415 protein-coding genes, 29 pseudogenes and 1 riboswitch (2 of these 445 only partly in view) are annotated in these 461,373 nt (G+C 59.4%); of the genes and pseudogenes, 246 read left to right on the forward strand and 198 right to left on the reverse strand.

Annotation, left to right across the window (positions count from 1 at the left end):
* Positions 1–1,117, forward strand: partial view of an MFS transporter gene (locus tag WI754_RS22065; protein WP_349438038.1) — the 3' portion only. The gene continues 224 nt to the left of window position 1, outside the view; the window shows 1,117 of its 1,341 coding nt (coding positions 225–1,341); its start codon lies off the left edge, out of view; its stop codon occupies positions 1,115–1,117.
* Positions 1,118–1,606: 489 nt separating this feature from the next.
* Here WI754_RS22065 and repC read toward each other — a convergent pair whose 3' ends face one another.
* From repC to WI754_RS22110, 9 genes are all read right to left on the reverse strand, one after another.
* Positions 1,607–2,821 (reverse strand): plasmid replication protein RepC, encoded by a 1,215-nt coding sequence (gene repC / locus WI754_RS22070; RefSeq protein ID WP_341487451.1) that lies wholly within the window; start codon positions 2,819–2,821, stop codon positions 1,607–1,609.
* A gap of 154 nt (positions 2,822–2,975) precedes the next feature.
* Positions 2,976–4,001, reverse strand: coding sequence for a plasmid partitioning protein RepB (gene repB, locus WI754_RS22075; RefSeq protein WP_341487452.1), 1,026 nt, complete (start codon positions 3,999–4,001; stop codon positions 2,976–2,978).
* Positions 4,002–4,004: 3 nt separating this feature from the next.
* Complete coding sequence (gene repA / locus WI754_RS22080) at positions 4,005–5,204, reverse strand: plasmid partitioning protein RepA (RefSeq protein ID WP_341487453.1); 1,200 nt, start codon at positions 5,202–5,204, stop codon at positions 4,005–4,007.
* A 1,177-nt stretch (positions 5,205–6,381) separates the two neighbouring features.
* Positions 6,382–7,485, reverse strand: a complete 1,104-nt coding sequence (locus tag WI754_RS22085; protein WP_349438039.1) for a site-specific integrase — start codon at positions 7,483–7,485, stop codon at positions 6,382–6,384.
* A gap of 37 nt (positions 7,486–7,522) precedes the next feature.
* Positions 7,523–7,768 (reverse strand): type II toxin-antitoxin system RelE/ParE family toxin, encoded by a 246-nt coding sequence (locus WI754_RS22090; protein ID WP_341488047.1) that lies wholly within the window; start codon positions 7,766–7,768, stop codon positions 7,523–7,525.
* Between the two features lie 62 nt (positions 7,769–7,830).
* A complete protein-coding gene (locus WI754_RS22095; RefSeq protein WP_341487455.1) occupies positions 7,831–8,004 on the reverse strand; it encodes a hypothetical protein in 174 nt (57 codons plus the stop codon).
* A gap of 307 nt (positions 8,005–8,311) precedes the next feature.
* Complete coding sequence (locus WI754_RS22100) at positions 8,312–8,587, reverse strand: hypothetical protein (protein ID WP_341487456.1); 276 nt, start codon at positions 8,585–8,587, stop codon at positions 8,312–8,314.
* A 1,012-nt stretch (positions 8,588–9,599) separates the two neighbouring features.
* Positions 9,600–9,848, reverse strand: a complete 249-nt coding sequence (locus WI754_RS22105) for a hypothetical protein (RefSeq protein WP_341487457.1) — start codon at positions 9,846–9,848, stop codon at positions 9,600–9,602.
* 374 nt (positions 9,849–10,222) lie between these two features.
* On the reverse strand, positions 10,223–11,080 hold the full coding sequence (locus tag WI754_RS22110) for a Hint domain-containing protein (RefSeq protein ID WP_341487458.1): 858 nt from the start codon (positions 11,078–11,080) through the stop codon (positions 10,223–10,225).
* Between the two features lie 371 nt (positions 11,081–11,451).
* On the opposite strand from WI754_RS22110, the gene WI754_RS22115 reads away from it, so the two are divergent.
* Entirely contained in the window at positions 11,452–11,823 is a 372-nt protein-coding gene (locus WI754_RS22115; protein ID WP_341487459.1) for a hypothetical protein, read from the forward strand.
* Positions 11,824–12,501: 678 nt separating this feature from the next.
* On the opposite strand, the gene WI754_RS22120 is transcribed toward WI754_RS22115, so the two are convergent.
* The gene (locus WI754_RS22120; RefSeq protein WP_341487460.1) at positions 12,502–12,882 is read right to left on the reverse strand and encodes a DUF982 domain-containing protein; all 381 of its coding nucleotides are present in this window, start codon (positions 12,880–12,882) and stop codon (positions 12,502–12,504) included.
* Between the two features lie 1,868 nt (positions 12,883–14,750).
* Between WI754_RS22120 and WI754_RS22125 the strand changes: the two genes are divergently transcribed.
* The 5 genes from WI754_RS22125 to WI754_RS22145 all read left to right on the forward strand — a co-directional run bounded on the left by WI754_RS22125 (position 14,751) and on the right by WI754_RS22145 (position 20,024).
* Complete coding sequence (locus WI754_RS22125) at positions 14,751–15,161, forward strand: transposase (protein ID WP_341487461.1); 411 nt, start codon at positions 14,751–14,753, stop codon at positions 15,159–15,161.
* The gene (tnpB, locus tag WI754_RS22130) at positions 15,158–15,484 is read left to right on the forward strand and encodes an IS66 family insertion sequence element accessory protein TnpB (protein WP_341487462.1); all 327 of its coding nucleotides are present in this window, start codon (positions 15,158–15,160) and stop codon (positions 15,482–15,484) included. Before WI754_RS22125 ends, tnpB begins: the two co-directional genes overlap by 4 nt.
* A 357-nt stretch (positions 15,485–15,841) precedes the next feature.
* The gene (locus WI754_RS22135; protein WP_341486802.1) at positions 15,842–17,929 is read left to right on the forward strand and encodes a recombinase family protein; all 2,088 of its coding nucleotides are present in this window, start codon (positions 15,842–15,844) and stop codon (positions 17,927–17,929) included.
* A 108-nt stretch (positions 17,930–18,037) separates the two neighbouring features.
* A complete protein-coding gene (locus WI754_RS22140; RefSeq protein WP_341486803.1) occupies positions 18,038–19,747 on the forward strand; it encodes an IS66 family transposase in 1,710 nt (569 codons plus the stop codon).
* A 22-nt stretch (positions 19,748–19,769) separates the two neighbouring features.
* On the forward strand, positions 19,770–20,024 hold the full coding sequence (locus tag WI754_RS22145; RefSeq protein ID WP_341486804.1) for a hypothetical protein: 255 nt from the start codon (positions 19,770–19,772) through the stop codon (positions 20,022–20,024).
* A 248-nt stretch (positions 20,025–20,272) separates the two neighbouring features.
* Here the strand turns inward: WI754_RS22145 and WI754_RS22150 are convergent, their stop codons facing one another.
* The 5 genes from WI754_RS22150 to WI754_RS22170 all read right to left on the reverse strand — a co-directional run bounded on the left by WI754_RS22150 (position 20,273) and on the right by WI754_RS22170 (position 25,684).
* On the reverse strand, positions 20,273–21,277 hold the full coding sequence (locus WI754_RS22150) for a LacI family DNA-binding transcriptional regulator (protein WP_341487463.1): 1,005 nt from the start codon (positions 21,275–21,277) through the stop codon (positions 20,273–20,275).
* 79 nt (positions 21,278–21,356) lie between these two features.
* Positions 21,357–22,457, reverse strand: coding sequence for an ABC transporter ATP-binding protein (locus WI754_RS22155; protein WP_341487464.1), 1,101 nt, complete (start codon positions 22,455–22,457; stop codon positions 21,357–21,359).
* A gap of 34 nt (positions 22,458–22,491) precedes the next feature.
* Positions 22,492–23,355 (reverse strand): carbohydrate ABC transporter permease, encoded by an 864-nt coding sequence (locus WI754_RS22160; RefSeq protein WP_341487465.1) that lies wholly within the window; start codon positions 23,353–23,355, stop codon positions 22,492–22,494.
* A complete protein-coding gene (locus tag WI754_RS22165) occupies positions 23,348–24,274 on the reverse strand; it encodes a sugar ABC transporter permease (protein ID WP_341487466.1) in 927 nt (308 codons plus the stop codon). Before WI754_RS22165 ends, WI754_RS22160 begins: the two co-directional genes overlap by 8 nt.
* 111 nt (positions 24,275–24,385) lie before the next feature.
* Positions 24,386–25,684, reverse strand: coding sequence for an extracellular solute-binding protein (locus WI754_RS22170; RefSeq protein WP_341487467.1), 1,299 nt, complete (start codon positions 25,682–25,684; stop codon positions 24,386–24,388).
* A gap of 1,006 nt (positions 25,685–26,690) precedes the next feature.
* Between WI754_RS22170 and WI754_RS22175 the strand changes: the two genes are divergently transcribed.
* The gene (locus WI754_RS22175; RefSeq protein ID WP_349438040.1) at positions 26,691–27,383 is read left to right on the forward strand and encodes an adenylate/guanylate cyclase domain-containing protein; all 693 of its coding nucleotides are present in this window, start codon (positions 26,691–26,693) and stop codon (positions 27,381–27,383) included.
* 99 nt (positions 27,384–27,482) lie between these two features.
* On the opposite strand, the gene WI754_RS22180 is transcribed toward WI754_RS22175, so the two are convergent.
* From WI754_RS22180 to WI754_RS22190, 3 genes are all read right to left on the reverse strand, one after another.
* Positions 27,483–27,779, reverse strand: coding sequence for a hypothetical protein (locus WI754_RS22180; protein WP_341487469.1), 297 nt, complete (start codon positions 27,777–27,779; stop codon positions 27,483–27,485).
* A 337-nt stretch (positions 27,780–28,116) separates the two neighbouring features.
* Complete coding sequence (locus WI754_RS22185) at positions 28,117–29,121, reverse strand: inorganic phosphate transporter (RefSeq protein ID WP_341487470.1); 1,005 nt, start codon at positions 29,119–29,121, stop codon at positions 28,117–28,119.
* Positions 29,121–29,762: a DUF47 domain-containing protein gene (locus tag WI754_RS22190; protein WP_341487471.1), complete on the reverse strand. Its 642-nt coding sequence runs from the start codon at positions 29,760–29,762 to the stop codon at positions 29,121–29,123. The genes WI754_RS22185 and WI754_RS22190 overlap by 1 nt, the downstream gene beginning before the upstream one ends.
* A 264-nt stretch (positions 29,763–30,026) precedes the next feature.
* Between WI754_RS22190 and WI754_RS22195 the strand changes: the two genes are divergently transcribed.
* Together WI754_RS22195 and WI754_RS22200 are read left to right on the forward strand one after the other, a co-directional pair.
* Positions 30,027–30,536, forward strand: coding sequence for an NUDIX hydrolase (locus WI754_RS22195; protein WP_341487472.1), 510 nt, complete (start codon positions 30,027–30,029; stop codon positions 30,534–30,536).
* A 444-nt stretch (positions 30,537–30,980) separates the two neighbouring features.
* On the forward strand, positions 30,981–31,454 hold the full coding sequence (locus WI754_RS22200; protein ID WP_341488048.1) for a GNAT family N-acetyltransferase: 474 nt from the start codon (positions 30,981–30,983) through the stop codon (positions 31,452–31,454).
* A 67-nt stretch (positions 31,455–31,521) separates the two neighbouring features.
* On the opposite strand, the gene WI754_RS22205 is transcribed toward WI754_RS22200, so the two are convergent.
* Positions 31,522–32,433 (reverse strand): LysR family transcriptional regulator, encoded by a 912-nt coding sequence (locus tag WI754_RS22205; RefSeq protein ID WP_341487473.1) that lies wholly within the window; start codon positions 32,431–32,433, stop codon positions 31,522–31,524.
* A 109-nt stretch (positions 32,434–32,542) separates the two neighbouring features.
* On the opposite strand from WI754_RS22205, the gene argH reads away from it, so the two are divergent.
* The 6 genes from argH (at position 32,543) to WI754_RS22235 (ending at position 38,957) form a co-directional block, all read left to right on the forward strand.
* Positions 32,543–34,009 carry an argininosuccinate lyase gene (argH, locus tag WI754_RS22210; protein WP_341487474.1) on the forward strand — a complete coding sequence of 489 codons (1,467 nt, stop codon included), beginning with the start codon at positions 32,543–32,545 and terminating at the stop codon, positions 34,007–34,009.
* Positions 34,006–34,869: an amino acid ABC transporter permease gene (locus WI754_RS22215; protein WP_341487475.1), complete on the forward strand. Its 864-nt coding sequence runs from the start codon at positions 34,006–34,008 to the stop codon at positions 34,867–34,869. The genes argH and WI754_RS22215 overlap by 4 nt, the downstream gene beginning before the upstream one ends.
* A gap of 10 nt (positions 34,870–34,879) precedes the next feature.
* Complete coding sequence (locus tag WI754_RS22220) at positions 34,880–35,650, forward strand: amino acid ABC transporter ATP-binding protein (RefSeq protein WP_341487476.1); 771 nt, start codon at positions 34,880–34,882, stop codon at positions 35,648–35,650.
* 38 nt (positions 35,651–35,688) lie between these two features.
* Entirely contained in the window at positions 35,689–36,516 is an 828-nt protein-coding gene (locus tag WI754_RS22225; RefSeq protein ID WP_341488049.1) for an ABC transporter substrate-binding protein, read from the forward strand.
* 139 nt (positions 36,517–36,655) lie between these two features.
* Positions 36,656–38,047, forward strand: a complete 1,392-nt coding sequence (locus WI754_RS22230; RefSeq protein WP_341487477.1) for an MmgE/PrpD family protein — start codon at positions 36,656–36,658, stop codon at positions 38,045–38,047.
* A 10-nt stretch (positions 38,048–38,057) separates the two neighbouring features.
* Complete coding sequence (locus tag WI754_RS22235) at positions 38,058–38,957, forward strand: polysaccharide deacetylase (RefSeq protein ID WP_341487478.1); 900 nt, start codon at positions 38,058–38,060, stop codon at positions 38,955–38,957.
* Between the two features lie 263 nt (positions 38,958–39,220).
* Here the strand turns inward: WI754_RS22235 and WI754_RS22240 are convergent, their stop codons facing one another.
* Positions 39,221–40,171 carry a LysR family transcriptional regulator gene (locus WI754_RS22240; RefSeq protein WP_341487479.1) on the reverse strand — a complete coding sequence of 317 codons (951 nt, stop codon included), beginning with the start codon at positions 40,169–40,171 and terminating at the stop codon, positions 39,221–39,223.
* 95 nt (positions 40,172–40,266) lie between these two features.
* Between WI754_RS22240 and WI754_RS22245 the strand changes: the two genes are divergently transcribed.
* Genes WI754_RS22245 through WI754_RS22285 form a run of 9 tightly spaced genes read left to right on the forward strand, consistent with a single transcriptional unit; the run spans position 40,267 to position 49,613 of the window.
* A complete protein-coding gene (locus tag WI754_RS22245; protein WP_341488050.1) occupies positions 40,267–41,139 on the forward strand; it encodes a dioxygenase in 873 nt (290 codons plus the stop codon).
* Positions 41,136–42,194, forward strand: coding sequence for a maleylacetate reductase (locus tag WI754_RS22250; RefSeq protein WP_341487480.1), 1,059 nt, complete (start codon positions 41,136–41,138; stop codon positions 42,192–42,194). Before WI754_RS22245 ends, WI754_RS22250 begins: the two co-directional genes overlap by 4 nt.
* A 54-nt stretch (positions 42,195–42,248) precedes the next feature.
* The gene (locus tag WI754_RS22255; protein WP_341487481.1) at positions 42,249–43,529 is read left to right on the forward strand and encodes an ABC transporter substrate-binding protein; all 1,281 of its coding nucleotides are present in this window, start codon (positions 42,249–42,251) and stop codon (positions 43,527–43,529) included.
* 52 nt (positions 43,530–43,581) lie between these two features.
* Entirely contained in the window at positions 43,582–44,301 is a 720-nt protein-coding gene (locus WI754_RS22260) for an ABC transporter ATP-binding protein (protein WP_341487482.1), read from the forward strand.
* Positions 44,301–45,020, forward strand: coding sequence for an ABC transporter ATP-binding protein (locus WI754_RS22265; protein ID WP_341487483.1), 720 nt, complete (start codon positions 44,301–44,303; stop codon positions 45,018–45,020). Before WI754_RS22260 ends, WI754_RS22265 begins: the two co-directional genes overlap by 1 nt.
* Positions 45,007–45,870 (forward strand): branched-chain amino acid ABC transporter permease, encoded by an 864-nt coding sequence (locus WI754_RS22270; protein ID WP_341487484.1) that lies wholly within the window; start codon positions 45,007–45,009, stop codon positions 45,868–45,870. The genes WI754_RS22265 and WI754_RS22270 overlap by 14 nt, the downstream gene beginning before the upstream one ends.
* A 9-nt stretch (positions 45,871–45,879) precedes the next feature.
* Positions 45,880–46,965 (forward strand): branched-chain amino acid ABC transporter permease, encoded by a 1,086-nt coding sequence (locus WI754_RS22275; protein WP_341487485.1) that lies wholly within the window; start codon positions 45,880–45,882, stop codon positions 46,963–46,965.
* Positions 46,958–48,712: an FAD-dependent monooxygenase gene (locus WI754_RS22280; protein WP_341487486.1), complete on the forward strand. Its 1,755-nt coding sequence runs from the start codon at positions 46,958–46,960 to the stop codon at positions 48,710–48,712. Before WI754_RS22275 ends, WI754_RS22280 begins: the two co-directional genes overlap by 8 nt.
* A 7-nt stretch (positions 48,713–48,719) precedes the next feature.
* Complete coding sequence (locus WI754_RS22285; protein WP_341487487.1) at positions 48,720–49,613, forward strand: intradiol ring-cleavage dioxygenase; 894 nt, start codon at positions 48,720–48,722, stop codon at positions 49,611–49,613.
* 624 nt (positions 49,614–50,237) lie between these two features.
* Here WI754_RS22285 and WI754_RS22290 read toward each other — a convergent pair.
* Positions 50,238–50,544: pseudogene (locus WI754_RS22290) on the reverse strand (transposase); the annotation flags it as partial.
* A 70-nt stretch (positions 50,545–50,614) separates the two neighbouring features.
* Positions 50,615–51,322: a YafY family protein gene (locus WI754_RS22295; protein ID WP_341487488.1), complete on the reverse strand. Its 708-nt coding sequence runs from the start codon at positions 51,320–51,322 to the stop codon at positions 50,615–50,617.
* A gap of 88 nt (positions 51,323–51,410) precedes the next feature.
* Between WI754_RS22295 and WI754_RS22300 the strand changes: the two genes are divergently transcribed.
* Positions 51,411–51,809 (forward strand): VOC family protein, encoded by a 399-nt coding sequence (locus WI754_RS22300; protein WP_341487489.1) that lies wholly within the window; start codon positions 51,411–51,413, stop codon positions 51,807–51,809.
* 404 nt (positions 51,810–52,213) lie between these two features.
* Here the strand turns inward: WI754_RS22300 and WI754_RS22305 are convergent, their stop codons facing one another.
* The 5 genes and pseudogenes from WI754_RS22305 to WI754_RS22325 all read right to left on the reverse strand — a co-directional run bounded on the left by WI754_RS22305 (position 52,214) and on the right by WI754_RS22325 (position 53,992).
* A complete protein-coding gene (locus tag WI754_RS22305) occupies positions 52,214–52,597 on the reverse strand; it encodes a hypothetical protein (protein ID WP_341487490.1) in 384 nt (127 codons plus the stop codon).
* Between the two features lie 370 nt (positions 52,598–52,967).
* A pseudogene (locus WI754_RS22310) lies at positions 52,968–53,177 on the reverse strand (integrase); the annotation flags it as partial.
* Complete coding sequence (locus WI754_RS22315; RefSeq protein ID WP_341487491.1) at positions 53,174–53,500, reverse strand: hypothetical protein; 327 nt, start codon at positions 53,498–53,500, stop codon at positions 53,174–53,176. The gene WI754_RS22315 and the pseudogene WI754_RS22310, both read right to left, overlap by 4 nt.
* Before the next feature lie 8 nt (positions 53,501–53,508).
* Positions 53,509–53,730, reverse strand: a pseudogene (locus tag WI754_RS22320) (PIN domain-containing protein); the annotation flags it as partial.
* Positions 53,723–53,992: a type II toxin-antitoxin system prevent-host-death family antitoxin gene (locus WI754_RS22325; RefSeq protein ID WP_341487492.1), complete on the reverse strand. Its 270-nt coding sequence runs from the start codon at positions 53,990–53,992 to the stop codon at positions 53,723–53,725. The pseudogene WI754_RS22320 and the gene WI754_RS22325, both read right to left, overlap by 8 nt.
* A 347-nt stretch (positions 53,993–54,339) precedes the next feature.
* On the opposite strand from WI754_RS22325, the gene WI754_RS22330 reads away from it, so the two are divergent.
* The 3 genes and pseudogenes from WI754_RS22330 to WI754_RS22340 all read left to right on the forward strand — a co-directional run.
* Complete coding sequence (locus WI754_RS22330; RefSeq protein ID WP_341487493.1) at positions 54,340–54,933, forward strand: DUF6088 family protein; 594 nt, start codon at positions 54,340–54,342, stop codon at positions 54,931–54,933.
* Complete coding sequence (locus WI754_RS22335; protein ID WP_341487494.1) at positions 54,926–55,963, forward strand: nucleotidyl transferase AbiEii/AbiGii toxin family protein; 1,038 nt, start codon at positions 54,926–54,928, stop codon at positions 55,961–55,963. Before WI754_RS22330 ends, WI754_RS22335 begins: the two co-directional genes overlap by 8 nt.
* A 102-nt stretch (positions 55,964–56,065) precedes the next feature.
* Positions 56,066–56,424: pseudogene (locus WI754_RS22340) on the forward strand (hypothetical protein); the annotation flags it as partial.
* Between the two features lie 39 nt (positions 56,425–56,463).
* Here the strand turns inward: WI754_RS22340 and WI754_RS22345 are convergent.
* The 6 genes and pseudogenes from WI754_RS22345 to WI754_RS22370 form a co-directional block, all read right to left on the reverse strand.
* Positions 56,464–56,630, reverse strand: a pseudogene (locus WI754_RS22345) (IS66 family insertion sequence element accessory protein TnpB); the annotation flags it as partial.
* Between the two features lie 68 nt (positions 56,631–56,698).
* Complete coding sequence (locus tag WI754_RS22350) at positions 56,699–57,055, reverse strand: hypothetical protein (protein ID WP_341487495.1); 357 nt, start codon at positions 57,053–57,055, stop codon at positions 56,699–56,701.
* A 52-nt stretch (positions 57,056–57,107) separates the two neighbouring features.
* Positions 57,108–57,911 carry an alpha/beta hydrolase gene (locus WI754_RS22355; RefSeq protein WP_341487496.1) on the reverse strand — a complete coding sequence of 268 codons (804 nt, stop codon included), beginning with the start codon at positions 57,909–57,911 and terminating at the stop codon, positions 57,108–57,110.
* Positions 57,912–57,922: 11 nt separating this feature from the next.
* On the reverse strand, positions 57,923–58,558 hold the full coding sequence (locus WI754_RS22360) for a dimethylmenaquinone methyltransferase (protein ID WP_341487497.1): 636 nt from the start codon (positions 58,556–58,558) through the stop codon (positions 57,923–57,925).
* The gene (locus tag WI754_RS22365) at positions 58,558–59,238 is read right to left on the reverse strand and encodes an RraA family protein (RefSeq protein ID WP_341487498.1); all 681 of its coding nucleotides are present in this window, start codon (positions 59,236–59,238) and stop codon (positions 58,558–58,560) included. The genes WI754_RS22360 and WI754_RS22365 overlap by 1 nt, the downstream gene beginning before the upstream one ends.
* Positions 59,239–59,252: 14 nt before the next feature.
* Positions 59,253–59,909, reverse strand: a complete 657-nt coding sequence (locus tag WI754_RS22370) for an RraA family protein (RefSeq protein ID WP_341487499.1) — start codon at positions 59,907–59,909, stop codon at positions 59,253–59,255.
* Between the two features lie 118 nt (positions 59,910–60,027).
* Between WI754_RS22370 and WI754_RS22375 the strand changes: the two genes are divergently transcribed.
* The gene (locus tag WI754_RS22375; RefSeq protein WP_341487500.1) at positions 60,028–60,939 is read left to right on the forward strand and encodes a LysR substrate-binding domain-containing protein; all 912 of its coding nucleotides are present in this window, start codon (positions 60,028–60,030) and stop codon (positions 60,937–60,939) included.
* Positions 60,940–61,092: 153 nt separating this feature from the next.
* On the opposite strand, the gene WI754_RS22380 is transcribed toward WI754_RS22375, so the two are convergent.
* Positions 61,093–61,281: a hypothetical protein gene (locus WI754_RS22380; protein ID WP_341487501.1), complete on the reverse strand. Its 189-nt coding sequence runs from the start codon at positions 61,279–61,281 to the stop codon at positions 61,093–61,095.
* Between the two features lie 81 nt (positions 61,282–61,362).
* On the opposite strand from WI754_RS22380, the gene panD reads away from it, so the two are divergent.
* The 4 genes from panD (at position 61,363) to WI754_RS22400 (ending at position 63,985) form a co-directional block, all read left to right on the forward strand.
* Positions 61,363–61,815: an aspartate 1-decarboxylase gene (panD, locus tag WI754_RS22385; RefSeq protein ID WP_341487502.1), complete on the forward strand. Its 453-nt coding sequence runs from the start codon at positions 61,363–61,365 to the stop codon at positions 61,813–61,815.
* A 375-nt stretch (positions 61,816–62,190) separates the two neighbouring features.
* A complete protein-coding gene (locus tag WI754_RS22390) occupies positions 62,191–62,628 on the forward strand; it encodes a SyrB-like regulator (RefSeq protein WP_341487503.1) in 438 nt (145 codons plus the stop codon).
* A 143-nt stretch (positions 62,629–62,771) separates the two neighbouring features.
* A complete protein-coding gene (locus WI754_RS22395) occupies positions 62,772–63,380 on the forward strand; it encodes a hypothetical protein (RefSeq protein WP_349438041.1) in 609 nt (202 codons plus the stop codon).
* Positions 63,381–63,412: 32 nt separating this feature from the next.
* Entirely contained in the window at positions 63,413–63,985 is a 573-nt protein-coding gene (locus WI754_RS22400; protein WP_341487504.1) for a hypothetical protein, read from the forward strand.
* A 164-nt stretch (positions 63,986–64,149) separates the two neighbouring features.
* On the opposite strand, the gene WI754_RS22405 is transcribed toward WI754_RS22400, so the two are convergent.
* The 7 genes and pseudogenes from WI754_RS22405 to WI754_RS22435 all read right to left on the reverse strand — a co-directional run bounded on the left by WI754_RS22405 (position 64,150) and on the right by WI754_RS22435 (position 70,256).
* Positions 64,150–64,278, reverse strand: coding sequence for a hypothetical protein (locus tag WI754_RS22405; protein ID WP_341488069.1), 129 nt, complete (start codon positions 64,276–64,278; stop codon positions 64,150–64,152).
* A gap of 18 nt (positions 64,279–64,296) precedes the next feature.
* A pseudogene (locus tag WI754_RS22410) lies at positions 64,297–64,551 on the reverse strand (EAL domain-containing protein); the annotation flags it as partial.
* A 135-nt stretch (positions 64,552–64,686) separates the two neighbouring features.
* Positions 64,687–65,424, reverse strand: a complete 738-nt coding sequence (gene istB, locus WI754_RS22415) for an IS21-like element ISRel16 family helper ATPase IstB (protein ID WP_341487505.1) — start codon at positions 65,422–65,424, stop codon at positions 64,687–64,689.
* A gap of 11 nt (positions 65,425–65,435) precedes the next feature.
* Positions 65,436–66,965: an IS21 family transposase gene (gene istA / locus WI754_RS22420; RefSeq protein WP_341487506.1), complete on the reverse strand. Its 1,530-nt coding sequence runs from the start codon at positions 66,963–66,965 to the stop codon at positions 65,436–65,438.
* A gap of 195 nt (positions 66,966–67,160) precedes the next feature.
* Positions 67,161–67,832 (reverse strand): annotated as a pseudogene (locus tag WI754_RS22425) (GGDEF domain-containing phosphodiesterase); the annotation flags it as partial.
* A gap of 460 nt (positions 67,833–68,292) precedes the next feature.
* On the reverse strand, positions 68,293–69,567 hold the full coding sequence (locus WI754_RS22430) for a HAMP domain-containing sensor histidine kinase (RefSeq protein WP_341487507.1): 1,275 nt from the start codon (positions 69,565–69,567) through the stop codon (positions 68,293–68,295).
* Between the two features lie 2 nt (positions 69,568–69,569).
* Positions 69,570–70,256 carry a response regulator transcription factor gene (locus WI754_RS22435; protein ID WP_341487508.1) on the reverse strand — a complete coding sequence of 229 codons (687 nt, stop codon included), beginning with the start codon at positions 70,254–70,256 and terminating at the stop codon, positions 69,570–69,572.
* A 148-nt stretch (positions 70,257–70,404) separates the two neighbouring features.
* Here WI754_RS22435 and WI754_RS22440 point away from each other — a divergent pair, with 148 nt between their 5' ends.
* The 4 genes and pseudogenes from WI754_RS22440 to WI754_RS22455 form a co-directional block, all read left to right on the forward strand.
* Positions 70,405–71,832: an efflux transporter outer membrane subunit gene (locus WI754_RS22440; protein ID WP_341487509.1), complete on the forward strand. Its 1,428-nt coding sequence runs from the start codon at positions 70,405–70,407 to the stop codon at positions 71,830–71,832.
* Positions 71,832–72,962 (forward strand): efflux RND transporter periplasmic adaptor subunit, encoded by a 1,131-nt coding sequence (locus WI754_RS22445; protein WP_341487510.1) that lies wholly within the window; start codon positions 71,832–71,834, stop codon positions 72,960–72,962. The genes WI754_RS22440 and WI754_RS22445 overlap by 1 nt, the downstream gene beginning before the upstream one ends.
* Positions 72,959–76,018: an efflux RND transporter permease subunit gene (locus WI754_RS22450; RefSeq protein WP_341487511.1), complete on the forward strand. Its 3,060-nt coding sequence runs from the start codon at positions 72,959–72,961 to the stop codon at positions 76,016–76,018. The genes WI754_RS22445 and WI754_RS22450 overlap by 4 nt, the downstream gene beginning before the upstream one ends.
* Before the next feature lie 50 nt (positions 76,019–76,068).
* A pseudogene (locus tag WI754_RS22455) lies at positions 76,069–76,464 on the forward strand (IS5 family transposase); the annotation flags it as partial.
* 75 nt (positions 76,465–76,539) lie between these two features.
* Here WI754_RS22455 and WI754_RS22460 read toward each other — a convergent pair.
* Complete coding sequence (locus WI754_RS22460; protein WP_341487512.1) at positions 76,540–77,454, reverse strand: LysR family transcriptional regulator; 915 nt, start codon at positions 77,452–77,454, stop codon at positions 76,540–76,542.
* 122 nt (positions 77,455–77,576) lie between these two features.
* Between WI754_RS22460 and WI754_RS22465 the strand changes: the two genes are divergently transcribed.
* From WI754_RS22465 to pyk, 4 genes are read left to right on the forward strand one after another with little or no spacing between them, the layout of a single operon-like run.
* A complete protein-coding gene (locus WI754_RS22465; RefSeq protein ID WP_341487513.1) occupies positions 77,577–78,878 on the forward strand; it encodes an MFS transporter in 1,302 nt (433 codons plus the stop codon).
* A gap of 21 nt (positions 78,879–78,899) precedes the next feature.
* On the forward strand, positions 78,900–79,994 hold the full coding sequence (locus tag WI754_RS22470) for a tartrate dehydrogenase (protein ID WP_341487514.1): 1,095 nt from the start codon (positions 78,900–78,902) through the stop codon (positions 79,992–79,994).
* Positions 79,991–81,259, forward strand: coding sequence for a glycerate kinase (locus WI754_RS22475; RefSeq protein ID WP_341487515.1), 1,269 nt, complete (start codon positions 79,991–79,993; stop codon positions 81,257–81,259). The genes WI754_RS22470 and WI754_RS22475 overlap by 4 nt, the downstream gene beginning before the upstream one ends.
* Before the next feature lie 8 nt (positions 81,260–81,267).
* A complete protein-coding gene (gene pyk / locus WI754_RS22480) occupies positions 81,268–82,716 on the forward strand; it encodes a pyruvate kinase (RefSeq protein ID WP_341487516.1) in 1,449 nt (482 codons plus the stop codon).
* Here the strand turns inward: pyk and WI754_RS22485 are convergent.
* On the reverse strand, positions 82,702–83,445 hold the full coding sequence (locus tag WI754_RS22485; RefSeq protein WP_341487517.1) for a GntR family transcriptional regulator: 744 nt from the start codon (positions 83,443–83,445) through the stop codon (positions 82,702–82,704). The genes pyk and WI754_RS22485 overlap by 15 nt on opposite strands.
* A 148-nt stretch (positions 83,446–83,593) precedes the next feature.
* Between WI754_RS22485 and WI754_RS22490 the strand changes: the two genes are divergently transcribed.
* The 4 genes from WI754_RS22490 (at position 83,594) to WI754_RS22505 (ending at position 87,777) form a co-directional block, all read left to right on the forward strand.
* The gene (locus tag WI754_RS22490) at positions 83,594–84,562 is read left to right on the forward strand and encodes a tripartite tricarboxylate transporter substrate binding protein BugD (protein WP_341487518.1); all 969 of its coding nucleotides are present in this window, start codon (positions 83,594–83,596) and stop codon (positions 84,560–84,562) included.
* A gap of 111 nt (positions 84,563–84,673) precedes the next feature.
* The gene (locus WI754_RS22495) at positions 84,674–85,750 is read left to right on the forward strand and encodes a tartrate dehydrogenase (protein WP_341487519.1); all 1,077 of its coding nucleotides are present in this window, start codon (positions 84,674–84,676) and stop codon (positions 85,748–85,750) included.
* Between the two features lie 40 nt (positions 85,751–85,790).
* Entirely contained in the window at positions 85,791–86,258 is a 468-nt protein-coding gene (locus WI754_RS22500) for a tripartite tricarboxylate transporter TctB family protein (RefSeq protein WP_341487520.1), read from the forward strand.
* Between the two features lie 13 nt (positions 86,259–86,271).
* Positions 86,272–87,777 carry a tripartite tricarboxylate transporter permease gene (locus tag WI754_RS22505; protein WP_341488051.1) on the forward strand — a complete coding sequence of 502 codons (1,506 nt, stop codon included), beginning with the start codon at positions 86,272–86,274 and terminating at the stop codon, positions 87,775–87,777.
* 520 nt (positions 87,778–88,297) lie between these two features.
* Here WI754_RS22505 and WI754_RS22510 read toward each other — a convergent pair.
* Both WI754_RS22510 and WI754_RS22515 read right to left on the reverse strand, forming a co-directional pair.
* Positions 88,298–89,290 (reverse strand): transketolase C-terminal domain-containing protein, encoded by a 993-nt coding sequence (locus tag WI754_RS22510; protein WP_341487521.1) that lies wholly within the window; start codon positions 89,288–89,290, stop codon positions 88,298–88,300.
* 1 nt (position 89,291) lies between these two features.
* Positions 89,292–90,185, reverse strand: a complete 894-nt coding sequence (locus WI754_RS22515) for a transketolase (RefSeq protein WP_341487522.1) — start codon at positions 90,183–90,185, stop codon at positions 89,292–89,294.
* 192 nt (positions 90,186–90,377) lie between these two features.
* Between WI754_RS22515 and WI754_RS22520 the strand changes: the two genes are divergently transcribed.
* Positions 90,378–91,388: an amidohydrolase family protein gene (locus tag WI754_RS22520; RefSeq protein WP_341487523.1), complete on the forward strand. Its 1,011-nt coding sequence runs from the start codon at positions 90,378–90,380 to the stop codon at positions 91,386–91,388.
* Positions 91,385–91,711 (forward strand): NifU family protein, encoded by a 327-nt coding sequence (locus WI754_RS22525; protein WP_341487524.1) that lies wholly within the window; start codon positions 91,385–91,387, stop codon positions 91,709–91,711. Before WI754_RS22520 ends, WI754_RS22525 begins: the two co-directional genes overlap by 4 nt.
* 98 nt (positions 91,712–91,809) lie before the next feature.
* On the opposite strand, the gene WI754_RS22530 is transcribed toward WI754_RS22525, so the two are convergent.
* Positions 91,810–92,877, reverse strand: coding sequence for an SDR family oxidoreductase (locus WI754_RS22530; RefSeq protein ID WP_341487525.1), 1,068 nt, complete (start codon positions 92,875–92,877; stop codon positions 91,810–91,812).
* Between the two features lie 109 nt (positions 92,878–92,986).
* Between WI754_RS22530 and WI754_RS22535 the strand changes: the two genes are divergently transcribed.
* The 10 genes from WI754_RS22535 (at position 92,987) to WI754_RS22580 (ending at position 102,263) form a co-directional block, all read left to right on the forward strand.
* Entirely contained in the window at positions 92,987–93,901 is a 915-nt protein-coding gene (locus WI754_RS22535; protein ID WP_341487526.1) for a LysR family transcriptional regulator, read from the forward strand.
* Between the two features lie 163 nt (positions 93,902–94,064).
* The gene (locus tag WI754_RS22540; RefSeq protein WP_341487527.1) at positions 94,065–94,730 is read left to right on the forward strand and encodes a TetR/AcrR family transcriptional regulator; all 666 of its coding nucleotides are present in this window, start codon (positions 94,065–94,067) and stop codon (positions 94,728–94,730) included.
* Positions 94,727–95,671 carry a LysR family transcriptional regulator gene (locus tag WI754_RS22545; protein ID WP_341487528.1) on the forward strand — a complete coding sequence of 315 codons (945 nt, stop codon included), beginning with the start codon at positions 94,727–94,729 and terminating at the stop codon, positions 95,669–95,671. The genes WI754_RS22540 and WI754_RS22545 overlap by 4 nt, the downstream gene beginning before the upstream one ends.
* Positions 95,672–95,747: 76 nt before the next feature.
* Positions 95,748–96,530 (forward strand): SDR family oxidoreductase, encoded by a 783-nt coding sequence (locus WI754_RS22550; RefSeq protein ID WP_341487529.1) that lies wholly within the window; start codon positions 95,748–95,750, stop codon positions 96,528–96,530.
* Positions 96,531–96,650: 120 nt separating this feature from the next.
* On the forward strand, positions 96,651–97,415 hold the full coding sequence (locus WI754_RS22555; RefSeq protein ID WP_341487530.1) for an SDR family oxidoreductase: 765 nt from the start codon (positions 96,651–96,653) through the stop codon (positions 97,413–97,415).
* A gap of 22 nt (positions 97,416–97,437) precedes the next feature.
* Positions 97,438–98,370: a sugar ABC transporter substrate-binding protein gene (locus WI754_RS22560; RefSeq protein ID WP_341487531.1), complete on the forward strand. Its 933-nt coding sequence runs from the start codon at positions 97,438–97,440 to the stop codon at positions 98,368–98,370.
* Positions 98,371–98,420: 50 nt separating this feature from the next.
* Positions 98,421–99,956 carry a sugar ABC transporter ATP-binding protein gene (locus WI754_RS22565; RefSeq protein WP_341487532.1) on the forward strand — a complete coding sequence of 512 codons (1,536 nt, stop codon included), beginning with the start codon at positions 98,421–98,423 and terminating at the stop codon, positions 99,954–99,956.
* Complete coding sequence (locus tag WI754_RS22570; protein WP_341487533.1) at positions 99,953–100,942, forward strand: ABC transporter permease; 990 nt, start codon at positions 99,953–99,955, stop codon at positions 100,940–100,942. The genes WI754_RS22565 and WI754_RS22570 overlap by 4 nt, the downstream gene beginning before the upstream one ends.
* 122 nt (positions 100,943–101,064) lie before the next feature.
* Complete coding sequence (locus WI754_RS22575; RefSeq protein ID WP_341487534.1) at positions 101,065–101,853, forward strand: SDR family oxidoreductase; 789 nt, start codon at positions 101,065–101,067, stop codon at positions 101,851–101,853.
* A gap of 23 nt (positions 101,854–101,876) precedes the next feature.
* Complete coding sequence (locus WI754_RS22580; RefSeq protein WP_341487535.1) at positions 101,877–102,263, forward strand: hypothetical protein; 387 nt, start codon at positions 101,877–101,879, stop codon at positions 102,261–102,263.
* 253 nt (positions 102,264–102,516) lie between these two features.
* Here WI754_RS22580 and WI754_RS22585 read toward each other — a convergent pair whose 3' ends face one another.
* Positions 102,517–103,200, reverse strand: a complete 684-nt coding sequence (locus WI754_RS22585) for a GntR family transcriptional regulator (RefSeq protein WP_341487536.1) — start codon at positions 103,198–103,200, stop codon at positions 102,517–102,519.
* 139 nt (positions 103,201–103,339) lie between these two features.
* On the opposite strand from WI754_RS22585, the gene WI754_RS22590 reads away from it, so the two are divergent.
* The 11 genes from WI754_RS22590 to WI754_RS22640 all read left to right on the forward strand — a co-directional run bounded on the left by WI754_RS22590 (position 103,340) and on the right by WI754_RS22640 (position 114,577).
* Positions 103,340–105,526, forward strand: a complete 2,187-nt coding sequence (locus tag WI754_RS22590) for a N,N-dimethylformamidase beta subunit family domain-containing protein (protein ID WP_341487537.1) — start codon at positions 103,340–103,342, stop codon at positions 105,524–105,526.
* Positions 105,519–106,550, forward strand: coding sequence for an Ldh family oxidoreductase (locus WI754_RS22595; protein ID WP_341487538.1), 1,032 nt, complete (start codon positions 105,519–105,521; stop codon positions 106,548–106,550). Before WI754_RS22590 ends, WI754_RS22595 begins: the two co-directional genes overlap by 8 nt.
* Before the next feature lie 41 nt (positions 106,551–106,591).
* Positions 106,592–107,020 carry a GNAT family N-acetyltransferase gene (locus tag WI754_RS22600; protein WP_341487539.1) on the forward strand — a complete coding sequence of 143 codons (429 nt, stop codon included), beginning with the start codon at positions 106,592–106,594 and terminating at the stop codon, positions 107,018–107,020.
* Between the two features lie 48 nt (positions 107,021–107,068).
* On the forward strand, positions 107,069–108,235 hold the full coding sequence (gene solA / locus WI754_RS22605; protein ID WP_341487540.1) for an N-methyl-L-tryptophan oxidase: 1,167 nt from the start codon (positions 107,069–107,071) through the stop codon (positions 108,233–108,235).
* Positions 108,236–108,348: 113 nt separating this feature from the next.
* Positions 108,349–109,356 carry a trans-3-hydroxy-L-proline dehydratase gene (gene lhpH, locus WI754_RS22610; protein WP_341487541.1) on the forward strand — a complete coding sequence of 336 codons (1,008 nt, stop codon included), beginning with the start codon at positions 108,349–108,351 and terminating at the stop codon, positions 109,354–109,356.
* Positions 109,356–110,270 carry a bifunctional Delta(1)-pyrroline-2-carboxylate/Delta(1)-piperideine-2-carboxylate reductase gene (lhpI, locus tag WI754_RS22615; protein WP_341487542.1) on the forward strand — a complete coding sequence of 305 codons (915 nt, stop codon included), beginning with the start codon at positions 109,356–109,358 and terminating at the stop codon, positions 110,268–110,270. The genes lhpH and lhpI overlap by 1 nt, the downstream gene beginning before the upstream one ends.
* A gap of 160 nt (positions 110,271–110,430) precedes the next feature.
* On the forward strand, positions 110,431–111,243 hold the full coding sequence (locus WI754_RS22620; RefSeq protein WP_341488052.1) for a transporter substrate-binding domain-containing protein: 813 nt from the start codon (positions 110,431–110,433) through the stop codon (positions 111,241–111,243).
* Between the two features lie 217 nt (positions 111,244–111,460).
* Complete coding sequence (locus tag WI754_RS22625) at positions 111,461–112,123, forward strand: amino acid ABC transporter permease (protein ID WP_341487543.1); 663 nt, start codon at positions 111,461–111,463, stop codon at positions 112,121–112,123.
* A gap of 9 nt (positions 112,124–112,132) precedes the next feature.
* Positions 112,133–112,786 (forward strand): amino acid ABC transporter permease, encoded by a 654-nt coding sequence (locus WI754_RS22630; RefSeq protein WP_341487544.1) that lies wholly within the window; start codon positions 112,133–112,135, stop codon positions 112,784–112,786.
* Complete coding sequence (locus tag WI754_RS22635; RefSeq protein ID WP_341487545.1) at positions 112,783–113,502, forward strand: amino acid ABC transporter ATP-binding protein; 720 nt, start codon at positions 112,783–112,785, stop codon at positions 113,500–113,502. The genes WI754_RS22630 and WI754_RS22635 overlap by 4 nt, the downstream gene beginning before the upstream one ends.
* 46 nt (positions 113,503–113,548) lie before the next feature.
* Positions 113,549–114,577, forward strand: a complete 1,029-nt coding sequence (locus tag WI754_RS22640; protein WP_341487546.1) for a proline racemase family protein — start codon at positions 113,549–113,551, stop codon at positions 114,575–114,577.
* Between the two features lie 283 nt (positions 114,578–114,860).
* On the opposite strand, the pseudogene WI754_RS22645 reads toward WI754_RS22640, so the two are convergent.
* From WI754_RS22645 to iolG, 5 genes and pseudogenes are all read right to left on the reverse strand, one after another.
* Positions 114,861–115,145, reverse strand: a pseudogene (locus WI754_RS22645) (gentisate 1,2-dioxygenase); the annotation flags it as partial.
* A gap of 179 nt (positions 115,146–115,324) precedes the next feature.
* Positions 115,325–116,371, reverse strand: coding sequence for an ABC transporter permease (locus WI754_RS22650; RefSeq protein ID WP_341487547.1), 1,047 nt, complete (start codon positions 116,369–116,371; stop codon positions 115,325–115,327).
* A complete protein-coding gene (locus WI754_RS22655) occupies positions 116,368–117,852 on the reverse strand; it encodes a sugar ABC transporter ATP-binding protein (protein WP_341487548.1) in 1,485 nt (494 codons plus the stop codon). The genes WI754_RS22650 and WI754_RS22655 overlap by 4 nt, the downstream gene beginning before the upstream one ends.
* Positions 117,853–117,887: 35 nt before the next feature.
* Positions 117,888–118,964 (reverse strand): sugar ABC transporter substrate-binding protein, encoded by a 1,077-nt coding sequence (locus tag WI754_RS22660; RefSeq protein ID WP_349438042.1) that lies wholly within the window; start codon positions 118,962–118,964, stop codon positions 117,888–117,890.
* Positions 118,965–119,169: 205 nt separating this feature from the next.
* A complete protein-coding gene (gene iolG, locus WI754_RS22665) occupies positions 119,170–120,180 on the reverse strand; it encodes an inositol 2-dehydrogenase (RefSeq protein WP_341487550.1) in 1,011 nt (336 codons plus the stop codon).
* Positions 120,181–120,327: 147 nt separating this feature from the next.
* Between iolG and WI754_RS22670 the strand changes: the two genes are divergently transcribed.
* On the forward strand, positions 120,328–121,146 hold the full coding sequence (locus WI754_RS22670) for an SDR family oxidoreductase (RefSeq protein WP_341487551.1): 819 nt from the start codon (positions 120,328–120,330) through the stop codon (positions 121,144–121,146).
* 4 nt (positions 121,147–121,150) lie between these two features.
* Here WI754_RS22670 and WI754_RS22675 read toward each other — a convergent pair whose 3' ends face one another.
* Complete coding sequence (locus tag WI754_RS22675) at positions 121,151–122,314, reverse strand: substrate-binding domain-containing protein (RefSeq protein WP_341487552.1); 1,164 nt, start codon at positions 122,312–122,314, stop codon at positions 121,151–121,153.
* A gap of 174 nt (positions 122,315–122,488) precedes the next feature.
* Entirely contained in the window at positions 122,489–123,517 is a 1,029-nt protein-coding gene (locus WI754_RS22680) for a LacI family DNA-binding transcriptional regulator (RefSeq protein ID WP_349438043.1), read from the reverse strand.
* 197 nt (positions 123,518–123,714) lie between these two features.
* On the opposite strand from WI754_RS22680, the gene WI754_RS22685 reads away from it, so the two are divergent.
* The 7 genes from WI754_RS22685 to WI754_RS22715 all read left to right on the forward strand — a co-directional run bounded on the left by WI754_RS22685 (position 123,715) and on the right by WI754_RS22715 (position 129,997).
* Positions 123,715–124,746 carry a sugar ABC transporter substrate-binding protein gene (locus WI754_RS22685; RefSeq protein WP_341487554.1) on the forward strand — a complete coding sequence of 344 codons (1,032 nt, stop codon included), beginning with the start codon at positions 123,715–123,717 and terminating at the stop codon, positions 124,744–124,746.
* Between the two features lie 102 nt (positions 124,747–124,848).
* Positions 124,849–125,805 carry an ABC transporter permease gene (locus WI754_RS22690; RefSeq protein ID WP_341487555.1) on the forward strand — a complete coding sequence of 319 codons (957 nt, stop codon included), beginning with the start codon at positions 124,849–124,851 and terminating at the stop codon, positions 125,803–125,805.
* 17 nt (positions 125,806–125,822) lie between these two features.
* A complete protein-coding gene (locus WI754_RS22695) occupies positions 125,823–126,599 on the forward strand; it encodes an ATP-binding cassette domain-containing protein (protein WP_341487556.1) in 777 nt (258 codons plus the stop codon).
* Complete coding sequence (locus WI754_RS22700) at positions 126,599–127,573, forward strand: ABC transporter permease (protein ID WP_341487557.1); 975 nt, start codon at positions 126,599–126,601, stop codon at positions 127,571–127,573. Before WI754_RS22695 ends, WI754_RS22700 begins: the two co-directional genes overlap by 1 nt.
* Positions 127,574–127,584: 11 nt before the next feature.
* Positions 127,585–128,595 (forward strand): Gfo/Idh/MocA family oxidoreductase, encoded by a 1,011-nt coding sequence (locus WI754_RS22705; RefSeq protein WP_341487558.1) that lies wholly within the window; start codon positions 127,585–127,587, stop codon positions 128,593–128,595.
* A gap of 12 nt (positions 128,596–128,607) precedes the next feature.
* Positions 128,608–129,567 carry a sugar phosphate isomerase/epimerase gene (locus tag WI754_RS22710; protein WP_341487559.1) on the forward strand — a complete coding sequence of 320 codons (960 nt, stop codon included), beginning with the start codon at positions 128,608–128,610 and terminating at the stop codon, positions 129,565–129,567.
* Positions 129,568–129,820: 253 nt separating this feature from the next.
* Positions 129,821–129,997 carry a hypothetical protein gene (locus WI754_RS22715; RefSeq protein WP_341488053.1) on the forward strand — a complete coding sequence of 59 codons (177 nt, stop codon included), beginning with the start codon at positions 129,821–129,823 and terminating at the stop codon, positions 129,995–129,997.
* 184 nt (positions 129,998–130,181) lie between these two features.
* Here WI754_RS22715 and iolE read toward each other — a convergent pair whose 3' ends face one another.
* On the reverse strand, positions 130,182–131,081 hold the full coding sequence (iolE, locus tag WI754_RS22720) for a myo-inosose-2 dehydratase (RefSeq protein WP_341487560.1): 900 nt from the start codon (positions 131,079–131,081) through the stop codon (positions 130,182–130,184).
* Between the two features lie 341 nt (positions 131,082–131,422).
* Between iolE and WI754_RS22725 the strand changes: the two genes are divergently transcribed.
* The 4 genes from WI754_RS22725 (at position 131,423) to WI754_RS22740 (ending at position 137,473) form a co-directional block, all read left to right on the forward strand.
* Positions 131,423–132,559 (forward strand): phytanoyl-CoA dioxygenase family protein, encoded by a 1,137-nt coding sequence (locus WI754_RS22725; RefSeq protein ID WP_341487561.1) that lies wholly within the window; start codon positions 131,423–131,425, stop codon positions 132,557–132,559.
* A 460-nt stretch (positions 132,560–133,019) separates the two neighbouring features.
* Entirely contained in the window at positions 133,020–134,141 is a 1,122-nt protein-coding gene (locus tag WI754_RS22730) for a Gfo/Idh/MocA family oxidoreductase (protein ID WP_341487562.1), read from the forward strand.
* Positions 134,142–134,457: 316 nt separating this feature from the next.
* Complete coding sequence (locus WI754_RS22735) at positions 134,458–136,029, forward strand: Re/Si-specific NAD(P)(+) transhydrogenase subunit alpha (protein ID WP_341487563.1); 1,572 nt, start codon at positions 134,458–134,460, stop codon at positions 136,027–136,029.
* A gap of 10 nt (positions 136,030–136,039) precedes the next feature.
* Entirely contained in the window at positions 136,040–137,473 is a 1,434-nt protein-coding gene (locus WI754_RS22740) for an NAD(P)(+) transhydrogenase (Re/Si-specific) subunit beta (RefSeq protein WP_341487564.1), read from the forward strand.
* 220 nt (positions 137,474–137,693) lie between these two features.
* Here the strand turns inward: WI754_RS22740 and WI754_RS22745 are convergent, their stop codons facing one another.
* The 3 genes from WI754_RS22745 to WI754_RS22755 are packed head-to-tail and all read right to left on the reverse strand — an operon-like array spanning position 137,694 to position 142,700.
* Entirely contained in the window at positions 137,694–138,083 is a 390-nt protein-coding gene (locus tag WI754_RS22745; RefSeq protein ID WP_341487565.1) for a tautomerase family protein, read from the reverse strand.
* A gap of 26 nt (positions 138,084–138,109) precedes the next feature.
* Complete coding sequence (pyc, locus tag WI754_RS22750; RefSeq protein ID WP_341487566.1) at positions 138,110–141,565, reverse strand: pyruvate carboxylase; 3,456 nt, start codon at positions 141,563–141,565, stop codon at positions 138,110–138,112.
* A 16-nt stretch (positions 141,566–141,581) separates the two neighbouring features.
* Positions 141,582–142,700 carry a Gfo/Idh/MocA family oxidoreductase gene (locus WI754_RS22755; RefSeq protein WP_349438044.1) on the reverse strand — a complete coding sequence of 373 codons (1,119 nt, stop codon included), beginning with the start codon at positions 142,698–142,700 and terminating at the stop codon, positions 141,582–141,584.
* Positions 142,701–143,118: 418 nt separating this feature from the next.
* Here WI754_RS22755 and WI754_RS22760 point away from each other — a divergent pair, with 418 nt between their 5' ends.
* The 13 genes from WI754_RS22760 (at position 143,119) to WI754_RS22820 (ending at position 160,593) form a co-directional block, all read left to right on the forward strand.
* Complete coding sequence (locus tag WI754_RS22760) at positions 143,119–144,555, forward strand: NAD-dependent succinate-semialdehyde dehydrogenase (RefSeq protein WP_341487568.1); 1,437 nt, start codon at positions 143,119–143,121, stop codon at positions 144,553–144,555.
* 10 nt (positions 144,556–144,565) lie between these two features.
* Entirely contained in the window at positions 144,566–145,381 is an 816-nt protein-coding gene (locus tag WI754_RS22765; protein ID WP_341487569.1) for an aldolase/citrate lyase family protein, read from the forward strand.
* Between the two features lie 2 nt (positions 145,382–145,383).
* Entirely contained in the window at positions 145,384–146,370 is a 987-nt protein-coding gene (locus WI754_RS22770; RefSeq protein ID WP_341487570.1) for a hydroxyacid dehydrogenase, read from the forward strand.
* A 258-nt stretch (positions 146,371–146,628) separates the two neighbouring features.
* Complete coding sequence (locus WI754_RS22775) at positions 146,629–149,151, forward strand: methyl-accepting chemotaxis protein (RefSeq protein WP_341487571.1); 2,523 nt, start codon at positions 146,629–146,631, stop codon at positions 149,149–149,151.
* A gap of 168 nt (positions 149,152–149,319) precedes the next feature.
* Positions 149,320–150,231 carry a MurR/RpiR family transcriptional regulator gene (locus WI754_RS22780; protein ID WP_341487572.1) on the forward strand — a complete coding sequence of 304 codons (912 nt, stop codon included), beginning with the start codon at positions 149,320–149,322 and terminating at the stop codon, positions 150,229–150,231.
* Positions 150,232–150,565: 334 nt separating this feature from the next.
* Positions 150,566–151,798: a Gfo/Idh/MocA family oxidoreductase gene (locus tag WI754_RS22785; protein ID WP_341487573.1), complete on the forward strand. Its 1,233-nt coding sequence runs from the start codon at positions 150,566–150,568 to the stop codon at positions 151,796–151,798.
* Positions 151,799–151,848: 50 nt separating this feature from the next.
* Positions 151,849–153,690 carry a 3D-(3,5/4)-trihydroxycyclohexane-1,2-dione acylhydrolase (decyclizing) gene (iolD, locus tag WI754_RS22790; RefSeq protein WP_341487574.1) on the forward strand — a complete coding sequence of 614 codons (1,842 nt, stop codon included), beginning with the start codon at positions 151,849–151,851 and terminating at the stop codon, positions 153,688–153,690.
* Between the two features lie 39 nt (positions 153,691–153,729).
* Entirely contained in the window at positions 153,730–154,539 is an 810-nt protein-coding gene (locus WI754_RS22795) for an SDR family oxidoreductase (RefSeq protein ID WP_341487575.1), read from the forward strand.
* 20 nt (positions 154,540–154,559) lie between these two features.
* A complete protein-coding gene (locus tag WI754_RS22800; RefSeq protein ID WP_341487576.1) occupies positions 154,560–155,612 on the forward strand; it encodes a sugar phosphate isomerase/epimerase family protein in 1,053 nt (350 codons plus the stop codon).
* A gap of 53 nt (positions 155,613–155,665) precedes the next feature.
* On the forward strand, positions 155,666–156,799 hold the full coding sequence (locus WI754_RS22805) for a Gfo/Idh/MocA family oxidoreductase (protein ID WP_341488054.1): 1,134 nt from the start codon (positions 155,666–155,668) through the stop codon (positions 156,797–156,799).
* A gap of 192 nt (positions 156,800–156,991) precedes the next feature.
* Positions 156,992–157,918, forward strand: a complete 927-nt coding sequence (locus tag WI754_RS22810; protein ID WP_341487577.1) for a sugar ABC transporter substrate-binding protein — start codon at positions 156,992–156,994, stop codon at positions 157,916–157,918.
* A gap of 76 nt (positions 157,919–157,994) precedes the next feature.
* Entirely contained in the window at positions 157,995–159,539 is a 1,545-nt protein-coding gene (locus WI754_RS22815; protein WP_341487578.1) for a sugar ABC transporter ATP-binding protein, read from the forward strand.
* A 28-nt stretch (positions 159,540–159,567) separates the two neighbouring features.
* Entirely contained in the window at positions 159,568–160,593 is a 1,026-nt protein-coding gene (locus WI754_RS22820) for an ABC transporter permease (protein ID WP_341487579.1), read from the forward strand.
* A gap of 236 nt (positions 160,594–160,829) precedes the next feature.
* Here the strand turns inward: WI754_RS22820 and WI754_RS22825 are convergent, their stop codons facing one another.
* The 6 genes from WI754_RS22825 to WI754_RS22850 all read right to left on the reverse strand — a co-directional run bounded on the left by WI754_RS22825 (position 160,830) and on the right by WI754_RS22850 (position 168,129).
* The gene (locus WI754_RS22825; RefSeq protein WP_027686897.1) at positions 160,830–161,123 is read right to left on the reverse strand and encodes a type II toxin-antitoxin system RelE/ParE family toxin; all 294 of its coding nucleotides are present in this window, start codon (positions 161,121–161,123) and stop codon (positions 160,830–160,832) included.
* A 2-nt stretch (positions 161,124–161,125) separates the two neighbouring features.
* On the reverse strand, positions 161,126–161,404 hold the full coding sequence (locus tag WI754_RS22830; protein WP_131591469.1) for a type II toxin-antitoxin system ParD family antitoxin: 279 nt from the start codon (positions 161,402–161,404) through the stop codon (positions 161,126–161,128).
* Positions 161,405–161,926: 522 nt separating this feature from the next.
* On the reverse strand, positions 161,927–162,619 hold the full coding sequence (locus WI754_RS22835) for a response regulator transcription factor (RefSeq protein WP_341487580.1): 693 nt from the start codon (positions 162,617–162,619) through the stop codon (positions 161,927–161,929).
* Position 162,620: 1 nt separating this feature from the next.
* Positions 162,621–162,998, reverse strand: coding sequence for a response regulator (locus tag WI754_RS22840; RefSeq protein ID WP_341487581.1), 378 nt, complete (start codon positions 162,996–162,998; stop codon positions 162,621–162,623).
* Positions 162,999–163,000: 2 nt separating this feature from the next.
* A complete protein-coding gene (locus WI754_RS22845) occupies positions 163,001–163,642 on the reverse strand; it encodes a response regulator (protein WP_341487582.1) in 642 nt (213 codons plus the stop codon).
* Positions 163,639–168,129 carry a PAS domain-containing protein gene (locus WI754_RS22850; protein ID WP_341487583.1) on the reverse strand — a complete coding sequence of 1,497 codons (4,491 nt, stop codon included), beginning with the start codon at positions 168,127–168,129 and terminating at the stop codon, positions 163,639–163,641. Before WI754_RS22850 ends, WI754_RS22845 begins: the two co-directional genes overlap by 4 nt.
* Before the next feature lie 557 nt (positions 168,130–168,686).
* Here WI754_RS22850 and WI754_RS22855 point away from each other — a divergent pair.
* The 7 genes and pseudogenes from WI754_RS22855 to WI754_RS22885 form a co-directional block, all read left to right on the forward strand.
* On the forward strand, positions 168,687–169,442 hold the full coding sequence (locus WI754_RS22855; protein WP_341487584.1) for an SDR family oxidoreductase: 756 nt from the start codon (positions 168,687–168,689) through the stop codon (positions 169,440–169,442).
* Between the two features lie 85 nt (positions 169,443–169,527).
* Positions 169,528–169,935 carry a cupin domain-containing protein gene (locus WI754_RS22860; protein WP_341487585.1) on the forward strand — a complete coding sequence of 136 codons (408 nt, stop codon included), beginning with the start codon at positions 169,528–169,530 and terminating at the stop codon, positions 169,933–169,935.
* A 91-nt stretch (positions 169,936–170,026) separates the two neighbouring features.
* On the forward strand, positions 170,027–170,779 hold the full coding sequence (locus WI754_RS22865; RefSeq protein WP_341487586.1) for an NAD(P)H-binding protein: 753 nt from the start codon (positions 170,027–170,029) through the stop codon (positions 170,777–170,779).
* A 97-nt stretch (positions 170,780–170,876) separates the two neighbouring features.
* Complete coding sequence (locus tag WI754_RS22870) at positions 170,877–171,245, forward strand: hypothetical protein (RefSeq protein WP_341487587.1); 369 nt, start codon at positions 170,877–170,879, stop codon at positions 171,243–171,245.
* A gap of 216 nt (positions 171,246–171,461) precedes the next feature.
* The gene (locus WI754_RS22875; RefSeq protein WP_341487588.1) at positions 171,462–172,379 is read left to right on the forward strand and encodes an MBL fold metallo-hydrolase; all 918 of its coding nucleotides are present in this window, start codon (positions 171,462–171,464) and stop codon (positions 172,377–172,379) included.
* A 77-nt stretch (positions 172,380–172,456) separates the two neighbouring features.
* Positions 172,457–173,122 carry a nitroreductase gene (locus tag WI754_RS22880; protein ID WP_341487589.1) on the forward strand — a complete coding sequence of 222 codons (666 nt, stop codon included), beginning with the start codon at positions 172,457–172,459 and terminating at the stop codon, positions 173,120–173,122.
* A 93-nt stretch (positions 173,123–173,215) separates the two neighbouring features.
* Positions 173,216–173,413: pseudogene (locus WI754_RS22885) on the forward strand (hypothetical protein); the annotation flags it as partial.
* 338 nt (positions 173,414–173,751) lie between these two features.
* Here the strand turns inward: WI754_RS22885 and WI754_RS22890 are convergent.
* The 8 genes from WI754_RS22890 to WI754_RS22925 all read right to left on the reverse strand — a co-directional run bounded on the left by WI754_RS22890 (position 173,752) and on the right by WI754_RS22925 (position 182,417).
* Positions 173,752–174,180 carry an AAA family ATPase gene (locus tag WI754_RS22890; protein ID WP_349438071.1) on the reverse strand — a complete coding sequence of 143 codons (429 nt, stop codon included), beginning with the start codon at positions 174,178–174,180 and terminating at the stop codon, positions 173,752–173,754.
* Between the two features lie 487 nt (positions 174,181–174,667).
* Positions 174,668–174,874, reverse strand: coding sequence for a hypothetical protein (locus WI754_RS22895; RefSeq protein ID WP_349438045.1), 207 nt, complete (start codon positions 174,872–174,874; stop codon positions 174,668–174,670).
* A gap of 75 nt (positions 174,875–174,949) precedes the next feature.
* Complete coding sequence (locus tag WI754_RS22900) at positions 174,950–176,617, reverse strand: glycoside hydrolase family 32 protein (protein ID WP_341487591.1); 1,668 nt, start codon at positions 176,615–176,617, stop codon at positions 174,950–174,952.
* A 111-nt stretch (positions 176,618–176,728) separates the two neighbouring features.
* The gene (locus WI754_RS22905; protein WP_341487592.1) at positions 176,729–178,084 is read right to left on the reverse strand and encodes a NosD domain-containing protein; all 1,356 of its coding nucleotides are present in this window, start codon (positions 178,082–178,084) and stop codon (positions 176,729–176,731) included.
* A 135-nt stretch (positions 178,085–178,219) separates the two neighbouring features.
* Positions 178,220–179,365, reverse strand: a complete 1,146-nt coding sequence (gene ugpC, locus WI754_RS22910) for a sn-glycerol-3-phosphate ABC transporter ATP-binding protein UgpC (protein WP_341487593.1) — start codon at positions 179,363–179,365, stop codon at positions 178,220–178,222.
* A gap of 13 nt (positions 179,366–179,378) precedes the next feature.
* A complete protein-coding gene (locus WI754_RS22915; protein WP_341487594.1) occupies positions 179,379–180,215 on the reverse strand; it encodes a carbohydrate ABC transporter permease in 837 nt (278 codons plus the stop codon).
* A complete protein-coding gene (locus WI754_RS22920; RefSeq protein ID WP_341487595.1) occupies positions 180,208–181,089 on the reverse strand; it encodes a sugar ABC transporter permease in 882 nt (293 codons plus the stop codon). Before WI754_RS22920 ends, WI754_RS22915 begins: the two co-directional genes overlap by 8 nt.
* A gap of 68 nt (positions 181,090–181,157) precedes the next feature.
* Positions 181,158–182,417, reverse strand: coding sequence for a sugar ABC transporter substrate-binding protein (locus WI754_RS22925; RefSeq protein WP_341487596.1), 1,260 nt, complete (start codon positions 182,415–182,417; stop codon positions 181,158–181,160).
* A gap of 170 nt (positions 182,418–182,587) precedes the next feature.
* Here WI754_RS22925 and WI754_RS22930 point away from each other — a divergent pair, with 170 nt between their 5' ends.
* Positions 182,588–183,607 (forward strand): LacI family DNA-binding transcriptional regulator, encoded by a 1,020-nt coding sequence (locus tag WI754_RS22930; protein ID WP_341487597.1) that lies wholly within the window; start codon positions 182,588–182,590, stop codon positions 183,605–183,607.
* A 407-nt stretch (positions 183,608–184,014) separates the two neighbouring features.
* Here WI754_RS22930 and WI754_RS22935 read toward each other — a convergent pair whose 3' ends face one another.
* Positions 184,015–184,908, reverse strand: a complete 894-nt coding sequence (locus WI754_RS22935) for a LysR family transcriptional regulator (protein WP_341487598.1) — start codon at positions 184,906–184,908, stop codon at positions 184,015–184,017.
* Positions 184,909–185,018: 110 nt separating this feature from the next.
* Here WI754_RS22935 and WI754_RS22940 point away from each other — a divergent pair, with 110 nt between their 5' ends.
* The 4 genes from WI754_RS22940 to WI754_RS22955 all read left to right on the forward strand — a co-directional run bounded on the left by WI754_RS22940 (position 185,019) and on the right by WI754_RS22955 (position 188,907).
* Positions 185,019–186,125: an alkene reductase gene (locus WI754_RS22940; RefSeq protein ID WP_341487599.1), complete on the forward strand. Its 1,107-nt coding sequence runs from the start codon at positions 185,019–185,021 to the stop codon at positions 186,123–186,125.
* 118 nt (positions 186,126–186,243) lie between these two features.
* On the forward strand, positions 186,244–187,455 hold the full coding sequence (locus tag WI754_RS22945; RefSeq protein ID WP_341487600.1) for an MFS transporter: 1,212 nt from the start codon (positions 186,244–186,246) through the stop codon (positions 187,453–187,455).
* Positions 187,456–187,474: 19 nt separating this feature from the next.
* Entirely contained in the window at positions 187,475–188,233 is a 759-nt protein-coding gene (locus WI754_RS22950; protein ID WP_341487601.1) for an SDR family NAD(P)-dependent oxidoreductase, read from the forward strand.
* Between the two features lie 74 nt (positions 188,234–188,307).
* Complete coding sequence (locus WI754_RS22955; protein WP_341487602.1) at positions 188,308–188,907, forward strand: TetR family transcriptional regulator C-terminal domain-containing protein; 600 nt, start codon at positions 188,308–188,310, stop codon at positions 188,905–188,907.
* 74 nt (positions 188,908–188,981) lie between these two features.
* Here WI754_RS22955 and WI754_RS22960 read toward each other — a convergent pair whose 3' ends face one another.
* Positions 188,982–189,392 (reverse strand): nuclear transport factor 2 family protein, encoded by a 411-nt coding sequence (locus tag WI754_RS22960; protein WP_341487603.1) that lies wholly within the window; start codon positions 189,390–189,392, stop codon positions 188,982–188,984.
* A 160-nt stretch (positions 189,393–189,552) separates the two neighbouring features.
* Between WI754_RS22960 and WI754_RS22965 the strand changes: the two genes are divergently transcribed.
* Both WI754_RS22965 and WI754_RS22970 read left to right on the forward strand, forming a co-directional pair.
* Complete coding sequence (locus WI754_RS22965; RefSeq protein ID WP_341487604.1) at positions 189,553–190,089, forward strand: TetR/AcrR family transcriptional regulator; 537 nt, start codon at positions 189,553–189,555, stop codon at positions 190,087–190,089.
* Positions 190,090–190,137: 48 nt separating this feature from the next.
* Positions 190,138–190,464 carry a type II toxin-antitoxin system RelE/ParE family toxin gene (locus WI754_RS22970; protein ID WP_341487605.1) on the forward strand — a complete coding sequence of 109 codons (327 nt, stop codon included), beginning with the start codon at positions 190,138–190,140 and terminating at the stop codon, positions 190,462–190,464.
* Positions 190,465–190,587: 123 nt separating this feature from the next.
* Here WI754_RS22970 and WI754_RS22975 read toward each other — a convergent pair whose 3' ends face one another.
* The 8 genes from WI754_RS22975 to WI754_RS23010 all read right to left on the reverse strand — a co-directional run bounded on the left by WI754_RS22975 (position 190,588) and on the right by WI754_RS23010 (position 197,829).
* A complete protein-coding gene (locus WI754_RS22975; RefSeq protein ID WP_341487606.1) occupies positions 190,588–190,971 on the reverse strand; it encodes a type II toxin-antitoxin system VapC family toxin in 384 nt (127 codons plus the stop codon).
* Positions 190,968–191,168, reverse strand: coding sequence for a type II toxin-antitoxin system VapB family antitoxin (locus WI754_RS22980; RefSeq protein ID WP_341487607.1), 201 nt, complete (start codon positions 191,166–191,168; stop codon positions 190,968–190,970). The genes WI754_RS22975 and WI754_RS22980 overlap by 4 nt, the downstream gene beginning before the upstream one ends.
* A gap of 453 nt (positions 191,169–191,621) precedes the next feature.
* Positions 191,622–192,410 carry an MATE family efflux transporter gene (locus tag WI754_RS22985; protein ID WP_349438072.1) on the reverse strand — a complete coding sequence of 263 codons (789 nt, stop codon included), beginning with the start codon at positions 192,408–192,410 and terminating at the stop codon, positions 191,622–191,624.
* Positions 192,411–192,628: 218 nt separating this feature from the next.
* Positions 192,629–193,414, reverse strand: a complete 786-nt coding sequence (locus WI754_RS22990) for an SDR family oxidoreductase (protein ID WP_341487609.1) — start codon at positions 193,412–193,414, stop codon at positions 192,629–192,631.
* An 11-nt stretch (positions 193,415–193,425) separates the two neighbouring features.
* Positions 193,426–194,190: an SDR family oxidoreductase gene (locus WI754_RS22995; protein WP_341487610.1), complete on the reverse strand. Its 765-nt coding sequence runs from the start codon at positions 194,188–194,190 to the stop codon at positions 193,426–193,428.
* A gap of 32 nt (positions 194,191–194,222) precedes the next feature.
* A complete protein-coding gene (locus WI754_RS23000; protein ID WP_341487611.1) occupies positions 194,223–195,743 on the reverse strand; it encodes a sugar ABC transporter ATP-binding protein in 1,521 nt (506 codons plus the stop codon).
* Between the two features lie 7 nt (positions 195,744–195,750).
* Entirely contained in the window at positions 195,751–196,689 is a 939-nt protein-coding gene (locus WI754_RS23005) for a sugar ABC transporter substrate-binding protein (RefSeq protein WP_341487612.1), read from the reverse strand.
* Between the two features lie 141 nt (positions 196,690–196,830).
* Entirely contained in the window at positions 196,831–197,829 is a 999-nt protein-coding gene (locus WI754_RS23010; protein WP_341487613.1) for an ABC transporter permease, read from the reverse strand.
* 323 nt (positions 197,830–198,152) lie between these two features.
* On the opposite strand from WI754_RS23010, the gene WI754_RS23015 reads away from it, so the two are divergent.
* Entirely contained in the window at positions 198,153–199,127 is a 975-nt protein-coding gene (locus WI754_RS23015) for a sugar-binding transcriptional regulator (RefSeq protein WP_341487614.1), read from the forward strand.
* An 8-nt stretch (positions 199,128–199,135) separates the two neighbouring features.
* Here the strand turns inward: WI754_RS23015 and WI754_RS23020 are convergent, their stop codons facing one another.
* Together WI754_RS23020 and WI754_RS23025 are read right to left on the reverse strand one after the other, a co-directional pair.
* On the reverse strand, positions 199,136–200,623 hold the full coding sequence (locus WI754_RS23020) for an FGGY family carbohydrate kinase (protein WP_341487615.1): 1,488 nt from the start codon (positions 200,621–200,623) through the stop codon (positions 199,136–199,138).
* Positions 200,624–200,629: 6 nt separating this feature from the next.
* Positions 200,630–201,955 (reverse strand): homoserine dehydrogenase, encoded by a 1,326-nt coding sequence (locus WI754_RS23025; protein ID WP_341487616.1) that lies wholly within the window; start codon positions 201,953–201,955, stop codon positions 200,630–200,632.
* Positions 201,956–202,397: 442 nt separating this feature from the next.
* On the opposite strand from WI754_RS23025, the pseudogene WI754_RS23030 reads away from it, so the two are divergent.
* The 6 genes and pseudogenes from WI754_RS23030 to WI754_RS23055 all read left to right on the forward strand — a co-directional run.
* Positions 202,398–202,549 (forward strand): annotated as a pseudogene (locus WI754_RS23030) (MucR family transcriptional regulator); the annotation flags it as partial.
* A 364-nt stretch (positions 202,550–202,913) separates the two neighbouring features.
* Entirely contained in the window at positions 202,914–204,119 is a 1,206-nt protein-coding gene (locus tag WI754_RS23035; protein WP_341487617.1) for an MFS transporter, read from the forward strand.
* A 68-nt stretch (positions 204,120–204,187) separates the two neighbouring features.
* Positions 204,188–204,325: pseudogene (locus WI754_RS23040) on the forward strand (transcriptional regulator); the annotation flags it as partial.
* Positions 204,318–204,455: pseudogene (locus tag WI754_RS23045) on the forward strand (nucleotidyl transferase AbiEii/AbiGii toxin family protein); the annotation flags it as partial. The pseudogenes WI754_RS23040 and WI754_RS23045, both read left to right, overlap by 8 nt.
* 131 nt (positions 204,456–204,586) lie before the next feature.
* Entirely contained in the window at positions 204,587–204,895 is a 309-nt protein-coding gene (locus tag WI754_RS23050; RefSeq protein WP_341487618.1) for a DUF1778 domain-containing protein, read from the forward strand.
* Positions 204,895–205,443, forward strand: a complete 549-nt coding sequence (locus WI754_RS23055; protein ID WP_341487619.1) for a GNAT family N-acetyltransferase — start codon at positions 204,895–204,897, stop codon at positions 205,441–205,443. Before WI754_RS23050 ends, WI754_RS23055 begins: the two co-directional genes overlap by 1 nt.
* A 333-nt stretch (positions 205,444–205,776) precedes the next feature.
* Here WI754_RS23055 and WI754_RS23060 read toward each other — a convergent pair whose 3' ends face one another.
* On the reverse strand, positions 205,777–206,061 hold the full coding sequence (locus WI754_RS23060; RefSeq protein ID WP_341487620.1) for a hypothetical protein: 285 nt from the start codon (positions 206,059–206,061) through the stop codon (positions 205,777–205,779).
* 612 nt (positions 206,062–206,673) lie between these two features.
* Here WI754_RS23060 and groES point away from each other — a divergent pair.
* On the forward strand, positions 206,674–206,970 hold the full coding sequence (gene groES / locus WI754_RS23065) for a co-chaperone GroES (RefSeq protein ID WP_341487622.1): 297 nt from the start codon (positions 206,674–206,676) through the stop codon (positions 206,968–206,970).
* Between the two features lie 66 nt (positions 206,971–207,036).
* A complete protein-coding gene (groL, locus tag WI754_RS23070) occupies positions 207,037–208,662 on the forward strand; it encodes a chaperonin GroEL (protein ID WP_341487623.1) in 1,626 nt (541 codons plus the stop codon).
* Positions 208,663–209,203: 541 nt separating this feature from the next.
* Here the strand turns inward: groL and WI754_RS23075 are convergent.
* Entirely contained in the window at positions 209,204–210,964 is a 1,761-nt protein-coding gene (locus WI754_RS23075) for a phospholipase D-like domain-containing protein (RefSeq protein ID WP_341487624.1), read from the reverse strand.
* Positions 210,965–211,324: 360 nt separating this feature from the next.
* Positions 211,325–211,634: pseudogene (locus WI754_RS23080) on the reverse strand (transposase); the annotation flags it as partial.
* Here WI754_RS23080 and WI754_RS23085 point away from each other — a divergent pair.
* The 4 genes and pseudogenes from WI754_RS23085 to WI754_RS23100 all read left to right on the forward strand — a co-directional run.
* Positions 211,631–211,932, forward strand: a pseudogene (locus WI754_RS23085) (IS5/IS1182 family transposase); the annotation flags it as partial. The pseudogenes WI754_RS23080 and WI754_RS23085 overlap by 4 nt on opposite strands.
* Before the next feature lie 196 nt (positions 211,933–212,128).
* Positions 212,129–212,413, forward strand: a complete 285-nt coding sequence (locus tag WI754_RS23090) for a DUF1778 domain-containing protein (RefSeq protein ID WP_341487625.1) — start codon at positions 212,129–212,131, stop codon at positions 212,411–212,413.
* Positions 212,413–212,889 carry a GNAT family N-acetyltransferase gene (locus WI754_RS23095; protein ID WP_341487626.1) on the forward strand — a complete coding sequence of 159 codons (477 nt, stop codon included), beginning with the start codon at positions 212,413–212,415 and terminating at the stop codon, positions 212,887–212,889. The genes WI754_RS23090 and WI754_RS23095 overlap by 1 nt, the downstream gene beginning before the upstream one ends.
* Positions 212,890–213,032: 143 nt before the next feature.
* A pseudogene (locus WI754_RS23100) lies at positions 213,033–213,604 on the forward strand (IS5 family transposase); the annotation flags it as partial.
* A gap of 445 nt (positions 213,605–214,049) precedes the next feature.
* Here the strand turns inward: WI754_RS23100 and WI754_RS23105 are convergent.
* Positions 214,050–215,405: an FAD-containing oxidoreductase gene (locus tag WI754_RS23105; protein ID WP_341487627.1), complete on the reverse strand. Its 1,356-nt coding sequence runs from the start codon at positions 215,403–215,405 to the stop codon at positions 214,050–214,052.
* Positions 215,406–215,633: 228 nt separating this feature from the next.
* On the opposite strand from WI754_RS23105, the gene WI754_RS23110 reads away from it, so the two are divergent.
* The 5 genes and pseudogenes from WI754_RS23110 to WI754_RS23130 form a co-directional block, all read left to right on the forward strand.
* The gene (locus WI754_RS23110; protein ID WP_341487628.1) at positions 215,634–216,437 is read left to right on the forward strand and encodes an SDR family oxidoreductase; all 804 of its coding nucleotides are present in this window, start codon (positions 215,634–215,636) and stop codon (positions 216,435–216,437) included.
* Between the two features lie 2 nt (positions 216,438–216,439).
* Positions 216,440–217,807, forward strand: coding sequence for an epoxide hydrolase family protein (locus tag WI754_RS23115; RefSeq protein ID WP_341487629.1), 1,368 nt, complete (start codon positions 216,440–216,442; stop codon positions 217,805–217,807).
* 52 nt (positions 217,808–217,859) lie between these two features.
* Positions 217,860–218,498 carry a VOC family protein gene (locus WI754_RS23120; RefSeq protein ID WP_341487630.1) on the forward strand — a complete coding sequence of 213 codons (639 nt, stop codon included), beginning with the start codon at positions 217,860–217,862 and terminating at the stop codon, positions 218,496–218,498.
* 247 nt (positions 218,499–218,745) lie between these two features.
* Positions 218,746–219,693 (forward strand): GlxA family transcriptional regulator, encoded by a 948-nt coding sequence (locus WI754_RS23125; RefSeq protein ID WP_341487631.1) that lies wholly within the window; start codon positions 218,746–218,748, stop codon positions 219,691–219,693.
* Between the two features lie 174 nt (positions 219,694–219,867).
* Positions 219,868–220,292, forward strand: a pseudogene (locus tag WI754_RS23130) (nitrilotriacetate monooxygenase); the annotation flags it as partial.
* Positions 220,293–220,645: 353 nt separating this feature from the next.
* On the opposite strand, the gene WI754_RS23135 reads toward WI754_RS23130, so the two are convergent.
* The 5 genes from WI754_RS23135 to WI754_RS23155 all read right to left on the reverse strand — a co-directional run bounded on the left by WI754_RS23135 (position 220,646) and on the right by WI754_RS23155 (position 225,453).
* Entirely contained in the window at positions 220,646–221,539 is an 894-nt protein-coding gene (locus WI754_RS23135) for a MurR/RpiR family transcriptional regulator (protein WP_341487632.1), read from the reverse strand.
* Between the two features lie 65 nt (positions 221,540–221,604).
* Positions 221,605–222,546 carry an ABC transporter substrate-binding protein gene (locus WI754_RS23140; protein ID WP_341487633.1) on the reverse strand — a complete coding sequence of 314 codons (942 nt, stop codon included), beginning with the start codon at positions 222,544–222,546 and terminating at the stop codon, positions 221,605–221,607.
* 14 nt (positions 222,547–222,560) lie between these two features.
* Positions 222,561–223,613: an iron ABC transporter permease gene (locus WI754_RS23145; RefSeq protein WP_341487634.1), complete on the reverse strand. Its 1,053-nt coding sequence runs from the start codon at positions 223,611–223,613 to the stop codon at positions 222,561–222,563.
* Entirely contained in the window at positions 223,610–224,635 is a 1,026-nt protein-coding gene (locus WI754_RS23150; protein WP_341487635.1) for an iron ABC transporter permease, read from the reverse strand. Before WI754_RS23150 ends, WI754_RS23145 begins: the two co-directional genes overlap by 4 nt.
* Entirely contained in the window at positions 224,632–225,453 is an 822-nt protein-coding gene (locus tag WI754_RS23155) for an ABC transporter ATP-binding protein (RefSeq protein WP_341487636.1), read from the reverse strand. Before WI754_RS23155 ends, WI754_RS23150 begins: the two co-directional genes overlap by 4 nt.
* Before the next feature lie 263 nt (positions 225,454–225,716).
* Here WI754_RS23155 and WI754_RS23160 point away from each other — a divergent pair, with 263 nt between their 5' ends.
* Positions 225,717–227,876: a TonB-dependent siderophore receptor gene (locus tag WI754_RS23160; RefSeq protein ID WP_341487637.1), complete on the forward strand. Its 2,160-nt coding sequence runs from the start codon at positions 225,717–225,719 to the stop codon at positions 227,874–227,876.
* 455 nt (positions 227,877–228,331) lie between these two features.
* Here the strand turns inward: WI754_RS23160 and WI754_RS23165 are convergent, their stop codons facing one another.
* Together WI754_RS23165 and WI754_RS23170 are read right to left on the reverse strand one after the other, a co-directional pair.
* On the reverse strand, positions 228,332–228,928 hold the full coding sequence (locus WI754_RS23165; RefSeq protein WP_341487638.1) for a mobile mystery protein B: 597 nt from the start codon (positions 228,926–228,928) through the stop codon (positions 228,332–228,334).
* Positions 228,925–229,386: a mobile mystery protein A gene (locus WI754_RS23170; RefSeq protein ID WP_341487639.1), complete on the reverse strand. Its 462-nt coding sequence runs from the start codon at positions 229,384–229,386 to the stop codon at positions 228,925–228,927. The genes WI754_RS23165 and WI754_RS23170 overlap by 4 nt, the downstream gene beginning before the upstream one ends.
* A 538-nt stretch (positions 229,387–229,924) precedes the next feature.
* On the opposite strand from WI754_RS23170, the pseudogene WI754_RS23175 reads away from it, so the two are divergent.
* A pseudogene (locus tag WI754_RS23175) lies at positions 229,925–230,017 on the forward strand (LysR family transcriptional regulator); the annotation flags it as partial.
* A 66-nt stretch (positions 230,018–230,083) separates the two neighbouring features.
* On the opposite strand, the gene WI754_RS23180 reads toward WI754_RS23175, so the two are convergent.
* The 9 genes from WI754_RS23180 to WI754_RS23220 form a co-directional block, all read right to left on the reverse strand.
* Positions 230,084–230,743, reverse strand: a complete 660-nt coding sequence (locus WI754_RS23180; RefSeq protein ID WP_349438046.1) for a nucleotidyltransferase family protein — start codon at positions 230,741–230,743, stop codon at positions 230,084–230,086.
* A gap of 145 nt (positions 230,744–230,888) precedes the next feature.
* On the reverse strand, positions 230,889–231,584 hold the full coding sequence (locus WI754_RS23185) for an XdhC family protein (RefSeq protein WP_341487641.1): 696 nt from the start codon (positions 231,582–231,584) through the stop codon (positions 230,889–230,891).
* The gene (locus WI754_RS23190; protein WP_341487642.1) at positions 231,584–231,913 is read right to left on the reverse strand and encodes an XdhC family protein; all 330 of its coding nucleotides are present in this window, start codon (positions 231,911–231,913) and stop codon (positions 231,584–231,586) included. Before WI754_RS23190 ends, WI754_RS23185 begins: the two co-directional genes overlap by 1 nt.
* A 183-nt stretch (positions 231,914–232,096) precedes the next feature.
* The gene (locus tag WI754_RS23195; protein ID WP_341487643.1) at positions 232,097–232,561 is read right to left on the reverse strand and encodes a MarR family transcriptional regulator; all 465 of its coding nucleotides are present in this window, start codon (positions 232,559–232,561) and stop codon (positions 232,097–232,099) included.
* 199 nt (positions 232,562–232,760) lie between these two features.
* Complete coding sequence (locus WI754_RS23200) at positions 232,761–233,789, reverse strand: leucyl aminopeptidase (RefSeq protein WP_341487644.1); 1,029 nt, start codon at positions 233,787–233,789, stop codon at positions 232,761–232,763.
* A gap of 57 nt (positions 233,790–233,846) precedes the next feature.
* Positions 233,847–234,479, reverse strand: coding sequence for an N-carbamoylsarcosine amidohydrolase (locus WI754_RS23205; protein WP_341487645.1), 633 nt, complete (start codon positions 234,477–234,479; stop codon positions 233,847–233,849).
* Between the two features lie 10 nt (positions 234,480–234,489).
* A complete protein-coding gene (locus WI754_RS23210) occupies positions 234,490–235,242 on the reverse strand; it encodes an Asp/Glu racemase (RefSeq protein ID WP_341487646.1) in 753 nt (250 codons plus the stop codon).
* Between the two features lie 92 nt (positions 235,243–235,334).
* Entirely contained in the window at positions 235,335–236,135 is an 801-nt protein-coding gene (locus WI754_RS23215) for an alpha/beta hydrolase (RefSeq protein ID WP_341487647.1), read from the reverse strand.
* Positions 236,132–237,268, reverse strand: coding sequence for an FAD-dependent monooxygenase (locus tag WI754_RS23220; protein ID WP_341487648.1), 1,137 nt, complete (start codon positions 237,266–237,268; stop codon positions 236,132–236,134). Before WI754_RS23220 ends, WI754_RS23215 begins: the two co-directional genes overlap by 4 nt.
* Positions 237,269–237,622: 354 nt before the next feature.
* Here WI754_RS23220 and WI754_RS23225 point away from each other — a divergent pair, with 354 nt between their 5' ends.
* The 18 genes from WI754_RS23225 (at position 237,623) to WI754_RS23310 (ending at position 258,967) form a co-directional block, all read left to right on the forward strand.
* A complete protein-coding gene (locus WI754_RS23225) occupies positions 237,623–238,141 on the forward strand; it encodes a (2Fe-2S)-binding protein (protein WP_341487649.1) in 519 nt (172 codons plus the stop codon).
* A complete protein-coding gene (locus tag WI754_RS23230) occupies positions 238,138–241,671 on the forward strand; it encodes a molybdopterin cofactor-binding domain-containing protein (protein WP_341487650.1) in 3,534 nt (1,177 codons plus the stop codon). The genes WI754_RS23225 and WI754_RS23230 overlap by 4 nt, the downstream gene beginning before the upstream one ends.
* Positions 241,672–241,778: 107 nt before the next feature.
* A complete protein-coding gene (locus WI754_RS23235; protein ID WP_341487651.1) occupies positions 241,779–244,004 on the forward strand; it encodes a trehalase family glycosidase in 2,226 nt (741 codons plus the stop codon).
* Positions 244,005–244,424: 420 nt separating this feature from the next.
* On the forward strand, positions 244,425–245,501 hold the full coding sequence (locus tag WI754_RS23240) for an extracellular solute-binding protein (RefSeq protein WP_341487652.1): 1,077 nt from the start codon (positions 244,425–244,427) through the stop codon (positions 245,499–245,501).
* A complete protein-coding gene (locus tag WI754_RS23245) occupies positions 245,491–246,405 on the forward strand; it encodes an ABC transporter permease (RefSeq protein WP_341487653.1) in 915 nt (304 codons plus the stop codon). The genes WI754_RS23240 and WI754_RS23245 overlap by 11 nt, the downstream gene beginning before the upstream one ends.
* A gap of 11 nt (positions 246,406–246,416) precedes the next feature.
* Positions 246,417–247,196, forward strand: a complete 780-nt coding sequence (locus WI754_RS23250) for an ABC transporter permease (RefSeq protein ID WP_341487654.1) — start codon at positions 246,417–246,419, stop codon at positions 247,194–247,196.
* A complete protein-coding gene (locus WI754_RS23255) occupies positions 247,183–248,232 on the forward strand; it encodes an ABC transporter ATP-binding protein (protein ID WP_341487655.1) in 1,050 nt (349 codons plus the stop codon). Before WI754_RS23250 ends, WI754_RS23255 begins: the two co-directional genes overlap by 14 nt.
* Positions 248,233–248,236: 4 nt before the next feature.
* Positions 248,237–248,869, forward strand: coding sequence for an isochorismatase family cysteine hydrolase (locus tag WI754_RS23260; protein WP_341487656.1), 633 nt, complete (start codon positions 248,237–248,239; stop codon positions 248,867–248,869).
* 82 nt (positions 248,870–248,951) lie between these two features.
* On the forward strand, positions 248,952–249,440 hold the full coding sequence (locus WI754_RS23265) for a MarR family transcriptional regulator (protein ID WP_341487657.1): 489 nt from the start codon (positions 248,952–248,954) through the stop codon (positions 249,438–249,440).
* A 13-nt stretch (positions 249,441–249,453) separates the two neighbouring features.
* Positions 249,454–250,380: a 5'-methylthioadenosine phosphorylase gene (locus tag WI754_RS23270; RefSeq protein ID WP_349438047.1), complete on the forward strand. Its 927-nt coding sequence runs from the start codon at positions 249,454–249,456 to the stop codon at positions 250,378–250,380.
* A gap of 255 nt (positions 250,381–250,635) precedes the next feature.
* Positions 250,636–251,232: an FMN reductase gene (gene msuE / locus WI754_RS23275; RefSeq protein ID WP_341487659.1), complete on the forward strand. Its 597-nt coding sequence runs from the start codon at positions 250,636–250,638 to the stop codon at positions 251,230–251,232.
* A gap of 22 nt (positions 251,233–251,254) precedes the next feature.
* Positions 251,255–252,358, forward strand: a complete 1,104-nt coding sequence (gene sfnG / locus WI754_RS23280; protein WP_341487660.1) for a dimethylsulfone monooxygenase SfnG — start codon at positions 251,255–251,257, stop codon at positions 252,356–252,358.
* Between the two features lie 128 nt (positions 252,359–252,486).
* A complete protein-coding gene (locus tag WI754_RS23285; protein WP_341487661.1) occupies positions 252,487–253,401 on the forward strand; it encodes an ABC transporter ATP-binding protein in 915 nt (304 codons plus the stop codon).
* Positions 253,401–254,297: a branched-chain amino acid ABC transporter permease gene (locus tag WI754_RS23290; RefSeq protein ID WP_341487662.1), complete on the forward strand. Its 897-nt coding sequence runs from the start codon at positions 253,401–253,403 to the stop codon at positions 254,295–254,297. Before WI754_RS23285 ends, WI754_RS23290 begins: the two co-directional genes overlap by 1 nt.
* A 3-nt stretch (positions 254,298–254,300) precedes the next feature.
* Entirely contained in the window at positions 254,301–255,341 is a 1,041-nt protein-coding gene (locus WI754_RS23295) for a branched-chain amino acid ABC transporter permease (RefSeq protein ID WP_341487663.1), read from the forward strand.
* Positions 255,342–255,442: 101 nt separating this feature from the next.
* Positions 255,443–256,777, forward strand: a complete 1,335-nt coding sequence (locus WI754_RS23300) for an ABC transporter substrate-binding protein (RefSeq protein WP_341487664.1) — start codon at positions 255,443–255,445, stop codon at positions 256,775–256,777.
* A 129-nt stretch (positions 256,778–256,906) separates the two neighbouring features.
* On the forward strand, positions 256,907–257,689 hold the full coding sequence (locus WI754_RS23305; protein WP_341487665.1) for an ABC transporter ATP-binding protein: 783 nt from the start codon (positions 256,907–256,909) through the stop codon (positions 257,687–257,689).
* A gap of 30 nt (positions 257,690–257,719) precedes the next feature.
* Entirely contained in the window at positions 257,720–258,967 is a 1,248-nt protein-coding gene (locus WI754_RS23310; protein WP_341487666.1) for an SfnB family sulfur acquisition oxidoreductase, read from the forward strand.
* A gap of 392 nt (positions 258,968–259,359) precedes the next feature.
* Here the strand turns inward: WI754_RS23310 and WI754_RS23315 are convergent, their stop codons facing one another.
* Together WI754_RS23315 and WI754_RS23320 are read right to left on the reverse strand one after the other, a co-directional pair.
* The gene (locus WI754_RS23315) at positions 259,360–259,959 is read right to left on the reverse strand and encodes an NAD(P)-binding domain-containing protein (RefSeq protein WP_341487667.1); all 600 of its coding nucleotides are present in this window, start codon (positions 259,957–259,959) and stop codon (positions 259,360–259,362) included.
* Between the two features lie 26 nt (positions 259,960–259,985).
* Positions 259,986–260,738 carry a 3-oxoacyl-ACP reductase family protein gene (locus WI754_RS23320; RefSeq protein WP_341487668.1) on the reverse strand — a complete coding sequence of 251 codons (753 nt, stop codon included), beginning with the start codon at positions 260,736–260,738 and terminating at the stop codon, positions 259,986–259,988.
* A gap of 111 nt (positions 260,739–260,849) precedes the next feature.
* Here WI754_RS23320 and WI754_RS23325 point away from each other — a divergent pair, with 111 nt between their 5' ends.
* Positions 260,850–261,779 (forward strand): LysR family transcriptional regulator, encoded by a 930-nt coding sequence (locus WI754_RS23325; protein ID WP_341487669.1) that lies wholly within the window; start codon positions 260,850–260,852, stop codon positions 261,777–261,779.
* A gap of 547 nt (positions 261,780–262,326) precedes the next feature.
* Here WI754_RS23325 and WI754_RS23330 read toward each other — a convergent pair.
* A complete protein-coding gene (locus tag WI754_RS23330; protein ID WP_341487670.1) occupies positions 262,327–264,225 on the reverse strand; it encodes a potassium transporter Kup in 1,899 nt (632 codons plus the stop codon).
* Positions 264,226–264,666: 441 nt separating this feature from the next.
* Here WI754_RS23330 and WI754_RS23335 point away from each other — a divergent pair, with 441 nt between their 5' ends.
* Both WI754_RS23335 and WI754_RS23340 read left to right on the forward strand, forming a co-directional pair.
* Positions 264,667–265,992, forward strand: a complete 1,326-nt coding sequence (locus WI754_RS23335) for a hemolysin family protein (RefSeq protein WP_341487671.1) — start codon at positions 264,667–264,669, stop codon at positions 265,990–265,992.
* 94 nt (positions 265,993–266,086) lie between these two features.
* Positions 266,087–266,374 carry a type II toxin-antitoxin system RelE/ParE family toxin gene (locus tag WI754_RS23340; protein ID WP_341487672.1) on the forward strand — a complete coding sequence of 96 codons (288 nt, stop codon included), beginning with the start codon at positions 266,087–266,089 and terminating at the stop codon, positions 266,372–266,374.
* Between the two features lie 507 nt (positions 266,375–266,881).
* Here the strand turns inward: WI754_RS23340 and WI754_RS23345 are convergent.
* The gene (locus tag WI754_RS23345; RefSeq protein WP_349438048.1) at positions 266,882–268,516 is read right to left on the reverse strand and encodes a carboxypeptidase; all 1,635 of its coding nucleotides are present in this window, start codon (positions 268,514–268,516) and stop codon (positions 266,882–266,884) included.
* Positions 268,517–269,169: 653 nt separating this feature from the next.
* Between WI754_RS23345 and WI754_RS23350 the strand changes: the two genes are divergently transcribed.
* Positions 269,170–269,439, forward strand: a complete 270-nt coding sequence (locus WI754_RS23350; RefSeq protein WP_341487673.1) for a DUF1488 domain-containing protein — start codon at positions 269,170–269,172, stop codon at positions 269,437–269,439.
* Positions 269,440–270,172: 733 nt separating this feature from the next.
* Here the strand turns inward: WI754_RS23350 and WI754_RS23355 are convergent.
* Positions 270,173–271,081 (reverse strand): helix-turn-helix domain-containing protein, encoded by a 909-nt coding sequence (locus WI754_RS23355; RefSeq protein WP_341487674.1) that lies wholly within the window; start codon positions 271,079–271,081, stop codon positions 270,173–270,175.
* 177 nt (positions 271,082–271,258) lie between these two features.
* On the opposite strand from WI754_RS23355, the pseudogene WI754_RS23360 reads away from it, so the two are divergent.
* Both WI754_RS23360 and WI754_RS23365 read left to right on the forward strand, forming a co-directional pair.
* A pseudogene (locus WI754_RS23360) lies at positions 271,259–271,431 on the forward strand (sugar ABC transporter ATP-binding protein); the annotation flags it as partial.
* Between the two features lie 33 nt (positions 271,432–271,464).
* A complete protein-coding gene (locus tag WI754_RS23365) occupies positions 271,465–273,468 on the forward strand; it encodes an aldo/keto reductase (protein ID WP_341487675.1) in 2,004 nt (667 codons plus the stop codon).
* A gap of 252 nt (positions 273,469–273,720) precedes the next feature.
* Here WI754_RS23365 and WI754_RS23370 read toward each other — a convergent pair whose 3' ends face one another.
* Entirely contained in the window at positions 273,721–275,046 is a 1,326-nt protein-coding gene (locus tag WI754_RS23370; protein ID WP_341487676.1) for an MFS transporter, read from the reverse strand.
* A gap of 303 nt (positions 275,047–275,349) precedes the next feature.
* Here WI754_RS23370 and cyoA point away from each other — a divergent pair, with 303 nt between their 5' ends.
* The 5 genes from cyoA to WI754_RS23395 all read left to right on the forward strand — a co-directional run bounded on the left by cyoA (position 275,350) and on the right by WI754_RS23395 (position 280,370).
* Complete coding sequence (gene cyoA / locus WI754_RS23375; protein ID WP_341487677.1) at positions 275,350–276,468, forward strand: ubiquinol oxidase subunit II; 1,119 nt, start codon at positions 275,350–275,352, stop codon at positions 276,466–276,468.
* 98 nt (positions 276,469–276,566) lie between these two features.
* Positions 276,567–278,570 carry a cytochrome o ubiquinol oxidase subunit I gene (gene cyoB / locus WI754_RS23380; protein ID WP_341487678.1) on the forward strand — a complete coding sequence of 668 codons (2,004 nt, stop codon included), beginning with the start codon at positions 276,567–276,569 and terminating at the stop codon, positions 278,568–278,570.
* Between the two features lie 4 nt (positions 278,571–278,574).
* Positions 278,575–279,192 (forward strand): cytochrome o ubiquinol oxidase subunit III, encoded by a 618-nt coding sequence (gene cyoC / locus WI754_RS23385; protein ID WP_341487679.1) that lies wholly within the window; start codon positions 278,575–278,577, stop codon positions 279,190–279,192.
* Complete coding sequence (gene cyoD / locus WI754_RS23390; RefSeq protein WP_341487680.1) at positions 279,189–279,596, forward strand: cytochrome o ubiquinol oxidase subunit IV; 408 nt, start codon at positions 279,189–279,191, stop codon at positions 279,594–279,596. Before cyoC ends, cyoD begins: the two co-directional genes overlap by 4 nt.
* A 27-nt stretch (positions 279,597–279,623) precedes the next feature.
* Positions 279,624–280,370 (forward strand): SURF1 family protein, encoded by a 747-nt coding sequence (locus WI754_RS23395; protein ID WP_341487681.1) that lies wholly within the window; start codon positions 279,624–279,626, stop codon positions 280,368–280,370.
* A gap of 194 nt (positions 280,371–280,564) precedes the next feature.
* Here WI754_RS23395 and WI754_RS23400 read toward each other — a convergent pair whose 3' ends face one another.
* The 5 genes from WI754_RS23400 to WI754_RS23420 form a co-directional block, all read right to left on the reverse strand.
* Positions 280,565–280,882 (reverse strand): hypothetical protein, encoded by a 318-nt coding sequence (locus WI754_RS23400; protein WP_349438049.1) that lies wholly within the window; start codon positions 280,880–280,882, stop codon positions 280,565–280,567.
* Between the two features lie 453 nt (positions 280,883–281,335).
* The gene (locus WI754_RS23405) at positions 281,336–282,010 is read right to left on the reverse strand and encodes a cyclase family protein (RefSeq protein ID WP_341487683.1); all 675 of its coding nucleotides are present in this window, start codon (positions 282,008–282,010) and stop codon (positions 281,336–281,338) included.
* A 63-nt stretch (positions 282,011–282,073) separates the two neighbouring features.
* The gene (locus WI754_RS23410) at positions 282,074–282,487 is read right to left on the reverse strand and encodes a VOC family protein (protein ID WP_341487684.1); all 414 of its coding nucleotides are present in this window, start codon (positions 282,485–282,487) and stop codon (positions 282,074–282,076) included.
* Positions 282,488–282,520: 33 nt separating this feature from the next.
* Positions 282,521–283,831, reverse strand: a complete 1,311-nt coding sequence (locus WI754_RS23415; protein WP_341487685.1) for an amidase — start codon at positions 283,829–283,831, stop codon at positions 282,521–282,523.
* A 77-nt stretch (positions 283,832–283,908) separates the two neighbouring features.
* Entirely contained in the window at positions 283,909–284,289 is a 381-nt protein-coding gene (locus WI754_RS23420) for an ectoine synthase (protein WP_341487686.1), read from the reverse strand.
* Between the two features lie 123 nt (positions 284,290–284,412).
* Here WI754_RS23420 and WI754_RS23425 point away from each other — a divergent pair, with 123 nt between their 5' ends.
* Positions 284,413–285,303, forward strand: a complete 891-nt coding sequence (locus tag WI754_RS23425; RefSeq protein ID WP_341487687.1) for a LysR family transcriptional regulator — start codon at positions 284,413–284,415, stop codon at positions 285,301–285,303.
* Between the two features lie 294 nt (positions 285,304–285,597).
* Here the strand turns inward: WI754_RS23425 and WI754_RS23430 are convergent, their stop codons facing one another.
* A complete protein-coding gene (locus WI754_RS23430) occupies positions 285,598–286,806 on the reverse strand; it encodes an MFS transporter (protein WP_349438050.1) in 1,209 nt (402 codons plus the stop codon).
* Between the two features lie 243 nt (positions 286,807–287,049).
* Between WI754_RS23430 and WI754_RS23435 the strand changes: the two are divergent.
* A pseudogene (locus WI754_RS23435) lies at positions 287,050–287,304 on the forward strand (hypothetical protein); the annotation flags it as partial.
* A gap of 51 nt (positions 287,305–287,355) precedes the next feature.
* Here the strand turns inward: WI754_RS23435 and ugpC (WI754_RS23440) are convergent.
* From ugpC (WI754_RS23440) to WI754_RS23470, 7 genes are all read right to left on the reverse strand, one after another.
* On the reverse strand, positions 287,356–288,441 hold the full coding sequence (ugpC, locus tag WI754_RS23440) for a sn-glycerol-3-phosphate ABC transporter ATP-binding protein UgpC (protein WP_341487689.1): 1,086 nt from the start codon (positions 288,439–288,441) through the stop codon (positions 287,356–287,358).
* Between the two features lie 10 nt (positions 288,442–288,451).
* Positions 288,452–290,374 carry a glycoside hydrolase family 127 protein gene (locus WI754_RS23445; protein WP_341487690.1) on the reverse strand — a complete coding sequence of 641 codons (1,923 nt, stop codon included), beginning with the start codon at positions 290,372–290,374 and terminating at the stop codon, positions 288,452–288,454.
* A 22-nt stretch (positions 290,375–290,396) separates the two neighbouring features.
* Entirely contained in the window at positions 290,397–291,275 is an 879-nt protein-coding gene (locus WI754_RS23450) for a carbohydrate ABC transporter permease (protein ID WP_341487691.1), read from the reverse strand.
* The gene (locus tag WI754_RS23455) at positions 291,272–292,189 is read right to left on the reverse strand and encodes a sugar ABC transporter permease (RefSeq protein WP_341487692.1); all 918 of its coding nucleotides are present in this window, start codon (positions 292,187–292,189) and stop codon (positions 291,272–291,274) included. The genes WI754_RS23450 and WI754_RS23455 overlap by 4 nt, the downstream gene beginning before the upstream one ends.
* Before the next feature lie 66 nt (positions 292,190–292,255).
* Positions 292,256–293,491, reverse strand: a complete 1,236-nt coding sequence (locus WI754_RS23460) for a sugar ABC transporter substrate-binding protein (protein WP_341487693.1) — start codon at positions 293,489–293,491, stop codon at positions 292,256–292,258.
* A gap of 52 nt (positions 293,492–293,543) precedes the next feature.
* Positions 293,544–294,521 carry a LacI family DNA-binding transcriptional regulator gene (locus WI754_RS23465; protein WP_341488057.1) on the reverse strand — a complete coding sequence of 326 codons (978 nt, stop codon included), beginning with the start codon at positions 294,519–294,521 and terminating at the stop codon, positions 293,544–293,546.
* A 584-nt stretch (positions 294,522–295,105) separates the two neighbouring features.
* Positions 295,106–298,513, reverse strand: a complete 3,408-nt coding sequence (locus tag WI754_RS23470) for a response regulator (protein ID WP_341487694.1) — start codon at positions 298,511–298,513, stop codon at positions 295,106–295,108.
* Between the two features lie 273 nt (positions 298,514–298,786).
* Here WI754_RS23470 and WI754_RS23475 point away from each other — a divergent pair, with 273 nt between their 5' ends.
* From WI754_RS23475 to WI754_RS23500, 6 genes are all read left to right on the forward strand, one after another.
* A complete protein-coding gene (locus tag WI754_RS23475; RefSeq protein WP_341488058.1) occupies positions 298,787–300,439 on the forward strand; it encodes an ABC transporter substrate-binding protein in 1,653 nt (550 codons plus the stop codon).
* 189 nt (positions 300,440–300,628) lie between these two features.
* On the forward strand, positions 300,629–301,606 hold the full coding sequence (locus WI754_RS23480) for an ABC transporter permease (protein ID WP_341487695.1): 978 nt from the start codon (positions 300,629–300,631) through the stop codon (positions 301,604–301,606).
* Between the two features lie 5 nt (positions 301,607–301,611).
* Positions 301,612–302,526, forward strand: a complete 915-nt coding sequence (locus tag WI754_RS23485) for an ABC transporter permease (RefSeq protein ID WP_341487696.1) — start codon at positions 301,612–301,614, stop codon at positions 302,524–302,526.
* On the forward strand, positions 302,523–303,332 hold the full coding sequence (locus WI754_RS23490) for an ABC transporter ATP-binding protein (RefSeq protein ID WP_341487697.1): 810 nt from the start codon (positions 302,523–302,525) through the stop codon (positions 303,330–303,332). Before WI754_RS23485 ends, WI754_RS23490 begins: the two co-directional genes overlap by 4 nt.
* A complete protein-coding gene (locus WI754_RS23495; RefSeq protein WP_341487698.1) occupies positions 303,332–304,297 on the forward strand; it encodes an ATP-binding cassette domain-containing protein in 966 nt (321 codons plus the stop codon). Before WI754_RS23490 ends, WI754_RS23495 begins: the two co-directional genes overlap by 1 nt.
* Positions 304,290–304,763 (forward strand): GNAT family N-acetyltransferase, encoded by a 474-nt coding sequence (locus tag WI754_RS23500; protein WP_341487699.1) that lies wholly within the window; start codon positions 304,290–304,292, stop codon positions 304,761–304,763. The genes WI754_RS23495 and WI754_RS23500 overlap by 8 nt, the downstream gene beginning before the upstream one ends.
* Positions 304,764–304,851: 88 nt before the next feature.
* On the opposite strand, the gene WI754_RS23505 is transcribed toward WI754_RS23500, so the two are convergent.
* The 6 genes from WI754_RS23505 to WI754_RS23530 all read right to left on the reverse strand — a co-directional run bounded on the left by WI754_RS23505 (position 304,852) and on the right by WI754_RS23530 (position 308,789).
* A complete protein-coding gene (locus tag WI754_RS23505) occupies positions 304,852–305,703 on the reverse strand; it encodes an SDR family NAD(P)-dependent oxidoreductase (RefSeq protein WP_341487700.1) in 852 nt (283 codons plus the stop codon).
* Entirely contained in the window at positions 305,700–306,482 is a 783-nt protein-coding gene (locus WI754_RS23510) for a hypothetical protein (RefSeq protein WP_341488059.1), read from the reverse strand. Before WI754_RS23510 ends, WI754_RS23505 begins: the two co-directional genes overlap by 4 nt.
* 10 nt (positions 306,483–306,492) lie before the next feature.
* Positions 306,493–307,047 carry a protein-S-isoprenylcysteine O-methyltransferase gene (locus WI754_RS23515; RefSeq protein WP_341488060.1) on the reverse strand — a complete coding sequence of 185 codons (555 nt, stop codon included), beginning with the start codon at positions 307,045–307,047 and terminating at the stop codon, positions 306,493–306,495.
* 106 nt (positions 307,048–307,153) lie between these two features.
* Positions 307,154–307,723, reverse strand: a complete 570-nt coding sequence (locus WI754_RS23520) for a hypothetical protein (RefSeq protein ID WP_341488061.1) — start codon at positions 307,721–307,723, stop codon at positions 307,154–307,156.
* A gap of 149 nt (positions 307,724–307,872) precedes the next feature.
* The gene (locus WI754_RS23525; RefSeq protein WP_341487701.1) at positions 307,873–308,010 is read right to left on the reverse strand and encodes an ABC transporter; all 138 of its coding nucleotides are present in this window, start codon (positions 308,008–308,010) and stop codon (positions 307,873–307,875) included.
* 188 nt (positions 308,011–308,198) lie between these two features.
* Positions 308,199–308,789: a L,D-transpeptidase gene (locus WI754_RS23530; protein ID WP_341487702.1), complete on the reverse strand. Its 591-nt coding sequence runs from the start codon at positions 308,787–308,789 to the stop codon at positions 308,199–308,201.
* A gap of 274 nt (positions 308,790–309,063) precedes the next feature.
* Between WI754_RS23530 and WI754_RS23535 the strand changes: the two genes are divergently transcribed.
* On the forward strand, positions 309,064–309,819 hold the full coding sequence (locus WI754_RS23535; RefSeq protein WP_341487703.1) for an SDR family NAD(P)-dependent oxidoreductase: 756 nt from the start codon (positions 309,064–309,066) through the stop codon (positions 309,817–309,819).
* Between the two features lie 178 nt (positions 309,820–309,997).
* On the opposite strand, the gene atzF is transcribed toward WI754_RS23535, so the two are convergent.
* The 7 genes from atzF to WI754_RS23570 form a co-directional block, all read right to left on the reverse strand.
* Entirely contained in the window at positions 309,998–311,830 is a 1,833-nt protein-coding gene (atzF, locus tag WI754_RS23540) for an allophanate hydrolase (RefSeq protein ID WP_341487704.1), read from the reverse strand.
* 1 nt (position 311,831) lies between these two features.
* Positions 311,832–315,371 (reverse strand): urea carboxylase, encoded by a 3,540-nt coding sequence (uca, locus tag WI754_RS23545; RefSeq protein ID WP_341487705.1) that lies wholly within the window; start codon positions 315,369–315,371, stop codon positions 311,832–311,834.
* A 3-nt stretch (positions 315,372–315,374) separates the two neighbouring features.
* Complete coding sequence (locus WI754_RS23550; protein WP_341487706.1) at positions 315,375–316,037, reverse strand: urea amidolyase associated protein UAAP2; 663 nt, start codon at positions 316,035–316,037, stop codon at positions 315,375–315,377.
* 13 nt (positions 316,038–316,050) lie between these two features.
* A complete protein-coding gene (locus WI754_RS23555; protein WP_341487707.1) occupies positions 316,051–316,869 on the reverse strand; it encodes an urea amidolyase associated protein UAAP1 in 819 nt (272 codons plus the stop codon).
* Positions 316,870–316,871: 2 nt separating this feature from the next.
* A complete protein-coding gene (locus tag WI754_RS23560) occupies positions 316,872–317,699 on the reverse strand; it encodes an ABC transporter ATP-binding protein (protein ID WP_341487708.1) in 828 nt (275 codons plus the stop codon).
* Positions 317,696–318,514 carry an ABC transporter permease subunit gene (locus WI754_RS23565; protein WP_341487709.1) on the reverse strand — a complete coding sequence of 273 codons (819 nt, stop codon included), beginning with the start codon at positions 318,512–318,514 and terminating at the stop codon, positions 317,696–317,698. Before WI754_RS23565 ends, WI754_RS23560 begins: the two co-directional genes overlap by 4 nt.
* Positions 318,515–318,582: 68 nt before the next feature.
* Positions 318,583–319,656, reverse strand: coding sequence for a putative urea ABC transporter substrate-binding protein (locus WI754_RS23570; RefSeq protein WP_341487710.1), 1,074 nt, complete (start codon positions 319,654–319,656; stop codon positions 318,583–318,585).
* Positions 319,657–319,731: 75 nt separating this feature from the next.
* Positions 319,732–319,841, reverse strand: a riboswitch (guanidine-I (ykkC/yxkD leader).
* Positions 319,842–320,265: 424 nt separating this feature from the next.
* On the opposite strand from WI754_RS23570, the gene WI754_RS23575 reads away from it, so the two are divergent.
* The 6 genes from WI754_RS23575 (at position 320,266) to WI754_RS23600 (ending at position 326,972) form a co-directional block, all read left to right on the forward strand.
* Complete coding sequence (locus WI754_RS23575) at positions 320,266–321,150, forward strand: AraC family transcriptional regulator (protein WP_341487711.1); 885 nt, start codon at positions 320,266–320,268, stop codon at positions 321,148–321,150.
* Positions 321,151–321,356: 206 nt separating this feature from the next.
* The gene (locus WI754_RS23580; protein ID WP_341487712.1) at positions 321,357–322,415 is read left to right on the forward strand and encodes a sugar ABC transporter substrate-binding protein; all 1,059 of its coding nucleotides are present in this window, start codon (positions 321,357–321,359) and stop codon (positions 322,413–322,415) included.
* An 86-nt stretch (positions 322,416–322,501) separates the two neighbouring features.
* Positions 322,502–323,323, forward strand: coding sequence for an ATP-binding cassette domain-containing protein (locus tag WI754_RS23585; RefSeq protein WP_341487713.1), 822 nt, complete (start codon positions 322,502–322,504; stop codon positions 323,321–323,323).
* Entirely contained in the window at positions 323,320–324,579 is a 1,260-nt protein-coding gene (locus WI754_RS23590; RefSeq protein ID WP_341487714.1) for a sugar ABC transporter permease, read from the forward strand. The genes WI754_RS23585 and WI754_RS23590 overlap by 4 nt, the downstream gene beginning before the upstream one ends.
* A 30-nt stretch (positions 324,580–324,609) precedes the next feature.
* Entirely contained in the window at positions 324,610–325,338 is a 729-nt protein-coding gene (locus tag WI754_RS23595) for an SDR family oxidoreductase (protein WP_341487715.1), read from the forward strand.
* A gap of 2 nt (positions 325,339–325,340) precedes the next feature.
* Positions 325,341–326,972: an FGGY-family carbohydrate kinase gene (locus WI754_RS23600; RefSeq protein WP_341487716.1), complete on the forward strand. Its 1,632-nt coding sequence runs from the start codon at positions 325,341–325,343 to the stop codon at positions 326,970–326,972.
* Positions 326,973–327,111: 139 nt separating this feature from the next.
* Here WI754_RS23600 and WI754_RS23605 read toward each other — a convergent pair whose 3' ends face one another.
* From WI754_RS23605 to WI754_RS23625, 5 genes are all read right to left on the reverse strand, one after another.
* Positions 327,112–327,960: a sugar phosphate isomerase/epimerase family protein gene (locus WI754_RS23605; RefSeq protein ID WP_341487717.1), complete on the reverse strand. Its 849-nt coding sequence runs from the start codon at positions 327,958–327,960 to the stop codon at positions 327,112–327,114.
* A gap of 5 nt (positions 327,961–327,965) precedes the next feature.
* Positions 327,966–328,961 (reverse strand): ABC transporter permease, encoded by a 996-nt coding sequence (locus WI754_RS23610; protein WP_341487718.1) that lies wholly within the window; start codon positions 328,959–328,961, stop codon positions 327,966–327,968.
* Positions 328,958–329,959 carry an ABC transporter permease gene (locus WI754_RS23615; RefSeq protein WP_341487719.1) on the reverse strand — a complete coding sequence of 334 codons (1,002 nt, stop codon included), beginning with the start codon at positions 329,957–329,959 and terminating at the stop codon, positions 328,958–328,960. The genes WI754_RS23610 and WI754_RS23615 overlap by 4 nt, the downstream gene beginning before the upstream one ends.
* Positions 329,952–331,466, reverse strand: a complete 1,515-nt coding sequence (locus WI754_RS23620) for a sugar ABC transporter ATP-binding protein (protein ID WP_341487720.1) — start codon at positions 331,464–331,466, stop codon at positions 329,952–329,954. The genes WI754_RS23615 and WI754_RS23620 overlap by 8 nt, the downstream gene beginning before the upstream one ends.
* 82 nt (positions 331,467–331,548) lie before the next feature.
* Positions 331,549–332,526, reverse strand: coding sequence for an autoinducer 2 ABC transporter substrate-binding protein (locus WI754_RS23625; RefSeq protein ID WP_341487721.1), 978 nt, complete (start codon positions 332,524–332,526; stop codon positions 331,549–331,551).
* A gap of 244 nt (positions 332,527–332,770) precedes the next feature.
* On the opposite strand from WI754_RS23625, the gene WI754_RS23630 reads away from it, so the two are divergent.
* The 9 genes from WI754_RS23630 to ccoS all read left to right on the forward strand — a co-directional run bounded on the left by WI754_RS23630 (position 332,771) and on the right by ccoS (position 341,355).
* Positions 332,771–333,832: a LacI family DNA-binding transcriptional regulator gene (locus WI754_RS23630; protein WP_341487722.1), complete on the forward strand. Its 1,062-nt coding sequence runs from the start codon at positions 332,771–332,773 to the stop codon at positions 333,830–333,832.
* A 649-nt stretch (positions 333,833–334,481) separates the two neighbouring features.
* A complete protein-coding gene (gene ccoN / locus WI754_RS23635; protein WP_341487723.1) occupies positions 334,482–336,140 on the forward strand; it encodes a cytochrome-c oxidase, cbb3-type subunit I in 1,659 nt (552 codons plus the stop codon).
* 6 nt (positions 336,141–336,146) lie between these two features.
* On the forward strand, positions 336,147–336,878 hold the full coding sequence (gene ccoO / locus WI754_RS23640; RefSeq protein ID WP_341487724.1) for a cytochrome-c oxidase, cbb3-type subunit II: 732 nt from the start codon (positions 336,147–336,149) through the stop codon (positions 336,876–336,878).
* A gap of 4 nt (positions 336,879–336,882) precedes the next feature.
* A complete protein-coding gene (locus WI754_RS23645; protein ID WP_341487981.1) occupies positions 336,883–337,053 on the forward strand; it encodes a cbb3-type cytochrome c oxidase subunit 3 in 171 nt (56 codons plus the stop codon).
* A 4-nt stretch (positions 337,054–337,057) separates the two neighbouring features.
* Positions 337,058–337,930 carry a cytochrome-c oxidase, cbb3-type subunit III gene (gene ccoP, locus WI754_RS23650; protein ID WP_341487725.1) on the forward strand — a complete coding sequence of 291 codons (873 nt, stop codon included), beginning with the start codon at positions 337,058–337,060 and terminating at the stop codon, positions 337,928–337,930.
* On the forward strand, positions 337,927–338,145 hold the full coding sequence (locus tag WI754_RS23655; RefSeq protein WP_341487726.1) for a hypothetical protein: 219 nt from the start codon (positions 337,927–337,929) through the stop codon (positions 338,143–338,145). The genes ccoP and WI754_RS23655 overlap by 4 nt, the downstream gene beginning before the upstream one ends.
* 14 nt (positions 338,146–338,159) lie before the next feature.
* A complete protein-coding gene (locus tag WI754_RS23660; RefSeq protein WP_341487727.1) occupies positions 338,160–338,945 on the forward strand; it encodes a DUF2189 domain-containing protein in 786 nt (261 codons plus the stop codon).
* Positions 338,942–341,194, forward strand: a complete 2,253-nt coding sequence (locus WI754_RS23665) for a cation-translocating P-type ATPase (RefSeq protein ID WP_341487728.1) — start codon at positions 338,942–338,944, stop codon at positions 341,192–341,194. The genes WI754_RS23660 and WI754_RS23665 overlap by 4 nt, the downstream gene beginning before the upstream one ends.
* Complete coding sequence (ccoS, locus tag WI754_RS23670; protein WP_341487729.1) at positions 341,191–341,355, forward strand: cbb3-type cytochrome oxidase assembly protein CcoS; 165 nt, start codon at positions 341,191–341,193, stop codon at positions 341,353–341,355. The genes WI754_RS23665 and ccoS overlap by 4 nt, the downstream gene beginning before the upstream one ends.
* 88 nt (positions 341,356–341,443) lie before the next feature.
* Here the strand turns inward: ccoS and WI754_RS23675 are convergent, their stop codons facing one another.
* Positions 341,444–343,216, reverse strand: coding sequence for an adenylate/guanylate cyclase domain-containing protein (locus tag WI754_RS23675; RefSeq protein ID WP_341487730.1), 1,773 nt, complete (start codon positions 343,214–343,216; stop codon positions 341,444–341,446).
* Between the two features lie 313 nt (positions 343,217–343,529).
* The gene (gene katG, locus WI754_RS23680) at positions 343,530–345,728 is read right to left on the reverse strand and encodes a catalase/peroxidase HPI (protein WP_341487731.1); all 2,199 of its coding nucleotides are present in this window, start codon (positions 345,726–345,728) and stop codon (positions 343,530–343,532) included.
* 238 nt (positions 345,729–345,966) lie between these two features.
* Here katG and WI754_RS23685 point away from each other — a divergent pair, with 238 nt between their 5' ends.
* The gene (locus tag WI754_RS23685) at positions 345,967–346,899 is read left to right on the forward strand and encodes a LysR substrate-binding domain-containing protein (RefSeq protein ID WP_341487732.1); all 933 of its coding nucleotides are present in this window, start codon (positions 345,967–345,969) and stop codon (positions 346,897–346,899) included.
* Between the two features lie 3 nt (positions 346,900–346,902).
* On the opposite strand, the gene WI754_RS23690 is transcribed toward WI754_RS23685, so the two are convergent.
* On the reverse strand, positions 346,903–347,058 hold the full coding sequence (locus WI754_RS23690; protein ID WP_349438051.1) for a hypothetical protein: 156 nt from the start codon (positions 347,056–347,058) through the stop codon (positions 346,903–346,905).
* Between WI754_RS23690 and WI754_RS23695 the strand changes: the two genes are divergently transcribed.
* Positions 347,057–347,935, forward strand: coding sequence for an MBL fold metallo-hydrolase (locus WI754_RS23695; RefSeq protein ID WP_341487733.1), 879 nt, complete (start codon positions 347,057–347,059; stop codon positions 347,933–347,935). The two genes, WI754_RS23690 and WI754_RS23695, sit on opposite strands and share 2 nt — an antisense overlap.
* Before the next feature lie 100 nt (positions 347,936–348,035).
* Here the strand turns inward: WI754_RS23695 and WI754_RS23700 are convergent, their stop codons facing one another.
* The 5 genes and pseudogenes from WI754_RS23700 to WI754_RS23720 all read right to left on the reverse strand — a co-directional run bounded on the left by WI754_RS23700 (position 348,036) and on the right by WI754_RS23720 (position 351,502).
* Positions 348,036–348,320 (reverse strand): DUF1330 domain-containing protein, encoded by a 285-nt coding sequence (locus WI754_RS23700; RefSeq protein WP_341487734.1) that lies wholly within the window; start codon positions 348,318–348,320, stop codon positions 348,036–348,038.
* Positions 348,321–348,386: 66 nt separating this feature from the next.
* Positions 348,387–348,915, reverse strand: a pseudogene (locus tag WI754_RS23705) (flavin reductase family protein).
* A gap of 70 nt (positions 348,916–348,985) precedes the next feature.
* Positions 348,986–349,735 (reverse strand): SDR family oxidoreductase, encoded by a 750-nt coding sequence (locus tag WI754_RS23710; RefSeq protein WP_341487735.1) that lies wholly within the window; start codon positions 349,733–349,735, stop codon positions 348,986–348,988.
* Positions 349,736–349,892: 157 nt separating this feature from the next.
* Positions 349,893–350,822, reverse strand: a complete 930-nt coding sequence (locus tag WI754_RS23715; protein WP_341487736.1) for a helix-turn-helix domain-containing protein — start codon at positions 350,820–350,822, stop codon at positions 349,893–349,895.
* A 245-nt stretch (positions 350,823–351,067) separates the two neighbouring features.
* Positions 351,068–351,502 carry an OsmC family protein gene (locus tag WI754_RS23720; RefSeq protein ID WP_341487737.1) on the reverse strand — a complete coding sequence of 145 codons (435 nt, stop codon included), beginning with the start codon at positions 351,500–351,502 and terminating at the stop codon, positions 351,068–351,070.
* A gap of 238 nt (positions 351,503–351,740) precedes the next feature.
* On the opposite strand from WI754_RS23720, the gene WI754_RS23725 reads away from it, so the two are divergent.
* Complete coding sequence (locus WI754_RS23725; protein ID WP_341487739.1) at positions 351,741–351,905, forward strand: hypothetical protein; 165 nt, start codon at positions 351,741–351,743, stop codon at positions 351,903–351,905.
* A gap of 64 nt (positions 351,906–351,969) precedes the next feature.
* Here the strand turns inward: WI754_RS23725 and WI754_RS23730 are convergent.
* The 7 genes and pseudogenes from WI754_RS23730 to WI754_RS23760 all read right to left on the reverse strand — a co-directional run bounded on the left by WI754_RS23730 (position 351,970) and on the right by WI754_RS23760 (position 358,790).
* Positions 351,970–353,162 (reverse strand): annotated as a pseudogene (locus tag WI754_RS23730) (ATP-binding protein).
* 195 nt (positions 353,163–353,357) lie between these two features.
* Positions 353,358–353,519, reverse strand: a complete 162-nt coding sequence (locus tag WI754_RS23735) for a hypothetical protein (protein ID WP_341487740.1) — start codon at positions 353,517–353,519, stop codon at positions 353,358–353,360.
* A 147-nt stretch (positions 353,520–353,666) separates the two neighbouring features.
* Entirely contained in the window at positions 353,667–354,179 is a 513-nt protein-coding gene (locus WI754_RS23740) for a hypothetical protein (protein ID WP_341487741.1), read from the reverse strand.
* Positions 354,180–355,283: 1,104 nt separating this feature from the next.
* Positions 355,284–355,823, reverse strand: a complete 540-nt coding sequence (locus WI754_RS23745) for a hypothetical protein (RefSeq protein WP_341487743.1) — start codon at positions 355,821–355,823, stop codon at positions 355,284–355,286.
* A 287-nt stretch (positions 355,824–356,110) separates the two neighbouring features.
* Positions 356,111–356,725: a protein rhiA gene (locus WI754_RS23750; protein ID WP_341487744.1), complete on the reverse strand. Its 615-nt coding sequence runs from the start codon at positions 356,723–356,725 to the stop codon at positions 356,111–356,113.
* A gap of 167 nt (positions 356,726–356,892) precedes the next feature.
* A complete protein-coding gene (locus tag WI754_RS23755; RefSeq protein ID WP_341487745.1) occupies positions 356,893–357,579 on the reverse strand; it encodes a hypothetical protein in 687 nt (228 codons plus the stop codon).
* Positions 357,580–357,722: 143 nt separating this feature from the next.
* On the reverse strand, positions 357,723–358,790 hold the full coding sequence (locus WI754_RS23760; RefSeq protein ID WP_341487746.1) for a helix-turn-helix domain-containing protein: 1,068 nt from the start codon (positions 358,788–358,790) through the stop codon (positions 357,723–357,725).
* A 461-nt stretch (positions 358,791–359,251) separates the two neighbouring features.
* Here WI754_RS23760 and WI754_RS23765 point away from each other — a divergent pair.
* Positions 359,252–359,576: pseudogene (locus WI754_RS23765) on the forward strand (glutathione ABC transporter ATP-binding protein GsiA); the annotation flags it as partial.
* A gap of 143 nt (positions 359,577–359,719) precedes the next feature.
* Here the strand turns inward: WI754_RS23765 and WI754_RS23770 are convergent.
* Positions 359,720–360,880: an AraC family transcriptional regulator gene (locus WI754_RS23770; RefSeq protein WP_341487747.1), complete on the reverse strand. Its 1,161-nt coding sequence runs from the start codon at positions 360,878–360,880 to the stop codon at positions 359,720–359,722.
* 305 nt (positions 360,881–361,185) lie between these two features.
* Here WI754_RS23770 and WI754_RS23775 point away from each other — a divergent pair.
* Together WI754_RS23775 and galE are read left to right on the forward strand one after the other, a co-directional pair.
* Positions 361,186–361,538: pseudogene (locus tag WI754_RS23775) on the forward strand (NAD-dependent epimerase/dehydratase family protein); the annotation flags it as partial.
* A 12-nt stretch (positions 361,539–361,550) separates the two neighbouring features.
* Positions 361,551–362,537 carry a UDP-glucose 4-epimerase GalE gene (gene galE / locus WI754_RS23780; protein ID WP_341487982.1) on the forward strand — a complete coding sequence of 329 codons (987 nt, stop codon included), beginning with the start codon at positions 361,551–361,553 and terminating at the stop codon, positions 362,535–362,537.
* A gap of 825 nt (positions 362,538–363,362) precedes the next feature.
* On the opposite strand, the gene WI754_RS23785 is transcribed toward galE, so the two are convergent.
* Entirely contained in the window at positions 363,363–364,250 is an 888-nt protein-coding gene (locus WI754_RS23785) for a LysR family transcriptional regulator (RefSeq protein ID WP_341487983.1), read from the reverse strand.
* A gap of 232 nt (positions 364,251–364,482) precedes the next feature.
* On the opposite strand from WI754_RS23785, the gene WI754_RS23790 reads away from it, so the two are divergent.
* The 5 genes from WI754_RS23790 to WI754_RS23810 are packed head-to-tail and all read left to right on the forward strand — an operon-like array spanning position 364,483 to position 369,371.
* Complete coding sequence (locus tag WI754_RS23790; protein WP_341487984.1) at positions 364,483–365,598, forward strand: acyl-CoA dehydrogenase; 1,116 nt, start codon at positions 364,483–364,485, stop codon at positions 365,596–365,598.
* A complete protein-coding gene (locus tag WI754_RS23795; protein ID WP_341487748.1) occupies positions 365,598–366,773 on the forward strand; it encodes a CaiB/BaiF CoA-transferase family protein in 1,176 nt (391 codons plus the stop codon). The genes WI754_RS23790 and WI754_RS23795 overlap by 1 nt, the downstream gene beginning before the upstream one ends.
* Positions 366,770–367,645, forward strand: coding sequence for a 3-hydroxybutyryl-CoA dehydrogenase (locus WI754_RS23800; protein ID WP_341487749.1), 876 nt, complete (start codon positions 366,770–366,772; stop codon positions 367,643–367,645). The genes WI754_RS23795 and WI754_RS23800 overlap by 4 nt, the downstream gene beginning before the upstream one ends.
* Before the next feature lie 17 nt (positions 367,646–367,662).
* Positions 367,663–368,412: an electron transfer flavoprotein subunit beta/FixA family protein gene (locus WI754_RS23805; protein WP_341487750.1), complete on the forward strand. Its 750-nt coding sequence runs from the start codon at positions 367,663–367,665 to the stop codon at positions 368,410–368,412.
* 26 nt (positions 368,413–368,438) lie between these two features.
* The gene (locus WI754_RS23810; RefSeq protein WP_341487751.1) at positions 368,439–369,371 is read left to right on the forward strand and encodes an electron transfer flavoprotein subunit alpha/FixB family protein; all 933 of its coding nucleotides are present in this window, start codon (positions 368,439–368,441) and stop codon (positions 369,369–369,371) included.
* 21 nt (positions 369,372–369,392) lie between these two features.
* Here WI754_RS23810 and WI754_RS23815 read toward each other — a convergent pair whose 3' ends face one another.
* Positions 369,393–369,752, reverse strand: a complete 360-nt coding sequence (locus tag WI754_RS23815) for a fumarylacetoacetate hydrolase family protein (protein ID WP_341487752.1) — start codon at positions 369,750–369,752, stop codon at positions 369,393–369,395.
* Complete coding sequence (locus tag WI754_RS23820) at positions 369,668–370,183, reverse strand: fumarylacetoacetate hydrolase family protein (RefSeq protein WP_341487753.1); 516 nt, start codon at positions 370,181–370,183, stop codon at positions 369,668–369,670. Before WI754_RS23820 ends, WI754_RS23815 begins: the two co-directional genes overlap by 85 nt.
* A gap of 251 nt (positions 370,184–370,434) precedes the next feature.
* Between WI754_RS23820 and WI754_RS23825 the strand changes: the two genes are divergently transcribed.
* The 10 genes from WI754_RS23825 to WI754_RS23870 all read left to right on the forward strand — a co-directional run bounded on the left by WI754_RS23825 (position 370,435) and on the right by WI754_RS23870 (position 380,475).
* Positions 370,435–371,280 (forward strand): branched-chain amino acid ABC transporter permease, encoded by an 846-nt coding sequence (locus WI754_RS23825; protein ID WP_341487754.1) that lies wholly within the window; start codon positions 370,435–370,437, stop codon positions 371,278–371,280.
* Positions 371,277–373,040, forward strand: coding sequence for a branched-chain amino acid ABC transporter ATP-binding protein/permease (locus WI754_RS23830; RefSeq protein WP_341487755.1), 1,764 nt, complete (start codon positions 371,277–371,279; stop codon positions 373,038–373,040). The genes WI754_RS23825 and WI754_RS23830 overlap by 4 nt, the downstream gene beginning before the upstream one ends.
* The gene (locus tag WI754_RS23835; RefSeq protein WP_341487756.1) at positions 373,030–373,737 is read left to right on the forward strand and encodes an ABC transporter ATP-binding protein; all 708 of its coding nucleotides are present in this window, start codon (positions 373,030–373,032) and stop codon (positions 373,735–373,737) included. The genes WI754_RS23830 and WI754_RS23835 overlap by 11 nt, the downstream gene beginning before the upstream one ends.
* Complete coding sequence (locus tag WI754_RS23840; protein ID WP_341487757.1) at positions 373,727–374,284, forward strand: cupin domain-containing protein; 558 nt, start codon at positions 373,727–373,729, stop codon at positions 374,282–374,284. Before WI754_RS23835 ends, WI754_RS23840 begins: the two co-directional genes overlap by 11 nt.
* A gap of 43 nt (positions 374,285–374,327) precedes the next feature.
* Positions 374,328–375,638 (forward strand): phosphopyruvate hydratase, encoded by a 1,311-nt coding sequence (gene eno / locus WI754_RS23845; RefSeq protein ID WP_341487758.1) that lies wholly within the window; start codon positions 374,328–374,330, stop codon positions 375,636–375,638.
* 152 nt (positions 375,639–375,790) lie between these two features.
* Complete coding sequence (locus tag WI754_RS23850; RefSeq protein ID WP_341487759.1) at positions 375,791–376,792, forward strand: VOC family protein; 1,002 nt, start codon at positions 375,791–375,793, stop codon at positions 376,790–376,792.
* Positions 376,793–376,806: 14 nt separating this feature from the next.
* Positions 376,807–377,340 carry a carboxymuconolactone decarboxylase family protein gene (locus WI754_RS23855; protein WP_341487760.1) on the forward strand — a complete coding sequence of 178 codons (534 nt, stop codon included), beginning with the start codon at positions 376,807–376,809 and terminating at the stop codon, positions 377,338–377,340.
* 122 nt (positions 377,341–377,462) lie between these two features.
* Positions 377,463–378,599: an amino acid ABC transporter substrate-binding protein gene (locus WI754_RS23860; RefSeq protein ID WP_349438064.1), complete on the forward strand. Its 1,137-nt coding sequence runs from the start codon at positions 377,463–377,465 to the stop codon at positions 378,597–378,599.
* Between the two features lie 115 nt (positions 378,600–378,714).
* Positions 378,715–379,836, forward strand: a complete 1,122-nt coding sequence (locus tag WI754_RS23865) for an alcohol dehydrogenase catalytic domain-containing protein (RefSeq protein ID WP_341487762.1) — start codon at positions 378,715–378,717, stop codon at positions 379,834–379,836.
* Positions 379,837–379,917: 81 nt separating this feature from the next.
* Positions 379,918–380,475: an NAD(P)H-dependent oxidoreductase gene (locus WI754_RS23870; protein ID WP_341487763.1), complete on the forward strand. Its 558-nt coding sequence runs from the start codon at positions 379,918–379,920 to the stop codon at positions 380,473–380,475.
* Between the two features lie 218 nt (positions 380,476–380,693).
* On the opposite strand, the gene WI754_RS23875 is transcribed toward WI754_RS23870, so the two are convergent.
* Together WI754_RS23875 and WI754_RS23880 are read right to left on the reverse strand one after the other, a co-directional pair.
* Entirely contained in the window at positions 380,694–381,701 is a 1,008-nt protein-coding gene (locus WI754_RS23875) for an aminoglycoside phosphotransferase family protein (RefSeq protein ID WP_341487764.1), read from the reverse strand.
* 35 nt (positions 381,702–381,736) lie between these two features.
* Positions 381,737–382,702 carry a C-terminal binding protein gene (locus WI754_RS23880; protein WP_341487765.1) on the reverse strand — a complete coding sequence of 322 codons (966 nt, stop codon included), beginning with the start codon at positions 382,700–382,702 and terminating at the stop codon, positions 381,737–381,739.
* Positions 382,703–382,921: 219 nt separating this feature from the next.
* Here WI754_RS23880 and WI754_RS23885 point away from each other — a divergent pair, with 219 nt between their 5' ends.
* A complete protein-coding gene (locus WI754_RS23885) occupies positions 382,922–383,929 on the forward strand; it encodes a LacI family DNA-binding transcriptional regulator (RefSeq protein WP_341487766.1) in 1,008 nt (335 codons plus the stop codon).
* A gap of 22 nt (positions 383,930–383,951) precedes the next feature.
* Here the strand turns inward: WI754_RS23885 and ppc are convergent, their stop codons facing one another.
* The gene (gene ppc, locus WI754_RS23890; protein ID WP_341487767.1) at positions 383,952–386,702 is read right to left on the reverse strand and encodes a phosphoenolpyruvate carboxylase; all 2,751 of its coding nucleotides are present in this window, start codon (positions 386,700–386,702) and stop codon (positions 383,952–383,954) included.
* Between the two features lie 410 nt (positions 386,703–387,112).
* On the opposite strand from ppc, the gene WI754_RS23895 reads away from it, so the two are divergent.
* Positions 387,113–388,564 carry a PAS domain S-box protein gene (locus WI754_RS23895; protein ID WP_341487768.1) on the forward strand — a complete coding sequence of 484 codons (1,452 nt, stop codon included), beginning with the start codon at positions 387,113–387,115 and terminating at the stop codon, positions 388,562–388,564.
* Positions 388,565–388,732: 168 nt separating this feature from the next.
* Here WI754_RS23895 and WI754_RS23900 read toward each other — a convergent pair whose 3' ends face one another.
* The 4 genes from WI754_RS23900 to WI754_RS23915 are packed head-to-tail and all read right to left on the reverse strand — an operon-like array spanning position 388,733 to position 392,192.
* Positions 388,733–389,806, reverse strand: coding sequence for a 4-oxalomesaconate tautomerase (locus WI754_RS23900; protein WP_341487769.1), 1,074 nt, complete (start codon positions 389,804–389,806; stop codon positions 388,733–388,735).
* A complete protein-coding gene (locus WI754_RS23905; protein ID WP_341487770.1) occupies positions 389,799–390,470 on the reverse strand; it encodes a 4-carboxy-4-hydroxy-2-oxoadipate aldolase/oxaloacetate decarboxylase in 672 nt (223 codons plus the stop codon). The genes WI754_RS23900 and WI754_RS23905 overlap by 8 nt, the downstream gene beginning before the upstream one ends.
* A gap of 3 nt (positions 390,471–390,473) precedes the next feature.
* The gene (locus WI754_RS23910; RefSeq protein ID WP_341487771.1) at positions 390,474–391,436 is read right to left on the reverse strand and encodes a VOC family protein; all 963 of its coding nucleotides are present in this window, start codon (positions 391,434–391,436) and stop codon (positions 390,474–390,476) included.
* 21 nt (positions 391,437–391,457) lie between these two features.
* A complete protein-coding gene (locus tag WI754_RS23915) occupies positions 391,458–392,192 on the reverse strand; it encodes a PIG-L deacetylase family protein (protein ID WP_341487772.1) in 735 nt (244 codons plus the stop codon).
* Positions 392,193–392,379: 187 nt separating this feature from the next.
* Here WI754_RS23915 and WI754_RS23920 point away from each other — a divergent pair, with 187 nt between their 5' ends.
* The 7 genes from WI754_RS23920 (at position 392,380) to WI754_RS23950 (ending at position 399,276) form a co-directional block, all read left to right on the forward strand.
* Entirely contained in the window at positions 392,380–393,261 is an 882-nt protein-coding gene (locus WI754_RS23920) for a DUF1932 domain-containing protein (RefSeq protein ID WP_341487773.1), read from the forward strand.
* Positions 393,261–394,457: a LysR family transcriptional regulator gene (locus WI754_RS23925; RefSeq protein WP_349438065.1), complete on the forward strand. Its 1,197-nt coding sequence runs from the start codon at positions 393,261–393,263 to the stop codon at positions 394,455–394,457. Before WI754_RS23920 ends, WI754_RS23925 begins: the two co-directional genes overlap by 1 nt.
* A 177-nt stretch (positions 394,458–394,634) precedes the next feature.
* Positions 394,635–395,489, forward strand: coding sequence for a branched-chain amino acid ABC transporter permease (locus WI754_RS23930; RefSeq protein ID WP_341487775.1), 855 nt, complete (start codon positions 394,635–394,637; stop codon positions 395,487–395,489).
* Positions 395,489–396,538: a branched-chain amino acid ABC transporter permease gene (locus WI754_RS23935; protein ID WP_341487776.1), complete on the forward strand. Its 1,050-nt coding sequence runs from the start codon at positions 395,489–395,491 to the stop codon at positions 396,536–396,538. Before WI754_RS23930 ends, WI754_RS23935 begins: the two co-directional genes overlap by 1 nt.
* The gene (locus tag WI754_RS23940) at positions 396,535–397,290 is read left to right on the forward strand and encodes an ABC transporter ATP-binding protein (RefSeq protein WP_341487777.1); all 756 of its coding nucleotides are present in this window, start codon (positions 396,535–396,537) and stop codon (positions 397,288–397,290) included. The genes WI754_RS23935 and WI754_RS23940 overlap by 4 nt, the downstream gene beginning before the upstream one ends.
* Positions 397,283–398,026, forward strand: a complete 744-nt coding sequence (locus WI754_RS23945) for an ABC transporter ATP-binding protein (RefSeq protein ID WP_341487778.1) — start codon at positions 397,283–397,285, stop codon at positions 398,024–398,026. The genes WI754_RS23940 and WI754_RS23945 overlap by 8 nt, the downstream gene beginning before the upstream one ends.
* Before the next feature lie 83 nt (positions 398,027–398,109).
* Entirely contained in the window at positions 398,110–399,276 is a 1,167-nt protein-coding gene (locus WI754_RS23950) for an ABC transporter substrate-binding protein (protein ID WP_341487779.1), read from the forward strand.
* Positions 399,277–399,488: 212 nt separating this feature from the next.
* Here WI754_RS23950 and WI754_RS23955 read toward each other — a convergent pair whose 3' ends face one another.
* Complete coding sequence (locus WI754_RS23955) at positions 399,489–399,674, reverse strand: hypothetical protein (protein ID WP_349438052.1); 186 nt, start codon at positions 399,672–399,674, stop codon at positions 399,489–399,491.
* A gap of 298 nt (positions 399,675–399,972) precedes the next feature.
* On the opposite strand from WI754_RS23955, the gene WI754_RS23960 reads away from it, so the two are divergent.
* The 7 genes from WI754_RS23960 to WI754_RS23990 all read left to right on the forward strand — a co-directional run bounded on the left by WI754_RS23960 (position 399,973) and on the right by WI754_RS23990 (position 407,078).
* Entirely contained in the window at positions 399,973–400,266 is a 294-nt protein-coding gene (locus WI754_RS23960) for a hypothetical protein (protein WP_349438053.1), read from the forward strand.
* Positions 400,267–400,979: 713 nt separating this feature from the next.
* Positions 400,980–402,239, forward strand: a complete 1,260-nt coding sequence (locus WI754_RS23965; protein WP_341487780.1) for an ABC transporter substrate-binding protein — start codon at positions 400,980–400,982, stop codon at positions 402,237–402,239.
* 230 nt (positions 402,240–402,469) lie between these two features.
* Positions 402,470–403,393 carry a sugar ABC transporter permease gene (locus WI754_RS23970; RefSeq protein ID WP_341487781.1) on the forward strand — a complete coding sequence of 308 codons (924 nt, stop codon included), beginning with the start codon at positions 402,470–402,472 and terminating at the stop codon, positions 403,391–403,393.
* 14 nt (positions 403,394–403,407) lie between these two features.
* Complete coding sequence (locus WI754_RS23975) at positions 403,408–404,268, forward strand: carbohydrate ABC transporter permease (RefSeq protein ID WP_341487985.1); 861 nt, start codon at positions 403,408–403,410, stop codon at positions 404,266–404,268.
* Positions 404,269–404,273: 5 nt separating this feature from the next.
* Positions 404,274–405,335, forward strand: a complete 1,062-nt coding sequence (ugpC, locus tag WI754_RS23980) for a sn-glycerol-3-phosphate ABC transporter ATP-binding protein UgpC (RefSeq protein ID WP_341487782.1) — start codon at positions 404,274–404,276, stop codon at positions 405,333–405,335.
* 22 nt (positions 405,336–405,357) lie between these two features.
* Positions 405,358–406,092, forward strand: a complete 735-nt coding sequence (locus tag WI754_RS23985; RefSeq protein ID WP_341487986.1) for an SUMF1/EgtB/PvdO family nonheme iron enzyme — start codon at positions 405,358–405,360, stop codon at positions 406,090–406,092.
* Complete coding sequence (locus WI754_RS23990; RefSeq protein ID WP_341487783.1) at positions 406,071–407,078, forward strand: ScyD/ScyE family protein; 1,008 nt, start codon at positions 406,071–406,073, stop codon at positions 407,076–407,078. The genes WI754_RS23985 and WI754_RS23990 overlap by 22 nt, the downstream gene beginning before the upstream one ends.
* Here WI754_RS23990 and WI754_RS23995 read toward each other — a convergent pair.
* The 3 genes from WI754_RS23995 to WI754_RS24005 form a co-directional block, all read right to left on the reverse strand.
* Entirely contained in the window at positions 407,055–407,288 is a 234-nt protein-coding gene (locus WI754_RS23995) for a hypothetical protein (protein ID WP_349438054.1), read from the reverse strand. The two genes, WI754_RS23990 and WI754_RS23995, sit on opposite strands and share 24 nt — an antisense overlap.
* Before the next feature lie 2 nt (positions 407,289–407,290).
* A complete protein-coding gene (locus WI754_RS24000; RefSeq protein WP_341487784.1) occupies positions 407,291–407,488 on the reverse strand; it encodes a hypothetical protein in 198 nt (65 codons plus the stop codon).
* A 238-nt stretch (positions 407,489–407,726) separates the two neighbouring features.
* Positions 407,727–408,203: a hypothetical protein gene (locus WI754_RS24005; protein WP_349438074.1), complete on the reverse strand. Its 477-nt coding sequence runs from the start codon at positions 408,201–408,203 to the stop codon at positions 407,727–407,729.
* On the opposite strand from WI754_RS24005, the pseudogene WI754_RS24010 reads away from it, so the two are divergent.
* Positions 408,142–408,323, forward strand: a pseudogene (locus WI754_RS24010) (SDR family oxidoreductase); the annotation flags it as partial. The gene WI754_RS24005 and the pseudogene WI754_RS24010 overlap by 62 nt on opposite strands.
* Positions 408,324–408,562: 239 nt before the next feature.
* Here the strand turns inward: WI754_RS24010 and WI754_RS24015 are convergent.
* Both WI754_RS24015 and WI754_RS24020 read right to left on the reverse strand, forming a co-directional pair.
* Positions 408,563–409,525, reverse strand: a complete 963-nt coding sequence (locus WI754_RS24015; protein WP_341487786.1) for an arginase family protein — start codon at positions 409,523–409,525, stop codon at positions 408,563–408,565.
* A 232-nt stretch (positions 409,526–409,757) separates the two neighbouring features.
* Positions 409,758–410,954 (reverse strand): LysR substrate-binding domain-containing protein, encoded by a 1,197-nt coding sequence (locus WI754_RS24020; RefSeq protein WP_349438055.1) that lies wholly within the window; start codon positions 410,952–410,954, stop codon positions 409,758–409,760.
* Between WI754_RS24020 and WI754_RS24025 the strand changes: the two genes are divergently transcribed.
* A complete protein-coding gene (locus WI754_RS24025) occupies positions 410,928–411,581 on the forward strand; it encodes a hypothetical protein (protein ID WP_349438056.1) in 654 nt (217 codons plus the stop codon). The two genes, WI754_RS24020 and WI754_RS24025, sit on opposite strands and share 27 nt — an antisense overlap.
* Positions 411,582–411,769: 188 nt before the next feature.
* On the opposite strand, the gene WI754_RS24030 is transcribed toward WI754_RS24025, so the two are convergent.
* The 6 genes from WI754_RS24030 to WI754_RS24055 form a co-directional block, all read right to left on the reverse strand.
* Positions 411,770–412,780 carry an ABC transporter ATP-binding protein gene (locus WI754_RS24030; protein WP_341487789.1) on the reverse strand — a complete coding sequence of 337 codons (1,011 nt, stop codon included), beginning with the start codon at positions 412,778–412,780 and terminating at the stop codon, positions 411,770–411,772.
* 128 nt (positions 412,781–412,908) lie between these two features.
* Complete coding sequence (locus tag WI754_RS24035; RefSeq protein ID WP_341487790.1) at positions 412,909–414,267, reverse strand: glycoside hydrolase family 32 protein; 1,359 nt, start codon at positions 414,265–414,267, stop codon at positions 412,909–412,911.
* Between the two features lie 2 nt (positions 414,268–414,269).
* Positions 414,270–415,121 (reverse strand): carbohydrate ABC transporter permease, encoded by an 852-nt coding sequence (locus WI754_RS24040; protein ID WP_341487791.1) that lies wholly within the window; start codon positions 415,119–415,121, stop codon positions 414,270–414,272.
* Positions 415,121–416,008 carry a sugar ABC transporter permease gene (locus tag WI754_RS24045; RefSeq protein WP_341487792.1) on the reverse strand — a complete coding sequence of 296 codons (888 nt, stop codon included), beginning with the start codon at positions 416,006–416,008 and terminating at the stop codon, positions 415,121–415,123. The genes WI754_RS24040 and WI754_RS24045 overlap by 1 nt, the downstream gene beginning before the upstream one ends.
* Positions 416,009–416,088: 80 nt before the next feature.
* Positions 416,089–417,363 carry an extracellular solute-binding protein gene (locus WI754_RS24050; RefSeq protein WP_341487793.1) on the reverse strand — a complete coding sequence of 425 codons (1,275 nt, stop codon included), beginning with the start codon at positions 417,361–417,363 and terminating at the stop codon, positions 416,089–416,091.
* Positions 417,364–417,504: 141 nt separating this feature from the next.
* Complete coding sequence (locus WI754_RS24055; RefSeq protein ID WP_349438057.1) at positions 417,505–418,371, reverse strand: LacI family DNA-binding transcriptional regulator; 867 nt, start codon at positions 418,369–418,371, stop codon at positions 417,505–417,507.
* A gap of 948 nt (positions 418,372–419,319) precedes the next feature.
* On the opposite strand from WI754_RS24055, the gene WI754_RS24060 reads away from it, so the two are divergent.
* On the forward strand, positions 419,320–419,616 hold the full coding sequence (locus tag WI754_RS24060; RefSeq protein WP_341487795.1) for a DUF1778 domain-containing protein: 297 nt from the start codon (positions 419,320–419,322) through the stop codon (positions 419,614–419,616).
* The gene (locus WI754_RS24065) at positions 419,613–420,110 is read left to right on the forward strand and encodes a GNAT family N-acetyltransferase (RefSeq protein WP_341487796.1); all 498 of its coding nucleotides are present in this window, start codon (positions 419,613–419,615) and stop codon (positions 420,108–420,110) included. The genes WI754_RS24060 and WI754_RS24065 overlap by 4 nt, the downstream gene beginning before the upstream one ends.
* A gap of 393 nt (positions 420,111–420,503) precedes the next feature.
* Here WI754_RS24065 and WI754_RS24070 read toward each other — a convergent pair whose 3' ends face one another.
* The 9 genes and pseudogenes from WI754_RS24070 to WI754_RS24110 form a co-directional block, all read right to left on the reverse strand.
* Entirely contained in the window at positions 420,504–422,570 is a 2,067-nt protein-coding gene (locus WI754_RS24070) for an ATP-dependent helicase (RefSeq protein ID WP_341487797.1), read from the reverse strand.
* A 588-nt stretch (positions 422,571–423,158) separates the two neighbouring features.
* On the reverse strand, positions 423,159–423,479 hold the full coding sequence (locus WI754_RS24075) for a hypothetical protein (RefSeq protein ID WP_341487798.1): 321 nt from the start codon (positions 423,477–423,479) through the stop codon (positions 423,159–423,161).
* A gap of 11 nt (positions 423,480–423,490) precedes the next feature.
* The gene (locus tag WI754_RS24080) at positions 423,491–424,204 is read right to left on the reverse strand and encodes an acyl-homoserine-lactone synthase (protein WP_341487799.1); all 714 of its coding nucleotides are present in this window, start codon (positions 424,202–424,204) and stop codon (positions 423,491–423,493) included.
* A 74-nt stretch (positions 424,205–424,278) separates the two neighbouring features.
* A complete protein-coding gene (locus tag WI754_RS24085) occupies positions 424,279–425,028 on the reverse strand; it encodes a LuxR family transcriptional regulator (RefSeq protein ID WP_341487800.1) in 750 nt (249 codons plus the stop codon).
* A gap of 58 nt (positions 425,029–425,086) precedes the next feature.
* Positions 425,087–425,362, reverse strand: a complete 276-nt coding sequence (locus tag WI754_RS24090; RefSeq protein WP_341487801.1) for a hypothetical protein — start codon at positions 425,360–425,362, stop codon at positions 425,087–425,089.
* A gap of 22 nt (positions 425,363–425,384) precedes the next feature.
* On the reverse strand, positions 425,385–425,648 hold the full coding sequence (locus tag WI754_RS24095) for a transposase (protein ID WP_341487802.1): 264 nt from the start codon (positions 425,646–425,648) through the stop codon (positions 425,385–425,387).
* Positions 425,649–425,833: 185 nt separating this feature from the next.
* Positions 425,834–425,999: pseudogene (locus WI754_RS24100) on the reverse strand (IS630 family transposase); the annotation flags it as partial.
* A gap of 1 nt (position 426,000) precedes the next feature.
* Positions 426,001–426,846 (reverse strand): alpha/beta fold hydrolase, encoded by an 846-nt coding sequence (locus WI754_RS24105; protein WP_341487803.1) that lies wholly within the window; start codon positions 426,844–426,846, stop codon positions 426,001–426,003.
* A 10-nt stretch (positions 426,847–426,856) separates the two neighbouring features.
* On the reverse strand, positions 426,857–427,750 hold the full coding sequence (locus tag WI754_RS24110; protein ID WP_341487804.1) for an NAD(P)/FAD-dependent oxidoreductase: 894 nt from the start codon (positions 427,748–427,750) through the stop codon (positions 426,857–426,859).
* On the opposite strand from WI754_RS24110, the gene WI754_RS24115 reads away from it, so the two are divergent.
* The 4 genes from WI754_RS24115 to WI754_RS24130 all read left to right on the forward strand — a co-directional run bounded on the left by WI754_RS24115 (position 427,737) and on the right by WI754_RS24130 (position 430,726).
* Positions 427,737–427,937, forward strand: a complete 201-nt coding sequence (locus WI754_RS24115) for a hypothetical protein (RefSeq protein ID WP_349438058.1) — start codon at positions 427,737–427,739, stop codon at positions 427,935–427,937. The genes WI754_RS24110 and WI754_RS24115 overlap by 14 nt on opposite strands.
* Before the next feature lie 92 nt (positions 427,938–428,029).
* Positions 428,030–428,677: a TetR/AcrR family transcriptional regulator gene (locus WI754_RS24120; RefSeq protein ID WP_037131071.1), complete on the forward strand. Its 648-nt coding sequence runs from the start codon at positions 428,030–428,032 to the stop codon at positions 428,675–428,677.
* Between the two features lie 35 nt (positions 428,678–428,712).
* Entirely contained in the window at positions 428,713–429,576 is an 864-nt protein-coding gene (locus WI754_RS24125) for a class I SAM-dependent methyltransferase (protein ID WP_341487806.1), read from the forward strand.
* 91 nt (positions 429,577–429,667) lie between these two features.
* A complete protein-coding gene (locus WI754_RS24130) occupies positions 429,668–430,726 on the forward strand; it encodes an IS630 family transposase (RefSeq protein WP_341487807.1) in 1,059 nt (352 codons plus the stop codon).
* 54 nt (positions 430,727–430,780) lie between these two features.
* Here WI754_RS24130 and WI754_RS24135 read toward each other — a convergent pair whose 3' ends face one another.
* On the reverse strand, positions 430,781–432,373 hold the full coding sequence (locus WI754_RS24135) for a winged helix-turn-helix domain-containing tetratricopeptide repeat protein (RefSeq protein WP_341487808.1): 1,593 nt from the start codon (positions 432,371–432,373) through the stop codon (positions 430,781–430,783).
* Between the two features lie 244 nt (positions 432,374–432,617).
* Here WI754_RS24135 and WI754_RS24140 point away from each other — a divergent pair, with 244 nt between their 5' ends.
* The 11 genes and pseudogenes from WI754_RS24140 to folD all read left to right on the forward strand — a co-directional run bounded on the left by WI754_RS24140 (position 432,618) and on the right by folD (position 443,847).
* Complete coding sequence (locus tag WI754_RS24140) at positions 432,618–433,370, forward strand: SDR family oxidoreductase (protein ID WP_341487809.1); 753 nt, start codon at positions 432,618–432,620, stop codon at positions 433,368–433,370.
* Positions 433,371–433,449: 79 nt separating this feature from the next.
* Positions 433,450–433,863, forward strand: coding sequence for a cupin domain-containing protein (locus tag WI754_RS24145; protein WP_341487810.1), 414 nt, complete (start codon positions 433,450–433,452; stop codon positions 433,861–433,863).
* Positions 433,864–433,960: 97 nt separating this feature from the next.
* Positions 433,961–435,058, forward strand: a complete 1,098-nt coding sequence (locus tag WI754_RS24150) for an HlyD family secretion protein (RefSeq protein WP_341487811.1) — start codon at positions 433,961–433,963, stop codon at positions 435,056–435,058.
* Positions 435,055–436,691 (forward strand): annotated as a pseudogene (locus WI754_RS24155) (DHA2 family efflux MFS transporter permease subunit). The gene WI754_RS24150 and the pseudogene WI754_RS24155 overlap by 4 nt, the downstream one beginning before the upstream one ends.
* Positions 436,692–437,473: 782 nt before the next feature.
* Complete coding sequence (locus tag WI754_RS24160) at positions 437,474–438,478, forward strand: LacI family DNA-binding transcriptional regulator (RefSeq protein WP_341487812.1); 1,005 nt, start codon at positions 437,474–437,476, stop codon at positions 438,476–438,478.
* Positions 438,479–438,570: 92 nt separating this feature from the next.
* The gene (locus WI754_RS24165) at positions 438,571–439,362 is read left to right on the forward strand and encodes a 3-methyl-2-oxobutanoate hydroxymethyltransferase (RefSeq protein ID WP_341487813.1); all 792 of its coding nucleotides are present in this window, start codon (positions 438,571–438,573) and stop codon (positions 439,360–439,362) included.
* Positions 439,363–439,374: 12 nt separating this feature from the next.
* The gene (locus WI754_RS24170; protein WP_341487814.1) at positions 439,375–440,388 is read left to right on the forward strand and encodes a sterol desaturase family protein; all 1,014 of its coding nucleotides are present in this window, start codon (positions 439,375–439,377) and stop codon (positions 440,386–440,388) included.
* 10 nt (positions 440,389–440,398) lie between these two features.
* A complete protein-coding gene (locus WI754_RS24175; RefSeq protein WP_341487815.1) occupies positions 440,399–440,716 on the forward strand; it encodes a MocE family 2Fe-2S type ferredoxin in 318 nt (105 codons plus the stop codon).
* 51 nt (positions 440,717–440,767) lie between these two features.
* Complete coding sequence (locus tag WI754_RS24180; protein WP_341487816.1) at positions 440,768–441,994, forward strand: FAD-dependent oxidoreductase; 1,227 nt, start codon at positions 440,768–440,770, stop codon at positions 441,992–441,994.
* A gap of 65 nt (positions 441,995–442,059) precedes the next feature.
* Positions 442,060–442,944 carry a formyltetrahydrofolate deformylase gene (purU, locus tag WI754_RS24185; protein ID WP_341487817.1) on the forward strand — a complete coding sequence of 295 codons (885 nt, stop codon included), beginning with the start codon at positions 442,060–442,062 and terminating at the stop codon, positions 442,942–442,944.
* A 3-nt stretch (positions 442,945–442,947) separates the two neighbouring features.
* A complete protein-coding gene (gene folD / locus WI754_RS24190; RefSeq protein WP_341487818.1) occupies positions 442,948–443,847 on the forward strand; it encodes a bifunctional methylenetetrahydrofolate dehydrogenase/methenyltetrahydrofolate cyclohydrolase FolD in 900 nt (299 codons plus the stop codon).
* Between the two features lie 136 nt (positions 443,848–443,983).
* On the opposite strand, the gene WI754_RS24195 is transcribed toward folD, so the two are convergent.
* Positions 443,984–444,739: an IclR family transcriptional regulator gene (locus WI754_RS24195; RefSeq protein WP_341487819.1), complete on the reverse strand. Its 756-nt coding sequence runs from the start codon at positions 444,737–444,739 to the stop codon at positions 443,984–443,986.
* A gap of 140 nt (positions 444,740–444,879) precedes the next feature.
* Here WI754_RS24195 and WI754_RS24200 point away from each other — a divergent pair, with 140 nt between their 5' ends.
* From WI754_RS24200 to pcaF, 3 genes are read left to right on the forward strand one after another with little or no spacing between them, the layout of a single operon-like run.
* Entirely contained in the window at positions 444,880–445,728 is an 849-nt protein-coding gene (locus WI754_RS24200; protein WP_341487820.1) for a CoA transferase subunit A, read from the forward strand.
* A gap of 10 nt (positions 445,729–445,738) precedes the next feature.
* On the forward strand, positions 445,739–446,521 hold the full coding sequence (locus WI754_RS24205) for a CoA-transferase subunit beta (RefSeq protein ID WP_341487821.1): 783 nt from the start codon (positions 445,739–445,741) through the stop codon (positions 446,519–446,521).
* Positions 446,521–447,723 (forward strand): 3-oxoadipyl-CoA thiolase, encoded by a 1,203-nt coding sequence (gene pcaF / locus WI754_RS24210; protein ID WP_341487822.1) that lies wholly within the window; start codon positions 446,521–446,523, stop codon positions 447,721–447,723. The genes WI754_RS24205 and pcaF overlap by 1 nt, the downstream gene beginning before the upstream one ends.
* A 321-nt stretch (positions 447,724–448,044) precedes the next feature.
* On the opposite strand, the gene WI754_RS24215 is transcribed toward pcaF, so the two are convergent.
* The 5 genes from WI754_RS24215 to WI754_RS24235 all read right to left on the reverse strand — a co-directional run bounded on the left by WI754_RS24215 (position 448,045) and on the right by WI754_RS24235 (position 454,018).
* Positions 448,045–449,070, reverse strand: coding sequence for an ABC transporter permease (locus WI754_RS24215; RefSeq protein ID WP_341487823.1), 1,026 nt, complete (start codon positions 449,068–449,070; stop codon positions 448,045–448,047).
* Positions 449,071–449,112: 42 nt separating this feature from the next.
* Positions 449,113–450,651, reverse strand: coding sequence for a sugar ABC transporter ATP-binding protein (locus tag WI754_RS24220; protein WP_341487824.1), 1,539 nt, complete (start codon positions 450,649–450,651; stop codon positions 449,113–449,115).
* A gap of 154 nt (positions 450,652–450,805) precedes the next feature.
* A complete protein-coding gene (locus tag WI754_RS24225) occupies positions 450,806–451,738 on the reverse strand; it encodes a sugar ABC transporter substrate-binding protein (RefSeq protein WP_341487825.1) in 933 nt (310 codons plus the stop codon).
* Positions 451,739–451,972: 234 nt separating this feature from the next.
* Complete coding sequence (locus tag WI754_RS24230) at positions 451,973–452,785, reverse strand: TIM barrel protein (RefSeq protein ID WP_341487826.1); 813 nt, start codon at positions 452,783–452,785, stop codon at positions 451,973–451,975.
* A gap of 201 nt (positions 452,786–452,986) precedes the next feature.
* Complete coding sequence (locus WI754_RS24235; RefSeq protein ID WP_341487827.1) at positions 452,987–454,018, reverse strand: LacI family DNA-binding transcriptional regulator; 1,032 nt, start codon at positions 454,016–454,018, stop codon at positions 452,987–452,989.
* Between the two features lie 154 nt (positions 454,019–454,172).
* On the opposite strand from WI754_RS24235, the gene WI754_RS24240 reads away from it, so the two are divergent.
* From WI754_RS24240 to WI754_RS24255, 4 genes are all read left to right on the forward strand, one after another.
* Positions 454,173–455,258: a fatty acid desaturase family protein gene (locus WI754_RS24240; RefSeq protein WP_341487828.1), complete on the forward strand. Its 1,086-nt coding sequence runs from the start codon at positions 454,173–454,175 to the stop codon at positions 455,256–455,258.
* A 35-nt stretch (positions 455,259–455,293) separates the two neighbouring features.
* Positions 455,294–455,608, forward strand: a complete 315-nt coding sequence (locus tag WI754_RS24245) for a MocE family 2Fe-2S type ferredoxin (protein WP_341487829.1) — start codon at positions 455,294–455,296, stop codon at positions 455,606–455,608.
* 13 nt (positions 455,609–455,621) lie between these two features.
* The gene (locus WI754_RS24250) at positions 455,622–456,848 is read left to right on the forward strand and encodes an FAD-dependent oxidoreductase (RefSeq protein WP_341487830.1); all 1,227 of its coding nucleotides are present in this window, start codon (positions 455,622–455,624) and stop codon (positions 456,846–456,848) included.
* Between the two features lie 125 nt (positions 456,849–456,973).
* Positions 456,974–457,765, forward strand: coding sequence for a 3-methyl-2-oxobutanoate hydroxymethyltransferase (locus WI754_RS24255; protein ID WP_341487831.1), 792 nt, complete (start codon positions 456,974–456,976; stop codon positions 457,763–457,765).
* A 132-nt stretch (positions 457,766–457,897) separates the two neighbouring features.
* On the opposite strand, the pseudogene WI754_RS24260 reads toward WI754_RS24255, so the two are convergent.
* Positions 457,898–458,314 (reverse strand): annotated as a pseudogene (locus tag WI754_RS24260) (transposase); the annotation flags it as partial.
* A gap of 74 nt (positions 458,315–458,388) precedes the next feature.
* On the opposite strand from WI754_RS24260, the pseudogene WI754_RS24265 reads away from it, so the two are divergent.
* Positions 458,389–458,752, forward strand: a pseudogene (locus WI754_RS24265) (PIN domain-containing protein).
* A 6-nt stretch (positions 458,753–458,758) separates the two neighbouring features.
* On the opposite strand, the gene pobA reads toward WI754_RS24265, so the two are convergent.
* A complete protein-coding gene (gene pobA / locus WI754_RS24270) occupies positions 458,759–459,931 on the reverse strand; it encodes a 4-hydroxybenzoate 3-monooxygenase (protein WP_341487832.1) in 1,173 nt (390 codons plus the stop codon).
* 112 nt (positions 459,932–460,043) lie between these two features.
* On the opposite strand from pobA, the gene WI754_RS24275 reads away from it, so the two are divergent.
* Positions 460,044–460,928 (forward strand): helix-turn-helix domain-containing protein, encoded by an 885-nt coding sequence (locus WI754_RS24275; protein ID WP_341487987.1) that lies wholly within the window; start codon positions 460,044–460,046, stop codon positions 460,926–460,928.
* A gap of 4 nt (positions 460,929–460,932) precedes the next feature.
* Here the strand turns inward: WI754_RS24275 and WI754_RS24280 are convergent, their stop codons facing one another.
* A protein-coding gene (locus tag WI754_RS24280) for an IclR family transcriptional regulator (RefSeq protein WP_341487833.1) crosses the window boundary here: on the reverse strand, positions 460,933–461,373 show its 3' portion. It continues 360 nt past the right edge of the window; the window shows 441 of its 801 coding nt (coding positions 361–801); its start codon lies off the right edge, out of view — the gene reads right to left on this strand; the stop codon is at positions 460,933–460,935.

The raw sequence follows: 461,373 nt of genomic DNA on the forward strand, positions 1-461,373 counted from the left end.
CGGCTCGCCGCTGGGCGGGTGGGCCGGCGACAAGTTCGGCCGTAAACCGCTGTTCATGATTGACATGGGGCTGTTCGTGGTCGCGTCAGCGATGCAGTTCTTCATCACCTCGGTGGAAATGCTAATCGCAGTGCGGCTATTGATGGGCGTCGCCATCGGCGCAGAGTACTCCGTCGGCTGGCCGCTGATGTCGGAGTTCGCGCCCGCCCGGTTGCGGGGGCGCCTGATGGGCGTCACGATCCTCGCCTGGTATGGCGGTTTCATGCTCGGTTACACGGCGGGCTACATCCTGAACCTGCCGGAGCCGATGCCGTGGCGGGTCATCATCGGAACGAGCACACTGATCGCCGTCGTCTTGTTCGTCGCCCGGCTCGGCCTGCCCGAGTCGCCGCGCTGGTTGTGGAGCAAGGGCCGCAAGGACGAGGCCCGCGCCGTCGCGCGCAAGTATCTGGAGAGCGCCGAGGACATGGCGGACATGGAGAAGACGGAGGTGCGCCAAGGCCAGTTTGCTGACCTGTTCTCCGCAAAGTATTGGCGCACGACGGTTTTCGTTTCGTGGTTCTGGTTCTGCAACGTGCTGCCGTATTTCGCTATCGCAACCTTCGCCGACAGCGTGCTGGCGAAATACGGTCTCTCTGGCGGGCTCGCCGGTGGTGTGGGACTGTCGATGGTGGCGGTGGCCGGCGTTGCCATCACGGTGGCGTTGATCGACAAGGCCGGTCGCCGGCTGTTCACGGTCCCGCCGCAGTGGATCACTATGGTCGTCTTCTTGGTCATCGGCCTGTGGTCGGATGCGCCTTCGGCCGTCGTGCTGGGTCTCTTCCTCGTCTTCTCGTTCTTGAATGCGATGAATGGGACGCTGACGAGCATCTACCCCGGGGAGGTGTTTCCCACCGAGGTTCGTGGTGTCGGCACCGGTTTCGCCGCCGCCGTCAGCCGGGTCGGGGCCGGTATGGGCACCTTCCTGTTGCCGATAGGGGTGGAGCAATTCGGTGTTTCGGCGGCGATGCTGGTCGCGGCGGCCGTCGTCTTCAGCGGTGCCCTGGTGTCACAGTTGTGGGCTCCGGAGACGAAGGGGAAGAGTCTTAGCGAGACGGCCGCCGGGTATTCGCACTAACTGTCTAACTTGCCCGGACGGCCTCCTCGGCTTGGGCGGATAAGCGATAGAATATCGCCAAAAACCGCACAGCCCGTCTCTGTTTAATAACGACCGATAATGCCGGCTTATCGGTCGTCCTACCGGTTGCGACTGGATTGGCCTTAAATCAGCGCGTAGTCCAGCCTCGAAAGGCACCTCCGTCGAGCCGGCAAGTTTCGGTCGGCGACCGCCGGCGCCAGCATATTCCCCTGCCCCTGTTCTGCGGGTGGCCGTATTACCGCCTTCCCCGACAGTGCGCCGGCGCAAGGTAACCCAAAAGCGGTCTCAAAAACAGCTGGGACAGAACTCCGCTTTCCTTTTAGGGCCGCCCTTCACGCGCTCTTTGACCCGTTGCTAGATCGCTCGGCGATACCGGAGAGATCAACCTTCTTGCCGGGCGCATCGGCAAGGATCCTAAGCGTCCCGCCAAGAGATTCAACACCGTCGCGCATGCGCCAACGATGATGATCATGATGCCCGCTTCACCTCGGTTCCATGAGCCCGCATCAAAGCCATCAGCATCGGTCCGAGCGAGAATTCCCTGCGTCTGGCTTTGTCGGTCAGATGCCGCAGGTAGCCGCCAGCGGAGTTGATATGCCCTGCCCTCTCCAGGATGCAGGCCATCGCTACCGCAGCGTTCTCGGGCCCCATGGCCTCGCAGGCATCCTGATACGCTGTCGGACTAACCCCCAACATGGACCTCACAACCACGGCCGCGGACATCAGATCTCGCCAATTGCCGACCACCCCACCGGGTCCGTAGTCGATGATATCCGGGCAAGCCTGTAGAACCATTCCGATCGGGAACGCCTTTATCGGCTCTCTCGCTGGTTTGATGTCTGAGTTCGATTTTCCCCCCTGCTCTTTGTCAAAGCGCGGTTCAAGTTCAATGATGGAATCGGTATTAGAATTCTGTATGTGGCGGTCAAAATGGACATCATTGGTGTCGGTTTTTTCTAATTTTATCTGCATTTCCAGCAAATTGACGATTTCGTCGCGGAGCATCTGGATCTCTTCGAGGATCGGTAGCAAATCGTTCGTGGTCGGCGCACGTGGAATCCGTGCCAACAGTGCTACGAAATGTCCCTCGATTGCCCCCCAATTGCCCGCAGCCCCCTCTGCCATTGCGGCCGAGATCAGCTTGCGGACATCACGCCGGCAGATTGACAGTGTCTCCTTGGTCAGACGGAACCGTTTGCGCTCAGCGGCGATCTGTTGGGCCATATGGGCGAATTCGTCGGCGCGGGCGAGCATGGGCGCGAGGCTGAAGCCGAAGGCCTGCTCAAGGTCTCCTGAGCCGTCACGGCGGGCATAGCGCTTCCCGTTCGGGCTGTCCTTGCGAATGATCAGGCCGGCTTCGACTAATGCAGCCAGGTGCCGTCTGAGCGTCGTACCTGCGATCCCATGCGCGCGAGCGGAGAGCTGAGCGTTGGATGGGAAAACGACGAGGCCCCGTTTCTCCGACAATTCGTTGTCTGGATAGAATGTCAGCAATGCGTCGAGCACGGCGAGCGTTCGATCCTGGATTCCAAGAATCCCCCTCGCCTCACAGGCGTCACGGAAAACCTTCCATTTGTCGGCGGTCTTACCCGCCTTGATTTCGGCTGTTTCAAGCTGCCTTTTCACCAAGGCAAGCGTCATCGGCCGCCGCCCAACGGGCGTCGTTACACCATACGTCTGCATTTTCCTTCACCTTCTGTCAGGCAAAAGAAATCCAGTCACCAAAACGGCGTCAAAGACTCTTGACTGTGATTCGGGGAAATGCGATTCTCTAGGTGCGAAACTATGAGAGAGGCTTCCACGACGGCGACGTTTTGGGGGCCTTTTCTTTTGCGGTTCAGTCTCCTATTTCAGCTATTTCTTTTGACTGCACAAACTCTTCGTAAAGAGCGTTGAGTCTGGCTTCGACAAAGGAGCCGAATGCCGGCTCAATCCCTTTGTCGAAGACAAGATTCAGTTTCTCATCGGTTTCCGAGATCCTGACGACTTTCCCGCCACTCGCAGTTTTCCAGATCGTTGTCCTAGCCTTGTCCTTTACCTTGCGGAGTTGGTCATAGATGGCCTGGAAACGTTCGTCCGAGGTCATATTCTGGAAGTTCGATTCCTGGATGAGCCTGATGGCTTTGGCTCTTTTCCCGTTTTCCTCGAGAAGGTCAGCAATTTCCGCCCATCGCGTGCGGCCAAATCCAGGTGCGGCGCCAATTGCTTCGATTAATTCTCCAGGAAGGCGGTCGACCAGTGCAATCATGCGTGAGAGTGCTGCTTTGTCGACGCCAAGCGCTGACATTATGACGTCGCGGTTGAACTGGCGGGCTTCGAGGCGGAATGCGAAGAATGATCGTTCAATGAAAGTCAGATCAGTGCGAGCGTTGTTCTCTTGCCCTTGGCTGACGACGAGTTGCTCGTCGCTGAGATCCCGTACAACGGCCTTGACCGCCCCACCTATTTTCTTGACAGCCGCTAGGCGGCGATGCCCATACGCAACCTGAAAGCGCCCTTGCCTTTCGGGATGCGGACGAACAAGAATCGGCACTTGTTGCCCATGCTCTCTAATCTGGGCGACCAGCGTTTCCTGATCCTCCGCGCTGACGCCTAAGCGGTCCACGACGAATGAACTGTCAATCAGTAATGGATCAAGCTCTACGACTGCCAGGCCCTTCGCGAGTTGTTTTTCCAGATCATCAGCACGCTGCGCCTTTTCGTTGATCCCACCCAATGACTGTGAGATTGCGCCCACTGGGCTGGCACGCCGAAGCGGTTTTTCGAAGCCCGCGAGAGGTCGCGCATTTGCGAGGGTATGGTCAATCTCCCCTGCTGCGGCTGGATCGGGCTCGGCCAGTCCAAAAATATTCTTGCGAGCCATGGGTTACTTCCTACCCCAAGTCTGCTTGATGAGATCTTCGATCTCCGAGTTCACCGCTGTAAGAGATTCCAAGGCGCGGTCATACGTGCCTCGCGTAAACTGGTTGCGGTCAACTTCGTAGAGAGTCTGCTTGGTCAAGCCGGCGTCAGAAATCGCGGTTGATTTGACCATCGCGTTCTCGAGAACCCGGTTTCCGAAAATTGACTTCATGAAACCCGACATTTGCGACTGTGGACCGTCGTTCGGTTCGAAGCGTGTTATGAGATAACGCATCCAGTCGTAGTCCATGGTCCCGCCAGCATTCTCAACGACGCGAAGCAGGTCGCCGGTCATGTGCAAAAACTGACTCATGGACATGACGTCCAGCATTTGGGGGTGGACCGTTATCAGGACCGCAGTTGCCGCGCAAAGCGCTGACAAGGTCAGGAAGCCCAGTTGGGGCGGGCAGTCGATCACAACGATATCGTATGCACTCTCGATCTCGGCCAAACACTCGCCAATCCGTGCGAAGAACATGGAGTCGACGCTCTGGCGCGCTGCAAGTGCCTTGGGTGTCTCGTGCTCAAACTCCATCAGCTCGAGATTACCCGGGATTACGTGCAGGTTGGGGGTGTAGGTTGCCCTTACAATTTCGGTAATATCCCGTTTCGCCTCGTCGTACCGGATTGCACCGTAAATGGTCTCGTTCTCGCCGACATCCAGTTCAGGTTGATGCCCGAAGAGTGCCGAAAGGGACGCCTGAGGGTCCAAGTCTACGGCCAGAACCCGATATCCTCTCAGCGCCAAGAACTGGGCGAGATGGGCCGACGTCGTCGTTTTGCCTGAGCCACCCTTAAAGTTCATGACGGAAACGACTTGTAACTTCTCTCCGTCACGGCGATGGCGGACGTATTTACGGGGCCCCTTCCCTCCGTCGTCGAGGATCCGCCGCAGGGCCTCGATATCCTGCACGGAATACATTCGTCGACCGTTTGCCAACGGCTCTGGGCCGTGTCCATCGGCAACTATCTGGCGCAAGTAGCCTTGATGAATGCCAATAAAATCTGCCGCCTCTGCTGGGGTGAACTGTCGAATGGTCTTAAGGGCGGTAGGTGGAAATGTCCGGTGCTGGTGAGCCTGGAGCTGGCGAGACAACTCATCCGCGTCGGACGAAATGAGGGAGCGCAAGTTGTCGCTCTTCTTGCTGTTTGCCGTGTTCAACATCTGTGCCTCGAAAATGAAATCTGCGCTTATCGCAAGCTAAGCGATCAAAATGCGCTGATCGCAATAGACCCGATTCTAAACCGTGTGGCAAAGAGTTTTTTGTTAGCAAAAGGTTAACAGTCTACTCAAAAAATCGGACGCATGACCGGCGTTGTACATGTACAACTGGAGCCTTGGAGGGGTGTACGTGATTCCCCAGCCGCAGAGTAGTCTGCCCGGCTGTTTTCATTCGTCTTATAGTGGCGCAGCAGCGATCCGCCGGTCGTTGTGCGCGCTAAGAATTGGATAGTTTGCTGATCGTTCTGCGACCTTAGCCGTGCCGTGGGATAAGGCTGGCCGGGCAAACCCGCATCGTTTCGTGAGATCTTCAGAGGATAGTATTGGCTTTTCGTTACCGCGCGCCAGAATTGCTGCCGTACAACACAACATTCAATGCATCGAAGCCGAGCGTCTCCTGGATCTCTTTGACGCGTCGGCGGCTCTTCTTCTCACGAGCCGAGCCGTTTTGTTGCCCAGTTGCTCGCATCGAAACAGTACCCGTAGTCGGTCTCTCTTATCGGATCAATGCCTTCGGATGAACGACGACATGACCGGGAATTCACGGGTGACGGCAGATGGTCAGGGCGATGAGAGCCGACCTTTGTGGCAAAAGAAGAGATCAGCAAACCCCTGGAGGTTGCCAGGCAAGGCATCGGTGCGTTCCACGGCTGCACACGGACGTAGGCCATGCCGATGGCATCACATACGCTGAACAGCGAAGTGGTTTCTCTTATGGATCGTGGTAAGCTTGGGCGGGCCAAAATTGCCTCCACCGTCAACGTGCAGCCCGAATGGCAGCGGATGGGTACGCCATTTCCTGGCTTCCTTCGATTGATACGCCGGCCGCCCCGCAGTTGAATAGGTGAGCAGAGGACTGCGCTCGGAGCTGTCGCCGCAGCTCCCAGTCCGGGTGTGGAATTTCCGCATGAGGGCGCGTCGCTTCCACAGCCAGTACTTCGCGGTTGTCATCGACCGGCCGTTCCGCAAGGCAGGTCAATATTGGCGCTGCGCCGGTCGGGCCGGATGACCGGGCAGGGCAGGGAATACCGTAGAACCGTCGTCCCCAAGATTTCGGCGGCATGCCTGCTTTTGTGCGGTGAAATTGTCGCCCCAGGTCATGGGCAGCCGGGGCCGTCAGCTACAGCCCCGCGGCCTTGGTGAGATTGACCCTGAACCTGTCCTTGCGGCGCTGGTATTTGCGAGTCATTTCGGCGGAGGCATGGCCGAGCTGTTTCTGAACATAGCGCTCATCGACTTCGGCCGACGAGGCGAGGCCAGCCCGCAAGGAGTGCCCGGAGAATTTCTGCGCCCTTTCGCCCTCGGCTAGATCGCCGCGCACGCCGGCTGCCAGCGCCGTGCGTTTTACAAGGCGTGCCACCTCCTGGCCGTTCAATCGCTCCGAACCCACGGATTTGCCCTTGTTCGTCACGCGTCGGAAGAGGGGCCCATGGGCGATTCTGGCGAGCTTGAGCCACATCTCCAGCGCCGCGATGGGGCAGGTGGCGTCGGACGAGCCGCGGCCGATTTCGACTTCGCGCCAGCCGGTCTTGCCGCGCAACGTCGCCAATAGTCCCTTGTCGAGTATCTCCACCCAGCCGCGGCCGTCCTGCGTCTGGTCCTTCTTCACATCAAGCCCGACGATTTCGGAGCGTCGCAGGCCGCCAGCAAAGCCGATCAGCAGCATGGCGCGATCGCGAATGCCCCTCAAGCTCCCCTGATCGAGGGTTTCCAGCATGGCGATGATGTCTTGCGGCATCACCGCTTCCTTCTGGACCGGCGGTTTTGCATGGGTGTTGCGGATACCGGCCATGACCGTGGCGATATGGCGATCTCTACGATCCAGCGGCTGGCCGCGCTGGGCATAATTCCAGCTGAGCGACGATAGACGGCGTTCGATGGTCGAAACCGAATTTGGCTTTTTGTCTCCCGTCACAGTCCCCGACGCGCAGGCGGTGATATAGAGGCCGACGATCTGCGGCTCCGGGGGGAGGGGGGCCACGTTCTGGCGGCGGCACCAGGCGGCAAAATGCTTCCAGTCGCTGGCATAAGCACGCCGGGTATTGGCGGAACTGGCGGCCGCGACATAACCACGGGCACGCTCCGTGAGATGCTCGAGATGAGCGGGCAATGCGCTCGGCGTCTCCGTTGGTGACGTTTCACCCGACACGGCCGAACCACCTGCAGACTCGGCAAGAGCCGAGAGGACACCCTTTTCGCTTGTTCCAGCCGTAGTTTTTCTCATCGTATCCCATTCCATTTCAGGGTCGTCTTGGTGATCTTTATCCATTTCGCCGTTCCGCAGTGCGACGGCCCAGCTTCCTGCGGCCGTGCAATATCCTGACGATTTCGACCTGGCGGGGGATAAGGCGATAAAGCGTCGGATAATTTCCGACTGCCAGGTGCCGAATGCACGGTGCACGATCATCGCGGCCAAAGACCGAGTAAGGATGGTGGAGCCGTTGCCGCCAGCGACTGTCGATAGCATCGAGCACCCGGTTAGCCGCGGTTAAATCATCCGCAGCCATCTCGAGCCAAATGGCGATTAGATCTTCATCTGCCTGTTTTGTCCGTTGAATCGACGACACGGTCAGGGAACTTTCTGGACAGCCGCCAACCGCGCGCCCGCAGCGGCTTTTACGTCGGCCACGGAAGTGTGATCACTGCGACCGCAGTAGCCCAGCAAATCGCGACGCTCCTTCCTTTCCCGTACTGCCTCGCGGACCGGCGTCAGCGCAATTGTCAGTTTTTCAACGGAAGCCACCGCGAATCTCCTGATTTGCTGTATGAATAGTATGCTTTTAGGCAATGAAGTAGCGACGCGACACGCCGGGTTTTTGCAGGAGGCTAAAACGGCCACCGTCGGGTTAGGACTTGGGGACAAAGATAACCGACACCATGGATTGAGCGCTCTTCCCGAGGGGCATTTTCTAGGATCTGATCGATGATATTGGGCGATTCGCATATTAAAGGCCAGAACGAACTTTATCGCTCGTGATGTGATCACGACATTAGGTGCGGTTTTCCTAGTATTTGTCGCTGAAAGCGCGCTCGACGATCAGAGGTGAAGCTCAAACCCTTGGTTCCGGCGCGTCATCGACCCTCGTCCAGGTGAGCGACCATTCATCCTTGCCGCCTTCGTTGTGGACATAGCGGCCGCGTCCGCTCCGCTGATCGCGAAGTGCGTCCTTAATGACCCATTCCGGCGGGGCAATTCCCGGCAGCCTCAGGATTTGGAGAGTGTCGTGCAGCTCTGGGAGCGTGGTGACCCTCCGGATGGCCCGTCGGCCATTCGCCTTTATTTTCCAGGCATAGTGCGCCATGGCGATGTCGTGGTCGATTTTCATTTTATCCTCCTTTTTTCTCTAGAACATAAGGAGATGCTAAATTGTTCCTTCGTGCTATTTCCGCGTCAATGCGGAACGTCCCGATTTACCCAGTCTGTTAGTCTTGCAGGGTCGAGCCATTTTCCTTCCCCGCCGACGGCAAGAAGGTTGCTGCCCGCGGCATGCTCGAGATTCCAGAGCGCTATCGCCCTGGCATCATGCGGCAGAAACTCAGGGGCATATGGCACCCGGAGCACATATTCTTCGCGCTCCTTTGAAGGGCTTGTCCGCGGAATCTGAGTGAGGCAATCCTGTTGCCGACCGGGCCGTTTGTTCCGATGTTGAAACGACGTGGTAGGCGGCCCATACAGCCAGGCCACTCGAGATTACGCAGATAATAATGTAGGCGTACAGAATGCGCACGGGCGCTGCCTTCGGCTCGATCTGCCTCACGCGATATTATGGGCGGATGTACTTCAGAATGCCAGTTTATTCGCCTCTGCAGCTGCGGCGAAGGCCCAACGACTGCAGGCCGCAACCCGACGTGGACCACCGCCGTTCACCTTACTGAATAACCCTAACAAAGGGTTTCGATGGCATTCCAAATGGGACGTGTCATGGTGCTCTGGCTGAGCGAACAGCTCGGTGCATTTGAGCACCAATAAATTCGGCCCCTCTCTGCGGAGGGGAGGGGCCCATTACCGTGACATCGGGGAAGAGTTTGATTCCGTTTTGTTCAAATGGATATCTCTGATGTACTTCCATCCATCATTGCACGCGAGGTACTCATCGCTGCCGGGCGAGTACGGATTGACGCCCTCGGATAGGCCGATCTGCTGGACGTCCTTCAAGGCCCCCATCCCCAGATTGAAAATCGCCTGGTATTTTTTCCGGGTCAGCACGGTCGCCTCCCTACTTTCGCTGGTTGTAAACTCGTCCCGTCAGTCCCGGCGCCTATGATGCAGCTCGCCGAGCGCAATGACTTTCTGGATATCCAGTTGGCTGTGGGACCTCATAGTTCAGACACAGCGCGTCATGGCAAAGCGGCTGGCCAGTCGTTGGATGGATCGGGATCGCTGGATGGACGAAGTGCGGGGCCTTCGGCGTAGGACAGCCGCAGCCTTTTTAGCCCCTCTTCTACCGCGGTGATTGTCTCGATCGTGCTCCAACCCTTGGTGGTTGCTTCTGCGACGAGTTCCCGCAGGGCGCATTCAATCGCCTCCTGGCAGGAGGCATCGCGATCCAAAAGGGTTACTCGATGTCTTGGTGCTTCGGTTGTCATCGTGCGCTCCTTTTGCCCTAGAACATAAGGAACGCTTAATTTGTTCCTTTGTTTTATCTCCAGCGTCGAAACAAAAGCGCCCTTGCAAGTTAAGCCTCAACGAAAAGCCAGGAGGAAACATCGATGGACTGGAATCGCCTGGAAAGGAATTGGAAACAGAATAAACTGCAAGAACTGGGAACAGTCGGGTAGGCGCCGGACGACGACCTCGATCGCACTGCTGGCAGGCGATATCAGCTCGAAGGCAAGATCCGGCGTCCCGAGCTGGTTCCGCGGTGGCCACCTCACATCGTGCCGAGCCCTCCGCCCAGTCCATGGTTGCCGACCGCGGTCGCCGTTTCGCACGGCCGGCGTTACGCGCTCGGCATCGGGTCTTAGCCGATAAGCTTCCCCGCCCGGGCTGCAATTCTCTCGTAGGCGTTGTAGGCTGACGCGCGCCGCGGATAGACAACGTCGGTCCAGAGGTGCAGAAGTGCTTTCATGTGCTCACGGCCGGAGCTAAGGCTGACGATTGGCGCGTAAGGCGTCATGGCGGTGTTTGCGTCATCGGGATAGAGCCGCGCGAATTCACCAAAGTTCGTAAAGTCCTCGTAGTTGCGAGTCTGGAGCAGGAAGGATTCGGCAGGAGCGCCTTCGGCCAAAACCACATCGTGGCTATCGAGTACGATGTGGAAGTATTCGATTGTCTCGCGATCTGCCGGTAGGCCGGGCGCAATCGAAATTCCATTGACAAGCTCCTTCGCCCTGATGAGAAAGCCGTCGATGAAGAGAGCGTGGCCCGGCGAGAGATAGAGATCCCTGTGGGGTGTCCGTTCATCGAGGGCGTGTCGTGCTACGCGGATCGGCATCACGCTGTTGCTCCAAGCCGGGCCACTATGCTTGAAGACACGGCGACCGATCCATTTGACCGCCATGGCTTCGCCGCGCACGGTCTCAACGAGATCACCGATTTGAAGATCCTCAATACAGACCTCACCTGTTGAGGTCATAATGGAGGTGCCTCGCAGAAAGCACATCGGGCTGCCCCCGGACTGGCCATGCCCCCCGGAGTTACCTCCGGGCTTGCCGTCATGTTTCCACCACTTCTTTCCCTTGGCCAGAGCTATCGAAGACGGGAAAATTGTTGACGCGAGCATGCCCATCGCGGCAAGTCTGGCACTCGTTGCAGCGGCCAGACCGAGGAAGTGACGCCGCGCGCTATTGTGTGGCCTGTTTGGTTCGTTGTCTGACATGGTGGTCCTCTCCCTGTTTCCGCTCGCCGGGCCTTCAGAGGATCGCTGCAAACTGCCCAGTCTCAGTTTGCAACTCAGGGAAGCAACGATATTCGTTCTTGGTCAACGCGGCCATTGCCGCAAGAGGTGGAGGTAGCCCGTACCTTTGGAGTAGGTTTACCTCCAAGGTCTGTAGGGTGCGGTGATGAGTATCGGTCCAGCGCCGTCCTGGAAGTGACCGCTGTTTGCTCCGCCGCCGACGAAGGGACGAAGCCTCCTCACTCTTCCCAAGAGTAGCCGGGTATTGGAACCGCTTTCACATCTGAGCATTTTTGCACGTTAGATCGGGCACTACCGGCATTCCGCCGGCACTCCCGACCGGGAGAAAAATCATGAGAACGATGGTGATCGCGATAGGCCTGTTATCGGCGTTAACCGGGTCTGCCTTAGCAGCCGCACCTGCCAAGATGGTCGACACGAAAATGGGCAAGGCCTGGGCCGACGAGATGGGTATGATCCTTTACACTTTCGACAAGGATACCAAAGACAAATCTAACTGCGATCTGGATTGCTTGAAGAAGTGGCCGGCGTTCCACGCTGGTGCTGACGCCAAGGCAGAGGGAGAGTGGACTCTGGTCAAGGCTGCAGACGGCAAGGAAATGTGGGCTTATGAAGGCAAACCGCTCTATACCTATGTCGAGGATAAGCAACCCGGTGATACCAGTGGCGATGGTGTTGGGGGAGTTTGGCACGTGGCGAAATAGCACAATCGGAAAGCGTTTGAATGGTCGGTCTTCGGACCGACCATTCGCAAGACTGGTCCGAGATTACGAGAACAACAGCGCAGAAGGTCCGATGGCGGCTCTACAGCCCTCCGAACACATCTGAAGCAGTGTTGGCGGTTCCAGCATGACACTGTTGGTGCAGACGAAAAATCCTACCGGCCAGGGCGAGCTGGCAATACGGGTGCATGTCCATCACTCTGGCTTTCACACGCCGGACAATGGTGAATGGACTTTAGTATAAGCGACATCTAATTTTATTCCGGTGTTACCTGGTGAAGCGGCACCGGCGTTAGGCAGCGGTGGCTTGCATTTATCGTTGAGCGGATTAGGTGGTTTCTTTTTTCGGGGCTGTGTTGAACCCGCCTGCAGTGACGGGTTCTTCTTTCCCGAAGCATCATTTCCGGAGCCTTCACGTTACCGTCTTGGGTCATCTAGGGATGGCCGGATCATGCAGGGATTTTTTCCGAACAATGTCGCTTACGACATCCCTGATGACGATCGGATGGTCCGCGGGCGGCGCAGCAGTCGCCCTGTCTGAAGTCTTCATCACTTATACACCGACAGTCTTACACCGACAGTCTCAGCTTCAACGAATCCTCGCGGACTGGTGCCGGCTGCGAAAGAACCCGGACAGCGGCATGAACGAGCCAAGGCGCCTCACACAACCTTTGGCATATGCTCGATGGTCGCGGCGATGAACGCCAGCCGGGCTTCGTCGGCGGACATTTTGCGCTCCAACGCCAGCCGGCAGCAGAGCTTCGCGTTCAAATAAAGACCGTCCGCCGGTTCGCAGCCGAGAACTTCAAAGGCTTCGAGCGGTCCGCAGATTTTGTGAACGCGTCCGTCGGGAAACGTGACCATGACGGGTTGCCACTCAATTTCGGTTGGCTTGGGGATTTCGTTTGGATGCATTGGTTTCCTCCCAATCATCATCAATCCCTCTCTCACGCTCAACGCGCAGCCAAGGAATTTGTTCCTGATGGACGTGCGCGGCCGGCAGCGACGCTCAGCGCGACGGCGACGAGCATTCTGCGGCATGGGCATCACCGGGACGCTGCTAGCAGGGCTCCTCCTCTGTCGGGAACAATTCGCCCCGGACACAGGTTCTTCACATCCGATCTGCCAAACTGTCCTGTATCGGGTGGAGATAGGTTGCAGCGCACCTTCGTGTGCCGATACTACCGCTGCATTCTCGTTGTCCGGCATGCCGCGCTGCACGTTCGGCCCCGTCCGGCAAAGACAGGCGGCAGAAGAGCGCCTTGCCGCAGGAAGCGTCAGCCATTGCACGAGACTTATTGTTTATTCATGCGCTGATGCCCGTCAGATTGCTGCCGGCATCCGGATTGATGATCCCATTTTAGCCGATATCCGTCCTGCCTGCGCCTTATGGATGGCCCCGGATGCCGGTGGCCCTTTAGTGACATGCAAAACGACGAGCGTCGTCTGCTGCGAACGGTCATATCCTTGGACGTTGCCAATATATTAGATGCAGCTAAACTTAACGCGGCTGATCCGAGATGCCACCCTCGCCGATCGCCTGGAGGTTTTGTCTTTCCCCGGGGCCAAGCCTCTGTAAGTCGCCGCCACCATATGTGGGAAGAAGCGACTAGAGGCCCGGGCGGTGGTTCTCGCGCGCTGCCCGGGTCTCGTTGTCACCGCGAATTTTACGGACGCGTGAAATTGGGAATCGCTTTGGCGGCATTCTCGGCCATCGCCGTGTCGGTCCTATAGCCGAGCCAGCCATTCGAAGGTGAAGCCAACCCCGTGCCGTCTCGGCGGTAGAAAGGCATGACCGGATGTCAGCACGCCGCGAAATTGCGATAGCGAGATGAACTCACGACCCATCCGAACAAGGCTTCGCAGTATTTGTCGCCAAAAAAATGCCGCAGCGCATCGGTGACACTGCGGCAAAGGTGTTCGTGGTTTGCCAGCGAAAGATGCCTCAGGCGAACGAGATTTTCAACACCTGCGCCACCTTGGGCGCCGGTTTACGACAGTCCTCAAGGCGGCCGACAGGGACGAAGCCTGGTCGCCACCTCGAAGGGGCGAGGCCCGACGACTTCGAGCGACGAGGCGCAATCTGGACAACCACGCAGTGAGCGCGCTTGTTCACGCTCTTTGGTCCCTTCGCCACCCGCTGTGAACCGAATACCGCTAAAGCAATGCCCCGACCGGTATGAAGCGCACGTCACGTGGTCTGGTGCGGCAGGCTTTCAAGCGACGAGCTGTTGGCTCTGAAGCGTGGAGACAGCAAAAACGTTCAAGCTAAGATCCTGATTATTTCTAGGGCCAGCCATTTAGGGACAAAGAGCCAGCGCTCCAGGGACATCCGGTGCCTGCGGTTGCCGGCATCAACTTAGTGCTTCACAATGCCCAACGACTTAGTTTTGTGCGAACTGCCGCAGATTTCCGCCGTTCGGATCTCTAGCCAAGGCCAAAGAACGAAAGAACGGCAATCACGACTACAACCAGTCCAACAAGATAGATGATGTTGTTCATAACAGTGCCCTTTCACGTTGGCCTGTCTGAACGCACAAGACAAAATAATGGTTCCCATGTCCGATCAATGGCCTATGTTCATCCTGCAGTCGATCGTCGTAATAGGCCTTGTTGGCGCCCTCTTTATTCGCGGTGCAGGAGACTAGCCTCCCTTGGCGGATTCGAGTCGGTCGTGACCGGAGGTGCTTCGGCAGTGCGGAACCGTTAAAGGGCGGGGGTCTGCTTACGGCGCTCCCTTCCTCTTGCTTTTCCCCTTTGCCTATTTGCAAGCGCCGATGCTGAAAGAAAGCGTAAGCGCAGGATGACTGCCCTGTTCCAGTGTTCGATACCACTGAATTACACGCTCTGGGTACGCATACGCGGAAGGCCGCCTTGAGAGATGTCCGGAAACGTAGCTGACTGTGGGTATGGACATCTATACTGACAGTCATCGTGATAACCGCCTTGAGATCGTCGACACTGGTCGGCGTCGCCGTTTCAGCAAAGAGGTAAAGCTACGGATCGTAGCGGAGAGCCTTTTGGAGCCGGGATTGTGCGCAACGACGGCGCGGCGACATGGGATTTCTCGATCGCAGCTCTATGAATGGCGCAAGCTGGCGCGTGCGGGCAAGCTGGGCGACATTGAAGCGATTGACGCAGTTGAGGGGTTTATCCCGGCCGTTATCACGACGGAGCCGTTAGCGAGCCAGGCAAGCTCATCATCAAACGAAGGTCGCATCGAGGTTGTTGCGTTAAACGGCAGGCGGGTGATCGTGGATAGCGCCGTTGATGTCGATGCGCTGCTTCGGATCATGCGCGGACTGGAAACGCTGCGATGATCTCGCTTCCCTCCGGTCAAAATGTGCGGGTGTGGATTGCGACCGGCTATACCGACATGCGCTGTGGGTTTCCATCCCTTGCGCTGCGGGTGCAGGAGGTCTTGAAACTGAGCCCGCTGGATGGAAATCTTTTCGTTTTTCGAGGGCGTAGCGGATCGCTCATAAAAGTGATCTGGAGCGATGGCCAGGGCAGTTGCCTGTTTACGAAGAAATTGGACCGAGGCCGGTTCCTCTGGCCTTCCGCCGAAGGTGGCGCGGTGGCGATCTCGCCTGCGCAACTGTCGTATTTGCTCGAAGGCATACAGAAATATCCCTGCTTGTGAGTCTGACGAATCATCACCGGACAAGATCGAGGTGCTGGATCCGAGCCATCCGTTATTTGGACGCTCCTTTAGTGTGATCCGTGAAGTGGGACGTAGAGGCGGCAACTTCGCGCCGTCGTATGAGGTTGAACATCGTGGTGGATCGACCTTGCTGATACCCGTGTCTGCGACACAGGGATATGTCGAAGCCACGAATCAGATTAAACTTAGCGTTGAGGCAGTTCGGGATCTTATCGCGGTGGCGGAAACTCTCGAAGGTCATGATGATCGAACCGAAGAACCTGTGGGCGACGTTATCACCCGCGTTGCGGCGTCAGATTCTCGACGACGTCGCCGCAGTTCTGGCGGAGGTGTGTCATGAAGTCCGAACTGGTCAAGCCCACCCATCTGGCACGCAGAGCGGTTGTTTACGTCCGTCAGTCGACACCGCATCAAGTCATAAGCAATCAAGAGAGCCTACGGCTACAGTACGCGCTCCGCGAGCGCGCTCGTGAACTTGGCTGGCATGAAGCCGATATTGACGTTATCGATGCCGATCTCGGCATCAGTGGGGCCTCTACGACCGGTAGGAACGGCTTTAAGGAACTCGTCGGGCGGGTTGGTCTGAGTGAGATCGGCTTGATCCTGTCGATCGACGTGACCCGACTTGCTCGCAACTGCTCGGATTGGTATCCGCTACTTGATATCTGCGGCCTGCGCGGCTGCCTCATTGCCGATCGCGATGGCGTCTATGATCCCGGCAGCGCCAATGGTCGTTTGCTTCTCGGTCTGAAGGGAACCATCTCCGAGCTTGAGTTGCATACAATCCGAAGCCGTTTGACGGCAGGTCTGCTTGCCAAGGCTGAGCGCGGCGAACTTGCCCTCATGCTGCCGGTTGGTTTGGTGCGCGATCCGAGCGGGGTGGTCGTAAAAGATCCTGATCTCGGTGTTCAGGAACGGCTGGAGCTTGTGTTCCGGACATTCCTGAAGGCCCGGACCGTCGCCAAGGTCATGCGCGTCCTAAATGATCGCGACCTTCCCCTGCCGCGCCGCGACCGGTTTGGCGAACTACGCTGGGCGCGAGCAACGGTCTCGGCGGTGGCCCGGATCTTGAAGAATCCCGCCTACGCCGGTGCTTTCGTCTATGGACGGACCCGCTTTCGTGCCGCCGGGCGTGAGGGCGGTTCAGAGGCGAAAATACCCAAGGATATTAAAGACTGGCGGATCATCGTGAAGGATCGCTACCCCCACTACATCGACTGGTCAACCTATGAGAAGATCCGCGATATTGTGCGAGACAACAGAGCCGAATACATGCGTGCCAAAACCAGGGGAGCACCCCGTGATGGCGAATTGCTGTTGCACGGCATCGCCTGGTGCGGGCGATGTGGCTACAAGATGTACGTCCGCTATAAAGGTGGCGGAGAGTATGCCTGCAACCACCTGCATTCTCACTCTGGCCTGCCGGACTGCCAGCGTGTCCGTGCGGCTCAGATCGATGCAGCTGTGGCGGACGCTTTCCTGGCCGCGTTGGCGCCTGGGGAGCTTGACGCGCTAGCGCGGGCTCGGCAGGCACAACAGCAGGTCAATAAGGCCTTGCGCGCTGGCGCTGAACATGAGCTTGAGCGCAAGCGCTACGCCGCGGCGCTGGCAGAACGCCAGTTCAATCGCGTTGACCCTGATAATCGTCTGGTCGCCTCCGAACTCGAGCGTCGATGGGAAGCTGCGTTGAGCGAACTTCGCGCTGCTGAAGATGCCGTTGCCCAACGTGCATCGGCTGAACCCGCCAAGCGCACTGGGTTTAGCAAAGACCTCAACAACAAGGTCGTTGCGTTATTCGATAGCCTTCCCCAAATCTGGGCCAACGATGCGACGACCGACGCTCATCGCAAGGCACTGTTGCGGTGCCTCATCGAAAAAGTTGTCCTTGACCGCGGTGAGCGCGACATTGCTTTGGCGAGGATCGTGTGGCGTGGCGGCGCCGTGACTGATCTCCGCGTCAAAATGAAAGTCAATTCCGTCGCCAAGCTCACACGCGGTGAAGAACTGCGCGCGCGTCTGCTGGAGCTCGCTCGGACGGGCATGCCTGACGATGAAATCGCTGAAATACTGACGCGCGACGGACACCATTCACCCAATTGCGAGGACAAGGTTTTGCCGATCACGGTGCAACGTCTCCGCCTTGCAGCGGGCATCAAGGCAAAGGCGCAGCGCAACAGATGGACGCATGAACCTACTTTGCTCAGCGCCGTACAACTGGCCGCCAGGCTCGATATTCCCGTCAATTGGATTTACGTCCAAATCAGGCGGAAGCGCCTGCTCATCGACCAGCAGTCAACCGGTGCATATTTGTTCCAAAATTCCCCAGCGGTCGTCAACGCGGTTCGCGACCTTCGCAACCACACCATTCATCACCTCGATCTGAGAATCAATCAGCCTCACCAGGAGGGGCATCAACATGCGTAGTCGCTGTCGGGGATCGACTGGCGCAATCCGCAGGAAACATGGCGTCCGACGAAGGTTGGATAGCATTATTGCATTGAAAATATTGGGTGAATCTGATCGAATGGCTTCATGACTTCGAAGCCTGTCGATCTTCCCGGGGACCTTGCGAGCGCCTATCTGGCGCTGCTTTCCGAGCGTGAGATGTTGCAGGCTGAACGCGATGTCGTTGTTGCCGAACGCGATCTCATCGTCGCCGAGAGGGACATGGCTGTGGCGCAAGCTGCCAATGCGCAGGCCATGTTGTCCGACAGCGAGGCCCTGATCGCCAGTCTGGAACTGGCGATCGAAAAGCTGAAGCGCGAACTCCGCGGCCAGAGATCCGAGCGCACGGCGCGCCTGATCGACCAGATGGAATTGCAGCTCGAAGAGCTGGTGATGGCGGCGACGGAGGATGAGGTTGCGGCGCAGGCGGCTGCCGCCAAGGCCTCGAGCGTGCGTTCGTTCACGCGCAAACGGCCGGTCCGGAAGCCCTGGCCGGAGGATATCGAGCGCGAGCGTGTGGTCATCGATTCTCCAGCCACCTGTGCATGTTGCGGCGGGTCGCGCCTGTCGAAACTGGGGGAAGACGTTACCGAGACGCTGGAGGAGATTTCGCGCCGGTTCAAAGTGATCGAGACGGTGCGGGAGAAATTTACCTGCCGTGACTGCGAGGCGATTACCCAGCCGCCGGCGCCGTTCCATGCCACGCCGCGCGGCTTCATCGGCCCTCATCTGCTGGCGACGATCCTGTTCGACAAGTTCGGAATGCATAGCCCGCTCAACCGCCAGAGCACCCGGTTCAAATGCGAAGGCATCGAGCTTTCGACCTCGACGCTGGCCGATCAGGTCGGGTTTGGTACAGCCGCGCTCATGCCGGTCTTCGATCTGATCGAGAAGCATGTCTTTGCGGCCGAGCGCCTTCACGGCGATGACACCACCATTCCCATTCAGGCCAAAGACAAATGCACGACCGGGCGCATATGGACTTACGTATGCGATGACCGCCCCTATGCAGGTGTGACAGCGCCGGCGGCGATCTACTATGCTTCAAGCGACCGCCGCGGTGAGCACCCGCAGAAACACCTAGCCGGGTATGGCGGCATTCTGCAGAGCGATTGCTACAATGGCTTCGAGCCGCTCAGTGTCGCCGAGAAGAAAGCGGTGCCGATCACCTTTGCCTTTTGCCATGCGCATGCGCGGCGTAAATTCTTTGAACTGGCCGATATCCAGAAAAGTGCGCGTGACCGCAAACGGAGAGGCAAGCCGATCTCGCCGATCGCATTGGAGGCCGTCCAACGGTACGATGCGCTGTTCGAGATCGAGCGCCAGATCAATGGATTGAGCGCCGAAGAACGACTGGCCGCGCGGCAGGAAAAGAGCAAGCCGCTGTTCGATGACATGCACGAGTGGCTGAAACGGGAGCGTGCTACGCTCAGCAGATCGTCCGAGGTGATCGAGCCGATCGACTATATGCTGAAGCGCTGGGATGGTTTTGCCCGTTTCCTTGACGATGGCCGGATTTGCCTCACGAACAATGCCGCCGAGCGGGCGCTGAGAGGTATTGCCCTCGGTCGCCGCAACTGGACCTTCGCCGGTTCCCAGCGTGGGGCAGATCGTGCCGCCATCATGCTCACCTTCATCACGACCTGTCGCCTCAACGACGTCGACCCAAAGGCATGGCTTGCCGATGTGTTCGCCCGCATCGCTGATCTTCCCGCCTCCCGCCTGCACAAACTACTTCCCTGGGAATGGAAAAGACTGCGGCAGGCCGAGAACCCGGCCTCTCAGCAGGCTGCCTGACAACAAAGAAAGGGATCGACGAATGGGATATCGCAGCTCAACACTGTACACGCTGAAATACGTGGCCGAGATGCTCGGTGAAGACGAGGACTTCCTGCACGAGTGCTCCATCGAAATGTTCTCGGAAGACGGCTGCCTCAGTGCCTACGACAACTTTCCGGCCTCCGAACTGAGCGAGCACATTGTCCTCTTCTCCGAAGATGGCATCGACAACCTCAAATATATTATCGAGGCTCGCAGGGACGCTGACGACGCATCACAAAAAACGGTCCCTTGAACCCGCGTGCCAGGCTACCTCAGGCCCACTTCACGCGTGAGACTTTATCCCGCGTCCTTCCTCGGATGCATACCGCTCTGGTCGCCAATACGGGTTGGCTGTCGCTGTCGTCGAACAACGGAAATGGCACGATTGAGACAGATTGGCGAAAAATCGCTTAACCCAAACTGAAATTGCTGTCGCGCTTTTTGGTTCAAGAGGCGGTAGCGCCAGAACCTGACCTTCGCTCTGGGCGTGAGAGCAGGGTGTCAGCGAGTTACCGACCCGCATGAGTTGCGAACAATAAGACTTGTTTTCACCCTTACTGTCTTTGGCGCCTTGCCGGGCTCCTTTATCCGGTCAAGCAGGAGCTTGGCCGATCGGCGGCCGAGTTCTATACACGGTTGCGCAATGACGGTCAGTCGGGGTTCAAAGCAATCGGCCCATTCGAAATCGTCGAACCCCACAAGTGCGATATCGTCCGGAACACGTTTGCCAAGCGATTTCAGTCCTCGCATGACACCGATCGTCGCCATGTTGTTGCCGGCAACAAGTGCGGTTGGACATTCTGTTGCTTCGACCATTTCTACCGTCGCCCGCGCTGCGCTTTCCACATTGTTCGAACCCGTTGCGACGGGGCAATTGCGTATGTCCAGGCCTGCGCGTCGAATTGCGTTGCCGAATCCCTCGACGCGTTCCGAAGTGGTCGCAAAACCCGTGTGACCTGGGATCATACCGATCCTCGTATGACCGAGCGCGACAAGATGCTCGACAAGGACCTCCATTGATTTTGCGTTCTGGACACCGACCTGATCGAATTTTGTGGAAGCCAACCTGTCAACGAGAACAGTAGGGATGCTGTGATCTTCGAGATAGCGAAGCGCACCGAGCCCATCTGTGGAACAGGGCGCCAGGATGATACCGTCCACGCGCAACTGATGCAGGGCCTGGACAACCTCGAGTTCCTTTTCCGGCGTATCGTGCGTGTCGGCCAGAAAAACGGTCATGCCGCAAGCAGCACATTCGCTTTCGACAGCACGGATGATATCGGCAAAATAAGGATTCGATATTGCTGATATGGCAATGCCGACGCTGTTGCTCGATGAGCGGGCAAGCGCGCGGGCAAACGTGTTTGGCGTATATCCGGTACTCGCAACCGCGTCGCGCACAGCCCGCTCCGTTTCCGGGCTTACAAATCGCGTCCCGTTGATAACGTGGGACACAGTGGATTGCGAAACTCCGGCAATCCTTGCAACATCAGCGATCGTGGCCATTTACAATGCTTCTCAGTCAAATTGTGTTTCCAAACACTCCGTCTATCGTGTCGACTCGGCTTCGACCAGACAAGGGCTGTCATCTATTCATAGCAATATTGTTGCCAGAGTCGGGGTCGAAGAAATGGGCGTGGTCCATATCGAACACGAAGATGCGATCCTCGCCCTGCGCTACGGTTTCCTCAGCCCCCACCCTGGCAATGACCCGGCAGGTGCCGCGCGCGATGTCGAGCAGCGTCTCCGAGCCCAGAAACTGGCATACCTCAATTCTGAAGCTCGTCGCTGCGAGACTTGCCTCGCCATCGGTTGCCAGCTTGACATGCTCAGGCCGCAGCCCGAGAGCGACTGCGCGCAGGCCGGATTTCGCCAGCTCTGTCTGCCGGTGTTGCGGAACCGAAATGCGGATGCCATTCTTCGCATCCACCAGCTCGGCGGGCGAAGCAACATCGAGATCGATGAAGTTCATCGACGGCGATCCGATGAAGCTAGCAACGAAGCGGTTGGCCGGGCGGCGATACACCTCCATCGGTGGCGCCGCCTGCTGGATCGTGCCGCCGTTCATCACTACGATGCGTGAACCCATCGTCATGGCTTCCGACTGATCGTGCGTGACGTAGACGGTGGTGGTTCCCAGTTCCTGATGCATCTTGCTGAGAAAGCTTCGGGCTTCGACACGCAGTTTTGCGTCCAGATTGGACAGGGGTTCATCCATCAGGAAAACGCCGGGCCGGCGCACCAGCGCACGACCAAGCGCCACGCGCTGGCGCTGTCCACCGGAAAGCTCCCGCGGCAGCCGGTCAAGATAGTCCTCCATCTTCAGTCTTTTCGACACGTCGGCTACCAGTTGATCGGCCTCCGCCGTCGGCACGTGGCGGGTTTTCAGGCCAAAGCTGATATTGTCGCGGACATTCATATGCGGAAACAGCGCATAGGACTGGAAGACCATCGAGATGTTGCGGTCCTTGGGCGGCAGATGCGTGACATCGACGCCGCCGATCATCAATCGTCCGCCGGAAATGGATTCCAGACCGGCGATCATCTGCAGCGTGGTGGATTTGCCGCAACCGGAGGGGCCGACGAGTACGGTGAATTCGCCATCGGGAATGGTCAGGTCCAGGCGCGGAATGACGGTATGGGCGCCATATCTTTTTTCGATGTGGGTGAGAGAAACGTCAGCCATGTGAATGCAATTCCTTGTGCCAGAATATCGATGCTCAACCCTTGACGGCGCCCGCGAAATTGCCCGAGGCAATCTTGCGGTAGGTCAGGATGAACAGAACGATGATGGGAAGCTGGGAGATGACGAGGCCGGCGGCCGGCAGGTTGAACACGGCCATGTAGCGATCGCTGTTCAGCTTCAGCATGCCGACCGTGACCGGAAAATTCTGCTCAGAATTCAAAAGCACCAGGCCGAAGACGAATTCCTTCCAGATCGCGATGAAATTCAGCGTGAAGCCCACGACGATGCCCGGCAGGGACAGCGGCAGAATGATCTTGTAGAACAGCTGGAAATCGGTCGCCCCTTCGATATAGGCTGCCTTCTCAATTTCCCGGGGGATGCTGGTCATGAAACCGCGCAGGATGAGAATCTGGGCCGGCATGCCATAGGCGGCGTGAACGATGATCAGCCCAATCTTGGTGTCGAGCAGGTGCAGCGTGCGCAGCGTATCGTAGAGCGGGATAAGCACCGTCTGCTGCGGCAGCATGAGCCCGGTCAGGATCAGACCGAAGATGAACGTCTTGCCTGGAACCTCCATGCGCGACAGGGCAAAGGCCGGAACCAGCGCCAGGATAACCGCCAGCGCCGAACCGGCGGTCGCGTAGAGGAAGCTGTTGGTGAGCAAGCCGCTGAAACCCAGCGAATTCCAGACATCGATATAGGGCTGGAAGGTTGGGTGCAACGGGATGGAAAAGGGGCCGGCGAGAAAGTCCTGGTTCGACTTGATCGAGGTGATCAATACCAGAAGGATCGGACCGGACCAGATGGCAAGCAGGACGGCAAGCAGGCTGTAGCCGAGGAACCGCGCCATAAATTGGAATAGATCGCGCCGATGCGCCACAATGAGCGTGTCAGACATCGAAGGCTCCCTTCATCAGTTTTTTCAGGATGATCAGAGCCATCAATGCCGAGACGACGAGGATCGCCACGGATATCGCCGCGCCATAGCCGAAGCGCGTGTTCCAGAAACTTTCGAGATAGACGATGTAGCCGAGAACATTGGTATGGCCGAAGGGTGCCCCCTTGGTCATGACGGCGACCAGATCGAAGGCCCGCAGCGACTCAAACAACGTCAGCATGACGACGACGGCGGTGACGGGCCTGAGCTGCGGGACGGCTACCCTGGTCAACATCCGCCAATGTCCGGCCCCTTCGACGCGGGCGGCGTCGAATGTCTCCTTCGGCACGTCGCCGAGACCCGCATAGTAGAAGATCATCGGCATGCCGGTGAAAGCCCAGCCGGAAACGATCGCCAGCGTATAGATCGCGACCTTGTAGTTTCCGAACCACTCCGTCACCAGGAAGCCGAGGCCGACGGAACGCAGGACCGTATCGAAAGCGCCGAACAGCGGGTTGAGGATCAGCAGGAACATCAGACCGACCGAGATCAGCGACATCGTCACCGGAAAGAAGATGATGGTTCGTACCAGGGCCGGGGCTGGCAGGATCCTGTTGCGCAGCGCATAGGCAATCAGCAGGCCGGCGAGGACGGGAAATGCGAGGGTGACAGCCAGCCATTTGAAATTGTTGAGAAGCGCGATGTGGAAATGGCTGTCACCGATCATGTACCGATAGTTTTCCAGTCCGACGAAGGTCTTTTCGGGCGTCATGCCGTTCCATTCAAACAGGCTGAGATAGATGGTGAACAAGATCGGATAGCCGACGAAGACGGCGAAGACCGCGAGCGGCATCAGGATGCCAAAAATCGTCACGAAGGTATGTTCGCGGGCAAAGGCAAGAAATCCCGGGCTTTCGCCGGATCTGTGTGATGTGGTCATGAATGGGTATCCGTTTCTTCAGCATTGGAAGACCGTGGGCACGTATGCCCACGGTCGCGGCCGGTCTCGGCTGGAAGGCGCCGTCGCGGCCTGAGACGTGATCGCCGTTCCTTAAATCTTGCCGCGCGTGCGGATCGCTTCGTCCTCGGTCTGCTGCATGGCATCTTCCGGCGTGATCGCACCGGCCAGCACGCCCTGCAGGCCGTCGAGGAACCGGTCGGAGATCGAGGGCGGCGTGGCGTGGTCCACATGCATGAAGGTGAACTGACCGGCGCTTGCCATTTCCTTGCCGAGGCGTTGTTCCATCTCCGAAAGGCTCGAAAGATCGCCCTGCGTCGATGAGGGGAAGGGCTTGTCGATCGCCAGTTTTTCGGTCATCGCCGGCTTCGAGATCATCCAGTCGACGAATTCGGCCGCCTCGTCCTTATGCGGGCTCTTGGCATGGATCATGATGGTGTCTTCGGCAAAGACCGACATCACGGGCTTCTTGCCGTCGATGGAGGGCATCGGGAAGTAGTCCATCGGCACGACGCAGCATTTGGCCTGATCGCCGCGGAATCGTCCGAGGTTGAACGAACCCTGATACCAGTGCAGCGCCTTGCCCTGCGACCACGGCACCATGGCCGGACCGACGTCGATCGAGTTGAAGGACGGTTCGAACATGCCGTTCGTGGCCATGTCCGCCATGATCTTCGTGGTTTCGACGGCGCTCGGATCGGTCCACGGGATCGTGTTGTTCACCAGGCCCTGATAGGTATCGAGGCCGAACTTGTTGACCAGGATGGCCGACCACATGAACTGCGATGGCCACTTTTTCTGGTTTGCCAGCAGGAACGGCCAGAGGCCGGCTTTCTTGCCCGCTTCCGCATTGGCCATCAGTTCGTCCCACGTGGTCGGAACCTTCAGGCCGAGTTTCTCGTATAGGTCCTTGCGATACCAGACGACGGATGCGCCGATTTCGGTGGGGACAAAGTATTTCTTGTCGCCGAAGGTTGCCAATGACACGGATGCCGGAACCAGGAATTTATCCCAGCCGTATTTCGTATAATAGGAGGTCAGGTCGGCGGCGAAACCGTTCTTGATGACTTCCTGCGCGCGGCCGCCTTCCCAGGAATAAAACACGTCCGGCGGATTGCTCGAGGCAAGTTCGATCGTCTGCTTGGTCTTGTAGGTCTCGCCGTCGACGCTCGCTCCGGTCACATGGATGCGGTCGCCGTTCTTCTTGTTCCATTCGTCGATGAGCCAGTTGGCGTAGATTTCCGACGAAGGCCACGGTGCGCGGTAGAAGTATCGCAATTCGACGGGGTCGGCGGCAAAAGCGGGGGCTGCGAGACCCGTCACGCTCGACACCAGGGCAGCCGCCAGCGCACAGCGCGCAATCGCGCGCCGCGAAAACAAAGTCATTTTCATTTTATTCTCCTCCAAGGCCCGGTATCACAACAGCTTGCGCGCGGGCATCTCCTCAGTTCACCGCGTCTCCATCGCGGCGTATCAGCCGTGCCGTTCACAAGCGGAATCCGCCGTGATTTTCAACGGTCCAGGTGGGTGAGCATAAGCTGATATTTAGGAGGCTAATACGAAAAAAGCGCTTGCGCAAGCGCTTTCGTGAGAAATGTGCAAGCCCCCGAGCTCGTCAGTCTCGGGGGGAGCCACTGATAATGCCCTCCCGGCATGCCGGCAGCGTCAGTTGTATTTTCAACGCCCCGCGGATCGCTGGCGTCGGCCCGGATATGAACTCAGATCCAATCGCGGTGGTTTCGCACTGTAAACTTATCGGCCTCGGCTCAAGGTATGACGCGAAGTCCGTGATCAGGCGACCTGAAGATGGGCGATCTCGCTCCGCATCTGCATCGCGAGCCCCTCGCGAAGCCATCCGGCGATGGGGCCGAAAATTCGGTCCCCTCTATGCTCCGCAAATGCGCCGCAAGAAGTCTTCGCTGGCCTAAATTGCCGCGCCTCCAGCTGCTTGGCGGGCGCGATGGCTTGACCGTTCCGCGTTGAAAGCGAGAGGCGTAGCGGAGTTCGCAGGGGGGCTGGGCAGCTTGGGTGTTTTAGCAGTCGCCACCGGCGGCGGCGCGACTATTTTTGCGTAAGTGGTCGCTGTTTGGACTCCGGTCAACGCGCGTCCAACAAAAGTGCCTGTCGACAAATTCTGGATCCAAAATGGACGCCCTTGAAATCCGAAACGGACGAATACAAATTCCGAATTGGACGTAAAAAGAGTCCCGATTGGACGACCTTGAACGCGCAGGGATCGGCAAAATGCACCGGTACCGGACGTTCGCGGCGCTGATATTGGCTGCGGCTTTCGAAAGATTCATTCCCAGATGTGCTAGAATCGCGGAGCGTCACAAAAAAGGGCGGTGGCAAGATGTCGTTTTCTCAATCGAGGATTTGCAAGGGCTGCTGGGAGCAAATGCGTTTGCCAGTGCCTCTGCGCGGACCGGCTTCCATTCCCTTCCGTGCCTTTGGCATCCGCCCGAGCCGGATGAATCCGAACACCTGCACGATTTGCGAGCTCATGTTCACACGCGTAATGAAAGCTCGCAAGATCACTGTTGATGTATCTGTACTTTTTGCAGATCTGAGAGGCTATACGGCGCTTTCGCAGTCGCTCTCGGCAGACAGTGTCTCGTCGCTGCTGGATGATTTCTACGATGAATGTGCCACAGCTATTTGGGAATTCGATGGCCTTCTTAACAAGACGGTCGGGGACGCGATCATGGCAATATTCAACTTTCCAATCCGCCACGCCGACCACGCCGAACGCGCTGTCCTCGCTGCGCGGGAGATCCAGCGCCGCTGCCAATTGCGTCGCGAACTTCACGTGGCTGAAGGTGCCGGGCTGGACGGAAGTGAACTGGGCGTTGGTATAGGCATCGACTCCGGCGAGGCCAGCTTCGGAGAGTTCGGCCGATCGCATCGCGATCTGACTGCGATTGGAACGATTGTGAATACTGCCGCTCGCGCCCAGTCAGTCGCGGAAGCAGGCCGGATTCTTGTCACCAGGGCCGTTTGCGAGCGGGCGAAGAGCCAAATGGCCGAAAGCGAAGGCCGTCAATACCGCCTGAAAGGCTTTGATGAGCTGATTGAACTTTACGCAATCTGAGCATCGATCCAGCACGCGGCGACGGTGCCGCAAGCTCAGCGATCTGAATTTGCTCGGCGAACTGTCGATTATCAGGCATTCACGTATGTCAGGCAAAGACTAGGTAAATACCGCAACAAGAACGGACAGCCAGATCAAGGCGACTCCCAGCGCCAATGCTCGCCTGGCGCCTACGACCTTCTCCGCGCCCTCTTCTGGGACAGGTGTCGTTACAATCCAAGGCACGGAGCCAAGCGCTGCAAATCCGACGAGGGCCAAAATCACCACGACAAAATCGGAGCTGCGCCAGCCCACGGGCTCATACACCCCCCAGTAGCCGAGGAAAGCCATTCCCACCGCGAACATCGTGGCGGAGGCAGAGCAAAGCCCCGTGACAGAACCTGTCGGCGCGCGCATCTCGCATCCCTCCGTGCTGGTCAACCCATGAAGCAATTTCTACAACGGTGCAAACCGCCTTCGCACATATGTGTCAGGAATTGGGGGCCACGTGAAGCGATGATCAGTGAACGGTTCAGGGCTTCTCCCAACGCACACGGAAATATCGACCCGCGGCAGGCGTTTTCGTTTGAGCTCAGGCTGATTGCGTCAAAGGGCAAGGGCAAGCTGCGGCTCGCATTCGTCCTCGACCGTATCGAGAGACCCCACTCCGCATGCGATGACGCTCGGCGAAGCGGTTCGGTTCGCGCGCAGTCATGTGCTCCGTTGTCACGGACTGAGCCGGTCATCGATCGCGTTAGCCGAGAAAGCCGACGACATAGTAAAAGGTTGCGGCGATAATGGCGGCGGCCGGAAGAGTGACGATCCAGGCGATGACGATGTTGCCAGCGAGGCCCCAGCGAACAGCCGAGACACGCCGTGCCGCGCCAACACCGATGATTGCGCCGGTGATCGTGTGCGTGGTCGAAACCGGAACGCCGAGCCAAGTCGCGGCAAACAGCGTGATCGCACCACCCGTTTCCGCGCAGAATCCCTGCATTGGGTTGAGCCGCGTGATCTTCGAGCCCATCGTGTGGACGATTCTCCAGCCGCCGAAGAGCGTGCCGAGGGCGATCGCCGCCTGGCAGGAGATGACGACCCAGAACGGAACGTGGAATTCGCTCCCAAGGTAGCCTTGCGAAAAGAGCAGGACGGCGATGATGCCCATGGTCTTCTGTGCGTCATTGCCGCCGTGGCCGAGCGAATAGAGCGAGGCCGAGGCGAATTGCAGGACGCGGAAGGTGCGATCGACGGCGAAGGGCGTCTGGCGCACGAACAGCCAGGAGACGGCAAGGATCAGCGTCAGGGCGAGCAGGAAGCCGATGGCCGGCGACATAAAGATGGCGCCGACGGTTTTCAGGAGGCCGGTCCAGACGATCGAGGAAAATCCGGTTTTGGCGAGACCGGCTCCGACGAGGCCACCGATGAGCGCGTGCGACGAACTGGACGGAATTCCGAACACCCAGGTAACGATGTTCCAGATGATCGCACCCATCAGGGCAGCGAAAATCACGAGCGGGCTGACGATAGCTGGATCGATGATGCCCTTGCCCAGCGTCTCGGCCACATGCAATCCGAAGAAGAGAAAAGCAATGAAATTGAAGAAGGCGGCCCAGAAAACCGCGTATTGCGGTCGCAAGACCCGGGTCGAAACAATGGTAGCGATCGAGTTGGCTGCGTCGTGCAGGCCGTTTAGGAAATCGAAGAACAGCGCGATCGCAATCAGCGCGACGAGCAGCGGAAAGGCGAGAGTGGCGTCCATCAGACGTTCTCGATCACGATGCCGCTGATCTCGTTTGCAACGTCCTCGAAGCGATCGAGTACCTTTTCGAGTTCTCCGTAGAGCTCGCTACCGATGATATAAGCCATGGCATTGTTCGTGCCGTGCCGGTGAAACAGATCTTTCAGCCCCTGCTCGTGCAGGTCGTCGGATCGGCCTTCCACACGAGTTACTTCTTCCGCGATCATGCTTAGGCGAGGCGCATTGATACCAATGCGACTAAGAAGGGGTATGGCCTCGGCGATGAGGTGCGCGGCCTCGAGGATAGCGGCTCCCATAGCCTTCATGCCAGGATCGAAACTCGTTTGTTCGAACAGCCGGATTGTCTTTACAGTCTTGTGCATCATATCGATCGCATCATCCATGGACTGGATAAGGTCCTTGATATCTCCGCGATCGAACGGGGTGATAAAGCTACGGCGCACGGCCAGCAGGACATCGCGTGTGATGTCGTCTGCCTCATTCTCCAGCGTGACGATACGCTCGCAGTTTTCATCGATATTGTTGCCGGAAAGCAGTTGGTTCAGCGATTCCGCTGCACTTACAACCGTTCGAGCATGCGCGTCGAACAGGTCAAAGAATCGGTCTTCCCGGGGAAGCAATCTTCTGAAAAGGCCTAACATTCCGAACTCCGTTCAACGTTGCCGCATCTGTCACAAATCTGTCACAAATGTCCAGCGCCGGCATGAGATATTCAACTGTTTCGGGCGTTAGGAAGCCGACCCCTCTTGACGAAACTGTCTTGCAGGGGCTTTCCAAGCGAACAGACGATGCTTCGCATTCTGAGGCGAACCAACCAGTGATGATTGCCCCTTCGGCAAACGCTCCATGTTGGTAACAGCGTCCATACTGTTGACGGACCCGGCGTAAGAGAGATGTAGTTCGTGATGAGCCGCACACAAAGCAAAGCGTCGGGAAAAGAAGGCTTGCTGCGCAGGCTTGCTCGACATTCTGAAATGCTGTTCAAGGATCCATTCCGTGAACAATATGCCGCGCTTTGCTATCGGCGAGATCCTGATTCCGGGAACATTGCAGTCCTTCTTGTAACGTCGCGGGAAAGCGCTCGCTGGATTATCCCGAAGGGATGGCCGATACAGGGAAAGAAGCCCCATCAGGTCGCCGCAATCGAAGCATTGGAAGAGGCGGGCGTCCGCGGCAAGCTCGGGAAAAAACCGTTCGGCTACTTCACGTACCTGAAAGTCCTCGACAACGGCCAGAGCGCTCCCTGTATCGTTCAGGTCTATCTTTTAGAGGTCGACAGCATGGACGCGGCGTTCCGCGAAAAAGGACAGAGAGTTCTCGAATGGGTCACGTGTGCCGAGGCTGCACGGCGTGTGCGGGAGCCGGAGCTCCGCGGACTATTCTTCAAGCTGCAGCAAACGAACAACACAAGATGAGCCTACGCGATCGCATGAAATGCGACGCCAGGAAAGGATATGGCGGGAACTGGTCCAGTTTTGGCGCTCCCGCAACACCTGTCGACGGCCTGAGTGTCTGCTATTTACGGGTCTTTTGGTTCGAAACCGCCTGTAAGCAGAACGTATGGGCCCATGCAAGGGGGTGCGGCATCGCACGGCAGTCGAGCCCCTCGTTCTACCAAGACCATACATAAGCGCGGGACGCCCTCCGATCGCTCCTCGAACTCGAACAATAGAGCAAACAAGATAGTGACACCTAGCAGATGCTCAAATGGCTTGAACCGCGATAGAAGCCAGAGCTAGGTTGCTCCAACTTTCCTGCTGAGATAGGGCCAGGAGCCCATACAGCAAACACGATGTCGCATGGAAAAACGTGAATCAAGACGCGGGGGGGAACACGACTTCATGGGGGCCGGCAAGCGCATGCAATTTTCGACACGCTTCCTCGATCCGGCGGATAGGGGACAGCTCAGCAGAGTATTCGTGGAAATGCAGGAATACTACGCGGTCTTCTGCCCGCCCGAGGAGGTTATCCTTCAGGATTTGGACAATCTTCCCGTCGGTGTAGAGTTCCTGGTGGCGGATGCCGACCGTCTTGCGGGTTTCGCCGCCTTTTCGACGATCTATCCGGGACCGGGACTGGCTTCCGGCCTTTTCCTCAAAGAACTGTTCGTATCGGAGGGTTTTCGCGGCGCCGGGATCGGGCGAATTCTGATGAGAAGGTTGGCGAATATCGCCATAGAACGGGGCCACAGACGCATAGACTGGACTGCAGACGTGGAAAACTCTCGGCTTCTCCAGTTCTATGACGCGCTTGGCGCCGCCCGCAAACAGGAAAAGCTCTTCTATCGCCTGGACGGCGACGCCCCGAAGGGCCTTGGCACTCCGCAGGAATAGGAACGTGGTTGCCGGCCGCTAATGGGCAATTATCGAGTTTCCGCCGGGCTGCTGCCATCCCGCGCGCTTACAAGACTTCGACAGGAGCCTCTCGTAGAGTTGCCTGTAGCCAGTCAACGAAGGTCTGCATGGCAGGGCTGACGGCTTTGCTGCGAGGGATTGTGAACCAGTAACAGAAGTTGCTTCGGTAGCCGAGAGAGGCCGGATTGACGAGGCGACCCGCCTGCAGATCGTCGGCGATCAGGCCGCGCGGAATGAGGGTCATGCCCTGTCCGGCAAGTGCGGCCCGGATGACCATTGTGTAGTAGCCGAACCGGATGGTGTGTTTCGGCCTTGCGTTTGGATGTCCAAGGGCATCGGCGAAATCCGGCCACAGCAAAGGCGTTTGGGGATGCTCGAGCATGACGCCGGCCGTCACCTCCTCTAGACACCGAGGATTGCCAAGTTTTTCCCAATAGCCCGGCGTGCCGACCAGCGCGACGTCACGGCCGAAGAGATAGGCGCCTTTTTCGCCGGCGGGCGGCGTCGCGCCGAAGGTGAAGATGCCATCCGGGCTTTCGGCCTGCGTCGCTGAAACGAAGGTTGTGAACTGCACGTCAATCTCCGGGAATTTTTCCGAGAAATCGACGAACCGCGGCAGCAACCAGCGGTCTCCGAAGATCGGCAGCACCTGCAATCGCAAGGCTTTCGGATTGGGCTTCAGCCGCGCTACCTGTAGCTCCGCATCCTCCATTGCTTTGATTGCGACCTGGGCCTGCTCGATGTAGATCTGCCCCGCTTCCGTGGGGATCATACCCTGCGTCGTTCTCGCGAAAGCCGGCCCGCCGATCAGTTCCTCCAATGCCAGAAGCTGTTTGCTGACGGCGCTTTGCGAAAGGTTCATGCTGTCCGCTGCGGCGGTCGTGTAGCCGCGTTCGGCTACGGCCAAGAGAATTTGCAGTGCGGTCATCGATGGCAGTTTCTGACGCCCAGATGCCATGCACCCCCCCTAGTCGTTTTCGTCATATCAGTAATAGATAATGTCGTTTGGCCGATAAAAGGTCAAATGGCATTCTTGCTCAAACGGTAGGCACCGATCGGAGTTGAGAATGACTGAGCCAGCAAAACTGTGGGGTGGACGCTTTAAATCGGGTCCTTCCGAAGAATTGGCCCGTTTGTCGCGGTCGGCGCCATCCTATTTCCGCCTCTACGTGGAGGATATTGCGGGCTCTCGCGCCCATGCACAGGAACTGGACCGGGCGGGCGTGCTGACGCCGACAGAAACTACCACCATCCTGGCTGCGCTCAACACAATCGAGGCCGATGTTGCAGCCGGTCGCGAACAACCGGCAGCGAGTGACGAAGATGTGCACACCTTCCTCGAACGGCTGCTGATTGCCCGTCTCGGTCCTGTTGGCGGCAAGCTGCGCGCCGGACGCTCGCGCAACGACCAGACCTCCAACAATACGCGACTTTATCTGCGGCGCACGGCCCGCGAGCTGACGGCCGCGTTGCTTGACGTTCAAGAGGCGCTGGCCGCCCAGGCATCCGCGCATGTCGAGACCGTCTTTCCGGGATTCACGCATCTTCAGCCTGCCCAGCCTGTTTCTCTCGGTCACCACCTGATGGCGCATGCCCAGTCCCTGCAGCGCGACATCGAGCGTTTCATCGACTGGGACCGACGTTTCAGTGTTTCGCCGCTTGGCGCGGCAGCGCTTGCCGGATCTGCGATTGCCCGCCGGCCGGACCTCTCGGCGATTGATCTCGGCTATTCCGGGGCGTGCGAGAACTCCATCGACGCTGTGGCAAGCCGTGACCATGTGGCGGAGTTCCTGTTCATCGGCGCGACCATCGCTGTCAATCTGTCGAGGCTTTCGGAAGAAATCTGCATCTGGAGCTCCAAGCAATTCAGTTGGGTGCGGCTACACGATTCCTATTCGACAGGCTCGTCCATCATGCCACAGAAGAAGAACCCGGATATCGCCGAACTGGCGCGCGGCATGTCGGGCACGATCATCGGCAACATCGCCGGCTTCCTCGCAACGATGAAGGCCATGCCGCTCGCCTACAACCGCGACCTGGCGGAAGACAAGCGGGCGCTGTTCGAGACGATCGATCTTCTGGACCTCATTTTGCCGGCCTTCGCGGGCATGATCAGAACGCTGGAATTTGACACGGCGCGGCTACGCGACGATGCGCCGAAGGGGTTTACACTGGCGACCGAAATTGCCGACTGGCTGGCCAGCAGCCACGTTCCATTTGCCGAAGCGCACGACATCACCGGCGCCGTAGTCCGCTATTGCGAGGAGCGTGGCATCGACCTTGCAGCTCTCGGACCGAAGGATCTCGCCGCCATCGACGCGAGGCTGGGGCCTGAAGTGCTGGACGCACTCGATCTCGATAAGGCCATCGCCAGCCGCACGGGATATTTTGCCACCGCACCGGACCGCGTGCGCGAACAAATCGAGCGTTTCACAAAAGTGCTCGCGGAAAGGCGGGACTGGGCTCTGACTCCCCTCCAGGGCAGCGCCTTCTCCAGCATCCCGGCACAAAAAAAGGGAACAGAAGCATCATGACAATCGCAGCGACATTGGAGAATTCGAACTACGAAATCGCCCATCTGAAACTTGTTCCGAAGCGCCATATCGGTCGAATGATCTCAGCAACCGTCGTCGTGGCACTGGTGGCGCTGTTGGTTCGCGCCTTCATCAACGGTCAGATCGAGTGGAACGTGGTTGGCGAATTTCTTTTTTCTCCGGCCATCATGTGGGGGTTGGTCAACACGCTTGTCATGACGATCTGCGCCATGTCGCTCGGCATTGCGCTTGGCGTGCTGATTGCAATCATGCGCATCTCGGGTAACCCGGTTCTGTCGACCATCGCAACAGTCTATGTCTGGATCTTCCGCGGCGCACCGGCGCTCCTTCAGCTCCTGCTCTGGTTCAACCTGGCGCTGATCTTTCCCACGATGGGCATTCCGGGTCTGTTTGAATTCCGAACCGTCGACATCATGACGCCGTTCGTCGCCGCCATGCTCGGCCTTGGCATCCAGCAGGGAGCATATACGTCGGAAGTCGTGCGCGGTGGTCTGCTGTCGGTCGACATTGGCCAGTACGAGGCCGCCCGTACGATCGGCATGACGCAGATGAAGATGCTGCGCCGCATTGTTTTGCCACAGGCCATGCGCGTCATGGTGCCGCCGATCGGCAACGAGGTGATCAGCATGGTCAAGCTCACCTCGCTTGCCAGCGTCATCCAGTATTCGGAAATCCTGCACAACGCCCAGATCATCTATTTCGCCAATACACGCGTGCTCGAACTGCTGCTGGTGGCAAGCTTCTGGTACCTCCTCGTCGTCTCCGTCCTGTCCGTCGGCCAATATTATATCGAGAGATACTTCGGCCGCGGCGTCCGATCCATCAAGTCGACAATGTGAGGAGACGGACATGAGCGAAGAAACTCTTGTCAAAGCGATCGACGTCACCAAGAACTTCGGAGATTTCAGGGCCCTCCATTCTGTCAGTCTCGATGTCAGGAAGGGCGAGGTTGCCTGCATCATCGGCCCGTCAGGGTCCGGAAAGAGCACGTTCCTGCGTTGCATAAACCTGCTCGAACGCATCGATGGTGGCGGCATCTGGGTCAATGGCGAGTTGATCGGCTACCGGCGTGACGGCGACAAGCTCTACGAGATCAGCGATGCGGAAATTGCCCGTCAGCGCCGCCGCATCGGCATGGTCTTCCAACGCTTCAACCTCTTCCCGCACAAGACGGCGCTGGAGAACATTATGGAAGGCCCGGTGCAGGTTCTCAATGAGCCCGTGAAAGAGGCTCGCGAACACGCCCGTGAACTGCTTGCCCGGGTCGGCCTCGCCGACAAGGCCAATCACTATCCGTCCGAGCTTTCGGGTGGCCAGCAGCAGCGCGTCGCTATTGCCCGCGCCATGGGTATGCGGCCAGACCTGATCCTATTCGATGAGCCGACCTCGGCCCTCGATCCGGAGCTCGTGTCCGAAGTGCTCGACGTCATGAAGGATCTGGCCGCGTCGGGCATGACCATGATCGTCGTCACCCACGAAATGGGCTTTGCTCGCAATGTCGCCAATCGAGTGGCCTTCATGGAGGCCGGCCGGCTGGAGGAATACGGCCCCGCCGAAAGGGTTCTGACCAATCCGGACAATGCCCGGACAGCCCAGTTCATCAAAGCAGTCCAGAAATAAGAAAACATATCAATCATCAAGCAGAGGGTAACATCATGATGAAGAAAACCGCATTTGTCGCACTGTGCTGCGCCTTCGCCGCAAACGCTCACGCCGAAGGCCTGCCGGAGAAGTACGAAACGGCCGGGAAGGTGGTCGTCGCCAACCAGCCGAACTATCCGCCGATGGAATACAAGGACCCGGCGACCAACACGCTGATGGGGGTCGACATCGACTTGGCGCTGGCACTTGCCAAGCAGCTCGGCACGACAGTCGAGTGGGCCGATATCGGCTTCGAGCAGATGGTCTCGTCGCTGACGACCGGTCGCGCCGACCTGATCCACAGCGGCATGAGCGACCTGCCGAAGCGCCGCGACAGTCTCGATTTCGTCGATTACATGAAATCCGGGGCGCAATTCTACACGTCTGCCGCCCGCAAGGACGAGTTCAAGACGATTACCGACTTCTGCGGCAAGACTGTCGGCATGAGCCGACGCACCTCCTTCCCGGATGAAGCTGCCAAGTGGAGCGCTGCCAACTGTGAAGCCGCCGGCAAGCCGGCGCTTGTCGTCGTCGGCACCGAAGGTTCCGCCGACGCACGCGCCCAACTCAAGCAGGGTCGTCTCGACGGCGCCGTCCAGGGCTCGGAAACCCTTCCTTACCTGCTGACATTGGAGCCTGACACCTACGCCATCGTCGGCGAGCCTTTTACGGCTGTCTATCAAGGTATCGGTTTCGCCAAGGGCTCGACCGAGCTACGTGACGCTTACGCCGGTGCGCTGAAGGCTCTGATGGCATCCGGTGAATACAAGGCTATCTTTGCCAAATATGGACTTGAGGCCGCGATTCTCGATGGGATCTACGTCAACGGCGAGGTCGCGAAGTAATCCGTGTCCTGCAGCCCCGCGCGGCCTGGGCCGCGCGGGATAGGCGCGCGCAACGCGTGCCCCCTCGTTGAATGTGGAGCATCTTATACGCCTCCTTTCGCAGACGTGATGCTCCGATCTCCCGCAGAAAGTCATGTGCATGTCCGGCTCCTCCAGCGAAATTCCCCTCTACCGCCTTTCCTCCTTCATCGCTTCCCTCGACTTCGACGAACTCCCCGCCACCGTCGTAGAAAAAGCGAAGATCCACATCGCCGACACGCTGGGCGCGGCACTCGCCGGCGCCCGTTCTACCGAGTTTCGGATGGTGAGCTCCTTGACGAACGGGGATGGCGTAGCTCGCATCTGGGGGACCAGGGAAACAGCCTCTGCCCGAGAGGCGGCGCTGATCAATGGTGTGGCGGCGCATGCTTTCGAACTGGACGACGCAGGCGGTTGCGACCATTCCGGCGCGGTCGTCCTGCCCGCGCTTTTTTCGGCACTTTTCCAGACCGGGCAGCCTGTGAGTGGTAGGGAACTCATCGCAGCGACTGTTGCCGGATATGAGGTGGGGCGACGTATCCTGGAAGCGGCGGGAGGCTATGATGCTCACAACGGTGTTGGCTGGCATTCGACCGGGACCTGCGGAACGCTTGCGGCCGCTGCTGCCGTAGCACGCTTGTGGCGGCTGCCTGCAGCGGGATGCCGTGATGCGATTTCATTGTCCACCAGCTTTTCCTCCGGCCTCTGGGCGTTCATCCACGACGGCTCGCAGGCGAAGAAAATACATGCGGGCCGCGCGGCCGAAGGCGGTCTGCTCGCCGCAGAGCTTGCGGCGAGAGGCTTCGCCGGCCCGTCGAAGGTTTTCGATGACGTCTGGGGCAGCTTTTTCCGCACCTTCAACCAAGCGCAAGGCGACGCCGGCAAGCTTTGCGAAGATCTGGGCGACGTTTGGAAAATCAACCGCGCTGTGCTCAAGCCCTATGCATCCTGCCGCGGCGCACACTCGGCAGTCGATGTGCTGGAGGATATTCTGGCCGAGACGAAACGCCCGGCTGAAGCGATCGCTTCCATTCACCTCGATCTTAGCCAGATGTTGATCGGCATGTGCGGCGCGAAGGAAACGCGGCGGCTCTCAGCGACGCAGATGAGCTTGCCCTACGCACTTGCCGCGCGCGCGGTCTTCGGCTCGGCTGGTCTCGAAAGCTATTCGGCCATCCATCGCGCCGATCCGCGGATCACTGACCTGTTTTCGCGGATGACACTTACAGTCGACGAAAGTATGCGTCCGCTTGACGAGCCACTCGTGACGCTGACCTTTGCCGATGGCACGGTGATTTCGCGAATGGTGCCGCGGGCAACGGGCTCGGCGGAGCGGCCGATGGCCGCTGACGCTATCATCGACAAGTTTCGGGGGCTTGCAGGCATGGCGATGCCGCAAGCCCAGTTGCTCGAGCTCGAGGAGATGCTCACGCATCTCGAAGAACTTGAGGATTGCAATTCGCTGGAACTCCTGCTGTCCGGCAATGCCGATGAGCAGCCGATCTTTGCTTGAGGGAAGACTCATGGCCTTCGACCTTTCTCCCCGTCCACTCAATGCCGCGCCTGAAGCGCCACCCATGGCATGGCCGAACGGCGCGAAGAGCGCCTTATTCATCGGTTTCGACGTCGATGCAGAAACCGCCTGGATCGGCAACAATCCGTCCAACGTCGACAGGCTGGTGACGGTGTCGCACGGCGGCTACGACGCCCGCGCTGGTATCGGCAAAATACTGGAACTGCTCGATGAACTGGCGCTGAAAGCAACCTTTTTCATTCCTGGCTGGACGGCGCTCGCCCATACGGCCGCCTGCGAACCGATCGTTGCGGCAGGGCATGAGATCGGTCACCACGGCTATCTCCACAAGATGCCGGAACGCTCCAAGCTCGATGAAGCGATCGAGGAGATCGACCTCGGTTTCGAGGCCTTGCAAAAGGCGCTTGGCGTGCGGCCGATCGGCTACCGCGCACCATCGGGCGAAAACTTTCCCGAGCTTCTCGCCTACCTGAAAGACAAGGGTATCGCCTATTCGAGTTCGTTCCGCGATGACATCCGGCCTTACCGCCATCTGCTGGCGGATGGCCGTAGCGGGCCTGTGGAAATCCCCGTCAATTTCGCTTTCGATGACTGGAATTTCGGAATGTCCAACCGCACCAGCCCGCGCCCGCTGTTCGGCAAGGAAACCGTTTTGCCGCTCTGGATCGACGAGTTCGAGGCAACGCATGACTGGGGTGGAGTGACAACCCTGGTGCTCCATCCGCAGGTCTCGGGCCGCCCGATGCGCTGGCACATTCTGCGGGATTTCCTGTGTCACGTACAGGCCAAAGACGACGTCTGGATCGCGACGGGTGAGGAGATTAGTTGCCATTTCGAGAACTCCGAGCGGGCGGATCCGGATTTACCAAACCTCCGAAAAGGGCGTTGAAGTCAGTTGGAAGAGAGGGCTCCGAGCATGTAGGGGCGTCGAAGGCTGAACATCATTCTGTTAGGCTATTGAGTCAGGCTACCCGAAAGGCAGGCGCGCGCAAGGTCTGCGGCGGCTTGATCGAGAATGGAAGGATCTCGAGGGCGGCGTCATGGGAGAAGTGCGTCTCATCAAGAGGCAGTTCGGGGTCTACGCTGTCTGAAGTAGCAACCACGTTCCCGTTCCACACCCGCTCTTTGCAACAGGGCCCTATCACGTACCAGCTAACCACCCCAGACGACCGACTGCTCGTGGCGCTTGATCAGGTGCTTCAGATTGTCGAAGCCGGTGCGGACGTGTCGGGCGAAGTGGTCGACGGCGGGGGAGCGGGGGGCGTCGGAGCGTTTCAACAGGCCGAGCGCGCGTTCGGGATGCGGGATGGAGACGGGGAGTGCCGTGATCGACTTTTCGTTGCGCAGGGCAAAGACGACGCTGTGCGGCATTATGGTCAGCGCATCGGCCGCCTTCATGTAGTTGATCACGCTCATCAGCGAGCCGCCGGAGTAGCGGATCTTGATTTCGGTGGCGCCGAAGGAAATGAGCATGCTGCGCAGGTCAGCCAGCAGCGGGCTGCCCGGCGGCGGTGCGACCCAGGGAAAATCGAGCAGATGCGCCGGCTGCGGCCGCCTTTTCAGAAGCAGCGGATGCGTGACGCGGCAGGCGACGACGTTGCGGCCGGGCAGGATCTGCTGGAATTCGAGGCCGGAGCCCTCGTCGAGAATATCGATCGGGCAGATGGCGAGATCGATCTGGTCGGCATTGAGCGCGGCGCGTAGGTCCGGGAAGTAACCATAGGTCTGGTCGATGCGCACATCGGGATGCAGGTTCTGGAACTCGGCGATCATCCCGGCGATCAATGCGTCCATGAAGAAGGGCGTGCCGCCGACGCGCACCACGCCGCTTTTGCCGACGCGAAAACTCTCGACGACATCGGACGCCTTGCGCGATGCCGACAGCATGGTCTGGCCGTGATCGGCCAGTGCCCGGCCAAGCGGCGTCGGCTGCAGCGGCCGGCGTCCCTTGATGAAGAGCGGCTCGCCGATGCGGGCTTCGAGCATGGAGAGCGTGCGCGAGACTGCCGGTTGCGACAGGCCAAGCAGCGCTGCACCCTCGGTGACGCCGCCGGTCTTCACGACCGCGGCAAGCTGGACTAGATGGCGTTCATCTATCTTCATAACGATATGATATATTAAACCGGAATAAAATCATCATCGGCGTCGTGATCCTGGGCTAATTTAGTTTCAACCAGCCAATGCCCTGGAGGAGACGCATAATGCCGGGTCCGATGACGCTGAATTTCAGCGAGGCCACCTCGTCTGACGTATTCGCGCAACGACTTCCGCAATCGAAAGACGACGCCCTGCCACACATCCTGGCGGCTGTGGTCACGCATCTCCATGCGGTCATCCGCGAGCTGCGGCCAACGCAGGCCGATTGGCGCAAGGTGATTGAATTCCTCACCGATGTCGGCCATGCCAGTGAGGAGCGGCGTCAGGAATGGGTGCTGCTCTCCGACCTGCTCGGCGCCTCGGCGCTTGTCGAGGAAATCAATTCGCGTCGCCCGAAAAAGGCGACCCCCAACACGGTGCGCGGCCCGTTCTTCCGCGCCGATGTTCCGCAACTGGCCTCGGGCAGCAACATCTCCCTCGACGGCATCGGCGAAAAGCTGGAGGTCATCGGGTGCGTGCAGGATCTGGATGGTGATCCAGTTGCGGATGCTGAGATCATCACCTGGCAGGCCAATGCTCAAGGGCTTTACGAGAACCAGCAGCCGGACCTTCAGCCCGAATTCAATCTGCGCGGTCTTTTCCGCACCGATGCGGAAGGTCGTTTCCACTATTGCACGATCAAGCCCCGCGGCTACGGCGTGCCGGATGACGGTCCGGTCGGCAAGCTGCTCCGCCAGGCGGGCAATCCGCTGCACCGACCGGCACATCTGCACTTCATGATCAAGGCACCGAGCTTTGAGACGATCACCACGCACATCTATGACGGTAGCGACCCGCATTTGGCCGAGGACGCGATCTTCGGCGTCAAGCCGGAACTGGTGCGCATCTTCGAGCGACAGGGCAAGGGCACACCGTCATGGCGGCTGGACCTGACCTTCGTCATGGTGCGGGCAAGACAGGGAGGCGAGGCATGAACCGCGATTTCATCTATAGCGGCAGCCCCGCGCATATCGTCTTCGGGCAAGGTAAGAGCGCCGCCGCCGGCGAATGGGTCGAGAAGCTCGGCTGCAGCCGTGCCCTGATGCTCGCTACCCCGCAGCAGAAGGCGGATGCCGAGGCGATGGCCGCAAGACTAGGTCCGCTCGCCGTCGGCGTGTTTGCCGGTGCCGTCATGCATACGCCTGTTGATGTTACCGAAGCGGCGATGAAGGTCGTGGCGGAGACCAAGGCCGATTGTGTCGTGTCGCTCGGCGGCGGTTCGACGACCGGGCTCGGCAAGGCGATCGCCTATCGCACCGACCTGCCGCAGATCGTCATTCCGACGACCTATGCCGGGTCTGAAGTGACGCCGATCCTCGGCCAGACGGAGGGAGGGCGCAAGACCACGCTGCGGCATGCTAGCATCCTGCCGGAAGTGGTGATCTACGATCCGGCGCTGACCACGGGCCTGCCCGTCGGCATGAGTGTCACGTCGGGGCTGAATGCCATGGCCCATGCGGTCGAGGCGCTCTATGCGCAGGACCGCAACCCGATCTCGTCGCTGATGGCGGTCGAGGGGCTCAGGGCCTTCAAGGCCAGCCTGCCGGATATCATCAAGACACCGCCGGCGCTCGACCTTCGGGCTGACGCCCTTTACGGCGCCTGGCTGTGCGGCACCGTGCTCGGCACCGTCGGCATGGCGTTGCACCACAAGATTTGCCACACGCTCGGCGGCACCTTTGATACGCCGCATGCCGATACACACGCGATCATGCTGCCGCACACGGCCGCCTATAACGCCGTCGCCGTTCCCGAATTACTGGCGCCTGTCGCCAGGGTATTCGGCGGTTCGGTCGGTGGTGGCCTTTGGGATTTTGCCAAGGAGATCGGTGCGCCGCTCGCGCTCAAGGGGCTGGGGCTCACCGAAGTCGATCTCGATCACACGGCAGAGATCGCCACCGAAAACCCCTACTGGAATCCAAGGTCGATCGACCGGAAATCCATTCGTGCCCTGCTGCAAGATGCCTGGGAGGGCAAGCGGCCAGCATAGGCGAACGACAGACAACACACTCTCTGGGAGGAGAGGAAAATGGGAGGACGAAACATGTTTACCAGACGCGAGTTTCTGAAGACGACGGCCGCTACAGGCGCGCTCGCCGCGACATCCGGCCTTGCGGCGCCGGCGATCGCTCAAGATGCGGCGATCAAGCTCGGTTATGTCAGCCCGCAGACCGGGCCACTCGCCGCGTTCGGCGAGGCGGACAAATTCGTCATCGACAGTTTCCTTTCGACGACAAAATCGATGGGTCTCAACTACGAGGTCGTCGTCAAGGACAGCCAGTCCAACCCGAACCGGGCGGCGGAGGTCGCCAAGGAACTGATCGTCGATGACGAGGTGAACCTCATTCTGGTCGCCTCGACGCCGGAGACGACCAATCCGGTGGCAACCACATGCGAGGCGGAGGAAATGCCGTGCATTTCGACGGTCGCGCCCTGGCAGCCCTGGTTCATCGGCCAGCAGGGCAATCCCGGCGATCCGACGTCATGGAAGCCGTTCAACTATGCCTACCACTTCTTCTGGGGCCTCGAAGACGTCATCGCCGTCTTTACCAATATGTGGTCCCAGATCGAGACCAACAAAAAGGTGGGCGGGCTCTTCCCGAATGATGGCGACGGCAATGCCTGGGGCGACAAGGTTGTCGGCTTCCCGCCAGTGCTCGAAAAGATGGGCTATGCGCTTACCGATCCCGGCCGCTACCAGAACATGACCGACGATTTCTCGGCGCAAATCAATGCCTTCAAGTCCGGCCAGTGCGAAATCATCACCGGCGTCGTCATCCCGCCGGATTTCACTACCTTCTGGAACCAGGCCAAACAACAGGGTTTCGCCCCGAAGATCGCCTCGATCGGCAAGGCACTGCTCTTTCCGCAGACGGTGGAAGCGCTGGGCAATGCCGGCCACAATCTCTCGTCGGAAGTCTGGTGGACGCCGAGCCATCCCTTCAAGTCGTCGCTGACCGGCGAGACGTCGTCGCAGGTAGCCGAGGCCTTCACCAAGGCGACGAGCCGGCCCTGGACGCAGCCGATCGGTTTTGCCCATACGCTGTTCGAACTGGCAGTCGATGTGATGAAACGCGCCGGCGATCCGACCGACGGCGATGTCGTCGCGCAGGCGATCGCCTCCACCAAGCTTGATACGCTGGTCGGGCCGATCGCCTGGGACGGCAAGAACCTGCCGCCCTTTGCCGCCAAGAACGTCGCCAAGACGCCGCTGGTCGGCGGCCAGTGGCGGCTGAAGGACGGCGGCGGCTACGATCTCGTCATCACCGACAACAAGACGGCGCCGAACATTCCGGTCGGCGGCAAAATGGAAGCGATCGCCTGATTTTTGGCGCGGGGGCCTCGCGGAGGCCCCACCTTTCCTGGGAGGAACGGGCTTGGCTATTCTTGAACTCGATGGGGTCTCGAAAAAGTTCGGCGCGCTGACAGTCGCCGAGCAGATTACCTTTGCCGTCGGCGAAGGCGAGGCGCTCGGCATCATCGGCCCGAACGGTGCCGGCAAGTCGACGTTGTTCAACCTCATCACCGGCAATATCGCCACCGACAGCGGTACGATCCGTTTTCTCGGCAGCGACGTGACACGCGTGCCGCCGATGGCGCGCTGTCTGTCGGGCATGGGGCGAACCTTCCAGATCCCGCAACCCTTCGAGAAGCTGACGGTGTTCGAAAACCTCTTGGTCGCCGGAGCCTTCGGTTCGCGGCGACGGGAGACGGAGGTGTCGGATCGCTGTGCCGAAATCCTCGTCGAGACCGGGCTGATCGACAAGGCCAATGCGCCGGCCGGCAGCTTGTCGTTGCTGCAGCGCAAGCGGCTGGAACTCGCCCGGGCGCTGGCGACGGAGCCGAAGCTGCTGCTGCTCGACGAGATCGCCGGCGGGTTGACGGAAGGCGAGTGTCGGTCGCTGGTCGCCACAATCCGCAACATTCATGCAAGCGGCATCGCAGTCATCTGGATCGAGCATGTGCTGCATGCGTTGAACTCAGTGGTGGAGCGGCTGCTGGTCCTGCATTTCGGCAAGGTCATCGGCATCGGCAAGCCCGACGAGATCATGGCCTCGCGTGAAGTCCGGGAAATCTATCTGGGGATCGAAGTCTGATGACGCTACTCGAAACCAGGGGCCTGACTGCCTCCTATGGCGATTTCCAGGCGCTGTTCGGTGTCGATATCACCGTCGGCGCCGGCGAAACCATCGCCATTATCGGCGCCAACGGTGCCGGCAAGACGACGCTGATGCGCTCGATCTCAGGCGTGCTGACCAATCCGGCAACATCGATCCTTTATCGGAACGAGCCGATCGGCGCACTGCCTGCGCCGGATGTTCTGGCGCGTGGGATCGCCATGGTGCCGGAAGGGCGAAAACTCTTTCCGTCGCTGACGGTCGAGGAAAACCTGCTGATCGGCAATTATGGCCGCAAGGTCCATGGCCCGTGGACACTCGAAAGCATCTTCGCACTCTTCCCGATCCTGAACGAGCGGCGCAACAATCCCGCAACCGCGCTTTCCGGCGGCCAGCAACAGATGGTGGCGATCGGCCGGGCACTGATGTCGAACCCCGAGGTGCTGCTCTGTGACGAGATCAGCCTTGGCCTGGCACCGGTCGTGGTGCGCGGCATCTACGCGGCCTTTCCGCGCATCCGCGAAACCGGCGCCTCGCTCGTCATCGTGGAACAGGACATTGCTCAGGCGCTGAAGGTCGCCGACCGCGTCTATTGCATGATGGAGGGGCGCGTGACGCTTACCGGCCGATCCTCGGATTTGAGCCGCGATGATATCCACAAGGCCTATTTCGGGACGGAACACCATGAACTGGCTTGATACCATTCTCCAGGGCGTACTGCTCGGCGGCCTCTATGCGCTGTTTGCGGCGGGCTTGAGCCTCGTCTTCGGCATCATGCGGCTGGTCAATCTCGCCCATGGCGACCTGATCGTGCTCGCGGCCTTCCTGATCCTCGTGCTGGTGACGACACTTGGTCTCAACCCGTTTGTCGCCGCCGTGCTTGCCGCGCCGCTGATGTTCGCCATCGGCTGGGCGCTGCAATTTCTCCTGCTCAATCGTACGCTCGGCAAGGATATCCTGCCGCCGCTGCTCGTCACCTTCGGCCTGTCGATCGTTATCCAGAACGGATTGCTCGAAGGTTTTTCTGCCGACAGCCGCCGCGTTTTCGCCGGTACCATCGAAAGTGCCTCGGTCAATCTAGGCCCGGTCACCGCCGGCATCATGCCACTGATGACTTTCTTCTCGGCCGTTGCCGTCATCGTCTGTCTCAACCAACTGATCTACCGCACATCCGTCGGCCGCGCCTTCCGGGCGACCTCGGATGACCCGGTGACCGCTGGCCTGATGGGCATACGGCCGCAGCGCATTTTTGCGCTGGCAACGGGTTTGGCCATGGTCGTAGTGACGATCGCCGCCGTCTATCTCGGCACACGCGCCAATTTCGATCCGACATCGGGGCCGGCGCGCCTGATCTATGCCTTCGAGGCGGTGATCATCGGTGGGCTCGGCTCGCTGTGGGGTACGCTTGCCGGCGGCATCATTCTCGGCATTGCGCAGACAGTTGGCGCTGCGATCAATCCGGAATGGCAGATCCTTGCCGGCCATCTCGCCTTCTTGGGCGTCCTCCTGTTCAAGCCGCGCGGCCTCTTCCCGCGCGCCGTCGATTGAGGTGCAGCGATGACCATGGCCCTACCATCCTTCACGGTCGAGACGCGCACCAGAGCGTCGACAATGTCCGCAGCGGCGGTCATCGCTCTGCTGCTTCTCGCCTTTGCCGCGCCCTTCGTCGTCTCGCGCGGTGTCATCCAGGATCTGTTCTTCATCCTCACCATGCTGGTGCTGGCGCAGAACTGGAACCTGCTTGCCGGTTATGCCGGTCTGATCTCGGTCGGCCAGCAGGCTTTCGTCGGCTTCGGCGCCTATACGATGTTCGGCGCCGTCATCCTCTTCGGCGTCGATCCGGTCGTTGCGATCTGGATTGCCGGGCTGTTCTCGGTCGCCCTTGCAATTCCGACCGCCTTCTTCACCTTCCGGCTCTACGGCCCCTATTTCGCTATTGGCACCTGGGTGGTGGCCGAAGTCGTGCGGCTGTTGCTTGCCCAGTGGAAGGCACTCGGCGGCGGCACCGGCACTTCGCTGCCGCGCGAGGCAACCCGCGAGATGATCGGCGTCGAATCGATGCGCGATGTCCTCGGCATGAAGGCCTCGCAGGCAAGCGATGCGCTGACCTATTGGCTGGCGCTGATCCTCGTCGTGGCAACGATCGGTTTCATCTATGGTCTTCTGCGCAGCAAGCAGGGTCTTGGCCTAGCGGCCGTCCGTGACAATGAACAGGCCGCCCGCGCCGTCGGCGTCGATGCGCGGTGGATGAAGACGCTGGTCTATCTCGCCACCGCCTTCATCACCGGCATGTGCGGTGCGCTTATTTATGTCCAGAAGGCGCGCATCTCGCCGGATGCGGCCTTCTCTGTCACCGACTGGACGGCCTACGTCATCTTCATCGTCGTGATCGGTGGCATTGGCACGATTGAAGGCCCGATCCTCGGCGTCATCATCTTCTTTCTCCTGCAGAACCTGCTGGCCGATTTTGGATCCTGGTATCTGCTGATGCTGGGTCTTCTCGGCATCGCCATCATGCTTCTTGCGCCGCGCGGTCTCTGGGGATTGTTCTCCGATCGCACCGGCATCCAGCTTTTTCCGGTCCGCCGCGTTCTGAAGGGCGGGCCGCTCAATCTCACGCATAAGGGAGGGCCTCATGGCTGACATTACCACCGACGTACTCATCATCGGCACCGGCCCGGCAGGCTCGGCCACCGCAGCCCTGCTTTCGTCCTACGGGGTCGAGAATATGGTGATCAACCGTTACCGCTGGCTCGCCAGCACGCCGCGCGCCCACATTACCAACCAGCGCACCATGGAAGTGCTGCGCGATCTCGGCCGCGACGTGGAGGACGAGGCCTACATGTTCGCCGCTGAGCAGGACCTGATGGGCGAAAACGTCTTCTGCACCTCGCTTACCGGCGAGGAGATCGGTCGGATGAAGAGCTGGGGCATGCACCCGCTTTCGCGCGCCGAGCACCAGCTATCCTCGCCGACCCAGATGAACGACCTGCCGCAGACCTTCATGGAGCCACTGCTGTTCAAGACCGCCTGTTCGCGCGGTACGCAGTCGCGCATGTCGACGGAATATCTGAGCCACGTGCAGGATGGAGATGGCGTCACGACGACCTGTCTCGATCGGCTGACAGGCAAGGAATTCACGGTCCGCTCCAAGTATCTGGTTGGAGCGGATGGCGGCAATTCCAAGGTCGCGGAACATGCCGGCCTTGCCTTCGAGGGCAAGATGGGCGTCGCCGGCTCTATGAACATCCTGTTCCAGGCCGATCTCTCCCGCCTCGTCGCCCATCGTCCCTCGGTGCTTTACTGGGTGCTGCAGCCGGGCGCGGATGTCGGCGGCATCGGCATGGGACTGGTGCGCATGGTGAGGCCGTGGAACGAATGGCTGATCGTCTGGGGCTACGACATCAACCAGCCGGCGCCGCAGGTGGATGAAGCGCATGCGAAGAAGGTCGTGCGGGATCTCGTCGGCGACCCCGACCTCGAAATGACCATCAAGTCGGTCTCGACCTGGACCGTCAACAACATGTATGCGACGACCATGTCGAACGGCCGCGTGTTCTGCATGGGCGACGCGACCCACCGGCATCCGCCGTCGAACGGCCTTGGGTCCAACACCTCGATCCAGGACGCCTTCAATCTCGCCTGGAAGCTCGCCTTTGTGCTGAAGGGAGCGGCCGGGCCAAAATTGCTCGACAGCTATCAGGCCGAACGGGCGCCGGTCGCCAAGCAGATCGTCACGCGCGCCAACAAGTCTATCGAGGAGTTCGGACCGATCTTCAAGGCGCTCGGCCTGCTTGATTCCATTGACCCCGTAAAGATGCAGCAGAACATGGATGCCCGCTGCAACAATACTGTGGCCTCTGAAGAGCAGCGTGTGGCCATCCGCAAGGCCATCGCCGACAAGGTCTACGAATTCGATTGCCACGGTGTGGAGATGAACCAGCGATACCGCTCCGGCGCTGCCATCACCGACGGGCAGGTGGAGCCGGCCTTCACCAAGGACCCGGAACTGCACTGCCAGCAGACCACCTGGCCCGGCGCTCGGCTGCCGCATGCCTGGGTGTTTTCCAATAGCGGCGAGAAGGTTTCGACACTCGATCTCACCGGCCACGGCAAATTCACGGTGCTGACCGGTATCGGCGGGCAGGGCTGGGCCGAGGCCGCCCGTAGTCTCGGCAAGGAATTGGGCATCGACATCGCCGCCCATGTCATCGGCCCACGCCAGCCGTGGCAGGATTTTACCGGCGACTGGGCCAATATTCGCGACATCCGCGACAGCGGCATTCTGCTGGTCCGCCCGGACCATCACGTCGCCTGGCGGCGCGAGACAATTTCCGATGATCCGGCGGGCGATCTGCGCCGGGTGCTGACTGCCATTCTTCGAAAGTGAGACCGTGATGGACGCGCACGAAAAAGGCTTCTTCACCGAGGAAAATTCCGTCGAGGTCGTCACCGGCCGCAACAGCAATGCCGAAGACGAGCGGTTGAAGCAGATCATGGAAGTGGTCACCCGCAAACTGCACGAGGCGGTCAAGGAGCTCGAACCGACACAGGAGGAATGGATGCAGGCGATCCTGTTCCTGACGCGCACAGGGCAGATGTGCAACGAATGGCGGCAGGAGTTCATCCTCCTGTCCGATGTCCTCGGCATCTCCATGCTGGTGGACGCGATCAACAACCGCAAGCCGTCCGGCGCCTCGGAAAGCACGGTGCTCGGCCCCTTCCACGTCGAAGGTGCGCCCGAGCTGGAAATGGGTGCCAATATCTGCCTCGATGCCAAGGGCGAGGACATGGTGATCGGCGGCCGCATCCTCGACACGGCCGGCCGGCCGATCAAGGATGCGGTGATCGACGTCTGGCAGGCCAATGACGAAGGCTTCTACGACGTGCAACAGCAGGGCATCCAGCCGGATTTCAACCTGCGTGGGGTCTTTCGTACGGGCGATGACGGCCGCTACTGGTTCCGGGCGGTCAAGCCGAAATACTACCCGATCCCGAATGATGGACCGGTCGGGCAGATGCTCGAGCATCTCGGCCGTCATCCATATCGCCCGGCGCATCTGCACTACATCGTCAAGGCGGGCGGCTTCGAGACGCTGGTCACCCACATCTTCGATCCAGACGATCCCTATATCAATTCGGATGCGGTCTTCGGTGTGAAGGAGAGCCTGCTTGCGCAATTCAGGCACAGGCAGGATCTGGACCGTGCCAGGCGCTACGAGTTCGATGGCGACTTCTGGGAGGTAGAGCATGATTTCGTTTTGGCGCGCGTCGGCGAGAAGCGGGGCTAGAGCAGCTCCGGCAAAAGCGAGCTGCGGGACTGCTCTGCTTGTTAGCCGCGTTGATGGTGTCGGCGGGGACGAAGGTTGCTCGGCACGAGCAACTCGGGGTCCATCCAGATGCGGGACTTTGCCATCCCGAGCGTACGCGGCTCAACCTCTTCCCTGTAAGGTGGCGACGTCGGAACCTCGCGCTGCCGTTGCCTGGTTACGAGGTCTAGCCAATCGCGAGCCAGCAGAAACTCGGCATGCGTCAGTGGGCTTCCCAATGTGAGCAGGTCGCTGATCAGCCAACTCTTCGCGGGATTATCAGCATCCCGCATCGTGCGCCATGAACTTCAGAAACTGGGGCCGTGATAGCTTCTTGCGGAACCTTAGCTGGCCCGTCATCGACGCCCCGTGGAGCTGGAAAATCGTGGGTTCACGCACCACAACTTTGGCACATTGCGATGCCGAAGGGGTGTGTCTCACCCGCCCCCTCCCTTCCCTTGCAACCCGGCCCAGCCGGTCGGATCGGGGGCTGCCGTCAGCGCCAGCGGCGATGCGGAGTGTCGCATTTCTAAATGGCTGAAGACGCCGCCCAAAGTGACATTTTAACTTTGCGCAACGGCGGACATTCCAACCTTGCCGCCACATCTTGAAGTCCGGAGCAAGACGTCCGGTCAACCAAATCAGCTCAATATTGCGCTGACACTCCAGCTCAAGTCGGCGGCTCGACTGGATGCGATTGAGATAGCCGTAGACGTAGATCTTGAGCATCGTCGCAGGATCGTAGCTCGGTCGTCCAGTCTTCGAAGGGCTGCGCTCCGTTGAACCCGAGCGCGGCAAGATCGAGGCTCTCGATGAGACATCAACGGCCCGAACAGAATTGTCTTCGGACACGTAGTCGTCGGGGAAACAACATGCTCTGACCGCGGTCTATTCCTTGGAGGAAACCAGGCATTAATCCTCCCGCCGGTTCATCCAGGAATTGTATCATATTTGGCGTTTTCATACAGCCTGGGGCCGAGCCGTCACTGCGCCCCACGGGATTTCCGCATTTCGGCATCGCGCCACTGCTGCCATTGCTGCCTCAGCTTGCTCCGGGACATGCCTATGGATTCACCGAGAATCTCGACTTTGAGGATACGTTCGGTGCGGAAATGACGGAAGGCTTGTTTCGATTGGCACCACGCGATCAAGAGGCTGTGCGTGTCGGCATAGCCGAGAAGCACAGGCCACACGATGCGGCTGGTGATCGTCCCATCCGCCGCGCGATAATCGAGCTCAAGCTTGCGGCCTTCCCTGATCGCCAACCTGAGCGGACGCGTATCGCGTGTCACATCGCCGCCGACATCATCGGGTTTGATGCCGACGGCGGGTTGGGCAATATAGGGAAGAAGGTCCTGCGCGATGACCGATGTGATCTTGGCCATCACATCGCTGGCTGCATTCCGCATGGCCGCGTCATTCAACCTTGCCACCATTTGAACGCCGAGCACGACGGCCTCGATCTCGTCAGGCGTCAGCATGAGCGGCGGCATGTCATATCGCGGATCGAGGACGTAGCCGAACCCCGCTTCGCCCTCGATTGGAACACGCTGGGCAATCAGGTGTGCGATATCGCGGTAGACGGTTCGCCGCGCGACCTCAAGTTCATCCGCAAGCTCAGACGAGGTCACCGGGCGGCTCGATCGTCGAAGAATCTGGATGATCTGAAAAAGTCGATCTGCTTTTCGCATGCCTGATGACTCCTGCTGCCACAACGCTGTCAGCACGGCTATGTCACAAAAGCAAGGAAAGAGATGGTCGCGCATCAGGGAGAAAATCATGAAGTTCGCATCCACCCGCCTCATTGCCTCGGATATCACCGGCATGGTGGCCTTTTATGAGCTTGTGACGGGCTGCCGCGCCGACTGGCTTGCGCCCGTCTTCGCCGAGATCGTCACCCCCGGCGCGAGCCTCGCAATAGGCAGCGCGGAAACCGTGGCCTTGTTCAGCGAGGGCACTTCGGAGCCAGGGGCCAACAGGACAGCCATTCTCGAGTTCATGGTATCGGACGTCGATGCGGAATTCGCACGGCTCAAGGACCAGGTCACGGTCGTGCACGCACCCAAGGATTTGCCATGGGGCAATCGGACAGTGCAGATTTCCGATCCCGAGGGGACACGCGTCGCCCTCTATACACCCGTAACCGACGCCGCGAGACAGCGTTTCGCTGGCCGTTGATTGGCCGACGCTGTTGCCGGAGTTTTTGTTTGAGTAACGTTCCGCGCGCAGACGACCGCAACCAGCGCGACTCGTCGGCCGCTTGCGGCCCAGGCTGTGTGAAAACGCCAAATATGATACAATTCCTGGATGAATCGGCGGGAGGATTAATGCCTGGTTTCGTCCAAGGAATAGACCGCGGTCCGAGCATGTTGTTTCCCCCAATGCTCAACGACTACGTGTCCGACCTTCTTGAACCGACAAAACCCGCTAGACCGAAATTCCATCTTTACGACCGCCATCCGAACAGGTTTTCACACAGCCTGGGCCCTTAGTGGTCATTGGTGAAATTTGCGCACACATTTGGAGCGGTTCCCTGCTCGGGAGAACGGGATCGCGGCGGCCTCGCCGCGATCCCGCAAGGCTTATTCTGGCGGCTGGCGCTCGGCCGCGTGGCTGGAGACGGCCACAATATCGGCACCACCATCGGCAAGAAGGCGTTTGCGCACCAGTACCCGCATGACGCGAGCGGCCGTCGAGAAGCTCATCTGATCGAGCGGCCCTTCACCTTCCCAAGGTTTGGTCAGTCTTTCGGTGATGGCACTGACAATGTTCATCGGCACGATGTCGTTGCATTCGCGCATCGCCTCGAAGACGAGGCTGATCGGGTTGACCCGTCCTTCGAAAGTGACGATTGGTTCCGTAAGTTCCGTATCCCATTCCTCGAAGGCATAGAGCGCTTCGCGGAACAATTCCTGAAGGGTGATCGGCGCGTGTCCGTTGTAAAGTGGCGGCAAGGCATTCGTCATGTCTGTCTCCTCTTGTGGATTAAGCCAGTTCCTCCTCATCGGCCGGGATCGAAGCAGAACACGCAGAACGCAGGGTTTCCCTCCGGACCGAATACACGATCATTTTTATAGTGTAACACTCTCGCGATAAAGCGAATTATGACCGCAAAGTGGTTGGCACATATCTGCAAACATCTAAGTGGTTGATATCCCAAAGGAACGCCAACGATCAAACATCGGATTTTTGGTTATCGGGCGATAGCCGAGTTTGTCCCAATCGATCCTCGATTTAGCCGCTGCGATCGACTGGAGCAGGAAGATTGACCATTTCTATCTTGGTGGAAGGCCAAGAAAGCGGCCTGATGAACCGCGACCGGGGCGAGGTGGCAAAAGACCAGGTTTCAAGATAAGCAAGATCGGAGGTCAGCGCCCGCAGCGTGTTTTCGCCCATGCCCTGGTTGACGAGATTCCGTAGCGTTTCGACGTCCTGGTCGGTCAGCAGTTCCGCAAGCTTGTCGCGCCGGTCAATCGGAAGGACCGAAGCGATCGTGTCGAGCGCAACGGTACGACTTACAATCGATGTCGTTGGCGCGGCGGTCATTTGGGCAGGCCGTCTTCGTCATAGAGGTCACGATGCGCTGAGGTCAGATCAGCGGTTCGCTTTGGCTTGCCTTGCGCGGCAAGGAACCAAACCTCATCGATCGCAGAGGTTTTTCCATCCTTGGCCGGCATGTTGCTTCGGTCGTCACCTTTGATGTCGAAAGGGGTACCGTCGGACGAGAGTTCATTCCGGACCGGAAGAGCGGTGGGCTGCGCGACGGGCCGTCCGCCGTGGCAGACATACACCTCGTCGTGGCGAGACGCCAAGTCGATCATTTCTTCGAACCGATTCGCCGCTTCACTGACATCAATGAAAATCTTCATCGGATTGCTCACCAAAGCCGTTCATGCAGCACCGCATCGAAGGCGGTGTCGGGGGAGACAAACGCGCAATGTTCCAGCCGCGCCTGGGCCGCGAGAATACGGTCCCACGGATCGCGGTGATCCCAGTCAAAGCTTGCCGCGAGTTCGGCATGCAGATCGGTGATGGCAAGGGTCTGCAAACCGCTGGCACTGACGGCGGCACGCAGTTCCTGTGGCTTGAGGTCAAGCTTGTTTGTCTTGCCAGACGCCGGTATCGTCATTCCAGTCGCCAGCGTCGATGGCGGCCTGTTCGGCATCGATTATGTCGAACAGGCCGTCGGGTAGACCACGCTGGCGCAAAAGGCCGAAGGGGCGCTTGCCGCCAGCGGCCGGGCCAATGCGGGCATAGACTTCGTTGCCGCGCATGATGACGATTTCGCCCTGGTTGGCGCGTTCGAGGACTTCTGCGAAGTTCTTGCGGGCTTCGCTGATCTTATAGCTTGTCTGGGGCATTGGGGCCTCCGAATTCGGTCGTAAGGGGCACCGCATCACCGCTTTGAAGCGCGTACAAGCATGTCGTACATCTCACCTCCGATAAGCATTAGTTATCGATGGTCAGATATGGTTCCGACAAAAGTAGCCTGTGAAGAACCTTAACTATGACATAGCTGACGTCAAGATGTGCTGGCAAACGCCACTTTTTCTGACAAAGGCCTCTCCCTCCTACGTTATTTTCGTGACTTCAAATAGGCTTTTGGATCCTTCCGATGCCGGATATTGGAGCCGACTTGAATGTCAGAAAAAGATGCGCTATTTTCTGACACATGAAAATCGTTGCGACATCAGTTCCAGACCGAATCATGAAGCGCGCCCGTGCTGGCGGGCGGGGCGGTGTCTTCACGCCCAGTGACTTCCTCGACGTGGCCGCACGATCGACGGTCGACCAGGCCCTTTCCCGGTTGGCCAAGAATGGAAAGCTCCGCCGCCTGGCGCGAGGCCTGTACGACTTCCCGAAGGTTCATCCACAACTTGGTGCCCTTGCGCCTACACCTGACGATGTCGCGCAAGCGTTGGCGCGGGAGACCGGATCCCAGGTACAGATCGCCGGCGCGCGCGCGGCCAATGCCCTTGGCCTGTCAACACAGGTCCCGGCGAAGAGTACTTATTTGACAGACGGTCCGTCGCGCCGCGTCGTCCTGGGCAAGCGCGTGGTCGATCTGCGTCACGCATCGCCAAAGCATCTGATCGCTCCGGGCAGCGCGGCCGGCACAGTCGTCCAGGCCCTTCGTCACGTGGGGGCGGTACGTGCCGCCGACGTTGCGCAGATCGCGTCGCGTCGGCTGTCGGCCAGCGACAAGAAGACGCTCGCATCTAATGCGATCCGGGCCCCGGCGTGGATGCGACCCACGCTCGCCTCAATCGCCAACGCAGCGTCGGGTGAGATGGATGGATAAGGTTGCTCTTCTACCAGCCGACGATCGGGCAGCCCTCTTCGGCGAGACCGGTGCTGGCCGAGGGGTCGCCAACACGATCATCGAGAAGGACTTCTGGGTCTGCTGGGCCTTAAAGCGACTTTTTGGCCTGCAGGAAAAGGATGTTGCCACCCTTGTCTTCAAGGGTGGTACGTCCCTTTCCAAGGCCTTCGGCGCCATTCGCCGCTTTTCCGAAGATATCGACCTCTCTTTCGATCGAGCGGATCTCGGCTATCCGGGCGACCGCGATCCCGAGCAGGAAGGCATCAGCAAGAAACAGGCGTATAACCTCATTGAAGCCTTGGTGAACGATGTCGAGCGGCATATCGCCGAGAAGCTGATTCCGGCTCTTAGGTCCGCCATCGTCGAGCAACTCGGCGAGCCGACAAAAGGCGAGTGGTCGCTGGAGATTGACGCCAGCGACGCGCAGACGGTGAACTTCCACTATCCGACCGTTCTGCCTACTTCCGAATATGAAGGCATGGCCTACATCACCCCGCGGGTGAAACTCGAACTCGGCGCGCGCGGCGATCCATGGCCCACCGAGGAGAGGGTCATTCGCTCCTACGCGGCGGAGGACTATCCCGACTTCTTCGAAGAGCCTGAAAGCACCGTGACCGTTCTGTCCGCGCAACGGACCTTTTGGGAAAAGGCCACGGCGTTGCACGCGGAGGCACACCGTCGTACAGAAACGGCGACACCGCAGTATTTCTCGCGGCACTATTATGATCTGGCCATGCTTCTCGACACCGACGAGGGCAAAGCCGCCGCCGCGGATTTCGAACTTCTGGCAACCGTGGCGAAGCACAAGGCGACCTTCTTCCGGTCAGGGTGGGCCAGTTACGACACCGCGCAGCCGGGCACGTTGCGACTGTTGCCAAGCGAGGCGCGGATCAAGGACCTGCGCGCCGACTATCGCGCCATGGCGCCGATGATGTTCGATGAGAGGCCGCCCGCTTTCGACGACATACTTGCCAAAATCGAAAAGCTCCAAGAGACAATCAATACATAGCTGAATGCGATATGCTGGGGAGGAAAGTTTATTAGCTCGATACGGTCCATAGATCTGCGTCTCGTTGAAGACCTCGTCGACTTCGTTCGTGGCCCCGGCTTTGTGCTGGACTTTTCCGACGCAAGCTTCTCGGACTTTTTTGCCTCCGAGCTCAAGGTCAGTATCGACGATCCGAAATATGCGGTGAATGGAGGATCAAAAGGAAAACGCCTTCGCTACCTCCTGCAGAGCTGCGACGACGCCATCGCGGTCCGCACCCTCGCAGCGCTCTGGGAGCACCGTTCGGAATATCTCGCCCGGAGTGGCGGTACGGATCCCGTCGTTAATGCCGAGACCCGCTATCAAGGGCTATCAACCGGCTCTCGGGTGCCGCTGCTCCGCAATCAGCTGCGCGCAGCGCGGCGGCCAACGCAGTGGTCCGCCAGAAGATCGCGAAAATCAAATCGGACCTTTTGCAGGTGTCGTTTGGCACCTGAACGTGGGAATTCGGCGGTTCCGGCTACGCCCCAGCGCCGGGCAACAGCCGAGTTGTTCACTCCAGGTTCAGCGCTCTCCGCAAGGATCCGCGCCTTCTCCTCGTCAGTCCGATTCCGCCGCTGCGCCGACCGGTGATCACCTCGATCCGACGATATTTTCCCTCATGCATCTGATCAGGTCGATTGTGCATAAAAGGTTCGCCCCGGGGATAAGTTCGAAGGTGCGCCCCAAGGTTCAATTCCCATCAAGGCGAGCGGTTCACCGAAAAATAACGAAGCCAGCCGCGGGCACTGACAGATCGACGACGCGCTTGCCATCCGGTTTTTCGACTATCGCGATTGCTCGACCGATTTCGCCGGATTCTGTGGAATAGAGACACCGTATGATCGTGCCCGGCTCGTGCAGATCATGGTCGACAATGACGGACACTGTACTTGCTGCTTCGAGGTCCGTATTGATCGCCAGCAACACTTCGGTACGATCGAGGATGCGTGACCACGGTACGACGGAACGCATTTCGCCACCGACCAACTTCGGCAAGCCGTAGTCGATGCCGTTTCCGGATATCTCGCGCAGATACTGCCGTCCGGCCGGTCGCGCAGAGCACGCAGGCATTCGGCATCCAACTCGTCGAAGGGCGGCATGGGATGTCCTGTCGTTGCGAGGATCACGCAGCCGCGTGAAACGCGGCGATGCGCCGCCACATCTCAGGCGGGTTGGAATACATTGGCCAGTGCCCGCAGTCGGGAATGTCGGCCAAGGTCACGCCATTGGCGGCGATATGGGCGAGATAAGAGAGATGCGCGTTCTCCGCGCCATACATGAACATCCGGGGGCACGGCAGACCGAGGAACTTACGCATCAACCCGCCATTGTCGGAAAGCTCGACCATGGAGGTGAAGATCGGCCGCACCGCGCTGGCTCGCACCTTGTGGCGCAGGCTGGCGGCATAGAGTGCGCTGGCGAAAGCTGGCGCATGGCGGGCGCGTGCGATGAAATCGTCGAAGAAGCGCTCGGGGTCGTCGGCCGGATAGTCGTGGATTTGCCTGCTGAGGAAACAGTCCTCGGGCGCGATGTTGCCCTCGATGTCGATGAAGCTCAGCACCCTGTCGGGATGAGCGTCGGCCAGCATCAACGCGGTCAACCCACCCATGGAATGACCGATCAGGTGGAAGCGCTCGAAGCCAGCGCGGTCCAGCATCGCCAGCGCGGTCTCGACCAGGAAGGGCACCGAGATCCGCCCGAGGTTCGAGCAGACCGTCTCGCCGCAGCCCGGCGCGTCATAGGTGAGGAACGGCCGCCCGTTGAAGGCGGGATGGCGAACGATGTCGGCATAGTCCTCCTTGGTCGATCCGAAGCCGTGCAGGAACAGGATCGGGGCGCCATCACCGCCGCGCCCGAGCGCCGCAACCTGCAACTCCACGCCTTGCACATCCAGTCGGTGAACGGTTCGTTCGAATACCTCGCTCATCCTCACCCCTTTCAGCTTTCGTGCCATTTCGACAGGCCGAGCAGGTCAAGCGTGGTTTGTCCGCTCTTGAGCTTTTCCATCATCGCGGCTTCCTTTTCGGCACGAGCCTGTGCCCTGACGAGGGTGTCGGCCACGGCCGGTCGCGGCAGCACCAGCACGCCGTCATCGTCGGCCACGACCAGATCGCCCGCCTCGACCGGCGTTCCAGCCAGGCTGATCGGCTGACCGACCGAAGCCACGCTCGCCTTGATCGTGCCGCGCATCGAGACGCCACGCGCGAAGACCGGGAAGGCCCGCGCCCGAAGGGCCGCGATGTCGCGCACGCCGCCGTCGATGACGAGGCCGACGATACCCGCCGCCTCAGCCGCCACCGTCAGTACTTCGCCCCAATAGCCCGCGATGAAGCCGGAGGCCGAGATCACCAGCACGCTACCGCGCGGCGCCTTCTCCATGGCGATATGGATCGCGAGATTGTCGCCGGGCGAGCATTCGAGCGGAAACGCCGGACCCGCCACCTTTGCGCCCGACCATATGGTGCGGATTGTCGGTTCGACCGAGGACGTTGCGATACCAGCTGCCTCGAACAACGTGGAGGTTCCCAGCCTGACCGCCCATTTCAGCGCGGCCTTGTCAAATGTCGCGCTCATCAGGATTTCCTTTGCAGCGTGTGATAGCCCAGCGCGTCGCGCGCCTCTCGGATGGTCGCGCCTTGCGCGATCCGTTCGCGGATGGCGGCTTCGACCTCCTCAATCTTGCGGGCGGTCTCGGCGACTTCGCGGGCGCGCTCGCGCGGCACGATCACCACGCCATTGGCGTCGGCCACAACGATGTCGCGGCTTTGCACGCGCACTGTGCCGATGCCGACCGTGCCCCCCACCGTTTCCACCTGCACCCGATCCTTGCCGGTGCGCATGAAGCGGCCCGCGGTAAACAGGTGATAGCCGTCGCCGAGCGCCCTGGCTACATCGCGGCATACGCCGTCGATCACCGTCCCGGCGATACCACGCAGACCGGCATATTGGGTCATGATGTCGCCCCAGACGGTGCAGTCGGTGCGCCCATCATTGTCGATGACCACCACATCGCCCTCGGCCACATCGTCGATGAAGTCGCCGACCGTGCCGGGCGGAACGGAGGCCGGGACGTATTTGACGGTAAAGGCGGGGCCCACCACGGGTTTCGTGTAGTCGGCCAGCGGCATGAGGCCGGGCGTCTGGCCGTGCAGACCTAGCTTGTCCAGCGCGTCCGAGACGCCGGGCGTGTCCAGCCCCTCGAACAGCGCTACCAGTTCGCGGTCCTCGGCGGATTGCTCTTGCGGATTGCTCATATCTTTTCCCCGGCTCATTTGGCGTTGATGGCTTCAAATTCCTTGTCGTGCATGACCTCGGCGACAGAGCGCCCGGCGCGCACCGCCGCGACCATCCCGTCCTGTCGCTTTGCGATCCTCTCGCCGAGTTCGAGCACGTTCTCGATCCGCTCGGCGGGTACGAAGACCGTGCCGCAACGGTCGGCGATGACGTAATCGTCCTCGCCGACGGTGACGCCCGCCATCTGGACCGGCGTGCCCGAAGCGATCTGGATCACCCGGTTGCGCGCCGAGATCATCGTCACGCCCTTGCCATAGACCGGGTAGCCCACGGCCTCGCTGCCCTCGATGTCGCGTGAGCATCCGTCAATCACCGAGCCGCGCACCTTCTTCGCCATGGCGGCATTGGCGAGAATGTCCCCCCAACAGGAAATCCCGTCCACCCCGCCGGCGATCACCAGCACGCGGTCATGGGTCTTTATTGCGTCGATGACCGGCGAGATCAGATGGACGGTCGGCCTGGCATCCGTCTTAGGGCCGAGCTGGATGGTCGAGGCGTAGCCGACAATCTTCGGGCAGTCCCAGAGCGGGTGTAGACCGTAGGTCGCGCCGGCCAGGCCGAGGAAGTCGAGCGCATCCGACACGGTATTGCTGTCGAGCGTGGCGAGGCGGTCGAGAAGGCTTCGGGTCATGGCGGCATATCTCCGTAACAGATGCTGCGAAATTTACGCATGCAATCTGATAGGTAAAATACCGATCCGTGAATTCTGTGATATGAATTTCAGAATAAGCTCAGCCGAGGCCGACTGCATGACCGCAACGATCGATTTCCGCCTGATTCGGCAACTCTGGATGTTTTTGGCTGTGGCAGAGGAGAGCCATTTCGGGCGAGCCGCCAAGCGGCTCGGCATATCGCAGCCGCCACTGACGGAACAGATCAAGGTTCTGGAAAAGGCACTGAACCTGACCCTGTTCGAACGGTCGCGGCGGGGCACTGTGCTCAGCCCAGCTGGCGCGGCGATCCTGCCGGCCGTGCGCCAGTTCGCCGGCCAGGTCGAGCGGCTGGAACAGGTGGTGCGCGAGGTGGCAGCGGGCCAGTCGGGCGTGCTGCGCATTGGCGCGATCAACGCCGCCATGCTGGAAACAGTGCCTTCGATTCTGACGAGGCTGAAGGAGCGGCATCCGAAGCTGACGGTCTATATCCAGGAGATCGACAGCGCCGAGGCTGTGCCCGCGTTGGAGGCCGGCAATCTCGATCTCGCCTTCGCGCGCATCGAGGGAGAGGTCGGCCCCGCCATCGCCACGCTGCCCCTGACCGAGGACCGGCTGGCCGTGGCGCTCCCTGCCGATCACGCCCTCGCGGCGTTACCGCGCGTGCGATTGCAATCGCTGGCGGACGAGCCGCTGGTGATGTCGTCGCGCAAGGTCAGTCCCGTTTACTTCGACATGCTGACGGCCGTATGCCGCAGCCATGGTTTTGCGCCCCGCATCCTGCACGAGGTTCGCTCAGTCGTATCGCAGATTGCCTATGTCGGATGCGGCCAGGGCGTGGCGCTGGTTCCTGCCTCCATGAGCAAGCTAGCGCCGGGGAACGTCGTCGTGCGACCGATCAAGGAACGTATCATGGTCGTGACGGCCGCCCTCGCATGGAATAGGAACCGTTATCATCCAGTGATCGAAACCGTTTTAGGGCAACTCACCAGGGGACTTCACACGCCATGATCGGAAGCGGCATTCTATGGTGCTACAGGCCAATTCCCTTGTACCGCCCAACTGCAAAGATACCGATCCACCCTGAGCGACGCTTCTAACCTCGCTGCCAAGGCGGCTGTCCACGGCGGGCAGACCCCCTTGGGCGGAGCCGCTCATCACAATTCATAAGGCGATCACCTGGGCAGCCGTGACGTTATCGCAACGATGGGACGTAGCGAGCTTGGCTAGAAGACCGAACGTCACGCTCATGCCAACACGCCAGCCGCGCAGCGCGGCCTGCGTGAGCACGAACATGTTGTCAGGCCCCGGAATAAAACCGAGGATCAGCGATGTTGTTATGAACGTCACCATGGTTTCTGCCCGCGTATGAACGCCTTCCGCTCTGGCGCGCATTCCGCTAATACAGCGCCGGCGAAATTGAGGTGAGGGAATATGAGAAAGCTAGTCGCAGGCAAACTACACGGCATCTACGTGACTGAGGCAAACCTCAACTATCATGGATCAATCACGCTAGATCCAGATCATTGCGAGGAGGCCGGCATCCTGCCCATGGAGTTTGTCGAAATCTGGAACAAGAATTCCGGCGCTCGCATCTCCACTTACGTCATCCTTGGAGAGCGCGGCTCGAAATGCTGTATTCTCAACGGAGCCGCAGCGCGGACCTGTCAGCCCGGCGACCAGATCATCATCTGCAACTCGGTCTATCTTGACGAAAGCCGGCTCACGTCATTGAAGCCGAAGGTACTCACGTTCGACGAAGGCAACCACATACGCGACCGCCTCAGCTACTCAGTCAATGTCGATCCGGAGGGACGATACACGTTCGATATCCTCAACGAGACCAACACTGTTTTGCCCGTACCGCTGATGGTGTCTCGCGGATGATAAGCACGTCCGAACTCGATCGAGTTTCGACGGCGTGTTCCTCTCCTGTCAACCGAAGCGCTATAGCCCGTCGCGTAGGTGACGTATTCAAGAAAGCCCTCATTTAACGGGCTTCACCGCGCAGCCCCGTAACTCGGTGATCCCATCGGCATCTCATGTAGGTACGCTGAGATGCCGGACTCTCAGACAAGTACAACGACGTGGCCGTTGGTCCGATTCGTATCAAAGCGCGCGCGCGAGCTTCCGCTTCTCCGCTATGTTTATACACTAGCAATGGCTCCGCGTTTTTAAAACGGCGAGCCATCTATAGCGCTCATGTTGACTCCCTCTTTCACTCAGCCGAAAAGTACTCTTGGCTATAGAGGGAGACAACTGATGGCTGACGAGAACAGTGCGGGACCCATTACCGAGATTGCAGTCGCGGACGCGACGGCTAAAGTACCAGCGCCCAAGAAGCAGCGCGCGCCGCGGCGCCAGAAGGCCGCTGCCGAAGCAACAGTAGCTGCATCACTTGCGAAGGCCGCAAAGGTGCAGAGGGGTCGCAGGCAGCGCGCCGAAGAGTCCGAGGAAGCGAAGCTGACGCCTGAAACACAAGTCACTGGCAAGAGCACGACCAAGGACGCCATCAAAGGCACCAGAAGAAAGAGGACGCCAAAGCAGCCCGAGCAGACGGCGGAGGCGCCTGCTTCAGCTATGGATGAGATGGCAGATCTTATTCAGCTTGAAGAAGAGAATAAGAGGCTCCGCAAAACCCTTTCTGACAAGCTTCGCGCGGAAAATGCCGACCTGCGCAAGCGGCTCGGGCTCGATTGATCGACCGGTATTAGCGGGGGCGGTTGCGAGATTGCTCCCAGCCACCAGTCTTCGGTGGCAGGAGATTTCCGGGCTCACGTTACGAACCCTGATTTTAGGGCTGCGGCAACGTCGTGGTGCGGATTGCTCGAGGTTGAAGCACTATGAAATCACCGTGGAAATTTCTTGCTCAATTCACGTCGCGAATACGGGCGGCAAAAACACAAGAGGGTTCGATTGGGAATGATGCCGATACCGAGGCGAGCGAAAGCGGCACGCGACAAACGTCGGCGCTTTCGTCCGACTCCACGAAGGCATCCGGCCGTCCCGGCCACGATGACAACCCACCTGTTGATCTCACGGAGACGACGTCTTCAGAGCTAGCCGGCAGCGATCTCGATACCTCCCAACCAGTCTCGCCGCCAGTCGACGGCGAAACGATCCGGACGCCGGCACATCATGAAGTCAATCGATCCGGTGCTGATGCGCATGCGTTGATGCCGGAAAGCCAGACGAGTAAAGAGTCTTCCCAGGCACTTCGGTCGAAACGCCCGGAACGAACGAAGACAACCCGAACCGATAGGGTCTCGCAGAGTACTGCCGTCGCAAATGGCGATCAAAGTGCGCAATCCTCCACTCGCGGGGAAAGCTTCTTCGAGCAGGCGGCAACGCTAGACGGCGAGATCAGGCAACTGAGAAACCAATTGGCGCAAAAGCTGCTTTTGCAGAATATTCAGCTTAAGAAGATGCTCGAGCGATTCGATGGATCGTGAGCGGACCTTACAACCTCGAAGACTGGACATAGATGAAATCACAGCAACGAAAGTTCGTAGTCGAATTCAAGTCGACGCGCCGACGGTCAGCTGTGCGGCCAAATTCCATTTGGGCCGACACAGATCTCAAGAGTCTTGTGCGTGAGGCGGAAGCAGACGCGCCGCATCTTTTTGACTCCAACATGGTTTCGAAGACACCTGTCCAAGACAGCGAGCTGCAGCCGAATTCCAGCCTGGACGACACAATAGAAACCGGGGACGATGAGCGGCTTTTGGCCTCATTGGCCGGGGCAGAGCAAACTTATTCGCCCCAGAAGGACAATGAGCCAACTGTCAGTTCCGTTTCAAAATTGAAAGAGGACTCTTCCGCACGGAGGTCGCTAAAAGCGTCGGCGCGTCAGGGCGAAGCGAGCGTCCATTATCAGGTTTATAGTACAGAAACCCCGCCCGGTGCGCGATCAACCGCCGCTCTGGTCGAAGCAACGTCCGATGAGTTGGTCGCACTCGACCAGGAAAACCGACGGCTAAAGGGCTTGTTGGCAAAGCATCTTCTTCTACAGAATACGCAGCTTCGAAAGATGCTGGCGCGGTTTGGTGACTTTTGAACACCGGGTGAATCGCGCGCATGGTTGCGTATTTGCGGTCCGATGATCAAGCTGGTTCGTGTCCGTTCAGAAATAGGGTAAGCATTCAACCCAAGAGAATCGCATTTCTTGGTGCCCTGTTCGCTGCGCACCTCGGCAATGGCGATGTGAAAGTAGCCGATCGGCTAGCTCTTGAACTTCTTCTTCGCTGGTCTGCCGCCTTCGACATCCGGCATGCGGCCGATGCCGTGGTGCCGCATGCAGCGGTGCAGCGACGATCGTGTCGGCTGCAGCGCATAGAGGCAGTCAACCATCCTGGGCACCAATCCCAATCAAACGTTCAGATACTGCGGCAATTTCACGATGTCACGTTTTGGCAAGGGTTTGCTGAACAGGTACCCTTGCGCGGCGTCGCATCCGTTGGCCGCCAAGAAAGCCGCCTGTTCGATCGACTCAACGCCCTCCGCAATCACGCTTTGCCCTAGGCAGCGCGCGATCGACAGGATCGCCTTGACGAGTTCGGCGCTGCGCTTGTCGGAACTATTGATAAATGAGCGGTCGATTTTCAATGTGTCGATGGGAAAGCGCGTCAAGTTGCCGATTCCGATGAAGCCGCCCCTTTGTTCCGAGATGATTGCGCCCCCGGATTCCGGGATGATCTCGCCCCCTTGAGGCTGGGGTCCTGCTGGCTGTGATTGTTGTCAGTCGATCGTCGTTAGGAGTCAAGATTTCCGGCGCTGATTTCGCCGCAGGCTTTCGCCAGATAGGTCGATGCGATGGGCATTATGAACCAGCCTGTCGAGAATGGCATCGGCGTAGGTTGGGTTACCGATGATCTCGTGCCAGGCTGATACGGGAAGCTGGCTGGTAACGATTGTCGAGCGACGTCCGTAACGATCTTCGAGGATCTCCAGGAGGTCGTGGCGCGCCTGCTCATTGAGCGGTTCCAGGCCCCAGTCGTCGAGGATCAAGAGTTGGACGTGGCCGAGGGTGCGTTGCAGCCTTGCATATCGACCGTCACCGTGAGCAAGGGCGAGATTGGCAAACAGCCGTGGCACGCGCTGATAAAGAACGGAACGATCGTCGCGGCAGGCCTTGTGCCCGAGTGCACAGGCTAACCAGCTTTTGCCGACGCCGGATGGCCCGCAGATCGCAAGGTTGTCGTGGGCATCGATCCAGTCGCCGCCGATCAGCTTCATGAACAGAGCGCGATCGAGACCGCGGTCACTGCGGTAATCGACATCTTCCGGTACGGCCTGATGACGGAGCTTGGCAAACCGCAGACGGGCGGCAAGCTTGCGATCGTGGCGCGAGCTCCATTCTCGCTCGAGCAGCAGCCCGAGCCATTCGGCATGGGAGAGTTGTTCGCTCTCACCGTTGGTCAGCAGTTCGTTGAACGCTTTGGCCATGCCGGTCAGGCCCATGGCGTTCAATTTATCAAGCGTGGGATGTGCAAGCATATGTCGTCTCCTCAGTGGTAATAGCGGGGACCGCGGATGTTGGAGTGGTTGATCGGCTCGGGTGATGATGCGCCTGATGACGCCGACGGTCGGTCGAGGTGATTGTCGAGAATGGAGCGCACCGAGCCATAGGTTCGCGCACCGATTTCCAATGCCCGCCCGCAGGCCGCGTTGACCCGCTCTCGCTCAAACGCTTTAACGAGGCGGATAATGCCCAGGCAGGCTCTGTAGCCCTGCTCGGGATGCGGCCGATCGGCGAGAATACGCTCGCAGAGCAATGCAACGTCCGATCCGATTGCCGATGCTTCGCGGCTGATGCGCTCGATTGTCCAATCGGCAAAGCGGCGATGGGATGATGGCATGTGCTCGGGCGTTGTCGTGTGCTTGCCATTGCCGCTCGAGCGTCGGTGGGCGGCAATGCGCTCACCTTTGTGGAAGATCTCGATGGTATTGGCGGTGATGCGCGCCTCGACCTGCTCACGGGCAAACCGGTAGGGCACGGAGTAATAGTGCTTGTCGATATCAACATGATAATCGAGGCCAGCCCGCCGTATCTTCCATTCGGCAAAGACGTATCGTTCGACAGGAAGCGGCCGTAGGGCGGGATAATCGATCTCTTCAAACAACTGGCGTCGTGTGCGCCCGACACGACGCAGAACACGCGCGTCGTTGAGATCGACGAGCAATTCGACAATCGCCGCATTGACGTCGGCAAGGCTGTAAAAGACGCGGTGGCGTAGCCGGCCCAGCAGCCAGCGCTCGACAATGCGAACCGCCGCCTCCACCTTCGCCTTGTCGCGTGGCCGGCGCGGTCGCGTCGGAAGAACAGTGCTTCCGTAATGCGCTGCCATCCCGGCATAGGTGCGATTGACCTGTGGATCAAAAAGGCAGGCCTTGATAACGGCAACCTTGGCGTTGTCGGGAACCAGCAGCGCCGGTGCGCCACCGAACGCCTCAAGCGCAAGCAGGTGGCATTCGATCCAATCAGGAAGCGTCTCGCTCCAGCGGGCATGTGCGAATGAAAGGCTCGATGCCCCGAGCACTGCGACGAACAGATGCGCTTGCCGCGTCTTTCCCGACAATCGATCGATGACCACCGTGACCGTGTCGCCGGCATAGTCGACGAACAGCTTTTCGCCAGCCGCATGGTCCTGGCGCATCGTCACCGGCAGCTTCAGTGCCCAAGCGCGATACAAATCGCAGTAGCGGCTGTAGCGATAGCCATCGGGATGAAGGCCGATATACTCGTCCCAGAGGATCTGCAGCGTGACATGCTTGCGTTTCAGCTCGCGATGAACATGAGCCCAATCCGGTTCAACGCTGCGACGGTGACCGGTCTTCGTGCCGGCAGCTCTATAGAGAGCCGCTTCCAAAACCGCATCGTTGACATCGTCGCCCAACGGCCAGGAAAGCCCGGCAATCTCAACACGGCGCAGCGTCTCACGCACCGTCGAGGGGGCCGCACCAACGCGCGCCGCAATCGACTTGTGGCCAAGCCCTTCCTCAAATCTGTATCTCAGAATCTCGCGGACACGCCGCATCTTTAGTCTCTCCGCTGGCATCGCGTTCCTTCCTCTCAGGCAACTGAAAGGACGAACGTCTCACCAGCAGGACACCCCGACAAACAGCCCAATCAGGGGGCGGCATCATCTCGGAACAAGGGGGCGGTTAATTCTCGGAATTGGGGGGCGGCATCATTTCGGAATGCGGGGGCGGATTGCCTCGGAATCTGCAGTCAAGTAGTTCAACGCGGAATAGCCAGTGCCAAAATCATCGATAGCGATTGAGATTCCCATGGTCCGAAGGGCAGAAAGCGTTTCGAGCGTCTCATCTTTCTGACCGAGCAGAAGGCTTTCGGTTATTTCAATCTCGATCCACTCTGGACGGCAGTCGGTTTCGGTGAGAATCTCAGCTACCGTCTTCGCCAGCTCAGGACATTGGAATTGTTTGGATGACAGATTGATCGCTACCTTGTGAGGCGGCCGGCCGTCCGCATTCAGTTCGGCGGCGGTTAGGCACGCCTCTCGAAGCACCCATCGGCCCAGATCCACGATAAGCCCGCTGTCTTCGGCAATCGGAATGAACTGGCTCGGAGGAACCATGCCCATCTCACGGTGATGCCACCGCAACAGGGCCTCCGAGCCGGTCATCATCCTGTTTCCTAAGAGCACCTTGGGCTGATAGTGCACCTCCAATTCGCGACGCTCAATCGCCCGGCGCAATTCGGATCCCAGCATCAGGCGTGCGCTCGCGGTGGCCGTGAGTTCCTTCGAGTAGAATTGCAAACTGCCCCGGCCGAGGCGCTTTGCGGAATACATTGCGGAATACATTGCGGAATCGGCGTATTTCACGAGATCGTTGGCGTCGATGCTATCGTCAGGATGAAGTGCGACCCCGATGCTGCAGGAGCAATCTGCTGCGATTGTGCCGCATTCAGAACTATGCATCATTTGACGGCGGCCGTTAAAGCCACAGGCAAACGGGTTCTACAAGTGGTTCATTGGCGGCGGCAGGCGATCGCGGGTCGTTGCTGAAGCCCGATTTTCGCGTCGTCGTTTCGCACGAAGAAACCGTCAGCGGTCTAATGGACGAGCATGCCGGTGCAGTCAGCCGTTGTTTTCCGTCAAGCCAACTCGAGACCCTTCGGAAGTGCGATGCCGCTGCTCAGGTGCCCCTGCCTGTCTCATAGTGTGGGAGTAGTTCGTGGAAAATGTCCGAAAATGGCTGACGGCTGACCGTTAAGGCGCTTATTCTCGCTGCAACTGATTGCGCGTTAGATTTGCTCAAGAAGACCTCGACAAAGCCAATATTTCACCAAAACTCGCCCCCGGTGCGCGTCTTCACATATCGTAGTAGGGCGGCGGGCGATTATTGACTGGCGCGATCGACCGGAATTGTAATTTCTACACGAAGACCGCCGGACGCCTTATTTTGGGCTGTCGCCCTGCCATCATGCCATTCGGCTGCCCGGCGCGTGATAGCAAGGCCGAGGCCGAACCCTGAGCGCGCGGTGGCAGTGGAACTTTGGGAGAATGGCTGGAAAATGGCCTCCAATTCCTCTTCTGGCACACCGAGGCCTTCGTCTTCGATCGACAGTAAAAGTTGGTGCCCCTTCACCTCTGAGGCGACAAGTACCGATGTGCCAGCTTCCGTGTGTGCGATTGCGTTGCGGATCACGTTTTCGAGCGCCCGGTAAATCAGTTCGCCATTGACCGAAGCCACAAACGAATCGACGCCTTTATACTGGACCTCTATGCTGCGGGCCTGCCCTTCGAAGCCGGCGTCTTCGATAATCTCCCTGACGAGATCGACGACATCCAACGTCTGCCGGTCAAAGCGCAAGGTATCCCGTTCAGATAGCCTTGCCAGCGTCAGGATTTCTCCAACCAGTTCATCGAGACGTTCAACCTCTCGTCCCATTCGTTCGATCATCGCCGTCAGCCGCATGGGGTTTTGCTGCAACACGCCGATGGCTGCCTGCAGCCTCGACAACGGCGAGCGAAGCTCATGGGAGACATCATGGAACAACTGCTGCTGTGCGATCTGAAGTTCCTGCAGCCGCGCCGCGGTGATGTCCAGGTCGTGCGCCAGAGATGTTATCTCGTCGCGCTTGCTGCCGATCGTATGGGCTATTCGCACATCGAGTTGGCCGTTTGCCAAGGATCGAAGCCCGTAACGAAGCTGCTCGACCGGCGTAATGAAATAGCGGCCCAGCCAGTAAGCTGCCGCAGCGGCAGCAAGAAGTGCCGCCAGCCAAGGTACCGTCCGTGGCCACGTCTTGGAAACCATGCTCTGTGCCGAACCGGCAATCCGTACCTGGTAGCAGTTCCCATCCCACACAGCCGTTCTGATGAGGTCATTGCCGTTGGCCAATGTACAGTCGATTGCCGGTCCGATCGGGGCTATACTGATCGGGATGGTGCGACCCGTCCGTTCCATGGCCGCAATTAGGTGCGTCGCTGCCTCCACTCCGTCTGATTGAAGAACCTGGGCCGCAGTTTCCAGCGCAAGGACATGCTCACGGTTGAGGATTTCTTCCTCGAAGGGCGACTCAAACAGTATGCTGATCGCAAATAGCAGCGCTATGGACCCGGCCATGGCCAACCATACGACGGTGAAGAACTTCCAGAACAGTCGACGCATTGCTAGCCTTCTAGTAGCTGATAGCCACGACCCCGCACGGCCTGTATCCAGGACTGTCCGTCCGCGCGGGCCCCGAGCTTTTGACGAATACTGCTGATATGGACGTCGATCCGTCGATCGAATGCGGTCAGGGGTTTGCCGAAAGCGCGCAGCGAGATCTCTTGCTTGGAGACAAGCTGGCCGGCAGACCGCACGAGAACCTCCAGCAGGCTGAACTCTGTGCCGGTCAGTTCAAGCTGCGTACCATGCCACTCAGCTCTCCGGTTCGATGGATAGAGGATCAATTCGCCGGTCTTTAATTCTTCTACCGAGCCATCCCGTTCTGCCCGGCCAGAACGGCGCAGGATCGCGCGGATTCGGGCCGACAGCTCGCCTGGCGAACAGGGTTTGGAAACATAATCATCCGCTCCCAGATTGAGACCGGAAATACGATCAATATCGTCACCGCGGGCCGTCAGCATCAGCACCGGTACGTCGCTTACCTGCCGGATTTTCCGCAAGACCTCGATCCCATTCATACGAGGCATCATGATGTCCAGAACGATGAGATCGGTTGAGGACGACATTGCTTCGGCGACACCGATCCTGCCGTCCGCGGTTGTCTCGACGGCGAAACCTTCCTGAGTCAGGTATTCGCAGAGCAAATTCGTGAGCTCGATATCGTCATCGATCAAAAGTACCTTGGTCATGTGTTGCATCCGTCAGGTCAATGCGTGCACCTTTAAGGCTTGCAGGCGGCGAATACAGCACTTTTACATAACTTAACACGTTCTTGACCGACATTAACACCACGATCCCTATAGTGCGGCCGACAGCTTTCGAGGCAGCACGGATCCCATGCGCAGTATAGTTTTTTATTTAATTTCGATCTTCGCCACCGTGGCGTTACTCACCAGCTGCACGAGCTTGGGCGAGCTCAAACCTTCGAGGTCTGTCGTGGCCGCCTACTGGCACGCGACGTTGCCGCATGGCGGTCGTCCGGCCGACCTTTTGTCCTGGTGGGCAAGCTTCAAGGACCCCTCACTGGATGGACTGCTGGGCCTGGCGGAACGCGAAAATCCGTCCATCCAGGAAGCGGTCGCCAATATCGACAAGGCTCGAGCCACGCTTGATACCGCCAGAGCAGGACTTTTTCCGTCGCTCGACGGTTCTGCCTCCGCCACGCACGAGGGTAACGAAGGCGACGACCTTAACAAGATTACGGCGGGGACAAATAAAAGTGGCGCTCTCGATGCCGCATGGGAACTCGACCTATTCGGCAAGACCAAGAAAGAGACACAAGCCGCGACGTCACGAGCCCATGGTCAGATCTGGTCGTGGCATGACGTACGGATTTCCGTTGCGGCCGAAGTCGGCGATTACTATGTCCAGTATCGCGCTTGCCGTCAGCTCGAACGGCTTTACCGGGATGAGCTGGCTTCGCAGAAAGAAACAATCCGTGTCACGGAAAAATCGGCTCAGTCAGGATTTACATCGACGGCCGATCTGGCGCTTGCCCGTGCGAGCGCAGCAACATCTTCTTCCAACTTGACTGCTCAGCGTGGGGATTGCGAGATCATTGTCAAATCGCTGGTCCAACTGACAGGCGGCGATGAACTCGTCGTCAGAAAACTTCTGGAGCAGGGAAAGAACCGCATTCCTCAGCCACCTGCGCTGGGAATCGCGTCAGTACCCGCTGAGGTCTTGAGGCAAAGACCTGACATCAATGCCCTGGAAGCGGAAGTCGCAGCGACGATCGCAGACGTTGGTGCAGCAAAAGCTGACTTGTATCCCAGTCTCAGCTTGAGTGGATCGATTTCAATCAGCGAGTCCACCGTGACGGGCAGATCAGTCCCATGGTCATTCGGGCCTGCTCTGTCGATACCGCTGCTTGATGGCGGGACAAGAAGGGCGGCGGTCAGAAGCGCCGTCGCGGACTATGATATTGCTGTCGCGAGTTACAAGTCTGGCGTCTTGAGTGCTGTCGCCGAAGTCGAGATGGCCCTCATCCGGGTCAATACGGCGCTGCGGCGGGTCACCGATGCCAAAACCGCGGCTGACAATTATCAAAGCTATTTCAGCTCAGTCGACCAGAACTGGAAGTCCGGCGGGGTCAGTATCCTTGACCGCGAAGAAGCCCGTCGGTCGGCGCAATCGGCCGCAATCACCCTCATCGAAATCAGGCGCGACGCGGTCCAATACTGGATTGCCCTCTACAAATCTTTGGGAGGCGGCTGGTCCGCCCCGGATGACGCCTCGATTGCCTCTGTCAATGGAATACACTGATGCGTAGATTTGCCTTCATTCCTCTCGCGATGGCGCTCGCCTTAACGCCCCATTTTGCGCTCCCCCTTACGGCCCAGGGCCAGGAAGTCGAACAAAACGACACTCGAGCGGCGGCATTGACCGTCAGTGTTGTCAAACCAGAGGTTTCGTTGTGGCCGGTGACTATCCCGGCGAGTGGTCGACTTGCTGCATGGCATGAGGCGATAATTGCCGCCGAGGTCAGCGGACTGAGGATCATTGATGTCAAGGCGGATGTCGGTACATCCGTGAATAAAGGCGACCTGCTCGTGCAGTTCGCGCCCGAGACCTCGCAAGCGGAACTTGAACAACAGCAAGCTGCCGTCGAAAAGGCTAAAGCCGCCTTGGAACAAGCAACCATCGACGCCGAGCGCGCCCGCGGATTGACGGGCTCCGGTGCGCTATCAACGCAGCAGACGACAGAATACCTGATTACGGAGCGTAAAGCGAAAGCCGAACTCTTTTCTGCGCAAGCCGCGTTGGCATCCGCGCAACTCACATTGGATCGCACCAAAATTTACGCGGTAGACGATGGGGTCATTTCCGAACGCTCGGCATCTCTTGGAAACGTCGTCACCGCCGGCGACGAACTGTTCAAGCTCATCCGACAGAACCGGGTCGAATGGAAGGCCGAGTTGCCGATCAAGCGTTTGGCTGACGTCAAAAACGGTACAAAGGCGATCATCCCCACGCCGGTGGGTGACGTCCGCGGTGAGGTCAGGCTGATTTCGCCGACGACATCGACTGACAATGGTCGAGTGACGGTCTATGTTGCCTTGCATCCCGATGCAGGCATGCCGCAACCGAAGACCGGCATTCTGGCCAGTGGTTATTTTGAATTTGATCGCACTGTTGCGCTGACGGTCCCCGCAACTGCCGTTACCCTGAGGGACGGCTTCTCCTACGTGTTCATTGTGAACGAGGCAGACCAGCCGACTGTCACGCGCAAGCGTGTCGAGATCGGTCGGCGACAGAACGACCGCGTCGAACTCGTTTCGGGAATTGAAAAGAATGACAAGGTGGTGACCTCCGGCGGCGCATTCCTCGCGGACGGTTCAACTGTGCGGGTATCAGAAGGTTCTGCAACCGCCAACAAGGAGGAGACAAAATGAATTTCTCCTCCTGGTCAATCCGCAATCCCGTTCCCTCAATCCTGCTTTTTGCATTGTTGACCGCTTGTGGCCTGTGGGCCTTCAATCGTCTCGACGTGCAAAATTTTCCCGATATGGATCTTCCAACGATTGAAATCAGCGCTTCGCTCGACGGGGCGGCAGCTGCTCAGCTCGAGACGGAAGTGGCACGCAAGATCGAAGATGAGCTGACTGGTCTGACACAGCTCGATTCTGTCACCACGACGATCACTGACGGCTCTGTAACCATCTCTGTCGCGTTCAAAGTCGGAAAAAATACTCAAGTCGCGCTGGACGAGGTGAAAAGCGCTGTCGACCAGGCGCAAGATGACCTGCCAGAGGAAATGAATGCACCAACCGTCTCGAAACTGTCCCTGAATGCTTCGCCGCTGATTACCTATGTGGTGCGTTCCGACAAACTGGACGATGCGGAACTGTCGTGGTTCATCGATAACGACATGTCACGAGCGCTGATGGCTGTGGAAGGTGTCGGCGAAGTCGGCCGCCTGGGAGGCGTCGACAGAGAAGTCAGGGTGGAGCTCAACGCAAACCTGCTCGATGGCTTGGGATTGACCGCAAACGACGTCAACGGGCAGCTTGAAGCGGTGCAATCCGATCTGTCAGGCGGCAAAGGACGAATTGGCGGCGAAAGCCAGTCTGTCCGCACCTTGGCGGCTGCAGACAATGCCGATCAGCTTGGCGGAACGCCTATTCCTCTGCCAAAGGGAAGCTGGGTTCGACTGGATGAACTCGGCACGGTCACCGATTCCCACAGCGACGTCACCTCGCTCGCCTATCTGAACGGCAAACCGGTCATTGCGGCCCAGATCAAGCGTTCCAAAGGGTACTCCGATATCGCGGTCACCGAGAATGTCCGCGAAGCGATGAAAGTGTTTGCCGCGGCCAATCCCCTTGTGACAATCGAGGAAGCCTACAACACGATTGTTCCGACCGAGCAGAATTATGAATCGTCGATGCACATGGTCTACGAGGGCGCTCTGATCGCAATCTTCGTGGTTTTGCTGTTTCTTCGCGATTGGCGCGCGACGCTTCTGGCCGCCGTTGCATTGCCGCTGTCGATCATACCCACGTTTCTCGTGATGTACCTGCTCGACTACACCTTGAACACGATCACGCTCTTGGCGCTGTCATTGGTCGTTGGAATTCTCGTCGACGACGCGATTGTCGAGATTGAGAACATCGAGCGACACCTCAATATGGGCAAAAGTCCGTTCGACGCGGCCATGGAAGCGGCAGACGAAATAGGACTGGCGGTTATCGCAACCACGTTCACATTGGTCGCCGTGTTTTTGCCCACGGCCTTCATGGGCGGAATTCCGGGCATCATCTTCAAGCAATTCGGCATCACGGCTTCCGTTGCCGTTCTTGCCTCTCTCCTGGTAGCGCGGTTGATCACGCCGATGATGGCGGCATACATTATGAAGGCAAGTGGCACGAAGCACGAAGGGGACGGCCGCTTGATGCGCTCCTATCTTTGGCTCGTAAGAGGCGCACTTCGGCGCCGCTGGATACCGGTGCTCGGGACGGCAGGATTCCTGGCGTTCACCGTCCTGCTTCTTACCAATCTGTCGACTGGCTTTTTTCCGGCGTCCGACGACGGGCAGACCCAGGTTTCCATAACCACGCCTCCCGGGTCGACGATTGAGTCGACTGACGAAGCCGCGCGAAAGGCATCCGAGATCATCGCTGGCGTGGATCATGTCACCTCGGTGTTTCAGGCAACAGGCACTGCCTCGACCGGCGGCATGAACAGTACGTCGAATGCAAGCATCGACAGTGCCACGATCGTCGTCAATCTCACACCGATCGACGACCGCGATATCAAGCAGTCACAAATCGAAGCGGATTTGCGCAAGGCTTTGGAGCGGTTGCCCGGTGTTCGTGTGGAAATCGGCTCGGGCGGCAATGGCACGGAGCTCACTCTCACGCTGGCGGGCGATGACTCCGAACTTCTGGAGCAGGCAGCGGCAAGCCTTGAGGCCGATCTGCGTACCCTGCCAGGTATCGGCAACGTGACGTCATCGGCAGCTATGCAATCGCCGGAGGTTACAATCAAACCGGATATGGCGGAAGCCGCGTCTCTGGGTGTAACGTCCCAGGCTATCGCCGAGGCTATTCGGGTCGCGACCGCAGGCGCCTATGACGCCGCCTTGTCGCAGCTCAATCTACCCGAACGCCAGGTGCCCATCCGGGTAATGCTCGACACAACAAGCCGACAGTCACTCGATGCAATATCCTTGATCCCTGTTGAGGGCAAAGAAGGCAATGTTTCGCTCGGTGCCGTTGCCGACATCTCTCTGGGATCCAGCCCAAGCGAAATCGATCGGCTCGATCGGTCACGCAATGTCTCGCTGACTGTCGAACTGAATGGGAGGAACCTGTCAGACGTAATGGCGCAGGCAGCTCAGTTGCCCAGCTACCAGAACTTGCCGCAAGGCGTGAAATTTGTCGAACAGGGCGAACTCAAGCGTCAAAGCGAGCTGTTCAGCAGTTTCGGCACCGCCATGGCGATAGGCATCTTCTGCATCTACGCCGTTCTGGTCCTTCTCTTCCATGATTTCCTTCAACCCATCACTATCCTGATGGCCCTGCCGCTGGCGCTTGGCGGGGCGATGCTACCGCTAGTTCTCAGTGGTACAAGCTTCTCGATGCCGGCGGTGATCGGTCTGCTGCTCTTGATGGGCATCGTCTCAAAAAACTCAATTCTACTTGTCGAGTACGCTATTGAGGCCCGCAGAGCTGGCATGTCCCGTTTTGATGCGCTCGTCGATGCATGTCACAAGCGTGCCCGACCGATCGTCATGACAACCATCGCCATGGCCGGCGGCATGCTTCCGGCGGCGCTCAGCCTTGTGTCGGGCGACTCCAGCTTTCGCCAACCCATGGGCGTCGTCGTGATCGGCGGCCTGATTACCTCGACCTTCTTGAGCCTTCTGGTCATCCCGGTGGTCTTCACACTGCTGGATGATGTGCTGAGATCGTTCAATGTACGGTTTTCAAAGAGTAAGGCCGCGTAGCATGCTGCTGATGGCAATCGCGGAGAAGCCCGCTGGAGTATTTTTATCTAAGATCGCGGGGAGGCCTGACGACCAAAATTCACATGATTGTCGACGCTTTGGGCAATCCTGTTGCTGTGTCGCTCACACCGGGGCAGCAATTCGACCTCAGCCAAGCCGCGTCTTTGCTGGAAGAAGTCGAGGCGTTTCCGGCAGACAAGGCCTATGATGCCGATGCGTTGATCGAGGTTCTCACAGACCGCAGCATCACCGCGGTCATCCCGTCCAAAGCCAATAGGCTTGTCCAGCGTGACACCGACTTCGCGCTCTACAGAGAACGTAACCTTGTCGAGCGGTTCTTCTGCAAACTCAAAGGTTTCAGAGCAATTGCAACCCGCTATGACAAACTGGCAAAAACCTTCCTCGCCGCAATCCAACTCGTCTGCATCGTCTCTTGGTTCAACTGACGACACGCTCTAATACAATGGACGCCTATCGTCTTTGACGGGTGAGCATGGCTGACCAGGTGGGTTTGGCAAGACTTAGGCCTGCTCCGCATATCGACCGATATTTTTATTGAGCAGTTCCAGCAACTGGTCCCGACCTGGATCGCGAACAGCTTTGGTCCAGGCGACTGCGAGCGGCAGTTTTCGCAATGATGATCCATCAGCGCTCGCGAGAGGAACGAAGGTCACCCCGGATACTGCCAGTTTCGCTGTCCAGCGCGGAACGATGGCGGACCCGATGCCTGCTGCAACGAGGTTTATGATTGTCTGCTTCTCGTCGGCAATCTGCGCTATACGCGGGTGTAGCCCGGCATCCTCGAACAGTTTCATCGTCAGATCGTAGCTGTGCGGGCGAGAGCGACGCTCGGGCACGATAAGGGGCTCGTCTCCCAGTTCTTTGACGGATACGCGGTCGCCGCCGGCTAGCGGATGCGTGACGGCCAGGGCAATAACGGGCGTTTCGTGGGCCAGGGTGCGAACGGCCAGATTGCGGCTCAGTCCGTCTCGGGGCCGAATGAAGACGATATCCAGTCGCCCGGCAATCAATTTTGGAATGAGGCGGATGGACTTGTCCTCGACCAGTTGAGTGACAATGCCTGGACACTGCTCACGGAAATCGTGCAGCAACGGCGGTATGAGGCCTGCGGCAGCACTGTCGATCGCGCCGATGCGCAGCACGGTCGCCTGCTGGTTTTTCCTGGATCGAAACTCTTCCGCGAGTGCTTGCAAGCGATGGAGAAGGGGTCTCACCTCTTCGAGCAGGGCGGCTCCGTCTTCCGTTAACGAGACACTCCGCGTCGTACGGGACATGAGGCGGGTGCCCAGGGATTCTTCGAGCAATCTGACATGCCTTCCCAAGGATGCTGGGAGCAATCCCATTTTTTGAGCTGCTCTGCCGAAATGCAGTTCTTCGGCAACTGCCACAAAGCACTTCAATTGTTCCAGTTCCATGGAGCACCGATTGTATCATTTGATTATATAATTAGAGCAACATAGCGTTGAAGGGAAGCGAGAATTAGCGTCTGTTGATGACGCAGGAGGTGCGTCGAATTGATCATTGGGAGGAGTTCGCTATGAATGGCGACCTGGAGACGCGCGTCCTGCGCAAAATCACTCTGCGCATCGTGCCGTTCATTATGGCACTTTATCTCATCGCCTTCATCGACCGGGTAAACATCGGCTTTGCGGCATTGACGATGAACGAGGATCTCGGGTTTTCGCCGACCGTATTCGGCATCGGCGCAGGCATTTTCTTCATCGGCTATTTCCTGTTCGAAGTGCCTTCGAACCTCATCCTTAACAAGGTTGGCGCTCGCATCTGGATCGCCCGCGTCATGATCACCTGGGGACTCGTCTCCGGTGCCATGGCTTTCATTCAGGGAACGACAAGTTTTTATACGCTGCGTTTCCTTCTCGGTATCGCGGAAGCCGGGTTTTTCCCAGGCATCATCCTCTATCTCAGCTTTTGGTTTCCCGCCCGTCGCAGAGCAGCGGTAACGGCGATGTTCATGGCAGCAGCACCGATTGCGACAGCCATTGGGTCGCCGATTTCCGGTGCACTGCTGGAGATGCACGGATTTCTGGGTCTCACCGGTTGGCAGTGGATGTTCCTGATCGAGGCAGTTCCTGCGATCGTGCTCGGCGTGGTCGTGCTGTTCTACCTGACCGACCGCCCGGAGAAAGCTAACTGGCTGACGACCGAAGAGCGGAACTGGCTGGTGGAAACAATGGCTAAAGAGAACGCTGGAAAGTCGAAGGCGAGCCACAGTGTGTGGGCGGGCTTGGCGGATCGGCGCGTTCTTGCCCTTGCGCTCGTCTACTTCGGCACGTCCGCCGGCCTTTACACGTTGGGAATCTGGGCGCCGCAGATCATCAAGGAGTTCGGTCTGTCGTCCTTCCAGGTCGGCATGCTGAATTCAATTCCAGCGATATTCGCTGTCGTCGGCATGGTTCTGTGGGCACGCCATTCCGACAAGTCGGGCGAAAGAACCTGGCATGTGGTGGCCGCCTGCCTGCTCGCCTCGGCGGGCCTTGCCTTCGCGACCGGTGCCACCACTGTCTTCGCCGTCCTTGCTGCGCTGACCCTGGTCAATATCGGCATCAGCGCGTCGAAACCACCGCTTTGGAGCATGCCCACGCTCTTCCTCTCCGGGCCGGCGGCCGCAGCGGGTATTGCCACCATCAATTCGATTGGCAACCTGGGTGGCTTCGTTGGTCCCTCGATGATCGGCTGGATCAAGGACGTCACCGGCAGTTTTGCGGGTGGCCTCTACTTCGTCGCCGCGTTGCTGGTCGTATCCGCGATCGTGACGCTCGTGCTGTCGCGCACCGCACCGGAAAACGGGGCCAAGGTCGCCTCAGTCCAAAATCGTTAAATCTCAAAGTGGAGCATAGACATGCGTGAATACAAGATTGCGGCCATTCCTGCGGATGGGATTGGCCCAGAGGTGATAGCGGCGGGTCTTCAGGTTCTGGAGGCGCTGGAACAGCGCAGCGGCGACTTCAAGATCCACTCCGAGACCTTCGACTGGGGTTCGGACTATTATAAGAAGCATGGCGTGATGATGCCGGCCGACGGGCTGGAGAAGTTGAAGAAGTTCGACGCGATCTTTTTCGGTGCCGTGGGCGCTCCGGACGTTCCCGACCACATCACGCTGTGGGGCCTGCGCCTGCCGATCTGCCAGGGGTTCGACCAGTACGCCAATGTGCGCCCGACGAAGATCCTGCCCGGCATCACGCCGCCCTTGCGCAATTGCGGTCCGGGCGATCTCGACTGGGTGATCGTGCGGGAGAACTCCGAAGGCGAATATTCCGGCCATGGCGGCCGCGCCCATCGCGGCCTGCCGGAAGAGGTCGGCACGGAAGTGGCGATCTTCACCCGCGTCGGCGTCACCCGCATCATGCGCTACGCCTTCAAACTGGCCCAGGCGCGCCCGCGCAAGCTGCTGACAGTCGTCACCAAGTCGAACGCCCAGCGCCATGGCATGGTCATGTGGGACGAGATCGCGGCCGAAGTGTCGAAGGAATTCCCGGACGTCACCTGGGACAAGATGCTGGTCGATGCGATGACGGTGCGCATGACGCTGAAGCCGGAGACGCTCGACACGATCGTTGCGACCAACCTGCATGCCGACATCCTGTCTGACCTCGCCGGTGCTCTTGCCGGCTCGCTCGGCGTCGCGCCGACCGCCAACATCGACCCGGAGCGCCGTTTCCCGTCAATGTTCGAGCCGATCCACGGCTCGGCCTTCGACATCACCGGCAAGGGTATCGCCAACCCGATCGCCACTTTCTGGACGGCAGCGCAGATGCTCGAGCATCTCGGTGAACGCGAGGCCGCCGCGCGGCTGATGAGCGCCGTCGAGCGCGTGACTGAAGCAGGCATCCTAACGCCTGACGTCGGTGGCACCGCCAACACGAAGCAAGTCACCGACGCCGTATGCGAGGCAATCGCAGGCTCAAATATCCTGAAGATGGCTGCTGCCGAATGACCTGGAACGATGTGTCCGCTCGCCAGGTGCTGCGTCGAATCTTCGACGCAGCCGTTGCCAGCGCGGATCCGCAGACTGCGGTTATCAACAACCTCCCAGAACGCCCAAGAGCTCGCTGCGTCGTTGTGGGTGCGGGCAAGGCGTCGGCCGCGATGGCGGCCGCGATCGACGCCGCCTGGCCTGATGTCGATCTCTCGGGCATCGTGGTAACTCGCTATGGCCACGCCGTTCCGGCCGGGCGCATCGAAATCCTCGAAGCCTCCCATCCCGTCCCGGATGAAATGAGCATCAAGGCTGCAGAGAAGATATTCGCTGCCGTCCAGGGCCTTGGCCCGGACGATCTCGTGGTGGCTCTCATCTCCGGCGGGGGATCGTCATTGCTCGTCTCGCCGGCAGGCAAGATGACTTTGGCCGACAAAAAGGCGGTCAACCAGGCGCTGCTCTCCAGCGGCGCCACGATTTCCGAGATGAATACTGTCCGCAAGCATCTTTCCGCCATCAAGGGCGGACATCTGGCGCGCGCGGCACGACCCGCGAGGCTGCTGACACTGGTCATCTCCGATGTACCGGGCGATGATCCATCGGAGATCGCGTCCGGCCCAACGGTCGCGGATCCGACCACCATGGCGGATGCCCGCGCGATCGTCGCCCACTATGGCATTGACTTACCGGAGGCTGCGCGGTCAGTGCTGACACAAGGCATTGAGACGCCGAAGGTCGGGGAGGTTGAAGGCGAAATTCGTCTGATTGCTGCCCCCTCCATTGCGCTCAACGCTGCGGCGGCGGTCGCGCAGAAAGCCGGACTGCGTCCACTGATCCTCGGAGATGCCCTGGAAGGCGAAGCTCGCGAGATGGGTCGCATAATGGCGGGCATCGCGCTGTCCGCGCGTGATAAGGGCCTGCCTGTAGCGGCACCTGCCGTCATACTGTCCGGCGGTGAGGGCACCGTTTCGCTCGGGGCCACGACCGCAGGCCGCGGCGGACGAAACACGGAATTTCTGCTCAGCCTGGCTATTGCTCTCAAAAGGGCTGAGGGCATCTGGGCCATCGCCGGCGATACCGATGGCATCGACGGCGTAGAGGATGCAGCCGGGGCGCTGGTGGCGCCGGACAGCACCACTCGGATGCGCGTAGCGGGCATCGATCCACGCGCAACGCTGGCCGCCCATGACAGCTACTCGGCCTTCAAGGCCGTCGGCGACCTTGTGATCACCGGCCCAACGCTCACGAATGTCAATGACATCCGCGCAATTCTCATAAGTTAGGTTTGGACATGTATATACGCAACAACCGGCGGTCGAAGATCGTCGCGACGGTCGGCCCGGCTTCAAATTCGCCCGACATGCTTCGGTCGCTGTTTCACGCCGGTGTCGACACGTTCCGCCTGAACTTCAGTCATGGCACCCGGGCGGATCATGCTGAGGTCTACCGGACCATCAGGGCTCTTGAGCAGGAACAGGATGCAGCCATCGCCGTCCTGCAGGATCTTCAGGGTCCGAAGATCAGGATCGGAGTGCTGGCGCATGGCAGGCTTGATCTCGCGCGCGGATCCACAATTGGATTTGTCTTCGGCCAGGAGGGTGGCGAAGGAATGAACGACATTCCGCTACCTCATCGGGAGATTTTCGAGGTAGCGGTGCCCGGGATGGACCTCCTGATCGACGACGGCAGAGTAAAGGTCCGGACCATGGAAGTGATGGACGGGCGTCTTGTTTGCGAGGTCATCAATGGAGGAACCCTGTCTAACCGCAAGGGGGTCAACGTGCCCGGCGCGATCCTCGACATTTCCCCGCTCACGGCGAAAGATCGTGAGGACCTGGAATTCGGGCTCGAGCTTGGCGTCGACTGGGTCGCACTCTCTTTCGTTCAGCGGGCACGCGACATGATCGAAGCCCGGTCCCTCGTTGGAGACAGGGCTGGCCTCATTGCCAAGATCGAGAAGCCGTCCGCCCTCTATGACATCGAGGATATTGTCAGGCTTTCGGACGGCATCATGGTTGCGCGAGGTGATCTCGGCGTTGAGATCCCGCCGGAGGACGTTCCGGGCAAGCAGAAGGAAATCATCCGTGCATGCCGGCTAGCGGCCAAGCCCGTGATTGTCGCCACACAGATGCTCGACTCGATGGTCAGTTCGCCAACGCCGACGCGTGCTGAGGCCTCGGACGTTGCCGGTGCCATCTATGATGGGGCAGATGCCGTCATGCTTTCCGCTGAGTCCGCAACAGGCGCCTATCCGGTGGAGGCGGTCGAAATGATGAGCCGAATCATCGAGAAGACGGAGAAGCACAAGCACTACCGGCCAATCGTTGAGGCAACGGAGCCCGATGTCGCTCAGTCACCGCCGCACGCGGTTGCCACCGCGGCCGCCAATGTTGCCGTGGCCCTGGGCTCGCCGGTTTTGGTTGCCTACACATCGAGCGGAACAACCGCGGCCAGGATTTCGCGTGCTAGACCGGCCTCACCCATTCTTGCCCTCGCTCCGTCCGAACAGGTTGCGCGCCAACTCAACCTGTTCTGGGGTGTGGTCGGCGTGCGATCACCGAATGTCCATACCTATGAGGCCTCATTGCTTCACGCGCAACAGGCCGCGCTGGATACCAAACTGGCAAATCCGTCCGATCACATTGTCATCGTGGCTGGATTTCCATTCGCGCAACGGGGCAGCACCAACAATCTCCGTGTTGTGCAGATCGCCGCAACCGAGAATCTAGAGATTGCGTAGATTGTATCGAGCAATAAGAGGGATCAGCGCATCATGGGCATGTTTCCGGTGCAGCCGTGCCGAGCGGCTTGCCGCATCGGCATCACCTCGCTCGATTGCATCTATGATTTCCGCATGCTCGCCGGCCGAGTGCAGCGGCAAGGGGCGCAGGTTGAGGGTAAACATGCGGGCGCGATGCAATTGATCGGCGACAGTCCCCGCCATCCGCATGAGGCGGCTGTTTCCGCTCTCTGTTACGAGGGTCTGATGAAAATCCTCATCCGCGACGGCCCATCGTGGAAGGTCGTTGTCAGCCAATGCATCCACCATCCCCGTTGTGGCGGCCTTCAGGAGTTGGATGACGGGCCCGCGCTCTTCCATCGGGAGCCGGGCGAGTCGTGCCGCCGCTGCCCCCTCGAGCGCGGTGATGACTTCGTAGATTTCCTCGATATCCGCGGGAGACAGGGCACAGATTATGATGCCCTTCTTGGGAAGTATCCGGACCAGCCCGTCTTCCTGCAGTCGCGCCATGGCTTCGTGCACCGGCGTCCGGCTCATGCCGAGCTGACGCGCAATTTCAATTTCCGCGGCCTGGTATCCGGGAGGAAATGCGTTGGAGCGTATCGCCTCTTTGATGGCGAGATAGGCGGCCGAAACCCGACCCGAAACGGTGCTGTCGGCGTTTGCTGAATTCTGTTCTGCGACCGGATCGCGCGGTGCGGCTCCGAGAATCTCAATCGTCTTGATCATGAACTGCCTAAAGTTGTTTCAACGCTCGTTATAGCCTCTCTCAAGGTGCTTGACAAACGGGTGTACATCGATAAATGTAAGCTTGCATGCAAGATGGCATGGAAAAGGATGTGGAGGCATCCTTCGCGATCTCAGGGAGGAAAGCGCGATGAAAAAGGTACTGTTGTCCCTCACGGGTGTCCTGTTTGCCATGTCCAGCCATCTGGCGCTGGCGCAGGAGAACTATCCAGATAGACCAATTACAATCGTGGTGCCCGCCGCAGCCGGAGGGCCGAGTGATACTGTGGCGCGCCTGGTGGCCCAGTCGATGTCCAAGACGCTGGGTCAGCAGGTGCTGATCGAAAACATGGGCGGTGCCGGCGGCTCTCTTGGTGCCGCAACCGTGGCGCAGGCGGACCCCGATGGCTATCGGCTGCTGCTCTATCATATTGGCGTAGCAACCTTCGCCGCGCTCTACCCCAACCTGACCTACAAGCCGATCGAAGACTTTTCCAGCGTCGGGCTGATCACCGAAGTTCCGATGACGGTCGTCGGCAGGAAGGATTTCGAGCCGAAGACGTTCACCGATCTCGTTTCCTATTTGAAGGCGAACGGGCCTGCCGTCACCTTCGGGACCGCTGGCACGGGTGCCGTTTCCGATCTCTGCGGCAGGTTGCTGCAGGATGCCCTCGACACCAAGATCACGCTGGTGCCTTACAAGGGCATGGGCCCCGCGATGACCGATCTCATTGGCGGCCGCATCGATCTCGCCTGCGACCAGACGACCAATACCATGACCCAGCTCAAGGCCGGCGAGGTTCATCCCTATGCAATCACGACGAAGGCGCGGATCGGCGTGCTGCCGGATCTTCCGACCGTCGCGGAGAGCGGCCTGCAAGGGTTCGAACTCAGCGCCTGGCATGCGCTGTGGGCGCCCAAGGAAACGCCTGAAGCCATCCGCAACAAGCTTGCAGAAGCGCTCCGCGCCGCACTCAAGGATCCGGTCGTGATCGAGCGTTTTGCAAGCCTCGGAACCGCACCAGTTTCGGAAGATCTGGCGACACCGGCGGCGCTTGACCAGAAGTTCGCGTCTGAAGTCAAGCGACTGACGAAGCTGATCAGCGAGAGCGGCAAGTAAGCTCAGTTGGGTCGGCGGCCGCGCCGCCGACCCGTCACTCGTCATGGCAACGAGCCATGAACCCGGCGCTTGATACGGAGCGCGATATCCTCGAATAGGAGCGAACTTCCCATGCGTGAATACAAGATTGCGGCCATTCCTGCGGATGGGATTGGCCCAGAGGTGATAGCGGCGGGTCTTCAGGTTCTGGAGGCGCTGGAACAGCGCAGCGGCGACTTCAAGATCCACTCCGAGACCTTCGACTGGGGTTCGGACTATTATAAGAAGCATGGCGTGATGATGCCGGCCGACGGGCTGGAGAAGTTGAAGAAGTTCGACGCGATCTTTTTCGGTGCCGTGGGCGCTCCGGACGTTCCCGACCACATCACGCTGTGGGGCCTGCGCCTGCCGATCTGCCAGGGGTTCGACCAGTACGCCAATGTGCGCCCGACGAAGATCCTGCCCGGCATCACGCCGCCCTTGCGCAATTGCGGTCCGGGCGATCTCGACTGGGTGATCGTGCGGGAGAACTCCGAAGGCGAATATTCCGGCCATGGCGGCCGCGCCCATCGCGGCCTGCCGGAAGAGGTCGGCACGGAAGTGGCGATCTTCACCCGCGTCGGCGTCACCCGCATCATGCGCTACGCCTTCAAACTGGCCCAGGCGCGCCCGCGCAAGCTGCTGACAGTCGTCACCAAGTCGAACGCCCAGCGCCATGGCATGGTCATGTGGGACGAGATCGCGGCCGAAGTGTCGAAGGAATTCCCGGATGTCACCTGGGACAAGATGCTGGTCGATGCGATGACGGTGCGCATGACGCTGAAGCCGGAGACGCTCGACACGATCGTTGCGACCAACCTGCATGCCGACATCCTGTCTGACCTCGCCGGTGCTCTTGCCGGCTCGCTCGGCGTCGCGCCGACCGCCAACATCGACCCGGAGCGCCGTTTCCCGTCAATGTTCGAGCCGATCCACGGCTCGGCCTTCGACATCACCGGCAAGGGTATCGCCAACCCGATCGCCACTTTCTGGACGGCAGCGCAGATGCTCGAGCATCTCGGTGAACGCGAGGCCGCCGCGCGGCTGATGAGCGCCGTCGAGCGCGTGACTGAAGCAGGCATCCTAACGCCTGACGTCGGTGGCACCGCCAACACGAAGCAAGTCACCGACGCCGTATGCGAGGCAATCGCAGGCTCAAATATCATCTGAACGGGAACACCGTCAGAGGAGGCCAGAGGGGGAGGAGACCATGGCTACACTCGAAAAGACCACCCGGAAAAACCTGATTGCCGGTGGCATATTCATCGCCATCGCGGCCGATTTCGCTGTGCAGGGTCTACGGTATGAGTTCGGGACCGCGACACAGATGGGACCGGGCTTTTTACCGGTGGTTCTTGCTTTCGTACTGGGTGCATTGGGCGTCGTCATCGGCCTTGATGGCTTGCGCACTGAGCCGGAGCCGACCGATGGTTCCGTCCCCTGGCGCGGACTCGTCCTCATCTGTCTCGCACTTGCCATCTTTGCAGCCGGAGCCCGCGATCTTGGGCTCGTACCCGTCGTCCTGCTTTGCACGTTCATGACGGCACTCGCGTCCCGCCGAAATTCGCTGGTATCGGCGGCTATGATGGCCGCCGTCATCGCCACTCTTTGCTATCTGGTCTTCAAGGTCGGGCTGGCAGTTGCCATTCCGACTTTCGGGCCGGTTTTCGGACTATGAGGTGCTTACCATGATGGATCTGATCTCGAATCTTGCCCTTGGCTTCGAAACGGCTCTCACGCCGATAAACATCGTCTGGTGTTTCGTTGGCGTGCTGCTGGGCACGCTCGTTGGCGTGTTGCCCGGCATCGGGCCGACGGCGACGATCGCGATGCTTCTGCCGATCACTTCTACATTCTCCCCAGTAACCTCGCTCATCATGCTGTCGGGCATCTACTACGGCGCCCAATACGGCGGGTCCACAACAGCAATCCTCATCAACCTGCCGGGGGAAAGTTCTTCGGCGGTGACAGCGATCGATGGCTATCAGATGGCCCGGAAGGGGCGTGCCGGCCAGGCATTGGCAACCGCGGCGCTCGGATCGTTCTTCGCAGGCTGCGTGGCAACCCTGCTGCTGGCGATCGCCGCTCCGCCGCTTGCCTCCATCGCGCTCGAATTCGGTGCGCCGGAATATTTTGCCCTGATCGTTCTCGGGCTGCTCGTTTCGATCTCACTCGCTCACGGTTCCGTCCTGAAGGCGCTGGGTATGATCGTCATCGGCTTGCTGCTTGGGACCGTGGGCCAGGACATCTATACGGGCGAGGAGCGCTTCACGTTCGGTCGCCTGGAATTGTCGCAGGGGATCAACTTCGTCTCGATTGCCGTCGGGATATTCGGGGTCTCCGAAATCTTCCGCAACCTTCAGAATGAACACGCGCGCGAAGTCGGCGTGAAGCACGTCACGAACCTTTGGCTGACGAAAGATGATTTCCGGCGGATTATCGGCCCTGTCCTGCGGGGAACGGCGCTTGGCTCGCTTCTCGGCGTATTGCCGGGCGGCGGCCACGTACTAGCGTCCTTTGCCAGCTATTCGGTCGAGAAGAACCTGTCGAAAAATCCGGCGGAGTTTGGCCATGGCGCGATCGAAGGCGTAGCCGGACCCGAGAGCGCCAACAACGCAGCGGCGCAGACGTCCTTCATTCCGCTGCTCACCCTCGGCATTCCGGCCCATCCGGTCATGGCACTCATTGTTGGCGCATTCATCCTGCAGGGGATCACGCCGGGGCCGGACGTCATTACCAGCCAGCCGGCGCTGTTCTGGGGCATCATCGCATCGATGTGGATCGGCAACCTGCTGCTGGTGATCCTCAACCTGCCACTGATCGGGCTGTGGGTGAAGATGCTGACCATTCCCTACCGTATGCTGTTTCCGGCCATCGTCACCTTTGCCTCGATCGGATGTTATTCCATCAACAACAACCCCTTCGACGTCTATGCCATCATCGTCTCCGGCATACTCGGCTACGTCCTGATCCGTGTGGGCTGCGAACCTGCACCCCTTCTGCTGGGCTTCGTTCTGGGCCCGCTGCTCGAGGAGCATCTCCGTCGGGCGATGATTATCTCCCGCGGTGACGCGACGGTGTTCGTCACAAACCCGATCGCTGCATCGCTGCTCGGCTTGGGTCTGGTCTGCGTAATCCTGGCGCTCCTACCATCGATCCGTTCCAAGCGCGACCAGGTGTTCGTAGAAGACGACTGATGCCGGGCATTCGCTTTTTGTCTGGAGCGAGGGCGAGTTTTCAAGTGCTGCGAGTGCGATAGTTACCTCAATGTTTCGCGACTGTCGCATCTCCGAAAAGTTCCATAAATCGGCTTACGCCGCGAACGGTGATCTCAGGATTTCCCGGACCTCTTTCACAGCCGACAGTGATATAACCGCTCTTTCAAGTTTGTATCCGGCATCCGATCGGCCACCTGCGGACCAAAGATCGACTTGGCGGCCGAGCAAGTTACCCACATTGAGTCCGTTATAGTCGGCTACCGGTCTCTATGAGATTCAGGCGTGTAGGAATAGCAATTATACCAGATGTTGGCTTTTCCAAGCACAACCATGACACTCTCTGCCCACGACAGGGGAGGCTCGTTCGGTTTCGTTTGCACGGACGTAGGCAATTGCTATCTCCTCTCCAAAAATCGGCGGTAGCCAATCGATTGTCTTTCTTCCATATCGGCGGCGCTACGGAAGTATCGAGAAATATCAGCGTCCACCGCGCGCTTGGTCAGGCAGCCGGGGGGGGCCTGATGACGTCTGCGGCGACGGACCGGATACCGGCTGCATCGAGCTTGTAATGGGCGTAGAGATGCGTCGGCGGTGCGATCAGGCTGTATTCGTCATATATGCCGTGCCGTTTCAGACGCACGGGCATTCCTTCATCCGACAGTACCTCCGCGACGGCGCCGCCAAGGCCGCCGAGAACGTTGTGTTCTTCAACGGTCATGATGCGTCGGCACCCGGCGGCCGCATTAAGGATTGCGTCCCTGTCGATCGGCTTGACGGTCGCCATGTCGATAAAACCGACGCTGTAGCCTTCAGCCCGAAGGGCTCTTGTGGCCTCCAGGCCGGGATGGACGGTGGAGCCTGTTGCGATGATCGTCAGGTCCGTTCCCTCGAAATGCACGATGGCCTTTCCGAACGTGAAGGGCAGGCGATCTGGATAGACCTCGGGATCCCGGCCGCGTTGGATGCGGATATAGATGGGGTCCGGGTAGTCGTTCGACGCCTTGATGACCTCCATCAGCTGGTTTGCATCGGCGGGCGCCACGACGGTGAGGTTGGCGATGGAGCGCGCAATGGCAAGGTCTTCCGTGGCGTGATGGGATGTTCCGTAGAATCCGAGCGAGATACCGGCGTGGTGGCCGATCAGGCGCACGGGAAGTTTGGAGTAGGCAACGTCCATGCGGATCTGCTCGCAACAGAGCAGGGCAAGGAAGGAGGCGAAGGTCGCGACGTAGGGTTTCATCCCGACCGCTGCCATGCCGGCGGCGGCCGACACCATGTTCTGCTCGGAAATCCCGAACTGCACGAAGCGGTCCGGCTGCGCCTTGTGAAACTTCGACAGGCCGTTGGAATATTGCAGATCCGCCGTTCCCGCGACGATCGGTTCGCCGCGCGCCACCAGTTCGAGCAGGGCATCGGAGAGGGCATCGAGGCCGGGGGTCATGGCGTTCAGCTGGCGATACTGCCAGGACTTGTCGGAAAGTGGCTTGTTCATCTCAGATCTCCATGGCCTCGATTTCGGCAACAGCACGGGCAGCGTCGGACGGATCGAGATATCCGAGGTGCCAACCCGGCTCGGTTTCCATGTAAGAAACGCCTTTACCCTTCACTGTCTGCGCGATCACCATGACCGGCTTCGTCCGATCCGCATCTGCTTTTAATCTCCGCAGGAGGGTGGTGACGTCTGCCATATCGTGGCCGTCGACGACGTGCGTCTCCCAGCCGAAAGCGCGCCATTTCTCTTCGATGGGCTCGACCCCGACGACGTCGTCGACGGCGCCGTCGAGTTGGTAGCCGTTGCGGTCGATGATGCCGATGAGGCGGCCGAGCCTATTGTGGGCGCCGAACAGCGCTGCCTCCCAGACCTGACCCTCCTGAAGCTCGCCATCGCCGATCATGACGAAGGTGAAGAAATCCTGGCCAAGCATGCGTGCCGCCAACGCCATTCCGCAACCGGCTGAAAGTGCGTGGCCGATCGAACCGGAGCTGAAGTCGATTCCCGCCACCTTAGTCATGTCGGGGTGGTCGCCGAGCGGACTGCCGAGCCGCGTATAGCCGTCGAGAAGAGCGGGATCGATAAAGCCGAGATCCGCGAGGATCGGAAACAGGCCGACGGCGGCGTGTCCCTTGCCCATCATGAAGCGATCGCGATCCTGCCATTTCGGGTCCCCGCGCCGCAGGTTCATCACATCGTAGTAGAGCGCCGAGAAGAGTTCGGCGGCTGAGAAGACCGATGTGTAGTGGCCGACCTTGGCGATTTCGATCAGCCGGATGGTTTCGAGCCGGCAGAATTTTGCCCTGTCCTTGAGGTAGGCGATTTCGTCTGCGGTGGGGCGGAACCGTTCATCGTTCGAACGCGGGTTGGCTTCAGCAAAGTCGGGTTTGGTCACGTCAAGTCCTCGTCGTTCCGCGCTGCCGGTAGAGGCGAACGCGATTGCGACCAAGACTTAACAAGTTGAAAGCGCGCCCGCAGCCGCTTTTCTCTGAAAACAATCTTCGAATTTTCCAAAGAAAATAACGGGTTCGCCTGTGTTACTCACCGAACATCTATCGTGCAGAAATCCCAGACGAGGAGATATCGGATGAAAGACGGGATGTTCGTTTTCGATGCTGCGGTACACACACAAGACTTCGGCGACAATCAGATCAAGGACGGAAGCGACGGGAGGCGGGTCCGCCTGCTGCGATCGCAGATCACGGGCTTCATCAACCTGACGGGCCGCAAGGGTCCGCCGCCGGAAACCTCGACCTTCTCCAATCCGGACCTGGAGTGGGGCAACAAGATGCTGTTCGAAAACTCCGATACCGACATGGCATCCGCCTGCTCGGTGCCACTGTTCTCGCATTGGCGGGCGGGCCTCGGCCCCGTCGAGCTCAGCGATGCCTTCGCCAAGTCGAACCCGAAGCGTGTCGTCCTGACCGGCGGGGTCGATCCGGCCTATCACGGGCTCGATTTCGCGCTGAAGGAAATGGAGCGGCAGGTCAAGGAACTGGGTGCCGTCAGCATGAAATTCTACCAGTATCAGCGCCGCGGATGTTCCTGGCGGGCCGACGATCGGGACATTGCCTATCCGCTGTGGGAAAAGGCAATCGATCTCGGGATCAAGATGGTGCAGTTCCACAAGGGTTTTCCGCTGGAGCTCGGCCCTGTCGAGGCATTCAAGCCGAACGATATCCAGTATGCAGCAGCCGATTTTCCGGAGCTGAATTTCGGAATCCATCATCTCGGCGATCCCTATGTCGACGAAACTATCTCGATTGCCAGCCGCTTCGACAACATCTTCCTCATTCTGCCGCTCTGGTTCAACCAGTACTACCTGCAGCCCTGGAAGATGCTGGAGCGGCTCGGCGAAGCCCTGCTTTTCGTCGGCTCGGACCGGATCTGCTACGGATCGGAGGCTTTCATTTGGCCGCATGTCCAGACCTACATCGACACCTTGGCCAATCTCGAAATGCCCGAAGAACTCCAGGAACGCTACGGCTATCCGGAGATCACGCGCGAGATGAAGGAGAACATGCTCGGCAAGGCGTTCGCGCGGGGGATGGGGATCGATATCGAGGCGAAGAAGATCGAACTGGGGCTGGTGGCATGAGTGGGGCACCATCTATCTCGCCCGAAGCGCTGGAAGCGGCATTCGCCCGGGTGCGGCCGCTTATTCTCGGCCATGGCGGTGATATCGAGGTATCCGATATTTCCGCCGAGGGTGTCGTCAATATCCGGCTTCTGGGCGCCTGCAAGGCATGCCCCAACATGGCGATGACCTATGTGGGGCCGATCCGTTCCTACCTGATGGATGTGGACGGCGTGACGGATGTCCGGTGCGAGCAGGTCAACGTCGGGCCGAAAGCGCTCGACCGACTTGCGCGCAGACTGGGCGCGCGTCCGATCCCGGCGGCTGCCTCTCCCGTGCCGTAGACCCTACACTCCGGGAATATGATCGAACAAAAAGATGCGGGGGCCTGGCTCCCGCATCTTTGTTTGGAGAGCCGCGACTGCGTCGCGGCATGCCGCTTTCAGGGGATGATCTTTTCAGCGCGTAGGCGATCGAAGACATCGATGAATGATTGTTCGGTGTCTTGGGTTTCTGTAAAGCCCAGCGCCCGTGCCTTGGCCGTCGAATGCACGCATTCCATCGGACGGCCGAGATCTAGATCGGTGTGCCAGGCGGAGGCAAGCTTGTTGAGCGTGTTGGGTTGCAGGCCATGCGCCTTGACGAGTTCGTCCCATGCGGGGCCGGACCCTTTCATCTGGTCTACGAGCGAATTGAATTCGCCCGGATAGTCGGCGACCGGAACGCCAAAATAGTCGGCGATGCGCTGCCACAGTTGCTCCCACCGGAAGACGTCGCCGTTCACCGCATTGAACGCTTCGTTTCGGGCATTCGGCTCGGTACCCGCCCACACGATCTGCTTGGCAAGGATTCGAGCGTCCGTGATGTCATTCAGGCCCCGATAGGCGGTGGCGCTGCCGGGAAAGCGGAAGGGTTGCCCCGTCGCCTTGCAGATCGAGGCATGCGTTGCCAGCGTGGCGCCGATGTTCATCAGGTTGCCGACCGCATAGCCGATAATGGTATGAGACCGGTGCACCGACCAGCCGAAGCCGTATTTCGCACCGTAATCCATCACCACGTCTTCGAGCTCGTAGTAGAAGTTCTTCTTGTGTAAACGGGGCGCCGACTCCCGGAACGGCGTGACCGGGTTGACCTTGCCGTAGTCCTCGAAGGGTCCGAGATAGTGTTTGGTGCCGGTGACGACGCCGACATGCTGTACGCTGCCTTTCTCGACGAAGGCATCGAGCACCGTGCGCAGCATGTTGCCATTCAGACGGATGTTCTCGTCCTCGTTGGCGCCGAGCGTCCAGGAGCAGTAGAAGATGTGAGTGGGGGCGAGATCTGAAAGCGAGGCGATCGCTGCCTCCCGGTCAAGCAGGTCGACACTGTGCGACCGGATGTAGGAAGCGCCGACCGGCGGTCGCCTCGACAGCCCATGGATTTCCCAACCACCTTCGCTGCGAAGATGCTCGGCCACATTCAATCCGACGATCCCGGTTGCCCCGACGATCAGCGCGCGCTTCTGGTACATATCTACCTCTCTTGTTTGGAAAGAGGATGGAGGATGGCTGCTGACACGCTTGCCGGAAATCCCCTTCGCGGAATAAGTAAAATGAAAATTGTTCACAGATGGAGCCGCCATGCAAAATCGCGCGTTGGAGATGGAGGTATTCGTCTGCGTTGCCGAGTCCGGCAGCTTTTCAAATGCGGCCGAGAAACTAGGGCTTTCTCCATCGGCAATCAGCAAGCTCGTCGCGCGACTTGAACAGCGTTTGGGCGTGCAACTCGTCGTCCGCTCCACGCGGTCGCTGCGCCTGACATCGGAAGGCGAGGCATTTCACTCCCTGTCTCGATCCATCCTGCAGGATATCTCTGTGGTGGAAGCCCAGGTCGCACGGCAGTCCGAAAGTGCCGCCGGCGTTCTCAAGGTGAGCTGCAACGTTCCGTTCGGGGTCCACGCCGTCTGTCCGCTGATCCCACAGTTCCTGGCCGAGAATACCGGCATGAAAATCGATCTGGAGCTCAGCGACGAGCCCGTCGATCTCATCCTGGAACGGACCGATCTGGCGATCCGCACGGGAAGTCTGCAGGATTCATCCATGAAGACGAGGCGCCTCCTGAATTCGCCACGGCATGTGGTGGCAAGCCCGGAATACCTGCGCCTGCATGGCAGCCCGGGTCACCCTAACGACCTGAGGAAACACAACTGCCTGACCATTGCCGGCAAACCGCAGCACTCCACGTGGAATTTCAGAGATGTCGACGATAGCGGCGTCGGGATCGTGGTTCCGGTTGCCGGCAATCTCGCGGTCAACAACGGCGAAACGCTAAGGTGTTTTGCGCTTGCGGGGCTCGGTATTGCCAGGCTTTCCGAATTCCACGTCGGCAGGGACCTGGAGGAGGGGAGGCTGGTTGCGCTGCTGACCAAGTACGACGCACAAGAGGCCGAACCTATCAGCGCCATCTATTCCGCACAGTCCCATGTCCCTCAGCGGATCCGGCGTTTTCTCGACTTCCTCGTCGCCAATCTTGCCGATTCCAACCGATCAAAATGATCATTTGATAAATTATCACTTGATCATTTCTTGGGCTGGTGTTACCCATATTCTTGCCTAGGGAGTGGGCATCAGTGGTTTTGGACCTAAGACAAGGCCGGAGCCAAAACTGTTTCGATAGCGGGAAGGACGGCGGCGGCAATGCTGCCGGAACTGGCGGAACATGCAAAAGGCAGTCAAAAAATATCTCGATGCCGCCGATCGCGAGCAGCAGATTCTCGACTTTGCGATCACCTACGTCGCGCAGCGTGGCCTGAGCTTCACAACGCGGGAACTGGCCGATGCGCTCGGCGTGTCGCAGCCGCTTCTGTACAGGTATTTCAAGAACCGCGATGAACTTCTGAGGAAGATCTACGACGAGGTGTATCTAAAGCGTTGGGATCCGAACTGGAATGCCCAGCTTTCCGACCGCACCATTCCGATACGCACACGCCTGATCCGCTACCTGAAGGCCTATACGGAAGCCATCCTGGACGAGCGGTGGATCCGCATTTTCATCGCATCCGCGCTTGAAGACCCCCAGATCAGCAAGCGATATCTCGGGCTCCTTCATGAAACGACGTTTCCCCTGATCTACAGGGAGATCGCCGCGGAAGCGGGCGTCACGCCGCCGACAGGCGAGGCTGCCGACGAGCTCGCATTGGAGATCGTCTGGGGGTTTCACTCAAGTTTCTTCTATTTCGGCGTTCGGAAATACATCTACCGCAACAAGATCCCCGAAAATCTTGATCCCGTCATCGAGGCGCGCGTCGATGTCTTCGTCACGGGACTTTCCGAAAGCATGAGCCGCATGGGCACGTATATTTCGGCGATGGAGGGCTCGAAATGAACAGTATCCAGGACCTCCGCGTTTTTTCCGAGATCGTCAAATCCAACAGCTTCTCGATGGCGGCCACAAAGCTCGGTCTTTCGCCAGCGACGATGAGCGGGCGCCTGAAGGCGCTCGAGGACCATTTCGGCGTGGCGCTGCTGAAGCGGACGACCCGTTCTTTGAGCCTGACGGAGGAGGGGAAGTATCTATTCGAGACGTCGAAGGCGATCATCGATGATTTCGAAAAACTGGACAAGACGATGCGTGCCCGCAAGGGGTGCGCATTCGGCACGGTGACGATCGCAGCGCCGGCAGACTTCGGACGCAAATATCTGGTTCCGCTGACGAACGAGTTCGGCAAAGACCACCCGGAGGTGGGCTTTCGCTTGATCTTCGGAGCTGATGACGTGAACCTCGTCGAGAACGAGTGCGATATGGCGATCCGGTTCGGCGCTGTGCCGGACAGTGCGCTGACCACCCGAAAACTCGGTGCAAATCCGATCGTGACGTGCGCGTCGCCGGCCTATCTCGACCGGTTCGGCGTTCCGGAGGCGCCGAATGACCTTGCGAACCATAACTGTCTTATCTATCTCGACGGCAAACTTCCCAACGACAAATGGTCGTTCGCAGCCGACGGGGAGCAGAGTATCGTTCGGGTCAGCGGCAACCGCCTTGTGTCCGACTGGACGGCGCTTATCGATCTCGCGCAGTCCGGGCAGGGTATCATCCACGCGTCGTCATGGGATGTCTGTCACGCGCTCGAGGCGGGCACGCTGGTGCCGGTCCTGCTGGATTTCCAGGAAGAGCCCGCCATCATCCATCTGTTGTCCGAGCAGAGGCACAGGCTGCCGCTCAGAACAGTGGAGTTCATTGATTTTCTCATTCGGCGGGTCAAGCGCATGAGCCGCAGCGTGGAACTCAGCCTGCGGCCCCCTCTCGAGCTCTGCGGCGCCGCCTAGCAGAAAATTGTTTCAGTCGAATGTCTTCAACCGGCAGCCTCGCGGCTTTGCCGAACGATCAAACGTGGAGTTTCGAATGGATTATGGCCTGAAAGACAAACACATCCTCGTCACGGGCGGTGCGACCGGCATCGGACTTGCCATCGCAAAAGCCTTCGCCGATGAGCATGCGGACGTCACGGTAAGCGGTCTGAGCGATGCGGAGGTGGAAGGTGCATGCGCGGCGATCGGACCGCAGTGCCGCGGCCGGCCGGGAGATCTGACCGCCGAGGGTGAGGCGCAGGCTCTCTACCAGCTCGCCATCAGTCGCAAGCCGGTGGATATCCTCGTCAACAGCGTCGGCATCTTCGAGGTCAGGGACTTCTTCGAGACGACGGACGAGCACTGGTTTCGCTATTTCGATGTCAACGTCATGACCGGCGTGCGGATGGCGCGCCTTGCGCTAAAGGACATGCTGGCACGCGGCGAAGGCAGCGTTGTCTTCGTCGGCAGTGAAAGCGGCGTGAAGCCGCAGGCCTGGATGCCGCATTATGGCGCGATGAAGACTTGTATTCTCGGCGTGTCGAGGGCCCTGGCCGAACTGACCAAAGGCACCCGCGTCCGCGTGAATACCATTCTACCCGGTCCGACCGACACGGATGCCGTCAAGCGATACCACGAAGAGATCGCAAAGGAACGCGGCGTGACCCGCGCGGATGTGGTCGCCAAATATTTCGATGACACGGAACCGACCTCCCTGATCCGCAGGATGATCGAGCCCCTGGAGATCGCCCGAAGCGTCGTCCATCTGGCGTCATCGCCTCATCTCAACGGCATGGCGATGCGGGCCGAAGGCGGCACGATCCGGTCAATTCTTTAGGCGCGCGATGCGGACTCAAATCTTCTTCAGCATTGCTGAAGAGTGAATTCGACAGCAGGCCCTCAATGTAAATAAGAATTCGCGCTATCAAGGACTTACGCGAATTTCGGGAGGAGCTTCGTGAGCCATTTCGACCTCACTGACAAAAAGGCGTTCGTCACCGGCGCCGGCAGCGGCCTCGGCCAGGCGATCGCCATCGCCTACGCCCAGGCGGGCGCCGATGTTGCGTGCCTGGATCTTGGTTCCAGCAAGGGTCTAGACGAGACGGTCCGGTTGATCGGCGCCCTGGGGCGCACAGCAATCGCTCTTGAGGGCGACGTGACCGATCCTGACTCCGTCGATCGTGCTTTTGCCAAGGCGGAGAACGCTTTGGGGCCTGTCGACATCGCAGCCAACAGTGCAGGCGTCGTCGACGTCTCCCCTGCCGAGCGTTTGCCCCGGGCGCAATATCTGCGGCTGATGGAGATCAACTTGAACGGACTGTTCTGGTCCTGTCAGGCGGAGGGTCGGCGAATGCTGCAGCGCGGTCGTGGTTCCATCCTCAACATGGCGTCGATCTGTGGCTCGACGGCCATCACCGGTCTTGAGCAAGCTCATTACGATGCGAGCAAGGCCGGCGTCATCCGCCTCACCAAGAGCCTGGCGGCCGAGTGGGCCTCAAGGGGCGTGCGGGTCAATTGCCTGAGCCCGGGCTTTATGGCGACGCCAATGAACAGCCGTGCGGAGGTCGCGGAGCATGTCCGCCGGTTCGCATCGATGACGCCGATGCAGCGCATGGGCCAGCCCCACGAGATCGGCGGCCCGGCGGTTTTCCTGGCAAGCGCGGCAGCAAGCTACTGCACCGGCGTCGATCTCAACGTCGATGGCGGCTTTCTATCAATCTGAACAACAAAGGAGGAGAGAGACTATGTTTGGGATTTCAAAACTGACTGGCGCGGTGTTCGTGTCGCTCATGGCGGGTACGGCGTTCGCACAACCGCTGAAGATCGGCTGGATCCAGGGCAATGCTGCATTCCAGGCCGAACAGCGCACACAGGACGGGTTCAAGAAGTATCTGGCCGACAACAGTATTTCCGACTGGGAAGTTACCTTCCTCGATTCCGCCGGAGCGGCCGAGAAGGTTGCCAACAATATCGACGACGCGGTCAATCGTGGCGTTGACGTGATCTACATCACTTATGCCGACCTGCGCGCCTCCAGCAATGCGCTGAAGAGCGCCGAGGCGGCCAAGATCCCGGTCTACACGGTAGACTCCGGCTGGATCCCCGGATCTACAGCCGACATTACCACCAACAACTGGCAGATGTCGGCCGAGGTTTCGCTCAGCCTCATCAGCCAGATGAAGGGCAAGGGCAACCTGATCATCATCACCACCGACAAGATCAAGCCGGTGCGGGAGCGCACGGATACGCTGAGAGCGATCCTGAAGGAATATCCCGAGGTCAAGATCATCGGCGAATACAACTTCGACGTTGCCAATTTCTACCAGGAAACGCTTAACGCAGTGCAGGATTTTGCAACGCGTTACGGCAGCGACATCAACGCCGTGTGGACACCGTGGGATGAGCCTGCCCAGGCCGCCATTACCGCACTTCAGGGCGCTGGCCTCAACGTGCCGGTGTCCGGAATGGACGGTCACCCTGAGGCGATCAAGGCCGTATGCGCAAAGGACTCCATGTTCGTCGCCACAGGCCGCCAGCAGTTCGAGGAATGGGGTGCGAAGCTGGCCGAATATGCCAAGCGCGCAAAGGTCGACGGCGAGGATCCGAAGTCGGTCACGAACGGCAAGGACATCGTCTACTACGGCGCCACGCTGTTTACCAAGGACAACTGCCAGTAACTCCTCCCAGGCGGGCGGCTGCGCCGCCTGCCGAACCCTATAGGTGCATGATGGCAATCGCGCTGGAAAACATCTCTAAGCAATGGCCGGGCACGCTTGCGCTCGACAACGTCTCGATCGAGATCCGGGAAGGGCGCGTGCACGGCGTTGTCGGCGAAAATGGCGCCGGCAAATCCACCCTTATGGGCGTTCTGAGCGGCGCCGTCATGCCGACGAACGGCACGCTGCGCATGGCAGGCCACGCGATCGCTTTCGAAAATCCGGCCGCGGCGGTGGCGACCGGTGTCTCGCTTGTTTCGCAGGAAGGCAATCTGGTGCCCCATCTGACGGGCGCGGAAAACATCTGCCTCGGCTTCGAACCCGCCAAGGGCGGCTTCTTTATCAATCGGGGGCAGGTTGTGCGACAGGCCGAAGAACTGGCGCGGCAATGGTTTCCCGACACGCCCATACAGCTGAACCGCCGTGTCGACGAGCTGCCCTATGCCGATCAGAAGGTCGTGGAAATCCTGCGGGCGCTGCATTCGCGTCCCAAGGTCCTTATCCTCGACGAGCCGACGGCAACCCTGCCGGCCAAGGAAAAACAGAGCCTGTGGAACCTGATCCACACGCTCTCCCAGACCGGGATGTCCGTCGTCCTGATCAGCCACTTCCTGCAGGAGGTCATTGATCTCTCGGATGAGATCACCGTGCTGCAGGATGGACGCAAGGTCAGCCATCTCGTCAAGAGCGAGGGCGAGATCACGGAACGGCAGCTGATCGACCTCATGCTGAACCGGGCCCAGAGGGGCGAGACCAATTATCATTTCGATACAACGGCGATGGAGAACCGGGAAAAGGATCTCGGAGAAACCGTCGTGAACGTAAAGGACTGGGCGGGAGATCATTTTTCCGTTTCGCAGATCTCGGTCCGGCGTGGCGAGATCCTCGGCTTGATCGGCCTGACTGGCTCTGGCCATTTCGAGTTCGCCCAATCGCTGTTCGAGCCGTCGAAGGCAGCGTCCGGCCACTACGAGTTCATCGGTCGGAATGTCGGCCGGGCAACCGTGCGCGACATGAAGCGCGCTGGTGCCGCCCTCGTGCCGGACCACCGGATGATCAATGCAATGGTGTCCGACTGGACCGTGCGGGAAAACATGTCCATGGCGGGCGTGCGCGAAACAAGCATCAAGCCCTTCGGCCTTATCCAGCGACGGCGGGAAAACGACGAAGCACTCCGTCTGATCAAGCGTCTCAACATCAAGACGTCTTCCGCCGAAGCCAAGATCGTCGAGCTCAGCGGCGGCAACAAGCAGAAGGTCTCGGTGGCGAAATGGCTGTTCGCCGCCGAGGAACGGTATTCGCTCTTCGTCTTTCTCGAACCCACCGAAGGCGTGGATGTCGGGGCAAAGCGCGAGATTCACGAACTCATCAAGAAACTGGCCGATCAGGGTGCTGCCGTGGTGCTTGCATCCAGCGACCTTCTCGAGGTCGCCTATGTGGCCGATCGCGTCGTGCCGTTCCGGCAGGGCCGCAACAGCGACGAGATCGAACGCAAGGATTTCAATGAAGCGGCCTTCATCAATGCAATTGCGGGAGTGACACAATGACCATCATAGCAACGTCCGAACGAGACATTGTCGTCAGAAAGATCAGCGTCGGCATGCTGGCGCAGAAATATAGCACGCTGGTGGTGCTCGTCGTCCTGTTCATCGGCTTTTCGGTCGCCACCGACCGGTTTTTCACGAGCACGAACCTCGTCAATATCCTCCAACAGATATCCATGCTGACCATCGTCGCGGTCGGCCTGACATTCGGTTTTGCGGCCAAGGAAATGGACCTTTCCGTCGGCTACGTGGTCGGTTTGGCAGGCCTGTTGTGTCCGCTTCTCATGGTCGGTGGAACGCCGATACCGCTTGCGATCCTTGCGGCACTGGGCGCCGGTCTTGCCGTCGGGCTGATCAATTCCGCACTCGTGGTGGGAATCGGCGTTCCCTCGCTGATCGCAACGCTCGCAGCCGGATCGATCCTCTGGGGCATCAATTTCATCATCTCCGGCGGACGCGCGATCTATGGCGGGATTCCCGACGGTTACCTCATATTGGGGCAGGGAAAAATCGGGGCGTTCTTTCCCTATCCGGCGCTGATCATGCTTCTCGTCGTCGGGGTGTCCTGGTTCGTTATGGAGCGCACGACGTTCGGGCGCTACCTTTATGCCGTCGGAGGCAATGCTCGCGCGGCGGAATTGTCCGGAATCAACGTAAAATCCTATCGGGTTTACGGCCTGGCGCTGAGTTCGTTCTTCGCGGCGATCTCCGGCATCATCCTGTCGGCGCGTCTCGGATCGGGCCAGCCAAATGGTGGCGAGACCTATCTTCTTGACGGCCTGGCCGCAGTCTTCATTGGCATGACGATGCTTCGCCCCGGCACAGCCACCGTCATGGGGACGTTCTTCGGCGCTCTGCTTATCGGGATCATGAACAACGGCCTGAACCTGATAGGCATGGACACGTACATCCAAAGCATCGTCAAAGGGGTGATCATCGTCATTGCTGTCTCGGTCGTGTCCCGATCGACGAAATTGAGGCTCCTCTGAAATGGGCACGGGCCGATGTGAATGCTGCCTACCATCCTGGAGTGGTCGCGCTTGACTGTTCCCTACGCCTTTGTTGCATTCTGCCTGTCACGCGACAGGAGAGCGCACAGGAGGACTCTGCAATGGATCTGAAATTGACGGACAAGGTCGTGATCGTCACGGGCGCGAGTTCGGGCATAGGGTTTGAAACGACAAAAAGCTTCCTGTCGGAGGGAGCGCTTGTCGTCGGCGTCAGCCGCGACATGCAGCCACTTGCCGCGGTGGCCGATCCCGGCCGCTGCGCCACGATCGAGCTGGATCTTGCCGTCCGGGGTTCAGAGGCGGCCGTTGCCGGCCTTGCATTGGAACGTTTCGGCCGGATCGACATCCTGTTCAACAATGCCGGGATCTGCCCGACCCGGACAGGATTCCTCGACGTGAGCGACGACGATTGGGACCAGACGCTCAATCTCAATCTCGGCGGTTATATCCGCATGTCGCGTGCGGTATTGCCGGCCATGTTGCGGCAGGGAAAGGGCGTGATCGTTCATTGCGGCTCCGAAGCCGGACGCATGCCGCATCCGCTGCTGCCGGACTACAGCACGTCTAAGGCCGCCATAACCATGCTTTCAAAGGCGTTGGCCCGTGAGTTCACGTCGCAAGGCATTCGATCCAACGTTGTCGCGCCGGCGCATATTCGCACCGAGCTTTGGGACCGGCCCGGCGGCTTTCTGCATGCGCTCGCGGAGCGCTACGGGACGTTGCCTGACGATGCCGTCAAGGCCTTTCTGAAAGATGCGCGGATACCCGCGGGACGACTTGGGACGGTGGCGGACGTGGCCTCCGCAGTCCTGTACCTCGCGTCGGAGCTTTCTGATTTCATCAGTGGCGACGTCATCAACGTCGATGGCGGCGTGCTGCCCACCACATGAGACTAACTCGATAGGAAAACGTCATGTCGGATTTGGCAAACGATCAGCACATCAGCGAACTGCGACAAGAACTCGCTGAAGCTCAAACGAACGGATACGTTGGGCAGGTACTGGCAACCGAGACGAATGAAGTCCGCATCTGGAAGATATTGCTTAAGCCAGGCGAGCGCATCGGATACCACCGACACCAGCTAAACTACTTCTGGGTCGCGGTGAGTTCCGGCAAATCGAGGTCTCGGCTGTCTACAGGCGAAACGGTGGAGACAGAGTATACGCCGGGCGATTGCAGATATTTCAGCTTTGGCGCCGGCCAGCATATGACACATGACCTCACCAACATCGGCGATACCGATTTGCTTTTTACAACCGTCGAGTTGAAGAGATCGGCCAATCCGCCGTTGGCTTTGTAGGGAAGACGTCTATTTCGGTCCGATTCCACTTGTTGGTTGAAAAGTGGAGCGAACCTCTGGCGCTGGGCCGACGAGGCGTTCCAAATTAAGCCGCTTGCCAGGCAAGTTGGATTTCAAATTCTTCAGGTGATCGGGAGTCAAGCGCCGAACCTAGCCGCGTCGCGTAGTAGATTCATCGATGAACTGGCCACCCAAAACTGCGTGGTGTTCAAATGGCCATTGGCTGGCCATCTGAACAAGCCAAGCGCCGCACCTATTGTTTGCGCTCTCTTATTTTTGGCAGGTTGCTCAAGAGAGATCCGCACGCCTTGCGAATGTGGCTAACCAGCAGCTCCGTCGCCAGCGCCACATTTCGCTCTCGACAAGCAGCAAGTATCTGCCGGTGCTCTCGATCATCCACACCTGTGCCACCCGACAAGGTCAACTGAATGCGAAGATAACGTTCTATCCGATCGTTGACGGACCGGATGAGATTGAGCAGGAAGGGCTTGTCGGCATCCTCATAGAGACACGAGTGAAACTGCCAGTTCAATTCAGCCCAGCGAGCAACGTCGGTCTCACGCGCGAATGCATCGCAATATTCTTCGGCTCGCTGAAACGTACGGTCGGTCATGCGCGGTATCGACAGTCGTAGAGCATTGGCCTCCAACATGCCTCTGACTTCAAAAATTTCCGCGATCTCAGGATCGGTAATGCTCGTTACGACGGCCCCGCGATTTCGTTGAAACTCAACGAGACCTTCGGCTTCCAGGCGCTTTAGGGCTTCCCGGACAGGAATTTTGCTGACGTCAAAAAGCTTGGCTATATCATCCTGACGGATGGGCTCGTCTTCATCCAGGACGCCGGTGACAATCGCCTCGCGGATATATTTTGCGATGATATCAGAGGTCGGTGGCGTGTTGCCAAGGGATGGCAAATTCTGGGCTTTTAGCGGCAATGTTCACTCCATAATCGGCAGTCGCCCGACGCGTAAGGCGCATCGAATAACGTAGCATATATACGATCTCACTTCATGTGTCTTGACTCATAATCGTATACGATATTCTATATAGGCGATACGAAGCGGATTGCGAGCGATGAACGGGCAAAAAATACCTGCACTGGTTGGATATGTTGAGCCTCTGAGTGCCGCACCGGGTGGCAGCTTGCATTTCAAGATCTCATCGCGAGGCGATCGCCCCGTCACCGGGCGGGCTCTTCGACTGATCTGCTGTGATCCCAACCCAGACGGCCCCGGCATAAAGACCGAGGAGGCCGACTTCGGTCTCGCCGACCAATATCCCGCGATGGAGCAACAGGCCTATCTTGGCTCATGCGCATTCGGCCCTATTCCGGTTTTGAGCGATTATGCCGCGGTCAAGGTCGATCTGATGGTGATGCCGACTTTGCATTCCGATTCCGCTCAGACGCTTTTCTCATTGCAGAATGCCGATGGGACCGCAGGCGTGGCATTGGTCGTCCGTGACAACAAGCTGTTCCTCCAGCAGTTGGGCACGGAGCACTCCTATGAGGTGGGCGCCGGGTTGGACAAGGATTGTTGGTCCCGTCTCGAGGTCGCTTTCGATCTGGGCGGCGTCTCAGTGGTAGTCTCGCGGGAACCACAAAGAGCGGCCGACGACAAGAATGGCGTCAACCTTTCGCATATCACGAGCCGCGTGCTGGCCGGAGCCGATCATATCTGCTTCGCCGGCTTGTGGCGGGGGCACCCTGAACAGGCCTTCAATGGCGCGATCGAAAATCCATCGCTGAGTGTAACGCGTGTGGAGGCAGCAGCATCGGAGCAGGTGCCGGCGTGGGAGGTCATAGCCAACTGGAATTTCGGTGGAGACGCCCGTGAAACCTGGGTGGCAGACGAGAGGGAGAAGGAGCGGCGACTTTCATTGATAAACATGCCGACCCGCGCCGTCAGGTCGTCGGCATGGTCCGGTCGAAATATGGATTGGAAACAGGCGCCGCTCGAATACGCAGCGATCGCCTTTCATTCCGACGATCTCAGTGATTGCGGCTGGCAGACGACGATCCAAATTGATGTGCCTGAGGACACGCGCTCAGGGGTCTACGGACTTGAGATAGATAACGGCGTCAGCAAGGATACGATCCCGTTCTATGTCATCCCCGGGGAAAGAACAGACCGACAGAAGATCGTATTCCTGGCCCCGACGTTCACCTACATGGCCTACGCGAACTTCGCTCGAGGCAACTTTGCCGGCGAACTCGCGGAAAGAGTGGCCGCCTGGAATGCTTATCCGCACAATCCCGATGAGGTAGGTACCTACGGATATTCCACCTACAGCCGACATCCCGACGGCTCCGGCATAACCTTGTCGTCACGTCTGCGTCCCATCCTGACCATGCGCCCGCACTATCTCGTCTACTTCGATCCGAAGGGATCTGGCATGCGGCATTTTCCAGCGGACTCGCATCTGACAGATTGGCTTGAGGAAAAGGGCTTCGCCTTCGATGTGATCACGGATGAGGATCTCGATCGGGACGGTTTGGCCGCCCTGTCACCCTACGATGTCGTCCTGACAGGGACGCATCCCGAGTATCACACCCGGCGCACTGTCGAGGCCCTCATCGCTTATCGGGAATCCGGGGGTAACCTCATGTATCTTGGCGGCAATGGCTTCTATTGGAAGATCGGCCGTCACAGTGACATGCCTCACTTGATCGAGGTTCGACGTGCCGAAGGCGGAATGCGGGTGTGGGCAAGCCAGCCAGGGGAATATTACCATCAGCTCGACGGCGAGTATGGTGGCTTGTGGCGCCGCAATGGAATTCCTCCTCAGAAAGTTGCGGGCGTCGGGTTTACGGCCGAAGGAGGATTCGAAGGCTCTTATTACCTTCGGACTTCTGCCTCTTACCGGGACGACCTCGCATTTCTTTTCGAAGGCATATCGCCTGATGAACGTATCGGCGACTTCGGATTGTCCGGAGGCGGAGCGGCCGGCTTCGAGATCGATCAGGCAGCGGCCGACCTCGGCACGCCAGATTTTGCGACGATTGTCGCTTTTTCCGAAGGCCACGGGACGTCGTTCCACACAACGTTTGAGGAACTTCTGCTGCCGGGCGTATTCGACGGAACACCGCGAGAGCACGGCGGCATAAGCGCCAACCTCGTCTACGGACAGTCTGAAACGGGCGGCGGTCTCTTTGCCGTCGGCTCGATCACATTTTGCGGGAGCCTTTCGCACAACAACTACAACAACAATGTCTCGCGCCTCCTCGAGAATTGCCTGCGGAAGTTCCTGGCCGATGACTGAGAAGAATAATTCCCAAGACGCACGCATCACCTTTCAGGAGCTGAAATCGCTCCTGAAGGCGATTTTCGTCAACAATCGCACCTCATCAGAGACAGCAGATATTCTGGCGGAGAACTGCGCCGCATGCGAACGAGACGGTGTGCTCAGCCATGGCATTTTCCGCGTGCCTGGCTATGTCGATTCACTCAGATCGGGTTGGGTGAATGGCCTGACGGTCCCCGATGTGGCGCGTCTGGGGCCGTCGTTCATTCGGATCGATGCGCGCAACGGCTTTGCCCAGAGGGCGCTTGCCTCTGCGGACCCGCTGATCCGACGCACCGTTCGCGAGGCTGGCATAGCCATTGTTGCTACCCGCAATTCTCATCATTTCAGTGCGTTGTGGCCGGATGTCGAGCCTTTTGCCTTGGCCGGGTACATGGCTATCACCGCGGTGAACGGACTTGCGAACGTGGTTCCTCATGGTGGTCGGCAGGCTGTTTACGGGACCAACCCCATTGCTTTTGCCGTGCCGGTTTACAATGCCCAGCCGCTGGTCATCGACCAGGCCACCAGCGTGATGGCGAATGGCGAGGTCCGTCTGCATGCTCTCGCCAACAATCCCGTTCCGGATGGGACAGGCGTTGACCGTGACGGCAACCCCACGACGGACCCTCACGCGATTTTAGCGGGTGGGGCACTGAACACTTTCGGTGGTTACAAGGGCTCGTCTATCGCTCTGTTTGTCGAGATTCTTGCGGGAGCGGTCACGGGCGGGCAATTCTCGTTCGAAAATGACTTCACCGGCTTTCCCGGAGCGCAGACACCAAAGGCGGGGCAACTCCTGATCGTGATCGACCCCAATTGGGGCGGTTCGACGAATTTTGAATCTCGTCTGGCGCTTCTCTGCGCTCAGCTGGCCGACGCTGGTCAGGATCGGTTGCCCGGTGCACGACGGTTCACGAACCGTGCAGCCGCCGAGCAATTCGGCATCCCGATCGCAATGGATGAACTTCAGCGGCTTCGGACGCTGGCGAGCAAAGGCTAGTGAAATCCTAAGACCGTTTACTCAAATATGAAGGTTGCGACATGACGCTTGATAAAAACAGACTTGAACTGCGGCGGGGCCTGACCCCAGTGCAGGTGGACCAACTGGTGGACCTCTTTCAGCAGGAGTGGTGGACCAAGGGCCGCCAGAAAGCGGATGTCGAAAGGCTGATGTCGTACGCCGGGCCGATCTTCGCTTTCATCGATCCGCTGAACGGGGAACTGGTCGCCTTCGCGCGCGCCATGACGGACGGCGTCTACAAAGCCATGATCTTCGATATCATCGTCAAGGATACGTGGCGGAACACGGGGCTTGGTCGGCTCCTGATGGACACCGTCATGACGGATCCAGTCCTCTCGGAAGTCAAGCATCGCGAACTCTATTGCCTCGAGGAAATGGTGCCCTTTTACGAAAAATGGGGCTTCACGGCCAATTTGCCCGGCCTCTTCTTCATGCGCCAGTCGTCCTGAGATGAGGCGATCTAGACTCGATAGAGGCACGGGACGTTGAGGCGACCAATGACTACCGATCATACTGTTCTTGAAGCCGATTATGCCGTGATCGGTCTTGGAGTGATGGGCGCATCCGCGCTTTATTTTCTGTCTCGTTCTGGTGGGAAAGTCGTTGGTATCGACAAATACAGTCCTCCACACCGCCATGGGGCGAGCCATGGCGGCTATAAAGTGACAAGAGAGGCTGTCGCCGAAGGTCCCGCCTACCTTCATTTTGTCCGGCGCTCGAATGCGCTCGTGCGTGACCTCAAGCGCCACTACAACGTCAATCTGATGCAGCGTACTGGAACGCTAATCATCGGATCAGAGGCCGCAACCAGCTCCAACAGTTTTCTGCACGATACCGTTCAGATCGCTCAAGCCAATGAGATTGAGCACAAGACCTTCTCCTCCAAGGACTTGAAGAAGCTCTATCCACAGCTCACAGGCGTGGCCAACGAAGACGCAGGTTACTTTGAGCCGAATGCCGGCTTCATCCGTCCTGAGCCATTGCTGAACCTGCAAATCGCGCTTGCCAAGCAAGCCGGCGCCGAGATTTTAGAGAATACGGCGGTCACTCGGATAACACCGATCGCCGGCGGCGTAGAAATAGAGGCCGACGGATTGCGGATCCGCGCACGACAGGTCGTCCTCGCTGCTGGCAGGTGGGCGGACCATCTCCTTGGCGGTGGGTTTGCAAATCTACTGTCCGTCACCCCGCAAAGAACGTTCACGTTCAAAGCACTCGACACTGCCGCCTATCAACCGAGCAGGTTTCCGACCTTGATGTGGTTCCGCGAGAGCGTTAGCGGCGAATGCGCGACTGTCTTTCCGCTCGACGGATCGGAGAATGGGGTGAAGTTTTTCGTGGCTGACACGGAGAGGGATCAGCGCATCGGCATGTCTGGCGACCAATTTTACCAGCATCACGTCCAACCGTTCTTCGGGGGCATTTCATCAGCATTGCTGGCATCGGAAACGTGCTTCTACACATCGACACCAGATCATGGATTTGTGCTGGATTGGCATCCGGATATTCCGGGTCTGTTTTTGGTGTCGGCCTGTTCGGGGCATGGTTTCAAGCACGCGTTGGGGATCGGGGAGACCGTAGCTGCCTTGCTTGCCGGAAAGGCGGTTCATGATCTATCGGCGTTCAGCCTGGAAAGATTTTCCGCCAGCCTGCCACGCCGGTAAGCGCGCTCCACGAAAGGGGAGAAACCATCTTGACTCGCGATAGATATCGTATACGATATTCGAAATACCAAAACTGATAAACGGTAAATTGGCCGTTAACGAGAGGGAGCAACATGAAATTCGATCGGTTCTTGACCACAGTCGAGCTGCACACTTGCGGCGAAACCTTCCGCCTGGTCACCCAGGGGCTGCCCAAAATTCCGGGCAAGACCATTATCGAACGTATCGCCTGGCTCGAACAGAACGCCGATCATTATCGTCGGGCAGTGCTTCTGGAGCCCCGCGGCCATAAGGATCTCTATGGTGGATATCTGACCGAACCGGTCAGTCCCGAAGCCGACTTCGGCGTGATCTTTCTCAACAACATGGGATATAGCCCGCACTGCGGTCACGGCGTCATTGCCTTGGCGACCGCCGCTGTAGAAATGGGCTGGATTGATCGGAAAGCGCCGGAAACGAAGGTTGGCATCGATGTGCCTTGTGGCTTTATCGAGGCCTATGTCCAATGGGACGGTGAACGTGTCGGCTCGGTTCGGTTCGTCAACGTACCCTCATTCATTTTCAGCCGTGACGTGACCGTTCAGACGCCGACCTTCGGTGAGGTGACGGGCGATGTCGCCTACGGCGGCGCCACATATTTCTACGTCGATGCCAGGAAGTTCGGCGTGGAAATCCGGGAGCACGACGCTCAGCGCGTCATGCAGCTTGGATACGAGATCAAGGCCGCCGTTAACGCCAAGATGCCGTTTGTGCATCCGGAAATCCCGGAGTTCAACGACGTGTACGGAGTGATGGTCTATGGCGATCCCCGGCACGAGGGGTCCACGCAGGCCAATTGCTGCGTCTATGGCGACCGAGCCGTTGATCGCTCGCCCACCGGCACTGGTACGGCCGGCCGAACTGCGCAGCTCTATCTTCGGGGTGAAATGGCCTCCTCCGACACGCTCGTCAATGAATCGATCATCGGCACGATTTTCAAAGGACGCGTGATTTCCGAAACGAAGGTCGGGGAACTTGATGCGGTCATCACGGAAGTGGAAGGCAGTGCGCATATTTGCGGCTTTGCTAACTGGGTGATCGACGAAGCCGATCCGCTCAAGTTCGGTTTTCGGGTGATCTGATGACGATCCAACGGTTCGATGCGACATCCACGGAGACCCTGCTTCCCTTCAAAATGCTTGTCGGGGAGCTGGAGAAAGCCGTGGCGGAATATGCTGCCGGTAAGATCGCCAGTCCGGAGCGGTTGGTCGTCCCTCTGGCGGCTGGCGGTGTCATGCTCTCCATGCCCGCCGGCGCTCAAGACATTGCAACCCACAAGTTGGTCAATGTGTGCCCTTCGAATTTCTCCCGCAATCTGGCGACGATCAACGGAGAAGTCGTGGCCTATGACGCTGTCACCGGCGTCTCTCTGTTCGCCCTCGACGGCCCGACTGTCACGGGTCGGCGGACGGCGGCGGTAACGCTGTTGGCGATCAGCCGACTTCGGAAAACACCGCCGAAGGCTATCGCGATCATTGGCACTGGCAAGCAGGCGTCGACCCATGCGCAGGCGCTCTCATCCTTCTATCCCGGTGTCGACCTTGTCGTCGCCGGAATTTCCGAACAGGAGGAGGAGCAGTTTTGCGCCAGGCATTCTTCCTGCACCGTCAAGCCTTTTGCGGACCGCGATTGGTCACGTATTGACGTTGTCGTTACGCTGACCACAAGCAAGACGCCGGTTTATGCAGAAGCGGCAGTGCAGGATCGGCTTATTGTGGGAGTAGGGGCGTTTACGCCGGACGCGGCCGAAGTGGGCAGGGAGACGATATTGGCTAGTACCGTTCTCGTCGACGATCCCGCCGGCGCGCGCCATGAGGCTGGTGATCTCATTCAGGCCGGCGTCGATTGGTCTGGCGTGATCTCCCTCGGCGAGGTGCTCCAGGGCACGGCAAATGTTGCAGGGCCAGTGTTCTTCAAGAGCGTCGGTTGCGCAGCCTGGGATCTCGCGGCCTGCCGAGTGGCGCGTGAGATGATTGCGGAGGGCACGACAGGTTAACGCCTGCATTGACTCCGGAAGACTATCGTATACGATATCCTAATATGCCTACGCTTGAAGGAACTTTGTGACAGCAGGAAACTGATACCAGTCGACGTATACGATAGCCGATATGCGAAAATAAAATGGATAAGAAAGAGAGGAACTGAAAATGAAGAAAATGATCCCGCTTATGGCTCTTGCCGCTGCAACGATCTGCGGCTCGGCTGCCCATGCAGACCAACTTGACGACATTATCGGTGCAGGCAAGCTTCGTTGCGCGGTGCAACTCGACTTCCCGCCAAACGGCTCGCGTGATGCTGACAACAATCCGATCGGTTTCGACGTGGATTACTGCAACGACCTCGGCAAGGCGCTGGGTGTCGAAGTCGAGATCGTGGACACCCCGGAAAACGACCGCATCCCCGCGGTGTTGTCGGGCCGGGCTGATGTGGCCGTTGCCGTCGCCTCTGATACTCTCGAACGCGCGAAAACCGTGGGTTTCTCGATCCCCTATTTCGTGTTTGAGACGATCGTGTTGGTTCGCGAAGATTCAGGCATCAAGGGACCGGACGGTATCAAGGGGCACCCAGTCGGCGGCCCGGCCGGCGCGTACGAAACGCTTGCGCTCGCCGAAGAGGTCAAAAAGATGAGCGATTCCAGCACGCAGTTGCTGACATTCCAAAGCCAGTCCGACACGTTCCTGGCGCTTGGACAAAAGCGCATCGATGCGACCTACACCACTTCAACGATTGCTGCGGCAATCATCGAGTCCGGCAAGTATCCGGGCCTGAAGGTGGTCGGAGCCGCTCCGGTCGATGCCGACTATTGCGCCCTGATCGTCAAGCGTCAGGAACAGGGCTGGCTCAACTATGTCAACCTGTTCCTGAACCGCCAGGTTCGCTCCGGTCGCTACGCGGAACTCTACAAGAAGTGGATTGGCGAGGATGCCGGCGCGGCGCCGGACCTCACCGTTGCCGGCGCATATCGATAACCAGTGTCTGTCTCATCAGAAGGTGGCGCCCGATCGTAATCGATCGGGCGCCACTGGAGAGCTCAAATGCGTCTCCAAAAAGCGAGAGCGCTTTCAGCGCTTCCATCGCCAATGGACACAAGGTCAAGCCGGCTCGCGAACACTTCTTATGCTCTTAAATTCGTATTTGCGCGCATGGCTGCGGCCCGCGGACGCTTACCGAGAATGAGGTAGCAAAATGGACTATCAATTTCAGTGGAGGCCGGTCCTTCGCGCGCTTCCCGAGATGCTGTGGGGCGCTCTGGAAACGATCGAGATCGCCGGCCTGGCCATGGCGTTCGGGACGATTCTCGCCATTTTCCTGGCGCTCGGCAAACGGTCAGGCAAAAATTACCTGTCCTTGCCCGCCGACGTGTGGATCGAGACGGCCAGAAACACCCCGGCGCTCTTCCAGATCTACATGCTTTATTTCGGCCTGGGTTCGCTTGGCCTGCACGTTAGCTCCTATGCCGCCCTGTTGTTCGGTATCACCTTCAACAATGCCGGCTACCTTGCCGAGACCTTCCGCGGCGGCTTCTCGGCCGTTCCGGAGACGCAGACGCGGGCGGCGCGTTCCCTCGGACTGGGGGCCGTGCAGACCATGTGGCATATCGTGATCCCGCAGATGCTGCGCGCGGTTTTCCACGCCATGACCAACCAGATGGTGTGGTCCATCCTGATGAGTTCCTTGGGGGTCATTGTCGGCGTGACCACGGATCTTACGGGCGTCACCCAGGAGCTCAATGTCGTGACCTATAGAACCTTCGAGTATTTCTTCGTCGCGGCTTGCCTCTACTACATCATTTCCAAGCTCTTCACGGTGTCGGCGCGCATCGTGGCTTGGCGCTTGTTCCGTTACTAGGAGGCCGCTATGTATTTTGGTGGATCATTCACGTGGGGCGACTTCCAGTTCCTGCTTTCGGGAGCCGTGACCACGCTCGCGATTACCCTCGCCGCCGTCGTGATCGGGACTGTCCTGGGCGTCTTGTTCGGCCTTGTGAGAGCAAGCGCTCCCTGGTGGATCGGCAACACGCTCGGCGCCGTCCTTGACGTATTCCGGTCCGTGCCGCTCCTCATTCAGCTCGTGTTGTTCAATTCGTTCAACAGCATGCTCAGGCTGAACTGGCCGACCTTTGCTGTCGGCTGCATATGTCTGGGAATCTACGCTTCGGCCTTCTGCACCGAGATCGTCAGAAGTGGCGTCGGTGCAGTTCCCCAGACGACACGCAGGGCCGCCCGATCTCTCGGTCTCAGCTGGCGGCAGGAACTGACCTCTATCACCCTGCCGATAGCCACCCGGGTCGTCTTTCCGAGCTGGATCGGGCTAACGCTCGGCGTGATGAAAGACACAGCGCTCGTCTTATGGATCGGCATCGTTGAACTTCTGCGGAGTTCGCAGATCGTAACATCGCGCGTTCAAGAACCCTTGCTGATCTTGGGCATCACCGGGCTGATCTACTTCGTAATGAGCTTTCCAATCGCCAGGCTCGGAAATCAACTTGAGAAAAAGTGGGGCACCCAATGATCGCAATTGAGAATGTACACAAGCAATTCGGCCCGCTGCACGTGCTGAAAGGCGTGGATCTGACGGTGAAGAAGGGCGAAGTCCTGTCAATGATCGGCGGTTCGGGGTCCGGCAAGTCCACGATGTTGATGTGCATAAACGGCCTGGAGGGCATCCAGCAGGGGCGCATAAAGGTCGATGGCGTGGAAGTTCACGCCAAGACCACGGACCTCAACAAGCTACGCCGCCGGATCGGTATCGTGTTTCAGCAGTGGAATGCATTCCCCCACCTCACAGTCCTGGAGAACGTCACACTTGCTCCGAGGAAAGTCCTCGGAAAATCCAAGGACGAGGCGGAAGCGATCGCTATCGAGCAACTGTCTCACGTTGGATTGAAGGAAAAGCTCGCGGTGTTTCCATCTCGCCTGTCCGGTGGACAGCAGCAACGAATGGCGATCGCAAGGGCGCTTGCCATGTCGCCAGACTACATGTTGTTCGACGAGGTTACCTCAGCCCTCGATCCGCAGTTGGTCGGCGAAGTTTTGGACACGCTTCGCATGTTGTCGAAAGAAGGGATGACCATGATCGTCGTTACACACGAGATGCGGTTCGCCCGCGAAGTTTCGGATCGGATCGCCTTCTTCAAGGAAGGCCGTATCCACGAGATCGGTTCGCCGGAGCAGATATTCGATCACCCCCAGAAACCGGAAACTGCGGCCTTCCTGAAGTCCATTTGAACACCGCAATCGCGTCCAGTCTTCTACGCAATCAAGGAACGAAAAATTGCGCTCATCCAAGATCGTCCACGTCGTCAGCTGCCATGCCGAAGGTGAAGTCGGCGACGTCATTGTCGGCGGCGTCGCGCCTCCTCCAGGAGCAACCATTTGGGAGCAGTCCCGCTGGATCGCCGAAGACGAAAACCTGCGCAACTTCGTCCTGAACGAACCGCGTGGCGGTGTCTTCCGGCATGTCAATCTGCTGGTGCCGCCGAAGAACCCGAAGGCGCAGATGGGCTGGATCATCATGGAGCCTGTCGATACGCCCCCGATGTCGGGGTCGAACGCGATGTGCGTCTCGACGGTTCTGCTCGACACCGGGATCATCCCGATGGAAGAACCGATCACGCGCATGGTCCTGGAGGCACCCGGCGGTTTGATCGAAGTCGAAGCTGAATGCCGCAACGGCAAGGCCGACCGTATCCGCGTCCGCAACGTTCCGTCTTTTGCTGACAAGCTCGACGTAAAGATCGAAGTCGACGGGGTCGGCACGGTAACCGTTGACACCGCATATGGCGGCGACAGCTTCGTCATCGTCGACGCCGCTTCGCTCGGCCTGAACCTCAGCCCCGACCAGGCGCGTGACATTGCGCGCATAGGCGTGAAGATTACAGATGCCGCCAACGAACAGCTCGGATTCAAACATCCTGCGAACGACTGGAGCCACATCTCCTTCTGCCAGATGACCGATCCTGTCGTCATGAAGGATGGTGTTCTGCGCGGCAAGAACGCCGTCGCGATCCGGCCGGGCAAGATCGATCGTTCGCCTTGCGGCACTGGCTGCTCCGCACGCATGGCTGTCCTCCATGCCAAGGGACAGATGAAGGTCGGCGACAAGTTCGTCGGCACGTCGCTCCTGGACAGCGAGTTCCATTGCAGCATCAATCAGGAACTGGACATCAACGGCACGTCCGCAATCAGCCCGATAATTTCGGGCCGCGCCTGGATCATCGGAACGAAGCAACTGATGGTCGACCCTGCCGATCCGTTCCAAGGCGGATACCGCGTCTCCGATACCTGGCCGATGGACAATTGAGGCGTCCACTATGCCGATAGTTAAGGTCGAACTCTTTCCGGGCCGCAGTCCGGAGAAAAAGGCAGAACGCATGTGAACGCCCGGCGCGCAAGGCGACAAAATCGCCTTGACATGCACAAGATATCGTATGCGATGTCTGAAATCTTCGCGAATAAAGTCGCGCTCCTCCAATGCGTCACGCCCGACCAGCTCGAAACCGAGAATATCGATCCAGAAACGCAGCGACGTCTCGAGGGACGAAACGGTGATCCCGAAATGATGGACGGAGATGCCGGACGCAGCCTCACGCATTGCCGCGATCTTCCCGGAACAGATAGAGTGCCTGCTGCATGGGGCGGTCGGAGAAGGAGAAGAGAACGCTGTCCTCGTCGCTCTCATGCCGCACGTGATGCCACGACGGCACGACGAAGATATCGCGCTTGCCCCATTCGATGATCGTGTCCTTGCCGATATGTGTCCGGCCGCGCCCTTCGATCGGGACAAAAACGGTGGCGTCCGTCGAGCGATGTGGAGACGTCGTCAACCCTCTGGGCAAGAGCTGTATGAAGGTCCCGATGGTCGCCATCGCGTGTACGGGGGATGGTGCCGATATTGCCACTCATCTCAAGGATCGTGAATTTGATCTCGTCGACCCTTGTCGCGCTAAAGGTTGAGATGGAGTTGCTGCCGATCTTGCAGATCGTCGCTTTGATCGTTTGTCAGCGAGGATATCTTGATATACTCCGAAGGCCCCCAAGGCGGGATGAGTTAGGTTCGCGTCCGGACACCGCTCGACCGTCTGCTCGCAACCGTTGTCAGTATCGCGGCGACGATGATGACGGCTCCGGTCGATGCTTGGACATAGAAGGATGGAACCTGAGCCAGCGTCAGCAGATTGTTGATGACGCCGATCAAAAGCACGCCGCTTACGACGCCGATGATCGTACCCCGGCCACCGCCCAGGCTCACACCACCAATAACCGCGGCTGCGAAGGCACTGAAGATGATCCCTTGACCTTGCGTTGTCACCGCAGAGTCCAACCGCCCGGTCATCAAAATGCCCGCCAACCCAGCCAATAGGGCTGCGAAAATGAACGCCGACCAAATCACTCTGTCCACTTTGATGCCAGCAGCCCGCGCAGCGTCTTCATTACCGCCGATCGCGTACAACGCTCGTCCATAGCGGTGATATTGGAAGACCAGGCCGACCACGATAGCAACAAGCACAAATACGAGCACCGCGACCGGGATTCCAAGCAGTTTTTCGGAACCGAGGTAAGTCAGTGCCTTGCCCGGTGAATAAATGGAACGGCCGTTGGAAATGATCAGAACGCCACCGCGCAGCAGCACAAGCAGACCCAAGGTCGAGATGAACGGATTGAGGCCAACCCGCACGACCATGAAGCCGTTGAACCAGCCGATGAATCCGGCGGTTCCCAATGCCACGAACAAACCCGCCCAGGCCGGTAATTCTATCCCCAGGCCGCCTGCTGTCGCGGGAACCAATGTGACAGCCGCAAACATCGGCGCGAAACCAACGATGCCCTCAAGAGAAAGGTCAAGGCGACCAATAAGGACCACGAATGTCAGTCCAATTGTGGTCAATCCCAGCACGCTGATCTGCTCGAGAATATTGATAAGATTGATCGTCGTGGCAAAATTCGGCGCCACAATGGCGCCTACGATGACAAGCACGAGAAGCACAGGATACATTGTGAAACCGTCGGCGACGAAAGCGCTACCAAAAGCGGAAAGGCGCGACTGTCCCAAATTCCGCTTTTCCAGTTTTGAGTTGCTCACCATTTCCAAGCTCATATCACGCCCTCCATACGCAAGATTAAGTCTTTCATCGTATATTCGCCCACAAGCTCGTCCACGATGCGTCCTTCGAAAACGATGACGACCCGGTTGGCCAGTTGTACAATTTCGTCCTCTTCATCAGAGACGACGATGACCCCCAGGCCTTTGCTGGCGAGATCGCGAAGCAGCGCGTAGAGTTGTTCCTTGGCCCCGACGTCGACGCCACGGGTGGGGCTGAGAGCCACGATGGCCTCGGGGTTGCGGCACAGGGCGCGCGCGAAGACGACCTTCTGTTGGTTCCCGCCGCTCAATTGGCTGACCGCTTGGTCGAGCGACGATGCGATCACGTTCGTCTGCTGGGCAAGGCGGCCAACATGGCTGGCTTCTCTTCCCTTGTTGATAAAACCGAATGTTCCGGACAGCATTTCAAGCCCGCCGATCGCCACATTCTCCCGAACCCCAAGTATGCCGACATACCCGCTGGCATGACGATCCGTCGGAACCAAGCCTATCGTCGGGAACGATCCGCGCGGGGACGTAATTTCTCCGCTCGCGGGATTTAGCTGCCCGGCGAGAATCATAGCCAGCGCTTCCTTTCCGCTACCGACAGGACCGGCCAGAGCGACGATCTCGCCCGGGCGCACCTGGAAGTCGATATCGTTCTCCGCCAACTGGTCGATTCGAATAGCTTTTGCCTGAAGCAAGGCCGGCTCCTGGTGTCTGGTGTGGTCCTCGCGGACGCTACGAACGGTCTTTTCCCCCATCATGATGTCTGCGATGGTTTCAACGTCGAGCCCACTCACGGGTTCACGCGCCTTCACGACTTGCCCATCCCTCAGGATGGTCACCGTGTCTGCGACCTCGAAAATTTCATCGAGATGGTGCGAGATATAAATGAACGAGACGCCGGCGGCTTTGAGCAGCTTCACCTGGTCAAAGAGCATTCGTTTCTCTGCGTTGCTCAGTGCCGCAGTCGGCTCGTCGAGGATCATCACCGGGACGCCCCGGTTCAATGCCTTCATGATTTCCAGAAGCTGCCGCGTGCCCGCGCCCAATTCTCCCGCGAGCGAATTGGGGCGAATGTCCATGTTCCATTTGTCGAGCAGCTCGGTAGCCCGCGCCAGCATGTGCCCATGGCTTACAATGCCATACTTCTTTTGAACGATCGGGTTTTCCAGAAAGAGATTCTCGGCAACCGTGAGCAGGTTGAAGAGCTGCGGCGTCTGTTGGACATGCGCTATGACGTTGCGAATGCTTGCCGCGTAGCTGTGACCGTTCGCTTCGACTTCAGTGTCCGCGATCCTGATCGTCCCGGTGTCGGCCGGCGTGAAGCCACTCATAGTGGAAACCAGGGTGCTTTTTCCTGCGCCGTTTCGGCCCAACAGGGCGTGAACCTCACCGTGCATGACGGTGAAATCCACGCCGAGTAGCGCGCGCGTAGAACCAAAGGTCTTGGCGATGTTGCGCATCTCTACGATGGGTCGCTTATTGTCCATGATCCTTTGGTCCACGGCTTATCCCCTTTCGATGGTTACTGGCCGAGCTTGTTGGCCCACAAGTCAGGCGAGTCGACATTGTCGGCCGTAACCAGCGTCGCGTTCAGCTGATACTGCGGTCCAACAGGGGTATCGATCACTTGCCCATCGTCACGGGGGCCGACCTCGATCTTGCCGCCACCGGAGACAAGCTCGATAAGTTCAGCCGTCTTGTCAGCGTAAGCGCTCAAGGGCTGAGACACCGTCGCATCGAGGGCTTTGTCACGGATCAGCTGCAGTCCCTGGGGCGTTCCATCGATTGCGACGCGGATTACCGATTCCGGATCGCCAGCGGCAGCACCCTTGCTTGCCGCATTCAACTGCGCGTTGACCGCCGACGCCATGAGTTCTGATGCCATGAAGATGCCATTCAGAGACGGGTTTTGGGTGAGCACATTCTGCGCTGCGTCCGCGGCCATATCCGCAGTCCATTCCGTCGGCCGCTGGATCAACTTAACCTTCGGTCCAAGTTCTTTCAGGGTATCGGCGAAACCCTTGGAGCGATCAAGGCCATTCGGCGTGGTCAAGGCACCTTGCAGCTCAAGGACCATGCAACTGTTGTCTGCCCAGCACGCCTTGCCCTTAAGACGCTTCACCATTTCCTTGGCGCCCTGAGCGCCAGCGTTGATGTTATCGGCGCGCACAGTGGCGGTTACTTTGCCGCCTGCGGGGCTATCGTCGATCGAGAAGACGAGGACGTTTGATTCGTTCGCCTTCTTGACCACCGGGACAATGCCCGCCGCATCGATCGGAGCAAAGACAATCACGTTCGCTCCATTTGCGATCAGGTTCTGAAGCGCATCGACCTGAGCCGCGATATCTCCATTGGGGTCGGGAGCTCCAACCAAGGTGAACCCCTTGGCGTCGAACGCCTTCTTCGACAGATCGAGCATCAGGGTCTGGAAATCATCTTTCAGGAATTTCGGGGTGAATCCAATCCTGACGTCCGATTTTTTGTCCTGCGCAATGCCGGTTCCGGCAGTCAACGCAAACAGCAGCGCGCTCGCTACAATCACGCCGGTGGACTGCCGCCGGGTCAGTAGTTGCTTTGTAAGTTTCATTTCTTCCTCCACTTGGTTTCGTGGTTCGGCCGTTCCCCGGAAGGGGTACGACGCACCACTTCTGCCCTCTGTGCCCTCCACAAAGGGGTCCGGTTTTGCGATTTTAAACCGCAAATACTGTTTCGGTGCTCGAATGGCGGGCACTGAAAAAACCTTCGCTGGATCTCCTCCCAGGTTGGGTCCACCGTCCTCCCGGCAGACCCGCGCGATCGATGTCTTAGGCAGTGACTTCGGACACCTGCACCAAACGGCGCTCTTTCATTGAGATGTAAGCGGCTTCGGCAAGGATGAGGGCTCGGCGCCCGTCTTCGAAGCTGGCCAAAGGGACTGCCCCCTTCTCGACGCAATCCACGAAACCGTCGATCTCGGCCATGAACGCTTCAAGATAGCGTTCGAGGAAAAAGAACTGATAGGGTTCGCTGGCTTCGACGGACTTGCTTGTGAAACGCCGCAACTCGTGTGGCCTGCGATTGTCCGAGATCAGCATGCCGTCGCTTCCCATCAGCTCGACCCGCTGGTCATAGCCATAGACGGCCGTGCGTGAATTATTGATGTGGCATTGCTTGCCCGAGGCGGTCCGCAGGACGAACATTGCACTGTCCACCTCGTTCAAATCCGCACCGAGAGCGGGATCGATCAGAGCATTTGCAACTGCGAAGATTTCGGTTGGTTCTTCTCCGAGCATGAAGCGGGCAAGGTCGAAGTCATGAATCGTCATGTCGCGGAACAAACCGCCGGCGGCTTCCAGATAGGCACGCGGTGGGATGGCCGGATCTCGGGATGTGATGATGACCTGATGCAGTTCGCCGATCTCTCCGGCCAGCATCGCGGCGCGCGCTGCACTGTGGCCAGGGTCGTAACGCCGATTGAACCCCAACTGGATAGGAATTTTGGTATCGCCGATCTTGGCGGCGCACACGTTGACGCGTGCAAGATTGAGATCGATCGGTTTTTCGCACAGGACCGCCTTGCCCGCCGCCACAGCCATTTCGATATAGTCTGCGTGCGTCGGCGTCGCCGTGGCGATCAGAACGGCATCTACCTTGTCTGAAGCGAATATTTCGTCGGCGCTGGCTGCGGCCGTCACACCCAGTGCCGCAGCGACCTTTTCCGCGGATGGGCGGTGGACGTCAAAAACCGCAGCCAACTCGGCGCGCGTATGGCGTGCTACATTGGCGGCATGCATTTGCCCAATGCGACCGCATCCAAGAACGGCAATACGTAACATCCAAATTCCTCCCGGTTATTCATGACGCATTTTTGCATCAGTTTTTGCATATCAGACGCAAAACATGTTGCACCATTGCACGTTTGTCAATACAAATTCCGCAAGGATGCAATGCGCAACGTTTATTGCGGAAAGAAGAGGAGTCGAATGAACAAAGTCGATGGAAAGATCGCAGTGGTTACCGGTGGAACGCAGGGCCTTGGCGCGGCTATCGCAACACGGTTGGCGGAAGCAGGCGCCGCTGGCCTAGTGACCTGTGGCCGAAACCGTGCAAAAGGTGAAGCCGTCGCCGCAAGCATCCGCGCGAAAACCGGATGCACCGTTCGCTTCGTTCAGGCCGACCTTGAAAGGGTTGCCGACTGCCGGGCGATATTCGACGCCACGGACGAGGCCTTCGGGCGCGTGGATATCCTGGTGAATGCCGCTGGCCTTACGGATCGCGGCGACATTCTGACGACCGACGAGGATTTGTTTGACCGCATGTTCGCTGTCAACGCGCGGGCTCCGTTCTTCCTCATGCAGGAAGCAATTCGACGGATGGTGCGCGACAATATCGAAGGTGCTATTGTAAATATCGGCTCAACCTCTGCGCTCGCCGGCCAGCCGTTCATTTCGCCCTACTGCGCATCCAAGGCAGCCTTGGCGACGTTCACTCGGAATACCGCGTTCGCGGCCATGAGAAACAAAATCCGGGTGAACCAGCTGAACATTGGATGGATGGCATCTGATGGAGAAGATCGGATTCAGCGGGAATATCATGGCGCTGACGAAAACTGGCTTGAAAAAGCGGCTGCCGACCAACCCTTCGGGCGTCTTCTTGCGCCAGAAGAAGTGGCCAAGGCGGTTGCGTTTCTTGCCTCGGATGATGCCGGTCTCATGACGGGGTCTGTGATCAATTTTGACCAATCCGTATGGGGTGCATATCCGTTTGCGCCTCCGACGCCGGTGGCGAAGCTCGCGGTATAAACGCCTAAAAGATGGCACAGTTATAGCGGGTGAAAACCTGGCTTTGCGTTATGCGATTGACAGGTTGGATCCCCCGCCGTGCCATCTTTATACATTCGACCGACAAGGCGATCTCCCGCTCGAAATCATGCCCGATCGCAATGTCCATAATGCCTCTTTCGAGCAATGATCGGGAATTCATATTCAGTTCGTGGCCGACGAACACAGTCGTATTGCTGATGCGCTCGTCCTCGAGTGCGCGTCCGACTCCAAGGTTTGCACCTGATACGTTATAGATTGCGGCTGGCGGACCGTTCTTCCCAATATAGCGGCGCACCGCTTCGTAGATCACGTCCACGCTCTCGTTCGAGCTGACTTTTTCCTCGATAGCCAAGGTGGGAAATTCCGAACGGAGGACATGGCGAAAACCTTGCTCGCGGTCCTGATGGCAACGAAAAGGAACGCTGTAGACAAACAGCACCTGACCGCTCTCACCACGGGGCAGCATACGACCACAAAGCCAGCCCGCTGTGGCGCCGGATACATACTGGTCCGATCCGACATAGGCGGTTCTTCCGGATGAAGGCAGGTCCGTCGTTAGACAAATGACGGGAATGCCGCGCCCCGTGATGACCCTAACGGCATCATTTACCGCTGGGTGCTCTCTGGCAACCAATATGATGCCGTCCGAGGCCGCTGCAGCCGCTTCCATCCGCCGCGCAAAATCGTTGGGATCGACCATATAGGAAACATGCAGCTCAGCCTTGATTTCCACCGATGGGTTTTGAAGGCAGAAATTCTTGGCGGCGGTTTCCGCAGTCTCGACGAACGACCGCCCTGAATCGGCAAAAAGATGAAGGCGTAGCGCCTTTGGCATCTCAGGGAAGGTTAAAGTTCCAGCATCCAGATGTTTGGCCTCTTCCATCGATGCAGACAGATGCTCCTGCAAAACAGCTTGGAATTCGCGATAGCCCGAGAAACCCAAGCTTTGGACAAGCCGCACAACACTGGAAGCATTGACCCCGCAACGTCGCGCCACCTCAGAGCTTGAAAGCAGCGCAGTCGTGCCGAGATTCGCAATGAAGAAATTGGCAAGCCTCCGCGCCCCTTTTCCTAAATCGCCCTGGGCCGCATTCAGGATTGAGAGCAGTTCGTTGGCGGTCTGGGGCTTTGGTCGTGGCTGGTTCATGGTATTTCCTTTGAAACAACCATAGCCAAGCTATGCAAGTATGCAACATCGATTGCGTTGGTGCATGCTACATGAGTTTTGCGAGAACAAGGGGCGACCTATCGAACGTCGCGAAGCTTTTCTTCCGGGAACTCGATAACCCTTCTCCTCCGGCGGGTAGTCTCGTGCTGACGATCAGAGTCCGCAGTTGTACCGGGTGTGCACGAGTATTTGGGAGTGAGACGGCTCAGCCGTCACGCCGTTCAAGTTTTCCTTTATCCACCTGGCCGCCGCCGCAAGTTCGCTGACAAAGTCGTGGGAGATCACGTAATCCATGATCCCCGATTCAAGCAAGCCGCGGGAATGGTTCGTCAGTTCATGCCCAACGAACACTGTTTCGTCAGCTTTGCCAGCGTTCTCCAGCGCCTTTGCGATGCCGCGATTTGCGCCGGCGACGTTATAAATCGCGGCAGGGTGGCCGTTCGCTTCAAAATACCGGGTTAGTTGCTCGCATGTGTTCTCCGGCCGCTCGTCCGAGATCACGCGCTCCTCGATCTTCAGGTGGTGGAAATCGGAACGCAGAACTCTGCGAAATCCCATTTCACGCTCTTGCTGGCAACGAAAGGGCACGCTCATGACGATCAGGATGCTGTTGCGTTCCCTGGGCAGAGCGTTGCCGATCAGCAGCGCCGCCACACTGCCGGCTGCGTGCTGGTCGTTTCCTATATAGACGCTCCTTCGGGAGCTCGGAAGATCCGTCGTTAGACAGACGACCGGGATGCTTATGGTTCGAAGTTTTCGTATGGCGCGATTGATCGCGGGGTGTTCGCGCGCGATGATCACGACGCCATCGGCGCCGCCACCTTCCTGCTCGATCTGTCTGGCGAAAGCGATAGGATCGACGGCGCTGGTGGTCACATAGGTACCCTCGACCTCCACGCCGGAAACGCTCCGATTGACGTCCGAGGCAGCTGCAGCCATGGCCGCGTTGAACGTTTCGCCGGAGTCGCAAAAGAGCCGGATCTGGACGGGCGCATCGCTGTCGGAGCGTTCGTTCTTCAACTTTTCGAGCGCTCCCAAGACACGCGCTCTGGTTCGTTCCCTGACGCCGTCACGATTGTTCAGGACCCTGTCGACTGTTGCTGGACCAACCCCTGCCAGCCGAGCGATTTCATGAACCGTCGGGCCTTTCCACGTACCGGAATTCAAGCGATTTGCCACCATCGGGTCTCCTTTGTGAGGTGAAAGACATCATTGGTGGAATATCGCCTAAGTACAAGTCAATTATTCCAGTATTTTGCGTATAAATTGTGCTTTGCAGCAAAAATGATGCAAAAACAATCATAGAATGGGCGTCATAGTCCTTGAATGATGTTCTTCCAATCCACGAAAATAGGGTCGTAAAGAGGAGGAGGACCCCTATGAACTTCAAAAAATCCATGCTGCTGTCTGCTCTGCTGTCTGCCACCGCGATTGGTGGTGTTGCCCATGCACAGGACAGCGAAAAGCAGTACCGTTTCGTCATGGTCTCGCATATTGGCTCGAACGATCCGAACATGGGCTGGCTGACCAAGTCGATGGAAGAGTTCGAGAAGAGATATCCGAACGTCAAGACCGAGTATATCTCGACCAACAACTACTCCGTCCAAGAGCACGTTCGCCTGCTCGAGCAGGCGATCTCGACCAACCCGGACGGCATTGCCGTGCCGATCGTCAGCTCCGATGCCTTCGAAGGCCCGCTGCGCAAGGCGATTGAAGCCGGCATCCCGGTCGTCGCCTTCAACATTCCCGATGGCCGCCCGGAGGGAGAACGCATTCCCTATCTCACCTACGTCGGCGGTGACGAATACCTCACCGGCAAGAAGCTCGGCGAGTACGCTCTGCAGAAGGTTGAAGCAGGTGAGATTCCGAAGCCCACTCATGTGGTCTGCGCCAGCCATGACTCCGCACACCAGGGCCTCAAGGCTCGCTGCGCAGGCATGAAGGAAGTAATGGAGAAGGCGGGCGCCAAGTTCGACGAACTCTTCATCGGTGCGGAGCCGGCGACGGCGCGCAACACGCTGCAATCCTTCCTGCAGGCCAATACGGATACCAACTATATCTTCACGGTCGCCGGCTGGTCGTCCCCTTGGGCCTGGGGTGTCGCCAACGAAATGAAGCTCGATCCCGATGTTGATGACAAGGGCGTGACCGTCCTGACCGTCGACGAAGGTCCGGTGTCGATCGAAGGCGTGCGTGCCGGACACATTCTCGCGACGAACAGCCAGGGTTTCTGGCTGCAGGGCTACGCTCCGATGGAGTGGCTCTACTGGAACAAGCGGTTCGGTTTGGCGCCGCAGTCTGATATCCTGACCGGCCCGGTCATTATCAACAAGGACAACGCTGACAAGTGGGCCGAGCTGGTTCGTGGTGTCTTCGGTGACAAGGCCTACGACGAGCAGAACACCTGGTAAGGGTTCCTCCCGGGAGGGCGGCCGGATGCAACGAGCGTCCGGCTGCCCTCATCTGTCTGCGCGGCCGCTATGTCGCGCACTGAAACCAGTGAGCATAGTATCATGAAACAGCTTGTGCGAAGCCAGGGCTTCGGCGCCATTATCGGCGTCGCCGTCATGCTTGCCGTCTTCACGGTGATCGATTTTTCCGGCTGGTGGACCGTACAGACCCTCGCCAACGTCACCCAGTTCACCTCCATTCTGGCCTTCGTGGCAATGGGCCAGGCACTGGTCATCATGACAAAGGAAATCGATCTGTCCGTGGGGTCGGTCTACGGGCTGGCAGGTGTCGCCTTCATCACGATGGAACCAGCGCTCGGCGTGTTTGGTTCTCTTTTCCTGGCGCTCGCCATAGCGGCGCTCGTCGGATTTCTGCAGTCCATTGCCGTCGTCAAGGGACAATTGCCGTCGATGATCGTGACCCTCGGCGGCCTCTTCGCGGCCCGCGGCGTTATCTATGTGTGGACGGGTGGTTCCGTTCACAATTTTTCCCCTGCCGCGCGCAACCATCCGCTTACCCGCCTGTTGGGCGGCGAGTTGTTCGGTATCGAAGCCGCCATCTTCTGGCTGGTTGCGGTCGCTGCAATCCTCGGGATCCTGCTGTGGGCGACACCGTTCGGAAACAGGCTTCTGGCAACCGGGGGTAGCCGGGAGAGTGCTGAATCGCGCGGTGTCCGCACCGATCGCATCAAGGTCGCCGCCTTCGTTCTCTGCTCCTTGATGGCTGGGTTCGCCGGGATACTGACTTTGTGCAACCAGCCGCAAACCCACGTGACACTCGGCGAAAACATGGAGCTTGAGGCGATCTCGGCAGCGGTCATCGGCGGCTGTCTACTCAGCGGCGGGCGCGGGTCGATCCTCGGCGCCATTCTGGGGGCGCTCATCGTCGTCAGCTTCCGCTATGAACTCATCGCACTTGGCGCACCGTCTTCCTGGTACATCACCTTTGTCGGTGTCGTGCTTATCGTGGCGGTCATCTTCAACCAGAAACTGGCCCGTTTCCTCGGGCACAGCGTTTGATGCGGGAGGACGCTCAGATGACGAACAATCAACCCCTTATCCAGGTCAAGAACCTGGACCTTCACTTTGGCGCGTTCCACGCCCTCAAGAACGTCTCTGTGGATTTTCGTGCCGGCGAACTGATCGGACTGGTGGGCGACAATGGCGCCGGCAAGACGACGTTGATCCGCGTCCTCTGTGGCATCTATGCGCCGAGTTCAGGCGAGGTCTTCTTCGACGGCAAGAAGGTCGAGAAGTTTCACCCGAAGCTTGCCATCGACCAGGGTATCGAAACCATTCAGCAGTCCGTTGGACTTTGCGACAATCTGTCGATTGCACGCAATTTCTACCTGGGGCGGGAGCCGGTAAAGCGTATCCTCGGCATCCCCTTCCTCGACCTCGGCAAGATGCGCGAGAAGTCCAGCCGCGTTATCCGCCAGTTTGGCCTTCGCGAGAACGTTTCGGCCGATGACGAGGTGGAACGCCTTTCCGGCGGCGAGCGCCAGTCCGTGAAGATCGGCCGGGCCGTCGAATTCAAGAATCGCGTGGTCATTATGGACGAGCCGACGAACCATCTCTCGGTGCGCGAGCGTGAACATGTCAACGAGCTTGCGGTACAGCTGAAAGAGCAAGGCCTGCTCGTCATATATATCACCCACGACATCTTCCAGGTGCACAAGCTCGCCGACCGTATCGTCATCATGGAAAACGGCGAAAAGGTCGCCGATGCCTCCACGGACTCGATGACCGCCGAGGCGCTCGAGGAGGTTATCCGCCAGGGCGGTCGCGTCGTCGAAAATCCGAGGGCCGTCTGATGGGATTGTCGGCGGCCAAACCTCTCATCCGGCGCCATGCGGAAATCGGTATCTTCCTCATCGGTGCGGTGCTGATCGTCATATTCGCCTCGACCTCCGACGGCAGATGGGCCAACCTGTACAATATCGGCACGATCATGCAGGTGACGGCGACGCTGGGGCTGATGAGCCTGGGTGTGGCGCTGGTCATCGGCACGGGCGAGATCGACATCTCGGTCGGATCGACCTTTGGCATGGGCGCGCTGACCTATCTCTGGCTCGCGGCGCATGTCGACCCCTTGATCGCGGCCCTCGCCGCAATCGTCGTCGGCGCCGCCATCGGGTTCTTCAACGGGGTGCTTGTCACCTGGACTCGCACGCCATCGCTCATCATCACCCTCGGTACGTTGATGATCTTTCGCGGCATTGCCATCGCATTGACCGAGGGATTTTCGTTTTCGATTCCCTATGCGGCGCGCAAAGGCTGGAGCTATTTCCTGCTTGGCGGAGACCAGTTCCTCGGCTTCAATACCGCACTCTACTGGCTGATCGCCGTGCTGGTCGTCCTGATGGTGATGCTGAAGGCGATGCCGTTCGGCAACCGGCTCCTCGCGGTCGGCGGCTCGGCCGAGAGCGCCCATTCCCGTGGCGTCCGCGTCGATCGCATAAAGCTTTCCGCCTTTGTTCTCTGTGGTGTGCTCGCAGGTTTCGCAGGGGCGCTTGAGGCTGGTAAGCTCGGCTTCGCCGATGGTTCGATGGGGCGTCTCATGGAACTGCAGGCGATCGCCTCCTGCGTGCTCGGCGGCTGTCTGCTCGCGGGCGGGCGAATTTCTCTTCCCGGCGCATTGATGGGGGCTTTCGTGCTGTCGTCGATACAGTCCTATCTCGTTGTTACAGGCGTGCAGCCTCAGTGGTTCATTTTGATACTTGGCGTGATCGTGGTGCTTGCGGCCTATGGCGACAAGTCTTTGCGCCAGTGGGCTCTCAGAAAATAAAGGCACTACGAATGTCGATCAGAATAGCGATCATTGGCGCGGGTATCATGGGCGCCGACCACGCCCGTATCGTCTCCGAGGACCTGCCGGGAGCGACCCTTCAGGTGGTGTGTGATGCTTCCCCGGTGCGCGCTCGCAAGATAGCTGAAGAATGCGGTGCGGCGGACGTCTCCGGCGATCCGGTCGGGACCATCAAGCGTGGCGATGTTGACGCGATTGTGATTGCCAGCCCCGACGAAACCCATGCGCCGCTTTCTCTCGCCGCAATCGAGGCCGGAAAGCCGGTCCTGTGCGAGAAGCCCTTGTCGCAGAGCTCGAAGGCCTGCCTGGAGGTGATCGACGCTGAAGTGTCGCGCGGCAGGCAGTTCGTCCAGCTTGGCTTCATGCGCCGCTTCGATCCCTCTTACCGGGATATGAAGGCGATGCTCGACGACGGCTCGCTCGGCAACGCCCACATGATGCACAACTTCCACCGGAACGTGGAGGCGCCGGCGAACTTCACGGGCCAGATGGCGATCACCAATTCCGCCCCCCATGAATTCGATGTCGCGCGATTTGTTCTGGGAGCCGACTACAAGGCAATTTCCGTCTTCCAGCCAGCCGGCGTCGACGCATCGAAGACCGGAGCGCCGGTGTTCATGGTTCTGGAAACCGACAAGGGCCAGCTCGTCAATATCGAGATCAACAACAACGCCGCATATGGCTACGACGTTCGTGGCGAACTCATCGGCGAGAAGGGGTCGATCCTCCTGAACGCGCCCGTCCATACGCGCCAAAACGGTCAACTGATGGCCTATGAGCGTTATGCGCCCGACTGGCGCCCGCGCTTCGCGGAAGCTTACCGGTTGCAGAACAAGGCGTTCCTGAGCTTCGTTCGAACCGGTCTATTCCCGGCGATCGCTTCCGATGCCTGGGACGGCTATTGCGCAGCCCTTGTCGCAGAAGCCGGCGTCGAGGCGCTTCAAACGCGCGAACGTGTCACCATTGCAAAGGCGGAGAAGCCGTCTCTCTACAACCGGTAAAAGGATATATTCATGAAACTCGGCTTCGTGTCCGACAGCCTCGGCGGCATGTCTTTTGAGGCGCTTCTCGACAACGCGGCGCGGCTTGGTGTCTCTGGCGTCGAGATAAACACCGGCGGCTGGTCGACCGCGCCGCATTTCGATCTCTCGATAATGAAATCCAGCGCCGATGCGCGCCGTAATTTCGCCAAAGCCTTCGAGAGCCGCGGGCTTGAGGTGATTGCGCTCAACGCCAACGGCAATCCTTTGCACCCCACGCAGCCGGAACAAGGCGAATGCCTCAAGGACACGATCCGTATTGCCGGTGAGATGGGCATCAAGACGGTCTGTGCCATGTCCGGCCTTCCGGCGGGGCGGGAGGGCGACCTGATGCCGAACTGGGTCGTCTCCTCCTGGCCGCCGGAGACGCAGGAAATCCTGCGGTATCAGTGGGAGGAGAAGCTTTTGCCGTTCTGGACGGAGGTTGCTTCGCTTACCAAAGAGTGCGGCGTCGAGCGCATTGCACTCGAACTCCACGGCAGTCAGTGCGTCTACAACGTTCCATCGCTGCTCAAGCTACGCACCGCCATCGGCCCGGTCATCGGTGCAAATCTCGATCCTTCGCATCTCTTCTGGATGGGGGCCGATCCGCTTGTTGCCGCGGAAGCTCTTGGCGCCGCCGTTTATCATGTTCACGCCAAGGACACCCTGCTCAACACGCCTGTCCAGGCGACGACGTCGTTGCTGGAAAACGGTTCGCTCCTCAATATTCAGGGACGAAGCTGGTCCTACATTACGCTTGGCTTTGGTCATGGTGAGGAATGGTGGCGGCAGTTCTGCTATCGCCTGAAGTTGGCGGGCTATGACGGCTGGCTTTCAGTCGAGCACGAGGACGTGCTGCTCAACAGCCTCGAAGGGCTGGAGAAGTCCATTGTCTTGCTCAAGGGCGTCATGCCCGTTGCCGAAAGCGATTTCAAACCACAGGCAATCTGACGGCTCTCGTTCGTCACACAACGTCATTTTACCTCCGTGTTCGTGGTATCGGTCGCGGAGATGCCGCGGCGTCTGAGCGAACACCTTTAAGAGGAAGCGTTCAATGCAACCGAATATCGATTCCCCGCCCAGGTCGCTGCTCGAGTTGAAGTGCCTGATTGCGAAGCGAGATATTGTTTTTCCGGAGCGCTTGGAATGTGTCGCCAGGCAGATTTTGAAAGAGCCCGAGCTTGTCGCGTTCGGAAGCACGGTAATGATTGCACGCAAATGCAATGTTTCAGAAACCACAGTGCTGAGGCTACCCAAGCACGTCGGGCTGCAAACATTCACAGATCTGAAGCTCCTTTTTCAAAACCACCTCCGCGATGCTACTTCGAAGGGGGCTCTTAGGCCGCTAATTTCCGACCCACGCGCCAAAGTATACAGCTAATCACTGAAGTCTCATCTCGTCCGAGGGGCCAATGCAATCGGCGCTCTGCCACAAGGCGTTAGCATACGGACAATGAACCAGCCGGGTTGCCCGCGCTCGGCGGACCACCCGGAGGAAGCTTGTTCGACACTGGTCACGGCCTGCTTCCGGCAGGCCAAACGTGGCGAACCGGGCTAGGTCCCAGCTACTGGATAACGTCGTAGCCAGCGGCGGCCATAACTCTCAGGAGTTCTTTGTGACCAATCTTGGCCATTGCCAGTGGCGGATTCTTCACGGGATCCTGTTCTGCTTCAACGACGAACCAGCCTTCGTAACCATGAGACGCCAAGCGTTTGACAATCTCCTCGAAGTCGAGGCTTCCGTCACCTGGGACTGTAAACGCACCCTTTACGACCGCATCCAGGAAGCTCTCCTTCGCCCGATCCAGCGAGTCTATCACGCTCTGCCTGACATCCTTTGTATGAACGTGAGAAATTCGCTTCTGGTGGTTATCGATCACGCGCAGAACGTCCCCGCCAGCAAATGCCATGTGCCCTGCGTCGAACAGGAGCGGAAGACCCTCGCCCGAGTGCTGCATAAGAAGATCGAGTTCTTCCTCGGTTTCTATCGGTGCCGCCATGTGATGATGATAGGCAATCGGCATGCCTTGCTCTGCGCACCATTCACCGAACGTCGTCATTTTACGGCCGTAAACCTTGATCTCGTCTTCGGACAGCTTGCGCTTGGTGGCGAGCGGCGCGTTGCGATCACCCTGGATCGTTCCGGCGGTTTCGCCGTAGACGATGCAAGGCGCATTGACGGCTTTGAAGAGTTCCATCTGCCCGGCGATACGGTCCTTTTCGGCTTCAATATCACCGTCGAGGAGAAGGCCGGAAAACCAGCCACCGCAGACACTCATCCCTTGTTGATCGAGAATTGGCCTGAGGATGGCGGCATCCATCGGGAAACGACGGCCGGTTTCCATACCTGTGAAGCCTGCCTCTCGCGCTTCGGCAAGGCAGCCTTCAAGCGAGATATCACCGCTGAGTTCCGCCAAGTCGTCGTTCCACCACGCAATAGGGGCGATACCAAGTTTTGCTTTCATTTCAAACTCCGACTCTCTTCGTCGATATTGATGGTGCCAAGGTCGAAATCGCGGGCGTCTTAGTTCGCTCGGAACCATGCCGCATTTCGGTCTACCTCCGCATGAGTTTAGTCCATACAAAATAAATATTGACAGTTCAAGATTTTCGCAAAGAATATTGCATAAATCTCACAGGCACATCGCTGGACGCAAGAAAGCTAGAGGCGCTTCAAAAGTTTTTCGGTGAGGAAATCAATTGAGTTCGCGTTCCTGCGGATTTCGCATCAGCGCATCCATGCAAAACGCCAAGTGGTGAGGTGGGAACGCTCGACGCAGGGAGCGGCTTTAGGAGGAGGCGAAGAATGAAGACCGATCTTTCCGATTTTCGGGCACAGGTTGAAGTTGCAACGCGTGCAGAGGACTATCCTTTGGCGGTCGATATCCTGTCGAAGGTTCCGATCTATGAGGGCCGAAAAGTCGGTGAAGGGCATGGTCGGGAATGGGCCCGGGTACTTGGAGAAGGACCTGGAGTCTATGTAATCCGGAACGCTTTTACGAACCTTGACGCCCTTGATGAAGCGTCTGGCGTGTTCCAGTCCATCATCGCGGAGGAGCGAGAGGGAGGAAATGCGGCGGGTGATCATTTTGCCATGGCGGGGGCCAACGATCGGGTCTGGAACAGTCTGCAGAAGCTATGCCTCCGGGCGCCGCGGGTTTATTCGCGATACATCGGCAATCCTGTCATCGAAATTGCCTGCCGCTCCTGGCTGGGTCCAGGCTACCAGATGGCAACCCAAGTGAACCAGGTTCGACCGGGCGGAAAGGCGCAGGCTGCCCATCGCGATTATCATCTCGGCTTTATGACCGCCCCGCAAATGGAGCAGTTTCCGGAACACGTTCACGCGTTTGGACCCAGGCTTGTCCTGCAGGGTGGCGTGGCTCATTGCGACATGCCAGTCGAAAGCGGAACAACAAAGTTGCTCCCCCATTCGCAGCGCTATTTGCCGGGGTACATTGCGGCGACCGAGCAGATCTTTAGGGACTATTTTGAGGAGAATTTTATTCAGCTCCCGCTCGGGAGGGGAGATGTCATCTTCTTCAGTCCTGCGCTTTTCCACGCCGCCGGCGCGAACCGGACGACGAATGTCGTGCGCTTGGTCAACCTGCTTCAGGTCGCGTCACCTTTTGCCAAGCACATGGAGAGCTTGGATAGGACGGCCATGTGCATGGCGGTTTATCCCCATTTGGCGGAACTGCCGCATGCCGAGATGAAAGCGGTGATTGCGGCGACCGCCGACAGCTACCCGTTCCCCACAAATCTGGACAATGACCCGCCCATCGGCGGTCTCGCCCCGCCTTCCCAACAGGACATCGTGATGAGGGCCGTGGAGGAGGGATGGTCCCTCGGTAGGCTTAGCGAAGCTTTGACCCATCACGAAGAACGGCGTGCCGCTCGACAGTTACGCGCGGATGCGGTGCCAGCGTTTTTCGGAACCTAGCTGCGGTGTGCGCAATTAAATGTTTTAATTAAAATAGTGTGCAATTTTTATTGCAAAATAAGTTTGACCACGCTACCCTGTATTCTGGAGTGCGGTTATGCCGCGAAAGGGAGGAAAACTCGTGCCGGGCACCATTTGAAATTCCGATAGCGTGCGATCCCCTGCGACGTGATGCCCAAGTGGCGGATCGCGCATGGTGTATTGATCGTCTCAGCGGAATTGAGGATCGATCAAGGCGCGTGTTTGATCGCCACCTGATCACGGGTTGCGTGCGGCTACAGCTGCATCGTCACCAATTCCGAACGCATACCAAATTCATCATCAAAGAACCAACGCCTGTCACCGGGTGAGGGCGGGGTTCGTGTGAAGCAAAATAAGTGTTTGGGCGGAGCATCTGCCACCCCCTCATCATACGGGCAGCGCGAACGCTGCCCGTAGATCGACCTCGAAGGAACGCCAAATGAAAAAGAAATTACGGCTTGGTCTGATCGGATCGGGTTTTATGGGTAAAACGCACGTTTTCGGTTTTGCCGCTGCACAGCGCGTTTTTGATCTTCCTTATGAGGTCGAATTGACGTGCATCGCGGACGTGACGATGGCACAAGCAGAAGCCGCGTGCACAGCTCTCGGCTTTGAGAACGCCACGGACGACTGGCGCAAGATGATTGATGATCCGTCGTTGGACGTGATCGATATCACGGCGCCGAACGCGCTCCATAAGGAAATGGCTCTGGCAGCCATCGCCGCCGGAAAACACGTCTATTGCGAGAAGCCGTTGGCGCCCTTGTCCGCGGACGCCCGCGAAATGGCAGAAGCTGCCGAACGCGCCGGCATCAAGACGCAAGTTGGTTTCAACTACCTCTGCAATCCCATTCTCAGCCTTGCCCGCGAAATGATTGACGCCGGAGAATTGGGTGAAATCCGAGGCTACCGCGGCCTGCACGCGGAAGATTACATGGCCGACGCAAATGGCCAGTTTACGTTCCGCCACGATCCGGCCGGCGGCGGCGCCCTGGCTGACATCGGCAGCCATGCCTTGGCGACTGCCGAATTCCTGCTTGGTCCGATCACGCGGGTGCTTGGTGATTGCATTACGGTTATCGGTTCGCGGCCGGACGGCAAGGGTGGCACGCGTACGGTTGAGACGGACGATGTAGCGCGGGCATTTCTGCGTTTCGAAAACGGGGCCAACGGGTCTATCGAGGGCAATTGGATTGCCACCGGCCGCAAGATGCAACACGATTTCGAAGTTTACGGCACAAAGGGCGCGCTTTCGTTTTCACAAGAGCGCTTCAACGAACTCCATTTCTTCTCGACAAGCGATGCCAAGGGTCGTCAGGGTTTTCGGCGCATTGAAGCCGGACCGGATCACTCCCCCTACGGCCGCTTCTGCGTCGCCCCAGGTCACCAGCTCGGGTTCAACGATCTGAAAGCGATTGAGGTAGCCGGTTATCTGGAAGCGATTGCGGGAGTCCGGCCCGAACCCTTCAACTTTCGAGCGGGCTTGCGAATTCAGACCCTTGTCGAAACGATCCAAAAGTCTTCGCGCAGCGAGAGGTGGCTTGCCGTGGACGGTGCGTGATGGATGAGGAAAAGCGGCTTGGCGTCGCAGGCTGTCGGAACGTCCGGGTCGATCTGACAGGGGGCAAACTGTGAGCGGTGCTTACGGCTATCACCTGTGTGCCGAAGCAGTGTGCTCGAATGGGACGGATTGGTGGCGATCGGCCTAGCAGCAGATTGTCACCGCTGCTCTTCAGGCACGCACAGAACTGCACCCCACCCGGCCAATTTCATAACAGTCCGTCCATCCGTCCCGCAGTTCTCAATAAGGTGCCGTCCCGTGAGGACGGCCACCACCAATTGCTGGGAAAACTTAAAACTAATGTGAGGAAATAAAAATGATCGTTGGCGTGCCGAAGGAAATTTTCGGTGGAGAGCATCGAGTCGCCTTGACGCCGGAGTCTGCTTTGCAATTGGCGAAACTCGGCCATTCTGTCGCTATCGAAACAGGTGCCGGTCTTAAGGCTGGCTTTAGCGATCAAGCCTACATTTCAGTGGGCGTGGATGTTTTTCCCGACAGCGACAGCCTCTACGCCAGCGCCGACGTGGTGGCGAAGGTTCGGCCTCCGGAACTCGCGGAAGCCAGCCTTCTAAGACGTGGACAGACCCTCATTTCGTTTTTCTGGCCGGCGCAAAACGCGGATCTGCTGGAACGTTGTAAAGAGCAGGGTGCGACAGTTTTGGCCATGGACATGGTGCCTCGCATCTCGAGAGCTCAGAAAATGGATGCTCTGTCATCCATGGCCAATATTGCCGGTTATCGGGCTGTCATCGAGGCCGGCGCCAACTTCGGTCGCTTTTTTACCGGACAGGTCACCGCTGCCGGCAAAGTGCCTCCGGCGAAAGTTCTCGTAGTGGGGGCGGGCGTTGCCGGCCTATCTGCCATCGGAACGTCCGTGAGTTTGGGTGCCATCGTTTACGCTTTCGATGTCAGGCCAGAAGTCGCCGAACAAATCGAATCCATGGGTGCCAACTTTGTTTTTCTTGACTTCGAGCAGGCGGAAGACGGAGCAGCAACGGGAGGCTATGCTGCGCCTTCGTCGCCGGAATTCCGGGAGAAGCAACTTGAGAAGTTCCGGGAACTGGCAGGCGACGTTGACATCGTCATCACCACCGCGCTCATTCCCGGTCGTCCTGCGCCAAAGCTTTGGCTGCAGGATATGGTCGAGATGATGAAGCCCGGTTCGGTCATCGTCGATCTTGCGGCAGAACGGGGCGGCAATTGTGACCTGACGGTTCCAGACGAGCGCATCGTGTCCGACAATGGTGTCGTGATCATCGGCTACACTGACTTTCCTAGCCGTATGGCAGCACAATCATCGGCTCTTTACGCCAACAACATTCGGCACATGCTGACGGATCTGACGCCGAGGAAGGATGGCATCCTCGTCCATGACATGGAAGACGACGTAATCCGGGGTGCGACTGTCACGCACAAGGGTGAAATCACGTTCCCGCCTCCGCCTCCGCGTGTTCGGGCCATCGCCGCCGCAAAGCCGAAGGAAAAGCAGAAGGAGCTGACACGAGAAGAAGTGCTGGCGGTCGAACTGCAAACATTCAAAGCGCAAACACGCGCGCAAGTGATACTGCTTGCCGCCGGCGCGGCCGCGATGCTTCTTGCCGGCGCCTATGCTCCGCCCAGCTTCATGGGCCATTTCATTGTGTTTGTCCTGGCCTGCTTCGTCGGCTTTCAGGTCATCTGGAAGGTGTCACATTCCCTCCATACGCCGCTCATGGCGGTGACGAACGCGGTCTCAGGCATTGTCGTCCTCGGCGCGCTTCTGCAGATCGGATCGTCCAACCCAATCGTCGTGACTCTGGCTGCAATCAGCGTTCTGATTGCCACAGTCAACATTGTCGGTGGCTTTCTGGTGACTCGCCGAATGCTCGCCATGTTCCAGAAATCGTGAGGATACACGCGTGAATATCGGAATTATCTCCGCCGCCTACATTGCGGCCGCCATTCTCTTTGTCCTTTCACTGGGGGGACTATCCGGGCAAGAAAGTGCAAAACGCGCTGTCTGGTACGGTATCACTGGTATGGCCCTTGCGGTTCTTGCCACGAGCGTCGGACCTGGCGTCGGAAACCATCTCGTTCTCCTGGCGATGCTGCTCGTCGGCGCCCTCATTGGCTGGTACGTTGCCAACCGAGTTCAGATGACCGAAATGCCACAGTTGGTGGCCGCGCTTCATTCGTTTGTGGGCCTCGCCGCCGTTTTCATCGGCTTGAATGCGAATCTCGAACTTCAGCGCGTGTTGCCGCTGGACGAGCAGTTGCGTGCGGCACTTGTCGGATTTGCCGGGGTGCTCGCCCATAAGACCACCGAGGAAGTTTCATTGCTGAAGATTGAGGTCTTCGTCGGAATCTTCATCGGCGCCGTGACCTTTACCGGATCGATAGTCGCGTTCGCAAAGCTTGCGGGCAAGGTCGACGGCAAGGCGAAGAAGCTGCCGGGCGGTCATGCGCTGAATGCCGCGGCTGCTTTGGGTTCGTTGCTGTTCGGCTGGTTCTACCTGCAGACCGGTGGTACCTTGCCGCTCATTGCGATGGTTGGTCTTGCTCTGTTTATCGGCTTTCATCTCATCATGGGCATTGGCGGCGCCGACATGCCTGTTGTCGTTTCGATGCTGAACAGTTACTCGGGCTGGGCCGCCGCCGCCATCGGCTTTACATTGGGCAACGACCTCCTGATTGTCACTGGAGCCCTGGTTGGCTCATCTGGCGCAATCCTGTCCTACATCATGTGTAAGGCGATGAACCGCTCGTTTGTCAGCGTCATTCTGGGTGGTTTTGGAACCGTGACTTCGGTCGCGGCCGAGATAGAAGGTGAACAGCAGTCTATCGACGCCGACGGCGTGGCCGCAGCCTTGAATGATGCGAATTCCATCATCTTCGTTCCCGGATATGGGATGGCGGTCGCTCAGGCACAACAGTCGGTTTCGGAGATCACCCGCAGGCTTCGTGCCAAAGGAAAAACCGTCCGTTTTGCAATCCATCCGGTCGCTGGCCGGCTCCCTGGGCACATGAACGTTCTCCTGGCCGAGGCGAAAGTTCCCTACGACATCGTTCTGGAAATGGATGAGATCAACGGCGATTTCGCCGACACTGACGTCGCAATCGTCATAGGTTCAAATGATATCGTCAATCCCGCCGCGCAGGACGATCCGAACAGTCCGATTGCCGGGATGCCTGTCCTCGAATGCTGGAAGGCCAAGCAGGTCTTCGTCTCGAAACGCGGCCAGGGCACGGGCTATTCCGGCATCGAGAATCCGCTTTTCTATCGAGAGAATACGCGCATGTTCTATGGCGATGCGAAGAAGAGCATCGACGCTCTTCTTCCTCTCCTGGACTGACCATTTTATCCGGCAGAGAGCCGATCCGGAAATCGGTTCTCGAGAGCAATGCTCGTTTTCGCTGCAATAGAATATCGATCGCGCGATTGGTGTTGGCGGGTGTGTGATGATACAAGTCACCCTACTGGCGCTCTCGCCGTCTCTTGATGACGGCAGCGTCAGCCTCAGATTCGATTGGGTGGGCGCGAACCGGTCTTTCATAGATGGCGATCGTTGTGCCTTACAGTTCGCCCGTCAGAAATTGCGCTCTGCCCTGTCCAAATGACCAATCCTCATCGGAATTGGTGATGAAACTGAACATAAGATCAGTTGGAGCGATACGGCATTCCCGCTCCAAGTCCTGCGATAGTTTTTCGTAGAATTTAATCTTTTGTTCCTCGGGCCGCGGCCTCGAGACGATCTCTATGAGAACAAACTTCTCGGTGCGATCAAATCCCAGTCCGGTATCCAAAGCGCGAAAATGCGATCCGGCGTGCTCGTTGACGATCTGGTATCGGTCACGCTCCGGAACCTTGAACGTTTCAACCATCACTTCGTGCGTTGTGTCGAGAAGCCTGTCGACCTGGTCTTGCGACCAACCAGTCTTGATATGGAACTTCAGCAGGGGCATGGGACGTCCAATCTGGCGTTCGAATTTCACCCGTAAACGATCAAAAGATCTTTTGCGTCGATTTGGTCGGACGGACGGACCAACACCTCGGCGATGACGCCATCCTTGTCGGCGTGCAGCGCCGTTTCCATCTTCATCGCCTCGATCGACAACAGCACGTCACCGGACTTGACGGTCTGGCCGGCGGAAACCGCGACCGTTGAAACCACGCCGGGCATCGGGGCGCCGAGATGGGCGGCGTTGCCAAGATCGGCCTTGCGGCGTGCAGCACTGGAGGCTGAGCGATTGCGATCCGGGACCTTGATCAGACGCGGCTGGCCATTGAGTTCGAAGAATACTTTGACCATTGCTTGCTCGTCCGGCTCACTTCGCACCTGATGCAGGATGACGAGCGAGACGCCTTTTTCGAGTTCGGGTAGCAATTCCTCACCGGCCGAAAGACCATAGAAATAGGCCGGCGTCGGCAGGACGCTGACCGGACCATAGGTATCGGCGGCGAGTGCATAGTCGGTGAAGACCTTCGGATACATCAGGTAGGAGGCGAATTCGAAGTCGCTGACCGCGCGCTCGATCTTCGTCTCGACATCCTTGCGTTCGGCGTCAAGATCCGCCTCCTTCAGGAGCGAACCGGGGCGAACCGTATAGGGCTTTTCGCCCTTCAGCGCCTTCTTCTGTAGCGCTTGCGGCCATCCGCCCGGAGGCTGGCCGAGATCGCCCTTCAGCATCGACACGACCGATTCCGGGAAGGCGATGTCCCTGTCCGGGTTCTCGACGTCGGCGACGGTCAGGTCCTGGCTCACCATCATCAGCGCCATGTCGCCGACAACCTTGGAGGACGGCGTCACCTTGATGATATCGCCGAACATCTGGTTGGCATCGGCATAGGTTTGTGCGACCTGGTGCCAGCGGGTTTCCAGTCCCAGCGAACGGGCCTGTTCCTTGAGGTTGGTGAACTGGCCGCCCGGCATTTCATGCAGATAAACTTCCGACGCGGGGCTCTTGAGATCGCTTTCGAAGGCCGCGTACTGGTGGCGTACCGCTTCCCAGTAAAAAGAGATACGGCGGATCCATTCCGGATCCAGATTCGGATCGCGCTCGGAACCGCGCAGCGCCTCGACGATCGAGCCAAGACAGGGCTGCGAGGTGTTGCCGGAGAAGGCATCCATCGCCGCATCGATGACATCGACGCCGGCATCCACCGCGGCGAGAACAGTCGCGGCGGAAATGCCGGACGTATCGTGCGTGTGGAAATGGATCGGCAGATCGGTCGCCTCGCGCAGCGCCCGGAACAGCACGCGGGCAGCCGCCGGCTTCAACAGGCCGGCCATGTCCTTGACGGCGATGATATGGGCGCCGGCCCTGTCGAGTTCGGCTGCAAGGGCCGTGTAGTATTTGAGATCGTATTTCGGGCGGGCGGAATTGAGGATGTCGCCCGTGTAGCAGATGGCTGCTTCGCAGATCTTGTTCTCTTCGGCGACCGCGTCCATCGACACGCGCATGTTTTCCACCCAATTGAGGCAGTCGAACGCGCGGAAGACGTCGATGCCGCCCTTGGCGGCCTGGCGGACGAAGTATTTCACCACATTGTCGGGATAGTTCTTGTAGCCGACGCCGTTGGCACCGCGCAGAAGCATCTGCAAGAGCAGATTGGGCGCATCCTCGCGGATTCTCGCCAGACGCTCCCACGGATCTTCCGTCAGGAAGCGCATGGAGACGTCGAAGGTGGCGCCGCCCCAGCATTCCAGCGAGAACAGGTTCGGCAGAGCACGGGCATAGGTGCCGGCGATGCGGGCGATGTCATAGGTGCGCATGCGGGTAGCAAGCAGCGACTGGTGACCGTCGCGCATGGTGGTATCGGTCAGAAGCACACGCTTTTCAGCGCGCACCCATTCGGCGAATTTCTTGGGACCTAAGGCATCGAGTCTCTGCTTCGTCCCGTCGGCGATGGCCGTGCTGCTGTGCGGAACGATCGGCTTGGGAGCATCAGTCGGTGGCTTCTGTCGCCCCTTGGCTTCTGGGTGACCGTTGACGGTGACGTCTGCGAGATAGGTCAAGAGCTTGGTAGCGCGGTCCTGGCGCTTGCCCTGCTGGAACAGTTCCGGCGTCGTATCGATGAAGCGCGTGGTATAGGTGTTGTCCTTGAACTTCTCGTGGGTGATGATCGCCTCGAGGAAGGTAAGGTTGGTCGCGACGCCGCGGATACGGAATTCGCGCAGCGCTCGGTGCATACGGGCGATCGTCTCCTGCGGGCTTGGCGACCAGGCGGTGACCTTTTCCAGCAGCGGATCGTAATAGCGGGTAATGATGGCGCCCGAATAGGACGTGCCACCGTCAAGACGAATGCCGAAGCCGGAAGCGGAGCGATAGGCGGTGATGCGGCCGTAGTCCGGGATGAAGTTTTGCTCGGGGTCTTCCGTGGTGATGCGGCACTGCAGCGCATGACCGTTGAGCTTGATGTCTTCCTGTTTCGGCACGCCCGATTCCGGTGTGCCGATGGCATAACCGTCAAGGATGTGGATCTGCGCCTTGACGATGTCGATGCCGGTGACGACTTCGGTGACCGTGTGCTCCACCTGGATGCGCGGATTGACTTCGATGAAGTAGAACTTGCCGGTATCGGCATCCATCAGATATTCAACGGTTCCTGCGCCGATGTAATTCGTCGCCTGGGCGATTTTCAGGGAGTAGGCGGCCAACTCACGGCGCTGCTCCCAGTTCAGGTAGGGGGCTGGCGCGCGCTCGACAACCTTCTGGTTGCGGCGCTGGACCGAACAATCGCGCTCGAACAGATGCACCACGTTACCATGCGTATCGCCGAGCACCTGGCTTTCGACGTGGCGGGCACGCTCGACCAGCTTTTCCAGATAGACCTCGTCCTTGCCGAAGGCGGCCATCGCTTCGCGCTTGGCTTCCGTCACCTCGCGCGACAAATCCTTCGGATCACGGATGGCACGCATGCCGCGGCCGCCGCCGCCCCAGGAGGCCTTGAGCATAATGGGATAGCCGATCTCCTCGGCCATCTTCGCCACCACGGCCATGTCGTCCGGCAGCGGCTCGGTGGCCGGCACCACCGGAACTCCGACCGAGATAGCCAGATTGCGGGCGGCTACTTTGTTGCCCAACTGGCGCATCGTGTCGGCTTTAGGACCGATGAACATAATGCCCGCCTGGTTGCAGGCATCGACGAATTCGGGGCTCTCCGACAGCAGGCCGTATCCTGGATGAATTGCGTCGGCCCCGGAGAGTTTTGCAACCCGGATCACTTCTTCGATCGACAAATAACTTTCTATTGGTCCCAAGTCGCGAGACAAATGCGGCCCGCGGCCAACCTGGTAGCTTTCATCAGCTTTAAAGCGGTGGAGCGCGAGTTTGTCTTCCTCTGCCCAAATCGCGACTGTTTTTATGCCCAGTTCGTTGGCCGCGCGAAAAACGCGGATGGCAATTTCCGAGCGGTTGGCGACGAGGATCTTAGAGATGGGCACGATTGCCTCCTATGCTTTAACTTCCGTAAACTTCAGGTTTGGGCGCCGGTAGTTCGTCGTTCAGTGCCTGCCAAGTTTTCGATCTCGCTGACATGGCTGCAGCCTCGATCACTTGCTCGATTTGCCAAGCCAGGCGAAAATCCGAAAACGAGGCGTTTCGGGTGACAGCATTCAAATATTCGACCGCCGCGATTGCGATGGTATCCAGCCGGCCATCCGATTGGTGGAACTGCCCTGTAAAGAGGCCTGAAGGATAGTGTCGCGCATTGGCGTCGATTGGCGCGCCTGTCCCGATGATTTGATCATCGCTGATGTAGACGTGCTTCAACGTGCTGATCGCTCCGAGGTTGAGCTCAAGCGATTCCTTCGCTCCGTCTATGCGCATAAATGCGCGTGTTTGCCGCCCTGCCACCACAGAGCTGACTTTCACAAAGCCACTAAAACCGCGCGTAAAGCGCAGCGTTAGAGAAGAAACACGTTCTGCACGATTCTCAGCAAGTGCGGCGTGTCCAGTCGCATTCTCATCTGGCCGCTCCAAAGGGTCGCGATTAACATTCGCTGCGATGATGGGGCCGAGCAGATATCGTGCCACCGCTATCATGCTTCGCATCGCCTGGTTCTGCAGGGAATCGCAGGTCAATGACCTGTGGTCGCTTTCAATGCTGCCGCGAAATTTTTTAACAGGACCCAAGTCCCCGGATCGGATTATCTCATTCGCCGCCTGAATGAGGGGATGGTGCAGGTTCTCGTAACCAACCACGGTGACGACGGATGCGATCGCCGCCGCTTCCATCAACGTTCTGGCTTCATCAGTTGTTGAAACCGGCGCCTGTGAGCAAACGACATGCTTGCCTGCCTTCACCGCGGCCAGAGCGATTTTGCTTGTATCATCGCGATCACCAATCGATATCAATTGAATGTCGGGATCTTCGACGACCCACTGCCATTCGGTTCGCCAGCGCTCAAAATTCAACTCGGCTGCCGCCCGCGACGCGGCGTGGTGGTTTTCATCGGCAATCGTCTTCAAAGCAACGAGCGGCGCATGTGGTGAAGTTCTGATCGCCGATTTGTAAGCCGTTGCGAACGCAATGCCTAGGGAGCCAGCTCCGATGATACCAATTCCGATTTCCCGCATCCGACTGTCCCAGATTTTCAGAGGTTCTGCGAGATCACATCCACCGAGTTTTTTGAGGATACAAAATGGGCAAGCCGCGCGGCTTGCTGAGACGGCTCGGGGCAATCGCATCCAGCGAATACATATCTTGGAGCAATTTAACTTGCAATAGATAAAAAGCTGCAATAATAATTTCGCAAGAGGATTCAAGACTGTTTATCTCGCTCCCAAGGCGAAGCCTGGCAGCACTCCAGCCTTTGGCTGGAGTGCTGCCAACCCATAGGCACGCGCTGGTCACGGAAGGCTGCGACCCACGTGCGCCTCACAGCGGATCGCGTTGCTTTAATACTTGACTGGCAATAAAAATTGCTCAATGCTCAGAACAGAAACAAAGATTGCATGTCAGTGCGTTGTCATACGCGTCTGACGAGGAGGAGACATGTACGCATCCTACGGCCTGTTCATTGATGGCATCTGGTCCGGTGCGCCGCAAGGCGCCAGCACTGAGATCACCGATCCCGGCAATGGCGAAATTCTCGGGATTGTCCCGGTAGCCAGCGTAGACGATACGCAGGCTGCGATTGCATCCGCCCATCGTGGTTTACGGATATGGCGCGAGACGCCTGCCTGGACGCGTGCGGACCTTCTCCACAAGGTGGCCGACGTCATGGTGCGCCGGGCAGCGGAAGGCGCGCTGCGAATGACCCTCGAAACCGGCAAGCCCTTGGCTCAAGCCGGACGCGAGTGGACACTGGCGACTGACCAATTCCGTTGGTATGCCGAGGAAGCTCGTCGTATCTACGGCCGGATCGTGGAAAGCCGTGTGCCGGGTGGTCGGCTGGAAATCACGCACGAGCCGGTCGGCGTCGTCGCTGCCTTTACGGCCTGGAATTTCCCCGCAGCGCTGATCGCCCGCAAGGTCGCTCCGGCCCTGGCTGCCGGATGTTCCGTGATCGTGCGGCCGTCCGTAGAGGTGCCAGGCGTGGCGATGATCCTGTTTGACTGCCTTCGGGAAGCGGGCATTCCGGCGGGCGTCGCAAACCTGCTTATTGGGCCAACGGCCAATACATACAAACCGATCATGGCATCGTCTGTCGTCAGAAAGGTCTCCTTGACCGGGTCGACCCAGGTCGGCCAGCAGATGATCCGCGATAGCGCCGAAACCGTCAAACGGGTCAGCATGGAACTGGGCGGCAATGCCCCCATGATCGTTTTCGACGACGCGGACATCGAAAAGACACTGGATCTGGCGGTGCCCACAAAATACGCAAACAGCGGCCAGGTCTGCGTCACTCCGGACAGGTTCTATGTCCACGAGTCGGTGCATGACCGCTTCGCCGAAGGCTTCGCGGCGCGCGCGCGCGCCCTGCGCTTGGGGCACGGGACAGAAGAAACGACCCAGATGGGCCCGCTGATCAATCAACGCCGGCTCAATGCCATTGAAGAGGTTGTCGCGGATGCCCGCGATCGCGGGGGAAACATTCAGGCCGGCGGCCGACGGCCGGCAGATATCAATGCTGGGTTCTTCTTCGAGCCGACCGTGATCACCGGATTGCCGGATGATGCAAAGGCCCTTGCGGAAGAGAATTTCGGACCGATCGCAGCCATCACATCGTTCTCGACCGTCGACGAAGTATTCGAGCGGGCAAACGTCTCGGAGATGGGCCTGTCAGCCTATGTCTTCACGCGTGATGCGGGACGGGCGCGCGATGCGGCGGCGCGCCTGGAGGCGGGGATGGTGGGTGTCAACAGCTTTGCGCTCGCGGCAGCGGAAGCGCCGTTCGGCGGCATTAAAGCCAGCGGAATGGGCCGCGAAGGCGGTACCGAAGGCATCCTTGACTATTCAAACGTCAAGCTCGCCCAGATGTTGATTTGAGGAATTTGCAATGATCAAGAACGGTGTAAAGAGCCGCTGGGCGGAGGGAAAGCCGGTGCTTAACGGCTGGCTTTCGATTGCCAATTCATTCAGTGCGGAAATCATGGCAGCACAGGGCTACGATGCCATAACCATTGACATGCAGCATGGTATCGTTGGCTACGATGGTGCCATCCCGATGTTGCAAGCGATGCGGGCAAGCGGCGTGACCCCTATGGTGCGTGTTCCCTGGCTCGATCCAGCAGATATCATGAAGGCATTGGATGCCGGCGCCTATGGTGTGATCTGCCCAATGATCAACACCCGCGCGGAGGCAGAGGAGCTCGTATCCTACGTTCGCTATCCGCCGACAGGAGTGCGCAGTTTCGGACCGAGCCGAGCCCTGTTCTCTACAGGCACAGGGTATGCCAACGAGGCAGACGACGAGATCATATGCCTTGCAATGATCGAGACGGCGCAGGCCTTCCAGAATTTGGAGGATATCCTCGCGACTCCCGGATTGGACGGCGTCTACATCGGCCCGGCCGACCTCACGCTCGGCCTGCAGGGCCGGAAAAATGCGCCGGGCTTCGATCGCAAGGAGCCCGAGATGATTGACGCCATTCAGAAGATACTTCGATCAGCGCATGCAGCTGGCAAGAGAGCCGCCCTTCACAACGGCACGGCGGAATATGCGGCGCAAGCGGTCGGCTGGGGTTTCGATCTGGTCACGGTCTCCAACGATGTTCGTCTTCTGGCGGGAGCGGCAGAGGCCAGCGTGAAGAAGTTCCGGGAACTCATCGAAGGAACTGCGCCGGAAAATGCAGTCGACAGGGGAGGATACTGACGATGCCGAGAGTAGTTGTTGCCGGCAAGATCCATCCGGACGGTCTCGCAATCCTGCAAAATGCGTCGGGCGTGGAAATCGACTATGTCGAGGATGTTTCGGCAGCCAGCTACGAACCCTTTATGGCAACGGCTGACGCGCTCCTCATCCGGACACAGCCTCTGACCGCCGGCTTTATTGATGCATCGCCCACACTGAAGATCGTGTCGCGGCATGGCGTGGGCTATGATTCCGTCGATGTGGCGGCGCTCAACAAGCGCGGCATTCCTCTTGCCGTCGTCGGCGATGTCAACTCGCGCGCTGTTGCGGAGCATGCCGCGATGCTGATGCTTTCTGCCGCCCGCCGGACGGTGCTTTTTGATCGGAAAATGAGAGAGGGCGACTGGAACTACCGCAACAGTCTCGATGCCTTCGAACTGGATGGAGGCACGCTCCTGATCGTTGGATTCGGCCGCATTGGCAAACGCCTGGCGCAGATTGCCAAAGGCCTAGGAATGACGGTTTTGGCGCACGATCGCTATCAGGATAGCGCCTCCATAGAGGCTGAAGGCGTCGTTGCCGTCGATGACCTGATGGAGGGCCTGAAGGTCGCGGATGTCGTATCGCTGCATGTCCCGAAAGTGGGCGCGGAGCCGCTCATCGGCGCGGCAGAGCTTGCACTCATGAAGCCGACGGCGATCCTCGTCAATACGGCGCGCGGAGGATTGGTTGACGAAGGCGCCGTTTTACAGGCGCTTGAGGAGCGCCGTTTGGGCGCGGCCGGGCTCGATGTCTTCGTGGACGAGCCGCCGCTCCCCGGAAATCCGCTCCTGTTTTGTGAAAGACTGGTTCTGTCGCCACACAATGCCGGCCTGACCGAAGCCTGCGGCCGGCGAATGGCGATCTCGGCCGCGACGAACATCCTGGATTTCTTCAACGGATCGCTAGACCCTGCACTGATCGTCAACAGTGCGGAAATCGAGGCGCATGCCGCACCTTTGCGAGCTTAGCATGTCGGTGCTCTTGTTCCTCAACATACAACTCTTGCCGAAATGTGGCTGTCCTCAAAGGCTGTAGGACGATGATTATCCATTCCGATCTCGTCGTCTTCGACAAGCCGACGCGAGTGTCGAGATCGGCGCCAAACAGCGGATCTCGCTACGCTGTTTGGCGCTAAGCGGTTTCGCCGCATCGCTTTGCCTTTCGGGAAGCCCGCATGCCTGGCATCCCGACGGAGGAACGTTTTAGCTCGGGGGAGGAGCGGGTTGATGTTGGGCAATGTACTTTCACGCTTTAAGATTCAAACGAAAGTTTTGATCTTCATCGTGCCTTTCGTGCTGAGCATAGTCGCCGTGAGCCTGACCGGACTCTATACCTCCGGCATGCTTCAAGGCCGCATCGAGATTTCAAATACAGTGTTGCGGTCGCTCAGCGGCTTCAGGGACGTCTCCTCTGCAATGCAATTGTTCCTTGACGATACGACTGAGGCTAACCGCAACCTCGTTGTTCAACAGTTGCAAAGCCAGCAGGAGATCCTGAAGACCGTCCTACCGCAGCTTGACCCTGCGGCGGAAGGGCGCGTGGATATCGAAGAAGCTTTCACATCCATCGATGGGGTTGTCCAACGCATGGGCTTGCTTTGGACACTTCACGAAAACGAAGTGAATTTGCTCCGGAAACTGCAGCAGAACGTCAGTGTCGTAGCGTCTGTACAGGTTGATTTGGCAGAGGCCATGAAGAAGATCCAGCGGTCGGCCGAAGATGAGGAAACGCAAGCCCGAAATATGCTTCGGGATGCCGACAGGGTAAAACAGGCCGGAAGGTTTTTTGCGGATTTTGCGGCGCGTTTCGGCAATCTCCAGGCAGACGCGGAGAAATTCGATCTTGTAGCGGGCAACCTTAAGGAATTGACGCGGAACCAACGTGTTCTGGGCATGTCCGTATCTGAAGGGGACCGCGGGCTTGCGCTTGAAATCGGGGAAGTGATCGCTGCGCTGAGCAAACGTGTTTCCGGCAAAGATAAATCCCAGATGACAGTCGCGGCGATGAAATCCGGCGTGGATGTATTCGCGCAGATATCCAGCCGCCTCGTGCAGGCTGCCGAGCACAAAACCAGAGACGCGACCGAAAAATTTGCTTCGCTCGCGGAGCCGGTGGCGAAAGCGGAGGCGTCGCTGAAGGATAGCCAGAAACTGGTGAACTCGGGCTACTCGGTTCAAATTATGATGGCGCGCTTCATTCTCGTGCCTTCAGACAGCAATCTTCAAAGACTTCAACAAGAGTTTGTGAGTGTGCGAAAGAACGTGGACGCGCTGTCCGCCACTTCGTCCATGGACCTTCTCGAAATCATCGATGCAACGCTTCTTCCGGCGATCGATGCCTTGGACCAGGCGGCGGGCCAACTTGTGAAAGTCAGCCAGGCCCGCAAAACGAACTTCGATACAGCCGTCACCGACCTTGACTTGATCTGGAACAAACTCACGCACTTCGCGGAACTCCAGAAGAAGACGGCAGGAAAGGAGCGAAGTGACGCGAACTCGATTTCGATCGGTACCACCGCGCTTGGCATTCTCATTTCCATCTTCGCGGGCATCGGCTTGGTGCTAACGTTTAGAGGCCCAATTGGACAGATCACCGCGTCGATGCGGCGCCTTGCGGAGGGAAAGCTAGATACGGAAATCGTGGGCGAGGCGCGCATTGATGAGATCGGCGAGATGGCCCGCGCATTGGGCGTCTTTAAACAGAATGCGATAACAAAAATTGAGGTGGAACAGACGAGCGCCCTCGAACGTGCGAAAGCTGAGGAAGACAGAAACCGCAGCGATTTCGAAAAACAAGATGTCGAGCGCCAGATCCAATTTGCCGTCGATACCCTTGGGTTGGGCCTTCACCGCCTGGCCGACGGAGATATCTCGACGACGATCGACACACCGTTGTTCGGGCGCCTGGAGAGGCTTCGGACAGACTTCAACGTATCGCTGGTTCGGTTGCAAGAAACGATGGGGAAAATTCGGTCGAATACCTGTGCGATCCAGAACAATGCCGGTGAAATGAGCACGTCCGCGGATGACTTGGCTAAGCGCACGGAACACCAAGCTGTTGCACTCGAACAGGTAGCCGCCGCCGTCGAGGAAATTACCCGGACGGTTCAGTCTTCCGTCGCCCGCGCGGAGGACGCCAATCGCATTATCGCTGAAACGAAGACAGCAGCCGATGCATCTTCGGCGGTTGTCGCGGAGGCTGTCGCGGCGATGACCAAGATCGAGGAAGCGTCCCACCAGATCGTCCAGATTATCGATGTAATTGACGAAATCGCGTTCCAAACCAACCTTCTTGCGCTGAACGCGGGAATTGAAGCTGCACGGGCCGGCGATGCGGGAAAAGGCTTTGCCGTTGTCGCGCAAGAGGTGCGTGAACTCGCCGGCCGATCGGCCGTAGCTGCCCAGGAGATCAAAGACCTGATCAATAAATCGAGCGAAGAGGTCGCCGCCGGGTCGCTTATCGTTCAGCAAACCAGTGTCGTCCTAGCGGAGATTTCGACAAAGGTCGTTACGGTATCCCATCAGGTCGAAGTCATTGCAAAGGCAAGCCGGGAGCAGTCGAACGCACTCGGAGAGGTTAACGCTTCGGTGAATGCAATGGATCAAATGACGCAGAGAAATGCAGCAATGGTCGAGGAAACAAATGCGGCCACCCGGCAACTTGCCGAGGAAACTGACGATCTCATGCGGCTGGTTGGCAGCTTCAAAACTGCGGATGTTGCAATCAGTGCGACCACGACCGCCGCTTGACTTCCCTGATTTACAGCATGGAATGGCGCGAGCCTATTTGACGATCGTAAACAAATCGAATTGCGCCTATCGCCACAGCGCAATATTTGTAGCATTAATCGGATGGGAGTTGACGGTTGGTCGGAAAGCATGTGCGAACAGGGCGCCGCATCAGAATGAGGTTATGGAATGCCAAGAGTAAAAAAATCAGAACAGGCGCTGCCCCCGATTGCAAACTATGAAAGCTTCGTCAATGCGGTGACCGAGGCCTATCCGTCCTTAAGTGACCGATTTCAGCAAGTCGCCCGTTTTCTCACCCAGAATTCGAATGCTGTCGCAATGCAGTCGATCAACACCATTGCGGAGCAGTGTGGCGCGCATCCTTCGATCCTCGTTCGTTTCGCCCAGCACTTCGGCTTTTCCGGATTCAAGCAGTTGCAAGGCGTCTTTCAAACGAGGTTATCGACAGCTGCCCCTGGCTACAGGGAGCGCATTAGCGCGCTCGACGCGGATCTCGAAAAGAACAAGCGCAAAGGCAACTTGGGGTTCCTGCACGACTTGGTGGTGCGTGATATAGCTACGCTGCAGGAACTGCTGAATGCCGTTACCGAAAAGTCGCTCGCGGACGCGGCCAAGCTCCTAAAGAACGCCGATACTATTTTCATAGCGGGGCAACTGCGATCGGAGCCTATCGCGGGTTTCCTCCGGTATGTTTTGTCCATGCTGCGGCGTAGGGTCATCCTGCTTGATCCCGCGGGAGGCCTGGCACCCGAAATGGCTCAGGTTATGGGGAAAGACGACGTCCTGGTCGCGATTTCGTTTCGCCACTATGCCAAGGAAGTTGTCGCCGTCGCAGATGTAGCTGCGAGCAACGGCACGCCGATGGTTGCAATAACCGATAGTCAGCTTTCTCCGCTCGCGAAAAATGCAGCGGTCTTATTTACAGTGCCGGAGGATGAGTATTCGTTCTCCCGCTCTCTCGCGGCGCCAATGTGCATTACCCAGTGTATTGCGATCGCCTTGGCGGCCTTGCTGCAGGAAGATAGTGAAGCTACGCCGCACATTCCTACCGTCACAGAAAATCAAAGACGCAAAGTATAAGCGAGGCCACGTGACCGCAGCGCCTCGAAGAGTTTCGTGACACTTCTCCTTTTACGGAGCGCCGTTCTGCGAGCGGACGAATGGCTGCTCGAGCCAATACGAGTGCGCTCGCCATTCCTGTCGGATAACCTCGACGATTTTCCTCTTTCAGCATGAACCGGGCAAGATCGAATTCGAGATTTGTCATGTCCCGGAAAGCTCGCTCCCGGCACTTGAAGCTGAAGGGGTCTATGAAAGCGTGCATGCAAAAAAGATTGCAAATAATAAAAATCTACAATAATAATTCTCCGCGTGTTCTTGCCGTCCGATCGGCGAAATGGGAGGAGAGCGGACCATGGGTGCTGAAACAACGACGCCTTTGGATTTCCCCCGGCAAATGCGGCGGCTTAGACTGGGCATCGTCGGTGGTGGTGAAGGAAGCTTCATCGGAAAGGTGCATGCGCGGGGCGCGCGCTTGTCCAATCGTTGGGCAGTGGTTGCCGGAGCACTGTCATCGCGTCCGGCTGTCGCGCTTCAGTCCGGTCAGGATTGGTTTCTCGATGACGACCGCATCTACACCGATTATCGCGAGATGGCGGTGCAGGAAGGCAGCCGGCCCGACGGCATAGATGCCGTTTCGATCGCAACCCCCAACAATACGCACTTCGACATCGCCTGCGCCTTTATGGAGCAGGGCATCGACGTCATTTGCGACAAGCCGTTGACCACGAATCTGGAGTCCGCGCTGGAATTGGCGAAGCGTCAAAAAGCATCAGGTCTCGTTTTTGGGGTTACCTATGCCTATGCGGCGAACGCTATGGTGCGCCAGGCGCGGGCAATGGTCCGTAGCGGCTCCTTGGGAGCGCTCAAACAAATCCATGTCGAGTATTTTCAAGAATGGGCGCTTACGCCGCCTGCAGAAGGCGGTCCCGGAGCACAGTGGCGTGTGAAACCGGAGCAGGTAGGGGAAGCTTTCGCGACGGGTGATATCGGCACCCATTGCCACCATCTTGGGTCCTTCGTCGCGGGACTGCCGATGACCTCTGTAAAGGCGGAGTTTCACACCCTGGGTCCCGACAAACCGCTCGAAGATACGGCATTCATGCATGTCCGCTATCAGGGCGGCATACCTGGGACGATCATGATTTCGCAAGTGGCAGCCGGAACGCATTGTGGATTCCGGATTCGGGTTTTCGGTGAAAAGGCCAGCATAGAATGGAATCAGGAAGAGCCCGAATATCTGCACTTCCGCCCCTTCGCAGAACCGGCTCGTCTCCTGACTCGAGGCGAAGGTGCTGGAATTGGGCAGCATGCGGCGCGTTTCGTTCACATGCCGCGCGGTCATCCCGAGGCGCTGAGCGACGCTTGGGCCAATCTTTACGAGGAATTTGCTGTGGCGATCAACGCTAGACGAACCGGCGTAGATCTGCCGCATGGATTGTTGGAATATCCGACCATTTGGGATGGTGTGCTGGGCGTCAAGTTCATCCAGGCAGCCGTCCAATCGCATCGGCTCGATGCGGCCTGGGTATCATGCGAAATGAACGGTGATGCAAAAAGACTTGCAACATTGTGTTTTATGCAATAAAAGTTCCGCATGCATGATCGGACAGGGAGTGCCGATCAGGGAGGTTCAATATGTCTACTGTTCGTCTGACCATGGCACAAGCCCTGGTTCGTTTCCTTTGCAACCAGTTCACCGAGATCGATGGTCGGCGTGAGCCGCTGTTCCCAGGCGTGTTCGCCATTTTCGGCCATGGTAACGTCACCTGCCTTTCGGAAGCTCTCGAGGCGGTAAAAGACACTCTTCCAACCTGGCGTGGTCAGAACGAGCAGTCCATGGCGCTTGCCGCCATCGGTTTTGCGAAGGCGACGCGCCGTCGCCAGATCATGGTTGCCACATCTTCGATCGGTCCGGGCGCTTTGAACATGGTAACCGCCGCTGGCGTCGCCCACACCAACAGGCTTCCGGTGCTCCTCCTTGCAGGTGATGCGTTCGTCAATCGTCGGCCGGATCCGGTCATGCAGCAGGTCGAGCATTTCGGCAATCCGACGATTGGCGTCAATGACGCCTTCAAGCCGGTGACCCGGTACTGGGACAAGATCGTCCATCCCGAGCAAATCATCTCCTCGCTGCCGCAGGCGGTCGCCGTCATGCTTGATCCGGCCGATTGCGGTCCAGCCTTTATCTCATTGCCGCAAGACGTTCAGGAGCTTGCGTGGGACTACCCCGAAACCTTCTTCGAGCCGACCCTGCACCGTGTTCCGCGTCCGCGTCCCGATCGTGAAAGCCTGGCAGAAGCGATCGCTGTTTTGAAGGCGGCGAAACGGCCCCTTATCATTTCCGGTGGTGGCGTACGTTATTCCGGCGCCGAACAGGTACTTGCAGATTTCGCCGAAAAGCACGGTATCCCGCTTTGCGAAACGATAGCCGGGAAGGGGGCAGTCACCCACTACCATCCCGCCCACATCGGGCCGATCGGTATCGTCGGCTCGACCTCGGCCAATGCGCTGGCAGGTGAAGCCGACGTTGTGCTTGCCGTCGGTACGCGTCTTATGGACTTCACGACCGGTTCCTGGACCGCTTTCTCGAAGAGCGCGACTTTTGTTTCGGTCAATGCGGCCCGTTGGGACGCCAAGAAGCATCGTGCTGTCGCTGTTGTTGGCGACGCCCTTGAATCCGTCAATGAGCTGGAAGCCGGTTTGGCTGACTATAAAGCCGATGCGCTGTGGACGGAAAAGGGCCGTGCTGAGTTCGCCAAATGGAACGCCGCGTTGGACGGGTACCAGAAGCCGACGAATGCGCCTGTTCCAACCTACGCGCAAGTCGTCGGTATTGTGAATGCCAAGGCAGGGGATCGTGATCTTCTCATCACTGCCGCGGGCGGCCTGCCGGGCGAGGTGATGAAAAACTGGCGCGTGAAGGCACCGAACACCTTCGACTGCGAATTCGGCTTTTCCTGCATGGGGTACGAGATCGCCGCCGGCTGGGGTGCGGCGATGGCCGATTCTTCGCGGACGCCGATCGTCATGATTGGCGACGGCACCTACATGATGATGAACTCGGACGTCTATTCTACGGTGCTCTCTGGGCACAAAATGATCCTGATCGTGTGCGACAATGGCGGCTACGCTGTCATCAACCGTCTTCAGAACGCCAAAGGCGGGGCATCTTTCAACAACCTACTGAAAGACTGCCGCGTCAAGGAACCATTCCCTGTCGACTTCGGAAAGCATGCAGAGTCGATGGGCGCGCTGACCCGTCACGTCGAAAGCCTCGCCGATTTGGGTGATGCAGTGGAATGGGCCCAGTCGACCGACAGGACTACGGTGCTGACGATCGTTTCGGACGCGTTCACGTGGACGCCCGGCGATGCCTGGTGGGATGTCGGTGTGCCGCAGGTGAGCGAACGTCCCGAAGTCAACGCGGCGTCGGCAGACCAACTGGCTGGCCGCAACAAGCAGCGTGTGGGCGTTTAAAACGTCCCTTTCTATAACTCCATATGCGCGGATAAAAAAATGAGTACGCAATTCGAGGGCAAGATCGCCCTTATTACAGGAAGCACGCAAGGCCTCGGTGCCGCGACGGCAAAGCTCTTCGCCGAACGCGGCGCCGAGGGCGTTGTCATCTGCGGCCGTTCGGTTGAGAAGGGTGCCTCCCAGGTCGAAGCATTGGAAAAGCTCGGGACGAAGGCGGTTTTCGTGCCGGCGGACCTCGGAAATGTTGAAGATTGCCGCAAGATCGTGGCCGAAGCGGATCGTGTTTTCGGTCGTCTCGATGCCCTCGTCAACGCGGCGGGATTGACCGATCGGGGCACAATTCTCGACACGTCGCCGGAGCTCTTCGACCGTCTCTTCGCCGTCAATGTGCGGGCGCCCTTCTTCCTGATCCAAGAGGCTATCAAGCTTTTCAAGCGCGATTCCGTCGAGGGAACCATCGTCAACGTCTCGTCGATGTCCTCGATGGGCGGACAACCCTTCATAGCCGCCTATTGCTCTTCCAAGGGCGCGCTAGACACCCTCACGCGCAACACCGCTTATGCGACGTTGCGCAACCGCATCCGCGTCAACAGCCTCAACATCGGCTGGATGGCCTCGGACGGAGAAGACCGTATTCAGCGGGAATATCACGGTTCGCCGGAGAATTGGCTGGAGGCCGCTGCCGCCGCGCAGCCTTTCGGCAGGCTGATCGATCCTGCCGAGGTCGCCAGAGCTATCGCTTTCCTCGCCTCGCAGGAATCCGGTCTCATGACCGGGTCAATCGTCAATTTCGATCAGTCGATCTGGGGCGCATATGACAGTTCGCCCCATCCTGTGGCACCAATCTGAGCGATAGGGAGGTATCTGACATGAAAACCATAAAGGGACCGGCAGTTTTCCTCGCGCAGTTCGCCGCGGACGAGGCGCCGTTCAATTCGCTGAAGGGCCTTGCCGGCTGGGCAGCCGAAAAGGGTTTCAAGGGAGTTCAAATTCCCACTTGGGACACCCGCATTATCGACCTCGAAAAGGCCGCAGAAAGCCAGGACTACGTCGATGAATTTAAGGGCGTTCTCGCGGAGAACGGGCTGGTGGTGACCGAACTGGCGAGCCACCTCCAGGGACAGCTTGTAGCACTGCACCCCTCGTTCAATCTCCCGGCAGATTCCTTTGCCCCGGCAAAGGTTCACAAAAACCCCAAGGCCCGACAGGAGTGGGCTGTAAACCAGTTGCTTTGCGCCGCCAAAGCCTCGCGTCGGTTTGGCGTAGACCGCCATGTGACGTTCAGCGGTACGCTGCTCTGGCCCTATTTCTACCCCTATCCGCAATGGCCGGACGGGCTGATCTCGGACGGGTTCGACGAACTGGCAAAACGCTGGCGGCCGTTGCTCGACGCCTTCGACCACGAGGGCGTGGATCTCTGCTATGAGATTCATCCGACAGAAGACTTGCATGACGGGCTGACATTCGAGAGGTTCCTGGAGCGCGTCGACAATCACGCGCGCTGCAACATCATGTACGATCCGAGCCATCTGGTCCTGCAGTCGATCGACTACCTCACCTACATCGATCACTATCATGAGCGGATCAAGACGTTTCACGTCAAGGATGCCGAGTTCCGCCCGACGGGCAAGACAGGCGCGTATGGCGGCTATCAGCCCTGGATCAGCCGCGCCGGCCGGTTCCGTTCGCCGGGTGATGGCCAGGTCGATTTCGGGGCCATCTTCTCGAAACTCTCGGGCTATGACTTCGATGGCTGGGCTGTGCTCGAATGGGAGTGCGCCTTGAAGAACTCCGAAGATGGTGCCGCTGAGGGCGCGCGCTTCATCGCTGATCATATCATCCGCGTATCCGAGCGGGCGTTTGACGACTTCGTCAAATCCGGCGCCGATCGCTCCGTGAACCACGAAATTCTCGGTATTTGAAAGGCAGTGCAGTGACTGAATTATCTCTTTCAGAGCGCAGGCTTCGACTAGGCATGATCGGTGGAGGCGAGGGCGCCTACATCGGCGGCATTCACCGCTTTGCCGCAAGACTGGACAACAACTACGAGCTGGTTGCGGGGGCATTCGACGTCGACGCCGAGCGAGGCCATGCGTTCGCTGCAAAGAACTACATCCCTCGGGATCGCTCCTACGGGGATTACAAAGCGATGGTGGAGGCCGAGAAAAACCGCCCCGACCGGGTGGACGTCGTGGCGATCTGCACTCCCAACCACACGCATTTTCCCATCGCCAAGGCGTTTCTTGAGGCTGGCATACACGTCATCTGCGAGAAGCCCATGACGACGACCATCGAGGACGCCATTGCTCTCCACGACCTGGCGCAATCGACGGACCGGTTCCTCGGCGTGACCTATACCTATAGCGGCTATCCGATGATTCATGAGGCGCGAGCGCTGGTTCAGCGCGGAGACCTCGGAACCATTCGGGTCGTGCAGGTGGAGTATCCGCTTGAGTGGATGGCGACAGGGATCGAACTCCAGGGCAATCAGCAGGCTGCTTGGCGCACGGATCCCAAGAAGAACGGTCGCGGCGGCTCCATTGGCGACATTGGAACACATGCTTACCATCTCGCCGGGTTCGTAACCGGTCTGAAGGCCGATGCGATTGCTGCGGATCTCGCCACTTTTGTCGAAGGACGCGCACTGGATGACAACGCGCATGTGATGATCCGCTATCAGGGCGGCGCGCGTGGACTTCTTTGGTCCTCACAAGTAGCGATCGGGCAGTCGAATGGTCTTAGGCTTCGTGTCTTTGGCGAAAAAGGAAGCTTGGTGTGGCATCAGGAAAGTCCGAACGAGCTCCACTTCACACCACTCTTCGGCGCTCCGACCGTTATAAAACGAGGGCGTGACGATCTTTCGGAGGCGACGCGTGTCCGCACGCGGACGCCGCCAGGTCATCCTGAAGGATATATCGAGGCGTTCACCAACCTTTATTCGAGTTTTGCAGCGATCATTCGCGCAAAGGTTTCCGGCGGCGACCAGTCGAGCTTCGCCGAAGGTGTCCCCACCTCCTACGATGGGTTGAAGGGCGTCGCATTCGTCGATGCCGTAGTGGATAGCCATGAGGCTCATAACGGCGGATGGCAAACACCACGATTCGTTTAATCGTGACGGCTGGGGGAGCTAGCTGCAAGGATTGGTATCACTCGCGGATGTGAGGGTACCCGAGAATACAAAGAGATAGGTCAAAGCCGGAAGAAGCCGGCAGAACCGGAAACATTCGTTTCCCGGAATGAAGACGCTTTGACTTTAACCGCGGGCGATTGGGATCGGCCGCACCAACGTGGAGGAAGAGAAATGAAGAAGTTTTTTGCCAGCGCAGCGATTGCAGCAACCTTGATGACAGGCACTGCCCATGCTGAAACAATCGGTGTTGCCATGTCGTTGTTTGACGACAATTGGCTGACCGGTCTGCGTACCAGCATGGAAGACTACGGGAAGTCTCTCGATGGCGTGAAAATCGTAACTGAAGACGGTCAGGGCGATATCGCCAAGCAGCAGAGCCAGGTCGACAATTTCATCGCTTCCGGCGTCGATGCGATCGTCATCATGCTCGTAGACGCTGACTCCGGTGCTGCGATCTCCAAGACGGCTGCTGCTGCCGGCGTGCCGCTTATCTTTGTCAACAACGCTCCATCAAACGTCGACAGCCTTCCCGACAAACAGGCATTCGTCGGATCGAACGAAGAGCAGGCCGGAACCCTCGAAACACAGACGATCTGCAAAATGCTTGGCGGTAAGGGCAAGGCAGTTATCATGCAGGGTCAGCTCGGCACGACCGGGCAGCGTGGCCGCACGAAGGCCACGCATGACGTCCTTGCTTCTCCGGAATGCAAGGGAATCGAAGTTGTCGAAGAGCAGACGGCAAACTGGATGCGGACCCCTGCACTCGATCTGATGAGCAACTGGCTCTCGGCCGGCCTCGAGTTCGATGCCGTCATTGCGAACAATGACGAGATGGCGCTCGGTGCTATCCAGTCTCTGAAGGCTGCTGGCCGGTCGATGGACAGCGTCGCAATCGGTGGCGTTGATGCAACCGCAGACGCACTGCAGGCCCTGGAAGCCGGCGATCTTGATGTCACCGTTTTTCAGAACGCTGCCGGCCAAGGGAAGGGCGCGATCGACGCGGCCTTGAAGATTGTCAAGGGCGAGGCGATCGAGAAGAAAAACTACATTCCTTTCGAGCTCGTCACGAAGGAAAATCTTGCTCAGTACAAGAAATAAGACTTGACCGAAGGGCGCGGCAAAGTCGCGCCCTTCGGCACATACATTCCGCGGGCTGTGACTGGGAGGAGAGCCAATGACGAAAATTAGTCCGGCGACGATGGCAGCGGTGAGAGCGAGCAAGGCGGTTCCGAACGCTGAATACCTCCTTTCCGCAGAGGGTGTTCACAAGGAGTTTCCAGGCGTCGTTGCTCTCGACGATGTCTCGTTCAGGCTCCGACGCGGTACAGTGCATGCGCTCATGGGCGAGAACGGAGCGGGCAAGTCGACGCTCATGAAAATCCTCGCGGGAATTTACCACCCGGACAGAGGAACGATAAAGCTGAAGGGGGTCGACGTTAGGCTTCAATCGCCTCTTGACGCCCTCGAGAACGGCATCGCCATGATCCATCAAGAACTCAATCTGATGCCCTTCATGACGGTTGCGGAGAACATATGGATCCGGCGCGAGCCGAAAAATAGGTTCGGCTTTGTCGATCATCGCGAAATGCGTCGCATGACAGCGGAACTCTTCGAGCGGTTGAAGATCAATATTGATCCGGAAATCGAGGTTCGCCATCTTTCGGTGGCAAGCCGCCAGATGGTCGAAATTGCCAAGGCGGTGTCCTACGAGTCCGATGTCTTGATCATGGACGAACCCACTTCGGCTCTGACTGAAACGGAAGTCGGTCACTTGTTCGAGATCATCAGAGATCTTCGCGCCCACGGTATCGGTATCGTCTACATCACTCATAAGATGAACGAGCTGTTTGAAATTGCCGACGAATTCTCGGTGTTCCGCGACGGGAAATATGTCGGAACACATGCATCGACCGATGTTACCCGCGACGACATCATAAAAATGATGGTCGGCCGTGAGATCACGCAGATGTTCCCCAAGGAAGTGGTTCCCATTGGCGAGACGGTTCTCTCGGTCAAAAACCTTACTCTAAACGGCGTCTTCCATGATGTTTCATTCGATGTGCGCGCTGGGGAAATTCTTGGTGTTGCCGGCCTCGTTGGGTCCGGGCGATCGAACGTCGCAGAAACACTCTTTGGTGTTACGCCTTCCTCATCCGGATCCATCGAGATCAATGGCAAACCTATTCGAATCGATAGTCCTAATACCGCAATCCGCAACCGAATGGCGTTTCTTACGGAAGATCGCAAGGAGACGGGATGTCTGCTCATCCTTGATATTCTTGAGAACATGCAGGTGGCTGTCCTTCAGGACCAATTCGTGAAGGGCGGGTTTGTGAGAGAGAAGCAGGCCTACGCTGCCTGCGATGAGATGAGCCGGAAGCTTCGGGTCAAGACACCAAATCTCTATGAGCGCGTCGAAAATCTGTCGGGCGGCAACCAACAGAAGGTGCTGATCGGCAGATGGCTGCTTACAAACCCGAGGATACTCATCCTTGATGAACCCACACGCGGTATCGACGTTGGTGCAAAAGCGGAGATCCATCGCTTCGTGACGGAACTCGCCCGCGATGGAGTAGCGGTCATCATGATTTCGTCCGAGTTGCCGGAAGTGCTTGGAATGAGCGACCGGATCATGGTGATGCATGAAGGCCGCGTCACGGGCTTTCTCGATCGGGCCGAAGCAACTCAAATCAAAATCATGGAACTAGCCGCGCGATGAGCGCTTCCGACGACCAGGAGGAAAGACGATGAATACGAACCTTGCCGCAGAAACTGCAGGCACCGCAGCCTCCGGATCTGGCCGCCGATTACCTCAGGAACTCAACATCTTCTTCATTCTCATTGCGATCGCTTTGATCTTCGAGATACTCGGATGGATTTTCGCAGGGCAGAGTTTTCTTCTCAATCCCCAGCGGCTCACCATCATGATCCTGCAGGTGTCGGTCATTGGCATCATCTCGGTCGGAGTGACACAGGTCATCATCACGGGCGGCATCGACCTTTCCTCCGGATCTGTGGTTGGCATGACGGCGATGATTGCGGCCGGATTTGCACAGTCCTCAACCTGGGCGCGGGCAATCTATCCAAGCCTAACTGATCTGCCCGCAATAGTGCCCATAGTCACGGGACTGATTATCGGGATCCTCGCAGGGCTGATCAACGGATCGCTCATTGCGTACACAAAGATTCCGCCGTTCATTGCGACCCTCGGAATGATGGTGTCGGCGCGCGGAATTTCGAAATGGTACACAAAGGGGCAGCCGGTCTCGGGTTTGACGGAGCAATTCAATTTCATCGGCAGCAGCGTTGCGCCTGTCGTCGTGTTTCTCGTGGTTGCTCTCATTTTCCACATCGCGCTTCGCTATACCCGCTACGGCAAGTTTACCTACGCGATCGGTGCCAACGTTCAGGCGGCGCGGGTATCGGGCATCAATGTCGAGGCGCACCTTCTCAAAGTTTATGCCATCGCCGGCCTTCTCGCAGGACTTGCCGGCGTCGTGACCGCTGCCCGAGCGCAGACAGCCCAGTCTGGAATGGGTGTAATGTACGAACTCGACGCAATTGCTGCGGCCGTTATCGGCGGAACATCGCTTTCGGGTGGCGTGGGGCGCATAACGGGTACCGTGATTGGCACGATCATTCTCGGTGTGATGACGTCCGGCTTCACCTTCCTGCGCGTTGATGCTTACTACCAGGAAGTCATCAAGGGCATGATCATCGTCGCCGCTGTCGTGGTAGACGTCTACAGGCAAAAGGCCCGCAGAAAGGTTTGACGAGCCGGGCCGGCACTTCATTTCTACTGCCGGCCCGCTTCCTTCAGATTTTCAGATCTGGAACGACGAGCGACGAACGTCATTGCTACATCGCCACTTTGATGAATCACGGCGCGTTTCCCGCGGGGCTCAGAGTTGTCGAGCTCAAGATTACGCAGAAAAGTTCCATAAATATGCTTACGCCTGAAAACGCATGCAATCCGAGATCTTATATGAGGGGTACCGCGAGCCCGCCGTTATATAATCACTTTGGAGGAAATCTTTCTGCGCCCGTGCAGGACGCGGACGATTTCAATGGCACTGCCACTGAGCCGATAAAGAGTCAGATACTCACCTGAAACGAGATGCCGAATGCCTGGCGCGATATCGTCGCGCGCAACCCCCGAGTAGGGGTGTCGGGCGAGATTGTCCCAGCGTGCTTCAATCGCGTCAAGAACACGGTCAGCCGCAGATATGTTGTCAATGGCTATGTAGGACCATATCTCGATCAGGTCCTCGTCCGCACGATTGGTTCGGATAATTGGAAGCATGGTTAGCGTTCGTGTCGTGCAGATTTTAATCGCTCGAGCGCTGCAGCTTTTACCTCTGCCATTGTCGTGCGGGAGCTTGGGCCGCTTTCGATGCCCTCCTGTACGAGCGCTCGCAGATCCTCGACGGTGTAGCCGAGCAAATCTCGTCGCTCCTTCCATTCGCGGACGGCATCACGGATGGCTTCACTCGTCGATGCATATTCGCCAGCATCGACCGCGCTTCGCACAAAGCCCGCCATTTCGGATGTCAGTGCAATCGTAATTTTCTCGACCGTCGCCATAGTTTCCAGCCTCCGATTTTACTGCTGAATGGTATGCGATTAGCGTACCGTACGCAAGTCATGAGCATTTCATTCGAAGCAGCACACAACGCCGGGAGCCGATTGATTATCCATTCCGTCCCAGTCGCCAACCAGTGGCCGTAGGTTCGAATCTATTCAAGGCGGCCATTCAATCCGCTTTCGTCTCTTCGAGAGGTGTCGATTGGTCGGCGGGCCAGAATTGTGTGATCATCACAGTGGGTTTCGTTGCACTTTTGTGATGGCAGGCCGTTGCGGCGATCTTGCAACTTGATCCAATCCTCACACGTACCCTCCCGCTCCGCGGGAGAAGGCTTGGATCCCGCCGCGACTGGCCGATCTGCGGACTCTGATGAAAGTCCGGCACACAGTCGAACAGGCGATGCAGCAGGAAGAGTTGGCTGCTTAGCTGCCGAATTGCTGCACAGTATATCGAATGCGGAGCATACTTAGTTGTATTCGAACCGCTCTGCCGGAGCAGATCTCCCGCAGAGCGGTTTCAATTTAGCGCGCGCCGGCCTGACGCATTTGCGCCGGCAGAGTTTCCCACGCCCGGATCAGTTCGCCGACGGAGGCAGCCTCCATCTTGTGCATGACATTGCTGCGATGCAGCTTGACTGTCACTTCACTGATGCCCAGATCGAAGGCGATCTGCTTGTTAAGACGTCCATGCACCACTTTATAAAGCACCTCGCGCTCGCGCTGCGTCAGCGTCTCAAGATGTTCGATATTGCGCCTGGCGATCATGGCTTCCGCCCGTCGTTCGGCGTCCATCGCGATGCCCGTGGTCACAGCGTCAAGCAGTGTCTGGTCCCGCACCGGCTTGGTGAGAAAATCCACCGCGCCAGCCTTCATCGCTTGGACGGTCATCGGAATATCACCATGCCCGGTTAGAAAGATGATCGGCTTGGGGTTGCCGTTTTCCGCCAGCTGCTGCTGCAAATGGAGACCGCTTGCGCCGGGCATGCGCACATCGAGTATCAAGCAGCCGGGGCTGTCCAATATATCGGCGTCAAGCAATTCTCGGGTCGAGGCAAAGCTGACCGGCTGGAGGCCCGCTGACAGGATCAATTCCGCCAACGCTTCCCGAATGGATGCATCATCATCGACAATAGCGACAAGCGGCTGATCCTCTTCATTTCTGCGCTGCGGTGATAACGCCGCCGAACTCCGCAGCAACGGTTGGTCAACTCTCATGTTACCCTCCATCTCTCGACTTGTTTAACGCATTGGCGATGGCCGTGAGCAGCACCTGGGCATCGAAGGGTTTGCGAAAAAAACCGCTGATGCCTTGAGCGCGGCTCTGATCCGCTATTTCGTGGCGGCCCGTGACCAGGAATACCGGTAGTTCCGGACGTGCCTTCTTCACTAGGTCACGAAGTTCAAAGCCGTCTATTCCAGGCATCCCTATATCGGTGATGAGCACATCCAGGTCCGATAGTCCGTTGACGAGCAACGATGCTGCCGACGAGAAGCTGCGAGGCACATAGCCCGCAGATTCCAGAAGATTGCCCACCGACTCAAGCATTCTTGGATCGTCATCAACAATTGCCACGACATGTCTTGTCTTGTTCATGTTCAATTCCCTCCCACTCTGCGCGAATGGGTAATCGGTGTTTCCAATCTCTCTGCCATACGCACGAGATCGGCGAGCGACGCCGCCGCCATTTTCTGCATCACGTTCCTTCTGTGGATTTGCAGCGTGACTTCGCTGATCCCCAGCTCTGCTGCCGCCTGCTTGTTGAGAAGACCACTCACGACGAGCGGCAGGACCTCGCGCTCTCGCGGTGTCAGCTCCAGGTAGCGTTGTCTCAGCATGTGGAGTTCAGCGCGTTCGAATCTCTTTTTCCGATCCTCGGCAATCGCTACATGGACCGCCGCCATGAGATCCGCATCGCTAAAAGGCTTGGTCAGGAAATCCACCGCGCCGTGCTTGATCGCACGCACCGAAGATGGAATGTCGCCGTGTCCTGTGATGAAGACGATCGGCGGATGAGCCCCATCCGCGATCTGCTTCTGCAGGTCGAGGCCGTTGATATCAGGCAATTCGATATCGAGGATGAGGCAGGCAGGTACGTCCGGCGTATCCGCGTTCACATAGTCGCCCGCAGATCCAAATGCGACAGCGCGTATGCCATGCGAGTCCAAGAGCTCGCAGAGAGCCTCTCGAATTCGTTCATCGTCATCTACGATGAAGACAATATGATCATCGGTTGTCATGGCACTGCCTTCATTTCAACCGGCAAGGTGAAGATGAACGTCGCGCCATGCGGTTCGTTGTTCTCCGCCCACAATCGTCCGCCGTGTGACTCGACAATCGAACGGCAGATCGCCAGTCCCATGCCCATGCCGTCTTCTTTTGTCGTAAAGAATGGCTCGAATATTCTGTCGGGAAATTCAATACCCTGGCCTCGATCGCTGATATCAGTCTGGATGACATCCCCCATACGGCGCATGCGTATCCCCAGCACTCTGTCGCCTGCAATAGAGTCCATTGCCTCCATGCCGTTGCGAATGAGATTGATCAGAACCTGCTGGATCTGGACGCGATCCATGGCAACGAGCGGAAAGTTGCCGTCGATCTTCACCTCCATCCGCACGCGACGCCTCGACGCTTCATCGGCCATGAGGTTACGCGCTTCATGGATGACGTCGGAGAGCGTCGTATAAATCCTCGTATCTATGGATTGCTTGAACAAGGCACGAATACGGCTGACGACATCCGCCGCCGAATTGGCATCTCGGATGATGCGCTCTACCGTTTTCTCTGCCCGCTCGATATTTGGCGGTTCGGCCATGAGCCAGCGTTGGCAGGCATGCGAGTTTGCCACGACGGCAGCCAAGGGCTGGTTCACCTCGTGTGCGATAGAAGCCGAAAGCTCGGAGAGGCTCGCGGCCTGACTTGCGCGCGCCAGACTCTCCTGCGCCAGTCGCAACTTTGCCTCTGCCCGAACTTCGCCGTCGATATCAAGGCACATGACGTTCCACTGCACGATCGTGCCTTCGGCATTGCGCATCGGCGCAGCGCGCGTCTCGACCCAGCGATATTCGCCATCGAACCGCCGCAGACGGTGCCTTCGTGCATACGGTTCGCCAGTGGTCAGCGAATGGGCATAGTTCTCCTTGACGCCAGCCACGTCGTCAGGATGGACGCCGGCATCGAGTGTGCCGTCCAACCGGGACTTTCCCGTTCCGTCCAGTTCTTCGAGCTTGTATCCAAGGAAGTCGCGGAGCTGAGGATTGCGATAGACCGGCTCCCCATCGGGAGCGGCGCAATCGATCATTGCCGGCAGCGTTTCAACCAGCTGCCAGAGCGAGCGTTCTCTCTCTCGCAGCGCCTCTTCGATGCGAAATTGATCGTCGATGTCGTGCGAAAGACCATACCACTGGACGATGCGCCCGCTCTCATCCCGCAGAGGCTCGGCGCGGCCGGACATCCAGCGATAGACCCCGTCTGCGCGACGCAGACGATAGTTTTGAGAGAAGGTCTTGCCAGTGGCAAAGGAGCGGTTGAGTGCCTCCGTCAGTTGGGCGGTGTCGTCGGGATGGACGAGCGTCTCTACCGCGGCTGTCAGCCCGTTCATGTCCGGCCCATCATAGTCCCCTACGTCGAGGCCGAGGAACTCGACCATGCGTTTGCTGAAGAAAACCGGCTCGCCCGCCGGACTCAACCGCCAGAGTAGGCTTGGAACCATGTCGACGAGCTGCGAGAACTCCCGCTCCCGGTTGCGCAACGCCTCCTCGGCCTTCTTGCGCTCGGTGATATCGATGAAGCCGACTAGGATCTTGTCGGCGACGGCGCCGGGTCGGGCGGTGGTGAAAAGGACATCCATGACGGTGCCGTCCATGCGCGCCACCTTGGTTTCTTCCTGGAAAACCTCCTCACCGCGATACCACGCCTCAATGGAACGGCGTATGGTGGCAATGCTCGGCTGCCAGTAGCGGGTAATCGGTCCGAGCATCTCATCGGCATCCTTCGCGCCGAACATCTCGACGATATGCCGGTTGACTTCTTCGACCTCCAGCGCTTCCAACGCGCGGGGCAGGAATTCGGGATGCTCGTCGATGTAGGTTTCGAGTTCCGTAACATTCTGCACCCGCAACTCCTTGAACAGGGGAATGAGCTTGCTGGCATCCACCTGGGTGAGTCCGATGGGCATGTAGTGGAAGAGGTCGCGATAGCGGCGTTCGCCTTGCTGCAGGGCTTCCTGTGTGATCACGAGATCGTGGATATCCACGCTGACGCCGTACCAGTGGACGATGGCGCCGGTATCGTCGCGCAACGGCTCCGCGCGAGTCTCGGTCCAACGATAGCAGCCGTCAGACCGGAGCTGACGATATCTCTGAACGTAGGGGACGCCTGTTCTGAACGAGTGATTGACGTCCAGCCGAGCGGTGTCCCTATCGTCCGGATGGATCACGCTCAGAGACGGTGAGCCATCAGGCGCGGTGATATCCTCGAGCGTGGCGCCGGTGACATCCCTGAACCGCTTGTTGATGTAGACCGGTGTTCCTTCCGGTGTTGTCGCCCAAATCAGCGCCGGCACCGCGTCGATCAACTGCTGGAGCTCCCGCTCCCGCTCGCGCAACGCCTGTTGCGCGCGCACCTCATCGTCGATGTCGATGGCCGCTGCGTACCATTGCGCAATCACACCGCTTTGATCTCGCAACGGCTCTGCGCGGCCTTCCATCCAACGATATGCGCCGTCTGCGCGGCGCCGGCGATACCTTATGATATAGGGTTCGCCGGTAACGAGGGCATGGCTGAGTACTTCTCTCATCCGGGGTCCATCCTCGGGATGGACGGTTGCCCCTATGAGCGACGCAAGGCGGCTCATGTCCGCTTTGTCCCATGCTGCAACGTTGTCCAGGCCGATAGATTCCAAGGTGCGCTTGCTGAAGAAGGTCGGCTCGCCGTTCGGCGCCATGCGAGCAATGTGAACCGGGACCATATCGACGAGCAGCGACAGCTCCCGCTCCCGTTCCCGCAACGCCTCCTGTGCGCGCACTTCCTCGTCGATATCGAGGGAAACGCCATACCATTCGGCAATCGTCCCATCTTCTCCACGCCGGGGTTCCACCCTGCACTCCGCCCAGCTGTAGGCGCCATCCTTTTCGCGCCAGCGAAAGCGCATCGTGGCGCCGCCGCCGGTTTCGAAACAGTTGTGCAACGTGCGCAGCACCTCGGGAGCATCTTCGGGATGAACCAGCTCTTGCAGCAAGCTTTCGATGCGCGGCTCTTCAAGGGCATCGACGTTCGCGCTGACGGAGCGGAAATGGTCCTGGTATCGCTTGTTGAAATAGGTCGACCCGCCCGAGGGCATGGCACTCCAGATGCGCACCGGCACGGCGTCGATCATCCGCTGCAACTGCCGCTCGCTCCGCCGCAGCGCTTCCTCGGCTCGGATCTGATCGTCGACATCGTGACAAATGCCATACCACTGGCTGATGCTCCCAGCCTGATCTCGCATCGGCTCGGCGCGGTTCGACATCCAGCGATAGACACCGTCGGCCCGGCGTAACCGATAGCGCATGAAAAAGCTTTCGCCGGTGGCGAGGCAATGCCTGAGCGCACTTCCGAACTCGGATGCATCGTCGGGATGGATGACGGTCCCGATGATCGCCTCCAACCGGCTCCTGCCCGGTCTGTCCGCATCCGCTACGTCTAGGCCGAGGAAATCGACCATGCGCCTGTTGAAGAAGGTCGGCTCGCCATCGGGCCGTAGACGCCAAACGTGGCTCGGGACCATATCCACGAGTTGCGAAAGCTCCTGCTCTCGGTCTCGCAATGCCTCCACGCTTTGGCGCAATGTGAGCAGCGCCAGCTGGTGCTGCCGGGATATGGCGGCCACGATGAGTGCCGAAAATGCCGAGATCGCCAGGAAAAGCTGCAGCATGATCTGCTTGTGCTTCAGGGACTCAGGATCGCCGGCAAACTGACTGGTGCCGGATATCGTGAAGATAGCTGTGATCAGAGCGAGAAGAGCCAAAGTGACGGCGGCGCCCTTGAACTCGAAACGCACCGCAGCCCAAAGCAGAGGCGGCATAATGATATAGGCGAAAGGCAGGTAACCGCTCAGGGAAAGTGCTGCGACACCAAGAAAGATCAGCCCCAGGACGCAGGCTTCCATCCATTGCGCAGCCGAGAGCCGGGCTTTGCTGCGCCAGTTGTGGAACACGACCAGCGCCAGCGGCGCTACGATCAGCACTCCGGTAGCGTCGCCGATCCACCACAGGGGCCAGGCCGCCGTGAAGGTTTGCGACAATATGCCAAACCACGCCAGTGTCGCACTTCCCACGGTCGCGCTTACCATTGGCGCAATTCCAGCGCCCAGGACGACGAAGGCAAGAACTTCCTGCAGCGTCTCCAGCCGAACCGGCCGCTTCAAAGTCCGGTTCACCAACCATGCCCCGACCATCGCTTCAAGCGCGTTGCCGACATAGATCAGCAGGGCCGCAGGCAGCGGACTGTGGAACCACAGAACATTGCTGAACAATTCAGCCAGGCAGCCCGCCAGTACCCACCACAGCCAGCTAGGCCTTGAGGCAAGAACAAGCGTGGCGATGAAAAGCCCGGCCGGAGGCCAAATGGAAATACCTGTTCCAGGCACGATTGCCAGCGACTGAGCGAATCCGCAACCCAAGACATAGGCCGCAATAAAAAGACCCAAGTGCAGACATCGGGGACGGTGCGACCAAACGCTCATTAGCTGCTCCTGCCGGACAAGGAAAGCCAGAGGACCGTCAGCGTTTCGTTCAGAACGTGTTCTCGATGTTGGGGCTGGCGTTGGGGCTGGCGAACTCATGCCCCAGCGTAATCCCGCGAGGCGGTGGTCGCAACTCATGGAAATCCATGCATTGTCGGGAGACATCTCCGCTGTGCTGCGTGTCTGGAAAGCTGGAATAGGCCCTGGCGAACCGGAAAAATTCGGCCGGGTCCAGGCGACAACATCACCTCATCAAACGAGGGGAATTGTCTCAGTAGCTCCGTTCGAGGTCACTCATCGTGTTCGGATCGAGCAAACTCTCGAACCTGCGCATGACGGAGTGAATTGCAATGAAGCCACGTCGGCGGCTGAACCGACGAGCAGTTGTTGTCAGCCCGTGCATCCTGCGTATCGCGCCTATCACCTTGGACATGTCACCTATACCTGGTCACTAGAGCGCTACACCCTCTGCACGATAGAATGATTTTGTCTCCCTTGTCACTTTCCGATGCGATCGAGTCATTTGGCCCGAGAGCGTCACAACGAGGGAGATAGTCATGAAAATTGTCATTATCGGCGGCACCGGGCTCATCGGGTCCAAGACCGCAGCGCGCTTGCGCAACAAAGGCCACGAGGTTCTGGCCGCGTCGCCCAACACCGGCGTCAACACCGTCACCGGCGAAGGAGTTGCGGAAGCGCTGGCCGGTGCCGAGGTCGTCATTGACCTTGCAAACGCACCATCGTGGGAAGACAAGGCTGTGCTTGAATTCTTCGAAACGGCCGGCCGCAACCTGCTCGCCGCCGATGCCAAGGCTGGTGTCAAACACCACATTGCCCTCTCGATCGTCGGAACGGCACGGCTGCCGGACAACGGGTACTTCAAGGCGAAGCTTGCCCAGGAGAGGCTGATCAAGGAATCATCCATCCCCTACACGATCGTCCACTCCACCCAGTTCATGGAATTTCTGAAGGGTATTGCCGACGAAGCGACGGTCGGCGCAGTCGCTCGTTTGTCACCGGCCGCTTTCCAGCCTATCGCCTCGGATGACGTTGCCGATGTGATGGCGGATGTCGCCCTCGGGAAGCCGCTAAACGGCACGATTGAGATTGCTGGTCCCGAGCGCGCTCCCATGAACGAGATCATTGCTCGGTACCTGAAAGCGGCCAACGACCCGCGGATGGTCGAGGCAGACGTCCATGCGCGCTATTTCGGATCTGAACTCAACGATCAGTCGATCGTGCCCGGCGAAAATGCGCGAATCGGCAAGGTCGGCTTCCAGGACTGGTTCCGTTCGTCCCAACAGCCGAAGTAAACTAAGCGTCGAACCATCTCTGGGCTGGTCTTTTGCCCAGCTTTCGAACGCACATATGCACTCAACAACCAAAGGGATGACGACAATGAAGTCAGCTTTGTTAACGATATTTGTGTCGGCTTCAGTTTGCCTACTTGGCACTTTGCCGGTTGCCGTCGCCGGAAACGCTGCAAAGGTCACATCGCTCATGAGCAAGGACCTTCCCAACTATCCCGGCAAGGAGGGGCTCATGATATCGGTCGAGTATGGGCCGGGAGGCTCCGACCCTGTCCACAAGCACGACGCAAATGCATTCGTCTACGTTCTCGAGGGTTCGATCGTGATGCAAGTCAAGGGAGAGAAAGAAGTCACATTGTCGCCGGGCGAGACTTTCTACGAAGGCCCCTCCGACATTCACCTGATCAGCCGCAATGCGAGCAAGACCAAACCGGCGAAATTCATCGTCGTGCTGCTCAAGAACAAGGACGCTCCGGTCGTCATGCCGGTGGAGTGACTCCCCAGGCTGGCGACAGTCCAATGTTTGCCAGATGCATGGCAGGGCTAAACCAGACCGCTGCCCAAGGCACGAGAGAGGGAACAAGTCGATGAAAATCACGGTTATGGGGGCGACCGGGCGAATCGGGACGCGCCTCGTAGAGAAACTTGGGCAGGCAGGCGCAGAGGCGACAGCTGCGTCCACCTCACTCGGCGTCAACAGTGTGACGGGGGAAGGCCTGCGAGCGGCCATAGTGGATTCCGACGTTGTCATCGACGTCACCAATGCCGCGTCGTTTGGCGACGACACGGCCCTGGATTTTTTCAAGGCTTCCACCCGGAACATGTTGGGTGCCTCAGCAGATGCGGGGGTCAGGCACTACCTAGCGCTTTCCGTGGTGGGAACACCGCGCCTTGTTGAAAGTGACTATTTCCGCGCGAAGATGGTGCAGGAAAATCTCATCAGGGCAGCGCGACGGCCCTATACCATCCTCCATTCCACGCAATTCTTCGAGTTTATCAGTGGCGTAGTCGACATGGGCGCAGACGGAGACGGCTTCCGGCTTCCCTCGGCATCAGTAAGGCCGATAGCTGCTGATAACGTCGCTGAGATGCTGGTCGAATTGGCGATGGGGGCAGCAAAGAACGATACCGTGGAGATCGGCGGGCACGACCAGTTCGGTCTCGACGAGATTGCACGTATGCACCTTGCAGCAAACGAAGACATGCGCCAGGTCGTGACAGATAACAGCGCCCGCTACTACGGCGTCGAACTGAACGACGACACATTGCTGCCGCTGGCGGGAGCGCGTGTCGGTTCGCTGAGCTATGTCGACTGGCTGTACCGTTCCATGGCCAATTAGACGTCTTCCGACATCGCCATCGACACCAGCGAACGGCCCAGCAAACTAGGAGACAAGGAGGGCTTCCGCCCTTCCCGAACCAAAACTGGGGATGGACATGAACGCAACCGACAGCCGCGTGTTTGCGGGAATTTCGGTTCCTGACACGCCGATTGTGACCCAAGCAATGGAGTATGCCCGGGAACGATGTGAACCGTGTCTGTTCAACCACGTTGTCCGCTTCTGGCTCTTTGCGGCACGGTCGGGACAAATTCAGTCCATCGAACACGAAGCGGAGGTGGTCGCCGTCGGCACGGTGCTCCACGACATCACGCTGAATGAGCGCTTCAACGGGCGAGGCGCTTCGAAGTTGAAGCCGCCGATATTGCCAGGACCGTTGAAGGGAATCGGGCTTCGACGAACGCCGGGCACAGCTGATCTGGGACAGAGTCGCTCTGAACTCGACGGCCTCAATCGACCTCTTTAAGGAGGCCGAGGTCGCGCGCTGTACAGCCGGTATCTGCCTTGGTGTGATCGGCTGGCAACCTCACGCCCGCCAACATCGAAAGGGACAACTGCAATGAATTCTCACAGGTAACGATCCCTATGCGTGAGACGTACGCAGCCTATACCACCGGGTGATTCACTCTCCATTGCAAACGCGAGTATTGAAATTCAATCAGGAAATCAGCAGGAGGTTAACATGAACTTGGACAACATTTCACATTCCGGTAGACCGGGGGCCGACGAGTTGGTTCCGTCGCGCTACGCGTTGAAGATCGGCGAGATTGACGTAATGGTGGTCAGCGATGGAGTGCTGACGCTGCCGGGCAAGATGTTGGGCCACAACGCCGACCCGACCGTCCGGGCGGCCTGGCTGGACTACAATTTCCTGCCGACGGAGATGCTGGATTGGGGGCTGAACGTGGTCGTGGTGCGCAGCGGCGGCCGGACCGTACTCATCGACGCCGGGCTGGGGGACGACCCAAACTTGAACTTGCCGAAGGCCGGGCAACTGGCCCATCGGCTGGTCGCCGCCGGCATCGATCTTCCGTCCGTGACCGACGTGGTGCTGACCCACATGCACATGGACCACATTGGCATGCTGCTCGTCGACGGGGTAAAGGACCAGTTGCGTAAGGACCTGCGAATCCACGTGGCGGAAGCCGAGCTCAAGTTCTGGACGCACCCCGATTTCTCCCACGTCTCCATGCCGCAGGGGTTCCCGGACGCGCTTCGGGCGGCCGCCAAGCGGTTCGCGGAAGAGTATCGCAGCAATCTGCAGACGTTCGAGGAGGAGTACGAGGTTGCGCCGGGGGTGGTCGTCACCCGCACCGGCGGCCACACACCCGGGCACAGCGTAGTACGCCTCGCGTCCGGCGGCGACCGTCTGATGTTCGCCGGCGATGCCGTGTTCGCTGTCGGGTTCGAGCACCCCGACTGGTTCAACGGCTTCGAACACGACCCCGAGGAGGCGGCCCGCGTTCGGATCCGCCTTTTGCGGGAGCTGTCGGCGAGCGGCGAGCTTCTGGTGGCCACTCACCTGCCGTTCCCATCCATCGGCCATGTGGCGGTCGAGGGCGATGCCTTTCGTTGGGTGCCTATCTTCTGGGACTACTGACCGCCTGTCGGATTAGGGCCGAACTAGACGACCGGCATTTGAACGAACGGATGGCCGGCGACAGGAAGGAGATCATCATGGACGTATACGAGGCAGTCAAAAGCCGACGGGCGGTGCGCGGATTCAAAAACGAACCCGTGTCGAGGGAGGTGCTTGAGCGCGTGCTATCCGCCGCAGCTTGGTCGCCGTCCGGATCGAACATTCAGCCGTGGAACACCTACGTGCTGACCGGCGCGCCGCTGGCCGAGCTCAAGACACGCGCCGTCGAGCGCGTGGCCCACGGCGACGCTTGGGACGAGCGGCAGTATGAGATGTACCCGCAAGTGCTGAAGTCTCCATATGGGGAGCGCCGATCCGCCTTCGGCAAGGAGCGCTACAGCGCGCTCGGCATTGCGCGCGAGGACTGGGAGGCGCGGCAGCGGGCAGCCATCGCCAACTGGAACTGTTTCGGCGCGCCCGCCGCCCTGTTCTGCTACATCGACCGCGACCTGGGCCGGCCCCAATGGGCCGACGTAGGCATGTATCTGCAGACCGTCATGCTGCTGCTCCGCGTCGAAGGACTGCACAGTTGCGCGCAGATGGCGTGGTCGCAGGTCCGCGAGACGGTCGCGGAGGTGCTGTCACCCCCGGACGGGCTCATCCTCTTTTGCGGCATGTCGATCGGGTACGAGGACCTCACGACAAGTTCCGCCCGTACGGGCCGCGCCCCGCTCCACGAGACGGTCACGTTCGTTGGCGGTTAGCCCGAATATCTCATAATAAGGAGTGCATCCGCACCAAGAGTCTGAGAAACTGCTTTTGCAACAAAGAGTTATCAGATTGAAAGACGGGGTCCGATGCAAACACAGTGTAATCTCGATCAGCGCGAATTTGAAAGCTACGATGGGTATAAAGTTGTGGCTGGTTTCGATGGCGGAGCGGTCACTTCGGATGCCGGTGCACGGTTGCTTCGCCATCTCGACAGGTCATCGGCCTGTGACCCGGAGCCGAAGATAGACCCCGCTGGAATCTGCGATAACGATCTGAAAACGTTGAAGATATTTAAAAGTACCGTGGTCAACACTTACGCCGGTCGTGGTCCCGCCACTAAATCGATTTACGAATGAGAATCAATAAGTTGCGCTCTGCCCAACAGGGGTCAAACTTCGGCTCCGTTTCACAGTCAGCGCTGGTACTGTCATCCGGACGTTCGTCTCCGAGCAAGTTGGTCTACCGATCTCAGGCAAGCTTTTCTTCGTCCTGGGGTTGTGTTAGTCCGTCTTATGTTGGGAAAGGTGCGCAGAACAGAGCCGATCAAGGACCCGCTTGGGATCGATCGGAAAGTTCAGGAGGGATAATGAAACCTGCAGCGGTCCGGCGAGATACGCCATTCTCACTTCGCCGCCTCTGAAGTCGGCAATTGACATGATTGCCCGAAGCCATTTGCCGTCAGGCTATCGGGGAAGCCGCCGCGCAGCCACAACTCGTCGATGTCGATAGAAGCCGCCCCGGCCTCTTCCACACCGATTGGCGGCATTTCGAGATAGATTATGCGCCCTGCCAGCGTCTCGGATACCTGTTGGATTAGGTCCAGGGACGCCGATCCCAGCAACAGAAATTGCATTGACCGCTCGCCGCCAGCGCGCCGATCGTCAACGATCCCGCGCAGCTCGGCAAACAGCGCCGGCAACCGCTGCACTTCATCCAGTACCGTCAAATGGCCGACTTGAGCCTGGAGGAACGTTTCCGCATCTTCCAGTTTGCGGCGGTCACCTATACGTTCCAGATCCAGATAAATTGTGCCTTTTATTCGGTCCGCAATCTTGCGGGCGAGTGTGGTCTAGCCAACCTGACGCGCGCTCAAGGGCAGTTTCGATAGAGGGGCGAGGTATCATCATTGCCGCAAATCACAAATCAGAGTTTCGAATTACGGTCAACATGACTCTGCCAAAAATGATTGAGGAAGACGTCCTCCGGCTGCCCATTTGATGGCGTCGAGGACGCCTTCACTCGCGGAACTCCATTGAAACGGCCGGGGAAGCTGGCAAACATCGCAGGCGCTGCTGCGCTAATGATAACGGTGCTCCCGGACAGTTGACCCGGTTGGCGCCGGCTGCAGCTGGCGGCAAAGTCATCAGATGCAAAAGCTGTGATCTTCAATGACCCCTATTCCTATGATGTCCGAAGTCGTTGATGTTAAGAAAATTCTTGCCCGCCGAACGGCGGTTCGTATCCCATCAAGGCGGTCACTATTCGCATCTGAGAAACCGGCTCCCCTCACCAGAACGGCGACAGGACCGGTATCGCGATCATAGTAAGGCCTCGGGTTCTTCGAGTTTGACGAAGGCAAGTGTCGTTGGTCGGCCAGATACGATCACGTGCGACGTGTCGACCTGGCTTTCCCGAAGCGCCGAGATAAGTTGTTTTCCGAACAGATCATTCCGGTCGACATGCCGGTTCGTATGCCCGGTCGTCTCCAAAGTAATTGCAGTGTTGAAGACGATCGCCGCCGGCATGAGGAACGAAGACCCTGCCTCCGTCGATTGTCGACGCCGGAATCATGTTAATCATCGCTTCGCCGCAGCAGAGAATCATTTCGAATACCTTTCAAGCACCTGCGGTGATGCAGTGGTTGAGATTTCCAGGCGATCGGGGTCGATATTCACGTAGCCGCGGCGCGTTCCACAAACCGCTCCGCCGTCGGCGAAGATCTCGACGATTCCGAAGTCATGAAACAGACGAAGGTCTTTCGCCTCGCCGAGCTCCGCCACATAGTGGATTGAGCCGTCGTCCTGGGCGAGGCGAATCGAAAGGATGCCGTCGGTGACGCACACCTCGAAAGAAAGCTCGCCACCTTTCGTCGCAACAAGCTTGCTGCCTTCGAGCGGCCCGGCAAGCCGGATTTCAATGGGAGCTTTCGGTAGCGAGTATTGGCCACTTTGGTTCTCAATTACAGGGTCGGCGGCAAAGCGCTCGTCGACTTCAATCGCTGGCAGCATGAGCAGCTTTTTCTTGTCTTCGCTCAGGCTTAAAACGCGCGGCAGGGACATCTCGCCGGAATAGGATGAACCCTCGGGCTTGCGGTATTCCCAGTTGAAAAGCCAGGCAAACGCCATCTGACGTCCGTCTGCCTCGAAACTCTGCATCGCGTAATAGTCAGTCCCGAAATCCAGCAATTGCAGGTCCGGCGTGTCGGGCACGAAATGGTCCTCGTTCAACTCACCGATCAGCGCGTAAAGAAGATTGTGGCGCCGTGTTCGTGGCTCGACATGGCCCACAAAGCCCATCACCAGAACCCACTTATCCCCCAGCCGAAGAAAATCCGGGCATTCGACCGCACGTGCGCCTTCTTGGCGGAAGTTAACCGGCGCACGGTAGAGCGGCCTGAGATATTGCCAATCGAGGCCATCGCCGGAGCCGAACAACAAGACCGCGGGATCGCCCTCGATCGATGCACCGAGTATCATGCGATAGGCGTTGGATGCGTCGTCCCACCAAACCTTTGGATCGCGGAAGTCGTGCTCGACCCCGTCGGGACGCTCCTCCAACACCGTCACAATGCCTTCCGCCTTGATCATCCGCCGATCTGGGCGCGCTATTTTCTGAATTTCCCGATAACCCTTGAAAAGGTCATAGGCGGGCAGGCGCTCGGTGTAAAAGAACATCAAGCTTCCATCGCGATCCCGAAAGGCGTTGCCGGAGAATGCGCCTCCTGTGGCGCCGAGACGCCACAGGTTCTGTTCTGGATGCAGAAATACCGGCATGTGAAGCCAATTGACCAGATCGCGGCTAGTCGCATGTCCCCAGTGCATCGGTCCCCAATCACTGCCGCTGGGATGGAATTGATAAAAAAGGTGCCATAGCTCGCCGTTCTTGCAGAGTCCTACGGGGTCGTTCATCCAATGCCGGATTGGCGAGAAATGGAGCGCAGGACGATCCGGATCGGACCGAAGCCAATCTTCAATGTCCGCACCGGTGCGTTGAAGGATCCCTTTTTCCGAAAATTCAAATACTGTTATACCGGTCTCGTTCACGGTTTGAGGCTGATACCCATAGGCCCAAAGAACAGCCTCCGGCGCATTGGTGACAATGGTGACCTTGCAAGCTTCCCTGTGGTGATACGTGAAAAACTCCGGATGGATGGCAGATGCCGGAGCCTGCCAAACCGCTTTACCGTCAATATTGATACGAAAAAAGCCGTCGCCCGCGGCCCAAAACTCCAAGCGGTACCCCGAGGGTAGGAATAGGTTTTGCTTCATCAACGGGCCTTCCCGTTGTCCATTTGGTTCGTCATGAACATAACTCCGAATAGTCACTGAATTTTCGACAGACGGTCTAGCTACGCGCGGTTTACATTGAAACTCCGCCGACTATTGCCCAGGAACCGGAGTGGCCCTGAATGCATTCATTGTCCTGTCGACCTTAACTTGGGTGCCATTGCCTGAATCCAAGATCGTATTTCCTGTAGATCCTTTTCGCACAAGGACAGCCGTTACTTCGAGCGTCTTCAAATTGTTTGTTGACAGCAATGCGCCGACCTGTGTCGAAAAACAGGCGCTGTTTGGCGCGTCGCTGACCTGCGACATTTCAGTTGTGGCCACGATGTGATTATTGGCTATGTAGTTGCCGGTACCGGAAACGACATTGATGATCACAGGCTTTGCGGCGAGAGGCTTGATGTACTCAGTATCGATCGTTTCTGAGATATGGTTCGCGATGATCGAATTGTTGCTGCCCTCGATGCGCAAAAGTCCGAACAGGTCATCCAGGCCGTTATCGTATTTCTGCATGGGCGCCCACGGCTCGCGATCTCGCAAGAAGTGATTTGAGGAGACCAGGTTTTCGCAGCAATTCTCGGCAAAAACCAGCATTCCGGGATAGAAGGAATGAAATCTGTTTCCCGTGACCGAGGAACGCACCACGCCGGAAAAATAGACGCTGCTGGCGCCTCGAGGGAAGACGTTGTTTGAAGAGACGAGAATGCCCCCATAATTTTCAGCGTAAATGGAGTGTCCCCTATATCCAGCTCCGACAAAATTACTCGCTATTCTTGAGGCCTGCCCCATACCTTTCAATTCGATACAGTTGCCGCACTCTGCAATGAAATTATTGTCTATCGCCAGCGCATCCGCGTCATGAACGGTCACGCCATGCTCCAGATAGATAAGGCCCATGCCCGTTATCCGGAACGAGTCGTTGGCGCTGCCCACATAGATTCCCGTTTTGCCGTTCCTGTAGGTATTTTCCGCGTCATCCTGCCCCGAACCGTCGTTCAGGAAATGCAGGCCATCAATGCAGAAATCGGCGAACTCCACGGAGCTTATGCGAGGATTGCCGGTGCGTCTGACATAAAACGCGGCTCCGGCAGCCTCGCCGTCGGCGTCGTCGGGTGACATGTCCACACATATGCGACTTCCGCCCGGCCACACTTCGCGCCACTGCGCCAGTTCGTCCGCGGGTGTGTTGAAACGGATGCTCGAAGACGTGAAACCATGTCCCGAGCCCGCAATCTTCAGATAGCTCACGTCTATGACGACCTGGGTGACAAGACGATAATCGCCTGGCGGAATATAGATCACTGCTCCAGGCTTTCCGCCGTCATTGCGGTCGGGAACCGCTTGCCGGCTCTTGATATCCGCAATGATGCTGTTGATGACCGCTCCGATATCCTCATGAGGGTTTCCTGCGGGATAGCGTGTTACGTCGTAGAAGTTTTCAGCTGCCATTGTTCATCTCTCCTCGGCCGTTTCCCGCTCCACGGCGAGAGCGAACCGATGTTCTTGATGGGCTTATCGTAAAGCCGCCTTGGGATATGCGTTCAACCGGCTCTCGTTGGCGTTGGAACAGGAGCCCGCGTACCGTCACCAGATGCTGGTGCGGCTATCGGGTTGAAAGAAATGGAGTTCGTCGGCATCGACAGCGATGCGCGCGATGTCACCTGCGCGGACAGTGCTCTTCGGCGAAAAGCGGGCGACAGCAGCCGCCTTTTCGTCACCGATGTCGGCGACGGCGTCCGGGTCGCCGGCATCCACACGGGTTGCGTCGATATACAGATGCACCATGGATTCAGACCCTAGCGCCTCGACAAGAGTGACCGGGGCCGAAATCTCGGCCGAAGAGGGCCGGATTGCGGCGTCGTTCATATGCTCGGGTCGGATACCAACAATGAGCTGACGGTTGGACGCACCGTTGAGCGAGGGGCGGTCCTCGAAAACCCGGTCAGGGATTTCCAAGTTGTTGCTGCCCAGGGTCAGCGTCCTTCCATTCAGAACGGCCTCGTACAGATTCATCGAGGGCGACCCGATAAAGGCGGCGACAAAGACATTGTCAGGACGATTGTACAGGTTTTGCGGTGTATCGACTTGTTGCAGCACGCCGCCTTTCATGACAGCGACACGGTCACCCATCGTCATCGCCTCGACCTGGTCGTGGGTCACGTAAATCGTAGTGACATTCAGTTTTCTTTGAAGACTGGCGATCTCGGCGCGCATTTGTACGCGCAGCTTGGCATCGAGGTTCGACAGCGGTTCATCCATCAGGAAGGCCGCTGGTTTGCGGACGATCGCCCGTCCCATGGCGACACGCTGACGCTGGCCTCCTGAAAGGAGTGCCGGCCTGCGGTCGAGCAAAGTCGTCAGTTCGAGGATGCGCGCGGCTTCGTCCACGCGGCTGGCAATCTCGGCCTTCGGCAGGCCTGCCATCAGCAAAGGAAAGCCAATGTTCTCCCGCACTGTCTTGTGCGGATAGAGCGCATAGGACTGGAAGACCATGGCGATGTCGCGATCCTTGGGATCGACATCGTTGACTAACCTGTCACCGATCCTCAGTTCACCGCTCGTAATGCTTTCCAGGCCAGCGATCATCCTGAGCGCGGTCGATTTCCCGCATCCGGACGGGCCGACGAAGACCATGAACTCGCCATCCCTGATCTCGAAGCTCAGATCGTGCAGAGCATGAAATCTGTTTCCGTAAACCTTGTTCATATTGCGCAGTTCTATGCCGGCCATGCCTTTGCCTCCCTCATCCCTTTACAGCGCCGAAAGTCAGGCCGCCGACGATTTGTTTTTGAAGTGCGAGCGTTACGATGATGACCGGCAGCGAGTAGAGGACGGCCGCAGCTGTCATCGCCCCCCAGGCAAGCCCATAGACCGAATTGTATTCGGCGATGACGATCGGAGCCGTTTTGGTCGCCTCGGACGTCAACAGAAGCGCGTAGAGGAATTCGTTCCAGCTCGTGATGAAGGTAAAGAGTGCGGTGACCGCTATCCCCCCTGTCATGACTGGAAGCACGATCTTTCGAAATGCCTGGAACCGTGTGCAGCCATCCATGCGCGCCGCTTCTTCGAGCTCTTCCGGTATGCCCTCGAAGAACGCGGACATGAGCAGCAGTGCCAGTGGTACCGCGGCCGACGTGTGAGCGAGAACCAGGCCTGGAATGGTATCGAGCAGACCCAGCGACTTCAGAAGCTGGAACAGCGGCACGCCGAGCGCCACAGACGGCACCATGCGTGTTACCAGTGCGAAGAGTAGGAAAATGGTGGTGATCCGACGCCGGTACTGCGTGGCAACGTAAGCAGCAGGCACCGCCACTGACAGCGAGAGAGCAGTCGTCAGCACCGCGACGGTGAGCGAATTGACGAAGGCCCTCGGCAAGGTTGAGGATCGCAGCACTTCGCGAAAGTTCTCGAACGATACGACAGCGGGAAAGAAGCTTGGCGGGATCTGCTGGACATCCGCCGCCGGCTTTATCGAGGTCATCAGGAGATAAATGTAAGGCAGCGCGTAGGATAGCACTAACACGAGGGCTGCCGCGTTGATCAGAATTCCGCTGAGATTGATGGGGGGAGCTCTACGCATGGACCGGCCTCCATATCTTCCAATAGGCGACGGTCGCCAAAATCATCATGACGATGAGAAACAACGTTCCGGACGCGGAAGCCTCGCCCAGATCGCCGAACCGAACCATGCGCTGGTAGATGTTCATCGAGAACACCTCAGAAGCATGACTGGGACCACCCTGTGTCTGTATCCAGATCAGGTCGAATGTCTTTGCAGCATCGACGCCCCGCACGATCACGACGACGGCGATCACCGGCCGCATCAGAGGAAGAGTGACATGCCAGAAGCGCTTGAACGCATTCGCCCCGTCGATCCGTGCTGCCTCCAGCAGATCCTTTGGGATGTTCGTCAGCCCGGCATAGGACACAAGGGCGACAAAGGAGGTCGTCAGCCAGATGTCGGCAAAGGAAACAGAATAGATAACGATATCTTCGCTGGACAACCATGCGATCGCTTCGGGATCGCTTATGAGACCCAAACGGACGAGCCCGTAGTTCAGAATGCCGATATTGCCGACGAGCAGAAAGCGCCACAGTAGACCCGCGACGATAGGCGGAACCATCAACGGCAGAGCGAAGATCGTGCGATGCCACCGCGATTGACCGGCAAGCGCCGAAAAAAGCAGCGCCGCACAGAAGCCAAACGTAAACTCGAAGAACAGCGCGAAGACCGAATACTGAACGGTCCGCAGAGCGCTTTCCACGACACGTTTCGAAGTCAAGGCATCGAAATAGTTCTGCAGGCCGACCCATTCGCGCATATGGGGCGTGATCGTATCGACCTTGAAAAAGGAGTCGAATACCAGGAGCCCCACCGGATAGGCAACCAGCAAGCCAAGGATGGCGACCGCAGGCGCGAGCATGCAAAGCACGAATCGGTCTTCACCCGACATGTCCGTCTCCGAAAGTTGAGTTCGCGGGTGGCATATTCTCCCCCCGCGATGTTGAGGAATGTGCGAGGCTAGTTGAGGATGTCCTCGATCGTTTCCTTGGCTTCCGTGAGGACCTCACCGACATCCGCCTTACAGGTGAGTGCCTGCTGGACCGCGGGTAGCACAGCTTCGTCGACTATTTCCTGATATTTCTCGGTTATCGGCCGACCTTGGGTCGCAGGAGCACTCAGTGTTTCAAGAAGCGGGGTGAAATGCTCATAACCGGGCTTGCCGGCATAGCTGCGATAAGCGGAATTCGTCGCGGCGAGACCGAGTGGGGCCTCGATGCCCAAAGCGTTGTTGGCGATCGCGAAAGCGATGAACTTTTTCGCGGCGTCCTTGTTCTGGGAGGTCGACGGAACGACGTTGTACCAGGGACCGGGAATGGCTGCGATTCCAGCATCGCCAGCCAGCATCGGCGCGACGCCAACTTTGCCGCTGACCTTGGAGTCCGGGGGCGTCATCTTGTAGGCGTGACCCCAGAATTTCATCATCGCTGTCTTGCCTTGATAGAACAGGTTCTGCGCCTCGCCCCATCCGATTTCGTTGACGTTTTCCGGGACAGAGTGATCGGTGCAGTGCGGCGCGATGTAGAACTCGAGCGCCTTCTTGTGTGCCTCATTATCGATGATGACCTGCCCATCCTTGTCGAGGATCACGCCGGGCGGACCCGCCTGCAGCACATGCGCCATCCATTCCTCTGAAAACGTACCAATGGTGTCGGTGCCCCAGAAGTCAGTCTTTCCATCGCCGTCAGTGTCACGCGTGAAGAATTTCGCAATGTCGCGCCATTGCTGCCAGGTTTTGGGCGGCGCGAGAGGATAGCCATACTTTACCTGAAAAGCCTCCCTTTCCTCCGCTTTATCAAACAGGTCCTTGCGATAGAATACGATCTCGGCGTTGGCCCAGGCAGGCATGCCGATCAATTTGTCACCGACCTTGGCGTCGGCAAGCAGGACAGGCGGCAGATCCGCGCGAACCGCATCGGTGAAAAGAGCCGAGAGATTCTCGACGTGCCTTGCGAATTTCGCATTCCACACGACGTCGATCGTCACGACATCGAACGCGGAAGAGCCAGAGGCAATTTCGGCCGAGAACTTGTCAAAGACACCCTGATAGGGAACGACGGTGAAGTTCACCTTGATGCCTGTTTCGGCAGTAAACTTCTCAGCCACCGCCTTCTGCAACATTTCGCCGCCGCCTTCGACCAAAATATTGATGGTTTCGGCATTGGCAGTGGCGGCCATGAAAACAAGCGCGAGTGCGCTAGAACCAAGCAATTTCTTCATCGATTCCTCCCATTTGGCTCGTTGCACTTGCGTTGAGCCCTCCTTCTTGGCGCGAAGGTAATCCTCGTATGACGACGTTGTCAATATCGAATGTCGACGTTGTCAGAAAAATATGTCGACGTTGTCATGCGCCTAGTTTAAAAGGAATCTCGGCAAGGAGATTTGCGGACATGGTGAGCATAGTCAGCGTCGCGAAAGTGGCGGGGGTTTCGAACAAAACTGTCTCTAGGGTGATTAATGGCGAACCTTATGTGACCGAGGAGACAAGGGAGAGGGTAGAAAAGGCCATTCGAGACCTCGGATACGTGCCGAACATGGCCGCGCGCCTCATCCGCTCAAGTCGCTCCAACACATTTGGCATCATCACCGATTATGTGTCGACCACGCCCTACTCGGTGGATATCGTTCGCGGAGTCCAGGATTGGGCAAATGCGAACGGAAAGACCATCCTGATGGCAAACACCGGCGGCGCGTCCGAGCGGGAGGCGGAAATTTGGAAGATGTTCCAATCCCATCGCATCGACGGTGTTCTCTATGTAACGATGTTTCATCGCATCGTCGACCCCGAAACCGGCGATGTCAGCATCCCCACGGTGATGATCAACTGCAGGCCTCAGACGAACGAACTGTTACCGTCGATCGAGCCTGATGATTACCAGGGCGCGCAAGATCTTACCCGCTATCTGCTTGACAGGGGGCATCGAAAGATCGGCTACATCCGGCTCAATCCCATCTTGTTGGGTGCGCAACTGCGCCTCGATGCCTTCCGTAAAACCGCTGGAGACTTTGGCCTTGCAGAGAGCGACCTGAGTATCCGTCTGGGCATGGAAGGACCGGTTGGAGCGGAGAAGAACTACGTTTTCGCCGTTGCGACAGAGATGCTACTACAAAAGGATCGACCGACTGCAATCATGAGCGGCAATGACGAAATGACGATCCAAATCTACATCGCGGCAATGGCATTGGGTCTCCGCATCCCCGAGGATGTCAGTATTGTCGGCTTTGACGATTTTCGGACGGTTTCCCTGGCGCTGAAGCCGGAACTGACCACTGCGGCCTTGCCTTATTACGATTTAGGTTTGGAAGGGGCGGAATTGTTGAATAGCGTGGTGGCGGGAAGCAAGGCTCGTCCGAGCAGGCGCGTTGTGCCCTGTAAACTGGTCGAGCGAACATCAGTGTGCTCCTTATAATCTGATTTCCAGAATTGAGCACGTCTGGTCGAGCGAGCAATCGGTCTAATTTCTCAGCGCGTAAGCGGCAAGGGCAAAGCGGTGGTTGTGGGGATTTGATGGCACTTGGTCCGTCTTCAGGCTGATAAAAAGCGAACCACCAGGCTGCTTGGCGAGTCAAGTTCCATAAATATGCTTGCCACGGACAGCTCGATGAGCGTGTCGCTGGTTCGTTCCCCTTTAAGGCGGCCCTTCCACGTCAGCTCTCGCGGAGCGCGTCGAGACGAGTGTATCACTGGCCACGAGTGACTCAGGCTAAGCCTTACGACTTCCTCCATTGAGCCCGAGGCCGCCCCCGGCGATCGGCATGTCCGTTTTCAATAACTGTCCAGCCACGGCCGTCCAACGTACCATCCGCGGCTAAACGATCAGCCGTTCGATGCGAACAGATTCTTCGCCATGAAATTCACGAATGCCTCCACTTTCGGGGAGGCGTGCCGTGTCGCGGGCCACAGGATACGTAGCGGCCGACTGTTTCGCAGAAAGCGATCCAGAACGGCGACCAGGCTTCCGTTCTCAAGCTGTCGCTGTACGGTGAACAGTGGAACGCAGCACAGCCCAAGTCCTCCTTCGGCAAGGGCGATAAGCGGTTGCAACGTGCTAGCGACGTAAGGCTTCGGCAGTTCGATCTCGATGGGAGCGCCGTCTTCATTGAGCGGCCACGGTTCGTACTTTCCGGTCGATGGAAAGCGGTGATGCAGACAGATATGCCCGAGCAGATCGGCTGGCACCTGGGGGATGGAATGCTGCTTGAAGTATCCGGGGGAGCCCACGATCTTGTGCGAGAAGGTGCCGATGGTCTTCGTCTTCAGCCGTGAATCACTCGCATCGCCAGTCCGGACGACGGCATCGAATCCCTCTTCGATGACGTCGACAAGCCGGTCGCTATAATCGAGTTCGAGCTCGATTTCAGGATACGCCTTTGCAAACTTCGTGATCGTCGGCATCAGCAGCATGTCAATCAGTGGCAGACTGATCTTTAGCTTGCCCCGCGGTGCTGAGGAGGCTCGGGCGAGCTCTAGTTCGGCAGCTTGCACTTCTTCGAAGATTTTCTTGCAGCGGTCGAGAAAGAGCGCGCCCTCCGCGGTCAGCGCAACACTTCTGGTGCTGCGGTTAAAGAGCCGGACCTTCAGCCGATCCTCGAGCCTCGATATGGCTTTACCGATCGCTGAAGCCGATACGCCGAGCTGCTTTCCGGTGGCGGTGAAGCTGCGTGATTCCGCCGCCTGAACAAAGACTGCCAGAGAACTAAAGCTATCCATTGAAGAGCCTTTTAAGGACATTTTTGTCCATTGTGATCGGCACATTAGCCTCATTCTACGGGCGGTGGGAATACACTAATTCAGTCCATCGCAACCCGATGGAGAGTGAAATGTCCAAACTGTATGCGCCGATCGACTTCGGCTCGTTTGCCCTGAAGCACCGCGTCGTGCAGGCTCCGATGACCCGCCTTAGATCCGAACTGCCCGGTGACATACCCGGCGATCTGATGGCGACACACTACGGCCAGCGCGCTTCCGAAGGTGGTCTTCAGATTGCAGAGGCGACACCTGTGTCTATACTGGGCCGAGGGTATCTCGGCGCTCCGGGCATCTATGACGACGCCCAGATCGCTGGCTGGAAGAAGGTCACCAACGCAGTTCATGCCAAGGGTGGCAAGATCTTCCTGCAGATCTGGCACGTTGGCCGCCAGAGCCATGTCGACATGACCAACAGACAGCAGCCGGTCGCACCGTCGGCCGTTCCTTTCGAGCAGGTCGTCTTCACGAAGGACGGCTGGGTTCCTGTCTCTCCGGCCCGTGCTCTCGAGACCAGCGAGATGCCCGGCATCGTTGAGGAATTCCGCAGCGGTGCTGAGCGCGCTAAGCGCGCCGGCTTCGACGGTGTCGAAGTCCATGGCGCGAACGGCTACCTGCTCGACCAGTTCCTGCAGGACGGATCCAACAAGCGTACCGACGCCTATGGCGGGCCTGTCGAAAACCGTGCCCGTCTCCTGCTTGACGTGACCGAGGCTGTGGTCTCCGTCTGGGGCAAGAACCGTGTCGGCGTCCGTCTAGGTCCCAGCGGTAGCTGGGCATCAATGTCCGATAGCAATCCCGAAGCGACGTTCGGCTACGCCGCCGATCAGCTCAACAAATTCGATCTCGCCTATCTCCATATTATCGAGCCGCGCATCGTCGGCGGTGAAGCTCCGGTCGAAGGCAAGCCTCCAGTCGCAGCGGCACAGATACGCAAGGTCTACAACGGTCGCATCATCGCCGCCGGCGGCTTCGAGCGGGAAGGTGCCGAACAGATCGTCGACAGCGGTACCGTGGATATGGTCGCCTTCGGCCGGCATTTTTCGGCCAACCCGGACCTGCCATATCGGCTGAAGCACGACCTACCTCTCAACAAATACGACCGCGACAGCTTCTGGGGTGGGGACTACCGCGGCTACACCGACTTTGCACGCTACGAAAAGGTCCTGGAAGAAGCCTGACGTAGCCGCGGGCGCACTCCTCGCCACCGACGGACCGGGTGCGCCCGCAAAACCCTGTTGACAGAGATAATACGACCGGTCATATTATATCCAGTTCGGGATTGAAGGAATGAATACCATGTCGTCGTCAGCAGGCTCCGGCTCCTTCAAGCCGATCTACTTCCTGGCCCTGGGAACCTTCGCTATCGGGACCGAGGGCTTTATGATCGTCCCACTCTTGCCGAAGATGTCGGCCGACCTCTCGGTGCCGATCGCTGCAGTGGGCTCGCTCGTGACCATCTTCACGCTCACCCTCGCGATCAGCTCGCCGATCCTGACGACCCTGACGGGCAGCCTGAACCGCCGCAAGCTTCTTATCTGGTCGATGCTCGCCTTCGCCGCGGCCAACCTCGTCGCCTGGGCGTCGCGCGACTACTGGGGCATCATGGTGGCCCGCATCCTGCTCGCTCTGGCAGCAGGCCTCTATACGCCGAATGCGAACGCACTGGCAGGTGCGATCGTGTCTCCGGAGAAGCGGGGCAGGGCGCTCTCGATCGTCAACGGCGGCATTACCCTTGCAATCGCTTTGGGCCTTCCCCTGGGCTCACTCATCGGCGACGCCTTTGGCTGGCGCATGACCTTCCTCGGCGTCGGACTGCTGTCCCTCATTGCTGTCGCCGGCCTGGTCTTCGGCCTGCACAAGGGTGTCGGCGACCACATGAAAGTGGCGTCATTTGGGGAACGCGTCGCGGTGGCCGGCAATCCTCAGATTCTGGTGGCACTGCTCGTCACGTTCATCTGGGCTGCGGGCGCTTACACGGCCTGGACCTACATCGCCCCCTATCTGACGTCGACGATCGGGGCCTCGAGCAACGGCATCAGCGCCATTGTCTCCGTCTGGGGTCTGTCTGCGGCGGCAGGCGTCTTCGGCGGCGGCGCGCTCAACGACCGCGTCGGCGCGAACGCGGTCATGGCTCCTGCGCTGACCCTTCTTGCGATGGCGTTCCTGACGCTTTCCGCAAGCGCGTACTTCCTGACGCCGGGCGAGGCGATCGCGCCGGTCGTGGTCGCAGTCATCGTCTGGGGTCTGACGGCCTGGGGCTTTTTCCCGTCGCAGATTTCCCGCCTGATCGGCATCGGCGGCCATCAATTGGCTCCGATCGTTTTATCCCTGAATGCATCGTTCATGTACGCCGGATTTGCGGCAGGCGCTGCACTTGGTTCCGTAGTGATTTCAAATGGTTCGGTGGTAAACCTTGGCTGGGTTGCCGCTGCCGTCGAAGTCGTGGCTCTCGGCCTTCTCGTGGCAACAACCCGCGAAGCCAGCCGCGCGCAGTCCGTTCAACCCTGAAAGTCCAAGGAGACTGAAAATGAAACTCACAGGCAACACGATCTTCATCACTGGTGGTGGGTCCGGCATTGGCCGCGGTCTTGCCGAAGCGCTGCACAAGCACGGCAACAAGGTCATCATCTCTGGCCGCCGGAAGCAGAACCTGCAGGAGACCCTCGATGCCAATCCTGGCATGGACGCGGTCGTTCTCGACGTGAACGATCCGCAGCAGGTGAAGCAGACGGCGGATGACCTGATCAAGACGTATCCGTCGCTGAACGTCGTCATCAACAACGCCGGCATCATGCTTCCGGACGTGGCTGAGGGCGAAATCGACGAAGGGCTGCTGGTATCGACCGTCTCGACGAACTTGCTGGCTCCCATCCGTATCACCTCGGCCTTCATCGACCACCTGAAGAAGCAGCCCGATGCGACGGTTGCCTATGTCTCGTCGGTGCTCGCCTTCGTTCCGCTGGCGATCACTGCGGTCTATTCGGCGACAAAGGCCGCGCTCCATTCGTATTCCATGTCGCAGCGCTACAAGCTGCTCAACTCCTCCGTGGAAGTTCTGGAGATCGCACCGCCGTGGGTCCGTACCGACCTGATGAACAGCCGTGAGGAAGAGCGGGCTATGCCGCTCGAAGACTTCATTGCCCAGACGATGACGGCGCTCGAGACCGCGACGACAGAAGTGCTGGTCGAAGTTGCCAAGCCACTGCGGAACAATCCGGGACCGCAGGAGCATGGGTTTGTGAACCAGTTCAACGATATGCTTGTAGGACTGGAAAAAGCCGCTTAGGTCTAAGGTATACAGGCACAACGTCCGGAGGCGGAATGGGCGTCTCCCGCCCCCGGATGGTGAAAGGGTAGATCATGGTCTCCAAGACCCGGCAGAAGATCGTCGACGCTGCGCTCGAGCAGTTCCACGAGTTCGGCTACAACGGCTCCAGCGTAAACGACGTCGTCGAACGCGCAGGCGTTCCGAAGGGGTCTTTCTACAACTACTTTAAGGCCAAGGAACTCCTCGCACTCGAAGTCTTGAAGATCTACTCCGAGGGATCCCGTTTCGATATCCTGGCGAATAAGTCCATGCGCCCGCTGGAGCGGATTCGTCAGCACTTCGGCTTCATGGCAGAACGCTATGACCGGCTCGGCTACGCCCGCGGATGCCTGATCGGAAACCTCGCCGCGGAATCCACGGACGAAGCCCCGCTTGTGCGCAATGCGCTGGCCCAATCCCTCGGCCGCTGGACCGATACGCTCGAAGGCCTTCTCAAGGAAGGCCAAGACCTTGGCGAGGTCGCCTCCAGCATCGACGCAAGGAAGACGGCACGCTTCCTCATCAACTCCTGGGAAGGTGCGGTGATCCGGATGAAAATCGCCGCCACCCGAGAGCCACTCGACGATTTCTTCGATATTGCAATCGCCTTGCTGGCAAAGCAGGAGCGAAAAGACGAAGACGCGCATGAGTAACATTCTCTTCCTACCGGCATCGATCGACCACGAATGATAATCGGCCTGACCGGTGCCGAATCGCCATTGTCTTGTTAGGCTGTCGCAAGCTCTTCTGGGAATTTATCGCCGAACATCGGCAAGCCGCTCTGGGACTCTGCGCGTGTCGCTTCGTCCTGGAGGACGTCCCAGTGCTCGGCGAGCCTTCCGTTCTCGATGCGGACGACGTCGGCGGCCACCCACGCGGCCGGCCGGCCATTACCGGAGAAGCGGCCATGGACGATGACATAATCGCCTTCCGCGAGGATGAGGTGGTGCTCCCAATTCAAAGTGTCCGGGATGGTTTTGATCAGTTCAAACAGGCCCTCGCGGCCCGGTTTGATGTGAGCGCTGTGCTGAATGTAGTTCGGCGACCAGAATTCCCATGCGGTGTCGTAGTCGCGCTTATTGAACAGCGTGTCGAACGCCTTCAGCACGAGGGCCTTGTTGTTTTCCTGCTTCGTCATGTCAATTTCTCCTTGGGTCGAAAGTCACAATTACGATCATAATCGTGAACTCGAAAAGCGCGCTTGTCAATTATGATCGTAATTGAGATGATGGCGGATTGATCGGAGGCTGACTATGGGTGTTTCGAAGGACGACGCATTGAACAATCGGAGCAGGATTTTGAGCTCTGCGAACGCATTGTTTCGTGAAAGGGGCCCAGACGCTGTCGGCGTGGCCGAGTTGATGAAGAAAGCCGGGTTCACACAGGGAGGGTTCTATAACCATTTCGCCTCCAAGGATGCCCTCGTGAACGCCGTCGTCTCTATGGCAATGGATGCTGGTCTGACGGAGCTGCAAAAGCAGCTCGGCTCTGCCGGCGATCGCTCGTCAGTGACGGGGCAGATAGAGTTCTATCTGTCGCCGGAACACCGGAACGACATCGAGCAAGGGTGCCCGATCAGTGGGCTGGCACACGACGTGCGAAGGATGGGCGAGGAGGCCCAGGCGAGGTTTGCGAAAGGTTTGAGGTCGGCTCTCGAAGAAGTTCGAAAACATCTTGGCGAGGGTGCGGACAAGGAAACCGCGGCGGCGCTCTACAGTCAGCTTGTGGGTGGACTGGTTCTAGCGCGCGCGACGGCGGCGAGCGATCCGGAGCTTTCGAACGCTCTGATGTCTGCCGCTCGGAATGCCGCCTCCCGTCGGATCACGGAAGGCTAGAAATCTGAGTAGCGAAACCGGCTTCATGTAGCACATGCTGTGTTCCGGATGGTCATCTTCGGCAGGCGCGCGAAGCTGGCTTGCGGCGATGTCGAGGCCGCCGTGGATTACTATTCACGCGAAGCTGGAACCGAGGTCGCTCTGGGCTTTATCGACACTCTTCAAGCAGCTTATGATCTGATCGCAAGCCATCGGGAGTCTGGATCGTTGCGGTATGCACACGAGTTGGGCTTACCTGAACTTCGGAGCATTTCGCTGAAGCGATATCCCCATCTCGTCTTTTATCGTGAGCAGACAGATTATATCGACGTATGGCGCGTGCTTCATGCCAAACAGGACATTCCGCAGTGGATGCAGGAACCGGATAATCATTGACTGCTCGAACATTTCCGCAGCTGTCGGGCGGCGTTAGGATATTGGCGGGCAGTCGGTTCGAATCCGTTCAAGACCAAAGGGTTCGCAAACCTATCTGAAACCATAGCCGTACAGCTTCAGTATTTAGTGGGGCGCGTTGACCGGTATGTGCAGTGAAGCGCCCGCCTTTTCGGCCGCTGCCCGCAGGCGCTTGTCTCTGGTCCATAAGGCCGCTCTCTGGTCAAGGAGAACGGACGCCAGCAAATGGGCATCCGTGTAGCCAATGCCTATGCTGAAAATGCCATGTCGGTCGATCATTGTCATGACTTCGTCGTGCGTGGCGACGATCGCTCCGCGCTGAGCCGCCAGGAAAGCCATCACGCTGCCGCGATCCCGCAGGCTGCCAAGAGCCAGCTCGCCGATCACGCTCGGGTGGCAAAGTAGTCGATCGTCTTCAATAATCCTGCGTAGCTCTGCATCGACATGTCGGAAATGATCAATCCAGATCGAGGTGTCTGCTAATATCACTTTGCCGCTGCACTCCGGCGGCGCGGGGCTGCCTCGGCATCCGGCATGGTTCCTCCGAGCGCGATGAGGCGCCTTCCGGACTCTACACGAATGAGCGTCTCCAACGCTTGGCGAACGAGCGCCGCGGTTTCCTTGGTGCCGGTCAAGGACTTCGCCTTGTCAATAAGTGCGTCGTCGAGATTGATGGTTGATCGCATCATCTGGCTCCCTTGTTAAGGCGCACCAAATAGCACCATTTGGTGATTAAATCTACGCCCGATTTTTGTTTCCGTCGCAGTACCGTTGCCGATCGAGCGGCCAACCTCAATCGCGATCGCGGTGCCGGGAGCGTTGCCATCGAAGCGATGAAGACCAGGCGAACATGCCCGCCTGACCTCCTTTGATCGCGTTGCCTTGAACGGTAGATCACTACGGTCGGCAACCTTCGCCCGAAACGATTTTCCCCGATCCCTGCGGGATCTCCTCGCGCCCCAAATCGCCCCGAAACGTCGCGAATATGAGCGCTTCTCAAACACTTCGCGGCGCCACCGTTAGAAGAGAGGCGACGGGAATGCCAAATTTCGGCCACCAACCTGGATGTGCTGGGATCGAGGAGTTCGCCGACAAGACGAAAATGAAGGGGAAATGGGTCTTAGTCCGTCAAACTGGGCCTAATCCGTCACGGGCGACATCTCGTCGGCCTCCGGCGGTTCCATGAGGCTATGCAATTCCTCGGTGAAGCGCCACCACAACAGGACGGCTGTCACCCCGAATCCCAGGCAGGGGCCGAACCAGATTCCGTTGCTCGCCCAGCCCAGCCCATATCCGCAAGCGGCCATCGCCGGGATACCGATCAGCCAATAGCCGATGAGTGTATTGATCAGACTTGCCTTTGTGTTCCCGAGGCCGCGCAGCACTCCGATGCAAATATTTTGTGACCCCTTCAGGAACTGATTGGCAATCGCAAACCAGAGGAGCGTGGCCGCCGTGGCAACAATTGTGGGATCGGCTCCCGCGCCGAGGAACGGACGCAGCACGACGCCTGGGAGGAGGCCGTATATGAAGCCGACAGCGGTCATGGCTGAAAAGCTGATCACCAGACTACGTCTCCCGACCTCACCTAGTTCACCCTTGCCGATCGCGCGGCTGACCAGGACCGACGAACCGTGAGAAAGCCCGATACTGAGCTGGTAGACGATATAGGCAAGCTGATTGACGACGTTGGACGCGGCCAGCGCGACCGGACCGAACGTTCCCATGAAGATCGACGCGATGGAGGTGATTGCGGCCTCGGATCCGTAGGTGAAGGCGATCGGAATCCCCATCCTGGCGATCTTCATCACGGTGGCAGGCTGCGCGCGCCAGCCGTCGAGCGCAAGGAGAGCACTCAAAGAGCCATCGCGACGCACGGTCCTCGGCAGCAGGCCCTCGATGGCACAGCGCCCATAGCGCTGGATCACCAACTGCCATGCCTCATACAACGTGGTCTGGTCATAGGCGGCATCCTTGCTTGTCGTCTTGACCGACCTCATAAACAGCCGCTCTATGCAGAGGCCGAATTTGCGCGGCCAAAGTGTTGACAACGGACATCAGATCGCTGGACGCCATCCGATCACTTCAGAGATGAACCGAAGGTCCCCTCGTTACAGAGCCTTACGCGATAAAAGTTGGTGCTGGCTCATAACATGATCAACCCGCCATCGACGTTGATGGTCTGGCCGGTGATGTAGGCGGCATCATCGCTCGCCAAAAAGGCGACGAGGCCCGAGACGTCGGCGCCGGTGCCGGCCCGACCCATGGGGATGTTCTTCACCCATTCGGCCATCAGTTCGCCCGGCTTGTAGTCGCCCAATAACTTGCCCCAGGCGCTGTCATTGTAGGCCCACATGTCGGTCTCGATGATGCCGGGGCAAATGGCATTGACCGTGATGTTCTCCTTCGCCACTTCCTTGGCAAGGCTCTGGGTGAGGCCGACGACGCCGAATTTGCTGGCGGCATAATGCGGTGTGAAGATGAAGCCCTGCCGCGCCTGCCCGGAGGCCGTGTTGATCAGCCGGCCGCCCTCGCCATGCCTGCGCATCCGGGCGATAGCCTCCTGGCAGCAGAGGAAAACACCTTTGGTGTTGACCGCCATCACCTTGTCCCATTCGGCTTCGGTCATGTCTTCGATTCTCGCGATAGTGATTACGCCTGCGTTCTGAATCGAGATGTCGATACGGCCGAAGCGCACCTCGGCGAGATCATAGAGCGCCTTGACGGCGTCGGAATCGGTGACGTCCATGCGCATCACGGCAACCTTGGCGCCGGTCGCGGCAAGATCGGCCGCGACGGCCTCGACCTTCGTGTCAATGGCGCTCAGGACAATAGCCGCACCCTCAGCCGCGAAGCGCGCGGCAAAGGCTGCGCCGATGCCGCCGCTGGCGCCGGTGATCACAACAGTCTTACCTTCGAAACGTTTGTGCATGGTCTTTCCTCCTACCAGCAGACGAAACCGCCATCGACGGTGAGATCAATGCCGGTGACAAAGGATGCGGCGCAGCTAGCGAGAAACACCGCTGGTCCCACCATTTCGTCGACCGTTGCCATGCGTCCCATCGGCGTGTCGCGCTCGAAGATCTTGCGCTGCTCGGCCACTTCCGGCCGCTGGTTCATCGGTGTCAGCGTATAGCCGGGACTGATGACGTTGACGCGCAAGCCACGGTCGGCCCATTCCACTGCCAGGCTCTTCGACAGATGGATGACGGCGGCCTTCGAGGAGTTGTAGTGCGCCTGCCTCAGGCCGCGATTGACGATCGAGCCGGACATCGAGGCTATGTTGATGATGCAGCCTTTTGCGCGCGGCAGCATCACGCGCGCCTGTGCCTGGCACGAGAGGAAGACGCCGTGGACATTGATTTCGTAGAGCCGCTTCCACTGTTCTTCGCCCATGTCTTCGGCCGGTGCCGCATTGGCGACGCCGGCATTGTTGACAGCGACGGTGAGTGGCCCGATGTCGCGCTCGGTGCGGGCAATGGCGGCGGCGATTTCTTCGGCCGAGGTCACGGATCCAGTTATGGCGAGCGAGCGGTGGCCGAGGCTCGCAATACGGGCAGCCGTCTGTTCGAGGCCGCCGCCGGACGAATGGCCGTAGCAGACGACGTCGGCGCCCGCTTCGGCAAGGCCGATGGCGATACGCTGGCCGATGCCGCTGCCGGCGCCGGTGACGAAGGCGACATCGCCGCCGAGCGAAAACAGGTTCATCATGCTGTTCCAGCCCCGTATAGGTGTCTAGGTTAGCTCGTGGCGAGTTCCATGACGGAGACACCATTGGCCTCGGTCCTGTCGAGAATGCCGCGCTGGCGCCCGCGGCTGATCACCATCACCCGATGCGACAGGCCAAGCACTTCCTCAAGGTCGGAACTGACGACGATGACTGCCATGCCCGAGCGGGCGAGGTCGGCGATCACCTCATAGATTGCCGCGCGCGCGCCGACGTCGATGCCGCGGGTCGGCTCATCGAGAATGAACACTTTCGGTGGCCGGGCAATCCATTTGGCGATCACCACCTTTTGCTGATTGCCGCCCGAAAGTTTGCCGGCCAATTGGTCGTGACGACCCTTGATACCGAGGCGGGTAATGCTCCTTTCCGCGAAAACCCTGATGGCGTTGGGCCAGATCCACCCGGATGAAGCGACGTGATCCTGATTGCCGATCGCAAGGTTCTCGCCGATCGTCTGGTCGAGGATGACACCCTGCAGCTTGCGGTCCTCCGGAACCAGGACCATGCCGGCGCGGATGGCGGCCGCCGGCCCATCCAGCCTCACCACCTCGCCATCGACGGAAACGGTGCCCGCCGAGATGGGATCGGCGCCCGTGATGGCCCGGACGAGTTCGGTTCGGCCGGCGCCGATCAGGCCGGCAATGCCGAGAATTTCACCCGCCCGCACGGAAAAACTGACATCCTGGAAACTGTCGTCCTGGGAGGTAAGGTCGCGAACGTCCAGTACGGTTTTTTCGGCGGGCGGATGAAGGAGCGGGAACATGCGGTCGACGCTGCGGCCGACCATGTCCTCGACTATTCTGCGGATCGGAATGTCGGCGGTCTGGTGCCTGGCGACTACCCGGCCGTCGCGCATGACCACGATACGGTCGGCGATGCCGGCGATCTCTTCCAGCCTGTGGCTGATATAAAGGAAGGACATGCCCTCCGCCTTGAGCTTGCGGATCTGCTCGAACAGAAGCTTGGTCTCGGCGCTGCCAAGCGCCGCTGTCGGCTCGTCGAAGATGAGCAGGCGTGCGTTGAGCGTCAGCGCCTTGGCGATTTCTACCTGTTGCTGGGCGGCGACGCGCAGGGTCCGAACCTTCTGGTCGGGCGAAACGTCGAGGCCAAGGCGGCGCAATTGCACTGAGGCCTTCTCGTTCATTGCAGCGCGGTCAACAATGCCGTTGCGGGTCAGCATCCGGCCCACATAGACGTTCTCTGCAACGCTGAGATCTGGAAGCAGCTTCAGCTCCTGGTGGATCATGCCGATGCCGGCTTCGATCGCGGCGGCGGGAGACACAGGCGTATAGGCCTCGCCCTGCCAGTTGATCGTGCCGCTGTCGGGCCGGAAGGCGCCGGCGATGATATTGGAGACGGTAGACTTGCCCGCACCGTTCTCGCCGAGCAAGGCCACGACTTCGCCGGGGCGGATGTCGAAGCTCGCATCGGTCAGCACCCGGATAGGGCCGAAGCTTTTGCACAGGCCGGTAACGGAGAGCCCCTTGTGGGGGCCCTCTGCCTTGTCCTGCCTGATCGTGTGCGGGACGGTCATCTGATCCTCAAGGATGGTTGGCGATGAAGCCTTCCACATTGTCCTTGGTGGTCAATGTGGCGTCCTGGAGCTGATCCGCCGGCACTGAGCCGCCCGAAACCAGCGCGATCGCGGCATCGACGGCCATGCGGCCCATGCCCTGCGTCTGTTGCGTCGCCGTCACGTCGAAGACACCCTTCTGCAGGGCTTCGAGTGCCGCCGTATCACCATCGAAGCCGGCAACCCAGACCTTGGACCCGGTATTGGCGACCTTGACGGCCTGTGCCGCGCCGAGCGCCAGACCATCGGCCTGCGCGAAGATGATCGATACACTCGGATTGGCCTGAAGTAGATCCTGCGTCAGCTTGAAGCCTTCATCCTGCGACCACATCTGGCTCCATTGTTCACCGACAATCTTGATATCGGGATAGGCAGCCAGTGCTTCGCCGCACCCCTTGGAGCGGTCGACTTCCGGCGTCGTGCCCTTCTGGCCATGGATGATCAGCATGTCGCCCTTGCCGCCAGCCTGTTTGGCAATATGGTCGCAGACTGCCTTGGCAGAGGCAACGCTGTCGGTGGCGATGAACGTATCACCCGGGGCGCCATCGGCGTTGCGGTCGACGTTGACCACCGGGATGCCTGCAGCCTTGGCAGCCTTGGTCGGCACGGACGCCGCGGTCGCGCCGGCCGGGATGTAGATCAGCGCGTCGATACCCTGGGTCAACAGGTCTTCAACCTGGCTGACCTGAGTGGCCGAATCGCCCTTGGCATCGACAGTGACGACCTCGATGCCCTTTTCCTTGGAGTAGGCTTCGACCGATTGCTTGATCTGGTTGAAGAAGTTGGCTTGAAGGTTGGCGACCGCCAGTCCGATCTTCTTGGCGTCCTTGGCTTCTGCCATGCCGGACATGGCAAGGAGCGGAATCAGGGCGGCGGTGGCCATCATGACGGTACGACGATTGAACATTGCATTCCTCCTCTTGTGCCGTGGTCGCCGCTGGGTCGCGGAATACGTCACGGTCTTGCTTGATGGATCTCCCCGATCCGTTTCCCGTCCGTGTCCGGACGGATCTCCTCACAATTCGGTCCGGTGGGCTGGAACGAACCTTTATTTCGCGCGGCGTTTCCACGCGTCCGTTGCAACGGCGAGCGCAATGACGACGCCAATGATGATCTGCTGGATGAACGGCGAAACGCCGAGCAGGTTGAGGCCGTTGCGCAGCACACCGATGATCAGTACGCCCACCGCCGTCCCGCCGATCGAGCCGACGCCGCCCGAAAGGCTGGCACCACCAATGACGACGGCTGCGATCGTATCGAGTTCATAGCCGAGGCCGGAACTGGGCTGTACCGAGTCGAGCCGGGCCGCCAGAACGACTCCTGCAAGACCCGCCAGAAGGCCGCACACAGCGTAGACCCAGTTGGTCAGCCGGCGCACCGGAATGCCCGACAGGCGGGCCACTTCCGGGCTACCGCCGATCGCATAAAGGTTGCGGCCGGTGGCGCGGTATTTCAGGAAAATGCCGGTCGCGACGGTCAGAAGAACCATCAGCGCCACGGTCAGCGACACGAAACCGAAGTGGCGGACGATCGACAGGCTGGTGAACCAGTCCGGAAAGCCCACGATCTGCGATCCGTCAGTGATGATGTTGGCAAGGCCACGCGCCACGGACATCATCGCCAGCGTCGCGATGAAGGGCGGCAGGCCCATCGCGGTGATCATCAGGCCGGACCCGAGACCGCAGAGCGCCGCCACCGCCAGCCCGGCAAGGATACCGACCGGGAGCGACAGGTTCATATAGTCCGGATGGCCGACATAGCCCATCACCATCATCGCGATCGCAAGGATGGAGCCGACCGACAGGTCTATGCCGCCGATCAGGATCACCAGCGTCATGCCGATCGCCATGATGCCGATCACGGTGATCTGGTCCATCACGTTGAGAAGATTGCGCACGGTCAGGAACGTATCGGTGGAAACTGACAGAACCAGGCACAAGAGAACGAGGCCGACCAGCGGGCCGCGGCTTCCGGCAAACAGGAAGGCCGCGGCCGAGCGGCGTATGTCGCCAACAGACGTGGCCGTCGCAGCTTTGGCTTCTGACATATGGGAATTCATCGGCTGGCATCCTCATGCGTCGCCGGGCGGTGGATGCGATCTGCATCTCTCCGATAAAACGTCACATCATCCTCCCGAGTGAACAATTTATCTTTTGTATATATAATTGTTCAGCTAATATCGAGGTGGCAGAATTGTCAAGAGCAGAATGCAAACATTGAAGTCGATCCGTGCAATGCGGCCGGAATGAGTTTCGCGTTGAAAATTCAAACTTGCCTTTTGCCGGGCGCCGATGCCTGCTTTATGGATAGCCGTACAGTAGGGGCGCCGTTTGGCGTCGGCAGGGCGATAGGGCAGGGACAAGCGCTTTCATGAGCAGCGACAATGAGACCAGCGGTCGGGAAGGCGGCAGCCGCTACGCCGATAGCGAGCTGAAAGCGCGCGCGGCATGGCATTATTATATCGAGGGCCTGACGCAGGAACGTATTTCCGAAGAACTCGGTATCGGCCGTATCAAGGTTCACCGCATCCTTTCGGCCGCTCGCGACGAAGGTATCGTCCAGTTCCGCATCCGCGACAGCGTCGTCGAATGTGTTGTTCTCGAACAGAAGCTGAAGGAACGGTTCGGGCTGAAGGATGTGGTAGTGACGCCGGCGCCTGCCGAAAGCCGCAATGCGCCGATGATGATCGGCCATGCGGCGGCGACCTACCTCGCCGATCATATTAATCCCGACGACGTCGTCGCGCTCGGTTGGGGCCGGACGCTGAAATTTGCCATCGACCAACTGCCGCGCCGCAGCCTGAACCGCACGACCGTCGTCTCGCTGCTGGGTGGGCTCACCCGTGCGCAGCCGATGAACCCGACCGAATGCGCCTGGGAACTGGCCGAAAAGATTGGCGCCGAATGCTACCTTCTGCCGGTGCCCGCCTATGCCGATCGGCCCGACCAGCAGGTGATGTTCATGAGCCAGCGTAGTGTTCAGGATTCGATCTTTAGGGCAAAGCGCGCCAACATCGCCGTCGTCAGCGTCGGCTCGCTGTCGCCGGAAAGCCCCATCGCCAATTACGGATTCATCAAGGCGAGCGAACTCGAGGAGCTTGAGGCAGCTGGCGCCGTCGGCGATCTGCTCTGCCAGTTTCTCGATGCGGATGGGCAGGTGATCGATCATGACGTCAACCGCCGCGCCTGCGCCTTTCCGGTCCAGGAACTGCGCGACGTTCCAAACGTCATTCTGGTCTCCGGCGGACGGGAAAAGGCTGCTAGCATCCTGGCCGTCCTGCGCGGGGTGACGGTTTCAGCCCTGATCACCGACGAAGAGGCTGCCAAGGCGCTGCTGGCGTCCTGATCCGCTGATCAATTGCTCAGCAGGCGCCGGTGCAACTCGCGTGTCGCCGGGTAGATATCGCCGAAGATCGCCACCTTCTTCTTGTAGAAATCTCCAAGCTCCGCCACCGGATAGATGGTTTCCGTTGCTTTCACCCGCATCGCAAGGCCAGCTTCCGTGGCAGATTCGAACCACCCGGCTCCCGTTGCTGCCAGCATACCGCCACCGAGCGCAGCGGCCTCATTGACAGGGGAGACTGAAAGCGGACGGTCCAGCACGGTTGCCATGATGTCGAGTAGCAGCCGGCAGTTCGTGCCACCGCCCGCGGTCATGAAACCGGTCGCCCGAACACCACAACTCTCCTCCATCGCCGCCGTGGCAATGGCCTGTTCGAAGGCGATGCCTTCAAGTGTGGCGCGGAAAATATGGGCCGGTTTATGGTGGAGGGCCGCACCGATGATGACGCCGCGTGCCGTCTCGTCCCAATAGGGGTTCATGACGCCCGCCCAGTAGGGCAAGACCATCATACCTTCGGCACCAGGCGCCAAGGTCTTTGCTAGCACTTCAAGCTCTGCTGCCGAACCGGCATTGAGGGTCCGCACGGTCCAGTCCGCAAGCTGCATGCCGGAGCGCAGCACAGTTTCCAGCATGAAGCTGGACGGGATAGGCGCCGTTAGTGTCCGGTAGGCGTCGCTGGTCACGTAGCGATTGGAAAACATGCCGCTGACCACGCCGGATCCCAGCGAAAGATAGGCTTTCCCGGACTCTGTGACGCCCATGCCGAGGCCGGCGGCCTGCCCGTCGCCGGCACCTGCGAAGATCGGCAATCCTTCTGGAAGTCCGGTTGATCGGGCAATTTCGGACGTCAGCGTCCCACACAATTCGCCCGGCGCCACCAGCCGGGGCAGTTGCTTTTCCGTGAGCCCGGCCGCTTTCACCAGATCCGTATGCCAATCCCCCGTCGCCGGCGAAAAGATGCCGAGCGGATCGGCGGACGCGGTGCTGGTCACCAGTTCGCCGGTCAGCCGATGGACGAGGAAGGCATGCACATCGACAATCGCATCGGCCGACCGCAGCAAGTGGGCGCGATGTTCGTTCAGCCAGGCGAGCGCATAGAGTGCGGGCGTCGGATCTGGCGGCTTGCCGCTCCATTCCCGGATTGCATCTCGCCCAAGCTCTTGAGAAAGCCGGGCAACCTGCGGCCGGGCTCGTTCGTCCAACCAAAGGATTGCGGGGATCAGCGGCTTTCCCGCCGCATCGATGAGCGTGAAGCTTTCGCGCTGGTGGGCGATCGAAAGGCCGGCGAAACGAGAGGGGGCGACGATCCGCGTGATCGCAGACAGGGCATCGAGAAGGGCTGTCCACCAATGCTCGGCATCCTGCTCGAAATGGCCGGGTGCCGGGCTCGAAAGCGGATAGGTGGCGCGCGTCTGAGCGACCTCCGTGCCGTCGCGGCGCATGGCGATGGCCTTGATGGCTGTGGTCGAGGCGTCGATGCCTAGGACGAGATCGCGCATGGTGGCTCAGGCTACGGCGGGCGAGACGAACTGGCCATCGGCCTGGTCGAGCCGCTTGCGGATCTGCGTGATCACCATGCTGTCATCCGGCACACAATTCTCGTAGGTCAGGAATTCGCCGGTCTTGACGGGCCGGATCACCTTGGCTTTTTCGGCAAGACCAAGCGGAATGGCTCCCTTGCGGCGGGCATCCTCCCAAGTCATCGCATAGCCACGATAATCGTTCTCCCCGATCATGCCAAGCGATTGACCGGCGCCCAGATCGGTCTTGGCGACGGCCACGGCTTCGGCGACCGGATGATCGAGGGGCTCCAGATCCGCTTGTCTGAACAGCACGGCGCGCGCCGCCGAAAGCGGTACTTCCAGACTTGTGAGATGGTAGGGCCGGAAGATTGTGAAATAGGGACCCTTGCCGACCTTAAGGTCGATCATGCGCTCCTGAACGCGCGGGTGTTTGGTCTCGATGACGCAGAAGACACCCGGCGCGACACCCTTGCCGATGGAATAGTCCACTACGCCCTTGCGGTTGAGAATGCCGCCGTCGGCCTTAGGGCAAAGCACGTCGGCCAGTTCTTCCAGCGTCGCGATCGGGCCGTGCATGCCGGGAACGTCGGGCACAAGTCCGGTCGCATTGGCGATCGCCACCATCTCGATGGCGGTCTTGGAGCCATCGACGAACTCGACCAGCATGCGCGCGTTCATGTTTCGCGCAGCGGCTTCTTCCTGATAGTCGGCCGGAATGGCATCGATCTTCAGCGGATTGTTCTTGCCCTTGCCGGCGGCGATAATGTCGAAGCCGAGGCTGCGGGCAAAGCCGATGATCTCGATCGTGCAGGCAGGCTCGTCGCCGGCAGCGCCCGTATAGACGACGCCGGCTTTGCGGGCCTCCTGCTTCAGGAAGCGGCCGATGGTGATGTCCGCCTCAACATTCAGCATGACGATATGCTTGCCATTCTTCATCACTTCGAGCGCAAACAGCGTGCCGATATTGGGGTTGCCTGTCGCGTCGATAATCACGTCAACGCGCCCTGCGGCAGCCAACGCATGCAGATCCTCGGTCACGGCGATCTTGCCGGCGTCGATCGCCCGGTCGATATCGGAGGCGCCGGAGGCAAGCACGATATCGCCGCGATCATGGCCGGCAAGCAATGCCGCATCGATTGCTGCCTGCGGCCGAACCTCAGAGATGGCACCGATCCGCATGCCCGGCATCAGCGAGACCTGGACGACAATATCCGTGCCCATCTGCCCGGCACCCGCGAGCCCGATCGTCACCGGACCGCTTTTCTCCTGGTAACGGAGAAGCTCCGCGGCCAATTGCGGATGAGACATGATGGTGATCCTCCAAAAACTTCTGCCCGTTTCCTGGGCGCAACGATGAACATTTATATTTTTCAAAATAAAAAAGTTCAATCGGTATTTTGGGAATTTGTAGCGTCGATAAATTTGGTTGCGATGCGATCCCGAGTTCGAACGCAAGTCTATGCGCTCCACGACAAGTGGTCGCAAACAGGCAGCAACGGAAAGGAAGGGCGCGATCCAAATAGGCGCGGTCGTGGAGAGATGCGCCGACAAGGCGCTAAGGGTTGGGCCGACGATGAGCCCTAACCCAATTGCAGCGCTGATCATACCGATGGCCTGCTTGCGGGTAGCCGGCGTACCGCGATCGACGGTACAGGCCGAAGCCACGGCGATGTTATCCCATCCAGGATGCGTGCGAGGAAAACGAGCGGGGATCGGCCCGGCCAACGGATGGAGTCTCACATGTCCCACGATGGCCAAATGCCGGATGACGCCGGAACGGTATCGCAGGAAGTGGGATCTGCCCGACGACTATCCCATGATCGCACCAGCCTATGCTGCCAAGCCTCGGAACTGGCAAGGGCAGCCGGGCTTGGTCAAACTCCAAAGAAGCGTCGGTCTTGAGCTCCCGGTCATGCGATGAATTCCTCTCGCCGCAACACTCAGAAGGCTGACAAAGCCAAGACCTCCACGCCTGCCAACTGCCGCTATGGCCGACGAATGGCTGCGCCTTGGAGCCACCAGGCGCCTGTTTGCTCTAGCGAAGGCGACCAGCATTTCCTATCGAATCACGGAGACCGCATGCCAGCGTCACTGCGTCGTCGAGGTGGAAGATCAGCGGGGTTCCCGATGCAAGTACTTCTTTTGGAACCTGAGGTCCGTGAAAATCGATGGGAAAGCGATTTTCAACGCTATTCGCTTTTCTGACCTTCGCCTAGCTGTCACATTCGCCGCTTTACGCCCGTGAGAGATTCCAAAGGTCGATAGATTGTCAGAACCGTCCCCGCTTGTTTCACTGTATGAAGGTGTCGACTCCCCGAAAGGATGGCGGGTCGTCGGCGGCGCGCATGCGCTGACCGCCGTGACCTTCGGATCGGCCTACGCGTTCTCCGCAGTCTTCTCCGGGCTTTCTGCTGAATTTGGTGCGTCACGCGGCGAGATCGCGCTCGTTTTCTCCATCTCGGCCTTCGTATTCTATTCATTGGGCGCGGTGGCAGGCCCTCTTGCCGATCGATGGTCGACGCGCAGACTGATCGTGACAGGGCTGGTCGCGATGATCGTCGGCTATGTCGGGGCCAGCCGGGCACACTCACTCACGTCACTCTACGCTTTGTATGGCGCCGGTGTAGGGCTCGGGATCGGTCTGTCCTACGTCCCGGTGCTTGGGGCGGTACAATCCTGGTTTCTCCTCAAGCGCAGTCGCGCGTCGGGCATCGCGACGGCAGGTCTCGGTCTCGGCACGCTCATACTGCCGTTCGCAGTCGGCCGGCTTGTCCCCGATCTCGGTTGGCGTGGCAGCTTCATCGCCCTGGCGTGCATCATCGCAGCCATCGGACTTCCTGCTGCGATCTTTATCCGGAAGCGACAGGACATTGAGACTGTTTCAGGCACGCGGTCCATCGACTATCCAAGTCCCATCACCGCATGGCGCAATGGCCAGTTCCGCTTGTTCTACGCCATGCTCATCCTGGCATCGTTCTGCACCTTCATTCCCTACGTTCATATCGTCCCTGCGGCACGTGACATGGGCCTGTCGCTCGAAAGCGGAACTGTGCTGATCGGTCTTATTGGGATCGGAAACATCTTCGGCCGCTTCGTGCTCGCCGGCCTCGGCGACCGGATTGGCTCCTTGCGGCTGCTTGCGATCCTGACCTTTGCCGTCGCCGGCACTTTCGTTCTATGGGCGGCAGCCAACGGTATCGTCATGCTGGCGCTGTTTGCGATCCTGTTTGGCATGAGTTATGGCGGCTGTGTCGGGCTTTATCCCGCCGTTGCGGCTGATCTTTTTGGCACCCGATATATCGGGGCGATGCTCGGCTATCTCTACACGGCGGTGGGCGTGGCGGCTTTGCTGGGGCCAACCGTCACGGGATTCATCTTCGACAGGACCGGAAGCTATCTCGGTCCCGTCCTGTTCAGCACGGCCGCCGCTGTCGCGGCCGGATTCCTAACGCTTCGGTTGCGGCACAAATAGCGAGCTGTCCACGCTGACGCTGCGTCGGTAACCGATAGTTCGCAGGTGCTTTCCCGCACCGCGCCGCGTCCGTAGCGATAGAGGGGCTGCAGGAGGCACTGCGGCAACGAAGGGCTACTCCTGGTGAAATCGCTCACGAGGCCGAGCGCGGTGGCGTTGGGACCGTGATCCGGCCGTATATCGAAGCGCTGACCGCCAATGGCTAGAGAAATCAGAAACATCGGCGCCTCGGTGCGCGCCCGCCTATTGCAACTCGCCAAGGCGAGCGGGCAAAGCTTCGATTTGATTCTGACGCGTTTCGCACTTGAACGGTTGTTGTTTCGACTCAACCAGTCGCGTGGCTGTTTGTAGCTGACGGCAGCCCGAGGCGTGTTTCGAAGCTCAGTGACAGCTTGGACCTTGTTGACATGTACGCCAATTGAGCGTACATGATGGAAGAGGTTAACTATGCGCCGAAGGAGCCGTCTATGCGTGCTTTCCACGATGCTACTGCCACAGTCGATGAGCCCAATGATGCTCGGATGAATTTTCGCACGAAGGCGCACATCAAGAAGACCATTCAAAGGGCAGCTGCGTTGGCCGGCGTCGATGACACATCGTTCGCCATGACCGCCGCCTACCAGTCGGCAATGGAGACGATTGCCGCACATGAACGCACGCGCCTTGCTGCGGTCGATCATGAAGCGTTTTTTGAGGCTCTCGACAATCCACCAACACCGAGCGCTCGATTGAAGGATGCGTTCAAGCGGCACCGTGAAACCGTCGTTTCCAAGTAATGTCGCAGGCCGAAATTCCGAAAATCACGATAGAGCCGCTTGATCCAGCCAAGCATGATCGGGCGGCTTTTTCATGCGGCGTTGAACAGGTAGACAACTTTTTCAAGAAGACCGCGAACAAGCTCTCAAAGGCCGACAATCTACGCGTTTTCGTTATGACTCACGAAGATGGGCGTGTCATCGGTTTCTATGCACTGAACACCCATTCGATCGACTATTCGGAACGGCCCGAAAGGTTCGCGCGCAATAGGCTGGGACACGGCTCTATCCCCGCAGTTTACATCTCGATGATCGGACGGGACGAGAAGTTCAGGGGAGGCGGATACGGTGGCGACCTTCTTATCGATTGTTTGACCCGGGTCGCGCGTGTGGCCGAAGATGTCGGGGTGGCGGTCGTGGTCCTTGATGTCCTTGATTGTGGCAATCCGGAACGTACAAAAAAACGGCGCGCGCTCTATCTCGAATACGGGTTTATACCTTTCCTCTCGAACGACATGCGCCTTTTCCTTCCAATCGCGACCATTCGGACGTTGATTGCGGACGAGTAAATGATCTCGGATGTCGAAACAAACACCTGACAAGCGATCCACGACCTTGCGGTGGCCGATCTTGCAGTCGCCGCTCCCTCGGCCGACGTACAATGTCCAAATTGGAAGCGAACAGGAGGGTCCACGTTAGCAAAGCCGGAAATCTGACAACTGTCAGGCTATCCCATTCGCTTTGCGGGTTTGCAGGAGTAACAAGTGTATAAATCGCATGTGGTTTGCCACGGTTGCCGTATTAATTCTTAGTTTTCCTGCCTCTGCCCAATCGTTCTCATGTCCCATCGGAAAGCAGCCGAGTGGGGCAACACACTGCGGAGGCTGATCGGTATCAATGGCTTATTGGCTTTTGGCCAACGCGTTCCCTTCGAAAGCCCTCAGTTCGTCATACAATGCTTCGACTGCGGCGACAGCGAGATCGGCTGATGCGGCGTAGCCTTGCGAAGCGATGGCAGTCTCGCTCCTGGCATTCGACCAGTGCCATAGTCCCTTGAACTGTGGTCGCGGCTCCAGGAATATCCGTCCGATGAGGATCTCGCCGTCGAAGCCGACGAAATCATTTTCCGGAGAGAGCTCCAGCGGCCGCCATTGATAATGCGGTAGCGAAATTTCCGATGATGTCACAGGGTCTGTCTTCCGCTGATGGGGTGCGCTCTTCTAAGTCTTAACGTCCGCTGGGCTTGCTCCGTGCAAACCGGCGCGTTTAGTCGCTCGCGGGCTTCTTCGCATCCGGAAGCTTCGTGGTGCCGGCCTTGCCTGGCGCAGGCGCAGGGGCAGCGGGTTGCTTCTGCTCTTCAGCTTCAGTCTTTGGGCGAAACTTAATCATCTCAATAATCCTTTGGCCGCGCTTCAGGAAACTGACAGCGCGCGTCGTCACGCGTGAATTGGTGGCCGTAAATGGAAGATCAGTCGAACAAATTCTCTAGCAATATGCCTCGTGAAGCGCCAGATAGGCGCCAACTATCAAGGACGACGCCAATGTCCACTTGGTGGGGAAAAGCACTTAGTGAAAGTGATAAATGGAATCGAAGAACGATTTCATCGCGGGCCTCCCGTGATAATCGGATAGCCGCGTTTCTATAACATACTAAACTTGGTCGATGTTTAAATATTTGGCTACACGGGGATTATCATTGCCGCGAGCTGCCGAATGATTGCTAGCACTCAGAGGTAGAGAGTGCTACTGTTCTTCCATGGGAGGGGCCATTGGGCTGCGATCCCATTAAGGAACCCAAAATGGCTGATACCAATTTTCGTCCGCTGCACGACCGCGTTGTCGTGCGCCGTATCGAGGCTGAAGCAAAGACCAAGGGCGGCATCATCATTCCGGACACCGCCAAGGAAAAGCCGCAGGAAGGCGAAATCGTCGCCGTCGGCACCGGCACCCGTGACGACAAGGGCGCTCTCATCGCTCTCGACGTCAAGGCTGGCGACCGCGTCCTGTTCGGCAAGTGGTCGGGCACCGAAGTCAAGCTCAACGGCGAAGACCTTCTGATCATGAAGGAAGCCGACATCATGGGCGTTATCGGCTGATCCTGGCCGGTTCCCTTCTCTTCAATTCCATAAAACCAATTGGGCATCAGCCCGGGAGTTTTTAAAATGGCAGCCAAAGAAATCAAGTTCGGCCGCACCGCGCGCGAAAAGATGCTGCGCGGCGTCGACATCCTCGCTGACGCCGTCAAGATAACGCTCGGTCCGAAAGGCCGTAACGTCATCATCGACAAGTCGTTCGGCGCACCACGCATCACCAAGGATGGTGTGACTGTCGCCAAGGAAATCGAGATCGAAGACAAGTTCGAAAACATGGGCGCCCAGATGGTCCGCGAAGTTGCTTCGAAGACCAACGACATCGCCGGCGACGGCACGACGACTGCAACGGTTCTGGCACAGGCCATCGTTCGCGAAGGCACCAAGGCCGTTGCCGCCGGCATGAACCCGATGGACCTGAAGCGCGGTATCGATCTTGCGGTGACGGAAGTGGTCAAGGGCCTTGTCGCCAAGGCCAAGAAGATCAGCACTTCAGAAGAAGTGGCCCAGGTCGGCACGATCTCTGCCAACGGCGAAAAGGAAATCGGCCAGTACATCGCTGACGCGATGCAGAAGGTCGGCAATGAAGGCGTCATCACGGTTGAAGAAGCCAAGACCGCCGACACCGAACTCGAAGTCGTCGAAGGCATGCAGTTCGACCGCGGCTATCTGAGCCCTTACTTCGTCACCAACCCGGAAAAGATGGTTGCCGAACTGGACGACGCTTACATCCTTCTCCATGAGAAGAAGCTCTCCAACCTGCAGGCCATGCTTCCGGTTCTCGAAGCTGTCGTTCAGACCGGCAAGCCGCTCCTCATCATCTCGGAAGACGTCGAAGGCGAAGCGCTTGCGACCCTCGTCGTCAACAAGCTGCGTGGCGGCCTGAAGATTGCTGCCGTCAAGGCTCCGGGCTTCGGCGATCGCCGCAAGGCCATGCTGGAAGACATCTCCATCCTGACCGGTGGCCAGGTCATCTCCGAAGACATCGGCATCAAGCTCGAAAACGTCACGCTCGAAATGCTCGGTCGCGTCAAAAAGGTGACGATCACCAAAGAGAACACCATCCTGGTCGATGGCGCTGGCAAGAAGGCCGAGATTGACGGCCGCGTTGCCCAGATCAAGGGTCAGATCGAAGAAACCACCTCCGACTACGACAAGGAAAAGCTGCAGGAGCGCCTGGCCAAGCTTTCGGGTGGCGTTGCCGTCATTCGCGTCGGCGGTGCGACTGAAATCGAAGTGAAGGAAAAGAAGGACCGTATCGACGACGCGCTGAATGCGACACGCGCTGCGGTCGAAGAGGGTATCGTTCCTGGTGGTGGTACGGCCCTGCTGCGTGCTTCGATCGTCCTCGACATCAAGGGCGCAAACGACGACCAGACCGCCGGCATCAACATCGTCCGCAAGGCGCTGCAGTCGCTGGTTCGCCAGATCGCTGAAAACGCCGGCGACGAAGGTTCGATCGTTGTTGGCAAGATCCTCGAAAGCGGCACCGACAACTACGGCTACAACGCCCAGACCGGCGAATATGGCGACATGATCGCCATGGGTATCGTCGATCCGGTCAAGGTTGTCCGCACGGCTCTGCAGAACGCAGCTTCGGTTGCCGGTCTGCTCGTCACGACCGAAGCCATGATCGCCGAACTTCCGAAGAAGGAATCTGCTGGCGGCGGCATGCCTGACATGGGCGGCATGATGTAACGCGTTTTCATTTCGAAACCACAGTCGTCATTCGACGCGAAGAGGGATTCGGTCAACCAGATCCTTCCTCGCGACGCGTCGGCGATACTGCCGGACTGAATCTCTATTCTGGATGTACCGTTGAACGCGGGAAGGCTCGTCGCGCCCCCGGTGTTGCCGCGCCTGTGCCTAAGATCCTCGTTGCCTGGAGCGGAAAATCAACGGTTGGCGGGGTCGCGTAACAGCAAGTTTGAGGACTGCGTGGGACCGTGATTATGTACAGCTCGGGATGGCCCGAGCTGCGTACTCTTTGGCTGCTCAGCGGAAGGTGGCCATAATCTCCCACGGATCATAATCGAGGACGCTTTCTCCTTCCAGAAGCTCGTCTTCCCTCCCGAGTTCATCGAGATGGAGAAGACGAGCGAGCTCTGGGTCAACAGGGAGATCAGCTGAGCCCGAGAATGCCACGCCGCTGCGAGGCAGTTTGATTCAGTTTTGGGCCAAGTCAAAGTTCAGGCGATGGTCGTCGCTCAACATCTACACATGTCAATCTATGCGCCAATCAGTCGGCGCGTGCAAAAAGCTGGCGGTCACGGACGCGAACCGGGTCGGTCCAGTCACGCTCGAACCAGGCCGTGCCTCCTGCATGGGGCGGAAATTTCAGTTCTAACGGATGCCCGGCTCCCTCTTCCTCGTCTTCAGAGGCGACGCGGAACCGGTAATGGTCGTACATCCGAAGCGCCTCGATCATGTAGCTGGTAGCCACAGTGCGATCGCGGACGCGCACGAGGTTTTCGCCGTTTTCAAGATCGGCGGGTTCTGAAAAGTTGTAAGAGCCGAGATAGACCCGTGCCGTTGGCTTGTCGAAATCCAGCACGATGAACTTGTGGTGCATTCTCGTCCCGCGTCCATTCCCGTCTTCGCCGGAAAGCCCGGAGGGCTCAGTCGAGAATGGTGGCGGGACATCGCCTGTGAGCGCGGCGGAACGCACGACCCGCCGGCGCTTGTCGGGGCTGAGCACGGCCAGTCCCAAGTTGCCGGCCTGAACTCGCGCATCGGCGATGCCCATGACATGCATCCCTTCGCGTTCGATGGCGCGTCCCAGCGCAGGACCGATTGGCCCCCTGGTTGTTTGGCCGAGGAAGGCGAGTGAGAAAAATACACTGGACTGCGCGGTATCGATGTCGGCGCCAATCTCGTTCAATCTGCCATTGGCCTCGCTATGCGGAGAAAAGGCGACCTTGGCATCAATGCCCGGAACGCCGAGGTCGAGCCAACCAGCCGAGCTGGTGGAGGCGATGAAATCAGCGGCCCGCTTTGCGGAAAAGTAGCTATCGAAGGCTGCGAAGTAGTCGTCGACCGCGGTGGTGCTATGGACAGCGAGGCTGTTGTTCGACTGGACATAGAGGCCTCGCCAGCTGTGGTTCGTCGAACCGTAGAGGACCGTGGCGATACCTTCGCCACGAATGGCGATCGACTTCTGGTGCTGCAGATTTGCCATGTGCTGACGTTTCACGTTGTCCGCGCCGGCAGAGGCGATCAGACGCTCGGCTGCACGTGTCTCCGGCGAGTTCGGCCGCCCGTGGCCATCGGTTCGTTTGCTGTCGTCAATGATGATCTTGAGCCTTGGGCCGAGCGCCTCCAGCCGTTCGACCACTTCCGGCAGATTGAGGTCGTAAGCGATGACGCGGACCTCGGCGCCTACATCGCGTGCGCGCTCGAGGAGCGAGAGTGTCTCGGCTCGCGCTTCGAATCCCATCCAGGCGAGGGCGCGCTCTGCTTCAGCATGCGTGGGAACAAAGTCCAGACCTTGGTCACCGTCAGGCGGTACGAGCGAAATCAACGGTCCTCCGGCGGCGAAATTGCGGATGAATGCCTGCGATGAGACATAGCCACGCGTAAAGGCAACGTTGAGCTTGCCGGGAATGGTCTCCCGCATCAGAGCGAGCTTTGCCTCCTGTGGCTCGCCCGGCTCAAGCTCTCGGTCTTCAGACATGAGCATCGGTATGACCCGATAGGTGAAGTCGCCCGGGAGGTCGGCATTGAAGGGAAAGTGGACCCAGCGGAACTTCTGGATTGGAGCTTCGGTGGTGCGGATGCCCTCGTCGGGGACTTCCTGACCAGGAAAGCCGATCCGGTTTCGCACATTCTTAAATACCGTTTCCCCTGGTTCAAGATACTGGATCGCAAATCCGACGAAGTTGGCAGGGGGTCGGCTGTCCTTCCAGTCCATGCCCAAAAGAACCATGCCATCGCCGCGATGGATGGTCAGCGAAAACGGCGACGCCGCATTCTTGCCAGTAACCCGAAAGCTCGTATCCACGCTCCGCCTCCCGCTCGTGTTCGGCGGAAATCTAGCACGGTTGTGCGACAATATAGAGATGCCCGATAAGGTTTAGTACAGAGAAGCACAGGGATCGAGTCCGGTATAAGAGAAACCCACCATCCCCTAGCTTTCGGACGGCCATTTATGTACTGTCTGGGCTAGCTAGTGCCCGTCCATAAACCGCTGTTTTTCTCGTTTTTACAGCAACTTGCGGCTCAATGGGCGGCGCCTTTGAAGCCGTGTGGTCGGCATGATGGGTGCAAATCGCGGCGGATGGGATTTCTGGCGGAAATGCGCGCATTGCCAGCTGCCAGCTGCCGGCACTCGCCGGTGCGTCTCACGTGGCGGCATGGGATGTCAGGTCGCGCTGAGGCGCGTGAAGAGTGCGAGATTGTAAGCCACCATGAGGACCAGACGTAAGTCTTGAAGTGGTCAAGCCCGCGCCAGGTACAGCGGGCCAGGCCGTAGGCGCGCTTCAGGCATGAGATGCCGGCCTCGATGCCGGCGCGGAAGTTGCGGAGTTTGCGATAGACCCAGCGGCTCTTGACCATGTCTTCGATCTTGAGCCGCTCTTTTTGTGGAAGGCCATGTCGCGCACGCCCCAGGCCTTGGCTGCGCTCAGATTTTCGCGGCTTGCATAGCCGCCGTCGGCCGCCGCCTGACGCGGCTGCCATCGTCATTCCGCCGCGCGCCAACGCGGTCGAACCAACCAACGGCAGACCCCTCGGCCAAAGGGACCGGCATATCACAGCAATCGGCAGAGACGGCCGGATGAAATGGCAGGTCTCTAACGGCTACGGCAAACGCTCGCTGGTCGAGACCGCCGTCGGGCGATACAAGTCTATCATCGGTCGCCGTCTGCGGGCCAGGTCGCTACCGAAGTCGCCATCGGTTGCGCCGTCCTCAACCGCATGCTTGCCTGCTCACACCCGAAATCCGTCCGCCGAAAGGCAGCTACGGCATGATCAGCGGGTTCAAAAAATCCCCGTCCGTTCAATTCCAGATCCGTGCACCAACGCCCCAGCCTCGTATTCTCGCCGAGCCGAAGAGGCCGGGCTATTCATTGCCCTGCGGTCGATTGCAACAAGCTATCCCGTTCTTCCGAAATAGATACACATTGTGTATCTCGATGTGCTAGAATGGCTGCGGAAGGAAAAAACTATGCCAACAAAATCCGCCTCAGAAATCAGTACCCACCCCGTCAACTTGAGGGTACGTGACGACGTGCGCGTTCTGATCGACCGCGCCGCCAAAGCGCATGGCAAAACGCGCTCGGACTTCATGATCGACGCGGCTCGCCGCGCTGCCGAAGACGCTCTGCTTGATCAGACGCTCGTTCAGGTCGATCCCGAGAGCTATAAGCATTATCTGGCCGTCCTTGACCAGCCGCCCAGCGGTGAGGGTTTTGAGCGGCTTATGAGCGTGCCAAAACCCTGGCAGGCATAATGCTTTCCGCCCCAACGCTTCTGGGCGAAGCGCATGAACTCGACCTGTTCGATAGTGGCCATGACAGCCTCGATGAATGGCTGTGCCGCCGTGCCCGAAGCAATCAGATCAGCGGCGCATCCCGGACCTACGTCGTTTGCGAAGGCGCAAGAGTGATCGGATATTATTGTCTGTCCTCCGGCGCGCTCGCCGTGGCGGATGCACCGGGCGCTATCAAACGCAACATGCCAGACCCGATTCCGATGGCTGTGCTCGGAAGGCTGGCGATCGATCGAAGCTGGCAGGGCAAGGGCCTTGGCGCCGCCTTGTTGCAAGATGCCGTGATGCGGGTGGGGCAAGCCGCGCACATCATGGGCATTCGCGGGCTTCTTGTTCATGCGATTTCTGACGAAGCCAAGTCGTTCTATGAGCACTACGGTTTCGCTGCGTCGCCAACAAATCCGATGACACTGATCATGTCGCTCAAGCTTTCGTAAAAAACAGACTGAGGTGCCTTTGTTCCAGTCCTTGGTCCAGCAGGCCGATGAGCTTGAGGAGTACACGATATTGGGCGTTGGCGCATGGATCGTTCAGCGGTCTGAGTTAAGCGGGAGGCTCCCGCAAGCGTTGTAGTGCCGCCATGCCTTTCAAACACAATGCCAGCCGTCGTCATCATATTGAGAAGACGAAGTTCAGGGTGACGAACTGGCCGGAGTATGAAGCAGGACTTCGTCGGCGTGACAGCCTGACCTTGTGGGCTGACACCGGAGGCCCCGTCCCAATGGTATGCTCCAAGACGCAAGACCCGCGGCGGCCAGCACCGTTATTCAGATCTGGCAATCGAGACCACCTTGACGCTGGGCCTGGTGTTTGGCTTGCGGCTTCGCCAGGCAGAAGGCTCGTTGGAATCGGTGCTGCAATTGATGGGCTTAGCGCTTGCTGTCCCCGATCACACCACCTGAGCCGTCAGGCGCGGACATGGCAATCGCCCAACGAACGGCGTGATCACCAGGGTCTGGCAACCGGACCGGTGCATGTTCTGGTAACAGCACTGGTCTTCAGGATTACGGCGCGGACCAGTGGCTGGAGGAGAAGCATGGCGCCAGATCCCGTCGAGGCTGGCGAAAGCCGCATCTGGCACTGGATGCCGGTAGCGGCAACATCATTGCCCATACCCTGACCGATCAGGACACTGGCGATGTCTCTCAAGTCTAGCCGGCGAACACATCGGCAAGACTGTGCAGTCCCTTTCGCCTCTCCTCGAGCTAGCGGAAGCGCGATCTGGCCGTCGGTCAGAACAACCGGCACTTTGGATACGCCGGCCAGCGATAGTCTCAAGCCCCGGGCGGCGGGTCCTGGCCGGCGAGGCGGTGCCGGCCGGCGACAAGCTGGTTAGCTTGTTCGAGCCGCATGCCGACATCATCATCAAGGGCAGCTGCACCGGCCAAAAACGGCCGGAAAGTGGGACGGCGGCTTTGTTAGATCATTGATTTTTATGAAGCTGGGTTTTCGTCCCACATGGGGTTAAGCGGCTGATTTTCTTCGAATTCGGCAGGCCCTCCGGGGCCACTAATTCGATCTTCGTCGTCGGACGTTGTTTTTTCCTCGGTTTGTCTCACCGCAAAGGCGGCTCGATGAAAGTGGGAGCCCGCCAATTTTAACCCAATCCCCTCAGAAGCGTCGGGATCAGCTCCGACACCGTTGGATGGATCGGAACCGACCACTGGAGATCGGTGTAGCGAGTCCCGGCGCTCATGGCATCGATGACCCCGTGAATCGCTTCGTCGCCTTCTATCCCGAGAATCGCGGCCCCGAGGATTTCCTTGGTGTCGGCGTCGGCTATCATTTTCATGAAGCCCTTCGTTTCGTCGCGTTCCTTTGCCCGTCCAACCCGGGCCATGGGCCGCCTGGAGACAAGGATCCTGCGGCCTGAGGAGGCTGCCTGCCTTTCGGTCATTCCGGCTCGACCAAGCGGCGGATCGATGTAGAGGGCATATGCCGGAATCCGGCTCGACACCTTGCGGTCTTCGCCGTCGAGAAGGTTGGCGGCAACGATCTCGAAATCATTGTAGGAGGTGTGCGTAAAGGCTCCGCGCCCGTTGCAGTCGCCAAGCGCCCAGATGCCCGGGACGTTGGTTGCTAGCTTGTCGTCGACCACGATGTAGCCACGGGGATTTACCGCGACACCGGCGACGTCGAGGCCAAGCTCGTCAGTGTTCGGCTTGCGACCGGTTGCAACAAGAACGTGACTGGCATCGATGTCGGCGCCGCACAAGGATATCCGTATCCCGTCACCTCCTCGAGCAAAGGCGATGCGTGCTGCCCCGGTGCGGACGTCAATGTCCTCCGCCTCAAGGATTTCCTGAATGGCTTCGGAAATGTCCACATCCTCGCGCGATGCGATGTGGGCTCCGCGCTCGACCACGGTGACCTCCGAGCCGAACCGCCGATACATCTGTGCGAATTCCAGGCCGATGTAGCTTCCGCCGATGACCGCGAGGTGCCGTGGTAGGGTGTCGAGGTCCAGGATCGAAGTGCTGGTAAGGTAGTCGATGTCTTCGATTCCAGGCAGATCGGGGATGACAGGGCGAGCCCCAACGTTGAGGAATATCCGCGGGGCGGTGAGGATCTCGCCGTTGACGCCGACCCTGTCGGCTGCCTCGAACCGAGCGTGGCCATAGATTGTGGCGACGCCATCCATATTGCCGAGCCAGTCCGCCAGTCCGTTCCGGGCGTCCATGGTTATCTCGTGCGCGCGGCGTCGAACGACTTGCATGTCGACTGCGACGTCGCCCGCAATCTTCACGCCAAGCTCGCCGCCGCGCCGGCTGACATATGCCGCGCGGGCGCTGGCGACCAGCGTCTTGGTGGGCATGCAACCGGCATTGACGCAGGTTCCGCCGAGGAACTTTCGTTCGATAAGCGCAACCTTCATGCCACGTTCGGCCATCCGCGCTGCGAGGAATGGGCCGGCCTGGCCAGCACCGATGAAAATCGCATCGAACCGTCGCATCAGACTGCTCCGAAACAATCCAGTCAACGAGAATTGAGCAAGCATTTCACCCCAGACCGCGACCAAGCATACCACATTGACCTATCCAAGCGCACCGCCCATGCGTTCGACGCCGCGGGCGCTGCGCCTGCCCAGTCGAATGGCCTAAATTGCCGGATATATGACATTTGAGACGTACAGGCTTTATCCTAATATGTGGGTACTGAGTTCAACCTGATGGAGATTGTTATGACTGAGAACTCGAACGGTACCGCACTGATTACCGGGGCTTCCTCTGGCATCGGCGCGATCTATGCCGATCGCCTGGCGCGCCGGGGCTATGACCTGATCCTCGTGGCCCGCAATAAGGCGCGTCTCAATGCGCTGGCTGAGCACCTCACCGATGAGACGGGCCGCGCGGTCGAGGTGGTCGCGGCGGACCTTGGCAACAAGGATGATCTCGGCCGCGTTGAGACGGTGCTTCGGACCGACGCCAGCATCACCACGCTGGTCAACAATGCCGGCGTCGGCGCGACCGCCCCGCTGCTGGCGTCTGATGTCGACAAGATGGAAGAGATGATCGCGCTGAACGTCAGCGCGCTGACGCGGCTGACCTATGCTGCGGTGCCCGGCTTCGTGAAGCGTGGCGCCGGCTCGATCATCAACATCAGTTCGATCGTCGGTATCGCGCCAGAAGTGCTGAACGGCGTGTACGGCGGAAGCAAGGCATTCGTGCTGGCCTTCACCTTGTCGCTTCAGAAGGAGCTTGCTGACAAGAATATCCGCGTCCAGGCCGTTCTTCCGGGGGCTACGGCGACCGATTTCTGGGCCATCGCCGGTACGCCCCTGGAGCATGTGCCGAGCGAGATCGTCATGTCCGCCGAGGACATGGTGGATGCCGCATTTGCCGGCTTCGATCTCGGCGAGCGGATTACCATTCCGTCGCTTCCGGACGCAGGCGACTGGGAGGCTTACGAAGCGGCGCGGCAGAAGCTCATGCCGAGCCTTTCCCTCAGCGCGCCTGCCGCCCGATATCGAGCTGGGGGAGAATGATCATGTCGAGACCCTATTCGCTGATTGGCAAGCGCAATCGTCTTGCCGCCTCCGCATTGGCTGGAGCGATAGCAATCTTTCTTCCCGCGGTCGTGGCTTATGCCGAAACGAGCTCCCCTGTGCGGAGCGGCGTCGAGGTTGCGCAGGCTTCCGTAAACGGTGCGTCCGAAGCCCAGCCGGCTGTCGACGAAACCATCCGTCCATTCCAGTTCCGTGCAACCGATGAGGCCCTTGCCGACCTGCGGCGGCGCATCGCCGCAACCAAGTGGCCCGAGCAGGAGCTGGTGAACGATGCAACCCAAGGCGTGCAGCTCGCGACCATGCAGAAGCTCGCACACTATTGGTCGACGGATTACGACTGGCGCAAAGCCGAAGAAAGGCTCAACGCCTTGCCGCAGTTCGTGACCAACATCGACGGGGTCGACATCCATTTCATTCACGTGCGTTCGAAACACAAGAACGCGATGCCGTTGATCGCCACACACGGGTGGCCCGGTTCGATCATAGAGCAACTGAAGATCATCGATCCGCTGACGAACCCCACGGCACACGGTGGGAGCGAAGCGGATGCTTTCGACATCGTCATTCCCTCGTTGCCCGGGCATGGATTTTCGGGGAAACCCACCGAGCTCGGCTGGGATCCAGTCCGGACCGCACGCGCCTGGACGGTGCTGATGAAGCGTCTGGGTTATACGAAATTTGTCGCACAGGGTGGCGATTGGGGGGATGCAGTCACAGAGCAGATGGCGGTTCAGGCACCGCCGGAGCTGCTCGGCATTCACACCAACATGCCGGCGACTGTGCCGGACGGGATCCACAAGATCCTGGAGGCTGGCGGCCCGGCGCCGTCCGATCTCACGCCCGAAGAGCGTCGCGCGTATGATCAGCTCGACTTCCTTTACAAGAACGGGCTCGCCTACGCTCAGGAGATGAGCAAACGCCCGCAGACGCTGTACGGAATTGAAGATTCGCCGATCGGCCTGGCTGGCTGGATGCTCGACCACGATGCACTGAGCTATGCCCTTATCGCGCGCGTATTCGATGGCCAGCCTGAGGGCCTTACACGCGATGACGTGCTCGACAACATTACTCTGTACTGGCTGACAAATACGGCGGTATCCTCGGCTCGCCTGTATTGGGAAAACAAACTCGCCTTCTTTGCTCCGAAGGGTGTTTTGATACCGGTTGCCGTAAGCGCGTTTCCGGACGAGCTCTACCAGGCACCGCGATCCTGGGCAGAGAAAGCGTTTCCCAAGCTCATTCACTACAACCGGCTCGACAAAGGCGGGCACTTTGCAGCCTGGGAACAGCCGGAAACCTTCACCCAGGAGCTTAGAGCCTCGTTCAGGTCGCTGCGTCAGTCGATGTGAGAAAGAAGGGGTGCGCTCAGCGCGCCGCCTCGCCAACAACAAGGAGAAAGCTATGACCAGTGCAACCAACACCGCGAAAGTGCAAACGGTCGACATGAAGCTTGAGGTCGTCGTTATCCCTGTCTCGGACGTCGATCGCGCCAAGCGTTTTTATGACGGCCTGGGTTGGAGGCTCGACGCCGACTTCGCCGTCGGTGAGACGTTTCGGGTCGTGCAGTTTACGCCGCCAGGCTCGCCGAGCTCGATCCACTTCGGCACGGGGCTGACGTCGGCCGCGCCCGGCTCGGCAAGCGGGCTCTATCTTGTCGTGTCGGAAATCGAGGCCGCGCGCGCCGAACTTATCGGTCGCGGCGCCGACGTGAGCGAGATCATCCACCGCGCCGGTCCTGGACAGCCGCCGGTCAGCGGTCGGGATCCGGAGCGGCGCAGCTACCGCTCCTACGCCTCGTTCAGCGATCCGGACGGCAACGGCTGGCTACTCCAGGAAGTAACCGAGCGATTGCCTGGACGCGTGGATGCGGACATCACGACCTTTACCTCGTCGACCGAGCTCGCGGCGGCGCTCCGGCGTGCGGCCGCCGCGCATGGCGAACACGAGAAGCGAACGGGCGGCAAGCATGATGAGAATTGGCCGGACTGGTATGCCGACTACATTGTAAAGGAGCAGGCCGGCAAGCCGCTGCCGTCGTAAGCCTCGGCGATGATGTCTACGGGCACGCGACCCACCGAAAGGCGATTGCGTGCCGGTCCGCTTCTTCTCACTTGCGTGCCGGCCCCGCGGCGCGTCTACGATGACGACGAGGCCGATGGCATGCGGTTTCCGACGAGGCGCCGCGCCGCTTTGTGGGGCACGGACGATAGCGCCATGTGGGACAGGGGGCTTATTGCGACGGCGCAAATGTGATATATGCAGCAATTTCAGACAAAAGGTGTGCGTCATGCACAAAATCGGCTACGTCGTCTTTCCAGGATTTCAACTCTTGGGTTTTGCAGCGGTAACTGCCTTCGAGATCGCCAACATTCAGCTTGGAGGGTCGGCTTACGAGATAACGCTGCTTTCCGAAAGCGGCGGTGAGATCAAGTCGTCCGCTGGTTTTGGGGTCATCACGAAAGCCTTCGGCGGTACGACTTACGACACGGTGATGTTCGGAGCCGGCACAGCGATCGAGCCAATGACACCAGGACTGATCGAATTCGCGCGTCATTCCCTGCAAACCTCGCGGAGGCTGGCCGCACCCTGTACCGGCGCCTTCATCCTTGCGGAATCCGGACTGCTGGACGGGCGCCGTGCGACGACGCACTGGTTTTTTGCACGCCAACTCCGGGAGCGCTTCCCGGCCGTCAGGGTCGAGGAGGATCGCATCTTCATCGTCGACGGCACCGTGTGGACGTCGGCAGGGATGACGGCGAGCATCGACCTGGCTCTCGCGATGGTCGAGAAGGACCACGGCCAAGACGTTGCGCGCTCGGTCGCACGCAAGCTCGTGGTTTACCACCGCAGGGCCGGCGGCCAATCGCAGTTTTCGGCGCTGCTGGAACTGGACCCGAAGTCGGACCGGATCCAGAAATCGGTCAACTACGCCAAGGCTAACCTGCGTAGCGTTCTATCAGTGGAGGAGCTGGCGGATGCGGCGGGTTTGAGTGCGCGTCAGTTCAGCCGGGCCTTCCGCGCCGAGACGGGGCAGTCGCCCGCCAAGGCGGTGGAGAACCTGCGCGTGGAGGCGGCGCGGCTGATGATGGAACAAGGCCGCCACTCCATGGACGTGATCGCGGAGGAAACCGGATTTGCCGATAGTGATCGCATGCGCCGGGCTTTTCTCCGGACGCTCGGACAGCCGCCCCAGACGATCCGGCGCAACGCGCGCGAAAGCGCAATGGCACCATGAATCCGGAGAGCGTGGGGTATCTTGTGGCGCGATAGAGCTGGTGCGGCGCTACGCGCACGGTGCGAAATCTGGACTGATGACGGCTGCGCCGATCGGCCGTTTGGCGCTGGCGTCTTAGTTGCATAGCGAGACAGAAGCGGTTCTCGAGGGGTAAGAACTCGCATTGATACGGACGATCTCAAGAGCGCCATGCCACTCCTTGAGGAGCGTCTTGGCCATAGCCTGGCAGGGTATGATCCAGACGGCCCGCTGCCGATTTGCCGATTTCAGACCAACTGCGCAGCCGTGCCGAGTTGCTGACCGAACTGGCTCGCCGGGAGAAGCTGACGATCCGCGCGCTGGCGCTGCGCGTCGCTGCCGGCCGGGGCCACCATATCGTGCTCGGTACGCCGGTCGAAATCGCTGACCGCATGCAGCAATGGTTCGAGAATGGCGCCGCCGACGGCTTCAATGTCATGCCGCCCTTCTTCCCCGGCGGGCTCGAGGACTTCATCGGCGATGTTGTGCCGTTGCTCCAGGCGCGCGGTCTGTTTCGTAAGGATTATGACGGGCCGACGCTGCGCGATCACTTGGGCCTGAAGCGGCCGGCAACAGGATAAATGTCATGGATCGACGAGCGTTTGGCCAGCTGCCCGCGGCACGGCGTGTATCGGCGGCGCGACGCTTGATCAATGGAACGCGGATGAAGTGGGGAAGTACATTGGTTATCTGCCGCAGGACGTCGAGCTTTTCAAGGCCACGATTGCCGAGAACCTCTCCCGGTTCATGCCTGTAGCTTCTTCGGGATCGGTGATCGCGACCGCTAATGCCGCGGCTGTCCATGATCTCATTCTCTTTGCCCAGATGAAGGGAATGGCTGGACCTCAGACTCGTCAGACCCTTCGCATTCCGGCATGTAGATGGCTCCGATAGTGCACAGAACCCAATAAATTATCCCTCAACATCCTTCCCACTAACGTTTACTCGGCCGGATCTGCTGGCGGATTTCGATGAGGCGATCGATGGAGGATAGAGTCCTCTGCTGATCCATCGTCGTCAGGGTGAGCATGAGCGCCTCCACGCATGATAGTGCTGGCGCATGGAGGGCGACATGTTCACTTTTTGCACGTGGAAGAACGATCTGGGTGGCGGCATGTTTAAGCAGAACCGTGTCGGCCTTGCCGACGACCATGATGATTGGCACCTGCAGGCGTTCCGCCTCATAGATGGTCGCCATCGCCTCTCTATGGGGGCGACCGTGAAGCATCATCAGCAGAACATCGCCTTCCTGCAATTCCAGCAGTTGCTCGGCCAGCGATATGCCGGTCCTGTTTAAGGTGTAGGAAAGGTAGCCCGAGCGAAGGAACAGCCGAGCGGCGTATTCCGCTATTATGCCGGAGGCTCCGATTCCAAAAAATCCGATCCTGAGGGCAGTTGCTGCCAAACGGGCCGCCTCGGCGAGGTTCTTGCGATTCTCCGGTGAAGAAAGGGCTGTCATCGCATTGGCCTGGTCGGCCAGCACGAAATCGATCGCAGAGTCAGCACCGTCAACCAGCACCTCTACAGTGGAAGCCATCTTTTCCGACGGCGAATCCGTATGGCCAAGATAGGCTTCCAATGTGTCCTTGAGATCGAGCAGACCGTCAAAACCCAGCATTTGGATCGCGCGAATGACCGTCGCGTCAGAGGTTCCGGTATCACGAGCGATCTCAAGGGCGGATTTGCCGAGAACGGCATGGCGATGTCCGTCGATGTATTCCGCAACATTCAACAGGCTCGGCGACAAGCTGTTTCTGTGTTTCTTCAAACGTTCGCCGTAAGAGTCGCGGCGCTTGTGTCGGGATTGAGGTCTACGGGGCTGGGGCATGGATAAAGTTTCGGTAAAAAGTCAGCTTTAGTTCACATAACCCAAAAGGCGCGCGATAGAAAATACTAATCGACCAACGGACGCATTGCGATGCTTGCCTGGACCGCGGCCGTCATCAGGGCGAGGGCGGCGTAGCTGTTGGAAATCGCCTCCTCACGCGAAACCATGATGTAGCGTCCCTCCCTGCACGCCTTCAGAAAATTGCAGAAGTCGGGCATGACCTCCTCCATGGCCGCGATCTCGTCGGCCGAAGTTCCGCCTGTATCGGTTCGGTAGGGATCAAAAATGAAATTCGCGTCGAATTCGGGCAGACGCTCGGCGCTGACCTCGATGCGCTCTCCTTCCGGAATGGCATCGATCACCTTCGGGAAGCGGAAGCCTGCATCCCTCAACACCCGGCCGAGCGCGCGATAGGTGTGGTACGTATTGATCTTGCCGTTCAGCGGCTGGAAGACCGACACGGTGATGCTCGACGTGTCGACGGCTTGCTTCAAGGCGGCGATCCCGCTGCGGTATCGTCGGTCGAGCACCGCAAGCTTGGCCTGCGTACCGGTCAGCTCCGCAAGGCGAGCGTAGACGTGCGGTGCGCCGAGGCGGGTCGCATCGATGACGACGGTCGGTGCGATTTTTTCGAGCGCTTCAACCGGGGTCGGCCGTCCTGTGGCGTTAATGATCAGGTCGGGTTTGGTTTCCGCGAGGGTTTCTAGATCGATGTCGTTCGATCCGACATAGATCATGCCGGAGCTGTCGAAGTCGACACCCGTGAGAAGAGCGCCGGAACGGATATACGGCGTGCCGTGAAGCCCTACGCGCCCATGGCTTGCCGCCGGAATGACACCGAGTTCGATCAGTGGAATGGTGATGTCGATGTCGTGCAGCGAAGCGATCCGCGTAGGGCGCGCCGGGACCGTCACCGTTCTTCCGGCGTCGTCGTTGAAGGTGCGGGTTTCCTGCGCGGCCGCGGCAAACGGCAGGAAGATGACGAGGAACAGGATCAGGATTCGCATTTTTGTATACTCCTTCATATCCGGTCGCGCCGGCGCCAGATGAGTGTGACGAGCAGGCCGACGCCGATGATGGCGAGCACGATTCCGGCCGGAATCTGCAAGGGCGCAAACAGCGTGCGGCCGATCGTATCGGCAACGAGGACGAGGCCGGCCCCGAAAATCGCACTGCCTGCCAGTAGCATGCCTTGGCCACCGTTGATGATCTGCCGGGAGAGATGTGGCGCTATCAAGCCGACAAACCCTAAGCTGCCGGCGCAGGAAACCGCCGTTGCAGTGAGCAAGACGGGGGCGGCGATCGTTGCAATACGCAGCAGTCCGATGCGGACGCCAAGACCAATGGCAGTTGTCTCGCCCAGCAGGCTGACATCGGCGGCACGCGCGGTCACAATCAGAAGACTTCCTCCGATCATCAGGCTTACGAGGGCGACCGGGAGCATTTCGCTCTGCACGCCGGCCAGGCTGCCGGCCATCCAGACCATGGCAGCCTGGACTCTGTCGATGTCCGCCGCCGTCAGGATCAGTGCGAGCACCGCCGACAGGAACCAGGAAAGACCGATGCCGATGAGAATGAAGCGCAGGCCGGACAGAGTTCGGGCGATCGCAATTGCGGCGACGGCCACGCACAGACCGCCGAACATACCGACGAAGGGTCGGCTTAGAAGCGGCGCATTCGGGAAGGCGAGCATGAGGGAGATCACCGCGAGGCTGGCTCCTTCCCTGACGCCAAGCAGCCCGGGATCGGCCAGGCCGTTGCGGGTCAGTGTTTGAAGAGCGGCACCCGAAAGACCGAGCATCGCACCGCAAGCGAGCGCCATAACGACGCGCGGCAGCCGGAGATCGCCGACAACGGACAGTGCTTGGGCGGCCGTACCGTCCCCACTCGCGATAAAGGCGAGGAGTTCTGCCAGGCCCGCCCGCCCGCTTCCGGTGGCCAGTGCGCCCAGGCTCGCGAGGGCGAGCGATGCGAAAAGAACCACGGCGATCGTCAACCTTTGCCGGTGAACCTTCATGGCAAGGGGACCGAGCACGATTCGCCGGTAGGCGTGGAAGCCGTCCCGCACACTCACTTGATCGTCCTTGCCACGAGAAGGAGGAAGACGGGGGCGCCGACAAGGGCGGTCGTGATGCCGGTCGCGATCTCATGCGAGGGCAACAGGTTCCGCGCCGCGATGTCGGCAGCCACGAGAAGCGCCGCACCGAGGGCTGCGGCAAGGACAAGGGCAACGATGTGCGGTCCGCCTGCAAGCTTGCGGGCGATCGCCGGCACGATCAACCCGATGAACCCGATCGGCCCCGCGACAGCAACAGCGGCGCCCGAAAGGGCGGCGGCGGCGCAGAGTCCGATGATCCGCGTGGAGCGGACCGGCACCCCGAGCCCTGTCGCGGAGGCGTCGCCCAGCGCCATGGCATCGAGGCGCGGAGTGATCATTGCTGCGGCCAGCATGGCGGCCACCACCATTGGAAGGGCTGAAACGACGTCAGGCCGCGAAACCCCGGCGAGGTCCCCCACCAGCCAGAGGCGTACCTGTTCCAGGGTGTCCTGGTCGAGAATCAGGATGGCCGAAACGAAGGCCGACGCCAGTGCCGACAGTGCTATTCCGCAGAAGATCAGCTTGGTCATCGTCAAGCCGACGCGCCCGGCCGAGGCAATGGTGAGCACGATGAGAAACAGTGCGCCGCCGCCGGTCGCCGCCAGAAGGGAGCGGGTAAGACCTTGCGGCTGGAGGGCGGCAGGCAGGGCGGCACTGGCGACCACCGCAAGGCTTGCGCCCGCGTTCAGGCCGAGAATATGTGGTTCTCCCAGCGGATTCCGCAACAATGACTGCAATAGCAGCCCCGCCATCGCAGACGAGGCGCCGCATATAAGTGCGGCGACGAGACGGGGCAGGCGCAGGTTCACGAGTACCTGCTGATCGAACGAGCCCGGATCGAAAGCCGTCGCTGCCTCGACGAGAACGGAAATCGGTACGGGTCGGGCTCCCGTCGATAGATGCAGGATCGCAAGCAGGAGCGTTGCAGCCAATGTCGGCGAGAGCCAAAGCCAACCAGCGAGAAAGGAATGACGCCGTATGCGGCAGCGGGACGTCATGGCGGAGTGCCTCGGCCGGCGCGGGATGGCAGAAAGGCCGGCCTTCCGGTCTGTGGATGGACAAGACGACTGACCTCAGTATCGAAGACAGCGCCGATCAGGTCGGCGCTGCAGGCGTGCGGGTCCTCAACGACAGTATGGATTTGGCCGTCTTTCAAAAAGACCAGCCGGTCCGCATATTGCAGGGCGGCATTGAGATCGTGTAGCACGGCCACGACCGTTCGCCCATGGTCCCGGCTCAGGCTTGCGATCAACTCCATCACATCGACCTGATAGCGCAGGTCGAGGAACGTCGTCGGCTCATCGAAAAGGATCGCCGCCGTTTCCTGTGCAAGGGTCATGGCAATGAAAGCGCGTTGCCGCTGGCCGCCGGAGAGCCTGTCGACGGCACGGTTCGTCAGATCTCCAAGCCGTGTCGCCGTGAGCGCCCTGGCGACCGCCTCTTCGTCGGCATCCGTCCACTGCCGAAGGAAACCTTGATGCGGATAACGCCCCCGGGAAACGAGATCGTAAACTGTCATCCCCACCGGGACGACAGGCCCCTGGGGCAGGAGTCCCAGCTTTTTCGCGATGTCCCGGGTTGGCAACCGCATCATTTCCTGACCATCGAGCAGGACAGTCCCCCCCGCCGGCTTGAGCACGCGCGACAGGATGGAAAGCAAGGTGGACTTTCCCGATCCGTTCGGACCGGCCAACACGGTCAGCTTTCCTCTCGGAACGAGTAGAGAAACACCCTTCAGAACCTGCAAGGCTCCATCGTATGCCGCCGCGATGTCGAGCGCTTCCACGAGTGGGGTTGCTTGGGCTTTTGTCATCATGTCGCAATCATTCAGTTTCCAGCGTTTTGCGTGTATTTGTTGAATGTAGTAGTCAACATCTCACCGGTGAAAAATTCCTCATTTAGCCACGGCGAATATCGCTCAAAGCGCGCCTTCCGCACCGGAAAACCCTAAAAGTCCCGTTCGATCACTTCAGGTTGGAAAGCTTCGGAAGCGTCGTAAACTTGACTACTACATTCATGAATTCGATAAAGCCAGCCGCACTCGATTTGAGCGTTTCCACACGGGGGTTTTGACTGCACATGATGTTGAAGCGGCTGGAGCAGAGGAAGACACTTTCTCTTATCCTCTTGGCAGGAGTTTTTTTTCCGTTTCAGGCCTATGGGGAAGAGCCGGCCGTACCCAAATCGTCGCGTCTCACGAATGAAGACGTAACGACTTTGGAGAAAATCACGACTACGGGCGAGAGGAGCTCGACGGAGGGCTATCAGCCCGTGTCGACATCGACTGCCACCCGCACCGAGACGCCGTTGCTGGATATTCCGCAAGCCGTCAATATTGTCAGTTCCGAGGTTCTGACAGATCAGCACGCCACGACGCTGGATGAAGCGTTGGCAAACATTAGCGGCATATCCCAGGCCAACACCCTTGGCGGGACGCAGGACTCGGTGATCCGCAGGGGCTTCGGCGACAATCGCGACGGCTCTATCCTGACGAATGGCCTGAAGACTGCCCTGCCGCGGTCCTTCAATGCGATGACAGACAGGGTCGAAGTTCTGAAAGGGCCCGCCTCGACGCTTTATGGCATCCTCGATCCCGGCGGTATGGTGAACGTCGTGACGAAAAAGCCGCAGGATACTTTTGGGGGCGAAGTCTATGGCAGCCTTTCCAGCTTTGGTGGTGGCTCAAGCGGATTCGACTTCACGGGTCCGATCGAGGGGACAGATCTCTCCTACCGGCTGATCGGCGACTATCAGCACACCCAGTATTGGCGTAACTTCGGCGAAACGGAGCGATGGTTGATCAACCCGTCGCTCACCTGGACGGGTGAGGATACCGAAGTAACCGTCACCTATATGCATGAGGATTATAGTGTTCCCTTCGATCGAGGCACTATTTTCGATCTGACCACAGGGCATGCCGTCGCCGTGGATCGCAAGATCCGATTCGACGAGCCCTACAATATCACCGATGGCCATTCCGACATGGTGCAGATCGACGTGGACCGGCAGTTGTCCGACGACTGGAAGCTGTCTCTCGACTACAGCTACAGCCGAAACGTCTATTCAGACAATCAGGCGCGCGTGATGGCCTATGATTCCGTCACCGGCGATGTGACGCGCCGTGCCGACGCGACGCAGAATTCCACGATCTACAATCACGCCCTGCGCGCTGATCTGACCGGCGACGTCGAGATTGGCGGCTTCCAGCACGACGTCTTGATCGGCGCATCCTATGACTACAGCGACACGCTGCGCACCGACATGATCCGTTGCGGGAACACCATGGGGTTCAACATCTACAATCCGGTTTATGGCACTCTCTCAAAATGCACGACCGTGTCGGCAGTGGACAGCGACCAAACGGAAAAACTATCCACGGCATCCGCTTATTTCCAGGACTCCTGGCATCTTGACGACCAGTGGATCCTCGTCGGGGGGCTCCGTTACCAGTATTACGATCTGATGGCCGGAAAGGGTCGGCCCTTCGTGACCAACACCGACAGTTATGGTGGTGCCCTCATTCCAAATGGAGGCATCGTCTACAAGCTGAGACCAGACGTTTCTCTCTACGCCAATGCTGCGAAAACCTTCCGGCCTCAGTCCTCGATCGCCAACTACTATGGCAATCTCGATCCAGAGGAGGGCGTCTCCTACGAGATCGGGGCCAAATTCGAGCTGCCCGCGGGAGTGACGGCCAATGTGGCGCTGTACACATCCGACAAGGAGAATGTTGCCTATTCGGAGGATATCGGAGGCGTCACGGTGGTCAAGACAGCGGGTCTCGTGCGCGCTCGCGGCGTAGAGGTCGACCTTGCAGGATCGCTCACCGACAATATCGATGTCATCGCGAGCTATGGTTTCACCGATGCGAAAGTGCTTGACGGTGATTATGCAGGCCTGCGGCCGGTGAACGTACCTCGGCATACCGGATCGCTCTACCTCGCTTATGATTTCGGCGAAGTCGGCTCGAATGGCAATACGCTCAAGGTCGGCGGCGGAATCCGTGCTGTCGGGCAGCGCGCTGGGATCAACACCAATGCCTATGATCTGCCTGGTTATGCGGTTGTCGATGCCTTTGCAGCCTATACCTTCGATCTTGAGCGGCCGGTGACCGCGCAGCTCAATTTGAAAAACCTGTTCGACAAGACCTATTACACGTCATCAATAGGTTCGACAGCGCTGGGAAACCAAATCGGCGAGCCGTTCAATGCGACCTTGACAGCGAAAGTGCGGTTCTAGGAACCACACGGAATCCGTCGTCTTCGCCCGCAGTGAAGCTATCCTACTCCTTGACGAAAGCCTGTTTTGTTCGGTCCTCCAGCAAGCTCCATCGAGGGGACGGAGGTATGGCCTGCGCTCGCTGTCATTCTTCACGTAATGTGGCGGATTGGCACAGCATTCAATGATCGAGCCAGGGCATGAGAATGCCGCTGGCCCACATCATCGGCGTGTGAACAACAACGCCACAAGATGCGTCCAGTCGGGACGCAGAGCGAGGACAAGATCGCTCCCGCGGGTGGGGCTCTGACCGCGCACACCCCCGTGATCCGTCCAACCCTGAACGCCAACATGTGGCGCTCACGCAGCGACCGCGGAGAGAACCCAGGACCCGACACTGATCACAAACTGGAGAACCACGTTTGACAACAGCGATTAGAGAACCCCCTGGGACGTCATCGCTAAATTCTACGCTTCTAGCCCCGCGCGAAATTCAACAAGGGGTCAATATCATGATTGTCCGCTGCGCGTAGCGCGTTGACATAACGGGCGCGCAACTCGCCGACGTCGGTCAAGCTGCCACCGCCCCAGCTGAAAGGCACGCCGCCGAGCCGCTCAACCAGGAGGTCGGCCGCCAAGCGCGCGTGACGGCCATTGCCATTGGGGAACGGGTTAATCGCAACAAGGCGATGATGAAATCTGATCGCAATCTCATCCGACGGAAAGGTCTCATGTTCGATCCAATACCGGATATCGTTCAGCAGGCTGGTGAGCTCCATTCCGATGCGGTAGGCCTGAATGCCAATGTTGCGTTCAGTCGTCCGGAACGTGCCGGACCACTGCCAGACTTCGCCAAACATCCGTCTGTGGAGCGTTCGCATAAAGTCTTCTGTCAGTATCCGCTCGAGCGGCATGCGCCGCCGGCCGCGTGCCCAAGCCGCACCCGCAACGATGTTTTCTTGTTCCGCTTCGTTAAGGTCGTTGCGGTGGGTGATCCAGGTCTGTAGCAATCCTTCACGCTCTTGCGGTTCAAGCGGTGTGGCGTCGTCAGGTTCCTGAAAAAGGTCCGTCATGTCTTGTTCCAGAGGTCCCGCTCAGAGAGCCTGTCGCGGATGTAGGCCTGGACGCGAGCTTCGAAATCGGCGTTATCCGTGCCTTGTGCTTCCAGTCTCATCGTGTGGGCAACACGTTGTAATTCGCGTGTCGCAATCTTGCGTGCCCGAGCCTCAACGACTGCGTCAAGCGAGCTGTTCGGAACCAGAGCGTAGACCAGTGTGCAATCCAAGGCCTCGGCAGCCCGTCGCAACGTGTTGAGCTGAATCGTACCTGCCGCTTCCGATTTTTCGATAGTCTCAACCGTTTGAGGCCGAATGCCCATACGTTCACCAAGCTGAGCGCCTGTCATGCCAAGGGCGTCGCGTAGCGCGCGAACCCATCCCTTTGGTGGCGCTTTAAACCGATCGGTGGGTTGGAGCGTCTGGAGTCGCTCATCGAGCCGCAGCCTTGCTCTTTTGCGGATTTGGCTTTTCATCTTGATCTCGAGGCTCAACCTGTAGGTTGAAATATACCGGCTTTTAACAGTTTATAGGCTGATCATCAACTTGTTTTATCAGTCTATAGGCGGATTTGATGCCATATGTATCAGCCTGTAACCTGTGAAGGTGCGCCAAGACCAGTATCGCGGGACGACACCCGCGAAACTCCTCGCGGGCTTGAAACTACAGGCGACGCGTGGCGTTAGGATTGGAAAAGCAAGTCACGACAGAGACGTCGCGCAACTCATCACGTCCGACCAATTCGACACCGAGAATGTCGATCCAGAAACGCAGCGATCTTTCAAGGGAAGTGACGGTTATCCCAGGATGGTGGACTTTGAGCACGGATAGCCCCTCATGTATTGCCGCGATCTTCTCGCAGCAGGAAGAGTGCCTGTTGTACAGGGCGGTCTGAGAAGGCACACAAAGACATCGCGCTTGATTTGGCAGACGTTGCCCACTTCAGCCCGAAAGCCTTTGAACCCATGGCGAAATTGGCTTACTCCAATATCCCAAAGGCCGGGAGCAGGGCAGATGAACCTAAAGCAACTCCAATATTTTCGTGCGCTCGCGGAAGAGCTGCGTTTTCGTCGCGCTGCCCATAAGCTGAACATCACCCAATCGCCGCGATTTCATACGCCTGACGACATCCGAACCGTCGCTAAATTATAGTCAGGAACTTTGCATCTCTGGTTATACCCTAAGAACGCCGCCTGCCGCCAGAATTGCCTCCGGTGTATCGACGTCCAAGAGTGAACGTTCGTCTATAGGAACATCGATGACGGGAGTTCCTGATGTCTCGATCAGATGCCGTGCACCAACATCACCTTGGAGCCGCAACACACTGCGATAGAGAGAGCGGGGCAGCACCGCAGGATTCCCCCATCGACCGTACGCTGCGGCACGAACTACAGCATCACACTTTGCATCACAAAAAGCTGCGATCAATGCATCGAGATCGCCAGAGGTTATCCTCGGCATATCGGCGTTCATAACGAGAACACCGTCGGCGCGTCTTGCTTGATCCGTCTTAAAGCCGGTCACCATTGATCCCGCCATACCAGAGGCATAGTTCGGATTGTGGACGTATTGGAGGTCCAGTCCCTCCAATGCGGCGGTGATTTCGAGGTGGCGGTGGCCCGTGACAATTGTCACCGATGCTGCTCGTGCACGGAGGGCTACCATGGCCGACCTCCGGACGAGCGGGATGCCGTCGAATTCAGCAAGCAACTTGTGCAGACCGCCAGCGCCCATTCGGCTTGCCTCGCCCGCAGCCAAGAGGATCAGCGCGATTACAACATCGCCCTCAGCTTTACGTATAGCGCCATGTAAAGGTGACCCGCTTGCCTTCAAGGGAACTCCTGCTCAATCCCGGACACCGTCAAGACGCTCTGCTGGTCCTCAAAAGCGGCTACCCCGGTAAGCTTGAGCGGTGGCATGCTGACAGTGTGTACACCTACCGCATGCTCAAGTTAAACCGGTCAAAAGCCGCCCAGCCTCATTGGGTGGCGGCAGTGCTACGGCGTCTCAAAGACTGAACGATTTCCGCCAGGATTGCTATCGCGATTTCTGACGGACCGATCGCGCCGATATCAAGGCCGATTGGACCACGAATCCTCCCGAGATCGGCGGCGCTGAACCCGTTCGCTGCGAGGCGTTGCAAACGCAACGAATGCGACTTGCGGCCCCCGAGTGCGCCGACATAGAAACAGCCGGCTCGTAGAGCCTCGGCAACGGGAAAGTCGTCGATCTTCGGGTCATGAGACAGAGCGACGAGCGCCGTACAGGCATCTAGCGGGCGTGTTGCGAACACCTCGTCTGGCCAGTCCGGGTAGAGCTCTATGTTTGGGAAACGCTGCGGCGTGGCGAAGGCCATCCGCGGATCAATAACGCGAATGGCGAAACCGGCAAGTTGTGCCATTTGCGCCAAGACCTGACCGAGGTGCACCGCGCCGATGATGACGATTTGCGGCGGTGGTACCTGAACGTCGATAAAATATGTTCGGCCCGCAATTTCTGAGGATCCCGACTTACCCGAACGGAATGCGGTCGACACCGGCACAGCAAATAGAGGGTCGCACGCTTCACCCTCAACTACGATGCTGTCATGGCCTCCATGCAGATCGGTAATCCGCAACACTGTCTGGCGCTGGTGACGCGCCGTGTTCAGCCGCCTTAGATCGTCCAGTTTCATTAAACCAGGCTTTCAATATAGATGCGGATACGTCCACCGCAGGAAAGTCCGACACTCCATGCCCGTTCGTCGGAAACTCCAATTTCAAGGATCTTTGCGGTACCACTGTCAATGACATTCGCCGCCTCGCTGATTACCTCGCTTTCGACACATCCTCCCGAGACCGAACCTTCGAAATTTGCGTCACGATCGATCACGAGATGACTACCAGGCGCGCAAGGGGCCGATCCCCACGTCTCGATGACGGTTGCGATCGCAACTTGGCGGCCAGCGACTTTCCATTCCTGCGCCGTCGTCAACGGATCATACCGGAAAGATGTATCTGCCATGCCAGCGTCTCCATCGAGATTCCAAGATCCCTGCTTCACGAGTTCGCCAAGGATACGACGAGTTTGTTTTCCAACGCAGTTCCCAAAAATTGAGCTGCTCCCATTTTCAGGCCTCCTGGAATTGGGATTTCCGGGGTTTCGGCGCGTCCTTTCGCCAAATTCCTATTTTCAGTTTAGCACTCGTCAAGCGTCGTCATCCTCAGAGACCTTGCGCAAAAGGTAGAGCAATGCGACCCGTTCTGCCGGGTTGAGCTTTTTCATGGTCAGTTCCGTAATCAGGCGCGCCTTTGGGTACATGCCGTCCAAAACCGCCAGCCCAGCCGGTAGCAATGACATGATCACCTTTCGGCCGTCCTCCTTATCCTTGGAGATATCGATCAGGCCACGCGCTTTCAGGCGGTCGATGATGCCTCTGATCGTTGCCTGATCCACCGCCGTCGATTTGACGAGCTCGGCCTGCGAACTCGGTCCATGGTCGCGGAGAGCGCAGAGTGTGACGAACTGGACCGATGTCAGATGAGGATCGCTGGCGTTTTCCTGGAAGATCGCAAGATGTTTCTGGTAGGCCTTGCGCATGAGATGGCCCACCTGCTGGGTGAAGGTGTAGCCGTCCTGCGGGATGTCCTGCTTGTCGTTTTCGTCTGTCATTCCCATCCTCAAAACGGACGTTGCCGGCGCTTCTGCAACTATGGCTCAGGGTGGCCCGAATGGAAGCGATAAGACGGAAACGCACGCAAAGCCGTTCGAACCGCTCCGCCCCTTTTGGGGGAGGAGCCTATTGAGTGTCGCGGCAGTCCATAAATCGGAATCGGTTGGAGGACAATTCTCCAACCTTTCTAAGTGCGGACTACTTGAAGACGTGCTGCATTTCCTTGACGGCGATGTTGCCGTCCAGAACCATCGGTTCGTCGTCTAGGAAGAGTGAGCAATTGCGCATCGGGATATCCAGATGGCAGGCCGTGTCGTTCGGGCCGCCGAGTTCGTTGTTCGGGCCGGTCGAGAACATCACGTTGCCGTAGAACGAGCGCAGCTCCATGCCCATGCCGCCGGGGAAATGGGTCAGTCCGTGCCAATGGGCGCGGTGGTCGAGCCCCCAGCCGACATGGCTCATACCGAAGCCGCGCGGATCGTGGAACGTGCCCATGTAGGACTTGATCAGTTCCGCATCGAGGCCGCCGCGGATATCGGTGATGAAGCCCTTTTCGATCGTGTAGGTGACGGGATCGCGCACATAGGTGTTGAACGGAAGCAGAACGTCGCCCGGTGCCAACACGATCTGTCCGTCCACGCCGTCATCGGCGCCGCCGGTGAAGACGAAGGCGGCTGGCCAATGGTCCCAGCGGCCCGGCTCGTCGGTATAGCCATATTCGCTCATCGTCGGATAGACGCCGAGCTTGTAGATGACGTCGGTGCCATGCTTGCTGGTGATGCGCATGGTCTTTGCCTTCGCCAGCAATTCGGCGCCGACTTCGACGCGCTCGCGCAGCTGTTTGGTTGGCATCAGGCGGGCGAGCAGTGGCGCCGGCTCGACGGCGGTCAGGACGCGGGTGCCGGAGGCCTGGATCGCCATCTGCTCTTCGCTGAAGAGCAGGAAGATCAGGTCGACAACCATATCGGCATTCTTCAGGGCCTCGACGGCGTCCGGATTGGCGGCAAGACCCGTCTTGCCGACGGCCCAGGCACCGCTATCGGGAAGCGGGGCGGGAAGGCGCATATGATACATGCGGGCGCCAAGCCTCTGGCCGGCGGCAAGAAAGGCATTGGCATAATCGAGACGATCATCGCCTTCGGACAGAACGATTACCTTCTCGCCTTCGTGCACCCCGCTGAGGGTCAACTGTTCCAGGCACATTTCAGTCAGAACATTCGAGTTCATTGTCTTTATCCTCTGGTTGGCTTGGGTCTGTCAGTCTTCTTGTTCGTATCCTGCGGATCAGCCGGCCACTGCCGCGAAAACCGCAATCGCTTCGTCCCTCGAAACGACGTCGCCATATTTGCTGTCAATGTCGAAAAGGTTGGCCTCGTGGGGGCCAGGATGGCGGTCGCCGACGCAGTCGCGCACGACGATGGTCCGGAAGCCGTGTTGCACGGCATCGACGGCACTGGCGCGGATGCAGCCGCTGGTCGAGCAACCGGCCATGACAACGGTATCGATGCCCTGGGTATGCAGGAGCGATGCGAGGCTGGTGCCGAAAAAGGCGCTGGCATATTGCTTGACGACGACAAGCTCGCCGGCCGCTGGTTCGACGCCCTCGCAGAACTCCGCAAGCACGTTACCCTCGACCATCGCCTTCATGACCGGCGCCTTCTTCACCCACATACCGCCATCGGCGCAGTTTTCGGCAAGATAGAGAATGCGCGTATGGATCACCGGGATGCCGGCCTTGCGCGCAGCATCCAGAAGTGCTGGCGTCTTGGCAACGGCCTCGACGACGCCGGGCGCATAGAGCGGAGCGCCTTCCACCGTATAGGCCTTTAGAAAATCGACGACAAGCAATGCGGGGCGCTGGCCGAAGCCGATGCGGTTGCCCCAGACACCCTGATAATTGGCTTCGGCACTCTGCATCGGTTTCTCCTCAGTATGCGCCGGACAGCAGCGCGCCCGCACCGGGTACCACGGCTTCCAGTCCAAGCGACTTGAGCATGCAATAGGTTGTGGCAACGGCGGCGGTGACGACGGGCTTTCCGGTCATGGCCTCGACCTTGGCGATCACCGGCAGCGACGGCATCTGCACGCAGGCCGACAGAACGATGACATCGACATCGGTGAGGTCCAGCGTCTGGACGATGGCCGGCAGGTTTTCCGGGTCGTGGCGGGCGACATCGAGATTGTCGGGAATTTCAAGCGCCCGCCAATCCATCACCTCGAAACCCTCTTCGCGAATGTAGTTCACGACGAGTTCGGTGAGAGGCTTCATGTAGGGCGCGACGACGGCAATCTTTTTCGCCTTCATCACCTTCAGACCCTCGATTAGCGCGCCGGCACTGGTGACGACTGGAATGTTCGTACCGTTTTCCTGGGTGCGGCCGGCCAGGCGCCTCTCGGACTGGCGGTGATAGCCGAGGCCCATCGCCATGATGGCAACGAGGCATGCATATCCAAGAACATCGACACGGGCGTCGGAAAGCTCGACGGCACAGCGGTCGGATTCAGCATCCATAGCCGCCAGTTCTTCCTTCACGACTTTCTTCATGCGCATGCGGCTGGAATGGAAGGTGAAGCGTTCCGGGCGAATGGACTGGCGGGCCATCAACATCGCCGGTATCTCCGTCTCCATCGTGGTGTTGGAACTCGGCACGATCTGGCCGATTCGATAGGGTTTCTGCACGGATGTGCTCCTTTAATGACGGATCGGAAATGCGCCGTACGGGCTATCGTGGCGGCCATAAAAATGGCGGGCCAAAGACCCGCCACTAGCGTCTAGCGAGACAGAAAGTCCCCAAGTGCTTCAAAGAAGCCGTCGAAATCGTCCCAGGGGATCATGTGGCCGGCATTCGCCACCCGCGTGATCTCGATGGCGGGATTGAGCGCACGGATTTCGTCCTCGTCCACCGGTTCGATGACGCCGCCGCGCCCGGCGACCATCAGCATCGACGGTTGCGTCAGCTTCGGAAAATCAGGGAAGATATCGTCTTTATGGAAGTCCTCGAAGGCGGTGACGATGGCGGGCTCAAAGCAGGTATGCAGCCATTCGGCGCGAAGCCTGAGCTGCCCTTCCGTCCATGTCGGGCAGAATGCTTTCATGCCCTCCGCATCGATGCCGGCAAGCGCAAGGCGGATTGAATCGACATACCATGGCAGCTTGCTGGGATAGGGCCTGCGCCCAGGTCCGGAGACGGGAGGATCGATAAGAACAAGACGCGAGAAGTCGCCGCTGCCCGATGTTGCCGCACGCATGGCGATGCGTGCGCCCATGGAGTGGCCGAGAAGCGCGGGCGCTGCAAGCCTAAGAGCTTGTGCGAAGGCGGTCACATCGGCAGCCATGGCATCAAGGCCATAGTCGAGGTTCGGGCCGGTCGAGGATAGGCCGCGTCCGCGCACATCGAGAACGTAAACGTCGTATTGTTCGCCGAGGCGTTCAGCGACGAAACCCCAGGTGATCGCCGGGCTGGTGATGCCGGGAATGAGGATGATCGGCCGCCCCTTGCCGCCGTAGCGGAGATAGTGCTGGCGAATGCCGTTGGCAAAGACGTGCGCGCCGTAAAGGAGGGCCGAGCTCATGCGACGCTCTTGTCGGTCAGACGCTGGGCGTAGACGTCGTAGCCATAGACCCAGGACGGATCCTCCTGCTTTTGGAGGAACGTATTGGCGTTCGATACGGTCTGGACCTGCGTGGCTCGATCGCGCCGATGGGCTTCATAGAGGCGGAAGGCGGTCGCGTAGTCGCCCGCTCCCGTTTCCTTCAGGCAACGTGCAAGCATCGCCGCATCCTCGATCGCCATGGCGGCACCCTGCGCCATATGGGGCTTCATCGGGTGGCAGGCATCGCCGAGCAGGACCATGCGGCCCTCGCTCCAGAGCGGCAGCGGATTGCGATTGAACAAGGGCCACTTTGTCACCTCGTCGGTCGCCTCGATCAACGCCGATATGACGGGGTGGTAGCCTGCGAATGCCTCGGACATCTCTTCGCGGCTGCTCTGCACGAAGGCACCGTCGAATTCCCAGGCGGCATGTGGGACGCCGGTGACGTAATAGTATTCATCGCGCTTGCTGGTGGTGTAGTAGACCATCATGTGGCGATCCGGCCCCCACCATTTGACGCAGTCCTCGAAGGTGAGGTCGAACTTCTTCAGCTTATCGGCGGAGATCATCGCGCGATGACCGACCCAGCCGCTGTAATTCGGCCTTTCTACGCCCAGCAGCGTCTCGCGAACACGTGAATTGATGCCGTCCGCGCCGATGACGATTGCCGCCCGCGCAGACGTGCCGTCCTGGAATTCGAGATAGACGTCCGAGCCATTGTCTTCGAGGCGGGTCAATCGCTTGTTGAACTGAACGGTCCCCGGAGTCATGGTGTCCATCTGCAAGGCCGAGAGGTCGCCGCGATGGACGGTACAATAGGTCGCCCCATAACCTTCGAGCGGAATGCGGGAGAGGTATTCCCCCGTAAGGCCGTTCCGGCTGAACCAATAGGCTGGTGTGCTGCTGATATCGATCAGCTTCTGGTCCATGCCGATGCGCTGAAAGATCTTCAAAACGTTCGGCCCCATGTGAATGCCGGCACCCAGGCGAGAAAAACTCGGAGCCTGCTCGAAAATCTGAACGTTGAAGCCCGCATGTTGCAGCAGCGCACCTGCCGCCGCGCCGCCAAGTCCGGCGCCGATGATTGCGATCGTCTGGTTCTCGTTCGGCATGAATGCCTCCCCGTGACAGGTTTTTGTAAGACCTCGATGGGCCAGTCTTCAGGATTGGCATATTAAGCGTATACACTGTAAACTGCAAGGGCAAAATGGATGTTAATTGACGGCAAGTCCGCCTGAAATTGCATCAGCACGGGAATATTCGATGAATATTTGATCAGAAATTCCCGTTGCCAATAAACATATAAAGCGTATACACTGCTTAAATCGAGAGAGTAGCCATGGGGCTGTGGCCGATGGCGGCAAGACGAGCGGGGAGCGCCATGTTCTTGAGAGCCAAGCGAGGTCGCAAGCGTCACGAGGAGAAGCAGGTGATCCTCAAGTCTGTTCCAGGCCGAGGCTGAGTATATGACGAAGACGTCGGTAGCATCGCCGTTTTCTCTGAAGGTCAATGGCCGGAAAGTGGTCGTGGAGGCCGATCCCAAGACTCCGCTGCTTTATATTCTGCGCAATGATCTCGAGCTCAATGGACCGAAATACGGATGCGGTCTTGGCGAGTGTGGGGCCTGCTGTATCCTGATGGAGGGACGTGCGGTCCGCTCGTGCACGATCCCGATCGCGGCGGTTGCCAGGCGGGCCATCACCACGCTCGAAGGGCTGGGCGACGAGAAGCATCTCCATCCGGTCCAGCAGGCCTTCATTGAGGAGTCCGGCGCGCAGTGCGGATATTGCCTCAACGGAATGATCATCAGCTCGGTCGCATTGCTGGGCCGCAATCCTGATCCTGAGGAGGCCGATATCCGCGAAGCTTTGCGCCACAATCTCTGCCGCTGCGGCACGCATATCGAAATTCTCGCCGCCGTGCGCAAGGCCATTGGTCTGTCCAAGGCCGCTTCGTCTGCCATCATCCCGGAGACACAAGCATGACCGCCGGCCGCGATTTCCCCAAATCGACCTATCTTGCCGCACCCGACACGCTAGCCGTCGTCTCCTCTTCGGACCGGGATGCCGACCTCTATATCGTCGTCGATGCGAAGGGCAGCGTCACCGCGTTCAACGGTCACGTGGATCTCGGGACCGGCATTAGGACATCGCTTGCCCAGATCGTCGCCGAAGAACTCGATGTGCCCTTTGAACGCGTGGCAATGGTGCTGGGCAGCACTTCCGCCGTGCCCAATCAGGGCGCGACCATCGCCAGCGAGACCATCCAGATCACCGCGAAACCGCTCCAGCGCGCTGCCGCGACGGCGCGGCAATATTTGTTGCGCCAGGCGGGCGAACGGCTTCAATTGGCGCCCGAAAATCTCGTTGTCGAGGACGGGATCATCCGGGCAGTGACAGGTGAGAATGCAAGCCTGTCCTTCGGCGATCTTGTCAGTGGCGCCAATGTCCAGCTTGTTATCGATCCAGAAGCGCCGTTGAAGCCGGTTTCCACCTACCGCATTGTTGGGTCCTCTAGGCCGCGTGTTGATATTCCGGCCAAGGCCACCGGCCGCTGGATGTATGTTCACGATGTTCGCGTCCCGGGCATGCTGCACGGCCGGGTGGTGCGGCCGCCCTATGCGGGGTTCGATCACGGTGCGCATGTCGGAACGAGCCTCATTTCGGTCGATGATAGCTCCGTCGCGCATATTCCAGGTGTCGTCGCGGTTGTTGTCATCGGTGATTTTGTCGGGGTTGTCGCAACCCGCGAGGAGAACGCGGCGGAAGCTGCAAAAAACCTGAAAGCCGTTTGGCGCCTTCCGCCGGAACAGCCCGATCTCAACTCTCCGGAAGAGGCGTTGCGTGCCAATCCATCGACACCCCGGAAGTTGGCGGATCGTGGCAATGTCGATCTGGCGCTTGCGGGGGCGACCAGTGCGATGGACCGCACCTATGTCTGGCCTTATCAGATGCATGGCTCGATTGGACCTTCCTGCGCTGTGGCTGACTATCGCGATGACCACCTGACGGTGTGGTCCGGTACGCAGAATCCGTTTCCGATGCGCAAGGACCTCTCGGTTCTCCTCGATATCCCGGAAGAGCGCATCACCGTGGAACGTCTTGAAGCCGCCGGATGTTACGGGCGTAATTGCGCCGATGATGTTACAGCTGATGCGGCCCTGTTATCGCGTGCCGTCGGCAAGCCGGTCCGGGTACAGTTGACGCGTGAGCAGGAGCATGCCTGGGAGCCCAAGGGGGCGGCGCAGGTGATCGACGTGCGCGGTGGCCTCGACCTCGAAGGCGGCCCTGCGGCCTATGATTTCGAAACGCGGTATCCCTCCAATCTCGCACCGACACTTCCGCTTCTCCTGACCGGCAAGATTTCGCCGGTTGCCGATACCTTGCAGATGGGCGACAGGACCGCAATTCCGCCCTACGCCTACGGCAATCTTCGTGTAACCGTTCACGACATGCCGCCGATCGCGCGCGCGTCATGGTTCCGTGGCGTTTCGGCGATGCCGAATACCTTCGCGCATGAATCCTACGTCGATGAACTTGCGTCTGCCGCCGGTGTCGATCCGATCGAATACCGGTTGCGCTATCTGCAGGATCCACGGGCCGTCGACCTTGTCCGCGCCGTCGCTGAACGCGCCAAATGGGACACCGGCCCGGGAACAATGGGTGGGGAGGGCGATCTCCTCTACGGCAGGGGCTTCGCCTATGCCGTCTATGTGCACGGAAAATTCCCCGGAACGGCCGCCGCCTGGGCCGCCTGGGTCGCCGACGTGGCCGTCAACCGGAAGACCGGCGAGATCGCGGTCACGCGGGTGATCTGCGGCCAGGATTCCGGGTTGATGATCAACCCGGACGGCGTGCGCCATCAAATACACGGCAATATCATCCAATCCACCAGCCGCGTGCTGAAGGAGCAAGTCGGCTTTTCGGCTACTGCGGTAACGAGCAAGGAATGGGGCGGCTATCCGCTCATCACTTTCCCTGAAGTGCCTGAAATCGACGTGCTGATGATCCCGCGGCCTGACGAGCCGCCGCTCGGCGTCGGGGAGTCTGCCTCCGTTCCGAGCGCCGCAGCCATCGCCAATGCGGTGTTCGATGCGACCGGCATCCGTTTTCGCGAGCTGCCCTTGACGCCGGAGCGCGTCCTGGGCGGCCTCAATGGCAAGAGCGTCGCGGAGCCTGTTCCGCCCGTTCGCAAACGCCGCTGGTGGACTCTAGGCGTGCCTGTCGTTGGCATGCTGACGGCAGTCGCGGGCCTTTCGACGATGGCATCTCCGTGGCGCCCGGTGATCAGCCCTGTCGAGAAGCCGGACCCCAATGTCTACAGTGTGGCCACCATCGAGCGCGGCAGGCTCGCTGCCGCAGCCGGAGCCTGCAATGTCTGCCATGTCGGCACCGACGGCCAGGCTTTCGGCGGCGGGCGCCGATTCGACACGCCGTTTGGCACGGTCTACGCAACGAATATCACGCCGGATCCGGAAAGCGGCATCGGCAACTGGTCCTATCCGGCCTTCGAGCGCGCCATGCGCCAAGGCATCAGCCGGGACGGCCATCACCTTTACCCGGCGCATCCCTACACGTCGTTTGCGGGCGCCGAGGAAGCTGACCTTCAGGCCCTCTACGCCTTCATGATGACGCAGGCGCCCGTCGCGCAGAAGGCGCCGGAAACGAGACTGGCCTTCCCCTACAGCATTCGTTCGATGATGGCGGGTTGGAATGCCATGTTCCTGAAGGCTGCGCCCTTTCAATATGATCAGACAAAGGATGCTGTCTGGAATCGCGGCGCCTACCTTGTCGAAACGCTCGGCCACTGTTCCGCCTGCCACACTGAGCGCAACGTGCTGGGTGCCGAAAAGACCGGAAAGGCCCATCTTTCCGGCGGCTTTGCCGATGGCTGGGAAGCGCCGGCGCTCACCGCACTTGCTAAGGGGCCAGTGACGTGGACGGAGGCTGCGTTTTACGACTATCTTCGTAGCGGTCACGCGCGGGATCACGGCAGCGCCGCAGGTCCGATGGCCGACGTCGTTTCCGCCCTCGCACCGCTGCCGGACAGCGATATCGTGGCAATGGCTGTATATCTTTCGCGACTGACCCCTTCTTCCGTGTCCGAAACGTTGGATGCTCAGACGCAATCGGCAATCGCTGCAAGTGTTGCGGCCTCTGGGCAAGCCGCCCGGATATCGCCGAAAGGCGCGCGCATTTTCGAAGCGGCCTGCGCCTCCTGCCACGAAGGAAACTCGGTCCTCTCGCCGCTGACGTTCAACAGCAACCTGCACAGCGATGTGCCGGACAATGTTCTTCAGGTTCTCATGAATGGCGTGGAGGCGCCTGCGATCCTTGCCGAAACAACTGGCCGCGAAGCACCTGAAGTCATGTCGATGCCGGCTTTTCGTGATGTGCTGGATAGGGGGCAGATGGAAGACCTGACGGCCTATCTGCGCGCCCGCTTCGCGCCCGGCAAAGGCTCCTGGGCGGACACCGGACAGGCGATAGACCGCATCAAGTCCATGGTACATTGAGAATGGAAACGCGGGTGGCGAAAGAGGCGATGAAATGGACAAGAGCGGCCTGACCACCCCGCCGCGCCTGATCCTGCTTGCGAACGAACTCTGACTGGAACCGAAACATGCTGCTGCACACGACCGTCCCCCTAAGCCGCGCCTGGAACAGCTGGTCGGACCGCCCGGCCGAAATGGTCTTTCTGCCGCTCGGCGTCCGGATCACGCCTATCCTCTATTCCAGCAGGAGCCGCACGACATCTGAAATTGCCCCACGCTCCAACACCGTGCGGCTTGGCCGGCACAGCATCGACGGTTCGCATATCGACTTTGAGACCGATCATTCCGGTACGACCGTCGGCTTTTCGGCAACGAAATCAGATCCTTTCACCATTCGTGGTGAGTGGCGGGGGGTGACGTCCGGTGAATGGGGGCTGCGTTTCTGGGTGACGATCACGATATCGGCCGAGGGTGGCGAGACGGTGACGTTCGATGCGGAAAAAGGTATTGCACTGGTGAAGATCGGTACGCGGTTTGTTGCGATCGCAACGGCGGATGCGCCGATTCAGGTGACTGGCCACGACACGATTGCAGCGTTGCGTGCGGATTTCGAGGCCAACGGCTATTTCCACCTCGCCAGCCGCAGCAATGCCGCACCTACTCTGGCCCTTCGCTTCAATCTGGAAATGATGCGTCAGGGCGCCTATTGTGCTGCCGTTGCCGACAGCGCGGCACTTGCTATCGAGAAAGCCATCGCCGGTCTCGGGAGCCGGCCGGCAGAAATACCGCCGGCGCATACGGCCGCCTACGACGGCGCGCTGGATGCAATGCGCGACGTGCTCGCCTGGAACACCGTCTGGGACGAAACCAATGCTCGGCCCTACACCGCGGTGACGCGCATCTGGAACCTCGGGAAGTTCGCGGTCTGGTACAACGATCAGACGTTCGCAGCCCTTCTCGCCGGTGTTTTCGACTCCGATCTCGCCCGCGAAAACATGGCCGTGGCACTGGCTGGGGCGACGCCGCAGGGCAATATCGCCTGCATCGTCACCTCCAATGATGCCTGGGTTGACCGCAGCCAGCCTCCGTACGGCGCTCTGGTCGCGTGGCAGCTTTATCAGCGGACGGCTGAAATCTCGATCATCAAGGCCTCTTACGATGCGCTCGCGCGAAACCAGCGCTGGTGGCGAACCCATCGCGATCCGGACCGCACAGGTCTCGTCTCCTGCGGAACGTCGGATGTGGGCGAGGGGCTCTACAAGGGAACTGCCTTTGCGGCGCGCAACGAAACCGGCATGGACAATTCGGCAACCCATGACGAGGCTATCTACGACGCGGCGACACGATCGCTTTCCACCTTCGATCTGGGGCTCAACTGTGCATTGGCGTTGGACGCGGAGATGCTGTCCAAGATGGCGGCGGTGCTCGGATATCAGGCGGACGCGGACGAGTTTGCGGCCGCCGCAGCAGAAAGCCGCAAGCTGATTTCTGAGGAACTCTGGGACGACGGGCGGAACATTTTCGCAAACCGGCAGCGCAAGGGCGGGTTCGTCCGCTCCCTATCGCCGACGAGCTTCTACCCACTGCTGTGCGGTGCGGCTACCACGAGCCAAGCCGAACACTTGCTCCGCCATCTGAAGGACGAAAATACCTTTGCTGGCGCGTTCGGTTTGCCGAATGCGACCCGCGACGATCCGGCCTTCTCTGACAATGTCTACTGGCGGGGCCGCATCTGGCCGAATGTCAATTTCATGGTCTGGCTCGGGCTGCGCCGGTACGGGCATTTTGCGGAAGCAAGCGCGCTGGCGCGGCAAAGCTACGACCTGTTTATGAAATCCTGGCGAAACGAACGCATCGCGGCGGAAAACTACAATGCCGTCACCGGCGAGGCGATGGACCAGGGCGATACCGATCCGTTCTACATATGGGCCGCGTTGTTGCCGATGATGGCGGTCGGGGAAATCTGCGATTTCGATCCCTGGCGGGGATGGACTATCACCAATTCCGGAGAAGATGTTGCCATGGGCCCGATGTTGACGCCCGCTGGGGCTGCGACGGTCACAATCCGTGATGGCCTGTTGGTTCTGGCTCTCAACGGCAATGATTTCCTGCGCACGCGCATCCGCGGGCAACTGTCCAATATCGTCGTGGAAAAGGACAGCATCGGATTCACGGTGTTTGCCGCAGAAACAATTACCGGGACGATCGAGCTCCCATCGCTCGGAGAAGATGCATTTGTCGCTGTGCACGCGGAAGACCGCGACGTGAACTGGGAGCGCGTGCTCAACGGAGAGATCAAGTTACCACCTGCTTCCGGATCCGCTGGAGCGCGCATAAGGGTCGTTTTTTCATGAATATGAGCGGGCTCTGACAGAGGCAAGTATTGACACCACACGAAGTCCGGCATATTAATTCGTACACAAATAAAAAAACAAAAAGAACGCAGTCCAGAGGGTTACGAACGTGCGGAGTCGTCAGTCGAGAGGACAATAGGCTGGAACACCACATTTGTGGTTTTTTGACCTTTTAGTAAAAGTTTGGCTGAAGAAATTCGCTTTCATCTATGAAAGGCGTGAAAATATGCATGCGCATAAGTTTTCACCGCTCGCCTTCATGGGTGGTCGCGCGACAAGATCCCCTGAGAATGTGCGACGAAATTAGTTTGCTTACAAACTAATATGGGCGTGATTTGCCTGCGGTTTGATAGCGATCGAATGCCCGGGTTCCGCCGGGATCGTGACTGTATGTGTCAACCAAAGCCAGAGGGGCTAACAATGAACAACATTACCAGGCGCAACACACTTCAATTGATATCCGCAGGTCTTATCGCCGGCGCCGGCTATTCGATGCTTCCGCGAAAAGCAGCTGCTGCGGGCAGCATCACAGTGCTGAACTGGCAGGGTTACGGCACGGACGAAGCCTGGTCGATCAAAGCTTTCCAGGAAAGCACCGGCATCGAAGTCGTTCACGACTACTACAGCTCCGAAGCTGAAATGCTTACCAAGCTGCGTACCAATCCGGGTGCCTATGACCTCGTCGTGCTCAATGCCGCGCGTTGCGCCCAGGCAATGGCGGAAGACCTTATCGCGCCGATCGATTATTCCAAGGTGCCGAACATCTCGTCCGTGGCCGAAAATCTGCGCTCGAACGAGAATTTCAACAAGGATGGCGTGGGTTATGCGGTGCCGTGGGTCTGGGGCCTGACGGCGCTTGCCATGCGCGAAGGTCTTCCGAAGGCAGACAGCTATGCCGTTCTTGGCGATGCCGCCTATAAGGGCCGCGTTGCCCTGCAGGACGACGCGGTCGGCGTCATCGCGGCTGCAGCACTTCTCACCGGCCAGGACATGAACAACCCGAAGGATCTCGACCTCGTCAAGGAGACGCTTAAGGGCTTCAAGCCGAACGTCAAGCTGCTCTGGTCGACCGAAGACCAGTGGAACAAGTCTTTCGCCGCCAAGGAATTCGACGTGGCGATGTACTGGTCGGGCGGTTCCGTCCGCTCGAAGCGCGTCAGCAAGCTTCCGGTCGACTTCGTCGTCCCGAAGGAAGGCGGCATCGGCTGGGTCGATGGCCTCGGCGTTCCGGCAAGCGCGCCGAACATGGAAGGCGCGCTTGCCTTCGCCAACTGGATGATCGACCCTAAATTCTACGTCGAATGGGCAACCAAGGCCGGTGCTCCGGCTTCATCCAACGTCGCCGCGATGGAGTCACTGCCTGCCGACGACCTTAGTCGCCAGATCCACAAGCCGGAATATATTGCCACCATGAGCATTATGTCGGCGCTGCCAGACGACCGGCGCGAGGCCTTCAACAACCTTTGGCAGGAGGTCAAGGCGTTCTATGCGGAGTGACGCTCTTCTCAACGAAGCGGTGCGCGGACCTTCAGGTCCGCGCAAACACCGCATGCTCCCCTCCTGGGTCGCAACCACGGCACTGCTGCTGCCGACCTATGCGTGGCTGACGCTGGCGGTCCTATTGCCGTTGCTCACCATGTTTGTGTTCAGCTTCATGTCGGCGACGCCCATGGGCAAGGCGCCGATCACGTTCACACTCAAGCACTACCGGGCCTTCGTCGATCAGCCCTATCTGTTGAACATCGGCTGGACATCTCTGGTGATCGGCTTCTGGACGACGTTGCTCTGCGCGATCTTCGGCTTCCTCGCGGCGGTTGCACTTGCCCGCGCGACGGTCGGTCGTATGCGCGAAACGCTGTTGATCCTCATTCTTCTTCCCTTCTGGACGAACGGGCTTGTCCGCGTCTTTTCCTGGACGATGGTGCTGCGGGAAAACGGCTTTCTGGACAACGTGCTGCATATGGTTTTTGCCGATGCCGGCTCGATCTCGTTCCTCTATACGCGCTACGCCATCGTTCTTGGTCTCGTTCACGGCTATCTGCCCTATATGATCCTCACCTGCTACATCGCGCTCGTGACCATCGATGATGCGATCATCGAGGCGGCGGCCAGTCTTGGCGCGCGGTGGTGGACGATCCTGTTCCGCATCCTCATACCGATGGCGGCTCCTGGCCTCATCTCCGGCGCCGTGCTGACCTTCGTGCCGGTTATCGGCTCCTTTATGGAGCCGCGCATCCTCGGCGGCAAGGTCGGGGTGACGATGGGGACTGTGATTGAAGATCAGTTCACTCAGGCGTTTAACTGGCCGCTGGGTGCTGCTCTTTCCTTCACGCTGCTTGCCGTCGTCCTGGCGATCTTCGCGACATTTTCCGGCGTACTTCGCCGCGGCGCCGCTGCATAGGAACCGAAACAATGAAGCAAATCGGTCGCATCTATCTTCTGGTGGTTCTGTTCTTCCTATACACGCCCATCGTCGTGATGATGGCGATGGGGTTCAACGAATCCCAGCTCTACGAGTTGCCGTTCACCTTTTCCTTTCGCTGGTACGATGCGCTTCTCGGCAACAAGCAACTGCTGACAGCCGGCATGAACAGCATCATCATCGCCGTCATCACCTCGGTGCTTGCCACGAGCCTCGGCACGCTCGCCGCCACCGCGCTTGCCCGCCGGACATTCCGCGGCAAGAGCCTGCTGCAGCTGCTTCTGTTGCCGCCAATCGCCATTCCCTGGTTGATCACGGGTACCGCGATGCTCGTCTTCTTCTACTGGTCCGGGATCGGTCGCGGCATGCATGCCCTGCTCATAGGTCATGTCGCGCTTGCCATTCCCTATGTGGTGCTGGTGGTCGGGACCGGCTTCAAGACGATCCGCGCCGATCTGGAAGAGGCCGCAATGAGCCTTGGCTCCACCCCAATCCATGCGTTTTTCTCGGTGACGCTGCCGCTGCTCTATCCGAGCATCCTCGGTGCTGCACTGTTTGCCTTCGCAGTCTCCCTCGACCAGTTCGTGATTTCCTACTTCCTCGCAACGCCCGGCTACTCGACCCTGCCGGTCCAGATCTACTCCGCGATCCGCAAGGGCTTCACGCCCGAAATCAACGCGATATCGACGCTGCTCCTGCTCGGCTCGATGACCGTCATTCTCATTTTCGCGCGCTTCGCCAAACCCGGAGATACCAGTGACAAACGTTAAAGTTGACACGGTCGCCAAGACCTACGGCTCGACCAAGGTTCTGACGGATATTTCCACGGAATTTGTCGAGGGTTCCTTCACCAGTCTTCTGGGTCCTTCGGGGTCGGGAAAGACCACGCTGCTGCGCATCATCGCCGGCTTCATCAAGCCCGACGAGGGTATCGTCATGATCGGCAACAACGACGTGACCAATATTCCCGTCTGGGGCCGCAACATCGGCATGATGTTCCAGTCCTATGCCTTGTTTCCGCACATGACGATCGCGCAGAACGTTGCATTCGGGTTGGAGCGGCGTGGGATAAAAGGTGCTGCTGCACGCAAGGAAGTTGATCGCGCTCTGGAGATGGTGCGCCTTCCCGGTTTTGCCGACCGGATGCCGAAACAGCTTTCGGGCGGCCAGCAACAGCGCGTGGCGCTGGCGCGCGCCATGGTCATCAAGCCAAGCGTGCTTCTTCTTGACGAGCCGCTCTCCGCGCTCGACCGGCGTCTGCGCCAGGAAATGCAGGTCGAGCTTCTGCGAATCCAGCGCGAAAGCGGCCTGACGACGATCTTCGTAACGCACGACCAGGAGGAAGCGCTGACGCTCTCCGATACGGTCGCCATTCTTGACAAAGGCAGGATCGTCCAGACAGGCAAACCGGCAACCGTCTATGAAAGACCGACGACGCGATTTGCTGCGGAGTTTCTGGGAGATTCGAATTTCCTCGAAGGCAAGGTTGAAGGCGGCGCGGTGCGCCTGGCCAGCGGCACGGTGGTGCGGACTGCAAGCACGCTTCCTGCCAACGGTACGGATGTCACCCTGGCGGTGCGGCCCGAAAAAATGACGATTTCCGCCGGTGGAAGCGACGCGAACCGGCTCGAAGCCCGCATCACTACCGTCATCTATGCCGGCCCTGTCCTGTCCTATCTCCTCGAAACGCCGGATGGGATGGCCGTCAAGCTGTTCGCACAGAACAAGGACGGCGTCGTGCTGAAGCAGGGTGACACGATCTCGCTTGACTGGTCGCCTGAGCACACAATCGCCGTTGCGAGCTGAAACGATGGCGCTTGAGCAACTTTCCCCCAACACGGTGCATCTTGTCATCGACATGCAGCGTCTGTTCGCCGAAGCGACGGACTGGCACACGCCGGTCATCGCGGACATTCTGCCCAACGTGCTTCGCCTCTGTGAAGCGCGCGAAGGTCGGACGATCTTTGTCAGGTTCATGGTCCCGGATACCATCGACAAGGCGCAGGGACGATGGAAGACCTACTATCGCCGGTGGGCGACCATCGCGAGCGAGGCTCCGGCTTCTGGCTTGCTGGATCTCGTCGCGCCCCTGGCAGCACTCGCGGACGACAGATCGACCGTTGAAAAATATACCTATTCGGTCTTTGGCGCCCCTGGTTTTACGGAGCGTCTTCGCGCGGAGGGCATTGATGCGCTTGTTTTCAGCGGCGTTGAAACTGATGTCTGCATCTATGCCAGCGTGCTGGCAGCGATCGATCAAGGATTTCGCGTCGTCATCGCTACTGATGCCGTCGGTAGCAGTGACGTGGCCGCACATGAGGCCACAATGAACATTCTGGCCCCCCGGCTTTCCGAGCAGTTGGAAATGTCCACGACGCAGGCGATTTTGGATGCTTGGGACGCTAATGCTATCCCGGTTTACGCAACCACCCAACTTGTCTAACCCGACCGCACGGCGTTTTCACGTGAGCGCTATATGCGGTAGATTCAACCGATTAAGTTCCAGACAGAATGTGAGAGATATGATGAGCGGCGCTGTTGGAGAGCCATCGACGTTGAATGAGACAGAACTCGAAGAGTATCTGCCCACACAGGACGAGGGCACGCAATACACCCTCGGAGAGCAGGTGGGCTTCTATTTGCGTCAGGCCAACCAGCGTCACGTTGCGATCTTTGCCGAGTTGATGGCTGAAAAGCTGACGACGACTCAATGGGCAGCCCTTGCCAAGCTTCGGGAACTGCAGCCCTGTTCGCAAGGGAATCTCGGCCGCGAGACGGCCATGGACATGGCAACCATCAAAGGCGTAGTGGACCGCCTGGTGAAACGCGGTCTGATCAATACCAAGCCCGACACCGAGGATGCTCGCCGCCTCGTTTTGACGCTGACGAAGGCCGGGGAGGAAACGATAGACAGGAATCGTTCCGCAGCCCTGGACGTATCGACGCAGACCCTCAAGCCACTCACCCCCGGCGAACGCATGATGCTGATGGAACTTCTTCAGAAGATCTGCTGAAGGAAGGTCATTTTTGGCCGCCGCACCGCAACACCAAGCGAAAGGAAGTCCCGCTATGTCCACTCGTTCCATCCCAAGTGCTGAATTCGCCATCGTCTGCGGCAGCGCCAATTGGGGTCTGCGTTTTCCTGATGACCTCGATGAGCCTGGGGTGACGGTAGTTGCGCGGGATCTTGAATTCGACACCCCCTGGGGTTCGAGCGGCGACTGGAAGGTCTTGGAGATCGACGGCTCGAAGACTGTCGACGGACGGAGCCGCAGCGTGCTAACCGTTTTCTCGCATGGCTGGCCCCTCGATCGCATCGACCATGAGGCGAACAGGCGCGTTTTTTGGCTGCTGCAGGAGGCCGGTGTGCGCAAGGTCATTGCGTGTTCTACAGCGGGCTCGCTCAATCGCGCGATCCTGGAACGTGATTTCGTTATTGCCAGCGACATGCTTGAATTGACCCAGACCCAGTATTCGCTGCTGCCGAACCGCTTCCGCTACGACTGCTCGGGCAAGCAACTCGTCTGCCCGCATTGCGCCGCGGTCATGGAGCGCACAGCGAAGGCGTTTTGGCCGGCCGATTCCCGCGTCTTCGGTCCACGTGCGCAACTCGTCGCGGCCCATGCCTGGGGGCCGCGCCTGACGTCGCCAGCAGAGGTCACGGCCTATCGCACGCTCGGTGCCGATTTCATCAACCACAGCCTTGCGCCTGAGGCGACACTGGCGCGTGAGATTGGCGCCTGCTTCGTCAATTGCGCCTTCATCACCGCTGCATTTCAAAATTATTTTGCGCCACCAGAGGTGAACGTGTTGGGCGAAGGCGTCCTCAGCGACATGAAGTTCACGGCCTCGCGCATTGCACTCCATGCCATTGCCGCCTTTGAACGCGACAGCGGTTGCCTCTGCGCGAATTTGCGTTCTCTGCAGCCAGACAGCCACGCAGAACGGCGCTGACAATGCCGTCCACAGAGGAGCGATGTCGTCAGACTCCTTTGTGGCATCTGCTCCATCCGCATTATCGTGGCGAACGGCATCGCCGATATTGCCCCCAGCGCTTCGTTTTCGCGAAACCTGAGACGTGCCCTCTGAAAGGCGGACAAGAAAGCGAAGTTTTTCAATTCCAGTCCGTGTTTTGAAAATCCATTCCTCGGCATCTCTTATTATCTATTTAATTTGTAGATAATATAGAAATTTATCGAGGAGACGGAGATGACTGAACGGACAATCCTTGGTCTATCCGGCAATGTTAAAAAACCATCGCGGACTGCATCGCTTGTAGAGGCGATCGTGTTGGCCTCCGCCGAGCGGACAGGGGCTTCGCAGCATATAATCGAGCTGGTCGACGCGGCCCCTGTCTTGTTTAAGGCCTTGCGGGCTGACCAACTCGATGCGCAGGGGCGTGCGATTATCGACGCCGTCGAGGCGGCCGACGTTCTCGTCGTCGGCTCGCCGGTCTACCGCGCGTCCTATACCGGCGCGCTCAAGCATCTTTTCGATCTGGTCGACTACCGGGCGCTGACCGGCAAGCGCGTCATTCTGGCTGCTACCGGCGGAACCCCGCTGCACGGCCTTATGACCGAGCATCAACTGCGGCCGCTGTTCGGCTTCTTCAACGCCCTGACGCTGCCGACAGCGATCTACGCCACCGAAGCCGACTTTACGGGTTACGAAATCAGCAACCCCGCCGTTCATGAGCGCATTGAACGCGCCGTTTCAGACCTCGCGCAGGTTCTGCCTGCCACCGATCAAACCGCTGCCACGCGCGCTCCCGGCCACCGCCCGGCGCTTGTCGCAGCTTCCGCCTGACCATTTGAAGAGGGAGAGTGCAATGTCCTACGTCAGCAGAGAGCCGGTCAAATTCGCCTACTGGGTGCCCAATGTTTCGGGTGGCCTGGTCATCTCGAACATCGAGCAGCGCACGAGCTGGACGATTGAGTACAACAGGAAGCTGGCGCAAATCGCCGAGGCCAGCGGCTTCGACTATGCGCTGAGCCAGATCCGCTTCACCGCCGGCTATGGCGCCGAGTTCCAACACGAATCGGTCTCCTTCAGCCATGCGCTGCTGGAATCGACCACGACGCTGAAGGTCATTGCCGCCATTCTGCCGGGTCCGTGGAATCCGGCGCTGGCCGCCAAGCAGATCGCCACGATCAACCACCTGACCAATGGTCGCGTTGCGGTCAACGTCGTCAGCGGCTGGTTCCGCGGCGAGTTCCAGGCAATCGGCGAGCACTGGCTCGATCACGACGAGCGCTATCGCCGCTCGGAGGAGTTCATCCGCGCCCTGCGTGGCATCTGGACCGAAGACAACTTTACCTTCCGCGGCGATTTCTATCGCTTCAACAACTATTCGCTGAAGCCGAAGCCGATCGATCCGCAGCCGGAAATCTTCCAGGGCGGTTCTTCGCGGGCAGCCCGCGACATGGCGTCGCGCGTTTCAGACTGGTACTTCACCAACGGCAACACGCCGGAGGAAATCGGCAAACAGGTGGCGGACATCCAGGGCAAGGCGAAGGCCAATGGGCATTCCGTCCGCGTCGGCGTCAATGCGTTTGCCATCGTGCGTGAGACCGAAGAGGAAGCGCGCGCCGTTCTGGCCGAAATCATTGAAAAGGCCAATCCGGAAGCAGTCAACGCCTTCGGCCACGAGGTCAAGAATGCCGGAAAGTCGTCGCCGGAAGGTGAGGGGAACTGGGCGAAATCCTCCTTCGAGGATCTGGTCCAGTACAATGACGGCTTCCGTTCCAACCTGATCGGCACGCCTGAGCAGGTAGCGCAGCGTGTGGTCGATCTGAAGCGCGCCGGTGCCGACCTCATTCTTCTCGGTTTCCTGCATTTCCAGGAAGAGGTCGAGTATTTCGGCAAGCATGTCATCCCTCTGGTGCGGGCCATCGAAGAGGCGGACGCCGCAACCGCAATCGCCGCGGAATAAGTCAGTACAGCATAGGCAGCCGGTGTTTCGGCCGTCACCGGGAACGACAGAGCCGCAGATCGTGCCGCGATCTGCGGAAGGGATATTGCGCGCCAGAGCATACGGTTGGTGCGGTGGAGAAGAGGGGCATGCACACGATGACATTGGCTTTCGGAGCGCTCGGATCAGCGCCCTTCCCGCCGGAGATACAGGAGCATCTGGCTGGCCTCGACACACCCCCGCGTCGTGACGAAGATCGGCAGAAAAAACTCGGCGACACGGTTCTGGATCTTGTGGGCGTGACCTTGTCCTTCGGCGGTGTCGTGGCCCTGACGGATATCGACCTGTCGGTAGCGCGCGGAGAGATCCTTGCGATCATCGGGCCGAATGGCGCGGGAAAGAGCTCGATCATCAATGTGATCAGTGGCGTGTACCGGCCGGATCGCGGTCTTGTGCGCCTGTCCGGAAGACACTATGCGCAGGTCCCGACGCAGCATCTCGCCCGTCTCGGCATTGCCCGCACGTTCCAGAACCTAGCCTTGTTCAAGGGGCTGAGCGTTCTGGACAATGTCGTGGTCGGCCGGGCTCACAAGACACGGTCGAGCTTCTTTGAGCAGATCGTCGGTTTCGGAAGATCAAGGGCCGAACAAGCGGACGCACGAAGCCGCGCCTTAGACGTTCTCGACTTCCTGCATCTCTCACATGTCAGCGACCGCCTGGCCGGAACCCTGCCTTACGGACTGCGGAAGCGCGTGGAGCTTGCGCGCGCGCTTGTGGCTGAGCCCGAAATCTTGCTGCTTGACGAGCCGATGGCGGGCATGACCGCAACCGAAAAGAACGAGATGGCCGGCTTCGTGCGCGCCGCCCGCGATCAATATGGCACCACCGTTGTCCTGATCGAACACGATATCGGCGTCGTCATGGGCCTGTCCGACCGGGTGGCTGTGCTCGATTACGGCCGCAAGATTGCGGACGGAACGCCTGACGAGGTCCAGCGGGATCAGCGGGTCATCGATGCCTATCTGGGTGTTGCGCCCGAAAACGAAGACGGGGAGGGCATCTGATGGCCAATTTCGACTGGTTGTTCTTCACCGAGGTTCTCGTCGGAGGCCTTCTTTCCGGCGTCATGTACTCGCTTGTCGCGATCGGTTTCGTGCTGATCTACAAAACCTCGGGTGTCCTGAATTTCGCCCAAGGGGCGATGCTGCTGTTCGCGGCGCTGACCTTCGTCAGTCTCACCGAGCGCGGCATTTCCTTCCCGCTGGCATTCGCCATTACCTTCGCGATCATGGTCGGCATCGGCATTGCCATCGAGCGTACGGTCTTGCGGCCGTTGACCAACAAGCCGCCGATCACGCTGTTCATGGCCACGCTCGGCCTCTCCTACGTCATCGAGGGCGCGGCGCAGCTTATCTGGGGCACGCAGGTGCACGGGCTCGACCTCGGCATCGAGGATGTGCCTTTCGATGTCGGCGGTGTCTATATCAGCCAGTTCGATATCTTTGCTGCGGTCATTGCCGCAGGAATGGTGGCGCTGCTCTCGGCCTTTTTCCGCTACACCCGCATCGGTCTCGGCTTCCGCGCTGTTGCGGACGACCAGTTCGCGGCTCTTGCAGTCGGCCTGAGATTGCCGTGGATCTGGGCGTCGGTCTGGGCCGCTGCCGGTTTGGTGGCGCTGGTCGCCGGTCTTTTGTGGGGCGCCCGTGTCGGCGTACAATTCTCGCTGTCGTTAATCGTTCTGAAAGCCCTGCCGGTGCTGGTCCTTGGTGGTTTTGACTCGATCCTGGGCGCGATTGTCGGCGGTCTTTTGATTGGCGCGTCAGAGAAACTCGCCGAGGTCTATATCGGCGAATATTTCGGCGGCGGCATCGAGGGCTGGTTTGCCTATGTCATCGCACTCGCCTTCCTGCTTGTGCGCCCCTCCGGCCTGTTCGGCCAGAAGCTTGTGGAAAGGGTCTGACCGATGTCCACGATCACCTACGACCTGCCGTCCTACCGTTTCCCCGCCCGTTGGGCCGCGCCGTTGGCCTTGCTCGTCATAGCCTATGTTGCGGTACCGCTTCTCGGCTCAAGCTACCTCTTTGAAGCCATTCTACTGCCATTCCTGGCGCTTAGTCTTGCCGGTCTCGGCCTCAACATTCTCACGGGATATGCAGGCCAAGTCTCGCTTGGAAGCGCTGCCTTCATGGCGGTCGGCGCCTTCGCCGCGTTCAATTTCAACCTGCGAGTCGATGGCCTTCCGCTGATATTCAGCCTCGTTCTCGCAGGCTTCGCCGCTGCCGCCATCGGCCTGGTGTTCGGCCTGCCAAGCCTGCGCCTGAAGGGTTTCTATCTCGCAGTATCGACGCTTGCCGCGCAGTTCTTCGTGCAGTGGGCGCTGACGAAATTCAGCTGGTTCTCCAACGATTCCGCATCCGGCGTGATCGATGCGCCGCAGCTCTCGATTGCCGGTTTCATCTTCGAGGGACCGGTCGGGCGATATTATTTCGCTCTGACAGTGGTGGCCGTGTTGACGTTGCTGGCGTACCGGCTGGTGAATTCGCAGACCGGCCGCAATTTCATAGCCGTGCGTGACAACGAGACGGCGGCACGCATCATCGGCGTGCCGGTGCTGAAGACCAAGCTCCTCGCCTTCGCGATCTCCTCCTTTATCATCGGCGTCGCCGGCGTGCTCTGGGCCTTTGCCTATCTCCGCACCGTAGAGCCTGCCGGCTTCAATCTCGACCGGTCGTTCCAGATCCTCTTCATCGTCATCATCGGCGGGCTCGCCTCGATCCGCGGCGCCTTTTTCGGTGCGGCGCTGATCGTCGTGTTCCCGCTCGTTCTGTCTCGGCTTGGTGCGTTCCTGCTCGGGGACGTCTTCAATTCGGGCGTGCTCGACATGACGCAGCGCATCGTTCTCGGTGCCCTGATAATCCTGTTCCTGATCCTCGAACCGGATGGCCTCGTGGCCCTCTGGGACCGGGTCCGAGAACGCATCGGCGCCGCCGTCGCGCGGTTCTGATCAAGTCCGGAGCCCTGCAAGCTCTGAAACGCAGTCCAAACTCTTCCAGATCAACAAAGGACCGGTGCCTTGCCCGGTCGATACCCGGAGTGTGTCCAAACATGACGATCCTCAGCAAATTTAAGATCGCGGCGCTGGCCGCCGGCCTCGCCTTCACGGTGGCGCTGCCAATGGCCCATGCCGACGAGCAGTACTTCCCGCTCCAGAGCTACCGCGTCGGCCCCTATGCGGCCGGCGGCACCGGCTTCTTTGGCGGCTTCATCGATTATCTCAACCTGATCAACACCCGCGATGGCGGCGTCAACGGCGTCAAGCTGACCTGGTCGGAGGCCGAAACCCAGTACGAGGTCGAGCGCGGCGTCGAGGCTTATGAGCGGCTGAAGAGCAACCCGAACGTCGCGGCTTGGAACCCGCTCTCCGTCGGTATTGCCTATGCGATGATCGACCGGATCACGGCCGACAAGGTGCCGCTCATTACCGTCAACCACGGCCGGACCGACTCTACAGACGGCCGCGTCTTTCCTTATGTCTTCCCGCTGTTGCTCAACCCCTACAGCGAGACCTCGGGCATCGTGAATTACATCGCCTCGAAAGAGGGCGGGCTTGAAAGCCTCAAGGGCAAGAAGATCGCCGTGCTCTACCACGGCTCGCCCTATGGCAAAGAAACCATCCCGATCTACGAACTGCTGGCGCAGAAATACGGCTTCGAACTGCAGCAGATCGAAGTTCCGCATCCCGGCAACGAGCAGCAGTCGCAATGGTTGGCGATCCGCCGTGCCAAGCCGGACTACGTCGTCTTGCGCGGCTGGGGTGTCATGAACCCCGTCGCACTGAAGACGGCAGCCAAGACCGGCTTTCCGGTCGATCACATCATCGGCAATGTCTGGTCGAACTCGGAAGAAGACGCCATTCCGGCTGGCGATGCGGCCAAGGGGTATACGGCGATCACCACGCAGGCGTCCGGCGCCGAATATCCGGTGGTTCAGGAGATCGTCAAGACGATCTACGACGCGGGCAAGGGCAACCTTGAAGACAAGAAGCGTATCGGCTCGGTCTACCACAATCTCGGCATCGTCAACGGCATCCTGAATGTCGAGGCGATCCGGATCGCGCAAGAGAAGTTCGGCAAGCGGACGCTGACGGGTGACGAAGTCCGTTGGGGCTTCGAGCATCTGCAACTCGATCCGGCCCGTGTCGAGGCACTCGGGGCCAAGGGTCTTTTCCACTCGATCAACGTCACTTGGGACAATCACGAGGGCAATGGCTATGTGACCTTCCAGCAGTGGGACGGCGCCAAGTGGAATGTCGTTTCCGACTGGATTGCGCCCGACTGGGCGCTGTTGCGTCCGATCATCGAGAAATCCTCAGAAGCCTATGCCTCGGAAAAGGGCATCAAGCTGCGCACGGCGGAAGACGCCGAGACCGCCACAAACTGATCCTTCAAAGCCGCGCGACGGCGGGCGCGGCTTTGAAGACTGGGCGCGGGGATGGTTGTCGTTCCCTCTCAACCAGCCTCGCGCCTTCTCCTTTCAATCCCAGCCTTTTGAAGTCACAGGAACACGATCATGGTTCTCGACAACGCTCTGCTTGCCGTCGATGGTCTGAAGGCAACCTATAATCATGCCATCACGGCGCTTGCCGGCGTCAGCTTCACTTTGGCGCGCGGCGAGATCCTGGCGCTTCTCGGAGCCAATGGCGCCGGCAAGACGACGACGCTCAAGGCTCTATCCAATCTGCTTCCCGCAGAACGTGGACAGATCGTTTCCGGCAGCATCCGGTTCGAAGGTCTCGATGTCGCAAGGACGAGCCCCACCGATCTCGTGCGGGCCGGACTTGTCCAGGTCCTTGAAGGTCGCCATTGCTTCCGCAGCCTGACGGTCGAGGAAAATCTCGTCTCCGGCGGGCTCGGCCGGAGCAGCTCACGCACGGAAATCGCTGAGGATCTCGAGAAGGTTTACGCGCATTTTCCCAGGCTGAAGGAAAAGCGCCGGGCGCTTTCCGGCCTGACGTCGGGTGGCGAGCAACAGATGACGGCGATCGGCCGGGCGCTGATGTCGCGGCCTCGCCTGCTGGTGCTCGACGAGCCATCCATGGGATTGGCGCCGATTGTCGTCCAGGACATTTTCCACGCGCTGCGCCGTCTCAACCGTGACGAGGGGCTCTCGATCCTCGTGGCAGAACAGAACTCTGCCGTCGCGCTGAAATATGCCCATCGCGCCATCATCCTCGAAAATGGTGTGACCGTGCTTGCCGGCGATGCGCGGGATCTGCGCGAGCGTGATGACGTGAAGTCTTTCTATCTCGGCCAGAAGACGGTGGCTCCGGCCATCCCGGCCCTTGCCAGTTAAAACCACCCAATCCAAGAGGAGAAACCAAACATGACCCTTTCCAACATCATCACCGAGAATGCCGCAAAGGCCGTGCCGCCGGTTCCGCGTCCCGCCGAGGCCGCCCACATCATCAAGACCGATGCCGAAGCGATCGCTGTCGCCAAGGCACTCGCGGCCGAGTTCATCAAGGAGTCAGCCGCACGCGACCGCGAGCGGATCTGGCCCGTCAAGGAACTGGACGCTTTCTCGCAGAGCGGGCTTTGGTCGATAAACGTGCCGAAGACATTCGGCGGCCCCGAAGTCTCCTATGCGACACTCGCGAAGGTGATCGAGATCATCTCGGCAGCCGACTCTTCCATCGGCCAGATCGCCCAGAACCATCTGGGCGTCGTTGCCGCCATCCGGACCGTTTCTGACGCCGACCAGCAGAAGCTGCTCTTCGCAGAGGTTTTGAAGGGTACGCGGTTCGGCAACGCCTTTTCTGAATTTGGCTCCAAGCGTGCCGTCGATTTCGAAACCCGGTTTGTCGATGCCGGCGATCATGTCGTCGTCAACGGCCAGAAGTTCTACTCGTCCGGCGCACTGCTTGCCCATCTCGTGCCGATCGTCGCGCTCGATGACGAGGGCAGGGCCTGGTATGCAATCGCCGAGCGCGATGCGCCGGGCTTGACGGTCATCGACGACTGGTCCTCCTTCGGCCAGCGTACTACCCTGTCGGGCACGGTCTTGCTCAACAACGTCAAAGTGCCGAAGACGCATCTCGTGCCCGGCTACAAGGGCTATGAAGTGCCGACCGCGGACGGGGCGATCTTCCAGATCATCCAGGTTGCGGTCGATACAGGCATCGCTCAAGCCGCGATCGACGAGACGATCAGTTTCGTGCGCACCAAGAGTCGGGCCTGGGTGGATTCCGGCGTCGATAATGCGTGGGACGATCCCTACACGATCCAGGCGATCGGCGACCTGACACTGCGGCTCCATGCGGCCCAGGCACTACTGGAAAGAGCAGGCTACGCCATTGATCGCGCTATTCTCGACGCGAACGCTGAGACCGTCGCGGAGGCGCAGATCGTCACGGCCGAAGCAAAGATACTCTCCACGGAAATCGCAATTGCGGCCACGAACAAACTGTTCGAACTGGCCGGCACGCGCTCGACGCTTGCCGAACACGGTCTCGATCGCCATTGGCGCAATGCCCGCACACACACGCTGCACGACCCCGTCCGCTGGAAGTATTCGATCCTTGGGAAGTACTTCCTCAACGGCGAAAAGCCGCCGCTCCACGCCTGGAGCTGACCATAGCTTGGGCAGGGGGCGGGCGATCGCGCCGTCTTCCCTGCCTGTCGACTACCGGTGGATTGGCCCTGGCTGAAAAGTGTTGTAAGGGCGCGCAGCTCCTCGACGCCAGGGTGTCGGACCTGTTCCCGGCGATGGACACCATGATATCCTTCTGGATCTGCGTCAGTGCCATGTATCCGGGATACTGGTCAAGTTTCTGTATTTATTGCCGGACAACCGCGACACCGTTGGGTCAAACAGGCCCGACGCTGGCAACCGCGGCCCAGGACGCAACTGGGGTATCATGCGCACGAGTTTGCGCATAGCTGGGGGAAACAGGCATATCCATTCGAAGGTCCTTTATCAGTGAGAGCGTTCGGCCGGAGGCGTGAGCTGCCGGCCGAGGTTCGTCATCCAAACTTCACAAGGTTGAGTGCGGGGAGCGGACCGCCCGGGAACTGCACGAGCTTTCCGCCGACCGAGACCGGACCGAGATCGATCCCCGCGAAGCCCAGCTTGGCGATCAGTGCACCAACTTCGGCTTTCGACCTCGCGTCGTCCCCCGAGTAGAAGAGGACGCGGCTTCCACCCTCGGCGCGCGGATCACCAGAGAGCAGATGCGGAGGGAGATGGTTGAAGGCCTTTACGACACGAGCACCCGGGACCAAGTCAGCGAAGACTTCCGTCGACAGACGGCCATTGAGTTCCGCTGGCTGGAAGAGCGGACGCTCGATCGGGTTGTTGGCGTCGATCACGATGCGGCTGGCCCAATCGGGAAGGTCCAACAATGCCTTTGGCAACTTCGACCACGGGACGGCGACCAGCACAAGATCGGCCTGGGCAGCCTCTTCGATAGTGCCTGCCGTGATGTGTGGAGTCAGTTCGCGTGCGAAGTCCCGAAGCGTGTCGGGACCGCGGCTGTTGGAGATCGTTGCGGCGATCCCGTTTCGTGCAAGCGCGCGGGCGAATGCGGAGCCGATTTCGCCGGCACCAATGATGCCAATAGACATTGGTGGTCTCCAGGTGGGATTGATGATCAGGCGGTGAAGCCGCCATCGGCGACGATGTCAGCACCGGTCACGAAGGCAGCCTCCGGGCTGGCGAGATAGGCCACGACGCTGGCGACCTCGTAGTCCTTGCCGTAGCGTCCGATTGCCATGCCGGGGCCGACGATCTTCGAGACGGGACCTCCATCGGGATTCATGTCGGTGTCGGTCGGGCCGGGGTGCACGGTGTTCACGGTGATACCCTTGGGACCAAGGTCTCGCACGAGGCTGCGGTTGAAGCCGGCAACGGCTCCCTTCGTCAGCGTATAGAGAGAGGCTGTCGGAAAGGCTGCATAGCGGACCATCGACGAACCGATATGGATGATCCGGCCGCCCGACTTCATACGGCGTGCAGCTTCCTGCGTGCCGACGAACACACCGGTCACATTGACCGCGATCATGCGCTCGTAGTCTTCGAACTTGATGTCCTCGATCGGACCACCGAGTGCGATGCCGGCATTGTTGACGAGGATATCGAGGGAGCCGAACGTTTCCTCCGTCTTGGCCACTGCGGCCCGTACGGATTCAGGGTTCCCGGAGTCGGCGTGGATGGCGATGGCGCGACCGCCAGCGCTTTCGATGTCCGTCACGACTGCGGCTGCCTTCTCCGGCGATGCGCTGTAGGTGATGGCGACAGCGGCTCCATCTGCCCCAAGGCGCTTTGCGATGGCTGCGCCGATAGAGCGCGAACCGCCCGTGACGAGGGCGGTCTTGCCGGACAGTTTCAGAGAGGTGTTGGTCATTGCGATCACTCCGTTGCTTGGTTTCAATGGAGTGAATATCGCCCTCTTATTGCTCTATGATTAGTGACAATTGACTGTTATTAATTTCAAGTAATCATTGAAAGATGCCTCATGGAAACCCTGGCAAATCTGGAGTCCTTCGTCCGCAGCGCGGAGCTCGGCAGCTTCTCTTCTGCAGCCCGCAGGCTGGGTTTGACGCCAGCCGCGGTGAGTAGGAATGTCGCCACCCTCGAATCCAACTTGAAGCTCCGACTATTCCAGCGCAGCACGCGGAGTCTGACACTTACGGAGGCGGGCGAGCGCTTCCTTCATTCGGTCCGTGATCACCTGGAGAGCCTTCAAGGTGCGATTGCCGAGGCATCCAACGAACAGGCCGAACCGGCAGGTGTGCTGAGACTGAGCATGAGCCCCACATTTGGAGTTGAGTATGTTCTCCCCAAGCTGCCCGAGTTCATGAGCCGATACCCGCTGATAAGGCCGGAATGGATGTTCGAGAACCGGCAGGTGGACCTGATCGCCGAGGGATACGATGCGGCGATTGGTGGCGGATTCGAGCTGACGCCGGGTATCATCGCAAAGACTCTTGCCTCGGCCCACATTATCGCTGTTGCCTCGCCGTCATACATGCAGGATCGGGTTCCGCCTCACGACCCATCCGGCCTAACTGAGCTAGACGGCATCGTCATGCGTTCATTGCGGACAGGTCGAATTCGGCAGTGGCAGATGAGAAACGTCGCAGGTGAAGAGCAGTCATCGGCGCTGAAGGAAAGGATCGTCGTCAACGACCCAGCCGCAATGCGATCAGCTGCGGTTCTGGGGCTTGGCGTCGCCATGATCGCGAAACCGGACGCCTTACCTTACCTGGAGAACGGTGAACTCGTCCGGTTGATACCTGCATGGTACGCGGACGCTGGTCCGATTTCGATTTACTATGCGAACCGAACCTTACTTCCGACCAAAACTCGCGTTTTTATTGATTTCATCGGCGAGGTCTTTCAACGCGAAAGGTGGCCAGAACGGTTTGCAGGTACGCTGGGCTAGTGTCCGCTGTCGCTGGCGCTCTTTGGACGAAGTCCGTTTGTAAGCGCTAAGCGCAGGGCTGCAATTAAACGCGGTCGACGTCTGCACCTTAAACTTCTACAAGTTGGGGATTTTTTCAGGAATTGCTCTTTTGATTCAGTGGCGTAGGACGACGTTGGTGGACTTTGCTACCTAATGCCGCGACGATCAACCCCCGTCCACCCACCTTGCCGCGGCGATCTTGCGCGCTCGCCCGCCTTCCCAATCGTAGGACAATAGTCCCCCTCCTTCGTCCAGAGGAAACGGCTAGCTCGGCGAGCTAGGCCTGTGGCTTGATGCTAACGATCGCTCCGGCCCTTCTCAGGAAGGTGATGTGTTCGCATAGTTCGTTGCGGATTGCTGTTCCCGCCACCGCCGCCTGGCCCACGGCCTGACTAATCTGGGCAAACCGAGAACGACGTCGCCTGCGATGTAGGGCCTGGAACCGCTTGTCCGTATCTGGTGAACCTGTACGCCAAGTGCGAAGTGGCTGAAATAGGTGCCCCGTTTTGCCGACTGGAGTAATGGATCAGATCGTGACCTGCTCCCCTATTTCCACAACCCGGTTGGCGGGAAGCTTGAAATACGTCGACGGGTCGATCCCAAGGCCTGCAAGCGCGATGTAGATGTTATCCTGCCACCTGGGCAGACCGGAATTCGGATCGCCGATCAGCGTCCGTCGTCCGAGATAGAAGGACGTCTGCATGATTTCGAACTTGAAGCCCGCCTTCTTGCAGAGTGCGAGCGCCTTCGAAACGTTGGGTTCGTCCATGAAGCCGAAGGACAGTTCGAGCCTGGTAAACCGTTCAGTCAGCTTCGTCATCGTCACGCGGCTCTCTTCCGGGACATAAGGTTTTTCTGACGTCCGGACGGTGAGGATGACGTTCTTCTCATGAAGTACGTGGTTGTGTTTGATGTTGTGCAGCAGCACTGCGGGCGTCTTGTCGCCGACGCTGGTCAGGAAAATGGCCGTGCCTGGAACCGTGACAGGGGCATGATCTGACTTTTCGATGGAGCGGATGAATGTCTCAAGCGGGATGTCGTGACGGGCCGTCTTTTCGCGAAGCAGGTGCGAGCCTCGTGTCCAGGTCCACATGATAATCATCATTGAGATCGCGAGCATGACCGGGACCCAACCACCATCGTGGATTTTAAGCAGGTTGGCACCGAGGAACACTGCCTCAAGGACAAGCAGGGGTAGGAGCACCGCCCCGGCCGTGAGGACGGACCAACCCCACGCAGTCCGCAGGAACTGAAAGGACATCAGCGTCGTCACCACCATCGCGCCAGTGACCGAGATGCCGTAGGCGGTGGCGAGCGACTCGGAGTCTCCGAAAGCGAAAATCAGGACGATGACGCCGACGAAGAGGAGGATGTTCACAGCCGGCACGTAGATCTGGCCCGTATTCGTCTCGGAAGTGAAGGTGATCTGGAGTCTCGGCAGGAAGCCGAGATGAACAGCCTGGCGAGCGAGCGAGAACGCGCCGGTGATGACCGCCTGGCTGGCGATGATCGTAGCCATCGTTGCCAGAATGACGACGGGGAGAAGCGCCCACTCCGGGTACATTCGGTAAAATGGGTTGTCGGCCGCCTCGGGATGGGCAAGGACGAAGGCCCCCTGACCGAGATAGTTCAGCGCCAGGGCGGGAAACACCAGGATGAACCAAGCAGTCTGAATGGGCTTGCGTCCGAAGTGACCGAGGTCAGCATAGAGCGCCTCCGCCCCCGTTACCGTAAGGAACACCGCGCCGAGCACGATGAGGCCGACAAAGCCAGCATGGGTGATGAACCAGAGCGCGTTGAGGGGGTTTAGCGCCTGGAGGATCGTCGCGTCGTCGCCGATGTGCAGTAGGCCGCCCCAGCCCATAGCCAGAAACCACACGACTGTGATCGGCCCGAAAAAGTTGGATACGGCGGCCGTGCCCTTGGACTGGGCTAGGAACAGGGCAGCCATGACGGCGGCGCTCATCGGCAGCACGTAGTCGGAGAGGGCGGGTGTCACGAGCTTGAGACCTTCGAGCGCGGACATGACCGATAGGGCGGGTGTGATCATCGCGTCGCCGATGAAGAGCGCCGCACCGATGATCCCCGCGAAAAACAGAAAAGGTAAATAGCTTCCCGACTTCTTCATCAGGAGCGCCAGCAGCGAGAGCGTACCGCCTTCACCGTCGTTGTCTGCTCGCAGAAGGAAGAGGACGTACTTGAAGGTGACAATGATCGTTAGTGTCCACACCATCAACGAGATGAGACCGACGACTTCGTCCTGGCTGACGCCATCGTGCGAGAACGGACGGAGGGCCTCGCGGAACGCGTAGAGAGGGCTGGTCCCGATGTCGCCATAGACGACGCCGATTGAGCCGAGGAGAAGGACGAGGAACTTGCGCGTTTCGGACGTCTCTTCCGACGCCACGGTGTGGGATTCAGTCATGCAGTCTCCGGCACAGTGGGCGTTTTCGGATCGACGGGCCTTTCGAACATATGGTGCACTGCGACATGTCCGGCAAATGCTATCCTAGACCGTCCGCGGAGTCACCGTTAACTCCGTGGTGTCACCAGGCTGATGCAGCCATCTTCAGGCAATTGATAGCGTGCCTCTTGAACCGGATGAAGACAGCCTACATCTATGGCCCATCACCCGTTTCGATTGCCTCCTGCAACGACGATGTCGTGCGCTCGAGGTTATCCGGGTCGGCGAGGGCGCTCCCCGAAAGGGTCGAGCGCCCTTTGCATTTCAAAGCCTGCGAACGGCAGTGAGCTCCGAGTTGGACGTTCGCGGTTCACCCACCGAACAAGCCAGGCGGTGTTCCAGCATCACGATGTCCCGTGCTACGTTCCCGCAATCTTCAACAAATCAGGAAACCTCGACCCCATGCCTGACCAGGATGGCAGTATATTCGACTATGTGGGCATCCTCGCCGTATTTCTTCTCGTAGCCGCGAACGGCTTCTTCGTCGCCGCGGAATTCTCGCTGGTCTCGGTCAGGCGGAGCAGGGTCACCGAACTGGTCAGCGCGGGCAGGATGAACTCAACTGCACTGCAGAGGGCGGTCGACAACCTCGACGCCAATCTTGCCGCCACCCAGCTCGGCATCACCATTTCGTCGCTGGCTCTGGGCTGGGTCGGGGAACCCGCCTTGGCGCATCTCATCGAACCGCTTCTGGCGTTCTTGCCCGGCACATGGGCAACCGCGAGTTCGCACGCGATCGCGATCGCAATCGCGTTTATCATCATCACGGCGCTCCATATCGTCCTCGGAGAGCTGGCACCCAAGAGCCTCGCCCTCCAGCGCAGCGAGGGAACGGCACTTGCCGTAGTGCGCCCCCTCGGCTTCTTCCTCGTGGTGCTCAAGCCTGCGATCATGACGCTCAACGGTCTCGGCAACCTTGTCCTTAGGCTGGTCGGACTCCGTCCCGGAACGGGCGAGTCGTCACTCCATTCGGCGGACGAACTGAAGCTTCTCGTCGCCGAGAGCCAGGAGGGAGGTCTTCTTGACGTCGCCCAGCAGCAATTGGTCGAGCGGGTGTTCAACATCGGCGACCGCCACATCTCCGATATCATGACGCCGCGGCTTGACGTCGACTGGATCGACGCCGACGATAGCCTGGAGGACATGCTCACGACCATCCGCGAATCGCATCACGATCAGCTTGTGGTCTCTCGTGGCACGATCGATGAACCAATCGGAATGGTCTTGAAAAAGGACCTGCTGATCCAGGTTCTCAACGGTGGCACGATCGATCCCATGGCGGTAATCAAGCAGCCCCTTGTCCTACACGAGTCAACGCCGGTCTTTCGCGTCCTCGACAACTTCAAGGCATCGCCCGTGCGCCTCGCCATCGTGATCGATGAATACGGAAGCTTGGAAGGCATCGTCACGCAGACGGACCTGCTCGAGGCGATCGCCGGAGACCTACCCGGCTCCGAGGGGGAACTCCCCAACGTGGTGGAGAGAACGGATGGGTCGTTGCTGATGGAAGGATCGATGCCCGCTTACGAGGCATTCCAACGTCTGGACCTCGGCGATGGTCCAGATGATGGCGACTTCCACACGCTCGCGGGCTTCGCCCTCTATAAGTTGAAGCATCTGCCTGTGGTGGGCGAGACGTTCCAGCACGACATATGGTCCTTCGAGGTCATCGACATGGACGGACGGCGGATCGACAAGATATTAGCCAAACGCATTCCCGAGGTATAAAAGGGCCGACGCGATTGCCGCGGCGCCCCGATGTCGAGGATGTCGATGCCGAGATGCATTTCCGTGACCGCCGAGCGGCAGCACTGCGTGACCGGTGGGGCTTGTCTGGGCGCAATACGCTCTCGACGATCGCGACAACATCTTCAGTTACACCGAAACAGAGAATCCGAGGGCTGCCGTTCACGTCGACGAGGAGATTGTCCGCGCGGCACGTCGTCGCCTCAACTTTCCCGAAAGCGGACTGGCCGGATTGCCGGAACACGTGCTCGGTATCCTCCGAACACCCAATATTGCCGCCTATGCGGTGATGACTGATTGGATTCGCGTTATACGTGTTTTGCATGACGCCCAGACATGGCCCGTCGAGATCGAAGGCGAGTAGTCTTACGACTGACAGCACCGCCCATTACCTGCCATAGCCCTCGAAGAACGCAGTCATTTCTTCGGCATAAGCGGTCGGCTCATTTGGGCATACTGAATCGGCAGGAAACCACAAGGAGGTGGGGTTTCGCCGCTTCGCGGGAATGTTTCGGAGGCTCAGGAACTCTTGTGTTCGCCGTCAACGAGTTTCTACGCGGCTCCAGCAACGCCTCAACATAACACAGCTACCCAAAAGGCGTACTGCGCTGCAGTAATTCGGCAACCGTACATTCTTCGTTCCACGATGGTTCACGAGGCTTATTAGCAGGTCCTTAGTGACCTCGTCACCTTGGCTCTACTTTCTTACATCGCGGTGCTGTTTGGTAACGCTAGAAGACCCAAACCGCATGTGACCTTGCCTCCGCTTTATCCAGTTTTGAACTCGCTCCAGCGGTTTTTGGTTGCTGTATTTGGGGCGTTAGCGGCGGGTTGTGGTCACAATCCCGTAGGATTCTTGTCAGTTCTGGTGCTATTGATAGAAACCATGGACATCCCGCGAGAATTCAGCCCGTGATGCCGGCGCGGTGTAAAACATATGTCCGCCCCGATAGAGCTTAAGCTCCACTCGGGTCGCGCCAAGATCCGGCGGTAGATGGTCGAGAACGTACTTGCTAAAACCGTAGGGTGTCAGCGCGTCGCTATATCCATGCGCCACCATCACCCGAAACTGGGGAATTACCGATAGGAGGTCGCGGATATCGGACACTGCGGTAGCTGTCATGCGGTTGTCGGCCCCCCGATCACCTTTCCATTCCCAGCGGCGGTTCACATCCTCGTTCAGCAGGGTGTAGGTCATATCGGTTCTGAAGGCGAGTTCATCACGGGCGTAAGCGGCAAAGGCAGCTCCGTAGGCCCGCGTATAGCCATCGAGCACCGGATCTTCGTTCTGGTCGGCGGCCGCTTCGGGATAGGCATCGACCACCGAATGTGCCGCGTCGTAGGGACTGACAACCCGGCGAGCTCCCGCCGATTTCTTCTTGTAGGTGTCGCCGATGAAGCCGCGTGTTTGCCGGATTGCCTCCTGCGGGATACCCGTGAGCGCCGACACGCGAGAGTAGAGCAGTTCCGCTGAAGCCCCTTGGGGAGAAGGACCTGCGAGCGAGGCAAGATAGTCGGTCATGGCAAAACGTTCGGCCTCCATCACGAGGTTCTGATCGAACTTATTTTTCCTCTCAAGCTCTGCAGCGGCAAGCGATGGCAAGCGCAGGGCAGCGGTGAGTGGATCGTCGCTAGCGCTCCACAGAAACCGGCCCTCGATCATCGGTGAGACCATGACGATGCCTGAAACAATTATTCCCTGGATATCTTTAAGGGCCGAAGCGACCTTCACGGCGCGAAATCCGCCGTAACTTTCGCCAACGAGATATTTCGGAGAAGGCACGCGTCCGTTCTTCTGCGCGTAGAGGGCGATGACCTTGGCGAGGCTCTCGGCGTCCTGACGAACCCCGTAGAAGCTTGTGGCAATATCGTTGCTGGCCGCACGGCTCCAGCCGGTCCCTACCGGATCGATCAGGACGAGATCGGTGAATGTCAGCCAGCTATCCGGATTGTCGTTGAGAGATGGCCGAGTGCCATCGTCCTGACGTTCCCCGAACTCAAGCGCGCGCGGACCGACCAGGCCGAGATGAAGATAGGCCGAAGCAGCGCCCGGCCCTCCGTTGAACACGAAGGTGAGCGGTCGGTCGATAGGGCGATCCTTCGCGACGTAGGCGGTATAGTAGATTATGGCGGAGCGTTCACCGTTCTGCCCTAACACGTCGAGAGTGCCTGCTGTCGCCGTATAAGGCAGCGTTTCGGTGCTGAGCTTCAGGCTATGCTGAGTGACGGAGTCCGGCGGAATGAGGCTGAAAATTCCGCCCGGTGCGCTTTGCTCCGGCGACGGACGATCGTCCGGCTCCTGTGCCGACACTGACGTGACGAGAAGCGCGAACAACAGCGCGACGATTTGGGTAATATGAAACACACGCAAGATCCAGCTCCTCCATGGTCGCGCCGTGCAGAGGACTGTAATGCGGGCGGCGCCGTCCGGAGAACTCAACTCATGTTGATCAGCAAAAAGCCCGCCGCGTCTGGCAGAGCAAATGGCGTGCTGTGGTCCGGGCAAGCGACGAGGCGGTGCTCGATTGTGGGACCGAATTCCTTTTCCGGCAAGGATTCCGGCCGGCCGAGATGTCACGCCCTCGAGGCAATACTATGTTCCGCCAGTCTCGCCCCAAAAGCCAGCAACCTTCCTCACAGTTTCTATGCCGACAGAGTTATTCCGGCGCGCCGACCTATCGCAACGCGCGTTCTAACCCATGACCGCGCCGTACATCCTCTCCGCCTTGGCGATCATATCTGGGGGTCTAGCGCTCTACCGGCCGACCTTCTCACCGTCCAATTGCGATGAAAAAAACTTAAGGATTCGCCGATGTAGGCGCATACTGTCTAGTCGCCAGCCGGAGGAACCAACATGCAGCCGATCAAAGCCCCGAAGCACGATGGCGACTACGACTACCGATTCCTCGATTGTCAGGAAGCGATTGAGAATAAGTTTCAACAGGTCATGGAAGAAGCAATCCGCGCCGGATGAACGCTTGAAGAGGCGGCGGCGCACTTGTCGAAGTTGCCGATTTGCTGAGGGAGCTGGCGATCGAAAATAAAAAGGCGAACGACGATACTGCGAACTGAATCGCTCTAGACTCTCTCCCCTTGATCTTTGTCGCCTATTTCGTTTTGCGCTAGTTTCTTCCAATTCGTTCGAACCGAAGGTACGTCATGACTCTCTCATTTCCCAATAGTGCCCGCAGTTATGACGAAACCCACAGGCGCGTTCGCTTTACCGGTTACGATGGAATGTTTGAGGTCAAATGTTTCGTGACCGTCGATGTTCTCGCCAGGGGATTGGCTCTGAGAACCCCGGCAGCAGAACGAGACTATCTCGAAGCCTTCGACAGGATGCGGGCAATAATCCTGGACGCGGCGAAGCGCGCGTACAACTCCAATGCGCAAGCCACAGTTCTGTTGGATGTATCGAACTTCAGGTAAACCGTGAACGACGCAACGCCGTGCGCGGCGTTGCGTCGCGAGCAAGAGGCCCGGCGTCAAAAGTTCGGCCACACTGTCGCCTGCACCAGACGCGCGCTGGCCGCAAAAGACAATCACAGCCCAGCCGCCACTTATCGAGGTGGCGGCTTTCGCCCTTGACGCAGTAGATGACGAGATGTTCTCAGGGATTAGTTAGCCGCGGAATACTCTACGCGCTTCCCTGCGTTCTGTGTTGTCGCGGATCGAACGGTTTTGAGTTTGCGGCGCTTCTCGCTGTAGTGGTGTAACTGCACGTCTTGGAGAAAAGTTCCTCGTCATCTCGAAAGGGGGGCGGCCGAAGTTTCTGCTCGGCCCAACACGTTCGACCTCAAAGCGTCAGATTTCGAAGTGCCAAGTTGGACAGAGATGAAGTCTGTGCCAGTCGCTCACGATACTCGTCGAAGCCAGGGGCCAAGTGGATCATGGGGACGGTCTCATCTCATAAATCCCCGCTCAAACGTGATGCAGCAACATCGGTCAACTTTTCGTCAACGATCGCGCTTGTCCACTTTTCTCGCCAAGCACAGATTGTCTTCTGATCTTCCTCAAGGTTCGTCGCAAAAAGCTTCCGGATCGTTTGATGAATTTCGCCGAGGATAGCGAAAAAGCCGCGAACGGCGACCGTGACAATCTAGGTTAGGAACGAAATTAGGAGCCGGTTCAGTCAACCGGCTCCGTCAATACAATCAGCTACCTAGCTGAAGAAACTGGTTCCCCGGGCCGCGACGCGAATGTCGCGCCGGAAATCCGAAGGCGGCATGCCGGCAATCTGCCGGAAAGCCTTGTTGAAGGCACTCACCGAACCGAAGCCGCTATCCAGCGCCACCTGCAGAATGCTGTCGTTGCAATTTATCAGCATGGCTTGCGCCCGCGAAAGGCGCAGCAGGGTCAAGTACTTGATCATCGTCATACCCGTCGACTTGCGAAACAGGTTCATGGCGTATTTCGGATGCAATCCGGCTGCTGCGGCGATATCGACTGCATCGATCTCCTCGAGAAAGTTGGCAGCGATGAAATCGCACATGCGCTCGACGCCGGACGACGGCGAAACCGAGGAGTTCTCGGCCGTGCATGCCTTGCCGGACGAAACGATCGTGTAAGGCTCCATGAACATTCGCTCGACGCGCAGCAGCAGTTCTTCCACCGCATGCTGGGCCTTTATCTCGTCTCCGGAGTTAGCCCAGCTACGCCAGCGCGGAAAGTTACGGTCGTCGGCACAATCCGTCTTGGATGTAAGCATCGTAGCGCCGCCCATCAGCATTGCCGAGATTGCCGGCGGCAGCCGCATGCGGAAGAAATGCACCAGTGGCAGATGAGCGCCGGCATAGATGGAATCGTCGGAGGACTCGTCCATCCTGTGCGGCTGCCCGCCCCAGAACAGACATATCTGTCCGGCGCCGAGCCTGAGATCATGGTCGGCCATGCGATAGTGCACCGAGCCTTGCATCACGTAGTTTACTTCGATCTGCGCATGCCAATGCGCGCGCAGCATAGTCGGGGGATGGGCGTGGAAGAAATGCAACCGGGTTGGCATGCCCTCGATGCTGCGGGCACCCGGCTGGTTGATCGCTCGTTCGACCATCTTACTTTCCGCCAAATCCACATTCCCTTTGTACGAGACAGATTTTCGCCCGGTGATAATGTGCCCATGTTCGCTGAAGGACGACAATTGAAAAAGGGAGGTTTTCAATGTGCTTCAAGTGTTTCCGGCACGTCTCGATCTCCAGGGCGATCCCACCAACCAGTTCCCCGCGTCGCCGACAAAGGCCTTCCGGCACGCAGTGGCCGAGGCGAAGCCGACCTTTCCGTCCGCGTGGCTGTCGCGGAGCACCTCTATGTCTATGCCACCTTATCCGGTGAACCGCTGATCATCGGGAGGCCGGAATCGCGCCTGTCGGGCTCTTCGACAGACGCTGTTTCCCGTTCGATGCTGAAGGCACGCGGCTGCGCTGATCAATCCCCAGGACTGACCGAAAAGGATATTCCATGAGCTCAGAACAACCTATCCGTTGGGGTATCATCGGCCCTGGCACCATCGCGCGGACATTCGCAGAAGGGATTGCCCATTCCGCGACGGGCCGCCTGGTGGCCATCGCCACCCGCAATCCGGACAAGCCCCACCTCGGCGAGGACTTTCCGGGCGCGCGCATCGTGAAGGGTTACGACACGCTTGTCGCGGATCCGGGGATCGACGCGGTTTACATCGCCACGCCGCACACCAGCCATGCCGAATGGGCGATCAAAACGGTACGCGCCGGCAAGCATGTGCTGGTCGAAAAGCCGATGGCGCTTTCAGCGTTCGATGCGCAATCGATCTTCCACGAGGCGACAAAGGCCGGTGTCTTCGCCGGCGAAGCCTATATGTACAGGTTCCATCCGCAGACGGCCCGTCTCGTCGAACTGGTGCGGGACGGGACGATCGGCGAAGTGCGGATTATACGCTCGAGTTTCGGCTTCGACATGGGCGGTTATCGCCCTGAGCACCGTCTCTTTGCCAATGATCTCGCCGGCGGCGGCATTCTCGATGTCGGCGGCTACCCGGTCTCGATGGTGTGCATGCTCGCCGGTGCCGCCGAGAACAAGCCTTTCCTCGAACCGCTGACGGTGTCCGGCGCTGCCCGTCTGGGGCCGTCCGGCGTCGACGAGTGGGCGTCGGCGGTCCTCAAGTTCCCCAACGACATCGTCGCGGAGGTGTCCTGCTCGATCATGGCACAGCAGGACAACGTGCTGCGCATCATCGGTTCGAAAGGCCGCATCGAGGTGAAGGACTTCTGGTTCGCCTCGGGCAAGCACGGCGGGGTAGGTCGCATCGACATCATCAGGAGCGATGGACAGCAGGCAATCGAAGTCGAGGAGAAGCGCTATCTCTACTCGTTCGAGGTCGATGCGGTGGGCGAGGCGATCCGTGCTGGCCGCACCCGGTTCACCTTCCCCGGCATGAGCGCTGAAGATACGTGCGCCAATCTGCGCGTTCTCGATCGGTGGCGCGCATCCGTTGGTCTCGAGTACGGGATCGAGACGGCCGCCAGGCGGACCGCCAACATAGCGGGCGCGGCAGTCGTCTCGGGCAAGAACGTCCCCAAACGGCAGATCCCCGGCGTGGCCAAGCCAGCCTCCACGGTTGCGCTCGGCTTCGAGTTCTTCCCGAGTTTCGCCTCTGCCTCGCTGACGCTCGATGCCTTCTACGAGGCGGGCGGAAACCTGTTCGACACCGCATTCGTCTACGGTGCCGGCAAGACCGAGAGCATTTTCGGCGATTGGTTTACGAGCCGCAAGGTCAACCGTGAGGACATCGTCCTGATCGGCAAGGGTGCCCATTCGCCGCTCTGCTATCCGGACGTGATTGCTAAGCAATTGGATCAGTCGTTGGAGCGGCTGAAGACGGATTATGTTGATGTCTACTTCATGCATCGCGACAATCCGGACATCCCGGTCGGCGAATTCGTCGATGCCATGGACGCAGAGGTCCGGCGTGGGCGCATCCGGGGTATTTTCGGTGGGTCCAACTGGACGCGCGAACGCATGGACGAGGCCACCGTCTACGCCGAGAAAAACGGCAAGGCGGCCCCGGCGGCCCTTTCCAACAACTTCTCGTTGGCGCAGATGCTCGATCCCATCTGGCCCGGCTGTGTCGCGGCGTCAGACGACGGCTGGAAAGTCTGGCTGAAGAAGCGGCAGATTCCCAACTTCGCCTGGTCGAGCCAAGGGAGGGGCTTTTTCACCGACAGGGCAGGGCGCGACAAGCATGACGACGAGGAAATCGTCCGGGTCTGGTATTCCGACCGCAATTTCGAACGCCGCGACCGCGCAATCGAACTCGCAAAGAAGCACGGCTGTAGCCCGATCCACATCGCCCTCGCCTATGTCATCGCCCAACCGTTCCCGATCATCCCGCTCATCGGTCCGCGGACTGTGGCGGAAGTGGAAGACAGCCTCAAGGCCATACAGATCACGCTTACTCCGGAAGAGGTGCGTTGGCTGGAAGGCTGATCGATTGGGCTGTGCTCTTTGCGCGCCCTTCGATTGCTGCCACCGCGCCCATAGCTATCGAGGCGTTTCAACCACTTCTGCTTGAAAGGGATTGAATGTTGCAGCAGTCATCAAGGCGGGCGGCCCTGGCTTCTGCATCGCGACAGAGATGCCGAAATTCGCGCATGGGAGATGTTACGGCGTCGTAGCCCGCGTCTTCCACAACCCGATCGAAATGGCGGGCGCGAGCAGATCACGGGACATGACAACGCCTTAATACTGGTCGAGCGCCCGGGTAAGGCTCAGAGCCGCCAATGTGCAGATGGCGCCGGAAATCAGGTAGCCGCCGATGAAGACGATCCCGAAGCTGCTGGCAAGGCCGAGCGCCACCAGGGGCGCAAAACCTGCGCCCAGGAGCCAGGCGAGATCCGAGGTGAGTGCTGCGCCGGTATAGCGGTAGTATTGCGTGAAGCGCGACGAAACGGCGCCGGATGATTGGCCGAAGGTGAGGCCGAGAATGGCAAAGCCGATCAGGATATAGGCGTCCTGCCCCTTGCCCCCGGCATCGAGAAGGAACGGTGCCGAGAAGCTAAAGATCGCGATCAGGATCGCGCCGATCATCAGCTGGCTGCGGCGGCCGATTCTGTCGGCGATCACGCCGGAGAGCACGATGCCGATGGCGCCAACGGCCGCACCGGCAACCTGGACCCACAGAAACTCCGCTGCCGACTGCCCGCCGTTGAGGATGACCCAGCTCAAGGGAAAGATAGTGACGAGGTGGAACATCGCGAAGCTCGCCAAGGGCACGAAGGCGCCGAGTACGACGTCGGTGCTGTGCTTGCTCAGCATCTCGAAGATCGGCCGGGCCTGCAACTCCTGGGCGTCCATAGCCGCGCCGAATTCCTTACTGGCGACGATGCGCAAGCGGGCGAAAAGCGCCACCACATTGATCGCGAAAGCAACGAAGAAGGGATAGCGCCAGCCCCACTCGAGGAAATCGGCCTCGGAGAGACTATTGACGAAGTAGCCGAAGAGAATGCTCGCCAGCGCAAAGCCGATGGGCGCGCCGAGCTGGGGGATCATCGCATACCAGCCGCGACGGTTCGGCGGTGCGCTGAGGTTCAACAGGGATGCGAGGCCGTCCCATGCGCCGCCAAGCGCAAAACCTTGTCCCAGCCGGAAGAGCGCCAGAAGCGCCACGGCCCAGTATCCGATCGTCGCGTAGCCCGGCAGGAACGCGATTGATGCCGTCGAGCCGCCGAGGATCACCAGCGCGATCGTGAGTTTCGTCCCGCGTCCGTAGTTGCGATCGATCCACATGAAGACAAAGGAGCCGAGCGGACGGGCGAGAAAGGCAAGCGGAAACAGTGCGAAGGACATCAGCGTCGCGGCTACCGGATTGGGCGCGAACGGGAAGATCAGCTTCGGGAAAACGAGAATGGAGCCGAGGCCGTAGACGAAGAAATCGAAGAATTCCGACGTTCGGCCGATTACCACGCCGATGGCAATGCTGCCCGGCGACAACGGCTTGTCGTCGTCATGAATGCGACGGGCATCCCGTTCAAGACCAGTGGATGTGGGGTTGACGACCGAACTCATGAACTTCTCCGAGCGATGTGCGCCATGTCCTTCGAGTGTTGCCTAATCGACGTCCAATATCAAGAATTAGGCGAAACGTTCGAAACCCGCGCGAGGTTGCAGACGTCGACACCCATCGGCCTGCCCCAGCGGGAGAGCAGCGAAACCGATAACGCCTATTGCGCTAGTACAAATCTGTAGCGACGGACAGCCAAAAATCTCTATCGCACTGCGACAGAATGCTGCGCTGCGACGAAGCACCTCATTCCCAGTACGACCGCGGCTGTTTATTGCCGACTAAACAGAACGCAAGTTGAGCCCGAAATGCCGACGCAATTCAGTTCCGCCCGACTATCGATCATGCTCATGCTGCCGACCCTCACCGGATGCAACATGGTCGTCATGTCGCCCTCAGGGGATATTGCCGCGCAGCAAAGGGATTTGATTGTCATTTCGACGATCCTGATGCTGATCATCATCGTGCCCGTCATCTGCCTGACGCTTTATTTTGCCTGGCACTATCGCCAGTCCAACAAGGCCGCCAAATACGATCCCGAATGGCATCATTCCACCGGGCTCGAGGTCGTCATCTGGTCCGCACCGCTTGCGATCATTATTGCGCTGGGCGCCATCACATGGGTCAGTACCCACAAGCTCGATCCCTACCGGCCGCTCGACCGGATCGATGCGGCCCGGCGCGTCACGTCCGAGGTAAAGCCGCTGAACGTCGAGGTCGTGGCGCTCGACTGGAAATGGCTGTTCTTCTATCCGGACTACGGGATTGCGACGGTCAACGAACTGGCCGCGCCGGTCGATGTACCGATCAACTTCAAGATCACCGCCTCCTCGGTGATGAATTCCTTCTACGTGCCGGCACTGGCCGGCATGATCTACGCCATGCCCGGAATGCAGACCAAGCTGCATGCGGTGATCAACAAGGCGGGGGAATACCAGGGCTTGTCATCGAACTATAGCGGCGACGGTTTCTCCCATATGCGTTTCAAGTTCCACGGGCTCAATCAGGCGGGTTTCGATGAATGGATCGCGCAGGCGAAGCAGAGCGGCACTATGCTCAATCGCGACGCCTATTTGAAACTTGAGAAGCCGAGCATCAAGGAGCCCGTCCGCTACTATGCCTCCGTCGAGAACGGGCTTTATGACGCCGTTCTCAACATGTGCGTGCGAGCCGGGCAGATCTGCATGAAGGACATGATGCATATGGACATGATGGGCGGCGCGGGCGTCGACAGCCATGGAAACCGGGCCAAGCTGGAGCATGACAACCGCCATACGGAGGGCGGCGGCATTTCCGGCGAAGCTGCGTCCGGCGCCACCTTCCCGGAAACCGGCAACCCTTCGCGCAGCAAAGAGCCGGCCGAGGGCATCGAGGACCGGCAGGAGGAGCCGGAAGCGATGAACCACGACATGCATAAAATGCACTAGGACTTCCCGTGCTCGGCGGCGCCGGACGATCCGGTGCCGGGGGACGCGCAAGGCCCTCAATAGCCCTTGGGCCGCATTTCGAGAGATTTGGACAACACATGTTCGGTGAAACCAGTTTAACTCAGTTCATCTTCGGGCGGCTGTCCTGGGAAGCGATCCCCTATCACGAGCCCATCCTCGTCGCGACCTTTGCGGTCGTTGTGCTCGGCGGCATAGCGATCCTCGCCCTGATCACCAAATTCAAGCTTTGGGGTTATCTCTGGAACGAGTGGTTCACCAGCGTCGACCACAAGAAGATCGGCATCATGTATGTGATACTGGCGTTGGTCATGCTGATGCGCGGCTTTGCCGATGCGATCATGATGCGTATCCAGCAGGCGATCGCCTTCAACGGCAACGAGGGTTACCTCAACCCCCATCACTACGACCAGATCTTCACGGCCCATGGCGTGATCATGATCTTCTTCATGGCCATGCCCTTCGTGACAGGTCTCATGAACTACGTCGTGCCGCTGCAGATCGGTGCCCGCGACGTCTCCTTCCCTTTCCTCAACAATTTTTCCTTCTGGATGACGACGGCCGGCGCTGTCATCATCATGCTGTCACTCTTCGTGGGTGAATTTGCGCGCACCGGCTGGCTCGCCTATCCGCCGCTTTCGGGCGCGGACTACAGTCCCGGCGTCGGCGTCGACTATTACATATGGGGCCTGCAGGTGGCCGGTGTCGGCACAACGCTCTCCGGCATCAACCTGATAGCCACGATCGTCAAGATGCGGGCGCCCGGCATGACCTTCATGAAGATGCCGGTCTTCACCTGGACGTCGCTCTGCACCAACATCCTGATCGTTGCGACGTTTCCGATCCTGACTGCCACGCTCGCGCTACTGTCGCTCGACCGCTACGTGGGGACGAACTTCTTCACCAATGACCTCGGCGGTAATCCGATGATGTATATCAACCTCATCTGGATATGGGGCCACCCGGAAGTCTACATCCTCATCCTGCCGGCCTTCGGCATCTTTTCCGAGGTCGTCGCGACCTTCTGCGGAAAGCGCCTCTTCGGCTACGCCTCGATGGTCTACGCAACCTGCGTGATCATGATCCTGTCCTATATCGTCTGGCTACACCACTTCTTCACGATGGGTTCGGGCGCCTCGGTCAACGCCTTCTTCGGAATCACAACGATGATCATCTCGATCCCGACGGGCGCGAAAATGTTCAACTGGCTCTTCACCATGTATCGCGGACGCATCCGCTACGAAGTGCCGATGCTGTGGACCGTCGGCTTCATGGTCACCTTCGTCATCGGTGGCATGACCGGCGTCATGCTGGCCATCCCGCCGGCCGACTTCGTGCTGCACAATTCGCTGTTCCTCATCGCCCACTTCCACAACGTCATCATCGGCGGCGTCGTGTTCGGGCTGATGGCCGGCCTCGTCTACTGGTGGCCCAAGGCCTTCGGCTACAAGCTCGATCCGTTCTGGGGCAGGATGAGCTTCTGGTTCTGGCAGATCGGCTTCTTCTTCGCCTTCATGCCGCTTTATGTGCTCGGCCTGATGGGCGTCACCCGGCGTGTCAGCCAGTTCGAGGACTCTTCGCTGCAGGTCTGGTTCGTCATCGCCGCCTTCGGAGCCGTCCTGATCGCGCTCGGCATCGCCTCCTTTGTCATCCAGATCATCGTCAGTTATCTGAGGCGCGATCAGCTGCGCGAGACGAGTGGTGATGCCTGGGACGGCCGCACGCTGGAATGGTCGACCTCCTCGCCGCCGCCGGAATACAACTTCGCCTTCACGCCGGTCGTGCACGATCACGACAGCTGGTACGACATGAAGAACCGTGGCTATGAGCGCCCGCTCGCAGGTTTCAAGCCAATCCACATGCCGAGGAACACCGGTACGGGCGTCGTCCTGGCGGGGATCAGCGTCGTGCTCGCCTTCGCGCTGATATGGTACATCTGGTGGCTCGTGGCCATGTCCTTCATCGCCATCGTTGCCGTCTCGATCGGCCATACTTTCAACTATCAGCGCGATTTCTTCATCCCTGCCGAGACCGTCGCGGCAACGGAGGATGCGCGCTCCAAGCTGCTCGCAGAACGGACCTGAGACGATGAGCGAGACCCAAGTCAAAGACCAAACGCCGCAGTTCTACCTGACGGAAGATCATCATCCGGAAAACAGCACCATGCTGGGTTTCTGGCTCTATCTGATGAGCGACTGCCTGATCTTCGCCGTGCTGTTTGCGACGCATGGCGTACTCGGGCGCAATTATGCCGCAGGCCCTTCGCCAGCCGATCTGTTCGATCTCAAGATCGTCGCCGTCAACACCGCCATGCTGTTGTTCTCGTCCATCACCTATGGCTTTGCCATGCTTCAGATGGAGCGCAACGCCAAGATGGAAACCCTATTCTGGCTCGGCGCTACCGGCGTGTTCGGGGCGGTCTTCCTGGCGCTGGAACTCTATGAATTTTACCACATGATACTGGAGGGAGCCGGTCCGACCCGTTCGGCCTTCCTGTCCTCGTTCTTCACGCTGGTCGGCACGCACGGCCTACACGTGACCTTCGGCATGACCTGGCTGGTCACACTCATGGTGCAGGTGAAAAAGCACGGGCTGATCACGGAAAACCGCCGCCGGCTGATGTGCCTGTCGATGTTCTGGCACTTCCTCGACGTGATCTGGATCGGCGTCTTCTCCTTTGTCTACCTACTGGGAGTTCTCGTATGAGTGCGCATCCTCATCAGCCTTCCCACGAAAGCGCGTCGGACACGCATCACGCACACAGCCATGGGCACGGAGCTGGCCACGGATCGCTGAGGAGCTATCTGATCGGCTTTATCCTGTCCGTGATCCTGACGGCGATCCCGTTCTGGCTGGTCATGGACGGCGTTTTGGACAGCAAGCTGGCGACGGCCGTGCTCGTGATGGGAATCGGTGCCGTACAGATTGTCGTGCATATGGTCTACTTCCTGCACATGAACCCGCGCTCGGAGGGCGGCTGGACGCTGATGGCGCTGATCTTCACGCTCGTTATCGTCGGCATCGCGCTCGCGGGTTCACTTTGGGTCATGCATCACCTCAACACGAACATGATGCCGATGACGCACGAGATAATGAAGAACATGCCCTGACGGCAGAATGACGGGCCGAGCGCGATCATGACCATCGATCGACTACAGGGAGAGGCGGAGTCCAGCATTTCACCCTCCCGTCCCCGCCTGGTGCTTATGGGTGCCATGCTGCTGGTCGCCGTTTTCGTTGCCCTTGGTACCTGGCAGGTACAGCGGCTCATCTGGAAGCTTGATCTCATCGCGCGGGTGGAGGCGCGCATCCAAGCGCAGGCGGTGTCGGCGCCGTCTCGCGCCCAATGGGACGCTGTCGGCGCAGAGAAGGACGAATACCGCCGCGTCACCGTGACAGGCGTTTTCGTACACGACAAGACGGTTCTGGTGCAGGCGGTGACGGAGCGCGGCGCGGGCTTCTGGGTGCTGACCCCGATGCGCCGGCAAGACATGTCGACCGTGCTGATCAATCGCGGCTTCGTACCGTCGGATCGTCGCGACGCATCCGAACGCGCGCAGGGCAATATTGCTGGAAACATCGAGGTCACCGGGCTCATGCGCATGAGCGAACCGGGCGGCGCTTTCCTGCGTTCCAACGACCCGGCAAACGACCGATGGTTTTCCCGCGACGTCGCCGCCATCGCTGCATCGAAAGGCCTCGACGATGTCGCACCTTACTTCATTGACGCGGATGCAACGCCTGTTCCCGGCGGCCTGCCGATCGGCGGCCTGACGGTCGTCCGATTTCGCAACAATCATCTCGTCTATGCGCTGACCTGGTATGCCCTGGCGATGATGAGTGCGTCAGGTGCCTTTCTCGTGTATCGTCGGCGGCTTGCATAGCGGTATCGGAAAAAATTGCCCTGCGGGACGTGAGCTTACCGGTGCGGCATGCCTCCTTTTCGCCGAGAGAGCCGAAGGGAGCGATCTGGGAGCAGTCACTAAGAGCGCAGGTTCACGGCAGCCGCGGCACTTCGCAAGGCGGCTCCCGCCGGAGGGGATAGAGCGAAGATGTGGTGCAAACGCTGGAACGGGTGTCATTTCGCCTCCCAGATTTTGCGCCAGGCCGCGAACTCTGAGGGGCGGATCTGATAGCGCGCGAAATTGCCTTCGTGCAGTCCCGTCAGCTCGGCTTCGGCAATCTCTACGAAGCGCCCACGGTCGGCGGGATAGACCCTGTCGCCAGCCGTCCGTGCGTCCGGTGCGCCCACGAATGAGCTCAGCGACGATTTCACGCAACTCGGCGCGACAGCGAAGCCTGAACGGATCAGGCTCGCCCAGCGACTGGCGAACAGCGGCGTAGCGCGCTGCCGAGCGTTCACAGGCCAATACAAAGAGGTCTTTGAGAAGAGCAATCTAGTTCAGCTCGTAAACCTCGAGCACTGCCTCGCTATACGCCCGTCGCGGCACCCTCGGTGTCTTCCCTGCGCCCTAACGCCTAGACGCAAGGATGGTGGTGGTATGCGCAAAATCAAGCCTACGCGCAATTTTCGTTGAGCGTAGGCCTTTTCAGGCGCTAGTTGGGAGAGACTGCGTGTCGAAGCAGCTTGGTCAAGGGATTGGTTTCGCCGACAAGCGACGCGGCAGCACGAAACAGCCCGCCAGAATCTGGCGATGCTGCTGTTCGAACCGCAAGTTAAGATGAAATCCTACCCCCCGCAATCAAATGTAAAGGCACACTCTACTGCCGGTCTACGGTTCGATTCCTTTCAAGCCGGTCGTGATGACCGCTTCACCGCTTCAGGCGAAGTTGCCGTTGATTGACATTAAATCACGGGTCAGAAGTTCGAACCCTTTTGTAAGCATCACTATACCTCGGCAAAGGCGCGAACGGTCATGGCGGCAGCGCCGACGGCCTTGATGGGAATGGCGAAAAACCGGAAGCCGTCGTTCGGCAGGAGGTGCAGATCGCGCAGATTCTCGACGATCAGGATATCGTGTTCAAGAAGCAACGAATGGGCGGGACGAGCGGGGTCGGCGCGTGTATCAACATTGAAAGTATCGACACCCAGCAGGGATGCGCCCCGCGCGATCAACGCGTCGATGACATCACGATCAAGAAACGGATACTGCTCGTAGGTCTCAGTACCCCAATGTCGGTCCCATCCAAATTGCACCAGAACCGCCTTCCCCTTGATATCTTCAGGCAGATCGATGTGTTCGAGGCCAATGCGCGCGCCAGGCTCGGCGGGTGTGGCATCGACCACGATACCCGGCAGAATAAGCTCGTCGAGACGTAGTTCGGCAATATCGCGGCGATCTTTCCAGCGATGCCGCGGTGCGTCGATGTATGTGCCGATGGAGGTCTGGAAGCATACCTCCGTAATTTCGAAGCTCGCCTTGTGATCATAGAAGGGAGCAGATGCCTCATGCGTGACGAAAGGACGAATGCTGGCGGTGAATTGCTTGACCTCGCCATCTCGTTTCAACGAAAATCCTGGCATGCCGTCGGCAAAGTCGTGGGTAAGGTCGATCAGGGGCATTGCTTTTGGGGCCTTTCGGTTTGCGGCTTTGGGATGTGATGTCTGGGACGATGCGTATGTTTATCAGCGCGCAAATATGCCGTCGAAATCACGGAAACCCTTTACTTCGATTGGATTGCCGCTGGGATCGAAGAAGAACATGGTGCGCTGCTCGCCCGGTTCGCCGGCAAAGCGGACGACCGGCGGGATGTCAAAGTTGATTTGAGCTGTCTGAAGGCGGTTCGCCAACGCAAACCAGTCATCGAGCGGCAGCACCACGCCGAGATGTGGCATCATGACCATATGGTCGCCGACCTTGCCGGTTCGGGTGACGGCGAATGGTGTGCCGAGATGCAAGGAAATCTGATGCCCGAAAAAATCGAAATCTACCCAAGTGTCCGTACTGCGGCCTTCCCGGCAGCCGAGGATATCACCATAGAAGCGCCTCGACGCGTCCAGATCGGTCACGTGATAGGCAAGATGAAAGGCAGAGCGCATATGGATTCTCCTTGACGATGCAGGTTAACGAGCTCATTCCGGCAAGGCAGAACGAGAGCCAGTGTTCAAAATGGCGGACAGGATCTCGACACAGTGCAAAAGCTTTACATCGGAAAATGCTGAACCGATGACCTGGAGGCCTATCGGCAATTCCCCGTCCCTGCGCATGAGCGGAATATTGGCTTGAGGAAGGCCAAATGCGGTCCAAAGCCTTATGAAGTCTGACGTTCCCGTAGCAGCCAAGCCGACCGGTGCTACGTGGGCGCAGCTCGGCGCAATCACGGCATCATAAGGCTCGATAGTGGCGTGCAGAACAGAAACGAGCAACCCCAGCCGGTTCCGCGTCGTAACTTCATTCTCCCAGGAAGTCGTCGACGCGCGCTCAAACATTTCGGCAAGCTGCGGGCTCATGGATTTGGCGGAGGCCGCTTGTTCCTTGTGGAGCGCCCTGGCACCTTCGCAGTCGTTTATGATCTGGTGATCATGGGCAACTGCTTCGAAAGCCGATGGAAGAACAAGCTCGTCGACGTCATGGCCACGCACTGCAAGAGAGAACGCGGTCGCCTCGATAGCTTGGCGAACATCTGGGTCGGCCAAGCCCCAATACGGCGTTTTACAGAAACCGAGTTTCAATCGCTGATTGGGCGCAACGTACTTCGGTAACCCCTGGATCAAGACACGAGCAATCAGGCTCAGATCTCGCGCGGATGCACCATACCAGCCCACCGTGTCAAAGCTGGGTGCAAGGGGCTTAACGCCTTCCAGTGAAACCAGGTTCTGCGAGGGTTTGTAAGCGTAGAGCCCGCAATAGGATGCCGGCTTGATCAGAGAACCCGCGGTCTGCGTACCGAGCGCTCCGGCAAAAAGGCCCGCCGCGAGGCCCGCCGCCGATCCCGCACTCGAACTGCCCGGTGTTCGTGATAGATCATGTGGGTTGCGGGTAGGGCCGGTATGCATGAACGCAAATTCGGCAGTAGCTGTCTTGCCCATAACGACCGCTCCCGCTTGCCGGAGAAGAGCGACCGCATTGGCATCCCGCGAAGGTCGATTATTGCGATAGATCGGCGAATTGAACTCTGTCGTCCAGTCAACCGTATCGAAGATATCCTTGACACCGATCGGGACACCCGCAAGCAGTCCCTTTTCAGGACTTCTGTCTATACGATCGGCTTGTTCGACCACCAGCTCGTGATTGAAGGCAGCGAACGCCTGGATGTCAGGCTCTTTCATCAAAGTCCGGGCGATGAAGTCTTCGGCCACAGACCTCGCCGTCAGGCGTCCTGCACCCACTTCGAGAGCAATAGCTGTCGAATCGTGATCGAACTTATGAACGAAACCGGTCACCGTCGCACCCCAGATTGTAAAAGCTCTTGGGGAAATGTGCTGTTATCATCAGCGCATTTCCATTCACCGAATTGCGGTTAATACGAGGAGTGCGCGCCGTTTGCGTAATTGTGCGATTCCTGACCTTTGATCGGTGGATTGAACACGCTCACGAGCCGCATGTCTGTGTGGGCACGAAGAACGTGTTTGTCGTGTTTGTCCAAAGCGTAGAGCGTTCCCGGCTCAAGTGCCCAGATATTGCCGTCGTTGTCTTGGATCTCGCCGCGGCCTTCGATGCAATAGCATGCTTCAAGGTGGTTGCGGTATTGCTGATGGGATTCGCTACCGGCGCGTACCGTCGTCTCCATAAGCGCGAAGCCAAGTCCGTCGCGCTCCAGAACGAACCGTCGGCTCAACCCGTTACCCCAATCAACATCTCGTTCTGTCCCTATGAGCTCTGCCAGCGTGCGTACGAACATCGTTCACGATCCCCAATTCGTTCTTAAAGCAGCAGCTAGTTGCTTTTTCACACCCCAATTTGACAAGTTGCACGGATGAAATAAAGCAGATAGATCGAACATATTTGTTAGGAAATCAGACAAATGAATTCCTCCCGAATTCCGCCATTTGTTGCCCTTCGGGCAGTGGCATCCGTTGCAAGGCTGCAAAGTGTCACAAAGGCGGCGAAAGAACTCAACGTCTCCCATTCCGCGGTCAGCCACCACATAAAGGCTGTTGAGGGCTGGTTCGGACGGTCCCTGTTTCGACGCGATGGTCGCGGCATATCGCCCGGTGAGGATGCCGTGACGCTCGGGCAGGCTGTCGAGGACGCTCTCGCGCAGTTGTCTCAGTCCTGCGCGGAGATCCGACGAAAGGGCGAGGGACCTGACCTCACAATTGCCGTCATTCCGTCTTTCGCCTCGTGGTGGCTGGTGCCAAAATTGCAAGGCTTCCAATGCCGCTACCCGAACGTCCGACTGCATCTTGTTTATGCCGTTCCGGGAATATCCCTTGAAGGGGCTGATATCGTCATCCAGGCTCACAAAGGTGTCGTTGAGATACCATCCAATCACGTGGCAGTCAGATTGATGTGCGGCGTAACATATCCTGCATGTTCGAGGGTCTATTTTGAGAAGGCAAATGAGCGCGTTGACCTTTTGACGATCGATTCCAGCGAGTTGCTTCATGACGAAACAATGGATGTCTGGGCACAATGGATGAGAGCAGCCGGCAGGGTAACATTCGCTCCTGATCGAGGTCCTATCTACCAAGACTTCAACCTGCTTGCCGCGGCAATTTTTGCCGGGCAAGGCGTAGCACAATGCCCCGTGGCATTGTTTGAACGGGAGATTCAAAGTGGAAGTCTGATTTTGCTCTCAGACAGACCCGAGAACGAAGACAAATCCTATTGGATGACACTCCGACGGCCCGACAAGCCAGCGTGTCGGCATTTCGGTGATTGGACAACCTCGTTCACCGACCTTGGTGCTTGAAATCGGGCCGTTATTCCGATCATGAATCATCAGGTCGGGAGTGGCCCCTGTCGCGGAACGCCTTGGTGAACTGCATCACGGCATCGCGTGTCGTGGTGGCACCATAGAGATAGCACACGCCCCCACTCGAAGGAGGTCGATTACGACGGTTCGAATCGGTTCAAGGCGGCCAAGCCTCTTTGTCGGTAAAAGCTGGACCAAAAGTTCAACCGGGCAATCATGGGGCAGTGCTGCCGGGCTAAAAAAGCGCCAGCCGCAGTTGCAGTCCCGTGACAGGGACGGTTGATGCCGAGATCAGGTGGCCATGGCCGGCCGACGTTTTTCAAGCAGGACCAGGCCAAGAATGCCGGAAAGCGCCATCAGCACGCCGAGCCAGGCCGTGGCCGAATAGCCGAAAAAGTGTGCGCCTATGGCAAAGGCCATCGCCGTCAATCCGTTCCCCAGGAAGGAATTGATCGGGTTGAACGATGTGCCCAGGCCCGGCCGGCCGGGAAAGAGATCCTGGAAATAGGTCAGCGGCATGGAGAGCAGCGCCGCCGCGCCGGCTGCCGCGGGAATGGTCAAGGCGTAGATTTGCCAAGGGGTCGTGGCAAAGGCCAATGCGACCATGAAGCCGGTATAGATCAGGCCGGCGACGATCAGGATCGAAAGAATAGTGAGCCGTTTCAGCAGATTGGCCCAGATCAGCATGAACGGAATTTCGAGAAAGGCGATAAGCCCCGCGATGATCCCGACATCGGCGGTCTTGCCGCCGAGATTGACGATGAGGATCAGCGGCCAGAGCGTGCTGGTAAGCCGGATCGTGCCGGTGAGCGCGGCCATGGAGAGCATCCGGGCCAGCATGACCGGCGCAGCGAGTTCGCCGAGCGCGGAAAAGAAGCCCGTTAGCGATTTTGCCGGGGCCGCATCGCCCGCCGGCTTTGCCAGCAGAAATGTGGAGCACAGGAAGATCGAGAGCGCGCAGAGCCCGGCGACGCCCCAGGCGCCCATCATGCTTGCCGAGCCGGCGAATGCCAATCCCATTGCCGCCGGCATAACCACCCACGAGGCCGATATGAAAGCCCGGACGGTGGCGTTGATCGCAGCGGCGTCGCGGCCGGGAAGGCCAGTTGTTTCGGCCCGAACGCCCACGAAGATCAGCGAGCTGACGGACTGGAAGAACGGGATGACGAACGCCGTGGCGACGATGAACACCGGCACAGAGGGGAAGAGGAAGATGGCGCCATAGCCGGCCACGCCCATGAGCGCCATGGCGATCATGATCCTGCGCCGGTCGCCGATCAGGTCGGAGAGAATGCCGAGCGAGACGCTGATGGTGACCGCCGACACCGATGTGACGAAGACCAGAACCGAATAGGCCTGATCGCTCATACCCAGTTCGCGGATCGCCGTTATCGAGAGATAGGGCAGGGTCGAGCCATAGGCGGAACCCTGGACGAAGATCATGAAGGCAAGGAGCAGTAATTGCGGCCGGGCACGGATCTGGCGAAGGGAATGAAACATCGGAAATGCAATCTCAAAGCGGACCTCCGCCGCATCGCCAAGGGAAAGGAATTCGGGCGATCTGCCGAGTAGGGTGAAATGCGGGCAGTTATCCGCATTCCACTCAGGGTTACAAGCGAATTGAGTCAATGCGCGCCATCCTGAAAGTGCTTGCATGATGGCCTGATCAGCGTCCGTTGCGGTAGCCACTGTAGCGCAGCCTTGCCAGGCGATTCGCGCCATCTCCGGAGCCATGAATGCAAGCTCGACATTTGGATCGACGACGCCGTTAGTACAAGGCTCGCCCTAATTGTCCGTTTCGCGCAGGTCCTGTACCGTGACCTCCTCCCCGTCTGCAACGCCATCGAACTGCCCTGGAGCAACGGCCAGGTGGAAGATCAAATCAACCGGAGCCTGAAGACGATCAAACGTGCGATGTGTGGCAGAGGTGACCCCGAGCAAGGCGGTAACCTTGCTGAGCATTGCATTGGGCGTGTTTATATATTTGCCGAAGTATAGATTTCGGATGGCAAGACAGAACCTTGAGAGCTCACTTTCCGTAAGCCTGCGCTATCGCAACCGATTGCCGTTCGATGCAAAATACCGTCTTCTGGATGCCGGAATGGTAAGCGAGAGCGTTTCGTCCCTTGTAAAATCCGGTCCTTCTCTTTGTTCGACGACGAGGGTCTGACCGTTTTCCAGCTGGCAATAGAGGAAACGTGTGCCACCGAGATATTCTGCAAAATCTACCCTTGCTGCAATCGCGCCGGCGCCGGGTTCGGTGACGACGAGATGTTCTGGCCGCATTCCAACGGTCAGTTTATCCCCAGGCTTTAGGCTCTGGTCGGATATGGCGGCGTCCATCGTTGCCCCTGAAAACCTCAGTTTTCCGTCACCCAACCATTCCGCATCGAGGAAGTTCATACGCGGCGAGCCGATAAAGCCGGCGACGAAGATATTGGCCGGATCCTCGTAGACTTCGCGGGGGCTGCCAGTTTGCTCGATTTTGCCGTCGCGCAGCACGACGATCTTGTCGGCCAGCGTCATTGCCTCGGTCTGGTCATGCGTGACGTAGATCATCGTATTGCCGAGTTCGCGATGCAGGCGGGCGATCTCAATCCGCATCGACACGCGCAGTTCCGCATCGAGATTGGAAAGAGGCTCGTCGAACAGAAAAACGTCCGGCTTTCTAACGATCGCCCTACCGATCGCCACACGCTGCCGCTGGCCACCGGACAGCTGGCCCGGCCGCCGATCCAGCAGATGGTCGATCTTGAGGATCGCTGATGCGGCAGCAACCCGCTCGCCAATTTCGGCAGGATCGGTGTGTGCCATCTTTAGCCCGAAGGCCAGATTGTCACGCACGCTCATATGCGGATAGAGCGCATAGGACTGGAAGACCATGGCGATACCGCGCTCGGAGGGGTCGAGATCGGTGACATCCCTACCCTTGATGACGACCTCGCCGTCCGTGATTTCCTCAAGCCCCGCGATCATGCGAAGCAGGGTAGATTTTCCGCAGCCGGATGGGCCGACGAAGACGACGAACTCGCCGTCCTTTACCGTGAGATCAATGCCATGGATCACCTGAAGGGCGCCATAGCTCTTGCGGACATCCTTCAGTGCAACGCTCGTGTTGTTCATTCCGCTCGCCACCGTCTACCGCCTATTGATCCGACTGCACCCAGACGAGCATCTCGCCTGGCGTGCGATTGTCCCAGAGGTGGTAAGGCACGAAGCGCGCCGTCGCAGGCTCGCGCCGGGCTGGCTCGGAGCGATAGAGCGATTTGCCCCAGGCGCCCGTATCCTCACGCTCGACGGGCAAGTCGACTGCGACCGCTCCATTCAGTTCCGAAAGCACGGTGGTTTTGCCCGACGGCAGGTTGGATGGAAGGATGATGGTATTGAGATCTTCGCCATTGTCGGTCGTCTCGACGCAATAGACGAGTGGACCACGCATCAATGCCACACGGCCGGCATCCTGCCGAACCTTCGGGTTGGCAAATTGTGGACGGAGCGCAAGCGGCAGATAAAGGGCCACCCTGTCGCCATCGCTCCAGTTCCGCTCGATGCGGGCATAGCCATCGACCACGCATGCCGATAGGTCGAGTATCGCGCCGTTGACGCTCAGCGTCGCACCTTTCGCCCATTCCGGGATGCGCAGCGAAATGGCGAACCTCGCCGGTGATGCTAGCGTCGTGGTGAAGGCAATCGCACTGTCCCAGGGGTAGTTGGTCGTCTGTGCGAGTTCCAAATCGGCACCACTTGCAAGCTTCAGTCGCGCTTTGCTTTCACCATAGAGGTGGATGGCGATCTCGTCTTCGGCGGCGGCGTACATATAGGAGCCGATCGACGTGACGAGACGTGCAATGTTTGGCGGGCAGCATGGGCAGTGGTGCCACTTCCAGCGATGGTGCTTTCCGGTGCTTTCCAGTGGATTGTCGTAAAAGAAGGTCTTGCCGTCGATCGAGAGGCCGGGCAGCGCGCCGTTGTAGAGCGCCTGTTCCATGACGTCGGCATAGCGACGGTCTGGCCCGCGGCCCAGCATGCGACTGGCCCAGAAAACGAGGCCCACCGACGCGCAGGTTTCGGCATAGGCGGTGTCGTTCGGCAGGTCGAAGTAGTCGGTGAAGCCTTCATTCGCAGCCGCAGGCCCGATGCCGCCGGTAATATACATCTGCTTGGTGGTGAGATCGTCCCATAGGGTCTCGAGTGCCGCCGTCAGGCTGTCATCCTTGTATTCGGTGGCGATGTCGGCCATTCCCGAATAGAGATACATGGCGCGAACGGCGTGGCCGACGACCTTTCTCTGTTCGCGCACCGGCTGGTGGGCCTGGCCGTATTCATAGGTTTTCTGGTGAAAATCGGAGGCATCGCGGCCATCGCGGATCGATTCTTCCGTGAAGAAATGCGGTTCCGTGCCGCGCTCGTCGACAAAGAACTTCGAAAGGTCGAGATATTTCTTTTCGCCTGTGACGCGGGCAAGCTTGACCAGTGCGAGTTCGATTTCCTCGTGCCCGCAATAGCCGGCCAACTGGCCGGGCCCATGCCCGAAAACCTTGATCATGTAGTCGGCGAAACGGCACATCACGTCGAGCAGCTTGCGCTTGCCGGTCGCCTGAAAGTAGGCCACGGCTGCTTCCATCAGATGGCCGGCGCAATAGAGCTCGTGATGATCGCGCAGGTTTTTCCAGCGGCGGTCGGGCTGCACGCGCTGGAACCAGGCGTTCACATAGCCATCCTGGTCCTGCAGTTTCTCGTACATGTCGATGATTGCATCGGCGCGCGCCTCGAGTTCCGGATTGGCGCGGCGATAGAGCGAGTATGCGATGGTCTCGATCGACTTGCCGAGATCGCTGTCCCAGAACATCTGGGTGCTGCCGCCCCAGGGCTGGATGGGGATCACGATGCCCGGGCTCGGCTGGCTGACATCGATCGCCTTGAGCATGCCGGCTTCTACACAGCGGTCAAGCAGAGTCTGAGCGGTCGAGTCGCAGACGGCATCCTGCCACTTCCCCCAAAACCCCCCGAGATCGACATCAGGAACGGCAACGGGGCGGAACTGGCGGTCTTTGCTGGTCTTGATCATGGTATCACTTTCACTCTTGGGTTTATTTCACCGCGCCGGCCATCAGCCCGCGCATGTAGTAGCGTTGAAGAAGCAGGAAGACGAACAGGCACGGCACAACCATCACGGCGACACCGGCCTGCACAGCACCCCAGTTGATGGCGCCAAGACGGCCCGCACGCACGGCGGACATCAGCACCGGCAGCGTGAAATTGTCGTTGCTGGACAGCAGCACCAGTGCTGCGAAGAATTCGTTCCAGGCATTCAGGAAGGCGAAGATCGATACCGTTGCCACGCCCGGCATGACGAGTGGCAAAAGCACCCGGACGAGCAGCCGAAGATCGCGCACCCCGTCAATGCGCGCAGCTTCCTCTATCTCCTTCGGCACGGCGTCGAAGGCGTTGCGCATCATGAACACCGAAAAGGGAAGCTGCAGGGTCACATAGACCAGCATGAGGCCGAACAAGGAGTTGTTGAGCCCGAGTTTTGCCAGGATGATGAAGAGTGGCGTCAGGATCGACTGGAACGGGATCATCAACGTCGCAATGATCAGGACGAACAACACGTTCTTGAAGGGGAACCGGTAGCGCGAGAAACCATAGCCGGCCATGACGCTGACCGCGACCGTCACCACAACCGTGCCAAGCGAGACGACAAGCGAATTGACCATGTGCTGCCAGATGCCGGCACCAAAAGTGTCGAGCGCTTGGTAGGCGTCGAAACTGATACTCGATCGCGGCCAGGGCGGAAGGGGCGGCGAGCTGGATTCACTGTTGGGCCTGAACGAGGCGAGGAAACTGACCGCAAACGGCGCCAGGAAGAAGCATGCCGTACCCAGGCCGATGCCGTGATAGGCGATCCTGTCCCATAAGACCTTGCGTGCGCGGTGCTGGCGGCGGCTGGATTTCGTCGATGTGGTCATGGACGCTCATCCCCCACCTTGAGCAGCCACAGTTGCACTACGCTGATCGCGACCAGGATGGCGAGAAGCGCAATCGACAGGGCGGCTCCATAACCGAGATTGAAGGAAACGAAGGACTGGTTGAAGATGTAGTAGACGACCGAGATCATCTTGTTCTGCGGCCCTCCCGAAGTCATGATGTAGAACTGGTCGAAGGCGAGGATCGAGCCGGTTACCGACAGGATCAGCGCAAGCGCCATGGTCCGACGCATCAGAGGCAGGGTGAGATAGCGGAACCGCTGCCAGCGACGGGCACCGTCTATGCGGGCTGCCTCGGTTAGTTCCTGCGGGATGGCCTGCAAACCGGTGAGCAGGATGATCATCGTGAAGCCGGCAATCTTCCAGACAACCATGGCGACGATCGTCAGGAACGCCGTATCGAACTTGGCAAGCAGATTGAGCCGCCCTGTCGTCAACCCCAGCGTTTCGAAGAGCGGTCCGAACAGACCACTGTCGACATTGGCAAGCCAGACCCACAGCAGTGACGCGGAAGCAAGGCCGACGACCACCGGCAGGAAAATAATGGTGCGATAGGCCGAGACCAGCGGCCGTTGCTTTTCGACGAAGATCGCCAGCGGAAAGGCCACGGCAAAGATCGCGATCGTCACGATAATCGTGTAGTAGGCGGTGAAACCCAGCGCAGAGAAGAATCGCTGATCCTGGAACATTCGGATGTAGTTGCCGAATCCGGACCATTTCGGCGCACCGAGGAGCGGCCATTTGTGCAAGCTCATCCAGACTGTGAACAGCACCGGCAGCACGAAGAAGAGTGTGACCAGCACCATTGCAGGTGCGATGTAGAGGAGGCCGCGCCAGCCCGAGTTCCTTCGGGGCGGGCGGCGCGACATGGTCGTTTGGATGCCGGACGTCGTCATGGGGCCGATCTGCGAGTTGAGGGCTTTGGAAGCCGGGAGGACATGGCCCTCCCGGCGCGAAGGCGCTTACTGCGCAGCGTCGATGATCGACTGCATTTCGTTCTGGGCGTCGGAAAATGCGCTATCGACATCGTCGCCATAGATCGCGGCATTGATGAAGGTGGCCCAAGGCCCGTTCGACGAGTTAATCAGGTCGTTGAACTGTAGCGTATAGGGCGTCTTGGCAACGGCGACTGCCTCGATGCCGACCTTCAAGCGTGGATCAAGACCTTCAAGCACTTGGTCGGCAATATCGCCACGGGTCGGCAGGCTGCCGTATTTGGCCATGATCTTCTGACCTTCCAGCGAATAAGTATATTCGAGGAATTCCTTGACGGTTGCGAGCTTCGCTGTGCCCTTGGTGATGACGAAATTGTCGCCGCCAGCAAAGGACGAGGGTTTGCCGTCAACGCCGGGGATTAGGGTCACGCCGAAATTGATTTCCGGGTGCTGAGTGACGAGCGTGCCGATGGCGAAGGCGCCGAGGCTTTGCTGACCGATCTTGCCATTGGTGAACGACAGGAAATTGACGCCGTTGTCGCTGGCCGAGCCTGCCGGCACCGTGTCCTTGGCGACGAGATTTCGGTAGATGTCCACCGCCTTGCGCATCTCGGGTGTATCGAGTGTCGCGGTCTTGCCGTCCGCGGAGAGAATATCCGCGCCCGCGCCCCACGTCAGCGGCGTGAACGTGAAGATCATGCAGCCGCCGCAACCGCCACCGGAGAAGTAGAAGCCGTAGGTGTCACCGCCGAGTGCGCGGATTTTCTCCGCGTTGGCCGTGATTTCCTCCCAAGTCTTCGGTGCCTTCTCAGGGTCAAGTCCAGCCTGCTTGTAGAGGTCTTTGTTCCAGGCAAAGATCGAGGTTTCGACCGACAACGGCAGGCCGTAAATCTTGTCCTCGTAGGTGCCGAGCTTGACGTGCGAAGGCGACAGCGAATTGAAATAGGGTAACGCTTTGGCCCAGTCCGTCAGGTCTTCGAGCTGATCGGCAGCCGCGAACGCCGGCGTGTAGATCAGGTCGAGCGATAGCGCATCGGGTGCCTGACCCCCGGCGATGGCTGTAGCATATTTCTGCACGAGTTCTGAGAAGGGCACTTCGGTCATTTCGACCTTGTTCTCGTGACCGCTATTGTAGGCTTTCACGACTTCCTTAAAGGAATCACCGATGCCCGAGCGTACCCACATGGTAATGGTTTCCGCCGAGGCGGTTGAAATCATGCCGACCGAAATCACGGCCGTGGCAGTAAGCAGTTTCCTCAACATATCCATTCCTCCCAAATGCGGGACCGCTTCGTGCTGGTCCCTTTCTCCTCGATCAGATTTTCTGGTTCCCGCCTCCACAGGATTGCCGGACAATCAGCCTGCATGGCAGCCTGCGCAGACCGGGCTCGACGACCCTGCCTTCCGCAAGCGCTAGAACGATCAACCCAGCCGCCCTGCCGAGCTCCTTAAGATTCATGTCGATGGTTGTAAGTGGCGGTCGCGTCTGCGCCGCCATGATTTCCCAGTTGTCGAAGCCTATTACGGAGACGTCTTCGGGTACTTTCATGCCGCGCTCGCGCAGCGCATCGGCCACGCCGCGAGCGATCTGGTCATTGCCGCAAAAGATGCCATCTGGCCTTTCATCTGAGCTCTTCCAGATCTGGTCGATCGCGTCATGGCCCCAGTCTTCAGCCCATATGCCATGCATAACGGGCGCGTCGGGGCCTGCTAATTCGCGAAAGGCGCTTGCCCGCTCGCTGGCAGAAACGAAGTCCTTTGGACCGGTGATGTGGACGAGTCGCTTGCGGCCCATTTGCTTTAGCCAGTCGGTCGCCAGGCTTGCGCCCTGGGCATCGTCGGAGGTCAGGGTCACGCAGTCCGGCTCGCCTTGGGTAAAGGCATAGACCACGGGCACTGGCAGACCTGAAAGATCAACGGGCAACGACCTGTCCACTCGCTTGCCCGTCGCGATAATGCCGTCCACCTGTTTGTCCAGCATAGCATCGACATGAACCTTGCCGAGCGCCGGATCGTCCTCGATTGCGCAGAGGAAGACGGATACACCATGATCCACCAGCGCTTCTGAAATCCCGGCCATGACTGGAAGGGTGAAGCGACCGTAGGTATCGTTCGTCAGAAGCCCTATCGTGAACGACCGGTTGCTGAGCAGGCCACGCGCCAACGCATTTGGGCGGAAGCCGATCTCGGCGGCGATACGTTTGATCCGCGCGCGCGTGTCGGCTGCCATTCGACCATTGTCATTGAGGGCTTTGGATACGGTGGAAACGCTAACGCCGGCGGCTTTCGCCAGGTCGTGTATCGTGATGCGACCGCCCCTGTTGCGCTGTGTACTCAGAATGTCATCCTCCCGATGTCGGCATGAGAAAACCTTTTCTCAATCTGAAAGTCAAGATGAGAAAACGTTTGCGCAATTTTATTGACTGTCTTCTCCCGACCGCTGTATCAGACTACCGAAGACTTCCAGCATCGCATCACTGACGGCCTTGCCGAGCGCCGCCGCGGTCTCCGTCAGTGCTTCCTCGTTCCCTAACTCCGCCGCATCCTCGGGATGGATTTCGACAAAAGGTCCGGGATTGAGCTTGTTGAGCGTCGGGATCTTTCCGCCGAAGCAAAGTCATGAATACGCTCACGAGTTCGTGTGAGCAGCCTTTGTCCGCGTGGAATCGTCTGATCTGCATGCCGAGATTTTGGTCCATTTGTTTTGCCGGACCCATGAGGATGGTAAGGGCACCACCGGCCGGCCCTCGATGAAGACGCGCGAAGCATAAATGCTTGACATTCACGGTTGCTGATGCGCGTTTCGTGAGCCTGGTCCTGGAGACGCTGGATCACACTCAATCTAAGTCGATAGGATTTGAGGCGAACCTTCCCCGATCAAGTCAGACCGCGCCCATCGCGCAGAAGCATGCGCAACTGTGTCAGTTCCTGGCGCAGCGTATCGACCCGACGTTTGACGTCGCCATCCTCAATCGGCTGCCTCTCTGCCTGCGACAGAGAGAACTCCGCAGAGCGGATGACGTCCCGCCAGCGCGGATTGAGCGGCAATGTCTCGATCAGCAGATATTTGTCAAATGTACGAGCTTGTAACGACGAACGGTCGAAACTCACACGCCAGATACCGCTGCGCTCGGCAAAATCAAATTTGGTCTTCCCTGTCGAGATCTTCCACACATCGAGACTGCGCTTCATAACCGACACGATCAGCCTGCGGTATTCGTTTTGGCTCTTGTCCTCAGCTTCCGCTGCGACAGCCGTCTCAATCTTGTCTATTTCAACATCCGATCCCGTCAGATCCGGTCCGACACTGTCGATTGCGCCAAGAACGCTCCGGATCAGACTTTCATTCTGGTCCAGCTGCTCATCCACTTTCTTGCCCGCCTGTATCACCAGCGCGACACCGCTGCCGCTCTCGGCTTCCAGGTCAAAGGCATGCAGCTGGCCCTTGGCTATCTGCCGGCCGAATTCGACATCGTCCAGCGAAAACGCTCCGGTCTCTTTCAACGATTGGCCGATGCGGTCCGCCAGTTCCCCGCCGATCAGGGTGGAAAGCGTCGTTTGCCCAACGGAAATCGTTTCTTCAAAGGCGCTGGCGGCGGCCTGGTTTGCATAGACGATGCGATTGTCCCTGTCGGTGCAAATGATCGCGGCCTCAAACGTATCGAGGAGACGCACCATGCGCTGCTGCGAAAGCCTTAGTGCGTCTTCCACCTGCATGCGCCGGTCGATCTCGGCTTTGAGAAGCGAGTTCTCGCGGGTCTGCCTGCGCGCGCGAGCCGCCTCCAGCAGCGTTGCGACCCTTGCCAGCAGTTCGTCTTTGACGAAAGGCTTGACGATGTAATCGTTTGCTCCGTGCTCGAAGCCGGCGATCACGTCGCGCGTGCGGCTGCGGGCCGTGACCATAATGATCGGCACGTCGAGCAGATCATGGCGTTCGCGGATGGCCTTTGCGACTTCCAGCCCGCTCATGCCCGGCATCATGACGTCCAGGACCACCAGATCGGGCTTGATATGTTCGATGAAGGATAGCGCGCCGGGGCCGTTTTCTGCCGCGCGGACGGCATAGCCGAGCGGCTGCAGCACATTTCGCAAAACCTGAATATTGATCGGTTCGTCGTCAACAACAAGGATCAGCGGCACGCCGGGGAGGATCGGTGAATCACTGGCGGCCTGGTTGCGGCCGATCATGCCGACAGTTTCATTCAGACGCTCCGCGTCCAGCCTTTCGCCGAAATAGTCGATGTAGGAGGGCTCGACGGTTGCGGCCGGCAGGGTCAGGGTGAACCGTGACCCTTCGCCGAGAACCGAGCTTGCCGTCAACTTGCCGCTGAGAAAGGTCGCAAGCTGGCGGGCGATGGTCAGACCCAGTCCCGTGCCGCCCAGTCCTCTTGTTCCATCGCCCATGCCCGCCTGTTCCAGGGGCTGGAATATCCGCTCGAGACTATCGCCGGCAATGCCCACGCCTGTATCCTCGACGCTGATTGCAACCATCTTTCCTGCAGGCTCCGCGACCACGCGGATCGTGCTCTGGCCGGCATATTTGATGGCATTGCCGAGCAGATTGTAGAGAATCTGCTCGAAGCGGACAGGATCAGCCAAGACGAAAGGAATGTCGTCCGGAACATCGACGGCGAGTGTCACCGGTTCGCCGCGCAGAAGCGGCTCGCACATCTGCAGGACATTGCTGACACTTGTGGCGATGTGCACCGGGTGGATATCGAGGCGCATCCGGCCTTGTCGGATGCGGTAGAGATCGAGAAGATCGTCGACGAGTCGCGACAGCCGCCGGGCGCTGAAGGTAATCAGCTGCAGCTGGCTGCGCTGGGCGGCGCTCAGTTCTCCGGCGACGCCGGCGGAGAGCGTTTCCGAAATGCCGATGATGCCGTTCAGTGGCGTGCGCAGCTCGTGGGATGTATTGGCGACGAAGGCGTCCTTCATCCGGTCGGCTTCTTCCAGCGCCTTGTTCTTCTCCTCGATCAGGGCGACGTGCTTTTCAAGCTCGGCATTTTTCTGGTTGATCAGGCTCAGCTGCTCGGCGACAGCATCGCGCATCCGCTTGAAGCTTGCGGTCAGGCGTCCGAGTTCCGAGGGGTTTTTGATGGCAGGCATCGCATGATCGAGATCGCCGTCGGCAATCGCTTCCGCCGCATTTGTCAGTCGCTTTACCGGTGTCGTCATGGTACCCGACAGGTAGAGCACGAGACCGATCAGGACCGGCAGCAACACCAGCGCCAGCGTCATCACGACCTGCCGCAGGGCGTTGCTTTTTGCAAAGGCCGCAGCCACCGGTACTTCGGCTACAAGGGTCCAGGGTACATCGTTGAAGGTCAGGCGCGTATGGGTCTCGAGCGCCGGCGCGCCACCCAGACCTTCACCGACCATGGCCGACGCCGTTTCGGAGCCGGTCATCTCAACCGTTGCGGTCGCAATGCCAATTCGCCCGGATTTGTCGGCGGGCGTGGAAACATACACTCCGTCCGCGTTGAGGAGGTAAAGACTTCCTGTCTCGCCATTCTGCGACTGCACGATCCTGTTAAGACCATCGGTATCCAGACGAAAGATGATCACGCCGCGTACCTTTTTGTAGAAGGAAACGCGGATGGCGACATAGGCGGAAAACTTGCCGGTGACCGGATCATGCACAAAGTCGCTCACAAGCATATTGCGGTTGTCCGGGGCATTGACCATCGCATTCGACAGGCGAGACAGCGGCGTGTCGGCCAGCACCGTCTTCAGGTCCGTTCCCAGATAGCGGTCCTTTTCGACGGAGTAGACGACGCGTTGGTCCGGCGTGATGAGATAGAGGTTCTCGAATTCGGAGGTGGTGACGAAGCTCACGAAGTCGTCGTGGAACTGCTGGTGGGCATTGGCATATTGCAGGGCCGAGCGCCACATCGCATCACTGTCCTGCGGCAGTTGCTTATCACCGGGCTTACCGCCGTCGATGCCGAACATCTGGTGCAGGATCGCCGTTGCGCGCTCGGGCGAGGGATCGATCTGGCGAAAGGCATAGGCAAAACCATAAAAATCGCCGATCGAATAGCGCACTGCATTTGACTGGCTGAGGCTTTCCGCCTGCCGCGTGGCGAATGTCAGATATTGCTCGATCTCGCTGCGTTTCGCATCGCGGACAAAGGCCAGTTTTGCGAAGGTTTCGGCCTGGACGCTGCGGTTGAGGATATAGAAGAACGCGAAGGACGTGGCCCCCAGCGGCAACAGGCTGATCGCCAGGAAAATGAGCAGGAGCCGACCCCGGAAACCGGACGGCGACAGCGCTCTCAGCATCGATCATCTCTCCGGATTTCTGTCAGCACATCCTCGCTCGCCCTTTCGCCGCGCAATCGCGGTACCTTTGCAATGCAACAGTTTATGAATTTGGCGCAAAAGGAAGAAGAAGTTTTCGATCTTTTCAATTTTGCCGATTTTGCCGATTTTGCGGTGCGGTCTTGACGGAATTGCGGGGTGACTTTGCCGCTGCCGCTGCGCTGATATGGGCGGCGTAAATTGACGAACGCGGGCAACGACCTGCGCTTGAAAAATGGGGAACTGACAATGACAATGAAATCGCTTCTCGGGGCAATGCTTCTCGCCGGTCTCATGATGCCCGTCGCAGCCAGGGCCGAAGTCATCCTTTCAGCCATGCCCGACGAATCCACTGCCTGGGTGGAGAACTACAATCCGTTCAATACCACGACCCGCCTGCCGTCGATCACGGACTTCATGTTCGAACCGCTGGTGATCTTCAATGCGATGAAGGATGGAGAACCCAACTATCGACTGGCGGAGTCCTTCTCCTATTCCGACGATCTGAAAAGCGTCACTTTCAAGCTGCGCAACGGCGTGAAATGGTCCGACGGCGAGGCTTTCACGGCAAAGGATGTCGTCTTCACCTTCAATCTGATCAAGGCGAACAAGGCGTTGGATGTGCAAGCGATCTGGGATCAGATCGATGCCATCGAAGCACCCGACGACAAGACGGTAAAAATCACCTACAAGTCCCCCAACAGCGGTCTGATCTACAAGATCGTGCAGGTTTATACGGTTCCGGAACACGTCTGGTCCACGGTCAAGGATCCGGTATCCTTTACCAATCCCAAACCGGTCGGCACCGGGCCGCTCACCGATATCCGTCGCTTCACGCCGCAGGAATATCTGCAGTGCCGCAACCCGAACTACTGGGACAATGCGACGCTCAAGATCGACTGCATGCGTTTCCCGCAGATATCGGGCAACGACCAGACGATCGCCATTGCCGCCAAGGGCGAACTCGACTGGTTCGGATCGTTCCTCCCGGATATCGACAAGACCTATGTCGGGACGGATCCGAAGAACCATGGCTACTGGTTTCCTCCAGGCTCGATGGTGAATTTCACCATGAATTTCCAGACGACAAATCCCGGAAATCATGCGGCATTCAACACGCTTGCCTTTCGCCGTGCGTTTTCCATGGCGATGGACCGGCAGGCCATGGTGGACATCGCCGGCTACGGCTATCCGACACTGAACGAATATCCCTCCGGCCTTGGCCGCGCCTTTCATTCCTGGAACGACCCGAAGGTCACCGAGGAATACGGGGCATTTTCGAAATATAGCGTCGAAGGCGCCAAGGCGGAGCTTGCAGATGCGGGCTTCAAGGATGTGGATGGTGACGGTTTCGTCGAAAATCCCGATGGGTCGAAGATAAGCTTCGAAATCATCGTTCCGAATGGTTGGACCGACTGGGTCAACACCTGCCAGCTCGCGATCGAAGGGTTGACCGAGGTCGGCATTCAGGCGCGCCTTTCGACGCCTGACGTGCCTGCGTGGGGCGATGCCCTGATCACCGGGAAATACGACGTTACAATCAATTCGCTGCGTGCCGGTGTGACCCCGCACTCCATGTTCGACGAAGCGCTGAATTCCCGCAATCTCGGCAAGACCCGGTATGCGGCCGCGCACTATAGCAATCCTGACCTCGATAAGCTTCTCGACAGTTTCTACACGACCAACGACCATGCAAAGCAGGCCGAGATCATGAACAATATTCAGGAAAAGATCGCGGCAGATCTGCCTTACGTCGCGGTTTACAACAACCCCCTCTGGTACGAGTTCAACACCAAGCGGTTCACGGGCTGGTTCAGCGCGGAAAACCCGGTCGCCTCGCCGGTCGTTTATGTCGGCGTGCCAGAGAGGCTGCTCCATCTCCTGGCTCTTCGCCCGGTCGAAAAATAACCTCGGGGTTTGCCCGGTCTACTCCCTTTTGACCGGGCAGCGCAGGTTGCGCTCAGATCATTTGACCTGAGCGCAACCGCTGCGAGGCTCTGCATGCAGGGACCAACCGACACCCCGTTTTGACTGCACGTGCTGCCATCGCGCACCGTTCATGCGCCTGCGGCCGCCGCGTGTCCGGAGATTTTTTCGATGTCCTTCATTCTGCGCCGGATCGGCTTTTACATCGCCGCCTTCTTCGTCGCCGCGACGATCAATTTCTTCATTCCCAGGCTCATGCCCGGCAATCCCGTCGATGTCATGTTCGCCAAGATGAATTCGTCGCTGCCGCCCGAAGCCAAGGCCGCCCTGGTCGAAACCTTCGGTTTCGCTTCCGGCCCCCTCTACATGCAGTATCTCGACTATATGAAAAGCGTCTTCACCTGGGATCTCGGACCTTCGGTGAAATTCTATCCCATGACCGTTGGCGAGGTTCTTGGCCACGCCCTCCCATGGACGATCGTTCTGGCAGGAACGGCGTCCGTTCTTGCCTTCGTTGCGGGATCGCTGATGGGGGTTTCCGCTGCGTGGCGGCGCGGCGGGGTGTTCGACACCATCGTCTCCCCGGGCGCTCTTGCGATGCAATCCATTCCGGCCGTCGTGGTCGGGCTGACCGGGCTCTATGTCTTCGGTCTGTCGCTCAACTGGCTCCCGACGAGCTTTGCATTCGATCCCAGTCTCGATCCGTCGTTGACGCCGAGTTTTCTATCCAGCGCGCTTTATCACGCCGTCATGCCCGTTCTGTCGCTCGCCTTCGTCCATATGGGTGGGTACCTCGTGACGATGCGCAACAATATGATCGGCCAACTCGGCGAGGACTATGTCGTCATGGGGGCCGCCAAAGGGCTGACGAACCGCCGCGTGAAATTCAACTACGCTGCGCGCAACGCTCTGCTTCCGAGTGTCACCGCCTTCGCTATGTCGCTGGGTGCGGTGATGGGCGGTTCGCTGGTGACGGAAGTCGTCTTCAATTATACGGGACTCGGCCATCTGCTTTATCTGGGCATCGTGGCGCGCGACTATCCGCTGATCCAGGGGCAGCTTCTGGTGATGACGCTGGCGATGCTGTCGGCAAATCTGATCGTCGATCTTCTTTACGTGGTCCTCGATCCACGCCTACGAAAGGCCTGAGACCGATGAAACAGGCTTTTTCTCTCATCCTTCGAAACCGCAAGGCGGTGATCGGCCTTGCAATCGTTTTCGTCTATATCGCGATCGCGCTTTTGGCTCCGGCGATCACCGGACACGATCCAATCAAGCGCGTCGCCCGTCCGCATGAGGCACCATCGCTGGATCATCTTATCGGCACCACCCGCATGGGGCGCGACGTCTTCACACAGCTCGTCTGGGGGACGCGGACCTCGCTGTTCGTCGGGCTTCTGGCCGGAACAATCGTCACCTTCATCGGCGTCGTGCTTGGGGTTACCGCCGGCTACATCGGCGGCTGGGTAGATGAAGTCATCAACTTCTTCACCAATATAGCGCTCGTCATTCCGCAGCTGCCGCTCCTTCTCGTGATTGCCGCTTTCGTCGGTGAAACCAGCCCGCTGGTGATCGCGCTGATTATCGGGCTGACGTCCTGGGCCTGGGGCGCGCGGGTGACACGGGCGCAGACGATGTCGTTGCGGGAGCGGGATTTCATCCTGGCCTCCGAACTGATCGGCGAACCAAAATGGCGGATGATCGCGGTCGAATTGATGCCCAACCTCTTGTCGATCATCGGCTTCAACTTCATCGGCTCGGTGATCTACACCATTATCACCGAGGCGACGCTGGAGTTCCTCGGGCTCGGCGATCCGCTTGCCGTTTCCTGGGGCACGATGCTCTACAACGCCCAGACGGCATCGGCGATGAGCGTTGGAGCCTGGTGGGAGGTATTTGCTCCGGCGATCGCCATCGCGGTCATCGGGATTGGCCTTTCCCTGATCAACTTCGCCGTCGACGAGATCTCCAATCCGCGGCTGCGAACGCTTGGAACCGTCAATGCAGCTGTAAAGGCGCAGCGCGCGATCGACCGGGCCCGGGCCGCAAAGGCCGGAGAAATCAGATGACGGATCTTTCGAAACTTGTCGAAGTGCGTGGTTTGCAGGTCGATTTCCTCACCCAAAAGGGCCTCTTCACCGCCGTAAAGGACGTGGATTTCGATATCGGCAGGGGCGAGGTCATGGGCCTTGCCGGCGAAAGCGGCTGCGGCAAATCGACCATCGCCTTTGCCCTGATGCGGCTGCATCGCCCACCGGCCATCGTTTCCAGAGGCAGCATCCATATCGACGGTACCGACATTCTGGCGCTGACGCCGCGTGCACTGGAGACCTGGCGCTGGCGCCAGACATCGATGGTGTTCCAAAGTGCCATGAGTTCGCTCAACCCCGTTCTGACGATCTTCGAGCAGTTCCGCGATGTGATCGCCTGCCATGCAAACGGCAACCGCGATGCGGCCCGCGCGCGGGCCGAAGTGTTGATGCGCATGGTTTCCATCGCGCCAGGCCGGCTCGACGACTACCCGCATCAATTATCCGGCGGCATGCGTCAGCGCGTTGTTCTCGCAATGGCGCTGGCGCTGGAACCGAAGCTCGTCATCATGGACGAGCCCACGACGGCGCTCGATGTCGTCGTCCAGCGCGAGATCTTGCAGGAAATCATGACGCTCAAGGAACGGCTTGGCTTTTCCATCCTGTTCATCACCCATGATCTGGCCCTGATGGCGCAATTTGCCGACCGGATCGCCATTATGCTGGAAGGCCGTCTTGTGGAAACCGCTTCGGCTTCGGATATCGTCGGAAAGGCGCAGCATGCCTATACGAAAAAGCTGTGGTCGGCGATGCCGCGCCTGCAAGAAGCCCTGGAGGCAGTGTAATGGCTGAAGCGAACGTCGAATCTCTGCTCGTTCTCGACAGACTGTCCAAAACCTTCACGCTGACGCCGACTTTCGGCGCACAAAAACGCGTCGTCGCATTGCGCGCGGTCTCCCTGACGCTTGGTGCCGGCCGCGCGCTTGCCATCGTCGGCGAATCCGGCTCGGGCAAGTCGACGGTTGGCCGTGCCGTCACCCGGCAGTTCCAGCCGACAGGCGGGCGCATCCTGTTTCGGGGTACGGATATCGCCGGTTTCACCAGCCGCGACGCACAGATGCAGTATCTCCGCTCGGTGCAGATGGTGTTTCAGGATCCATTCGCAGCACTCAATCCGGCGCATACGATCCGCCACCATCTGGTCCGGCCGATCGTCCTGCATCGAGGCTTGAGCGGGCGGTCGCTGGAAGGCGCGGCCCGACAGACGCTTGCGGATGTTGAGCTCGATCCGGATGTCACTCTGAACAAATATCCGCACGAGCTGTCCGGCGGACAGCGCCAGCGCGTCAATCTCGCCAGGGCGCTTGCCGTCGGCGCGCAACTGATCGTCGCGGACGAGCCCACCTCGATGCTGGACGTTTCGATCCGACGATCGGTTCTGGATCTGATGCGCCGGCTGAAGCAGGAGCGCGGCATCAGCTTTCTCTACATCACCCACGACATCGCGACGGCGCATTACATTGCGGAGGAGACGGCAGTGATGTTTGCGGGCCAGATTGTCGAATATGGTCCGTCGCGCGCGGTGATTGGCAGTCCGGGCCACCCCTATACCAAGCTTCTGCTTTCGGCCATTCCTGACGCCTCCGTGCGCATCACGGGCGCAACGGGAGACGCGGGCAGGGCGTTTTCCGCCTATGCCGAATCCGTGCGGGATCTTTCGCGCGCGACCACCCGTGCGAGAACCGAAATCTCACCGGGCCATTTCGTTTATCAGCACGACGAACCAGCAAAGAGAACGCTTCATGCCTGACCTTGTGGTACGCCTATACGACCTTCCGGTCCTCGACGGCGCTGGCCTTCCCGCACCCGGCGTGACGATACGCCGTGCGATGACGCCGGAAAGAAAGATTGTGCTTTCCTTCATCGAAACGCATTTCGGCGCCAAGTGGGCTGCGGAAAGCGAGAGCGGCTTCGGCAGCCATCCGGTGATGGTCTGGATTGCCGTGTGCGAAGGCCGGATGCTGGGCTTTGCCTGCGGTGATGCCACAGCCAAGGGCTTCTTCGGCCCGACCGGCGTCGCGCCGGAGGCGCGCGGGCAGGGGATCGGCGAAGCGCTGCTGTTTGCTACGCTCAACGGGCTGAAGGAGGCAGGGTATGCCTATGCCGTCATTGGCGATCCGGGGCCGGTCGATTTCTATCGCAAAAGGCTCGATGCGGTCGAAATCCCCGGTTCCTCGCCCGGCTTCTACAAGGGTCTTCTGCGCGATCCGTCCTGACGCCGCGCCGGCTCACGGCATCCTGCTGATCGCATCAATACGAAGGTATTGCTCATGCCCGTCACACCGTTTCATCTCTCGATTGAAATCAGCGCGCACCGCAGCATTTTCTGTATTGCTTACCTGAACCACAAGGGCAGGGATCACTGCTTCTTCGTTGCAATCGGCTAATCAATGGAAGCATTATTGCATGGGGTATCAACGCAGCGGCCAGCATGGCCAGCTTGGCCGAGGCGCCCGGCACGACGAGGCGACGGCGGGATTTGAAGCCGTTCCACGCCCGTTTGGCCACGTATTCCGAACTCAGTTTGGGCAATATTTTAAACAGCGGTGCCCTGTTGGCGCCGGACCTTTCGAGGAATTCTGTTGCCACGGGCCCTGGAGCAACACATGTGATGGTCACACCGGTGCCGCGCAATTCCTGATGTAGTGCCTCCGAAAAAGATCGCACGAAGCTTTTGCTGGCGTAGTACACAGCCATATTGGGCCCAGGTGTGAAGCTGGCTACAGAGGCAAGATTGAGCACGCCACCACGGCCGCGGGCAACCATTCCAGGGAGGAAGTGCAGCGTCAGGTCGCTAAGGGCACGGATGTTGAGGTCGATGATACCAAGCTGATCATCCAGAGGAAGTGTCGTGGCTGCTCCACGCAAACCATACCCGGCGCTGTTGACCAGGACATCGCAGGCTAAGCCGTTGGTGGTGAGAAAATCTTGCAGGCGCGCCGTCGCATCGCCTACCACAAGATCAAGCTCCAACGCGAATGCATCGCCTCCCTGCTGCCGCACGTCGGTTGCGGCGGCGGCCAGCGCTTCAGGCGAACGTCCAACGAGCACGACAGGAGTGCCCTGCGTGGCCGCAACTTTGGCGATTGCCCTGCCAATGCCCCGGGACGCGCCCACCACAACGACAGCCATACGAACATCGCTGTGCAGGGTCATAACGCCGCGCCTGGGGTCATTGTCTCTCCAGGGGCTCCACTTTCAAGGCTCGTGAGTTCACCCGCGACTTCATCGTTCAAGATTTGTTCAAAGCGCTCCAATGCCCGCGCGACATTCGCCCCATCCATCACTCGATGATCGTAGTGAATGCGGACGTTTACCGACCCGTCTTCGCCGATCGGACCGTAGTTGAGAAGGGTCGTCAAAGGCGTAAGGGGGTTGAGCGACTCTGCCCCGAGGCCTGAATAGACCGACAACTGGAAGGTGCCGAAATAGTGTGCCCGCTTCCGCGCCATATTCAAGCCGAGCCACATGAGAAGCCATCGGACTGGCCCCGGCGCATGAGCGATTTTCAACGCGCGCCGGAACTCCTTGATCTCCAGGATTGGACGTGTTCGGGCCGCGTGGATCAGGGCCTCAAGTTCCGTGACGGATGAGCGCTCCGGACACTTGATAGTACTTAACAGCACGACTCGCTCACCGTCATATTCGCGCTCGTGGGCAATCGAGGCTACGCTAACCGGGTATTCATAGAGCTGTGGTCTGGGGAATTTGACGTAAGCACGCCGAAGGTCTGGTGTCTCTCTGGCAAGGAGCGCGTATCCCTTCAAGAAAAGGACCGTCCAGGATGGTTTGCTTTGCCCCGTCATTCGTGCCCTTTGAAGCGCGCGAAGGTTCATCTGGCGCTGCACCGTGACCCGGGGGATCCCGATCGAAAACCGCATCAGATCTCCGACAAGGCGTCGTGGTGCGGAAAGCTTGAGGGCTCGTCCTCGCATCATGTCACCTCTAGTACAAATAAGGGATAATTCGCTTGGTCCTGCCCATGTAGTCACGATACCGTGAGCCGAAAATCTCCAGCATCATACGCTCCTCCTTGTCCACTCGAGCAAAAAAAAGCACTGCGAAGCCGACAATGCCTGCCGGTCCGGCGATCCAGTTCGAAAGCAGAAATGCCTGACCAAGTCCCATGAGTAGGAATGAAGTGTACATGGGGTGGCGGATGAGGGCGTATGGTCCGCCACAAACCAGTTCGTGGCGGTCACGAATCTCCAGCGTGACAGACCAGTTCCGGCCGAGTTCCTTGTGGGTTCGCCGAAAGACCCACATTGCAAGAGCGAACATCAATGCACCGACAACGATGGCCCAGGAGCTGGCCGAATAGTCGGCAGCCTTCGGGATACCGGTCACGACATAAAATGCTGGCAAGATGGCGAGGCCGAGAAGGGCCGACACAAGCGCGACTTTATCCAGACCAGAACGGCGATGACTGACGATCCGCACACGCTTTGCGCGGCGTTCGAAGGGATACCGAATGACATACCAGACGATGATGCCAATCATCCAGACGATCTCGCCAGCCGCAGCTACCGATACGTTCAATTTGGGTCACCGGCCTTTCTGTGATCTGCCATCGACGTGGCGCACGCAAGTGTCAGCGGGGCCGCACTCACCCCGCGTTCATCTCTCGAAGTTGCGTAATGAATTGTTGCGGCCTGAGCCAGATACTGGGCGCCTTATACCCCATGGAGCGTGCGATGTCCGCCACAAAAGCGTTGCAATTGTAGATTGACGCCTGCCAGAATTTGGATTTGGCCTTTAACTGCCGTATGTGGGCAACGGTTTTGCCATATTGAGCTTCGGTCAACATGACGCGCCAGCTTGCCGATCGGTACGCCTCTTCCAAGTCACCGTCGCTTGCTCCCGTTTCGGCTGGCACTGGCAAAAAATGGCCTAGGACGTAGGGTGCCGTACTGGCTGTTGCCGGGGCAAGGCCCGCGACCTCGGGATCGATCATCCCCCCAGCTTGATCTGCGCGCCCGAAGATCACATAGGAATGGCCATAGCTGAGGGCGTAGCGTGAGCGGAATTCGATGAAATACCGGCTGTCCTTGTTTTCAAAGGCAGGGCGGGCATCCGAAACAAAACGCGGTTCAGCTTTCTTGTCTTCCGTCTGGCAGGCTGCGGCCGATAGTGCCAGCATGACTGCAATCGCTATTCGTCGTGTTGTGAGCGCCATTGCCACGCTCTATCTCCCGAATCCTGCCGAACGTTCACGCAGCAAGCTTCCCCGATCTGAGTGGCAGTGCCGTAAGCGGTGGTGCCCGTCCAGCCAATTGCATGATGGGGGAGGGCCAGATGCCCCTCCCCCACGGATCGCAGTTGCGGTCACTTGTAGACAGGCGCCGGTTCCACTGTATCGACAGCCGGCGGCGGGGCCTTCCCTTTGCCTTTGCCAATTGTCCCGCAGGCACTCAGACTGGCAATGGAAAACAAGGCTATAATCACGATCAGAATTCTGCTCATCAAGTACTCCTCTCCTCAGTGTGGAATCAGATTATCGAAGGCAACGCTTACAGTAATACGGATGAACTACACCGGCGCCTAGTGCAAAAAAAACACAGCTGGCGCCGGGTTGCCCTCACCGAGCTGTTCCACGACAACTAGGACACATTGCATCGCTTTCAATACTGAATATACAGACGCAAACATTATCACATCACCAATACCGTCGTTCCCACAGGGGTGCGCTGGTAAAGGTCAACGATGTCGTCATTTGTCAGACGAATGCATCCGCTTGATACCGCCTGGCCGATCGTCCACGGCTCGTTTGTTCCGTGCAGCCGAAACATGGTGTCCTGCCCGCCGCGGTACAGGTATAGCGCGGACGCACCAAGCGGATTGTGCGGACCGCCGGTGACGCCGGCCGCGTATTGTTGCAATCGCGGCTTACGCCGTATCATATTGGCGGTGGGTGTCCACGACGGCCATACGGCCTTGCGTCCGATGGTTGCCTTACCCTTCAGAGTGCGCCCCTCCTCTCCGACGCCAATACCGTAGCGCATGGCCCAGCCGCCTTGCTCAACAGCATAAAGATAGCGTTGCGATGTATCGACGACGATCGTTCCGGCGGGTTCGTTTCCCTGATAGCGGACATGCCTGCGGCGGTAACGACGATCCGGCGCGGCTGCGAACGGGGTCGAAATCGGTTCTACAATTCGCCTTATCGCTGAAGTACACCCCGAAGCCATCAAAGCGAGACTGCCGAGCACGAGCCCCCGGCGGGCCATGTCATCACTGTCCATTTCTACCTGCTCAGCAATTGTTCATCGCTTCGTCTTTAACATTCCGGCGCCAATGAACCAACTCTTTCGCCTCGTTGGATGGTTGCGCAGGTCGCCTCGAGGGCACATGCTTCAAACGTCTATGGCCACGTGCGCGCGGCACCCAGCTACTGGTTCGCGGAGCTGCTGAGGTTTTCCAAGAGTTGGCAAGCCTGCTCGCCCTCTGATGAAACTTCTTGCAGCGATCATCTGTGTCTGCTCGACTGGATCAAAACAAGCAAGAAGGGTGGACAAAATGAAACTTGGCTTCGACGGGAAAGTGGCACTTGTAACTGGCGCAGGCTCCGGCATAGGCGCGGCTGTTTCGAGACAACTCGCAGAAGAGGGGGCCGAAGTTGTCATTGCTGATCTCGACGCAGACGCTGCCAAGACCGTTGCCGCCGAGATACGCTCGCTCGGGGGCAGGGCTCAACACCTTGCAGTCGATGTTAGCGACGCAGAGGCTGTGGAAAGGCTGGTCAAATTTGTTATCGAGAGATGCGGCGGGCTGCATTTGGCAGTCAACAATGCAGGCACCGATGGCGTCCGAAAAGCGACGGCAGACTATCCGCTTGACGACTGGCACAGGTTGATGAACGTCAATCTCAACGGCGTTTTCTACTGCATGAAGTATGAGATCGCCGCCATGGTGGAAGGCGGCGGAGGCGCTATAGTCAACATGTCCTCCGTCCTCGGTTGTGTTGGATTGCCAACAGCGTCGGCGTACACCGCTGCCAAACATGGCGTTGTCGGACTGACGAAGGTTGCCGCCATAGAGTACGCCAGGATGGGCGTTCGCATCAATGCTGTGGGCCCTGGTTGGATCGAAACGCCACTTTTGTCGGAGCATTTAGAGATAGCGAGCACCCGTCGCATGATCGCACTTCAACCGATGGCCCGACGCGGCACGCCGGAAGAAGTCGCTGCTCTTGTGTGCTTCCTCTTGTCGGAACAGGCGAGTTTCATCTCTGGAAGCCACCACCTTGTGGATGGAGCCTATACCGCGCATTAGTTCTGTTGTTTTCGATAGGGCCGCCTTTCGTTGTTTACCGGCATCTCAGAAGGCGCCGGGATTCACGGCTCACGTTTACCGCTCAGTCTCGAATTTCGAGACTGAGCGGAGATAGCGAATGTGCGAGCGATCAGCCCTTCCCGCAGTAGACGAACCAGATTTCCGAGCAATCTTGTCATCATATTGCTTCCTTCGTTACACGGTCCGAGTGTGCGTTTTTCGTGCGGACATATTCCCGCCAACCGCCCAATGCGGTGACCTCCACAGCATCCGCAACAGCATGGGCTTCGCAAAGGAAGCCAGATATGCTGCGGCCGTCGTCGAGGATCACTTTTCCAATGCCGAGCGGTCCTGGAATCTTCTGGACGAAGTTACCGAAGGCTGCGGGCGGTAGCGCCCAGACTTCGACCTCAAGGCCGTTTCCGGCGAAGCCGGGTTCCCGGATGAGGCCGGGTTTTGGCGGGGTCGTGTTCGGCAGCACAAAAAGGCGGTAGTCTCCGGCTGTCCGGCAGGTTTTCAGGCGATATCCGCCTGGTCCGGTCAGTTCATGATTGAGCGGCATGCCAGTCAGGTGCGCGCCCACAACGACGATCGGCACAAAGCCATCGTCAAGCGGTGCGACGCGGCTTGCACCGGGAATGTCGGCCGTTCGGTCGGCGCCCATGCCGCATCCCGAAGACCGATGCAGGGCATCTGCAAGCGGCGCGAGCGCGTCGTCGGTGAAGGCGCGGCCTATTAGCGTCACGCCGCCGGGCAGGCCCTTGGCTCCGAAGCCGGCGGGTATGGCGATCGCCGCGCAATCGAGCAGGTTGACGAAATTCGTGTAGCGCCCGAGCCGTCCATTGAGCACGATCGGATCGGCCAGCATGTCAGCAACCGTGTAGGTCGTCGGCGCGGTCGGCAGGAGCAGGATATCGGCCTTTTTCCACTCCGCTTCCGTCTTGCGACGCAATTCTTCAAGTTTGTAGCGGCCATTGAACGCGTCGACCGCTGACTTGTCCTTCGCGCCTTCGATGATCATTCGAACCGAGGGGTCGAAATCATCGGCATTGCTCGCCAGGAAATCCTCGACGGCTGCCAATCTTTCTGCGACCCACGGCCCGTCGTAAAGTAGGGCCGCCACTTCGCGAAAGGGCGCATAATCGAAGGGAACGATCGTTGCACCCAGAGCTTGCGCCCCCTCAACGGCCTGATCGTAGATCCGCTTGACGTCGGCATCGCCGAAGAATTCCCGCTCTGCGCCGTCCAGCACACCGATCCGAAGGCCGGATTCCGGCAGCGACGTCCACGTGGCCTCACGCGAGAAGGGATCGGTAGCGTCGAAGCCCTCCGCGACCTTGCGGATCGCAACGCCGTCGCCCACTGTTGCGGCGAAGATCGTGATGCAGTCCACGCTCCTGCAGGCCGGGACAACACCGGTATTGGAGAGCAAGCCAGGCGTTGGCTTGATGCCGACGAGATTGTTGAAGGCGGCCGGAACCCGGCCGGAACCGGCAGTATCCGTGCCGAGCGCAAAGGTGGCAAGACCAGATGCGACTGCGACAGCCGACCCGGAGCTTGACCCGCCCGAGATATAATCGGCATCGAAGACTGATCGAGGTGCTCCGTGGGGCGATCGCGTGCCATTGAGGCCGGTTGCAAACTGGTCGAGGTTCGTTTTGCCGATAACAATCGCGCCGGCGGCTTTGAGCCGGCTAACGACCATTGAGTCCTCCGTCGGGTCGTAGGCATACGCCGGGCAGGCGGCAGTGGTTGGCAGGCCGGCGGCATCGATATTGTCCTTCACCGCGAAGGGAATACCCCACAGTGGCAGGCTGTTTGGCCCGGGCGCACGCGCCATCAGGTCGCGAGCGGCGGCGCGCAGATCCTGGTCCGGCGTGGCGGTGATGAAGATCGCCGGGTCCTTGGATGCGGCGCGGCGGGCAATGACCTCGTCGACGAGGGCGAGCGGCGTCAGCCCGGATTGATAGGCGGCACGAAGGCTCGAGAGATCAAGAATTGTCGGCAGCATGTCAGCAGTTCTCCAGAACGACGATGATATCGCCGGCTTTGACGTTTCTTCCTGGCCCGGCGCGCAGATCGCGGACACGTCCTGGGGCGTGGGCGGTGATGTTGATTTCCATTTTCATGGATTCGATGATGGCGACCGTATCGCCGGCGGCGACTGACGCACCCGGTTCGACCAGCAGCTTCCAGATGTTGCCCGGAACGCTGCTGGCGAGGCCGAAACAGTCGGCTGGAATATCACCGTCGAGCATTTCGCCCGTGCCTTCGTCGCTGACGAAGCTGTCGAGACCTGCGTCCTTCCAGCTTTGCCGTTCAGTCTCGAAAGCAGCCTGCTGCGTCGCCTTGAAGCGGGCGATCGATCCCGCGTTCGCCTGCAGCTCCTCTTCATAGGCAGCATAGGAGAATTCCGTCTCCTCGATCTTGACCGGATAGCCTCCATGCGGAAAAGCCGCACGTGCTTCCGTGAGTTCCTGATGGCTGACTGGAAAGAAACGGATCTGATCGAAGAAGTTGAGCAGCCATGGCTTGCCTTTGGCGAATGCGGGCGTTTGTCGCCAGGTATTCCAGACCTGTATGGTGCGGCCGAACAACTGGTAGCCGCCGGGGCCCTCCATGCCATAGATGCACATATAGGCGCCGCCGATACCGACGGCATTTTCCGGCGTCCAGGTACGGGCTGGATTGTACTTGGTGGTGACGAGGCGATGGCGCGGATCGACAGGCGTTGCAACCGGTGCGCCAAGATAAACATCCCCGAGGCCCAGTACGAGATAGCTCGCGTCGAAGACGATATCCTTGACGGCCTGCTCGTCGGGAAGGCCGTTGATCCGCCGGATGAACTCGATGTTTGACGGGCACCACGGGGCGTTCGGGCGGACCAGCTCCTGATACTTGCGCATGGCAAGCTCTGCGTCGGGATCGCTCCACGACAGCGGCAGGTGGATGATGCGGCTTGGTACCGTCACCTCATGGGCGGATGGAAGCATCATCTCGATATCTGCCAGCAATCCAAGCAGACGCCTCCGTGACAGTGTCGTTCCGTCATAGTGAATCTGCAGCGAACGGATGCCGGGTGTCAGGTCGATCAGGCCGGGAAGGCGGGCTTCAATGACGGCGTTCATCAGGAGATGCACACGCAGGCGCAGAGCGATATCGAGCGCCATCGGTCCATATTCGACAAGCAGATTGTCGTCGCCCTGACGGCGGTAGACGACCGAGACTGGACCGTCATCGCGTGTTCCGACAATTGCTGAACCGGCATCCGCGTCCGACCGATGGACAGCGGGACTGGCGACAGGATCGTCCGGGCGGGCGAGGGGGTGAAAGCGGATATGGTCACCGGGCTTGAACTGGCCCATCTTCCACTGTTCGTCGCGGGCAATCACCGCCGGGCAGACGAAACCGCCAAGGCTCGGCCCATCTGGGCCGAGGATGATCGGCATGTCGCCGGTGAAATCGATCGCACCGACCGCATAGGCATTGTCGTGCAGGTTGGAGGGGTGAAGCCCCGCCTCGCCACCGTCAGGCCGCGCCCATTTCGGTGCAGGGCCGATAAGGCGGACGCCGGTTCGGGCACTGTTGAAGTGTACCTCGTAGGGGACGGAAAAGAGCGCATGGATATCGCTCGGCTGAAAGAAATCGGGAGCACCGTGCGGTCCGTAGACGACGCCGACCTGCCAATCACGGGTCAGTTCGGCGGGCTCGCCGGCGGGCTCCACCGGTTTGTCGGGAGCGTGTCGCGCGAGGTGCAGCACATGGCCGGTTTTCAGCGTGCCGGTGGCGTTTCCGCCGAACTGGCCGAGGCCGAAGGTGGCACGCGAGCCGAGGACGACAGGCGCCGCAAAGCCGCCAGAAACTGCGAGATAGGCGCGCTGGCCGGGTCCCTCGATGGAGCCGATCGAGAGCACCTGCCCTGCCCGGATCGTCAAGGCCGTATCATGCGGCACCCTCACTCCATCGCAGGTCATCGCCATAGGCGCTCCTGCAAGCGCAATCACCGCATCCCTGTAAAGACGCAGCGTCGGACCGGAGACGGTCAGTTCCAGTGCGGCAGTCGTGTCAGCGTTGCCTGCGAGACGGTTCGCATGACGGAAGGAGCGTTCATCCATCGGTCCGCTCGGCGGCACGCCCACATGCCAAAGACCGAGGCGACCCGGCAGTTCCTGGATGCTGGATTGAGCACCGGGCGACAGGACCTCAATGATGTCCGGGACGAAATCAAAATCGCGCAGCGCGGTCGTCGCCACCTTGCCGCTTGCGAGCAGCTCCGAAGCGGCGATTTCCCGCAGATAATCCAGATTTGTCTCGATGCCTGCGATCGAGGTTCGCGAAAGCGCCGCCTGCAGTTTCGCAATTGCCGCTGGCCGGTCTTCTGCCGCGACGATCAGCTTTGCCAGCATCGGATCGTAGAACGGCGTCACCTCAGTCCCGGTTTCGATCCAGCCGTCGATGCGGGCGCTTTCGGGAAACACAACTTCCGTCAACAGGCCGGCGCTGGGGCGGAAATCCGCATGCGGCATCTCGGCGTAAAGCCGGACTTCGATCGCGGCGCCATTGGGCACCAGCGAACTGCTGCTAGCGAGCACATTCTCGCCTGCCGCCTGCCGTATCATCCATTCGACAAGGTCGATGCCAAAGACGGCTTCGGTGACGGGATGCTCGACCTGAAGCCGGGTATTGACCTCGAGGAAGTAGAATTCCTCGCGTGCCGGATCGTAGATGAACTCGACGGTGCCTGCCGACGCGTAGGATACCGAAGCCCCCAGATCGACGGCAGCCTTGTGAAGCTGAACCCGCGTGGCAGCCGAAAGGCCGGGAGCGGGGGTTTCCTCTACCACCTTCTGGTTTCTTCGCTGCAGCGAGCAATCCCGTTCACCCAACGCCACGACATTGCCCTTGCCATCGCCGAAGATCTGCACCTCGACATGGCGGGCGTCGGCAACGAAGCGCTCGATATAGACACGCGCATCGCCGAAGCTGGCGCGCGCCGTGCGCTGCACACTATCGAAAGAGGCTTTCAACGCCGCCGCATCGGCGCAGAGCTGCATGCCGATGCCGCCGCCTCCGGCGGTACTTTTCAGCATCACCGGATAGCCGATCGCCTCGGCGGCCGCGAGGGCTACGTCGGCGTCGGAAAGCAGGTCCGTGCCGGGCAGCAGCGGCACGCCGCTCGCCTTTGCCAGTTCCCGGGCCGTGTGCTTCAGCCCGAACGAGGAAAGATGTTCCGCGCGCGGACCGATAAAGGCGATGCCTTCGGCAGCGAGCCGCTCGGCAAAGCCGATATTCTCGGACAGGAACCCGTAGCCCGGATGCACGGCTTCCGCGCCTGTGGCCTTGCAGGCGGCGACGACTGCGTCCACGTTCAGATAACTGTCGCTCGCGGGTGCGGGGCCAAGGCGAACGGCTTCATCGGCAAGAAGTACCGGCATGGCGAAACGGTCGGCGTCGGAATAAACGGCAACCGACGCAATGCCCATTTTTTTCAATGTCCGGATGACCCGGACGGCGATTTCGCCGCGATTGGCGATGAGGATTTTCTTGAACATGCGTCAGACCTCGGTGTCCGCGGTCGCATCCCATATGAGGACCCGGATCGGCGTCGGATCGAAGCCGTTGCAGGGATTGTTGACCTGCGGGCAATTGGAGATCACGCACAGCACGTCCATCTCGGCCACCAGTTCGACATAATCGCCGGGCGAGGACATGCCGTCGACGATCGTCATCTCGCCGTTCGGCTTGATCGGGACGTTCATGAAGAAATTGATGTTCGGCACGATGTCGCGCTTGCTCATGCCGTGCTTCGTCACTTCCAGGACGAAATTGTCGCGGCACGCATGGAGATACCTGGTACCGTGGCCGAAGCGAACGGTGTTGCTTTCGCACGAGCAGGCTCCGGCGGATGTATCGTGACGGCCACAGCTGTCGGCCGTCATCGTCAGCATGACGTTGTCTTCGTTCGACATGATCCGAGTGCCGGTGCCGACATAGGCCGTGCCCTGTTCGCGCAGCGTATCCTGGTTGGAATAGCGCTCGGAAAAATTATCGGCGCGGTAAAAGAGCGTATCGATCGCTTGTTGGCCGTAGCTGTCCTCGATCCGGATTGTCTGCCCCTTGCGCACGATACCTGACCACGGAGCTTCCGCCGGGATGAAATGATCTCCAACGGCGTTTTCGAGCGAGCGGTCTGCGGAGGTCTGAATGAAATCGGTCATTGTTCGGTCCTCCTCAGGCGAGCATCATGGCGTTGTTCTCGAAGCCGCGAATGGCTTCGGCCGTGGCAGTGCGGGGCAGGTCGTCCGCCGCGGGTGCAGCACACAGGAAACGTGTCACGCTGATCGGTGCCGGCGCATAGCTAGGGGCGGGATCAAGCGGATGCGGGCAGTTGGAGAGGCCGACCAGTAGATCCATCTCGGCACGCAATTCGGCGTAATCGCCGCTGTTGGATCGCTTTCCACGCCAACCGAAAGCCCCCGTGTCGTCGATGCCGACGGGCGCAAACAGATTGAGGACCGCCGGAATATCGCGACGATCAAGGCCGAGCTTGCCTGCAACGAGTACGAAATTGTCCCGGGTGTTTCGGGTCTTGACGCCGGGATATTTCGCGGCGTTCGAGGCGGCCGTCGATCCCCCCATCAGGCAATCGTGAGCGCCGGAACTATCCTCAATCATTGAAAACATGACGCGGCCCATATCCGAGAAGATCACGCGGCCCTTGCCGAGCGCCGTCGTCCATTGGACCTTTGCGGTATCCACCAGGTTGAGCCTCTCACTGGTGTCCGACGCGTTCCAGGCGATCAGGGCGACGGTCGATCCGCCGTCCTGCTGGTCGATGCGCAGCGCCTCGCCGCGCTTCAGGAGCGTCGACCAGTACCAGCCGCCGGGAATGGTTTCCTGGTGGATGACGGTTGTTGCTTCGATTGCCGATGCAGGCAGGATGCTGGGCGCCGGAAACGCCTTCGGCGCAAACTCCAGCCCCTTCTTCTGATGCTCTTCGTAACGCTGCCGGTTGGCGGCGATTTCTTCCTGGGAACGTCTGACGTGCATGGCTATTTTTCCTCTGACGGACTGAAAGCCGGGTCGTCCCGACGAGGGCCCAGAGAAATGACCGGGCCGTCCCGGTCAGGGCTGAAGATCGACCGTTCGCCCGCAAGCCGCGGCGGCCAGATTGCAATATCCCTGGTGATGGTCGCGCCGTAGCGCTCCTTCTCCTCGGGACGGTTGCGCGGGCGCTCGAACGCGACGACCCGGGTGGCAAGCGTAAATGCCTCGCGCATGTCGTGCGTGACCATGACGACGGTCATCTGCGTTTCGTGCCAGAGCCGTTTCATCAAGGTGTGGATTTCTGCTCGGATACCAGGATCGAGCGCGCCGAACGGCTCGTCGAGAAGCAAGACCTTCGGCTTCATGATCAGCGCCTGCGCCAGCGCCAACCTTTGCTGCATGCCGCCGGAAAGCTGTGCCGGATATTTACCCTCCGCGCCCGAAAGGCCGACTTCGGCAATCATCTGGCGGGCTTCTTCGATGGCGCTGCGCCGTGCCGCACCAAAGAGCTTTGCGGTGTGGCGGGAGCCCGAAAACTCCATGCCGAGCAGCACATTGCCGAGTACGGTCAGATGCGGGAAGACCGAATAGCGCTGGAAGACGACGCCACGATCCGGTCCCGGTTCGGGCGGCAGCGGTTTGCCGTCGATAAGGATCGTGCCTCTCGTTGCGCGCTCCTGGCCAAGCAGCATGCGCAGGAAAGTCGACTTGCCGCAGCCAGATGGTCCGACGAGCGCAACGAACGCACGGGAGGTGACCGTCAGCGACACATTCTCCAGCACGACCTGGTCGCCATATTCCTTCCAGACACTCTCGATGACAAGTTCGCTCATGCCTGCTTCTCCAGTTCGGACCAGGGGAAGACGGCGATGCGAATGCGGTCGAGGATGATGTTGGTCACGACGGCGAGCAGCGTGATCCAGACGACATATGGAAAGATCACGTCCATCGACAGGTAACGGCGGACGAGAAAGATGCGGTAGCCGAGCCCGGAGTCCGACGAGATCGCTTCTGCGGCGATGAGGAACAGCCAGGCCGGGCCTAGTTGCAATCTGAGGCAGGTGATGAGCCGCGGCAGGATCTGCGGCAGCACGACGCGGAGCGCAATTTGCCACGACGAACCGCCGAGTGTTTCGGCCTTGACGATTTGTTCGCGCGGCAGTTCCAGCGCCTTGAGGGCAAGGTCGCGGATCATGGCCGGCGCAACGCCGATGACGATCAGCGCGATCTTCGAGGTCTCTCCAAGGCCCATCACGATGAAAAGTATCGGCAACAGCGCAAGCGGCGGTACCATCGAAATGACTGCAACGAAGGGTGCGAGCAGTGCCCGAAGATAGGGCAGCATGCCGATAGCCATGCCAATCAGCAGCGCCGTCACCGTCGAAATTCCGAGGCCGCTGAAGAGGCGTATCAGGCTCGCGGCCGTATCGGACCACAGTAGATATTCGCCGGTGCGCGCATCCGGCAGGAAAGCCAGCCGGTTGATGGCGTCGGCAATGCCGGCGAGGCCGGGCAGCAGTTTGTCGTTGGCATTCCCGGCTAGCCGCACGGCCGATCCCGCACTGTAGGCAGCAATCAGCAGCACGAAGGGCAAAAGCATCAGGGCGAACTGCGCGCCTCGGCTCGGCCTGGTGTTGATCCAGCGCATGAACATGGCTCCGCGGGCGAAAGGAAGGGAGTGGCACAGTCAAGCCGCGCCACCGGTCGTCGCAACGCTCAGAGCGTGCCTTCAGCCGCAGTCTTCATGTAGGTTTCGGTGAAACGCAGCTTGATGTTGGCGCTGTCGCCGAGAACCTTTCCGTCGGGCATTTCAATACCAATAACGTCTGCCGAGGCAGCACCGCTACCGAGCAGGCCCTTCTCGAACAGGAAGGTCCGAACGAGGTCCATTGTTTTCGGCAGGCTTGGCGAAGAGGTGAATGCCACTGCGTCAGCGGGTTTGGCGAACAGCTTGGTGGCTGCCATCTGGGATTCGAAGCCTTTGAGGTCCGTACCGGAGGCCGAGCCCATCGCTTCCCGCGCCGCCTTGCCTTCGGCGCTGTCTGCTGTCATCAGTGCTGCAGTTTCATACCAGATTCCTGCCAGCGCCTTGCCGAAATCCGGATTGTCCTTCAGCACGTCGGTGTTCGCCACCATCAGATCAATGATTTCGCCGGGGATCTGCGAGCTGTCGAAAACCTTCTTGGCCGTCGAATTTTTCAATATTGTTTCGACGAGGGGGTTCCAGGTGACCACCGCCGTGACATCCGCCGTCTCATAGGCGGCAACCATGTCGGCGTCGGATGTGTTGACCACTTTTACATCCTGCTCGGACGATTTGATGCTTTCAAGCGCCCGTGCCAGCAAGTAGTGGGAGACGGAAAATTCAACGAGGTTGACGTTCTGCCCCTTCACATCGGCTAGGCTTGCCTTGTCCTTGAGGATGACGGCGTCATTGCCGTTCGAAAAGTCGCCGACGATGACCGCGGTGGTATCGACGCCGCCGGCGGCCGGGATGGAGAGGCCGTCCATGTTGGTGAGCGTCACCGCGTCGAAGGCACCGGCCGTATACTGGTTCATCGACTCGACGTAGTCGTTGAACTGGGTGACTTCGATATTGATTCCGTATTTGTCCGCCCACTTCTTGACGATGCCATGATCTGCAGCATAGCCCCACGGCATCCAGCCGACGTAGATCGACCAGGCGACTTTGAAATCTGTCTTGGGCGCGGCCGTGGCAGCGCAGGCCATGCCAAATGCCAGCGATGCCGTGAGTGCTGTGATCGAAAGTAGTTTCGAAAAAGTCTGCATTGAAATTCCCCTTTTGCGTTTCTTCAAAAAGGGATCGGCATGGACCATCGCGCCGCCAATCCCTTGGCTAACGAGGTCTCCCGGGCTTTTGTCCCGCCGTGCACCCGGCGGGATGTCTCCCCAACCGGTGGTAGCTCTCGGACCAGCACGCTTCAATAAGCGCCGGAACCCTAGCCACCAACTCTGCAATGAAACAAGCAAAGCCTGTGCCAATTGGTAAGACTTTGATTTTTTGTGAATGTGTGGAGCGATCAAACGTCCGGCCGTGTGAAGTGCATGCAGTTGCCCATTCTTTGGGCGCCTTCACGCCTCTTAAGTCATCACGCTTTTCACCTGATCTCGAATCTAAGAAGAATGCTTGGGCGACGGCTGAGTTATCGTCGCGTCTGTCGACCTGCCTTTTGATAGGTTTATTTCGCATGTGCGAAACACAGCGATTACAGCGGCGAGAATGTCAAAAAAGTATCGGTTTGACAGAAACTGCGTAGTAGCGAGATCCATTGAGAGTGACTAGGTTTTATTCGTCGCAGAACGCGAGCCGGGATTGCCTTTGGAGGAGGCGATCAAACTGGGGCGACAAGTTCAAGTCAGCGCGGGGAGGAAAGCAATATGAATCCAGACCTGGAGCTCGTCCAGATCGGACGTGGAGAATCGTTCAAGGCTTGGGAACATGGTTATCCCTTCCACACGGTTCGCTGGCATTTTCATCCCGAATACGAGATCCATCATGTCGTTGAGACAAGCGGGCGGTACTTTGTCGGAGATTTCATTGGGGAGTTCGGGCCAGGTAATCTCGTCCTGACGGGCCCCAATCTGCCGCACAATTGGGTGAGCGATATACCGGCCGGCACATGCGTGCCACTTCGCGGAAGAGTCGTCCAGTTCACGGAAGCGTTCTGTTGCGATGCGATCAACCTGTTCCCGGAGTTCGCGGGGTGTTTGCCTGTTCTTGAACTCAGCCGGCGCGGGGCGCTTTTTCCTGCGAACACTGCATCGATCGTCGGGCCGCTCCTTGCGGAACTGGTGATCGCAAAAGGGCTGCGGCGTCTGGAACTGTTTATGGGGGTATTGCGCGCCATGAGTTCGGCCGAGGGAACGCAGTCTCTTGCCAGCGCAAGATATATGCCTGATCCGTCAGGTTTCATGTCGGCGGGAGTGAATCAGGCGCTCGCCTACATCAACAGCCACCTGACCGAACCTTTTACGGAAGGTGACCTCGCCGACCTGACCGGGCAAAGCCCGAGCGCATTTTCACGCAGTTTCCGTCGCCATACTGGCATGGCGCTCGTGCAGTACGTCAATCGGCTTCGGATCAATTTCGCATGCCACCTGTTGATGAGCAGGTCAGAGGTGTCGATCACCGACATCTGCTTTTCGGCCGGGTTCAACAACATTTCCAATTTCAATCGCCAGTTCCTGGCGCAAAAGGGCATGGCTCCCTCGCGCTTCAGGACCTTGCTGGCGAAGAACGTAAGAGCGGTGGAGGCCGCCTAAAAGGGAGGACGGGAGGAGTAAGACACATCGTAGGAAAAAGGGGAGCGGATCGCAACAGCGATTCCGTGCGTGAGATCGCTTGTCCTGAACACCGGTATCTCGAGGTCGAGACGGTCACGCCCGTGCATGCAGCGATACCTCTTGAGCTTGAGCAATCGAGCGGGAACTTAACAAACGTCATAGCCATTGAAAATGGAGAAAACCCAATGACACAATTTGCAATGAAAATGATCGGAGCGGCCACGCTTGTCGCCGGCCTTCTCGGCGGTGCTTCCGCCTTCGCACAGTCCGGCTCAACGGTCGCATTCCTGATGCCTGACCAGGCCTCCACCCGTTACGAGGAGCACGACTATCCGGGCTTTGCCGCAGAAATGAAAAGGCTCTGCGCCGACTGCAAGGTGCTCTACCAGAACGCCGGTGCCGACGCCTCGCGCCAGCAGCAGCAGTTCAACGCGGTGATGTCTCAGGGCGCCAAGGTGATTGTGCTTGATCCGGTCGATTCGACTGCCGCAGCATCGCTCGTCAAGCAAGCACAGGCCCAAGGCGTAAAGGTGATTGCCTATGACCGTCCCATCCCGGATGCCAAGGCCGACTTCTACGTTTCCTTCAACAATGAAGGTATCGGCAAGGCGATCGCGGATTCTCTTGTAGAGCACCTGAAGGCAAAGGGCGTATCTTCGGCTGACGGCGGGGTGCTCCAGATCAACGGTTCGCCCACCGACGCTGCGGCCGGATTGATCAGGAAAGGCATCCACGCTGGTCTTGACAACAGCGGGTATGAAATCCTTGCCGAATACGACACTCCGGAATGGGCTCCGCCGAAGGCGCAGCAATGGGCGAGCGGCCAGGTCACGCGCTTCGGCAGGAAAATCGTCGGCATCGTAGCTGCGAACGACGGCACCGGCGGCGGTGCAATCGCCGCTCTCAAGGCCGCCGGCGTGGATCCAGTTCCGCCGGTTACCGGCAACGACGCAACGATCGCAGCACTTCAGCTGATCATCGCCGGCGACCAGTACAACACGATCTCGAAGCCAAGTGAGATCGTTGCGGCAGCCGCCGCCAACGTCGCGATGGAACTGCTTGCCGGAAAGACGCCGAAGGCTGAAATGACGTTGTACGACACGCCCTCGCAGCTTTTCACCCCGGCCGTCGTCACCGCCGAGAACCTGAAAGCCGAGATCATCGACAAGAACATCCTCAAGGCTGAGGAGCTCTGCGTCGATCGTTATGCAGATGGCTGCAAGGCGCTCGGAATTGGCGGCTGATCGGTTTTGAACGCAACCCTCTGGTCGTCTCTTGCGCGGCTGGAGGGTTCCTATTGCAACCGGTCAAATCGAAAGGCTTGCCACGCATGACTGACACTTTGAACCACACAGACCCGTCGGGTGAGCTGGTGCTCAGCCTGCGCGGTATTTCCAAGAATTTCGGCGCCGTTTCGGCACTGACCAACATCGATCTCGATGTGCATGCGGGCGAAGTGGTTGCGCTTATCGGCGATAACGGCGCCGGAAAATCGACCCTCGTCAAGACGCTCGCCGGAGTGCATCAGCCGACGTCCGGCACCATTACCTTCTGCGGCAAGCCTGTGACGCTGACAGACCCGAGCGCGGCGCTCAGTCTCGGCATTGCGACGGTGTTCCAGGACCTTGCGCTCTGCGAGAATCTGGACGTGGTTGCCAATATCTTTCTCGGTCGGGAGCTCAACAGGTTTCAGCTTGACGAAACGGCCATGGAAGTCCGGTCCTGGAAGCTACTGAACGAGCTTTCGGCGCGCATCCCGAGCGTGCGTATTCCGATCGCTTCGCTTTCCGGTGGACAGCGCCAGACCGTCGCGATTGCCCGCTCGTTGCTGCTCGAGCCAAAGCTTATCCTTCTGGACGAGCCCACGGCGGCGCTCGGCGTGGCGCAGACGGCTGAGGTGCTGAACCTGATCGAACGGGTTCGCGACCGTGGCCTCGGGGTGATCATGATCAGCCACAACATGGAAGACGTTCGCGCTGTTGCCGATCGCATCGTCGTGCTGAGGCTTGGCCGCAACAACGGGGTCTTCACACCTGACGCATCAAATCATGAGCTCGTCGGAGCGATCACGGGCGCAGCAGACAATTCGGTCTCCCGACGAGCCGGACGCCGAAATACGCACCAGCAAATCTCCGAGGGGGGACAGGTATGACCGGAACGACCAAGGAAACCGCAGGCGTTGCGATGATGTTGGATCGCGGCGACATCCGTCTGAAACATGAGGCCGGCTTTGGCGGCGGGTTCCGTGCCTTTATCGATCGCGTAAGGTCAGGTGATCTCGGGTCATTGCCGGTCGTCGTCGGGCTTCTGTTGATCTGGACTGTTTTCGCCAGCCTCAATCCGGTCTTCCTGTCCAGCAACAATCTTGTCAACCTGCTTTTCGACTGCTCCACCGTGGGCGTGATTGCGCTCGGCATCGTCTGTGTGCTGATGGTTGGCGAGATTGACCTTTCCGTCGGCTCGATCAGCGGTTTCGCCTCGGCAATGGTCGGCACGCTTTGGGTCAACCAGGGCTGGCCGGTCGCGCTTGCCATCCTTGCGGCCGTGACCTTCGGTGGAGTGATCGGCTCTATCTACGCGCTGCTTTTCAATCGCCTGGGTATGCCGAGTTTCGTTTCGACACTTTCGGGTCTACTCGCCGTTCTGGGCATGCAACTCTATATTCTCGGCTCCACCGGTTCGATCAATCTGCCCTACGGTTCCGCTCTCGTGAACTTTGGCCAGATGCTGGTCATGCCGCGTCCTATGGCCCATGTTCTTGCGGCAATGCCGGGCATCATCCTTTTGGTGACGAGCAGTCGCACGATCAATCGCCGCCGCGAGGCCAACCTTTCCGCACCTTCGCTCGGGAGCATCATTGGTCGCGTTGCGGCTATCACAATTCTTCTGGAATTCATCGTCCTTTATCTCAACCAGGATCGCGGGATCCCGTGGATGTTCGGTCTCTTCGTCGGACTGGTGATGGTCATGAATTACGCGCTGACGCGCACGCAGTGGGGGCGTTCGATGACCGCCGTTGGCGGCAACCGCGAGGCCGCGCGTCGCGCTGGCATCAACGTCCGGTGGATCTACACCAGCGCCTTCGTGCTCTGCTCGATGCTCGCCGCTCTCGGTGGCGTCCTGGCTGCGGCGCGCCTCGCATCCGCAAGTCAACAGGCGGGAACCGGCGACGTCAATCTGAATGCCATAGCGGCAGCCGTGATCGGCGGAACAAGCCTCTTCGGCGGTCGCGGCAACGCATATTCCGCGTTGCTCGGGATCATCGTCATCCAGTCGATTGCCAACGGGCTGACGTTGCTCGATCTGTCGTCGTCGCTTCGTTACATGATCACCGGCGCCGTTCTCGCCATAGCTGTCATCGTCGACTCTCTGGCGCGCCGGTCGCGGGCTTCCCACGGTCGCGCCTGATACAACGACAATCGCTACGTAAGGATTTTTATGAGACAGGAACTTTCTGGCAAGGTTGCAGCGATTACCGGAGCCGCCTCGGGGATCGGCCTTGAATGCGCCAAATTGCTATTGCGGGAGGGTGCAAGCGTCGCCCTCATCGACAAAGCCGAGGAGACCCTGAAGACCGTGTGTTCGGATTTGGGTCCGCAAGCCTTTCCCTTGGTCGTCGATCTTGCCAAACCACCAAGTGTCTCGACGATGATGCCCCGCATCTTGGAGAGGTTCGGAAAACTCGATATCTTCCATGCAAATGCGGGTTCCTACATCGGTGGGGACGTCGTGGATGGTGATCCTGATGCCTGGGACCGGATGCTGAACCTCAACATCAGCGCTGCCTTCAGGTCCGTGCAAGCGGTACTGCCACACATGGTTGAGAGGAAGACGGGCGATATCATCATGACAAGCTCAATCGCCGGCCTGGTTCCGGTGGTCTGGGAGCCGATCTACACCGCATCCAAACACGCGGTCCAGGCTTTCGTTCATACGGTCAGGCGACAGGTCGCAAAGCACGGCATTCGCGTCGGCGCGGTTGCGCCAGGGCCTGTCGTCACTGCACTCATCAGCGATTGGCCTCAGGAAAAGCTCGACGAGGCTATTGCTTCGGGCGGGTTGATGGAGGCGACCGAGGTGGCGGAAGCCGTGCTGTTCATGCTGACGCGGCCCCGAAACGTCACAATCCGCGATCTCGTCATCCTGCCGCTCAGCACGGACCTTTGACGATGGCACGTTTCTTCATCGGTATCGACGTTGGTACAGGCAGCGCACGGGCAGGGGTTTTTGACGAGCGCGGCGGCCTTTTAGCGTCAGCAAAGCGACCGATCACGATCTGGCATGAGGCCGGTAGCATCGTGGAGCAGTCCAGCGAGCAGATCTGGCGAGCGGTCTGTGACAGCGTCAGGGAGGCGGTCGGCGAGGCGGGCGTCGCGATCGGCGATATGGCCGGTCTCGGCTTTGACGCGACCTGCTCGCTGGTCGTCGTCAAGGCGGATGGCTCGCCCGTGGCGGTCGGTCCATCCGGGGACCCGAACCGCAATATCATGGTCTGGATGGATCATCGGGCGGCGGGCGAAGCGGCCGAAATCAATGCGGGAAATCATGGAGTTCTGAAATACGTCGGGGGACGGATTTCTCCGGAAATGGAGACGCCGAAACTGCTTTGGTTGAAGCGTAACATGCCGGAGTCCTTTGCCGCCGCCGGCCACTTTTTCGATCTCGCCGACTATCTAACCTGGCGCGCGACGGGCTCGTTGAGCCGTTCGAATTGCACGGTGACGTGCAAATGGACCTACCTTGCGCACGAAAGCCGTTGGGATAGGGACTATTTCGAGAGGATTGGTCTTGGCGAGTTCGTTGTGAACGGATTTGCCAGAATTGGCACCGACATCGTCGAACCTGGGACGACGCTTGGTCGCGGCCTGACCGAGGCGGCTGCAACGGACCTGGGCCTCAAACCGGGAACGGCTGTCGGGGCGGCCCTGATCGATGCCCATGCAGGCGGCATCGGAACGCTGGGAGGCGCCATCGCCGGCGTCAGCGCCGACATCGGACGCAGATTGGCGTATATTTTTGGAACATCGGCCTGTTCGATGGCGTCAAGCAAAGAACCTATCTTCGTTGAGGGTGTGTGGGGGCCATACTATTCCGCCATGGTCCCTGGCCTCTGGTTGAACGAAGGCGGGCAATCGGCAGCCGGAGCCGCAATCGATCATCTCGTGGCCATGCATCCCGCATCGTCGCCGGCGTGCCTTCAAGCCGAAGCGGCCGGACTGTCGCTGGTCGCCTGGCTCGAAGGCGAGGCCACGAAGATGTGTGCAGGCCTTGAGGACGCGGTCACGATCGCAGGATCCATCCACGTGGTCCCCGAATTCCTTGGAAACCGGTCTCCCCACGCCGATCCCGATGCCCGGGCGATCATCGCGGGACTTAGTCTTGATGCAAGCATTTCCGATTTGGTGTCTTTCTATGTCGCCGGGCTGTGCGGTATCGGCTATGGGCTGAGACAGCTGCTTGTAAAGCTCGCTGACGAGGGAATTCCGATTGAGCTGATTGTCGCAAGTGGAGGCGCCGCGCAAAGCGATCTTGTCCGCCAGCTTCTGGCTGACACGACCAATGTGCCCGTCACGTTCGCGGATACCGCCGAGCCCGTGTTGCTGGGTTCGGCCATGCTGGCGGCAGTGGCGGCAGGCCGCTACTCGACGCTGGCAGACGCCATGGTGGCGATGTCGACTATCTCGCGGGTGTACACGCCTGCAGGAGGTGCCATCGAGGCGGCGCATCAGGCGCGATATCGCGTGTTCGAGAAATTGCAATCCGTCGCGCGGGAGATCCGAGCTGAGTCATCGCACAAATAAGACGGCCTTTTTTTGTGTTGAATCGTGACGAGGCTGGGACACCGGATCCTGATTGGGCGGGCACCTGATCTGCGGTCGCCAAGCGTTTGTTCGGGAAACCACTCCCTCCGCCCCGCCGCCAAAGGAAACCGCCTGACGTTCAAATCAGCCCGTATTGCCGGGCCTTGTTGCGTAGGAAAGGCAGGCCATTGCCCATCACTTCCGCCTCGTCCTTCGCCACGGGACGCCAGACTGCAAGGCCATAGGCCACTTGGGGCGGCATGTTGATGAAGCTTTCCATCGCCAGCCCGCCCTTGAAGCCGATGGCCGCGAGTGCCGCGTAGATCTCATTCCAAGGGATGTTGCCGTAGCCCGGTGTGCCGCGATCGCTTTCCGAAAGATGGATGTATCTCAGGTGATCGCGTGCATCGAGAATGCCGTTGGCGGCACCCTTCTCCTCGATATTCATGTGATAGGTGTCGAGATGAACGAAAATATTCTCGGCACCGACACGCTCAATCATGTCCACCGCCTGGCGGGCGGTGTTGATGAGATGATTTTCGTAGCGGTTTACCGCCTCGACGCCGAGTTCGATACCCTTCGACTTGGCATGTTTGGCGGCCGCCTGCAGGGCGCGCGCGATATTATCGTATTCGCCTTGCGTCGGCGGGACGCCAGTGCGCTCGCCGATCCCTCCGAAGATCACGCCTGAGAGCGCCTCCGCGCCCATTTCCGCGGTCTTGTCGATGGCAACCTTCAGGTGTTCAATCGCGGCGTCGGGACGAACGGAGGCCCATGCGCTTTCCGGCAGGCCAAGCGAACAAACAGCACGCAGCTTGTGCTTTTCCAGGAGAGCCCTGGTATGCACGGCATCGACGGCTGGAGCATTGAGGAGCGCAATCTCGATGAAATCCATCTCGTACTTGACGGCCGCGGCTATCGCCTTTTCCGCCCCGGCGCGATCCCAATTCATGGTCCACATGCTGGTATGAACCCCAAAACCTTCCATGTGTGTTATCCCTTTTTCCGTTTGAGAAATTTGAGGTGCCCGGCGGCAAAGCGCAGGATCATCACGCCGATGAGGAGGATGCCCCAGACCGCCGTCGCCAGATGCTGGTTGGCACCCATGAGGTTGAGACCGGATGCCAGAAGCTGCAGAACAACGAGCGCGACGAAGACGGGAATGACTCGGCCGAAACCGCCAAATGGATTGACGCCGCCGAGGAAGCAGGCAAGCACGGTGATCAGCAAATAGGATTCGCCATGGCCGACGCGCACGGAATTGAACCGGGCAAGCATGATGATGCCGGCGATCGCGCACATGGCGCCCGACAGCGTATAGACCAGCACCAGAACCTTGCGCGTATTGACCCCCGAATAGCGCGCCGCCTCGATGTTCGAGCCGATCATGTAGGTGTTGAAGCCAAGCTTCATCCGGGTGAGCAGCAAATGCCAGATCGCCACGCAGCCGACGAAGATGATAAGCGGAACCGGAAAACCGAGGATACTGCCATGGCCGAGCGGCTGAAGGAAAGCCGGAAAACCCGAAACATCGCCGCCACGCGTCAAAAACTCACCAAGCCCGCGCAGGAAGATCATCATCGATAGCGACACCAGGATAGGATGCGCGCGGGTGTAGGCAATCACCAGTCCCATCACCACGCCGCTGAGAGCCCCGACGCCGATGCCCAGCACGCAGCCGAGAAGGAAGGCGAACGGTCCTGCATCCACGCCGCCGTTCTGCTGCAGCACCCACGCTACAGTCAGGCCGGCGATATTGGCGGTGAAGGTAATGGCAAGATTGAGGCCGCCGGTCAGCACCGGCAGCAGCATGGCAAGTGTCAGAAGTCCCAGTTCAGGCAGTTGGAAAGCGACCGAGCCGAAGGTGGCCCGGCTTAGGAACTGTGGCGAAGCCAGACTGAAGAACAGCAGGACAGCAAACAGGGCAAATCCCGGCCCGGCCATTTCCGGCCCGAGGAAAGCTCTGGTGCGGTTGACGATTGCGGTCACTTGCGGCCTCCGTCCTGGCGCATGAATGGCAGCAGCTTTTCTATGTTGGTATTCGAAAGGGTGATGGCGACCAGGATAATGGCGCCCACGATCATCTTGAAGGCGAAGGGCGAGACACCCGCTAGGTTGAGCCCGTTTTGGGTGATGGAGATGAGCAGCACGCCCAGCACGCAGCCGAGCACGGAGCCCTTTCCGCCGCCAAGACGCGCACCGCCGAGCACTACGGCGGCAAGCACGTCCAACTCGCGGCCGTATAACGCGTTGGGAACGACCTCCTGTGCATAATGGGCCTGAATCAAACCTGCGATACCGGCCATCAGACCAAGCCAGCCGAAGGCGATGAACTGCATCGCGCCTGTATTGATTCCGAAACGACGCGCCCCTTCTGGGTTATCGCCGAAAGCATAGAGCTGCCGTCCTGTGGTCGTTCGGGTAATAAACAGCCAGGTGGCGACGACGCAAATGAACATGACCAGCACCGGCAGGGTAATCTCGATCCAGCTCCCGTCCGCCATCTCATGCTCGAACAGGATAACGCGGGTGGTCAGCCAATCTGGCAGATTGTAGATCGACACGCCGCGCGTGAAAAACATCAACAGCCCGAAGAAAATGTTGAAAGTGGCAATGGTCGCCACGATCGAAATGATCCGGAATTTATGAATAAGGAACGCGTTGATAGCGCCCAGCAGAATTCCGAGCCCGCCGGCGATGATCAAACCGCTCATCCAGCTGCCGCCGCCCATCCATCCGAGCAGGATGGCCGTGACGTATTGAACCACGGAGGCAGCGACCGCGAAGGAGATGTCTATACCTCCGGCGATCAGCACGACGAGGAGGCCGACGGCGAAAATGATATTGACGGAGCTGATATTGAGCAAATCGAACGCGTTTCCGAGCGAGAAAAAACGGTCGGTGATTATCGACAAGAACAGGCTGATGATGGCGATGACCGCGAGCAGAGCAAATTCCGTCGCATGGGATTGAATGGCCTTACGCATAGACGGCAGCCTCGATGTCGTGAAGCGCGCAGTCACGCGGCGTGAAGCAGTTGGCGATACGACCCTTTGCCATATGCAGCACGCGGTCCGCATGAAAATAGACCTCCGGCACCTCGTCGGAGATCAGGATGATCGCAAGACCGCTGTCGGCGAGTTTGGCGACGATATCGAAGATGCCGGCGCGCGCGCCGACATCGACGCCGACGGTCGGGGCATCGAGAATGAGCAGTTTCGGATCGGTCGCCAGCCACTTGGCGATGGCGACGCGCTGTTGGTTACCGCCCGAAAGGGTCGAAATCGCATCGTTCTGCTTGCCGATCTTGACGCCGAGATCGGCGATCCATCGGGCAACCAAGTCTTGTTTGCAGCTGTCGGACAACAGCCCTCCGGACATGATGCGGTCAAGCGACGCGATCACCAGATTGTCTGCGATCGATTGCGGCTGGATGAGGCCGAGCGACAGCCGGTCCTCGGAGAGATAGGCGATGCCGGCTGAGACGGCGTCGCGATTGGAGGAAAAACGCACCTGCTTGCCTTCAAGCCGGATTGTGCCGGCTGTCGGTTTTAGCATGCCAAACAGGGACAGCGCGAGTTCGGTGCGCCCGGCGCCGAGCAGGCCGGTAATGCCCAGCGTCTCACCGCGCCGCACGCTAAAGGAAATATCCTCGAACTGGCCGGGGCGGGAGAGCCCCTCGACCTCCAGCACCAACGGATTGCGGCTGATGTCGCGGACACGGATCGCCTGGTCAAAGGTCTTGCCGGTCATCAGCTCGGTGATGCGCGACTGGGTCATGCCGGTTGTCGGATAGACGCCGACAAGCGCGCCGTCCCTCAAGACTGTCAACCGGCTCGAAATCTCCAGCACCTCGGCCAAACGGTGACTGACGAACACGACTGCAACGCCTGATGCCGAAAGTGTGCGCACGATATCGAGCAGATGGTCGGTTTCCGATTGGGTCAGCGAGGCGGTTGGCTCGTCCATGAAGACGAGCTTCGCTTCCCCTATAAGGGCGCGTGCGATCGCCACGATCTGGCGCTTGGCAATCGCATAGTCCTTGAGCGGAAGATCGACATCAAGCGTGACGCCGAGCCGGGCCAGAGCCTTCATCGCCGTTTCGCGCATATCGTTATAGTTGACGAAGCGCGGCCAGCGGCCAAGCACGGTCTGAAAGGCGATGTTCTCGGCAACGGTCATTTCCGGAAACAGGGCAAGGTCCTGCCAAATGACCTGGATGCCAGCGGCCTGCGCCGTAACTGGCGACATGTGCGAATAGGTCTGCCCGTCGTACTCGATGACGGCACCGGATTGAGCGCGATAGACGCCGGTGATGATCTTGATCAGCGTGCTTTTACCAGAGCCATTTTCGCCCGCCAGACAATGCACTTCCCCCGGCAGAACGTCGAAGCTGACGTTCTTCAGCGCCTTGACGCCGCCGAAGGTCATGTTGATGTTGCGCAGGGACAGAAGCGGTGTTTGACCGCCGTCCAAGCTTGCTCGTTCGATCATTGTATCAACCTGTATATTCCTGGGCACCGCCGAGCCGGCCGAAGCCGACCCAGCAGCCCGGGAGAACGCGTTCTGCGGACGTTTACAGGCCCATACCTGCGAGTTCGTCCACAGTGTCCTTGTTGATCGGCAGTAGTTGATCGACAATGATGTCATTGCCGACCGGCTTGACGACACCCAGACCTTCGATCTCGTCACCATCCTTCACCGAACCGCCCTTGATCAGACGGTCGGCCAGGGTAACAAAAACCTCGCCGGCCTGTTTCGGATTCCACATGAACCCGCCGGAAATGGCGTCCGACTTGATCAGCTTCTGTCCCTGTCCTGGTGAGAACGGGCCGAGCACGAAAATCTCTCCGGTCTTGCGGCGTTCTTCGACGGCGCGGCCGGCCCCAATCGGTCCCTGGCTGCCGAATGCCAGGAAGCCCTTAAGGTCGGGATGGGCAGAGATAAGATCGAGCGCGGTCGACCTGCTCTTATCGACGTCTTCAGCCACGCCGTAGCGTTCGCCAACCAGCTTCATGTCGGGATAGTTCGCCTTGATATAGGCGATAGCCGCATCGGCCCAGGCGTTGTGCAGCGGAACGGTGAGCGAGCCGACGAACACGGCATATTCACCCTTGCCGCCCATTTTCTCTGCCAAAAGCTTGGCATGGGCTTCGCCGAAACCGGTGGAAGAGGCCAGTTCGAAATTCCAGTCAGCGCCTTTCTGGCCAGGTGACTCGTGCGTAATAACGATGATGCCCTGGTCCTTGGCTTTCGTCAGGACCGGCTCGAGAACTTTTGCGTCGTTCGGTACGACGCCGATGACTTTGACGCCCTGTGCGATCAAATCTTCGATTGCACGAACCTGAAGGGCCGGATCGGCGCTGGTCGGCCCAACCATGAAGGCGTCGAGACCGAGTTTCTCGCCCTGCGACTTGATGCCGACCTCCATCGCGTTGAACCACGGAATGCCGCCGATCTTGACGACAACGCCGACCTTGTCAGCAGCAAGCGCTGCAAATGAAACGCCAAGCGACAACGACGCGGCAAGAGCCGCGATTAGAAATCTTCTCATGCTAAATCCTCCTCCAAACGTTTCCGCACAGGGAAACACTCCCGAGCCACCCGGCTGGCGGTCCCTGTCCATTCAGTCCAGCCAGACGCGGGTATCGCATCCTCCAGATACCGCCTCCTCAAGCGGACCTCGACATGCACAATCGATATTTCTTTCTTGCACAATCGATGGTGCAAATAATATGTTTTGGATTTAAACTTTCGTCAAGGGGAAATTGGCACTAAGGAAACGGCTGGAGGATGGGATGAAGCAACAGGGGAAAAAAAAGGCGACGATCTATGATCTTTCGATCCTGTCCGGCTGCTCCGCCTCGACTGTCAGCGCCGTCCTGAACGGCACCTGGCGCAAGCGACGTATCAAGGAAAGCACGGCGGAACTCATTCAGAACCTCGCCGAACAGCACCAATACACCGCCAACCTGCAGGCCCGGGGGCTGCGCAAGTCCCGTTCAGGATTGGTCGGCTTGCTGCTACCAGTGCACGATAACCGCTACTTTTCGTCCATGGCGCAGACTTTCGAGGCGCAGGTGCGCAGTCACGGCAAATGCCCGATCGTCGTGAGCGCCTGCCGTGACCCCCAGGAAGAGCTGTCGACCGTTGAAACCTTGATTTCCTATTCCATCGATGAGCTTTTTATCGCCGGCGCAACCGATCCGGATAGCGTTCATATTCTTTGCGAGGCGGCTGGCATCCGTCACATCAATATTGATCTGCCAGGGACTAAGGCGCCATCGGTCATCAGTGACAACTACCAGGGAGCCCGGATGCTGACGGAGGCGATCATCCAGCGTTTTGATGCCTCCGACCCTTTGAAGCCGGAAGAGCTTTTCCTGTTCGGCGGCCGCAACGACCACGCCAGCAGCGAGCGCATCAGAGGCTTCCGCGATATCAAGACGGAATTGCTCGGCGCGGACATGGATGCCTGCATCCAGCCGACCGGCTATTCGCCGAACATGACACAAAAGGCCTTCGAGGTCTTCTACGAGCGGCAGGGGAAACTGCCGCGCGGGCTGTTCATCAACTCGTCGATCAACTTCGAGGGCCTGCTCCGCTTCATGGCACGGCACCCCCATGAGACCTTCGCGGACATTGTCGTTGGTTGTTATGACTATGACCCCTTCGGTTCATTCCTGCCCTTTCCGGTCATCATGATCCGGCAGGATACCGAGAGTATGCTCGCCAAGGCATTCGAGCTCATCGAGGAAAGCCGGCCGGCGGTCAAAATTCACTTGATACAACCGGAATTGGTTCATCCGCGTACGGCACTGGAAGGTCCTCTCGATTCGATCAGGGATATCGACGTTTGATGCCGCAGTTGCGAAAGCCCTTGGCGATGCAGCGATGCATTGACACTGGGCTTGACAGAATGATGGGCCGGCGAAGCCACGTGTAGCCGTCGTCAACCCGGCAGCGGTCGCGGTATGAGGCGGTCATAGGGCGACTTTGGGAGACCTGTCGTTCTACCTTGACGGGTCGTCGCTGGATCGAACCAAGCACTTGGCGCAGACGCGCGCCCATCTGCTGCGTCCCTTTTTCAGCGATGAACATGCAGAAGCGGGCAAGATGATTGATGGTCGCTCGAAAGCAGCTGGACTTGCGTGTTCGCCTTCGCGCCAATCGACCTGCGGGTGCGCTTCAAAGACCGTCGTCAGGGACGGTCCCCTGGCGTTGTCCTGCCGAAGAGGGAGGTGGTTGAAACATCTGGAGGTTGAGATGCTGGTCCGCGACACCGCACTTTTGTCGCATTACGACCAGCTGGCGGTAGAAAATAAAATGCCATATGGTGGGCTTCGTCGGTTCTTTTCTCTCCTGCGAGAAAAGTATGTGTCTGTGGGAGGACCTTGCTGACCGACCCGCCGCTGTAGCGGCACGTGCCTGTAGGTTATTGATCGTACAGCAGTTACACCGGGTTTCTCGACGTCGTTGGCAGTTGCTTTGGGACAGGGGAGGGAAGCAATGGTTTCGAGCCTGACAATGACCGAACGGCGCTTGGCCCTGGTCATACTCCTGGTGCTCAGCCTGGTGGGCCTGACCATGGGCGTCGTTGGACGCTCTGATCTACTCGGCGTCCAAGGCTTCATCGTTCTCGTTTTCAGTATCGGGATGGCGTTCATCGTCATGTCGGATTTCTATGCTCCCACACCGAACCCAAAGCGGCTGGAGCGCTATTACGACGATCCCACTAAGGCGGGCATCGTGTTGGCGATGATCTGGGCGGTTATCGGCATGTTCGTCGGTGTCTGGGTCGCGGCGCTGCTCGCCTGGCCGGACCTGACCTTCGACGCGGCCTGGGCGAGCTTTGGGCGGCTGCGTCCCGTCCATACCTCAGGCGTCATCTTCGGTTTCGGGGGCAATGCGCTGATCGCCACCTCTTTCCATGTTCTGCAGCGTACCTCGCGGGCGCGGTTGCCGGACCAGCTTAGCCCCTGGTTTGTGCTGATTGGCTACAATCTCTTCTGTCTTGTCGCGGCAAGCGGCTACCTGATCGGCGTCACCCAGTCCAAGGAATATGCTGAACCGGAATGGTATGCCGACATCTGGCTGGTCATCGTCTGGGTGGTCTATTTCCTCATCTACATCCGCACGCTGGCGCGACGGAAAGAGCCGCATATCTACGTCGCCAACTGGTATTACATGGCCTTCATTCTGGTCGTGGCGGTGCTGCATATCGTCAACAACCTCGCCGTGCCGGTATCGTTCGGACATGCCAAGAGTTATTCTCTGTTCTCCGGTGTGCAGGACGCGATGACGCAGTGGTGGTACGGGCACAATGCGGTCGCGTTCTTCCTGACGGCCGGCTTTCTCGGCATGATGTATTACTATCTCCCGAAGCGCGCCGGCCGGCCGATCTTCTCCTACCGGCTGTCGATCATCAGCTTCTGGGGCATCACCTTTATGTATATGTGGGCGGGATCGCACCACCTTCACTATACGGCGCTGCCGCAATGGGTTCAGACGCTCGGCATGACGTTCTCACTGGTGCTTCTGGTGCCGTCCTGGGCGTCGGCCGGCAACGCGCTTGCGACGCTCAATGGCGCCTGGCACAAGGTGCGCGACGACGCGACGCTGCGTTTCATGATGGTTGCCGCGGTCTTTTACGGCCTCGCAACCTTCGAGGGTTCGTTCATGGCGATCCGCGCGGTCAATTCACTGTCCCACTACACGGATTGGACTGTCGGCCATGTCCATGCCGGTGCGCTCGGCTGGGTGGCAATGATCTCCTTCGGATCGATCTATGCGCTCGTGCCCTGGATGTGGAAGCGGGAGACCATGTATTCGCCGAAACTCGTCGAAGTGCACTTCTGGCTGGCGTTGGCCGGGACCATCGTCTACGTCTTTGCCATGTGGAATTCGGGCATCATCCAGGGCCTGATGTGGCGCACCTATAACGAGAGCGGTACGCTCGCCTATTCCTTCATCGATTCCGTATCTGCCATGCATCCTTACTATATCGCGCGCGCCTTCGGCGGCCTGCTATACCTGTTTGGTGCGACCGCAGGATTGTACAATGTCTTGATGACGATTCGTACCGCCCGCACAGCGCTGGCGGAAAGCGAGAGCGAACCGGATATACCGCTCGTTGCGTCGGCGCGCGCGGCTCAGCCGGGGGAGTGATCGGTCATGGCTGAATTCCACCGCAAACTTGAGCGCAGCGCCGTCGGCTTCGTGCTCGCCATTATCGGCGTCTCTGCGATCGGCGGCTTCGTCGAAATCGCCCCGCTGTTTACGATCCACGAAACGGTGGAGGATGCGCCGGACATGCGCGTCTACACGCCGCTCGAACTGGCTGGCCGCAACATCTACATCCGCGAAGGCTGTTATGCCTGCCACTCGCAGATGATCCGCACCCTACGCGACGAGGTCGAACGCTACGGTCCCTATTCACTGGCGGTCGAATCCAAGTACGATCATCCGATGTTGTGGGGGTCGAAGCGTACCGGGCCGGACCTGGCACGGCTCGGAGAAAAGTATTCCGATGACTGGCATGTCGCGCACCTTATCAATCCGCGCGACGTTGCGCCCGAATCGGTAATGCCGAAATATGGCTGGCTGCAGCGCAATGCCTTGAAAATAGACGATCTCGGCGAGCATCTGGCGGCACAGCAAGCGGTCGGCGTGCCCTATACCCAGGAGATGATCGAAAATGCGACCTCCGACGCCTTCGGGCAGGCGAGCCCGGACAGCGACAGGGCGAGCGGCGTCGCCGAGCGTTATGGCGAAGCGACACACGTTCGGGCCTTCGATGGCGATGCGGGTCGCGTCACCGAAATGGATGCGATCGTCGCCTATCTGCAGGTGCTCGGCAAACTGACGGATGCTGCGAGACGGCAGACTGCCTCGGCGGAGAATTAGGATGATGACCCTCGATCATGACGCGATCGTTGCCTTCGCCAAGAGCTGGGGGCTGTTCTACCTGATCGCGATGGCCGTCGGGGTGATGGTCTACGCGCTGTGGCCTTCCAACCGGACGCGTTTCGATCGCGCGAAGAACAGCATTCTCGACAAGGACGACAAGCCATGGAGTTGAACTGATGGCTTCGGAAAAGCTCGATCCCGTCACCGGACGCATGACCACGGGACACGAATGGAACGGCATCGAGGAACTCGATACGCCGGTGCCGCGGGTTGTCCTGTATTTCCTGGCGGCAGGCATGCTGTTTGCCGGCATCTACTGGATATTGATGCCGGCCTGGCCGCTCGGCTGGACCTATACCAAGGGCCTGCTCGGCGCCGATCAGCGCGAGGTTGTGGCGCGGCAGGTCGACAGCGCGACGGCGGCGCGTGCCCAATGGACGGACAAGATCATGACGGCGAGTTTCTCCGAGATAGAGGCAGATGACGCGCTGATGGCCAAAGTGCGTGAGACCGGCCAAGCTCTTTTCCGCGACAATTGCGCTGCCTGCCATGGCATCAATGCGACCGGCGGGCCCGGCTTTCCCGATCTTACGGCAAAGGCTTGGCTCTGGGGTGGCAATCCGGAAACGATCGCGGAGACGGTCCGTGTCGGCATCAATTCGACAAACGAGGACACGCGCGTTTCGCAGATGCTCGCCTTCGGTCGCGACGAGATCCTCGATCGCGAGAAGATCAACGAGGTGGTAAGCTATGTGGAGTCCCTTTCGGCACCGGAAAGGGGCGATGCCGAGACGATCAGGGCGGGTCGCGAGGTCTTCGCGGCCAATTGCGTGGCCTGTCATGGCGAGGATGGCAAGGGCAAGGCCGATGTCGGCGCACCCGACCTGACGGACAGCCACTGGATATACGGCCGCGACCGGCAGTCGATCTATACGACGATCTATGCCGGGCGGCAGGGACATATGCCGTTTTGGGGTGGAAGGCTGTCACCATTGGATATCAAGGTGCTGACCGCCTACGTTCACACGCTCGGAGGCGAGGCGCCATGAGCAGTGCACACGACGGGAAGGCGGTGGCCTGCGGGCCGCGCCCGGTCAGGTGGAGGCGCGTGGCGATAGCGATCGCCGCTGCCGGAGTGCTGCTCTTTGCCGGCGCCAATGCGCATCTGGTCTATGTAGCGGTCGCGTCGCAGCCGGATTGCGTTCTGCCCGCAAATGGCAGTGGTGAAACTGTGAAATTTCAGGCGGCGCAACCCGCTTGCTGACAAGGGAGACAAGGATGGGGGCCACCGATCGTTCAGATGCTGCCGTTCGGCCGCTTGCGGAACAGCGGCGGCGCAATCTTCCGGCAAATGCTGCATTCGGCTGGCTGAGGGCCGGATGGCGGGACCTATCTATCCAGCCCGGACCGAGTCTTGCCTATGGGCTTGCCGTCTTCATCATCTCGGTCGTCATTGTTTGGGGACTGTACGCTCTCGGCCTTGATTATATTCTGTTTCCGGCGCTTGCCGGATTCATGGTCGTTGGCCCGCTTCTTGCCATCGGGCTCTATCAGAAGAGCCGCGACATCGAGGCGGGTGCCCCGGTCAGCTTGAGCCGCATGGTGTTCGTCAAGGCAGAATCGGGAGCGCAGGTGTGGTTCACCGGGGCCATCCTTTGCCTGCTGATGCTGGTCTGGATGCGTGCCGCCGTCATCATCTACGCCTTGTTCTTCGGCTTGCGGGCGTTTCCGGGACTCGATCACGTCGCGGCGATGCTGTTCACGACACCGGTCGGCTGGGGCATGCTGCTCGTCGGCACGGTCGTTGGCGGGCTCTTCGCCGCCTTCTCCTTTGCGATCAGCACCTTTGCTGTTCCGATGCTGCTCGACGAGAAGACGGACGCCTTCACCGCGATGGGCACCAGCATTTCGCTCGTCTGGAACAACCTGCCGGTGATGCTCGCCTGGGGAGCGATCGTGCTTGCGCTGTTTCTGGTGAGCGTCGTGACTGGGCTATTGGGATTGATCGTGGTCTTTCCGTTGCTCGGGCATGCGACTTGGCATAGCTACAGAGCAATCAGATGAGCTGCTGTGCACCCGGAGCCGAGAATGGCGCCGAAGCTTGTGGATCGCCGAGCAGCACCGAGACCTTGCTTGCGAGCCGACCGCTGGACAATGGCCTCTACCAGACGGACCTTTCCGTGCCGGGCGTCCGATGCGCGAACTGTATCCGGACGATTGAAGGCCAGCTCTCGCGGCTGCCGGGCGTCGAGCAGGCGCGGGTGAACCTTTCGAGCCGGCGCGTCAGCGTCAAATGGCGGGGCGATCAGGTGCCGCCGATGATCGAGACGCTGTCGGAGCTTGGTTATGCCGCGCACCTATCCGAGACGAAAGCTGACGAAGCCGATCCGGAACTTTCCCGGCTGATCCGGGCGCTGAGCGTTGCTGGTTTTTCCGCTATGAACATCATGCTGCTTTCGGTTTCCGTCTGGTCGGGGGCCGATGCGGAAACCCGCCAAGCCTTTCATTGGATTTCGGCGGCGTTGGCGGCGGTCGCCCTGTTCTATTCGGGACCGGTGTTCTTTCACTCCGCTTGGGCCGTGCTTAGGCGGGGGCGCACCAATATGGACGTGCCGATCTCGATCGGTATCTGCCTCGCCTTTGGGCTCAGCCTGCACGATACGATCCATTGGGACGAACACGCCTATTTCGATGCCGCAGCGTCTCTCATCTTCTTCCTACTGATCGGGCGCACACTCGACCGTGCCATGCGCGAAAGGGCGCGCGTGGCCGTGCGCGGGTTGATGCGGCTCTCTCCCCGTGTGGCGTTGGTCGTCGGAAGCGACGGCAGCCGCAACTATATTCCGGTGAACGAGGTCGAGCCGGGAATGCGCATCAATCTTGCCGCCGGCGATCGGGTGCCGGTCGATGGCTGCGTCGAGGAAGGTTCGTCGGACATCGATTGCGCGATCGCGACAGGCGAGAGCGCGCCGCAGCCGGTGGGGCCGGGGGCGGCGGTGACGGCTGGAACGCTCAATCTAGCAGGCCCTCTGAGAATTGTCGCGACGGCGACGGCGGACAATTCATTTCTCGCTGAAATGGTGCGGATGATGGAAGCCGCGGAAGGTGGGCGCGCCGGCTATCGGCGGCTTGCCGATCGCGCCGCGCAACTCTATTCGCCGGTCGTTCATACCGCCGCCTTCGTCACTTTCCTCGGCTGGATTGCCGCCACGGGAGATTGGCACCGCGCCATCAGCATCGCTATTGCCGTGCTGATCATCACTTGCCCCTGTGCGCTCGGTCTTGCCGTGCCGATCGTGCAGGTCGTGGCGGCGCGCCGCCTGTTCGAAAACGGGATAATGCTCAAGGACGGGTCCGGAATCGAACGTCTTGCCGAGATCGATACGGTGGTGTTCGACAAGACCGGCACGCTGACATTGGGTAGACCAAGGCTGGTGAAGACTAGCTCCACCGCGCCGGAGGCTCTACACATCGCTGCCGCAATGGCGCGGCATTCGCGCCATCCTGTCGCGGCAGCCCTGTCTGCAGCTTCCAAAGACGGACCGGAGATTTCGGCTTCCGATATCGCCGAAACGCCCGGTTTCGGTATCGAAGCGCGCATTGGCGGCAGGACCTATCGGCTCGGTCGCGCCGAATGGGCGCTGGCCGACCGCACCGCCGAGCAGTTTGCGGGAACGGTGCTGACGTGCAACGGTTTGCTATCCGCGCGGTTCGTTTTCGAAGACGAATTACGGAAGGGCGCGATGCAAGCCGTTGGGGAATTGCACGCGGTCGGCCTGCAATTGGAAATCCTTTCGGGCGACCGCGAACCGGCCGTTGCATCCGTTGCGCGACATCTCGGTATCGGGCACTACGCAGCAGGTCTGCTGCCGGGCGGGAAGGTGGAGCGGCTAGAGAGGTTGTCGGGTGATGCCCGCAGCGTGCTGATGGTCGGGGACGGGCTGAATGACGTGCCCGCCCTGGCTGCTGCGCATGTGTCGATGGCACCCGCCAATGCCGCCGATATCGGGCGCAATGCGGCGGATTTCGTCTTCTTGCACGAGGATCTCGGCGCGGTTCCGATGGCCGTCACCGTTGCCCGCAAGGCCAGCATGCTGGTCTGGCAGAATTTTGCTCTGGCCGTTCTCTACAACGTCATCGCGCTTCCGGTTGCAATCGCCGGCCACGTCACGCCGCTAATTGCCGCGCTTGCAATGTCGCTCTCCTCGGTCGTCGTTGTAACCAATGCCCTGCGGTTGAAAGCGGGAAAGACTGGACAGCGTCAAGCCGCCGCCGGTTCAAGGTCTATGCAAATTCTGGTCCCGGGCGAATGAGCAGCCTCGTCTTCCTCGTCCCGCTTGCATTGCTTCTTGGCGCAACGGCGCTCGGGGCTTTCCTTTGGTCGCTGCGCAGCGGCCAATACGAGGACCTCGATGGGGCCGCCGAACGAATCCTGATGGATGATGACGAGAACGAACCGCCGATAGCAAAATAGACGTTTTCGGCATTGTCGCGGAGTAGGTCAGGTTCCCTGGTAGTTGGGCGACGACATCGGCCGAACGGTATTGCCGATCGAACAGGTTCTACTGCGTCGCGAGGTCGTTTGCCGCCGGAAAACCGCCGTCCGCTCCCGCCTTGAAAAGCCCTTCGCGGAGATGCTCCACGTCAGATTGCTGAGCGTAGTGCAACGTGGCGAGGAAGGATTCGACGCCGAATTCGGGGAGGAGCGATCCAACCTTCTTCATATGCGCTGCGGCAGCGATCTCATCGCCAAGCCAGCCGTAACATGCAGCGACGAATGCGTGCTGGGCGTAATCCATGACGGACAGGTGCATGAATGCTTCGATCGCCTCGCCATACTGATGCGCAGCGAAGTGTGCTTTGCCAAGGTGACTCCAAAATCTTTCGGGGTGATGGGGGTTCAGCCGCATTGCCTTGCGGATCCATTCGATTCCCTCTTCAGGCCGCCCCAGCCAGGTCAACAGTTCCCCTTGCTGAACCACCACAAGGTCGTAGTTGGGATTGAGGGAAAGGGCACGCTCCTGGTGATAGCGCGCTGTGGTCAGTGCGTTGTTGTTCACATTCACTGCGGCCAGAATGCGATGCACGTCGGCATCGTTGTCATCCAGCGCCAACGCCCGATCCAGCGCAGCAACGATTTCGCTCCAGACGGCATCCTTGTCTTCGCACCAGCCGCTGACCCAAGCCTGGCCGAGGATGCACGCCCGCCAAGCATGGGCATGGGCATAATCCGGGTCAAGCGCGACGGCCCGGTCTATCAGAGACTGCGCCTGCTTATTGTCTGCAACGGTGCCTCTGTGATGCAGTACCTTTGCGGTCAGCGCGCACTCGTATGCGGCCATGTTTGCAGGTTTCGTCCGCGCAAGATGGTCGCGCTGGGCCGCCTCGACGCGCCCCGGTAAGGTTGCTGCTATCGCCGCTGTTATTTCATCCTGGATCGCAAATATGTCGTCCAACCTCCGGTCGTATTTATCTGCCCATATATGGCCATCACTGGCTGCGTCGATGAGCTGGACCGTGACGCGCACCCTATCGCCGATCTTGCGGACGCTTCCTTCCACCAGGTATTGAGCCCCGAGTTTCTCGGCGACTTCGCGTACGTTTACGGCTCGGTTCTTGTAGACGAAACTGGAGTTGCGTGAGATGACGAACAACTCGTGGCGGCGCGACAATTCGGTGAGGATGTCTTCGGTCAGACCATCCGCGAAAAACTCCTGATCGGGATCGCCGCTCATGTTGTTGAAGGGCAGAACCACTATCGAGGGTTTGGAGACAGATCGCTTTGCATCGAAATCCTGAGGCTGATGGGGCGAGGCGGAGTGCTCAAGCCCGATACGAAACAGACGAACAGGACGGCTTATATTCTTTAGCGTCTTCTCCCCCAGATCCTCGATGGAGACTTCGAGATGATCGGCAATTTGTATTGCTACAGCGGCGGTGACACAGATACCGCCGACGTCGGCCAGTTGCTCAATACGAGAAGCGATATTCACACCGTCGCCGAAAATGTCCCCGTCTTCGAAAATAATGTCGCCAAGATTGATGCCGATCCTGAATTCGATCCGCCGATCCTGCGGCACGTCAGAATTTCGCCGCTGCATGCGCTGCTGGATCTCCACGGCGCACTTAACTGCATCAGTTACGCTGTGGAACTCCACGAGCATGCCGTCGCCCGTCGTCTTGATGATCCGGCCCTTGTTCTTTGCGATGGCGGGATCAATCAATTCTATCCGGTGCGTTTTGAGGCGGGCGAGGGTGCCTGCTTCATCGGCCTCCATCAGTCGGCTATAGCCTGCCATATCGGCTGCCAGGACTGCGGCTAGTCTCTGTTCCATCGATTTGCCAACATAACGATAAAGGGATGCTTCGTCTTCCGGACCGGCAGATCAAAGCGGGTCTAGGACGATTTTACAGCACCCCAATGAAATCGCCTATCTAATGTTGAGGCACATTTGGGCCACCAGCGCCGCGGTCTGGAGCCGGTTGAGGACGTCTTCTTGTCGCAGTGGTTCCGCCACAAAGCCACCGGGGATGATCAAGATGTCGAGCGCAGGGCAGTTCGCCACAACGCAGACAGGCGATCTGTCCGTGGCCTAACACTCGGGCGCAACTGGAAACTCAGCCGCGCCCGAGCGCCTTGAGCCCGGATCAGGCCAGGTCGAAGCGATCCGCGTTCATCACCTTTGTCCAGGCCGCCACGAAGTCGCGCACGAACTTCTCTTGCGTGTCGCTCTGACCGTAGACCTCGGCAAGCGCCCGCAACTGGGAGTTCGAACCGAAGACGAGATCGACGCGGGTGCCGGTCCACTTCATTTCGTCCGTATTGCGGTCGCGTCCCTCGAACACATACTTCGTTTCCGGGGCGGCTTTCCACACTGTGCCCATGTCGAGCAGGTTCACGAAGAAGTCGTTGGTGAGCGTCTCGGGGCGCTTGGTGAGGACGCCGTGCTGGGACTGTCCGGCATTTGCGTTCAAGACGCGCATGCCGCCGACGAGGACCGTCATCTCTGGCGCCGACAGTGTCAGCAACTGCGCCTTGTCGATCAGCAACTCCTCGGGCGAAATGGAGTATTCGCCCTTCTGATAGTTGCGGAACCCGTCGGCGATGGGTTCGAGAACGGCAAAGGAGTCCACATCGGTCTGCTCCTGGGTCGCGTCGGCACGACCGGGCGTAAAGGGAACCTCGACGTGGTGACCGCCGTTCGCCGCCGCCTTCTCGATGGCTGCCGCGCCGCCCAGAACGATAAGATCTGCGAGCGACACCTTCTTGCCGCCAGGCTGGGCGTCGTTGAACGCCTTCTGGATACCCTCAAGCGTCTCGAGCACTGTCGCCAGCTGCGCCGGCTGGTTGACCTCCCAGTCCTTCTGGGGGCTAAGACGGATGCGCGCACCGTTCGCACCACCGCGCTTGTCGGAGCCGCGGAAGGTTGACGCCGACGCCCAGGCGGTCGCGACCAGCTGGGAGACGGGCAATCCCGATGCGAGGATCTTGCCCTTGAGATCGGCGATGTCCTGCGCGTCGACCAAGACGTGGTCAATAGCGGGAATAGGATCCTGCCAGATCAGATCCTCTGCCGGAACTTCCGGTCCGAGATAGCGCACGCGCGGGCCCATGTCGCGGTGGGTCAGTTTGAACCAAGCCCGGGCAAACGCATCGGCGAACTGATCCGGATTCTCAAAGAAACGCCTCGAAATCTTCTCGTAGGCGGGGTCGAAGCGCAAGGCGAGGTCGGTCGTCAGCATGGCTGGTGCGTGGCGCTTGGACGCGTCGTGCGCATTCGGTACCGTACCGGCGCCGGCACCGTGTTTCGGTGTCCACTGATGTGCACCGGCAGGGCTCTTCGTCAGTTCCCATTCGTAGCCGAACAGGTTCCAGAAGAAGTTGTTGCTCCACTTCGTCGGCGTCGTGGTCCATGTGACTTCCAGGCCGCTGCCGATGGTGTCGCCGCCCTTGCCGGTTCCGAAGCTGCTTGTCCAGCCGAGGCCCTGTTCCTCGATGCCGGCCCCCTCGGGCTCAACACCGACATGGGCGGCATCGCCCGCGCCATGGGTCTTGCCGAACGTGTGTCCGCCCGCAATGAGGGCAACGGTCTCTTCGTCGTTCATGGCCATGCGCGCGAAGGTCTCGCGGATGTCCCGGGCAGCGGCAAGCGGATCGGGATTGCCGTTCGGTCCTTCCGGATTCACGTAAATCAGCCCCATCTGCACAGCGGCGAGGGGATTTTCGAGATCCCGTTCGCCGGAGTAACGCTTGTCGGCAAGCCAGGTATCCTCAGCGCCCCAATATACGTCTTCCTCAGGCTCCCAGACATCCGCGCGGCCGCCGGCAAAGCCGAACGTCTTGAAGCCCATCGACTCCAGAGCGCAGTTGCCGGTGAGGATCATCAGGTCGGCCCAAGAGATCTTGTTGCCGTATTTCTGCTTGATCGGCCAGAGCAGCCGGCGTGCCTTGTCGAGATTCACATTGTCCGGCCAACTGTTGAGCGGCGCAAAGCGCTGCTGACCAGCTCCAGCCCCGCCGCGGCCGTCGCCAGTACGGTAGGTGCCGGCGCTGTGCCATGCCATGCGGATGAAAAGCGGACCGTAGTGACCGAAGTCGGCCGGCCACCAGTCCTGCGAGTCGGTCATCAGCGCGAAGAGATCCTTCTTCAGGGCCTCCAGGTCGAGCTTCTTGAACTCCTCCGCATAGTTGAACGCCTTGCCCATGGGAGTGGACAGGGAGGAGTTCTGGTGGAGAATCCTGAGGTTCAACTGGTTCGGCCACCAGTCCCGGTTCGACCGACCGCCATGGGCCGTGTGTGTGTGCACGACTGGACACTTGCCCGCGGTTTCGACTTTTGAATCCATGTCTTTCTCCCTTGTGATTACTTGAATTGGCCCATCCAGAGGAAGACCGCCCTGAAGCATAGAGCTTTGGGTGTTCGGCGTTCTGGGTGGTCTCGACGTCGACGAACTGCGCACCGCCCGTGGCCGCTGCATGGACCGGTGTAACAGTGGCTGCATCTCATCTCTGCTTTGGGCACTATACCCAAACCCTTTCATTAATTTAAGTTGGATTTTCTGATTGCCACGATAAGGTGCGGTTATGAAAAATTTAACACTCAAGCAGCTTCGCTATTTCGAGGCGTTGGCACGACAGGGTCATTTCGGCCGTGCGGCGGATGTCTGTGCGATCTCCCAACCGGCTTTGTCTATGCAGATCAAGGAACTGGAAGAATCGCTCGGCACAGAGCTTTTCGAAAGAGGCGCGCGCCAAGTTCGGCTGACCAACTTCGGAGAAGCGTTTGCACTGCGTGTGCGCGACATCCTGCGCTCTGTGGATGAACTGGCAGACCTGGCGCGAGCCTCGCAGGACCGGCTGGTGGGACGGCTGCGGATAGGCGTCATCCCGACGGTCGCGCCCTACCTGCTGCCTGCGATCATCGGCAACCTCACCCGCATGCATGACGGGCTCGAGATTCACGTGCGCGAGACGCTGACCTCGAAGCTGGTACAGGAGCTGGCGGAAGGCCGGCTCGACACGGCAATCGTTGCGTTACCGGTATCCGAGCCTTCGTTGAACGAGGTCGCGTTGTTTTCGGAGAACTTCGTGCTGGTCCGCCCAGGCGAAGACGAGGGCAAGCCAGTACCCAATCGCGAAGCGCTACGTGAAATGAGGCTGCTTCTACTGGAAGAGGGGCACTGTTTTCGCGATCAGGCGCTGTCGTTCTGCAATATGCATTCGGCACTACCGCGAGAGTTGCTGGATGGTAGTTCGCTGTCCACGCTGGTCCAAATGGTCAGCGCCGGAATTGGTGTCACTCTGATCCCGGAAATGGCCGTGGGGGTGGAGACGCGCTCGGCGTCAGTGTCAGTCTCTCACTTTCAGAGTGCCCAGCCCTCACGAACAATTGGCATGATCTGGCGCAAGACAAGCCCCTTGGCCAAACAGTTCCTGCAGATTTCTGAAGTCGTTCGTCAGTCCGCCGATGCGATGCGCGAGCAGTTCAGCATGTTGGACGGGAGAGGTCGGATCTAACGGTCACATGTTGCCATCCGCAACTGTCAATGGCGAACCGATGACGAAGAGCTGACGATCACCGGCTCGATCGGCCTTGCGCATGCTCGACAAATCGACTTTCTCAGTATCGAGGAGAAAGCCGAGCGTCTTCGGCAAACGAGATTGGAAATCGAGCATGTCAGAACTGACCGCAACACTTCGAATTTTTGAAGCCCATCCAGGCATCTTCGCCTATTATGATGGTCGCGTTGCGGGCAAACGCCTGCATTCTGCCGCGGCGAATTGGCTCGATGATGGCGCCTATGGGCTGGGAATTGCGTCCTATGCCATTGTGGATTCCGGAACCGCCCTCATCTACGATACCCATATTTCCGTGCCTCATGCTCAGGCCATCAGAGCGCATATCGAAGGGCTCGGCGTGAGCTCGATCCGCGTTGCGCTCAGCCATTGGCACAGTGATCACATCGCCGGCAACGAGGTCTTTGCGGATTGCGAGATTATCGCGCTCAAGCTGACTGCCGAGGCGCTCTTGGCCAATCGCGAGGAGATAGCACGGCGCCCCCCGCCAATTGAACCGCTGGTGATGCCCAACCGGCTTTTTGAGGACCAACTGGAACTATACGTCGGAAGCAGGCGTGTGGAACTCCACCACTTCGATATTCACAGTGCGGACGGCAATGTCGTCTGGCTGCCCGACACGAGCATACTCCTGGCGGGCGACACTCTCGAAGATACGGTGACCTATGTCTCGGAGGCCCAGCATGTCGCAACCCATATCCGCGAGCTCGCCCGTATGCGAACATGGCCAATCCATAGCATTCTGCCTAGTCATGGCGATCCGGCCCGGATCGCGGCCGGCGGATACGGGGTCAACCTCATCGAGGCAAACCGGAATTACCTTGAGCGGTTGACCGAACTGGTTAAGACCACTGAAGGCAGCGCTGGATCCTTGGCAGACTTTATCGCGACAGACCTGTCTTCCGGCGCGATATCCTATTTTGAGCCCTACGAAGCCGTGCATCGGAAGAATATCGCGGCTCTCGCGGCGGCATGATCACCCTATGTGGAAACCAGGCATTCACCTGGCAGGGCGCTGGCGAATTTTCGCGCGGCCGGCAAGTCGATCTACAAGACCTCCGTTGCAGCCCGCACCGTTACACGCCGCGCAAGGCGATGATCCGCGAACCTGCGGCGCCCTGTCGCTGACGTGCGAGCGGCGCATATTCAGGCGACGCGAACAGGCCACGGATCGCGTCCATGTCGGGGAACTCGATGATCAGCATGTTGGTCGCCTGCCACCCTTCGAGTTCGAGCGGGGCATCATCGAGGGAGATCAGGCGGCCACCGGCTTGCGCCACAAGGGGCAGAGCCTTCGAGCGGTAATCGGCAATGGCTTTTGGATCGTGGATGTCGAGATCGACAACGAGATAGGCTGACATGGCTGTATCCTTTGGTTGGTTTGATCTGTTGGATTCGGCTTATGGTTACGGCTAGCGGCGCGCGAGCTATTGTTGCAGGTGCCGCCACTTCACCATGCGCTCTCGGAGATCAAGCGTGCCGCCATCGATGGTAAAGCTGCCGTCACCACGATGATGCATGGTCCGCCGCTCCTTGCGGGTCTCGTCGATCCAGATCCTCTGCGCCTCGAGGACGAAGTGGTTGTAGGTATCGACGAAGCTTGCGTCGGTGACGTGACATTCGATATTGGCCAGGCAGTCGGAGATAAGCGGCGCGACGACATCTTTTGCCGGGCGCGTCCTCAGCCCAAACCGCTGAAACTTGTTCACTTTGTTGCCCGAGCAATTGCCGATGTCGACGACGGTTTCTGCTAGATCGACGGTCGGTATCGCGATCACGCACTCGCCGGTCGCCCTGAGTGTGCTGTGGCTATGATCCCATGGTCCGATGATGCAGCCGATCAATGGTGGGCTGTGCTGGATCATCATTGGACTGGGCATTTTGGCAGGTTGTCACAAGAACGATTGGTCCCGGCTCAAGCAGCCGATAGGCTTGAGAAGCAGGTAGCTCCCTCATGGCGCGCTCCTTTTGTGGATAGCCTCCCCGCTTCATCGGGGAGGCTGGCACCTAACGTCCGGGGGCCGGGTTACCAGGCCTGCTCGACTGGCAGCACGAAGAGTTCTGCGACGTTGACGTGATCCGGCGCCTGCAACGCGAAGAGGATCGTGTCGGCGATATCCGCGCCCTGCAGGAAGGTCATCTGCTTGGCGAGATCGTCCATTTGCTGGCGATAGCCCGGATCAGTGATCTGGTCGTAGAGCTCGGTTGCAACAGCGCCGGGCTGGATGCAGGTGACGCGAATATTGTGCTTCTGTCCGACTTCCATGCGCAGACCGTCGGAAAAGGCGGTGACGGCGTGCTTCGTCGCGCAGTAGACCGAGAGACCCTTGAATACCTTTCGGCCAGCGATCGAGGAGGTGTTGAAGATATGGCCCGCGTGCTGCTTGATCATCTGCGGCAAGACGGCGGCAGTGGTGTTCAACAGACCCTTTACATTGACATCGACCATGCGCTGCCACTCGTCGGTCTTCAGGGCATCGATATCCGACAGTGGCATCAGACCCGCATTGTTGAAGAGGACGTCGATCGAGCCATATGCATCGACGAGCTTGTTGACGCCTGCCTCGACCGAGGCAGTATCGACCACGTCCATTTCGATCACGAGCGCATCACCGCCCTTTTCGGCGATTTCACGCTTGAGGATTTCAAGCTTGTCGGTACGTCGTGCGGCAAGACCAACTTTGACGCCTGTGGCGGCAAGCTTCAGAGCCGTTGCGGCACCGATGCCGCTGGATGCGCCAGTGATCAGGGCGACTTTTCCAGTGATGTTTGTCATGGTTCATCTCCTTGTTTGGCGACCGCTGCTCGGAAAACCCGGAAGAAGGTCGCGTTTGACAAGAAGGAACATAACGAAGGCCCAAGTCCTGCTCTCTCGCAGGCTTGCTCAGACTGTCGGGAACTTGCTCAAATGAGCGCGCACAGTGCGAAACCTCTCAACCGCGGCGATAGTTGCTGGGCGAGAGCCCCGTTTCGCGGCGGAAGATCTGTGCGAAGTGGCTAGAGCTGGAATAGCCGACGGACATTCCGATCTCGATGACGGTGTTATCGGTTTCCTGCAGGAGCTGCTGTGCTTTTGCCACACGCTGGCGAATGAAATATTGTGAGGGAGAATGACCCGTCGCCTTTTTAAAGAGCCGACTGAAATGGAATTCGCTCATGCCGACCGCATACGCCAGACGAGCAAGGTCGAACGGCTCTTGAAGATTAGTTTGCATGAAGGCGATCGCCCGGCGCAATTTGGAACCGGGCAGGGCACTTTGCGGACGCTGGTCAGGGTCGCGAGACGCGTAGTGACGGACAAGATGTACCGCAAGCGCTTGCGCCAACCCCTGAATAAACAGCTGGCTGCCGTCGCTCTCCGCGGTCAATTCCCCATGGATCAGCTCGAGCAGGCGGCAAAGCTGCGCATCCTGCCCACCCGAGACATCCCGCAAACTGACGTTGGTGGCGACCTTTCCCAAGATGCCGTGCGCCACCCGTTCGAAAAGCGGAACCGAGAGATAGAGGTGCATGACCTGGAAAGGCTCGTCTCCCTCGGCTCGCCACCGCATCTCGTAAGGGGTTGCCGAACGCGTCAGGAAGAAGTCTCCCGCATTCACCCTGTTCGCCACCCATTCGCCGTCGAGATCTCGCTCCTCCACAAACGCGTGCCCCGACATCACCCATACGAGCAATGGTTCGGCGACGGCAGGAACGATGAATGGCGGCTGGATGCGCAGACGTGAAAACACCTGAACGAATATATCCGTCCAGGCAGGACCGTCACCGCTGATCAGCGTTCTGCCACTGATATACTTTTCGAGCGCGGCGGGTGATGTTCGATCGGGGATCGAGGGAGTTTCGTCGTTATTATCTATTGCCATTGTCGTCCCGTCTTAAGCCATTGCGCGCGACCCGCATATTCAAAACCTGTTGAGGCTGCCAGCAACGGGCATTCTATGCATTGTCGCGCGTGCAGGTCTATGATCGGTGCAGTGTCCCTATTCGGCTGGCTGGACAATCGGCATCAGCTCTCCAAGGGCTCGGACAAGTCGAAAGCGTCGTCTCGCGCTCCGCATACCAGGCATGGGAGACCAGGCGTTATCTGGCAGCTCGCGATAAAAGCCGGCTAAGGTTCATTCGTCGCAGCGGTGTCGACCACAACAAAGTCATGGGTGATTGTGGCCGTCTTTGCCAGCATCGCTGACGCCGAGCAGTATTTTTCGACCGACAGCGAGATAGCACGCTCGACCTTGTGCACGGCCAGGCCACGCCCTTTGACGACGAAGTGCATATGAATGCGGATAAACACTTTCGGGTCCTGGTCCGCACGCTCTGCATCGATCTCGATGACGCAGTCCTCGACCGCCTCGCGGCCTTTTTCGAGGATGTGTACGACATCGAAGGCCGAACAGCCTCCAGTGCCGATCAATACCAGCTCCATGGGACTTGGCCCCGGTGTTCGCCCCTCCGGCCCGAATGCCGTCCCGAGTACGACTTTGTGGCCGCTCCCGGACTCGCCTATGAAGGTCCGATCCTCCACCCATTTGATGCGTGCTTTCATGAGACTCGTCCCGTCCTGACAATGCAGTCATCATAGACCAGAGGACGTCAATGATCTCCAACAATTGGCAGATCAAGCGCGGCGACGACATTATTCGGCCGCCAGTAGCGGGGCAAGCAGCTCGGTCACGGTGTGCGTGAACGGCGCCGGGCCGCGCTCGCGATTGGGCGCGAACAGCCTCTCGACCGTCTGCGTGTATGTTGGCGACCACACCGGCCGACGTCGTCGACGAACGTCAATGGGCGGCCCATCGCAGCTTTTGCCTGCGGGGTGCAATCGCCAGACAGAGACCGATCTGCAGACGCTTCTCGATCAAGGCCGTCTTGATGCGCGTAAGGGCGAAACCGGCCAGTTCTCGCTCATGTCGATGTTGAACGCGTTGGCGAACGGCGGCGGCGAATGATCGGATCCGATTTTCCGGTTTTCAACCGGGGAGGCGGATGCGCCAGGCGATGGTCCGCGCCGGATCACCCTTGATGTATGAGCTCAACGGCTGCCGTTGCCAGGGGCATGGCCTCCACGCCCTCTCGCAGCGGATATCTTTCGCCGCCGGGATAGATGACGATGCGTCTTGCCGGATCGAGGTCCTCGCAGGCGAGATAGAAGCCCTTTTCGACCTTTGGTGTCAGGCTGCGTTTGATTTCGATTGCCCAAGGACGACCGCCCGGAGGTGTCAAAAGCAGATCGATCCCGACGCCCGCAGCCGTTCGATAGAAATTGGCGGTCGTGCCGGCCGGTGCGGCTGCGATCATCGTCTCGATGACAAAGCCTTCCCAGCTTGCGCCGGCAACCGGATGGCCGAGAACGTCTTCCAACGTCCCAAGACCGAGTAGCGTGTGGGTCAGGCCGCTGTCTCGAACATAAATGCGCGGTGATTTGACCAGGCGCTTACCGACATTCGAGTGCCATGGCTCCAGCCTGCGCACCAGGAGCAGATCGACCAGGAGATCGAGGTAGGAAGCGATCGTCTTGCCGTCTACGCCCAGGGCGCGCGCGAAATCTGCGGCGTTCAAAAGTCCCGACTGGTGGTGGGCCAACATCGCCCAGAAATGTCGCAATGTTTCGGCGGGAATGCGGGGGCCGAGAAGGGGATATCCCTTTCCACATAGGTGCGGATGAAATCCTGCCGCCATCTCTGGCTGGCGCGATCACTGGGTGCTAGGAAACTGTCCGGGAACCCGCCGCGCACCCAAAGCCTGTTCAAGTCGCCGGCTGGCAGTTCCAGGCCGTCGATCGGATGCATTTCCAAATAGGCGATGCGGCCGGCCAGTGTCTCTCCGGATTGTTTCGGCAATTCGATCGAGGCCGAACCGAGCAGGAGGAAGCGTCCCGTTCTCTTGCCGCTGCGCCGGCCGCGGTCGATCAGACCGCGCAAATTCTGGGAAAGGTTCGGAAGCCGATGAACCTCGTCGAGAATGACCAGTTTGTCGGCATGCTCGGCCAGATAGAGCTCCGGCTCGGCGAGTTTCGCCCGGTCGGCATCGGATTCGAGATCGAGATAGACGGATGGCCGACCGTCGCCGATGGCAAGCGCAAGCGTCGTCTTGCCTACTTGGCGTGGCCCGATAAGGGCGACGGCGGGGCTGCTGTCGATGAGTTCATTCAGCTCAGCGGTGATGCGGCGTTCGATCTTCCTTGCATTTATGGAGTTTAATTCCATTTTTGCAGGGTAAAATCCCTTTTCGCAGCGTCTTCGTTTCCCTTCAGGCACGCGGCGATCGAGCACCGCAATGCGCGGTATTCGATGAACCAGAAGAGCTCCTTCGTAGGAAATTCGGCGCCGACTATGCCCGCCGAGATCCATCGTGTCCCTGCCAAAGAGCTTGTCGCTGGTGGGTGTCGCTAGTGTGGCGCCTCAATGGGTGATGGCCATCACGAGCCAGTCGTCTTCGCTGAGCGGGGCCAACATGGCGCGCGCATCGTCCAGCGCATTGCTTTCGTTGAGCAGGGTCCACGCTGCCTCAGCCGCATCGTTGGCTTCTGGGCGCGGGCGCTGGGCGAGGCGGTCAAGGTACATGCTCGGTGTTCGCGCCGTCCGCCCGAGGGGCCAGCCGCCGGTGTGCTGGAACCCTCCTTGCTCCAGCCGACAGGTAGAAGCCGCCGGCCATGAAGACCGGCGGCGAAGCTATACTGTCCGTGAACTTTAGGTTCTTTTTATGGATCGTTAAGGGACGCAACGACCTCCGGGCTTGTTCCCATTGACAACGGTAACGTGGGAGCCGCGTGTAGTTGCAAGACTCTTGAGGCCGACCGCAGCCACGGTGCTGGCTACATCGCTGCCTGAGGTTGTGATCGCGCTCCTTGGAATGATCCAGTGCGAATCGGTGTCGAAGACGATCTCCCAGGGAAAGGGGTTTCGCGGAAGGGGGGTGACGATGGGGATAGCCGCCTTCCCGACCGGGAAACGTTTGCCGGGCGGTTGGCCGAGATCGATCTTGACGAAGCATTGGCTACTCGGCATGCCGGCCCGCGCAGCGGCGTCATCTGGAAAATAGTAGAACGACAGAGAGCTCCCTTTCACCGGAAAATTCTCCGCGGTCCACATTACACGAGTCTTGTCATCCGCCCTGACTTTACGGTAGACGGAATAAGCGTGCGACGAGGTTGCTAGGCCGAGCGCTGCAAGGACGGCAAGCGTGACCGCAATGGTGCGACTGCGTCGTTTGATGATATCCATTATGGTTTCCTTTCATTGTAGGGACTGACTCTCCTCCGCGCCACGCGGGGAGCGCTGACCTGGGGCGCTCAACGAGCTGGACGCTCGCGTCAGGTCAAGGCTGGATCGCTCTACCGGCCCGTGCGTCGTCTGGGCAGGCACTGAGCGCGCGCAATTGCCATGTGGCATACCGTTCACGAAAAGCCGCCGCACCATGTGGCCGGCGGCGAAGCCATTCCTTGGCGGTCTATGGGGTACAATCCCCCCTGCTCCCATTGACAACAGTAACTTTCCTGTTTGCGAGATTGCTGAAAAAGGCTGCTGCCACCCTGCTGGCCGCGGTATTGGTCGGAGGCTGCAGACTTGAGATCCGGTCCCTTGCAATGCTCCAATGACCTGCCGGATTGTTGTCGAAGACGATCGTCCAAGGAAGGGCCCGCGCCGCATCTACGGTCTGCGGGGCGACCCCAATCGCTACCTCACTGTTGACGGCGACGTGAGCGGGGAGAGCGCCGAGATCAACCTTGAGAAGACACGACCAAGTAGGCATGCCGGCCCTAGCGAGGTCGTCAGTTGCATAATGGGAGAATGATAGGTTCGAGGGTGTCCCGCTGACCCCAAAACTAACGTGGGTCCAATCCACACTGCCAGTCGTGCCAACGGTCCTGAGGCCGTGGTAGACATCATAAGCGTAGGTGGGGTTGGCTGCGCCGAGCGCAGCAAGCGTAACCGCAATGATATGGCTGCGTCGTTTGGTAATTTGCATAACGGCTTCCTTTTCGCTGTAGGGGGCAAACGTTCCCCGCGGCATGCGAGGAGCGCTGACCGGCAACACATGTCGCCGGACCTGGTAGGCGGCGGGCGAAATCGCGCCGTCCGCCGTGTCTGTGGGAGGTTCAAGGAGGCAGGCCGCCTCCGGCATTCAGGTTAAGGCTGGGTCGGCTCCGCCCGCCCGCCGGACCCTTCCTGCGGTCGAGCCCTGGAGTGAGCTAGCAAGCCCGTCAAATGAGCATCGTGGAATGGCTGAGTGATACCGCTCGTGCTGCAAGCAGCTTAGGGGCGTCCTACGGCAAACAGAGTTTGCCGTAGTGAATTATAAACCGACCGACCGGATTTTCGAGATTCTCAGCCTGTGAAGGAGATCGCGACATGCCCTACCGTATTTAGGAGCACTGCTAACGAAATCTCGGTGGCAAGCCCACCCTGGCCCGCCGGCCAAGGATCGCGAACCAGCAAAGTAGTTCCGTCCACGTTACACCCGTACACGACATAGTAGTGGATGGACGTACCAACGACGAAGATTCGATTGTTCTCGATCTCCGCTAGCACCGTCGCGGCGCTGAGTTGCATGAACTGGCCGCCCGTCGATGCGTTATCGAACGCGTTATATTCGCTTCGCACCAGCTGTACCACTGCGCTCTCCATATTGGCGCCCCCATTTTCCTGCCGCGGGGGGGTGGCCGACGCGTCGAGGGCTTGCGCCGTTTCCCACTGCTCCTGAACCGCGGGGTCGAGTTCTGCAAGCGACAACAGGTTCCGGCGGGCAATAGCATACTGCGACATTGCCGGGAGATTGCGGTAGCTTCTGACCATGACCTCAGCAGCGGCGAAGCACCACGCGCCAGTTGCCTGGGCAACCAGTGCGGGAGGATTTTTGACTTCCATAACGATTTCCTTTCACGTTGGGAGGCGAACGTTCCCCGCGGCATGCGAGGAGTGCTAACCGGCAACGCATGTCGCCGGACCTGGTAGGCGGTGGGCGAAATCGCGCCGTCCGCCGTGTCTGTGGGGTGTTCAAAGAGGCAGGCCGCCCCAGGCGTTCAGGCTAAGCAGCCCATGTGTCGTCCAGGCGCGGCCACCAAGCCATTGCGTACGGGTCGCCGACACTTATGTTCCATCGTGGCGATCCTGGCAGAAGCGACGGCGGCTGAACCAGCCGCCGTCGGTGGAGATCAGGAGGAGGAGACGGTGATCAGGTTGTCGATAGCAAGAGTTGCCGTTCGCGACGTGAGGGCCCCTCCATAGGTCACCTCGACGGCCTCGGTCACATCCTGGATGTCCATCACGTCGCCCGTCTCGTAGTTGCCGAACACCACCCAGTAATTGGGATGCGGGGTGAACACCGCCGTCATGTTCGGCGCCGCCTGAACAGCGAACGTACCGGAGCCCGACATGCCGATGCCCACGGAGGTTTTGTTGGGCGTGACGTTGGACAATTGCTGGATGGTCAGCGAGCCCAGCGCACCGTTGCCGTTCGACGCGCCAAAGGTGGTCGCACCGTACGTGTCCTTGGTGAGTTGAATGAGGTTCTGGCGATCCGGATCGGCCGCCACCGCCTGCGAGGCCGCAAAGTTGATGCCCGGCTGGAGCAACCCGGTTTCCGACCAGACGAAACTGTAGTCGAGGCCCCAGGTAAACGTCACTTGGCTTCCCGGCGCCGTGGGGCGGGTGAACCAGGCCAACGAAAAGACATTGCCGGGAATCGTGGTCGGCGGAGCCTTCTGGAAAACCGCGAAGCTGCCGGAAAGCTGAGAGTTGTTCACGCATTTCAGGGAATATTTGGTCATTGGTTCTACCTTCTGTTTCAGGATTTTGCCCAGCACTGAGGGGGCCGGCACCGCCTCCGGGGCTGAGACGGTGCCGGTTTGTCCCTCGCCTGCTCTGGGAGGAATAAGAGCGGCGAGGGGGGATGCCCGGCTTGGGAAGGCGGATGCCGGGCAAGCTGATTGAGCGGTCAGACGCCTCCGACGATCTGGTTCCCCAGACCGACCTCGATCTGTGCGACAGCCGTGGGACTGGCGTTCGTCGCGGTATGCTGTTCGAAGGCAATGGTCGCTGCGTTGCTCACGTCCGATTGATCGGGTTTGGGCAATTGAAAAGCGGTGCCGAAGATCACTGTTACGGTCGGCGACAGGTCGGGCTCGAGGGTTAACGACGACAGACCGGCCGGGATCGGGACGAGGATCGGGGCAGGCCCGACCACCAGGCCGATTTGACCACCCGCTGGAACACCGGCAGTGAATGTCACCTTGATGGCATTGGCCGGACCGCCGGCGGCCGGAGTAACAGTAAACGCACCGTCGATCCAAGCCACGGCAACCGTATCCCCCAGCGCCACCGGCGTCCTTTCGGCAGTGTCAGGGTTTGTGCCGTCAATGAGCGTAAACAAGGCCAGCGCGCCGCTTCCCCCGTTCCACGTCAACGTTATTTTGTCCCCGTCTTCTGTCGGATCTGAAACCAGCGCGGTGAGGGTCTGCGATATTGGCGAAGGGTTTTTCAATGCCGGCGGAAAGACATTGAAATACTGAGCTCCCTTCACGGTCGAGTTGTTCGTGGCGGTCAGCTTGAAAGGGACCGAGGCTGCCGCGGGCGTGCTGGTTCTCAAGGGATCGGAACTTGTCTTTGTCTTCTTCGTCGACATCAGCACGTTTCCTTTCGGTGGGCTGGGCTCTGGTGTGTTTTTCTCGCTTTATTTGTATTGATGGTATCTGCGCTTCTCTCGGTTGTCTCTGGACGAGCATCCCGAAAACTTGGACGACCGTCCCAAGGACCGCGAGCGCAACCTCAGCTGGTGCCGAGCGTCGTAAGCCAGTCGCCGAAGGAAGCGCCACTGGTGGATGGCCGGAACAGACTGCCCAGATCGGGACCATCTTGCCGGGCGGCAGCGCGAGCGCCCCTGGGGGACAGGCCAAAGGTGCGCCGGAACAGCCGGCTGAAGTGAGCCTCGTCGGCGAAGCCCATCTCATAGGCGATGTCGCCGATCCGCCGGTCGGCGTGGCGGGGATCGCAAAGAGTGAGCAGGCAACGTCGAAGACGGCGCCGGCGGATGTAGGCTTCAACACCGCCGCTCGTCTCGAATTGCCGGTAGAGCTGACTGCGAGAGACGCGAAGGTCGTGCGTCAGGCGAGAGGGGGTCAGGTCGCTGCGATGCAGGTTCTCCTCGATGTGGCGACGCAGGCGCCGTCCCAGGTCGCCCTTGGCCTCCGATGACGACACCGCAGCCGCAGGTCCCAGGCACGCAGCGAGCAGATCGGGCACCGACGCCCCGAGCGCGATCACTTCGCCCGGGCTCAGGCGCTGCGCCGCTTCGGCAAGAGCCTCGAGGATCCCCCGGATAAAGATTGCCATGGCGGAATCCTGGGCCAGGATGCGTCCGGTCATCGGGTGCGCCGGCGCCATCGAGGCTGGCAGCAAGGTGCGCGGCATAATCAGGTGCATACCTTCGGCGGCAGTCATGGCAAAAGCCATCGGCGCGGATAGATCGAGCACCGCCACGTCGCCCGGCCGCAGCCGTCGGGTGGCGCGGCTGGTTAGTGCGATGCCGCCGCGCTGAAGACACGAGATAACGATATGGTCGATATCGGACCAGGCGAGGCGGGCGTCGGTGCGTCGATATCGTCCGCCAACCGCGACGCTCCGGCAAAGCAGGAAAGTGCCGAAGTGATGGACTATGAGATTCGCTTGAAACGTGCTTGACGGAGCGGCTTTCGGGGGAAGGCTGTCGAACAGGATGTCCAGGAGGGAACGCCAAGCGTCGAAAGGGGAGTCAATGCCGGTGGTGGTGAAGTGGAAACTAGCGATCGCGCCTTGCTCACCGGCCGGACGTGTCAAATCGTCAGTTATCTCTTCCACATTGCGTTGCCCCCTTTGGTTGTATTTGAGGGCAGAACGCGACTTTTGCTATACGTCTTGAAATGGGAGAGCGAGCGTATTTGCGGTAACCTTACCGCTTCCTAAATATGCGCTTTCGCGCATTCCGGGTTCCGTTTCAACTTGGGTCATGTGGGGTTTTGGCAGCTCGCAATGGCCGCCGGCGATCGCTGAGGTGCTTCGGGGCGCCGGAGGAAGACTATACAAAATCCCTGCTGGCATCGTTGCGCGTCTGGGCACCGTGGGCGCGGCAACGGCGCCGAAACGCTTCCCGCGTATCGATCCGAAGACTGGTGCTGCCGCGGATGGCCGTGAAACGAGGGCCGTCGAAGAAAGCGGTACAACGATACTCAAGGTGTCCAATCCCGCTGTTCGCGTCGATCTTCCAAACGGCCGCGTGCAAGCAGTCGAGGGCTGGATCCGAAAACTCATCGTCGCGGACGGCTGTCTCCGCGCTCGACGTCTCGGTCAAAGCGCAGGTGGCGAACCTCCAGCTCGATCTGCAAGAGCAGGGGGTTGGCCTGTCGGTGCATTTCCCATGACATCGCTGTGTGGAACGCATCAGCCATCGCGTTGCAGTTATGTGTCTTGGCGAAATGGTTGAGATCGGCCGATGCGCGTCGACCCGCAGCATCCCTATTCACGCCGTCTCATTTCCGCGGTACTTACGGCGAACCCGGCGCGGCGCGGAAAGCTACGGCCGCCGTCCAACGACGAGGTCAAAAGCCGCTGCGTTCCGTTGACTACGTGTCGCGGAAATCAACGTAACGCGAAGTATCCTCGATCATTTCGCGCCGGAAGCAGCTGCCCTGCAATGATGATAGTCGCCACCCTTCGGGTATCGTCCCGCCCGGACTGCACAAAATCCAGGACATTGCGAGAAAGCGGCACATCTTGCTCGCAGTTCCCCTTCAGTTTCCAAGCGCGTTGAGCCAATTGCCGAATGTTCCTTCACGACGTCGTTCGGGAGGAGCGGCCGGTCGGAAAGGGCGCTCCCCAGCGACTGCCTTTCGGACGTCACGGGGACTGAAACCGAATTCGTGACTAAATGCGCGAGTGAAGTTGGCGGCCAGATCGAAACCTGCGGCTTCCGCTATTTCCGCTATCGGCCGATTGTTCGTAGGATCGCTGAGATCCGCATAAGCTGCCAGAAGCCGCCGTTTCCGAATGTAGTTGAGAACGCCGCCACTCGCCCCAAACAGCTGATAGAGCCGCGTGCGCGAGATCCCGACCGCCCGGCATATGGTGTCAGGATTGAGATCTCCGGAGTCGAGGTTGCTGTGAATATATCGGTGTGCCCGCTCCATCATACCCATATTTGATAGCGTCGCTGTCGCAGGCTGCGCCACCGAGGATGAGACGCACGCAACGATCATGTCGCGTATCGTCTGCACGATCCTTGGCAATTCTTCAGCAGTGAGGCTCGCGAGGTTCGATTCGATACCGTGGATATAGTTGGCTAACAACTTGGCCAGATTGCCCGACAGTATCGAATTGTTCGCCGCCTCAAGAATACCGGCGTCATCGGCCAGCAAATCGTAAGGCATGAAAAGCAGGACGGCGTCCGATTTGGTTGTCCGCCCGCGATAAGGATAGCCAAGCGATCTGAAAGCGAGCTTCTGCGGCCCACTCTCAGCAACCCGGCGGTCGACTTCCGTCCAGGCTCGACCCTCTCGGGGCAATTCCACATACCAGTGATCAATCGGGCTCAAACGCAACATTGCGCGAGAGCGTATGTAGCTGTGCGCTGGCGCGCGCTGTTGAACGATGAGCAGGTTGCCCAGGTGCCATGCCGTCTGGTCCGCCAGGAAGCCATCTTCGGGAGATTTGTCGTCCGGCAAGGAGACCTCGACCAAGGGTGCCATATGTGCCTGCCACGCGTCGAACTGTTCCGCGGGCGCCAGCTCGTGTGTCGAAAAACACAGGGGCGTCAGTGCAGGTGGCGCTGCCGGGCGGGACGCTGCCTGCTCCTCGGATTGGCGTGGCCAACGCCGCCGCTCCGAGTGCGGTTGCTTCGCACGCACCTCTTCAAGGTGGTCATCTGGTTCGGACTCGGTTGAACGATCACTCATACAATCCTCCAGCCCATGATCGCTCAAGCCATGAAGAATTGCCGGCGATCCCTTGTTCTGGCGCAGCGGTGTCCGGCCTACGCCCGTATCAGAAACCAGTTGTACTCCATTTGAAGTAGAAATGCACGGGACGATAAATATCAGGATGCGATGATAACGACATTCGCGCTTGAGTTTTGTATTAAATAAAACGTGGTTGTTGCGGAAGAATATATAGAGCCATCTAAAAGATGTTTAAAGTATTTCTTTTTCAATGACCTATTTATAGCTGTCTTCAGGGCGGAAGGCAGGTTCGCAATGGATTGATGGCGGTTGTCGTGAAGTATCTGCGTATCAATGGCGTCAACTATTCATCAGGGGCAATCCAGAGTGAAAATAATGTACCCCGGCGACAAGAAAATCGGAAACGAATTCTTGTCGCCGGTGGTGCAGGCCTTCTCGGATCGTATCTTTGCGGACAACGTCTTGGTGCAGGGCACCAGGTTATGTGTATCGACAATTTCTCGACAGGCTAAGGCGCAAAATCGAGCAATTGAAGCGCCCTGATTCGTTCTGTGTCATTGCCCACCACATCGTCGAGCCGATCGAACTCGACGTCCACGAAATCGACAACCTCGCCTGTCCGGCATCGCCGCCGCACCACCAGGCTGAGACATTGAGGGAGGTTGAAATGGTTACGCCGCGTGTTCTCGTTACAGGTGGTGCCGGCTACATCGGCAGCCACACGGCAAAGCTGCTGCGTCTGGATGGTCTTGAACCGGTTGTCTATGACAACCTGACGACTGGAAATTTTTCATCGGTGCGCTGGGGGCCGTTCGTTCGGGGAGATGTCCTCGACACTCCCCACCTGATCCAGATCATCGAGCAGTACAAGCCGGTCGCCGTCATCCATTTCGCCGCTTCGGCCTATGTCGGTGAATCCGTGGCCGACCCCGCAAAATATTATCGCAACAATGTCTGCGGAACGCAGTCGCTTCTCGACGCCTGCCGGCACGCGGGGCTCGACAAGATCATCCTTTCATCAAGCTGCGCAACCTACGGCGTACCAGCGACGCTGCCCATCGACGAGGCGACGCCACAGGTCCCGGTCAACCCTTACGGCAGGACAAAACTGATCGCCGAGCACATGCTTGCCGACTACGCCGCCGCCTTCGGTCTGCGCTATGTGGCGCTTCGCTACTTCAACGCCTGCGGCGCCGATCCGGAGGGGGATCTCAGCGAATGGCACGAACCGGAAACCCATCTGATTCCTCGGGCATTGCTGGCTGCGGCAGGCAAGATTCTGCGCTTGAAGGTATTCGGTGACGACTACCAAACGGCGGATGGAACCTGCATACGCGATTATGTTCACGTTGCCGACCTCGCGCGCGCCCACGTGCTCGCGTATAGACATCTCGAAAAGGGCGGCGAGAACGTGGCTCTTAATTTGGGCACCGGGCGCGGCTCTTCCATCAGGGAAGTCTTGAGAGCAATCAGTCAGGTTACCGGGCAAAATGTCCCCATCGCGATCGGCCCGCGCCGTGAAGGCGATCAGCCGGCTCTGTATGCGGACGCCAGTCTTGCCCATCGGACGCTTGGGTTCCAGCCCGAATATTCTGATCTCGAAACCATCGTGCGAACTGCTGCGCCCTCCTTCGGATTGGAGGTACGGCCGTGACCCGCCTTTGCGCCGTCGACGAGACAGGCGGCCCGGGACCATTTCTGACCGTGGGGCGTCAATCTGTTGGAGCCGCATGCGCCTCAACGGATTGTTCAGGCTTCCCGGACGGTCCTTGATGATTAAGCAGCCCTCTCCATCGGCCAAGCCAGCCGTTCCACGAGGAACGTCGCGAAAGGTTTGATGTTCATTCCACGCTCACTCTCCAGCGCTGCCAAGTACCGCGCGCGGTCATCCATCAGTACGACGGTCCACGGATGAGCTGAGGCAGGCGTTCATCGTTTATCTGATCAGCCATGGCAGGCCGATTGCCGAAGTGCTCGCTTCAGGTCCCAAAGATATCGCGGCTGAGTTGGAGCGGAACTTTGATGGCATGACCGTCGATGATGTCGCCCTTGAGGCGCTGCTGACGGCACGTGAGCAGCTGGTTAAAAAGCTCGTTGGCGGCATGCCGCATGCCCATCGCGACTTCTGGTAGGATTCAAGAAGGGTACGCCTGATTGGGAGAAGCTGGGGCTGCCCGGCGCGGCGGAGCTGCCGGCCGTGAAATTTAAGCAACTTAATCTCGATAAGATACCGGCCGAAGGGTGGGTGAAACTGGTAGAGGAGCTTTCCAGGTTTCCCGGAGTGCAGATGGACAAGGATGAGGTTTGTTTGGGTCCGGATTAGCATTCAAGGACCGGAAAAGCCGCAAGCATTGATGCCTTTCCCTACAAATTGCGAACGCACATCCCGATGATGCGGATAGCAGAAAGCCCATTCCTCTCCCTGTGGTCGGCTCATAGGCGCAACAGAGCTGCGCGCGGGGCCAAACAGTAGAACGCCTTAGGACGAGACCACTGCAGCAAGCCAGGTGCGGAATGCTTCCAGCGGCGGATAGTTGGCCCGCGACCGGGGCCACACCAGCCAATAGGAGCCGGAACCGGGAACCGACCGTTTGAGAAGTGGCACAAGGCGCTTCTCCTCGATCTCGATATCGGCGAGATAGTCCGGAAGCAGGGCTATTCCGAGCCCCGCAATAGCGGCTTGTGTCATCGTTGCGAACTGGTCGAGCAACATTCCAGTTACGCTTGGCGACTCAGCGCCTTGTGCGGCAAACCACATTCTCCATGCATTCGATCTTGTCTCCAGCTGCAACAGCGGCAGACCCACCATGTCATGAACGGTGCGAACCGGGTGTTCGGCTAGGAGCGCCGGAGAGATGCAGGCAGTCAAAGCTTCCTCGAACAGTTTCATGTGCCCTGCGTCGCGCCAATCGTCCGCTCCGAAATGAATTGCTGCGTCGAAACCCTCGGCGGCAAAATTGAATCGCTTGAGGCGTGTCGCGAGGTTGATCGTCACGCCGGGGTGCTTGGTGAGAAACTTGCCGAGGCGCGGCGCCAGCCACCGCGTGCCGAAGGCTGGCAGGATTGCGAGCGACAGGGCGCCGCCGCCAGGGTTGGCTGAAAACTCCATGCTGCTGCGTTGAATGAGATCGAGCGCCCGGGTCACGTCCCGCCCATAGGCTTGGGCGGCTTCAGTCGGAATGAGCCGCTGCCTATGGCGCTCGAAAAGCGGCCTTCCCAACTGCTCCTCCAGGTTCTGAACGAGGCGGCTGACGGTGCTTTGCGTCAGATTGACTTCTCGCGCCGCCGCCGAGATGGAGCCGGTTCGCAAAACGGCCTCGAAGGCCGACAAGAGGCTGATGGACGGAAGGAACCGGCGCGGGCGCATCTCACCTATGTATTCCATGAATGAATATAGCCCAAAATAGGGTTATTTCTCCAGAACAACAAACGCTATCTACATGGAACGCCACTCAGGTATTCGATTTCATTCTTCACTCGAGGAAAAATCCGTGACCGCAGATCCAGCCCGTGCCACCTCCGTGATCCCATCCCAAGGCAGCGCATTCGCTTGGGATGATCCCTTCCTGCTCGAAGATCAGCTCTCGGAGGAGGAGCGCATGATCCGCGACGCCGCCAGGGCCTTTGCCGAAGCAGAACTCTCGCCGCACGTTCAGGAAGCCTATCTCGAAGAAAAGACCGATCCCGGCCTGTTCAAGCTGATGGGCAAGGCCGGCCTTCTGGGCGTGACGCTGCCGGAGAAATATGGTGCCGCCGCTGCCAATTACGTTTCCTACGGGCTCGTGGCCCGTGAGGTCGAGCGCGTCGACTCGGGCTATCGCTCGATGATGAGCGTGCAGTCCTCGCTCGTCATCTATCCGATCCATGCCTATGGCTCGGAAGAGCAGCGCGACAAATATCTGCCGGGCCTGGTCTCGGGCGAGCTGATCGGCTGCTTCGGCCTCACCGAGCCGGATGCCGGCTCCGATCCGGGTTCGATGAAGACCCGCGCCGAGAAGATTTCCGGCGGCTACCGCCTGCGCGGCTCGAAGATGTGGATTTCGAACGCGCCGATCGCCGATGTGTTCGTCGTCTGGGCCAAGTCGGAAGCCCATGACGGCCAGATCCGCGGCTTTGTTCTCGAAAAGGGCATGAAGGGCCTTTCCGCCCCGAAGATCGGCGGCAAGCTCTCGCTGCGCGCCTCGATCACCGGCGAGATCGTGCTCGACGGCGTCGAAGTCGGAGAAGATACGCTGCTGCCGAATGTGTCGGGCCTCAAGGGGCCGTTCGGCTGCCTGAACCGCGCCCGGTACGGCATTTCCTGGGGCGTGCTCGGTGCCGCCGAGGATTGCTGGCACCGTGCCCGCCAATATGGCCTCGACCGCATCCAGTTCGGCAAGCCGCTGGCCGGCACCCAGCTCTACCAGAAGAAGCTTGCTGACATGCAGACGGAAATCACGCTCGGCCTGCAGGGTTCGTTGCGCGTCGGCCGGCTGCTCGACGAGCACAAGATGGCGCCTGAAATGATCTCGCTCGTCAAGCGCAACAATTGCGGCAAGGCGCTCGACATCGCCCGCCACGCCCGCGACATGCATGGCGGCAACGGCATCCAGATCGAATATCACGTGATGCGCCACGCGCAGAACCTAGAAACGGTCAACACTTACGAAGGCACGCATGACGTCCATGCGCTGATCCTCGGCCGCGCCCAGACCGGCATTCAGGCATTCTTCTGATGAGCGGTTCGAACAGCGCCCCGTTGGCCGGCCTGAAGGTCGTCGAGCTTGCCCGCATTCTGGCTGGTCCCTGGATCGGCCAGACGCTCGCCGATCTCGGCGCCGAAGTGATCAAAGTCGAAAGCCCGCAAGGCGACGATACCCGCACATGGGGACCGCCCTTTATCGAGCGGCCCGACGGCAGGGGCGGCACCGAAAAGGTGGCGGCCTATTTCCACGCGGCAAACCGCGGCAAGACGTCAGTCACCTGCGACTTCGGCAATCCGGGGGATCTAGACCGCGTCAGGGCCTTGCTCGCGGAAGCGGATGTCGTGGTCGAGAACTTCAAGGTCGGGGGTTTGAAAAAATTCGGGCTCGACTATGACAGTGTTGCCGCACTCAATGCACGGATCGTCTATGCCTCGGTCACTGGTTTTGGTCAGTCGGGCCCGCGCGCGCAAAATCCTGGATACGATTTCCTGATACAGGGCATGTGCGGGATCATGGACCTGACCGGTGAGCCGGACAGTGAACCTCAGAAAGTGGGCGTTGCCTGGACCGACATTTTCACCGGACTTTACGGCGTCATCGGCATTCAGGCAGCACTTGCCGAGCGTGAACGATCGGGCCTTGGCCAGCACGTCGATCTGGCGCTGCTTGACGTCGGCGTTGCCGTTCTCGCCAATCAGGCGATGAACTATCTTGCCGGCGGCAAAGTGCCTCGTCGCATGGGCAACGCTCATCCCAATATCGTACCCTATCAGGTTTTTCCGACAGCCGACGGGCATCTGATCATCGCTTGTGGCAACGACCGACAGTTCTCAAGCCTGTGCGGGGTCCTTGGACTTGAGGATCTCGCCGACGATCCGGCCTACGCAACGAATCCGGCGCGTGTGGAGAACCGCAAAGCGCTCTGCGCCCTTATTGGGGAAAAGACCAGACAAAGACCGAAGGCGGAGATGATCGCCCACCTCGAGAAGGTGGGGGTTCCCGGGGGGCCGATCAACACGGTGGCCGAAGCGATCAATGATCCGCAGATCCAGGCACGGGAGCTTCGCATCGATCCCGAGGGATGGCCTGGCTTGAGGACGCCCATACTCCTGTCACGCAGCCCCCTCGCGCTCGAACGGGCCGCGCCGATTCTGGGTGCTGGGAGCTGGGCGTTCTCCAATAAGGCCAGGGAAGAGAAGAGATGACGATCCAAACTGTTGGGGTGGTTGGCGCCGGGCAGATGGGCAGCGGTATCGCCCATGTGCTTGCGCTTGCCGGATACGACGTCACACTGATGGATGTCCACGCGGAAGGACTTGGCGCCGCGGTTCAGAAAATCAGCGAGAACATGGACCGGCAGGTAGCGCGCGGAGCGATTGTGGCCGAGGAGAGGGCGCACGCCCTTGGACGGATCCGGACAACCGTGAACCTGCCCGAACTCGGCACGAGCGATCTCATCATCGAGGCGGCGACGGAGAGGGAGGCGGTCAAGCTGAAGATATTCGGCGATCTCATCCCGCACCTGAAACCGGAAACGATCCTCGCCTCGAACACGTCGTCGATCTCGATCACGCGGCTCGCCGGGCGCACAGAGCGGCCCGAACAGTTCATCGGATTGCATTTCATGAATCCGGTTTCCGTCATGCAGCTCGTCGAGCTCATCCGTGGGATCGCGACAAGCAGCGAAACCTTCGAAGCTGTAAGCGCGGTCGTTCAAAGGCTCGGCAAGACAGCGGTAGTGGCGGAGGACTTTCCGGCCTTCATAGTTAATCGGATCCTGATCCCGACGATCAACGAGGCTGTCTACACACTCTACGAGGGCGTGGGCTCGGTCATCGATATCGACCTAAGCATGAAGCTTGGCGCAAACCACCCAATGGGACCGCTGGAACTGGCCGACTTCATCGGCCTCGATACCTGCCTTGCCATCATGAACGTCCTGCACGAGGGGCTCGCCGATACCAAGTACCGGCCTTGCCCGCTGCTGGTCAAATATGTCGAAGCGGGGTGGCTTGGCCGGAAGGCAGGAAGAGGCTTCTACGACTATCGCGGCAAAGTGCCGGTCCCAACCCGCTGACCCAGTAGGAGGCCACCATGAAAATCTTAGTTACGGTGAAACGGGTCGTCGACTACAACGTGAAGATCCGCGTCAAGCCGGATGGTTCCGGTGTCGAGCTTGCCAATGTGAAGATGTCGATGAACCCGTTCGACGAGATCTCGGTCGAAGAGGCGCTCAGGCTGAAGGAAGCCGGCAAGGTCTCGGAAGTGGTGGTCGTTTCCGTTGGTCCGGCCAAGGCCGAGGAAACCCTGCGTACGGCGCTTGCCATGGGTGCGGATCGGGCGATCCTGGTCGAGACCGACGATGCGGTCGAGCCGCTCGCCGTTGCCAAGATCATCAAGGGTGTGGCCGAAGCCGAACAGCCCGGCCTGATCATCGTCGGCAAGCAGGCGATCGACGACGATTCGAACCAGACCGGCCAGATGCTGTCGGCGCTGCTCGGCTGGGCGCAGGGCACGTTTGCCTCCAAGGTCGAGATCGGCGACGGCAAGGCGCAAGTGACCCGCGAAGTCGACGGCGGCCTGCAGACCATCGAGATCAAACTTCCAGCAGTTGTCACCACCGACCTGCGCCTCAACGAGCCTCGCTACGCCTCGCTGCCGAACATCATGAAGGCCAAGAAGAAGCCGCTCGACAAGAAGACACCGGCCGATTTCGGCGTCGATACGAGCCCGCGCCTGAAAGTGCTGAAGACCGAGGAGCCGGGTGGTCGCAAGGCCGGCATCAAGGTCAAGTCGGTCGCCGAACTGGTCGACAGGCTCAAAAACGAAGCCGGCGTTCTCTAAGGTCCAGGAAAAGGGAGACTAACATCATGGCCATTCTTCTTCTGGCAGATCACGACAACGCAACCCTGTCCGACCAGACCGCCAAGGCGCTGACGGCCGCCGCCAAGATTGGCGGCGACGTGCATGTGCTGGTCGCCGGTTCGGGCGCCAAGGCCGCGGCCGAACAGGCGGCAAAACTCTCCGGCGTTTCCAAGGTGCTGCTGGCCGATGACGCAAGCCTTGCCAACAACCTCGCCGAGCCCTTGGCGGCGCTGATCGTGTCGCTGGCAGGCAGCTACGACACGATCATTTCGGCCGCGACCTCGGTCGGCAAGAACGTGCTGCCGCGGGTCGCCGCCCTCTTGGACATCGCCCAGATTTCGGAAATCACCGAGGTCGTCTCGGCCGACACTTATCGGCGGCCGATCTATGCCGGCAATGCCATCCAGACGGTGCAGACGAGCGAGGCCAAGAAGGTGATCACCGTTCGTACCGCATCCTTCGCTAGCGCGTTGGAAGGGGAGCCGGCCGCCACTGTTATTAACGCCGCAGTGGCGGTCGGCGCTCAACTTTCTTCGTTTGTTTCCGATGCGCTGTCCTCGTCCGATCGACCGGAGCTGACCTCGGCCAAGATCATCATCTCCGGCGGCCGGGCGCTCGGCTCGTCGGAAAAGTTCCAGCAGGTCATCCTGCCGGTCGCCGACAAGCTCGGTGCCGCCGTCGGCGCAAGCCGTGCCGCGGTTGATGCCGGCTACGCCCCGAACGACTGGCAGGTCGGCCAGACCGGCAAGGTCGTGGCGCCGCAGCTCTACATCGCGGTCGGCATCTCCGGCGCCATCCAGCACCTCGCCGGCATGAAGGATTCGAAGGTCATCGTCGCCATCAACAAGGACGAGGAAGCCCCGATCTTCCAGGTCGCTGACTACGGCCTCGTCGGCGACCTCTTCGACATCCTGCCGGAGCTCAGCCGACAAGTCTGAGCACGCGCAATAGGGGGCGGCTTAGACCGCTTCGGTTATTGCGTTTTCTGAAGCAACGGGATTTCGAAGGATTCCGATACCTGGAATTTCGACCTCCAGCTGATCACCGACGGCGATCGGCCCAACGCCCGCCGGCGTTCCTGTCATGATCACGTCACCAGGAAGCAACGTCATGAAACGGCTGAGATAGCTGATGATCTCGGCCACTGTGAAGACGAGGTCGCGCGTGTTTCCCGACTGCCTGACCACGCCGTTTTGGCGCGTGATGACCTCCAGGTTGGTTGGGTCGAGATCTGTCACAATGGCAGGTCCAAGCGGGGCAAATGTGTCATAGCCCTTGCCCGCGAGAAGGCAGCCGAACTTGCTCTCCTGCCTCTGCACAACCCGGTCACTGATATCGTTCCGCAGCAATAGCCGAGCACGCAATCGAGGGCCGATTCGACCGCAAGGTGACGGGCCTGCTTTCCGATAACGACAACGAGTTCGCCTTCATAGTGAACGATCTCTGCACCGCTGGGATATTTCACCGCGTCGCCCTGTCCGATCGCAGCAGTACTCGGTTTCATGAAAAGAACCGGAATGCTCGGCTGCTCCTTCCCGGTCTCGTCAGTATGAGCCCTGTAGTTGTAAGCCACGCCGAAGATCCGGGGGCGCTCGACGGGAGAGAGTATCTTCACTGAGGCGATATCATCGCGCTCGCCTGTGCGTCGGATGCCGTCGAAAGGCGCCCCGTCAATGCGTTCGATGGTCCCATCATCCCCCAAAACGCCATAGTAGGCGCGGCCGCCATGCAAATAGCGAACAATCTTCATTGCTTTAGTCCTCCGTAGTTTTGCCAACGTTAGCGCACTGATATCACGGGCGTCAACTAGGAAGCGGGGCGGGTCCTTGCGCTGTTAGCGGAATTTGGTCGAGATTTTTAGTTGACAAAACTTAAAGTCAATGAGAACCTAATGCTAACGTTAGCGCAAATGCAGGAGGAGGCATTGCGAATTGGAAAACTGAAAACGGGCGGGCGTCGAACGCTCGCTTCGTCGCCCTGCAAACTGAAAGGGGGTGTGCAATGAATGCCACGCTCCTTTTGCAATCGGCCGCCGGCGGCGTGTTGCTCGGAGGCATCTATGGCCTTCTGGCAATGGGCCTCAGCCTGAGCTGGGGTCTGTTGAAGCTCGTCAACCTCAGCCATTTCGCGCTCGCCTTTTTGGGAGCCTACCTGACCTACCAGTTGGGTACGGCCTATGGCGTGCCGGCCCTGTTTAGTGGCCTTTTGATCGTGCCGCTGTTCTTCCTTCTTGGGGTCGGCCTCCATGCTCTGTTCGTGCGGTTCAAGGTGAAGGAATTCGCCTCGCTGCTGGTCACTTTCGGCATCACGATCTTGATCGAGTCGCTGATCCAATGGGTCTGGTCCGCCGACTACTTGCGCTACGAGACGCCTTATGCGCAGTCGACATTGCGTCTCGGGCCGATCTTCTTGCCAACACTCGATTGTATTGCCTTCGTCTGTGCCCTGTTGCTGGCCGTCGCGGCGTGGCTTGCCCTCAATAGGACCATGCTAGGCAAGGCTTTGCGCGCTGCAGCGCACGATGCGCCGATCGCCTCGGCCTTCGGGGTTAACTCGACGCGGGTCGCCTATGTGCTGGCGGGACTCTGTTCGGCCTCGGCCGGCGTCGCCGGCGTGTTCATCGCGTTGATTTCCACTCTCGCGCCGTCGCAGATCGAAGGGTGGATCGGTGTGGTCTTCGCGGTCGCGATCATAGGTGGCCTCGGCAATCCCATCGGCGCGATTGGCGCAGGCGTTCTCGTTGGATTGGCGGAATCGCTGACGATGGCGGTCATCAATCCGGCCTGGGCACCGCTGGTAGCCTTCAGCATCCTTATCATCATGCTCTTGCGGAGGCCCGTCCTATGACCAAGAAGCCTGCCGTTGTTGCGGCCCTTCCGCTGGCCCTGCTGGTCGCTCTGCCGTATCTCGGCGTCGCGGACTACTATCTCTCCTATCTTTATATCGTCTTCTTCTGGATCACCCTGGCCACGAGCTGGGGAATCCTGAGCGGCTATACCGGTTACTGGAGCTTTGGGCACGCAGCGTTCTTCGGCGTCGGGGTCTATACCACCGCCACGCTTGCCGGTTGGTACAATGTGCCTTTCCTGCTGACGCTGCCAGCGGCAGCGTCGGTTGCCGCAGGCCTCGCGCTTCTTGTGGGGGTGGTGGTGTTCCGCTCCCGATCACTGCGGGGTGAGTTCTTCGCACTCTTGACGCTCTCAGTGACCTTTGTCGTTGCCGCCATTATCTCGAACACGGCGATCGATTCCGGTACGGGCGTCTTTCTGAGCGGCGTCGCGATTCCGATGATCGGGGCGACTACGTCAGGATCGCTTTATCTTCTGGGGCTGGCGGCGGCCGTCCTTGCAGTCGCGGTATCCTATCTCATCTCGCATAGCCGGTTCGGCCAAGGGTTGCTCGCCATCCATGATGACGAAGACGTGGCCGAAGTGAAGGGCGTACCGACGTTTCGCTACAAGCTCATGTCCTTCGCAATCTCCTCGGCGATTGCGGGTGCGATGGGCGGCATTCATGCGGTCTATGTCGGCTACGTCACCGTCGGCGAGACCTTCGCTGTGACCGTGCCCCTCTATGTCGTGCTGATGAGCATCCTCGGCGGTGCGCGCCATTGGGCTGGCCCGGCAGTCGGGGCGGCTCTCATTACCGTTCTTCAGAGTTCCATCGTCAGCGGTTCTCACGCGGAGCTTGGCCGGGCCGGGGTCGCCCTCGCCCTGATCGTCGTGATCCTGACGCTGCCCTCCGGCATCGTTTCGGGGCTGCTACGGAAATTCGGGGAGCGCCAGGTGAACCGACGCGCAGGTGGCGCTGAAGTCGACACTCGGGATTTCGGCAAGGTGTTGGCCGTCACAACGAGGCCGAAAGGACAGGCGAACCGCGTCCTTCTGGCGTGCAGCGACGTCTCGAAATCCTTCGGCGGGATACGGGCGCTCAATGGGGTGACGCTCGACGTGAAGGAAGGCGAGATCCTTGCGCTTGTCGGCCCAAACGGCTCGGGCAAATCCACGCTGATCAACATGATCAGCGGCCACTTCCGGCTGAGTGGGGGCTCCATCATGCTGGATGGCAAACCGATCGACGGCCTTTCGCCACATCGGATCGCCGAGATGGGCATTGCCCGGACCTACCAGATCCCACGACTGTTCAACAATCTCTCGGTCCTTGAAAACGTGCAGCTCTGCGCGGAATTCGGAAACGGCCCGGATTTGTCTGCCGATGACCCCGAACTTACCGCGCGAAAGTGCCTTGCTTTCACGGGGCTGACCGCGAAGGCCGACCTTTTGCCCGAGGCGTTGAACCTGCATGACCGAAAGTTCGTCGAGTTTGCCCGAGCGCTTGCCGCACGCCCGCGTCTGTTGCTGCTCGATGAGGTGTTGTGTGGTTTGAACCCGGCGGAAGTCGATCATGCGGTCGAGATGATCAAGAGGATCAGGCAGGCCGGGACGACCGTGGTTTTCGTTGAACACCTGATGCGGGCCGTCGTCGCGCTGGCCGACCGCATCGCCGTACTCGACCAGGGCAGGCTTCTGGCGCTCGGCAACCCTGCCGAAACGATGAGAAACCCCGAGGTCATCGGCGTATATCTGGGAGCGGGACATGCTGCTTGAAGTCAAGGACATTGAAGTCGGCTACGGCGATGCGACGGCGCTCTGGGGTGCGTCGATCGAAATCGGCTCCGGCCAGATCGTATCGGTCGTTGGACCGAATGGCGCGGGCAAGAGCACGCTCGTCAATACCATTGCAGGGATTCTGCGCCCAAGAAGGGGCACCATCGCAATCGACGGCGCCGATATTTCGCGTATCCCCAGCCACCGCGTTTGCGACCACGGGATCGCGATCGTACCGGAAGGCCGACGGCTTTTCACGCAGATGAGTGTGATCGACAACCTGCTTTTGGGCAGTTACCGGAGAGCGGCGCATGCGGAGCGGGGATTGGCCTTGGACGAGGTTTTTTCGCTCTTCCCCATCCTCAAGGACAGGCAGCATCAGGCTTCCGGTTCGCTGTCCGGCGGTCAACAGCAAATGGTGGCGATTGGCCGCGGGCTGATGGCTCGACCTCGGGTGTTGTTGATGGACGAACCCTCGCTGGGACTTTCGCCGGCGATCGTCGATGAGATGTTCGGTATCATCGGGATGATCAACGAGCGTGGCGTCTCCGTGCTGCTGGTCGAGCAGAATATCAACAAGGCACTCGAGATCGCCCATCACGCCTATGTCATCGAACAGGGCCGCGTCGTCGCCTCCGGGAAGCCCGAAAGGTTGATCAACGATCCGCGCATAAGGGAGGCATATCTTGGCATCTGACAACGATGGACCGGGCGTTCCCACGCAAATCCGCCGGGTCGTCACCGGCAATGATACCTCCGGCGCGGCCGTGATTGTGCTCGACGCTCCTCCGCCTCGTACCGACGTGTTCAGGTCCATTCCCGGCCTGGTCTCGCGCATGATCTGGGCGACCACTCGCGGAAGCACCGTTCCTTTTGACGGCGACGACCCGACACATACTGTCACGAATTTCGTGCCGGCGCCTGGCGAGACGCGCATGTTGGTACTGACCTTCCCGCCGGACTCGGTATTCCAGTCGCCCGATTTCGATCCCCAAGCGGCAGCGGCGGAAAACCTAGCGTTAAGTCCAGGGCTCGCCGAACGCTTTGAGCCGGATGGCAAGCACCGGACACCGACCATCGACTACGGCATCGTCCTTGACGGCGAGATATGGCTGGAGCTCGAGAACGGCGTGGAGACGTGCCTCAAGCCTTTCGATGTTTTTGTCCAAAACGGGACCCGCCACGCCTGGCGCAACAAGCGTGACCGGCAAGCGACCTTCGCCGTCGTACTGGTAGGCGCCTAGCCGGCTGGGCCGGTAACCTTCTCTCCAACCGGATAATGGGAACATGAGCGAAACAACCATCAAAAAAGTACAGGGCCGCCGCGTCTGGGACTCGCGCGGCAGGCCGACGGTCGAAGTCGAGGTAATGCTTGCCTGCGGTGCCCTTGGGCGGGCGATTGCACCTGCCGGCGCGTCGACAGGCAGTGGCGAAGCGCTGGACCTGCGCGACGGCGGAGACGCCCTTTTGGGTATGGGCATCAGCCGTGCCCTGAGTGCCGTGAACGGTGAGATCGCCGAACATCTGCGCGGGAAGGATGCGCGGGATCAGGCAGGGATCGACAACGCACTGATTGCGCTAGACGGAACGCCCAACCGAAGCCGGCTGGGGGGCAACGCATCGGTTGCCACCTCGATGGCAGTGCTCCACGCGGCGGCTGCGGCTGAAGGGCAACCTATCTGGAAACATCTCGCCGGCGCCCGCAAGGTCCGCATTCCTCTGCCGGAGATCCAGATCTTTGGGGGCGGCGCCCACGCCGCTCGGCGAGTGGACGTGCAGGACTTCATGGTCATGTGCCCGTCGGCGGGCAGCTTCGCGGAGGCCCTGGAATGGACGGCAGAGGTCTATCATGCGGCCGGTAGCCTGATGAAGAAGGCAGGAAAGCTGCAGGGTGTGGCCGACGAGGGCGGATATTGGCCAGCCTTCGCCAACAACGAAGAAGCCCTGGACACGCTCGTCCGCGCGATTGAAACAGCCGGCCTGAAACCGGGAGGCCAGGTCGTCATCTCACTCGATATCGCCGCGTCCGAATTCGGCAAGAACGGCCGATACACGCTCGCACTGGAGGATCGCAGCCTCGACACCGGCCAGATGATCGACATGCTCGGGCGATGGCTCGACGCCTATCCGATCGTCTCGATCGAGGACCCGCTCGCAGAAGATGACGAGGAGGGCTTCCGCGCCTTTACGAAGCGTTTCGGAGAGCGCTGCCAGATCATTGGCGACGACTTCCTCGTGACCAGTGCTGTCCGTGTCGCGGCCGCGGTGCGCGACGGGAGCGCGAATGCGGTGCTGATCAAACCCAACCAGGCGGGAACGATCACCGAGGCCCATGACGCCTTGGAAACCGGCAAGCGGGCAGGGTTCGGCACGATCGTATCCGCGCGTTCCGGGGAGACCGAGGACGTCACCATCGCGCATCTCGCGGTCGGCTGGGATGCCGGGCAGCTCAAGGTCGGCTCGTTTTCGCGCTCGGAACGTATGGCGAAGTGGAACGAGGTTCTGCGTATCGAGGAATCGCTTCACGGGATTGCTGAGTTTGCGGGCTGGTCCGGCCTCGGCGCCAGACGGCAAACGATAGAGGCAGCCATAGCATGAGCAGGCAGCGATGCGCAAACGTTAGCGTCAATGCGTCTTCGCTTAGCTCCAGTCTGGGGAGTTGGGAATGCCTAACGGCAAAATAGCTCGGAAATTCTCTTGACACATCAGCTCCTCAGAGCAATGCTAACGTTAGCAATGGAGAGGCCGAAATGCTTCCAAAAGTCGATCTGAAACCGCCGTTCAACATCACCCGCTTCAGCCACGTCGTGCTCGAAGTGGAGGATGTCGAAAGGAGCAGGGACTTCTACATTAATGTTGCCGGACTTGTGGAAAGCAGCTTCGAGTCCGGCGTTTCATACCTCCGCGGCTTGTCGGAGGCCTGCCACCACAGTCTCGTCCTTGCCCCTGCCAACGGCCGGCCCGCTTGCAGGCGGATCGGCTACCGGGTCTTCCTGGAAGAAGATCTTGACGCCGCGTCGGATTTCTTCCTGAGAAGGGAGCTACCGGCCGAATGGATCGAGGTGCCGCATCAGGGGCGCACGCTGCTCGTCAGCGATCCCGAAGGGACGCGGATAGAGTTGTGCGCAAGCATGGTGGTCTGCGCGCGCCAGTATCTGGAGGTGCATACACACCGGGGCGCCCGCGCCCAGGGGCTGGATCACTGTCAGCTCATCGTGTCCGATCCAATGGCCCTTAGCGCCTTCTATGCAGACCTTGGTTTCCGGACCTCGGAATACATCACAGCCGGGGACACGCTGCTTGCCAACTTCCTCTATCGCAAGGGCGTTTGCCTCGACCTGGCGCTCGTGCCGGGGACCGGCCCGCGTCTGCATCACTTTGCGTTCACGGTGCCCGAAAGTCGCGATATCTTCGCGGCCTGCGATTGTGCGAGCCGCCAGGGTTATGCCGCCGGCGTCGAACGCGGGCCGGGCCGACACGGGCCCTCGGGTGTCCTGTTCGTCTATCTGCGTGACCCCGACGGCCACCGGGTCGAATTCTTCAATAACCATTACACGACCATTGACATCGAACTCGAGCCTATACGCTGGGAGGCGGCCTCCCTCAGCACCAACGTTCATTGGGGCCTGCCGGCACCGGCGAAATGGTACTTCGAGGCCAGCGAGTTTACAGGCGTTCCCCTCATCGAACCTGCAATCATGCCAGACCCGATGACGCTCGAGAAATACGTCCACGCACTTTTGTCCAAATAACCAGAGGAAGATCTATGGCGCGCGTCCGCTACATCCCCACATCGGAAATCAAAGACGACAACCCGGCGCTGTTCGAACGCCTCCAGCGGGAGAGAAAAGTGCCGACCGCCAACATCTTTCTGGCGCTTGCCAACACGCCCGCCATTCTGGATGGCTTTCTGACTTACGCCAATTCGATCCGCGCGTCAGGGCTCAGCGCGAAGCTGCGGGAACTGGCCATCCTGACCGTCGGCCATTGCACGAAGTCGGAATACGAGATCGCTCATCATCATTCGCATGGGCTGAAGGCGGGGATCAGTGAAGCGCAGCTGGCCGCGATATCCGACTTCGAGACTTCCGACCTATTCAATGAGGAGGAGCGCGCAGTCATGGCTTTTGCGAAGGACTCGACGCGCAACGTCGATGTTGACCAGAACATTTGGGATCTGGCTGCGGCCGTTCTCTCCGAAACGGAAATGGTCGAACTGGCGATGAACGTCGCCTGGTACAATTCGGGCGTCCGGATAATGGGGGCTCTGAAGATCGATCTGGAGGAAGGATACCGCTGACATCGGAGCCGGAGGACGTTCACGATTTATTATCAAGGGAGGAAGAGATGACTGCGTATAGCTTTATATTGAGCCGGAGGACACTGCTTGCCTCCGCGACACTTCTCGCCGTGTCGCTCGGGATGCCTGTGCTGGCGCAGGATGCGCCGATCCGCGTCGGCGGCACCTTACCGCTAACCGGGCCCCTCGCGGGCGTCGGCGCGATCCACAAGCTGGCCGCGGAGGTGTTCGTGGAACGGGTGAACGCGCGCGGCGGCATTCTCGGGCGTAAGTTGGAGTATGTCCTGCTGGACGATCAGTCGCAGCCCGCGAACGCGCGAACGCTCTATGAACGCCTCGTGACTGCCGACAATGTCGATCTGCTGATGGGCCCTTACGGCACCTCCTCAATCATTGCCGCGATGGGTGTGGCGCAGCGCTACAACAAGCTGCTTGTCCAAAGCAGTCTCGGCGACCCAAGTCTTGCTCCCTACGACATGCAGTTTCCGGCGTTGCCGATTGGCGCCGAACCGCAGATCACAGACACCGAGGTTCTGCTCGATGCCTATGCTGGCATGGCTACCCCGCCGAAGACGATCGCGTTCGTCACCAGCAAGTTCCCCTCGGCGCTGACGATCGCCAAGGGCGGGCAGGAGGTTGCAGCCGCGCGAGGCCTGGAGACGGTGCTCTCCCTGGAATACGAGTTCGGCACCAAAGACCTCGGCGCGATCGCCAACCGCATTAAGGCAGCGGACCCAGATATTCTGTGGTCCGGGGCGGTCGGCATGGAGGCAGTCCAGCTTCTGGATGCCATGGCCAGGATCGAATACAAGCCGAAGCGCCACTTCTATCTGTTCCCGGCGCCAGGCCCGACAGCCGCGCACCCACACGCCGAGGGGCTGACCACCTTGACCTGGTTCGAGGAACACGAACCCTTCCTCGCCAATGCCGGTGCGGCCGACTTCGTCGCCGCTTACAACGAGCGCGCCAAGGCGGTGGGCTTCCCATATCCGCATGCCGAATATCAGGCGGCGGCCGAGTATGCGGCCTGGCAGATCCTGGCAGCTGCCGCCGAAGGCGCGGGCAAGCTTGACGATGCTGCGATGGCCGAATGGCTTCGGGCCAACACGGTTCAGACCGCGCTCGGGCCGCGCACCTTTGAAGGCAAGTTCAATGCCGGAAAAGCTTCCACGAAATTGAAGCAGGTGCAGAACAAGCAATGGGTGACAGTGTGGCCCGCCGATCTTCGACCGTCAGGCTCGCAGTTCGTCGCTCCTTGAATGCCCGCCTCGACCGCCGGCATGAGCAGGCCGCTCGAACGCTGCTGATCCCGAGGATCCAGATCAAGACGGGGCCGACTGCAACGTGCCGTCACCCCGGACCGGAGACAAGACAATGGAAAAGACAATGATTGCCGCCCGGCTGCATGCCCTGCATCAGCCGATGTCGTTGGACCGGATTCCGGTGCCGAAGCCGAGACCGACGGACGTGCTCGTCGAGGTCAGGGCCTGCGGCATCGTGCCGAACATGGCCAACGTCATCAACAATTGGCCGAGCTGGTTCCCGCACCAGCCGATACCGAAATTTCCTGCGATCTTCGGGCTCGACCCGGCCGGTGTGGTTGCAGAGGTTGGCGAGGCGGTCATCAACGTCAAGCCCGGAGACAGAGTATATGTCAGCCCGTTGCGCTCCTGCGGATCGTGCAAGGCTTGCAGATCGGGACATCGCAGCCACTGCAGGTACTTTACACTGAATGGCTATTTCAGCACGAGCCGGGACGGTCAGCGCATATTCGATCTCTATCCCTATGGGGGGTTCAGCCAATACATGACAGCACCCGAATATGCGCTGGTCAACCTGCCTGACAATTTGAGTTTCCTGCAGGCCGGCCGTTTTGGCTATCTCGGCACATCTTATGGCGCACTGAAAAACGCCAATGCCGGACCGGGGCAGGTGGCACTTATCGATGGCATTACCGGCACGCTTGGCGTGGCATCCACGGTGCTCGGTCTAGCAATGGGCTTGTCCCGAATCCTCGGAACAGGCCGAAACGAAGAACTGCTGCAGCGCGTTAAAGCGCTTGCGCCGGACCGCATCGAAATCATGTCGCTTGGAGAGAAATCGTCGAGCGAATGGGCGAAGTCCTTGACCGGCGGCGAGGGCGTCGATTTCGCCATCAGCGCGCTCGGGGCAAAGGCTCCTGCCGCCACCATGGTGGACTCCATGAAGGGGGTACGCAGGGGCGGTCGGGTCGTCAATGTTGGCGGCGTTGCCGAAGACCTGCCGATCGACGTGAAGTGGCTGATGGACGAGCAGATCCAGCTCATTGGGTCGAACTGGTTCACGGCTGCGCAGGGGCAGGAGATGGCCGAGATGGTCCGAACGGGAACGCTCGACCTCTCCTATCTCGAGCACAAGATCTTCCCGCTTGAAAGGGTCAACGAGGCAATTTCCGGCCTGACCGATCGCGACGGGGGCTTCAGCAATTACGTCGTCGTGCCACCATCCGTGGCCTAGTGGCGACGGTCTCTCGAAGGCGAGGGCGGCGCGCTGGTGCCGTCCTCACGTACATCAATGAGCGGCAATAAGGATCAGACAATGTTCGCAGAAAGAGATGTCGTCGTTCTCGTAGGAAGTTTGCGCAAGGCATCCATCAACTTAAAGCTTGCCAAGGTGCTGCAGGCAATCGCGCCGGCGGGGCTCCGGCTTGACATACTTCCGATCGGCGATTTGCCCCTTTACAACCAGGACCTCGACACCGAAACGCCGCCGTCGACCTGGGTGGCGTTTCGCGACAGGGTACACCGATCCGATGCGGTACTTTTCGTCACGCCGGAGTACAACCGTTCTCTGCCCGCCGCCCTCAAGAACGCGGTAGAGGTTGGTTCGCGACCGTACGGGAAAAGCGTGTGGGAAAACAAGCCGGGCGCCGTTACGGGCGCTTCACCAGGTCTGTTGGGCGGATCTGCCGCAGCGCTCCACCTCCGTCAGGTACTGGTCAACGTCAATGTCGCCGTGCTTCCCCAGCCCGAGGTTTACCTCAGCGGCGCCGACAAGCTTATCGATGAAGCCGGCTCCTTTTCCAACGACGGAACGAAGGCGTTCCTAGGAACCTTTCTGAGCGCCTTCGGGGCCTGGATCGAAAAGCTGGCCTAAGTGTGCACCGCAATGCTGGTGCCAACCACTAACGAAAGTAGCGCCCCTGGTTCCTTCAGGGGCTACAATTCTTAGCTAGCTCAAGAGAAGCGCGAACAAATTTGGAGCGCAATTGCGCTTTCTTACACCTACGACGCTCTCTAGAGCTCGGCGCGAACCACATGCTCAAGAGGAGATTTCGCACGTCGATGCTGGATGACCGGCACTTACTGGTTCTATCATCCAGTCGGGCTGCTCTCCATGAACCAGGCGTCAGCCACCTCTTCCAGCCGCATGACTGGATTTCGGATCAATGGGAGGGCGCACGCGCGGACGGATTCGCGCTGGTCGTCGCGGGTTATGTACTCGACCGGCGACTTTCCGTCGATCCTCGCCAGGAAGAGGCCTGGCAAAAGAGCGGCCGCGCGTGCCTCGATCGCGCCCCTCGACTCCCACGAGACCCCTCGCAGGTAAGCGGTACTGAGGGCGTCGAAGGCGGCGCGCAGTTCGGCAGCTTTCGCAGGAATTGCGATCCGCTTGAGGAGCAGATGGTTTAGGCAGAAGGCTAGATCGAAGGCCGGGTCGCCAAACCAGGCACATTCGGCATCAAGAAAGACCGGTCCTTCCGGTCCGACGAGAATGTTCTTTGGACTGACGTCGCCATGAACGAGTGCGAGCCTCGTCGCAGCCGTTCGGTCCGCCAGTCGGCGCAACTGCGGCTCGATCTCCGGGTGCGCGCGAGCCGTGGCAAGCAAATACGGTTCCAGCCGGAGCGCGTGGAAGTTGTCGCCGGAGTCGAAAAGGGCAGGGAGAGCCGGCTCCAGCGTGCTTGCAGCGTGTATCTGGGCCGTCGCCCGGCCGACGGCGGCCGCAGTGGCGATATCGACTTGCCCCATGAGGAGTTGCGCTTTCCAAAGTGGATGGTCGCCTGCAGAAAGGAAGGACATCGCGAAGACGCCTGAGAGCGGATCGTGCGCCAAGGGTGTGGGAGCGTAGTTCGGGAAGCGCTTTGCGACGAAGCTGATCCATCCCCATTCGAAGGAACTGCGCGAAACTGGCGCCTGCCAGTCGGCGGCTACCTTCAATTTTGGCAAGGCGCGCTTGATGCAAAGCGAGCGCCCCGGAAGGTCGACCCGATAGATGTCAGAGGACACTCCGCCCGTCAGGGGTCGGTAGTCGGCAGTTTCGGCCTCTGACCGCAACCGGTTCTCTATCAGGAACTCGTCGAATAGTTTGGCGTCGGTCAAGAGGTCCTCCGTTCGTCTGGACACCTGGAAGGCGGCTAGACCGCCGGTCGGTTCCGGGGCTGTTCCGGAAGCTGTCCGGAGAGTACGCGCACGACTTCCTCGGCGGCGCGACGGCGGAGCTCATTCAAGGAAGCGTCTGATGAAAAGGCAACGTGGGGCGTAATCATCGCGCCGGGATGAGCGAGGAGCCGTGACGGCACCTCGGGTTCGGATTCGAGGACGTCGAGCCCCACACCGCCCAGTTGGCCACTCTCCAGCGCTTCGATCACCGCCTGCGTGTCGACGACTGCGCCCCTGCTGACATTAATGAGAAGGCTGCCGTGGCGCATTCTGGAAAGCGCGTCTCGGCCGATGAGGTGGTGTGTGTCGGGCGTGAGCGGCGCATGCACCACGATGATGTCGCTACTGGTGAGCAGTTCATCCATCGGCAGCATACGGACGCCCGAAGTCCCACTCGCCGAAGCATAGGGATCATGGACAACCACGGTGCAGCCAAGGGCGGCCATCTTGGTCGCTGTTGCTCGTCCGATGCGGCCCAAGCCAATGATGCCGCAGGTCAGCTCAGATATTCGGCGCAAGCGCGCGCTTGCGGGATCCCAGCGGCCGCGGTGCACCTCGCGATCGAAGTGGATGAGGCCACGCGTCCAGCACAGGGCAAAGCCAACGGCGTGATCGGAAACCTCCGCCACGCAATAATCAGGGACGTTCGTGACCCAGATGCCGCGTGCCGTGGCGGCATCGACGGCGATGTTATCGAGCCCGACACCCAGTCGGGCGACAATCTTGAGATCCGGGGCCGCCTCGATGGCGGCCGTTGAAACTTGCGCCCAGCATGTCAGTATGCCCGAGGGGTGATGCTCTCTTGCAAGCGCCTCGATCTGTTCGGCAGAAGCAGGATTGGCCGGCCCGCTTATGAGCCGATAGCCTGCACCCTCAATCACCGCCCGCTCGATGCGGTCGTCCGGCCAGGCATAATCGGTGAGCAATACGGTTTGCGTCATTTCCTCCCCCGTCGTCTTCAGCATGTGTAGCAGTTGTGCTAACGTTAGCGCAATACCGATACTCGGTCAAGCAACTGTACGGACTTTGCGAACTTTTGCTTTACGGGGAAATACGAGATCTGAATGCGTTAGTGGCCCCATCTTCTGCGGGTGGAAGCCGTTGAAGTGCAGCCGTTTCATGCTATCGTTTGCCGCTGAGTCTACATGGGTGCGGGTTTTATGGTTACGATAAAAGATCTAGCGGCAGTCCTGAACGTGTCGCCCTCGACGATTGGGCGTGCGCTCGCCGGCGATAAGCGCATCAGCGACGAGATGAAGCTGAAGGTTCAGCAGGCGGCGGACGAGGCGGGCTACGTGGCAAATCGTGCGGCGCGCATGATGCGTGGCGTGTCGAGCAACCTCGTCGGCTTGATCGTTCCCGATATCCGAAACAGCTTCTACTCGACCATCGCGCATGCTCTCTCGCGTTGTCTGATATCGGCGAACTACCAATTGACGCTATGTGAAACAGACGACGACAGGATGCTAGAATTGCAACATATCCGCGAGCTGACGAGCGTCAACGTCGCAGGCATCATACTCGTCCCAAGCGCTAAGCCACATCCGGAGGCGGCTCGGCTCCTGAAACTGACACCGCACATTCAGCTTCTGCGCAAGCAGGCTTCGCTTGGGGAGCAGTGGTTCGGGATTGACGACTCCAAGGCGATATTCGAGGCGACGAGGCATGTTCTAGAACTGGGTCATCGACACATAGCCTATGTTGGCGGCACGGGAGACCTTCCAACCGGTATGGCGCGAATCCAGGGATTTCGCGACGCAATCGCGGCCATAGGGGTAGAGGTCGATCGGGTGGAAGAACTGGGGCCGCCATCATCGACGGAATTCGGTCGTGAGGCGGTCCGGCGCCTGCTCGAGAGGCCAAGGCGACCGACGGCGCTCGTCATCGGGACGGTGCAGAATACGCTTGGCGCCATAGATGAGCTCAATCGACTGGGTGTACAGGTGCCCTCGCAGCTTTCCGTCGTAGGCTTTGGCGACGAACTCGGCTATCGCTGGTGGGGACCGGGCCTGACGACGGTCCGGTTGCCTGTGTCGGAACTGGCGACGGCTTGCGGCCTATGGTTCCTGCACCAGCTACAGAACAAGAGTCAGAACAGCGCGCCTTACGGCTCCATCTCCCCACCCGACCTGATCGTCCGGAACAGTTCGGGTCCTCCTCCTGCCTAATGGCGAAAAGAAGGTAAGCCACTCAGCCGCTGTTCCGCAGACCGGCGGCAATTCCGTTGATCGTGAGATGCAGGTTTTGCTGCACTTCTGGGCTGCTGTCACCGCTGCGATGGCGCCTCAGCAAGTCCACCTGCAGGTGGTTCAGCGGGTCGAGGTAAGGAAAGCGATTGAGGATGGACCGTCGCAGCGAGGGATTTCGCTCCAGAAGTTCCTTGTGGCTGGTGATGTGCATAAGGTGGTCAACGGTGTCGTGCCATTCGCTTCGGATGCGAAAAAAAATGGCATCCCGAAGCGCCTCGTCCTCGACGAGACCGGCATAGCGCGAGGCGATGGCGATATTGCTCTTGGCTAGTACCATGTCCATGTTGGATAGGAGCGTTCGGAAGAAGGGCCACTCGGCATGCATCTCGCGCAGCATCGCGAGGCCCGAGCCTGGGTTGCGCTCGAGCCATATCTTGACTGCCGAGCCGAAGCCATACCAGCCGGGCAGCATGAGTCGACACTGGGACCAGCCGAAGACCCAAGGTATCGCGCGCAGATCCTCAATCCGACGTGAGGCCGTGCGTGAGGCGGGGCGGCTACCGATGTTAAGCTTTGCGATTTCGCCGATTACGGTCGATTCCCAGAAGAATTGCTCGAAACCTTCCGTGTCATAGACCAGACCACGATAAGCCGCGATCGCGAGCGCCGACAGATCTTCCATGGCCTCCAGATAGGCCGGCTTGGGTGGCGTGTGGCGACGGTGCAAGAGCGACGCCTCCAGCGTTGCCGCCACCAACAGTTCCAGGTTGCGTCGTCCGAGCTCGGGGTTGGAGTATTTCGCTGAGACGACTTCGCCTTGTTCGGTGACGCGAATGGCGCCGTCGACTGCGCCGGCGGGCTGCGCGAGGATGGCCTCGAAGCTCGGCCCGCCGCCCCGACCGACCGAGCCGCCACGTCCATGGAAGAGCCGCAGCGCTACTGCATGTTTGCGGAACAGGCCGATGAACGCCGTCTCGGCCTTGTATAGCTCCCACCCTGACGTCAGATAGCCACCATCCTTGTTACTGTCGGAATAACCCAGCATCACCTCCTGCACTCTGCCGCGCGCCGCAAGATAGCTGGCATATTCGGGCAGGATGAAAAGCGACTCCATGACGTTGCACGAGGCGCGCAGGTCGGCGATCGTCTCGAACAGCGGCACGATGTTGATCGCTGCTATGCCTTCCGTGGGCCGGTAGAGTCCCACCTCCTTCATGAGAAGCGCTACCTCCAGAACGTCCGTAGGAGCGCCGGCCTTCGAGATGACGTAGTTCGGAACCGCCAAGGGGCCAAACCGCTGGTGCGCTTCCGCAGCCGCCCGCAGCACCTCGAGTTCGCTCGTCGTCTCTTCCGAATAAGAAGCGAAGGGCGTAGTCAGCAGGCGGGGCGATCTCAATTCCTCACATAGCAGAGCCAGCCTCTCCTCCTCGGAGAGGTTGCGATAGTGTGTGCCGGGACGAGTACACTCGAACAGCTCGTCCACCACCCTTTCATGCACCTCGGAATTCTGGCGAAGGTCGATACCGGCAAGATGAAAGCCAAACACCTCCACCGCCCTTTCGAGATTTCGCAGGCGACCTCGCGCCAAGGGGGCCATGCCGTTCGCGATGAGGGACGCGCTGATAGTCTCCAGATCGTCAGTGAACTCTGAAGGGTTCGCGTAGGCAAGAGCTTGCCCCACGGGCGCGCGCGCGATGCCGTGATATCCCAGCTCGATTGCGCTTGCTGCCAAGCTTGCATAGACTCCCGATATTGCGCGACGGTAGGGCTCGCTTCCCCTGTGCGGCGACCTGTCAGGTGAGCGGTCGGCGAGAGCCCGCAACGTTGACGATACCGAGATGTAGCGGCTGTCCAGTGAGAGCTCCGCCCCGAGCTGGTGCAATTCCTCCAGGTAGTGAGCGAAGGCCCGCTGACTTTGAAGTCGCAAAGCTTCGCGCAATGTTGACGCATTGACGTAGGGATTGCCGTCGCGGTCTCCGCCAATCCAGCTTCCCATGCGCAAGAAGGATGGCAGCTTGGTAATATGTCCTTCATCCGGCTCTGAGAGCCGGTCCTCCAATAGGGCATAGAGACGGGGAATCTCCGGGAAGAGCGTACTGTCGTAATAGGAAAGCCCGTTCATCACTTCATCCACCACCTGCAGACGTTGCCCGCGCAGGCTATGGGTCTGCCACAGCGTCGCTATGGAACGCCGCAGATCGGCATCGCAGGCTTGGCGCTCCTCCGGGGTGAGTTGACAGCGATCGAGGCGTGCGAGGGTGTCCGAGATTCCGCTTTCCAGGTCAATGATGCTTTTGCGGCGCACTTCCGTCGGATGCGCCGTGAAGACCGGTGAGATCATCGCGCTCGCGAGAAATGCGCGGAGCCCCGACCGCCCGATGCCCTCCTTCTCGATCAGCCCGAGTGCCCGCTCCAATGAACCTTCACGGGGTGGGGCAAGTTGAATGGCGTGCAAGCGCGCTCGTCGAATATGGTGCAAATCCTCAGCAATGTTCGCCAACAGGGAAAATTGGCTGAAGGCACGGATGACCCGGCTGCAGACCCCGGGCGAGAGAGTTTCGCACAGGGTCATCAATTCTTCCCGAGCGGCGGTATCTTCGTGTCTATGGAAGCGAGTGGAGAGTTGGCGAACGCGTTCGACGACAGCGAACACATCGTCGCCTTCGAGCATGGCGATCGTTTCGCCGAGCAGCCGCCCGAGCAGTCTTATGTCGCTCAGGAGCGGCTCGTCCTTATGCTGGTTTTGTGTCACCAATTTCGGCCTTTGCAGGTGCTAACGTTAGCATAGCGTTGCACAGTGCCGTCATGCGGTCAAGGCTCGACACGAACCGGTCAAAAGATACCCTGAGGCCGGTAAGCCCCGGCGGGGGCGTGGTGGCGAGCACTCGGCGTATGTCGAGTGCTCCGCTACCCATACGAGGCAATTGTCACCAAACGCGCCTCACGTTTCACCAGGCGTCGGCCGATGGAGTGCGCTTTCATGCGATGATCGAATTGCTGGGCCGAAAAGTGGGCCTGGCTGACAAAGCCGCAGCGGTATACGAAAGTGACTTGGACTGGTTGGGGTAAAGACAAGGCTTCCGATATGTGCCCTTACGGATTATAGTCGAATGGTCCGACTTTCGGACGCAGGAAGCTGGCGCTTCCAAACAAGGGAGCCAAATGACCTCTCTTCCGATCTTCGAGGACGTCGATGAAGCTGTCGGTTTCCCCGCCGACGATTTGCTCGGTCAGTCACTGGGTGGGGAGATGGCTGTTCAGCGTATTCTTGAGGCGCTTCCCGAGCCGATCTATACGACGGACGCAAGCGGCCGGATAACCTTTTACAACAGTGCTGCAGTTGCGATGTGGGGCGTCCGTCCGGAGCTCGGCAAAAGCGAATTCTGCGGATCCTGGAAGCTATATTGGCCCGATGGCAGGCCGTTGCCGCACGACGAATGTCCGATGGCGATTGCATTGAAGGAAAAACGTGCCAATCGGGGCTTGGAAGCGGTGGCAGAGCGCCCCGATGGCACGCGCATTCCCTTCCTTGCTTTCCCGACGCCGCTGTTTGACGATGCGGGCAATCTTATCGGCGCCGTCAACATGCTCGTCGATCTTACCGATCGGGCAATCGCCGACGAGGCCGCGCAGCGGTACGCCGCCATCGTGGCATCCTCGGACGATGCGATCCTTGCCAAAGACCTGAATGGCACCATCATCAGCTGGAATCGCGGCGCTGAACGTCTATTCGGCTACACTGCAGCGGAGGCCGTCGGCAAGCCGGTCGCCATGCTGATCCCCTTGGAGCGGCACAATGAGGAGCCGGAGATCCTGAGCCGCATTCGCCGTGGTGAACGCATCGATCACTACGAGACCATCCGAAGACGCAAGGATGGCAGCCTGATTGAAATATCGCTTTGTGTTTCTCCGATCAGAAGCCGCGAGGGCAGGGTTATCGGCGCCTCGAAGATCGCCCGCGACATTACCGAGCGCAGGCGTGCCGAGGAACAGCAACATCTTCTCATCCGGGAAATGGATCACCGGGTCAAAAACCTGTTCACAGTCGCAAGCAGCGTTGTCTCCCTCAGCGCTCGGTCAGCAGACACCCCTTCCGAACTGGCCTCGGCCGTGCGAGACCGCCTGAATGCACTGGCGCGGGCACATGCGTTGACCATCCCCAGGACCTCTGAAGTGGTCGGTCGAACCGAGCAGGCAACAACCCTTCATAGGCTGATCGGAACGATCCTGGCGCCTTATGACAGCGATTTGGCCGGTCATCAGCCGCGGGCCAGCGTGGTCGGCGCAGATATCCAGATCGGCGGCTCGGCGGTGACCAGTTTCGCCTTGTTGCTGCATGAGTTCGCCACCAACGCGGCCAAATATGGAGCCTTGTCCGTTCCCGAAGGTGCGATTGACATTTCCTGCCATGAGGACGGGGAGCATTTTGTCCTGACATGGACCGAACGCGGCGGACCGCCAGTCGACCGAAGCGGCGATGGCGAAGGATTCGGCACTCTTCTCGGCAAGGCAACGGTCCGAAACCAGTTGGGTGGGGACATCGTCCGTGATTGGAAACCCGAGGGTCTGTCAATCCGTCTGTCGGTAATGCGGGATCGGCTCTGCCCACTGTAGAACGAGTGCTGTTGTGCGGCAACGGAAGAAGAGATTGAATTTGGCCCAGAGAAAGCTGGCAGCGCCGAGCCGAGGAGTGCACAGCATATCGGGGTCAATGTCCGGGCTGATTGACAAAAGCTGGACAACGTCGCTCGGGCGGCCTGGTGGGAGGGGAAAGACCCGATTTCACGTGGCAGTCCGTTTCGGCCCCGGGAAGGCCAATCCGTCCAACAGCTTGCGTGCGGTGCGCACAGTGCCGGCCCCACGAATCGAGCCGTCATCGGCAAGATCGAGAAAGATCTCCATCGAGCCGGTCGGATGCTCGATCTGATAGCGGCCATCGTCCGGGGCCAGGGCAAGCAACTGAGCCGGACTTCCCGCAAGCCGGGTTGCGGTGGCGATTGTGACTGCGGCCAGCACGCCGACCGAGGCATGGACCCGATGCGGTATGAAGCTTCGAGTCGAGATCGCTCCGCCCTGTGTCGGCGCCGAGACCAGTGTCATCTTCGGAACCGACGCTTCCTTGACGTCGCCGAGATTCATCATCGGGCCGGCAGTGAGGCGGATCGCTTCGAGGCGGGTCTTGAGATCGGCATTCGCCTCAAGCGCCTCGCGGCTTTCCCGGCCGGTCAGACCGAAGTCCACGGCGCGCATGATCACGCAGGGCATGCCATTGTCGATCAGCGTTGCTTCGACGCCCTCGATCATGTCGACGGCATTTCCCGTTGGCAGGAGGGTGCCGCACATTGAACCGGCGATGTTGACGAAGAGCAGCGGGACCGCGGCATGTGCGCCCGGCACGCCGGCGATCCCGGTCGAACCGGCATAGCTGACGCGACCGTTGGGCGTCTGCACCCGGGCGACCGCCACTTCGCCGGTGTTCAACATATGGATGCGGACTTCGGTTTCCTCGCCGTCCGGCCTGACGAGGCCCCGTTCTATCGCCGCCGGACCGACGCCTGCGAGAATGTTACCGCAACCTTGGGCGTCGCTGACCAGAGCCTGGTCGACGAAGACCTGCAGGAAGAGGTAGTCGACATCGGCATGCTCGCAGCTCGATGGCGAGAGGATGGCGACCTTGGAGGTCAGCGGATCGGCGCCGCCGAGGCCGTCGATCTGTCGCGGATCAGGCGAGCCCATGATGCGCAACAAGAGATCGTCCCGCTCACTTGGGTCCGCCGGCAGGTCGCTCTTCAGGAAATACGCGCCCTTCGAGGTTCCGCCACGCATCCAGAGGCAGGGGATACCGTCCTCAGACATATTTCAGCCCCTTGGCGGCAAGCGCCGGACGCATATCGTAGATATCGAGGCCGAGCTCGCCCGCGGCGAGCCGCTTGCGCTTTGCCTCTTCGTTCGCCAGCCTTTTTTCGGCGGCGGCCAGTACCGCCACCGCCTCGGCCTGTCTGACGACGCACACGCCATCGTCATCGGCGACGATTACGTCACCCGCCTCTATATAGGCACCGGCGCAGACGACCGGCACGTTGACCGAACCGACGGTTTCCTTGACCGTGCCTTGTGCCGAAACCGCCTTGGACCAGACGGGAAAGCGCATGGCCGTCAGGTCCCGAACGTCGCGCACACCGGCGTCTATGATCAGCCCGCGGCAGCCGCGGGCCATGGCGGATGTTGCCAGCAGGTCGCCGAAATAGCCGTTGTCGCAGGGTGAGGTCGGGGCAAGGACGAGGATGTCCCCCTCCTTCAACTGTTCGATGGCAACATGCACCATCCAGTTGTCGCCGGGAGGCGCCGAGATTGTCACGGCGGAGCCTGCGATCTGGGCGCCGGTATAGATCGGTCGCATATTGCTCGCAAGCATGCCCCTGCGCCCTTGCGCTTCGTGCACTGTGGCAACGCCGGCCGCGGCAAGTCCGTCGATAACAGCCTGTGGGGCGCGGGTAATCGTCTGCACCACGACAGCCATGGTTCAGTGTCCTTTCTTGTCCAGCGGCGGCGTGCCGTGCGTATGGAAAGTTTCGATGGTTTTCAGGCCCCAGGCCTGTCCTTTCTTCCGGTCGGCGTCTGTCCAGACGACGGGCTGCCAATCGGGTGCAAGAATGAGGCGTGCGCCGGAATTGGCGAGTTCGACGCGGTTGCCGGCCGGTTCCCAGACATAGAGGAAGAAGGTGCCCTGAATCGCGTGCTTGTGAGGGCCCGTCTCTATGTGCACGCCATTTTCGAGAAAGATATCGGCCGCTCGGAGAATTTCTTCTCGCGAGTCCGTCGCATAGGTAACGTGATGGAGACGCGCATGGCCTGCGCCATGTTCTTCTGTGCAGGCAAGGTCGTAGGTCTTGTTGTTGACCGTAAACCAGCAACCGCCGAGTCGGCCGTTGTCGAGTTCAATCATCTCCGTGACACGCGAACCGAGGCATGTCTGCATGAAAGCGCGGAATTCGGAGACGTCGTGCGCCAGAAGGTTGAGGTGATCGAGCCGGCGGGGGTGGCATCCCCGCGCGTGATAACGCTGCGCCATGTTCTTCAGCGCCGGTCTTTCGTTGTCGGGCGGGCTGTAGCGCACGGTGTCCCAATAGATTTCGAAGACGTGGCCGAACGGGTCCTCGAAGCGGAAGGCCCGGCCGTGACCGAGGTCGCCATCGATCCATCCCAGGACCTTGTATTCGCTCGCCTCTATCACCGCGACCCGCCGCATCAGCGCTGCTTGTGAGGAGGCCCGGTAGGCCACGTGTCCGATGCCCGTGGTGTGATGGCGCGTGAGCTTCAGCGTGTGAAATTCGTAGTCATCCCAAGCGCGCAGGTAGGCCGAATTCTCGTCCTGGCCCGCAAGGCTGAGGCCATAGACGCGCAGGAAGAAATCCAGGCTCTCGTCGAACCTGTCGGTGAACATCTCAACATGCGCCAGATGCGCGATATCAAAACAGGGTTCCAATTCATTCTCCTCCCACAAGCCTTAGAGCTCATCGACCGTGCGCGGGAATACCGACTGGAAGCCTTCCGCATATTTGGCAGCGCGTCCACCCGATTGCCCGCCGGAATTGCGCTGGAAATGGTTGGCCCGGTTTTGCGCCACGCGCGTGTAGAAATCCCACAGATGCTCCTGTCCTTCCATGCATTCGATCGCGGCGCGCTTCTTTTCCCACACCGAAGTGACGTCGAGGAAGACGTCGGGCTTCCAGCCCATCTGTTCGGTCTGGTGGGGTTCGAAAAGGTAGAGCTGCGGCGCGCCCAGAACCGCCTGGCCGGGATTGTGGCCCCAGGCTTGCGCTATCATCCGCGCCTCCAGCGCGACCTGCGTGGCGTACATATGGTCGGTGTTGTAGGGATCGTATTGTGAGTGGCTCAGCATGAAGGACGGCTGAACCCCGCGGATGACGTCGACGAGGCGGTATTTGTCCTCGTCCGTGAGGCGCAGTGGATAGTCTCCGAGATCGAAGGAGATGAGATTGTGGACCCCGAGCGCCTTTGCGGCCTTTTCCGATTCAGACCGCCGTGCCGCCTTGACGCGGTCGAGCGTCATTTCGGGCTGCTTCCAGAGTTTGGCGGATTCGCCGCGCTCGCCGAATGAAAGGCATACGACGGTCACGTCATACCCCATTTCCGCATGCAGCGCGACCGCACCGCCGCAACGCCAGACGAAATCGGCGGCGTGGGCGCTGATGACAAGGGCGGTCTTGTTTTGTGGCATGGATGCCTCCTTCCGTGAATGCCACCGATCTCGCTCGCAATCCGGTCGTTTGCCAATTCGGATTTCAGGTCGAAGCGATAAGTTTTGGCTATGGCGACTGTTTTTGTGCGGTCCGATTTGCCAGAATTGGAAGGAAGCACGAAGACCCAGGAGCTCTGGCCTCCGGGAGGACCTTGAGGAGGAAACGGTGTCGAAAATCGCGATGTTGGGATTTGGCGAAGCCGCTCGGGCGATCGTCGCAGGATGGCACGCATCGAACCAGGGGACGGTCTCGGTGATCTCGACCTTCGATGTCAAATATGACGACGTTGCTCAACGTCCTGATATCGTCGAGGTCTGCCGCGATCTACGTGTGCAATGCGCTGAGACTGTTGGCGAGGCTCTGGCTGGCAGTGATGCAATCTTCAGCCTTGTGACTGCGGACCGCGCGCTGGACGCTGCCAAGAGCGCCGGCGAGTTCATTCGCGCCGGCGCGCTCTATTTCGATTGCAACTCTTGCGCTCCCTCGACGAAGAAGGCCGCCTCGGCCGCGATCAACAATGCCGGCAGCCGATATGTGGATGTTGCAGTCATGGCGCCTATCCACCCCGCGCGCCATCGCACTCTGATGTTGCTGGCCGGTACGGCGGCCGAGGAGGCGCATCGCCTCCTTGCAACGCTCGGCATGAACACCAAGGTCGTAGGGCCCGAGATCGGGCAGGCTTCGGCGATCAAGATGCTGCGCTCCGTGATGATCAAGGGCATGGAGGCGCTGACAGCCGAATGTATGTTGGCCGCCCGTCGCGCAGGGGTAGAGGAGGCCGTCGTCGCATCGCTTCAGGCTTCCGATCCGGGGTTCGATTGGAGGGCGCGTTCAGCCTATAATCTGGAAAGGATGATAGTGCACGGGGCTCGCCGTGCAGCGGAGATGCAGGAAGTCGCAAACACCCTTTGCGACTTCGGGCTCCCCGACCGGATGACACGCGCGGCAGTCGAGTGGCAAAGACAGATAGCCGACCTTTCCCTGTCTGCATCCGAGGGTTCACTTGCGTGGCGCGCGGATCGTATTCTCGAGCGACTGAAACCGTGATTTCCCCTTCAGCTCAATTCACCGTGAAAACATCGCAGCACAGCCTGCGTCACCTGCGCGTGTTCCTCTGCGTGGTTGACACGGGCTCCGTCACCAGGGCGGCCGAGTTTTGCTTCGTCTCACAGCCGGCCGTGACCCAGGCGCTGTCCAAGTTGGAGCGCACGGCGGGGTTGCCGCTCTTTACCCGAACGCCCCAGGGGCTTTTTCCCAACAATGCGGGAGAGGTTCTCGCGCGGCGTCTACGCAGGGCCTTTGCTTTTTTGGATGCCGCGCTGGGCGAATTATCACCACGACTGCGAGTGACCGCGACCACGGCGCAGCTCAATGCCCTGATCGCCGTCCGCGAGGCGGAGAACTTCACCCTTGCAGCGCGGCGGCTCGGCCTTGCCCAGCCGACCGTGCATCGTGCCGTGAGCCAGCTCGAACACGAGGCGGCCCGCCCGCTTTTCGAGCGGACATCCTACGGGATCGTCGCGACCCGCGCCGCCCAGGCGCTTGCCCAGGCCGCGAGGCTTGCCTTCGTGGAACTCGCCCAGGCCGATGCGGATCTCGCCGAGCTTAAGTCGGAGGAGGCCGGCCGCATTGTCGTCGGGGCGATGCCTCTCTCGCGGTCGTACGTCCTGCCCAAGGCCATAGCCAGTTTCCGCAAACTGCGCCCGAACCTGCCCATCCAGATTCTCGAAGGTCCTTACGCCGATCTTCTCGCCGGGCTGCGGCGCGGCGAGATCGACTTCCTGATCGGTGCGCTTCGCGATCCGGTGCCGATCGGCGATGTCGAGCAGCGTGCGCTGTTTTCCGATACTCTGGTGATTGTCGCGGGCCAGCGCCATCCGCTGAGAGGGAAAGCGAATCTTGCGCTCGAAGAGCTTGCGGCCTATCCCTGGGTCGTCGCGCAGAAGGAAACCCCCATTCGCCGCCACTTCGACGCCCTGTTCGCGCCCCTTAATGACCGGGCGCCGAAGAGTATCGTGGAGTCAGGTTCGCTTATACTCATGCGCGAGCTTCTGGATACCAGCGACCATCTCGGCTGTATCTCGCATCTACAGGCAGAGGCAGAGATCGCCCGCGGCCTGATGCACGCGCTGCCGGTCGATCTTGGGCACACATCGCGCCCGATCGGCCTCACGCTTCGTCAGAACTGGCTGCCGACAATCGCACAGCAGCAGTTCCTGGATCTGATCGCCAGCCGCGGCTGAGAACCCACCCCTATAGTTTTTTCTTATGATCGCCCGGCGATTTTGAAATGGGAAAGCGCGTCGCTTCCAGTCATCTCTAGCTTACCCCGGCAAAGCGCCAAACCGCGGCTTCTGCGGAAGAAACGGGGCAAGAGCGCGGCGATCCTGGAGGGGTGCGGTGCAGGGTAGGGAGGAAAGATGCTGACCCTTTTGTTCGACGGTATGGCCTACGGCATGTTGCTGTTCATACTTTCATGCGGCCTTGCGGTGACGCTGGGATTGATGAACTTCATCAATCTCGCCCACGGCGCCTTCGCCATGGCAGGCGGCTATGTCACGGTCATCCTGACAAACCGTTGGGGCATGCCCTTCCTGCTGACGCTGCCAGTTGCCTTCCTCTTCACTGCCGCGGTCGGTGTCCTGCTCGAGAGGATGTTTTACCGCCGCATGTACGACAAGAGCCATCTGGATCAGGTTCTTTTCTCGATAGGTATCGTTTTCGTAGCGGTCGCCGGGATCGACTATGTCATGGGGTCACAGCAACAGATCCTCAACTTGCCCGAATTCCTGCGCGGCCGCGTCAGCCTGCTCGGGGTCGGTATCGGCATCTATCGGGCCTTCCTTGTTGTCGTGTGCGGCATCCTCGCCATCGCCTTGCAATTGGTGCTTGCTCGCACCCGCTTCGGAAGCCGGCTTCGCGCCTCGGTGGATGACGCCCGCGTCGCCCGCGGCGTGGGCATTCGGGTTAACACCATCTTTGCCGTTACCTTCGCCGTTGGATCGGGCTTGGCCGGCCTCGGCGGCGCGCTCGGCGCCGAAATCCTCGGCCTTGACCCGACTTTCCCGCTGAAATTCATGGTCTATTTCCTGATCGTCGTCTCGGTCGGCGGTACGTCGAGTATGTACGGCCCCCTGTGTGCATCCATCCTGCTCGGCATCGCAGACGTGCTCGGCAAATATTATGTTCCAACCCTCGGCGGGTTCGTCATCTATATCGTCCTTGTGGCAGTTCTGGTGTTGCGGCCGCAGGGTCTGTTCGCGAGGGCCCAGTGATGCTGCACTCTGACGTCGCAAACTCGATCCTGCGGCAACGGGTTTCAGGCATCCTGAAAAAACCAGCTCGCTGGACGGTTTTGGAAATCGCCTTCTGGGTGATGGCTGTCATCGCTTGGTTCCTCCTTCCCGATCAACACCTCATTCTCACAGAGATCGCTGGCTTCGCCATTCTGGCACTCTCCCTCGATCTGATCCTCGGCTATGCAGGCATCGTTTCCCTGGGGCAGGCCGCCATGTACGGTGTCGGTGCCTATGCCAGTGGCCTTTTCTCGATCTATGTTACCGGCGAGCCCCTCTCAGGTCTTCTCGTCGGCGCCCTTTCCGGCGCGCTCGTGGCCTTCCTCACGAGTTTTCTCCTGCTCAGAGGCGGTGACCTGACGCGGCTCATGGTGACGCTCGGCGTGGCGGCGGTCTTTGCGGAGATTGCCAACCAGCTGACCTGGCTGACGGGCGGCGCGGATGGCCTGCAGGGTATTACCATCGATCCGCTCTTTGGCGTCTTCGAGTTCGACATCTTCGGCCACACCGCCTGCGCCTACAGCCTTGCCGTCCTGTTTATCCTCGTTCTTCTGGCCCGGCTCGTCGTCTCCTCTCCCTTCGGCTATTCGCTGAAGGCGGTCCGCGACAATCCTCTTCGCGCCTCCGCGGTCGGCATTCCCGTCAATCCGCGACTGGTGGCGATGTATGTATTGGGCGGCGCCTACGCGGGCATCGCAGGAGCGCTGTTCACGCAGACGCAGCAGTTCATTTCGCTCGATGCGCTGTCCTTCCAGAAATCCGCCGATGGGCTGATGGTCCTTGTCATCGGAGGCACCGGCTATCTCTACGGCGGTATCATCGGCGCTCTGGTCTACGAACTGATCCAGGACGCGCTGTCATCGATCACCCCGCAATACTGGCAGTTCTGGGTCGGCATCCTGCTCATCGCCTTTGTCCTGATCGGGCGCGAGAAGCCTCGCAATCTTGTCACCGGGCTGTCCGCGCGCGTCGCGGAATTGGCCGGCCGTGCGTCCCGCAGCCAGACATCAAAAGGGAGGGCGCCGTGACAGTCGCCGTACTTGAAACAAGACACCTGAACAGGAAGTTCGGTGCGCTGCAGGCCACGACCGATGTCAGCTTCCGCCTCGAACGCGGTGCCCGCCACGCCCTGATCGGACCGAACGGAGCAGGAAAAACGACTTTCATCAACCTGCTCACCGGTGTGCTCAAACCTTCGAGCGGCGAAATTTTCATGAATGGCGAGGATATCTCGTCACTCAAGCGGGAACGACGGGTGCAGCGGGGCCTCGTGCGTACATTCCAGATCAACCAGCTGTTCGGCCAGCTGAGCGTGGTGGAGAGCCTCGCCCTGGTGATCGCCGAGCGTCGCGGGCACGGCAGAAACTGGTTTCGCTTTGCCGGATCGCTGCCAGGCGTCGAGGCAGAAATCGCCGGCCTCGTCCACGACTTCGGCCTCGACACGGTGCTCGACCAGCCCTGTTCTGGCTTGCCCTATGGCAAGCAGCGACTCCTCGAGATCGCACTGGCGATCGCCTGCAAACCGAAGGTGCTCCTGCTCGACGAGCCCGCGGCCGGCGTGCCCGAGGCGGACCGCCATGAAGTCCTGACGCGACTGGCGGCGCTTCCGACCGATGTGTCGATCCTGCTCATCGAGCACGACATGGATCTCGTCTTCAACTTCGCCACCTGCATCTCAGTGCTGGTCGCCGGTGCGCTCTTCGCGGAGGGCTCCGTCGAGCATATTTCGCGCGACCCCCGGGTAAAGGACGTCTATCTCGGAGGCGCGCATCATGGGTGAACTCCTGACGCTGGAAGGCCTTTCGGCCGGCTACAGCAAAGCTGTCGTGCTGCATCATGTCAGCCTGTCGGTCGCCGAGGGTGAGGTCGTTGCCCTGCTCGGGCGCAATGGAGTCGGCAAGACGACGACCCTGAACAGCATCGTCGGGCTGACGCGCTATCATGGGGGTCGCGTCATCCTTCGGGGGCAGGATATTGCCCGCTTGCCGCCGGAGCGGCGCGTCGAGGCCGGCATCGGCTGGGTGCCGCAGGAGCGCGGCATCTTCCGCTCGCTGACGGTGGAGGAGAACATCACGGCGGTCGCTCGGACGGGCCGGTGGACGCTCGAGGCCGTCTACGATCTCTTCCCGCGGCTCAAGGAGCGGTGCGCCAACTATGGCAACCAGCTCTCAGGCGGCGAGCAGCAAATGCTTTCCATCGCCCGCGCTTTGGTTCTCAATCCCAAGGTCCTGTTGCTGGACGAGCCTACCGAAGGGCTTGCGCCGATCATCGTGGAGGAAGTGCTCGCTGCGATCCGGCGCATCGTCCGCGACGAGGGCATGGCGGCCATCATTGTCGAACAGCACGCCCAGCAGGTTCTTTCGATCACGGACAAGGCGATCATTCTCGAGCGCGGCTCGGTCGCCTATTCCGGCGACAGCGCCGCTCTCGCCGACGACAGCGCTACCCTCGGCAAGTTCCTAGGCGTCGGAGCGGCAACGGCCGCGGCACCTGCGGCAGTCGAACAGAGGCACTGACACAAAGGCCCGCCCGCCGCTCGCGACTTGGCTGGTGGACCGCAGGCACATCAACAACAGTTGCATCAATCAGGAGGAGAGACATGAGTATCAGGAAATGGGCACTAGGCGTTCTTGCCGCAGCCGCCATCACCGCGGCGCCCTCGGCTGGCTTCGCGGAGGAGGCGGTCAAGGTTGGCGTCGTCATCCCGCTGACCGGAAATTTCCAGTCGAACGGACGCCAGATCAGCGCCGCCATCAAAACCTTCGTCGCCACCCGCGGCGAAACGGCCGGCGGCAAGAAGGTGGAGCTCGTCATAAGGGACGACGCCAGCGCCGCCGACAATGCGCTTCGTATCTCGCAGGAGCTCGTCACCAGTGACAAGGTATCGATCCTGACCGGCTTCGGAAACACGCCGGCGGCGCTTTCCGTCGCGCAGCTTTCGAAACGTGCCAAAATTCCGCAGGTCATCATGGTCGCAGCGACCTCGTCCGTCATCGATGCCTCGCCCTACATGGTGCGAGCCTCCTGGACGGTTCCGCAGATGGCCAGCACCATCGGCAAATGGGCCCCGGAAAACGGCGCAAAGAAGTTCGTGAGCATCGTTTCCGACTACGGTCCGGGAGCAGACGCGGAGAAATGGTTCCAGCAAACACTTGAGGCAAACGGCGGCACGGTGATCTCGAAGCTCAAGGTGCCACTGGCAAATCCGGATTTTGCGCCCTTTCTGCAGCGTGCCGCCGATGAGAAGCCGGAAGCGCTCTTCGTCTTCGTGCCCACGGGTGCGGGGGCTGCCTTCATGAAGCAGTTCGTTGAACGCGGCCTCGACAAGTCCGGCATCAAGGTCATCGCCATGGCGGACGTCACGGACGACGACCTCCTCAACAACATGGGCGACGCGGCGCTGGGCGTCGTCACCGGCGGACCCTATTCGGCAAACCATGACTCCGCCGAGAACAAGGCCTTCGTCGAAGCGTTCAAGAAGAACAACGACGGCATGCGGCCGAACATGGTCGCGGTTGCGGCCTGGGATGCGCTCGACCTGATCTACAAGACACTCGACAAGACCAACGGCGACGCGACCGGCCAGACCTTCATCGACGCCGCAAAGGGCATGCAGATCAACAGCCCCAGGGGTCCGATCCAGATTGATCCCGACACGCGCGACATCGTCCAGAACATCTATCTTCGCAAGGTGGAGAAAGTCGACGGCGAACTCTACAATGTCGAATTCCAGACCTACGACGGTGTGAAGGACCCCGCTCACTGATCATCATCGCTGCTTGGCAAAGGGATCGCGGCCTGGCCGCGGTCAACTTTTGATTCCCACCGATACGCTTGCGGCTGACGACGCTACGACCGCCACTTTTGAAGAGGTCTTGAAAGGTGAATGCAGAATCATGTTTCTCGGCTTGGCTTCGCGATTGACGCGACCCATGACGGGCCATGCCGATCTCCAGGTCTGACCTCAATCGGTGCGCATCAGCTTGTGGCGTCCGCCCTGCGCTGCAGCCACTGGATCATGGCGAGAGACAGTGTCGAGAACAGGATCAGCGGCGTCGTGATCTCAAGGGCGGATTGCTCCGAGCGAGGGGCGACGAAGATATTTCGGATTAAAAAAGGGGGGGTCTCGCCCCCAGATTCAAAAATGATGCCGTCGGCGCGCAAGGCGAAACTCAGATTTCGGGGCAAGTAGCGTCGAGATCACCGAAATCTCGAGTTCCGTCCGGTTCAACGCCGGTACCGTCATTGAACGTAAAGTAGACATACATTTTTCAGTCAGTCAGTTGCGGCGGCGGCGAAGGAATTCGAAGACACCGGATTTGGTTCTGCCGGGCGGTCAGGGTAAACCACGTCCAATGATTTTGGTACGGGCGGCTACGTCTTTAGTACGAGAGAATATTAGGGAGATCGAATATACATTGTCCGCCTGAGAGCCGCTATACCGTTCTCCGGAAGGATCTGCATGGTGAGACCAGCTGATAGCTCCAAATGGCAATTTTACAGTAATGACAAGTTGAAAACGCAATCCCTTCTGGAGTGGGGCGTTACCTCTATGCCATTGCACGACGTCGTCGTGCTGCGTCTGGGATACGCCGTTTCGCAGCATGAATGGGACGTGTACCAACGCACAGACCGGTCGCCGCACCAGATTCAGGTTGCGATGTCCGCGGCTGACGCCAGAGAATTGTCGACCCAACTGCTCCTCTATGCGGAATTGTTGGATATGCCTCCCGACATTACCCCGAATGGGGGTTGAAGATTGGAAAGGCAGGCTCAAAGGAAGACGATGCTGTGCTGGCAATTCTTGTTGGTGCGATCCTATTCATCTGCGGTTTGCTGTATTTCGCGAGGCGCTTGCGCGCAGCCGGCTCAGTGATCCGAACGCGCCTTATAAGGATAACGCAGCCCCCACATTGGCGCCGCGCGGACAAGGGCTCGGCTTTTGGCCTCCGGCCCCATCGACCGCCTCCCTGAGGAACAAGCGTCAAAGGCACGTGAGGTTCCGTGCCTTCAATCAGTCGCTGCCAGCCGCCGCCTTAGTCAATGATCTTCCGCCAACTGCGGCATCACCGGGAATGCGGTCGTCCCTTTCTCCCTCATGACATTCACCAGCCGGCGTCTTCGTTCGTCTCTCGGACCGTTTCATGTACAACCGCCTTCTTAAGGCGAATTCCCGCTGCGGTGCGCAAATTTGGCTAGCCGCATAGCCATCACTACGCACCCAACCTCCTTGGTTACTACCCAAGAGGAAATTTCATAGATTGCTAATACAACCTCTCTAAATACAGCGCCTGATGTGATAAAATCAAACCGGGAGCAAGGCCGGCTCGATGACGACATGCCGGACGATGTTTCGCCTTGTCGCAGAGTGGTCCGCGCGGGAGCAGAGTTAACGTTTCTGCCATGCCGGAAAGAGTGAGCCCCCTACGAAAAGGTCTTTGGACAACAGCTCGGAATGGGAGGTGTACAATGCTTCGCAGACTGTTTTTCACCTTGGCTATCGCGACGTCCGTACTCGCGCTCAACGGAGCCGCATGGGCCGACATCACAATCCTCGTACCGTCAAGCAGCGAAGGAGACGGCCTCAGGGCGGCGGCCGCCGACTATTCGAAGTTGAAGGGCACCAAGGTGGAGATCGTCCAGGCACCATACGCCAATGTTTTCGAACAGGGAGCCAATGCCGGCGCCACCAAATCCGGTGTCTTTGATATCATCCTGATGGACGATCCGTGGATTCCATTTTTCGCCGAGAACGGGCATCTGGAGGATTTGACGGCTTACTTCAAGTCGGCCGGAATGGAAGGACCAGATAGCGATTTCCTTTCGAAGTCGCTGGCGATCTGCCGCAACCCCTACAATACGGGACCTTATGTGTGCCTGCCCTATGTGGGAAATGCACAGATGTTTTTCTATGACGCCGCCAAATACAAGGAAGCCGGCGTCGATGCCCCGAAAACCTGGGATGACGTGCTGAAGGCGGGCAAGGCGCTGACCGATAGCGGCGGCGGCCGTTACTTCGGTTACGTCTTCCGCGGCGGTCAGGGCAACCCGGTGGTCGCCGATTTCATGCCGATCTTCTGGTCCTATGGCGGCGATCTCTTCAATGCCGACCGGACCAAGGTGACGATCGACACACCCGAAGGGGCCGCCGCCATGAAGACGTTCATGGCGCTCCGCGATATCTCACCCAAGGGGGTCGAGAGTTACAATGCCAACGAGGTCGGCACGGCACTCGCTGCCGGCGCGGCGGCCTCGTCGATCAACTGGCCGAATTGGGTTGCCACCTTTGAAGACCCGAGCCAGTCGAAAATGGTCGGCAAGATCTCCTACAGCACCATTCCCGCCGGTACCAAGCCGGGAAGCTCGGAAATCGGCCACTGGACCATGGGTATTATGGCGGCGTCCAAGAACAAGCAGGAAGCCTTCGACTTCACGGTCTGGGCGACCTCGGCCGAACAGATTAAGATTTCCGCCACACGCGGCAATCCACCCGTCCGGACCTCAGTCTTCACCGACCCGGAACTGACGAGCCAAGAGAAGTTCCGGCACTATCCGGTGTTGATGGAGGCAATCCAGGCCTCCACACCCCGTCCACGTCATCCGAAGTGGCCGGAGATCGAGAACGCTTTCGGCATCGAGCTTTCCAAGGCGGTGGCGGGCACGAGCACGCCGGAAGAGGCCCTGAAGAACGCGCAGGACGCGGTGTCGCGGATAACGAACATCTACTAGGTCACGATGATTTTGGAATGACTCAATCCAAAATGATAATCGTGAGCAATGATAATAAGTTAGAGCGGGACCCGAGCGGAAAGCCGTTTCACACTTTCCTTATCCCGCTCAAGCAGCGAGCATCGGAGCGGGGTTTTCGGACCCCGCTGCTTATGGCGCCGGCAATCGCGCCCTGAGGGCTTGAAACCCGACAGTTCAAGCGCCGGGACAGGGCTTTGCGGGAGAGATGAATGTTGAAGTCCGAAAGCGGCCCATTGACCGCGCCGCTTCGACCGGGCGGCGGTCTTGAACGCTGGGCAGAGCGGCATTTGCGCGTCCTCATGCTTGCGCCGACGGTCCTCATCCTGCTGGGACTGACGATTTTCCCCAGCATCTACATGTTCTATGCGGCGGTTCACAAAATCAGCCCAAATCCCGATGTGCCATGGGATTTCGTCGGTCCCGGCAATTTCGTGCGGCTTCTGTCTGACCAGCAATTCCATGTGGCGTTGCTAAACACCGTCGTGTTCACCGTCTCGGCGGTGACGGCCGAGTTCCTTCTCGGTCTCGGCCTGGCGCTGCTGCTCGACAAGTATATCCGCCGGATGACCTTTCTGAAGACGGTGCTGATGATCCCCATGATGCTCCCGCCGATAGCGGTGGCGATCACATGGAAGATCATCTACGAACCGCAATTCGGTGTTCTCAACGAAATCATGTACCGTCTCGGTCTTCCGTTGCAGGCATGGGCGGGCGATGTGGATCTGGCGATGTTCTCGATCATTGTCGCCGATGTCTGGCAATGGACGCCGTTCATTTTCCTGCTGATGCTGGCGGGGCTGGCCAGCCTGCCGGTCGAGCCATACGAGGCAGCCGAACTCGATGGTGCTTCGTCCTGGCGGCAGTTCTGGGACCTGACGGTACCGTTCCTCAAGCCTGTCATTGCCATTGCCCTGCTTTTGCGCGTCATGGATGCTTTGCGTCTCTTCGATCTGGTGTTCATCCTGACGGGCGGCGGACCGGCCGACCGGACCAAGGTGCTGAGCCTCTATATCTATCAGGTCGCCTACCGCTTCGCCGATGTCGGCTATGCAGCGGCGATATCGCTGTTCGTGCTGTTCGTGACGATCGTTCTGAGCACGTGGTTCATGAAACGCATGCGGCTGGCGGAGTGACCATGGCGACGGCGATAACAACCATACGCGCGCGCAGCCGCACCAGGGAGGTCTTCATCCACCTGTCGGCCTACCTGACGATCTTTGTCGCGCTGGTTCTCACGCTTTTCCCGATCTATTGGATCGCGGCGAACTCGTTCAAGTTTGATATCGACATTTTCGCGGTGCCGCCGGAGTGGCTGCCCTGGCACCCGACGCTGAAGCACTATGACGAAGCCTTCATTCAACGTCCGTTCTTGCGTTACGCGCTGAACAGCTTTCTCGTTGCGATGGGAACGACCATCGTGTCCCTCGTCTTCGGCACGATGGCCGGTTATGCCCTGGCGCGGTTCAGCTATCCCTGGGAATGGCGCAAACAGATTTCCTTCTGGATCCTGTCGACGCGCATGATGCCGCCGATCGTCAGCATCATTCCGCTCTACCTGTTCTTCAACTACTTCGACATGCTCAACACGAAATCTGCGCTCATCGTCGCCTACACCGCGTTCAACCTGCCGTTTGCGACCTGGATGATGAAGAGTTATTTCCAGGACCTTCCGGTCGAGCTGGAGGAGGCGGCGATGGTCGACGGCGACACGCGCTGGGGCGCATTCCTGCACGTGGCCCTGCCGCTTGCCCGACCCGGTCTTGCTGCCACCGCCATCTTCTGTTTGATCATCTCGTGGAACGAGTTCCTGCTGTCCCTCATCATCACGTTGACGGAGCAATCGCAGACGCTGCCGATCGGCATCGCCGGGCGGGTGACGCAGTACAAGACGTATTGGGGCGAAATCAGCGCGGCCGGGTTCATGGCCTGCGTGCCGATCGTCATCTTCGCCTTCATGGTCCAGAAGCATCTCGTCCGGGGATTGTCCCTGGGTGCCATCAAAGGTTGAGGCCCATGGCGTCCGTCACATTCAAAAACGTCTGCAAGAAGTTCGGCGAATTCGTCGCGGTGAACAATTTCAACCTTGAGGTCAGGGACAAGGAGTTCCTCGTTCTGCTCGGACCCTCCGGTTGCGGCAAGACAACGACCATGCGCATGGTCGCGGGCCTCGAGGAAGCCACGTCGGGCGATATCTACATCGACGCGGATCGCATCAACGGTGTCCTGCCCAAGTATCGCGACGTCGCGATGGTCTTCCAGTCCTATGCCTTGTATCCGCACCTCACCGTCGAGGACAATATCGGCTACCCGCTGAAGATCCGAAAGGTGCTGCCTGTCGAACGCAAGCGACGAATAGCCGAGGTCGCGCGGCGCGTCGAACTGGACACGATGTTGTCCCGTCTGCCGAAGGAGCTTTCCGGCGGCCAGCGCCAGCGGGTCGCACTCGCCCGCGCGATCGTTCGCACGCCGCGCGTCTTTCTCATGGACGAGCCTCTGTCCAATCTCGACGCCAAGCTTCGCACCCAGATGCGTGCGGAACTGAAGCATCTTCAGCATGAGTTGCAGGTCACCACGGTCTATGTCACCCACGATCAGATAGAGGCGATGACGCTCGCCCACCGCGTGGCCGTGATGAACAAGGGTGTGATCGAGCAGCTTGGAACGCCACGGGAAATCTACAACGATCCGCGCACGCTCTTCGTGGCCGGCTTCATTGGTTCGCCGCCGATGAACCTCATTCCGGGGGAGGTGAGGGAGGGTGTGTTCGCCAGCGCCGGCTTCCGGGTCGGTGGCTTCGGCAGGGCAAATATTTCCCACGCCGTCCTTGGTGTCCGCCCGGAAGACATCATTGCGGCCGAGGCCGAGGATGCTGACGTCAATCTGGTTGCGCCGATCTACTCGGTGGAACTCACCGGCGAGAATACGCTCGTCAGTCTGCGTTTGGGAGGTCAACTCATGACCTTGCGTGCCGACAAGAATTTCAACGGTCAGATCGACCAGAAGATCGGCGTCAAGGTCACCACCAATCGCGTGTTTCTGTTCAACGGAGAGACACAAGCTCGTGTTGACGTCTGACACCTGGGTGGCTGCAATAATGATGACGGCGGCATTGCGCGCAGCTGCCGCCGATATAGACCCCATCGTCGGCAATCCGCTGATCGAGATTGCCGCCGGGCCGTTCGTCTTCGGCCGCGACGACGGTCCCGAAAACGAACGGCCACGCCGCGTGCTGGAGGGGCGGCCATTCGCGATCAACCGCACCGAGATCACGAACCGGCAATATGGACGCTTCATCAAGGCGACCGGTCACCGTCCCGCCTTCTACGTCAATCACCCGGTCCTGGGATTGGACGACCGGCCGGTGGTCGGGGTGAGTTGGGGAGACGCCGATGCCTTTTGCCGTCACTACGGATTGGTTCTGCCGTCGGAGCAGCAATACGAGCGGGCGGCGCGAGGAACGAAGGGTGGTGCGTTTCCATGGGGCGAGTCCCCGCCGGACGAGAGACGCGCCAATTACGGCGCCGATGCCTGCTGCTCCGGCGACGCGCGCGACGGCTATCCGATGACCGCGCCGGCGGAGTCCTTCGCCGACGGCGCAAACAGCGAGGGCGTCCTCAATCTTGCCGGCAATGTCTGGGAGTGGACCCGCGATGTCTACACGCCGTATGAAGGCGGGAACGCGGCGAGGAGCGCCGGACCATACCGCGTGCTTCGCGGCGGTTCCTGGAACAGCGATCGAAACCACCTGACGACGACTTATCGCCTCGCCTATGATCCGGGATTCCGTTTCTCAGCCAATGGAGGCTTCCGATGCGTTCGCTCCGCGCCTTGATTGTCGCCGCCGGCCTTCTGATTTTGACGGCAGACGCCGGCGCCGAGCCAACGGTCGCTTCTGGCTATAGGCTTGAGACAATCAGCATGCCAGGGGCTGCCTTTTCCGGCGTGTCGCGAGACGGCGAGGCTCTGCTCGTCACCGATCTTGCCAGTGGCCGGCTTTACCGGCGCGGCCCGAACGGCAAGCTTGCCGCATTCGGTCCTGCCTTTCCCCATGGCCTCGACGTTATCGGCGACCCGACCGGTCCTTACCGCGTCGTCCGTGCTGGCGACGTCCTTGTCGTCGTTCAGGGATGGACACCAGTCGATTCCGACGAGGGGCCGTTCGACCATGCCCTCGTGGCGCTCGACGGCGCCGGCAAGGTTCGTGTCATCAGCAGCGATTTCTGGAATCCGTTCGACTTCATCGTGGAGGGTGGAATTTACTACGTGATCGACTCCGCGCGAAACACTGTCGAACGCGTGCAGCCGGACGGCCGGAAGGACACGATCATGACATTCCGCCGGGTGGAAGAGGCGGCGACGGCGCTACGAAACCTTTCGCCGACCGAATTCGCGGAAGGCAAGAGCTACGAAGTTGACGCGGTGCCGACCGGCATCGGGCTTCGCGGCGAGCGCCTTTATATAGCGCTGTTCGGCGGCTTTCCTTTCCTTGCTGGCGCTGGAAAGATCGTTTCGATCCCCAAGGCCGGTGGGGCGTCAATGCCAAGTCTTGACGTCGAAGGCCTGAATGCGCCGGTGAGCATCGCCGTCGCCGGTGATGGAGACATGCTTGTCCTCGAACATGGTACCTACGATCAGAAGGAAGGTTTCCGGAAGGGCAGCGGGCGGTTGCTCAAACTAGACAAAATGACGGGCCGTCAAATAGTCATTCTCGACGGCCTGACGCGACCGGTGTCCGTCCTCGTCTGGGACGAGCGGCGCCTTGTCGTTTCAGATCTTCGCGGCAACCTCCATTTTCTAACAGCTGAAACGGCTCCCTGAGTGTGGTTGCCCGCCCGCGCGGAGCGGGCATTGCAAGGCGAGATAATGCGGAAAATCAAGGCTGCCTTCGGGCCAAAGCTCTTCGCTGCGGGTCAGGAACATCGTCAGTTCGAACTCGTCTAGTTCCTCCTGATCGCGCAAATCCATTTTATTGCGCAGGACCGTCGTGCCTTCATAACACAGCGGGTCGTATTCAGCGGTATAGACCACGCCTAGGCGGATTTTTTGGCAAACTGCGCCTTGATCATCTCTCGGCGCTCGTCACCAGGCTTGCCAGCAGTCTGATCGAGTAACCGGCGCATGCGCGGGGTGAGCTTCAGGCCCTCTACCGCGCTGATTTTCTCACCGCGTTCACGGGATAGGCGGCCGGTAACGGCGTTGCGGGTGATATTGGGTGCTTTCGAGTCCATAAGCCATCTCTATCACGGATGTATGGAGGCTTACAAAAGCATATCTGTGGCGCCGGCGATGATAAAAATCGCTAGTTTGGTGCGCCGCCGCATCGATAGATCAGTGAGCTCCGACGAGGCCTCAAGGATGACAGCCAGATCTTGAGCTATCGTAGTCAATGTTTCCGACCGACGGCGTTAAGGCCGTTCGAAACGACGCCTGTGGATCTCTGCGCAAACACTCGAAATGCCCAAGAACCTACTCGTCAAAGGGCGCTTGCTCTAGAAAATCAACCGGCGACGCTCGCTTGTACCCTGGCACATATCTCAGGCCGAAGTCCGCGATGAAATTATCTCTTGTTGTGTCCGGGTGGTTCTCGGCAATGCCGCAGAGGCATGTCGTTAGCTGTTTCTTCATGTTAAGGCGAGGATAGGCTGACAGGATGACTTTCTTGTTGTCATCGCCAAGGTCCCCATACCCAGCGCCGCCGTGGTCGCATCCGATACCGCTCAAGGTGCAGACGACGTCGGTTCCCTTGTGTCGTGCGATCGATCCCGTGGTGTGCAGCGCGATTGCGTCCCATATTGTTTCTGCGCGGCGCTCGCCCATGTCATGTTCGAGGGCGAAGCGGCGACCGATGTCCGCGCCCACAACCTCGAAACGGTGATCGGGAGTTGCGACCGACATGTCGAGCTTCACTAAGACGGACGCAGGGCGGGACTTCGCGCTCGGCATCCAGTGAAGCGTCTTGCCCAGCCTGATGATATCGGCAGTGTCATCGCCTTCCTCGCCTCCGACGACGCGCGCTGGATCAACGGAGACACCGTCCGGGTCGATGGCGGCTCGAAGTTCTGAAGTCTATCAGGCAGGACAGATTGCCGCTAAATGGGGAAGTGGTGAGTATTCTGAGCCGCCTACGTTCCTGGAGCGAGTATCGATCGTTTATGTTGATGCCGTCATGACGTTTGGTCGGTCGACCGCCGACCAAAGTTGACGTGCTTCAGCGATCGTGGCCTCGGTGTCGAAAGCCAGCTCGTCGCCATGGCCTCGGGCAGATTCGACGGAAAGGATAGATGGCCACGACTGCTCAGATATCAGGCAATCTGCCGGGCGATGATGCCAAGCGCCGAGGTGATAACGCGCGCAAACGTGAAGGCGCCGAGACCATCGACATCACGCTCGGGCATGAACTCGACGAAATCTATGGCCGCGATCTTGCCGCGCCCTGCCGCGCCACGGATGAGATCAACCATCTGATAATAACTCAGCCCGCCCGGTGCACGGCCGATGACGCCCGGAACGAGCGCCGGGTCGAGCGCATCGGCGTCGATGCAGATGATCACGTTGCTACCGTCCGGGATCAGATCCAGCACCGCCTCGATGCCGCGCCTGTGCAATTCGTAGGCTGTGATGAAATTGACACCCCACGCCACCGCATCGTCGTAGTCCTGCGTCGCGGCTGATCCGATACCGCGCGCGCCGACCTGGATGATACGCTCCACATGCGGCATTTCCGACGAGCGGCGCATGGTCGATGACAAGCCCATGCGCTCGCCCATGTGAATTTCGCGCCAGTCGATATGTGCATCGATCTGCAGGATGGTGTATTTTGTCCCTTCGGCGAGAGCGCCGATCGCCTCGATCATCGGGATCGGAATGGAGTCGTCACCGCCGAGCAAAACAGGAACGGCGCCACGCTTCAGCACCTTCATAACCGCCTCGCGGATGATCGCACGGTTTCCGGCGCCATCCTCCTCGTCGTAAGGCAGGTTGCCGCAATCGACGGCACGCAGGTGCGGTTCCGGAAAGACCTTGCCGCCGTTGTCGAAATCATGACGATCGACATTGGCCGTCAGCGAGGCTGTTGCCTGCCGCAGGGCGTCAGGCCCATTGCGGCAATAGGCTCCGACCGTCCGGTAGGACGTGCCGCATGGTGCGCCGATCAACGCAATCGGCGCGCTGAGCGTGTCGAGGTCGGTGCAAGCGGCGAGACCGAGAAATGTCGTGGTTTCGGATGCAGCGCCGAAGAGCGCGCCGAGATCTGCTTTCTGATTCATTGGGATGTCCTCTGTTGCCTGTCGCCTCTGCCGGGCAGTTTGGGGCAAGGTGCCGTGAGCTTCCAGCGAAGCATCAGCCGCTTTGCCTGTTTCTTGCGCCAATTAAGAACATGATGGAAAATTCGGCAATTGATGAATTTTCACGGAATACATGATGTGAAGTCATGTATTCCATGAAGATTCGAGATCTAAAGCGGCAGAGCTTGCCGCTTTGATGATGTCCTTTCAGGGTTTATTCGTCTGCCGGGTGAGCAAGCGCTGTGTCGAGAGCCGCGCCACGGCCGAAGCGACCGAGTAGCCAGCGCAGGAAAAGGCGGGTACTGGATCGCTGCAAACTTGCCGGACTGCACACCACATGCCAGCCACCGAACGCATCGATCGAAAAGGGAAAGGGCGCAACCAGGGTTCCCGCCGTAAGATCGGATGCCGAGAGCGTATCGCTGACCAGCGCCACGCCGGTGCCGTTGATGGCAAGATCGATGGCCATGCCAAGGTCGCTGCAATAAAGACCGCGCGAATAGATGAGCGGGTCCTGTGCGCCCGCTTCAGCAAGCCATCGTCGCCACTCCGAACCATCGTCCCAGTGCAGCAACATCGCGTCGCGCAGGTCCAATACCTTGGTGATGGTCTTGCCGATCCGGTTGAACAGCATAGGACTGCACACCGGGGTGATGTTGACCGGCGCCAGCAGCGTCGACCACTTGTCCGGCCATCCGCCGCTGCCGAACAGGATGCCGATGTCGATGTCGGCAATCTCGTGAACCCGCTGGTTTTCCGAAAGCCGTATATGGCATTCCACACTCGGATGGTCCTGACAGAAGTCCTTCAGATGCTTGGCGAGCCAGCCGCTTGCAAACATCGGGGGGCAGGCGATATCGAGTTTGCCACCCTCCTGCCCCGCCTCCGAAAGCCGCAGAGCCGCAGCGAAAATATCCTGAAGTGCAGTTGCGACGGTCTTGGCAAAGACCTCGCCCGCTTCGGTCAGAACGACACCTCTGCCAGCCTTGCTGAACAGGTCGTAGCCGAGCGCGCTTTCTAATCTGCGCAGCTGGTGGCTGACGGCACTGTCGGTCAGGTGAAGTTCTGCTGCGGCCTTCGACAGGCTTTGGTGGCGTGCCGTCGCCTCAAAGGTTCGCAGCGTCGGCAGGGGCAGATTTCTAAGATCGCTCAAAGATGTTGAACTTCTGTTAACGATGCCTCGCACTATCCTTGAAAGCGTTTCCCATGGCAAACCGCTACTATTACCCGTGGGAACGTATGGCCCGCGCGAAGCCTCGATAAGCGCAAAGGTTTCTGCTTTTTCGTAACGGGTGGCTTGTGTCCGTTCAGCACTTTGCACCAGTCGCCATTCCAGCAGCCGTTTGATCCACGGCTGCAACGCTTCAATCGAAGGCAACTCGCGTTGCGTGGCAAGCTCGCGCGGCGTCATGAGGCACCAAAAGAGCCTCACGACTCCGAAGCGACCGCGATCGATTTCGATGTCATGTCAACATGGAGCAGCAGCCCAAAAACGGTTGCCGGTGAAATCCGAAACGGTGGAGCGGTGCAGTCCCATTTCCTTGCGATGGGGAAGATCTGGGTGGCGGATCATTTTTTCATTTATGAGGAAGGCCAACTCTATGGGTGGTCGGACCCACTGACTGGTGACTTCTCCGGTGTTCGCAATCATCGCCTGTTTCGAGTTGAGAATGTCTCGCCATCTCTTACACGATTCATCCAGTCGGATGATTTCACCGGAGCGGCTGCCGTACAGCATGGTGCCACACTCGCGCGGGTCGGGTTCGAAAACTATCCCATCTTTAACAACGAACTGCGTGACGAAGTTCTGCAAGGTCTGATCTTGTGGTCCGCTACCCGGGATTATGAAAACCGCCGTGCCTTCACGGCCCGGCTCGGCCCCAATTTCAAAGCTTCGATTGTCAGGCAGAACAACTCTCAGGCTTTCAGCTGGGACTTCTGTTCCGTCATCACGTTGATGAATCGAACGCGCAACGAAGTCGTGTCGTTTGCCATTGAGAGCCTCCTTGGTTTCAGCGCAGGACATAAGGATAAATGATCAAACACTGTTCGACGGGAGATGTCGAATTTTTATGATGCCAAAAGTTGTAAGAGTGCACATCTGCTCGAGCTCATTTTAGAGCTTCCACAGGCGATGGCAACTAGCCCCTGCTGCTTGCCGAGTATGGAAGGCTTTCCGGTCTCATCATTCTTGAGCGTGCAGGCTCTGAAGGTTCGTGCCGAGCCTTAAACTGGCAGTGAGACCCGTTTTCCATTGCGGAAGAAATGTCGCTGGTTCATCCGGACCTTCAGGCCGACAGTCTGCCCGATGGCAGTCTCTGCCTCGCCCTCCTCGCGGACGGTAACAACGCCCATCTCGGGAACGTCGACGAGAACAATTGACTCGGCACCAAGGCGTTCCAGATAGCGGACGGTCCCGCACCAGTGTCCATTCGCCGGATCGACGATGTCGACATGCTCCGGTCGTACGCCATAGGTGTCGGCGCCGGGGAATCCAGCACGGGCGCTGTCAACGAGGTTCATCTTCGGCGACCCGATGAAGCCAGCAACAAACGGTGTTTGTGGAGAGTTATAGAGCTCCATTGGTACGCCGAACTGTTCAATGCTGCCCTTGCGCAACACAACGATCTGATCGGCCATGGTCATGGCCTCAACCTGGTCATGGGTCACATAAACCATAGTGGCGCGCAGCTTGGCATGTAACTCTGCGAGCTCGATGCGCATCTGGCCGCGAAGCGCCGCATCGAGATTGGACAGCGGTTCGTCGAACAGAAAGACCTTGGGTTTGCGCACGATGGCGCGACCAATTGCGACTCGCTGGCGCTGGCCGCCTGAAAGTGCCTTCGGCTTACGGTCCATCAAGTCGGTTAGCTGCAATATTTCAGCTGCCTCTCGCACGCGCGCCTCCCTCTCGGCTGGCGGTAGCTTTGCGAGCTTCAGTCCGAAGCCGATGTTGTCGGCCACCGTCATGTGGGGATAAAGCGCGTAGCTCTGGAAGACCATTGCAATCCCGCGTTCCGACGGCTCCTTGTAGGTCACATCCTCGCCACCAATGGTGATCAATCCCGATGTGACTTCTTCGAGCCCGGCGATCATGCGCAAAAGCGTCGACTTGCCACAACCGGACGGTCCTACCAAAACGGTGAAGGACCCATCAGGAATCGAAAGCGTTAGGTCGGGAATAATGTCGAGGGCACCGAATGACTTGCGAACATTTGTGAGGCGAACATCCGACATGATTGGGTCCTTTCAATCGACGTATTGGAGGCGGTAGTGGTTGGACCGGTTGAGTGACGTATGAAGCGTCCCACCGGACCGAAGCGACGAACGGGTCAGGCAACCTATCGAAGTTGCCGCAGTCGCGTCTATTCAGCGGCGCAATTGGAAACGGTGCGGTGCGTGACAAGTCGCACTGCCCCTTGGGGATCTGCTGGAAAATGCTGCATTGTCACCCAGACGCGGCCACGGCAAAGGCCGAGTTCCACCAGTCCGTTGTCAACGTAGACTTCAAAATCGAGACTCCCCTGCGGCAGATCCACGGCATAATCCGAGAAGAAAGCTTCGCTTACGGCCGCTTCCGCCCAGTGCTCCTGCCGAAAGATATGCAGCCACCGCTTGCCCTCGACTTCGACGATGCGGAACTGCGGCAGATCGGCACCAAACAGATGCAGGGCCGTTTCCTGGCCTTCGTGGTGTTCGAGCTCGCCCACGATGCGGAAGGTGCCAGAAGTTATGGCATGGTCACCCGGTGTGAGTGTATCGAATGCTGAACGGACAAACTCAGGAACGGTTTGCACAAGACGGAGGCCATCAGGGCCGCGTTCGAGCCCCAGCATTCTGGGTAAGGACATAACCCCGCGAAAGGCCTTTGCCGGCGTTTGCTTCGCATAGTCCCAGTTCGAGGCCCAGGCAAGCATCACGGGCGGCGCGTCGCTGTCATCAAAAAAGCACTGGGCCGCATAGTAATCGCGACCGAAATCTGCCCAGAGTTCGAGTTCAGGCGCATTCGCGTTGATGAAGCGACTTCCGTCAAAATCGCCCACAAAATACTGGGTACCGGAACCTGCTGCGAAACCATACCCCCCGATACCAACGATCAAGACCCAAGCAGTTTCGCCGTCCGGGGTCGCTAGGCGGACCAAGTCCGGGCACTCCCACGGATGATTGTGATGACGCCGCCCATGATTACCGAAGACGCTTTCGAAGACCCATTCCGTGAGGTTGGTGGAGCTGTAGAAGGCAATCGACTGTCCCAGAGTGATCAGCATGATCCAGCGCTTGCCCTCGTCATGCCAGATCACTTTTGGATCACGGAATGCATTCTCGCCCCTATTGCTTAGAACAGGATGCTTGGCATCGCGGACGAAATGCGCCAGATCGGCATCCGCATGCACGAGGCACTGGTGCTGATCGTCGCGACCGTTCGCATCCACACGGTGTGAGGTGTAGAACAGCTTGACCTCACCGTCCGGGGTGCGGATCGCCGAGCCGGAGAAACAACAGCCGAGCTCATCAGGAGCAAGAGCAACCGGCAGATGCTCCCATGTCACGAGATCGCGGCTGACCGCGTGCCCCCAATGCATCGGTCCGTGGCTGATGCTGTCAGGATCATGCTGGTAGAACAGGTGCCAACTGTCCCCGAGCCGGATCAAGCCGTTCGGGTCGTTCATCCATCCCTTGGCCGGGGCGAAATGAAAACGGGGGCGGTAAATGTCTTGGACCATCTTTAGCCTTTCACGCCGGAACTGACGACGCTTGCAATGAACTGTTTCTGAATGACGAGGAAAAACAGGACGACCGGAATAGCCATGCACACGGCAAAGGCCATGATGTTGCCCCACGATGCCTGGTTCGTGCTGAAATAAGCGGACATGGCGACCGAAAGCGGCCGGTATTCCGGGCCCCGCGTGACCATGATCGGCCACAAATAGCTGTTCCAGATCTCAAGGAATTGCAGCACGGCAATCGCTGAAATGACTGGACGCGACAACGGCATCGCAATGTAGCGATAGACCTGGAAGAAGCTGAACCCATCGACCCGTGCGGCTTCTATCAACTCCTTCGGCAAGCGACTGAAGAACTGATAGAACAGGAAGATAGACATCGCCGACGCAACACCCGGAATAATTTGGACCTCGTAGCTGTCGATCAGCCCCGTCCAGCTCGCCATCATCAGTTGCGGCAACACCAGGCTTTCAGCGGGAACGACCAAGGTTGCCAGGATCAGGGCAAGCAACACCTTGCGGCCAGCGATGGTGCCATGAGCCAGCACGAAGGCCGCCATCGAATTGAATAGGATCGACAAGATCAGTGTGCTGAACGTGATCAGCACCGTATTAAAGAAATAACGGATGAAGGGATGGACCGGGTCGGTCAACACCTCGATGTAATTTTGCGCGGACACCACATGCGGGATGAAGGCGCTGATCGTTCCCATTTCGATCAGGATTGCCTGTTCGTCGGGATTGAGACTGATCGTCACCGCCATCATCAGCGGCAGCACGACACCCAGGGCCAGGATTCCGGCAGAGACCAGCGTCAGGCGCGACGGGTGAGCGGAGGCGAGTTTTGCGGCCATCACATCTCTCCCTCATTTTTGAAGACATGGCGCTGAAACAAAGCGATCGCGGAGACGGCCAAGAAGAAGATGACGGCGACGGCCGAGGCAGACCCGACCTTCTGCGTCGCGTAGCCCTGCTGGAACAGGTAGTAGATGATCGTTGTGGTCGAGCCGTTCGGCCCACCCTTGGTTAGGATCGAAACCTGGGTGAAGAGCTTCAGCGCGCCGATCGTCGTGATGACCAGCAGGAAGATATTGACGTTGCGCAGGCCCGGCCAGGTCACGTTCCAGAAGCGTTGCCAGGCATTGGCACCGTCAATGCGGGACGCCTCGTAAAGCTCCTCGGAAATGTCCTGAAGACCGGCGAGATAGATCAGCATTTGATAAGGGAAGGTCGCCCAGGCCGATAGCACGACCATGGCCACCATGGCGGTGGACGAGGAACCGATCCAATCGACGTATTGGCCTTCACCAGCGAAAAACTGCCACGCCGCATTGAGCGGGCCATTCGGAATGCGAAAAAGCACGGCCCAGATCGCGACGATCACCGTCATCGGTAAGAGCAGCGGCACGATGGCAATCGCACGCACGGCGGGCCGGAACGGAATGCGCGCGTTCAGGATCAAAGCCGCCCCAAGCGAAATCGATAACTGGAACGGCACGACAAGAACGGCAAATTGCAGAGTGTTGCCTATCGCCTGCCAGAACAGCGGATCGGCTAGGATGCGTTCGTAATTACGCAGCCCAACAAACTGGGTCGGCACCGGCCGTGGCACCAACCGTTGATCGGTGAACGAGAACCACAGGGAGAGGGCAAAGGGTGTGGCGATTATCACACCCAGCACAATCATCGCCGGCGCCAACATCCCAATCTGCTGCCACTTTGATTTGCTCACGACGCCCACGGCGCACTCCTCCCATCCACAGGTTTCACTCAAGCCGGGTGGCAACAAACCACCCGGCCTGTCCGCCGGTAAGTGCATGCTTACTGCTGGAATGGAGGGTAGCCAGAGTTGTCGGAGATGTCCTGGTCGACCTTTTCTGCAGCGCGATCCAGCTCGGCTTGTACATCAGCATTCCCGGTTAGGATGTTGGCCACGGCCTGAGACCAGGACGAGGTGATGACCGGATAGGCCGGATGGATTGGACGCACAACCGCGCAGCACGACGCCTGCTGCGCGAAGAGCTCACCTTCACCGCCTTCGCTATAGCGCTTTGAAAGCGGAACCGCCGACTTGCGGGCGGGAAGGTAGCCGGTCATATCGGAGTATTTCGCAACTTGATCGGTCGACATCGCGAAGTTCAGAAACTTCGAGACTGCGTCCGTATCCGTTGAGCTGGTCGGAACTGCCCAACCCCAGCCGCCATTCGGCGAAATCGGGCCGGCAGCGCCCATGGCCGGCGCTGGAATGAGAACGAGGTCATCGCCAAGGCCCTTCTTGTGGGCTTCCCACATCCAGTTGCCGACCCATGAAAGCGCTGCGGTCTTTTCACCGAAGAACTTGTTGTCGCCGGCGCTGGCCGGAACGACATAGCCATCCTTCACCCAATCGGCGAGGCGCTGCATCACAGCGACATTCTTGTCGGAATTCATTACGCCCTTGGCCACCCAGGTTTTCCGATCGATCAGGTCGCCGCCATTCGACTGCACCAAGGGCGAAAAGCCATAGGTCAGCCATTCCCCGGCACCATAATTGAGCTTCACATCGAGCGGCCATTCAATGCCGGGCTGCTTCTTGAGGGTCGCCAGTACCTGCTCGAATTGTTCGGCAGTCCAGGCTTCCTTGATCGCCTTTGGGATCTGGATTCCAGCTGCGTCGAGGATGGCCTTATTGCCCCAGAGAAGAACCGAACTGTCATATGGGCTGACGAAATAAACCTTGCCGTCCGGACTGTAAGTGCCCTGAGCCCGGACCGCCGGCATCAGATCGTCAAGTATCGTCGGCTCCAGCATCGGATCCAACGGCCGGATCGTTCCGGCCCAGACCATCGATGCCATGTTCGGACCGTCCAGCATGATAACATCGGGCAAGCCGGCCGACATCGTGGCAGCTTGGACAGCTTCATTGTAGCCCGGAACCGGCACGAGGCGGACGGTCAGTCCGTCCTTGTTGGACGCATTGAAAGCGTTCTCGAGCTGAGCGAAATACCCCTTTTCCGCGTCGCCATCGATAACCCATGCGGTCAATTCCTTGGCGTAAGATGCAGACGTGGTGAGAAATGCCACCAATGCGGTAGCGGTCAGATTAAAACATTTCATGTCGTCCTCCCCGAGATCTCGTCAGCGCCACTCCGCTGACGCCATCCTACGTCAAAGACAACGTAAGACATTATGGGACTTAAAGGGAAATGACTTACGTTGTCAATACGGGCGCAACTCGATTTTGGGATGCCTCGGAGCCTAGAACGACACCCTGGAGATGAAGGTGCCGGGTACCCGGGTGATGACCGGTGGCGGAGGGGTTTCCGCGCAAGCTGCTTCCATCGCAGTCCTGCCCATCTCATAGTAGGGCAAAGCCACGGTCGACAGACCCGGCCGCAGGTGATGGGTGACTAATATCTGATCGTCAAAGCTGGCAACACCGATATCGCGACCGACGCGCAGGCCCGCGTGTTCCAGCAAGAGATAGACATCAATCGCCATGAGATCCTGTCCGCAGATCAGGATGTCGGGCCGCTCCCCCGACAAAAGTGGCGTTAGCACTTCATCGATAACGAATACATGTCCACTCTCCGTCCTCTCCAGAGCCGGAGCTACGCGCCCCGAGAGATCTAGTCCCCGCTCGCGTCCTGCTTGCAGATATCCCTGCCGGCGCAGGATCGCAGCGTCGTGATCGTCTGAGAGATTCAAGAAGAAGGGGCGCGAATAACCCTTTGCGAAGACGCGCCGCATCAAATCCAGAGCCATTTGTTGGTCGTCGGGCACAAACGCCGGATGCTGTCCCGCCGGATCGTAACAATTTAGCATGATGCGCGGCGTTGCCGAGGAGATGCTGATCGGCCGATGATAGACCGTCGCATAGATCACCGCTTCGGCGCGAAACTGGCGCAGTTGCGTTTCCGCCATGGCTTTGGCTTGACCACCGGCATCGATATTGAAAAGCATCATCTGCTTGCCGAGTTCCCAGGCCATGTCCTGCGCGCCACGAATGAGGTCGATCGAGGAGTTCGACATCGCAACGCCGTCCGCAAGAAAGCCGATCACGTTGCTTTTCTTGCTTCGCATGACCTGCGCTGCGATATTGGGCTCATAACCAAGATCGCGCATGGCCTTTTCGACCTTCGCGCGCGTTCTCGGCTTTACCGAAGTATCTCCGTTGACCACCCTGGACACAGTCTTCAGCGAAACCCCAGTCGCTTTAGCGACATCGATTTGAGTCTTCATACCTTGCCTTTTTTCGGCAGTTCCTTGCATTTTGCCCCGGCCGAGACGGCGAAAAATGAAGTCAACTTAAGCGATTGCTCCCAGTTTTCGAAGGCCGCCAAGCCATTTTGAACGACAGATAACAGAACGAATGCCACACAGCCAGACAAGGCGTGCCGCGAACGTCTGGTCCAGTGCGCTTGAGGCAAATGCACGCCGCGGCGTCGCCACCTAACGGAAATCGATCTTCTCAGGGTGCAGGTTGGAGATTTCGTATTCCCGGTGAGGCGAAATTCCCGACGATGTTGATACAACGAACTCAAGGTGATGAACCGTCACGGTCCTTGGAGTGTCATTTCGCCCCCAACCGGAACTGACCCCAAATACAGCCGTGTCGTACTTTCCGCGGTGAAAAAGCGACCACACATCCTCTTGGACAACATGGCGAAGACTGGCTGACGAGAGATCGGGAAGATGGCTCGATAGAGCACAATGCGGAGGCCTTCCGGCTTAGAACTCGCATGGAGTGCACGCCACCAAACTGAGGTGACGTGATCAACAATGCCTGCCCTTCAAGCCAGGCCCAAGTTCATCTAACCGCATGTCCACCCTATGTATGATAAAGGACGCTATCACTTATACTGGCCTTTTCGCATGGTGATGGCGCGGAGTTCAATCCATGCGTACCGATCGTTTGAACGGATAAACGGTCGCCAGAAGTCCGGACGCTGCGTCAAGGATATCGTTTCCGTTTGAGAAGGGGCAGGGCCCACGTAACGACACCATCATTACGATGCTGCTTGTAACGAAGATGTCGTTACGCTATATATCGGTTGAAGATAGGAGTTTCCCATGCCCATATCGAACACCAGTAAAAGCCCGGACGCAAGCGTGCCGCTGAATATCCGCATCAAGCCGGCGACCCGCAACCTGATCGACCGTGCGGCCGAGGTGCTTGGAAAGACGCGCACGGATTTCATGCTGGAGGCTTCCGAGCGCCGCGCCGAGGAAGTGCTGCTCGACCGGACCATATTCACGGTTAGCTCCGAAATCTATGCCGAGTACCTTGCCCGCCTCGATGCACCTGCGCAACCAAATGAGCGCCTGAAACGCACTATGACGACCAAAGCGCCGTGGGATGAGGCGTGACCCTCAGCGCACCGACACCGCTGGCCGACCATCACGAGCTGGCGGAATTCAATGCCGGCGTTCCTGAACTGGACGATTGGCTGCGTCGCCGCGCCCGCGCCAATCAGGCAGGCGGCGCATCGCGCACATTCGTCGTGTGCGAGGGCAACCGCGTGATCGCCTATTATGCGCTCGCCTCCGGCGCGGTAAAGCAGCCGGAAGCACCTGGCCGTTTACGGCGCAACATGCCCGATCCGATTCCGGTTGCCGTTCTCGGCCGCCTCGCCATCGACCAGACCTATCAGGGGTGCGGTCTCGGCAGGGCATTGGTGCGCGATGCGGGCCTGCGTCTGCTCCATGCCGCTGAAATCCTCGGTATCCGCGGCGTGCTGGTGCATGCGATTTCCGATGATGCGCGAGCCTTCTACGAGGCGGTCGGTTTTCTGCCTTCGCCGTCCGACCCCATGATGCTGATGGTCGGGCTGCATGATCTGAACAGTGCGCTGAATTCCTGATATCATCGTCAGTCGCTTGAGAAAGCGCGGACATTGCGGCAGCATGGCGCCTCTATCCACACGTTCGCGACAGTGCCTCGATACGGCAACAGTCGCTGACCGCTGGCACTTGACGGAGGATGCCAGCCGGGCATCCGATGCGGTGCGCAAATCCATGCGCCAGATCCGAACGGCGCGTTTTGAACGCAGCAACGGAGGAGCGGGGTGCCTGATCACCCATCCACGGTGTCCTGTTTTCTATCCCTCTTTTGTCAGGATCGCCATTGCTCAGGTTTTCGCGACTGAAATTAATCAAGCAAAAACAATATCATCTTGCGCTGCCGGGGAAGTTCTGAAGGATCCGTAGGCGGCTCGCCGTGTTTCAGAGATATCCGTGCGGCACCCGCCATCGGACTATTTCCACATCGTCCGCATCCTTGCGGCGACATCGATACGGATCTGTCGGGCACTCCGTTCGGCGGCGGCGGCGTTCACAACGGGCCACGTTGCCGTTTCGAAGAACTGAAGAAGTGTCGCTGGAATGAAGCGGGTTCGCGACGCATACACGTGGCGGTCACCCTGCGCGTTCTGGCCGCCCGTGAAGAACCGTTGGGGCGTGACCAGCGTCAGGCTGTCTTTCGCCCGCGTCATGCCGACGTAGAGCAGCCGGCGCTCTTCCTCGATGTCATCCGTGGTGCCGGTTCCGAGATCAGAGGGGATGCACCCGTCGACGACGTTCAGCATAAAAACGGACCGCCATTCCTGCCCTTTGGCGGAATGGATAGTGGAAAGAATGAGATAGTCCTCATCGAGGAGCGGCACGCCTGCCTGATCACTCGTGGCGTCCGGCGGATCCAAGGTCAACTCGGTGAGGAAACGCTCCCGGCTCGGATATCCCGCCGCAATTTGCTCAAGCTGAAGCAGGTCCGCCTTTCGTGTCTCGGCATCCTCATGGATTCGGTCAAAGTGGGGTTCGTACCACTCGCGCGCCTGAGTGATTTCGGCGGGCCAGCCGGCATTGGCTTTTCCTAGACCCACAAGAAGCTTCGCCAAAGACTGCCAATCGTCACCAGCGCGTGGCGGAGCTGGAATTTCCAGAAGCGCCATCAAAGGCTCGGGGTCTGTGGCAATCGCATCGAGAATCCTGGCAGCCGTCTGGGGTCCGACGCCGGGTAGAAACTGTAGCAGCCGAAAGCCGGCGACGCGGTCGCGCGGGTTTTGAGCGAACCTCAGAATTGCTAGCATGTCTTTTACATGGGCGCTGTCCAGGAACTTGAGGCCACCGAATTTGACGAATGGGATGTTTCGGCGCGTCAGTTCCACTTCCAGCGGGCCGCTATGGCTCGAGGCGCGGAAGAGGACAGCCTGCTGCTTGAGCGTCATGCCGGCTTCGCGGTTCTCCAGCACTTGTTCGACGATGTAGTTCGCCTGGTCGTTCTCATCCTTGACTGTCAACAGCTTCGGCCGCTCCGCCGACTGTCTGTCGGTCCAGAGGTTCTTGGTGAAGCGCTCGCGCGCCAGGTCGATAACGCCATTGGCGGCAGCAAGGATCGGCTGGGTCGAACGATAGTTTCGATCGAGGGTGATGACCTCCGCGGCGGGACTGAACTCCTTCGGGAAATCGAGGATGTTTCGAACAGTGGCTGCACGGAACGAATAGATGGACTGCGCATCGTCACCGACGACGGTCAGGCCGCGGCCGCCCGGCTTCAAGGCCAACAGGACCGAGGACTGCAGGCGATTGGTGTCCTGATATTCATCCACCAGCACGTGGTCGAAGCGGTCGCCGATGTCCTCGGCGAGCTCGGGGTCTCTGACTATCTGTGCCCAGTAGAGAAGAAGGTCGTCGTAGTCCAAGACGCTCTGCGCCTGTTTGGCGTCCACATAAGCCGCAAAGAGCCGCTTCAAATGCTCTTCCCATCCGGCGACCCAAGGGTAGTGCTTGCGAAGCACCTCTTTGAGTGGAGCCTCAGAGTTTACCGTGCGAGAGTAGATGGAGAGGCATGTGCCCTTGGTCGGAAAGCGGCTGTCTGTTTTGGAAAGACCCAGCTCGTGGCGGGACAGATTCATCAGGTCGGCCGAGTCTTCGCGGTCGTGGATGGTGAAGTCGACATTGAGTCCGATCTGCTCGGCGTAGATCCGAAGAAGACGCGCTCCGATTCCATGGAACGTCCCGGCCCAGGCAAGCGCATCGGTCATGACTGCGGCGTTCGCTCCCAGAACCTGGCGACAGATGCGCTCGACCCTTCTCGACATCTCGGCGGCCGCGCGACGAGAGAACGTCATCAGCAAGATGCGACGAGGATCGGCACCATTGACGATAAGGTGAGCCACGCGGTGTGCCAGCGTATTGGTCTTTCCCGAACCGGCACCCGCAATGATCAGGAGAGGGGACGCGACGTGGCTACCGACATGCGTCACCCCGTGCATGACAGCACTGCGCTGCTGATTATTCAGTTTTTCCAGGTAGGTCGCGACCAAGCCTTGCCCCCCAATGTGCTGTCGGTTCTCGCCGTACAGAAGCGAAGCGATTACCGGGGAAAGCCCTCTATCAGCGTCCGCGACCTCGTCCCTCCGTCAGTAAGAACAAAGGAAGAACTAGCACCTATCACTACCTTTGAAAAGACGTGAGCCGCACTTTCGACGGCTGTTCGATGCCTCGATCCTAGTTATTAAAGACCTCTCCTCTCGGAACCAGGTACTTCGCCCACAGGGTAACCACATCCACGTCGCAGCACATCTAAGGGCCATCACCCGTCTTGACGCCTTGCTGCAGCACTACGGTCGCGCGTGCAACGCTGTCCGGGTTTACGAAGGGCTCTCCCCGAAAGGGTCGAGCGCCCTTCGCGTTTCCACGACGTGACGCGGTCGCCGCGCCGAAACCAGATGGCAATGGAGGGTAGACGCCATCCACGCTACCTTCGCTTAGGCAGTCCTGTGAGGTTCTCCGGATCACATCGATGACGCGGTGGCGCTGCAGGCGGGTGACCTAATGGTCTGAACGGGGGGACGGATCTCAAGCGACGCGCGCATCGGGCGCGACGCTTGACGTGCTATTTCTACGGCCGGTCAGCTTTCGCCTTCAACAGCGTCGTATGCCCAGTTCCAAGGGAAACAGACAAGGACGGTACAGTCGTCGAGTTCTGAACTTAGGCGCGGCGTGAGCGCGGTCGCGCCGATCTTGAAGTCCGGCAGTGGAGTTATTCCCTGGGCGTCATAAGCCGCGAGCTTGACCATGCCGATGAGGTACAGCAATTCGGCCGCCTTTGGGGTGGGTTTGCGGTCTGTGATGACCTGGATCGTCGCCTCCAAATCATTCATGATGTTGGCGACATAGTCGCTGATGTATCCAGTCCTATCGGTGGCATGCACTTTCTGAATCTGGCCCATAATTTCCTCCTTCAGCCGAATGCCTTGTTTGTGGGATGACCATCAATTGCCCGTGCCTCACCTCGAGCAAGGAATGGCAGTCTTTTCAAATTTTCATCGGGCCTGACTGGATTTGGCGTGTCCAATGCAATGGCGAGAGTGCTGCCATGCATCGAGTAAATGCGCTGATGCAGTATCAGGCCTGCCGCTGACGGCCTCGCCTCGATAGGGACTACCAATTTCTCTTCCAGAACCGATGGTTGATTGAGAATGGTCACATCCCAACCGGTGGTGACGAGCAGATTGACCAGTTTTGGATGCGTTTCAACGATCAGTGCCTCAATGCCGGCGGTGAGGCAAAACTCCATCACACCTGTCATCAGAATGTGTGAAGCCAGGACTCCGTTCAGCCGGATTTCCCCCTGGGTCGCGACACACCGGGTCCATTCATAAACTGCATGTTCGCGTCGCCAGGGGCGGCCGCCCATGAGATGTGGGTAGACGTCAGAAAGCAGGTGAGGCGCAGTCGTTGGCAGGAGCCGTGAATACCCGACCACCTTTGGCCCCGAAAAGAGGGCGAGATGGATTGCTTGATCAGTGTCGAACTGGTCTACCTCACGACCATCGGCGCGCCTTATCTCCTCCCACCCAAACCGCTCGACAAACTGCAGATGTCGAAAGCGCCAGATATTCTCCATGGTATCCCAATGTCGAGCGATGGAGTCGCCGAAGAACACTTTCAGCATTTCATTCCCCCAATGTTTTCAGGGGAATGCTGCAGTATTTCAGAATATGTTTAAATGAGTAAATTTACCTAGTTTTAGCGCAAAATTCCGAGTCTGAAGCTCTCTGCCACCATCTGTGCTGTGTTCACAACATTCAGCTTCTTCTGCGCATTCCCGATTTCATTTTGGATCGTACGCGGGGAGCGGCCCATGATGTCCGCAATCTCGGAGGACGTTTTTCCAGCCGCGCACCATTGAAGGACCTCGCGCTCCCTCGGTGTAATGTTCAAGGAGGTAAGATGTCGTGAGGTGGCTTCATCGGTGAGCAGGGCCTTTAACCCATTGTGCGCGTATATAGAGATGATGTGGAGCGCGCCTCTGGCCTCCTGCGAGATGTCGACTTTTTCCGCGCCAAACGTCACTATAGCTTGGAAGCCGCCGGCCGAGTGAAGGGGTACGCTGTAGCCATCGTTCATCTTGAACTCAGTGGCCTCGTTCATGACGCGCCGAGCTTCGCGGTTCAGTTTCCGCCCCTTTAGAGCTTCCGACCAGACAAATGCATCATCCTGCATCTTGGTGCGATAAATAACCGGATCTACGTGAACATAATTCCTCTTCACGTAACGTTCGAACCATTCGTCCGGCCAGGCATTCAGCATGAAGTAGGGGTCAATGCGTTCGTGGGGTAGCGGAATCCCCGATATAGCGAAGCAGTCAAAGCCGAAGATGTGGGCAGCCTTTTCCAGTGGTTGGAGAATATCCGTCTTTGTTTTCGCGCCCTTGGTTTCTGTCAAAAAATCAAACATCGCGTTGGCAGTAGCCAACTTTTCCGTGTCGGTGACCATGCTCCCCTCGCACCGTTCATTTCCCTGCGAGATGATACATCAAGTCGTCAATCGTTGACTATACATCTTGCCGTTCCGGGACCGAATCCAGGTGAAGCAAACCTGCAGCGCGAAACCATTGATGAACACTGTCTTTGACCGCCGCTTTGGCATCGGCGAGACTTCGAGCCGAGCGAAATTCATAGCACTCCAGCCCATTGCAGTCCGAGATGACCCAACGCCACACCGCTTCGTTCTCGTGACGTAGAACGTAGGCCAGTTGGTGTTCTCCGAGCATGGCGGCGTACGCATCGTTCCGGATAGATTTCCAGACTATTGGGATTTCCTGCAGCATGTTTTCGCATCCCTCGTTTTCCCTAAAGGATCGTGAGATTGAGGTACAAATGAGATGACCCCATTGTTTCATGGATCATGCATATTTCCGCTATTTCTGCTGCGTACCTGTCGAAGTGCTTCACCGAAAAGCGATCATGGATGCCGATGTAGGCCCGCTGGATGCGCGAAAAGAAGCTTTCGACAGTGTTGATCCCATCCTCGGTCTCGTACTCCTTGCTGTGGTTCACCCGTTTCAGTTCCTGCAGGTCCTCGAGATCGTTGTAGCTGAAAATGCTCGTCGGCATGAAGGGCGGCTTTGGGGCGCAGCCGCAGTCTCTCGAGCGTCGGAAGCGGACCATGCAATCAGTCACCGTTGCCTCTCACTGTGCGGGGATTCCGCCAACCACCATCCAAATGAACAGCGCACCGCGTCGCGCCTGCCAGACACGCAAAGTTCGCTGAAACAATGAATTATACGCATCCTCATTGATCAGAACCCATTTGCCCAGTCTCTGCGCTCGATGGACATGATGCGCCAAGGCTGGGTTTCGAGTTTGCGCCAGGCATCGCAGCAATGGTCGACGATATTGTCGTAGGATTTGAAGATGCGATTCGACAGCCAGTTCTCGCGCATGAAGAGCCAGATTTTCGACGGGCTTACCCGGCCCATGCCGCAATCCGTTCCGCGATCGCCTCGGGGGCCTCTATGTGTAGGAAGTGACCGACGTCGGGGACGACTTCCATCGCGTGCCGGGCCGCGAACCGATGTCGGTCGTCGACCTGCGCGGGGAGGATGCAGCCGTCGTTGGCACCGTGAAGCTGCAACAGGGGCACCGCGATCGGCTGAGACAGGCGGCGCGTCGCCCCAAGCATGCCGGGTCGCAGCATCGCCCGGTAGTACTTTAGAGGCGCGGGCATGCTCGCCCGCAGGTGCTCGTGTAGCTCCGCCTGGAGAGCAGGATCGAGCGAGAAGCCGGGCGACCACTGACGCCAGAGGCGGTCGATGAGGGCGAGATCGCGGGCGGTGGCCACCCAGCCGCTTCCAGGCAGTTGAAAGAGCCCCATGTACCAGCTCCGGCGTAGCTGAGCGGGGTGCGTCAGCCGGCTCATGAACGTGAGTGGGTGAGGGATTGCGAGCGTGACCGCGCGTTCGATCCGCTCCGGCGCTGTGACGCAGGCATCGTATGTGATCAGGGCGCCCCAGTCGTGGCCAATCAACTCCACGGGTCGCGCCGGAGACCAGCGGTCGATCAGCGCGAGCACGTCGCTGGTGAGGGCTGCGAAGTCGAACGGCCCCGCGGTCGGGGACGGCGCGTAACCGCGAAGCCAGGGTGCAACGACGTGACGTCCACGGCGGCCGAGCTCGGCAAGGAAGGGCTTCGCGGTCGGCGGATGGTCCGGGAAGCCGTGCAAGACGATCGTCGGTTGACCATCAGGATCACCACCCTGCAGCGCGTGAAAGGTGCCGTGTGGTAGGTCGAAAGTGACGTGTTCGAACTCCATGTGTGTCTTCTCAAACCAGCATCGACTGCTGGGCGGAGATACCCGCCGTCGCGCCGTGCGATGTTGCCGTGGTGACCGAGGCCATGGCTGGGTTGGCGAGGTCGCCTGCGGCGTAGATGCCGGGCGTGCTGGTTTCGCGGCGCTCGTCGACCTTGAGGGCGATGCCGAGGGGCGTATCGACCGTGGCGAGTCCCAGTGATTCATGCAGGCTTGCGGACGGCTTGTTGCGCGGATGCGCGAACAAAATATCGACTGCGACATTGGGGGCGGTATCGAGCTTGACGGTGGCATTATGGCCCCCGTGACGGGCGATTTCGGTGATCCGGCCATCAACGACAGGTATGTTGCGGCGCGCCAGATCGGCCCGGATATCGGGTGCAATGTCGTGACCATCGGCGAAGACCGTCAACGTGTCGGTCCAATCGTGGTAAAGCCTGACATAATTGTGCGACGGCGGGCCGGACCAGACGAGGCCCCAATGCTGGCCGGCGACTTCAAAGCCATCACAATAGGGGCAGGGCACGATGGATGTGCCCCAGCTTTCGGCAAAGCCCAGAACATCAGGCATCTGGTCGGCAACGCCATAGCTTAGGATCAGGCGGCGCGCCCCAAGGCTTTCGCCATCGCCAGTGAGGACGGAGAAATTGTCGATGGTGCCGGAGATGCTGTCGGCCCGCGCATTGACCAGCTTGACCGTGGTATAACGCGCCAGTTGCTGCCGCGCCTCGGCCAGGATGTCCAGCGGTGGCTTGTGATCGTGGCCGAGCAGGCCATGCGAGTGGCCGGCGAAGCGATTGCGCGGCAGGCCGGTATCGAGAACGGTGACCTTGCGGCGGGCGCGGCCGAGCTGCAGGGCGGCGGCGAGACCGGCAAAGCTGCCGCCGATGATGATGACGTCATCCATGGTGATGGGCTCCGTGTTGTGGATGGAGGGGGTTGGGTTGGGCTTGGCGCGCAATATCGTCCAGCGATACGCGCTCGAGACGGGCAGCGAGCAGGGCTTCGGCATCGACGAGAAAGTCGCCCATCACTGTGTTGACCGGCCGGACGATGCCGCATTCGATATCGCCGGGCGGCCCAGGGAAGCTTGATTTGGAGGACACCTACGCATTGCGCGCACCTTTTAGATACTATATGGTATCGTAAGTCAAGAATTAGGATACTGTCAAGGACTGGAATTGTCGTGACCGAAAACAGCCAGGCCCGGCGCGGCCGGCCCGCCAACGAGGCGCTTGGCCAAACGATAGTCGACGCCGCGTGCGAACTCTTTGTGGAATTGGGTTTTCAAGCGACGACATTGGACAAGGTCGCCCAGCGAGCGAGGATATCCAAGCTCAGCATCTATCGGCACTTCGAGAACAAGGAGGCGCTGTTCAGTGCGGCCATCGCGGCCCACTGCCATCAGTTTGCACCACAGGCTCTTATTGAAGGCGTCGACGGTTCGGCAGAACATCAGCTCATGGCGGTGGGAACATCCCTGCTTCGCACGCTGTTGAGCCCGGACGTCCGCAGTGTCGAAGCCATGATCATGGCCGACAAGACGAATCAAAAGTCGTTAAGCAAGCTCCATTACGAAGCCGGCCCCGCCTATGTCATCGCCCAAATCGAGGCCCTGTTGCGTCAGTTGCACGCGAAGGCGGTTCTGAACGTGCCCGATCCTCTCCGGTCCGCCCGCTTGTTTGCCGCGCTTATCAAAGGATCCGATCTCTTGATTATCGCACGCTTCGATCAGGCGAGAGCAGAGGACGACAACGAAATCGAATCCTATTGCCGGTCCGCCGTCGCCATGTTCGTCGCCGCACACGGTGGGAACGACCACGCGGGCGGATAGCCTGGTTAAGAACGGATCAGAACAAAGGATATGGCATGACAGAGAAAAATGTTTATCAGGTAGCCGACTGGAAAGGCCAAAGCGGGGAGCGCTGGGTCACTTACCAGGCCCGGCTCGATGCCATGATGGCGGTGTTCGGCCAGGCCGCGATCGAAGCCGCCGCGCCCGCCATGGGCGAACGCGTGCTGGACGTCGGCTGCGGCGCGGGGGCGTCTAGTCTGGATCTGGCCGCCCGCGTCGGCGCGGGGGGCCATGTGCTAGGCGTGGACATATCCGAACCGCTGATCGGCAGAGCGCGCGCGCTAGCGCCGCAGGATACGCCGGCCGTGTTCCAGGTGGCCGACGCCAGCAGCACCGAGTTGCCCGAGGGCGCGTTCGACATCCTGTTCTCGCGTTTCGGAGTGATGTTCTTTGACGATCCTACGGCGGCGTTCGCGCATATGCGCCGTGCGCTCAAGCCGGACGCGCGGGTCGCTTTCGTCTGCTGGCGCGGCATGGCCGAGAACGATTGGGTGCGCTTGCCGATGGGCGCGATGAAGGGCATCCTCCCGCCGATGACGCCGCCCGGTCCCGAAGCGCCCGGCCCGTTCTCGTTTGGCGACCAGGGGCGGGTGGCGCGTATTCTAACGGTGGCTGGCTTCACCGATGTCGCTATCGCGCCCCTCGATGCCTCCATCCCGTTCGGCAAGGGGGAGACGCGGGACGCGGCGCTCGACGACGCGGTGAAGATGACACTCGAGGTCGGCCCGCTGGCGCGCTCTCTCGCTGATCAGCCCGACGATATCCGCGCCCGCGCCTCGGCTGCGGTTCGTGCCGTCTTCGCGGGCTGCCCCGGTGAGCGGTCGGTGATGATCGACGGCGCGGCGTGGATCGTCACGGCGCGCAATCCGGCAAGCTGACAGGGATTAATACGCCCTCTTGCTGAGTTAGACACTTGAGCTTCCCAAATGACGATGAATCAGAATCTCTGTTGCAAACGGGAGGTTTGCGATGGGAGCAGCGATTTCATTACGGGCGGATTTTGACGCGGAAGGTCTTCGGCGTCTGGCCCGCAAGAGCAAGCATGCGGCGCAGGCGCGTCGTCTTTTGGCGCTTGCCTTGATCTATGGCGGAGGCTCGCGCTCGAATGCAGCGCGTCTTGGCAATGTCACCCTTCAGATCGTGCGTGACTGGGTCTTGCGGTTCAATGCGAATGGCCCCGACGGGCTGATCGATGGCAAGTCTCCCGGACCCAAGTCACGCTTGAACGATGCGCAGCGGACGGCGCCGGCAAGGGCCATCGAACAGGGACCGACGCCCTATCTCGACGGTGTCGTGCGCTGGCGTCTGTGTGATCTGGCCCAGTGGCTCTGGGAGGCGTTTCGTGTGTCGGTGAGCGAACAGACGCTGAGCCGGGAGGTGCGTGCCATGGGCTACCGCAAACTGGCAGCGCGACCGAAACATCATGCGCAGGACCCTCAAGCGAGTGAGGCGTTTAAAAAAACTTCCCCTGCCGCAGTGGCACAGATCGCAAACGGGGCCGCTCAAGGCAAGCGAATAGAAATCTGGTTTCAGGACGAGGCCCGGATCGGTCAAAAGAACAAGATCACCCGCCGCTGGGCAAAGCGGGGCTCAAGGCCGTCCGCGCCGCATGATCAGCGCACACGCTCAGCCTATATCTTCGGTGCCATCTGCCCCAAGCTCGGCAAGGCTGCCGCTCTCGTGATGCCCTGGTGTGATACTTACGCCATGAACAAACATCTTGCAGAAATATCCCATCATGTTGCCGATGACGCGCATGCCATCCTCGTCATGGACCAAGCGGGATGGCACATGTCCAACAATCTCGTCGTGCCGGACAACATCACGATCCTGCCCCTCCCGCCTAAATCGTCGGAGAACCCCGTCAAAAATCTCTGGCTCTTCATGCGCGAGAACTGGCTGTCGAACCGCATCTTCAAATCCTACGACAATATCGTCGACCATTGCTGCGATGCCTGGCGCAAACTTGAAACCCAGCCTTTGCGCATCATGTCCATCGGGCGCAGAGACTGGGCAAATGGGTTCTGATCAATGAGGATGCGTATTACTGTGAGACATCGGCGAGGACCGAGCGTGCAGCGATCACTCGGGCAACCCGGCCAGCCGTAGTCCATCCGCGAACCGCGCCAGATCTTCCGGGCGATGGATCGGGAGCCAGTCCTTGAGATTGGAGACGCGAAGCGACGGATCGAGCGTGCGCAGGCGCTGCATCGCCTGCCTCGCTTCGTCGATACGCCCGGCAAGCGCGTGGCTTGCCGCTACCAGGGCGACCGCGACCAGGAGGCTGGGCAGGTTCCCGAGCGCCTTTTCTGCCCAGGCCAAGGCGGAATCGTAGCTTCCGGAGAAGAAATGCGCGAGCGCCGTCCCGGCCTGCATGCGGAACATTTCCGGATCCAGCGGGCTCAGGCGAACGGCATGAGTGAGATCCTCGATTGCGCTTTCCCTTTCACCACGGAAAACGCGCAGGACGCCGCCGAGGAACCAGGCCGGGGCGAAGTTGGGATTGAGCAACCGTGCCCTGTCGATGAGTGCTATGCCGCCGTCGAGGTCGCCGGTGAGGTGACCGAGTGCGTGGCCGCCTCTGGTCAGCGCGACCGCATCGTTCCGGCCAAGTTCCACCGCCAGCCGCGCCAGGCGCCCGCCCTCGGCGATCTCTTCAGCCCGGTCCGTCATCCAACCGTTGAGCTTGCGCCAGAAATGGCACCAGGCCGCCCCGCCATAGGCTGAAGCGAATTCAGGGTCGAGCTCGATCGCCTTGTAAAACAAAGCCAGCGCCGCCTCGATTGCTTCGCGGGTTCCGATATGCAAATTCGCCATGCCGCGCAGATAATAGTCGTAGGCGTCCAGGCTTTCCGTTGGCTTGCGCTTGGCGCGCTCGATCTCCGCCCGCTCGAGTTGGGGAGCGATCGCGCCGACGACGCTTTCAGCGATCCGGTCCTGTAGTTCGAAGATGTCGTCGAATGTACCTTCGAAGCGCTCTGCCCAGAGATGCGTCCCCGTCGTTGCATCGATGAGCTGCCCGGTAATGCGCACCTTGTTCCCCAACTTGCGCACGCTGCCTTCCAGCACATAGCGCACGCCAAGCTCCCGGCTCACCTCCTTCACGTCCACGGCGCGATCCTTGTAGGTGAAACTGGAATTGCGTGCGATGACGAATAGCCACCGGACGCGCGACAGGGCTGTGATGATGTCCTCCACCACGCCGTCAGTGAAATATTGCTGCTCCGGGTCGCCACTCAAGTTCTGGAAGGGCAAGACGGTAATGGAGGGCTTGTTGGGAAGGACGAGCGCGGGCGGCGCGCCCCTTGGCTCGCCGGAGCCGTCTTTGATGTTCGGCCCATCGGGCTGTCGCTCATCCCCAACCTCGCCAGGACTGATCTCGCCGACGAAGCGGAAGCCCTTGCGGGCCACCGTCCGGACCAGGCGCTGTTCCTCACCGTTGTCACCGATTGCCTTGCGAACCGCGTTGATGTGGCTGGTGATCGTCGATTCCGAGACGATCCGGCCCCCCCACACTGCCTGCAGCAAGTCGTCCTTGCTGGCGACGCGATCGCGGTTCGTGATGAGATGCAGCAGTAGGTCGAAAACCTTTGGCCCCACGGCTACGACTTGCCCGCAGAGGGTCAGTTCCCGGCGCCCTGGATCGAGCACGTAGTCTCCAAACATGAACCGCACGTCGGCACCCCTGGCTGAGCGCTTCGGCTCCTTAGCCGAGCAGCTGGCGAATGTTTCCGCTCATTGATAGCACGGCAACGCGTGGTTAGAGCATTCCATCCCGATCGGGCAACCGTCTTGGATGAATAACCAAGCTTTCCTGAAGGATAATTCAAGGCGACGGCAAGGACTTGCTCGGAGCGCCCAGGCACTCTCAACCCACATCGACGGCAATGGTTGCGGTCGGCTGAGACGGAGAGAAGCCATGAAGATTGTCGTGATCGGAGGCACCGGCCTCATCGGAACGAAACTCGTGAAGAACCTCAAGGAACGCGGGCATGACGTGCTCGCAGCCTCCCCCAACACGGGCGTGAACAGCATCACCCGCGAAGGCCTGGCTGAAGCAATGAATGAGGCTGAGGTCGTCGTCGATGTGGCGAACGCGCCGGTATGGGAAGACAAAGCCGTCCTCGAGTTTTTCGAGACGTCGGGTCGTAACCTGCTGGCAGCGGAAGCTGCCGCCGGCGTCCGCCACCATGTTGCCCTGTCGATTGTTGGTAGCGAACGACTACCTGACAACGGCTATTTCCGGGCGAAGGTCGCGCAGGAAAACCTCATCAAGGCGTCCGGCATTCCCTACACGATCCTGCGCGCCACTCAGTTCTTCGAGTTTGTCGGCGGCATTGCCCAGTCGGCCGCCGTCGGCGACGAGATTCGCCTGTCGCCGGCGCTGTTCCAGCCGATCGCGTCCGACGACGTTGCAGCGGCGCTCGCTGAAGTCTCGGTCTCACCGCCGGTCAACGGTATGGTCGAAGTCGCAGGCCCGGAGGCCATCCCGCTTGACGAACTCGTCAGGCGCTTCCTGCGCGCAACGCAGGACACGCGGAAGGTCGTGCCGGACGTCCACGCGCGCTACTTCGGCGCCATTCTCGACGATCAATCGCTGACCCCCGGCAAGAACCCGCGCATCGGCGCGATCCGGTTCGAGGACTGGCTCGGCCAGCAAGCCGCACACTGAGGCTACCACGGACAAATCAGAAAGTCGTCGGCCCTTCACCGGCCGGCCTTCACGACAGACCTCTTCAAGGAGAATTGCAATGTTGACACGATTTCTCTCGGCCGTTGCTTTCGCATCGCTCTCGATCACAGCAGCCTCGGCCGGCGACCCGCCGGCGGGCAAGGTGACGGTGGTGTTCGACCGCGCTCTTCCCAACGTCCCCGGCAAGAGCATGAAGGGTGTGCTCGTCGAATACGAGCCGGGCGGCGCATCGCCGGCCCACACGCATCCGAACTCCGCCTTCATCTATGCAACGGTTCTTGATGGCGCGATCCGCAGCAGCGTCAACGGCGCGCCCGAACGGGTCTACAACGCCGGCGAAAACTTCTACGAAGAGCCCGGCTCCCATCACGGCGTGAGCGCGAACGCCAGCGACACGGAACCTGCTCGCCTGGTGGCCGTGTTCGTCCTCGATAGCGACGAAAAGGAACTGACCACGCCCACCAAGGAATGAACTGATCGAAGCTCTCGTCGACGCCCGGCGGCTCGGCGGCAGGTACTGCCGCCTGGGGCTGCTGCGCGGTCATCGGCATTCAACAGGGAATGAGACAATGGATTCACTCGAGGACAAGGTCGCCACCGTCCCCGGCGAAAGCTCCCGGATCGGTGTCGGCGTGGCGCGGCTCCACAAGAAGAAGATAATCGGCTTGCTGCTGTGCCTTGGCGCCGTGGTGGTCGTGGCTGCTGGATGGGCCAGGGCTCGTTCGAGCGGCGAGACGTCGACCGACAACGCTTATGTCCGCGGGGATGTTACCTCGATCGCTCCAAGGGTTGCGGGCTACGTCACGGCGGTAGAGGTTGAGGACAACCAAACCGCCCGAGCGGGTGACGTCCTGTTCCGGATCGACGATCGGGACTACCGCGCACGGCTTGCGCAAGCAGTGGCCAATGTCGAAGCTGCCCAAGCTCGCCTCACCAACGTCGATGCGGAGACCGAGCTTCAGCATGCCCTAATTCAGCAGGCCGAAGCCCAGAGACGCTCGGCCGTGGCCGAGGTGAATCTCGCGACCAAGGCCTACGACCGCCGACGCGAACTTATCCGCAGCAACGCCGTCAGCCAGGCCCACGTCGATGAAAGCGACGCGGCGCGATCGAGAGCCGAGGCGGGCGTGTCGGCGGCCTCGGCAACGGTAGAGGCTCAGCGGCAACGCATCGCCGTCCTTGCCGCTCAGCGTGAAGCTGCCGTTGCTGCCGTGGCCCAGGCGCAGGCCGCGCGCGATCTTGCCCAAATCGATATCGAGAGCACCATGGTACGCGCGCCTGTAGGCGGCGTTATCGGCAACCGCCAGGTCCGCATTGGCCGGTTTGTTGCGCCAGGCGTCTCCGTGCTCGATATCGTTCCAGTCAACGATGTGTGGGTCGTGGCGAATTTCAAGGAAACCCAGCTCGAACATATCCGGCCCGGTCAGCGCGTTCGTATCACCATCGACGGCTACCCGACCGGGGCGCTTGAAGGCGTGGTTGACAGCTTTGCTCCTGGTAGTGGGTCTGCCTTCAGCTTGCTCCCCACAGACAATGCAACAGGGAACTTCGTTCGCGTCGTCCAGCGCGTTCCGGTGAAGATCCGGATTGCCAACAATCCGTTGCCCGGCCGCCTTGTGCCCGGCCTGTCCGCGCGTGTCGAGATCGCCCAAGGAAGCGGCTCATGACCACAGCCGTCACCGCCACGCCGAGCCGCGACAGATCTACGACCGGAGCCCTTCTTGTCGCGGGCATAGTGCTTGCCACGCTAACGGAGGCGATCGCCAGCACCGTCCTGTCACTCGGGCGCGGCGATATCATCGGCGACACATATGCAACTCCTGATGAGTTCGCCTGGCTGGATGTCGGATACACCACTCTCAAGCTCATCGGATTCATATCCGCTTCCTGGCTGATGAACCGTATCAATCCGCGTAGTCTGATCGTCAGCTCAACCCTGGTCATGGGCACGGCCTGCGCCATTGCCGCCATCACAACTCGATTGGACCTGCTGATCGCGCTCCGCATCATACAAGGCTTCTCCGGAGGCACGCTGCTTGTCGCGGGCCAGGCGATCATTTTTCTCGCCTACCCGCGACACCATCAACCGATCCTCCAGGCCCTGTTCGCAATGGGCGCGGTCGTTGCCCCCGCGACGATCGCCCCGGCCCTTCAGGGGTGGTTGCTCGATAGCCAATCCTGGACCTGGATCTTCTTCTGCATTGTTCCGGTGGCCCTCGCGGCTGCCGGATTTCTGCTGATCGCAGACGATCCGATGCCCGCCAAGGCCGTGCGCCGTCCGTTTGATTGGATCGGCTTCTCACTGATCTCCGTCACGCTTTTCTGCTTCACCTACGTCTTCACCCAGGGCAGCCGATGGGACTGGTTCGAGGAACCTCGCATCCAGTGGCTGACGGTGATCGGTGCAGCCACTCTGCTGGCATTTCTCGGCCAACAAGTGATGGCCAAAGGCAAGGGCCTGCTCGACTTTACCTTGTTCAAATCGGACGATTTTTCCTTCGCCTTTATCGTCAGTTTTGTCGCCGGCGCCGCATTGTTCGGAAGCGCGTTCCTGATTCCGTCTTTTGCCGTGTCCGTCCTTGCGTTCACGCCTACCGATGCCGGCCAACTCCTGTTGCCGAGTGGCGCGCTTTTCATCGGCGCGCTCCTCATTGCTGCCTTTCTCATGCAGGTCCGCCGCGTTCCTCCGTTCGCCACAGTGCCCTTTGGAATCCTGATGATCATGGTTGCAATGTGGATGCTGTCCGGTTCGACCGGCGAGAGCGGCGCGGATGACATGATGGCAGCAATCCTGTTGCGCGGCTTAGGCCTTGGCTTCCTGTTTCTATCGATCACTCTGATCGCTTTCAGCCACTCGACAGCCAAAACCTCGCGTCCGGAATCGGCTTCTTCAATACGGGCCGCCAGCTCGGTGGCCTTATGGGGGTCGCAGCACTCCAGACACTGATCGACCATAACGTCGTCGCCAATGTCGCGGTCCTCGGCGCTAACGTCACCGCAGGGAGGCCCCCGGTCGTTGAACGGCTTACGACCACGACAGTCATGCTGACGGCGAAAGGGATGGACGCAGCGGCCGCTACCCGGGCAGCGACGAGCCTTCTAGGCCGTGTCGTGACAGGTCAGTCCATGGTGATTGCCTTCGACACAGCGTTCAACGCAGTCGCTCTGCTTTTTGTCATCGCCGCGCCCGTGCTGGTCGGCATCAAGATCGGACTCTCCCGATACGCGAAAGTGCGCGCTGCGCGGTTGCTAAAGACGAAGGAACAGGACCGTGAGCCAGGCCACGCCAACTGCCAGTAGATCGGATACTCCCAACACGTCCTTCGGGTCAGCGAGAGCCTCGCTGACAGCCCGCACGATGTCAGGACGAGGCTCCGGCCGTGATTTGGGTCGAGGCTGACGACGATGAAAAGATCGTGACGATCTTTCCCAGCAAGCGCCCCTGTCAGGCGCGTCATAGATCTCATGGTCGAAGAGCGTGGGATAGATCGCTCCTAAGGTTCACATTGATGGCGCTGATAGGTCGGCTTCCGGCTGCGACAAAGGTCCAGAGAGCCAAAACCTCAACATCCGGCGTCGGGCTGAACAATCCGAGAGGCCGCGGGAAAATCACTCACAGCGTCCGAATATGGCTTCCGTGGCAATGCATCCATGAATTTCAATACCTGCTCGTGAAAATCAGTCCCAAAGTGAGAATTCCATGAAAAAGTGCAACAACGAGCCATGAAGAACGGTCATTGTTTCTGAATCGCGATCACAAAGGCGACGTAAGCATCACTATTGGATGATCGGCAGGTTGCGGCGGAGGTTTCGAAAGTTCTCACTACCGGAGCGCGGACACGTCTCGATGCAGGCGACGGTTCGGACCTAGACTCCTAAGATCTGGTCCACAAACTGATTGCGGCTATGGTGGCATTGGCGAGCCAGTTTCTGGCGAGTTTTCGGAGCGCGTAGCGATACGCCTGAAAAGTTTGTTTGTGCAGACCGAGCGCTCGAAATCGTCATCTCACTTTGCTGTATCACTCGTTCTCTCTATCCTTAATCAGAATCCGAAAGACGACCGCCGAGGTTGAACACAAAAGATGAAGCCAACATTCCAGAATATCGCGCGCCTTGCCGGCGTCGGAACGGCAACCGTCGAACGGGTCCTGAACGGGCGCGGTGGAGTGCGGCCCGTTCTTGTGGAGAAGGTCACTGCCGCCGCACGAGCGCTCGACTATCCGAAGCGGCTGCCAGACCTCCATCGCGGGATCGTGCGTATTGATGTCCTTCTCATGCGACCGGAAACAACGTTCTACTCCCGACTCGCGAAGGCCTTCGGGCGAATCGCCGCTTTGCTCGATTCGACGATCGCGGTGCATCGCACTTTCTTGGATGAGCACGATCCGCGCGGCATCGCGGCGTGGATCGCAAGACCTGAGGGAAACCGTGCCGGCCTCATCGTCGCTGCACCCGACCAACCGGAGGTCCGGGCCGCGCTTCATTCTGTCGAGGCCGAAGGCGTTCCGATCATCCAGATCGTCACACGCGCAGAAAGCGTCGAGGCGAGCTATGTCGGGATCGACAACTACGCGGCCGGGCGAAGCGCCGGCCTGTTTACCTCGCGCATGCAGTCGCGGAACGGTACGGTCGTCGCACTCTGTCACAGCCAGATATACCAGGTTCACCGCGACCGCATCCGCGGCTTCTCCGACTATTTTTCCGAACATCCGCGCGACGGAATAGAATTCGCCGCCGTTCTTTTTGGGCAGGACGAGGCTATCCGTAGCGCCGAAATGCTGGCAGAGGCGCTCAAGGCCTGGCCGGATCTGGTGGGCTTCTACAATGCCGGCGGCGCCAATTCCTCGCTCGCATCGGTCCTACACAAGCACCCACGCGGCCGGGAGATCTTCTTCGTCGGCCATGAACTCACCGAGCGCAGTGCGGCGGCCTTGCGGGAGGGGGTCATGTCCGTGGTGTTAGACCAGGCGCCGGAGGCTCAGGCGCGCCGCGCGCTCGATCTGATGCTTGCCCGCCTCGGCCTCGTCAGCGAGCCCGTCTCCAATGATCCGATCCGGTTCGTCACGATCACTCGGGAAAATCTCTAACACCGAGCACTTGATCTGATGTGATCAAGAAACCAGCGGCGGACGCCTCGCCTGCAGACTATGATCTTCCCACAAGTCGAGGGGGAGATCTGATGACAAGACGCACTACGGTCCATGACCTGCAGAGCCAAAAAGGCTCACGCAAGTGGCTCCAGTTGCATGTGGACAATGCCGAGGAAGCGGCGGCGGCGGTGGAGTGCGGGATCACCATCCTGTCCTGCGAGCCCGACCACAATCTCGAAGGCATTCGCTCGGCGGTGCCGTTTGCCTTCCTGTCGGTGGGCATGCCACACGGCGCCGTCTCGTCGCAACAAGAGGCGGTCCGTCTCGGATTCCAGATGCTGAAGCGTGGTGCCGACTCGATCTATTGTTCCCATTCTCCCTATTTCATCGAGGCGATGGCGCGGGAAGGCGTTCCGGTTACCGGCCATGTCGGGCTCGTGCCGAACCGTGCCACATGGACGAATTTCCGAGCGATCGGCAGGACACCCGAGGAGGCGCTCCGTGTGTTGCGCGCGGTAAAGGACCTAGAGAATGCGGGTGCCGCAGCGATCGAGGTCGAAGTGGTGCCGGTCCGGCTCGCCGAGTACATCACCCGCAACACGCCGATGATCACCATGGGCATGGGCTGCGGATCGGCCTGCGACACGCAGTATCTCTTCTCGTCGGACGTGCTTGGCACACATGCGGATCACTATCCCCGCCACGCCAAACGTTACGCCGATTTCGTGGCCCTCATGGCCGAGCTGCAGACAAAACGCGTAGAAGCCTTTCGCGCATTTGCTGCCGATGTTGCCAGCGGCGCCTACCCCGAAGCGAAGCATCAGGTGGACATGGATGACGCCGCCTTCGAACGCTTCTCCACTCTCGCCCAATCGATCTGACGGAGAATCCCAATGGATGACCTGACCTTTGGCAAACGCAACAAGCGGGGCGATTGGGCTCCCGACGGACAGATAGAGACGGCCCCCGTCTTCACTCTGCCTCCGAAGCCACTCGCTTTCCTGAAATGGCTACCGCACTATTTCCTCCCTTGGAACGTGCTCTTCGCCGCCTCGGCTGTCGCCTACTGGCAGTTTGTCGTGCCGGAAACGGAGATCATGAAAACGCTCCTCTGGACCTGGATCTTGCGGCTCTTCGTGGTCAACTGCGTTGCCGTGTTCTTGTTTTACGGCGCGTTCGAGCTGCGCCTCTATGTCTTTCGTGCCCAGGGAAACCGCTTCAAGTACAATGGCAAGTTTCCCGGCGACAACAAGAACTCGGTCTTCCTCTTCAACAGCCAGAATGCCGACGGCATCATCCGGACCTTCGGCATGGCTCTTCCGATCTGGACGGCACTGGAGGTCGGTATTCTCTATGCCTATGCCAATGGGCTCGTGCCGTGGGTGTCCTTCGCCGAGAACCCCTGGTACCTGTTCGGCATCGCGCTTGTCATGCCGATCTTCCATGAGGCGCATTTCTTCGCGATCCATCGGCTGATTCACTGGGCGCCGCTTTATCGGTGGATCCATTCCGTACACCACAATTCGGTCAATCCATCCCCCTGGTCGTCACTGTCGATGCATCCGGTCGAGCAACTGCTCTATTTCTCGTCGGCTTTGATTCACGTACTCATCCCGTCAAACCCCATCCTTGCGATCTATCAGTTGCACTATTCCGGCTTCGGGGCGGTCGTCGGCCATCTCGGTTTCGACAAGATCGAACTGGGCGAGGAGGCTGCGATCGATAGCCATGCCTATACCCATTACCTGCACCATAAGTTTTTCGAGGTGAACTACGGCGACGGCCTCGTGCCTTTCGACAAGTTGTTCGGCACCTGGCACGACGGGACCAAGGAAGGCGATGCGCGGATGCAGGCACGATATGAAAAGCGTAAGGCCCGCGCCAATGCGGCGACCACCGCGAAGTGACGAGGACATCATGACCAACTGGATTCCCGCCTGCCGCCTCGACGACATCGAACAGGAAGGAGCACGCCGCTTCGACCACTCCGGCCGGACCTATGCGCTCTATCGTTCACCGGACGACGAGGTGTTCTGCACCGACGGACTGTGCACCCATGAGGCGATCCACCTCGCCGATGGACTCGTGATGGACTACGAGGTCGAATGCCCCAAACATTCCGGTATGTTCGATTACCGCACCGGCGAGGCCAAGCGCTTGCCGGCATGCAAGAACCTCAATGTCTACCCGGCGCGCATCGAGGACGGGGCGGTGCTGGTCGAATTGCCGGGCTGAAGCATCCAGTCGGACCGCGTTTTTACTTTCTCTTTCACGCGAGGCTTAGTCATGTCCTCTTTTGTCATCGTGGGCGCCGGGGAGTGCGGCGCACGCGCAGCCTTTGCGCTGCGTGAACGGGGTTTCGACGGCGCTATCACGCTTGTCGGTACGGAACCGCTTTTGCCCTATGAGCGGCCACCACTCTCCAAGGATGCCATCGTTGCGGGCGCCGGGCCGAAGTTCGTTGCCGATGCCGCCCGCTTCGAGGCGGAGGGCATCCGAACAATCATCGGCGTGTCGGTTGCTGCAATCGACCGGGCCGGAAGAAGCGTAGTGCTGTCGGACGGCTCTCGGCTTCCATATGACAAGCTTCTTTTGACGACTGGTGCCAGTGCACGGGAACTGCCGGCGGCGCCGTGTTCGGACGGCCGAATCCGCGTCCTGCGCAGCCATGCCGATGCCTCGGCCATCCGCCCGCATATGGCCGAAGGCAGCCATATCGCGATCATCGGCGGAGGCTTCATCGGCCTCGAGCTTGCCGCTAGCGCCCGAAAACTCGGTGCAAGCGTCACGCTTCTCGAAGGCCTGCCGCGCGTGCTTACCCGCGGCGTCCCGGCCGAAATCGCCGAGGTCGTCTGCAACCGCCATCGCGGCGCGGGCGTGGACCTTCTCTGCGGTATTAAAATAGCCGCCATCGAGGAACGGCCGAGCGAGGTGCGCATCACGTTAGAAGACGGCCGGGTGATTGCGGCCAACCTTCTGATCGTCGGAATCGGCTCGGCGCCGAATGTCGCGCTCGCCGATGCGGCCGGACTTGCCATCGACAACGGCATTGCGGTCGATCAGCATCTGCGCACAAGCGATTCCGATATCTTCGCGGCCGGTGACTGCTGCTCCTATCCGCTTGGTCTTTATGGCGGGCGGCGCATCCGGCTTGAATCCTGGCGCAATGCGCATGAGCAGGGCGAGCTTGCGGCCGCGAACATGGCCGGTGCCGAAGCGCCGATATCTTCCGTTCCATGGTTCTGGTCGGATCAGTACGACTTGACACTGCAGATCGCGGGGCTTGCCGAGGGTGCTGTGACGACGGTTCGACGTGATCTTTCTGCCGAGGCATTCATTCTCTTTCACCTGGCCGGCGATGGCCGCCTGCTTGCCGCAAGCGGCATCGGACCGGGCAATGCGATCGCGCGCGATATCCGGCTCGCCGAGATGCTGATCGCCGCCGGCCGCCATCCCGATCCCGCCGCGCTCGCCGCACCCGAGATCAAGCTGAAACAACTGCTCGCCGCCTGATCCTTTCACCTTGTCAATATCAACCTGAATAGCCCGCGCGGTTGCGGTCTCGACTGAGGATTGTCATGACCTCCTATGTGCTTACCGTTTCCTGCAAATCGACCCGCGGCATCGTCGCCGCGATCACCGGCTATCTCGCCGAGAAGGGTTGCAACATCGTCGACAGTTCGCAGTTCGACGACCTCGAAACGGGCCTGTTCTTCATGCGCCTCAGTTTCGCCAGCCAGGAAGGCATCACGCAAGAGGAACTGGAAACGGGCTTCGCCGCCGTCACCGAGCGCTTTAAGATGAAAGCGCAGTTCCACGACAGCGGGCACCGCATGAAGGTGCTTTTGATGGTGTCGCGCTTCGGCCACTGCCTCAACGACCTGCTCTATCGCTGGAAGATCGGCGCGCTGCCGATCGACATCGTCGGCGTCGTCTCCAACCACTTTGACTACCAGAAGGTGGTCGTCAACCACGACATCCCCTTCCACCACATCCCGGTGACCAAGGCCAACAAGGCGCAGGCCGAAGCCCGCATCATGGACGTGGTCGAGCAGACCGGTACCGAACTGATCGTGCTGGCCCGCTACATGCAGATTCTGTCGGATTCCATGTGCCAGAAGATGTCGGGCCAGATCATCAACATCCACCACTCCTTCCTGCCGTCGTTCAAGGGTGCCAACCCGTACAAGCAGGCCTATGAGCGCGGCGTCAAGCTGATCGGTGCGACGGCGCACTACGTCACCGCTGACCTCGATGAAGGCCCGATCATCGAGCAGGATATCGCCCGCATCACCCATGCGCAGTCGGCCGAGGACTATGTCTCGATCGGCCGCGACGTCGAAAGCCAAGTGCTGGCCCGGGCCGTGCACGCCCACATCCACCACCGCACCTTCATCAACGGCAACCGCACCGTCGTCTTCCCGGCAAGCCCGGGCTCCTATGCGTCCGAGCGCATGGGCTGAGCTATGGCATCCATTATTGATGGAAGACAGGTAGCCACTTCAGTCATTGAAGCCGTAAAAACCGCGTCTGAGGCGCTGCAGGAACAGACCGGCGTCAAGACCGGTCTGGCCGTGGTTATCGTTGGCGACGATCCGGCAAGCCATGCCTATGTCTCGGCTAAGAGCAAGATGGCCAAGGAGTGCGGTTTTACCTCGGTGCAGCATACGCTGCCGGAGGAAACGACGCAGGAGGAACTCGCGGCGCTGGTGCAGACCTTGAACAAGGACGAAAGCCTGCACGGTATCCTCGTGCAGCTTCCGCTGCCCAAACATCTCAACTCCGACCCGATCATCCAGTCCATCCTGCCTGAAAAGGACGTCGACGGTCTGCACGTCGTCAATGCCGGCAAGGTCGCGACCGGCGATCTCGATGGCGGTCTCGTCTCCTGCACGCCGGCTGGCGCCATGGTCTTCGTCAAGCGCACGCATGGTGAGGATCTTTCCGGTCTCAACGCTGTCGTCATCGGCCGCTCCAACCTGTTCGGCAAGCCGATGGCGGCACTGCTTTTGGCGGCCAACGCGACGGTGACGGTTGCGCATTCGCGCACCAAGGATCTGCCTGGCGTCTGCCGTGGCGCCGATATCCTCGTTGCCGCCGTCGGACGCCCGCAAATGGTCAAGGCCGATTGGGTCAAGCCCGGCGCGACTGTCATCGATGTCGGCATCAACCGTATTGCCGCTCCCGAACGCGGTGATGGTAGGTTCCGCCTGGTCGGTGATGTCGCCTTCGAGGAATGCGCAAAAGTTGCCAGCGTCATCACGCCGGTTCCAGGTGGCGTCGGCCCGATGACCATCGCCATGCTGATGGCAAACACCGTGATCGCGGCATTTCGTTCAGTCGGTATGGCGCCACCCGAATTCTAGCCGGCGCGCCACGTCCCAGAAGGGAGCTCGGAATGTTGTCCATGAGCAAATCAGGCGCCTAGGCGGTCGTTGCGCAGGGAACGCTTGAGTTCGTCAAAATATATTGAGGCTCCTGAGAGCTTTTACAGCGAGTCGCCTACCGCAGCACCAGTCTCAGCGCCTTTTGCGCCTCCATCAACAGCGGCAGATAACGTGCAGCCATCTCGGCTGCTGGCACATGGACGGCAGGTGCGCCGATATTGATCGCAGCAACGACACGGCTGCGGTCGTTTTCGACCGGGACGGCGATCGAGCAAAGGCCAAGTTCCAGTTCCTGGTCGATTACGGCGTAACCTTCGGCACGGACACGGCGCAATTCTTCCATCAGCACGTCCGGATCGGTCTTCGTCAGCGGCGTGTTGACCTTGAGGTCCGAGCGATCGAGGATGTTGCGCGCTTCCGCTTCCGGCAAGGCTGCCAGAAGGACGCGTCCCATCGAGGCGCAATAGGCCGGCAAACGCGAGCCTGGCGACAGGTTGATCGACATGACGCGCTTCTGCGAGGCGCGGGCGATATAGACGACATCGGTTCCGTCCAGCACGGAGGCCGATGCGCTTTGTCCCGCTTTTTCAGAGAGGTGATCGAGGTAAGGCTGAATCAACAGCGGCAGAGGCGTGGCGGACAGGTAGGCATGTCCGAGCCGCAGGACCTTCGGCGTCAGCGTGAAGAACTTGCCGTCGTAGTCTGCGTAGCCGAGCTCGGCGAGCGTCAAGAGACAGCGCCGCACCGTCGCGCGGTCGAGGTCTGTGAGCTTTGCAGCTTCGGCAATAGTCAGCCTTGGCCGTGTTTCTCCAAAGGCTTCGATGACCGTCAGTCCTCGGGCAAAACCACTGACAAAATCCGATTCTCGCATAACGACCTCCACTCTAAAACCAGCCTAGTATGTGCGATATACGAACAAATGTCAAATAACGCACAAAATATTTGACGGCTGGCGGATTTGAGCGCTTATTTGCGCCACACCAAACCTGAGACCCTGAGGAGGAGAATGCCTTGGCGCGATTGACTTCGCTGGCGGAAGCCATTTCCGAGAATGTGAAAGACGGCGATACGGTCGCCATGGAGGGGTTCACCCATCTGATCCCTTATGCCGCCGGGCATGAGGTGATCCGGCAGGGCAAGAAGGATCTCTTCCTGATCCGTATGACGCCCGACATTCTCTATGACCAGCTGATCGGCGCGGGTACTGCACGCGGCATGAAGTTCTCCTGGGGCGGAAATCCCGGCGTCGGCTCGCTGCATCGTTTTCGCGACGCCGTGGAGAACCAGTGGCCGCGCCCTCTTGAAATCGAAGAACACAGCCATGCGGCGATGGCCAATGCTTACGAGGCAGGTGCGGCCAACCTTCCCTTCGCGATGCTTCGCGGTTATATCGGCGCCGACTTGCCCAAGGTAAACCCGAATATCAAGCAGGTCACCTGCCCCTTCACCGGCGAGGTCCTGGCTGCCGTTCCGGCCATTCGCCCGGACGTGACGATCATCCATGCGCTGCGAGCCGACCGGAAAGGCAATGTGCTGCTCGAGGGTATAGTCGGCGTCCAGAAGGAAGCCGTGCTGGGAGCGAAACGCTCGATCGTCACTGTCGAGGAAATCGTCGATGAATTGAACCCGCCGTCGCCCAATTCCGTCGTCCTGCCGTCCTGGGCGGTAACGAACGTTGTCGAGGTACCCGGCGGCGCCTTCCCGTCCTATGCGCAGGGCTACTACCCGCGGTCCAACGCATTCTACATCGCCTGGGACGAGATCGCCCGCGATCGTGACAGCTTCCAGAAATGGATTGACGAAAACGTCATGAAGGCCGCTCCGGAAGACTTTGCCAAGCATGCGAAGAAAGCTGCGTGAGGAGGTAACGATGAGTGATTTCACCCCCACCGAAATGATGACCATCGCCGCTGCCCGCGCGCTCACCAATGACGACGTCTGCTTCGTCGGTATTGGCGCGCCCTCGGCCGCCTGTAACGTCGCCCGCCTCACCCATGCGCCGGATATCACGCTGATCTACGAAAGCGGCACGGTCGGGACGAAGCCGGATGTGCTGCCACTGTCGATCGGTGACGGCGAACTGTGCGACACCGCCCTCTTCACGGTCTCGGTGCCCGAGATGTTCCGCTACTGGCTGCAGGGCGGACGCATCACCACCGGCTTCCTCGGCGGCGCCCAGATCGACAGGTTCGCCAACCTCAACACTACGGTGGTCGGTCCCTATGAGCAGCCGAAGGTCCGCCTGCCCGGCGGCGGCGGTGCGCCGGAGATCGCCAGCAATTGTGGCCAGATCTTCATCACCATGGCACTCTCCAAACGCGGTTTCGTCGACAAGCTGAATTTCATCACCTCGATGGGACACGGTGAAGGCGGCAACCACCGCGAACGGCTGGGCATGAAGACCAAGGGCCCGACCCGCGTCATCACCGATCTCTGCATCCTGGAACCTGATCCCGTCACCAAGGAGTTGACTGTCGTCTCGATCCATAAGGGCGTGACGCGCGAGCAGATCGTCGAGAATTGCGGCTGGCCTATCAAGTTCGCAGATCAGGTAATCGAGACGCCCGTACCGACCGAGACCGAGCTGGAGACGTTGCGCGACATCAACGCCCGCACGAAGAAGGCCCATCAGGGCGATAAGGAGGCTGCGTGATGGCTGAAGCCTATATCTGCGACTATATCCGCACCCCGATCGGCCGCTTCGGCGGCGCGCTGTCGTCCGTTCGTGCCGACGATCTCGGTGCTGTCCCGTTGCGGGCGCTGATGGAGCGCAATGCTTCCGTCGATTGGCAGGCCATCGATGACGTGGTCTTCGGCTGCGCCAACCAGGCCGGCGAAGACAATCGCAACGTCGCCCGCATGTCGCTGCTGCTCGCGGGCCTGCCACTCGAAGTCTCCGGTACGACGATCAATCGGCTCTGCGGCTCGGGCATGGACGCCGTCATCGCAGCCGCACGCGCCATTCGCGCGGGCGAGGCGGAGCTGATGATCGCCGGTGGCGTCGAGAGCATGTCGCGCGCACCCTTTGTCATGCCCAAGGCGGAAAGCGCCTTTTCCCGCTCCGCCGAAATCCATGACACCACCATCGGCTGGCGTTTCGTCAACCCGCTGATGAAGAAGCAATACGGTGTCGATTCCATGCCTGAAACCGGCGAGAACGTTGCCGAGGATTACAAGGTCAGCCGTGAGGATCAGGATGCCTTTGCCGTCCGCTCGCAGAACAAGGCGGCAGCCGCACAGGAAAGCGGACGGTTGGGGCAGGAGATTACCTCCGTCACGATCCCACAGCGCAAGGGCGATGCTGTCGTCGTCGACAAGGACGAGCATCCGCGCGCAACCACGATTGAGGTGCTCGCCAAGCTCAAGGCGCCGTTCCGTGAAGGCGGGTCGGTCACCGCGGGCAATGCCTCCGGCGTCAATGACGGTGCCGCCGCGCTCATCATCGCCTCCGAAGCCGCAGCGAAGAAATATGGCCTGACGCCGATTGCGCGCATCATGGGTGGCGCGGCGGCCGGCGTGCCGCCGCGTATCATGGGCATCGGTCCCGTTCCGGCGTCGCGCAAACTGATGGCGCGGCTCGGACTGCAGGCGAAGGATTTCGATGTCATCGAACTCAACGAAGCTTTCGCGTCCCAGGGGCTGGCCGTGCTGCGCGAGCTTGGCATCGCCGGCGACGATCCGCGTGTCAATCGCAACGGCGGCGCCATCGCTCTTGGCCATCCGCTCGGCATGTCCGGCGCCCGGATCACCGGCACGGCGGCGCTCGAACTTAACCTGAGAGGCGGCCGCTATTCGCTGTCGACCATGTGCATCGGGGTAGGGCAGGGCATTGCGGTTGCGCTGGAGCGCGTGTGAATATTAAAAACGGCGGCAATACTCGGCCGCCGTTTTCGTTCTCAACGATCCAAGAGCAATCCTCAGCTCCCGTCTCTTCCTTATTCCTGAAAATGCCATTACATCGGTCATGCCGCCAAGATGGCCGATACGGAAGACCGTGCCAGCAACGTCGCCCAATCCCGCACCAAAGGCGGGGAGGGGAGGGCGGATAAAAAGACGCGGCAGCAGCAAGATTGCCGCTACCGCGCTCTTGGGGCAAAGGCCGCACCGCCTTGCCCACCGCCTCGATCGCTTCGCTTGGGGAGAGGCAAGTGATGCGATCGAGGAAAAAACGACTGATTACGCAGTCTTGCGTTTCTTCTGTCGATAGACGTCGACGACGACGGCGGCGATGATGATGAGGCCCTTGACGATTTCCTGGTAGTAGGCGTCGACGCGCAGGAAGGTGAAGCCGGAGGTCATGACGCCGAGGATCACCGTTCCGATCACCGTGCCGGTGATGCGGCCGACGCCGCCGGTCAGCGAGGTGCCGCCGATGACGGTGGCGGCGATCGCATCGAGTTCGTACATCACGCCCATGCCGGCCTGCGCCGTCTGGGCGCGGGCCGCCGTCACGACGCCGGCCAGCCCCGCCAGCATGCCGGCGATCGCATAGACCTTGATCAGATGCGCCTCGACATTGATGCCCGAGACCCGGGCCGCCTGGACGTTGGCGCCGATCGCATAGGTGAACTTGCCGTAGCGGGTATAGCGCAGGGCGATGTGGAAGATCAGCGCGACGACAAGGAAGACGACGACCGGCCAGATACCGGTGCCGATGAAGTTGAACTGGTCGGTGAGGCCCGACACCGGCTGGCCCTTGGTGTACCACTTCGACAGGCCGCGGGCCGAGACCATCATGCCGAGCGTGGCGATGAAGGGCGGGATCTTGGTGCGGGCGATCAACTGGCCATTGATGACGCCGGCCAACAGGCCGATGCCGAGGCCAAGGCCGATCGGCACGATCGCCGGCAGGTCGGTCAGCGACGGATACAGCGCCCGCGGCCAGGTCGAGGCCTGCGCGACGCTGGCGGCGATCATCGCCGTCATGCCGACCACCGAGCCGGAGGACAGATCGATGCCGCCGGTGATGATCACCTGGGTGACGCCGACGGCGATGATGCCGATCACCGCCACCTGCAGGATCATGATCGTCAGGCGCTGTGGGTTCATCAGGAAGCTCTGGCCGACGAAGATCCAGCCGAGCACCTCGTAGACCAGCGCGATGCCGATCAGCACCAGGAAAATGTTGAATTCCGGCGGGATGCGCCGCTTGCTCGCCGTCGGCGTCAGCGTGGTGCCCGAGGCCTCTGCTTTGATGCTCATAGTCGTATCCTCCCTGATGGCCATTTTTTCAAACGCGCGCCATCACTGCGCTGCAAGTTCCATTACCTTGATCTGGCTGGCTTCGGCCCGATTAAGGAACCCGGTGACCCGGCCTTCGTGCATGACCATGATGCGGTCGCTCATGCCGAGCACCTCGGGCATTTCCGACGAGATCATGATGACGGCGACGCCGTCGCGGGCCAGCTCCGTCACCAGCCGGTGGATTTCCGCCTTGGCGCCGACGTCGATGCCGCGGGTCGGCTCGTCAAGGATCAGGATGCGCGGATTGGTCAGCAGCCAGCGGCCAATCAGCGCCTTCTGCTGGTTGCCGCCGGAGAGGTTCTCGATGCGCTCCTCAAGGTTCGGCGTCTTCACCCGCAGCTTGCGGGCCATCTCCTCGCATTGCGCCGAGACGCCCTTCTCGTCGACAAAGCCCATCGTCACGAACTTGTCCTGCAGCACGGCGATCTGCATGTTTTCCAGAATGTTGAGGATCAAAAGGCAGCCGGTGTCCTTGCGGTCCTCGGTCAGGAACGCCATGCGGTGTTTGATCGCTTGCGTCGGCGAGGCGATCGCCACCGGCTTGCCGTTGATCCGGACCGAGCCGGAGGTGGCCGGCGTCACGCCGAACAGCGTTTCGGCGACATTCGAGCGGCCGGAACCGACCAGACCGGCAACACCGAGGATTTCGCCGGCGCGCACCTCGAACGAGACATCGTGGAAGACATCCTTCAGGCACAGGTCCTTGACCGACAAGACGACGTCGCCGATCGGCACCTCCTCCTTCGGGAACATCTGGGTGATCTCGCGGCCGACCATCATGCGGATGATGTCGTCGCGCGTCACATCGCTCGAGGCATGCGTGCCGATATACTTGCCGTCGCGGAACACCGAGAACTCGTCGGCGATCTCGAACAGCTCGTTCATCTTGTGGGTGATGTAGACGATGCCGATGCCCTGGCTGCGCAGGTCGCGGATGATCTCAAACAGATGCGCGACCTCGCGCTCGGTCAGCGCCGAGGTCGGCTCGTCCATGATCAGAACGTCGGACTCGTACGACACCGCCTTGGCGATCTCGACCATCTGGCGGTTGGCGATCGACAGGTCGCGCACCTCGGACTGCGGATCGAGCGCGATGTTCAGCCGCGTAAACAGCGCCGCCGTCATCCGGTTCATCTCGCGGTGATCGACGAAGCCGAGACGGGTCAACGGTTCGCGGCGGATCCAGATGTTTTCCGCGACCGTCATGAATGGCATCAGGTTGAGCTCCTGATGGATCATCGCGATGCCGTTTTCCAGCGCATCCAGCGGCGATTTCAGCTGGATGTCGACGCCCTTGAACCTCACCTCGCCCCGGTCGGGCGTGTAGATGCCGGCGAGAATCTTCATCAGCGTCGATTTGCCGGCGCCATTCTCGCCCATCAGCGCGTGCACCGTGCCGCGCTTCAGCCGGAACGACACATCGTCGAGCGCCACCACGCCCGGAAACTCCTTGCGCACGCCTTCAACGGCAAGCAGATATTCCGCATTCGGCACCGCCCCACTCGCACGCACCGCCGCCATCGTTGTCGGACTGACCATTGTTCTGATGCCTCCCTGTCGCCTCATCGGCCGGAACCCGTGCCCGCAGGCATTAGGGGTTCTCTCGTGGTTTCATCGGGCGCGCAGCGCGTCGTCCGTCATAAAAACCGGGCAAACCGGAGCGCGGTCGGGCCGCGCTCCGGGTATCTTTGGCTTAGTTCTTGGCCTGGTAGTCTTTGAGGTTGGCCGGGGTTACCAGTTCGAAGGGAATGTAGACCTTCTTGTCGACCGTTTCACCGCGGGCCAGTTTCAGCGCCGCGTCGAGCGAGCCCTTGCCCTGACCGGCAGCGTTCTGAAACACGGTGACATCGAGGTCGCCTTCAGCCATGGATGCAAGCGCGTCCTGCGTCGCATCGACACCGCCGATGACGACGCTGTCCATGGAGCGGCCGGAAGCCTTCAGGGCCTGGATGGCACCGATCGCCATTTCATCGTTATTGGCGATGACGGCATCGAATTCCAGACCGGCCGACAGCCAGTTGGTCACAAGGTCGGCACCCTGGGTGCGCGACCAGTTGGCCGTCTGCTCTTCGACGATCTCGATGCCCTTGCAGGCGTCGGTGGCAATGACGTCATGCACGTCCTTGGTACGCATGCGGGCCGCCTGGTTGGAAAGCTCGCCCATCATGACGACGGCCTTGCCCTTGCCGCCGAGCAGCTTGCAGACTTCCTGGGTTTCCAGCGTGCCGGATTCCGCTTCGTTGGATGCAACGAAAGCCTGCTTTTCCGGAAGGCTGTCGATGTTGCTCGGCTCGCGGTTGACGTAAACGAGCGGGATACCCGCATCTGCGGCGATCTTCGACATGGCGGCCGTCGCATCGGTGTCGACCGGGTTGACGATGATGGCATTCACGCCGGCAGCGATGAAGTTCTGGATCTGGCTCTGCTGCTTGGCAACGTCGTTCTGGGCGTCTTCGACCTGCAGCGTTACGCCGTCGAGCGTCTTGGCGTAGTCCTGCATGCCGTTGCGCAGAACGGTCAGGAAGTTGTCGTCGAACAGTGCCATCGAGACGCCGACCGTCTCGGCGGCATGCGCTGCCGTCGACATCATCACCGCCAGAGCCGCGCCCATGATCATTTTCTTCATGATGTACTTTCCTCCACAAAATGGTGTCCGGCGACCACCCTCCACAAGCCGGAGGCACCCCCGCTCCCCGGCGATGCCCGTTTCTTTTCGCCTGCCTCTCCCGTGGCAAGCCATCAAAACAGAATAAACAAACCGACTGTTTGACAATACGGAATATGTATTCCATTTTTTACTAAGCCGTCAAGTGCGCGACGGCCTATATTCACGCAAAAAACCAGGCGATGCGCTGCTGGTTCAGACCTTTGCCGTCAGGAACGCCATGCTGTCACGTACGGCTGCCGAGACGTCGCTCAGCTGATGCACCTCCGGCGAGAAAGGTTCGAACGAAAAAGGCCCGCCATAGCCGCTTTCCCGCAGTCTTTTCATCTGGCCGGCGTTGTCGAGCCGGTCGCCGGCACCCACCAGCACGCGGTGCGGGTCGCGCATGTCGCTGACAGTGACAGCGGGATCGGCGACACCGGATATGTGGACAAGGCCCGTCAAGTCAGGATGGAATGTTTCTTCCCCAGCGAGATGATGGTGGAATGTGTCATGCACGATTTTGAAAGTACCTTCGCCTTCCACATCCCGAATACCTTCCGCCGCCTCGGTTTTCGAACGCAGCGAGCAGATCTCGAAACCGAGCGGTTCGACGAGGCCGATGATACCCGCTTCATCCAGCATCGGTCTCAGCGCCGTCAGCGCCTGCCGCAAATTGGCCTGCCGCTCACCATCCCCCTGGCCGCTGCCATCGTTGACTGGAACGAGAACCAGCGCCTTGGCGCCACAATCGCGCGCGTAAGCGACAAGGTCCTGCGCCTCACGGGCGCGATCACTGTTCCATTCGTTGAACCGCTGCAGCGCATTGATCGAGATGATCGTCAGCCCGTGCCTTTCAGCAAGAGCCCGGACCGTTGCGGCAGGCGTGCCATCGATGATGGCGTTGCCGTCAAGATCGTTGCGGATTTCGACGGCCGAAATACCGAGCGATGCGGCCAGCGCGAAAAAATCCTCCAGCGGCAAGGCCGGCGCGGTCATGTGGTTGAGAGCGAATGGGATGGTCGTCATAGGCGATGTTCCTCCTGCAAATATGTCCGAAGGGCAGGGCGGCGACGCGGCATGCCGTTTCGCGGCTGCGCACCCTTGATCGGGATTGCAGCATCAGCAGCTTATCGCCGCGCAGTCAAAGCAGAACATGCCGTTCCTCTTGCATCTGTGAAAGAATGCGAACACAGAATGATGAAATACTATCATATGGCGCGAGAGCGCTCAGATATTCTCCGGCGTGAAAATGTCGAAGGGGAGGAACGTCTGACCGGGAACAGCGGCAAGGCCGCGATCGATGGCGCCGACCATCAGGCCGACCAGTTCGCGCGCGAGTTGGGCGACGGGTGTCGCAATCGCCATCGTGACAAGATCCTCTGCGAGCGCTGCACGCGACTCCGGCGTCAATTCATTGACGACAACCAGCAGCTTGCCGGCCAGCTTCTCCTCAGCCAGGGCCGAAATAGCGCCCTCCATTCCGCCACCGCAGACATAAAAGCCGATCAGGTCAGGGTGGCGCTGCAACAGGTTCAGCGTCGCCTCATGGGTGATCTCGGCCGTCTCGAGGTTGACCAGCGTATCAAGCACTTCGAATTCGGGCGCATTCTCCCGAAAATAGGATCGAAAGCCAATCTCGCGTAGTTCATGACCGTGAAAGCGGTGGCTGCCGACGAAGGCGGCCACCTTTCCCGGTTTGGTCGCCGCCTTTGCAATCATCCAGGCTGCAGTGCGGCCGGCTTTCCTGTTGTTGAGACCGACATAACCTTCACGCACGCCGGTCGCGAAGTCAGAGAGAAGGGAGAAAACCGGAATCCCTCTTTCTTTCAGTTCCTCAACCACCGTCGTCACAGCCGGATAGTCGGGTCCGACGAGTGCGATCGCCTGATTGCGCGCTGCCATGGCCCGCAGCTTCTCCGTGATGGCCGTGGGCGTCGAACTTGCAGTAAAGTCGATCTGTGGAACGACGCGGATGCTCGGTGCGGACAGCGCCGCGTTCTCGATCTCCCTCGCCATGGACTGGTAGAAAAACTGATTGGGCTTCTGCAGGATGAAGCCCAGCCGGTATTGCGGGAGATCCTCGAACACCCTTTGCCGCAGCAGGCCGACCGCATGGTAGCCTATCGATTTGGCCGCATCGTAGACCCGGCGGGCTGTTTCCTCGCGCACCCGGTGACGTCCGTTCAGCACCCGATCAACGGTGGCGACGCTGACGCCGGCAGCCTTCGCAAGATCGGCAATGGTCGGTCGTCCGCTCATGTGTTCTCCTGACATAAGCCATCATTCTGTCGAGCCAGCTTTGATGTGTTTTGATAGAATATATCAAGGCTGCATTGAGCCGCCGCGAAAGTCAACCTATCCTCATGATCACAGGACAAGGCGCATCCGGAAACAATGCGCAGGGAGGATAAAGATGACCAGGGTTGCCACGAAACGCGACTACAGCCTGCTGGGGCGCGATGCCCAGGCCGCCGTCGAAAGCGGACTTGCCGCTGCTGAGTGGTATCACACCGACATTCCGCGCAAGCAGATGAAGGAGTTGATGAAGCGTGAGGACGGACCGGCCATCCGTGACACCATCCTGTGGCTTGGCAGCATGGTCGTGTGCGGCGCTCTCGCTATCTATTTCTGGGGTTCCTGGTGGTGTGTGCCGTTCTTCCTTGTCTATGGCGTCATGTACGGTTCGGCCTCGGATTCGCGCTGGCACGAATGCGGCCATGGCACGGCCTTCAAGACGCGCTGGATGAACGATGCGGTCTACGAGATCGCCTGCTTCATGATCATGCGCAATCCGGTGACCTGGCGCTGGAGCCATACACGCCATCACACGGACACCGTGATTGTCGGCCGTGACCCGGAAATCGCCGTCATGCGCCCCCCGGACCTGCTGCGCCTGGTCCTCAACTTCTTTGGTATTCTCGATGTCTTCCATGCGACGATTGACATGGTCCGCAACGCCGCCGGTGTGATCAGCGCCGAAGAAAAGACCTTCATCCCAGAGCAGGAGCAGCCGCGCGCCATCCGCATCGCCCGCATCTGGCTGGCGATCTATGTCGCGACGATCGCCCTTGCAGTCACCATCTCATCGATCCTGCCGCTGATGCTCATCGGCCTGCCGCGCCTCTATGGCGCCTGGCACCATGTGCTGACCGGCCTGTTGCAGCACGGCGGTCTTGCCGACAATGTCATCGATCATCGGCTGAACAGCCGCAGTGTCTACATGAATCCCTTCAGCCGGTTCGTGTACTGGAACATGAATTACCACGTCGAACACCACATGTTCCCGATGGTTCCCTACCATGCGCTGCCGCAGTTGCATGAGATGATCAAGCACGACCTGCCGGCGCCGAACAAATCGATCACCGAAGGCTATCGCGAAATGATCCCTGCCTTCCTGCGTCAGCTCAGGAACGAGGACTATTTTCTCAAGCGCGAATTGCCGCCGACGGCCAAGCCCTACCGGGAAGAGCTACACGCCGAACCGATCGCCGCCGAATAGATCGGTGCCCTGAACAATATCGACTGGAGGAAAGCATGAGCAATTGGGTGAAAGTCTGCGCGACGGACGAAATCGACGAAGAGGATGTCATCCGCTTCGATCACGCGGGCAGGACGTTCGCAGTTTATCGCAGCCCCGATGACGAATTCTTTGCGACCGATGGCCTCTGCACGCACGAGAAAATCCATCTTGCTGAGGGGCTGGTGATGGACGACATCATCGAATGTCCGAAACACAATGGCCGGTTCAGCTACAAGACCGGCGAAGCCAAGGGTGCGCCCGTCTGCGTCGACCTCAAGACCTACCCGGTCAAGGTCGAAGGCGGCAGCGTCTTCATCTCGGTTGCCTGAGAAGGACCACATCATGTCGCACATCGTCATCATCGGGGCAGGGGAGTGCGGTGCGCGCGCCGCCTTCGCGCTGAGGGAAAGGAATTTCGAGGGGCAGATCACGCTCGTCGGCGCCGAAGAGCATCTTCCTTACGAGCGCCCGCCGCTGTCGAAGGACGCGCTGCTCAATGGCCTCGAACCGAAACTCGTTTCGGACGCAGCCCGCTATGCCGATGCAGGGATCGACGTTCTGACCGGCCTCAGCGTCGAGAGTATTGACCCCGCCGGCAAGACCGCACGTCTCTCCGATGGTCAAATCCTTGCCTATGATCGCCTGCTGTTGACGACTGGCGCCCGGCCTCGGCCCTTTCCAGGGCTTTCAGGCGCCAATCATCGTATCAGGACACTGCGCACCCACGGCGACGCCGTTGCGATCCGCGCCAGCCTGCAGCCGGGCGCGCATCTGGCCATCATCGGTGGCGGCTTCATTGGTCTGGAGCTTGCCGCAACCGCCCGCAAGCTCGGCGCGAAGGTAACGCTGCTTGAGGGCCTGCCACGCATTCTCAGCCGCGGCGTGCCCGAAGAGATCGCCGCCGTGGTCGCTGCAAGGCATCAAGCGGAGGGTGTAGGAATCCTCTGTGGCGTCAAAATCCAGAGCTTGGACGAGAGCCGCGACGACGCGAAAGTCCTGCTTGAGGATGGTCGCGTGATTGCCGCCGATCTGATCGTCGTCGGCATCGGCGCCATCCCGAATGTCGAGCTCGCCCGCGATGCAGGACTGGCAATCGACAACGGCATTGCCGTCGACGAGCATTTGCAGACATCCGCACCGGATATCTTCGCCGCCGGCGACTGCTGCTCTTTCCCACTGACGCATTATGACGGCCGCCGCGTGCGGCTGGAGGCCTGGCGCAATGCGCAGGACCAGGGCACGCTTGCCGCCGCCAACCTGCTCGGTGCAGCGGAGGCGGTGTCGGCCGTGCCGTGGTTCTGGTCGGATCAGTACGATCTCACGCTGCAGATCGCCGGCCTCGCTGACGGCGCGACGCAGGCCGTTTGGAGGCATGTCGCAGAGGACGCCGTCATCCTCTTCCATCTCGATGCTGACGGACGCCTGATTGCAGCCAGCGGCATCGGCCCGGGAAATAGCGTCGCCCGCGACATCCGTCTGGCCGAAATGATGATCGCAGCGCGTGTTCGTCCTGATCCCGTGGCGCTCGCTGCGCCGGGGACCAAGCTGAAGACATTGCTTGCGGCCTGAAGCGCCGGGAGACACCCGTTTCCTGCGGGGGCGTCTTCAGCCGAATCCCACCGCCTCTAATTCGAAATTACCACAAAATCAGTCGGTGGCGGCCCCTGACCGCCGACCGCGATAGGGAGAGATCAATGAGACACCGCCGCCCGACCGTGGCCGACCTTCTGTCAATGAAGGGCAAGCGCCAACTCAGCATGTTGCGCGTCGAAACGCTGGATGAGGCCGACGCCGCAGAGCGGGCGGGCGTCGATCTGGTTTCCGTGCCGCCTGCCTTGCTTGGGCCAGCCTTCCGCGAGGCGGCTCCGTCGGTCTTTGCCTTTCCCGGCCTTGAATATGGTGATTTCGTCACCGCGGAAGAGTATATCCGCGCGGCATTCCAGGCGCTGAAGGACGGCGGAGATGCCGTCTATTGCGCGGCCGGTCTCCAGACGGTGCGCCGCATGCGCGACGAGGGGATTCCGGTCTGCGGCCATCTCGGCCTTATTCCCTCAAAAGCCACCTGGACCGGTGGTTTCCGCGCCGTCGGCAAGACGGCGCTCAGTGCGCTGGAGATCTGGCGCCAGACCAAGGCGCTCGAGGAAGCCGGCGCCTTCGCCGCTGAAATCGAAGTCGTGCCCGGCGAAGTCGCGAGCGCGATCAGCAAACGCACCTCAATGCTGATGCTCTCCATGGGCGCCGGCACTGGCTGCGACGCGCAATACCTCTTTGCCGACGACGTGCTGGGCGCGAACAAAGGCCATGTTCCGCGCCACGCCAAGATCTACCGCAACTTCGCCGCCGAATACGACCGCCTGCAACAGGAGCGCATCACCGCCTTCTGCGAATACGTCGCCGACGTGAAGTCCGGCGCGTATCCCGGCAAGCCGCATCTGGTCGGCATCGAGCCGGCGGAACTGGAAGCATTTCTGGCGGCGCTGGGTTGAGAGGGCTCGCGCAGCGACAAAACGATAATACGTATATGTATGAACGTCTCGCCGGAGCAGGATCGTGGCGCAGCGCGCCAAAGTTTTTCAATCAGGTAACTCCCAAGCCGTCCGGCCCCGAGGGAGTTTCGCTTAGTCGAACACGAAAGCCGTCCGACTTCTTGCCAGAACAGGTCTTTGTGGGCGCTTGCGTACATATGTTGGTCGCTTTGGTTCAACGTAATCTGGATCGAGCAGCCTTTTGGCAAAGACTTCGGGCACACCCTTGGCGAGAGCCTCCAGGTACGCTTGCCGACGCTCTTGCTTGGTCCGGTCACGCACCTGTTCCATGAGCGGCTTGAGGACCGGAGGCCTGCCGACGATGGCGCGGTAGCTGGCGTGACCGACCTCGTGGCCGATGGCGCCAAGACTGTCGAACGACGCGCGGTACTGCCGCCGCCGGTTCCAGCGGAAGACAAACTCCTGAAGGTAGATGTCGAGGTGACGACGGCGGACGCCGTGGTAGACGCTCATCATCCAGCGCTTCATCAGCGAGAAGACGCGGTGTATGCGCTTGAACCAGAGATGGTTGGCGAGTGTCGGCCGCCAGAACCTCAAGATATGGTTAAACCGGAGCTAGAGGGATAAGCCGTAAATCGAATCGACTTATGGGACGCATTCTCACCTGCTCCGAAGGTGAAATCGGCCTTTCGAACATCGTTGTGCATGCGTTGTACTACGGCGCTTCTCGAAGTCAGCGGGTTGAAGCCAATCTCGGAACCTGCGTCTTCTGACGCAGAATTTTCCTCTGTTCGAATTCGATCGAGATATGGCGCAACATGCTGGCGAGGCGCCACGCTGGCAGCTTTCGGAGCGCCCATCGGCCCTTTCGATACATTGATCGCAGCTCAGGCGAAAGCACGCAACCTCATCATTATCACCAACAATACTCGCGAGTTTCAACGCGTCGATGGGTTACGGGTCGAAGACTGGACACTGGACGGCTGACAAGCTTCAATAAGGCAGCCCTACATAGTTCTCGGCCAGCGCCGTTGCGGCCGCCCGGGAATGTGTCAGATAGTCGAGCTCGGCTTCCTGGATCTTCTGGTCGAACGCGCCGGTATCCGGGAAACGGTGCATCATGGTCGTCATCCACCAGGAAAAGCGCACTGCCTTCCAGACGCGGGAGAGGGCGCGCCCCGAATAGGCATCGATTCCGGCGATTGATCGCTCCTCGTAATATTCAGCGAGACCGGAAGAGAGATAGTGGACATCGCTTGCCGCAAGATTGAGGCCCTTGGCACCCGTCGGCGGCACGATGTGGGCGGCGTCGCCGACGAGGAAGAGTTTGCCGAAACGCATCGGCTCGGCAACGAAGGAGCGAAGCGGCGCGATCGATTTTTCGAACGAGGCACCGGTTGCCAGGGCCTCGGCATGATGCACGGGCAGCCGCCGGCGCAACTCGTCCCAAAACCGGTCGTCACTCCAGTCTTCGATCCTCTCGTCGAGGGCACATTGCAGATAATAGCGGCTGCGGGTTTCGGACCGCATCGAGCAGAGCGCAAAGCCGCGTGGATGGTTGGCATAGATCAGTTCGTCGCTGACCGGCGGCACATCGGCAAGAATGCCGAGCCAGCCGAATGGATAGACCTTCTCAAAGCTGCAAATAGCTTTCTCGGATATGGACTTGCGGCTGGCGCCGTGGAAGCCGTCGCATCCGGCGATGAAGTCGCAATCGATGCGCTCGGTGATCCCGTCACGCTCGTAGGTAACATAGGGTGACCGCCCGTCAAAGTCGTGCGGGCAGACATTGGACGCGTCGTAGATCGTCACGGCGCCGATCACTTCGCGGTGCTCCATCAGATCACGCGTCAACTCGGTCTGGCCATAGACCATCACACCCTTGCCGCCGGTGAGATCCTTGAGGTCGATGCGGTGATCGCGCCCGTCGAAGGCAAGCGAGAAGCCGTCATGCGGCAGACCCTCGGCATGCATGCGTTCACCCGCGCCCGCCTGATCCATGAGGCCAACCGTGCCTTGCTCCAGCACGCCGGCTCGGACGCGGCCGAGAATATAGTCCTTGCCGACGCGATCCAGAATGACCGCGTCGATCCCGGCTTTCGCCAGCAACTGTCCGAGCAGCAACCCGGACGGACCTGAACCGATGATGACAACCTGCGTGCGCATCTCTCCTCCCGAAGTCGAGCATGCATCAGTTGTGACACCGGTACGGGGGCGCCTCCATGGACATTGCGGCCAAGAAATTGCACAAATCGAACATTCCGAAAAATGCAGGAAGCTGATGCGTTCTATCCCCACCTACGATCTCTACGGTGAAAAGGCTGGCGATTCACCAGATTTCTGGTTGCATTGCGAAACGATCCCGTCGCGCAGCAGCCTGCATCACTGGGAGATCGGACTGCACCGCCACGAACAGTTCTTTCAGATCCTGTACATCGAGGCCGGATCCGGCGATGCGGTGTTCGGCAATGATATTCATCCGATCGTGCCGCCCGCGGTGATCACGGTGCCCCCCTTCGCGCGCCACGGATTTCGGTTTTCGAAGGATATCGACGGTTATGTCTTCACGGTGCTGACCTCGCACCTGAAAACCATGCCCGCCGACCACAGCCGGTTTGGCGAGTGGCTGGCCGTGCCACGCTTAACGGGACTGCGAATGGAGCACGCCGACAGTCGCTATATTGCCGAGACGCTACATCGGCTCGCCGCGGAAACAGCCGCACGGCGAACCGGTCCGGCGGATCTGTGCGAGGCCTATCTGACGGCGGCGCTCAGGCTAACGGCACGGTTGTTTGCCGCCGGACGCGGCGACGAAGAGGATGGAGCAAGTGAAAATGAGCGCCGCCTGAACAGGCTGGCAGGCTTGGTCCACCAGCATTTCCGCTCGCATAAGCCAGCGTCCTTCTATGCGCAGGAGCTCGGAATATCTCCGACGCATCTCAACCGCATCGTCAAGCACCTCACCGGCCGCAACACCCAGTCGCTGATCAACGGCAAGCTGATCGATGAAGCCCAGCGAGAACTGCTCTTTACCCAGATACCGGTACAGGAGATCGGTTACCGGCTGGGGTTCTCCGACCCCGCCTATTTCTCACGGTTTTTCCAGACCAATACCGGCCTATCACCGCGGCAATGGCGGTTGGCACAGAACCAAAGGGCTTGAGTGGCTACCTCTCGGCACGCTTGCGCCCGGTGGAATAGCCGAGTTGCTCGGACAGTTCGTGCGCGGCGGCAAGCAGGCTATCAAGATAGGCCTGACGATTGCGTAACCCGTCTTCCTTTGGCGTGACAAGGCAGAGCGTGGCGACGCATTGACCATCGGCCTGATGCACCGGCACGGCGAAGCAATGGGTGAAGGTCTCCACCTCGCTGTTGAAGGTGAAATAGCCATCGATGGTTGCCTGCCGGACTTCGGCGATGAACCGCGCCGGATCCAGCCGCTTGCCACTTGGTACAATGAAATCGTCGGCGGGAATGAAATCGACAATCTCAGCATCGGTGAGATGCGCCACCAGCAGCCGTCCGGAAGCCGTCCACGGGATCGGCACGAGCTCGCCGATATTGGAGGAGATGCGGAATGCGCGCACGCCTTCGCGCATCATCGCAAC

It is taken from the genome of Pararhizobium sp. A13, from assembly GCF_040126305.1.
Taxonomy (GTDB): Bacteria; Pseudomonadota; Alphaproteobacteria; order Rhizobiales; family Rhizobiaceae; genus Pararhizobium.

Excerpts from the sequence above, each read along its gene's own strand:
- WI754_RS23885 (WP_341487766.1), top strand. The coding sequence starts at position 382,922 with ATGGTTACGATAAAAGATCTAGCGGCAGTCCTGAACGTGTCGCCCTCG.
- WI754_RS23715 (WP_341487736.1), bottom strand. The coding sequence starts at position 350,822 with ATGGCAATAGATAATAACGACGAAACTCCCTCGATCCCCGATCGAACA.
- WI754_RS23905 (WP_341487770.1), bottom strand. The coding sequence starts at position 390,470 with ATGGCTGTCGTGGTGCAGACGATTACCCGCGCCCCACAGGCTGTTATC.
- WI754_RS22830 (WP_131591469.1), bottom strand. The coding sequence starts at position 161,404 with ATGGCGACGGTCGAGAAAATTACGATTGCACTGACATCCGAAATGGCG.
- WI754_RS22195 (WP_341487472.1), top strand. The coding sequence starts at position 30,027 with ATGAGCCGCACACAAAGCAAAGCGTCGGGAAAAGAAGGCTTGCTGCGC.
- WI754_RS22510 (WP_341487521.1), bottom strand. The coding sequence starts at position 89,290 with ATGAACAAGCCACTTTCCGACAAGTCCTGGCAGTATCGCCAGCTGAAC.
- WI754_RS23460 (WP_341487693.1), bottom strand. The coding sequence starts at position 293,491 with ATGTTGAGGAAACTGCTTACTGCCACGGCCGTGATTTCGGTCGGCATG.
- WI754_RS22275 (WP_341487485.1), top strand. The coding sequence starts at position 45,880 with ATGACCATGGCCCTACCATCCTTCACGGTCGAGACGCGCACCAGAGCG.
- WI754_RS22520 (WP_341487523.1), top strand. The coding sequence starts at position 90,378 with ATGAAAGACGGGATGTTCGTTTTCGATGCTGCGGTACACACACAAGAC.
- WI754_RS22670 (WP_341487551.1), top strand. The coding sequence starts at position 120,328 with ATGAACAAAGTCGATGGAAAGATCGCAGTGGTTACCGGTGGAACGCAG.
- WI754_RS23895 (WP_341487768.1), top strand. The coding sequence starts at position 387,113 with ATGACCTCTCTTCCGATCTTCGAGGACGTCGATGAAGCTGTCGGTTTC.
- WI754_RS22530 (WP_341487525.1), bottom strand. The coding sequence starts at position 92,877 with ATGTACCAGAAGCGCGCGCTGATCGTCGGGGCAACCGGGATCGTCGGA.
- WI754_RS23945 (WP_341487778.1), top strand. The coding sequence starts at position 397,283 with ATGGGTGAACTCCTGACGCTGGAAGGCCTTTCGGCCGGCTACAGCAAA.
- WI754_RS22300 (WP_341487489.1), top strand. The coding sequence starts at position 51,411 with ATGAAGTTCGCATCCACCCGCCTCATTGCCTCGGATATCACCGGCATG.
- katG (WP_341487731.1), bottom strand. The coding sequence starts at position 345,728 with ATGGATTCAAAAGTCGAAACCGCGGGCAAGTGTCCAGTCGTGCACACA.
- WI754_RS22735 (WP_341487563.1), top strand. The coding sequence starts at position 134,458 with ATGATCGTTGGCGTGCCGAAGGAAATTTTCGGTGGAGAGCATCGAGTC.
- WI754_RS23720 (WP_341487737.1), bottom strand. The coding sequence starts at position 351,502 with ATGAAAGCACGCATCAAATGGGTGGAGGATCGGACCTTCATAGGCGAG.
- WI754_RS23165 (WP_341487638.1), bottom strand. The coding sequence starts at position 228,928 with ATGACGGACCTTTTTCAGGAACCTGACGACGCCACACCGCTTGAACCG.
- WI754_RS23240 (WP_341487652.1), top strand. The coding sequence starts at position 244,425 with ATGAACAACATTACCAGGCGCAACACACTTCAATTGATATCCGCAGGT.
- WI754_RS22190 (WP_341487471.1), bottom strand. The coding sequence starts at position 29,762 with ATGTTAGGCCTTTTCAGAAGATTGCTTCCCCGGGAAGACCGATTCTTT.
- WI754_RS22895 (WP_349438045.1), bottom strand. The coding sequence starts at position 174,874 with ATGCCGGCGGCGATCGTCTTCAACACTGCAATTACTTTGGAGACGACC.
- WI754_RS22450 (WP_341487511.1), top strand. The coding sequence starts at position 72,959 with ATGAATTTCTCCTCCTGGTCAATCCGCAATCCCGTTCCCTCAATCCTG.
- WI754_RS23325 (WP_341487669.1), top strand. The coding sequence starts at position 260,850 with ATGGAAACCCTGGCAAATCTGGAGTCCTTCGTCCGCAGCGCGGAGCTC.
- WI754_RS22180 (WP_341487469.1), bottom strand. The coding sequence starts at position 27,779 with ATGCGCGCGCCGACAGGTTCTGTCACGGGGCTTTGCTCTGCCTCCGCC.
- WI754_RS22635 (WP_341487545.1), top strand. The coding sequence starts at position 112,783 with ATGATCGCAATTGAGAATGTACACAAGCAATTCGGCCCGCTGCACGTG.
- WI754_RS22805 (WP_341488054.1), top strand. The coding sequence starts at position 155,666 with ATGATCGGTGGAGGCGAGGGCGCCTACATCGGCGGCATTCACCGCTTT.
- WI754_RS24110 (WP_341487804.1), bottom strand. The coding sequence starts at position 427,750 with ATGGATGACGTCATCATCATCGGCGGCAGCTTTGCCGGTCTCGCCGCC.
- WI754_RS22980 (WP_341487607.1), bottom strand. The coding sequence starts at position 191,168 with ATGCGATCAACCATCAATCTCGACGACGCACTTATTGACAAGGCGAAG.
- WI754_RS22825 (WP_027686897.1), bottom strand. The coding sequence starts at position 161,123 with ATGCTTCCAATTATCCGAACCAATCGTGCGGACGAGGACCTGATCGAG.
- WI754_RS22110 (WP_341487458.1), bottom strand. The coding sequence starts at position 11,080 with ATGTCAGACAACGAACCAAACAGGCCACACAATAGCGCGCGGCGTCAC.
- WI754_RS23500 (WP_341487699.1), top strand. The coding sequence starts at position 304,290 with ATGCCTGACCTTGTGGTACGCCTATACGACCTTCCGGTCCTCGACGGC.
- WI754_RS23870 (WP_341487763.1), top strand. The coding sequence starts at position 379,918 with ATGTTCGCAGAAAGAGATGTCGTCGTTCTCGTAGGAAGTTTGCGCAAG.
- WI754_RS23615 (WP_341487719.1), bottom strand. The coding sequence starts at position 329,959 with ATGCGTAAGGCCATTCAATCCCATGCGACGGAATTTGCTCTGCTCGCG.
- WI754_RS23600 (WP_341487716.1), top strand. The coding sequence starts at position 325,341 with ATGGCACGTTTCTTCATCGGTATCGACGTTGGTACAGGCAGCGCACGG.
- WI754_RS24125 (WP_341487806.1), top strand. The coding sequence starts at position 428,713 with ATGACAGAGAAAAATGTTTATCAGGTAGCCGACTGGAAAGGCCAAAGC.
- WI754_RS22850 (WP_341487583.1), bottom strand. The coding sequence starts at position 168,129 with ATGAGCGTTTGGTCGCACCGTCCCCGATGTCTGCACTTGGGTCTTTTT.
- WI754_RS22170 (WP_341487467.1), bottom strand. The coding sequence starts at position 25,684 with ATGAAAATGACTTTGTTTTCGCGGCGCGCGATTGCGCGCTGTGCGCTG.
- WI754_RS22620 (WP_341488052.1), top strand. The coding sequence starts at position 110,431 with ATGATCCCGCTTATGGCTCTTGCCGCTGCAACGATCTGCGGCTCGGCT.
- WI754_RS23315 (WP_341487667.1), bottom strand. The coding sequence starts at position 259,959 with ATGTCTATTGGCATCATTGGTGCCGGCGAAATCGGCTCCGCATTCGCC.
- ccoP (WP_341487725.1), top strand. The coding sequence starts at position 337,058 with ATGGCTTCGGAAAAGCTCGATCCCGTCACCGGACGCATGACCACGGGA.
- WI754_RS24220 (WP_341487824.1), bottom strand. The coding sequence starts at position 450,651 with ATGGTCAGTCCGACAACGATGGCGGCGGTGCGTGCGAGTGGGGCGGTG.
- WI754_RS23295 (WP_341487663.1), top strand. The coding sequence starts at position 254,301 with ATGTCCACGATCACCTACGACCTGCCGTCCTACCGTTTCCCCGCCCGT.
- WI754_RS23590 (WP_341487714.1), top strand. The coding sequence starts at position 323,320 with ATGACCGGAACGACCAAGGAAACCGCAGGCGTTGCGATGATGTTGGAT.
- WI754_RS22395 (WP_349438041.1), top strand. The coding sequence starts at position 62,772 with ATGAAATCACCGTGGAAATTTCTTGCTCAATTCACGTCGCGAATACGG.
- WI754_RS22505 (WP_341488051.1), top strand. The coding sequence starts at position 86,272 with ATGGATCTGATCTCGAATCTTGCCCTTGGCTTCGAAACGGCTCTCACG.
- WI754_RS22390 (WP_341487503.1), top strand. The coding sequence starts at position 62,191 with ATGGCTGACGAGAACAGTGCGGGACCCATTACCGAGATTGCAGTCGCG.
- WI754_RS23685 (WP_341487732.1), top strand. The coding sequence starts at position 345,967 with ATGAAAAATTTAACACTCAAGCAGCTTCGCTATTTCGAGGCGTTGGCA.
- repB (WP_341487452.1), bottom strand. The coding sequence starts at position 4,001 with ATGGCTCGCAAGAATATTTTTGGACTGGCCGAGCCCGATCCAGCCGCA.
- WI754_RS22440 (WP_341487509.1), top strand. The coding sequence starts at position 70,405 with ATGCGCAGTATAGTTTTTTATTTAATTTCGATCTTCGCCACCGTGGCG.
- WI754_RS23300 (WP_341487664.1), top strand. The coding sequence starts at position 255,443 with ATGACGATCCTCAGCAAATTTAAGATCGCGGCGCTGGCCGCCGGCCTC.
- repC (WP_341487451.1), bottom strand. The coding sequence starts at position 2,821 with ATGCAGACGTATGGTGTAACGACGCCCGTTGGGCGGCGGCCGATGACG.
- folD (WP_341487818.1), top strand. The coding sequence starts at position 442,948 with ATGGCATCCATTATTGATGGAAGACAGGTAGCCACTTCAGTCATTGAA.
- WI754_RS22380 (WP_341487501.1), bottom strand. The coding sequence starts at position 61,281 with ATGGTGACGTTCATAACAACATCGCTGATCCTCGGTTTTATTCCGGGG.
- WI754_RS24160 (WP_341487812.1), top strand. The coding sequence starts at position 437,474 with ATGAAGCCAACATTCCAGAATATCGCGCGCCTTGCCGGCGTCGGAACG.
- sfnG (WP_341487660.1), top strand. The coding sequence starts at position 251,255 with ATGTCCTACGTCAGCAGAGAGCCGGTCAAATTCGCCTACTGGGTGCCC.
- WI754_RS22775 (WP_341487571.1), top strand. The coding sequence starts at position 146,629 with ATGTTGGGCAATGTACTTTCACGCTTTAAGATTCAAACGAAAGTTTTG.
- WI754_RS23825 (WP_341487754.1), top strand. The coding sequence starts at position 370,435 with ATGAATGCCACGCTCCTTTTGCAATCGGCCGCCGGCGGCGTGTTGCTC.
- WI754_RS23005 (WP_341487612.1), bottom strand. The coding sequence starts at position 196,689 with ATGTTCAATCGTCGTACCGTCATGATGGCCACCGCCGCCCTGATTCCG.
- WI754_RS24140 (WP_341487809.1), top strand. The coding sequence starts at position 432,618 with ATGAAGATTGTCGTGATCGGAGGCACCGGCCTCATCGGAACGAAACTC.
- WI754_RS22400 (WP_341487504.1), top strand. The coding sequence starts at position 63,413 with ATGAAATCACAGCAACGAAAGTTCGTAGTCGAATTCAAGTCGACGCGC.
- WI754_RS22780 (WP_341487572.1), top strand. The coding sequence starts at position 149,320 with ATGCCAAGAGTAAAAAAATCAGAACAGGCGCTGCCCCCGATTGCAAAC.
- WI754_RS22650 (WP_341487547.1), bottom strand. The coding sequence starts at position 116,371 with ATGAGCTTGGAAATGGTGAGCAACTCAAAACTGGAAAAGCGGAATTTG.
- WI754_RS22695 (WP_341487556.1), top strand. The coding sequence starts at position 125,823 with ATGACGAACAATCAACCCCTTATCCAGGTCAAGAACCTGGACCTTCAC.
- WI754_RS23605 (WP_341487717.1), bottom strand. The coding sequence starts at position 327,960 with ATGGAAGGTTTTGGGGTTCATACCAGCATGTGGACCATGAATTGGGAT.
- WI754_RS24250 (WP_341487830.1), top strand. The coding sequence starts at position 455,622 with ATGTCGCACATCGTCATCATCGGGGCAGGGGAGTGCGGTGCGCGCGCC.
- WI754_RS24005 (WP_349438074.1), bottom strand. The coding sequence starts at position 408,203 with ATGCCGAGCGCGAAGTCCCGCCCTGCGTCCGTCTTAGTGAAGCTCGAC.
- WI754_RS22270 (WP_341487484.1), top strand. The coding sequence starts at position 45,007 with ATGAACTGGCTTGATACCATTCTCCAGGGCGTACTGCTCGGCGGCCTC.
- WI754_RS22150 (WP_341487463.1), bottom strand. The coding sequence starts at position 21,277 with ATGGCCACGATCGCTGATGTTGCAAGGATTGCCGGAGTTTCGCAATCC.
- WI754_RS24000 (WP_341487784.1), bottom strand. The coding sequence starts at position 407,488 with ATGGACTCGAAAGCACCCAATATCACCCGCAACGCCGTTACCGGCCGC.
- solA (WP_341487540.1), top strand. The coding sequence starts at position 107,069 with ATGACTACCGATCATACTGTTCTTGAAGCCGATTATGCCGTGATCGGT.
- WI754_RS22880 (WP_341487589.1), top strand. The coding sequence starts at position 172,457 with ATGGACGTATACGAGGCAGTCAAAAGCCGACGGGCGGTGCGCGGATTC.
- WI754_RS23110 (WP_341487628.1), top strand. The coding sequence starts at position 215,634 with ATGACTGAGAACTCGAACGGTACCGCACTGATTACCGGGGCTTCCTCT.
- WI754_RS22540 (WP_341487527.1), top strand. The coding sequence starts at position 94,065 with ATGCAAAAGGCAGTCAAAAAATATCTCGATGCCGCCGATCGCGAGCAG.
- WI754_RS23525 (WP_341487701.1), bottom strand. The coding sequence starts at position 308,010 with ATGAGCAGAATTCTGATCGTGATTATAGCCTTGTTTTCCATTGCCAGT.
- WI754_RS23265 (WP_341487657.1), top strand. The coding sequence starts at position 248,952 with ATGAGCGGCGCTGTTGGAGAGCCATCGACGTTGAATGAGACAGAACTC.
- WI754_RS22905 (WP_341487592.1), bottom strand. The coding sequence starts at position 178,084 with ATGGCAGCTGAAAACTTCTACGACGTAACACGCTATCCCGCAGGAAAC.
- WI754_RS22350 (WP_341487495.1), bottom strand. The coding sequence starts at position 57,055 with ATGCCTGCGTGCTCTGCGCGACCGGCCGGACGGCAGTATCTGCGCGAG.
- WI754_RS22220 (WP_341487476.1), top strand. The coding sequence starts at position 34,880 with ATGAGCGAAGAAACTCTTGTCAAAGCGATCGACGTCACCAAGAACTTC.
- WI754_RS22860 (WP_341487585.1), top strand. The coding sequence starts at position 169,528 with ATGAAGTCAGCTTTGTTAACGATATTTGTGTCGGCTTCAGTTTGCCTA.
- WI754_RS23855 (WP_341487760.1), top strand. The coding sequence starts at position 376,807 with ATGGCGCGCGTCCGCTACATCCCCACATCGGAAATCAAAGACGACAAC.
- WI754_RS23515 (WP_341488060.1), bottom strand. The coding sequence starts at position 307,047 with ATGATTGGCATCATCGTCTGGTATGTCATTCGGTATCCCTTCGAACGC.
- WI754_RS23250 (WP_341487654.1), top strand. The coding sequence starts at position 246,417 with ATGAAGCAAATCGGTCGCATCTATCTTCTGGTGGTTCTGTTCTTCCTA.
- WI754_RS22710 (WP_341487559.1), top strand. The coding sequence starts at position 128,608 with ATGAAACTCGGCTTCGTGTCCGACAGCCTCGGCGGCATGTCTTTTGAG.
- WI754_RS22680 (WP_349438043.1), bottom strand. The coding sequence starts at position 123,517 with ATGGTGGCAAATCGCTTGAATTCCGGTACGTGGAAAGGCCCGACGGTT.
- WI754_RS22215 (WP_341487475.1), top strand. The coding sequence starts at position 34,006 with ATGACAATCGCAGCGACATTGGAGAATTCGAACTACGAAATCGCCCAT.
- WI754_RS22835 (WP_341487580.1), bottom strand. The coding sequence starts at position 162,619 with ATGAGAGTTGACCAACCGTTGCTGCGGAGTTCGGCGGCGTTATCACCG.
- purU (WP_341487817.1), top strand. The coding sequence starts at position 442,060 with ATGACCTCCTATGTGCTTACCGTTTCCTGCAAATCGACCCGCGGCATC.
- WI754_RS22870 (WP_341487587.1), top strand. The coding sequence starts at position 170,877 with ATGAACGCAACCGACAGCCGCGTGTTTGCGGGAATTTCGGTTCCTGAC.
- WI754_RS23960 (WP_349438053.1), top strand. The coding sequence starts at position 399,973 with ATGGTGAGACCAGCTGATAGCTCCAAATGGCAATTTTACAGTAATGAC.
- WI754_RS22625 (WP_341487543.1), top strand. The coding sequence starts at position 111,461 with ATGGACTATCAATTTCAGTGGAGGCCGGTCCTTCGCGCGCTTCCCGAG.
- WI754_RS23630 (WP_341487722.1), top strand. The coding sequence starts at position 332,771 with ATGAAGCAACAGGGGAAAAAAAAGGCGACGATCTATGATCTTTCGATC.
- WI754_RS22280 (WP_341487486.1), top strand. The coding sequence starts at position 46,958 with ATGGCTGACATTACCACCGACGTACTCATCATCGGCACCGGCCCGGCA.
- WI754_RS23160 (WP_341487637.1), top strand. The coding sequence starts at position 225,717 with ATGATGTTGAAGCGGCTGGAGCAGAGGAAGACACTTTCTCTTATCCTC.
- WI754_RS23285 (WP_341487661.1), top strand. The coding sequence starts at position 252,487 with ATGCACACGATGACATTGGCTTTCGGAGCGCTCGGATCAGCGCCCTTC.
- lhpI (WP_341487542.1), top strand. The coding sequence starts at position 109,356 with ATGACGATCCAACGGTTCGATGCGACATCCACGGAGACCCTGCTTCCC.
- WI754_RS23370 (WP_341487676.1), bottom strand. The coding sequence starts at position 275,046 with ATGAGTTCGGTCGTCAACCCCACATCCACTGGTCTTGAACGGGATGCC.
- WI754_RS23530 (WP_341487702.1), bottom strand. The coding sequence starts at position 308,789 with ATGGACAGTGATGACATGGCCCGCCGGGGGCTCGTGCTCGGCAGTCTC.
- WI754_RS23990 (WP_341487783.1), top strand. The coding sequence starts at position 406,071 with ATGCGTTCGCTCCGCGCCTTGATTGTCGCCGCCGGCCTTCTGATTTTG.
- WI754_RS22535 (WP_341487526.1), top strand. The coding sequence starts at position 92,987 with ATGCAAAATCGCGCGTTGGAGATGGAGGTATTCGTCTGCGTTGCCGAG.
- WI754_RS24040 (WP_341487791.1), bottom strand. The coding sequence starts at position 415,121 with ATGGCCGCAAAACTCGCCTCCGCTCACCCGTCGCGCCTGACGCTGGTC.
- galE (WP_341487982.1), top strand. The coding sequence starts at position 361,551 with ATGGTTACGCCGCGTGTTCTCGTTACAGGTGGTGCCGGCTACATCGGC.
- WI754_RS22915 (WP_341487594.1), bottom strand. The coding sequence starts at position 180,215 with ATGCGTAGAGCTCCCCCCATCAATCTCAGCGGAATTCTGATCAACGCG.
- WI754_RS22560 (WP_341487531.1), top strand. The coding sequence starts at position 97,438 with ATGTTTGGGATTTCAAAACTGACTGGCGCGGTGTTCGTGTCGCTCATG.
- WI754_RS23935 (WP_341487776.1), top strand. The coding sequence starts at position 395,489 with ATGCTGCACTCTGACGTCGCAAACTCGATCCTGCGGCAACGGGTTTCA.
- WI754_RS23860 (WP_349438064.1), top strand. The coding sequence starts at position 377,463 with ATGCCTGTGCTGGCGCAGGATGCGCCGATCCGCGTCGGCGGCACCTTA.
- WI754_RS23430 (WP_349438050.1), bottom strand. The coding sequence starts at position 286,806 with ATGTTTCATTCCCTTCGCCAGATCCGTGCCCGGCCGCAATTACTGCTC.
- WI754_RS22570 (WP_341487533.1), top strand. The coding sequence starts at position 99,953 with ATGACCATCATAGCAACGTCCGAACGAGACATTGTCGTCAGAAAGATC.
- WI754_RS23000 (WP_341487611.1), bottom strand. The coding sequence starts at position 195,743 with ATGACCGTCCCGCACACGATCAGGCAGGACAAGGCAGAGGGCCCCCAC.
- WI754_RS22855 (WP_341487584.1), top strand. The coding sequence starts at position 168,687 with ATGAAAATTGTCATTATCGGCGGCACCGGGCTCATCGGGTCCAAGACC.
- WI754_RS24195 (WP_341487819.1), bottom strand. The coding sequence starts at position 444,739 with ATGCGAGAATCGGATTTTGTCAGTGGTTTTGCCCGAGGACTGACGGTC.
- WI754_RS22145 (WP_341486804.1), top strand. The coding sequence starts at position 19,770 with ATGGGATATCGCAGCTCAACACTGTACACGCTGAAATACGTGGCCGAG.
- WI754_RS24215 (WP_341487823.1), bottom strand. The coding sequence starts at position 449,070 with ATGAGCATCAAAGCAGAGGCCTCGGGCACCACGCTGACGCCGACGGCG.
- lhpH (WP_341487541.1), top strand. The coding sequence starts at position 108,349 with ATGAAATTCGATCGGTTCTTGACCACAGTCGAGCTGCACACTTGCGGC.
- WI754_RS22700 (WP_341487557.1), top strand. The coding sequence starts at position 126,599 with ATGGGATTGTCGGCGGCCAAACCTCTCATCCGGCGCCATGCGGAAATC.
- WI754_RS23795 (WP_341487748.1), top strand. The coding sequence starts at position 365,598 with ATGAGCGGTTCGAACAGCGCCCCGTTGGCCGGCCTGAAGGTCGTCGAG.
- WI754_RS23025 (WP_341487616.1), bottom strand. The coding sequence starts at position 201,955 with ATGTCTCATCCGCAATTGGCCGCGGAGCTTCTCCGTTACCAGGAGAAA.
- WI754_RS24255 (WP_341487831.1), top strand. The coding sequence starts at position 456,974 with ATGAGACACCGCCGCCCGACCGTGGCCGACCTTCTGTCAATGAAGGGC.
- pyk (WP_341487516.1), top strand. The coding sequence starts at position 81,268 with ATGTATATACGCAACAACCGGCGGTCGAAGATCGTCGCGACGGTCGGC.
- WI754_RS22600 (WP_341487539.1), top strand. The coding sequence starts at position 106,592 with ATGACGCTTGATAAAAACAGACTTGAACTGCGGCGGGGCCTGACCCCA.
- WI754_RS22575 (WP_341487534.1), top strand. The coding sequence starts at position 101,065 with ATGGATCTGAAATTGACGGACAAGGTCGTGATCGTCACGGGCGCGAGT.
- WI754_RS23620 (WP_341487720.1), bottom strand. The coding sequence starts at position 331,466 with ATGATCGAACGAGCAAGCTTGGACGGCGGTCAAACACCGCTTCTGTCC.
- WI754_RS22925 (WP_341487596.1), bottom strand. The coding sequence starts at position 182,417 with ATGAAGAAATTGCTTGGTTCTAGCGCACTCGCGCTTGTTTTCATGGCC.
- WI754_RS23510 (WP_341488059.1), bottom strand. The coding sequence starts at position 306,482 with ATGCGAGGACGAGCCCTCAAGCTTTCCGCACCACGACGCCTTGTCGGA.
- WI754_RS22590 (WP_341487537.1), top strand. The coding sequence starts at position 103,340 with ATGAACGGGCAAAAAATACCTGCACTGGTTGGATATGTTGAGCCTCTG.
- WI754_RS22950 (WP_341487601.1), top strand. The coding sequence starts at position 187,475 with ATGAAACTCACAGGCAACACGATCTTCATCACTGGTGGTGGGTCCGGC.
- WI754_RS24095 (WP_341487802.1), bottom strand. The coding sequence starts at position 425,648 with ATGCCGACGAGCATTTTCAGCTACAACGATCTCGAGGACCTGCAGGAA.
- WI754_RS23575 (WP_341487711.1), top strand. The coding sequence starts at position 320,266 with ATGAATCCAGACCTGGAGCTCGTCCAGATCGGACGTGGAGAATCGTTC.
- WI754_RS23790 (WP_341487984.1), top strand. The coding sequence starts at position 364,483 with ATGATCCGCGACGCCGCCAGGGCCTTTGCCGAAGCAGAACTCTCGCCG.
- WI754_RS23190 (WP_341487642.1), bottom strand. The coding sequence starts at position 231,913 with ATGGCAGATACATCTTTCCGGTATGATCCGTTGACGACGGCGCAGGAA.
- WI754_RS23125 (WP_341487631.1), top strand. The coding sequence starts at position 218,746 with ATGCACAAAATCGGCTACGTCGTCTTTCCAGGATTTCAACTCTTGGGT.
- WI754_RS23550 (WP_341487706.1), bottom strand. The coding sequence starts at position 316,037 with ATGACCGATTTCATTCAGACCTCCGCAGACCGCTCGCTCGAAAACGCC.
- WI754_RS22630 (WP_341487544.1), top strand. The coding sequence starts at position 112,133 with ATGTATTTTGGTGGATCATTCACGTGGGGCGACTTCCAGTTCCTGCTT.
- WI754_RS23555 (WP_341487707.1), bottom strand. The coding sequence starts at position 316,869 with ATGCACGTCAGACGTTCCCAGGAAGAAATCGCCGCCAACCGGCAGCGT.
- WI754_RS23970 (WP_341487781.1), top strand. The coding sequence starts at position 402,470 with ATGTTGAAGTCCGAAAGCGGCCCATTGACCGCGCCGCTTCGACCGGGC.
- WI754_RS22675 (WP_341487552.1), bottom strand. The coding sequence starts at position 122,314 with ATGAACCAGCCACGACCAAAGCCCCAGACCGCCAACGAACTGCTCTCA.
- WI754_RS24240 (WP_341487828.1), top strand. The coding sequence starts at position 454,173 with ATGACCAGGGTTGCCACGAAACGCGACTACAGCCTGCTGGGGCGCGAT.
- WI754_RS23445 (WP_341487690.1), bottom strand. The coding sequence starts at position 290,374 with ATGATCAAGACCAGCAAAGACCGCCAGTTCCGCCCCGTTGCCGTTCCT.
- panD (WP_341487502.1), top strand. The coding sequence starts at position 61,363 with ATGAGAAAGCTAGTCGCAGGCAAACTACACGGCATCTACGTGACTGAG.
- WI754_RS22990 (WP_341487609.1), bottom strand. The coding sequence starts at position 193,414 with ATGCACAAACGTTTCGAAGGTAAGACTGTTGTGATCACCGGCGCCAGC.
- uca (WP_341487705.1), bottom strand. The coding sequence starts at position 315,371 with ATGTTCAAGAAAATCCTCATCGCCAATCGCGGCGAAATCGCCGTCCGG.
- WI754_RS23480 (WP_341487695.1), top strand. The coding sequence starts at position 300,629 with ATGTCCTTCATTCTGCGCCGGATCGGCTTTTACATCGCCGCCTTCTTC.
- WI754_RS22335 (WP_341487494.1), top strand. The coding sequence starts at position 54,926 with ATGGATAAGGTTGCTCTTCTACCAGCCGACGATCGGGCAGCCCTCTTC.
- WI754_RS23835 (WP_341487756.1), top strand. The coding sequence starts at position 373,030 with ATGCTGCTTGAAGTCAAGGACATTGAAGTCGGCTACGGCGATGCGACG.
- WI754_RS22140 (WP_341486803.1), top strand. The coding sequence starts at position 18,038 with ATGACTTCGAAGCCTGTCGATCTTCCCGGGGACCTTGCGAGCGCCTAT.
- WI754_RS23690 (WP_349438051.1), bottom strand. The coding sequence starts at position 347,058 with ATGCTCGATTTCCAATCTCGTTTGCCGAAGACGCTCGGCTTTCTCCTC.
- WI754_RS22295 (WP_341487488.1), bottom strand. The coding sequence starts at position 51,322 with ATGCGAAAAGCAGATCGACTTTTTCAGATCATCCAGATTCTTCGACGA.
- WI754_RS24145 (WP_341487810.1), top strand. The coding sequence starts at position 433,450 with ATGTTGACACGATTTCTCTCGGCCGTTGCTTTCGCATCGCTCTCGATC.
- WI754_RS22810 (WP_341487577.1), top strand. The coding sequence starts at position 156,992 with ATGAAGAAGTTTTTTGCCAGCGCAGCGATTGCAGCAACCTTGATGACA.
- WI754_RS23020 (WP_341487615.1), bottom strand. The coding sequence starts at position 200,623 with ATGCGCGATCTCGTCCTAGGCATCGACGCCTCGACCACAGCCATCAAG.
- WI754_RS22225 (WP_341488049.1), top strand. The coding sequence starts at position 35,689 with ATGAAGAAAACCGCATTTGTCGCACTGTGCTGCGCCTTCGCCGCAAAC.
- WI754_RS24020 (WP_349438055.1), bottom strand. The coding sequence starts at position 410,954 with ATGACGCCGCGCGAGCTTGCCACGCAACGCGAGTTGCCTTCGATTGAA.
- WI754_RS22970 (WP_341487605.1), top strand. The coding sequence starts at position 190,138 with ATGGTCATCTTCGGCAGGCGCGCGAAGCTGGCTTGCGGCGATGTCGAG.
- WI754_RS23915 (WP_341487772.1), bottom strand. The coding sequence starts at position 392,192 with ATGCCACAAAACAAGACCGCCCTTGTCATCAGCGCCCACGCCGCCGAT.
- WI754_RS22785 (WP_341487573.1), top strand. The coding sequence starts at position 150,566 with ATGGGTGCTGAAACAACGACGCCTTTGGATTTCCCCCGGCAAATGCGG.
- atzF (WP_341487704.1), bottom strand. The coding sequence starts at position 311,830 with ATGCTGCCGACAATTCTTGATCTCTCGAGCCTTCGTGCCGCCTATCAA.
- WI754_RS24150 (WP_341487811.1), top strand. The coding sequence starts at position 433,961 with ATGGATTCACTCGAGGACAAGGTCGCCACCGTCCCCGGCGAAAGCTCC.
- WI754_RS22430 (WP_341487507.1), bottom strand. The coding sequence starts at position 69,567 with ATGCGTCGACTGTTCTGGAAGTTCTTCACCGTCGTATGGTTGGCCATG.
- WI754_RS22460 (WP_341487512.1), bottom strand. The coding sequence starts at position 77,454 with ATGGAACTGGAACAATTGAAGTGCTTTGTGGCAGTTGCCGAAGAACTG.
- WI754_RS23195 (WP_341487643.1), bottom strand. The coding sequence starts at position 232,561 with ATGACAGACGAAAACGACAAGCAGGACATCCCGCAGGACGGCTACACC.
- cyoD (WP_341487680.1), top strand. The coding sequence starts at position 279,189 with ATGAGTGCGCATCCTCATCAGCCTTCCCACGAAAGCGCGTCGGACACG.
- WI754_RS22315 (WP_341487491.1), bottom strand. The coding sequence starts at position 53,500 with ATGAAGATTTTCATTGATGTCAGTGAAGCGGCGAATCGGTTCGAAGAA.
- WI754_RS22865 (WP_341487586.1), top strand. The coding sequence starts at position 170,027 with ATGAAAATCACGGTTATGGGGGCGACCGGGCGAATCGGGACGCGCCTC.
- WI754_RS23475 (WP_341488058.1), top strand. The coding sequence starts at position 298,787 with ATGAAATCGCTTCTCGGGGCAATGCTTCTCGCCGGTCTCATGATGCCC.
- WI754_RS22100 (WP_341487456.1), bottom strand. The coding sequence starts at position 8,587 with ATGAAAATCGACCACGACATCGCCATGGCGCACTATGCCTGGAAAATA.
- WI754_RS22760 (WP_341487568.1), top strand. The coding sequence starts at position 143,119 with ATGTACGCATCCTACGGCCTGTTCATTGATGGCATCTGGTCCGGTGCG.
- WI754_RS22995 (WP_341487610.1), bottom strand. The coding sequence starts at position 194,190 with ATGAACCTGTTTTCGCTCGGCGGCGATGTCGCCTTCGTCACCGGCGCC.
- WI754_RS23150 (WP_341487635.1), bottom strand. The coding sequence starts at position 224,635 with ATGACGTCCCGCTGCCGCATACGGCGTCATTCCTTTCTCGCTGGTTGG.
- WI754_RS22955 (WP_341487602.1), top strand. The coding sequence starts at position 188,308 with ATGGTCTCCAAGACCCGGCAGAAGATCGTCGACGCTGCGCTCGAGCAG.
- WI754_RS23200 (WP_341487644.1), bottom strand. The coding sequence starts at position 233,789 with ATGAACTCGAATGTTCTGACTGAAATGTGCCTGGAACAGTTGACCCTC.
- cyoC (WP_341487679.1), top strand. The coding sequence starts at position 278,575 with ATGAGCGAGACCCAAGTCAAAGACCAAACGCCGCAGTTCTACCTGACG.
- WI754_RS23015 (WP_341487614.1), top strand. The coding sequence starts at position 198,153 with ATGAGCAGCGACAATGAGACCAGCGGTCGGGAAGGCGGCAGCCGCTAC.
- WI754_RS23965 (WP_341487780.1), top strand. The coding sequence starts at position 400,980 with ATGCTTCGCAGACTGTTTTTCACCTTGGCTATCGCGACGTCCGTACTC.
- WI754_RS23185 (WP_341487641.1), bottom strand. The coding sequence starts at position 231,584 with ATGAAACTGGACGATCTAAGGCGGCTGAACACGGCGCGTCACCAGCGC.
- eno (WP_341487758.1), top strand. The coding sequence starts at position 374,328 with ATGAGCGAAACAACCATCAAAAAAGTACAGGGCCGCCGCGTCTGGGAC.
- WI754_RS22165 (WP_341487466.1), bottom strand. The coding sequence starts at position 24,274 with ATGACCACATCACACAGATCCGGCGAAAGCCCGGGATTTCTTGCCTTT.
- WI754_RS24165 (WP_341487813.1), top strand. The coding sequence starts at position 438,571 with ATGACAAGACGCACTACGGTCCATGACCTGCAGAGCCAAAAAGGCTCA.
- WI754_RS24055 (WP_349438057.1), bottom strand. The coding sequence starts at position 418,371 with ATGCGCGATCTTGGTTATGAGCCCAATATCGCAGCGCAGGTCATGCGA.
- WI754_RS22945 (WP_341487600.1), top strand. The coding sequence starts at position 186,244 with ATGTCGTCGTCAGCAGGCTCCGGCTCCTTCAAGCCGATCTACTTCCTG.
- WI754_RS23455 (WP_341487692.1), bottom strand. The coding sequence starts at position 292,189 with ATGACGACGTCCGGCATCCAAACGACCATGTCGCGCCGCCCGCCCCGA.
- WI754_RS23785 (WP_341487983.1), bottom strand. The coding sequence starts at position 364,250 with ATGCGCCCGCGCCGGTTCCTTCCGTCCATCAGCCTCTTGTCGGCCTTC.
- WI754_RS24085 (WP_341487800.1), bottom strand. The coding sequence starts at position 425,028 with ATGGTCACCGACACGGAAAAGTTGGCTACTGCCAACGCGATGTTTGAT.
- WI754_RS23225 (WP_341487649.1), top strand. The coding sequence starts at position 237,623 with ATGACGAAGACGTCGGTAGCATCGCCGTTTTCTCTGAAGGTCAATGGC.
- WI754_RS22105 (WP_341487457.1), bottom strand. The coding sequence starts at position 9,848 with ATGACAACCGAAGCACCAAGACATCGAGTAACCCTTTTGGATCGCGAT.
- WI754_RS23320 (WP_341487668.1), bottom strand. The coding sequence starts at position 260,738 with ATGACCAACACCTCTCTGAAACTGTCCGGCAAGACCGCCCTCGTCACG.
- WI754_RS22120 (WP_341487460.1), bottom strand. The coding sequence starts at position 12,882 with ATGCCGCAGAATGCTCGTCGCCGTCGCGCTGAGCGTCGCTGCCGGCCG.
- WI754_RS22235 (WP_341487478.1), top strand. The coding sequence starts at position 38,058 with ATGGCCTTCGACCTTTCTCCCCGTCCACTCAATGCCGCGCCTGAAGCG.
- WI754_RS22175 (WP_349438040.1), top strand. The coding sequence starts at position 26,691 with ATGCGTTTGCCAGTGCCTCTGCGCGGACCGGCTTCCATTCCCTTCCGT.
- WI754_RS22795 (WP_341487575.1), top strand. The coding sequence starts at position 153,730 with ATGAGTACGCAATTCGAGGGCAAGATCGCCCTTATTACAGGAAGCACG.
- cyoB (WP_341487678.1), top strand. The coding sequence starts at position 276,567 with ATGTTCGGTGAAACCAGTTTAACTCAGTTCATCTTCGGGCGGCTGTCC.
- WI754_RS23395 (WP_341487681.1), top strand. The coding sequence starts at position 279,624 with ATGACCATCGATCGACTACAGGGAGAGGCGGAGTCCAGCATTTCACCC.
- WI754_RS24050 (WP_341487793.1), bottom strand. The coding sequence starts at position 417,363 with ATGAAATGTTTTAATCTGACCGCTACCGCATTGGTGGCATTTCTCACC.
- WI754_RS22090 (WP_341488047.1), bottom strand. The coding sequence starts at position 7,768 with ATGGCTGCGGATGATTTAACCGCGGCTAACCGGGTGCTCGATGCTATC.
- WI754_RS22330 (WP_341487493.1), top strand. The coding sequence starts at position 54,340 with ATGAAGCGCGCCCGTGCTGGCGGGCGGGGCGGTGTCTTCACGCCCAGT.
- WI754_RS24080 (WP_341487799.1), bottom strand. The coding sequence starts at position 424,204 with ATGCTGAAAGTGTTCTTCGGCGACTCCATCGCTCGACATTGGGATACC.
- WI754_RS22935 (WP_341487598.1), bottom strand. The coding sequence starts at position 184,908 with ATGGATAGCTTTAGTTCTCTGGCAGTCTTTGTTCAGGCGGCGGAATCA.
- WI754_RS23290 (WP_341487662.1), top strand. The coding sequence starts at position 253,401 with ATGGCCAATTTCGACTGGTTGTTCTTCACCGAGGTTCTCGTCGGAGGC.
- WI754_RS23505 (WP_341487700.1), bottom strand. The coding sequence starts at position 305,703 with ATGACCCTGCACAGCGATGTTCGTATGGCTGTCGTTGTGGTGGGCGCG.
- iolE (WP_341487560.1), bottom strand. The coding sequence starts at position 131,081 with ATGAAAGCAAAACTTGGTATCGCCCCTATTGCGTGGTGGAACGACGAC.
- WI754_RS23260 (WP_341487656.1), top strand. The coding sequence starts at position 248,237 with ATGGCGCTTGAGCAACTTTCCCCCAACACGGTGCATCTTGTCATCGAC.
- WI754_RS23745 (WP_341487743.1), bottom strand. The coding sequence starts at position 355,823 with ATGGAAGTCAAAAATCCTCCCGCACTGGTTGCCCAGGCAACTGGCGCG.
- WI754_RS23950 (WP_341487779.1), top strand. The coding sequence starts at position 398,110 with ATGAGTATCAGGAAATGGGCACTAGGCGTTCTTGCCGCAGCCGCCATC.
- WI754_RS22800 (WP_341487576.1), top strand. The coding sequence starts at position 154,560 with ATGAAAACCATAAAGGGACCGGCAGTTTTCCTCGCGCAGTTCGCCGCG.
- WI754_RS22565 (WP_341487532.1), top strand. The coding sequence starts at position 98,421 with ATGGCAATCGCGCTGGAAAACATCTCTAAGCAATGGCCGGGCACGCTT.
- WI754_RS22370 (WP_341487499.1), bottom strand. The coding sequence starts at position 59,909 with ATGACCCGAAGCCTTCTCGACCGCCTCGCCACGCTCGACAGCAATACC.
- WI754_RS22360 (WP_341487497.1), bottom strand. The coding sequence starts at position 58,558 with ATGAGCGCGACATTTGACAAGGCCGCGCTGAAATGGGCGGTCAGGCTG.
- WI754_RS22755 (WP_349438044.1), bottom strand. The coding sequence starts at position 142,700 with ATGCGGGAAATCGGAATTGGTATCATCGGAGCTGGCTCCCTAGGCATT.
- ugpC (WP_341487782.1), top strand. The coding sequence starts at position 404,274 with ATGGCGTCCGTCACATTCAAAAACGTCTGCAAGAAGTTCGGCGAATTC.
- WI754_RS23750 (WP_341487744.1), bottom strand. The coding sequence starts at position 356,725 with ATGACCAAATATTCCCTGAAATGCGTGAACAACTCTCAGCTTTCCGGC.
- WI754_RS22470 (WP_341487514.1), top strand. The coding sequence starts at position 78,900 with ATGCGTGAATACAAGATTGCGGCCATTCCTGCGGATGGGATTGGCCCA.
- tnpB (WP_341487462.1), top strand. The coding sequence starts at position 15,158 with ATGATCTCGCTTCCCTCCGGTCAAAATGTGCGGGTGTGGATTGCGACC.
- WI754_RS23365 (WP_341487675.1), top strand. The coding sequence starts at position 271,465 with ATGAGCTCAGAACAACCTATCCGTTGGGGTATCATCGGCCCTGGCACC.
- groES (WP_341487622.1), top strand. The coding sequence starts at position 206,674 with ATGGCTGATACCAATTTTCGTCCGCTGCACGACCGCGTTGTCGTGCGC.
- WI754_RS23865 (WP_341487762.1), top strand. The coding sequence starts at position 378,715 with ATGGAAAAGACAATGATTGCCGCCCGGCTGCATGCCCTGCATCAGCCG.
- WI754_RS23215 (WP_341487647.1), bottom strand. The coding sequence starts at position 236,135 with ATGAGCTCGGCCCTCCTTTACGGCGCGCACGTCTTTGCCAACGGCATT.
- WI754_RS23850 (WP_341487759.1), top strand. The coding sequence starts at position 375,791 with ATGCTTCCAAAAGTCGATCTGAAACCGCCGTTCAACATCACCCGCTTC.
- WI754_RS22820 (WP_341487579.1), top strand. The coding sequence starts at position 159,568 with ATGAATACGAACCTTGCCGCAGAAACTGCAGGCACCGCAGCCTCCGGA.
- WI754_RS23050 (WP_341487618.1), top strand. The coding sequence starts at position 204,587 with ATGCGTGCTTTCCACGATGCTACTGCCACAGTCGATGAGCCCAATGAT.
- WI754_RS24035 (WP_341487790.1), bottom strand. The coding sequence starts at position 414,267 with ATGGTCCAAGACATTTACCGCCCCCGTTTTCATTTCGCCCCGGCCAAG.
- msuE (WP_341487659.1), top strand. The coding sequence starts at position 250,636 with ATGACTGAACGGACAATCCTTGGTCTATCCGGCAATGTTAAAAAACCA.
- WI754_RS22770 (WP_341487570.1), top strand. The coding sequence starts at position 145,384 with ATGCCGAGAGTAGTTGTTGCCGGCAAGATCCATCCGGACGGTCTCGCA.
- istB (WP_341487505.1), bottom strand. The coding sequence starts at position 65,424 with ATGCTTGCACATCCCACGCTTGATAAATTGAACGCCATGGGCCTGACC.
- istA (WP_341487506.1), bottom strand. The coding sequence starts at position 66,965 with ATGCGGCGTGTCCGCGAGATTCTGAGATACAGATTTGAGGAAGGGCTT.
- WI754_RS23645 (WP_341487981.1), top strand. The coding sequence starts at position 336,883 with ATGACCCTCGATCATGACGCGATCGTTGCCTTCGCCAAGAGCTGGGGG.
- WI754_RS22185 (WP_341487470.1), bottom strand. The coding sequence starts at position 29,121 with ATGGACGCCACTCTCGCCTTTCCGCTGCTCGTCGCGCTGATTGCGATC.
- WI754_RS23155 (WP_341487636.1), bottom strand. The coding sequence starts at position 225,453 with ATGATGACAAAAGCCCAAGCAACCCCACTCGTGGAAGCGCTCGACATC.
- WI754_RS24115 (WP_349438058.1), top strand. The coding sequence starts at position 427,737 with ATGACGTCATCCATGGTGATGGGCTCCGTGTTGTGGATGGAGGGGGTT.
- WI754_RS23425 (WP_341487687.1), top strand. The coding sequence starts at position 284,413 with ATGAATTCCTCCCGAATTCCGCCATTTGTTGCCCTTCGGGCAGTGGCA.
- WI754_RS22690 (WP_341487555.1), top strand. The coding sequence starts at position 124,849 with ATGAAACAGCTTGTGCGAAGCCAGGGCTTCGGCGCCATTATCGGCGTC.
- ugpC (WP_341487593.1), bottom strand. The coding sequence starts at position 179,365 with ATGGCCGGCATAGAACTGCGCAATATGAACAAGGTTTACGGAAACAGA.
- WI754_RS23595 (WP_341487715.1), top strand. The coding sequence starts at position 324,610 with ATGAGACAGGAACTTTCTGGCAAGGTTGCAGCGATTACCGGAGCCGCC.
- WI754_RS22205 (WP_341487473.1), bottom strand. The coding sequence starts at position 32,433 with ATGGCATCTGGGCGTCAGAAACTGCCATCGATGACCGCACTGCAAATT.
- WI754_RS23755 (WP_341487745.1), bottom strand. The coding sequence starts at position 357,579 with ATGTCGACGAAGAAGACAAAGACAAGTTCCGATCCCTTGAGAACCAGC.
- WI754_RS23900 (WP_341487769.1), bottom strand. The coding sequence starts at position 389,806 with ATGTCTGAGGACGGTATCCCCTGCCTCTGGATGCGTGGCGGAACCTCG.
- WI754_RS24175 (WP_341487815.1), top strand. The coding sequence starts at position 440,399 with ATGACCAACTGGATTCCCGCCTGCCGCCTCGACGACATCGAACAGGAA.
- WI754_RS22200 (WP_341488048.1), top strand. The coding sequence starts at position 30,981 with ATGCAATTTTCGACACGCTTCCTCGATCCGGCGGATAGGGGACAGCTC.
- WI754_RS22265 (WP_341487483.1), top strand. The coding sequence starts at position 44,301 with ATGACGCTACTCGAAACCAGGGGCCTGACTGCCTCCTATGGCGATTTC.
- WI754_RS22085 (WP_349438039.1), bottom strand. The coding sequence starts at position 7,485 with ATGAGAAAAACTACGGCTGGAACAAGCGAAAAGGGTGTCCTCTCGGCT.
- WI754_RS24090 (WP_341487801.1), bottom strand. The coding sequence starts at position 425,362 with ATGCTGCAGGAAATCCCAATAGTCTGGAAATCTATCCGGAACGATGCG.
- WI754_RS24015 (WP_341487786.1), bottom strand. The coding sequence starts at position 409,525 with ATGAATCAGAAAGCAGATCTCGGCGCGCTCTTCGGCGCTGCATCCGAA.
- WI754_RS22500 (WP_341487520.1), top strand. The coding sequence starts at position 85,791 with ATGGCTACACTCGAAAAGACCACCCGGAAAAACCTGATTGCCGGTGGC.
- WI754_RS23485 (WP_341487696.1), top strand. The coding sequence starts at position 301,612 with ATGAAACAGGCTTTTTCTCTCATCCTTCGAAACCGCAAGGCGGTGATC.
- WI754_RS23675 (WP_341487730.1), bottom strand. The coding sequence starts at position 343,216 with ATGGAACAGAGACTAGCCGCAGTCCTGGCAGCCGATATGGCAGGCTAT.
- WI754_RS23695 (WP_341487733.1), top strand. The coding sequence starts at position 347,057 with ATGTCAGAACTGACCGCAACACTTCGAATTTTTGAAGCCCATCCAGGC.
- WI754_RS23420 (WP_341487686.1), bottom strand. The coding sequence starts at position 284,289 with ATGTTCGTACGCACGCTGGCAGAGCTCATAGGGACAGAACGAGATGTT.
- pobA (WP_341487832.1), bottom strand. The coding sequence starts at position 459,931 with ATGCGCACGCAGGTTGTCATCATCGGTTCAGGTCCGTCCGGGTTGCTG.
- WI754_RS23220 (WP_341487648.1), bottom strand. The coding sequence starts at position 237,268 with ATGCCGAACGAGAACCAGACGATCGCAATCATCGGCGCCGGACTTGGC.
- WI754_RS23735 (WP_341487740.1), bottom strand. The coding sequence starts at position 353,519 with ATGTACCTTGACCGCCTCGCCCAGCGCCCGCGCCCAGAAGCCAACGAT.
- WI754_RS23585 (WP_341487713.1), top strand. The coding sequence starts at position 322,502 with ATGACTGACACTTTGAACCACACAGACCCGTCGGGTGAGCTGGTGCTC.
- WI754_RS22155 (WP_341487464.1), bottom strand. The coding sequence starts at position 22,457 with ATGGCTGACGTTTCTCTCACCCACATCGAAAAAAGATATGGCGCCCAT.
- WI754_RS23245 (WP_341487653.1), top strand. The coding sequence starts at position 245,491 with ATGCGGAGTGACGCTCTTCTCAACGAAGCGGTGCGCGGACCTTCAGGT.
- WI754_RS23335 (WP_341487671.1), top strand. The coding sequence starts at position 264,667 with ATGCCTGACCAGGATGGCAGTATATTCGACTATGTGGGCATCCTCGCC.
- WI754_RS22580 (WP_341487535.1), top strand. The coding sequence starts at position 101,877 with ATGTCGGATTTGGCAAACGATCAGCACATCAGCGAACTGCGACAAGAA.
- WI754_RS22655 (WP_341487548.1), bottom strand. The coding sequence starts at position 117,852 with ATGGACAATAAGCGACCCATCGTAGAGATGCGCAACATCGCCAAGACC.
- WI754_RS22920 (WP_341487595.1), bottom strand. The coding sequence starts at position 181,089 with ATGTCGGGTGAAGACCGATTCGTGCTTTGCATGCTCGCGCCTGCGGTC.
- WI754_RS22355 (WP_341487496.1), bottom strand. The coding sequence starts at position 57,911 with ATGAGCGAGGTATTCGAACGAACCGTTCACCGACTGGATGTGCAAGGC.
- WI754_RS23235 (WP_341487651.1), top strand. The coding sequence starts at position 241,779 with ATGCTGCTGCACACGACCGTCCCCCTAAGCCGCGCCTGGAACAGCTGG.
- argH (WP_341487474.1), top strand. The coding sequence starts at position 32,543 with ATGACTGAGCCAGCAAAACTGTGGGGTGGACGCTTTAAATCGGGTCCT.
- WI754_RS23560 (WP_341487708.1), bottom strand. The coding sequence starts at position 317,699 with ATGAGCGAACTTGTCATCGAGAGTGTCTGGAAGGAATATGGCGACCAG.
- WI754_RS22900 (WP_341487591.1), bottom strand. The coding sequence starts at position 176,617 with ATGAAGCAAAACCTATTCCTACCCTCGGGGTACCGCTTGGAGTTTTGG.
- WI754_RS23520 (WP_341488061.1), bottom strand. The coding sequence starts at position 307,723 with ATGGCGCTCACAACACGACGAATAGCGATTGCAGTCATGCTGGCACTA.
- WI754_RS22125 (WP_341487461.1), top strand. The coding sequence starts at position 14,751 with ATGGACATCTATACTGACAGTCATCGTGATAACCGCCTTGAGATCGTC.
- ccoN (WP_341487723.1), top strand. The coding sequence starts at position 334,482 with ATGGTTTCGAGCCTGACAATGACCGAACGGCGCTTGGCCCTGGTCATA.
- WI754_RS23105 (WP_341487627.1), bottom strand. The coding sequence starts at position 215,405 with ATGCGACGGTTCGATGCGATTTTCATCGGTGCTGGCCAGGCCGGCCCA.
- WI754_RS23135 (WP_341487632.1), bottom strand. The coding sequence starts at position 221,539 with ATGCCCCAGCCCCGTAGACCTCAATCCCGACACAAGCGCCGCGACTCT.
- WI754_RS23495 (WP_341487698.1), top strand. The coding sequence starts at position 303,332 with ATGGCTGAAGCGAACGTCGAATCTCTGCTCGTTCTCGACAGACTGTCC.
- WI754_RS24230 (WP_341487826.1), bottom strand. The coding sequence starts at position 452,785 with ATGACGACCATCCCATTCGCTCTCAACCACATGACCGCGCCGGCCTTG.
- ccoS (WP_341487729.1), top strand. The coding sequence starts at position 341,191 with ATGAGCAGCCTCGTCTTCCTCGTCCCGCTTGCATTGCTTCTTGGCGCA.
- WI754_RS23565 (WP_341487709.1), bottom strand. The coding sequence starts at position 318,514 with ATGCGCTGGATCAACACCAGGCCGAGCCGAGGCGCGCAGTTCGCCCTG.
- WI754_RS23350 (WP_341487673.1), top strand. The coding sequence starts at position 269,170 with ATGACTCTCTCATTTCCCAATAGTGCCCGCAGTTATGACGAAACCCAC.
- WI754_RS23095 (WP_341487626.1), top strand. The coding sequence starts at position 212,413 with ATGCTTTCCGCCCCAACGCTTCTGGGCGAAGCGCATGAACTCGACCTG.
- WI754_RS22375 (WP_341487500.1), top strand. The coding sequence starts at position 60,028 with ATGACCGCAACGATCGATTTCCGCCTGATTCGGCAACTCTGGATGTTT.
- WI754_RS22745 (WP_341487565.1), bottom strand. The coding sequence starts at position 138,083 with ATGCCCCTGCTGAAGTTCCATATCAAGACTGGTTGGTCGCAAGACCAG.
- WI754_RS23665 (WP_341487728.1), top strand. The coding sequence starts at position 338,942 with ATGAGCTGCTGTGCACCCGGAGCCGAGAATGGCGCCGAAGCTTGTGGA.
- WI754_RS23570 (WP_341487710.1), bottom strand. The coding sequence starts at position 319,656 with ATGCAGACTTTTTCGAAACTACTTTCGATCACAGCACTCACGGCATCG.
- WI754_RS24225 (WP_341487825.1), bottom strand. The coding sequence starts at position 451,738 with ATGAAGAAAATGATCATGGGCGCGGCTCTGGCGGTGATGATGTCGACG.
- WI754_RS22525 (WP_341487524.1), top strand. The coding sequence starts at position 91,385 with ATGAGTGGGGCACCATCTATCTCGCCCGAAGCGCTGGAAGCGGCATTC.
- WI754_RS23470 (WP_341487694.1), bottom strand. The coding sequence starts at position 298,513 with ATGCTGAGAGCGCTGTCGCCGTCCGGTTTCCGGGGTCGGCTCCTGCTC.
- WI754_RS23625 (WP_341487721.1), bottom strand. The coding sequence starts at position 332,526 with ATGAGAAGATTTCTAATCGCGGCTCTTGCCGCGTCGTTGTCGCTTGGC.
- WI754_RS23170 (WP_341487639.1), bottom strand. The coding sequence starts at position 229,386 with ATGAAAAGCCAAATCCGCAAAAGAGCAAGGCTGCGGCTCGATGAGCGA.
- WI754_RS22715 (WP_341488053.1), top strand. The coding sequence starts at position 129,821 with ATGATTGCACGCAAATGCAATGTTTCAGAAACCACAGTGCTGAGGCTA.
- WI754_RS23405 (WP_341487683.1), bottom strand. The coding sequence starts at position 282,010 with ATGCCCCTGATCGACCTTACCCACGACTTTGCCGACGGCATGCCAGGA.
- WI754_RS22230 (WP_341487477.1), top strand. The coding sequence starts at position 36,656 with ATGTCCGGCTCCTCCAGCGAAATTCCCCTCTACCGCCTTTCCTCCTTC.
- WI754_RS22495 (WP_341487519.1), top strand. The coding sequence starts at position 84,674 with ATGCGTGAATACAAGATTGCGGCCATTCCTGCGGATGGGATTGGCCCA.
- WI754_RS22160 (WP_341487465.1), bottom strand. The coding sequence starts at position 23,355 with ATGTCTGACACGCTCATTGTGGCGCATCGGCGCGATCTATTCCAATTT.
- pcaF (WP_341487822.1), top strand. The coding sequence starts at position 446,521 with ATGGCTGAAGCCTATATCTGCGACTATATCCGCACCCCGATCGGCCGC.
- WI754_RS23880 (WP_341487765.1), bottom strand. The coding sequence starts at position 382,702 with ATGACGCAAACCGTATTGCTCACCGATTATGCCTGGCCGGACGACCGC.
- WI754_RS24170 (WP_341487814.1), top strand. The coding sequence starts at position 439,375 with ATGGATGACCTGACCTTTGGCAAACGCAACAAGCGGGGCGATTGGGCT.
- WI754_RS22135 (WP_341486802.1), top strand. The coding sequence starts at position 15,842 with ATGAAGTCCGAACTGGTCAAGCCCACCCATCTGGCACGCAGAGCGGTT.
- WI754_RS23800 (WP_341487749.1), top strand. The coding sequence starts at position 366,770 with ATGACGATCCAAACTGTTGGGGTGGTTGGCGCCGGGCAGATGGGCAGC.
- WI754_RS23055 (WP_341487619.1), top strand. The coding sequence starts at position 204,895 with ATGTCGCAGGCCGAAATTCCGAAAATCACGATAGAGCCGCTTGATCCA.
- WI754_RS23805 (WP_341487750.1), top strand. The coding sequence starts at position 367,663 with ATGAAAATCTTAGTTACGGTGAAACGGGTCGTCGACTACAACGTGAAG.
- repA (WP_341487453.1), bottom strand. The coding sequence starts at position 5,204 with ATGTTGAACACGGCAAACAGCAAGAAGAGCGACAACTTGCGCTCCCTC.
- WI754_RS22685 (WP_341487554.1), top strand. The coding sequence starts at position 123,715 with ATGAACTTCAAAAAATCCATGCTGCTGTCTGCTCTGCTGTCTGCCACC.
- WI754_RS22840 (WP_341487581.1), bottom strand. The coding sequence starts at position 162,998 with ATGAACAAGACAAGACATGTCGTGGCAATTGTTGATGACGATCCAAGA.
- WI754_RS22930 (WP_341487597.1), top strand. The coding sequence starts at position 182,588 with ATGGTGAGCATAGTCAGCGTCGCGAAAGTGGCGGGGGTTTCGAACAAA.
- WI754_RS22255 (WP_341487481.1), top strand. The coding sequence starts at position 42,249 with ATGTTTACCAGACGCGAGTTTCTGAAGACGACGGCCGCTACAGGCGCG.
- WI754_RS23710 (WP_341487735.1), bottom strand. The coding sequence starts at position 349,735 with ATGACAAACATCACTGGAAAAGTCGCCCTGATCACTGGCGCATCCAGC.
- WI754_RS22705 (WP_341487558.1), top strand. The coding sequence starts at position 127,585 with ATGTCGATCAGAATAGCGATCATTGGCGCGGGTATCATGGGCGCCGAC.
- WI754_RS23450 (WP_341487691.1), bottom strand. The coding sequence starts at position 291,275 with ATGACCACATCGACGAAATCCAGCCGCCGCCAGCACCGCGCACGCAAG.
- WI754_RS23090 (WP_341487625.1), top strand. The coding sequence starts at position 212,129 with ATGCCAACAAAATCCGCCTCAGAAATCAGTACCCACCCCGTCAACTTG.
- WI754_RS22550 (WP_341487529.1), top strand. The coding sequence starts at position 95,748 with ATGGATTATGGCCTGAAAGACAAACACATCCTCGTCACGGGCGGTGCG.
- WI754_RS23830 (WP_341487755.1), top strand. The coding sequence starts at position 371,277 with ATGACCAAGAAGCCTGCCGTTGTTGCGGCCCTTCCGCTGGCCCTGCTG.
- WI754_RS22725 (WP_341487561.1), top strand. The coding sequence starts at position 131,423 with ATGAAGACCGATCTTTCCGATTTTCGGGCACAGGTTGAAGTTGCAACG.
- WI754_RS23330 (WP_341487670.1), bottom strand. The coding sequence starts at position 264,225 with ATGACTGAATCCCACACCGTGGCGTCGGAAGAGACGTCCGAAACGCGC.
- WI754_RS23140 (WP_341487633.1), bottom strand. The coding sequence starts at position 222,546 with ATGCGAATCCTGATCCTGTTCCTCGTCATCTTCCTGCCGTTTGCCGCG.
- WI754_RS22595 (WP_341487538.1), top strand. The coding sequence starts at position 105,519 with ATGACTGAGAAGAATAATTCCCAAGACGCACGCATCACCTTTCAGGAG.
- WI754_RS23820 (WP_341487753.1), bottom strand. The coding sequence starts at position 370,183 with ATGAAGATTGTTCGCTATTTGCATGGCGGCCGCGCCTACTATGGCGTT.
- WI754_RS23725 (WP_341487739.1), top strand. The coding sequence starts at position 351,741 with ATGGGCGGCCCATCGCAGCTTTTGCCTGCGGGGTGCAATCGCCAGACA.
- WI754_RS22940 (WP_341487599.1), top strand. The coding sequence starts at position 185,019 with ATGTCCAAACTGTATGCGCCGATCGACTTCGGCTCGTTTGCCCTGAAG.
- WI754_RS22250 (WP_341487480.1), top strand. The coding sequence starts at position 41,136 with ATGAACCGCGATTTCATCTATAGCGGCAGCCCCGCGCATATCGTCTTC.
- WI754_RS22960 (WP_341487603.1), bottom strand. The coding sequence starts at position 189,392 with ATGACGAAGCAGGAAAACAACAAGGCCCTCGTGCTGAAGGCGTTCGAC.
- WI754_RS22405 (WP_341488069.1), bottom strand. The coding sequence starts at position 64,278 with ATGGTTGACTGCCTCTATGCGCTGCAGCCGACACGATCGTCGCTGCAC.
- WI754_RS24060 (WP_341487795.1), top strand. The coding sequence starts at position 419,320 with ATGCCCATATCGAACACCAGTAAAAGCCCGGACGCAAGCGTGCCGCTG.
- WI754_RS23660 (WP_341487727.1), top strand. The coding sequence starts at position 338,160 with ATGGGGGCCACCGATCGTTCAGATGCTGCCGTTCGGCCGCTTGCGGAA.
- WI754_RS22845 (WP_341487582.1), bottom strand. The coding sequence starts at position 163,642 with ATGACAACCGATGATCATATTGTCTTCATCGTAGATGACGATGAACGA.
- WI754_RS23810 (WP_341487751.1), top strand. The coding sequence starts at position 368,439 with ATGGCCATTCTTCTTCTGGCAGATCACGACAACGCAACCCTGTCCGAC.
- groL (WP_341487623.1), top strand. The coding sequence starts at position 207,037 with ATGGCAGCCAAAGAAATCAAGTTCGGCCGCACCGCGCGCGAAAAGATG.
- WI754_RS23490 (WP_341487697.1), top strand. The coding sequence starts at position 302,523 with ATGACGGATCTTTCGAAACTTGTCGAAGTGCGTGGTTTGCAGGTCGAT.
- WI754_RS22545 (WP_341487528.1), top strand. The coding sequence starts at position 94,727 with ATGAACAGTATCCAGGACCTCCGCGTTTTTTCCGAGATCGTCAAATCC.
- WI754_RS22485 (WP_341487517.1), bottom strand. The coding sequence starts at position 83,445 with ATGATCAAGACGATTGAGATTCTCGGAGCCGCACCGCGCGATCCGGTC.
- WI754_RS23655 (WP_341487726.1), top strand. The coding sequence starts at position 337,927 with ATGAGCAGTGCACACGACGGGAAGGCGGTGGCCTGCGGGCCGCGCCCG.
- WI754_RS23010 (WP_341487613.1), bottom strand. The coding sequence starts at position 197,829 with ATGTCAGAAGCCAAAGCTGCGACGGCCACGTCTGTTGGCGACATACGC.
- WI754_RS22445 (WP_341487510.1), top strand. The coding sequence starts at position 71,832 with ATGCGTAGATTTGCCTTCATTCCTCTCGCGATGGCGCTCGCCTTAACG.
- WI754_RS23305 (WP_341487665.1), top strand. The coding sequence starts at position 256,907 with ATGGTTCTCGACAACGCTCTGCTTGCCGTCGATGGTCTGAAGGCAACC.
- WI754_RS22240 (WP_341487479.1), bottom strand. The coding sequence starts at position 40,171 with ATGAAGATAGATGAACGCCATCTAGTCCAGCTTGCCGCGGTCGTGAAG.
- WI754_RS23120 (WP_341487630.1), top strand. The coding sequence starts at position 217,860 with ATGACCAGTGCAACCAACACCGCGAAAGTGCAAACGGTCGACATGAAG.
- WI754_RS22115 (WP_341487459.1), top strand. The coding sequence starts at position 11,452 with ATGAGAACGATGGTGATCGCGATAGGCCTGTTATCGGCGTTAACCGGG.
- WI754_RS22490 (WP_341487518.1), top strand. The coding sequence starts at position 83,594 with ATGAAAAAGGTACTGTTGTCCCTCACGGGTGTCCTGTTTGCCATGTCC.
- WI754_RS22325 (WP_341487492.1), bottom strand. The coding sequence starts at position 53,992 with ATGCCCCAGACAAGCTATAAGATCAGCGAAGCCCGCAAGAACTTCGCA.
- WI754_RS22365 (WP_341487498.1), bottom strand. The coding sequence starts at position 59,238 with ATGAGCAATCCGCAAGAGCAATCCGCCGAGGACCGCGAACTGGTAGCG.
- WI754_RS24130 (WP_341487807.1), top strand. The coding sequence starts at position 429,668 with ATGGGAGCAGCGATTTCATTACGGGCGGATTTTGACGCGGAAGGTCTT.
- WI754_RS24235 (WP_341487827.1), bottom strand. The coding sequence starts at position 454,018 with ATGAGCGGACGACCGACCATTGCCGATCTTGCGAAGGCTGCCGGCGTC.
- WI754_RS22730 (WP_341487562.1), top strand. The coding sequence starts at position 133,020 with ATGAAAAAGAAATTACGGCTTGGTCTGATCGGATCGGGTTTTATGGGT.
- WI754_RS22765 (WP_341487569.1), top strand. The coding sequence starts at position 144,566 with ATGATCAAGAACGGTGTAAAGAGCCGCTGGGCGGAGGGAAAGCCGGTG.
- WI754_RS24180 (WP_341487816.1), top strand. The coding sequence starts at position 440,768 with ATGTCCTCTTTTGTCATCGTGGGCGCCGGGGAGTGCGGCGCACGCGCA.
- WI754_RS23230 (WP_341487650.1), top strand. The coding sequence starts at position 238,138 with ATGACCGCCGGCCGCGATTTCCCCAAATCGACCTATCTTGCCGCACCC.
- WI754_RS22285 (WP_341487487.1), top strand. The coding sequence starts at position 48,720 with ATGGACGCGCACGAAAAAGGCTTCTTCACCGAGGAAAATTCCGTCGAG.
- WI754_RS23740 (WP_341487741.1), bottom strand. The coding sequence starts at position 354,179 with ATGGATATCATCAAACGACGCAGTCGCACCATTGCGGTCACGCTTGCC.
- WI754_RS22815 (WP_341487578.1), top strand. The coding sequence starts at position 157,995 with ATGACGAAAATTAGTCCGGCGACGATGGCAGCGGTGAGAGCGAGCAAG.
- WI754_RS23205 (WP_341487645.1), bottom strand. The coding sequence starts at position 234,479 with ATGCAGAGTGCCGAAGCCAATTATCAGGGTGTCTGGGGCAACCGCATC.
- WI754_RS23985 (WP_341487986.1), top strand. The coding sequence starts at position 405,358 with ATGACGGCGGCATTGCGCGCAGCTGCCGCCGATATAGACCCCATCGTC.
- WI754_RS23115 (WP_341487629.1), top strand. The coding sequence starts at position 216,440 with ATGTCGAGACCCTATTCGCTGATTGGCAAGCGCAATCGTCTTGCCGCC.
- WI754_RS23310 (WP_341487666.1), top strand. The coding sequence starts at position 257,720 with ATGACCCTTTCCAACATCATCACCGAGAATGCCGCAAAGGCCGTGCCG.
- WI754_RS22875 (WP_341487588.1), top strand. The coding sequence starts at position 171,462 with ATGAACTTGGACAACATTTCACATTCCGGTAGACCGGGGGCCGACGAG.
- WI754_RS22435 (WP_341487508.1), bottom strand. The coding sequence starts at position 70,256 with ATGACCAAGGTACTTTTGATCGATGACGATATCGAGCTCACGAATTTG.
- ccoO (WP_341487724.1), top strand. The coding sequence starts at position 336,147 with ATGGCTGAATTCCACCGCAAACTTGAGCGCAGCGCCGTCGGCTTCGTG.
- cyoA (WP_341487677.1), top strand. The coding sequence starts at position 275,350 with ATGCCGACGCAATTCAGTTCCGCCCGACTATCGATCATGCTCATGCTG.
- WI754_RS23580 (WP_341487712.1), top strand. The coding sequence starts at position 321,357 with ATGACACAATTTGCAATGAAAATGATCGGAGCGGCCACGCTTGTCGCC.
- WI754_RS24105 (WP_341487803.1), bottom strand. The coding sequence starts at position 426,846 with ATGGAGTTCGAACACGTCACTTTCGACCTACCACACGGCACCTTTCAC.
- WI754_RS24205 (WP_341487821.1), top strand. The coding sequence starts at position 445,739 with ATGAGTGATTTCACCCCCACCGAAATGATGACCATCGCCGCTGCCCGC.
- WI754_RS22475 (WP_341487515.1), top strand. The coding sequence starts at position 79,991 with ATGACCTGGAACGATGTGTCCGCTCGCCAGGTGCTGCGTCGAATCTTC.
- iolD (WP_341487574.1), top strand. The coding sequence starts at position 151,849 with ATGTCTACTGTTCGTCTGACCATGGCACAAGCCCTGGTTCGTTTCCTT.
- WI754_RS23535 (WP_341487703.1), top strand. The coding sequence starts at position 309,064 with ATGAAACTTGGCTTCGACGGGAAAGTGGCACTTGTAACTGGCGCAGGC.
- WI754_RS23410 (WP_341487684.1), bottom strand. The coding sequence starts at position 282,487 with ATGCGCTCTGCCTTTCATCTTGCCTATCACGTGACCGATCTGGACGCG.
- WI754_RS23930 (WP_341487775.1), top strand. The coding sequence starts at position 394,635 with ATGCTGACCCTTTTGTTCGACGGTATGGCCTACGGCATGTTGCTGTTC.
- WI754_RS23770 (WP_341487747.1), bottom strand. The coding sequence starts at position 360,880 with ATGAGTGATCGTTCAACCGAGTCCGAACCAGATGACCACCTTGAAGAG.
- iolG (WP_341487550.1), bottom strand. The coding sequence starts at position 120,180 with ATGTTACGTATTGCCGTTCTTGGATGCGGTCGCATTGGGCAAATGCAT.
- WI754_RS24245 (WP_341487829.1), top strand. The coding sequence starts at position 455,294 with ATGAGCAATTGGGTGAAAGTCTGCGCGACGGACGAAATCGACGAAGAG.
- WI754_RS22305 (WP_341487490.1), bottom strand. The coding sequence starts at position 52,597 with ATGACGAATGCCTTGCCGCCACTTTACAACGGACACGCGCCGATCACC.
- WI754_RS24030 (WP_341487789.1), bottom strand. The coding sequence starts at position 412,780 with ATGTCGGATGTTCGCCTCACAAATGTTCGCAAGTCATTCGGTGCCCTC.
- WI754_RS24075 (WP_341487798.1), bottom strand. The coding sequence starts at position 423,479 with ATGGGCCAGATTCAGAAAGTGCATGCCACCGATAGGACTGGATACATC.
- WI754_RS22465 (WP_341487513.1), top strand. The coding sequence starts at position 77,577 with ATGAATGGCGACCTGGAGACGCGCGTCCTGCGCAAAATCACTCTGCGC.
- WI754_RS23700 (WP_341487734.1), bottom strand. The coding sequence starts at position 348,320 with ATGTCAGCCTATCTCGTTGTCGATCTCGACATCCACGATCCAAAAGCC.